The 378,850-nt window shown below is 70.2% G+C and carries 362 protein-coding genes, 2 tRNA genes, 2 other RNA genes and 6 pseudogenes (1 of these 372 cut by a window edge); 166 read left to right on the forward strand and 206 right to left on the reverse strand.

The annotated features are described in order from the left end of the window. Both MTDSW087_RS00290 and MTDSW087_RS00295 read right to left on the reverse strand, forming a co-directional pair. Positions 1 to 2,198 carry the 5' portion of a TIGR02302 family protein gene (locus MTDSW087_RS00290; protein ID WP_306421707.1) on the reverse strand. It extends 397 nt beyond the left edge of the window, so only the first 2,198 of its 2,595 coding nucleotides appear in the window; its start codon is at positions 2,196 to 2,198; its stop codon lies beyond the left edge, outside the window. Positions 2,199 to 2,622: 424 nt separating this feature from the next. After that, positions 2,623 to 3,831 (reverse strand): polyhydroxyalkanoate depolymerase, encoded by a 1,209-nt coding sequence (locus MTDSW087_RS00295; protein WP_144758548.1) that lies wholly within the window; start codon positions 3,829 to 3,831, stop codon positions 2,623 to 2,625. A gap of 487 nt (positions 3,832 to 4,318) precedes the next feature. Here MTDSW087_RS00295 and MTDSW087_RS00300 point away from each other — a divergent pair, with 487 nt between their 5' ends. Continuing rightward, the gene (locus MTDSW087_RS00300; protein WP_144758551.1) at positions 4,319 to 5,545 is read left to right on the forward strand and encodes a TetR/AcrR family transcriptional regulator; all 1,227 of its coding nucleotides are present in this window, start codon (positions 4,319 to 4,321) and stop codon (positions 5,543 to 5,545) included. Positions 5,546 to 5,650: 105 nt separating this feature from the next. Here the strand turns inward: MTDSW087_RS00300 and MTDSW087_RS00305 are convergent, their stop codons facing one another. From MTDSW087_RS00305 to MTDSW087_RS00320, 4 genes are all read right to left on the reverse strand, one after another. Continuing rightward, positions 5,651 to 6,664, reverse strand: a complete 1,014-nt coding sequence (locus MTDSW087_RS00305; RefSeq protein ID WP_144758554.1) for a peptidoglycan -binding protein — start codon at positions 6,662 to 6,664, stop codon at positions 5,651 to 5,653. Between the two features lies 1 nt (position 6,665). Further along, on the reverse strand, positions 6,666 to 7,640 hold the full coding sequence (locus tag MTDSW087_RS00310) for a MotA/TolQ/ExbB proton channel family protein (protein ID WP_144758557.1): 975 nt from the start codon (positions 7,638 to 7,640) through the stop codon (positions 6,666 to 6,668). A gap of 1,234 nt (positions 7,641 to 8,874) precedes the next feature. After that, positions 8,875 to 9,114, reverse strand: coding sequence for a hypothetical protein (locus tag MTDSW087_RS00315; protein WP_373322007.1), 240 nt, complete (start codon positions 9,112 to 9,114; stop codon positions 8,875 to 8,877). A gap of 59 nt (positions 9,115 to 9,173) precedes the next feature. Continuing rightward, entirely contained in the window at positions 9,174 to 10,076 is a 903-nt protein-coding gene (locus MTDSW087_RS00320; RefSeq protein ID WP_144758560.1) for a hypothetical protein, read from the reverse strand. 235 nt (positions 10,077 to 10,311) lie between these two features. Here MTDSW087_RS00320 and MTDSW087_RS00325 point away from each other — a divergent pair. After that, positions 10,312 to 10,488, forward strand: a pseudogene (locus tag MTDSW087_RS00325) (IS5/IS1182 family transposase); the annotation flags it as partial. A 143-nt stretch (positions 10,489 to 10,631) separates the two neighbouring features. Next, positions 10,632 to 11,042 (forward strand): response regulator, encoded by a 411-nt coding sequence (locus tag MTDSW087_RS00330; RefSeq protein WP_144759468.1) that lies wholly within the window; start codon positions 10,632 to 10,634, stop codon positions 11,040 to 11,042. A gap of 146 nt (positions 11,043 to 11,188) precedes the next feature. On the opposite strand, the gene MTDSW087_RS00335 is transcribed toward MTDSW087_RS00330, so the two are convergent. Both MTDSW087_RS00335 and MTDSW087_RS00340 read right to left on the reverse strand, forming a co-directional pair. Further along, the gene (locus MTDSW087_RS00335; RefSeq protein WP_144758562.1) at positions 11,189 to 11,662 is read right to left on the reverse strand and encodes a YidB family protein; all 474 of its coding nucleotides are present in this window, start codon (positions 11,660 to 11,662) and stop codon (positions 11,189 to 11,191) included. Between the two features lie 418 nt (positions 11,663 to 12,080). Continuing rightward, the gene (locus tag MTDSW087_RS00340) at positions 12,081 to 12,833 is read right to left on the reverse strand and encodes an SDR family NAD(P)-dependent oxidoreductase (protein WP_144758565.1); all 753 of its coding nucleotides are present in this window, start codon (positions 12,831 to 12,833) and stop codon (positions 12,081 to 12,083) included. Between the two features lie 111 nt (positions 12,834 to 12,944). On the opposite strand from MTDSW087_RS00340, the gene MTDSW087_RS00345 reads away from it, so the two are divergent. Continuing rightward, entirely contained in the window at positions 12,945 to 13,838 is an 894-nt protein-coding gene (locus MTDSW087_RS00345; protein ID WP_144758568.1) for a LysR substrate-binding domain-containing protein, read from the forward strand. A gap of 140 nt (positions 13,839 to 13,978) precedes the next feature. On the opposite strand, the gene MTDSW087_RS00350 is transcribed toward MTDSW087_RS00345, so the two are convergent. The 7 genes from MTDSW087_RS00350 to MTDSW087_RS00380 form a co-directional block, all read right to left on the reverse strand. Continuing rightward, entirely contained in the window at positions 13,979 to 14,986 is a 1,008-nt protein-coding gene (locus tag MTDSW087_RS00350; protein WP_144758571.1) for a zinc-dependent alcohol dehydrogenase, read from the reverse strand. A 17-nt stretch (positions 14,987 to 15,003) separates the two neighbouring features. Then, a complete protein-coding gene (locus tag MTDSW087_RS00355; RefSeq protein WP_144758574.1) occupies positions 15,004 to 15,771 on the reverse strand; it encodes an SDR family oxidoreductase in 768 nt (255 codons plus the stop codon). Beyond that, the gene (gene hpsN, locus MTDSW087_RS00360; RefSeq protein ID WP_144758577.1) at positions 15,768 to 17,081 is read right to left on the reverse strand and encodes a sulfopropanediol 3-dehydrogenase; all 1,314 of its coding nucleotides are present in this window, start codon (positions 17,079 to 17,081) and stop codon (positions 15,768 to 15,770) included. The genes MTDSW087_RS00355 and hpsN overlap by 4 nt, the downstream gene beginning before the upstream one ends. 157 nt (positions 17,082 to 17,238) lie before the next feature. Then, positions 17,239 to 18,384 carry an ABC transporter substrate-binding protein gene (locus MTDSW087_RS00365; protein WP_238179335.1) on the reverse strand — a complete coding sequence of 382 codons (1,146 nt, stop codon included), beginning with the start codon at positions 18,382 to 18,384 and terminating at the stop codon, positions 17,239 to 17,241. Positions 18,385 to 18,422: 38 nt separating this feature from the next. Then, positions 18,423 to 19,211, reverse strand: a complete 789-nt coding sequence (locus MTDSW087_RS00370; RefSeq protein WP_144758580.1) for an ABC transporter ATP-binding protein — start codon at positions 19,209 to 19,211, stop codon at positions 18,423 to 18,425. 10 nt (positions 19,212 to 19,221) lie between these two features. After that, positions 19,222 to 20,013 (reverse strand): ABC transporter permease, encoded by a 792-nt coding sequence (locus MTDSW087_RS00375; RefSeq protein ID WP_144758582.1) that lies wholly within the window; start codon positions 20,011 to 20,013, stop codon positions 19,222 to 19,224. Continuing rightward, positions 20,010 to 20,789: an ABC transporter permease gene (locus MTDSW087_RS00380; protein ID WP_144758585.1), complete on the reverse strand. Its 780-nt coding sequence runs from the start codon at positions 20,787 to 20,789 to the stop codon at positions 20,010 to 20,012. Before MTDSW087_RS00380 ends, MTDSW087_RS00375 begins: the two co-directional genes overlap by 4 nt. Positions 20,790 to 21,026: 237 nt before the next feature. On the opposite strand from MTDSW087_RS00380, the gene MTDSW087_RS00385 reads away from it, so the two are divergent. After that, positions 21,027 to 22,073 (forward strand): LacI family DNA-binding transcriptional regulator, encoded by a 1,047-nt coding sequence (locus MTDSW087_RS00385; protein ID WP_144758588.1) that lies wholly within the window; start codon positions 21,027 to 21,029, stop codon positions 22,071 to 22,073. A 484-nt stretch (positions 22,074 to 22,557) separates the two neighbouring features. Here the strand turns inward: MTDSW087_RS00385 and MTDSW087_RS00390 are convergent, their stop codons facing one another. The 3 genes from MTDSW087_RS00390 to ssrS all read right to left on the reverse strand — a co-directional run bounded on the left by MTDSW087_RS00390 (position 22,558) and on the right by ssrS (position 24,143). Beyond that, positions 22,558 to 23,376, reverse strand: a complete 819-nt coding sequence (locus MTDSW087_RS00390; protein WP_144758591.1) for a TIGR00282 family metallophosphoesterase — start codon at positions 23,374 to 23,376, stop codon at positions 22,558 to 22,560. A 36-nt stretch (positions 23,377 to 23,412) separates the two neighbouring features. Then, positions 23,413 to 23,997, reverse strand: coding sequence for a 5-formyltetrahydrofolate cyclo-ligase (locus tag MTDSW087_RS00395; protein WP_144758594.1), 585 nt, complete (start codon positions 23,995 to 23,997; stop codon positions 23,413 to 23,415). Then, positions 23,987 to 24,143: non-coding RNA, 6S RNA (gene ssrS, locus MTDSW087_RS00400), on the reverse strand. Before ssrS ends, MTDSW087_RS00395 begins: the two co-directional genes overlap by 11 nt. A 140-nt stretch (positions 24,144 to 24,283) precedes the next feature. On the opposite strand from ssrS, the gene MTDSW087_RS00405 reads away from it, so the two are divergent. The 9 genes from MTDSW087_RS00405 to MTDSW087_RS00440 all read left to right on the forward strand — a co-directional run bounded on the left by MTDSW087_RS00405 (position 24,284) and on the right by MTDSW087_RS00440 (position 28,325). Then, positions 24,284 to 24,949, forward strand: a complete 666-nt coding sequence (locus MTDSW087_RS00405; protein ID WP_144758597.1) for a Maf-like protein — start codon at positions 24,284 to 24,286, stop codon at positions 24,947 to 24,949. Next, on the forward strand, positions 24,946 to 25,152 hold the full coding sequence (locus tag MTDSW087_RS00410) for a DNA gyrase inhibitor YacG (protein ID WP_144758600.1): 207 nt from the start codon (positions 24,946 to 24,948) through the stop codon (positions 25,150 to 25,152). The genes MTDSW087_RS00405 and MTDSW087_RS00410 overlap by 4 nt, the downstream gene beginning before the upstream one ends. An 83-nt stretch (positions 25,153 to 25,235) precedes the next feature. Further along, a tRNA-Phe gene (locus MTDSW087_RS00415) sits at positions 25,236 to 25,311 on the forward strand. A gap of 98 nt (positions 25,312 to 25,409) precedes the next feature. After that, positions 25,410 to 25,595: a DUF6538 domain-containing protein gene (locus MTDSW087_RS31295; RefSeq protein ID WP_306421693.1), complete on the forward strand. Its 186-nt coding sequence runs from the start codon at positions 25,410 to 25,412 to the stop codon at positions 25,593 to 25,595. Between the two features lie 1,078 nt (positions 25,596 to 26,673). Then, positions 26,674 to 26,883, forward strand: coding sequence for a cold-shock protein (locus MTDSW087_RS00420; protein WP_142581428.1), 210 nt, complete (start codon positions 26,674 to 26,676; stop codon positions 26,881 to 26,883). Between the two features lie 104 nt (positions 26,884 to 26,987). After that, entirely contained in the window at positions 26,988 to 27,356 is a 369-nt protein-coding gene (locus MTDSW087_RS00425; protein ID WP_144758603.1) for a DUF6481 family protein, read from the forward strand. A gap of 44 nt (positions 27,357 to 27,400) precedes the next feature. Then, positions 27,401 to 27,598: a hypothetical protein gene (locus MTDSW087_RS00430; protein WP_144758606.1), complete on the forward strand. Its 198-nt coding sequence runs from the start codon at positions 27,401 to 27,403 to the stop codon at positions 27,596 to 27,598. A gap of 20 nt (positions 27,599 to 27,618) precedes the next feature. Next, positions 27,619 to 27,825, forward strand: a complete 207-nt coding sequence (locus tag MTDSW087_RS00435) for a hypothetical protein (protein WP_144758609.1) — start codon at positions 27,619 to 27,621, stop codon at positions 27,823 to 27,825. A gap of 263 nt (positions 27,826 to 28,088) precedes the next feature. Continuing rightward, the gene (locus tag MTDSW087_RS00440) at positions 28,089 to 28,325 is read left to right on the forward strand and encodes a hypothetical protein (protein ID WP_144758612.1); all 237 of its coding nucleotides are present in this window, start codon (positions 28,089 to 28,091) and stop codon (positions 28,323 to 28,325) included. Positions 28,326 to 28,785: 460 nt separating this feature from the next. Here the strand turns inward: MTDSW087_RS00440 and MTDSW087_RS00445 are convergent, their stop codons facing one another. The 3 genes and pseudogenes from MTDSW087_RS00445 to MTDSW087_RS00460 form a co-directional block, all read right to left on the reverse strand. Next, positions 28,786 to 29,007: a hypothetical protein gene (locus tag MTDSW087_RS00445; protein WP_238179340.1), complete on the reverse strand. Its 222-nt coding sequence runs from the start codon at positions 29,005 to 29,007 to the stop codon at positions 28,786 to 28,788. Positions 29,008 to 29,068: 61 nt separating this feature from the next. Continuing rightward, positions 29,069 to 29,588 (reverse strand): annotated as a pseudogene (locus MTDSW087_RS00450) (transposase); the annotation flags it as partial. A 339-nt stretch (positions 29,589 to 29,927) separates the two neighbouring features. After that, on the reverse strand, positions 29,928 to 30,434 hold the full coding sequence (locus MTDSW087_RS00460) for a DUF2243 domain-containing protein (protein ID WP_144758618.1): 507 nt from the start codon (positions 30,432 to 30,434) through the stop codon (positions 29,928 to 29,930). Between the two features lie 548 nt (positions 30,435 to 30,982). Between MTDSW087_RS00460 and MTDSW087_RS00465 the strand changes: the two genes are divergently transcribed. Continuing rightward, positions 30,983 to 31,870: an MBL fold metallo-hydrolase gene (locus MTDSW087_RS00465; RefSeq protein WP_144758622.1), complete on the forward strand. Its 888-nt coding sequence runs from the start codon at positions 30,983 to 30,985 to the stop codon at positions 31,868 to 31,870. A gap of 203 nt (positions 31,871 to 32,073) precedes the next feature. Here MTDSW087_RS00465 and MTDSW087_RS30670 read toward each other — a convergent pair. Beyond that, positions 32,074 to 32,280 (reverse strand): annotated as a pseudogene (locus tag MTDSW087_RS30670) (NAD(P)H-hydrate dehydratase); the annotation flags it as partial. A gap of 78 nt (positions 32,281 to 32,358) precedes the next feature. Between MTDSW087_RS30670 and MTDSW087_RS00475 the strand changes: the two are divergent. The 8 genes from MTDSW087_RS00475 (at position 32,359) to MTDSW087_RS00510 (ending at position 39,375) form a co-directional block, all read left to right on the forward strand. Continuing rightward, positions 32,359 to 32,601 carry a hypothetical protein gene (locus tag MTDSW087_RS00475; RefSeq protein WP_238179336.1) on the forward strand — a complete coding sequence of 81 codons (243 nt, stop codon included), beginning with the start codon at positions 32,359 to 32,361 and terminating at the stop codon, positions 32,599 to 32,601. A gap of 108 nt (positions 32,602 to 32,709) precedes the next feature. Then, positions 32,710 to 33,414 (forward strand): guanitoxin biosynthesis heme-dependent pre-guanitoxin N-hydroxylase GntA, encoded by a 705-nt coding sequence (gene gntA / locus MTDSW087_RS00480; protein ID WP_144758628.1) that lies wholly within the window; start codon positions 32,710 to 32,712, stop codon positions 33,412 to 33,414. After that, the gene (locus MTDSW087_RS00485; protein WP_144758631.1) at positions 33,404 to 34,075 is read left to right on the forward strand and encodes a DUF1989 domain-containing protein; all 672 of its coding nucleotides are present in this window, start codon (positions 33,404 to 33,406) and stop codon (positions 34,073 to 34,075) included. The genes gntA and MTDSW087_RS00485 overlap by 11 nt, the downstream gene beginning before the upstream one ends. Before the next feature lie 43 nt (positions 34,076 to 34,118). Next, a complete protein-coding gene (locus tag MTDSW087_RS00490; protein ID WP_144758633.1) occupies positions 34,119 to 35,120 on the forward strand; it encodes an SDR family oxidoreductase in 1,002 nt (333 codons plus the stop codon). Positions 35,121 to 35,174: 54 nt separating this feature from the next. After that, positions 35,175 to 36,353 (forward strand): zinc-dependent alcohol dehydrogenase, encoded by a 1,179-nt coding sequence (locus MTDSW087_RS00495; protein ID WP_144758636.1) that lies wholly within the window; start codon positions 35,175 to 35,177, stop codon positions 36,351 to 36,353. A 48-nt stretch (positions 36,354 to 36,401) separates the two neighbouring features. After that, positions 36,402 to 37,478 carry a patatin-like phospholipase family protein gene (locus MTDSW087_RS00500; protein ID WP_144758640.1) on the forward strand — a complete coding sequence of 359 codons (1,077 nt, stop codon included), beginning with the start codon at positions 36,402 to 36,404 and terminating at the stop codon, positions 37,476 to 37,478. Positions 37,479 to 37,729: 251 nt separating this feature from the next. Continuing rightward, complete coding sequence (locus tag MTDSW087_RS00505) at positions 37,730 to 38,494, forward strand: histidine phosphatase family protein (RefSeq protein WP_144758643.1); 765 nt, start codon at positions 37,730 to 37,732, stop codon at positions 38,492 to 38,494. Beyond that, a complete protein-coding gene (locus tag MTDSW087_RS00510) occupies positions 38,491 to 39,375 on the forward strand; it encodes an NAD(P)H-hydrate dehydratase (protein ID WP_144758646.1) in 885 nt (294 codons plus the stop codon). The genes MTDSW087_RS00505 and MTDSW087_RS00510 overlap by 4 nt, the downstream gene beginning before the upstream one ends. Before the next feature lie 769 nt (positions 39,376 to 40,144). On the opposite strand, the gene MTDSW087_RS00520 is transcribed toward MTDSW087_RS00510, so the two are convergent. From MTDSW087_RS00520 to MTDSW087_RS00545, 6 genes are all read right to left on the reverse strand, one after another. Beyond that, the gene (locus MTDSW087_RS00520; protein ID WP_238179337.1) at positions 40,145 to 40,465 is read right to left on the reverse strand and encodes a cytochrome o ubiquinol oxidase subunit IV; all 321 of its coding nucleotides are present in this window, start codon (positions 40,463 to 40,465) and stop codon (positions 40,145 to 40,147) included. A gap of 134 nt (positions 40,466 to 40,599) precedes the next feature. Then, positions 40,600 to 41,238 (reverse strand): cytochrome c oxidase subunit 3, encoded by a 639-nt coding sequence (locus tag MTDSW087_RS00525; protein WP_144758652.1) that lies wholly within the window; start codon positions 41,236 to 41,238, stop codon positions 40,600 to 40,602. After that, positions 41,235 to 43,337, reverse strand: a complete 2,103-nt coding sequence (locus tag MTDSW087_RS00530) for a cbb3-type cytochrome c oxidase subunit I (RefSeq protein ID WP_144758655.1) — start codon at positions 43,335 to 43,337, stop codon at positions 41,235 to 41,237. Before MTDSW087_RS00530 ends, MTDSW087_RS00525 begins: the two co-directional genes overlap by 4 nt. Further along, positions 43,334 to 44,263 carry a COX aromatic rich motif-containing protein gene (locus MTDSW087_RS00535; RefSeq protein ID WP_144758658.1) on the reverse strand — a complete coding sequence of 310 codons (930 nt, stop codon included), beginning with the start codon at positions 44,261 to 44,263 and terminating at the stop codon, positions 43,334 to 43,336. The genes MTDSW087_RS00530 and MTDSW087_RS00535 overlap by 4 nt, the downstream gene beginning before the upstream one ends. 75 nt (positions 44,264 to 44,338) lie before the next feature. Continuing rightward, entirely contained in the window at positions 44,339 to 44,500 is a 162-nt protein-coding gene (locus tag MTDSW087_RS00540) for an SDR family NAD(P)-dependent oxidoreductase (protein WP_238179338.1), read from the reverse strand. 173 nt (positions 44,501 to 44,673) lie between these two features. Beyond that, positions 44,674 to 45,579, reverse strand: a complete 906-nt coding sequence (locus tag MTDSW087_RS00545) for an SDR family oxidoreductase (RefSeq protein WP_144758661.1) — start codon at positions 45,577 to 45,579, stop codon at positions 44,674 to 44,676. A 491-nt stretch (positions 45,580 to 46,070) separates the two neighbouring features. Here MTDSW087_RS00545 and MTDSW087_RS00550 point away from each other — a divergent pair, with 491 nt between their 5' ends. Beyond that, the gene (locus MTDSW087_RS00550) at positions 46,071 to 46,394 is read left to right on the forward strand and encodes a GGDEF domain-containing protein (protein ID WP_144758664.1); all 324 of its coding nucleotides are present in this window, start codon (positions 46,071 to 46,073) and stop codon (positions 46,392 to 46,394) included. Positions 46,395 to 46,425: 31 nt separating this feature from the next. On the opposite strand, the gene MTDSW087_RS00555 is transcribed toward MTDSW087_RS00550, so the two are convergent. Then, positions 46,426 to 46,683, reverse strand: a complete 258-nt coding sequence (locus MTDSW087_RS00555) for a DUF6894 family protein (RefSeq protein ID WP_144758667.1) — start codon at positions 46,681 to 46,683, stop codon at positions 46,426 to 46,428. 218 nt (positions 46,684 to 46,901) lie between these two features. Between MTDSW087_RS00555 and MTDSW087_RS00560 the strand changes: the two genes are divergently transcribed. Together MTDSW087_RS00560 and MTDSW087_RS00565 are read left to right on the forward strand one after the other, a co-directional pair. Then, the gene (locus MTDSW087_RS00560; protein WP_144759475.1) at positions 46,902 to 47,693 is read left to right on the forward strand and encodes a Crp/Fnr family transcriptional regulator; all 792 of its coding nucleotides are present in this window, start codon (positions 46,902 to 46,904) and stop codon (positions 47,691 to 47,693) included. 50 nt (positions 47,694 to 47,743) lie between these two features. Further along, the gene (locus MTDSW087_RS00565; RefSeq protein ID WP_186383685.1) at positions 47,744 to 50,401 is read left to right on the forward strand and encodes a PAS domain-containing protein; all 2,658 of its coding nucleotides are present in this window, start codon (positions 47,744 to 47,746) and stop codon (positions 50,399 to 50,401) included. Between the two features lie 483 nt (positions 50,402 to 50,884). Here MTDSW087_RS00565 and MTDSW087_RS00570 read toward each other — a convergent pair whose 3' ends face one another. From MTDSW087_RS00570 to MTDSW087_RS00580, 3 genes are all read right to left on the reverse strand, one after another. Then, positions 50,885 to 53,698, reverse strand: coding sequence for a PAS domain-containing protein (locus MTDSW087_RS00570; RefSeq protein ID WP_144758674.1), 2,814 nt, complete (start codon positions 53,696 to 53,698; stop codon positions 50,885 to 50,887). Between the two features lie 4 nt (positions 53,699 to 53,702). After that, the gene (locus MTDSW087_RS00575) at positions 53,703 to 53,906 is read right to left on the reverse strand and encodes a ribbon-helix-helix domain-containing protein (protein ID WP_144758676.1); all 204 of its coding nucleotides are present in this window, start codon (positions 53,904 to 53,906) and stop codon (positions 53,703 to 53,705) included. Between the two features lie 80 nt (positions 53,907 to 53,986). Then, positions 53,987 to 55,000: an HWE histidine kinase domain-containing protein gene (locus tag MTDSW087_RS00580; RefSeq protein WP_306421692.1), complete on the reverse strand. Its 1,014-nt coding sequence runs from the start codon at positions 54,998 to 55,000 to the stop codon at positions 53,987 to 53,989. A gap of 235 nt (positions 55,001 to 55,235) precedes the next feature. On the opposite strand from MTDSW087_RS00580, the gene MTDSW087_RS00585 reads away from it, so the two are divergent. Beyond that, the gene (locus tag MTDSW087_RS00585; RefSeq protein ID WP_144758679.1) at positions 55,236 to 55,709 is read left to right on the forward strand and encodes a DUF3597 domain-containing protein; all 474 of its coding nucleotides are present in this window, start codon (positions 55,236 to 55,238) and stop codon (positions 55,707 to 55,709) included. Positions 55,710 to 55,782: 73 nt separating this feature from the next. Next, a complete protein-coding gene (locus MTDSW087_RS29890) occupies positions 55,783 to 55,920 on the forward strand; it encodes a hypothetical protein (RefSeq protein WP_186383686.1) in 138 nt (45 codons plus the stop codon). Positions 55,921 to 56,002: 82 nt separating this feature from the next. Here the strand turns inward: MTDSW087_RS29890 and MTDSW087_RS00590 are convergent, their stop codons facing one another. Beyond that, positions 56,003 to 56,263 carry a VOC family protein gene (locus tag MTDSW087_RS00590; RefSeq protein WP_210248262.1) on the reverse strand — a complete coding sequence of 87 codons (261 nt, stop codon included), beginning with the start codon at positions 56,261 to 56,263 and terminating at the stop codon, positions 56,003 to 56,005. Positions 56,264 to 56,739: 476 nt separating this feature from the next. Beyond that, positions 56,740 to 57,783, reverse strand: coding sequence for an SLAC1 anion channel family protein (locus MTDSW087_RS00595; protein WP_144758682.1), 1,044 nt, complete (start codon positions 57,781 to 57,783; stop codon positions 56,740 to 56,742). Positions 57,784 to 58,096: 313 nt separating this feature from the next. Between MTDSW087_RS00595 and MTDSW087_RS00605 the strand changes: the two genes are divergently transcribed. Then, on the forward strand, positions 58,097 to 58,621 hold the full coding sequence (locus tag MTDSW087_RS00605; protein WP_238179339.1) for an ATP-binding cassette domain-containing protein: 525 nt from the start codon (positions 58,097 to 58,099) through the stop codon (positions 58,619 to 58,621). 348 nt (positions 58,622 to 58,969) lie between these two features. Here the strand turns inward: MTDSW087_RS00605 and MTDSW087_RS00610 are convergent, their stop codons facing one another. Next, positions 58,970 to 59,590: a class I SAM-dependent methyltransferase gene (locus MTDSW087_RS00610; protein WP_144758685.1), complete on the reverse strand. Its 621-nt coding sequence runs from the start codon at positions 59,588 to 59,590 to the stop codon at positions 58,970 to 58,972. Between the two features lie 49 nt (positions 59,591 to 59,639). Further along, positions 59,640 to 60,614 (reverse strand): annotated as a pseudogene (locus MTDSW087_RS00615) (homocysteine S-methyltransferase family protein). Positions 60,615 to 61,003: 389 nt separating this feature from the next. Here MTDSW087_RS00615 and MTDSW087_RS00620 point away from each other — a divergent pair. Both MTDSW087_RS00620 and MTDSW087_RS00625 read left to right on the forward strand, forming a co-directional pair. Continuing rightward, positions 61,004 to 61,813, forward strand: coding sequence for a class I SAM-dependent methyltransferase (locus MTDSW087_RS00620; RefSeq protein ID WP_144758688.1), 810 nt, complete (start codon positions 61,004 to 61,006; stop codon positions 61,811 to 61,813). A 37-nt stretch (positions 61,814 to 61,850) separates the two neighbouring features. Beyond that, positions 61,851 to 62,726 carry an alpha/beta hydrolase family protein gene (locus MTDSW087_RS00625; RefSeq protein ID WP_144758691.1) on the forward strand — a complete coding sequence of 292 codons (876 nt, stop codon included), beginning with the start codon at positions 61,851 to 61,853 and terminating at the stop codon, positions 62,724 to 62,726. A gap of 1,075 nt (positions 62,727 to 63,801) precedes the next feature. Here the strand turns inward: MTDSW087_RS00625 and MTDSW087_RS00630 are convergent. Continuing rightward, positions 63,802 to 64,245 carry a low affinity iron permease family protein gene (locus MTDSW087_RS00630; protein ID WP_144758694.1) on the reverse strand — a complete coding sequence of 148 codons (444 nt, stop codon included), beginning with the start codon at positions 64,243 to 64,245 and terminating at the stop codon, positions 63,802 to 63,804. 55 nt (positions 64,246 to 64,300) lie between these two features. After that, positions 64,301 to 64,681, reverse strand: a pseudogene (locus tag MTDSW087_RS00635) (response regulator); the annotation flags it as partial. 206 nt (positions 64,682 to 64,887) lie between these two features. Here MTDSW087_RS00635 and MTDSW087_RS00640 point away from each other — a divergent pair. After that, a complete protein-coding gene (locus MTDSW087_RS00640; RefSeq protein WP_144758697.1) occupies positions 64,888 to 65,295 on the forward strand; it encodes a hypothetical protein in 408 nt (135 codons plus the stop codon). Between the two features lie 535 nt (positions 65,296 to 65,830). Here MTDSW087_RS00640 and MTDSW087_RS00645 read toward each other — a convergent pair. The 5 genes from MTDSW087_RS00645 to kdgD all read right to left on the reverse strand — a co-directional run bounded on the left by MTDSW087_RS00645 (position 65,831) and on the right by kdgD (position 72,777). Further along, positions 65,831 to 66,922 (reverse strand): SMP-30/gluconolactonase/LRE family protein, encoded by a 1,092-nt coding sequence (locus tag MTDSW087_RS00645; protein ID WP_144758700.1) that lies wholly within the window; start codon positions 66,920 to 66,922, stop codon positions 65,831 to 65,833. An 11-nt stretch (positions 66,923 to 66,933) separates the two neighbouring features. Then, on the reverse strand, positions 66,934 to 68,511 hold the full coding sequence (locus MTDSW087_RS00650) for an aldehyde dehydrogenase (NADP(+)) (protein ID WP_144758702.1): 1,578 nt from the start codon (positions 68,509 to 68,511) through the stop codon (positions 66,934 to 66,936). Between the two features lie 400 nt (positions 68,512 to 68,911). Further along, positions 68,912 to 70,261: a glucarate dehydratase gene (gene gudD / locus MTDSW087_RS00655; RefSeq protein WP_144758705.1), complete on the reverse strand. Its 1,350-nt coding sequence runs from the start codon at positions 70,259 to 70,261 to the stop codon at positions 68,912 to 68,914. 133 nt (positions 70,262 to 70,394) lie between these two features. Next, positions 70,395 to 71,750 (reverse strand): MFS transporter, encoded by a 1,356-nt coding sequence (locus tag MTDSW087_RS00660; RefSeq protein WP_144758709.1) that lies wholly within the window; start codon positions 71,748 to 71,750, stop codon positions 70,395 to 70,397. A gap of 112 nt (positions 71,751 to 71,862) precedes the next feature. Further along, positions 71,863 to 72,777: a 5-dehydro-4-deoxyglucarate dehydratase gene (gene kdgD, locus MTDSW087_RS00665; RefSeq protein ID WP_144758712.1), complete on the reverse strand. Its 915-nt coding sequence runs from the start codon at positions 72,775 to 72,777 to the stop codon at positions 71,863 to 71,865. A 109-nt stretch (positions 72,778 to 72,886) separates the two neighbouring features. On the opposite strand from kdgD, the gene MTDSW087_RS00670 reads away from it, so the two are divergent. Continuing rightward, complete coding sequence (locus MTDSW087_RS00670; RefSeq protein ID WP_144758715.1) at positions 72,887 to 73,795, forward strand: LysR family transcriptional regulator; 909 nt, start codon at positions 72,887 to 72,889, stop codon at positions 73,793 to 73,795. A gap of 7 nt (positions 73,796 to 73,802) precedes the next feature. Here the strand turns inward: MTDSW087_RS00670 and MTDSW087_RS00675 are convergent, their stop codons facing one another. The 7 genes from MTDSW087_RS00675 to MTDSW087_RS00705 form a co-directional block, all read right to left on the reverse strand. Then, positions 73,803 to 74,111, reverse strand: a complete 309-nt coding sequence (locus MTDSW087_RS00675) for a polyhydroxyalkanoic acid system family protein (RefSeq protein WP_144758718.1) — start codon at positions 74,109 to 74,111, stop codon at positions 73,803 to 73,805. Positions 74,112 to 74,177: 66 nt separating this feature from the next. Continuing rightward, the gene (locus tag MTDSW087_RS00680) at positions 74,178 to 74,642 is read right to left on the reverse strand and encodes an opioid growth factor receptor-related protein (RefSeq protein ID WP_144758721.1); all 465 of its coding nucleotides are present in this window, start codon (positions 74,640 to 74,642) and stop codon (positions 74,178 to 74,180) included. Further along, positions 74,639 to 75,634: an NAD(P)H-dependent glycerol-3-phosphate dehydrogenase gene (locus tag MTDSW087_RS00685; protein WP_144758724.1), complete on the reverse strand. Its 996-nt coding sequence runs from the start codon at positions 75,632 to 75,634 to the stop codon at positions 74,639 to 74,641. The genes MTDSW087_RS00680 and MTDSW087_RS00685 overlap by 4 nt, the downstream gene beginning before the upstream one ends. Next, a complete protein-coding gene (locus tag MTDSW087_RS00690; RefSeq protein ID WP_238179354.1) occupies positions 75,631 to 76,461 on the reverse strand; it encodes a GNAT family N-acetyltransferase in 831 nt (276 codons plus the stop codon). The genes MTDSW087_RS00685 and MTDSW087_RS00690 overlap by 4 nt, the downstream gene beginning before the upstream one ends. 131 nt (positions 76,462 to 76,592) lie before the next feature. Further along, positions 76,593 to 77,648 carry a tRNA (adenosine(37)-N6)-threonylcarbamoyltransferase complex transferase subunit TsaD gene (gene tsaD / locus MTDSW087_RS00695; RefSeq protein WP_144758727.1) on the reverse strand — a complete coding sequence of 352 codons (1,056 nt, stop codon included), beginning with the start codon at positions 77,646 to 77,648 and terminating at the stop codon, positions 76,593 to 76,595. 62 nt (positions 77,649 to 77,710) lie between these two features. Next, on the reverse strand, positions 77,711 to 77,920 hold the full coding sequence (locus MTDSW087_RS00700; protein ID WP_144758730.1) for a TOBE domain-containing protein: 210 nt from the start codon (positions 77,918 to 77,920) through the stop codon (positions 77,711 to 77,713). A 70-nt stretch (positions 77,921 to 77,990) separates the two neighbouring features. Further along, positions 77,991 to 78,338 carry a DUF2293 domain-containing protein gene (locus MTDSW087_RS00705; RefSeq protein WP_144758733.1) on the reverse strand — a complete coding sequence of 116 codons (348 nt, stop codon included), beginning with the start codon at positions 78,336 to 78,338 and terminating at the stop codon, positions 77,991 to 77,993. 114 nt (positions 78,339 to 78,452) lie between these two features. Here MTDSW087_RS00705 and MTDSW087_RS00710 point away from each other — a divergent pair, with 114 nt between their 5' ends. Then, positions 78,453 to 78,734: a hypothetical protein gene (locus MTDSW087_RS00710; protein WP_144758736.1), complete on the forward strand. Its 282-nt coding sequence runs from the start codon at positions 78,453 to 78,455 to the stop codon at positions 78,732 to 78,734. A 43-nt stretch (positions 78,735 to 78,777) separates the two neighbouring features. Here the strand turns inward: MTDSW087_RS00710 and MTDSW087_RS00715 are convergent, their stop codons facing one another. The 5 genes from MTDSW087_RS00715 to MTDSW087_RS00735 form a co-directional block, all read right to left on the reverse strand. Next, positions 78,778 to 79,098, reverse strand: coding sequence for an integration host factor subunit alpha (locus MTDSW087_RS00715; protein ID WP_144758739.1), 321 nt, complete (start codon positions 79,096 to 79,098; stop codon positions 78,778 to 78,780). A 131-nt stretch (positions 79,099 to 79,229) separates the two neighbouring features. After that, on the reverse strand, positions 79,230 to 80,204 hold the full coding sequence (locus tag MTDSW087_RS00720; RefSeq protein WP_144758743.1) for a beta-ketoacyl-ACP synthase III: 975 nt from the start codon (positions 80,202 to 80,204) through the stop codon (positions 79,230 to 79,232). Positions 80,205 to 80,293: 89 nt separating this feature from the next. Continuing rightward, complete coding sequence (gene plsX, locus MTDSW087_RS00725) at positions 80,294 to 81,331, reverse strand: phosphate acyltransferase PlsX (RefSeq protein ID WP_144758746.1); 1,038 nt, start codon at positions 81,329 to 81,331, stop codon at positions 80,294 to 80,296. Between the two features lie 182 nt (positions 81,332 to 81,513). Further along, positions 81,514 to 82,023, reverse strand: a complete 510-nt coding sequence (locus MTDSW087_RS00730; RefSeq protein WP_144758750.1) for a YceD family protein — start codon at positions 82,021 to 82,023, stop codon at positions 81,514 to 81,516. Then, on the reverse strand, positions 82,020 to 82,589 hold the full coding sequence (locus MTDSW087_RS00735; RefSeq protein WP_144758754.1) for a ubiquinol-cytochrome C chaperone family protein: 570 nt from the start codon (positions 82,587 to 82,589) through the stop codon (positions 82,020 to 82,022). The genes MTDSW087_RS00730 and MTDSW087_RS00735 overlap by 4 nt, the downstream gene beginning before the upstream one ends. Before the next feature lie 176 nt (positions 82,590 to 82,765). On the opposite strand from MTDSW087_RS00735, the gene MTDSW087_RS00740 reads away from it, so the two are divergent. Then, positions 82,766 to 83,260 carry an outer membrane protein assembly factor BamE gene (locus tag MTDSW087_RS00740; protein ID WP_144758757.1) on the forward strand — a complete coding sequence of 165 codons (495 nt, stop codon included), beginning with the start codon at positions 82,766 to 82,768 and terminating at the stop codon, positions 83,258 to 83,260. A gap of 195 nt (positions 83,261 to 83,455) precedes the next feature. On the opposite strand, the gene MTDSW087_RS00745 is transcribed toward MTDSW087_RS00740, so the two are convergent. From MTDSW087_RS00745 to MTDSW087_RS00755, 3 genes are all read right to left on the reverse strand, one after another. Then, positions 83,456 to 84,112, reverse strand: coding sequence for an HAD hydrolase-like protein (locus MTDSW087_RS00745; protein ID WP_238179350.1), 657 nt, complete (start codon positions 84,110 to 84,112; stop codon positions 83,456 to 83,458). Positions 84,113 to 84,116: 4 nt separating this feature from the next. Continuing rightward, positions 84,117 to 86,030, reverse strand: coding sequence for a PAS domain S-box protein (locus MTDSW087_RS00750; protein ID WP_144758763.1), 1,914 nt, complete (start codon positions 86,028 to 86,030; stop codon positions 84,117 to 84,119). Between the two features lie 106 nt (positions 86,031 to 86,136). Continuing rightward, positions 86,137 to 87,225 carry an alkene reductase gene (locus tag MTDSW087_RS00755; protein WP_144758765.1) on the reverse strand — a complete coding sequence of 363 codons (1,089 nt, stop codon included), beginning with the start codon at positions 87,223 to 87,225 and terminating at the stop codon, positions 86,137 to 86,139. Positions 87,226 to 87,647: 422 nt separating this feature from the next. Between MTDSW087_RS00755 and MTDSW087_RS00760 the strand changes: the two genes are divergently transcribed. After that, positions 87,648 to 88,313: a hypothetical protein gene (locus MTDSW087_RS00760; RefSeq protein WP_144758768.1), complete on the forward strand. Its 666-nt coding sequence runs from the start codon at positions 87,648 to 87,650 to the stop codon at positions 88,311 to 88,313. 13 nt (positions 88,314 to 88,326) lie between these two features. Here the strand turns inward: MTDSW087_RS00760 and MTDSW087_RS00765 are convergent, their stop codons facing one another. The 10 genes from MTDSW087_RS00765 to MTDSW087_RS29895 form a co-directional block, all read right to left on the reverse strand. Beyond that, positions 88,327 to 90,219, reverse strand: coding sequence for a TniQ family protein (locus tag MTDSW087_RS00765; protein ID WP_186383687.1), 1,893 nt, complete (start codon positions 90,217 to 90,219; stop codon positions 88,327 to 88,329). Next, positions 90,216 to 91,262, reverse strand: coding sequence for an ATP-binding protein (locus MTDSW087_RS00770; protein ID WP_144758774.1), 1,047 nt, complete (start codon positions 91,260 to 91,262; stop codon positions 90,216 to 90,218). Before MTDSW087_RS00770 ends, MTDSW087_RS00765 begins: the two co-directional genes overlap by 4 nt. Further along, complete coding sequence (locus tag MTDSW087_RS00775) at positions 91,262 to 91,684, reverse strand: hypothetical protein (protein ID WP_186383688.1); 423 nt, start codon at positions 91,682 to 91,684, stop codon at positions 91,262 to 91,264. The genes MTDSW087_RS00770 and MTDSW087_RS00775 overlap by 1 nt, the downstream gene beginning before the upstream one ends. Next, positions 91,653 to 93,380 (reverse strand): hypothetical protein, encoded by a 1,728-nt coding sequence (locus MTDSW087_RS00780; RefSeq protein WP_186383689.1) that lies wholly within the window; start codon positions 93,378 to 93,380, stop codon positions 91,653 to 91,655. Before MTDSW087_RS00780 ends, MTDSW087_RS00775 begins: the two co-directional genes overlap by 32 nt. A gap of 168 nt (positions 93,381 to 93,548) precedes the next feature. Then, entirely contained in the window at positions 93,549 to 94,040 is a 492-nt protein-coding gene (locus MTDSW087_RS00785) for a hypothetical protein (protein ID WP_144758783.1), read from the reverse strand. A 665-nt stretch (positions 94,041 to 94,705) separates the two neighbouring features. Continuing rightward, positions 94,706 to 94,912 (reverse strand): hypothetical protein, encoded by a 207-nt coding sequence (locus MTDSW087_RS00790; RefSeq protein ID WP_144758786.1) that lies wholly within the window; start codon positions 94,910 to 94,912, stop codon positions 94,706 to 94,708. Further along, positions 94,905 to 96,953, reverse strand: a complete 2,049-nt coding sequence (locus MTDSW087_RS00795) for an AAA family ATPase (RefSeq protein ID WP_186383690.1) — start codon at positions 96,951 to 96,953, stop codon at positions 94,905 to 94,907. The genes MTDSW087_RS00790 and MTDSW087_RS00795 overlap by 8 nt, the downstream gene beginning before the upstream one ends. Before the next feature lie 178 nt (positions 96,954 to 97,131). After that, positions 97,132 to 97,473: a hypothetical protein gene (locus MTDSW087_RS00800; RefSeq protein ID WP_144758792.1), complete on the reverse strand. Its 342-nt coding sequence runs from the start codon at positions 97,471 to 97,473 to the stop codon at positions 97,132 to 97,134. A gap of 271 nt (positions 97,474 to 97,744) precedes the next feature. Beyond that, positions 97,745 to 98,290: a metallophosphoesterase gene (locus MTDSW087_RS00805; RefSeq protein WP_144758795.1), complete on the reverse strand. Its 546-nt coding sequence runs from the start codon at positions 98,288 to 98,290 to the stop codon at positions 97,745 to 97,747. 290 nt (positions 98,291 to 98,580) lie between these two features. Next, positions 98,581 to 98,745 carry a hypothetical protein gene (locus tag MTDSW087_RS29895; protein ID WP_186383691.1) on the reverse strand — a complete coding sequence of 55 codons (165 nt, stop codon included), beginning with the start codon at positions 98,743 to 98,745 and terminating at the stop codon, positions 98,581 to 98,583. Positions 98,746 to 98,940: 195 nt separating this feature from the next. Between MTDSW087_RS29895 and MTDSW087_RS00810 the strand changes: the two genes are divergently transcribed. Beyond that, positions 98,941 to 100,374 carry a hypothetical protein gene (locus tag MTDSW087_RS00810; RefSeq protein WP_144758798.1) on the forward strand — a complete coding sequence of 478 codons (1,434 nt, stop codon included), beginning with the start codon at positions 98,941 to 98,943 and terminating at the stop codon, positions 100,372 to 100,374. Between the two features lie 4 nt (positions 100,375 to 100,378). On the opposite strand, the gene MTDSW087_RS00815 is transcribed toward MTDSW087_RS00810, so the two are convergent. From MTDSW087_RS00815 to MTDSW087_RS00835, 5 genes are all read right to left on the reverse strand, one after another. Continuing rightward, positions 100,379 to 102,466, reverse strand: a complete 2,088-nt coding sequence (locus MTDSW087_RS00815) for a hypothetical protein (RefSeq protein WP_186383692.1) — start codon at positions 102,464 to 102,466, stop codon at positions 100,379 to 100,381. A gap of 4 nt (positions 102,467 to 102,470) precedes the next feature. Further along, positions 102,471 to 104,417, reverse strand: coding sequence for a coiled-coil domain-containing protein (locus MTDSW087_RS00820; RefSeq protein ID WP_144758804.1), 1,947 nt, complete (start codon positions 104,415 to 104,417; stop codon positions 102,471 to 102,473). Beyond that, a complete protein-coding gene (locus MTDSW087_RS00825) occupies positions 104,417 to 105,049 on the reverse strand; it encodes a hypothetical protein (RefSeq protein ID WP_144758807.1) in 633 nt (210 codons plus the stop codon). The genes MTDSW087_RS00820 and MTDSW087_RS00825 overlap by 1 nt, the downstream gene beginning before the upstream one ends. 110 nt (positions 105,050 to 105,159) lie before the next feature. Then, the gene (locus MTDSW087_RS00830) at positions 105,160 to 106,647 is read right to left on the reverse strand and encodes a DUF2235 domain-containing protein (protein ID WP_144758810.1); all 1,488 of its coding nucleotides are present in this window, start codon (positions 106,645 to 106,647) and stop codon (positions 105,160 to 105,162) included. A 39-nt stretch (positions 106,648 to 106,686) separates the two neighbouring features. Next, positions 106,687 to 107,358, reverse strand: a complete 672-nt coding sequence (locus tag MTDSW087_RS00835) for a toll/interleukin-1 receptor domain-containing protein (protein WP_144758813.1) — start codon at positions 107,356 to 107,358, stop codon at positions 106,687 to 106,689. A gap of 329 nt (positions 107,359 to 107,687) precedes the next feature. Here MTDSW087_RS00835 and MTDSW087_RS00840 point away from each other — a divergent pair, with 329 nt between their 5' ends. The 3 genes from MTDSW087_RS00840 (at position 107,688) to MTDSW087_RS00850 (ending at position 111,213) form a co-directional block, all read left to right on the forward strand. Continuing rightward, on the forward strand, positions 107,688 to 108,377 hold the full coding sequence (locus MTDSW087_RS00840) for a DNA-binding protein (protein WP_144758816.1): 690 nt from the start codon (positions 107,688 to 107,690) through the stop codon (positions 108,375 to 108,377). Positions 108,378 to 108,493: 116 nt separating this feature from the next. After that, positions 108,494 to 109,759, forward strand: coding sequence for a flavin monoamine oxidase family protein (locus tag MTDSW087_RS00845; RefSeq protein ID WP_144758819.1), 1,266 nt, complete (start codon positions 108,494 to 108,496; stop codon positions 109,757 to 109,759). Positions 109,760 to 109,890: 131 nt separating this feature from the next. After that, complete coding sequence (locus MTDSW087_RS00850) at positions 109,891 to 111,213, forward strand: hypothetical protein (protein ID WP_144758822.1); 1,323 nt, start codon at positions 109,891 to 109,893, stop codon at positions 111,211 to 111,213. A 212-nt stretch (positions 111,214 to 111,425) separates the two neighbouring features. Here MTDSW087_RS00850 and MTDSW087_RS00855 read toward each other — a convergent pair whose 3' ends face one another. Continuing rightward, a complete protein-coding gene (locus MTDSW087_RS00855) occupies positions 111,426 to 112,352 on the reverse strand; it encodes a LysR family transcriptional regulator (RefSeq protein ID WP_144758825.1) in 927 nt (308 codons plus the stop codon). Between the two features lie 135 nt (positions 112,353 to 112,487). On the opposite strand from MTDSW087_RS00855, the gene MTDSW087_RS00860 reads away from it, so the two are divergent. The 8 genes from MTDSW087_RS00860 (at position 112,488) to MTDSW087_RS00895 (ending at position 118,587) form a co-directional block, all read left to right on the forward strand. Next, positions 112,488 to 112,883 carry a (R)-mandelonitrile lyase gene (locus MTDSW087_RS00860; protein ID WP_144758828.1) on the forward strand — a complete coding sequence of 132 codons (396 nt, stop codon included), beginning with the start codon at positions 112,488 to 112,490 and terminating at the stop codon, positions 112,881 to 112,883. A gap of 29 nt (positions 112,884 to 112,912) precedes the next feature. Beyond that, the gene (locus MTDSW087_RS00865) at positions 112,913 to 113,155 is read left to right on the forward strand and encodes a tautomerase family protein (RefSeq protein ID WP_144758831.1); all 243 of its coding nucleotides are present in this window, start codon (positions 112,913 to 112,915) and stop codon (positions 113,153 to 113,155) included. A 68-nt stretch (positions 113,156 to 113,223) separates the two neighbouring features. Beyond that, on the forward strand, positions 113,224 to 113,643 hold the full coding sequence (locus tag MTDSW087_RS00870) for a (R)-mandelonitrile lyase (RefSeq protein WP_210248265.1): 420 nt from the start codon (positions 113,224 to 113,226) through the stop codon (positions 113,641 to 113,643). 2 nt (positions 113,644 to 113,645) lie between these two features. Then, positions 113,646 to 114,851, forward strand: a complete 1,206-nt coding sequence (locus tag MTDSW087_RS00875; RefSeq protein ID WP_144758837.1) for an arabinose transporter — start codon at positions 113,646 to 113,648, stop codon at positions 114,849 to 114,851. Positions 114,852 to 114,865: 14 nt separating this feature from the next. Then, positions 114,866 to 115,663, forward strand: a complete 798-nt coding sequence (locus MTDSW087_RS00880; RefSeq protein WP_144758840.1) for a carboxymuconolactone decarboxylase family protein — start codon at positions 114,866 to 114,868, stop codon at positions 115,661 to 115,663. A 178-nt stretch (positions 115,664 to 115,841) separates the two neighbouring features. Continuing rightward, positions 115,842 to 116,972, forward strand: coding sequence for an MFS transporter (locus MTDSW087_RS00885; RefSeq protein WP_238179307.1), 1,131 nt, complete (start codon positions 115,842 to 115,844; stop codon positions 116,970 to 116,972). 53 nt (positions 116,973 to 117,025) lie between these two features. Continuing rightward, positions 117,026 to 117,793, forward strand: coding sequence for a glucose 1-dehydrogenase (locus MTDSW087_RS00890; RefSeq protein WP_144758843.1), 768 nt, complete (start codon positions 117,026 to 117,028; stop codon positions 117,791 to 117,793). 77 nt (positions 117,794 to 117,870) lie between these two features. After that, entirely contained in the window at positions 117,871 to 118,587 is a 717-nt protein-coding gene (locus MTDSW087_RS00895) for a RibD family protein (RefSeq protein ID WP_144758846.1), read from the forward strand. A 210-nt stretch (positions 118,588 to 118,797) separates the two neighbouring features. Here MTDSW087_RS00895 and MTDSW087_RS00900 read toward each other — a convergent pair whose 3' ends face one another. The 4 genes from MTDSW087_RS00900 to ribH form a co-directional block, all read right to left on the reverse strand. Continuing rightward, a complete protein-coding gene (locus tag MTDSW087_RS00900) occupies positions 118,798 to 120,930 on the reverse strand; it encodes a sodium-translocating pyrophosphatase (RefSeq protein ID WP_144758849.1) in 2,133 nt (710 codons plus the stop codon). A 242-nt stretch (positions 120,931 to 121,172) separates the two neighbouring features. Continuing rightward, entirely contained in the window at positions 121,173 to 122,168 is a 996-nt protein-coding gene (gene thiL / locus MTDSW087_RS00905; RefSeq protein ID WP_144758852.1) for a thiamine-phosphate kinase, read from the reverse strand. Further along, on the reverse strand, positions 122,165 to 122,575 hold the full coding sequence (gene nusB, locus MTDSW087_RS00910; RefSeq protein WP_238179309.1) for a transcription antitermination factor NusB: 411 nt from the start codon (positions 122,573 to 122,575) through the stop codon (positions 122,165 to 122,167). The genes thiL and nusB overlap by 4 nt, the downstream gene beginning before the upstream one ends. 64 nt (positions 122,576 to 122,639) lie before the next feature. Then, on the reverse strand, positions 122,640 to 123,128 hold the full coding sequence (gene ribH, locus MTDSW087_RS00915) for a 6,7-dimethyl-8-ribityllumazine synthase (protein WP_144758857.1): 489 nt from the start codon (positions 123,126 to 123,128) through the stop codon (positions 122,640 to 122,642). A gap of 219 nt (positions 123,129 to 123,347) precedes the next feature. Between ribH and hydA the strand changes: the two genes are divergently transcribed. Then, positions 123,348 to 124,775, forward strand: a complete 1,428-nt coding sequence (hydA, locus tag MTDSW087_RS00920; RefSeq protein ID WP_144758860.1) for a dihydropyrimidinase — start codon at positions 123,348 to 123,350, stop codon at positions 124,773 to 124,775. 217 nt (positions 124,776 to 124,992) lie between these two features. Then, positions 124,993 to 126,399, forward strand: a complete 1,407-nt coding sequence (locus MTDSW087_RS00925; RefSeq protein WP_210248263.1) for an ATP-binding protein — start codon at positions 124,993 to 124,995, stop codon at positions 126,397 to 126,399. A gap of 14 nt (positions 126,400 to 126,413) precedes the next feature. Here MTDSW087_RS00925 and MTDSW087_RS00930 read toward each other — a convergent pair whose 3' ends face one another. Beyond that, entirely contained in the window at positions 126,414 to 126,695 is a 282-nt protein-coding gene (locus MTDSW087_RS00930; RefSeq protein ID WP_144758865.1) for a hypothetical protein, read from the reverse strand. Positions 126,696 to 126,916: 221 nt separating this feature from the next. Here MTDSW087_RS00930 and MTDSW087_RS00935 point away from each other — a divergent pair, with 221 nt between their 5' ends. Continuing rightward, positions 126,917 to 127,108 carry a hypothetical protein gene (locus MTDSW087_RS00935; RefSeq protein ID WP_144758868.1) on the forward strand — a complete coding sequence of 64 codons (192 nt, stop codon included), beginning with the start codon at positions 126,917 to 126,919 and terminating at the stop codon, positions 127,106 to 127,108. Between the two features lie 184 nt (positions 127,109 to 127,292). Further along, entirely contained in the window at positions 127,293 to 128,474 is a 1,182-nt protein-coding gene (locus MTDSW087_RS00940; RefSeq protein ID WP_144758871.1) for a pyridoxal phosphate-dependent aminotransferase, read from the forward strand. 4 nt (positions 128,475 to 128,478) lie between these two features. On the opposite strand, the gene MTDSW087_RS00945 is transcribed toward MTDSW087_RS00940, so the two are convergent. From MTDSW087_RS00945 to MTDSW087_RS00955, 3 genes are all read right to left on the reverse strand, one after another. Continuing rightward, positions 128,479 to 128,991, reverse strand: coding sequence for a tellurite resistance TerB family protein (locus MTDSW087_RS00945; RefSeq protein ID WP_144758874.1), 513 nt, complete (start codon positions 128,989 to 128,991; stop codon positions 128,479 to 128,481). Positions 128,992 to 129,068: 77 nt separating this feature from the next. Continuing rightward, positions 129,069 to 129,416 carry a hypothetical protein gene (locus MTDSW087_RS00950; protein ID WP_144758877.1) on the reverse strand — a complete coding sequence of 116 codons (348 nt, stop codon included), beginning with the start codon at positions 129,414 to 129,416 and terminating at the stop codon, positions 129,069 to 129,071. 115 nt (positions 129,417 to 129,531) lie between these two features. After that, positions 129,532 to 130,566 (reverse strand): alpha/beta hydrolase, encoded by a 1,035-nt coding sequence (locus MTDSW087_RS00955; protein ID WP_144758880.1) that lies wholly within the window; start codon positions 130,564 to 130,566, stop codon positions 129,532 to 129,534. 214 nt (positions 130,567 to 130,780) lie between these two features. Between MTDSW087_RS00955 and meaB the strand changes: the two genes are divergently transcribed. From meaB to MTDSW087_RS00970, 3 genes are all read left to right on the forward strand, one after another. Next, complete coding sequence (meaB, locus tag MTDSW087_RS00960; RefSeq protein ID WP_144758883.1) at positions 130,781 to 131,770, forward strand: methylmalonyl Co-A mutase-associated GTPase MeaB; 990 nt, start codon at positions 130,781 to 130,783, stop codon at positions 131,768 to 131,770. After that, positions 131,767 to 132,390: a pyroglutamyl-peptidase I gene (locus tag MTDSW087_RS00965; RefSeq protein WP_144758886.1), complete on the forward strand. Its 624-nt coding sequence runs from the start codon at positions 131,767 to 131,769 to the stop codon at positions 132,388 to 132,390. The genes meaB and MTDSW087_RS00965 overlap by 4 nt, the downstream gene beginning before the upstream one ends. Before the next feature lie 125 nt (positions 132,391 to 132,515). Beyond that, entirely contained in the window at positions 132,516 to 132,860 is a 345-nt protein-coding gene (locus tag MTDSW087_RS00970; protein ID WP_144758889.1) for a CsbD family protein, read from the forward strand. 44 nt (positions 132,861 to 132,904) lie between these two features. Here MTDSW087_RS00970 and MTDSW087_RS00975 read toward each other — a convergent pair whose 3' ends face one another. The 4 genes from MTDSW087_RS00975 to pdxY all read right to left on the reverse strand — a co-directional run bounded on the left by MTDSW087_RS00975 (position 132,905) and on the right by pdxY (position 136,314). Further along, positions 132,905 to 133,690 carry a 3-hydroxybutyrate dehydrogenase gene (locus MTDSW087_RS00975; RefSeq protein ID WP_144758892.1) on the reverse strand — a complete coding sequence of 262 codons (786 nt, stop codon included), beginning with the start codon at positions 133,688 to 133,690 and terminating at the stop codon, positions 132,905 to 132,907. Between the two features lie 91 nt (positions 133,691 to 133,781). Next, a complete protein-coding gene (locus tag MTDSW087_RS00980; protein WP_144758895.1) occupies positions 133,782 to 134,516 on the reverse strand; it encodes an NUDIX hydrolase in 735 nt (244 codons plus the stop codon). Further along, complete coding sequence (locus MTDSW087_RS00985) at positions 134,509 to 135,396, reverse strand: PhzF family phenazine biosynthesis protein (protein WP_144758898.1); 888 nt, start codon at positions 135,394 to 135,396, stop codon at positions 134,509 to 134,511. The genes MTDSW087_RS00980 and MTDSW087_RS00985 overlap by 8 nt, the downstream gene beginning before the upstream one ends. Positions 135,397 to 135,465: 69 nt before the next feature. Further along, complete coding sequence (pdxY, locus tag MTDSW087_RS00990; RefSeq protein WP_144758901.1) at positions 135,466 to 136,314, reverse strand: pyridoxal kinase PdxY; 849 nt, start codon at positions 136,312 to 136,314, stop codon at positions 135,466 to 135,468. A gap of 144 nt (positions 136,315 to 136,458) precedes the next feature. Between pdxY and MTDSW087_RS00995 the strand changes: the two genes are divergently transcribed. Then, positions 136,459 to 136,980: a DedA family protein gene (locus tag MTDSW087_RS00995; protein WP_144758904.1), complete on the forward strand. Its 522-nt coding sequence runs from the start codon at positions 136,459 to 136,461 to the stop codon at positions 136,978 to 136,980. Positions 136,981 to 137,072: 92 nt separating this feature from the next. Then, the gene (locus tag MTDSW087_RS01000) at positions 137,073 to 137,567 is read left to right on the forward strand and encodes an MmcB family DNA repair protein (protein WP_144758907.1); all 495 of its coding nucleotides are present in this window, start codon (positions 137,073 to 137,075) and stop codon (positions 137,565 to 137,567) included. Between the two features lie 2 nt (positions 137,568 to 137,569). Here the strand turns inward: MTDSW087_RS01000 and MTDSW087_RS01005 are convergent, their stop codons facing one another. Genes MTDSW087_RS01005 through MTDSW087_RS01015 form a run of 3 tightly spaced genes read right to left on the reverse strand, consistent with a single transcriptional unit; the run spans position 137,570 to position 140,608 of the window. After that, entirely contained in the window at positions 137,570 to 138,439 is an 870-nt protein-coding gene (locus MTDSW087_RS01005; protein WP_144758910.1) for an NAD(P)-dependent oxidoreductase, read from the reverse strand. Positions 138,440 to 138,497: 58 nt separating this feature from the next. Next, positions 138,498 to 139,892 carry an ATP-binding protein gene (locus tag MTDSW087_RS01010; RefSeq protein WP_144758913.1) on the reverse strand — a complete coding sequence of 465 codons (1,395 nt, stop codon included), beginning with the start codon at positions 139,890 to 139,892 and terminating at the stop codon, positions 138,498 to 138,500. Then, the gene (locus MTDSW087_RS01015; RefSeq protein ID WP_144758916.1) at positions 139,889 to 140,608 is read right to left on the reverse strand and encodes a response regulator; all 720 of its coding nucleotides are present in this window, start codon (positions 140,606 to 140,608) and stop codon (positions 139,889 to 139,891) included. The genes MTDSW087_RS01010 and MTDSW087_RS01015 overlap by 4 nt, the downstream gene beginning before the upstream one ends. Positions 140,609 to 140,914: 306 nt before the next feature. Here MTDSW087_RS01015 and MTDSW087_RS29900 point away from each other — a divergent pair, with 306 nt between their 5' ends. Beyond that, entirely contained in the window at positions 140,915 to 141,418 is a 504-nt protein-coding gene (locus MTDSW087_RS29900; RefSeq protein ID WP_186383693.1) for a TetR family transcriptional regulator C-terminal domain-containing protein, read from the forward strand. A 19-nt stretch (positions 141,419 to 141,437) separates the two neighbouring features. Here the strand turns inward: MTDSW087_RS29900 and MTDSW087_RS01025 are convergent, their stop codons facing one another. The 12 genes from MTDSW087_RS01025 to MTDSW087_RS01080 form a co-directional block, all read right to left on the reverse strand. After that, positions 141,438 to 142,340, reverse strand: a complete 903-nt coding sequence (locus MTDSW087_RS01025; protein WP_144758922.1) for a tetratricopeptide repeat protein — start codon at positions 142,338 to 142,340, stop codon at positions 141,438 to 141,440. Beyond that, complete coding sequence (ilvD, locus tag MTDSW087_RS01030; protein WP_144758925.1) at positions 142,327 to 144,057, reverse strand: dihydroxy-acid dehydratase; 1,731 nt, start codon at positions 144,055 to 144,057, stop codon at positions 142,327 to 142,329. The genes MTDSW087_RS01025 and ilvD overlap by 14 nt, the downstream gene beginning before the upstream one ends. A 294-nt stretch (positions 144,058 to 144,351) precedes the next feature. Then, positions 144,352 to 145,131 (reverse strand): ethanolamine ammonia-lyase subunit EutC, encoded by a 780-nt coding sequence (gene eutC / locus MTDSW087_RS01035; protein WP_144758928.1) that lies wholly within the window; start codon positions 145,129 to 145,131, stop codon positions 144,352 to 144,354. Continuing rightward, complete coding sequence (locus MTDSW087_RS01040) at positions 145,128 to 146,507, reverse strand: ethanolamine ammonia-lyase subunit EutB (RefSeq protein ID WP_144758931.1); 1,380 nt, start codon at positions 146,505 to 146,507, stop codon at positions 145,128 to 145,130. Before MTDSW087_RS01040 ends, eutC begins: the two co-directional genes overlap by 4 nt. A 223-nt stretch (positions 146,508 to 146,730) precedes the next feature. Then, positions 146,731 to 147,591 (reverse strand): transglutaminase-like domain-containing protein, encoded by an 861-nt coding sequence (locus tag MTDSW087_RS01045; protein ID WP_144758934.1) that lies wholly within the window; start codon positions 147,589 to 147,591, stop codon positions 146,731 to 146,733. Between the two features lie 94 nt (positions 147,592 to 147,685). After that, on the reverse strand, positions 147,686 to 148,282 hold the full coding sequence (locus MTDSW087_RS01050; RefSeq protein ID WP_144758936.1) for a LutC/YkgG family protein: 597 nt from the start codon (positions 148,280 to 148,282) through the stop codon (positions 147,686 to 147,688). After that, positions 148,279 to 149,850 carry a lactate utilization protein B gene (locus tag MTDSW087_RS01055; protein WP_144758939.1) on the reverse strand — a complete coding sequence of 524 codons (1,572 nt, stop codon included), beginning with the start codon at positions 149,848 to 149,850 and terminating at the stop codon, positions 148,279 to 148,281. Before MTDSW087_RS01055 ends, MTDSW087_RS01050 begins: the two co-directional genes overlap by 4 nt. Then, entirely contained in the window at positions 149,847 to 150,590 is a 744-nt protein-coding gene (locus MTDSW087_RS01060; RefSeq protein WP_144758942.1) for a (Fe-S)-binding protein, read from the reverse strand. Before MTDSW087_RS01060 ends, MTDSW087_RS01055 begins: the two co-directional genes overlap by 4 nt. Positions 150,591 to 150,599: 9 nt before the next feature. Then, positions 150,600 to 151,622 (reverse strand): NADP-dependent oxidoreductase, encoded by a 1,023-nt coding sequence (locus MTDSW087_RS01065; RefSeq protein ID WP_144758945.1) that lies wholly within the window; start codon positions 151,620 to 151,622, stop codon positions 150,600 to 150,602. 79 nt (positions 151,623 to 151,701) lie between these two features. Beyond that, a complete protein-coding gene (gene poxB / locus MTDSW087_RS01070; protein WP_144758948.1) occupies positions 151,702 to 153,435 on the reverse strand; it encodes a ubiquinone-dependent pyruvate dehydrogenase in 1,734 nt (577 codons plus the stop codon). A gap of 66 nt (positions 153,436 to 153,501) precedes the next feature. Beyond that, on the reverse strand, positions 153,502 to 154,101 hold the full coding sequence (locus tag MTDSW087_RS01075) for a cysteine hydrolase family protein (protein ID WP_144758951.1): 600 nt from the start codon (positions 154,099 to 154,101) through the stop codon (positions 153,502 to 153,504). A gap of 561 nt (positions 154,102 to 154,662) precedes the next feature. Then, a complete protein-coding gene (locus tag MTDSW087_RS01080; protein ID WP_144758954.1) occupies positions 154,663 to 156,198 on the reverse strand; it encodes a helicase HerA-like domain-containing protein in 1,536 nt (511 codons plus the stop codon). A 180-nt stretch (positions 156,199 to 156,378) separates the two neighbouring features. Between MTDSW087_RS01080 and MTDSW087_RS01085 the strand changes: the two genes are divergently transcribed. The 3 genes from MTDSW087_RS01085 (at position 156,379) to MTDSW087_RS01095 (ending at position 158,132) form a co-directional block, all read left to right on the forward strand. Continuing rightward, positions 156,379 to 156,765 carry a DUF2267 domain-containing protein gene (locus tag MTDSW087_RS01085; protein ID WP_144758957.1) on the forward strand — a complete coding sequence of 129 codons (387 nt, stop codon included), beginning with the start codon at positions 156,379 to 156,381 and terminating at the stop codon, positions 156,763 to 156,765. 135 nt (positions 156,766 to 156,900) lie between these two features. Further along, the gene (gene olsB / locus MTDSW087_RS01090) at positions 156,901 to 157,920 is read left to right on the forward strand and encodes a l-ornithine N(alpha)-acyltransferase (RefSeq protein ID WP_144758960.1); all 1,020 of its coding nucleotides are present in this window, start codon (positions 156,901 to 156,903) and stop codon (positions 157,918 to 157,920) included. Beyond that, positions 157,917 to 158,132, forward strand: coding sequence for a ribbon-helix-helix domain-containing protein (locus tag MTDSW087_RS01095; protein WP_144758963.1), 216 nt, complete (start codon positions 157,917 to 157,919; stop codon positions 158,130 to 158,132). Before olsB ends, MTDSW087_RS01095 begins: the two co-directional genes overlap by 4 nt. Positions 158,133 to 158,287: 155 nt before the next feature. Here the strand turns inward: MTDSW087_RS01095 and MTDSW087_RS01100 are convergent, their stop codons facing one another. Genes MTDSW087_RS01100 through MTDSW087_RS01110 form a run of 3 tightly spaced genes read right to left on the reverse strand, consistent with a single transcriptional unit; the run spans position 158,288 to position 160,994 of the window. Then, on the reverse strand, positions 158,288 to 159,151 hold the full coding sequence (locus MTDSW087_RS01100) for an SDR family oxidoreductase (RefSeq protein ID WP_144758966.1): 864 nt from the start codon (positions 159,149 to 159,151) through the stop codon (positions 158,288 to 158,290). Continuing rightward, positions 159,148 to 160,263: a tRNA epoxyqueuosine(34) reductase QueG gene (gene queG / locus MTDSW087_RS01105; RefSeq protein ID WP_144758969.1), complete on the reverse strand. Its 1,116-nt coding sequence runs from the start codon at positions 160,261 to 160,263 to the stop codon at positions 159,148 to 159,150. Before queG ends, MTDSW087_RS01100 begins: the two co-directional genes overlap by 4 nt. Positions 160,264 to 160,301: 38 nt before the next feature. After that, positions 160,302 to 160,994, reverse strand: a complete 693-nt coding sequence (locus MTDSW087_RS01110) for a glutathione S-transferase family protein (RefSeq protein WP_144758972.1) — start codon at positions 160,992 to 160,994, stop codon at positions 160,302 to 160,304. Between the two features lie 236 nt (positions 160,995 to 161,230). Here MTDSW087_RS01110 and MTDSW087_RS01115 point away from each other — a divergent pair, with 236 nt between their 5' ends. From MTDSW087_RS01115 to MTDSW087_RS01135, 5 genes are all read left to right on the forward strand, one after another. After that, on the forward strand, positions 161,231 to 162,034 hold the full coding sequence (locus MTDSW087_RS01115; RefSeq protein WP_144759487.1) for an undecaprenyl-diphosphate phosphatase: 804 nt from the start codon (positions 161,231 to 161,233) through the stop codon (positions 162,032 to 162,034). A 135-nt stretch (positions 162,035 to 162,169) separates the two neighbouring features. Continuing rightward, positions 162,170 to 164,038: a methylmalonyl-CoA mutase subunit beta gene (locus tag MTDSW087_RS01120; RefSeq protein ID WP_144758975.1), complete on the forward strand. Its 1,869-nt coding sequence runs from the start codon at positions 162,170 to 162,172 to the stop codon at positions 164,036 to 164,038. A gap of 145 nt (positions 164,039 to 164,183) precedes the next feature. Then, complete coding sequence (locus MTDSW087_RS01125; RefSeq protein ID WP_144758978.1) at positions 164,184 to 164,567, forward strand: hypothetical protein; 384 nt, start codon at positions 164,184 to 164,186, stop codon at positions 164,565 to 164,567. Positions 164,568 to 164,743: 176 nt separating this feature from the next. Then, entirely contained in the window at positions 164,744 to 165,166 is a 423-nt protein-coding gene (locus tag MTDSW087_RS01130; protein WP_144758981.1) for a hypothetical protein, read from the forward strand. A 73-nt stretch (positions 165,167 to 165,239) separates the two neighbouring features. Further along, complete coding sequence (locus MTDSW087_RS01135) at positions 165,240 to 165,947, forward strand: glutathione S-transferase (protein WP_144758984.1); 708 nt, start codon at positions 165,240 to 165,242, stop codon at positions 165,945 to 165,947. A gap of 52 nt (positions 165,948 to 165,999) precedes the next feature. Here the strand turns inward: MTDSW087_RS01135 and MTDSW087_RS01140 are convergent, their stop codons facing one another. Further along, positions 166,000 to 166,248: a hypothetical protein gene (locus tag MTDSW087_RS01140; protein WP_144758987.1), complete on the reverse strand. Its 249-nt coding sequence runs from the start codon at positions 166,246 to 166,248 to the stop codon at positions 166,000 to 166,002. 152 nt (positions 166,249 to 166,400) lie between these two features. Between MTDSW087_RS01140 and MTDSW087_RS01145 the strand changes: the two genes are divergently transcribed. Then, a complete protein-coding gene (locus MTDSW087_RS01145; RefSeq protein ID WP_144758990.1) occupies positions 166,401 to 166,856 on the forward strand; it encodes a MarR family winged helix-turn-helix transcriptional regulator in 456 nt (151 codons plus the stop codon). Positions 166,857 to 166,982: 126 nt separating this feature from the next. On the opposite strand, the gene MTDSW087_RS01150 is transcribed toward MTDSW087_RS01145, so the two are convergent. Continuing rightward, positions 166,983 to 168,515 carry a YifB family Mg chelatase-like AAA ATPase gene (locus MTDSW087_RS01150; protein WP_144758993.1) on the reverse strand — a complete coding sequence of 511 codons (1,533 nt, stop codon included), beginning with the start codon at positions 168,513 to 168,515 and terminating at the stop codon, positions 166,983 to 166,985. Between the two features lie 147 nt (positions 168,516 to 168,662). Between MTDSW087_RS01150 and MTDSW087_RS01155 the strand changes: the two genes are divergently transcribed. The 5 genes from MTDSW087_RS01155 to MTDSW087_RS01175 all read left to right on the forward strand — a co-directional run bounded on the left by MTDSW087_RS01155 (position 168,663) and on the right by MTDSW087_RS01175 (position 172,341). After that, positions 168,663 to 168,923 (forward strand): PepSY domain-containing protein, encoded by a 261-nt coding sequence (locus tag MTDSW087_RS01155; RefSeq protein WP_144758996.1) that lies wholly within the window; start codon positions 168,663 to 168,665, stop codon positions 168,921 to 168,923. A 196-nt stretch (positions 168,924 to 169,119) separates the two neighbouring features. Continuing rightward, positions 169,120 to 169,218, forward strand: an RNA gene (gene ffs / locus MTDSW087_RS01160) — signal recognition particle sRNA small type. 80 nt (positions 169,219 to 169,298) lie between these two features. After that, entirely contained in the window at positions 169,299 to 171,188 is a 1,890-nt protein-coding gene (locus tag MTDSW087_RS01165) for a DNA polymerase III subunit gamma/tau (protein WP_144758998.1), read from the forward strand. Positions 171,189 to 171,247: 59 nt separating this feature from the next. Beyond that, positions 171,248 to 171,571, forward strand: coding sequence for a YbaB/EbfC family nucleoid-associated protein (locus MTDSW087_RS01170; protein ID WP_144759001.1), 324 nt, complete (start codon positions 171,248 to 171,250; stop codon positions 171,569 to 171,571). Positions 171,572 to 171,582: 11 nt separating this feature from the next. Beyond that, positions 171,583 to 172,341, forward strand: a complete 759-nt coding sequence (locus tag MTDSW087_RS01175; RefSeq protein ID WP_144759004.1) for a class I SAM-dependent methyltransferase — start codon at positions 171,583 to 171,585, stop codon at positions 172,339 to 172,341. Between the two features lie 61 nt (positions 172,342 to 172,402). On the opposite strand, the gene MTDSW087_RS01180 is transcribed toward MTDSW087_RS01175, so the two are convergent. Continuing rightward, on the reverse strand, positions 172,403 to 173,425 hold the full coding sequence (locus MTDSW087_RS01180; RefSeq protein WP_144759007.1) for a PAS domain-containing protein: 1,023 nt from the start codon (positions 173,423 to 173,425) through the stop codon (positions 172,403 to 172,405). Between the two features lie 364 nt (positions 173,426 to 173,789). Continuing rightward, positions 173,790 to 175,409, reverse strand: a complete 1,620-nt coding sequence (locus tag MTDSW087_RS01185; RefSeq protein WP_144759010.1) for a phosphoenolpyruvate carboxykinase — start codon at positions 175,407 to 175,409, stop codon at positions 173,790 to 173,792. Between the two features lie 441 nt (positions 175,410 to 175,850). On the opposite strand from MTDSW087_RS01185, the gene recR reads away from it, so the two are divergent. From recR to truA, 4 genes are all read left to right on the forward strand, one after another. Next, entirely contained in the window at positions 175,851 to 176,456 is a 606-nt protein-coding gene (recR, locus tag MTDSW087_RS01190) for a recombination mediator RecR (protein ID WP_144759013.1), read from the forward strand. A gap of 93 nt (positions 176,457 to 176,549) precedes the next feature. After that, positions 176,550 to 177,065 (forward strand): peptide deformylase, encoded by a 516-nt coding sequence (def, locus tag MTDSW087_RS01195; RefSeq protein ID WP_144759016.1) that lies wholly within the window; start codon positions 176,550 to 176,552, stop codon positions 177,063 to 177,065. After that, positions 177,065 to 177,994 (forward strand): methionyl-tRNA formyltransferase, encoded by a 930-nt coding sequence (gene fmt, locus MTDSW087_RS01200; protein ID WP_144759019.1) that lies wholly within the window; start codon positions 177,065 to 177,067, stop codon positions 177,992 to 177,994. The genes def and fmt overlap by 1 nt, the downstream gene beginning before the upstream one ends. Positions 177,995 to 178,006: 12 nt before the next feature. Continuing rightward, complete coding sequence (truA, locus tag MTDSW087_RS01205; RefSeq protein WP_144759022.1) at positions 178,007 to 178,759, forward strand: tRNA pseudouridine(38-40) synthase TruA; 753 nt, start codon at positions 178,007 to 178,009, stop codon at positions 178,757 to 178,759. A gap of 141 nt (positions 178,760 to 178,900) precedes the next feature. Here the strand turns inward: truA and dapE are convergent, their stop codons facing one another. Then, a complete protein-coding gene (gene dapE / locus MTDSW087_RS01210) occupies positions 178,901 to 180,058 on the reverse strand; it encodes a succinyl-diaminopimelate desuccinylase (protein WP_144759025.1) in 1,158 nt (385 codons plus the stop codon). 192 nt (positions 180,059 to 180,250) lie between these two features. Between dapE and MTDSW087_RS01215 the strand changes: the two genes are divergently transcribed. After that, positions 180,251 to 180,631, forward strand: coding sequence for a PilZ domain-containing protein (locus MTDSW087_RS01215; protein WP_342353828.1), 381 nt, complete (start codon positions 180,251 to 180,253; stop codon positions 180,629 to 180,631). Here the strand turns inward: MTDSW087_RS01215 and MTDSW087_RS01220 are convergent. Together MTDSW087_RS01220 and MTDSW087_RS01225 are read right to left on the reverse strand one after the other, a co-directional pair. Then, positions 180,582 to 182,906, reverse strand: a complete 2,325-nt coding sequence (locus MTDSW087_RS01220; RefSeq protein ID WP_144759032.1) for an amylo-alpha-1,6-glucosidase — start codon at positions 182,904 to 182,906, stop codon at positions 180,582 to 180,584. The two genes, MTDSW087_RS01215 and MTDSW087_RS01220, sit on opposite strands and share 50 nt — an antisense overlap. Before the next feature lie 165 nt (positions 182,907 to 183,071). Next, complete coding sequence (locus MTDSW087_RS01225) at positions 183,072 to 184,205, reverse strand: glycosyltransferase family 4 protein (protein ID WP_144759035.1); 1,134 nt, start codon at positions 184,203 to 184,205, stop codon at positions 183,072 to 183,074. 389 nt (positions 184,206 to 184,594) lie between these two features. Here MTDSW087_RS01225 and rpmI point away from each other — a divergent pair, with 389 nt between their 5' ends. The 5 genes from rpmI (at position 184,595) to MTDSW087_RS01250 (ending at position 189,937) form a co-directional block, all read left to right on the forward strand. Beyond that, positions 184,595 to 184,798: a 50S ribosomal protein L35 gene (gene rpmI, locus MTDSW087_RS01230; protein ID WP_142583067.1), complete on the forward strand. Its 204-nt coding sequence runs from the start codon at positions 184,595 to 184,597 to the stop codon at positions 184,796 to 184,798. Positions 184,799 to 184,848: 50 nt separating this feature from the next. Continuing rightward, on the forward strand, positions 184,849 to 185,214 hold the full coding sequence (rplT, locus tag MTDSW087_RS01235; protein ID WP_144759038.1) for a 50S ribosomal protein L20: 366 nt from the start codon (positions 184,849 to 184,851) through the stop codon (positions 185,212 to 185,214). 189 nt (positions 185,215 to 185,403) lie between these two features. Then, on the forward strand, positions 185,404 to 186,492 hold the full coding sequence (pheS, locus tag MTDSW087_RS01240; RefSeq protein WP_144759040.1) for a phenylalanine--tRNA ligase subunit alpha: 1,089 nt from the start codon (positions 185,404 to 185,406) through the stop codon (positions 186,490 to 186,492). A gap of 82 nt (positions 186,493 to 186,574) precedes the next feature. Then, positions 186,575 to 188,995 (forward strand): phenylalanine--tRNA ligase subunit beta, encoded by a 2,421-nt coding sequence (gene pheT / locus MTDSW087_RS01245; RefSeq protein WP_144759043.1) that lies wholly within the window; start codon positions 186,575 to 186,577, stop codon positions 188,993 to 188,995. Between the two features lie 93 nt (positions 188,996 to 189,088). Further along, positions 189,089 to 189,937 (forward strand): DUF1186 domain-containing protein, encoded by an 849-nt coding sequence (locus tag MTDSW087_RS01250; RefSeq protein ID WP_144759046.1) that lies wholly within the window; start codon positions 189,089 to 189,091, stop codon positions 189,935 to 189,937. Here MTDSW087_RS01250 and MTDSW087_RS01255 read toward each other — a convergent pair. Further along, positions 189,932 to 190,771, reverse strand: coding sequence for an aldo/keto reductase (locus MTDSW087_RS01255; protein ID WP_144759049.1), 840 nt, complete (start codon positions 190,769 to 190,771; stop codon positions 189,932 to 189,934). The genes MTDSW087_RS01250 and MTDSW087_RS01255 overlap by 6 nt on opposite strands. A gap of 256 nt (positions 190,772 to 191,027) precedes the next feature. Between MTDSW087_RS01255 and MTDSW087_RS01260 the strand changes: the two genes are divergently transcribed. Beyond that, positions 191,028 to 192,107 (forward strand): adenylate/guanylate cyclase domain-containing protein, encoded by a 1,080-nt coding sequence (locus MTDSW087_RS01260; protein ID WP_144759052.1) that lies wholly within the window; start codon positions 191,028 to 191,030, stop codon positions 192,105 to 192,107. Further along, complete coding sequence (locus tag MTDSW087_RS01265) at positions 192,104 to 192,301, forward strand: hypothetical protein (protein WP_144759055.1); 198 nt, start codon at positions 192,104 to 192,106, stop codon at positions 192,299 to 192,301. Before MTDSW087_RS01260 ends, MTDSW087_RS01265 begins: the two co-directional genes overlap by 4 nt. 9 nt (positions 192,302 to 192,310) lie before the next feature. Here the strand turns inward: MTDSW087_RS01265 and MTDSW087_RS01270 are convergent, their stop codons facing one another. From MTDSW087_RS01270 to MTDSW087_RS01300, 7 genes are all read right to left on the reverse strand, one after another. Further along, complete coding sequence (locus MTDSW087_RS01270; protein ID WP_373322043.1) at positions 192,311 to 192,541, reverse strand: BrnA antitoxin family protein; 231 nt, start codon at positions 192,539 to 192,541, stop codon at positions 192,311 to 192,313. 14 nt (positions 192,542 to 192,555) lie between these two features. After that, positions 192,556 to 192,852: a hypothetical protein gene (locus MTDSW087_RS01275; protein WP_238179578.1), complete on the reverse strand. Its 297-nt coding sequence runs from the start codon at positions 192,850 to 192,852 to the stop codon at positions 192,556 to 192,558. Between the two features lie 331 nt (positions 192,853 to 193,183). Continuing rightward, entirely contained in the window at positions 193,184 to 194,221 is a 1,038-nt protein-coding gene (locus tag MTDSW087_RS01280; RefSeq protein ID WP_238179580.1) for an energy transducer TonB family protein, read from the reverse strand. 19 nt (positions 194,222 to 194,240) lie between these two features. Beyond that, complete coding sequence (gene tolR / locus MTDSW087_RS01285; RefSeq protein ID WP_144759064.1) at positions 194,241 to 194,744, reverse strand: protein TolR; 504 nt, start codon at positions 194,742 to 194,744, stop codon at positions 194,241 to 194,243. A gap of 109 nt (positions 194,745 to 194,853) precedes the next feature. Continuing rightward, positions 194,854 to 195,540: a MotA/TolQ/ExbB proton channel family protein gene (locus tag MTDSW087_RS01290; RefSeq protein ID WP_144759066.1), complete on the reverse strand. Its 687-nt coding sequence runs from the start codon at positions 195,538 to 195,540 to the stop codon at positions 194,854 to 194,856. Between the two features lie 124 nt (positions 195,541 to 195,664). Then, entirely contained in the window at positions 195,665 to 196,168 is a 504-nt protein-coding gene (locus MTDSW087_RS01295) for a Tat pathway signal protein (protein WP_144759069.1), read from the reverse strand. A 24-nt stretch (positions 196,169 to 196,192) separates the two neighbouring features. Then, positions 196,193 to 196,690 carry a hypothetical protein gene (locus tag MTDSW087_RS01300; RefSeq protein WP_186383694.1) on the reverse strand — a complete coding sequence of 166 codons (498 nt, stop codon included), beginning with the start codon at positions 196,688 to 196,690 and terminating at the stop codon, positions 196,193 to 196,195. A gap of 446 nt (positions 196,691 to 197,136) precedes the next feature. Here MTDSW087_RS01300 and MTDSW087_RS01305 point away from each other — a divergent pair, with 446 nt between their 5' ends. Both MTDSW087_RS01305 and MTDSW087_RS01310 read left to right on the forward strand, forming a co-directional pair. Beyond that, a complete protein-coding gene (locus MTDSW087_RS01305) occupies positions 197,137 to 197,565 on the forward strand; it encodes an Hsp20 family protein (RefSeq protein WP_144759072.1) in 429 nt (142 codons plus the stop codon). Between the two features lie 95 nt (positions 197,566 to 197,660). Further along, complete coding sequence (locus MTDSW087_RS01310) at positions 197,661 to 197,945, forward strand: BQ00720 family protein (RefSeq protein ID WP_144759075.1); 285 nt, start codon at positions 197,661 to 197,663, stop codon at positions 197,943 to 197,945. A gap of 70 nt (positions 197,946 to 198,015) precedes the next feature. Here the strand turns inward: MTDSW087_RS01310 and MTDSW087_RS01315 are convergent, their stop codons facing one another. Then, the gene (locus MTDSW087_RS01315) at positions 198,016 to 198,792 is read right to left on the reverse strand and encodes an alpha/beta hydrolase (protein ID WP_144759078.1); all 777 of its coding nucleotides are present in this window, start codon (positions 198,790 to 198,792) and stop codon (positions 198,016 to 198,018) included. Between the two features lie 145 nt (positions 198,793 to 198,937). Between MTDSW087_RS01315 and MTDSW087_RS01320 the strand changes: the two genes are divergently transcribed. From MTDSW087_RS01320 to MTDSW087_RS01330, 3 genes are all read left to right on the forward strand, one after another. Beyond that, on the forward strand, positions 198,938 to 200,155 hold the full coding sequence (locus tag MTDSW087_RS01320; protein ID WP_144759080.1) for a glycosyltransferase family 4 protein: 1,218 nt from the start codon (positions 198,938 to 198,940) through the stop codon (positions 200,153 to 200,155). A gap of 274 nt (positions 200,156 to 200,429) precedes the next feature. Then, the gene (gene infC, locus MTDSW087_RS01325) at positions 200,430 to 200,951 is read left to right on the forward strand and encodes a translation initiation factor IF-3 (protein WP_238178883.1); all 522 of its coding nucleotides are present in this window, start codon (positions 200,430 to 200,432) and stop codon (positions 200,949 to 200,951) included. Positions 200,952 to 201,039: 88 nt separating this feature from the next. Beyond that, entirely contained in the window at positions 201,040 to 201,816 is a 777-nt protein-coding gene (locus MTDSW087_RS01330; protein WP_144759087.1) for a HesA/MoeB/ThiF family protein, read from the forward strand. Between the two features lie 13 nt (positions 201,817 to 201,829). Here the strand turns inward: MTDSW087_RS01330 and MTDSW087_RS01335 are convergent, their stop codons facing one another. Beyond that, entirely contained in the window at positions 201,830 to 204,061 is a 2,232-nt protein-coding gene (locus MTDSW087_RS01335; RefSeq protein WP_144759496.1) for a RelA/SpoT family protein, read from the reverse strand. A 183-nt stretch (positions 204,062 to 204,244) separates the two neighbouring features. Beyond that, positions 204,245 to 204,655: a DNA-directed RNA polymerase subunit omega gene (rpoZ, locus tag MTDSW087_RS01340; protein ID WP_144759090.1), complete on the reverse strand. Its 411-nt coding sequence runs from the start codon at positions 204,653 to 204,655 to the stop codon at positions 204,245 to 204,247. Positions 204,656 to 204,848: 193 nt separating this feature from the next. On the opposite strand from rpoZ, the gene MTDSW087_RS01345 reads away from it, so the two are divergent. Beyond that, positions 204,849 to 205,571: a carbonic anhydrase gene (locus tag MTDSW087_RS01345; protein ID WP_144759093.1), complete on the forward strand. Its 723-nt coding sequence runs from the start codon at positions 204,849 to 204,851 to the stop codon at positions 205,569 to 205,571. A gap of 59 nt (positions 205,572 to 205,630) precedes the next feature. Here the strand turns inward: MTDSW087_RS01345 and MTDSW087_RS01350 are convergent, their stop codons facing one another. Beyond that, positions 205,631 to 206,824 carry an FAD-dependent oxidoreductase gene (locus MTDSW087_RS01350; RefSeq protein WP_186383695.1) on the reverse strand — a complete coding sequence of 398 codons (1,194 nt, stop codon included), beginning with the start codon at positions 206,822 to 206,824 and terminating at the stop codon, positions 205,631 to 205,633. A 239-nt stretch (positions 206,825 to 207,063) separates the two neighbouring features. Between MTDSW087_RS01350 and fabD the strand changes: the two genes are divergently transcribed. Further along, entirely contained in the window at positions 207,064 to 207,999 is a 936-nt protein-coding gene (gene fabD / locus MTDSW087_RS01355) for an ACP S-malonyltransferase (protein ID WP_144759099.1), read from the forward strand. 140 nt (positions 208,000 to 208,139) lie between these two features. After that, positions 208,140 to 208,877: a 3-oxoacyl-[acyl-carrier-protein] reductase gene (gene fabG / locus MTDSW087_RS01360; RefSeq protein ID WP_144759102.1), complete on the forward strand. Its 738-nt coding sequence runs from the start codon at positions 208,140 to 208,142 to the stop codon at positions 208,875 to 208,877. A gap of 217 nt (positions 208,878 to 209,094) precedes the next feature. Here fabG and MTDSW087_RS01365 read toward each other — a convergent pair whose 3' ends face one another. Next, positions 209,095 to 209,847, reverse strand: coding sequence for an ABC transporter permease (locus tag MTDSW087_RS01365; protein WP_238178881.1), 753 nt, complete (start codon positions 209,845 to 209,847; stop codon positions 209,095 to 209,097). A gap of 200 nt (positions 209,848 to 210,047) precedes the next feature. Here MTDSW087_RS01365 and MTDSW087_RS01370 point away from each other — a divergent pair, with 200 nt between their 5' ends. Together MTDSW087_RS01370 and acnA are read left to right on the forward strand one after the other, a co-directional pair. Beyond that, the gene (locus MTDSW087_RS01370) at positions 210,048 to 210,416 is read left to right on the forward strand and encodes a hypothetical protein (protein ID WP_144759108.1); all 369 of its coding nucleotides are present in this window, start codon (positions 210,048 to 210,050) and stop codon (positions 210,414 to 210,416) included. 282 nt (positions 210,417 to 210,698) lie between these two features. Continuing rightward, entirely contained in the window at positions 210,699 to 213,398 is a 2,700-nt protein-coding gene (gene acnA, locus MTDSW087_RS01375) for an aconitate hydratase AcnA (RefSeq protein ID WP_144759111.1), read from the forward strand. Between the two features lie 157 nt (positions 213,399 to 213,555). Here the strand turns inward: acnA and MTDSW087_RS01380 are convergent, their stop codons facing one another. Next, a complete protein-coding gene (locus MTDSW087_RS01380; RefSeq protein WP_144759114.1) occupies positions 213,556 to 214,218 on the reverse strand; it encodes a 3-oxoacid CoA-transferase subunit B in 663 nt (220 codons plus the stop codon). A 29-nt stretch (positions 214,219 to 214,247) separates the two neighbouring features. Beyond that, positions 214,248 to 214,970 carry a CoA transferase subunit A gene (locus tag MTDSW087_RS01385; protein ID WP_144759117.1) on the reverse strand — a complete coding sequence of 241 codons (723 nt, stop codon included), beginning with the start codon at positions 214,968 to 214,970 and terminating at the stop codon, positions 214,248 to 214,250. Positions 214,971 to 215,236: 266 nt separating this feature from the next. Between MTDSW087_RS01385 and MTDSW087_RS01390 the strand changes: the two genes are divergently transcribed. Further along, positions 215,237 to 217,087 carry an AsmA family protein gene (locus MTDSW087_RS01390; RefSeq protein WP_144759120.1) on the forward strand — a complete coding sequence of 617 codons (1,851 nt, stop codon included), beginning with the start codon at positions 215,237 to 215,239 and terminating at the stop codon, positions 217,085 to 217,087. A gap of 41 nt (positions 217,088 to 217,128) precedes the next feature. On the opposite strand, the gene MTDSW087_RS01395 is transcribed toward MTDSW087_RS01390, so the two are convergent. Next, positions 217,129 to 219,438: a lytic transglycosylase domain-containing protein gene (locus tag MTDSW087_RS01395; protein ID WP_144759123.1), complete on the reverse strand. Its 2,310-nt coding sequence runs from the start codon at positions 219,436 to 219,438 to the stop codon at positions 217,129 to 217,131. A 191-nt stretch (positions 219,439 to 219,629) separates the two neighbouring features. Here MTDSW087_RS01395 and dapA point away from each other — a divergent pair, with 191 nt between their 5' ends. Together dapA and smpB are read left to right on the forward strand one after the other, a co-directional pair. Then, positions 219,630 to 220,526, forward strand: coding sequence for a 4-hydroxy-tetrahydrodipicolinate synthase (dapA, locus tag MTDSW087_RS01400; RefSeq protein WP_144759126.1), 897 nt, complete (start codon positions 219,630 to 219,632; stop codon positions 220,524 to 220,526). A 71-nt stretch (positions 220,527 to 220,597) separates the two neighbouring features. Then, complete coding sequence (gene smpB / locus MTDSW087_RS01405) at positions 220,598 to 221,071, forward strand: SsrA-binding protein SmpB (RefSeq protein ID WP_144759128.1); 474 nt, start codon at positions 220,598 to 220,600, stop codon at positions 221,069 to 221,071. 118 nt (positions 221,072 to 221,189) lie between these two features. Here the strand turns inward: smpB and MTDSW087_RS01410 are convergent, their stop codons facing one another. The 5 genes from MTDSW087_RS01410 to MTDSW087_RS01430 all read right to left on the reverse strand — a co-directional run bounded on the left by MTDSW087_RS01410 (position 221,190) and on the right by MTDSW087_RS01430 (position 227,108). Further along, on the reverse strand, positions 221,190 to 221,816 hold the full coding sequence (locus MTDSW087_RS01410) for a LabA-like NYN domain-containing protein (RefSeq protein WP_144759131.1): 627 nt from the start codon (positions 221,814 to 221,816) through the stop codon (positions 221,190 to 221,192). A gap of 339 nt (positions 221,817 to 222,155) precedes the next feature. Continuing rightward, positions 222,156 to 222,746 carry an orotate phosphoribosyltransferase gene (gene pyrE, locus MTDSW087_RS01415; protein WP_144759499.1) on the reverse strand — a complete coding sequence of 197 codons (591 nt, stop codon included), beginning with the start codon at positions 222,744 to 222,746 and terminating at the stop codon, positions 222,156 to 222,158. An 83-nt stretch (positions 222,747 to 222,829) separates the two neighbouring features. Next, a complete protein-coding gene (gene pdeM, locus MTDSW087_RS01420; protein WP_144759134.1) occupies positions 222,830 to 223,543 on the reverse strand; it encodes a ligase-associated DNA damage response endonuclease PdeM in 714 nt (237 codons plus the stop codon). A gap of 38 nt (positions 223,544 to 223,581) precedes the next feature. After that, positions 223,582 to 226,236, reverse strand: coding sequence for a ligase-associated DNA damage response DEXH box helicase (locus MTDSW087_RS01425; protein ID WP_144759137.1), 2,655 nt, complete (start codon positions 226,234 to 226,236; stop codon positions 223,582 to 223,584). Then, positions 226,152 to 227,108: an alpha/beta hydrolase gene (locus MTDSW087_RS01430; RefSeq protein ID WP_144759140.1), complete on the reverse strand. Its 957-nt coding sequence runs from the start codon at positions 227,106 to 227,108 to the stop codon at positions 226,152 to 226,154. The genes MTDSW087_RS01425 and MTDSW087_RS01430 overlap by 85 nt, the downstream gene beginning before the upstream one ends. Positions 227,109 to 227,423: 315 nt before the next feature. Here MTDSW087_RS01430 and MTDSW087_RS01435 point away from each other — a divergent pair, with 315 nt between their 5' ends. Together MTDSW087_RS01435 and MTDSW087_RS01445 are read left to right on the forward strand one after the other, a co-directional pair. After that, positions 227,424 to 227,705, forward strand: a complete 282-nt coding sequence (locus MTDSW087_RS01435) for a DUF6460 domain-containing protein (protein WP_144759502.1) — start codon at positions 227,424 to 227,426, stop codon at positions 227,703 to 227,705. Between the two features lie 516 nt (positions 227,706 to 228,221). Beyond that, positions 228,222 to 229,550 carry an MATE family efflux transporter gene (locus MTDSW087_RS01445; protein WP_144759146.1) on the forward strand — a complete coding sequence of 443 codons (1,329 nt, stop codon included), beginning with the start codon at positions 228,222 to 228,224 and terminating at the stop codon, positions 229,548 to 229,550. A 108-nt stretch (positions 229,551 to 229,658) separates the two neighbouring features. Here MTDSW087_RS01445 and MTDSW087_RS29905 read toward each other — a convergent pair whose 3' ends face one another. Continuing rightward, positions 229,659 to 230,015: a hypothetical protein gene (locus MTDSW087_RS29905; RefSeq protein ID WP_186383696.1), complete on the reverse strand. Its 357-nt coding sequence runs from the start codon at positions 230,013 to 230,015 to the stop codon at positions 229,659 to 229,661. A 250-nt stretch (positions 230,016 to 230,265) separates the two neighbouring features. Here MTDSW087_RS29905 and MTDSW087_RS01455 point away from each other — a divergent pair, with 250 nt between their 5' ends. Beyond that, positions 230,266 to 231,150: an HpcH/HpaI aldolase/citrate lyase family protein gene (locus tag MTDSW087_RS01455; protein WP_144759149.1), complete on the forward strand. Its 885-nt coding sequence runs from the start codon at positions 230,266 to 230,268 to the stop codon at positions 231,148 to 231,150. A gap of 6 nt (positions 231,151 to 231,156) precedes the next feature. Here MTDSW087_RS01455 and ftrA read toward each other — a convergent pair whose 3' ends face one another. Beyond that, complete coding sequence (gene ftrA, locus MTDSW087_RS01460) at positions 231,157 to 232,182, reverse strand: transcriptional regulator FtrA (protein ID WP_144759152.1); 1,026 nt, start codon at positions 232,180 to 232,182, stop codon at positions 231,157 to 231,159. Positions 232,183 to 232,248: 66 nt separating this feature from the next. Between ftrA and MTDSW087_RS01465 the strand changes: the two genes are divergently transcribed. Next, the gene (locus MTDSW087_RS01465) at positions 232,249 to 232,668 is read left to right on the forward strand and encodes a rhodanese-like domain-containing protein (protein WP_144759155.1); all 420 of its coding nucleotides are present in this window, start codon (positions 232,249 to 232,251) and stop codon (positions 232,666 to 232,668) included. 90 nt (positions 232,669 to 232,758) lie between these two features. Here the strand turns inward: MTDSW087_RS01465 and MTDSW087_RS01470 are convergent, their stop codons facing one another. Beyond that, complete coding sequence (locus MTDSW087_RS01470; protein WP_144759158.1) at positions 232,759 to 233,043, reverse strand: hypothetical protein; 285 nt, start codon at positions 233,041 to 233,043, stop codon at positions 232,759 to 232,761. 5 nt (positions 233,044 to 233,048) lie between these two features. Further along, on the reverse strand, positions 233,049 to 235,337 hold the full coding sequence (locus MTDSW087_RS01475; RefSeq protein WP_144759160.1) for an FdhF/YdeP family oxidoreductase: 2,289 nt from the start codon (positions 235,335 to 235,337) through the stop codon (positions 233,049 to 233,051). Between the two features lie 451 nt (positions 235,338 to 235,788). On the opposite strand from MTDSW087_RS01475, the gene MTDSW087_RS01480 reads away from it, so the two are divergent. Both MTDSW087_RS01480 and MTDSW087_RS01485 read left to right on the forward strand, forming a co-directional pair. After that, entirely contained in the window at positions 235,789 to 236,157 is a 369-nt protein-coding gene (locus MTDSW087_RS01480) for a hypothetical protein (RefSeq protein WP_144759163.1), read from the forward strand. A gap of 75 nt (positions 236,158 to 236,232) precedes the next feature. Continuing rightward, positions 236,233 to 236,526 carry a hypothetical protein gene (locus MTDSW087_RS01485; RefSeq protein ID WP_144759166.1) on the forward strand — a complete coding sequence of 98 codons (294 nt, stop codon included), beginning with the start codon at positions 236,233 to 236,235 and terminating at the stop codon, positions 236,524 to 236,526. Positions 236,527 to 236,541: 15 nt separating this feature from the next. Here MTDSW087_RS01485 and MTDSW087_RS01490 read toward each other — a convergent pair whose 3' ends face one another. Both MTDSW087_RS01490 and MTDSW087_RS01495 read right to left on the reverse strand, forming a co-directional pair. Continuing rightward, positions 236,542 to 237,615: a quinone-dependent dihydroorotate dehydrogenase gene (locus MTDSW087_RS01490; protein WP_144759169.1), complete on the reverse strand. Its 1,074-nt coding sequence runs from the start codon at positions 237,613 to 237,615 to the stop codon at positions 236,542 to 236,544. Beyond that, a complete protein-coding gene (locus MTDSW087_RS01495) occupies positions 237,612 to 237,959 on the reverse strand; it encodes a DUF952 domain-containing protein (RefSeq protein WP_144759172.1) in 348 nt (115 codons plus the stop codon). Before MTDSW087_RS01495 ends, MTDSW087_RS01490 begins: the two co-directional genes overlap by 4 nt. Positions 237,960 to 238,174: 215 nt before the next feature. On the opposite strand from MTDSW087_RS01495, the gene MTDSW087_RS01500 reads away from it, so the two are divergent. From MTDSW087_RS01500 to MTDSW087_RS01510, 3 genes are all read left to right on the forward strand, one after another. Next, positions 238,175 to 238,807: a S24 family peptidase gene (locus tag MTDSW087_RS01500; protein ID WP_144759175.1), complete on the forward strand. Its 633-nt coding sequence runs from the start codon at positions 238,175 to 238,177 to the stop codon at positions 238,805 to 238,807. A 115-nt stretch (positions 238,808 to 238,922) separates the two neighbouring features. After that, a complete protein-coding gene (locus MTDSW087_RS01505; protein WP_144759505.1) occupies positions 238,923 to 239,999 on the forward strand; it encodes a two-component system sensor histidine kinase NtrB in 1,077 nt (358 codons plus the stop codon). Between the two features lie 181 nt (positions 240,000 to 240,180). Then, complete coding sequence (locus MTDSW087_RS01510) at positions 240,181 to 241,158, forward strand: TIM44-like domain-containing protein (RefSeq protein ID WP_144759178.1); 978 nt, start codon at positions 240,181 to 240,183, stop codon at positions 241,156 to 241,158. 69 nt (positions 241,159 to 241,227) lie between these two features. Here MTDSW087_RS01510 and rsmA read toward each other — a convergent pair whose 3' ends face one another. From rsmA to lptF, 5 genes are all read right to left on the reverse strand, one after another. Then, positions 241,228 to 242,082, reverse strand: a complete 855-nt coding sequence (gene rsmA / locus MTDSW087_RS01515; RefSeq protein ID WP_144759181.1) for a 16S rRNA (adenine(1518)-N(6)/adenine(1519)-N(6))-dimethyltransferase RsmA — start codon at positions 242,080 to 242,082, stop codon at positions 241,228 to 241,230. A gap of 32 nt (positions 242,083 to 242,114) precedes the next feature. Then, positions 242,115 to 243,218: a 4-hydroxythreonine-4-phosphate dehydrogenase PdxA gene (pdxA, locus tag MTDSW087_RS01520; RefSeq protein WP_144759184.1), complete on the reverse strand. Its 1,104-nt coding sequence runs from the start codon at positions 243,216 to 243,218 to the stop codon at positions 242,115 to 242,117. Positions 243,219 to 243,429: 211 nt separating this feature from the next. Then, on the reverse strand, positions 243,430 to 246,021 hold the full coding sequence (locus MTDSW087_RS01525; RefSeq protein ID WP_144759187.1) for an LPS-assembly protein LptD: 2,592 nt from the start codon (positions 246,019 to 246,021) through the stop codon (positions 243,430 to 243,432). Between the two features lie 83 nt (positions 246,022 to 246,104). Then, positions 246,105 to 247,193, reverse strand: coding sequence for an LPS export ABC transporter permease LptG (gene lptG / locus MTDSW087_RS01530; RefSeq protein WP_144759190.1), 1,089 nt, complete (start codon positions 247,191 to 247,193; stop codon positions 246,105 to 246,107). A gap of 3 nt (positions 247,194 to 247,196) precedes the next feature. Beyond that, positions 247,197 to 248,354 (reverse strand): LPS export ABC transporter permease LptF, encoded by a 1,158-nt coding sequence (gene lptF / locus MTDSW087_RS01535; protein WP_144759193.1) that lies wholly within the window; start codon positions 248,352 to 248,354, stop codon positions 247,197 to 247,199. A 200-nt stretch (positions 248,355 to 248,554) separates the two neighbouring features. Between lptF and MTDSW087_RS01540 the strand changes: the two genes are divergently transcribed. Further along, on the forward strand, positions 248,555 to 250,048 hold the full coding sequence (locus tag MTDSW087_RS01540) for a leucyl aminopeptidase (RefSeq protein ID WP_144759196.1): 1,494 nt from the start codon (positions 248,555 to 248,557) through the stop codon (positions 250,046 to 250,048). A gap of 287 nt (positions 250,049 to 250,335) precedes the next feature. On the opposite strand, the gene MTDSW087_RS01545 is transcribed toward MTDSW087_RS01540, so the two are convergent. Both MTDSW087_RS01545 and MTDSW087_RS01550 read right to left on the reverse strand, forming a co-directional pair. Continuing rightward, on the reverse strand, positions 250,336 to 250,701 hold the full coding sequence (locus MTDSW087_RS01545) for a response regulator (protein ID WP_144759508.1): 366 nt from the start codon (positions 250,699 to 250,701) through the stop codon (positions 250,336 to 250,338). A gap of 21 nt (positions 250,702 to 250,722) precedes the next feature. Then, complete coding sequence (locus tag MTDSW087_RS01550; RefSeq protein WP_244948366.1) at positions 250,723 to 253,071, reverse strand: HWE histidine kinase domain-containing protein; 2,349 nt, start codon at positions 253,069 to 253,071, stop codon at positions 250,723 to 250,725. A 582-nt stretch (positions 253,072 to 253,653) separates the two neighbouring features. On the opposite strand from MTDSW087_RS01550, the gene MTDSW087_RS01555 reads away from it, so the two are divergent. The 3 genes from MTDSW087_RS01555 (at position 253,654) to msrP (ending at position 257,353) form a co-directional block, all read left to right on the forward strand. Next, positions 253,654 to 254,388 (forward strand): hypothetical protein, encoded by a 735-nt coding sequence (locus tag MTDSW087_RS01555; RefSeq protein WP_186383697.1) that lies wholly within the window; start codon positions 253,654 to 253,656, stop codon positions 254,386 to 254,388. A gap of 213 nt (positions 254,389 to 254,601) precedes the next feature. After that, positions 254,602 to 256,308: an AMP-binding protein gene (locus tag MTDSW087_RS01560; protein WP_373321935.1), complete on the forward strand. Its 1,707-nt coding sequence runs from the start codon at positions 254,602 to 254,604 to the stop codon at positions 256,306 to 256,308. Positions 256,309 to 256,408: 100 nt separating this feature from the next. Continuing rightward, positions 256,409 to 257,353 (forward strand): protein-methionine-sulfoxide reductase catalytic subunit MsrP, encoded by a 945-nt coding sequence (gene msrP, locus MTDSW087_RS01565; RefSeq protein ID WP_144759199.1) that lies wholly within the window; start codon positions 256,409 to 256,411, stop codon positions 257,351 to 257,353. A gap of 10 nt (positions 257,354 to 257,363) precedes the next feature. Here msrP and MTDSW087_RS01570 read toward each other — a convergent pair whose 3' ends face one another. From MTDSW087_RS01570 to carB, 6 genes are all read right to left on the reverse strand, one after another. Further along, on the reverse strand, positions 257,364 to 258,254 hold the full coding sequence (locus tag MTDSW087_RS01570) for a LysR family transcriptional regulator (protein ID WP_144759516.1): 891 nt from the start codon (positions 258,252 to 258,254) through the stop codon (positions 257,364 to 257,366). 260 nt (positions 258,255 to 258,514) lie between these two features. Continuing rightward, a complete protein-coding gene (trxB, locus tag MTDSW087_RS01575) occupies positions 258,515 to 259,492 on the reverse strand; it encodes a thioredoxin-disulfide reductase (RefSeq protein ID WP_144759202.1) in 978 nt (325 codons plus the stop codon). A gap of 144 nt (positions 259,493 to 259,636) precedes the next feature. Further along, positions 259,637 to 260,668, reverse strand: a complete 1,032-nt coding sequence (locus MTDSW087_RS01580; protein ID WP_144759204.1) for a mitochondrial fission ELM1 family protein — start codon at positions 260,666 to 260,668, stop codon at positions 259,637 to 259,639. Between the two features lie 205 nt (positions 260,669 to 260,873). Next, positions 260,874 to 261,434 carry a hypothetical protein gene (locus tag MTDSW087_RS01585; protein ID WP_186383707.1) on the reverse strand — a complete coding sequence of 187 codons (561 nt, stop codon included), beginning with the start codon at positions 261,432 to 261,434 and terminating at the stop codon, positions 260,874 to 260,876. A gap of 14 nt (positions 261,435 to 261,448) precedes the next feature. Beyond that, positions 261,449 to 261,925 carry a transcription elongation factor GreA gene (gene greA / locus MTDSW087_RS01590; RefSeq protein ID WP_186383706.1) on the reverse strand — a complete coding sequence of 159 codons (477 nt, stop codon included), beginning with the start codon at positions 261,923 to 261,925 and terminating at the stop codon, positions 261,449 to 261,451. A 95-nt stretch (positions 261,926 to 262,020) separates the two neighbouring features. Next, positions 262,021 to 265,494, reverse strand: a complete 3,474-nt coding sequence (gene carB, locus MTDSW087_RS01595; protein WP_144759208.1) for a carbamoyl-phosphate synthase large subunit — start codon at positions 265,492 to 265,494, stop codon at positions 262,021 to 262,023. 484 nt (positions 265,495 to 265,978) lie between these two features. Between carB and MTDSW087_RS01600 the strand changes: the two genes are divergently transcribed. Both MTDSW087_RS01600 and fabF read left to right on the forward strand, forming a co-directional pair. Beyond that, complete coding sequence (locus MTDSW087_RS01600; RefSeq protein WP_066926221.1) at positions 265,979 to 266,218, forward strand: acyl carrier protein; 240 nt, start codon at positions 265,979 to 265,981, stop codon at positions 266,216 to 266,218. An 88-nt stretch (positions 266,219 to 266,306) separates the two neighbouring features. After that, the gene (fabF, locus tag MTDSW087_RS01605) at positions 266,307 to 267,566 is read left to right on the forward strand and encodes a beta-ketoacyl-ACP synthase II (RefSeq protein ID WP_144759210.1); all 1,260 of its coding nucleotides are present in this window, start codon (positions 266,307 to 266,309) and stop codon (positions 267,564 to 267,566) included. A 2-nt stretch (positions 267,567 to 267,568) separates the two neighbouring features. Here fabF and MTDSW087_RS01610 read toward each other — a convergent pair whose 3' ends face one another. From MTDSW087_RS01610 to MTDSW087_RS01620, 4 genes are all read right to left on the reverse strand, one after another. Next, complete coding sequence (locus MTDSW087_RS01610; protein WP_144759212.1) at positions 267,569 to 268,021, reverse strand: ASCH domain-containing protein; 453 nt, start codon at positions 268,019 to 268,021, stop codon at positions 267,569 to 267,571. A gap of 132 nt (positions 268,022 to 268,153) precedes the next feature. Beyond that, positions 268,154 to 268,996 carry a GNAT family N-acetyltransferase gene (locus MTDSW087_RS01615; RefSeq protein ID WP_238178918.1) on the reverse strand — a complete coding sequence of 281 codons (843 nt, stop codon included), beginning with the start codon at positions 268,994 to 268,996 and terminating at the stop codon, positions 268,154 to 268,156. Positions 268,997 to 269,056: 60 nt separating this feature from the next. After that, positions 269,057 to 269,212: a hypothetical protein gene (locus MTDSW087_RS30680; RefSeq protein WP_238178920.1), complete on the reverse strand. Its 156-nt coding sequence runs from the start codon at positions 269,210 to 269,212 to the stop codon at positions 269,057 to 269,059. Positions 269,213 to 269,327: 115 nt separating this feature from the next. Beyond that, positions 269,328 to 270,002, reverse strand: coding sequence for a YidB family protein (locus MTDSW087_RS01620; RefSeq protein WP_144759214.1), 675 nt, complete (start codon positions 270,000 to 270,002; stop codon positions 269,328 to 269,330). 530 nt (positions 270,003 to 270,532) lie between these two features. Between MTDSW087_RS01620 and MTDSW087_RS01625 the strand changes: the two genes are divergently transcribed. Then, positions 270,533 to 271,213, forward strand: a complete 681-nt coding sequence (locus MTDSW087_RS01625; protein ID WP_144759216.1) for a response regulator — start codon at positions 270,533 to 270,535, stop codon at positions 271,211 to 271,213. Positions 271,214 to 271,484: 271 nt separating this feature from the next. Here MTDSW087_RS01625 and MTDSW087_RS01630 read toward each other — a convergent pair whose 3' ends face one another. The 7 genes from MTDSW087_RS01630 to MTDSW087_RS01660 all read right to left on the reverse strand — a co-directional run bounded on the left by MTDSW087_RS01630 (position 271,485) and on the right by MTDSW087_RS01660 (position 277,336). After that, the gene (locus MTDSW087_RS01630) at positions 271,485 to 271,820 is read right to left on the reverse strand and encodes a hypothetical protein (protein ID WP_144759218.1); all 336 of its coding nucleotides are present in this window, start codon (positions 271,818 to 271,820) and stop codon (positions 271,485 to 271,487) included. Between the two features lie 76 nt (positions 271,821 to 271,896). Next, positions 271,897 to 272,163, reverse strand: coding sequence for a hypothetical protein (locus tag MTDSW087_RS01635; RefSeq protein ID WP_144759220.1), 267 nt, complete (start codon positions 272,161 to 272,163; stop codon positions 271,897 to 271,899). Between the two features lie 196 nt (positions 272,164 to 272,359). Next, positions 272,360 to 274,258: an OmpA family protein gene (locus MTDSW087_RS29910; RefSeq protein WP_186383698.1), complete on the reverse strand. Its 1,899-nt coding sequence runs from the start codon at positions 274,256 to 274,258 to the stop codon at positions 272,360 to 272,362. 70 nt (positions 274,259 to 274,328) lie between these two features. After that, a complete protein-coding gene (locus tag MTDSW087_RS01645; protein WP_144759222.1) occupies positions 274,329 to 276,140 on the reverse strand; it encodes an ATP-binding cassette domain-containing protein in 1,812 nt (603 codons plus the stop codon). 45 nt (positions 276,141 to 276,185) lie between these two features. Further along, entirely contained in the window at positions 276,186 to 276,395 is a 210-nt protein-coding gene (locus MTDSW087_RS01650; protein ID WP_186383699.1) for a hypothetical protein, read from the reverse strand. 91 nt (positions 276,396 to 276,486) lie between these two features. Further along, on the reverse strand, positions 276,487 to 276,801 hold the full coding sequence (locus tag MTDSW087_RS01655) for a polyhydroxyalkanoic acid system family protein (RefSeq protein WP_144759224.1): 315 nt from the start codon (positions 276,799 to 276,801) through the stop codon (positions 276,487 to 276,489). A gap of 187 nt (positions 276,802 to 276,988) precedes the next feature. Next, on the reverse strand, positions 276,989 to 277,336 hold the full coding sequence (locus tag MTDSW087_RS01660; protein ID WP_144759522.1) for a septal ring lytic transglycosylase RlpA family protein: 348 nt from the start codon (positions 277,334 to 277,336) through the stop codon (positions 276,989 to 276,991). Positions 277,337 to 277,841: 505 nt separating this feature from the next. Between MTDSW087_RS01660 and MTDSW087_RS01665 the strand changes: the two genes are divergently transcribed. Continuing rightward, entirely contained in the window at positions 277,842 to 279,035 is a 1,194-nt protein-coding gene (locus MTDSW087_RS01665) for a site-specific DNA-methyltransferase (RefSeq protein ID WP_144759226.1), read from the forward strand. Positions 279,036 to 279,043: 8 nt separating this feature from the next. Here MTDSW087_RS01665 and mutY read toward each other — a convergent pair whose 3' ends face one another. After that, positions 279,044 to 280,408 carry an A/G-specific adenine glycosylase gene (gene mutY, locus MTDSW087_RS01670; RefSeq protein WP_144759228.1) on the reverse strand — a complete coding sequence of 455 codons (1,365 nt, stop codon included), beginning with the start codon at positions 280,406 to 280,408 and terminating at the stop codon, positions 279,044 to 279,046. A gap of 98 nt (positions 280,409 to 280,506) precedes the next feature. Here mutY and MTDSW087_RS01675 point away from each other — a divergent pair, with 98 nt between their 5' ends. From MTDSW087_RS01675 to MTDSW087_RS01715, 9 genes are all read left to right on the forward strand, one after another. Then, positions 280,507 to 280,980: a DUF721 domain-containing protein gene (locus MTDSW087_RS01675; protein WP_144759230.1), complete on the forward strand. Its 474-nt coding sequence runs from the start codon at positions 280,507 to 280,509 to the stop codon at positions 280,978 to 280,980. 133 nt (positions 280,981 to 281,113) lie between these two features. After that, positions 281,114 to 281,758: a DsbA family protein gene (locus MTDSW087_RS01680; protein ID WP_144759232.1), complete on the forward strand. Its 645-nt coding sequence runs from the start codon at positions 281,114 to 281,116 to the stop codon at positions 281,756 to 281,758. Positions 281,759 to 282,168: 410 nt separating this feature from the next. Further along, positions 282,169 to 282,369: an AtpZ/AtpI family protein gene (locus tag MTDSW087_RS31370; protein WP_373321948.1), complete on the forward strand. Its 201-nt coding sequence runs from the start codon at positions 282,169 to 282,171 to the stop codon at positions 282,367 to 282,369. Positions 282,370 to 282,448: 79 nt separating this feature from the next. After that, positions 282,449 to 283,204: a F0F1 ATP synthase subunit A gene (locus MTDSW087_RS01690; RefSeq protein ID WP_144759236.1), complete on the forward strand. Its 756-nt coding sequence runs from the start codon at positions 282,449 to 282,451 to the stop codon at positions 283,202 to 283,204. Between the two features lie 57 nt (positions 283,205 to 283,261). Beyond that, entirely contained in the window at positions 283,262 to 283,489 is a 228-nt protein-coding gene (locus MTDSW087_RS01695; protein ID WP_066922442.1) for a F0F1 ATP synthase subunit C, read from the forward strand. 136 nt (positions 283,490 to 283,625) lie between these two features. After that, positions 283,626 to 284,207 (forward strand): F0F1 ATP synthase subunit B family protein, encoded by a 582-nt coding sequence (locus tag MTDSW087_RS01700; protein WP_144759238.1) that lies wholly within the window; start codon positions 283,626 to 283,628, stop codon positions 284,205 to 284,207. Between the two features lie 14 nt (positions 284,208 to 284,221). Further along, complete coding sequence (locus MTDSW087_RS01705) at positions 284,222 to 284,707, forward strand: F0F1 ATP synthase subunit B family protein (RefSeq protein ID WP_186383708.1); 486 nt, start codon at positions 284,222 to 284,224, stop codon at positions 284,705 to 284,707. Between the two features lie 181 nt (positions 284,708 to 284,888). Then, entirely contained in the window at positions 284,889 to 285,815 is a 927-nt protein-coding gene (locus MTDSW087_RS01710; RefSeq protein WP_144759242.1) for an ABC transporter ATP-binding protein, read from the forward strand. A gap of 7 nt (positions 285,816 to 285,822) precedes the next feature. After that, positions 285,823 to 286,584 carry an ABC transporter permease gene (locus MTDSW087_RS01715; protein ID WP_144759524.1) on the forward strand — a complete coding sequence of 254 codons (762 nt, stop codon included), beginning with the start codon at positions 285,823 to 285,825 and terminating at the stop codon, positions 286,582 to 286,584. 25 nt (positions 286,585 to 286,609) lie between these two features. Here the strand turns inward: MTDSW087_RS01715 and MTDSW087_RS01720 are convergent, their stop codons facing one another. From MTDSW087_RS01720 to MTDSW087_RS01740, 5 genes are all read right to left on the reverse strand, one after another. After that, positions 286,610 to 287,224: a carboxymuconolactone decarboxylase family protein gene (locus MTDSW087_RS01720; protein ID WP_144759244.1), complete on the reverse strand. Its 615-nt coding sequence runs from the start codon at positions 287,222 to 287,224 to the stop codon at positions 286,610 to 286,612. A gap of 193 nt (positions 287,225 to 287,417) precedes the next feature. After that, positions 287,418 to 289,241, reverse strand: coding sequence for a translational GTPase TypA (typA, locus tag MTDSW087_RS01725; protein WP_144759247.1), 1,824 nt, complete (start codon positions 289,239 to 289,241; stop codon positions 287,418 to 287,420). A 270-nt stretch (positions 289,242 to 289,511) separates the two neighbouring features. Beyond that, on the reverse strand, positions 289,512 to 289,859 hold the full coding sequence (locus tag MTDSW087_RS01730; RefSeq protein WP_144759250.1) for a DUF3325 domain-containing protein: 348 nt from the start codon (positions 289,857 to 289,859) through the stop codon (positions 289,512 to 289,514). Then, complete coding sequence (locus MTDSW087_RS01735) at positions 289,856 to 291,397, reverse strand: PepSY-associated TM helix domain-containing protein (RefSeq protein WP_144759253.1); 1,542 nt, start codon at positions 291,395 to 291,397, stop codon at positions 289,856 to 289,858. The genes MTDSW087_RS01730 and MTDSW087_RS01735 overlap by 4 nt, the downstream gene beginning before the upstream one ends. A 16-nt stretch (positions 291,398 to 291,413) precedes the next feature. Next, complete coding sequence (locus tag MTDSW087_RS01740; RefSeq protein ID WP_144759256.1) at positions 291,414 to 291,716, reverse strand: iron transporter; 303 nt, start codon at positions 291,714 to 291,716, stop codon at positions 291,414 to 291,416. Positions 291,717 to 292,066: 350 nt separating this feature from the next. On the opposite strand from MTDSW087_RS01740, the gene MTDSW087_RS01745 reads away from it, so the two are divergent. From MTDSW087_RS01745 to minE, 5 genes are all read left to right on the forward strand, one after another. Further along, a complete protein-coding gene (locus MTDSW087_RS01745; protein ID WP_144759259.1) occupies positions 292,067 to 294,061 on the forward strand; it encodes a methyl-accepting chemotaxis protein in 1,995 nt (664 codons plus the stop codon). Between the two features lie 135 nt (positions 294,062 to 294,196). After that, positions 294,197 to 294,922, forward strand: coding sequence for a septum site-determining protein MinC (gene minC / locus MTDSW087_RS01750; RefSeq protein WP_144759262.1), 726 nt, complete (start codon positions 294,197 to 294,199; stop codon positions 294,920 to 294,922). A 251-nt stretch (positions 294,923 to 295,173) separates the two neighbouring features. Then, positions 295,174 to 295,773 carry a septum site-determining protein MinC gene (gene minC / locus MTDSW087_RS01755; RefSeq protein WP_144759526.1) on the forward strand — a complete coding sequence of 200 codons (600 nt, stop codon included), beginning with the start codon at positions 295,174 to 295,176 and terminating at the stop codon, positions 295,771 to 295,773. Positions 295,774 to 295,786: 13 nt separating this feature from the next. Next, entirely contained in the window at positions 295,787 to 296,602 is an 816-nt protein-coding gene (gene minD, locus MTDSW087_RS01760) for a septum site-determining protein MinD (protein WP_144759265.1), read from the forward strand. Beyond that, positions 296,599 to 296,886, forward strand: coding sequence for a cell division topological specificity factor MinE (gene minE / locus MTDSW087_RS01765; RefSeq protein ID WP_144759268.1), 288 nt, complete (start codon positions 296,599 to 296,601; stop codon positions 296,884 to 296,886). Before minD ends, minE begins: the two co-directional genes overlap by 4 nt. A 73-nt stretch (positions 296,887 to 296,959) precedes the next feature. Here the strand turns inward: minE and MTDSW087_RS01770 are convergent, their stop codons facing one another. Beyond that, on the reverse strand, positions 296,960 to 298,351 hold the full coding sequence (locus MTDSW087_RS01770; protein ID WP_144759271.1) for a cytochrome P450: 1,392 nt from the start codon (positions 298,349 to 298,351) through the stop codon (positions 296,960 to 296,962). A gap of 206 nt (positions 298,352 to 298,557) precedes the next feature. Between MTDSW087_RS01770 and MTDSW087_RS01775 the strand changes: the two genes are divergently transcribed. Further along, the gene (locus tag MTDSW087_RS01775; protein WP_144759274.1) at positions 298,558 to 298,893 is read left to right on the forward strand and encodes a DUF167 domain-containing protein; all 336 of its coding nucleotides are present in this window, start codon (positions 298,558 to 298,560) and stop codon (positions 298,891 to 298,893) included. Positions 298,894 to 299,055: 162 nt separating this feature from the next. Here MTDSW087_RS01775 and MTDSW087_RS01780 read toward each other — a convergent pair whose 3' ends face one another. From MTDSW087_RS01780 to pedF, 3 genes are all read right to left on the reverse strand, one after another. Beyond that, a complete protein-coding gene (locus tag MTDSW087_RS01780; RefSeq protein WP_144759277.1) occupies positions 299,056 to 300,855 on the reverse strand; it encodes a PQQ-dependent methanol/ethanol family dehydrogenase in 1,800 nt (599 codons plus the stop codon). A 418-nt stretch (positions 300,856 to 301,273) separates the two neighbouring features. Beyond that, complete coding sequence (locus MTDSW087_RS01785) at positions 301,274 to 302,128, reverse strand: substrate-binding periplasmic protein (RefSeq protein WP_144759280.1); 855 nt, start codon at positions 302,126 to 302,128, stop codon at positions 301,274 to 301,276. Positions 302,129 to 302,133: 5 nt separating this feature from the next. Beyond that, entirely contained in the window at positions 302,134 to 302,559 is a 426-nt protein-coding gene (gene pedF, locus MTDSW087_RS01790) for a cytochrome c-550 PedF (RefSeq protein WP_238178923.1), read from the reverse strand. Between the two features lie 235 nt (positions 302,560 to 302,794). On the opposite strand from pedF, the gene MTDSW087_RS01795 reads away from it, so the two are divergent. The 8 genes from MTDSW087_RS01795 to MTDSW087_RS01830 all read left to right on the forward strand — a co-directional run bounded on the left by MTDSW087_RS01795 (position 302,795) and on the right by MTDSW087_RS01830 (position 312,562). After that, the gene (locus MTDSW087_RS01795) at positions 302,795 to 304,033 is read left to right on the forward strand and encodes an ABC transporter substrate-binding protein (protein WP_144759283.1); all 1,239 of its coding nucleotides are present in this window, start codon (positions 302,795 to 302,797) and stop codon (positions 304,031 to 304,033) included. Further along, positions 304,030 to 305,037 carry a YVTN family beta-propeller repeat protein gene (locus MTDSW087_RS01800; protein WP_144759286.1) on the forward strand — a complete coding sequence of 336 codons (1,008 nt, stop codon included), beginning with the start codon at positions 304,030 to 304,032 and terminating at the stop codon, positions 305,035 to 305,037. The genes MTDSW087_RS01795 and MTDSW087_RS01800 overlap by 4 nt, the downstream gene beginning before the upstream one ends. 226 nt (positions 305,038 to 305,263) lie before the next feature. Then, entirely contained in the window at positions 305,264 to 307,342 is a 2,079-nt protein-coding gene (locus tag MTDSW087_RS01805; protein ID WP_373321949.1) for a 4Fe-4S binding protein, read from the forward strand. Then, positions 307,339 to 308,334 (forward strand): FAD:protein FMN transferase, encoded by a 996-nt coding sequence (locus MTDSW087_RS01810; RefSeq protein WP_144759291.1) that lies wholly within the window; start codon positions 307,339 to 307,341, stop codon positions 308,332 to 308,334. The genes MTDSW087_RS01805 and MTDSW087_RS01810 overlap by 4 nt, the downstream gene beginning before the upstream one ends. A gap of 75 nt (positions 308,335 to 308,409) precedes the next feature. Further along, entirely contained in the window at positions 308,410 to 308,898 is a 489-nt protein-coding gene (parS, locus tag MTDSW087_RS01815; RefSeq protein ID WP_144759294.1) for a type II RES/Xre toxin-antitoxin system antitoxin, read from the forward strand. Then, entirely contained in the window at positions 308,895 to 309,386 is a 492-nt protein-coding gene (parT, locus tag MTDSW087_RS01820) for a type II toxin-antitoxin system Prs ADP-ribosylating toxin ParT (protein ID WP_144759297.1), read from the forward strand. The genes parS and parT overlap by 4 nt, the downstream gene beginning before the upstream one ends. A 216-nt stretch (positions 309,387 to 309,602) precedes the next feature. Further along, on the forward strand, positions 309,603 to 311,948 hold the full coding sequence (locus MTDSW087_RS01825; protein WP_144759300.1) for an Orn/Lys/Arg family decarboxylase: 2,346 nt from the start codon (positions 309,603 to 309,605) through the stop codon (positions 311,946 to 311,948). Continuing rightward, positions 311,948 to 312,562 (forward strand): GNAT family N-acetyltransferase, encoded by a 615-nt coding sequence (locus MTDSW087_RS01830; RefSeq protein ID WP_144759303.1) that lies wholly within the window; start codon positions 311,948 to 311,950, stop codon positions 312,560 to 312,562. Before MTDSW087_RS01825 ends, MTDSW087_RS01830 begins: the two co-directional genes overlap by 1 nt. A gap of 97 nt (positions 312,563 to 312,659) precedes the next feature. Here the strand turns inward: MTDSW087_RS01830 and MTDSW087_RS01835 are convergent, their stop codons facing one another. From MTDSW087_RS01835 to map, 6 genes are all read right to left on the reverse strand, one after another. Further along, the gene (locus tag MTDSW087_RS01835) at positions 312,660 to 313,415 is read right to left on the reverse strand and encodes a proteasome-type protease (RefSeq protein WP_144759306.1); all 756 of its coding nucleotides are present in this window, start codon (positions 313,413 to 313,415) and stop codon (positions 312,660 to 312,662) included. Positions 313,416 to 313,473: 58 nt separating this feature from the next. Further along, positions 313,474 to 314,301 carry a transglutaminase family protein gene (locus MTDSW087_RS01840; RefSeq protein WP_144759309.1) on the reverse strand — a complete coding sequence of 276 codons (828 nt, stop codon included), beginning with the start codon at positions 314,299 to 314,301 and terminating at the stop codon, positions 313,474 to 313,476. Between the two features lie 103 nt (positions 314,302 to 314,404). Continuing rightward, positions 314,405 to 315,349, reverse strand: a complete 945-nt coding sequence (locus tag MTDSW087_RS01845; RefSeq protein WP_144759312.1) for an alpha-E domain-containing protein — start codon at positions 315,347 to 315,349, stop codon at positions 314,405 to 314,407. Positions 315,350 to 315,422: 73 nt separating this feature from the next. After that, positions 315,423 to 316,862, reverse strand: coding sequence for a circularly permuted type 2 ATP-grasp protein (locus MTDSW087_RS01850; protein ID WP_144759315.1), 1,440 nt, complete (start codon positions 316,860 to 316,862; stop codon positions 315,423 to 315,425). Positions 316,863 to 316,954: 92 nt separating this feature from the next. After that, complete coding sequence (radC, locus tag MTDSW087_RS01855; RefSeq protein WP_144759318.1) at positions 316,955 to 317,689, reverse strand: RadC family protein; 735 nt, start codon at positions 317,687 to 317,689, stop codon at positions 316,955 to 316,957. A 1-nt stretch (position 317,690) separates the two neighbouring features. Beyond that, positions 317,691 to 318,524, reverse strand: a complete 834-nt coding sequence (gene map, locus MTDSW087_RS01860; protein WP_144759321.1) for a type I methionyl aminopeptidase — start codon at positions 318,522 to 318,524, stop codon at positions 317,691 to 317,693. A gap of 194 nt (positions 318,525 to 318,718) precedes the next feature. Here map and MTDSW087_RS01865 point away from each other — a divergent pair, with 194 nt between their 5' ends. The 4 genes from MTDSW087_RS01865 to MTDSW087_RS01880 all read left to right on the forward strand — a co-directional run bounded on the left by MTDSW087_RS01865 (position 318,719) and on the right by MTDSW087_RS01880 (position 320,748). Continuing rightward, entirely contained in the window at positions 318,719 to 318,976 is a 258-nt protein-coding gene (locus MTDSW087_RS01865) for a zinc-finger domain-containing protein (protein ID WP_142581110.1), read from the forward strand. A gap of 19 nt (positions 318,977 to 318,995) precedes the next feature. Next, on the forward strand, positions 318,996 to 320,177 hold the full coding sequence (locus MTDSW087_RS01870; RefSeq protein WP_144759324.1) for an FAD-dependent monooxygenase: 1,182 nt from the start codon (positions 318,996 to 318,998) through the stop codon (positions 320,175 to 320,177). A gap of 46 nt (positions 320,178 to 320,223) precedes the next feature. Next, a tRNA-Leu gene (locus MTDSW087_RS01875) sits at positions 320,224 to 320,310 on the forward strand. 159 nt (positions 320,311 to 320,469) lie between these two features. Then, a complete protein-coding gene (locus tag MTDSW087_RS01880) occupies positions 320,470 to 320,748 on the forward strand; it encodes a hypothetical protein (RefSeq protein WP_144759327.1) in 279 nt (92 codons plus the stop codon). Positions 320,749 to 320,963: 215 nt separating this feature from the next. On the opposite strand, the gene mgtE is transcribed toward MTDSW087_RS01880, so the two are convergent. Beyond that, on the reverse strand, positions 320,964 to 322,334 hold the full coding sequence (gene mgtE / locus MTDSW087_RS01885; protein WP_144759330.1) for a magnesium transporter: 1,371 nt from the start codon (positions 322,332 to 322,334) through the stop codon (positions 320,964 to 320,966). A gap of 407 nt (positions 322,335 to 322,741) precedes the next feature. Between mgtE and pqqA (MTDSW087_RS01890) the strand changes: the two genes are divergently transcribed. Both pqqA (MTDSW087_RS01890) and pqqA (MTDSW087_RS01895) read left to right on the forward strand, forming a co-directional pair. Then, complete coding sequence (pqqA, locus tag MTDSW087_RS01890; RefSeq protein ID WP_018042171.1) at positions 322,742 to 322,831, forward strand: pyrroloquinoline quinone precursor peptide PqqA; 90 nt, start codon at positions 322,742 to 322,744, stop codon at positions 322,829 to 322,831. A gap of 64 nt (positions 322,832 to 322,895) precedes the next feature. Beyond that, positions 322,896 to 322,985, forward strand: a complete 90-nt coding sequence (gene pqqA / locus MTDSW087_RS01895; RefSeq protein ID WP_109951178.1) for a pyrroloquinoline quinone precursor peptide PqqA — start codon at positions 322,896 to 322,898, stop codon at positions 322,983 to 322,985. Between the two features lie 147 nt (positions 322,986 to 323,132). Here pqqA (MTDSW087_RS01895) and ldtR read toward each other — a convergent pair whose 3' ends face one another. Together ldtR and MTDSW087_RS01905 are read right to left on the reverse strand one after the other, a co-directional pair. Beyond that, positions 323,133 to 323,645 carry a transcriptional regulator LdtR gene (gene ldtR, locus MTDSW087_RS01900; RefSeq protein WP_144759333.1) on the reverse strand — a complete coding sequence of 171 codons (513 nt, stop codon included), beginning with the start codon at positions 323,643 to 323,645 and terminating at the stop codon, positions 323,133 to 323,135. 160 nt (positions 323,646 to 323,805) lie between these two features. Further along, the gene (locus tag MTDSW087_RS01905) at positions 323,806 to 324,216 is read right to left on the reverse strand and encodes a DUF6163 family protein (RefSeq protein ID WP_238179098.1); all 411 of its coding nucleotides are present in this window, start codon (positions 324,214 to 324,216) and stop codon (positions 323,806 to 323,808) included. A 270-nt stretch (positions 324,217 to 324,486) separates the two neighbouring features. Here MTDSW087_RS01905 and hemB point away from each other — a divergent pair, with 270 nt between their 5' ends. From hemB to MTDSW087_RS01955, 10 genes are all read left to right on the forward strand, one after another. Next, entirely contained in the window at positions 324,487 to 325,542 is a 1,056-nt protein-coding gene (gene hemB, locus MTDSW087_RS01910) for a porphobilinogen synthase (protein WP_144759336.1), read from the forward strand. Further along, positions 325,539 to 325,913: a hypothetical protein gene (locus MTDSW087_RS01915; protein WP_144759339.1), complete on the forward strand. Its 375-nt coding sequence runs from the start codon at positions 325,539 to 325,541 to the stop codon at positions 325,911 to 325,913. Before hemB ends, MTDSW087_RS01915 begins: the two co-directional genes overlap by 4 nt. A 112-nt stretch (positions 325,914 to 326,025) precedes the next feature. Continuing rightward, positions 326,026 to 326,514, forward strand: a complete 489-nt coding sequence (locus tag MTDSW087_RS01920; protein ID WP_144759342.1) for an RDD family protein — start codon at positions 326,026 to 326,028, stop codon at positions 326,512 to 326,514. A gap of 167 nt (positions 326,515 to 326,681) precedes the next feature. Further along, on the forward strand, positions 326,682 to 327,428 hold the full coding sequence (locus tag MTDSW087_RS01925; RefSeq protein ID WP_144759345.1) for an arginyltransferase: 747 nt from the start codon (positions 326,682 to 326,684) through the stop codon (positions 327,426 to 327,428). A gap of 125 nt (positions 327,429 to 327,553) precedes the next feature. Further along, the gene (locus MTDSW087_RS01930; RefSeq protein ID WP_144759348.1) at positions 327,554 to 329,095 is read left to right on the forward strand and encodes a PAS domain S-box protein; all 1,542 of its coding nucleotides are present in this window, start codon (positions 327,554 to 327,556) and stop codon (positions 329,093 to 329,095) included. Further along, on the forward strand, positions 329,085 to 329,693 hold the full coding sequence (fixJ, locus tag MTDSW087_RS01935) for a response regulator FixJ (protein ID WP_144759351.1): 609 nt from the start codon (positions 329,085 to 329,087) through the stop codon (positions 329,691 to 329,693). The genes MTDSW087_RS01930 and fixJ overlap by 11 nt, the downstream gene beginning before the upstream one ends. A 77-nt stretch (positions 329,694 to 329,770) precedes the next feature. Continuing rightward, positions 329,771 to 330,145: a response regulator transcription factor gene (locus tag MTDSW087_RS01940; protein ID WP_144759354.1), complete on the forward strand. Its 375-nt coding sequence runs from the start codon at positions 329,771 to 329,773 to the stop codon at positions 330,143 to 330,145. A gap of 214 nt (positions 330,146 to 330,359) precedes the next feature. Next, positions 330,360 to 331,025: a helix-turn-helix domain-containing protein gene (locus tag MTDSW087_RS01945; protein WP_144759357.1), complete on the forward strand. Its 666-nt coding sequence runs from the start codon at positions 330,360 to 330,362 to the stop codon at positions 331,023 to 331,025. Between the two features lie 85 nt (positions 331,026 to 331,110). Next, on the forward strand, positions 331,111 to 331,335 hold the full coding sequence (locus MTDSW087_RS01950; RefSeq protein ID WP_306421685.1) for a hypothetical protein: 225 nt from the start codon (positions 331,111 to 331,113) through the stop codon (positions 331,333 to 331,335). Between the two features lie 89 nt (positions 331,336 to 331,424). Beyond that, positions 331,425 to 332,117, forward strand: coding sequence for an MgtC/SapB family protein (locus MTDSW087_RS01955; RefSeq protein ID WP_144759360.1), 693 nt, complete (start codon positions 331,425 to 331,427; stop codon positions 332,115 to 332,117). A 48-nt stretch (positions 332,118 to 332,165) separates the two neighbouring features. On the opposite strand, the gene MTDSW087_RS01960 is transcribed toward MTDSW087_RS01955, so the two are convergent. The 3 genes from MTDSW087_RS01960 to MTDSW087_RS01970 form a co-directional block, all read right to left on the reverse strand. Then, on the reverse strand, positions 332,166 to 333,647 hold the full coding sequence (locus MTDSW087_RS01960) for a methyl-accepting chemotaxis protein (protein ID WP_144759363.1): 1,482 nt from the start codon (positions 333,645 to 333,647) through the stop codon (positions 332,166 to 332,168). Positions 333,648 to 334,008: 361 nt separating this feature from the next. Next, the gene (thrS, locus tag MTDSW087_RS01965) at positions 334,009 to 336,036 is read right to left on the reverse strand and encodes a threonine--tRNA ligase (protein ID WP_144759366.1); all 2,028 of its coding nucleotides are present in this window, start codon (positions 336,034 to 336,036) and stop codon (positions 334,009 to 334,011) included. Positions 336,037 to 336,170: 134 nt separating this feature from the next. Beyond that, the gene (locus MTDSW087_RS01970) at positions 336,171 to 337,547 is read right to left on the reverse strand and encodes an RsmB/NOP family class I SAM-dependent RNA methyltransferase (RefSeq protein WP_144759369.1); all 1,377 of its coding nucleotides are present in this window, start codon (positions 337,545 to 337,547) and stop codon (positions 336,171 to 336,173) included. A gap of 87 nt (positions 337,548 to 337,634) precedes the next feature. Here MTDSW087_RS01970 and MTDSW087_RS01975 point away from each other — a divergent pair, with 87 nt between their 5' ends. Continuing rightward, positions 337,635 to 337,847: a DUF1674 domain-containing protein gene (locus MTDSW087_RS01975; protein ID WP_144759372.1), complete on the forward strand. Its 213-nt coding sequence runs from the start codon at positions 337,635 to 337,637 to the stop codon at positions 337,845 to 337,847. A 148-nt stretch (positions 337,848 to 337,995) separates the two neighbouring features. Here the strand turns inward: MTDSW087_RS01975 and MTDSW087_RS01980 are convergent, their stop codons facing one another. Genes MTDSW087_RS01980 through MTDSW087_RS02000 form a run of 5 tightly spaced genes read right to left on the reverse strand, consistent with a single transcriptional unit; the run spans position 337,996 to position 343,864 of the window. Further along, the gene (locus MTDSW087_RS01980) at positions 337,996 to 338,700 is read right to left on the reverse strand and encodes an ABC transporter ATP-binding protein (RefSeq protein WP_144759375.1); all 705 of its coding nucleotides are present in this window, start codon (positions 338,698 to 338,700) and stop codon (positions 337,996 to 337,998) included. Beyond that, positions 338,687 to 340,585 (reverse strand): branched-chain amino acid ABC transporter ATP-binding protein/permease, encoded by a 1,899-nt coding sequence (locus MTDSW087_RS01985; protein ID WP_144759378.1) that lies wholly within the window; start codon positions 340,583 to 340,585, stop codon positions 338,687 to 338,689. Before MTDSW087_RS01985 ends, MTDSW087_RS01980 begins: the two co-directional genes overlap by 14 nt. After that, positions 340,585 to 341,460 carry a branched-chain amino acid ABC transporter permease gene (locus MTDSW087_RS01990; protein ID WP_144759381.1) on the reverse strand — a complete coding sequence of 292 codons (876 nt, stop codon included), beginning with the start codon at positions 341,458 to 341,460 and terminating at the stop codon, positions 340,585 to 340,587. Before MTDSW087_RS01990 ends, MTDSW087_RS01985 begins: the two co-directional genes overlap by 1 nt. 8 nt (positions 341,461 to 341,468) lie before the next feature. Beyond that, entirely contained in the window at positions 341,469 to 342,797 is a 1,329-nt protein-coding gene (locus MTDSW087_RS01995) for a substrate-binding protein (protein ID WP_144759384.1), read from the reverse strand. 50 nt (positions 342,798 to 342,847) lie between these two features. Then, on the reverse strand, positions 342,848 to 343,864 hold the full coding sequence (locus tag MTDSW087_RS02000) for a carbon-nitrogen hydrolase family protein (protein WP_144759387.1): 1,017 nt from the start codon (positions 343,862 to 343,864) through the stop codon (positions 342,848 to 342,850). 127 nt (positions 343,865 to 343,991) lie between these two features. On the opposite strand from MTDSW087_RS02000, the gene MTDSW087_RS02005 reads away from it, so the two are divergent. Next, on the forward strand, positions 343,992 to 344,951 hold the full coding sequence (locus MTDSW087_RS02005) for a LysR family transcriptional regulator (protein WP_144759390.1): 960 nt from the start codon (positions 343,992 to 343,994) through the stop codon (positions 344,949 to 344,951). Between the two features lie 215 nt (positions 344,952 to 345,166). On the opposite strand, the gene MTDSW087_RS02015 is transcribed toward MTDSW087_RS02005, so the two are convergent. The 4 genes from MTDSW087_RS02015 to MTDSW087_RS02030 form a co-directional block, all read right to left on the reverse strand. After that, positions 345,167 to 345,874, reverse strand: coding sequence for a DJ-1/PfpI family protein (locus MTDSW087_RS02015; RefSeq protein WP_144759393.1), 708 nt, complete (start codon positions 345,872 to 345,874; stop codon positions 345,167 to 345,169). Then, entirely contained in the window at positions 345,871 to 346,917 is a 1,047-nt protein-coding gene (locus tag MTDSW087_RS02020; protein ID WP_144759396.1) for a GlxA family transcriptional regulator, read from the reverse strand. The genes MTDSW087_RS02015 and MTDSW087_RS02020 overlap by 4 nt, the downstream gene beginning before the upstream one ends. 88 nt (positions 346,918 to 347,005) lie before the next feature. Beyond that, positions 347,006 to 347,809, reverse strand: a complete 804-nt coding sequence (locus MTDSW087_RS02025; RefSeq protein WP_144759399.1) for an alpha/beta fold hydrolase — start codon at positions 347,807 to 347,809, stop codon at positions 347,006 to 347,008. A gap of 117 nt (positions 347,810 to 347,926) precedes the next feature. Next, positions 347,927 to 349,315 carry a UbiD family decarboxylase gene (locus MTDSW087_RS02030; protein ID WP_144759534.1) on the reverse strand — a complete coding sequence of 463 codons (1,389 nt, stop codon included), beginning with the start codon at positions 349,313 to 349,315 and terminating at the stop codon, positions 347,927 to 347,929. Positions 349,316 to 349,497: 182 nt separating this feature from the next. On the opposite strand from MTDSW087_RS02030, the gene MTDSW087_RS02035 reads away from it, so the two are divergent. The 7 genes from MTDSW087_RS02035 to MTDSW087_RS02065 all read left to right on the forward strand — a co-directional run bounded on the left by MTDSW087_RS02035 (position 349,498) and on the right by MTDSW087_RS02065 (position 358,816). After that, positions 349,498 to 350,430 (forward strand): LysR family transcriptional regulator, encoded by a 933-nt coding sequence (locus tag MTDSW087_RS02035; RefSeq protein ID WP_144759401.1) that lies wholly within the window; start codon positions 349,498 to 349,500, stop codon positions 350,428 to 350,430. A gap of 139 nt (positions 350,431 to 350,569) precedes the next feature. Continuing rightward, on the forward strand, positions 350,570 to 352,042 hold the full coding sequence (locus MTDSW087_RS02040; protein ID WP_144759404.1) for an aldehyde dehydrogenase family protein: 1,473 nt from the start codon (positions 350,570 to 350,572) through the stop codon (positions 352,040 to 352,042). Beyond that, positions 352,039 to 352,614, forward strand: a complete 576-nt coding sequence (locus MTDSW087_RS02045) for a UbiX family flavin prenyltransferase (RefSeq protein WP_144759407.1) — start codon at positions 352,039 to 352,041, stop codon at positions 352,612 to 352,614. Before MTDSW087_RS02040 ends, MTDSW087_RS02045 begins: the two co-directional genes overlap by 4 nt. Before the next feature lie 188 nt (positions 352,615 to 352,802). Continuing rightward, positions 352,803 to 354,503: a thiamine pyrophosphate-requiring protein gene (locus MTDSW087_RS02050; RefSeq protein WP_144759411.1), complete on the forward strand. Its 1,701-nt coding sequence runs from the start codon at positions 352,803 to 352,805 to the stop codon at positions 354,501 to 354,503. Between the two features lies 1 nt (position 354,504). After that, the gene (locus MTDSW087_RS02055; protein WP_238179096.1) at positions 354,505 to 355,758 is read left to right on the forward strand and encodes an alpha-hydroxy acid oxidase; all 1,254 of its coding nucleotides are present in this window, start codon (positions 354,505 to 354,507) and stop codon (positions 355,756 to 355,758) included. 153 nt (positions 355,759 to 355,911) lie between these two features. Continuing rightward, positions 355,912 to 357,378, forward strand: coding sequence for a sodium:solute symporter family protein (locus tag MTDSW087_RS02060; RefSeq protein WP_144759414.1), 1,467 nt, complete (start codon positions 355,912 to 355,914; stop codon positions 357,376 to 357,378). Positions 357,379 to 357,391: 13 nt separating this feature from the next. Continuing rightward, positions 357,392 to 358,816 (forward strand): FAD-binding oxidoreductase, encoded by a 1,425-nt coding sequence (locus tag MTDSW087_RS02065; RefSeq protein ID WP_186383700.1) that lies wholly within the window; start codon positions 357,392 to 357,394, stop codon positions 358,814 to 358,816. Between the two features lie 4 nt (positions 358,817 to 358,820). On the opposite strand, the gene MTDSW087_RS02070 is transcribed toward MTDSW087_RS02065, so the two are convergent. The 13 genes from MTDSW087_RS02070 to MTDSW087_RS02130 form a co-directional block, all read right to left on the reverse strand. Continuing rightward, positions 358,821 to 359,300: a TIGR02444 family protein gene (locus MTDSW087_RS02070; protein WP_144759417.1), complete on the reverse strand. Its 480-nt coding sequence runs from the start codon at positions 359,298 to 359,300 to the stop codon at positions 358,821 to 358,823. A gap of 9 nt (positions 359,301 to 359,309) precedes the next feature. Then, positions 359,310 to 360,656: an MFS transporter gene (locus tag MTDSW087_RS02075; RefSeq protein ID WP_144759420.1), complete on the reverse strand. Its 1,347-nt coding sequence runs from the start codon at positions 360,654 to 360,656 to the stop codon at positions 359,310 to 359,312. 99 nt (positions 360,657 to 360,755) lie between these two features. Beyond that, positions 360,756 to 361,547, reverse strand: coding sequence for an enoyl-CoA hydratase/isomerase family protein (locus MTDSW087_RS02080; protein WP_144759423.1), 792 nt, complete (start codon positions 361,545 to 361,547; stop codon positions 360,756 to 360,758). 49 nt (positions 361,548 to 361,596) lie between these two features. Next, positions 361,597 to 363,144, reverse strand: a complete 1,548-nt coding sequence (locus MTDSW087_RS02085) for an AMP-binding protein (RefSeq protein ID WP_144759426.1) — start codon at positions 363,142 to 363,144, stop codon at positions 361,597 to 361,599. Next, positions 363,137 to 363,673 carry a (2Fe-2S)-binding protein gene (locus MTDSW087_RS02090; protein ID WP_144759429.1) on the reverse strand — a complete coding sequence of 179 codons (537 nt, stop codon included), beginning with the start codon at positions 363,671 to 363,673 and terminating at the stop codon, positions 363,137 to 363,139. The genes MTDSW087_RS02085 and MTDSW087_RS02090 overlap by 8 nt, the downstream gene beginning before the upstream one ends. Then, positions 363,661 to 364,500, reverse strand: coding sequence for an FAD binding domain-containing protein (locus tag MTDSW087_RS02095; RefSeq protein WP_144759432.1), 840 nt, complete (start codon positions 364,498 to 364,500; stop codon positions 363,661 to 363,663). The genes MTDSW087_RS02090 and MTDSW087_RS02095 overlap by 13 nt, the downstream gene beginning before the upstream one ends. Beyond that, positions 364,497 to 367,463 carry a xanthine dehydrogenase family protein molybdopterin-binding subunit gene (locus tag MTDSW087_RS02100; protein WP_144759434.1) on the reverse strand — a complete coding sequence of 989 codons (2,967 nt, stop codon included), beginning with the start codon at positions 367,461 to 367,463 and terminating at the stop codon, positions 364,497 to 364,499. The genes MTDSW087_RS02095 and MTDSW087_RS02100 overlap by 4 nt, the downstream gene beginning before the upstream one ends. 134 nt (positions 367,464 to 367,597) lie before the next feature. After that, complete coding sequence (locus tag MTDSW087_RS02105) at positions 367,598 to 368,449, reverse strand: helix-turn-helix domain-containing protein (protein WP_144759437.1); 852 nt, start codon at positions 368,447 to 368,449, stop codon at positions 367,598 to 367,600. Between the two features lie 214 nt (positions 368,450 to 368,663). After that, positions 368,664 to 369,941: a type 2 periplasmic-binding domain-containing protein gene (locus MTDSW087_RS02110; protein ID WP_144759440.1), complete on the reverse strand. Its 1,278-nt coding sequence runs from the start codon at positions 369,939 to 369,941 to the stop codon at positions 368,664 to 368,666. 18 nt (positions 369,942 to 369,959) lie between these two features. Beyond that, the gene (locus MTDSW087_RS02115) at positions 369,960 to 370,208 is read right to left on the reverse strand and encodes a hypothetical protein (RefSeq protein ID WP_238179094.1); all 249 of its coding nucleotides are present in this window, start codon (positions 370,206 to 370,208) and stop codon (positions 369,960 to 369,962) included. Positions 370,209 to 370,276: 68 nt separating this feature from the next. After that, complete coding sequence (locus tag MTDSW087_RS02120) at positions 370,277 to 370,576, reverse strand: hypothetical protein (protein ID WP_144759442.1); 300 nt, start codon at positions 370,574 to 370,576, stop codon at positions 370,277 to 370,279. A 33-nt stretch (positions 370,577 to 370,609) separates the two neighbouring features. After that, on the reverse strand, positions 370,610 to 373,771 hold the full coding sequence (locus MTDSW087_RS02125) for an efflux RND transporter permease subunit (protein WP_144759445.1): 3,162 nt from the start codon (positions 373,769 to 373,771) through the stop codon (positions 370,610 to 370,612). 10 nt (positions 373,772 to 373,781) lie between these two features. Continuing rightward, positions 373,782 to 374,837, reverse strand: a complete 1,056-nt coding sequence (locus MTDSW087_RS02130; RefSeq protein ID WP_186383701.1) for an efflux RND transporter periplasmic adaptor subunit — start codon at positions 374,835 to 374,837, stop codon at positions 373,782 to 373,784. A gap of 503 nt (positions 374,838 to 375,340) precedes the next feature. On the opposite strand from MTDSW087_RS02130, the gene aqpZ reads away from it, so the two are divergent. The 4 genes and pseudogenes from aqpZ to MTDSW087_RS02150 all read left to right on the forward strand — a co-directional run. Continuing rightward, positions 375,341 to 376,081, forward strand: a complete 741-nt coding sequence (gene aqpZ, locus MTDSW087_RS02135) for an aquaporin Z (protein ID WP_144759451.1) — start codon at positions 375,341 to 375,343, stop codon at positions 376,079 to 376,081. Positions 376,082 to 376,312: 231 nt separating this feature from the next. Next, a complete protein-coding gene (locus tag MTDSW087_RS31375; RefSeq protein ID WP_373322064.1) occupies positions 376,313 to 376,495 on the forward strand; it encodes a hypothetical protein in 183 nt (60 codons plus the stop codon). Between the two features lie 51 nt (positions 376,496 to 376,546). Beyond that, positions 376,547 to 377,095 (forward strand): formaldehyde-activating enzyme, encoded by a 549-nt coding sequence (locus tag MTDSW087_RS02145; RefSeq protein WP_109952627.1) that lies wholly within the window; start codon positions 376,547 to 376,549, stop codon positions 377,093 to 377,095. A gap of 342 nt (positions 377,096 to 377,437) precedes the next feature. Beyond that, positions 377,438 to 378,850 (forward strand): annotated as a pseudogene (locus tag MTDSW087_RS02150) (ABC transporter ATP-binding protein); the annotation flags it as partial.

Raw genomic sequence — 378,850 nt, forward strand, 5'->3', positions numbered from 1 at the left:
GCATCGGCGAGGCCCTCCTCGCCCTTCATGCCGTTCTCCTTCATGCGCCGCTGAAGGTCCTCCAGGCGCTGGCGCAGGGCCTGCTGGCGCTCGCCGACGCCGCCCTGCCCCTGCCCCTGCCCCTGCTGCTGCTGGCCGCGCTGCCCCTCGCGGCCCTGCTGGCCCCGGCCGCCCTGTTGGCCCTGGCTCCCCTGCTGCCCGGGCTGCTGGCCCTGCTCGGCCCCCTTCTGCCCGCGGTTCGAGGGGCGCTGGCCGCGCTGGCCCTGCTCGGCGTTGCGCCGGTCCTGGCCCTCCTTGAAGGTCTCGTCGCGCAGGCCCTGCTGCTCGCGCGACATCTGGTCGAGCTCCTGCATCTGCTTGCGCATCTCGCGGGCGGTGGGATCGGACTTGCCGCCCTGCTCCGCCGTCTGGAGGTTCTCCAGGATGTTGCGGAGCTGATCCATCAGGCGCTGGGCCTCGGCCGTGTCGCCGCGCTTCATCGCCTCGGCCATGTCCTGGAGCATCTTGTCGAGATCCTCCGGGGTCACGCTCTTCGACTGGCCGTTGCGCTCGCTCTGCTGTTGCTGCTGGCGCGGCTCGCGGCCCTGGCGCTCGGCCATCTCCTTCAGGAACTTGTCGAGCGCCTGCTTGAGGTCCTGCGTCAGGCGCTTGATCTCGTCGTCGGGCGCGTTGCGCTCGATCGCCTCCTTGAGGCGATCCTGCGCCTGGCGAAGCTGCTTCTCGGCGTCGGAGAGATCGCCGTCCTCGATCTTGAGGGCCATCTCCCAAAGGAGCTCGGCCACCTCGGTGAGGTCGGCATCCGTCTCGGCGCGGCGCAGGCGGCGGCCCGCCGTCTTCAGCCCGAGGAAGACGCTCGGCTGCGGCGTGAAGGTCTCGGGCGCGATCAGCAGGGCGTCGAGGGCGGTCTGCACGCGGCGGCGGCTGTCGTCCGGCGCCGTCATCAGGCGGCGGCGCTCCTCCGCGAGCGAGCGGGCGAGCGGATCGCGGAACGGGCGCGCCGGCAGCACCATCTCCACCGGCACGGAGCGGGCCTCCTGGCCGGCCTCGTCCTTCACGATGAGGCTGAAGCGCACCTTCGCCCCCGACCAGGGATTGTCGGTGAGGTCGACCAGCGTCTTGGCATCGCTCTCGCCGCTCGCGTCGGGCGGCAAGGCGAGGCTGATCCGCGGCGGCGGGACGAGGCTGCGCGCCGGCTTCAGCGGCTCGACGAGGCCCTCGGCCGAGGCGAGGCCGTAATCGTCGCGGGCGCGGTAGGTCAGGTTGAAGGTGCCGCGCCCGTTCGTCTCCGGCAGGCCGACGCTGCGGATCTCGGGCGGCAGGTCGGGGATGGTCTCGACGGTGAGGCGCCGCGTGCCGGCGGGCGTCGCCACGGTGAGGTCCGCGCGCGGGCCGACGATCTGGAAGCGCTCCTCGCGCAGGTCCGGGCGGCCCTCCTTGCCGGGCTCCGCCCGCAAGCCGGCATTGGGCGTCAGCGCCGTCTGCGCGGCGCCGCTGTTCTCGCCCGCGATGCGCACGACGAGGCGCGAATTCACCGGCGCGCGCAGGCGCTGCTCCGGCTCGGACAGGGTGACGAGGAGCGGCGGCGCGCGGGTGTAGAGCGGCGGATCGATCCAGCCGTCGATGCGGTAGTTCGGGCCGGGGGCCGGCGGGTGCCGCCAGTCGAAGGCGCTGCCGATCCGCTCGCGCCACTCGGTGCCGGCGACGAACAGGCTCGCCACGGCGGTGACGACGAGGGCCGCGCGCAGGGCGAAGGGATCGTGCCGCGGCATCGCCGGGCGCGGCAGGCCGACGCGCAGGCGGGCGACCGCCTCGGCGGCCCGGCGCTGGTGCAGGGCCCAGAGGGCGCGGGTGGCGGGATCCGCCAAGCCGACGGCGAGCTGGTCCTCCGCCGCCGAGGCCGGCCCGTGCCGCAGGGCGGGGTCGCGCGCGGCGGCGTCGCGGTCGAGGCGGGCCAGGGCCTCGCGCCGGTCCGGCCGGGCGAGGCGCAGAAGCGGCAGCAGCACGGCGACGAGGGCGAGGGCGAAGGCGGCGACGCCCGCCATGCGCCATTCCGGGCCGACCTCCAGCCAGAGGCCGAGCCAGGAGGCCGCCGCGAAGAGCAGGACCAGCCCGATTCCGCGCCAGAGCAGCGGCCAGGCCCGCTCCCACAGCCCGGCCGCGCGCGCCTGCGCCACCAGCCGGTCGAGCCGCGCCGTCACCGCGGATCCCGCCGTTCGGGCGGAATGGGAGGGTTCGCTGTCCACGCCGTCGTCGTCCCGCTCCGAACCGAATGGCGCTAGGCCTGTGCCGCCGAAGAAGGCGGCCCGTCAGGCTAGCATGGTGGCCGGCACGGGCCAGCGGGTCAAATCCGCTCAGGGCGGAAGCACGACGGGCTCCCTCTCCCGAGCGGGAGAGGGCTGGGGTGAGGGATGAGAATTTTTCGGAGTAATCGCGTCGGTCCGCGATGGGCCTCTCCTCCCCCTTGCGGGGAGGAGCCGGAGGTGGGGGTGGAGCAGGAGGCACCGCTACGCCTTATCCTGAGCCACCCCCACCCCGAACCCCTCCCCGCAAGGGGGAGGGGAAACGCGCCCTCTCTTTACGATCTTGATGTGGGCGTAAGGCAGGCCTCTCCGCCCGACCAACTCACGCGTGCGAGGCGATGAAGTTGCGCACCTGCGGGTAGATCTGCGTCTCCCAGCGCTTGCCCGAGAACACGCCGTAATGGCCGACGCCGGCCTGCAGGTGGTGGCTCTTCATGTGCGGGGCGAGACCCGTGCAGAGGTCGTGCGCCGCCATGGTCTGGCCGACCGAGCAGATGTCGTCGCGCTCGCCCTCGACGGTCATCAGGGCCGTGCGCCGGATCGCCCGCGTGTCGATCGGCTCGCCGCGATGGGTGAGCTCGTTCTTGGCGAGCGTGTAGTCCTGGAACACGGTCTTCACGGTCTCGATGTAGAATTCCGCCGCGAGGTCGAGGACGGCGAAATACTCGTCGTAGAAGTTCTCGATCACGGCGGCCTTCTCGGTCTCGCCGTGGGCCATGTGCCAGAACAGGTCCGCGTGGCCCTGCATGTGGCGCTTCATGTTCATCGACATGAAGGCCGAGACCTGCACGAAGCCGGGATAGACCCGGCGCCCCGCGCCCTTGTGCCGCCGGGGCACGGTGGCGAGGAGGTTGCGCTCGAACCACGCGATCGGCTTCGAGGTGGCGAGCTCGTTGACCCCCGTCGGGTTGACGCGGCAATCCACCGGCCCCGCCATCAGCGTGAGGCTGCGCGGCGCGGCCGGGTCCTTGGTCTGCGCCATCAGGGCGGAGGCGGCGAGCGCCTGCACCGCCGGCTGGCAGACCGCCAGCATGTGCGCCCCCTCCCCGATCACGCCCATGAACTGGACGAGATGGTCGACATAGTCGTCGAAGCCGAAGCGGCCGGCCGCGAGCGGCACGTCGCGGGCATTGTGCCAGTCGGTGACGTAGACGTCGTGGTCCGGCAGCAGGGCGCGCACGGTGCCGCGCAGCAGCGTGGCGAAATGGCCCGAGAGCGGGGCCACCACCAGCAGCTTCGGCTGCGGCGTGTCGATGTCCTTGCGGAAGCGCAGCAGCGTGCCGAAGGGCGTGGCGAAGACCGGCTCCTCGGTGACCGGCACCTCGCGGTTGCCGACCGTGACGAGGCCGATATTGAAGCTCGGGCGGGCGAAGGTCAGCCCGGCGCGCATCATCATGCGGGCGCCGGCCGACATCCAGGTCAGCGGCTCGCCGAGCGCCGTCCAGGGCGCGACCGCATCGTTGATCAGCCGGCCCCAGGCGCGGGTGTGATCCGCAAGGTCGGCCTGGGCCTGGAACGCGTCGTACATCATGGGACGGTCCGTCGCGTGAGGCCGTCGCGCCGGACCGGCGGACAGAGTTGCTGGGGACGGCGCGAACGCCGCTGTCGGCTGCATCAACATGGTCGGGGCAGGTTAGTTCGACGACTCCGCACCGCAACTGCAAAAAATTAGAAACACCGTTGATTGTGGCTTTCGCGCACCGGACTTTTGGGGGGTGTGCGATGGCACGGAACCTCCGGAAGACGAGGCGGGACGGGGGGATCGACCTCCCATCATGCGGCCCGGCTTCGAGAAATTTCTCGGTCCCGATCCCGGTGTGGATCGCGCGCAACGATACCGTGGATTCGAAATCGGCTTGGCCACAGGATTTCGCGGCTTGGCGGGCCGGGCGAATCGAATTCAATCCCGGGTTGAAATCGCGCCGCCAGCTCGCGTCTGGGGACATTTCCCTTCATGGCCGGCGCCATGCCGCGCGCGCGCTTGCCTCGGGGCGGGGGCGCATGCTCAATCCGCGCCGATGATCGACGGCGCCGCCACCGCCCCGCAGCAGACGAAGCGCTACGCCGCCAAGCGGGAGGCGATCCTCGATGCCGCCGTGGGCCATTTCAACGCGCGCGGCATCCGCGGCACCTCGCTGAACGACGTGGCCGGCAGCGTCGGACTCGTGACGAACAGCATCCCCTATTATTACCGCCGCAAGGAGGACCTCGCGGCGGCCTGCTACCTGCGCACGCTGCAATGGCACCAGGGCCTGCTCGACCGGGTCGAGCCCCTGGCCGACCCGCAGGCGCGGCTCCGCGCCTTCCTCGACGCCTATTTCGCCGACCTCGCCGCCATCGGCACGAGCGGGCACCGGCCCCAGGTCCGGCTCACCGACCTGCGCGCCCTGCCGAGCCCGCAGAGCGAGGCGGTGTTCACCGCCTACAACGACCTGTTCCGCCGCGCCCGCGGGCTGTTCGTGCCGGAGGAGGCGGTGCCGGGGCTCGACCGGGCGGGGCGCAGCGCCCGCGCCCATCTCGTGCTCTCGATCATCCACACGGCGCGGGCCTGGATCGACCGCTACGAGCCGCAGGATTTCGGCCGCGTCGGCACGCGCGTCGCCGACCTGCTGGTGCGCGGCCTCGCCGGGCCCGGAAGCCGCTGGGCCGAGGCCGAGCCGCCGCTCGCCGAGATCCGCACCGGGCCGACCGAGCCGTTCCTGCGGGCGGCGACCGCCCTCATCAACGAGGAGGGCTATCGCGGCGCCTCGGTGGAGAAGATCTCGGCCCGGCTCAGCGTCACCAAGGGCTCGTTCTACCACCACAACGACAACAAGGACGACCTCGTCGCGAGCTGCTTCGCGCGCACCTTCGACATCCTGCGCCGGGAGCAGGACGCGGCGGAGGCTCGCGGCGGCAGCGGCTGGGCGCGGCTCACCGGCTGCGCCCGCGCGCTGGTGCGCCACCAGTTCTCCGAGACCGGCCCGCTGCTCCGCTGCGCCGCCCTCGGCGCGCTGCCGGATGCCCTGCGCGCCGAGGTGCCCTCGACCCTCGGCCGCCTGTGGGAGCGCCTCGCCTTCCCGATCGGCGACGGCGTCGCGGACGGCTCGATCCGGCCGGTCGATTCCTCGATCGCCGCCCAGGTGGTGAGCAGCATGATCGACTCGGCCTCCGACCTCGACCGCTGGTGCCCGGGCGTCGAGACCGGGCGCGCGGCGGAGCTTCTCGCCCGGCCGCTCTTCCTCGGAATCTTCTCAGAGGCCTAGAGCATTTTCCGCAGGACTGGTTGCCGGTTCTGCGAAAGAAAGTGCTTTATCATCAATCAGATAGAGCATCTTCCGTGATCCAGTGATCACGGAAGATGTTCCAGGCTACCGCTCCGTCAGCTTCATCTCGATGCGGCGGTTGCGGGCATAGGCGTCCTCGCTCGTGCCCGCGTCGAGGGGCTGGAACTCGCCGAAGGCGCCGGCGAGGAGGTGCTGGGGCGGGATGCCCTTGCCGACCAGATACTGCACCACCGCGATGGCGCGCGCCGCCGAGAGCGCCCAGTTCGAGGGGAATTGCGCGCTCGCGATCGGGCGCGCATCGGTATGCCCGTCCACGCGCAGCACCCAGGGCAGGTCCGAGGGGATCTGCTTGGCGAGCTCGTTGACGGCGGCGGCGATGCGGTCGAGCTCCGGCCCGGCCTCGGGCTTCAGCGCGGCCGAGCCGCCCGGGAACAGCACCTCGGATTGCAGCACGAAGCGGTCGCCGACGACGCGGATGTCGGAGCGCGAGCCCAGGATCTGGCGCAGGCGCCCGAAGAAGTCCGAGCGGTAGCGGGCGAGTTCCTGCACCTTCTGGGCGAGCGCAACGTTCAGGCGGCTGCCGAGATCGGCGATGCGCGCCTGCGATTCGCGGTCGCGCTGCTCCGAGGCCGAGAGCGCGTCCTCCAGGGCGGCGAGCTGTCGCCGCATGGCGGCGATCTGCTCGTTGAGGAGGTCGACCTGGCTCAGCGCCCGCTTGGTGGCGCCGCGCTCGGCCTGGAGCTGGCGGTCGAGCTCGCTCGCCTGGCCCTGCTGGGCGGCGCTGCCCGCGGCCTCGGCCCGGATCCGGTCGCGCTCGGTCTCGATGGCGGTGAGCGAGGAGCGCAGGGAATCGATGGTCGCCGACTCCGTGCGGCGGTTCGAGCGCTCCAGGGCGAGGAGGTCGGTGAGGTCGGCGATCTGGCGGTTCAGCCGCGCCAGCACCGTGTCGCGCCCCGACAGTTCCTGCGACAGGAAGAACTGGCCGACCACGAAGACCGTCATCAGGAAGACGACGGCGAGCAGAAGCGTCGCCAGGGCGTCGACATAGCCCGGCCAGACGTTGAGCCCGCGCTCGCGCCGGGCCGCCCGCGAGGCCATCTCAGACCCGCTCCCGGCCGAGCCGGTCCAGCGCCTGTTTCAGCTCGCGCTCGCGGCTCGCCTGCGCCTCGACCCAGTCGCGGATCATCTGCTGCTCGGCCCGCATGTGCTGGACGAGGCCCTGGATGCCCTCCGCGAGGTTGGCCATCGCCTGGGTGGCGGCGCGCCCGTTCGCGCCGTCCGCGATCACCGCGGTGAGGCGGTCCACCGCCTCCTGCAATTCCCGGGCGGAGGCGGGCGACCCCGCAGCGACCGGGCCGGGCACGCCGGATTCCTTGCCGGAGACCAGCCAATCCTCCAGCTCGTTGTGAAAGCGGGCATGGGCCTGGCCGGCCTGAAGGTCGAGGAAGCCGACCACGAGGGAGCTGGCGAGGCCGAAAAGCGAGGCCGAGAAGGCGAGGCCGATGCCGGAGAGCGGCACGGCGAGCCCGCTCTTCAATTCGTCGAACATCACCGCCGCGTCGCCGCCGCCACGCATGGACCGGATCACCGAGCCCACCGCCGAGAGCGTGTCGATCAGGCCCCAGAAGGTGCCGAGCAGGCCGAGCAGGATGAGGATGCCGGCGATGTAGCGCAGGATGTCGCGGCCCTCGTCGAGCCGCGCGGCCACCGTGTCGAGGAAGGCGCGGGTGCCGGGCAGGGTCGCCCCCGCCGCCCGCGCCTCGATCGCCGGGGCGAGCGGTCGCAGCAGGCTCGGCGCGCCCTTGGCCGCCTCGCCGGTGGCGGCCGCGTTCACATAAGCCACCTCGCGGTACAGCCGGATCACCTGCCCGAAGGCGATCAGCACGGCGATGAGCAGCACGCCGAGGATCAGGCCGTTGAGGCCGGGATTGGCCAGGAAGGCCGGCGTGATCTGCTTGAACAGGAGGAAGGCCAGGAACCCGACCAGGACGAGGAACACCAGCATCCGGACGAGGAAGATGCCGGGCTTGCCCACCGGTCTCGTGCGGGGCGGGGACGCGGGCGGGGCGGCCATCGGTCGCGACTCACTGACTGGCGTGGCGTTCCGCGGGACGGACAGACCCGAGAAGGGCCTGCCGCGGCGGTTCCGGCGGCACTGTGGCGGCAGGCTCGGCCCCGATCAAGTCGCGCGCTCTACGCGCGGCGGGATGGCGGGGGAGTCCCACGGCCGTGGTCGTGGGAGCGCGCACCGCTATGGGTTCGGAGCCGATCAGCATCGCCGTGTGAGGGACAGCAAAGGGTGGGGAGCGGCTATCAGACCGACGTCCGGGTGATCCCTTCGGGATGGCGGATGTCGCCTTCGCTCAGGCGCCGCGCGGTCTCAGGTCCGTGGGGCGGTCGGGTCGGCGCTGATCCTCGGCGAGCAAACACTCCTGACTATGGAGAGGTCGGCGTCCCGACCGGATTGCATGCGCTCTAGCGACGCCGGCTGTGTCACCCGCCGGCCGACCCGACGCCGCGGCTTCGCTCCCTCGGAGCCTGAGCTTTGGAAGCGGTAGTAGCCAAGCGTTCTAGCAGACTCGTCGGCTGAGCCGGGATCAAATCCACCTGTAGAGAAGTCGTTATTTCTTGGTGTGCATGCAAAGACCGAAGTTCTTCCGAATATGAACTCATGAATAGGATCGTTCTGCGGAACAGCGCAACAGAATTGAGTCTGCGCGCGGCGCCCAAAAAATGTCGAAGGTTGCATCGCGACTCACGGTTCTATCCCGCCTTGATCACGACGGCACTGATGTAGGCGCTTTCGGCCAAGATTGACGACACGAAAGGCTCTGACGAAAGTCCGGTATTCTAGAGCCGTTCCCAATCTCGGTGCAATCGGGAACGGCTCTAAGCTCTTGTTTTGACGCGCTCTCTTGCGCCGAACCGGTATCCACTTCGGCGGAGAGCGCTCCAACTGAGAGTGGCCTCCGTTCTCAGTCCGGCACAGCCTCATTCCGCAACGCGATCAAGGCGCGGGAGCAATCAAAGCCTCGGCAGCCATGACTGAGGCCGAGCGCCGAGGCCATCGCGGCAGTACGGGTAGGATCTGGTGAACGGGACGCAGAGCGCTGCCGAGCCATGGCCGGGCCGGATCGAGGTAGCGATGGCTCAGCGTCGTCCTGAATTGGAACCACTGCCCAGCTTGGCCATTAAAGAATGGTCAAGTTTCTCTGGAGGCCGTCATGGGTGGAGAGTTTCTGGGCTTCGGCCTCGCGGCACTAACCTTCGCGGCCTTCGCCTTCTACGGCGCCGCTAGGGCATAGCGCCTACCGCCGACCAAAGCCGCCGGGCTTCGAGTCGAGTTCGATCGCCCTCATGGCGTTCTCGAACGCCTTGGCCTCGGTCAGGAACGGCCGATCGGACCGCTCCGTCAGTTTGCCGTGCTTGCGCAGAGCCCAGCCGAACTGGCCCTCGGGCTTCTTCAGCGGCTCGATGGTGATCGTGTAGGGGTGCGGGACATCGGTCGACATAGCTGCCGTATTGCACGTCGACGACGCGGCCGCCATCCTCGCGACTCCTCTCTCTGCATCTGGCCTCAGATAGGCCAAAGACGTCGTTCGGATGGTTAATTCGGCAGCAGAAACCGCCGTCTTGCGATATCCGGATCGAGGATTGTTATAACGTACGCTGTCAACGGCGTGTATTCAAACCGTCCAGGCTCGATTTCGGTAAGATCCGGAATTTCGATAGTTGATATTAGCGGTCCAAATTTTAAGACAGTCGGACCAAATGTTCTTATATTTTCTTCAGTTCCAGTATACGTTATCCTGCACCCAGGCATAGCAACGCGCAGAATTTCCTCGACTTCGTTTGGGTTGCTGTGGATATGATTTTCAAAGATAGGACTGCTCCGAACAGCGATATTTCCTACGGTTCGTGGGCCAAGTTCTTTTGTCAGAAGTCGTGGACCGCCAAATTTTCTATTCGCAAATTCCGGGTTGGGTGCAACATCGATAAAATTAAGATAATCAGTTTCGTGATCGCCATAGATATTTATTTTGAGCCCGAACGGCAGCGGATTGATTGGAGTGCCTCGATGTCCGCCTGACTCCAGGGGAAAGCACGCGGTATGATTATGCTCGGGCGGACCTTCTATTGTCATCCAGACATAGGGATTATCCGGAATTTTCTCGAACTCCACCATGTCGGCATCAAGCCGATCGATTGTCATTTGTCCGACTATGTTGTCTGGAGCCCTCTGATAGCTCGTATTGATAATGTTTCGAGGCGGCCCTTTGTATCTCAGGATTGCGTTGGCGGTCGATGGGCCGTAAAGTTTGCTTGATATTTCGGAGGCACTGATCACTCCCGCACCGAGCTTCACGAGAGCGCCCTGAATGAGGCTTACGTGATCACCACGAGTGCCCGGCATGACATGGGCCGACGGCGTTGTTAGGCATTTTTGTAATTTATCATCGTCCCTGAACTGGGCGGAGACCAGGCGATTGCGAGAGAGTCGGACCGTCATCAGCACCACTCCGTTGGTCGACACGGACGCAAGTTCTGAACATCGCAACTGAACAGTACGTAGCACGACAGTGCAGCTCCTGCCACGACGATATGAGAGATGCGTGCCTCGCGGATGGCCGTTCAATTTTGAGCGCTCGAAGCTCTTGTGATGGCCTTGCATGATCGAAAGCCACCGCAGAACAACGCACCACGATCACAACAAACCACAACAGCGAACGGCCACGAACAAATAGCGCGGCCGCAAGCGGAGGATCCGCCACGACAAACATCGCTGCCGCGAGCGGTGGCGCATCGCGGCCACCCGCAACCGCCTCAAGGACTTCCGCCGCATCGCCACCCGCCACGACAAGCTGGCGCGCAACGACGCCTCAGCCGTTGCCCTCGCCGCCGTCATCGCCTTCTGGTGCTGATCGAGCCCAAACCCTAGCGCTACCTGGGCACGTTGAGGAGCGCTGGGCATTCTGATCCTGCGGTGGCACTGCAGACGGCAATCGGATCCCCAGCCGAACGGAGAGGACGAGGACCTTTTGCCTGGATCGCGACTTACTTGCGGATGAGCGATTCAGCAGACCAGTCGGCGCCCTACGCCCTTGTCGACGACGACGATGGCTTCATCCGCATGGATGCCATGGACATCCTGCAGGAGGCCGGTTTCCGGACCTTCGAGGCCAGCGACGGCGACGAGGCCATGGTGCTGCTCGCCGAGCGGCATGCACTGATCGTGTTGCTGTTCACGGACGTGCAGATGCCGGGCTCGCGCAACGGCTTCGCGGTTGCCCGAGAGACGGCCAGGCAATGGCCGCACATCGCCATCGTGGTCGCCTCCGGGCTGGCCCACCCGGAGCCCGGAGACATGCCGGAGCGTGCGCGCTTCATCGGCAAACCCTTCACCGCGAGCATGGTGCACGACCATCTCAAGGAGATCCTCCCCGACGGTCGCAAACCGGAGCCGCTGCGCGACTAGCCCGCGGCGACGCGGACCGCGCAATACGAGGACCGCACGACGGCTGGAGCCGCGCCCGATCGCGTCGCGGCGGGGCACGGCTGCAGGCCTTTGTCTTGACGTGCTCTCTTGCGCCGAACCGGCCTCCACTTCGGCTTAAGAGCGCTCTAGGCCGGCATCCGACCGTCCGGCGTGTATCGGTCGACGGCCTGTGGAAGCTCCCGCGACAGGCGGGACAGGAGTTCCTCGCGGGACAGCCCCGTGCGCTGTGTCAGGGTCGTGAGGACGTCGGGCCCGATGGCCTGCTCCAGATGCTGGGGCGGCAGTTCCTGGTTCGGTCCCTGGTTGACCCAGGACTGCGCGGCCGCCCCGTGACCGGCTTGCTGAAAGCGCTCCAGCATCTCACCCAGGCCGCTGTTCAGGAAGCCGCCGGGGGCCGAGCCCTGCTGGTTGCCCAGCAGCCCTCCAAGAAGGCCGCCCAGCCCGCCGCCGGAACCGTCGGGCGTCGCACCCGGGGGCGCTGGCGCGGGAGCGGATCGGCTCGCGCCACCGAGCAGTTCCGCGAGCTTATCCCTGTTCTGGTAGCCGGCCAGGGCGAGAAGGCCCAGGAGCGCCGTCATCGAGGGGTAGCCATCACTCATGGTTCGTCTCCGGCTGGGGACGGCGGGGTCCTGCCCATCCGCCTCTGGGTTCGACCCATGCAAACGCGCAGGGGTGCCGATCCGATGCAACCGGGGCGCGCCCATCCGTCCCCGGGATCAGCCGCGCTTGGTCATGGTCATGGATATGGCTTCGCAGGGCCATGCCGCGCTTCTTGCCGGCCTTCCCACGACCGCAGGGTCAATGCCCCCATCGCGAACCGCGGTCCGCGATCTCACCGCTTGGCCCTGCCTATCGGCGGTCATGCCGGGATGATTGTCGTGGCCCACGCGGCGGCATGATCCGGATGCCCGTGGCGGATGCCCTCCCAGCCGAGCCACCCCGCGTACAGGCCGAACAGCACGATCTGCCCGGTGGCGACGCGTCGCCGGGAACCGGCCACGGGCAGCGATTGCCGGCTCAGATCTGGACCTGACCGCCGTCGGCGAAGAGCTCGACGCCGTTGACGAAGCTAGCCTCGTCGGAGGCCAGGAACAGCACAGCCCTGGCGATCTCCTCCGGCTGGCCGACGCGCCCGGCCGGGATCAGGCCGGCGAGGTAGTCCCTGGTTCCCGCCGCTTGGTCGCCGCCGCCGAACAGCTCGTTGAGGCCGGGGGTCTCGGTGACGCCGGGGCTGATCGTGTTCACGCGGATGCGGCGGTCCTTGAGGTCGAGGATCCAGTTCCGGGCGAAGTTGCGCACCGCCGCCTTGGTGGCCGAGTAGACGCTGAAGGCGGGCGTGCCCGAACTGCCGGTGGTCGATCCGGTCAGCACGATCGCGGCTCCGTCGCGCAGCAGGGGCAGCGCCTTCTGGACGGTGAACAGCACCCCCTTCACGTTCGTGTCGAAGGTCTGCTGATAGTGCTCCTCGGTGATGGCGCCGAGCGGTGCGAACGCGCCGCCGCCGGCGTTGGCGAAGACGACATCGATCTGCGCATGCTTCTGCTGGACCGCGTCGTAGAGCCGGTCGATGTCGGCGAGCTTCGCCATGTCGCCGCGCACGCCGGTGATCCGGCCGCCGATCCGCCGCACCGCCGCGTCGAGCGCATCCTGCCGACGGCCGGTGATGAACACCGAGGCGCCTTCAGCCGCGAACGCCTCGGCGGTGGCGAGGCCGATACCGCTGGTGCCGCCGGTCACCACCACCACCTTGTCCTGAAACCTGCTGGGCATCGTCATTCTCCATCATTCGGCTGCGTGTGCGCCGCTGCCGGGAGACATGCCGCCGGAACGATGATGCGAGTAGTCTGCAGATGTGGCACGTAGCGTTCTGTTGAAGGAACGATGATGCGAGCCGATCTGAACGACTACGTGTACTTCGCCGCGGTCGTCGCCCATGGCGGCTTCGCCGCCGCCGGTCGGGCGCTGCGTGAACCCAAATCGAAGCTCAGCCGGCGGATCGCGGGGCTGGAATTGCGCCTGGGCGTACGCCTGATCGAGCGATCGAGCCGGCGCTTCCGCGTCACCGAGGTCGGGCAGAGCTTCTACGAGCGCTGCCGGGCGATGATGATGGAAGCCGAGCGCGCCGAGGCGCTCGTGGCGGAGGCGCAGGCCGAGCCGCACGGGCTGATCCGCATGAGCTGCCCGACCGGCCTGCTGGAGGTGGTGACACCGGCCGTGTCCGCCTTCCTCGCCCGATATCCGAAGGTCCGGCTTCAGCTCACCGCCAGCGATAAGCCCGTGGACCTGATCGAGGAGCGCATCGACGTGGCCCTGCGGGTCAGGCTTGAACTCACCAGCGACGCCTCTCTAACCATGCGCTCGCTCGGGCAGTCGCGCTGGATCTTGGTGGCAAGCCCGCCGGTCGCGAGCCGCCTCGGGACCGACATCACCGCCCTCGGCGCCCTCCCGACGCTCGGCACGAGCGACGACCCGGGCGAGGCGGTCTGGCGACTTATGCGGGAGGACGGGACCACCCACACGCTGCGCCACGAGCCCCGCCTGACCTGCAGCGACTTCGCCACGCTCTGCGAAGCGGCAGCCGAGGGGCTCGGCATCGCGTACCTGCCCGACCATGCCTGCGCCGGCCATATCGCCGCGGGCCAGCTCGTCCACATCTTGCGGGACTGGCGCAGTCAGGCCGGAATCGTCCACATCGTCTTCACCACCCGGCGCGGGCTGCCGCCGGCGGTACGCGCCCTGATCGACCACTTGGCGGCAGCGTTCCCAAAATTGTGAGGCGGAGGAAGACGGCAGAGGCGCGCCACCTCCTGCTGCACCAAGCCCGATCACTGTGCTCGGTTGGGGCGAGCGGCAACAGCCGTACCGGTTCGGTCCATCGGCAGCCGATCGGCTCCCGCCAGCCCCGAGCGAATGCGTCAGAGCAGGTGCTCCGGCCGGAGAACGATCTTCGGCGCAGCTTGGTGGGCATCGATGGCGGCAAAGGCGAGAGCACCATCGCACAGCGGCCGCGGCTCCAGCCAATCCAGGTCACCGAGTCGCCCGTCCGCCAGAGCGCCGACCACCTCGCGGAACTCCTGCATCGTGTAGCAATACGAGCCTGAAACAATGATTTCCTGCAGCGTGATCTTACGGATATCGAGCCCCTCCTCGCCCGGGAGCAGCCCGATATGCACGATCACTGCGCCCGGTCGCGCCAAGCGGCTGGCGGCACTGCGGGTCGCGCGGCTGCCGACGGCGTCGAGGATCAGGTCGGCGCTGTCGGGACCGGGCTCGCCGGCGTCGCCCGGCGCGTAGGTCTGGATGCGCGGGACGCTGCGGGCGACGACGGCGCGCCGCTCCGCGTTCGGCTCGGCGAGGCGGACCTCGCAAGCCCCCTGCATGGCCAGGACGAGGGCCGCTCCGAAGCCGATGGCGCCGCCCCCGAGCACGACGCAGCGCGCGCCCGCGAGTGGCCGTCCGAGCAGCCGCGCGCCCTGGTTGACGGCGTGGTAGGAGACGGCGAGCGGCTCGGCCAGCGCCGCGCGCTCGATCGACAAGCCATCCGGCACCGGCACGAGGTTGCCCTCCGGCACGCAGACATACTCCGCGAAGGCACCGGGACGCGGCGGCATCGAGAGGATCTGCCGATGCGGGCAGAGATGGCTGCGGCCTGCCGTGCAGGCCGTGCAGTGCCCGCAGGTCACGAGCGGGTTGATCGTCACGCGCTCTCCCGCCCGCCGCCCCTCGGCGATGATTCCGGCCGCCTCGTGCCCGAGGACGAGGGGCGCCGGACGCCGGGCATCGTGTCCGTGATAGGCGTGCATGTCCGAGCCGCAGATGCCGACCGCCTCGACGCGGATCAGAACCTCGCCGGCTCCCGGGACGGGCACCGGCAGGTCCCGCATTTCGAGGCCGTGCGGGCCGGTATAGACGAGCGCCTTCATCGTCGATGCCATCCTCGTCATTTGGCCGTGAAGCCGCCATCGACCGCGAGCGTCTGGCCGGTGACGTAGGCGGAGGCGTCCGAGGCCAGGAAGACCGCCGTGCCGTAGAGGTCGGCGAGGGCGCCGTTGCGTCCGCAGGCGGTCTGGGCGGCGTTGCGCGCCGCGCGCTCGGGATCGTCGAAGACCGCCTGCGTGAGCGGGGTCGGGAAGAAGCCGGGCGCGATGGCATTGCAGGTGATGCCGCGGGCCGACCACGCCTCGGCGATCGCCCGCGTGAGCTGCACCACCGCCCCCTTGGCGGCGCCGTAGGGCGCCGAGTTCGGGAAGGCCCGGAAGGATTGCAGCGAAGCGACGTTGAGGATCCGGCCGAAGCCGCGCTCGGCCATGGCGGGGGCGAGCGCCTGGGTCAGCAGGAACGGCGCCCGCACATGCAGGGCCATGTGGAGGTCGAACGCCTCCGGCGTCACGGCCTCGAAGGGCTGCCGCAGGTTCACCCCCGCGGCGTTGACGAGGATGTCGACGCTGCGCCCTTCGAGCCGGCGCGCCACGCCCCGGACCGCCTCCGCCTCGGAGAGGTCGGCCGGCATCACGGCGCAGGCGATCGCGTCCGCACGCAGCTCCTCGGCCGCCGCGGCGAGGTCCGCCTCGCGGCGTGCCGCGAGAACCAGATCCGCCCCCGCGAGCCCGAGCGCCCGGGCGAGCGCGAGGCCGATCCCGGAATTGCCGCCCGTCACCAGCGCCGTGCGGCCGCTGAGGTCGAACAGCGGCGCGAGGCGGAAGCTCATGCGCGCACCGCCACGCCGAGGTCGAAGCTCTGGCCGGGGAAGTACTTGGCGAGGCGGTCGTCGGCCGTGCGGGCATGCGCTTCCATGCCTTCGAGCCGCGAGATGCGGGCCGTGGCCTGCGCGATGGTCCGGCAGGCCTCCCGGTCCATGCGCTGCCAGGTGAGGGGCCGCAGGAACTTGTGCACGGAGAGGCCGGCCGAGTAGCGGGCGGCGAACTTCGTCGGGAGGATGTGGTTCGGCCCCGAGGTCTTGTCGCCGAAGGCCACCGTCGTCTCCTCGCCGAGGAAGAGCGAGCCGTAATTGCTCAGCGCGCCGAGCCACCAGTCGAGATCGGCCGCGTGGATCTCCAGGTGCTCGCTGGCGTAGCGGTCGGAGACCGCGACGATCTCCTCGCGGCTGTCGCAGACGATCACCTCGCCGTAATCGCGCCAGGCCGCGCCCGCCGCCTCGCGGGCGGTCGGCGGCAGGGCCTCGATGAGCGTGGGCACGCGGCCCATCACCTCGTCTGCGAGCGCGCGCGAGGTGGTGAACAGCCAGGCCGGGCTCTCGTGGCCGTGCTCCGCCTGGCCGACGAGATCCGTGGCGACGATGGCCGGATCGGCGCTCTCGTCGGCGATGACGGCGACTTCGGAGGGGCCGGCGAACACGTCGATGCCGACGCGCCCGAACAGCATGCGCTTGGCCTCCGCCACGAACTTGTTGCCCGGCCCCACGATGATGTCGGCGGGCTTGCCGGTGAACAGGCCGAAGGCCATCGCGGCGACCGCCTGCACGCCGCCGAGCGTCAGGATCACGTCGGCGCCCGCGACCTGCATGGCGTAGAGCACGTAGGGGTGGATGCCCTCGCCGCGATAGGGCGTGGAACAGGCCACCACCGTCGGGACGCCCGCGGCCTTGGCGGTGGCCACCGACATATAGGCCGAGGCGATGTGGGCGTAGCGCCCGGTCGGCACGTAGCAGCCGGCCACGTTGCAGGGCACGAGCTTCTGCCCCGTGGTCAGCCCCGGCAGCAGCTCCACCGAGAAATCCCTGACGCTGTCGCGCTGGGCCTCGGCGAAGCGGCGCACCTGGCCCGCGGCGAAGGCGATGTCCCGCTTCACGCCGTCCGGCACGTCGCGGGTGCGGCGCTCGATCTCCTCGGGAGAGACCACGATCTTGCCGGTCCAGTTGTCGAGGCTCTTCGCGTAGTCCCGCACCGCGTCCTCGCCGCGGGCCTCGATCGCGGCCAGCATCTCGGTCACGACCTTGCGCGCCGTATCGGTCTCGGTCTCCGGCGTCTTGGTCGCGCGTTTCAGGTGCTCGATAGTCATCTCTGGTCGGCTCCGGTGTCGGCTGACGGGCCTCGCGCCCGTGGCTGGAGCGCTCTCCGCCGACATGGATGCCGGTTCGGCGTAAGAGAGCGCGTAAAAACAAAGACTTAGAGCCATGCTCCATCGCAACGCGATCGGGCGCGGCGCTATGGGGCGCTCAGCGCTGGGCGGCGCCCGCGTCGAACTCGGTGGCGAAGGCCTTGAGCTTCGGATCGTCGGCGACGCGCTTCAGGAAGGCGTCGTCGATGTAGCCCTTGGGATCCGGGGCCTGCGGAATGGTGCCGACCTCGGCCATGAAGCCGCCGATCCGCGAGAACCAGCCGTCGACCTCGGATGGGCCGCCCGTCCGCGCCATGGCCTTGAGCTGCTGGTCGAGGGTGAAGGTCGGGCGGAGCGAGAATTCCTGCTCGATCGCCGCATCGGAGGCTTCGACACCGCCCTCCGCGTAGAAGCGCTTGGCCATGGCCCGGGCCTCCGCCGGGTTGGCCTTCGCCCAGCCCCAGGCGCGCAGATAGACCGCAAGGGCCTTGGCGACCTCCTCGGGATGGGCCTTCGCGTAATCGGCGCGCGCCACCAGGGCGCCCGGGACGACGGCGCCGGCATCGGCCCCGCTGCACAGGACCCGCGCCTTGGCCTTCTCCTCCAGCGTGTAGGTGTTGGGCGCCCAGACGCCGACCACCTCGCCGGCATCGGCGATCACGGCCGAGATGATCTGCGCCTGGCCGAGATTGACGAAGCGCAGGTCCCGCGCCGAGAGGCCCCATTTCTTCAGGCAGTTGCGGGCGGCATAGTCCGCCGTCGAGTTGGTGGTGACGAGGAGCTTCTGACCTGCGAGCTGCTTCGGATCCTTGAGGATCGCGTCGTAGCGGTCGCCCCGCACCATCAGGACGTTGGTCTTCGACTCGTCGTTGGTCAGCCCGACCGTCAGGAGGCCGAAGCGGGCCGCGCCGAGGATCGCCGGCACCGATCCGGTCCCGCCGACATCCCAGGAGCCGGCCTGGGCCGCCGCGACCTGGGGCGCGCCCGCGGGGAAGACCGCGAAGCTCGGATCGAGCCCGACCTCCTTCCACCAGCCCTTCTGGCTCGCGACGTAATAGGGCAGAGCCCAGTAGAGGGAGGGCTGGTAGGAGACGCCGATCTTCTGCGCCCCGCCCGCACCTTGCGCGGCGAGCGGCAGCGGCGCCAGCGCGAGGGTGCCGGCCAGGAGGAGGCGTGCCAGCCTCCGGGCCGGTCTCCTGCCCGGAGCCGCGCGACCGAACGGCGTTTTGGCGCACGGCAGCTTGGCGAACGGCATCTTGGTCATGATGCATCTCCCTTGGGTTGCAGGGTGCGCCGGCCGGCTCAGTGGCCGACCCCGCCCTTCTCCTCGCGCAGCGACTTCCAGATGTGCGTCCGCAGATGGACGAAGGATTCGAGGTCCATCACGTCCTCGATGCGGGCGTGGTCCTCCCAGCGCTCCGCCTCGCGGATCACCTTGACGTCCACGATCTCCTTGATGCGGCCCGGGCGACGGGTCATCACGGCGACCCGGTCGGCGAGGTAGACCGCCTCCTCGACGCCGTGGGTGATGAACAGGACGGTGCGCGGGTTCTTCCGCGCCAGGCGGACGAGCTCCTCCTGCATCACCACGCGGGTCTGCGCGTCGAGGGCGCCGAAGGGCTCGTCCATCAGGAGCACCTCGGGCTCCAGCACGTAGGCGCGGGCGATGGCGACGCGCTGCTGCATGCCGCCCGAGAGCTGGTGCGGATAGGCGTCGGCATAGGCCGAGAGGCCGATCATCCCGATCGCGGCCGCGACGCGGGCATCCCGCTCCGAGGCCGGCATCCCCTTGTTGCGCAGGCCGAAGGCGATGTTCTGTGCCACCGTCTTCCAGGGGAAGAGGGCGAATTGCTGGAAGACCACCGCCCGGTCTGGCCCCGGCGCGGTCACCGCCTTGCCGCCAACCGTGACGTGCCCGCCCGTCGGCGCCTCGAAGCCGGCGGCGAGGCGCAGGCAGGTGGTCTTGCCGCAGCCGGACGCGCCGACGATCGCGACGAATTCGCGGTCGGCGACCGTGAGATCGACCCCGTCGAGGGCTTTCACCGCGCCGCCGAAGGTCTTGTCGACCTGCTCGAACCGGATGCAGCTCATCGGTCTCTCCTCACGCCTGTCCGAGATGCGCGCGGATGCGCGCCTCGACGAGCCGCAGCCCCAGATCGATGGCGACGCCGATGAGGCCGATGGCCGCCATCCCGACCATCACCGTCGTGGTCGAGACCGCCCCTTGGGCCTGCACCATCATGTAGCCGACCCCCGTGGAGGCCACGATCAGCTCGGCGCCGACGAGGGATTGCCAGCCGAGCCCGGCGCTGATGCGCAGCCCCGCGACGATGGAGGGAAGGGCTGCCGGCAGCATCACCTCGGTGATCACGCGGTGGCCCGGCGTGCCGAGCATCGCCGCGGCCTCGATCAGCCGGCGATCGACGTAGCGGGCGCCGCGATAGGCGTTGATCAGGCAGGGCGGGAAGGCGCCCGCGAAGATGATCAGGAGCGGACCGCCGATCCCGGTGCCGAACCACAGGGCGGCGAAGGGCACCCAGGCGATCGGCGCGATGAAGCGCAGGGCGTCGAAGATCGGCGTGACGATGTCGTCGAGGAGCCGCGACCAGCCCATCATCAGGCCGAGCGGGATGCCGACGAAAGCGGCCAGCAGGAAGCCGCCGAGGAAGCGGAGCACGCTGGAGGCGAGATGCGCGAGGAGCGTGCCGCCGGCGAACGGCGTGGTGACGAGCACCGCGAAGCGCTCGGCCACCTCGAGCGGGCCCGGCAGGAACATGTGCAGCACGAGGCCCGAGCGCGCGAGCCCCGCCCAGAGGCCGAGGAAGGCCAGGGTGCCGGCCGCGCCGAGAAGCAGGCTGCGGCCGAGCGGCAGGGGCTGGCGGTAGGCGATCATTCCGTCGCTCCCTGCGCCCAGACCACGGCGCGGCGCTCGGCGAGGCCGAGGAGCGCGGTGCTGCCGGCCCCGAGCACGCCGACCGCCGCCATGCCGACCAGGATCATGCCGGGATAGAGGTCCTGCTGGGCGACGTTCAGGACGTAGCCGAGCCCGGCGAGCGAGCCGACGAGCTCGGCCGCGACGAGGGTGGTCCAGCTCGCCTGCAGCGACAGGCGCAGCCCCGTGAAGATCATCGGTGCTGCGGCTGGCGCCAGCACCTCGAGCACGAAGCGCAGGCGCGGCGTGCCGAGCATCTGCGCCGCCTCGACCACCGGGGGCGGTACGGCGCGCACCCCGGCATGGGTGCTGATCACCGCGGGCGGGAAGGCGGCGAGGAAGATCACCATCACCTTCGCCTCGTCGCCGAGGCCGAGCCAGAGGATGGCCAGCGGGATCCAGGCGAGCGGCGGGATCGGGCGCAGCACGAGGAAGACCGGGTTGATCAGCGCCTCCGCGACCCGGTTCCAGCCCATGAGCAGGCCGAGCGGCACGCCGAGCGCCACCGAGACGGCGAAGCCGATGGCGACGAGCTTCAGCGAGTGCAGGATGTGGGTGACGAGGGTGGCGTCCGGATAGCCGCGGCCGAAGGCCTGGACCGCGGCGGCCTCGACATCGCCGGGCGCCGGGAAACGGCCGGCCGAGACGAGCCCGAGACCGCTGGTAGCGAGATACCAGAGAAGCGCGAGGACGAGCAGGGTCGTCGCGCCGACATAGGTCCGGCGGCTGAGCCTCACGGCATTTCATCTCCCTTCGACGGCTGCCTTGCCGCAGCTCGCCACGCCCCATATCGCTATGAAAGCGCTTTCATTGAATTTCCATCCAACCCTCTTGTCAAGGGCGTCCCGACCTTCAATGGCCCTTGTTTGTCAGAGCGCAATGGCGTTAGCTTCGCGGATCGTAGCTGAGTTCGACATGTTGTGAATGCGCATTCATCAACATCCATGGCTGGAGCCGATCGGGGGCGGCGCGCCGTGAGACGGATCCCACGCCCGACCCTGCAGGCGGTGGCCGAGCGCGCGGGCGTCTCGCCGGCCACGGCCTCGCGCGCCATGGCCGGCTCGGCGGCCGTTCATCCCGAGACGGTGGAGCGCGTGCGCGCCGCCGCAGCAGCACTCGGCTACCTGCCCGGCGGGCCGGCGCAGGCGCTCGCCTCCGGCCGAACCCAGACGATCGGCGCGATCATCCCGACCCTCGACCATGCGATCTTCGCGCGCGCGGTGCAGGCCCTGCAGACGAGCCTCGCGCGGCACGGCTACCAGCTCCTGCTCGCGGCGCACGATTACGCGGCAGCGCAGGAAGCGGCGGCCGTCCGCTCGATGCTCGGCCGCGGCGTCGACGCGCTGATGGTGGTGGGCGCCGACCACCTGCCCGAGACCTGGGCCCTCCTGACGGAGGCGCCGATCCCGGTGGTGCTGAGCTGGTCCTTCGACGAGCGGCTCGACGCGATCGGCTTCGACAACGCGCAGGCCGGCTATCTCGCCGCACGCCACCTGCTCGATCTCGGGCATCGACGCTTCGGCATGGTCTCCGGCTTCACCGAGGCCAACGATCGGGCGCGGCTGCGCATCGCGGGCGCGCGGCGCGCCCTGGCCGAAGGGGGGATCGACCTTCCGAATGCCCGCATCGCGCAGGCACCCTTCACGCTGGCCGGCGGACGGGCGGGCCTCGCGCAGCTCCTCGGCCTCGCAGAGCCGCCGAGCGCGGTGGTCTGCGGCAACGATCTCCTGGCGGTCGGCGTGCTGTTGGAGGCGGAGCAGCGGGGCCTGCGCGTGCCGCAGGACCTCTCGGTGGTCGGCATCGACAACCTGGAGATCGCGAGCCACATCGCGCCGCCGCTCACCACGGTGCACCTGCCGACGGCCGAGCTCGGGCGGGAGGTCGCCGAGCACCTCCTCGCACGGCTGCGCGGCGAGGCGCGTCCGCGCCGCATCGAGATGCCGATCGAGCTGGTCGAGCGCCGCTCCTCTGGGCCGCCCGCGGTCGAGAACACGGTGCGCTCTCCGATCCAGGCAGCCTGAGCACACATTGCTTGGAAATATTCCTGAGGATCGATTGTTTCAATGTGCAATAAATAATTATAAATCATGCGAATGATAGCCGGAATGCCCTGCGTTGGAAGGCAATCTTGGCCTTCGAGTGACTTGAGTCACCGCCACCGATCTCATCTGGACCTTCGGTAGAGGCAGCCCCAATTTCCATTTGGGATCAAGTTGAGCCCATCGCCTGAGCGACGCCAGACGTCTCCTGACTCACTGACCATGGCTCGAAGTGGACGCGCCGCGATCGGCTGTCTCATACGACATCCGGGTGATCCCTTCGGGATGGCGGATGTCGCCTTCTCTCAAGCGCCGCGCGGGCTTGGCCGAGACCGCGTCCGGTCCGATCAACCGGACGCGGTCTCAGTCGGACCGGGCCAATCAGACTGACGGTAAGCAGACCTTCCGAAGGCCCGAGAAGGGTCGAAAGCCACCCTTAGGCATGGTCAACCTGTCGGGCCTGCCCCTAATCCCAATGCCGCGGCCAGGTCTCTTCCAGATGCGGGCCGAGCCGCACCGGCCAGACGCCGGTCGCCAGACCGTCCGGGCCCGTCTCCACGGCGAGCCCGCACAGGGTGCCCTCCCCCGTGGCCACCTCCCAGCGTGAGCCCGGCGTCTTCTGGATGAAGCGGCGCACCGGCTCCTCCTTCTGCATGCCGAGCACGGAATCGTAATCGCCGCACATGCCGGCATCCGAGAGATAGGCGGTGCCGCCGGGCAGGATGCGGTGGTCGGCGGTGGGGGAATGGGTGTGGGTGCCGACGACGAGGCTCGCGCGGCCGTCGAGGAAATGGGCGAGCGCCTGCTTCTCGCTCGTCGCCTCGGCATGCATGTCGACGATCACGGCGTCCGCGGCCTCGCCGAGGGGGCAGGCCGAGACCTGCCGGTCGGCCGCGGTGAAGGGGTCGTCGAGGGCGTCCATGAAGACGCGGCCCATGACGTTGACCACGAGGATGCGGGCGCCCGCCGCCGTCTCCACGATGCAGGCGCCGCGGCCCGGCGTGCCGGCCGGGTAGTTCGCCGGCCGGATCAGCTTGGGCTGCCGCTCGATGAAGACGAGGGCCTCGCGCTGGTCGAAGCTGTGGTTGCCGAGCGTCACCGCGTCGGCGCCCGCCTGGATCAGCTCGTCGCAGATCGCCTCGGTGATGCCGAAGCCGTGCGCCGCGTTCTCGCCGTTGATCACCACGCAATCGAGCCGCCAGCGCTCGCGCAGGCGCGGAAGGTGCTCGCCGACCACCTGACGGCCGGGACGCCCGACGACGTCGCCGAGGAAGAGAAGACGCATGCTTGACCGCGGCCAGAGGGAACGGAGGCTGGAAGGTTAGGCGCGTTCGCGCGCGAGCGGAACCGGGCCGTCCTCGGTCACCACATGGTCGAGCGGCCGGTCGTGCGGCTCGGCCGGCACGGCCTCGACCTCCTGGCAGGCGAAGGCGACGCCCACCGTCAGCACCGGCGCGAGCCGGGTGATCGCGCCGTCATAGTAGCCGCGCCCGTAGCCGATGCGCTGGCCGCTGCGGTCGAAGGCCGCGAGCGGCACGATCAGCGCGTCGGGATCGAGGGGGGGCAGGTCGGCATGCGGCTCGCTCAGGCCGAAGGAGCCCGGCACCAGGGCCTCGCCCGCTCGCCACTCGCGGAAGACGAGGCCGGACGGTGTCACCTGCGGCAGCACCACGCGCTGGCCGCGGGCGAACAGCCCCTCGGCGATCGGGCGCGGATCGATCTCGCTGCGGATGGGCCAGAAGGCGCCGACGAGCCGGGCGCCGGCGAGGGCGTCCATCGCGAGCACGGTGCGGGCCACTGCGAGGGAGCCGGCCCGGCGCGCCTCCGGCGAGAGGGCGTCGCGCCGCGAAAGGGCGTCCCGGCGGAGGGCGGCCTTCTCGGCCGAAGAGGGAGGGTGCGGAGCCACGTGAGCCGTTGGAGGATCGATCCCGGGAAACCTACAGCGTAGGTGGGCGCCGTGTTGGCCAAGTCCACGGACGAGGCCAGGAACAGCTCCCGAGGGAGTCGATAAGGCCCCGGGGAAAGTGCTCCTGACGAACTCTGCAGCCCCGCCGGCCTCATGTAGCGACAGGGCGGCCCCGGCGCCAGGGGGCATGCGCCGGTTGTTTCCTTCGGGGCATCGTTCCGATAACACCCGCACGGACTTGAGGGGCCCCCGGCGCCGGATGCCGCGGGCGGCGCACCGGGATATCATGACAGCACAGACCAGCGCCGCCGCGGCGGCGACCGAGACCGCCCCGCTGCCGCAAGCCCGGCTCATCCTCGCCTCGGCCTCGCCGCGCCGCCTCGCCCTCCTGCAGCAGATCGGCATCGAGCCGGACGCGCTGCTGCCGGCCGATATCGACGAGAGCCCGCGCAAGGCCGAGGCGCCGCGCGAGCTCGCCCGCCGCCTCGCCCGCGAGAAGCTCGCGGCGGCCGAGGCCGCGATGCACCGCTCCGAGACCGTGCCCGCCTGGCTGATCTCCGCCGACACCGTGGTCGCGGTGGGCCGGCGCGTCCTGCCCAAGGCGGAGACGCCCGACGAGGCGGCCGATTGCCTGCGCCTGCTCTCGGGCCGGCAGCACCGCGTCTTCACCACGATCTGCCTGCTGACGCCGCGCGGCGGCCGGCGGGAGCGCGTGGTGGAGAGCCGGGTCCGCTTCAAGCGCCTTTCCGGCCGCGAGATCGAGGCCTATCTCGGCTCGGGCGAGTGGCGCGGCAAGGCCGGCGGCTACGCCATCCAGGGGCTCGCGGCGGCCTTCGTGGTGAAGCTCGTCGGCTCGCACAGCGCGGTGGTCGGCCTGCCGCTCTACGAGACGATGAACCTGCTCGAGGGCGAGGGCTATCCCGTCCGCGCCCGCTGGGGAGCGATGGCGTGAGCGCGGCGCGCAAGGCGGCCAAGGCCGCGCCCTGCCCCGTCTGCGGCAAGCCCGCGGCCCCCGCCCTCGCGCCGTTCTGCTCGGAGCGCTGCGCCGATATCGACCTCGGCCGCTGGCTGAGCGACCGCTACGTCCTCCCGGGCGACGACGGCGGCGAGACGGACCGGCCGCCCCCCGAATCCGACCCGGCGAAGAAATCGTGACCGGGCGCCTGGGAGAGGCTGGACAGCGCCGTTTCCTCTGACTATACCCCCGCCATCCGACGCCGCCCTGCGGCGCGGATGTCGCCCAGGTAGCTCAGTTGGTAGAGCATGCGACTGAAAATCGCAGTGTCGGTGGTTCGATTCCGCCCCTGGGCACCATCAACTCGCTAAGCGGTTGATTCGACGGTAAATTCAATCCGATCATTTGGTTAGAGCCGCCCGAGTGATGCACACGGGTGATGCACATGGTCCTCGCAATGTCCCGTCCGTCCCGTCACCCTAAGACCGGCATCTTCTGGCTGCGTAAGCGAGTTCCGAGCGACCTCGTCGCCCACGCTGGACGCGCTATCGAGTATTTCAGCCTCCAGACGCGCGATCCCATCGAGGCGAAACAGCGTCATGCCGAAGCCATATGGACATGGAGGTACCCGGCCGGACCGTGAAGGCTGGGCCACCATCCTGGCTGACCACGAGACCGGAGGCTGAGCGGTTGTAGATCCGCCGAGTGCAGCCCGCAGCGGTCTCGCCCGCCCATCCACTGATAAGGCCAGCCGAACCCGCTCTCGGCTGAGCCGATGCAACCAGCGCTGCAGCCAAGCATTAGGCTGAGGCAGCCCGACGAGGATATCGAAGGATATCGTTCATCTCGTCGTGCGGCGGGCGGGCCGGGCCCATGCTTCACACTCCCGGTCCGCTTGCCTCCATGGCGGCGACCCTGCCCGTGCCGATTGACGAGACCAACATCCGACTGCGCCAGCGTTGCACCAGCTGATCGACGGTGTCGTCTCACAACACCACGTTGGAGAGGGCGCAGGCCGATGTCGCCCTGTTTGTCAGGCGTCCGGCCAAGCGAGATCGCCCCTCAATCTCAGACCGCGGCGGATCTCCGGCGCATCAATCCGCGAGCAAAGCGGAATGGCAAAAGCGGTAGCTTGACCAACGCCGATGCCAGCAGAACGGCAAGCACGGTGAGGATCGCGATCAGGGAATTGAGCAACGCAGCCCTCGCAAACAATCGGCTCGCCTTGCGCAGAAAGCCAAGCGCGGCCGAGGACCTGATGAGGCGCTTCGAACACGGCGAGACTGTGGAGGTCGGCTACTCGGTTGCACGGCCTTCAGCGTCATCAATCGGAGCGTCGGCGCGCGGATCATCAAAGGCGCCGCAACATCGATAGGGTGCACAGTTCGGGGGAAGCGTTCCGAGATTCATGCGCAGGCGAAGAGAGCCAGCGCCTGGTTTTCGACGAGAATCTACAAAATAAATGACAGCCGTTTCGGCTTCTATATCAGCCAGATGCGCCGCTGAGAGGCCTGAAATTCCAGAAAATTCCGGCCGCTTGGTTGTGAATTTATTTCTGACGTGTTAGGTTTAATCATCGATCTTTGGCCAGACATCCGGCCGTGCCGCCCTTTCGGGTGCGCACTCTGCATCTCTCCCACATTTCGACGACCAACGTCCGAGCGCGTGCGATGCATGCGCTGGGCTCTCTTCGATTGCCTACCAAAAATACGGAAATACCTATGAGCATCGGCACCGTTAAGTGGTTCAACGACACCAAGGGCTTCGGCTTCATCCAGCCCGAGGACGGCAGCAAGGATGTGTTCGTGCACATCTCGGCCGTTGAGCGCGCCGGCATGCGCAACCTCGTTGAGGGCCAGAAGGTCTCCTACGAGATGGAAACCGACCGCCGCACCGGCAAGCAGTCGGCCGGCAGCCTCCAGGCCGCTTGAGCCCTGCTCGTCAACCACAGACGAGTTCGGAGCCGCTCCCCATGGGGCGGCTTCATCTGTTTCTCGCCACCAGCGCGACGCCATGGTGAGCATAAGGAATCTACGTGGGTCAATTCAAAACCGACCAGCTCGTCGATCGACTTGAGGCTGCTGCGAAGGCGCGGCAGGCCACCATTGCCCGGCTTCGGGCACGCCCCGCAGCGAATGACCCGGCCGTTCTCGCCCGGCAGGCCACACGATGGGCCATCGTTCAAGCACGTGAGGTTCGCGCTAACGAACGGGAGGCCGCTCGCCTAGCCGCCGAAGCTCAGCGCGAAGCTGAGGCCATTGCAGCGAGAGAGCGAAAGGTTGCTGAAGCTGCTCGTCTGGCTGCTGAGAAGGTCGAGCAGCAAGCTGCCCTCGCCGCCGAGCAGAAGGCCGCACGCGACGCGCGCTTTGCTGCCCGCAAGGCCAAGGTGAAAGCGCGTCGATAGCTTGCCCACCTGCCGCACAATTCGAGGCTCACGGAGGACGATAGATGTCTCACAAGTTCAAGATCGGCCAGCGTGTCCGGCTGGTCAACGTCGTACACGCTGACTCCAGAAGCGCGTTAAGCGACTTCTTTGAGGTGATTCGCCTGATGCCTGAGGATCGCTCAGGCGAGCCATCCTATCGCGTGAGATCAGCAACTGGCGAGCGCGCGATGCGCGAGGGCGAGCTGATTCTCGCGTCCTGAGCATTGGAGAGGTGATCATCATGACTGAGGCTGTACCTCATCCTTACTCCATCGAGGTCTCACCTCTGATGAAGCCCGCAGGGCATTTCGGCTGGGCGATGCGCAAGCACGGCAAGCTCACCGAGCGATCAGATCGGCCGCACGTGAGCGAGCAAAAGGCGCACGAAAGCGCGCTGGCCGCTATGGAGCGGGATCTGAACCCAGCGGCTGCCCTACGGCGGCGCTGATCTATCAACCGGCAATAGAGACGTTCGCGAAACACCTGCGACGCCTCACGCTCGGGGGAGTGATCGCGAGGGTGACGGTCACAGAAGGTCGGCCAACTCATTTGGGCATCCGGCCCATCCGAGTTGCCGGCCAGGATCACTTCGATAAGATCAATCAAATATAAGACGCCCAACCCCCTGCCGGATCGATCCATGATAATGCAAGTGGAAACGAATTACACTGTCGTCTTGGTTGGAGCGCCCACTCTGTACACGATCAAGCTATGATTGAACCGAACCAAACTGCCCTCATTGTGAAGGTCACCCGCGCTGATGCCGAGATGCCGACGGGCCGAGTTACCGTGTTCTACGCGATCATCGCCGAGGATGCGGGGAGCGCAGTCCGGTTGGTCAAAGAGGCTGTGAAGGACGATGCGGAGGTCGAGCTTACCGAGGCACGGCTATCACAGGACACAGCGCAGATGATCGGCCTGATTCCAGGCTATGCACGAGCCCTCTGAGAGTGCCTGCGAGTACAAACTGTAGGTCGGATGCCAGAGCAAGACTGACCCGGCTTCAAGGTGGGACTTTGGGAGTGCACCTGGGTGATCGCAGCGGTGTTAGCCGAACCGGGAGGTCCGCTTAGCTCAGTGATTTGCCCGAAAGCCGCTGTTCTACCTTCGGTCAGACTGTGTCATGCCGGATCGCCAACTTGCGCAAGACCGGACATTCCGCTTTGCGCCCATCTCGGCCGCTAAGCGGCTCTGTCCGTTATCCGAGAAGCGGACATCGGCTCAGGCCCCATCTCAGGTCCCCGTTGCGCCATAAGCAGCCTTTCGAACGGAGCCGCTGGCATGGCGGCTTAGCCCCCGAAGGCTGCCATTGACATGGAATGGCCAGTCCGGGCGGTCACGACATCCTCAACAACGAACAGCCGCCAGCGGTACTCGTAGACGGGCGCTCGGCCGCGACCAAGTGCCCTCATGTCCGCGCTTGGTTGGCTGCAGCCGGTGCATTGAACATTCTGCCCCTTACCAGCAACGCCACGGTCATGACCGCAAGGCCGAGGACGAGGCCGTTCGCGGCCAGGAACAGCGCCGGAGCGAGGACAGCGAGCGCTCCGGCATCGCCATGGGTGACTAGGCAATCCGACAGGTGGCCGATGCGGACGGCGACGTCGATGCCCTCCTCGACGATGTTCACCTGCCGGTCCACGAACAGGGTCCACCGACCCCGCCGGGAGCAGCAGCGCGGCGAAGCACGGTTCGGGAGACCAGCCTGCTTGAGCGGCACGGTCGAACAGCCAGCCGGCCGCCTGGGTGTCGTGGATGTTCGCCGCCGTGACGAGAGCCGCCAAAACGAAGCCGCGGGAGCAGGTGTAAGACGTGGCGCTTGATACCACGGACCTTCTTCTTGCCGTGCGTGCCGCGCACACCGGCCTGCGGCCCGGACACGATGCTCCGCGAGTCCAGGATCGCGGTCTTGGGCTCGGCCGGTCGCCCGCGTCAGCAGGGCAGCGATCTCCAACCAGATCCCATGGCCCGGAAGCGGTCGTGCCAGGTCCGCACCGTCTCCCAGGGACCGAAGTCGGTCGGCAGGTAGCGCCAGGGACAGCCGGTCTTCTCCAGGTACAGGCAGGCGTTGACCATCTCCCGGAGGTCCGCCGTGAGCGGATCGTAGCTGGCCAGCAGCGGCGCGACCGTCGCCCATTGCGCGTCCGTCAGGTCACTCGGGAAGCGACGGCCTCGATCCCGGTAAGTCTCACGATCTGCGTCCGTCCACATCGGCTTCTCCTCATGAAGCCAACGCGCCACTCTCCTGCCAAGTCAAACAGGCTCTCATGGAGGGTCTCCGGCGACGGAGACCTTCCGAATGGGCATTTTCCCGAGCGAGCCGAAGCAAAGCCCGCCTGACGAGGGTCTTGAAGCCATCGGCACGAAGCGCATCAGCGGGGCAGGCAGCGTAGATCCAAAAGGTCCTCAAGTGTAAGTGTCGCCCCAAAGACCAGCGGGCGCCAAGTCGGCATCGTGGCAAGCACCAGGGCTGACCCGAGCACCAGCCAAGGCAGACTTGACTTAAGGTTTGTCAAGACGGTCCGACGATCGACATTCATCTCGCCGGCCTCACTGCGCTTGCGGAGCTGCTTGTTCCACATGGCCGGCACGCATCAACCGCCAGCCAGCTGCCAGCATGGCCAGACCCCAGGCCAGGAACGCGAGATCCCAGTAGATCCATTGCTCCCGCGGCACGCGCTCGTTGACATGGTGCACACCGAGCAACTGATGGTCGATTAGGCCCTCGACGAAGTTGAAAAGGCCCCAACCAATGAGAAGGGCTCCTACAAAACTCTTGCTCGACCAGGCGAGGTGGCCGTTATGCCCGACGCGCCAGAAAATGAAGAGTCCGACGATGACGAAGACGTACGTAGCGCTGTGGAATATGCCGTCCCACAGCGTGTTCAGTTCGAGGTTCTGGACCGAGTTGATCGGATACCAGCTGCTCAGCATATGATGCCACTGCAGCACTTGGTGTAAGACGATACCGTCGAAGAAGCCTCCGAGGCCGAGACCGATCAGGATGCCCGCATGGACCGGAAATGAAGGCTGCTGAGATCGCGTCGCAACGATCATTCCGTCCTCCTGGCAGCGCTACGGCTTCAGCGGGTCGTCTTCCATCCGCGCGGCGGTTCGTCGGCGATCATTTGCCCAGCGCATGGATCTCGATCATCGGTCGGAATCCATGCAGCCTGATATTAGCCGATAACCACACGCTGCAAGATTAGAGCGGCAGCGGCGCCTGCTGCGCCAATGCTGAGCAGGACAATGCTGCTGAATTAATCATGATGATCCAGGCTTTTGCCGGCTCGGTGCTCGGCCCGATTCGTGACACGGCGTTCTGGACGATGCAGCTCGTGCGGAGGGTCAACGGAAGCTGCTGCCATCGGGCAGGGTTCAGGAACCATGGTTCTCTCCACCTCGTCCGATGACAACCAGGCCCCTCACCGGATGTTCATTGGCGGTCTGGGGCCCGTCTTGCGACGAACAGTTGAATCGGCCTTCGCATCGGCGGACAGGGCTCAACTCCACGGGAACAAAGGCCTGGACGCCGCTCTTTCCGGGGCAAGCGCTCCCCCGAAGTCCCGCCGGAAGAACCTACCGCGATGGGCAGGAGAATTCCCATGGCACAGCAGATCCCGACCAGCCCGAAGGCGCGCGCTGACAATCTGCAAAGCGCCGACGGCGTCCATGCTGTGACGCCGGACCTCGCTTATCGGCGTCTCGCCATCGTCAACGCGATCTTCGTCGGGTTCGAGGGCTCGGGCGATCGCGGCTGGGTGCTGGTCGATGCTGGAATCCCCGGCGCAAAGGCCGCGATCCGGAGCGCGGCGGAGACTCGCTTCGGACCAGAGGCACGGCCCGCCGCAATCGTGCTGACGCATGGCCATTTCGATCATGTCGGCGCGCTCGAGGATCTCGCCGCAGAATGGGACGCACCCGTCTGGGCGCACGCGCTGGAGCAGCCCTATCTCGACGGCAGCGCTGCCTATCCAGCCCCCGACCCGAGCGTCGGCGGCGGTTTGATGGCGCGGATCTCCCCGCTCTACCCGACGCGCCCCGTCGATGTATCGGACCGCTTGCGGATCCTACCCGAGGACGGCAGCGTCCCACCGCTGCCCGGCTGGCGATGGATCCACACGCCAGGCCACACGCCAGGTCATGTCGCGCTTTGGCGAGAGTGCGACGGTTCACTCATCGCAGGGGACGCGTTCATCACCACGGCACAGGAATCGGTCTATGCCGTCGCCACGCAGGGGCCGGAAATCCGTGGGCCACCGATGTACCTCACCGTGGACTGGCCGGCGGCCGGCGCCTCCGTGCACGCCCTTGCGGCACTTCGGCCGGAGCGTGCGATCACCGGTCATGGCCGACCACTTGGCGGCCCCGACCTGCGCCGCGGCCTCGACGCGCTCGCGCAGGAATTCGAGCGGATCGCAGTGCCGCGCAAGGGGCGCTACGTCGACCGGCCAGCTCGGGTGGAGGACGGCTCAGCATACCGTGCCCCGTGAAGTGGGCTCGGCCTCTGTCCTCGCTTCAGCCTAGCCCCCTCCGGTCCCCGCTAATCCTCTGCGATTGATCTGCACAAGATCGAGACGCCGACCTCCTTCATCACGCTGGCCTTGAGTTCGGCCTACAGAACTGTCGTCCTAACAATGCCGCGCGGGCCATCATTGGAAAGTCGGTGACAGGTGTTGTCACGCGCTCGAGCAGCCTACCGGCCTGCCGTCTCGCATAAGAACCGGAGCACCTCGCCCGAGATTTCGCGGGCCAGGAAGCCGATCGGACCAACCGACGCGGCGAGGCGCTTGCCGGCTTCCCCGTGCAGGAACACGCCACATAGAGCGGCTGCAGCCGGTGCCAGCCCGCGCGCGAGCAGGCCGACGTCGAGGCCGGCCAAGGCATCGCCCGAGCCCGACGTCGGCCTTCTCGACCAGATGGACCATACCATCTCCACCTTCTCGGCTTGCAAGGTGGCACGGCTCGCTTCTGAGACGATTTGGGGCGCCGACAGGCGGACAGCTTGGTCGAGGCCGGGCTGGCCACGAGCGAGGACGACGTCGAGGGATATGCCCGGCAGATCGATGCCCTTCATCAGGAGCCGCAGCGGCGCGACCTCGCCTGGCGCCTCGGCCTGGACGAGCAGGTCATCGACGAGCAGCTCAGGCTGGCCGAGATGCGCAACTTCATCGAGGCGCTCACCCGGCTCGGCCGCGAGGGGCTGCTGGCTGTTGATAGGTAGGGTCGGTCGGCGCCTCCACAGAACGCCGCCTGAAGGCCGCCGTTGCCTGAGGCCGCGGCGCCTTGTGCCGGCTCCGTAGGCATTGTGCAACGTGCGTGCCGAGTTCCGATGCAACTGCCCCAAGACGATACCAATCGCCCCCAAGCCGAGGCATTCAGGGCCTTCATCCGCGACGCCGGCTTTCCGTGCGTCGGCGCCAAGTCGGCGCTGTCGAAGGGCCAGATGCGGATCCTGGTCGCCCGCAATATCACCTCGGCCTGGGACGACATGAGAATCTACCCGGCGCTGATGGCTTTCGCGGCGCGGTACCGCCGGCGGCCCGACCTGTTCCAAAGCTTCGCCGTCATCTTCGAGGGACCGGGCGACCTCGACGAGGAGGGCTTCGAGCAGCACCTCTGGGACCGTGTGCAGTCGCTCGCTGACAAGGACGCTTGGCTCGGCCATCCTTGGGACGGCCGGGTCGCCCAGGAGCCGGACAGCCCGCACTTCTCGCTGAGCTTCGCCGGCGAGGCGTTCTTCGTGGTCGGCCTGCACCCGAACGCGAGCCGGCCCGCGCGGCGTTTCTCCTCGCCAGCCCTTGTGTTCAACCTGCACGCCCAGTTCGAGCAGCTCCGAGAGGCGGGCCGCTACGAGAAGCTGCGCTCCTCCATCCTGCAGCGGGACGAGGCGCTCGCCGGCTCAGTGAACCCGATGTTGGCCCGGCACGGCGAGGCGTCGGAGGCGCGCCAGTACAGCGGCCGGGCCGTCGGCGAGGGGTGGCGCTGCCCTTTCCGGCCGCGCGGCGCGAACGCCGGGGGCGCCGATGTGCGCTAACGCCGTCCACGAGATTGCGCCGCGCTCGGGGGTGGCCTTCACCCTCGACAGGGGCGACCGCCTCACCGTCATCGACCCACGCGGCGAGCAGGTGGCCGACCTCCTGGCCTTCAACCGCCACGACCTTGACGAGGTGATCTCGTCCGGGCGCACGCTCGACTATGCGAGCCGCATCTACCTGACGACCGGCGACCCGCTCTACTCGAACCGATCCAACGTGCTGCTGCGCATCGTCGAGGACACGGTCGGCCGGCACGACTTCCTGCTCACGCCGTGCTCGTCCGACACGTTCCGCATCATCTACGGTGACGCGGATCCGCACCGTGGCTGCTTCGGCAACCTCGCCCACGCGCTCGCCCCGTTCGGCGTTGCGCCCGACCGCATCCCGGTGGCGTTCAACTGCTTCATGAACGTGCCCGTCGATGGCGCCACGGGCGCCTTCACGGTCAAGCCGCCGCTCAGCCGGGCCGGCGACCGCATCACCTTCGAGGCCGAGACCGACCTCCTCATCGGCCTGACCGCCTGTTCGGCGCTTCAGTCGAACAACGGCAGCTTCGAGCCGATCCACTACCGGATCGAGCAGGCCCGCGAGGGCGGGCGCCCAGGAGACGACAGGGGCGAAAGTAGCGCAGGCCGAAACGCTTCGGCGTCTGGAGCGTAGCCATGTCGGGCCTCCTTCGGGGGCGACACGGAGCGAACCGGACATGGCGCACAAGCCGCTGCGCGAGCAGGTCATCGTTGTCACCGGCGCGTCGAGCGGCATCGGCCTGGCGACCGCGCGCATGGCCGCGGAGCGCGGGGCTCGCGTGGTGCTCGCCGCCCGCAGCGAGGACGTGCTCGCACGCATCGCCGCCGAACTCGGACCGAAGGCCGCCTACGTCGTCGCCGATGTGGGCCGGTGCGAGGACGTCCAGGCCATCGCCGACAAGGCCGTGGCGAAGTTCGGCGGCTTCGACACCTGGGTCAACGTCGCCGGCCTGACCGTCTACGGTCCCTTGCGCGAGATCGCCTACGAGGACCACGAGCGCCTGATCCGGACCAACCTCTGGGGCACGGTGAACGGCTCGCTTGTCGCCGTGGAGCACCTGCGCCAGCACGGGGGTGCACTAATCAACGTCGGCAGCATCGCCTCCGACCTCGCCTTCCCATTTCAGGGTCTCTACGCGACCTCCAAGCACGCGGTGAAGGGCTTCACCGACACCCTGCGCATGGAACTCATCGCCGAGGGCGCGCCGGTCTCGGTCACCTTGGTGAAGCCCGCTTCCATCGACACGCCCCTGCCGCAGCGCGCCCGCAACTACATGGACCGCGAGCCGACGCTGCCGCCGCCGATCTACCCGCCGGAGGAAGTGGCCAACGCCATCCTGCACGCCGCCGTGCATCCGCAGCGCGACATCTTCGTGGGCGGCGGCGGCAAGCTGTTCGTGATGGGCAAGGAGTTCGCGCCGGGAGCCTACGACGAGCTCGCCCCGGCCATCATCGCCCTGCAGAAGCGTACCGAGGAGCCACGCAACCCAAAGGGCGCCCTGCATGCTCCCCGGCACGCCGGCGAGGTCCGCGGCGACCCACCAGTCTACGTCATGCGCACCAGCGCTTACACCCGGGCGACCCTGCACCCGCTGGCGACCGCCGGCGTGCTCGCCGCCGGCCTGGCCGCGACGGCAGCGGTCATCCTCGGAACGCGGCCGAGGCCGCGCCGCCCCTGACCGAGCACCGGCTCCTCCCCAACACCGAAACCCTACGAACGGAAGCGTCCGACCATGAAAGCACTCACGTGGCAGAGCCGAGGCAAGATCACCTGCGAGACCGTGCCGGACCCAAAGATCGAGCACGGGCGCGACGTCATCATCAAGGTGACCGCCTGCGCCATCTGCGGCTCAGACCTGCACCTCATGGGCGGGTTCATGCCGACCATGGAATGCGGCGACATCCTCGGCCACGAGACCATGGGCGAGGTCATCGAGGTCGGACGTGACAACCACAAGCTCAAGGTCGGCGACCGCATCGTGGTGCCCTTCACCATCTGCTGTGGCGAGTGCCGGCAGTGCAAGTGGGGCAACTGGAGCTGCTGCGAGCGCACCAACCCGAACGGCAAGCTGCAGGCCGAGACCTACGGCTATCCCCTGGCCGGCCTGTTCGGCTTCTCACACATCACCGGCGGCTACGCCGGCGGGCAGGCCGAGTACCTGCGCGTGCCCTACGCCGACGTCGGGCCCATCGTCGTCCCCGAGAACCTCACCGACGAGCAGGTGCTGTTCCTGAGCGACATCTTCCCAACCGCCTACCAGGCTGCCGAGCACTGCGATATCGGCCCGGAGGACACCGTCGCCATCTGGGGCTGCGGCCCGGTCGGCGTGCTCGCGGTGAAGTGCTGCTACCTGCTGGGCGCCAAGCGCGTCATCGCCATCGACAGCGTGCCCGAGCGCTTGGCGCTCGCACGCGAGGCCGGCGCGGAGACCATCGACCTGTCGAAGGAGAACGTGCAGGACACGCTCACGGAGATGACAAAGGGCCTTGGCCCGGACTCGGTCATCGAGGCGGTCGGAATGGAGTCTCACGGTGCCGACACCAAGCTCCAGAAGGTCTCGTCCGCGATCATGGAGCACACGGTCAGCCTGGAGCGGCCCTTCGCGCTCAACCAGGCCATCCTTGCCTGCCGCCCCGGCGGCAACGTCTCGATGCCCGGCGTCTTCGCTGGCCCGGTCGGGCCGGTGGCGCTCGGCGTGCTCATGAACAAGGGCCTGACCCTGAAGACGGGCCAGACCCACATGGTGCGGTACATGAAGCCGCTCCTGGAGCGCATCCAAGAGGGCGAGATCGACCCCTCCTTCATCATCAGCCACCGCTCGACGAACCTCGAGGAGGGCCCGGCCCTCTACGAGGCGTTCCGCAACAAGACCGACAACTGCACCAAGGTGGTGTTCAAGCCGCACGGCTGACGCCGCCCGGGTCACGGCCGGGAACGGCCTCAACGCACGAAGGCACGGATGCCGGACAACACGCGCGACCTCGCCCTGGTCTTCGCCGGCGGCAATGCCGTCGGCGCCTATCACGCCGGGACCTACGAGGCGCTGCACGGCCACGGGCTTCGGCCCGACTGGGTCGTGGGCGCCTCGATCGGTGCGGTGACCGCCGCCATCGTCGCGGGCAATGCCCCCGAGGACAGGGTCGCCAAGCTCCGGGCGTTCTGGGACGAGGCGACCCAGGCCACGGGCCCGAGCCCGACCGGGCTGCTCAAGCCGCGCCAGATCTACAACGGGCTCCATGCCCTCCTGGCGCTCGCCTGGGGGCGCCCGAGCATCTTCGGCCATCGTCTGCCCGGCCTATGGTCGGCCCTGCCATGGGTGCCGAACGACGTCGCCCTGTTCGACAATCGGCCGCTTCTCCGGACCTTGGAGCGCCTCGTCGACTTCGAGCGGCTGAACCAGGGCGGCACGCGCCTGACGGTGGGCTGCGTCGATATCGAAACCGGCGAGGAGGTCTACTTCGACACCGCCCGCCAGGTGGTCCGGCCCGAGCACATTCTCGCCAGCACGGCCATCCTGCCCGCCTTCCCGCCCGTGGAGGTGAACGGGCGCGTCCTGTGCGACGCGGGCTACACGAACAACCTGCCACTCGACCCCCTGTTCGAGACCGAGCCGCAGCGGGACCTCCTCTGCATCGCCTCGGACCTGTTCTCCCTGCGCGCGCCACGTCCGGCCTCCCTCGACGCGGTGCTGGAACGGGCCAACGACCTCATCTTCGCCAGCGCGCCGCGCCGGGCGATTGCGGGCCTCAGGCGCGAGTACGAACTGCGGGAGAGGCTCGATCCCGCGGGACCGGCGGTGACGTTGCTCCACCTCGTCTACCAGGCCGGCGCCGACGAGCTCGCGGCCAAGAGCTTCGACTTCTCGCCGTCCTCGATCCACGACCGCTGGGCCGCGGGCAGACGCGATGCGATGCGGGGCTTGGCCCTGCTGGCGTCGGGCGGGCGCGGGAGTGGCCGCTTCGAGTACCTCGGCCTCCCCGATAGCCTCGACACAACGAAGGCCGCAGGGCCTCCGACGGCTTCCCCGGTGGCGTAGCGCCCGCAGTTCTGCAGGTATGCGAAGAACGCGGTCGTGGGCAACGGCTACCTGGAGCCGGCCACGCAGGTGCTCACCAAGCCGTTCGTGATGGAGGCGCTGGCCTCGCGGATCCGGGACATGATCGAGGCGTGACGCTGGCAGGCGCAGGCATGGGGCATCTTGGTGACTCTGAGCGAGGGCCGGTTCCGCCTCCCGTGAACCGGCTTGCCTGACAGACGTTGCCGGACACTGGGGAGGACGATCACCACATGCTGCAGCGCTGGCCGAGCCGGTTGTGGATCGTGCGGCACGGCGAGAGCGCCGGAAACGTCGCCGCTGACGCCGCGTACGGTGCGAGCTTGGCGCGGATCGACATCGCCGAGCGGGATGTCGACGTGCCGCTCAGCGCGCATGGAGAACGACAGGCCGACGCCGTCGGACGCTGGTTCGCCGACATGCCGGAGGACGAGCGTCCCGAGACGGTGCTGACCTCGCCGTACCTTCGGGCCAGGCAGACTTCCCAGCGCATCCGCGCCGCGGGCGGCCTGATCGAGGGCGCGCCGGACTCGCTCGTCGACGAACGCCTGCGCGAGAAGGAGCTCGGCATCCTCGATCGGCTGACCCGGGCGGGGGTCGAGCAACTGCATCCCGAGCAGGCCGAGATGCGCCGGCGCCTGGGTAAATTCTACCACCGCCCACCGTCCGGAGAGAGCTGGTGCGACGTCATCCTGCGCCTGAGGAGCGCGCTGGACACGGTCTCCTTGCACCACGGGGAGCGGCGGGTGCTCATCGTCGCGCACCAAGTCGTGGTGCTGTGCCTGCGCTACCTGATCGAGGAGATGACCGAGGCCGAGATCCTGGCCATCGACGCCGCGGGCGACGTCGCGAATTGCTCGGTGACGGAGTACGCCTTCCAGCCAGAAGCGAGCACCACCGGCAAGCTGGTGCTGGAGCGCTACAACTTCGTCGCGCCTGTCGCCGAGGGTGGAGCGCCAGTCACCTTCGAGCCAGACGCGAACGTGGCCGCCCGATGACGCACGAGATCCTCACCGCGGACAGCCTCAAGGCGTTCCCGCTTCCGGTGCAGCACGAGGGCAGCAAAGACGAGCGCGGGACCGCGCTGGTGATCGGGGGATCCCGCTCGGTTCCGGGCGCCGCCCTGCTGGCTGGCGTCGCCGCCCTGAGGGCGGGGGCGGGCAAGCTGAAGATTGCCACCGTCGAGAGCAGGGCCGCCGGCATGGGGCTGGCGGTGCCCGAGGCCATGGTCGTCGACCTCCCTGAGACGCCGGAGGGCGGCATCGACGGCGAACGGGCAGCAGACTGCCTGCGCAAGGTGATCAAGGGCTGTGACGCCCTGCTGATTGGTCCCGGCCTGATCGAAGACGGCCCAACCGCGAAGTTGGCCGTGGAACTACTGGAGGAGCTGCCGGATGCGTCCTTCATCCTCGACGCGGCCGCGGTCTGCGGGCTGGCCCCAAAGGCCGACGACGTCCGCCGGCACGAGGGACGGGTGGTGGTCACGCCGCATGCCGGCGAGATGGCGCAGTTGCTGAATCGGAGTCGGGAGGCTGTCGAGGCCGACCCGCTCGACGCGGCGCTCGCGGCTGTCGATCTTCTGCGGGCCGTCGTCGTAATGAAGGGTGCCCAGACCTGGATCGTAGAGCCGAAAGGCGCGCGTTGGCACTACGAGGGCGGCGGCGTCGGCTTGGCGACGTCCGGTTCGGGGGACACCCTGGCCGGCATCATCGTCGGGCTCCTCGCGCGTGGGGTGGCACCGTTGGCCGCGGCGCTGTGGGGCGTGCTCCTGCACGGTGAGGCCGGCAAGCGCCTGGCCGCCTCTGTCGGCCCGGTCGGATTCCTCGCCCGGGAACTCCCCGGCGAGGTGCCGCGCTTGCTTCGCGAGACGGCCTCTTAGAGCCGCTGCGCCGCCTTGGCGAGCTAGCCGGCTCCTGCGGTGCGGCAGAGAAGCCGAATGCCGGAACGAGGCCCCGCTCAATGCTTCGCTTCCGTGCCGGACGAGTGCGAGCGCGGCCTCGGCATCACCGCGCCGGAGCACCTCGAAGTCCTTGCCTACGAGCCGGTTGTCGTGACCGAATATGGCGTACGCGCCAATGATTTACGACGTGCTGAGCTATCCGGCCGCCGACCCACGCTGCATCATACGCTGGGGCTTGCCAGGAGATTTCGCACCAAACTCCGGCCGACTTGATGCGTTGCCCAGATCTGTTGTGACGGCTAGCAGAATTGCACAATGCCCGCTCCCAGAAGCGAGGCCGACGTTCCTGAGCCGGACGTGAAAAGTCTGAAAAGGGTCGGGAGTTGGCAGGTCGATTGTTCGGCATTGCGCTCCATTGCTGTCGTCCAAGAGTTTCTGTCGTCAACTCCAAAGCGGAAATCTCTCACGCCTCCATGGCCGCCTTCACCCCCTCCGGCCGCATTAGCAGGTCGCGCAGTCGCACGAGGGCGGTTCGGCGGATCGCATTGGCGAGCGCAGCGCCAGTGGGGCCTCGCGGCTTCCCCCGTGCCGAGAAAGGGCTCGCCCGGCCGACCGATGAGGTGCACGTCAAGGCTGTCGGGTGTCCGCCGTCAGCATCTCTGAGACAGGTCGAGGGTCTTCACGACCGGAGGATGTCTGGTTCAGCCGCGCCACCTCCGGTATGGGGCACGGTGGCCTCTCGGATCGGCTACATCATCCGCATGCGCAGGTTGAACAGCACGACGAGGGTGCCGCCCACCATCAGGGCAATGATGAGGGTGGAGAACAGGATCAGTTGAAGGTCGTCGCGGGCCGAACGCTTCAGGTCGATGTGCAGGAAGCAGCGGAAATGGACCACGGCCTGGACCAGGGCCAAGCCGAAGACGAGGCCGAGCGCCGTCGCGCCGGCCGCCCATCGCCACGTCACGACCGCGAAGGCGGCGCAGGTCAGCAGCAGCGCCAGGACGTATCCGATGCCGTAGGTGAGGAGGTCGCGCCGCCGGGAATGGCGCGCGTCGGCGGACCGCACCGAGGGGCAGGCCTCGTGCGCGATCTGCTCCGGCCGTGGCGGAGGGCCAGCTGACACGGCCCGCGCGAGCCCGATCAAGCCGGCGGCACCGAGGGCCCTGAGCAGCACCGCGCCCCGCGATGGTCCCTGCCGCGTCATGCGAGCGTTCCCTGCAGGTAGACCACCGAAAAAATCGCGATCCAGACGATGTCGAGGAGGTGCCAGAACAGGCCGAGCTTCAGCAGGTTCAGCTTGAACCTCGCGTCGGTCCCGAACACCGCGATCTGCGCCAGCATCACCACGATCCAGAGGCAGCCCGCCGCAACGTGCAGGCCGTGCGTCGGCACCAGGGCGAAGAAGGCCGAGAGGAACCCGCTGCGGTCCGGCGTCGCCCCGTCGGCGAACATCGTGCGGAAATCGCCGATTTCGAAACCGAGGAAGGCGATCCCGAGCGTCAGCGTCACGCTGAGCCAGAGTACGAGGCCGGTCCGGCCCCGATCGTATTTCAGGGCGATCGAGGCGAGGCCGAAGGTCAGGCTGCTCGTCAGCAGGATCAGCGTCTCGACGAAGGTCGGCCCGATCTTGAACGCGTCCTGCGGGCCCGGCGCACCGGCGGTCGCCGTAAGTTGGGTGCCGTAGATCGCAAACAGCAGCGCGAACAGGATCGCGTCGCTCATCAGGAAGAGCCAGAAGCCGTAGAGGCCGGTCGCGGCCTCCCCCGGCTCCAGCGCGTCGGTGTCGAGGAGGTTCAGCCCGACATGCCGGAGTTGCGGCTCACCCGCGCGTGCGCTCATACCGGCACCTGCGGCGGGAAGGGCCGGGCGAGTCCGAGATTGGCCGGCTCGGTCTCGCGTTCGCGCGGCACGGGCTGAACTGTGTGGGCCCGGTCGAGCCAGCGCCGGTCGGTCGCCTCGACCTCGGAGGCCGGAATCGTCCGGTGGATGTCGCGCACGAAGCTGCGGGCGACGACCGGGATCCAGATGCCGAGGAATCCGAGGATGCTCAGCCAACCGATATGCCAGACGAGGCCGAAGGCGCAGACCGTGGCGGTGAGGCCGACCAGCGGTCCGACCCAGCTGTTCCTGGGCATCACGATGTCGTCGTATCGCTCCGGCCGCCGGTAGGCCTCCCCGCGCTCCTTTCGCCAGTAGAACGGGTCGAGCCGATCGACCTGCGGGATCGTGGCGAAGTTATATTCGGGCGGCGGCGCCGAGACCGACCATTCGAGGCTGCGCGCATCCCAGGGGTCGCCCACCGGCACGCGGTTGACGTCCCGGTCGCGCACGCTGACCCAGAGCTGCACGAACAGGCTGACGAGGCCGGCGAGCAGCAGGAAGGCGCCGCAGACCGCGACGAGGAGCCAGGGACGGTAATCGGGCTCGAACAGGGCCTGGCTGCGGCGCGCCATGCCGCCGAGCCCGAGCACGTAGAGCGGCATGAAGGCGAGGTAGAAGCCGCTCACCCAGCAGCCGAAGGCGATCTTGCCCCAGACTTCCGACAGGCGGAAGCCGAAGGCCTTGGGGAACCAGTACAGGTAGCCGGCGATCATGCCGTAGAGCAGCCCCGGGATCAGCATGTTGTGGAAATGCGCGACGAGGAACACGGTATTGTGGACCACATAGTCGATCGGCGGGATCGCGAGCATGATGCCGGTGAGGCCGCCGAGGACGAAGGTGACGATGAACGCGAGCGCGAACAGCATCGGCGCCGTGAACCGGACTTCGCCACGAAACATCGTCCAGATCCAATTGTAGATCTTGACGCCCGTTGGGATCGAGATCGTCATCGTCGCGATCCCGAAGACGGCGTTGACGTCGGCGCTCTGGCCCATGGTGAAGAAGTGGTGCAGCCAGACCGTGAACGACAGCACGCCGATCGCCATCGTGGCGACGGCGAGCGACTTGTAGCCGTAAAGCTCCTTCGACGAGAAGGCCGAGATGACTTCCGAGAAGACACCGAAGGCGGGCAAGATGAGGATGTAGACCTCCGGATGGCCGAACAGCCAGAAGAGGTTCACGTAGTTCATCATGTTGCCGCCGAGATCGTTGGTGAAGACGTGGAAGTCGAGGTAACGATCAAGGGCGAGGAGAGCGGTCGCGAGCGTCAGCGGCGGGGTCGCGAAGATCATCAGGATCGCGGTGCAGAGCGCGGTCCAGCAGAAGAGCGGCATGCGGGTGAGATGCAGGCCGGGGCAGCGCTTCTTGTAGACCGTCGCGGCGATGTTGATTCCGGACATGGTCGTGCCGAGCGAGGCCAGGGTGATGGCCCAGATCCAGTAATCCGGACCGACACCGGGCTGGAACGCCTTGCCGGTATAGGGTGGGTAGCCAGACCATCCGCCGGTCGAGAACTCGCCGACCGCGAGCGAGATCATCACGAGGCCGGCCCCGCCCGCCGTCAGCATCAGGCTGATCGAGTTCAGGAGCGGAAAGGCGACGTCGCGCGCGCCGATCTGCAACGGCACGACGTAGTTGATCAGCCCGGTCAGGAACGGCATCGCCATGAAGAAGATCATGATGGTGCCGTGGGTGCTGAAGAGCTGCGCGAAGTGCTCCGGCGCGACGATGCCGGGGGCGTCGACCGCGAGCGATTGCTGCGCGCGCATCAGCACCGCCTCGACCAGGGCTCGGCTGAGCATCACCCCGGCCAGCACGACGTACATGATGCCGATCTTCTTGTGATCGAGGCTCGTCAGCCAGTCGCGGAACAGCCGGCCCCACCATCGCTGCCACGTCAGCAACGCCACGAGGGCGAACGCGCCGACGACCACGAGCGCACCGGCGAACGCGCCGATGAGTTCGCTGACGGTGGGGTCTTCCCAGGCCCGCACGAACGGGAACGCCCGCAGGTTCAGGCGGCCGAACAGGGTGAGCCAGTGACCGCCTTCGCTCATGGGGCGTGATGTCCGTGGGCGGCGTGCAGGCCCGGATCGTTTTGGCCGAGGATCGATCGGAACAGGCCCGGCGCGACCGATCCGAATAGGATCGGCTCGGCCTGAATCGAGCGGGTGGCCAACACCGCGTAGGCGGCCGGGTCTAGCGTCCTGCCCCCGGCGCGCGCCCGCGCGATCCAACTCGCGTAGTCGTCGTCCGACTGCGCCAGGACGGCGAACTTCTGGTTCTGGAAGCCCGTGCCGTTGAACTGCGTGTTCTCGCCGCGGAAGCGGCCGGGCGCGTCGGCCGCGAGGTTGAGCTGCGTCGTCATGCCGGCCATCGCGTAGATCTGCCCGGCGAGCCGCGGCACGAAGAACGACTGCATGACCGTGCCGCTCGTGAGCGTAAGACAGACCGGACGCCCTGCCGGAAAGGCGAGCTCATCGACGCTCGCCACGCCCTCTTCGGGATAGATGAACAGCCATTTCCAATCGAGCGCCACGGCCTGGACCTCGATCGGGGAATGCCGCGAGGCCAGCGGCTTGTAGGGATCGAGCGCGTGCGTATCGCGCCATAGGAACACCGCGAGCACGACCACGATGATCGTCGGCGGGATCCAGATCAGGCCTTCGAGCGGCCAGTTGAACCCCCATTGCGGGCGATAGGCGCTCTTGGTGTTCGACAGCCGGTAGTGCCAGGCGAAGATCGGCGTCAGCAGCAGGACCGGGGCGGCGACGAAGACCAGGATTGCGCAGACGAGCAGGAACAGGCTGCGCGTCTGATCCGCGATCGGGCCGGCGGCACCGAGCATGCCGTGATCAAGCACGCTGCAACCGCCGAGCGGCAGCAGCGCGAAGACGGCGGAGGAGGAGGCGAGGCGCGCGACCGACCGGTCCCAGCTGCCCCGTCCGACGGATAGCGTGTACGGGAGAGCCGTCTCAGGCATAGCGGCTCCGTCCATGTCGATCCATGAGAAGAACGCTCATTTCCACGATCAGGCTGGCGAAACGGCTCGGCGGGCTCACAGCCGCGCCGCGATATGCTCAGCTTGCAACTCTTGGCCTTCCTTATCCGTCAGGACAACATGGACGCCCTCGCGGAGCAGGTGTTCGGCGGTCGAGCGACCCCTGCCCGACTTGGCGCCCGTGACGACAGCGACACGCCCCTTGATGCCGAGATCCATGGCTGCCTCCTTGGGAAGACGGTTCCAGGTCTAACTGGGTCGAACAATCGGTGTTGATGGACGACCTGACCATGCTCAAGCAGTTCGGCGCAGCTGGTGACTACGCCTCGATCAAATACGTCCGTACATCCCGGCGGACGAAGCCACAGCGATGCGGGCGCCGGGATGAGTGATCAGGCGGTGCCATTACCGCCAGTGGCGCCGTAGACCTCGCCGGTGACGTAGCTCGCCTCCTGGCTTGCCAGGAACACGTAGACCGGCGCCAGCTCCACCGGCTGGCCGGGTCGGCCCAGCGGCACTTCGGAGCCGAACTTCTCGACGTTCTCCTGCGGCTGGCCGCCCGAGGGCTGCAGCGCCGTCCAGAACGGACCGGGCGCCACCGCGTTCACGCGGATGCCCTTGGCCACCTGCTGCTTGGCCAGCGCCTTCGAGAAGGCGACGATGCCGGCTTTCGTCGTGGCGTAGTCCACCAGGATCTGCGGCGGGTTGTAGGCCACCACCGAGGCGGTGTTGATGATAGAAGCGCCCGCCGGCATGTGCGGCAGGGCGGCCTTGGTGATCCAGAACATGGCGTAGAGGTTGGTCTTCAGCGTCCGGTCGAACTGCTCGTCCGTGATGTCAGCGATATCCTTCTGGTTGGTCTGCTTGCCGGCGTTGTTGACGAGGATGTCGAGGCCACCCAGCTCGCTCACCGCCTTCCGGACCAATGCCTCGCAGAACGCCTTGTCGGTGATGTCGCCCGGCAGCAGCATCGCCTTCCGGCCCTCGGCCTCGATCAGCTTGGCGACCTCCTGTGCGTCGGGCATCTCCTCCTCGACGAAGCTGAGGGCCACGTCGGCACCCTCCCTGGCGAAGGCGATGGCGGCCGCGCGCCCGATCCCGGAATCGGCGCCGGTGACGAGGGCCTTGCGCCCCTCCAGCCGGCCGTGGCCGCGATAGCTGGTTTCGCCGTGGTCGGGCCTGGGCTTCATCGCCTGCGCAAGGCCCGGCGCCTCTTGCGGCTGCCGCTTGAACGGCGGCTGTGGGTACTGCATGCGGGGATCCTGCATCTTCAGGCGCAGGTCCGGGGCGTCCGTCATCTGGTTTTCCATGGCGCCGGCTTGGCCGGAGCAGCGCACGCGGCGCGGTTCAGGGAAGGCGCTGCCCGGGTATCGGGCCAATCACTGCCCCGCGAGACGGTTCCGGTGGCCGTCGGGGGAGTCATCGCCACACCCGACCCTGGGGTCGGACCTGCGTCCTCGTCCGCATTCAAGGCTTGCGACAGATCATTTGCCCCCTCGGCTTTGCGCCGGACGTCCACTCTCCCAACCCTCAAGCCTCGAAGCGGGCATTCCGCATACGGCCATCATCAGCCGCTCGTGCCATCAAACAGACGACTCGGAAGCGGACGTCACCAGGGCCTGCTTTGGGTCGTTATGATGAAAAACTCCGAGTCAGTCCGCCAAGCGTTGCCCAGCACAGGTAACCGGAGAATTTTTGTCCCTTGTCGGCGTTGCAACGCCGCGACATCTGCGTATCCTGAATGATTTAGAAGTCGGATATTCTTCAAAAGCCGGGGCTAGCGGTGCTGATGCGGGCCGATACCGAGTTTTTCAACCAAATGGTCAGGTCAGAATTCGCGGTCCTCCTGCCCGACACCGACGCGGAGGGGGCGCAGTGCATCGCTCAAGGCATCCACGAGGCGGTGGCGGGACTTGCCGTCTCGTCGGCCGGCCTCGGTCCCGGTTCCGTGACGGTGAGCATCGGCCTGGCCGCCGAAGCCAGCGCCCGCAACGGCGGCACGGGCGACCTCTACCGCAAGGCGGACACGGCGCTCTACGAGGCCAAGGCCGGAGGTCGAAACCAGACCCGCCGGGCGACGGCCACCGACACGAGGCGTGAGAAGGCGGCCTGATATCCTGGGGCGCCGCGGCCGCCGGCAGCCCTCAGCGGTCGGAAGCCTGACGCTCAGGAAAGCACTCGGCGGCCAAGTTCAGCCGCACGGTGCAGAGTTCCGCGCCGCGCTCGTCACGGACGATGGCCAGGAAGTCGCGCTTGCCGTCGTGGGGCGGCGCTTCCCGGCCGATGTCGGGCAGGGCCGCAATCGCCGCGTCGCGCGCGGCCTGCAGGCTCTCGTATTCTTGGCCCTCCTCGTCCTTCAGCCACATCTCACCGTCCTGAAAGTCGAGGAAGTAGCGGGGCATCGCGACGTGGTAGCTTGAGGGGAGCGGTTCGTGCGAACCTAGAAACCCTTCGGCGCCGGATGGTTGCATGCGTTGACGGGCGTTTCCGCAGCTCTTCGCCAAGCCGATGTGAATCGCCGGTCTTCCGGCCTTTTGTGCACTTATGAACTGACAGCGAAACGAGCGTTGCGGTAATGGTTGCGCCCGAGCCACCCGACACCGCCCTTCGCCGCTCCGCCATGCTCCCCGACGTCGATGCACTCCTCAGCGGCAACCTCCTGCTTGGCGCCCTGCGGCTCCCCGACCAGGCGCTCATCAAGCCACACCTGGAGCTGAGGGAGTACCGGCGCGGGGACGTGCTGTTCGACGCCGGCGAGAACGTCGGCCACATCACCTTCCCGCTTGGCCCGTGCGTGGCGGCCCTCCTCATCGGGCTGCAGGACGGGCGTGCCGTCGAGACGGCGACCGTTGGGCACGAGGGCGCGGTCGGCGGCGTTGTGAGCCAAGGCTCGCTGCCGGCCTTCAGCCGGGCCGTCGTGCAGATCCCCGGCTCGGTGCTGCGCATCGAGGCCGCAGTGCTGCAGCAGATCAAGCAGACCTCGCCGGGCCTGCGCAACCTGATCACCCGCTATTCCGATTGCCTGCTCGCACAGGTGCTGCAGTCGGTGGCCTGCAACGCCAGCCACACCATCGAGGCCCGCTGCGCCCGCTGGCTGCTCGGCTTGCAGGACCGGCTCGGCAGCGACGTGCTGCCCGTCACGCACGAGGTGCTGGCCGAGCTCCTGGGCGTGCAGCGCTCCTACCTGACGCGCACGCTCCGGACCCTGCAGCAACAGGGCCTGATCCAGGTGCGGCGCGGGCGCATCATCATCCAGAGCCGTCCCGCCGTTGAGGCGACTGCCTGCGAGTGCCACGGTGCGGTCAAGCGTCACTTCGAGACCGTGCTGGGGGCCGTCTACAACGCCTCCGGCACGCTGGTGTCGCTGCGACCCGCGCCGGCCTGCGACAAGCCCCTGCCCCAGGCCGTCTAAGGGGACGGGCCCCGATGGAACGGAATGCAGTCCCCGGACGTGACCCTGCAATGGGGCAATCGAGCCATTCGACCGGCGAGGGTGCACGACTGCGGGCGCTCGCCGGCTACGACATCCTCGACACGCCGCGCGAGCGGGAGTTCGACGACATCGCGGAGCTCGCCGTCGAGATCTGCGGCACACCCATCGCGGTGGTGAACTTCATCGGCGACGGCCGGCAGTTCTTCAAGGCCGAGGTCGGGCTTGGGGTGCGCGAGACCCCGCTGGAGACCTCGTTCTGCCGCCAGGCCATCCTGCATAGCGATTTCCTGTACGTGCCCGACGCGGCCCGCGACCCCCGCTTTGCCTGCAATCCGCTCGTGACCGGCGAGCCGGGCCTGCGCTTCTACGCGGGCGCGCTGCTCAAGACCGAGGACGGCCATCCGGTCGGCACGGTCTGCGTGCTCGACACGAAGCCGCGCGCGCTCTCGGAGCGGCAGCAGGCCGGCCTGCGGCGCCTCGCCCGACAGAGCATGGCGCTGCTGGAGGCCCGCCGAAGCGCCCGCGCCCAGCAGATCCAGAAGGAGCTGCAGGGACGCATCCTGGACAGCGCCACGGACTACGCCATCATCGCCATGGACCGAAGCGGTCGGGTCACCCGGTGGAGCGCGGGGGCCGAACGCGTCCTCGGCTGGCGCGAGGAGGAGATGCTGGGCGACCCCGCCCACGTATTCTTCACGCCCGAGGACCGCGAGGCTGGGTGTCCCGAGATCGAGATGGAGCTGGCGCTGAAGGACGGCTTCGCGCCCGACGAGCGCTTGCACCTGCGCAAGGGCGGCGAGCGGTTCTGGGCCATTGGCGAGATGATGCCGCTGAGGGCCGCCGACGGCTCCGTTCAGGGCTTCGTCAAGATCCTGCGCGACCGGACCCGGCAGCGCGCGGAGGCGGCGGAGCGGGAGGCCAGCGAGCTGCGCTTCCGCTCCCTCGTCGAGGTCAGCCCGCAGGTGGTCTGGTTCGGGGATGCCGCCGGCAACATCACCTACTGCAACCCGACCTGGTACGCGTACACCGGGCTCACCCCGGGCGACACCGGCGGCGACGGCTGGGCCGGGGTGATCCATCCGGACCACCGCGAGCGTGTGCTCGGCATCTGGAAGCATGCGGTCGCGACGAAAGGGCCTTACGAGGTCGAGATCCCGTTCCGCCGAACCTCGGATGGTGCGTACCGCTGGTTCCTGGCGCGCGGCAAACCCGTGCGCGGCGAGGCCGGCCAGGTCGAGAGCTGGATCGGCATCGCCATCGACATCCACGACCGGCGCCAGGCGGAGGACGACCTGCTTCAAGCCCGCGAGCAGCTGCGGCTCGCCGTCGAGGCGACCGGGACCGGCGTGTTCGATTACGACCTCGTCTCGGACGAGCTGAAGTGGGACGCCCGCATCCTCTCCCTGTACGGCCTGCCTCCGGACGCCCCCGTCGACCTGGCCGTGCACCTCGCCCGCGTGCACCCGGACGACCGGGCCAGGGCCGACGAGGCGGTGCGGGCCGCGGTCGATCCGGCCGGTGACGGCGTCTACGACGTCACGTACCGCACGGTGGCCCCGGAGGACGGGGCCGAGCGTTGGGTGTCCGCCAAGGGCCAGACCCTGTTCCAGGACGGGCGGCCGGTGCGCCTCATCGGCTTCGCGCGCGACGTCTCCGGAAGCCGGCGCGCCGAGCAGGCGCTTCGCGAGACCGAGGAGCGCTACCGGCTGGTCTCGCGCGCCACCAACGACGCGATCTGGGACTGGACCTTCGCCACCAACCACGTCCTCTGGAACGAGGCGCTCGGAACGGCCCACGGCTATGCCCCGGAGGCGGTCGAGCCGACCAGCAACTGGTGGATCGCGCACATCCACCCGGACGACCGCGCCCGTATCGACGCCTCCATCCACGCGGTCATCGACGGCATGGGCACGGTGTGGGCCGACGAGTACCGCTTCCTGCGGGCGGACGGCTCCTACGCCGACATCCTCGACCGCGGCTACATCATCCGGGACGCGGCCGGCCAAGCCGTCCGCATAATCGGCGCCATGCTCGACATCAGCGAGCGAAAGCGGGCCGAGGAGCACCAGCGCCTGCTCACGGGCGAGCTTCAGCACCGGGTCAAGAACACGCTGACCCTGGTACAGGCCATCGCAAGCCAGACCCTGCGCGGGGCGAGCGACCTCAACGAGATGCGCGAGGCGTTCGCGGCGCGCCTGATCTCGCTCGGACGCGCCCACGACATCCTGACCCAGGCGAGCTGGACGGAGGCGGCCATCGGCGAGGTCGTGGAGGGCGCCCTCTCCGTTCACCGTCAGTCCGACGCCTCGCGCATCCGGTTCGGCGGACCCAACGTACTCCTCTCGGCCAAGGCCGCGCTCTCGCTGGCGCTGGCCTTGCACGAGCTCGCCACCAACGCCGCCAAGTACGGGGCCCTGTCGAACGAGGGCGGCGTGGTCGATCTGCGCTGGCACGTGGTGCACGAGGGCGACGCGCCCCGTTTCCGCCTGACTTGGTCCGAGCAGGCCGGACCGCCTATCCTGAGCCAGCCGGCTCGACGCGGCTTCGGCTCGCGCCTGATCGAGCGCAGCTTCGCCGCCGAGATAGGAGGGGACGTCAAACTGAACTACGCGCCGACCGGCCTCGTCTGCCGCCTTGAGGCGCCGCTCGCCTCGATGCAGGAACGGCGCGGCGAGGCCGCGGCCTAGGCGCGGCATTCCAGGCGCGAGTGTGGCGGTCCCTGCGCATCGGCTCCTACCGCGGAGACGGCAGTACCGACCCGAACGATAAGGTTAGCTGCGGGGAGCGCTCGTGAACTGTTCCGCCCCCGATGACGCGAAGAAGACGACGAGCGCCGCTTCGTCCCAGAGCAGGGATGAGGGGAAGTAGGCCAACCGGCTTCCGGCCAAGGCTCAACGGACGCTCGACCAGATCGCCGACGCCCTGGGCGTCGCCACGGCCACGCTGAAGGAAAGCAATGGCGCGGCCGTGCCGTCAACCGGGAGTAAGGCCAGCCCGGCCGAGACGGCCGCCCTGGTGCAGGCGTTCGTTCGCATCGAGGACCCGAAGGTGCGCCGAAGCCTCCTCGCGCGACGCGGCGACGCAGGCGTAGGGCTCGCAAGCGGAACCGACGTCGGCTTCGGCATCGTTCACCCCATGCGTGAAGGCAGGGGCGTGCGCGCTGCTTTCGGTCACCTCACCCCGTCCACGCGGCGCTTGCGTCGACGCCAACTCGCGACCTTGCGCAGGAGCCGCGAGAGCTGCTCGACCGAGTACGGCTTGTGCAGCAGCTCGAAGCCGTGGCTCCCGTTCTGCGCCAGCACGTGACTGTAGCCCGAAGCCAGCAGCACCGGTAGGTCGCGATGGTCCCGCCGGATGCGGTTGGCGAGGTCGATCCCATTCATCCCCGGCATCATGACGTCCGAGAACACCACGTCGAAGCGGTCGGCGTCCCGGGCCAGCTCGGCCAACGCCCCCTCGGCATCGGTCGCCCACACGGTGACGTAGCCGAGCTCGGCCAGGGTCTGGGTCGCGAACGTCCCGACATCCGCGTTGTCCTCGACCACCAGGACGCACATGCCATGCCCATCGACGAGGGGCTCTGGCTCCGCCTGGATCGGTTCGGCGGGAGCCTCCGTCCTCGGCAGGTAGAGCACGAACGTCGTGCCCTGGCCGACCGTGCTCTCGACGCGGACCTCGCCGCCCGACTGCTTGGCGAAGCCGAAGACTTGGCTCAGCCCGAGGCCCGTTCCCTGCCCGACGCCCTTGGTGGTGAAGAACGGCTCGAAGATCTGCTCGATCCGCTCGGGAGGGATGCCGGATCCCGTGTCCTCGATGCACACCGCCACGAACGCTCCGTGGACGGCGGGGTGAGCGCGGAGCGGCGGGATGGCCGGGACGGGATGGACGGTGATGGTAAGGGTGCCCCCGCCGTCCATGGCGTCCCGGGCGTTGACGGCCATGTTCACCAGGGCCGTGTCGAACTGGCTTGGGTCGGCGTCGACGAAGCAGGGCTCGTCCGGGATGTGCGTGACTAACCTGACGCGCGATCCGCTCAAGGTGCCAACCATGTCGCTGATGGCGACGACGCTCTGGCCGACATCGAAGACCTCCGGCTTCAGGGCCTGCCGCCGCGCGAAGGCGAGGAGCTGGCCGGTGAGCTTGGCGGCGCGGTCGACGGTGTCGGAGATCGCTTCGACGTAGCGCTGGCGCCGGTCCTCGGCGAGGCCCGGCCGCTTCAGCAGGTCTGTGGAGGACTTGATGACGGTGAGCAGGTTGTTGAAATCATGGGCCACGCCGCCGGTGAGCTGGCCCACCGCCTCCATCTTCTGGGCCTGGCGCAGGGCCTCCTGGGCGGAGGCGAGCTCGGCCTCCCGCGCCTTCACCACCGTGAGGTCGCGCCCCACCGCGATGAAGTTGGCGCCGTCCGCCTCGGGCGCGACCGTCCACTCGATGGGCTTCCAACCTCCGTCCTTGGTAGCGATGCGGTTCTCGAAGCGCGTCGGCCGCCGCGTCTCGCCCATCCGGGCGATGCCGGCGAGCGTCGGCTCCATGTCCTCGGGGTGCATGAAGGTCGCGTAGGGCCGTGACAGGAGCTCGGCCTCGGACCAGCCCAGGACCCGCCCCCAGGCCGGGCTGACCGCCGTCATCATGCCCTGGTAGTTGGCCCGGGCCAGCATGTCCTCGGACAAGGTCCAGAGCCGGTCGCGCTCGGCCGTGCGTTCGAAGACCTGCTGCTCCAGGGACCCGTTCAGGACCTGGAGCGCCTCCTCCATGCGCCTGCGCTCGGAGATGTCGGTGAAGAGCACGGCAACCCGGCGCGCGGCCAGGTCGCCGACGCGCAGGGCGCGCACGTCGAACCAGCGCCCGAACACGTCGGCCCGGTTCTCGATGTGGGCGGGCTCCCCCGTCAGCGCGACACGCCCGTACGTGTCGAACCAGTGTTGCTCGAGGTCGGGCGCGAACTCGCTGACCCGCCGTCCGACCACGTCGGCGCCGGTCTGGCGCTCGTAGGCAGGATTAGCCTCAAGGATGCGGAAGTCGACGGCCCGGTCCGCGCCATCGAAGGTCACCTCGATGATGCAGAACCCCACGTCGATGCTCTCGAACAGGGTGCGGTAGCGGCTCTCGCTCTCGGCCAGCGCGGCCTGCGAGCGGACCTGCTCGGTGACCTCGTAGCCGCCGACGAAGATGCCGGTGACGGCGCCCGCCTCGTTCCGGATGGGCTGGTAGAGGAAGTCGAGGTGGCGCTCGCGGTCGTCGTCCCCCAGCCGGATGGGGAGGGCACGCGCCGCGAACGGCTCGCCGGTTGCGTAGACCCCGTCGAGAAGCTCGTAGAACCCCTGCTCGGCGAGTTCCGGAAACACCGCGCGGATGTCGCGGCCGATGTAGTCGCGGTCGCCCGCCACCGTGACGTAGGCGTCGTTGACGTAATCGAAGACATGGCGCGGGCCGCGCAGCACGGCGACGAACCCGGGCATCTGCTGGAGCAGCGCCTCCTGTCGCCGGCGCTCCGACGCCGCCCGCCGCTCGGCGATGACCTGCGAGGTTGTCTCGGTGCAGGCGCAGAACAGGCCGCAGACCGCGCCGTCGTCCCCCGGCACGGGGGTGTAGGAGAAGGCGAAGTGGGCCTCCTCCGGGTAGCCGTTGCGACGGACAATGAGTTCCAGGTCGTCCATGTGGACGGGCTCGCCCGTGTACACGCGGTCCATCAGCGGCCCGACCTCGTCCCGGACCTCGGGCCAGGTCTCGAAGAAGGGGCGCCCCAGGGCGGCGGGATGGCGCTCACCGAGCATGGGCGCGTAGGTGTCGTTGTAGACCAGGCTGCGGTCCGGCCCCCAGGCTATGAACATCGGCTGGCGTGAGTTGAGCATGACCCGCACCAGGGTCAGGAGCGCCGGGGGCCAGTGCTCCTGCGGCCCGAGGGAGGTGGCCGACCAGTCGAAGGCCCGCATGCGCGCGCCCATGAGGCCACCACCGAGGAAAGCCGACGTCGCCGGACCCATCGACTTAAGCCCCTCCCGCGCCGTGCGGCGGCCGCGCGGTTGAGGCGGACCGGATGGCGACCTTCTCCTCGTCCCTCGACCGCAAAACCCGGATGGCCGTCCGGATGAGGTCGCTGGTCGAGGCGTACTCGCCCTTGGCGACCTGAGCGTCGACCCAGGAGGCGAGCGCTTCCGTCAGGGCGATGTGGCGGGAGTGTTTGGCCGGCATGGCCGCCTCCTAGCACATCCATCGCGAGGGTGTTTCCTTTCGGACCACCGACCTGTGGATCCCGCCATCTGGAAATCTCGCTATGCCGAGCTTGGCAGCGGCACGGCGACGCTGACCCTGAGGCCGTCGGGGGCGAAGGCGATGTCGACCTTGGCGCCGACCTGCAGGGTCAGCACCCGGTTGAGGAGCTGGGAGCCGAAGCCCTCGCGCGTCGGCAACGCGACCGGCGGGCCGTCATGCTCGTTCCAGGTCCAGTGCAGCACCCGCCCGTCCGGCCCGTCCTCGACCGACCAGGCCACCTCCAGGCGGCCGTCCGGATCCGCCAGCGCCCCGTGTCGGACCGCGTTCGTGGCGAGCTCGTGCAGAGCCATGCCGACCGGCACTGCCAAATCCGACGCGAGCATGACCCGGGGGCCTTGCAGCGCGATCCGCCGCCGGTCCGGTTCCTCGTAGGCCTTGACCTCCGCCGAGACGAGTTGCTCGAAGGGGACGACCTGGACGCGGTCCTCGGTGATGAGCGCGTGGGTCTTGGCGAGCGAGGCGATGCGCCCCGTGAACGCCTGCCGGAACTCCGCGAGCCCGAGCGACGAGCGCAAGCTGGCGTTGAGCACGGCCTGAACGGTGGCCAGCGTATTCTTAACCCTGTGGTGGAGCTCGCGCACCAGCAGGTTCTGGCGGTCCTCGGACGCCCGCCGCTCGCTGATGTCGCGCTGCGCCGAGACCCAGCGCGCGATGCGCCCGCCGGAATCCCGCACCGGCGTGATCAGCCACTCGACCGTGTAGGTCGTGCCGTCCTTGCGGTAGTTCAGCGCCTCTCCTTGGGCGAACTCCCCGGCTTCGAGGGAGGCTCGCAGCCCGTCGAGCACCGTTCGGTCCGTGCCTGGGCCCTGGAGCAGGCGCGGCGAGCGCCCCAGGACCTCGCGGACCTCGTAGCCGGTCATGCGGGTGAAGGCCGGGTTGACGTACTCGATGACGGGGCCCGGCTCGTCGAGCTCGGCCGAGGTGATCACGATGGCTTCGCCGGCCGCCTCGACCGCGGCCTTGAACACCTCCAGGTCCGGCCCCGGCACCATCGCGTCGTCCCGCCGCTCCAAGGTCGTTCCCCCGCCAGGCCTCGAACCCGCGAGGCTGCGGATTAACCTGTGACAGGGCTGCCGGTTGCCGGCCAGGATGCGCGGCATCGGCAGCCAAGCCCGCGCCCCGTCGCCACAACCCCGTGGTCGAGGACCGGGAGCCGGCGAGCCGCCGGCGACCTCGACCGGAACGCGGTGCGCGCCTCCCGTTGTCGAGCGCTCGCCCCGGACGGGGTCCAGGAACACGGAGGAACCCATGAGCATCTTTGGGTCGATCATGTCGAAGATCTTCGGCGGCGGCAGCGCGAGCGCCCAGGCCTCGGCCCCGCATGCCTCGGAAACGCCGAGCGTCTCGGCCGCCGCGCAAGGCCAGGACGGGCCGACCGGGTCGGCCAGCAGCGGGGCCGCGCCTTCCATGAGCGGCGCCCCGTCCACGGTTGCAGCCGGCCCGTCCGGCGCCGGCCAGGCGAGCGTCGACGTCGGTCAGGTGCTCGCCGATCTCGCCTCGAAGAAGGGCCAGGCCCTCGACTACAAGCGCTCCATCGTCGATCTCTTGAAGCTACTCGACCTCGACAGCAGCCTGCAGGCTCGCAAGCAGCTCGCCGACGAACTGCACGACACAGGCGACAAGGAGGATTCGGCCACCATGAACGTCTGGCTGCACAAGCAGTTCGTGCAGAAGCTCGCCGATACCGGCGGAAAGGTCCCGGACGACCTCAAACACGCTTGAACGCCTCGGATAGCCCGCCCGCGGAACCGGGTGGCGGCCGGGGACTTGCCGGTCACCATCTCAGGAGACGATCATGACCGAGAAGAAGGGCCACGGCAGCGTGACGGCCAAGAAGGCCAACGCGAAGGCGAGCCACGAGGGCAAGTCCAATCCGCGCACGTCGTCCTCCGCCCAGGCAGAGCTCGGCAAGAAGGGCGGCAAGAGCAAATAGGCGCCTCGTGCGGGGCGGGGACCGCTACCGGCTTGCCAGCCACCAAGTCGTTCCCGATGCGTCCCTCACGCCGCCTCGCAGGTCATCGCCGTCGCGGCGCCTCGGTTCCTACACCGGGGATCGCGCCCGCCGCGATGGCCCGCGCGTAGGCAGCGGCCGCGTCCGGCACGTAGAGGTGGACATGGGGCGCCGTCGCCGGCGCGTCCGTGGCGCCGCCGCCCACCATCATGACGCCGTCGTCGACGCGGATCTCGGCGTGCATCAGCGACCCGTCCGGACGGTCGAACCGGCGCAGGAGAGTGCCGCCGAACTCCTCACTGATGAACGCGATCAGGGCCTCCATCCTCGCAGATCAGGTACGGGGGCTCATCGAGGGGTAGCTGGGCGGCTTCCATGGGGACATCGGGACTGCTCCGGGCTTGGTGATGGGACGGTACCATCGCCTCGGCTCGAACACCGCGGAAGACGGGCGAAGTCGCGAGCGCACTTCGACAAGGCCGCCGGGGCAATGGTCGCCAATGTGCCCGAACCTGCTGATGTCGTGGCCGCCGCTGACAGATCCGCTTCTTCCGCACCGGACATCTGACCCGGCAGGGCTGACGGTCCGGAAGGCGTCACATCGAGGCCTCCACCTGGGCTGCATCGAGTGTCCGCTACACTTCCTCGTCCGCTCCGAAGCGGACCGGCAGCTTCCGGCCACCTGCTGCGACCGGCGACCCTGTAAACGTCTCAGTCGGGTGGATTTCTGTGAGGTCGCTTTTGGATGAGAAATGGCGAGAGCCGACATCGGATGAGCAGCGGGAGTTCGGCGATTGGCCGTCACTGCGTCAGCGTCCGTAGCTCCCCACGAGCTAAGCCGATCAGGGTTCGGACGAGCAGCCAGCCGATGACAAGCGTGGCCAGCCCGAGCAGGGCCAGGGCGAGGCCGTCGGTCGCCGGAGCCGGCTCCGCCGTCGCGACGCGCAGAGCCGCGACCGCTGCTGCGGCGAGTGGGAAGCTCACGCCCCACCAAGAGACGCGGAAAGGGCAGGCGCGACCGAACCGGGCGAGCTTCGGCAGCAGCACGGCGAGCAGGAACAGTGCGACCGCGAAAAGCGACTCTGCGAAGAGATCGATTGCGCCTATCGTGGCGACATAGGCTGAGAAGCCGACCGCGAAGGGAGCCACGAGGATCAGGAGCGACGGCTGCAAGGCTGCGGGCAGCGGCGCCTCGAACAGGAGGCGGGACAGGATCAGCGTGAACAGAGGCACGGCGAAGAATAGCCCCACCGCCAGCCCGAAGATCATCACCCCCTGCATCGGCGGCAGGCCGAGCCCCGGAAGGGCCAGGGGCACATCGAGCAGGCCGACCACCGGCACAATCCAGGCCGGCGTCGCATGTGCCGCCTGCTGCCGGTCGCTTAGCCAGCGCGTCACAATCAGCCACGCGAACAGCGTCATGCCGAGGGCGCCGGCGATCCACAGCACGCGCGCCAGCGTGAGGTTGAAGGGCGCCAGGGGGATCGGCAGCAGGAGCAGGCTGATAAGCGGCGTGCCGAATAGGTTGCCGGCGATGGGGTGGCGGAACTCCGCCCGCACGGCCTCAGGGGCGATGACAGCCTTGACGACATAGCCCGCCGAGATAGTGACGAAGGCCGCCGAGGCGATCAGCCCGAGGGCCTCCCCGACCCAGGGAGGCACGCCATACCGCGCATGGGCGAGCCGCCACGCGACGCTCAGTCCCGTCAGGCCCATGACCGCAGCGAACAGGCCGACCGGCAACGCCTCGATCTGCCGCCAGCCTCCCGGCAGAGGGGGCTGGTCCGGGACACGATGAGCGGTCGGCGCGGCTTCGCTCGACTCGCCTTCGACGACCTGCAGCATCGACGAACTCCCACACAACGAGGCATCGAATCCTTCGCGATCTCAGCCGACACCATAGCGGGAAGCCGGCATGCTGTGGGAGAGGTTGGGACCAAGGCGGAACCGGGCGGCTTCGAGGGCCTGCCAGTCACCAAGATCGGGGAGCGAGGGGATCGCGACGGTCTCGCCCGCTTCGAGGCCAGCCGGTGCTGCCGCCGCAGCCGCGGCATCGAGCTTACGCCCTCACCGCGTTCCCTTTTTATCCCCAAGGGGAACCCTCGCGTACATACCACCGAGCTTCCGGCTCCGGTCCGTCGCGCCCGGGCAACACTCGATGAAAACCAGCTCTCGACAGCTGGACGGCGATGTTCCGATTTATGAACAGGCGCAGCAGTTGATGGATTACCGTGGCGCTGAACAGGCCCGTGTCCTCGGCGGCACGGCTTGCGTGATGCTCGACGGGCAGGCGGTCGAGGCGGGGCCGACGGCGCGGGTCCTCAATGCGCCCGCCCACAGCTACACGCAGGCGCTAATCGACGCCGACCCAAGCGCGTGGCCACCCCGCACGCCGCGGGAGCCAGGCCCCTCGGTGATCGAGGCTACGGGCTTGGCGAAGGCGTTCGGCCGACGGCGGCTGTTCACGGATCTGAGCGTTGAGGTCCGCGCGGGCGAGATCGTCGCGGTGGTGGGGCCGAGCGGCAGCGGCAAGACTACGTTCGGGAACATCCTCGTCGGCACCGAGCGGCCGGATCGCGGCCGGGTCCGGCGTGCGCGGGCGCCGCGCCCTTCGGCTTCCAGAAGCTCTACCAGGATCCTCCGGCGGCCTTCGTGCCGCACCAGACCATGGGACGGGCGCTAGACCACCTGGCGCGAAGGCATGGCTTGGACCCAGAGCGTGTCGAGGAGCTGCTCGCGCCGCGCCTCAAACTCGCGCCTGGCCTCCGTAAGCAACGTCCCGGGGAGCTCTGGGGCGGCGAGCTGCCTCCTGGCCAGCTTACGTCGTGAACGCTCTCCGCGCATCCGTGTTCGAGACCTTCGCTTGCGCCAGCTGCGGACATTAGGCTGGCCCGTCATGAACCGCTGCTTCGGATCCGAGAACGGACCTCCGCCGGCAGGCTCTTGACGGTCTGCTCAGAAGCATCTTGTGCGTTGCCGCAGGCGGACCCGAAGGATCAGGTGGCAGAAGCAGCATTCCTCCGGCCGCGGGCTATGCCGGCCGCGCTTTGCCACGGCTCAGATGCGCGAAGGGCCTTGGCGTTCGCTGCAGGTAGTATTCGTCCACCTCTTCGATCGCGAACCCCGCCGCGCGCAGCGAGCCGAGGACAGGGCGATTGAGGTTGCAGCCGACCGCGAGCGGGCGCCACAGCGGGTTCAGCCGGTTCTGCCAGCGCGCGACTACTGTGTCCCCCGATAGGCCGTGCTCCAGGAACAGCAGGCGCCCCTCCGGTCGCAGGACCCGGCGGATCTCGCTCAGGCACCGCGCCACGTCCTCCACGGAGCAGAGCGTGAAGGTGACGACCGCCGTGTCGATCGACCTCGACGGCAACTGCATCGCCTCTGCCGGTTCCTGCCGGATCTCGACCGGCACGCGGGCGACCTCCCGGCGGGCGCGACCCAGCTTGAGGAAGGTCGCATGGGGATCGACGCCGATCACCCGGCTCACGCGGGCGGGATCGTACAGGGGTAGATTGAGCCCAGGCCCAATCCCAACCTCGAGGACGACGCCCTGTGCGGCCGGAACGACCTTCTCGCGCTCGGCCTCGATATTGGCAGCCCCGCAGATGCAACTCACGAGGCGGGGCCCGATATGACGCTCATAGAAGCCCATCGGCCACTCCCGCGATCCCTCACCTTATCGTATCAAACTGGCAACCGCGTCATTGGGGCCGGTTCTGGACGGACGCCGAAGCCTCCTCGAAGCAGGCCTCGCAAATGGCGGCGATGTGCCGGTGATCGGTACCGCAGCAGCCGCCGAGGACGGTCAGTCCGGATAGGCGCTTCCGGCGCCCGGCGTAGCGGCGCGCGAGATCCTGGGGGATCGCCGATATCGAGCTCGGTGGCGGCACCAAGTTCGGCATGGCTCTTCGTCGAGGCATTGGCCCGCAAGCCTCGGAGCCGACTGAGCCATGAACCCTGTTCCGCCAGAACGGCCTCGAAATGGGCCGGGTGCGCGCAGTTGATCATGTAGTAGGCCGGGTAGGCCTGCGTGGCCGCATCAGTCTCCCGGATCGCGGAACCGAGGGGCTGCCCCGAGGGCAGGCGGACATCAGTCTCGAGCGTGAAGGAGATCACCACCGGCAAGTCAGAGGCGCGGGCTGCATAGACGATGCCGACCGCTTCCGCGACAGAGGTTATTGTGACCGCGCTCACCATATCGGCCTCGTTAGCGGCGAAGATTTCGATCTGGGGACGATGGTAGCCGGTGGCGGCGTCAACCGACATGGTCTCTTCGGGCCTGTAGCCGTCGCCGCGCGGTCCGATCACGCCATTGAGAACGAGTGGCAGTTCGGTCCCGGAATATCGATGCCGCAGGGCTGCGATCAACCGGATGGCTTCAGGGTTCACCTTGGCAAGGGCATCCGCGTCGAAGCCGAGTTGCGCGCCCCATCAGCATTGGCCCGCCATGTCGGTGTGTCCAGGATCATGCCGGCCCGGTAACGCCGAGCAAGCGCGAGGTAGGGTTCGAAGACGCGCAGCAGCTGGCTCCGTCCCTCCTCGCTGCAGAGCAGCGGAAAATCCGCGAAGCAAGGCAGTTCGGTTCCCTCCAAAAATACGAGGGTGGTCTCAAGACCGCCGTCGGTCAGGAAGGGACGACCGCTGAGCTGTGGCAAAGCCCTGCGAAATAGGGGCATCGCACGTCTCCGGAGCGGGTAGATCGATCCCAGCGGCTATGCGGGCGGCTGCCATTCTCGGCGAGATCGCAATCTCGTGCCGCGGAAGGCGCGAAGTCAAGATTGCGGTAGATCGAGCGGTTAGGCGGATAGGATGTATTTGGCGGCATCAAAACGCCGGGGAGATCGCCCTAACGGCCCTCCGGTCGGGCCAAATCTTTCAACGACAGACACACAATTCCAGCGCAATCTAGAAACCGATCATCGCCGAACCTGCCGTGGGAGCACTGCACTTCCTGCTACGTCCTGCCCAGTGTTTCTCCGGATCGGCGACGAACACACTGCGATGGACTTTCGCGCGCGAGTGGCTGCATCTTGAACCGGGGGCTCCACGCGAGTCGGAGGCAACCGTGAGCTACGAGATCCAGCCCCACAACGCCAGACCCGCTGGGATCTGGAATGCTGGCGGCGCCCGCTACAACGAGATCAGTCGTGGCATAGCTGACAGCATCGAGCACTGCGTGCAGCGCCTCGACCCGCAGCCAGGTGAGCAGGTGCTCGACCTGGCCACAGGCACCGGCTGGACCTCACGCATCGTCGCCCGGCGCGGTGCGCAGGTGACGGGGGCCGATATCAGCGCCGACCTTCTGGCATTCGCGGCCGAGCAGGCCAGGGCGGAGGGCCTGGACATCCGCTATCAGTTGGGTGACGCCGAGAGCCTACCCTTTGCGGACGACGCGTTCGATGCCGTCATCTCAACCTGCGGCGTGATGTTCGCAAGCCGGCCTGAGGCCGCGGCCACCGAGTTGGCGCGGGTCTGCCGGAAGGGCGGCCGGATCTGCCTCACGACTTGGCTCTCGGAGGGCAACCTGTTCAAGATGTTCAGGGTGATGAAGCCTTACATGCCGCCGCCACCCGACCCTGCCCCACCCTCGCCGTTCGAGTGGGGTCGCACGGAGCGGATCGAGGAATTGCTGGGCCGGGACTTCGAGCTGAGCTTCGAGAAGGGCATCTCGTACTACCGCGAGACGAGTGCCGAGGCGGCTTGGGAGCGGTTCTCTGGCGGCTATGGCCCGACTAAGGCGCTGGCCGAAAGCCTGGACGACGACCGCCGCACCGCTTTGCGTCGCGACTTCATCGCCTTCCACGCGCAGTTCCCGACGCCGCTCGGCATCTGCGTTCCCCGCGAGTACTGGGTCACACGCGGCATCCATTACTAGCTTCAGCCTAGCCAAGCCGCTTCGTAGGGAGGTTTCCGTGAAGCGTTGTGCAATCGTCGTTTTGTCAGTGCTTGCGCTCGGTCCGGCTTTGGCCGATCCGGTGGAACTCTCGGCCTTTCGGGACTTGTCGCGACCTGCACCGACCCTGCAGTTCGCCTATGGTGAGGCACCCTCTCAAGGCATCGATATGTTCTTACCCGCGGGACCTGGCCCACACCCGGTAGCGGTCCTGATCCACGGCGGTTGCTGGAGCGCCACCACCGCTGGGCGCGAGCAGATGCGTCACCTAGGCCCGGAACTGACGCGTCGCGGTATTGCCGTATGGAACATCGGCTACCGCCGTGCCGACGAGGCGGGCGGCGGCTATCCCGGAACATATGAAGACGTGAGCGCCGCTCTGGACCGTCTCGCTGAAGAGGCAGGAGTCCACCGCCTGGACCTTGCACGCGTGGTGCTCGTGGGCCATTCGGCGGGCGGCCACCTCGCCCTCTGGGCAGCCTCGCGCGGTTCACTCCCAGCCGCGAGCCCTCTTCACGCAGCTTCCCGGATTGTCCCGCGGGCGGTGATCAGCCTGGGTGGCGTGGGAAATCTTGCAACGTTCGCGCGGTTCGTCCCTTTGCTGTGTGGTCCAGGCGTTGTCGAACGGCTCGCCCCAGCAGACAAACTGTCGGAAGTCTCGCCCGCAGCCCTCTCTCCATCGACTGTACCAGTCATCTTGGTCAGCGGTGTGCTCGACCGCCTCACGCCGCCCTGGGTCGCGGACGACTATGCCCGCGCCCTTCGAGCGAAGTCTGGGATCACACCGCGACTTATCAACGTCCCGGATGCCGGACACTTCGATCTGGTCACGCCGCACAGCCAAGCTTGGCAGCAAGTGCATGGCTTCATCGAGGCATCCTTGGACCTGCAGTAGGTTGTCGTCGGGCCGCTCTACGTGTGGGCGCGCTCATTCCCACCAATTCGCATGCTGATTGTTCGGTTCTCCGCCGATTTTTGTTGAAAAAAACTCTGGATCGGGTGGAAGCAGCACCACCGACAGAATCGACCTGGGAATGTTCTGCTATCGGACCGCTCAGAACTCGCCAAATTTACGAAGCTGATCCGACGGCGAGAGATAGAAAATCATAAAGGCTTGGCCTTGTATGACGTTTCAGGCGCTGCCGTGGAGTTTTTCAAGTTTTTCAACGACATCCGCCACTTGCAGACCTTCGCCCCTCGCGCGGCGGCAGGTCCGATGTTCTCGCGTGAGCGGACTTAGAGCCGCTCCCGATCGCGTTGCAATCGGGAACGGCTCTAATCTCTTGTTTTGACGCGCTCTCTTGCGCCGAACCGGTGTCCACTTCGGCGGAGAGCGCTCTAGCGGAGAAAGCGTGGCTTTAGATGGCTCAAGTCTGCGGCCATTCCCCTCGCCGGGTGGCGGGACCCACGACCCGGAAGAAGCAAGCCTGACGGTCTCGCTCGATCCGGGCTCAGGCGGCGTGTAGCCGGGGAGCCCTCTTCTCGGATACGCGTCCCCGAAGTCAGCTTGAGGCGCTTGGCCGCCTGAATGTAACCGAACGCTATCCGGCAGGAGAGGTCACGCCGCGCGGGCCCGACGCGTAGCCCTGGCGCGCTCTACAGAGGCAGCCTTGTGGCGTTCCTCCCGAAGCACCTCGATGGTCGGCTGCCACCAACCGCGCGGTCTCGGCCGGACCCGCTAGCTTACGCGCGGTCCAGGCCCGGACCAGCTCGTCGTGCGTCAGCCTGCGCCGCATGATCCACACCAGCGTCCCGATCCCGGCTGAGATTCTTGGGTAGAACCGGACAGCGACCGCTGGCTCAACGATCTCGCCGGTGACTGTCTCGAACACCGCGCATCCTACATGACTCAATCAGCGCTCGCCCAAGCGGCGGCAGAGCATCCTCGGGCACGGGGTAGCGGTTGCGGCGGCGCTCGGCGGCCTCGGCAAGCCTGTCCGCGTGCTCGGGGGAAAGCTCTGCGGATGGCCTCACCCGATTCGGTCTGCGGCTCGTACAGCCTTCTCGCGCGCACGGATCTCAGCCTCGTCGGCCGCCTCGTGCGCGTCCTCCAGGCGCTCTGCCCGCGCTCGCATCCCGCAGCGCTGGCGAAGCTCGTCGAGTTCCTCATCGGTGAGGGCCTCGATACCGATGTAACGGTTCTGGGCGGCGCTCGACCGGATCAACTCGTCGAGCTTGGCTTGGATGGCTGCCCCGTCCCGATTTTGGGAGTTCTGGATCAGGAACACCATCAGGAAGGTCACGATGGTCGTGCCCGTGTTGATGACGAGCTGCCAGGTTTCCGAGTAGCCGAAGAACGGGCCGCTGACGGCCCAGCCTATGACGGTGGCGGCACCCAACGCGAAGGCAAGAGGGTGTCCGGCCCACTTGGCCACCTTGGAGGCGAAGCCGGAGAAGGCGCTGGACAGGGTCATGGCACGGGCTCCATCCACATGCGCCGGCTGATGACCGAGCATGGGTCCCTCAACGTCAGGCGCCGGCGATCAGCTCCTTGATGCGGGAGGCAAGCGCCTCCATCACGAAGGGTTTCGTCAGCACCGCCATGCCGGGGTCCAGGTGCCCGTTGCCCACCGCCGCGTTCTCCGCGTAGCCGGTGATGAACAGCACCTTCAGGCCTGGCCGCTTCACGCGTCCGGCGTCTGCCATCTGGCGTCCGTTCATGCCCCCTGGCAGCCCGACATCCGTGACCAGAAGGTCGATGCGCACGTCCGATTGCAGCACCTTCAAGCCGGCCACGCTGTCGGCGGCCTCGATGGCGGTGTAGCCCAGATCCTCCAGCACTTCGGTCACCAGCATGCGCACGGTCGGCTCATCGTCGACGATAAGCACGGTCTCGCCTTGCTCGGCCCGGCGGCCCTCGCGCCCCATCAGGGCTGTCGCTCGACCGCGAACCGGCGATGTCGCCGCGCGATCAGCGAAATGCACGCGTTGGTTGAAAACCTGCGCTGCAAGCCAGCCCCGCACAAGCCAGAGGTGCTGTGTTTGCAACCTAAGGGTGGCAATGGCGGTTGCGGTGCGGTCGAGGAGCGCCTGCGCCGTGCTGGAAGGGGCGTGACGTGTCCGAACGCGTGACCGAGATCGAACAGGCCGTCGAACGGCTGAGCTTCTTCATGCTGAAGGAGGTCTACTGCTCCGCGACGGCGGCGATGATGAAGCTCAACCCGGATGCGTCGCGGCTGCTGTTCCTGAGCATCGACAAGCTGATCACCAACACCATCGCCGGGATCAGCCAGCACGGGCTCGAGGGCGAGCATTCGACCGAGATCGCGATCGCCGTCGGCAACCGGATCGCCGAGGTGCTCGACCGCGCCCATCACGGGCAGTTCGAGGTTCAGGAGGCGGTCAAGGCTGCGGCGGAGCCCGATCGCGTGGAGGCGCAGCATACGGCCGCGCTCGAAGCCGACGTCCGCCGCCACGCTCATCTCGCCCGCACGGCGTGCCGGTCCGATCCGATCGCCGCGTGAGGCGGGGCGTTCTTCAAATGTGGCCACATCGGGGATGCGGGATGACCCGCATCGGTGAGCGGAATCGCGTAGCGTTCCGAGCGCTGCACTCGATAAAGGCGGCGATTGCGCCTGCGATTACCGGGGGCGCGGCCCCGGGACCTGGATCACCACGTATTGTCCGCTGATCGGGTCGAGGACGGTGACGGTCATGGTGGCCTCCGATGCCCCGTGCAGGTCGCTCTGCGGCTGATGCGTGCCGTCTTTGCTGATTCGAACTTCCTGCAGGATTGGTTAGCGCCGCCTTTATGACAGTGCGTCCGCACACGCGGACTGTGACATCCTGCGAACGGATCATGGCGAAACTTGGCTGTCTCTGAGGCGGCCCGCGCGACCCTGTGGAGAACCCGCGGGCCGGAATGCGCCTCAGGGGAGGCTCGGAGCCGACCTCATACGACATCCGGGTGATCCCTTCGGGATGGCGGATGTCGCCTTCGCTCGAGCGCCGCGCGGGCTTGGCCGAGACCGCGTCCAGTCTGATCAACCGGACGCGGTATCAGACGGCGCCGTGCGCCTCCACGTAGAGCGCGTAGAGCGAGTGCGAGCTCGCCATGTAGAGCCGGTTCCGTTTCGGGCCGCCGAAGGCGAGGTTGGCGCAGCGCTCCGGCAGGCGGATGAAGCCGATGGGCTTGCCCTCGGGGTTGAACACCTTCACCCCGTCGAGATCCTCCGGCCGGCCCTTGAGGGGATAGACCGCGCGGCCATCGACGGTCTCCGGCTCCTCGCGCAGCGCGCCGTTGCTGCCCCAGCCGCACCAGAGATTGCCGTCGCGGTCGACGCGGAACCCGTCGAGGGCGCCTTGATCGCTGGCGTCGATGAGCTTGGTGCGCGCGCCGAGGCTGCCGTCGGGCCGGACCGGGTAGCTCCACATGCTGCGGTTCGGCGTGCCCTTCCACTCGACCACGTAGAGCTTCGATTCGTCCGGCGAGAAGGCGAGGCCGTTCGGGTTGACGATGTCGCTGATCACCGCCGACAGCGTCCCGTCGGGCGCGATGCGGAACACATGCGTGGCGCCCTGCTCGGATTTGGCGCGGTCGCCCTCCCACTCGCCGTTGATGCCGAAGAGCGGATCGGTGAACCAGATCGAGCCGTCCGAGCGCACCACCACGTCATTGGGTGAATTCAGACGCTTGCCCTCGAAGCCGTCGGCCAGGACCGTGATCGCGCCGTCGCCTTCGGTGCGCGTCACGCGCCGGGTCACCGAGTGCTCGCAGGTGATCAGGCGGCCCTGGCGGTCGCGGGTGTTGCCGTTGGCGAAGTTCGCGGGCGCGCGGAAGACGGTGAAGCTGCCGTCCCGCTCGTCGTACTTCATGATCCGGTTGTTCGGCACGTCGCTGCAGAGCAGGTAGCCGCCATCCGGGAAGTAGACCGGCCCTTCCGCCCAGCGCATGCCGGTGGCGACCTGCTCCAGGGTGCTGCTGTAGATCCGGTACTTGGCGAAGCTCGGATCGAGGATCTGCACCGCCGGATCGGGGTAGCGCTGGTTCGGGCGGAAGGGGAAGGCCTGCGCCCCCGCCCGGCCGGGCAGAGCGGGGGCGATGAGGCACGCCCCGGCCCCGGCGATGAGATGGCGCCGCGTCGGGTTCATCGCGAGCCCCCTCAGGCGCCGGCCGGCCCGCCATCCACGCTGCGGGGCACGCCGAGCGGGTTCGCCTCCGCGAGGGCCGCCGGCAGCAGCGCATCCGGCAGGTCCTGGTAGCAGACGGGGCGCAGGAAGCGGTCGATGGCGAGGCTGCCGACCGAGGTGGTGCGCCCGTCCGAGGTGGCGGGATAGGGACCGCCATGGACCATGGCATGGCCGACCTCGACGCCCGTGCCGAAGCCGTTCACCAGGATCCGGCCGACCCGGCGCTCGAGGAGCGGCAGCAGGGCGCGCGCCTGCCCGTGGTCGGCCTCGTCCATGTGGAGGGCGGCGGTGAGCTGGCCTTCGAGGGAGTCGAGAACGGCGCGCAGCTCCGCCGCATCCGCGCAGCGCACCACCAGGGAGGCGGCGCCGAACACCTCCTCCGCGAGGCGGTGGTCGCCGAGGAAGGCGGCGGCGCTGGTGGCGAACAGGGCCGGCTGGCCCTGGTGGGCGCTGCCCGTCTGGCCCTGCGCCACGCGGGTGACGGCGGGGTTGGCCTCGAGCGCAGCGACGCCGGCGCAATAGGCCTTGTGGATGCCGGGCGTCAGCATGGTCGCGGCGGCGACCCCGGGCAATGCCTCCGCGGCGGCGGCGAGGAAGGCGTCGAGGCCGGGGCCTTCCACCGCGAGCACGAGGCCGGGATTGGTGCAGAACTGGCCCGAGCCGAGGGTCAGCGAGGCGACGAAGGCGCGGCCGATCTCGGCGCCCCTGTTGGCGAGCGCCGCCGGGAACAGAACGACGGGGTTGATGCTGCTCATCTCGGCATAGACCGGGATCGGCACCGCGCGCTCGGCGGCGGTGTGCATCAGGGCGGTGCCGCCGCGCCGCGAGCCGGTGAAGCCGATGGCGGCCACGCGCGGATCGGCCGCGAGCTGCTGGCCGATGGCGATGCCGTCATCGAACAGCAGCGCGAACACGCCCGCCGGCAGGCCGCATTCCGCGACCGCGCGCTGGATGGCGCCGCCGACCAGCGCCGAGGTGCCGGGATGGGCGGGATGCGCCTTCACGATCACCGGGCAACCGGCGGCGAGCGCCGAGGCCGTGTCGCCGCCCGCCACCGAGAAGGCGAGCGGGAAGTTCGAGGCGCCGAACACCACGACGGGGCCGACGGCGACCTGGCGCAGGCGCAGGTCCGGCCGCGGCAGGGGCTTGCGCTCCGGCAGGGCGGGGTCGATCCGCGCGCCGAGGAACGTGCCGCGGCGGACCACCTCGGCGAACATGCGGAGCTGGCCGATCGTGCGGCCGCGCTCGCCCTCGATGCGGGGGCGCGGCAGGCCGGTCTCCGCCATGCAGCGGGTGACGAGGTCGTCGCCGAGATCGAGGATGTTGCGGGCGATCGCCTCCAGGAACTCGGCGCGGGCGGTGAGTGCCGTCTCGCGGTAGGCGTCGAAGGCCTCCTCGGCGTGCCGGCAGGCCCGCTCGGCCTGCTCGGCCGTGGCGGAGGCGAAGGCCGGTTCCAGCGCGGCGCCGCTCGCGGCCTCGACCGCGCGCCAGGGCGTGCCGGCGCCCGGTACGCGCTCGCCGCCGATCAGGTTGTCGCTGCTCAGGGTCATGGCTGTCGCTCCCGTTCGATTGGTCGCCAGGGTCAGGGTCGTGTCGTGCACGACCTTCGAAATGCTGCCGACCGGATGCCGTGCGAGCGCTTCGCATCTCCGATCGGGCCTGTTCAGTCAGACACCACGTCCCGAACGAGGCGCGGGTCCCCTCTCCCGTTCGGGAGGGGTGCAGGGTGAGGGTCGAGAATTGTCCGGATAGAGCGGAGCCTGAGCCGCCTCACCGTCGCGACGTCTCCGGAAGCTTGTCATCCCTCACCCCAACCCTCTCCCGAACGGGAGAGGGAGCATGTCGTGCCCGTCACAGATGGAGAGGCCAGTCCGCTTGGTCGATGTGGACATCCACCAATCCGACCGCGCGTGTTCCGGCCGGCTTCGCCCCACCCGAACGGATTGTTCTTCAACGCACCAGGCAGGGCTTCTTGTTGTCGAAGGTCCAGCCGGGGATGAGGAACTGCATCGCCGCCGCGTCGTCGCGGGCGCCGAGGCCGTGGTCGCGGTAGAGGGCGTGGGCCTCCTCGACCGCCGACCAGTCGAGCTCGATGCCGAGGCCGGGACGCTCCGGCACCTGCACGAGGCCGCCGCGGATCGCCAGCGGCTCCTTGGTCAGGCGCTCGCCGTCCTGCCAGATCCAGTGCGTGTCGATGGCCGTGACGTTGCCCGGCGCCGCCGCCGCCACATGGGTGAACATGGCGAGCGACACGTCGAAATGGTTGTTCGAGTGCGAGCCCCAGGTCAGGCCGTGGTCGCGGCAGAGCTGGGCCACGCGCACCGAGCCGGCGAGCGTCCAGAAATGCGGGTCGGCGAGCGGGATGTCGACGGCGCCGAGCTGGATCGCGTGGTTCATCTGGCGCCAGTCGGTGGCGATCATGTTGGTGGCGGTGGGCAGGCCGGTGGCGCGGCGGAACTCGGCCATGATCTCGCGGCCCGAGAAGCCGTTCTCCGCCCCGCACGGATCCTCGGCATAGGCGAGCACGTGGCCCTGCCCCTTGCAGAGGCGGATCGCCTCCTCCAGCGACCAGGCGCCGTTCGGATCGAGGGTGACGCGCGCCTCGGGGAAGCGCTGGTGGATCGCGGTGACGGCGGCGATCTCCTCCTCGCCGCGCAGCACGCCGCCCTTCAGCTTGAAGTCGTTGAAGCCGTACTGCTCGTAGGCCGCCTCGGCGAGGCGGGCCACGGTCCCGGGCGTCAGCGCCTCCTCGTCGCGGAGCCGGAACCAGCCGTCGCGAGCGGTCGGCTCGCGATAGCCGAGGTCCGTCTTGCGGCGGTCGCCCACGTAGAAGAGGTAGCCCAGCATCTCGACCGCGTCGCGCTGCTGGCCCTCGCCGAGGAGGGCGGCCACCGGCACGTCGAGGAACTGGCCGAGCAGGTCGAGGAAGGCCGATTCGACCGCCGTGACCGCGTGGATGGTGATGCGCAGGTCGAAGGTCTGGAGGCCGCGCCCGCCGACGTCCCGGTCGGCGAAGCGGGTGCGCATGGCGGCGAGCACCGCGTTCCAGGCGCCGAGCGGCTGGCCGACCACGAGGTCGCGGGCATCCTCCAGCGTCTTGCGGATGCCCTCGCCGCCGGGGACCTCGCCGAGGCCGGTGGCGCCGGTCGAATCGGTGAGCACCACGAGGTTGCGGGTGAAGAAGGGACCGTGCGCGCCCGAGAGGTTCATCAGCATGCTGTCGTGGCCCGCGACCGGCACGACCTTCATCTCGGTGACGGTGGGGGTGTTGCGCGCGGCGTGGCGGGTGTCGAGCGACATGGCGTGTCCTCCTGCGATTGTTCTGGCGATTGCTCAGGGGCATTGGCCGCGCGGCCGGGCTCGCGGGGCAGGATCTTGGCAAGGATGGTGGAACGGGACGGGCCGGCCGGAGGCCGGCCCGGGCATGGCGGCGTCAGACGTTCTTCAGCTCGACGCGGCGGATCTCACCGACCACCACGAGGTAGCAGAAGCAGGCCACCAGGGCGTTCAGGCCCACGAAGACCAGGGCGCCGTTGAACGAGCCCGTCGTCTGCACGATGTAGCCGATGGCGATCGGGGTGGTGATGCCGGCGGTGTTGCCGAAGGTGTTGAACAGGCCGCCCGACAGGCCGCCGCTCTCCCGCGGCGAGGTGTCGGAGACCACCGCCCAGCCGAGGGCGCCGATGCCCTTGCCGAAGAAGGCGAGCGCCATCAGGCCGACCACGAGGGCATCCGCCTGCACGTAGTTGCAGCCGATGATGCTCATCGAGAGCAGCATGCCGCCCACGATCGGGATCTTGCGGGCCGCGGTGAGCGAGTAGCCGCGGCGCAGCAGCATGTCCGAGATCACGCCGCCGAGGATGCCGCCGATGAAGCCGCAGAGCGCCGGCAGCACCGCCGCGAAGCCCGCCTGCAGGATCGACAGGCCGCGCTCCTTGACGAGGTAGACCGGGAACCAGGTCAGGAAGAAGTACGTCAGCACCGTGATGCAGTACTGTCCGATATAGATGCCGAGCAGCATCCGGTTGGAGAGCAGCTCGCGCAGGGTCTTGCCGGCATTGGCCTGCTTCTTGGTGCCCTGGCCGTCCATGTCGAGCAGCGCGCCACCGGCCTCGATGTAGTCGCGCTCGCCCTTGTTCATCATGGGGTGGTTCTTCGGGCTGTCGATCACCTGCAGCCAGAGCAGGGCGAAGGCGATGCCGAGGATGCCCATGCTGGTGAAGACGTGGTGCCAGCCGAAATTGTGGACGATCCAGGCCATCAGCGGCGTGAACAGCACGGTGGCGAAGTACTGCGCCGAGTTGAAGAAGGCCGAGGCCATGCCGCGCTCGCGGGTGGGGAACCAAGCGGCGACGATGCGGGCATTGGCCGGGAAGACCGGCGCCTCGGTGAGGCCGACGGCGAGGCGGAGCGCGAACAGCATCACCACGGCGGTCATGCCGGTGAAGAATCCGACAGCGCCCTGGACCAGGGTGAACCCGGACCAGAGCGCGATCGCCCCCGCATAGACCCATTTGACGCCGTAGCGGTCGAGCAGCCAGCCGCCGGGAATCTGGGCCAGCACGTAGGACCACGCGAAGGCCGAGAAGACGTAGCCCATCTGCACCGGCGTGAGGCCGAGCTCCTTGGCCATGTCCGGCCCGGCGATGGAGATGGTGGCGCGGTCGGCGTAGTTGATCGTGGTGGCGGCGAATAGCATCAGCACGATCAGAATGCGGACGCGCGTGCGGCGCGCCGTATCGGCGACGTCGAGCGTGGTGCTCGTCGTGCCGCTCGAAGAGGCACTCATGGACGTTCTCCCTGGGTGAGTGCCGCCCGGTTGAGTCCGGGCGGCGGATCGTGCCGCCGTTGGATCGGCGGGCTCGTCATTCTTGGATTGGGCTTGGGGTCGGGGTGCCGCCTCAGCGGCGGTTGCCGATCAGCGCCTTCAGCTCGGCGATCTCGGCGGCGTCGAAGTCCGTGAGCGGCGAGCGGACGGGGCCGGCATGGCGGCCGACGGCGGTCATGCCCGCCTTGACGATCGAGACCGCGTAGCCGCGCTTGCGGTTGCGGATCGCGATGTAGGGCAGCACGAAGTCGCGCAGCTCCTTGTAGACGGCGTCCCGGTCGCGGCGGCGGACCGAGTCGTAGAAGGAGAGCGCCCACTCGGGCAGGAAGTTGAAGATCGCCGAGGAATAGGTGGTGACGCCCATCTCCAGGTACGGCAGGGCGAAGGTCTCGGCGGTCGGCAGGCCGCCGACATAGGTGAGGCGGTCGCCGAGGCCGGCATAGATCCGGGTCATCAGCTCGACATCGCCGACGCCGTCCTTGAAGCCGACGAGGTTCGGGTTGCGCTCGCAGAGGCCGGCCAGCGTGGTCTCGTTGAGCTGCGCGTTGGCGCGGTTGTAGACGATGATGCCGAGCGAGGTCGCCTTGCACACCGCCTCGACATGGGCGGCGAGGCCGGCCTGCTCGGAGCCGACGAGGTAGGGCGGCAGCAGCAGGAGGCCGTCGGCGCCGGCGGCCTCGGCGGCCTTGGCGAGCTCGACGGCGAGCGCCGTGCCCTGGCCGGTCGGGGCGATCACCGGCACGCGGCCGCGGGTCTCCTCGACGCAGGCCCGTACGACGCGGTCTATCTCGGTGGGGGTGAGCGAGAAGAACTCGCCGGTGCCGCCGGCGGCGAACAGGCCGGAGACCTTATAGTCGGCCAGACGGTTGAGGTTGTCCCGGTAATCGGTCTCGTTGAAGCTGAAATCGTCGTTGAAATGCGTGACGGGGAACGAGAGCAGGCCGGAGCCCAGCGTGCGGACCATCTCGGCGGGGGTCATCCTCGACATCTGTTTCACTCCCTGATTGTGCGCCCGTTCGGCGTTGCATCCGGGATAGGACCGCCCCTTAAATGCGTCCAACGTTGATTTTGGCTGGATTATCCCGGATCCTGCATCAATGTTCGAACTCGGCCATGCCCGCAGCTTCATCGCCGTCGCCGAGGAGATGCATTTCGGCCGCGCCGCCGCGCGCCTGAACCTGACCCAGTCGCCGCTCTCGCGGCAGATCCAGATGCTGGAGCAGACGCTCGGCGTGACGCTGCTGGAGCGCTCGACCCGGGCGGTGCGGCTGACGCCGGCCGGGCGCACCTTCCTGGCGGAGGCCTACCGGGTCATCGCCGCCGCCGAGAGCGCGGCGCGCATCACCCGGCGGGCGGCGCGCGGCGAGAGCGGCCTGCTGCGCCTCGGCTTCACGGCGGCTTCGGCCTACCGCTCCCTGCCCCGGCTCGTGGCGCAGGTGCGGGCGAAGCTCCCCGAGATCGACCTCGTGCTGGAGGAGATGGTCTCCGACGAGCAGATCCACGCCCTCGACGGCAACCGGATCGACCTTGCCCTGCTGCGGCCGGCCGCGCGGCTGTTCGACGAGGACACGCTGATCGCGAGCGCGTCGCTCACCCGCGAGCGCCTGCTGCTCGCGGCACCCCGCGGGCATCCCCTGGCGAGCGCCCGCGCCCCGACCCTGCAGGATCTCGACGGGGAGCCCTTCGTGACGTGGTCGCCGCGCGGGGGGCGCTATTTCATCGATCTGCTCGACACCCTGTTCGAATCCGGCGGCGTGCGGCCGCGGATCGTGCAGCGGGTGAATCAGGTCCACGCCATGCTGGCGCTGGTCGGGGCCGGGCTCGGCATCGCCCTGGTGCCGGAAGGCGCGCGGGGGATCCGCATGGCGGAGGTGTCGCTGCGCCCGATCCCGCTGCCGGCGAACGCCCGGCCCGAGCTTCTGCTCGCGTGGCGGCGCGACAGCGCCAATCCCTGCCTCCCCGCCGTGCGGGCCGTCGTGCTCGAAGGCGGCGAGGCGACCCGCTGATGGGAGATCAGGCGAGCAGTTCGGCCGCGTAGTGCCGGGCCGCGGCCTCCAGCACCGGCGAGAACAGGCCGAGGGTCAGGGGCAGGGCCGCGGTAAGGCGCAGCGCGTCCTCGCCGATATCGAGGCTGCCGCTGACGTTCTGCCCGAGCGCACGGGCCGCGAAGCCGCGCGCATTGCCGTGCCAATCCTCGATCGCGATCTTGATGTTGTCCTTCTCCAGGCGCCGCTTCGCCCAATCCGTGTGCCGGTCGAGCCGGCGGCGCACCTCCTCGGTTGCGAGGCTGTGCGGCACGGTGATGACGATCTGCTTGGCCATGGCTCCCCCCGCGGCACGATCCGGACGACGTCCCGGATGCCCGGACAGTGGGACGATATGCTTAACCTATGGTAAGCGGCCGAGCGCCTGGTCCCAGAAGCGGAGGCTGCCCGGGTTGATCGGGCCACCGGACGCCGCGTTCCGGGTGGTGACGAAGGCGTGGAACGCCTCGGCCGAGCCGTCGCCGAGCAGGTCGCGCAACGCGGTCAGGATGCGCGTGATGCGCAGGTGGTTGTGGTCGTAGGGCGTGAGCCAGAAATCGGTCTCCGCATAGAAGCGTCGCATCCGGTCGCGGGCGGCGGCGAGGCCTGCCTGCGCCCGGGGATCGGCGCGGATCGCCTCCGCCTCTTCCCCCGACAGCACGGGCGCGCCGGGCACCGCCCGGCTCGCCGCGCGCAGGGGGAAGCACCACTGGATGAAGTCGTGGACGCCCTCGATGCGGACGTCGTCGAAGGCGAGAACGTCGGCGAGCAGGCGCCCGGACCCGTCCCGGCCCTCGCCCGCGAGGAAGGCGTGGATGCGCCCGCTCACTCCGTCTCTCCCTTGAGCGGCCGGGCGAGCAGCCGCGCCGCCATCTCCTCGACCCGCGCCTCGCCGGAGACGATGGCCGCCACCGCCTCGGCGATCGGCATCTCCACGTCGCGGGCCCGGGCGAGGGCCACCAGGGCCGCGGCGGTGAAGGCGCCCTCGGCGAGCTTGCCGCCGGAGGCCTCCTCCGGCGATGCGCCGGCCCCGAGGCGCTCGCCGAAGGCGAAGTTGCGCGATTGCGACGAGGAGGCGGTCAGAACGAGGTCGCCGAGGCCGGACAGGCCCATCAGCGTCTCCGGCCGCCCGCCATAGGAGCGGGCGAAGCGCATCAGCTCGGCGAAGGCGCGGGCGATGAGCGCGGCGCGGGCGCTCTCGCCGAGGCCGCGGCCGGCGACGATCCCCGAGGCGATGGCGAGCACGTTCTTGCCCGCTCCGCCGATCTCGACGCCGCGCACGTCGTCGGTGTGGTAGAGCCGCAGGGTCGGCCCGGAGAGGAGCCGCGCGAGGCCCGCCGCGCGCTCGGCATCGGCGGCGGCGAGCGTCACCGCGGTCGGCAGGTTGCGGGCGACATCCGCCGCGAAGCTCGGGCCCGAGAGGACGGCGACCGGTGTGCCCGCGGGCAGGATTTCGGCCGCGACATCGCTCATGAAGGCGTCCGTGCCGCGCTCGATGCCCTTGGCGCAGAGCACGATCGGCGCTCCCCGCGGCAGGTCCGGCCCGAGCTGGCCGATCACCGCCCGCGCGGTCTGGGCCGGCGTGACGAGGAGCACGGCCGCCACGCCCCGCAGGGCCGCCGGATCGGCGGTCGCGCGGATCCGCTCGTGAAGCGGCACGCCCGGCAGGTAGCGGGCATTCTCGCGGCTCCCCTCGATCCGCGAGGCGGCCTCGCCGGCGCGCAGCCAGAGGGGGACGGGGTGGCGGGCGGCCACCGCATTGGCCAGGGCGGTGCCCCAGGGGCCGCCGCCGACGACCGCGACGGTTGCGCTCTCGCTCATGCGGATCCTCCAGGGCGATCGGTTGCGTCCAGCCGGTAGAGGGCATGGAGGCTCAAGGGATGGTCGGGCGGCAGGCCCGGATGCGCGAAGGTCCCGTCCGGCACCATGCCGAGCCGCTCCATCACCCGGCGCGAGGCCGCGTTGCCGAGCGCCGTATAGGCCACCACCGCGGGGATCCCGCAACGGCCGAACAGGTCGGCGAGGCTCGCCCGCGCCGCACGGGTCGCGATGCCGCGGCCCCAGGCGGACCGGGCGAGCCGCCAGCCGATCTCGACGCAATCGCCCGGCCGCTCGCCGCCGGGGAAGGGCATCGGCCGCATCACCCGCATGCCGCCCACGAAGCCGACGAAGCGGCCGGCCTCCTCCACCGCCCAGGGGCCGAATCCGTCCGCATCGAAGCGCCGGTCGAGGGCGCGGGCCTCGGCCAGGCTCTCGGAGCGGCTGCGGAGCGCCGGGAAATGCGCCATCACCTCCGGATCCGCGTTGAGGGCGGCGAAATCCGCGTCGTCGCCGCGCTGCCAGCGCCGGAGCCGCAGGCCGCCGCAGGCGAGCGCGTCGGGGGCCGGCGGCGCGGGGCGCCGGCCGCGCCAGAGCAGCGAGCGCCTGTCGAGCAGGGCGAGGTCGGCGCGCCCGTCGATCACCGCTTCGCCCAGTGCGATCGCCGCGGTGAGGCGCTCCGGCGGCATGTTCGCCCAGGCCGGCGGCCGGACGCTGTCGCGCCAGGGGCCGCCGCAGGCATTGTCGAGGAGGATGCGGGCGAAGCCGTGGTTCAGGCGCACCGGCCAGGCCGGATGCCATGTCGCCGCCTCCGGCAGGCGCCGGTCCACGAGGTCGCGCCAGCGCGCTTGCGGATCGGCTTGGAGATCGGCTTGGGGATCGACCCGCGGGAGGAGACGGACGGCTTCGGTGCGGGCATCGCTGTAATTGCCGCGCGGCAGGACGAGGCGTCCGGGCGTCCTCACCCGGCGACCGTGGCGGCGCCGGGCTTCTCGGCGAAGGGCCAGCGGGCGCGGGCCGGCACGGTGAGGTCGTCGACGAGGCCGAGGCGCAGACGCTCCAGCCCGGCCCAGGCGATCATGGCGCCGTTGTCGCCGCAGAGGTTGAGCGGGGGCGCCACGAAGGCGAGGCCGGCCTCGCCGGCGAGCGCGGCGAGCGCCCGGCGGATCGGTCCGTTCGCCGCGACGCCGCCGGCGGCCACCAGGGCGGTCGGATGGCCGGCGACGTCGGCGAAGCTGCGCAGCGCTACCCGGGCGCGATCGACCACCACGTCGGTGATCGCGGCCTGGAAGCCGGCGCAGAGGTCGGCCACGTCCCGCTCGGCGAGCGGCGCGATGCGCTCGGCCTCGACGCGCAGCGCGGTCTTCAGGCCGGAGAGGGAGAAGTCGGCCTCGCGGCGGCCGAGCATCGGACGCGGCAGGGCGAAGCGCTCGGGGTCGCCGCCCTCGGCCATGCGCTCGACCTCCGGCCCGCCGGGATAGCCGAGGCCCAGCAGCTTCGCGACCTTGTCGAAGGCCTCGCCGATGGCGTCGTCGATGGTGCCGCCGAGGCGCACGTACTGCCCCACGCCCTTCACGGCGACGAGCTGGGTGTGGCCGCCCGAGGCGAGGAGCAGCAGGTAGGGGAAGCTCAGGCTATCGGTCAGCCGCGCCGTCAGGGCGTGCGCCTCGAGATGGTTGACGGCGATGAGGGGCTTGCGGCCGACGAGGGCCAACGTCTTGGCGGTGACGAGCCCGACCAGCACGCCGCCGATCAGGCCGGGCCCCGCCGCGACGGCGATGCCATCGAGATCGGCGAGCCGCATGCCGGCCTTGGCGAGCGCCCGCTCGATCAGCCGATCCAGCACCTCCACATGGGCGCGCGCCGCGATCTCGGGCACCACGCCGCCATAGGCGGCATGCTCGGCGATCTGGCTCAGCACCTCGTTCGCGTGCAGGACCGGCGCGCCATCCTCGCCCGCGCTGACGATCGCGGCGCTGGTCTCGTCGCAGGTGGTCTCGATGCCGAGGATGTTCATGGAGGGTTTGCGTCCTGACGGGCGCCCCTTGTATCCGGGGCGCCCGCGGGACCGCAACGCGATCAGTCGACGGCGACCATCACGTCGGAGGCCTTGACGACGGCGTAGGCGTCGGAGCCGAGGGTCAGCTTGAGGGCATCGACCGACTCGTTGGTGATCGAGGCGGTCACGACCTGGCCGGGCGCGATCTCGATCTTCACGTGAGCCGTGGTCGCACCCTTGTCGACGGAGACGACCTTGCCCTTGAGGACGTTGCGCGCACTGATCTTCATGGGAGACTTTCCTGGGGCCGGCGGACCGGCAACGGCGCCGATATAGCGGCGCGCCGCCCGTCCGGCGACCTCAGCGGGTGTCCGGTTCCTCGGAATCCGCCTGATCCTCCGGAATCGGCCGCGCGCCCCAGCCGGTGAGGACCGCGTTGAGTTCGTCGAGCACGAAATGCCGGGCGCTGTCGCGGTCGTAGCCCTCGTCGAGGAGGTCGTCGTAATCGGTGAAAGCGTGGCGGGCGAAGGCCACCAGGGCGAGCCAGGCCGCGTTCTCCGGAGCGGCGCGGCGCAGGCCGGGGCTGGCGAGCGCCCGGTCGAGCACGCTCTCGGCCTCGAAATCGGGCAGGCGCGGCGCCAGCCGCTGCAGCGCGGCGGCCACGGCCTCGCGCCGATTGACACCATCGCCCTCCTGTCGACCGCTCACGACGCCCCCGGCGCTTTCCCAATCCGTGCCCAACCTGCCATAATCCGCGGCGACTTGCGTGCCGCGGACAGGACGAAGCCGGCCGGCGCGGGCAAGCCCAGGGAGATCTCGTCCATGCGTGTGGGGTTCACCGCGTTCATCCTCGGCCTGATGCTGACGGCCGGCCACGCCGCCGCGCAGGCGCCCGCTGCGGCGCCTCCGGGTGCGGGCCCGAAAGCCGGACGCGTCATCACGGCGACGGGCCAGACCAAGCCGCCGGGCGGCGGCGCGGCGGCCCCGATGAAGCCGGTCAACGAGGCCGAGATGCTGAAGGCGCAGAAGGCCGCCGCCGCCCGCGACAAGGCGTGGGACGCGAAGATGCGCACCACCCTGGGCTCGATCTGCCGCGGCTGCTGAGCCGCCCGACCCTACCGATCAGGACGAATCGGCCGGAGCCGGATCAGTCGTCCGCGTCCAGCCCGGCCCCGTTCAGGCCGTTGATCCGTGCCTTGAGCACGTTCGACGGCTTGAACACCATGACCTGGCGCGGCTCGATCGCCACCTCGACGCCGGTCTTGGGGTTGCGGCCGACGCGGCGGCCCTTGCTGCGCACGACGAACGAGCCGAAGGACGACAGCTTCACCGTCTCGCCCTCGGCGAGGCAGGTGCAGATCTCACCGAGAACCGTCTCGACGAGGGCGGCGGATTCGGTGCGCGAGAGGCCGACCTGCTGGTAGACGGCCTCGCTCAGATCGGCGCGTGTGACCGTCTTCCCCGTCATGCTCCACCCCCAAGCAATGCCTTTTCGAGGATCGTCGGCACGACGTATCCCTATGATCCGGCACGCTAATCGGCGCTCCGGCCCGGGTCAACCGCAAGCCCGGTATTCCTCCGCAAATTGTCCGCCTGGACCTACCAGCGAATCAGGGCGGCGCCCCAGCTGAAGCCGCCGCCGATCGCCTCGATCATCACCAGGTCGCCCGCGCGGATGCGCCCGTCCTTGCGGGCGACGTCGAGGGCGAGCGGGATCGAGGCGGCCGAGGTGTTGCCGTGGCGGTCGACCGTCAGCACGATCTTCTCGCGCGCGATGCCGATCTTGTCGGCCGAGGCCTCGATGATGCGCCGGTTCGCCTGGTGCGGCACGAACCACTTGAGGTCGTCGGCGGTGACGCCGGCCCGGTCCAGGGATTCGACGATCACGTCCGTCACCGAGCCGACCGCGAAGCGGAAGACCTCGCGGCCCTCCATGCGCAGGTGCCCGGTGGTGCCGGTGGAGCCCGGGCCGCCATCCACGTAGAGCTTCTCGCGGTGGCGCCCGTCCGAGCGCAGGCTCGCCGAGAGCACGCCGCGGCCGTCCGCCTCCGATTCGGGCCGCGCCTCCAGCACGATCGCCCCGGCCCCGTCGCCGAACAGCACGCAGGTGGTGCGGTCCTCCCAGTCGAGGATGCGCGAGAAGGTCTCCGCGCCGACGACGAGGGCGCGGCGGGCGCCCCCCGTGGTGAGGAAGCGGTCGGCCGTGGAGACGGCGAAGACGAAGCCGGCGCAGACCGCCTGCAGGTCGAAGGCCGCGCCCTGCCGGATGCCCAGGGCCGCCTGGATCTGAGTCGCCGTCGAGGGGAAGGTGTGGTCCGGCGTCGAGGTCGCGCAGATCACGAGGTCGATGTCGTCGGGGCCGAGCCCGGCATCGTCGAGGGCGGCACGGGCCGCGCGCGCGCCCAGCACCGAGGTGGTCTCCTCGGGCGATGCGAGATGGCGCTGCCGGATGCCGGTGCGCTGGACGATCCACGCGTCGGAGGTGTCGACCCGCTCGGAGAGCTCGGCATTCGTCACCACCCGGGCGGGCAGGCTCGACCCTGTGCCGACGACGACGGAACGCAGGCTGGTCATCGTGTCCCTTCCCGGATCGTCCCGGAACGCGCGGGCCAGGCCCGCGGATCCCTCGCGACGATCCTTCATCCTCTCAGCGCCGACGGGCCTCAGACCCGCGCCATCGTCGTCGGCGTCTCGTCCAACATGTCGCGGATGGTCCGCATCAGGTCGTGGCGGGCCATGTCGTGGGCAAGGTCGATCGCCGCCGCGAAGCCTTGCGCGTTCTCGGAGCCGTGGCTCTTGATGACGATGCCCTCGAGGCCGAGGAAGACGCCGCCATTGGCCCGGCTCGGGTTCATCTTGTCCTTGAGCGCCTTGAAGGCCTGCCGCGCGAACAGCGCGCCGATCTTGGCCGACAGGGTGCGGGTCATTGCCGAGCGCAGATAGGTGCCGATCTGCTTGGCTGTGCCCTCGGCGGTCTTCAGCGCGATGTTGCCGGTGAAGCCCTCCGTCACCACCACGTCCACGGTGCCGCGGCCGAGATCTGTGCCCTCCACGAAGCCGTGATAGGCGAAGTTCTCCGCATCGTGCTCGCGCAGCAGCCGGGCGGCTTCCTTCACCGCCTCGTTGCCCTTCATCTCCTCGGTGCCGACGTTGAGCAGGCCGACGGTGGGGCGATCCAGGTCCAGCACGATGCGCGCCATGGCCGAGCCCATCACCGCCATCTCGACGAGGTGCTCGGCATCGGTGCCGATGGTGGCGCCGACATCGAGCACCACGCTCTCGCCGCGCACGGTCGGCCACAGGCAGGCGATGGCCGGCCGCTCGATGCCGGCCATGGTCTTCAGGCAGATCTTCGACATCGCCATGAGCGCGCCGGTATTGCCGGCCGAGACCGCGGCCTGGGCCTGCCCGTCGCGCACCGCCTGGATCGCCTGCCACATGGAGGACTTGCCGCGGCCCTGGCGCACCGCCTGGCTCGGCTTGTCGTCCATGGCGACGGACACGGTGGTGTGCCGGATCTCGACGGCGCCCTTCAGGCGCGGCTCGGCCTCGACGAGTGGGCCCACCACGGCCTCGTCGCCGAACATGATGAAGCGCGTCTCCGGATGGCGCTCGCGGGCGATGGCCGCCCCCGGCACGACGGTCGAGGCGCCATGATCGCCGCCCATGGCGTCGAGCGAGATGCACACGGGTTGGGACATGGTGGACGCGGGGCTAAGCCTTTGGGGAGCCGGAACGTGTCGGCGAATGCGACGATCCGGCGGACGATGGGGCGCGGAGCGCGGCGGAAAATAGCGATCCCACCCCGCTGGGCAAACGTTTTCTCGACGCCGCCCGCCGCGCTGCGGTCGCAGGCGGCGTCAGATTTCCGTTTCCGGGGGATTCAGGCGTCGCCGTCCTTCAGCTTGCGCAGGGCGGCGAAGGGCCCCGCATCCTCGCCGGCCTGGACGGGCTCGAAGCTCGCGCCCGGCTTGCGCGGATAGGGATCGAGGCCGAGCGCCAGGAATTCCGCGGTGAGCACGCCGAAATCGACGCGGCCGCCGACGATCGGGTCCGGCACCTCGGCATCCTCGGCGTCGGTGCCGGCAAGACGATCGGTATCGGTGAACTCGACCTCGACCGGCTCGCTCACCTTCGACTCGAAGGGCTCCAGGGTGACGGTGCAGACCTGGGTCACGAGGGCCTCGACCCGGCCGGTGACGACGAGCCGGCTCATCGGCCCGGAGATGTCGAAATGCCCGACGAGGTCGCGCAGGCCGGGGATGCCGAAATCCTTCGCCAGGGCTTCGGCCTCTGCCGGCGTCGCCTCCACGGTGACGCCGCCGCGGCCCGGCGGCAGGCGCGACACGTCGACGATCCGCGAGAGGGGGCCGGCCTTGTCCGGGTGGCTCATGCTTTTTCTCCTGCATCCGCCGCAAATCCCGCCGGATCGGGGAGATCGAGCGTTCCCGCGAGCAGACGGTCGAGGTCCGATCCGTCGAGGGCGGCGTCGGCGGCCATGACATAGGCCGCGAGCCCGGCCGCCTCGGGCGTGGCGGCGGCTTCGTCGGCCCCGAGCACGTTGCGCGCGAGCGCCAGCCGCAGGGCGTCTCCGTCGCGCGCGTCGAGGGCGGCGTCGTAGCCCCCGGCCCGGCCGTAGAAGGCGGCGCCGAGCTTCTTCATGCGCTTGGGCACGCCGAAATCGCCGATGCCGAGCTCGCGCAGCGAGGCGTCGAGCTGGAGGAAGACCGAGTTCACGAGGTCTTGCGCCACATCCGCGGCCGGTGGCGGCAGACGGTTCAGGCGGCGCAGCACCAGCACCGTGTGGAGCACGAGGCACTCGAAGCGGCCCTCGACGGTGTCGGGCACGCCCAGGCGCTCGTAGAGCGCGGGCGCCCGGCTCGCCGCGATGATGCGCAGGTGCAGCCCCTCGATGGTGCGGCGGCGCTCGCTTCCGCGCCGGAAGAACCGGGCGATCATGCCGCCCTCCGCCGGGCCTGTCCCGCTTCTCCCCGGGGCTGTGTCCGGGCTTGCCTTGTCAAAGCCATAACCCCGCGGTACGGCAACCCACGGTCAAGGTGCAAGCGCCGCCGGAACCCGCCCGCAAGTGCGGGGCGGCGCGACACTTTCGTCAACACAGATTTTCCGGGGGGCCGATGCCGCGCCGTCTCGTCTCGACTCTGGCGCGTGGCGCCCTCCTCGCAGGCCTCGGCCTGGCTCTGTCCGGCTGCATCGGCGAGGAATTGCGCCACGGCTATCAGATCGATCAAGCGGCGCTCGCCGCGGTGAAGCCCGGCATGAGCGCCGAGCAGGTGCTGCAGACGCTCGGCACGCCCTCGACCGTGTCCACGGTCGGCAACAAGTCCTGGTACTACATCTCGCAGAACACCAGCCGCACGGTGATGTTCCTCGGCGAGCGCGTCGACGACCAGAAGGTCACGGCGGTGTACTTCAACCAGGGCTTCAAGGTGGAGCGCGTGGCGCTCTACGGCCTGCAGGACGGCAAGGTGTTCGACTTCATCGAGCGCACCACGCCGACCAGCGGCCAGGACCGCGCCTTCCTCAGCCAGCTCTTCCGCGGCCTGACCCGCTACGAGCCCTTCGGCGGCGGCGCCGGCAGCCTCGTCCCGGGCGCCAACCGCGGCATGTGATCTGACATCGAAATCGGTGAATTGTGCTGGTGGTGAGGACCACGCACCTGTCCCCTCCCCCTTGCGGGGAGGGGTTCGGGGTGGGGGTCGCTCAGGCTGAGGCGTAGCGGTGCCTCCTGCACCACCCCCACCTCCAACTCCTTCCCGCAAGGGGGAGGAGAGGCCCGCTCGCAGCCGAAGCGACCAAGCTGCCGCTCACGCAGGCGCGAGGGGCCGGCCTGCGAGGCCGAGGGATTCGGCGATCCCGGCCGGATCCGCGAACATCAAATCGGGTCCGGCTGCGGCGAGCGCCTCCGCCCGCGTATAGCCCCAGCTCACCGCACCGAAGGCGCAGCCGACCGCGCGCGCCGCCTCCAGGTCGCGCAGCTCATCGCCGATGCAGAGCGTCTGCGTCGGGGAAACGCCGACGCGTGCCACCAGCCGTTCGAGCCGCCGCGCCTTGCCGAACAGCGAGGCGCCGCAGGCGTAATGCGCGATCCGCGCCGCATTCTCCGGCCCGAGCACTCGCCCCACGTTCTCCCGCGTGTTCGAGCTGAGCAGCGCCAGGACCACGCCGCCGGCAGCGAGGTCCGCCAGCATCTCCGGCACGCCCGGGAACAGGTGCAGCCGGTCGATGTCGCGTGCGGCGAGCCCGTGCATGTGGCGGGCGATCGCCGGCAGCTTCCAGCGCGGCACGCCGAGATGCCGGACGATGGCCGAGGCGGAGAGGCCGCGCAGGGCCTCGGTCTCCTCGAGGTGGACGCGGCGGAAGCCGTAGCGATCGGCCACCCCGTTCAGCACCTCGCAGAACCAGTCGAAGCTGTCCGCGAGCGTCCCGTCGAAATCGAGGACGACCAGCCTGTACGGGGTCACGGGTCTACAGCCGCAGATTGGCGATCGGCACGTCGAGCCGCATCACGAGGCCGCCCGGCGCCCAATCGTGCTCCAGCACGCCATCGAGCTGGCCGGCGACGCTGCGCTCGGCGAGGACCGTGCCGAAGCCGCGCCGCGAGGGTGCGGCCCGCACCTCCGGACCGCCCTGCTCCGCCCAGGTCAGGCGGTAGCGGTCGCCCGCGCGGCAGCCGGCCAGCGTCACGGTGCCGGTCTGGGTCGAGAGGCCGCCATACTTGACCGCGTTGGTCGCCTGCTCGTGCATGATCAGCGCGAGCGCGGTGGCGCTGCGCTCGCCGATCTCGGCATCGTCGCCCGCGATGGCGACCCGGTCGCGGCCATCCTCGCGATAGGCCGCCATGATCAGGCGCATCAGGCCGAGCACGGTCTGCCCGCTCAGGGCGGGCGCGGTATCCGGCGTATGGGGGCGGACATATTCGTGCGCCCGCGCCAGGGCGCCCAGGCGCTCGCGGAAGGCGTCCACGAAGGGCCGCGCCTCCGTGTTGCCGCGGGCGCTCAGCGCCGCGATCCCGCCCACCACCGCGAAGATGTTCTTGATGCGGTGCGACAGCTCGCGGATCAGCAGGTCGCGGGCCTCCTCCGAGCGCTTGGCTTCGCGCAGGTCGCGGGTCACGGTGCCGTAGCCGACCTTCGCGCCCGACGAATCCCGCACGGGGAAGATGTTGAACTGGACGGGGACCGCCGCGCCGGTATCGACCCGGCGGAAGGCGAGCTCGCCCTCCCACCACCCGTCCCGGCGGGCGGCCGGCATCACCGCGCCCTCGAACGCCGCCCGGCTCTCGGGGGTGAAGAACTCGGCGAGCGTGAGGGTGCGGGCAGCGGCGCGATCGGGCAGCCCGACGAGGGCGAGGCCGGCGGCGTTGAGATGGACCGTGCGGCCCGCCTCGTCGGCGAGGCCGATGAAGTCCTTCGAGGTCTCGACGATGGCCGCGAGCTGGCGCGCCTCGCTCTCGGCGCGCTTGAGGTCGTCGATATCGGTGCAGGTGCCGAACCAGCGCTCGATCCGGCCTTCGGCGTCGCGGATCGGCAGGGCCCGGCCCAGGGTCCAGCGATAGGCTCCGGAATGATGGCGCAGCCGGTACTCGATCTCGTAGGGCTCGCCCGTGGCGAGCGAGTGCCGCCAGCGCGCCCAGGCCCGCTCCTGATCCTCGGCGTGGAACACGCCGTTCCAGCCCTCGCCGTCGGTCGAGCCCGCGGGCACCCCGGTGAACTCGTACCAGCGGTCGTTGTAATAGTCGTGGAATCCGTCCGGCAGCGTGGTCCAGACCATCTGCGGCATCGCCGCCGTCATCACGCGGAAGCGCCGCTCGCTCGCGGCGAACTCCGCCTCGCGGGCCGCGATCTCCGACAGGCTGAGCCGGTGCTCGATCAGGGTCGAGACCTGGTTGGCCAGGGTGCGCAGCGTCGCCGTCTGCTCGGGCGACAGGCCCTCCGGGCGCGCCACCCGGTCGAGGACGCAGAGCGAGCCGAAGGCCACGCCCGCGGCGGAGCGGATCACGGCGCCCGCATAGAACCGGAAGTGATCCGAGCCTGTGACGATCGGGTTGCCGGCGGTCCGCGGATCCACGGTCAGGTCGGGAATGACGAGGAGCTCGTCCTCGAGAATCGCGTGGGCGCAGATCGAGCGGTCGATCGGCATCTCCCGGCAGCCCAGGCCGATCTCGGCCTTGAACCATTGCCGCGCCTCGTCGACGAAGCTGACGAGCGCGACGGGCGCCTGGCAGACATAGGCGGCGACCTGGGCAAGGTCGTCGTAGGCCGACTCGGGCTCGGTATCGAGGATCCCCGCGGCGTGCAGGGCCGCGACCCGCTCGGCCTCGCCCGGCTCGGGCTGGCTCGTCGGTGCGAGCGTGCTTGCAGGTGGGATGAGCGGAGCCATGGTTCACCGCTCAGATAGGCGTGGAGGCCGATCTCGAACAGGGATGCCGCGCGGGCATCCCCCGGTTTCGTCACGCCCCGGGGCCGTGGGCCCGGGGCGCCGGGAATCAGGCCGCCTCGGCGGAGAGGGCCGGATAGTCGACGTAGCCCTCGGGGCCTTGCGAGTACCAGGTCCGGGCGTCGTCCTTGTTGAGCGGCGCATCCTTGGCGAAGCGCTCGGGCAGGTCCGGATTGGCGATGAAGGTGCGGCCGAAGGCGACGGCGTCGGCCACCCCGGAATCGAGCGCCGCCTGGCCGCTGCGGTGATCGTAGTCGGAATTGAGCACGAGCGGCCCCTTGAAGCGCTTGCGCATCACCGGTGCGACGGGCGGGTGGTTGGCCGTGCCGAAGGTGCCGTTCGGCCCGGGCTCGCGCATCTCGAGAAAGGCGATGCCGATCTCGTCGAGGGCCGCGGCGGCGGCGCCGAACAACGCGTCGGGATTCGAATCGTCCACGCCCTGGATCGCGCCGTTCGGCGACAGGCGTACCCCGGTGCGGTCCTTGCCGACGACGTTCGCCACGGCCTGGGTGACCTCGCGCAGGAGGCGGATGCGGTTCTCGATGGAGCCGCCATAGGCGTCGGTGCGGTGGTTGGTGCCGTCGCGCAGGAACTGGTCGATCAGGTAGCCGTTCGCGGCGTGGATCTGCACGCCGTCGAAGCCGGCGGCCAGGGCGTTGCGCGCGGCGCGCTCGTAATCGGCGATCAGGCGCGGGATCTCGTCGATCTCGAGCGCGCGCGCCTCCTCATAGGGCTTCTTGCCGGCATAGGTGTGGGCCTTGTCCGGCGCCGTGGTGGCCGAGGACGAGACCGGCTTCTCGCCGCCGAGGAAGTCGGGATGGACGATGCGGCCCATATGCCAGAGCTGGCTGAAGATGCGGCCGCCCTTGTCGTGGACCGCCTTCACCACCGGCTTCCAGGCCTCGACCTGCTCGTCCGACCAGAGGCCCGGCGCGAAAGGCCAGCCCAGGCCCTCGCGGCTGATGCCGGTGGCCTCGGACAGGATCAGCCCGGCGCCGGCGCGCTGCGCGTAGTACTCGGCCATGATCGGCGTCGGCACGTGCTCCTTCGTGGCGCGCCCGCGGGTGAGCGGGGCCATGAAGATGCGGTTCGGGGCCTCGATGGCGCCGATGCGGATCGGATCGAACAGTGAGGGCATGGTCGTCCCGTCTGGATGGCGCGCCGCTTACGGCCGCGCCCGGTTGCATTCCGGACGCATAGGTGGTCGGTCTCACGACGGGCACCAGGGCCTCATCCCGCACCGCACGCAGGCCTGGTGCGGCTCCGCACATGACCGCACATGCGAAAGGGGCCGGATCTCCCGCGAGACCCGGCCCCTTCTTCTCCACCCGCGGCGGGCGCCCTCTGATAGCCGACCCTTTGATCCGCGTTGAGCGCCTAGGGGGACAGGCAGCCCCCGCACCATAGTCCCCTACCTCAGGCACCAAAGATCCGCACATCGTTTTGGGGGTCGTACAACCTCACGTGCAACGCCCCTGAGCGGTTTGTGGGTTGCGACCCGGAGCCGGAGAATTCCTCGACCGGCCGGCGCTCTCGCCGGCAGCGGGACGAGGCGTCGCCATGGGCTACAAGCACGGAAATCCGCAGAACCGGGCGAAGGCGGCGTCCCTGCTCAGGCAGTTGAAGGGTCAGCTCGTGGACGTCACGGGCGTACAGGTCGAGGCCCGGAGCAACGTCTTCGCCGCCGCCGAGGCGTACTGGCAGCTCTCCAAGGCGGCCGGCGTCCACCTCTACAAGGTCGGCGACGGCTGGCATGCCGACCTGGAGTTCAAGGGCCTCCCGCCGGGCGTCCCGACCATCGTCGGCACCCCGGAGCCCGTCGCCACGCGGACGGAAGCCATCGAGAGCGTCGTCGGCATGATGTCGATCTGCGCGCAGCGCGACAACGTCCCGCCGCCGGACCCGGCGACGGGGCTGCGCTGGTTCCGGTTCGACGAGCACGAGGTCCCGGTCGATCCGGGCATGCTCGAAAGCTATGCCGCCCGCGTCCCGCACGTCGAGTTCGACGCGACCCACATCCGGCGGGAGCTCGACCTACTCCGGGCCGAGATCTCGGGCGACGGACCCGTCACGGAGGATGCCTGGGCGGCGGCCGAGTTCCAGACCCGGTACGACGCCTGCCGGATGTGCTGCGCCGCCATGGCGTTCGGCATCATGCAGGTGTCGTACGATCCGGAGGCGAGCCTCGACCTGGCCGAGGCGCCGGCGGCCCCCGGGATGCACTGACCCCGTCGAGGGGTCAGGCTGCGTCGGCGGCCATCGGGCCGGCGGGCAGGTCGCGCCGCCTGTAGAGCTTCATCCGGACCCGGTCGTAGCTCGTCGCGCCCCCGATGCCGGCCTCCTCCAGCCGCCGCATGGCCTGGTGCGGCGCGAGGCACATGCGGGCGGCGACCTCCTTGAGGGTGGCGTACTCGGCGGCGAACGCCTCGACGCTCGCCCTGGTGAACGCCCTGACGGAGCGCGGATCGCGCGGGCGGTATCCGGGCGACCATGCCAGCAGGCCGACCCTGGCAAGGCGCCACAAGTTGCGCGGGTCGACGCCGACCAGCATGGCGGCCGCCTCCGATTCGGTGACGTCGTCGGCCGATCCCTCGCCCCGCAGGACCCTGAGGACCTCGTCCCGGTCGATCAAGAGATCGTCGTAGCGGTTGCCCGTCGTGTGGCGCCCGACCCAGGCGAGACGGCCATCGAGGATCAGGCGCAGGATCTCGACGACGCCCACCCGTATAGACGGCCCCGCCCGCTCCACGGCCATCCTCGGCTCGGCGGGGTTGGCCACGGGGACGGCGTCGCGGAACAGCCTCGCCATGAAGGCATCGACGTCCGGACGGAGGAAGCGGCGCTTCGTGCCCCCGTTCCGGTCGGCCTCGGGCAGGACCGACAGCAGCCCGGCCTCTTCCAGGTGCCCGACCTGCTTCACCGTGAAGCCGGTCCTGGCGGCGACGTCCCTGGCCGTGAGGTGGTCCTCGACCTTCCTGACGATCGTCCCGAACTCCTCGACGGTGATCCAGAGCCGCTGCCCGTCAGCGGCCGCCTCGGGTCCGACCAGGCGGAGCAGCCCGGCGTCGGACCGACCGGAGGAGAAGGCGGCGCTCCTCTGGGTGTGCATGCGCCGCTCGCCCAACCGCACCCCGAGGAAGGGCGTCCCGGGGCTGATGGGGAGCCTCGCGAAGGCGTGCTCCCGAAGGACGTGGCGGAATTTCTCGAACCCGGGGTCCTTCAGGCTCGTCCGCAGGACCGCGTGGACGCGCCCGTAGACCTTCTCGTGCCCGACGGAGCCGCGCTTGGCGAAGCGGTGTCGTCCGACGATGTCGTCGAGGGCGGCCTCGACCGCCTCCGGCCCCTGCGCGGCGATGCGGTAGCCTTCCTCCGCGGCCCGCGCGAGGTCCGCCATCCCCATGGTGGAGGGGTGCGTTCCCGGCCCGTGCAGGACGGAGATCCCGAGGCCCTCGCAGAAGGCCGCGGCGGCGTGCAGGGGCGCGTCGTCCAGCCAGTTGCCCGGATCGCGCGAGCCGTCGAGCCTGGCGACGAACCACTCCGTGAAGGCCGAGCCGGCGGCGGGGGCGGCCTTGGCCCGGAGACGGTCGAGCACGGGCAGGACCTGGCGGGCCAGCGTCGCCGAGAAGTCGTGGCCGGCACGGAGCGTCACGTCGGCCTCGACGTGAAGCAGCACGGTCCCGTGCACGCCGCAGGTACGGACCGGGGACAGCACCCATTCGAGCCTCGACCACGGCCGGGCGTGCCACGGGCCCTCGAACCTCGCGAGATCCTCCGCCACGCAGTGCGGGCAGACCCGCGTCGCCGAGGTGAGCACCGTTCCGGGCGGGAACCTATGTCCGCCGACCGTCGTGGCCTTGTCCCCGACGGCGTGCGTCGGGGTGTGCCGACCGAGGGCGTCCCGCCCGGTCGGGCCCAGCCTGCGCAGCTCGGCCAGGGCGTCGAGCGTGCGTCCGTCCCCGCGCCCGAGGGCGTCGAGGTCGATGCGCATGTCCCGGAGAAGGCCGGGCAGGCCGACGCCGTTCAGGGCGGCGAGGCGGGCCGCGTAACCCAAGGCCGGTTCTCTCGGCTGCAAGGGATGCCCGAGGTTCAGGAACCGGCCCTCGGGCCGCTCGATGGTCGCGTCGCCGCTCACGACGCTTGCGCCGGTGAGTCGTCGACGGTCAGGAACGAACCCGGGCGCAGGTGACGCCAGTGCTCGGCGACGAAAGGGTTCTTGTCGTCCTGGCCGTAAACGAGGGAGCGGCGCTCGAAGGCGGCGGCGAAGTGGCCCGGGGTCAGCCGCGTCCTCTGCCAGTGGAGCGCCTCCTGCAGGGCTCCTTCCACGAGCTGGCAGATCCGGGCGTACCGGTGCCGGGCCGCGAAGGCGAGCCGCTCGGGAAGGTCGGTCTCCGTCAGGTGATCCGACGCGATGCCGACGGCCTCGCCCATCCGGGAGAGGATGTTGAGGACGAGGTCCCTCTCCTCGGGCATCGCCACGTCGGCGAACCGGATGAAGTTGCCCCGGCGCTCGACCTGGTCGTCCGCGATGGGCAGACCCAGGACCTCGGGCAGCCCGGAGAACACGAACGCGACCGGCCACTTCGTGTCGATGGCCACGCCCTTGATGGCGTTCGCGAGCTCCTCGCGTTCGGACTGCGAAGCCTTCCGCTTCAGGAGGTGCTGGGCCTCGTCGATGTGGACCAGGAACACGCCCTGCGCCTGCAGGTAACCGGCCATCCCGTCCCAAACCTCCCCGCGCCCCGTCTTGGCGGCCAGGCCGTATCCGGCTTCCCGGATGATCTGGGCGCCGACGAGACGGGGGTGGCTGTAGCCCTTGAGCTTGATCGAGACGTAGCGCGGCGCGAGGCCGTAGGGCCTCCGGACCGGGCGCAGCGCCTCGTGCCCGCGCAGCATGCGCCCGATGGCGGCGGTCTTGCCGGCGCCGCTCGGCCCGACCAGGAAGAAGCATTCCGCCTCCTGCTTGGGGAGCCGGCGCGTCGCGACGTAGCGCTCCAGGAAGCGGTTGAAGCCCGTGAGGAGGGCGTCGTCGCGCCCGCACTCCACGTAGACCGACCTGACCTTCTCAAGGCCGTCGATCACGCGCCGGCTGCCCTCGGGCATGCCGGCGCTGACGCCCCGGAAGTAGTCGTCCTCGTCCATCGCCGGGTCGAAGGCGGCTTCGAGTTGCGTGGTCATCAGCGTTCCTCGTCACGGTAGCGGTTGACGGACTTGCGGTTGGCGGGCTTCGCCGGATCGGCGACGCGGCCGGAGCCGGGCTTCCTCGCGATGGACACGCCCAGGGTGTCCGGCTCGTCCGCGGCGGACATCGGGGCGCCCTCGGGCTTCGGCCGGGGCGTGGAAGCCCGGTCGCCGGCCCGCTCGATCCGGTCGAGCAAGCCGAGTTGCTGCTCGTTCGTCAGGACGTCGGACGGGACGCCGGCCCGGATGCGGGCCAGTTCCGCGGCGCGCTTGATGAAGCGCCGGGCCTCGTGCCTGACGGGGCGGCCGGCCGCCTCCTCCTCGGCGGCGAACCGCTTGAGCACGTCGTTGTAGTGCTCAAGCCTGGTCAGCGGCACGCCGCGGAACTCATCCGCCTTGAACTCCATGAAGTCGCCCACGGCGCCGATGGCACGCCGGGCTTCCTCCGGCACCAGCACCAGGATGGTGCCCAGGTCGTTGGGGTTGATGACGCCGGTGAGGTCCCGGCGCCCGACCAGGCCGCAGGAGGCCCATCTTGGGGTGCTTGTAGGGCACGTGCATGAAGGTGATGCCCGGCGCCCGGATGCGCAGGTTCCGCTTCCGGATGCCGAACGCCACGTGCCTCTGCACCTCGTCCGGCGGAGGCATCAGGTCGTTGGACGACCTCTCCCAGACCCAGAGGGGGCTCATGTCGGCCAGGCCCGGATGGGGCCGCCGGTGGTAGTCGTCGACGATGAAGCGGACGAGCAGGAGTTCGATCTCGTGGGCCATGACGCTGGCCAGCGTCTCGGCCTCGTAGTCGCCCCGCTTGACCACGTTGGAGAAGGTCTGCCCCGTGAACATCTTGCAGAACCGCATGAAATTCTTGAAGAACGACTCCACGTGGCCGCGCGAGGTGGGATTGCCGCCGGGGTAGCGGTGGGTGATGCCGAGGCGCCGGACGGTGTCGCGGAACTCGCCCTCGAAGGCGGGGCCGCCGTCGGTCGCGACCTCGCGAGGCTTCGCCGTCATCGGCCATCCGGACGTGGCCTCGGCGAGCTTGGCCCAACCGGACTTGTCGACGAACATCGAGTGCAGGGCGCGCCGGGAGCCCATCGTCGACGCCTTGCCGGGCGTGACGTTCAGGGCGACGACGCAGCGCGTGAGGACGTCGATGCCGGCGGTCGCCGTGCAACGGACCTTGGGGTCGACCTTCCTCGCGGCCTCGCGCGCCTCCGGGGTGAGCGTTTCGTAGACCTCCGCGTCGTTGAGGATGGAGAAGAGGTCCATCTCCCAATCGTCCATCTCGACGCGGCCCATCCGCTCGATCACCTCAAGACCGTCGTAGGTCCGCAGCCCCTCGCCGACCGGCGTGTACTTGCGTCCGGCGACCTCCGGCCCGAGCCGTCCCGCGTCCACGATGATCGGCGCCATCTTGTTGACGCGACGCCGGACGGCCCGCTCGTTCACGGACAGTTGCGCGTCCTTGGGGAGTTGCTTGTTCAGCTTCTCGACGTCGCCGTCGACGTCTAGGAAAATGTTGTCCTTGGGGGGACCACCGCGGCTGGCGTACTCCTCAATGCGCTGCATGATGATCCCGAGGACCCGGTCGTCGAGCTGATGGCGGTTCCCGCACCGGCCATAGCCCGGCTTGAAGGCGCTCGACCGGAACCCGGCGTCCTCGTACTCCGCGACCCACTCCCTGAGGGTCGTCGGGCCCGGGTAGTCGTAGGTCTTGCGCTCAAGCCCTACGATGTCCCGCCCGGGCGGACGCGGCATCCGGTACCTGTGGATGTACCACCGGTGCACGGCCTCGCGCTCGCCCTCGATGAAGGCCGTGAGCCCCTTCGGCGTGAGGGCCGGCTTCTGGTCGCGGCCGTCGAGTCCGGCGCGTGCCCGGTTCCAGCGCGTGCACCATTCGACCTTCCAGGCGATGGTCCGCAGCTCGGCGTCGGTCAGGTCGTGCAGGAGCAGGTCGTCGTCGCGAGCGGCGAGATCCTTCCCGGCCGCCGAGAAGTAGTTCTCGTCGACGGCGATGACCTTGGCGTCCCGAAGCTCCTGCTGGCGCTTGTCGGTGAGGTGCCACGCGTCGTCGTCGTCGACGAGCATCTCGCCGTCGACGACGTGCATCAGCACCCAGGCCTGTTCGAGGCGCTCGGCGGGACGGTAGCACTCGCCGTTCCGCCGGACGCGGTCGTTGAGCGTGAGGTAAAGGCGCTTGTTGGGCATGTATTGACCATTCCTTCTCAAATGCCGGGAAGGTGTCCTTGAAGGACATCCTCCCGGCGTGAGCTGCAGGGCCTGTTAAGCGGCGTGGTTAGCGCCGATTAGGCTCGACCCGTTGGTTAAGGGGGTGTCCATGTGGAGGCGCTCGCCCGGCGGGTTCCTGAGGAGGCCCGCCGGGATGAGGGCGAAGGCCGCCCTCATCCCCCTGACGCCGTATCCCGACTCCTCGCCGACGCCGGCGGCGGTGACGGTCCCGGGCAGGCCCGGCAGGATCGCGCGGACCGCCTCCCATGCCTCGCGGTCCTGCTCGGCGCCGCAGCGCGCGATCAGGCTCGCGTTCTCGACCGCGGCCGGGTCGAGGCCCTCGAAGGTGACCAGCCTGTAGTCATCGGCGAGCCCGGCGGCGTCCTGCTCGCAGATGAGCCGAAGCTTGGCCGCGGTGTCGTCCCTCAGCGCCGCCTTCGCCGTGTCCTTCACAGCGTAAGCCTTGCGATGGCCGCAGCGGTGCTCGACGACGACGTCGATGAAGTAGACGTGCAGGACTCCGTCGCGCCGGTAGGTGACCTTCACCTGCTCGTGGATCGCCCGGACCGTCGAGAACGAGGCGAGGACCGTGAGGACGGTGCGCTCGGACTCGCTGTCGAAGCCGTGCGTCCGGCAGCGGACCGGATCGGGCAGGTTCCCGGCCGAGGGCCCGCGCTTGCGCGAACGGGGCTTCCTTGCAGGCTCCGTCCAGGGATAGTCGATGCCGACGAGATCGGGAGCCGCTTGCGCGACCGTTCCCGTGTCCCCCTTTGGCTGGGACTAGCCTGTCACCCTTTGGGGGCGACGAGGGTCGGCGCCGAGAACAGGGTGGGACGGCCGGCGCAGAGGTCGGCGAGGATGGATTGGCGATTGAACATCGGGGCAGCCTCCCGGGAAAAGGGCGAGACACCGCGCCCCGTGACGGGGCGGGCCTTCGGGAATTCGCGAAGGGTCGGGCGCCCGCGGGCGCTCCGGGTCAGGTCCGGTTCCGGGATATCGCCTCGGTGGGGACACCGCCGGACCGGAAGGGACGTATGGTCATGCAGGGCATGCGTGCGCTCCTCCGGTGGAGGCCAGGTGCTGGCCGGTGGGTCGATGTCGGGCGATGAGGGGATCCTGCACCGCCCAGGCTGAGGACAGGTTAACAAACACCCTGGCCGGGCCGATTGCACGAGAAGCCTGTGGATGACGCGAGCGGCGGGGGCGCCACCTTACGGGCTGCGCGGCCCCGGGAAGGACACCACGTTGGCGTCCGTCCTTCGGGTGTGGCGGCGCTCCTCGACGAGCTCCATCCCGGTCTCCACCTCGACGGCGACGGCCCCGAGCAGGCTGTCCATGTCGTCGGGCGGCAGGAGGCGGGACAGGCGCACGAGCCCCATGATGACCTCCGCGACGCGGGCATCGACATCCTCACGCATGGGGACCTCCCTCGGCGGCATCGGCCTCGTGGACGGGCGTCGGCGAGGTGTCCGCGATGAGCGCGCGGACTTCCACGCCGCCGAGGACGCGGCGCTCGACCAGGCGGTCGGCCACGCGCTCGATCCGGTTCCTGTTCTCCCGCACCAGGCGCAGGGCCTGCGAGTACAGGCGGTCCAGGTCGCGCGCGACGGCTTCGCGGAACTGGGCGTCGTCCCTGAGGAGCGCCTGCACCTCGCTGCGGTCGCCGCGGTACAGGAGGGACCCCGACAGTCCCCAGGAAGCGGCCTTGGAGGCGAGCAGGTTGGTGGCGACGGCGAGGTCGCTCCACCGCTCGCCGCCCGCGCCCGTGGTGGGCTCGCCCCAGATCTCATCGGCCGCCCTGCCAGCGAGCTGGGTCACGGCCAGGGCGTCGATCTGCGCGGCCGTCATCATGGTCGGGTTGCTGCGCAGGCGACCGCTCGTGCTCCCCGCGAACGACCCGCGTTCGACGATGGTCACGACCTCCAATGTCGAGGAGGCGACAACCTCGCCGATGACGGCATGACTAGCCTCGTGGCGTGCGATGGCTCGGACGGTCTCCGGCGGCCGCGTCTCGGGCGGGCAGACCTGCCGGACGACGTCGTCCAAGGTCACGGCCCGGCCGGCGGCCTGCGCCGCGGCGCGGGCGGCCCTGGCCCACCCGGCGACGTCGGCCCCGGTGGCGCCGACCCCGAGGGTGCCGAGCGGCGTCAGGTCGGCACCGGGCGGAGCTTCGTCACCAAGGTGCTGGCCGAGGATGCCGACGATTGCATCCGCATCCGGCAGCCCGATCCTCAGGACCCGATTGAGGCGTCCCGGGCGGACCAACGCCGGGTCGAGCCTTTCGGGGAAATTGGTCGCCGCGATGAGGATCAGGTTCGTGCTCGAAGAAGCCGCGGACTCGATTTCCTGCAACAAGCACCCGATCACGGGACTCCAAAAATCTCTATATCGTGCATCTACGCTATCCCGAGACGGGACGCCGTCGATCTCGTCGATGAACAGCACTGCGGGTCCGTTCGCAGATGCTTCCTGGAACGTAGACGTAATTGCCTTCACAACGTCGCCGAGATAGCCGGCGCCGTTCGAGAACCATGTCGACGCGCTGGTTACGTGCAACCTAAGCTTCAAGCTCTTGGCTAAACTGACCGCAAAGCTGCTCTTGCCGGTGCCGGGCGGCCCACCCAACACGACCGCGCGGTCGCCCTTGACCGCCTCCACCCAGGGAATGCCCTTCGAGCGCCAGTCCTCGACCGCGGCCGCGAGCGCCAAGCCCCATTCCTTGGCCTCGCCGTAGCCGTGCGTCATTTCCAAGGACGGGGCGCTGTTCGTCGCGATCACGGCCCGCCTGGCCTCCACCATGGCGGAGAGCCGCCTCGCGCAGGCCCCGGCGGTCGAGTTGCGGCGGATCGCCGAGCAGACATCGAGGAAGCCCAGGCCGGCCAGCGACGGTAGCTTCCGGACGCGGCGGCCAGTGACTAACGCGATGACCGTCCTGACCGCGGCCGGCGTAGGCGCGCCCAGGGTCAGGCGGATGTCTGCGGCGGCGGTGAGGTTCGAGGGTAGGTAGCGGGCCGGGGCTGGCGAGACGCCAGCCACGTTGGCGCCGCCTCCCAGGATGCCGGCGACCTTGTCGCAACCGTGATCGGGTCTGTCTTGGCTCTTGCTCCCGCCCCAGCGTTGGAAGATCTCGGAGAAGACCCCGGCGGCGCGAAGCGCGTCGGCGACCGGCGCGACCATCTCGGAATGGGCGACCTCGATCACGACGGCGACGCCGTTGCGCGCCTGGATGGTTGCCAGGTCGCGGTCCGACAGGGCTTCCATCAGCAACGCGGTCCCGAGCATGCGCGGGACGGAGTTGTGGTCGAGGAAGGAGGCGTGGTCATCGGCAGCCGACGTGAGATCGACTTGCTCGACGCGGAAACCGGGCTCGTCGGGAAATTGGCCCTCCTCGGCCTGGCGGGCGACCCGACGTGCATGGTCGAGAAGGGAGAGCGGGGAAGTCTTCCTGGCGTTGGTCATGGCGGCCTCCTGCATGGGGCCGCCGCGCGCATCGACGGCGCGCCGGTCAGGCCCCTCGGGGGTTCTCGGATCGGGTGAGGCGAGGCATGGCCGGCGGCCCCGGGAGGCGGCCGGCGCGGCGCGATATCCGTTTCAGGCGGTTGGTCATGGCGTGCTCCTCTCGCGTCCTGTCTGGCGGTCAGTCCTGTTCGCCGGGGTCCCAGCCGTCGAAGTCGACCCGGCGGGCCGTCGCGGAGACCCTGATGCCGGGTCCCACAGGGGCGGTCCGTTCCCGGAGGTGGCGGGCCTGCCGCTCGGCCTCTTCCAAGGCGGCCTTGCCCAGGGCGACGAGCACGGTCTTGGCGATCCGGGTGAACCCGGCCTCGCCGTAGGTGACCTGGCAGCCGCTCAGGCGCCGGAAGATCTCCCCGACCTGGCGGGCGGGGTCCTCGGTCTCGGGAGGGGGCGCGGCGAAGGGGTGGGACGGTGCGTGGCCGGACGCGCGGCGGGCGTCGGCATTGTCGGTGATGACGTCGGTCATGCGGCCTCTCTCGGGGCCGCCGGACGTCGCGCGCCGGTCAGGCCCCCTGCAGGGCGTGGGGGGAAGGCGAGGTCCGGCCGGCGGCCGGGGCTTCCCGTATGAGGCGCAGGGGATGGAACAAGGCGGTCTCGCGATGGGACGGGTGACCGTCCAGGGATGGAACAGATTCGCGACCGACGCCCGGGGCGTCAAGCCGACAAGCGACACCAAGCAATTTGCGGGCCTGGTCGCGGTGTATTCTTGTGGACGACCGTGGCCGCGCTTCCAGCGGTCACGGCATGCCCTCCCGGGCGTTCTCGGCGAGGCGGGTGCGGATCTCGTCGACGGTGACGGGCCTGAAGCCGAAGCAATCGACGCCGACGTCGGTGCTCGCCTCGGTGCCTGGCAGGGTGCCGTGCGAGTGCCCGTAGAGGTGCAGGTCGCCGCGGTGCATCCGGGGCCAGACCCGGTGGGCGTAGTGGCTCAGCCAGGCGCCCTGGGCGACGCCGTCCGGTCCGGAGACGACCACCCGGGCGACGTCGACGATGCCGTCCCAGGGCAGGCGCACGGAGATGCGGTCGTGGTTGCCGCGGACGAGGAAGCGGTGCCGTCCCTTGAGGCGGCCGAAGACCGAACGGGCGTATTCCTCGCTGCAGCGGTAGCAGAAGTCGCCGAGGTGCCAGACGGTGTCCTCAGGGCGCACGGCCGTGTTCCAGTTCGCGATCAGCGTCTCGTCGTGCTCCACGATGGAGGCGAACGGCCTGGGGTTCTGCATCCTCGGCGAGAGGATCGAACCGTGCCCAAAATGTGTATCCGAGACAAAGAGTTGGCGTGACACGTGAACCTCGCGGGATGCGGAGGCTCGGCACGCAGCGGCACTCCGGCGGTCAGTTGGTCGGGTGCTGGCCCGCGGGTTTCAAGGCGGTGTCTCCTGAGGTCCGTTAACCGTGTCGCGGCCTTCATGCGGGCGCAAGCCCGGGACGCCGGGATCCACAGAGCCGCGCCGCCGGAACGGTGCCGGAGGCCGTTCCGGCAGGGGCCGGAGGTGCGTGATACGCGACTCGTCGGCGAGGTATCGGGTAGCGCTACCCGATAGCTCCTGCCTGACTGATGTGCGCTGACCGAGCCTCAATCGACGCCCAAATCACCAAGGTCCGGGTGGCCAGTGAGGAGGTGGAGGAGACGCAGGAGACGCCAAGCGCGCACCACCAACGGATAGGCGGTCCTGGCGAGGTGCCGGAGCCGGACCGCGGTGACGGCGAGGCGGTTCCGGAGCGTGGTCGGGGTCGACATGACATGGTCCGCATGAGGCCGCTTGGGCCGATGCGGTGATGGTCGGGTAGAGGGCGTGTCCCGTTCCAGGCCACGCTATGCCAAATGCTGGGGAAGACTTAAGCCAATTTGCCTTCTGGTGTGTATGGCATACTCTTAATGCAGGCGGCGGTGTCGGGCCGCATGCTCCTGTCTCCACCTGACGGGAGACCGACAATGACGACCGATGCCACCCCTACCGTGAAGGCGATGATAGACCGCGCCCTGGAAAGCACCGGCCCGGCCGCCGTCCTGGCCTTCGCCGCGGAGATGACGAAGCCGAAGAGCGGCTGGAAGGGACCGCGCAAGCTGACCCGGGACCAGGCGCTGGCGGCGACGCGGACCGTGACGTCGATGTTGCGGCGCTTCGGGCTGAAGCCGACGAAGGTGCTCGTCGGCGCCGGGCGCGCGAGCCAGCCGAGCGCGACGGGCCGCTTCTACCTGACGGACCTTGAGATGGCCGGCGAGCCGGTCACGAAGCGGCTGGCGACCGGCATCGGCGCCCATGTCGACCACGTGAAGGCCATCGCGCGCCATGCCCGCAAGAAGGGCCATGCCGTCGACGAGGGGGCGTTGCTCGCCGAATTGGCCGACGCGGTCGGGGCTTTCCTGGAGCCCTTCCGCGCCGAGCCGGAGCTCGAACCGGACGCTGAGCTTGCCGGGGACGTCAACCGGATCGCCGACCACCTCTCGAACCCCGGGCGTCGCTTCGAGCTCGCCCGTTCCCTGGCCGAGGCGCGGCGGCTGGAGCTCGGGTTCGACGCCGCGGCCGGCGAGATGGTCTTCCACGGCCCGGCCGCCCACATGCACGACCGCGGCAACACGCCGGTGATCCCGCTCCTGACCCGGATGGTGGCGCACGCGGAGGCGACCGTGTCCCGGGGCGAGTGGGAGGACGGCGAGGAGAGCGCGCTGTTCTTCGCCCGCCCCAAGCTGACGCCCCTGGGCCGCACGCACTGCGCGATCTGCCAGGAGGTCGGCCTCGGGGTGGTCGCCGACCCGGACCGCCGGGGCGGCCTGAGGATGGTCTTCACGCTGGACCCGGTGACCTATGTCGGCGAGCCCGGCCCGACCGCCGGGGGCGATGCCTGGGACAAGGCTGGCTACGCCCGGTTCTTGCGGTTCGGCGCCTACCCGACCCCCGGTGACATCGACCGCCTGGCCGAGGGCGGCCTGTTCTTCGAGGCGGCCGCGCCGGACCGGTACGATTGCGGGGAGTTCAGGAGCTTCTACGAGCAGGTGGTCGCCGAGTGGGAGCCCGGGGACGAGGACCGCCTCTGGGGGCGCCGGCACCTGCCCGTGACGCCCGAGACGTGCCGGATGCTGCTGGTCGACGACGACTGGACCGCGTTCGACATCTGGCGCTCCTTCGCCGAGATTCCGGAGCGGTCGGTGCTGCCACGGGACGCAGAGGACGATGCCGGCGTCGTGTCGAGGACAGTGCGGGCGAGGTTCGCGGCGCTGCTCTACGCCGATGCCGAGCCCTCGGTTGCCGGTCTCCTCGGAGCTGAGGCGGAGCGGCGGTGCGAGGCGCTCGACGCGTTCCTCATGAAGTCGGCCACCGGGCTGCGCCGCCGGAAGCTGGAGTTCAGGGCGCGCATGCGGCGGTGAGGCATCAGGGCTTCTTCCTCGGCACTGAGGGCGCAGCTTTTTGATCATCGGCAGACTTCCGGCCTCGCCCGCGGCGGCTCGGGCGGGGGGCAGGAGCGGCCGCCGCCTTGGCGGCGACCTTCGCCTTCTTCGCCGCCTCTGCCTTGGCCTTGGATACCCTCTTCGTGGCCTCTACGGTCGCCGCGCTCGGCGCGATCCGACGGCCGGGCACCTTCACGATCAGCACGCCACGGTTTGTCCCGTCACCCAGGAGGTTGCCGACCTCGGTCCGGTAAAGGGTCCTGAAGTGGCCGGAAAGGCCGCCCTTCGTCGTGAGGTCCAGGACGAGCAGGATGCCGATGGGGACGTTCGTGTTCTGATAGAGGGAGGTCTGGTCACCGTAGGAGGCCAGCAGGTTGTCGAACGACGCGTCCTCCTCCTCGCGCTTGACCTCGGTGATGAACCTCACGCCATCCACCTGATGCACCACGTCGGCACGTCCAGCGGCGACACCGCGCAGCTCATCGACGGTTCCGAACTTGGCCGTCCGGATGAACCTCATGAAATCCTGCTGGATCTCCTTCTCCAGGGGATTGGCTTCATCCTCGCGGGTGAAGAGGTATGCGACGGTCGGATCGACCCCGAGGCTCGGGTCCATCCGGCTTTCGAGGAAGAGCAGCGTCTTATAGACCACCGCCTGCACGATGGTCCTCACGTTCGGGTTGGTATCGAAGTAGGCGATGCCCTCGAAGGCCGGGAGCACGAGCGCTAGCGCTTCCATCAAGGTCGGCGTGAGCGAGCGGGCCTCGAAAGCGTTGACGTTCGCGATGACTTCTCGGGCAAGTCGCTCCTGTAGCTCGAAGGAAGGTTCGCCCTGTTCAATGACGGCGGCGACCGTGGGGCTGACGATCGCCGCCCCGGAAGGGTCCGGGTCCGCCCCCTTCCCCAGCGCGGCGTCGGCGCGGGAGACGAGTTCCGAGGCGGTGGCGCCGAGCTCGGAGGCGGCATGGGCCCCGATCCAGTCGCGCAAGGCGTAGAGCTGCTCGCGGTGGCGCGCGAAGTAATGCTCAATTCGGGGGCGCACCAGCCATTCCAGGCCACCGTCGCTCGACCGCCGGAAGATGGTCCGGTTCGCCGAATACACGGCTAGCAACTCATTCTCGATGATGCGCGCCGCATCCCACCAAGCGGGCTTGTCGAGGTTGGGGCCCAGCGTTCCGAGGCGGATGGCCAAGGACGCCCAAGCGGAGACTTCCGCGGCCTTCGCGCCGTTCAGGAAATCGCCGTCCTGGTGGGAATAGGCCGAGTAGGCGAATGCCTCGCGACCCAGGTTCCGCACCCGGTCCGACCAGCCGCCGACGCGCTCCTCGTAGAAGTCGTCCAGCAGCCCTATCGCCAGCGAGAGCACGCGCGCGTCGGCACGGGCATCCCTCATTGCCGACGCCGCTTCGAACCGGGTGCGGGCTTCCCTCAAGCGGCCTAGGACATCGCGACCGTTGGTCGCCCGGAGGGCGCCCCCCACCCGCTCCATGCCGAGCTCGAACGTCGCCTCGTCAGCGGCATCCTGGACGCCGAGAAGGCCCTCCAGGAACTCGACGGTCCCCGGGTTCGGGGTTTCGGCATGCAGGAGGCCGGCGATCCGGGCGGCGTGCGCGAGGAAACCGGGTTCGTCGTCCGGCTCGCAGTTCACGACGAAGGCGGACAGCATGAGGGAGCGGCGAGAGCTTTGCCTTTTCATGAGGAGCGCGCCTCGTAGCGCCGCGGTCCTCACGCTAGACATGGCCCCGCGGTCCTCGGCGAGCGCGAGCCACCGCCTGAACCAGCGCCTCTCGACGGCTTCCGGCAGCGGCGCCCTGTCGGCGACGAGGTCGACAAGGGCGTTGATGCCGATGTCGTTGTCCAGCCGGTCGACGAACTCGCCGGAGAAGGATTGAACTGCGGCGTCCGCCGGGTCGGCCTCGTCGAGGACGAGCTCGAAGAACTCCGGGGCGTAGGCCGAGCTGGCAACGGCTCCCGCCGCTGACAAGATCGGGTCCAGTCCACCGAAATCCGAGGCTGACGGCCGGCGGTCCTCGCTCAGCGCCGCAGCCATCCTGGCATCGAGTGCGTCCACAAGCTCACCAGAGGTACTCGTCGCCCTCAGCGTACAGCAGCCGCTCGCGAGGCACATGCCCTCGGATGGTCTCATTGTTGATGGCCGCCACGAACACCTGCAGGTGCCCGATCTCCTTGGTGATTTCGGCAAGGCCTGCGACGAGGCTCTCGTAATCCTGACCGACCATCTCGTTCGAGCCGGGCGAATCGATGAGCAGCAGCCCCGGGTGACGCCCCAGGCCCCGCCGTTCGGCGACCTTGATAAGGGCGAGCGTGGCGGCGATCTTCAAGCGGACCTTCTCGCCGTCGGTCTGCTTGCCGAAGTGAGTCTTGCCGCCGCCCTTCATGAGCACGAGCGTGGTGTTGCCCTGCAGCCTCACGTCCTCCAAGCTCTCAACGCCGAAGCGCACGGCGTACTCCTTGATGAGCCCCGAAACCTCGGCGAGCAACTCGTCCTGCAGGGGCTTGAAAGCCTCCCGGGTCACCTTCTCCGCGATCCTCAGGACGGCTTGGTCGTCGACATGGCCCGCCGGCGCGTCCTCCTCGTCGGCCAGTTCCTCCCTTCTGGCCTGCGTCCCGATGAGCTGAACCTCCAGGGGATATGCCTCGGAAGGCTCGGCCAGGGTCGCTTCCAGGCGACGGCAGGCGGCCTCGGCGTCACGCATCTTTTCGCGGGCAGCCGAGATGGCCGCCTCGACGCTTGTAAGCCGGGCTTCCTGCGACCGCAGCGCGGCCTCGCTGTCGGTGACCGCGCCCCTCAAGCCGGCTTCGCGCGCAGCGGGATTGCCCTCGGGCTGTTCGAGCGTGCCGCAGACCACGCAGGTGTGTTCTTCCCGGGTGGCCTGCCGACGCTCGTCGTCGAACATCTCGTCGCACCGGGGGCAGCAAACCGGGTCAATCGACCGGAAGACGGTCCGCGCCGCCCGGCCTTCCCTGAATTCGTGGAGGTCCCGCCGCGCGGCGGCGTGGGCTTCCCGAGCGGCATCCCGGTCCTCGCTCGCGGCGTCGAGCGTCCGCTGCGCCGAGCGGAGGCGGGCTTGTGCCTCGGCGAAGGTCCGGTTCGCGGCGCGCAAGGCGGTGCGCTGGTCCTCAGCCCGAGGGAGGCGCTCAAGCTTCCTACGCAACTCCGCGATCTCGGCGTCCAGAGCTTCGACGCGAGCCTTGCGGCGGCCCCGGGACCGCTCGGCCTCCACGGCTGCCTGCCGCGTCTCGATGCCGATGCGGTTCTGCGCCGCCAGGACGTCGTTCACCGCGTTCGTCCAAGGCACGCCCAGATACATCTGCATCATGCGGGCGCCGAGCGGGGCGTAGGTCCCGAACAGCACGTCCGGGTTCGGCTCGATCACCATGGCGCCGAAGAGCCAGAGCCAGTCGTGGGGTTGATCGACGCCCTTCTCGCCTCGGTCGGTGTGCGTGACCAGCATCTGGAGGCCCATCTGCCCCATGAAGAAGCCGGACATGACCGCCTCGAAGCCCTCGCCTGACGCGAAGGTCTCCTGCGCGAGCCGCTTCTCGCCGTCGATCCGCCAAAGCGTGCCGGCTTGGGCCACGGCGTCGGCGACTTCCACCTCGTAGGTTTGGCCATCGAGGGTGAAAGTCATGCGCACGGTGTGGAACCATTCGGCCATCTCGCTCGGGACGCCTTTGCCCCGCCGTCCCGTCAGGCACCACTTCATCACCGCGAGGAGCGTCGACTTCCCCCGGAAGTTCCTGTCGCTAAGGATGGCGTTGAGACCTGGACCTAGGTCGGGCCAATCGAAATTGATCACCCCCGGGGCCATGTCGCCCTTCTTCTCGCCCGTGAATGCGAGGGAAGTGATGCAGAGGTGCTTCGGAACGGCGATTGCCGGCTTGAACGCGACACCGTGGCGGGCGAGGAGGGAGCGGACTTCCTCGACGCTCCGACCGGCCTTCTCGGCGATTGCCGCAACCAGGGAGGTCGCGTCCGCGCGCTTCGGTTCCTCGGCCATCACGCTTCCTCGCTTAGTCGTCGAAGCCGCTTGCGCACCCGCTCCGCGGTCGTCGGGATCAGGTCGCCCGTCGCGGCATCGTGGTACTCCTTCTGCTCGTGCTGCCTGGCTTTGAGTTCGTAGCCGCCGCGGCCGTCGGCCACGCGTAGGACGAGGTCGACACGTTGATCGTACCAACCAAGCTCGGGGAGGTCCGTGACGACCTGGTCGAGCAGCCCGCGGGCCTTGGGCCCCACAAGGAAGTTGTGCCTGTCGTTGCCCGTCTGCATCCGGAGGGAGCGGGGCATCACCAACTCCCGGCACTTGAGCATGCTGAGCACCGTGTCGAGCGGCTCGTACGCCCCGAAATACCGGCGCAGCATGGGCACGCGCCGCAGGTCCGGTTCCTCCTCGGCGAAGATGCGCTCGGCCAAGCCGAGGTGGTCCCGTTCACCGGTCCGCTCATAGAGCGACAGGAGCTCGTCCGCGAGGTAGTCCGGGTAACGGACCCAGAAGTCGAGCGCCTGAACCTTCGTCTCGCCTTCGAAGACCCGGTCATAGCCGGCGACCGGCTCACCGGAATAGGGGCGACTGCCCTTCACCAGGATGAAGAGGATGCGCAGGGCGTTTCGGTGATAGTCGACCTTGGCCATCCTAGGAGTGCTGTTCGAGCCGGACGCGGGTGCCGTCGAGGGGTGGAGAATCGTTCAGCCAAGCTTACACCGCGCGACCGGCGGCTGCAGCGGCGTGGTGTGCCCAGCGGCTACGGACCGGGCCGAATGGCCTCGGGCGAGGCGGACGCCGCATCGCCATTCCTGAAGTCCGCGTGAGATGTCAGCGCCTCCGGACGGTACGGGCCCCGCCCGGCGCATTGCGTCACCTCGGCCAGCCTGAACCGCTCGCGCACCGTCGGATGCACCGGTGCGCCGTCAGGCACCTTCCGCGGCCTTACGGGCCAGCCTAGCCAGTCGAGCCACGGCACCAGCCAGCGCGGGAAGATGCCCGCGATGGTGTCGTGCATCCCAGCAACCTCGCAGTGCTGCATGCCGTCGAAGGCCGGGTGCAGGCGCAGCCGCCCGGTGCCGGGCTTGCTTGTCTCCATGCCATCGACCAGCAGCGGGTGCGGGATGCTGGTCGCCTCCTCGACCATCCAGCCCAGGGCGATGTCCGACAGCCGGCTCTCAGCCTCGGGATAGCTCCCGCCGATGTCGGAGTGGTTCCCGGCGAACCACATCTGGACCAGCGGCTCCGGCTCGTCCCCGACCCGCTCGCGGACCGCTCCCTTCATCCCCCAGCCGACTGGCGGGAAGTCCGCCCTTGTTTCGTCGATCGCCAGCGCGTGCCCGGCGTAGCCCACATGGCCTGAGAGCAGGCGGTCGTAGTTGGCCGAGCGCCACTGCGCGATGTGCCGATGGGTCTTGCCGTCGACCGGGCTGTCGTGGATGACCTTCACCGCGGTCGGGAGCCATCGCCACAGCACGAACGCGCCGATCAGCGCCAGGATGGCGGCGAAGGGCCCCCAGAAACCCGTCCCGAACGAGAGGTCGAGCAGCGCTGCGGGGACGGCCGCGACTAAGGCGGCGAGCAGCACGAGCCCCGCGCCGATGCCCCAGCGCCGCGGCCCGGTGGCGCCGAGCGAGGCCACGGTATCGAACACCCCGATGAAGTGCGGCGCCACGTTCGAGCGGAGCTCGTCGCCCGAACCGTACGTGCGCCTGAAGCGCCGGGCGAGCTCGAAGCGCTCCTCCTGGTACTGCTCCCGCGGCGAGCCGGCCCCGTACTCGTAGACCTGCATCACCGCCTCCTCGGCGATGGCACGCGTCGCCCGGCGGAACCGCGGCAGGTACCCCCCGGGGGCAGTGGTCGGCACACCGCAGAGAAACAGCACGTTGGCCACGCACCGGGCCGTGTAGGCGCCCCGGCTGAAGCCGACGAGATAGATCCGGTCGCCGGGCTCGTAGTGGTTGACGATGAACTCGTAGCAGTCGGCGATGTTCTTCGTGATCCCGAGCCCGGTCACCGAGGACAGCAGCTTCTGCAGGCGGCGGTAGGCGCCGACGAATCCGGTGGCCGAGCCGTCCGTGCCGAGCCCGGGATCGTAGAAGGCGACCTGCTCGCGCGGGTCGATGCCGCTGTCCGGGCCGACCCGGCAGACGCGGTAGAGCTTGTACACGTTGCTCAGCCGCTGCTCCTCACGGAGCCCGCCCTCCTGCCCCGTGCCGTCCGAGAAGACGACGATGTTTTTCGGCATGCCCCACCCAGCCGTTGCGGCCGGTCCCCTTATCGGTTTCTAACCGGTCGCGCGGCTCCGCACCGCCCGTTGACCCCTGGCCGCCCTGGCGGCGGGCATCGCCTTCACGAGGACGTTCGGGCTGCCCTTGGCTGAGGCCACCCGCTTCTTCGGCTTGGGCGCCGCAGCGGATCGCGCCGGCTTGCCGGGTCGGGCAGGAACGGCCTCCGCCAAGTAGGCCCGCACGGCCTTGACGGCGCCCTTGATGCCCTCAGCCACGTCCGCGAAGGCATGGTCCATCGACCGCCAGTCACTCACCGGCCGCCCGTCGCGCGGAAGGACCTTGAGATCGGATGCCCCGGTATCCTTCCAGGCGCAGGGCCGGACCACGACGACCACGACCCGCATGGAGCCCCTGGCGCGACGGCCCATGGCCCGCCTGTACTCCAACTGGCACCAGTGGCTGGCGATGTACTCCGGGCTCATCAATGCGACGAAGATGTCCGCCGTGCGCAGCTTGCGCGAGATCTCGGTGTTCAACTTGTCGCCGGCTTCCATGTCGCCGTCGAACCAGGTCTCGACCTCGTCGCGCTTCAACTGGGCGAGGTGGACCTGGAGCTTCGCCTGCTGGATCGCGTTCGCATGGCAGTACGAGACGAAGATCCGCACCTTCGCCTTCTTGGCCTTCGGCGCCGGGGCTTTCGGGGGACCCGAGGCGCGCGCGGCCGGCATCGCCCTCCTCGCGGGCGGCTTCGCCTTGCTGGTCCTGGTCCCTGGTTTCACGGTCACGGCAGCCCCCTCGAACGCGGCGGCCAAGTTCCGGACTCAAACCGCATGGGCTCGTTTTGTTCCGCTTCGCCCAGGTCTCCGGCCCCGGCAACTGCGATACCGCCTGGGCGGCCGGCCCCACTCACGGCGGACAAGCCGCTCGCGCAAGAGGTATCGGGTATCGCTACCCGATACCCGGCCGCGGAGTCGCGAATCCGTGCCCCCGCGCGGCCCGCCTCAGCGCCCGCTTAACCTCGTCCAGGCATGCTCCCCGCCGCCCCAGGGGAGCGCCCATGCCGTCCGAGTTCACCGTCTTCCTCGTCGCCGACGCCATGCTCGCCAAGGGCGAGCGGCCCAGCCTGCGCAGGGTCCGCGAGGCCATCCCCACCGGCGGCTCCCCCCGCGAGGTCTGCAAGCACCTGCGCGCCTGGCGGAAGAAGCGCGGCTACAACCCCAAGCTCGAACCGACCGACATGTCCAAGGCCATGAAGGAGGCCGGCCAGGCTCTCGCCATGGACCTCTGGAAGCAGGCTAAGCGCGAGGCCACGCAAACCTTCGCCCGCGAGCGCGAGGCCGCCGCGACGATGGCGGCCGACGACAAGCACGACCGCGAGCACCTGATCGGCATGGTCGAAACCCTTCAGGCCGAGAACGCCGCGCTCGCCGCCCGGGCCAAGGCCGCCGAGGACGAAGGCGTCCGCGTCCAGGCGCGCCTCGCCAAGGTCGAAAACCAGCTCGACCGCTTCCGCGCCGAGGAGTTCTGGGACCGCGTAATGCAGGAGATAGCCGAACTCCTCGTCGAGCGCGGCCCCCTGACGCCGACCGAGATCCTGTCGGAGCTCCGGGCCGTGACCCTGCGCGGCGCCACCCTGCACAAGGAGCCCCTCACGCCGGGCACGCTTAAGAAGATGGACGTCCGCGTCTTTCACGGCCGGTATTTCGAGCCGCGGGACGAGGGGCGGTATGCCCGCAAAGCCGGCTGAAGCCGGGATCGTCGACTGGCTGAAGGGCCGGCCGAGCGCTTGCCCGCTTCGAACGATGCCGGCCCCTGCAGGCCCTGCCGCTTGTCCCGCGCGATGCTCGATCTCACCTTCGGCGCATGCACAACGAGTACGACGTCATCATCGTGGGGGGAGGCGCCGCCGGCATCGGCGCTGCGCGCCGGCTTACGGCCGACGGCAAGGCGGTGCTGCTACTTGAGGCGTCGTCGCGCCTCGGAGGGCGCGCCTTCACGCAGGATCTCGGCGGGTATCCGCTCGACCTCGGCTGCGAGTGGCTCCATTCGGGCGACCGAAACGCCTGGGTCGGCATCGCCGAGGCGTCCGGCTTCCCGGTCGACCGGAGTGACCCGCCGTGGGCGAAGGCGCATCCCGGCATCGTATGGGAAGAGGACGACGAGGAGGCGGCCCGGAAGGCGTTTGGCGATTGGGAGGAGCGGCTCCGGGCGGTTGCGCAGGGCAGCGACCGGGCGAGCGATGCCCTGGAGCCGGGGGGTGAGTGGAACGCCTACGTGCGTGCCATCGCCGGCTTCATGAGCGGGGTCGCGCCCGAACGCATCTCCGCCGCCGACTACATGGCCTACGACGATGCTTCCACGGGTCGGAACTGGAACCTGCCGCTCGGCTACGGCACCCTGGTTGCGGCCAGCCTGCCGCCGGCGGTGGCGCTGCGCCTGGCCACCCCCGTCGACCAGATCGACCTGACGGCCAACGGCGTTGCCGTCTCGACGCGGGCCGGCACCGTCCGCGCAAAGGCCGCCATCCTCACCGTCTCGACCGCGGTCCTGGCCGGCGAGGCCATCCGCCTGCCCTCGGGAACCGAGCCTTGGCGCGAGGCGGCCGCCGCCCTGCCGCTCGGGCGCAACGAGAAGGTCTTCCTGGAGATCGGGCGCGACGCCGCGTTCGAGCCGGACTCGCACGCCTACGGCAACCTGCGCGACGCGCGGTCCGCCGCCTACTCCATCCGGCCCAACGGCTGGCCGGTCATCGAGGCGTTCCTCGGCGGCGAAGGGGCCTGCATCCTGGAGGAGGAAGGCCCCGCCGCCGGCTTCGCCCACGCCACGTCCGAGCTGGTCGCCCTGTTCGGCAGCGACGTGGCCTCGGCCGTCCGGCCCCTCGCGGCCACGTCGTGGAGCCGCATGGCGTCCATCGGCGGCGCCTACAGTTGCGCGCTGCCGGGGCAATCGCAGGCGCGGGCACGGCTGGCCCAGCCGTTCGAGGACCGGCTGTTCTTCGCGGGCGAGGCGACACACCCCTTCGACTTCTCGACCGCCCACGGGGCGCACGACAGCGGGCAGCGGGCCGCTGACGAGGTACTGTCGTCTCTCTCAATGCGGCGGCTAGGCCCGGTGCGTGCAGTCTCCTGACCAGCCGGCTAGTGGTCGCCGGCTGACGTTTGATGCCCGTCGCGAGAGGCTGCTCCCGACGCTTTTCGGTCTTTCGCAAAATCCGCCCCTAAGCGGTTTGGTGGAGCGAGGAGGGCAGAGCTTAGCCCATCGTGATCCAGTACACTCAGGCCGGTGGTATGCTAGAGATGGTCCACCACCCACCGCCCCGCAGCCTCGAACGAGTCCTCATCGCGTCGGCGGAGCTGCTTGAAGCGTTTCGTCGCCCTCCCCACGTCGGGGCTATGACGACAGACCCCTTCTTTGAGACGATACCCGACGGTCAGTGGAATGCGTGCATCGGGGCACAGGGGAGCGCGTTGAACTATGTCGACGGCTATTTGGAGGCCGCTCGCGAGCTGATTGCCGCGGTGATCGACAAGCGCCTTTTCGGGAGCCGCGACACGCTCGCGATGCCGATTCTATATAACTGCCGCCATGGGCTGGAGCTTGCGCTCAAGTTCGCCATCGACCGTCTGCACAAGATGGAGATGATCGGGACTACCCACCCGGTCAACCACGACATTCAATCGCATTGGCAGCATCTTCGCGATGGGAAGATCGGCGATGCACGGCTCAACCATTTAATCGGTGAGCTAGAGCCGTTCGTAGCCAGCTTGGCGGGCATAGATGAGGACGGCCAGGAATTACGCTATGCCGTGAACCGAGATGGCGGCAGAAGTCTAAACGGCCTTGCGGTCGTGAACCTCCCGCTGATCCGGCACAGCATCGACGCGATGAGCACGATCTTAGAGCACATCAAGACGCGTCTCTTCGATCTGGAGGAGGAACGGCCGACCGGAACGCATACCGACGAGTGCTCGCGGGCCGACCTTATGGCGATTGCAACCATTATCGGTGACCACGCGACGTGGCGCGAGCCCAGCTTCGACGACAAAAAGCGGGAGGTGATGGAGCGTTTCGGTCTGAGTAGCGGGAGAAAGTTCACCGCCGCAGTTACTGCGATTCGTGCATCTCGCCCACTCGCAGCCTTGGTTGGCTTGGAGTCGGAACTCCGGCACCTTAGTGACGACAAGGCTGTTGCAGCGCTAAGTCAATGGGCGAAGGCCCATCCCGTCAAGCCGTATGACCCTGAGGATCTCGGCATCGACTATTTCGACCGGGACTGGGAAAGGTACTCGGAAGAGGCGCGGATCGCGCGTGAGCTGGACGAGACCATCATTCAGCTTTTAACGATTGAAGAGTTCGCTGACCTACAAGTTGTGTTCTATATCGGACGCGACAGAGTGAAGGGCGAGCATTATGACAAGCATCTCGACCGTACAATCGAAGAACACCGCGCCGCGCCATCCCGGTGGGAGCTCGTTCACCACATCATGTCGAAGACTAGCGTGCTCGACGCTATGATAGACGGGGCTGCGGCGGTCGGACGGCCGAGCCTGGCCGACAAGCTGCGCGAAATCCGCGCAGGCTGAGAATTGTTTAGTGAAACTTACGGTTCACCGTCACGGCTTCGACACCTGAGTAGAAGGTGCCGCCGCAGATAGCTAAGACATCGCCAAAGCCAGATCTCTGAGCGCTGAGTTAGGCAAGCAACCGAATGCATGCTCGCTAACGGACTGGCAATTTCCGCTCACCACCTGTCTCGGACTTTGAGGGGTGGGTACCAGGCGGCGGGTTCCGGCCACTAGCCCTGATCGAGTTTGGCCTTCTTCTCCGCCCCGCCGCGGTATCGCAGGGTGTCGACAACGACCTGGAACGCGGCCGAGTGCTGGCGCCGGCCCGGATAGTAGAGGTGGTAGCCGGGGAACGGCGGGCTCCACGCCTCCAGCACCCAGACGAGCTCGCCCCTGTCCAGATGCTCCTGCACCTGGCTCTGCGGCAGGTAGGCGATGCCGAACCCGTCGAGCGCCGCCTGAAGGATCATGCTGACGGTATTGAACACAGCCTGGCCCTCAACCCGCACCCGGATCTCGCGACCGTCCTCCTCGAACTCCCAGGCGTACAGGCCGCCGTGCGTCGGCAGGCGCAGGTTGATGCAGGTGTGGCCGGTCAGGTCCTGGGGCGTGAGCGGCGCGGGCCGGCGCGCGAAGTAGGCCGGCGAGCCCACGGCGACCATGCGCATGTCCGGGCCGATGGGGACCGCGACCATGTCCTTGGCCACCACCTCGCCGAGCCGCACGCCGGCATCGAAGCGCTCGGCCACGATGTCGGTCATGCCGTAGTCGGTGACGAGCTCCACGTGGATGTCGGGATAGTCGGGCAACACCTTCCGCAGCGCCGGCCAGAGCACCGCCGCGACCGCGTGCTCGTCCGCGTTGATGCGGACGGTGCCGGCCGGCCTCTCGCGCAGCTCCGTCAGGGCGGCGAGCCCCGCTTCGATGCCGTCGAGGTGCGGCCCCAAGCTCTGCAGCAGCCGCTCGCCAGCCTCCGTCGGGGACACGCTGCGCGTGGTGCGGGTCAGAAGCCGCAGCCCGAGACGGCCCTCCAGCTCCTTCACCACCTGGCTCAGCGCCGACTGCGACACGCCCATCCGTGCGGCAGCGCGTGTGAAGCTGCGCTCGCGCGCCACCGCCAGGAAGGCGGCGAGGTCATTGAGGTTCTCCCGCAGCATTGATTAGCCCTGCTTATGACGGCTAGCGCGTTCTAGCGGCTAATCGGCATGCCGCGCGATGGCTAGATTGCCGCTATGCACAGCCGGCGGCAGCGCCCGGCTGGCCTGCCCGAGGCAAAACACAGGAGAACGTCCGTGGAGATCAAGCGCGCCGGCTCGCAGCCCTCCGGGAAGGGGCCCGCCGACTGGTTCACCGGCACCGTCCGCGTCGACCCGCTGTTCAGCGCGAACGAGCCCGCCCGCGCAGGCGGGGCGCTCGTGACCTTTGAGCCCGGCGCCCGCACGGCCTGGCACACGCACCCGCTCGGCCAGACGCTGATCGTCACCGCTGGCATGGGCTTGGTCCAGCGCGAGGGCGGTCCCATCGAGGAGATCCGGCCCGGCGACGTGGTCTGGTTCCCGCCGAACGAGAAGCACTGGCACGGCGCCAGCCCGACCACCGCGATGAGCCACATCGCCATCCAGGAGGCGCTCAACGGCAGCCCGGTGACCTGGATGGAGAAGGTCAGCGACGAGCAGTACCGGCCGTAAGCGCGGGCCGAGCGCGAGGGAACCAAGCCATGCCCCACGTCACCGTCAAGCTCTGGCCCGGCAAGTCGGACCGCCAGAAGCAGGACCTCGCCGACGCCATCACCAAGTCGGTGACCTCGATCCTCGGCTACGGGGACGAAGCCGTCTCCGTCGCCATGGTGGAGGTCGCGCCGTCCGAATGGACCGACGAGGTCTACGGGCCCGACATCGCCGGGCAGGCGGACAAGCTCCTCAAGAAGCCCGGCTACGGGCCACTCGCGGGAGGCCGGTGATGGTCCGTCTCGTCGCGGCGACGCTCGCGCTTGGCCTGCTCCCCGCCGGCCCGGCGCTGGCGGAGGGCATGCAGGTGTTCCCCAACGGATCGCGCCCATCGGTGAAGGGGCCCGAGGCCAACTTCACCGGCTCGGTCCGGGTCGACCCGCAATTCGCGGCGCCGGACAGCCGTCTCTCGGCCGGACACGTCACGTTCGAGCCCGGCGCCCGCTCGGCCTGGCACACCCACCCTGCCGGGCAGGTTCTGATCGTCACCTCCGGCACCGGCTGGGTGCAGGAGTGGAACGGCAAGAAGCGCCTGCTCAAGCCGGGCGACGTGGTCTGGACGCCTCCGGGCGTGAAGCACTGGCACGGCGCCACCGCGACCACCGGCATGAGCCACGAGGCCATCCAGGAGAGTGTCGACGGCAAGAACGTCGAGTGGATGGAGAAGGTCACCGACGAGCAGTACGCGTCCCCTGTCGCGCCTGAGGCCGGCAAGCCCTGACCATGCCCAGCGCCCTTGCGCCCGCCTCACCGGCGACGGCCACGACCGTGGCCGCGGCCCTGATGCCGCTGCTCGGGGTCGTGTTCGTCGCGTTCCTGGTGATCGGCATCGCCCTGCCGGTGCTGCCGCTGCACGTCCATGACGGCCTCGGTCTGGGCCCGTTCATGGTCGGGCTGGTGACCGGGTGCCAGTTCGCCGCCTCCCTGGTGGCGCGGTTCTGGTCGGGCGGCATGTCCGACGCCCGGGGGCCGAAGCGCGCCGTGACCGTGGGGCTGGCGGCGGCGTCGGTGGCCGGTGCGCTGTACCTCGCCTCGCTCGCCTTCGTGGGCGCCCCGTCAATCTCGGCCGGCATCCTCCTGGCCGGGCGCGCCGTGCTCGGCGGGGCGGAGAGCTTCATCATCACCGGTGCGACCACCTGGGGTCTGGCGCGCGCCGGCACCTCGAACGCCGGCAAGGTCATCGCCTGGACGGGAATGGCCATGTTCTCCGCCTTCGCCGCCGGGGCGCCACTCGGCACGGCCCTCTACGCGAGCGGGGGCTTCGCCGCGGTCGCCGGGGCGACGGTCCTCGCGCCACTCGCAACCCTGCTGCTGATCATGCCCGTCCGGGGCGCCACACCGGCGAACCGGACGGCTCCCTCGTTCCTCTCCGTGTTGGACCGGATCTGGCTGCCGGGCGTCGCCGCCGCACTCAGCAGCATCGGGTTTGGGGCCCTGATCACCTTCAGCGCCTTGCTGTTCTCCGCCCACGATTGGCAGCCTGTTTGGCTCGCCTTCACGGCCTACGCCGTGGCCCTCATCGCGGCCCGGCTCCTGTTCGGGCACCTGCCCGACCGGCACGGCGGCGCCAGGGTTGCCTTGGCCTGCGTGCTGATCGAGGCGGCGGGCTTGGTCCTGATGGGCACGGCCTCGTCGGTCACCGTGGCCGCGACCGGCGCCGCCCTAACGGGGTTCGGCTACGCCCTCGTCTTCCCCGGCTTCGGGGTCGAGGCGGTGCGCCGGGCCCCGCCCGAGAGCCGCGGTACGGCCATGGGCGCCTACACCGCCTGCCTCGACCTCGCGCTCGGCATCGCCGGGCCGGCGCTCGGCCTCGTGGCGGGCCACGCCGGGCTCGGGGCGGTGTTCCTCACCAGCGCAATCCCCGTGGCCTGCGCGGCCGGCATCGCGCTCCTTTTGATGCGGTCCAAGACCGTCACCAACCAACCCTGAACGAGGGCAACACGATGCGGGGATTCCTCCCTCGATCCACCCGTTCCGCGCTCCTTGCCGCATTCGGCATCGCGGCGGCACAGCCCGTCTTGGCGCAGCAGGTTGTGCCCGGATCCGCGCCGTCGCCCAAGGACGTGCAGGCGGTGGCGCCGGCGCTCGGCCACTACACCGAGGACGTGCTCGTCGCCGAGGTCTGGAAGCGGCCCGGGCTGTCGGCGCACGACCGCAGCCTCGTCACGGTCGCCGCCCTCGTCACGGAGGGGCAGACCGGGGGCCTGCTGGCCCACTACCTCAACCGGGCCCTCGACAGCGGGGTGACGCCGGCCGAACTCAGCGAGACCCTCACGCACCTGGCGTTCTACGCCGGCTGGCCGAACGCGCTCTCGGCGGCGAGCGTGGCCAAGGGCGTCTTTGCCGAGCGTGGGATCAAGGCCGACCAACTGCCGGCGGCCGACGCACCGCCGCTGACAGCCGACGAGGCAGCCGACAAGCCCAGGGCGGACGCGGTGGCGCAGGTCTACGGCGGCGTCGTGCCCGCGCTGGTCGGGTACACGAACGGCGTCCTGTTCAAGGACGTCTGGCGCCGCCCCGGGCTGGCCCCGCGCGACCGCAGCCTCGTGACGGTCGGTGCCCTGGTGGCCGGCGGCCACGCCGAGCAGCTCCCGTTCCACCTCGAACGAGCCATGAACAACGGCCTGTCCAAGGCGCAGGTCGGCGAGGTCTTGACCCACTTGGCCTTCTATGCCGGCTGGCCGAAGGCGCTGTCCGCCGTCTCTGTCGCCAAGGCCGTCTTCGAGAAGCGACCGGGCTGAGCGCCTCGTCCCAGAGCGGCACGTCGCGTCTGCCGATGCTCTTGAAGACCGACATGAACGTAAACCAGGAAAGAGACGACCTTTGACAGCCGATACCAACTCGATCTGCGTGGGGCAGGCCCGCTTCGCGAGAGACGCGGGCACGCTGCCGGCGAAGGGCTGGAGCGCGGTGTTCGCCATGTCCTTGTGCGCCGCGACCCTCGTGGCGTCCGAGTTCATGCCGGTGAGCCTGCTCACGCCCATCGCCACCGACCTGCACCTCACCGAGGGTCAGGCGGGGCAAGCCATCGCGGTCTCCGGCCTGTTCGCCGTGCTGACCAGCCTGTTCATCGCGCCGGCGACGCCGCGGCTCGACCGGCGCGCGCTCCTTCTTGGGCTGACCGTGCTGATGCTGGTCTCCGGGCTCGCGGTCGCCTTCGCGCCCAACGCGGCGGTGTTCCTGGGCGGTCGGGCGCTGGTCGGGATGGTGATCGGCGGTTTCTGGTCGCTGTCGGCGGCGACGGTCATGCGTCTCGTGCCGGCCGAGGACGTGCCGCGGGGGCTGGCCATCCTCAACGGCGGCAACGCCATGGCCACTACGGTCGCCGCGCCGCTCGGTAGCTTCCTCGGACAGTACATCGGCTGGCGCGGAGCCTTCTTCTGCGTCGTGCCCGTCGCCGCGGTTACGTTCGCTTGGCTGTCCCTCACCCTGCCGGCGATGCCGAACCGGACCCGGGCGGACGCCTTCGCTACGTTCAAGGTCCTGCGCCGACCCCGGGTGCCGCTCGGCATGCTCGCGGCCGCACTGTTCTTCCTCGGCCAGTTCGCCCTGTTCACATACCTGCGGCCCTTCTTGGAGACCGTGACCCGGGTCGACACCTCGACCCTGTCGGCCCTGCTGCTGGTGCTCGGCATCTCGGGCTTGGTGGGCACCTCCGTCATCGGCCGCATCCTGCAGACGCGCCTGTACGGCGCGCTGGTCGCCATGCCGCTGGCGATGGCCCTGCTCGCGGTGGCCCTGATCGGGCTCGGGTCGTCGCTGCCCGCGGCGGCCGTCCTTCTGGCGTTCTGGGGCCTGATTGGCACGGCGGCGCCGGTCGGCTGGTGGACCTGGGTGAGCAAGGCCCTGCCGGACGACGCGGAAGCCGGCGGCGGCCTGATGGTCGCGGTGGTCCAACTCGCCATCACCGGCGGCGCGGCCCTCGGCGGGCTGCTGTTCGACCACGCCGGCTACCGGGCGACCTTCACGTTCAGCGCACTCGTGCTCGTCGTGTGCGCCGTGACGGCGCTCCTGTCCGCCCGCGCCGACCCTGCCGCCGGCAATCACTGATCCGCACGGACCGGCCGAGCCGCGAAACCCACGTCAGCCAACGAGGAATCGAGATGAACCCGACCTACGACTTCAAGGGCAAGGTCGCCCTCGTCACCGGCGCGGCGGCGGGCATGGGCCTGGCCGCCGCCACGGCCTTCGCCGAGGCGGGCGCCGCCGTCGTGCTCGCCGACTTCAAGGAGGAGGCCGTCACGGCGGCCGCGCAGCGGCTGGCCGCCGCTGGGCACAAGGCCATCGCCGTCCGATGCGACGTCAGCGATGACGCCCAGGTCGCCGCGATGGTGGAGCGGACCGTCGCCGAGTTCGGACGCCTCGACGCCGCCTTCAACAACGCCGGGGTCATGGCCAAGATCGCGCCGACAGCCGAGAGCTCCCCGGAGGACTGGGAGCGCGTGATGGGGGTGAATCTCCGCGGCGTCTGGAACTGCATGAGGCACGAGCTGCGGCAGATGGAGCGTCAGGGCGGCGGGGCCATCGTCAACAACGCCTCGGTCGGCGCGCTGACCGGCAACCCCGGCATCGGGGCCTACATCGCCTCCAAGCACGGCGTGGTCGGCCTGACCCGCACGGCCGCCCTGGAGTACGTTAAGAAGGGCATTCGGGTGAACGCGGTGAACCCCGGCCTCATCGACACGCAGATCGCCCGCGACGTCGTCGACGGGGACGCCGGCGCCTATGCCGAGATGGAGAAGGGCACCCCCATCGGCCGGGCGGGCCGCCCCGAGGAGATAGCTGCGGCGGTGTTGTGGCTGGCCAGTTCGGCGGCGAGCTACGTGGTCGGCCAGGCCATTACGGTCGACGGCGGGATGACCGTGCCGTGACGGGCGGCCCCGCTCGGTGGTCGCGGGCCGCCGCGCTTACCGACATCGCTTCGGAAGGTAGGAAGGACGCGATCAGCATGCGACCGAAGATCATCTGCCACATGGTGACGTCCATCGACGGCAAGCTGCATCCGAGCCGGTTCACCGTGCCGGCCACCGGCGTCGATGCCGCACGGCTCCGCAAGCACTACGACGAGGTCTCGGTCCGGTTCGGCGCCCAGGGCTGGATGTGCGGGCGCTTGACCATGCAGGAAATCTCGAAGGGGAAGGCCCGGACGGTGACCGGACCCGGCATCACGTCGCGCGAGCCGTTCGTCGGCGACCGGCGGGAACGGGACCTCGCGGTCGCCATCGACCCGCACGGCAAGGTCCACTACGGGCAGGACAACCTCCTCGGCGACCATGCCGTCGCGGTTCTGTCCGAGGCGGTGTCCGACGCCTACCTCACTGAGCTGCGCGAGGACGGCGTGTCCTACGTGTTCGCTGGCCCCGACGGACGCGACCTCGCCAAGGCCATGGACGCACTGGGTGAGACGTTCGGCGTCGAGACCCTCCTGCTGGAGGGGGGCGCGGCCATCAACGGCGCCTTCCTGAAGGCGGGCCTCATCGACGAGATCAGCGTGCTCATCCACCCGGCCGTCGACGGCCTCGCCGGCGTGCAGAGCATCTTCGAGTACCCGGGTGAGCCCGACGAGCGACCTGGGGCGGGGCAGGCTCTCCGGCACATGTCCACCGAGACGCTCGAAGGCGGGATGGTGTGGCTACGGTACCAGGTGGAGAAAGCGCCGGCCTAGCCAAGGCCGCGCTGCCAACTGCACCGACGTGAGACCCATGGGAACCTCCGCACGCGTCCGTCGGGGTTGCTGATCCGGCAGGTGACGATCTGATTCGCCCTCTCAGACCGAACGTGGCCGCCGTCTTGAGAAGGCGGCCACGTCAACTCTAGGTTTTACCAGTGCGGAACTTTGGTGCTCCGCAGCGCAACACTGGGTCGGCTATCACCCTCAGCTATGGGCGAGGATCGCGAGGAGCAGCAGGGCGATGATGTTGGTGATCTTGATCGCCGGGTTCACGGCGGGGCCCGCCGTGTCCTTGTAGGGGTCGCCGACGGTGTCGCCGGTCACGGCCGCCTTGTGCGCATCCGAGCCCTTGCCGCCGTAATGGCCGTCCTCGATGTACTTCTTGGCGTTGTCCCAGGCGCCGCCGCCCGAGGTCATCGAGATCGCCACGTAGAGGCCGGTGATGATGACGCCGAGCAGCATCGCGCCGACCGTCGCGAAGGCCTGCGAGCGTCCGGCGATCGCCTGGATCACGAAGAACAGCACGATCGGCGAGAGCACCGGCAGGAGCGAGGGGACGATCATCTCCTTGATCGCGGCGCGGGTCAGCATGTCGACGGCGCGGCCGTAATCGGGCCGGTCGCGCCCCTCCATGATGCCGGGCTTCTCGCGGAACTGGCGGCGCACCTCCTCGACCACGGCGCCGGCGGCGCGGCCGACCGCGGTCATGGCGATGCCGCCGAACAGGTAGGGGATGAGGCCGCCGAGCAGCAGGCCGACCACGACGTAGGGGTTCGACAGCGAGAAGTCGACGCTGACGCCCTTGAAGAAGCGGTACTGCGTGTCGCTGGCATTGGCGATGAAGTAGTTCAGGTCCGAGGTGTAGGCCGCGAACAGAACCAGCGCGCCGAGGCCGGCCGAGCCGATGGCGTAGCCCTTGGTGACCGCCTTGGTGGTGTTGCCGACCGCGTCGAGCGCATCCGTCGACTTGCGCACGTCCGGGGGCAGGCCCGCCATCTCGGCGATGCCGCCGGCATTGTCGGTGACCGGGCCGAAGGCGTCGAGGGCCACGATGAAGCCGGCGAGCGCCAGCATCGCGGTCACCGCGATGGCGATGCCGAACAGGCCGGCCAGCGCGTAGGTGGTGATGATGCCGGCGACGATCACGATGGCCGGCAGCGCCGTCGATTCGAGGGAGATCGCCAGCCCCTGGATCACGTTGGTGCCGTGGCCGGTGACCGAGGAGGTCGCGATCGACTTCACGGGACGGAAGTTCGTGCCCGTGTAGTACTCGGTGATCACCACGATGAGCGCGGTGATCGCGAGACCGATCACCGCGCAGCCGAGAAGGCCGGCCGAGGTGAAGGTCACCCCCGTCGTCGTGGTGAAGCTCGTCGAGAAGCCGCCGAGCAGGGTGTAGTTCACGATCGCGATCGCCACGATCGAGAGCACGCCCGCCGTGATCAGGCCCTTGTAGAGGGCGCCCATGATCGACTGGTTGGCGCCGAGCCGCACCGCGAAGGTGCCGGCGATCGAGGTGACGATGCAGGCCGCGCCGATGGCGAGCGGGTAGAGCATCATCGATTCGAGCACGGGCCCGTTGCCGGCGAAGAAGATCGCGGCGAGCACCATGGTCGCGACGACGGTGACGGCGTAGGTCTCGAACAGGTCGGCCGCCATGCCCGCGCAATCGCCGACATTGTCGCCGACGTTGTCGGCGATGGTGGCGGGGTTGCGCGGATCATCCTCCGGAATGCCGGCCTCGACCTTGCCGACGAGGTCGCCGCCGACATCCGCGCCCTTGGTGAAGATGCCGCCGCCGAGACGGGCGAAGATCGAGATCAGCGAGGCGCCGAAGCCGAGCGCCACCAGCGCGTCGATGACCTCGCGGCTCGACGGCGCGAGGCCGGCGCCGCGGGTGAGGTAGGTGTAGTAGAGGGCGACGCCCAGCAGCGCGAGGCCGGCCACCAGCATGCCGGTGACGGCGCCCGACTTGAAGGCGACCTCGAGGCCGCCGCCGAGCGAGGTCGAGGCGGCCTGCGCCGTGCGGACGTTGGCGCGCACCGAGACGTTCATGCCGATGAAGCCGGCCGCGCCCGAGAGCACGGCGCCGATGAGGAAGCCGATCGCCACCTTGAGGCCGAGGAAGTAGGCGAGCGCGACGAAGAGGACGATTCCGACGATGCCGATGGTGGCGTACTGGCGCTTCAGATAGGCCTGGGCGCCCTCGCTGATGGCGCCTGCAATCTCCTGCATGCGCTGGGTGCCGGCGTCGCGTTTCATCACGTCGTTGATCGTGACGATGCCATAGGCGACGGCGCAGAGCCCGCCCAGGATGATCAGCAGCAATGCGGTCATTCGTCCGTCCTTGTTGGTGGGCCTGGCTTTGGCTTTCTGCCTTCACCGAGCACGACCTGGGGAGGGCCGTGGGACGCAGTGCTCGGAAAGGTGCATTTCCTCCCAGAAGTGCCCGCTCTGCTTGCCAAACTTCGCGGTAGAGAGCAAACGCGACTTTGGCCGCGCGAACACAAGTTTTCGCTGCACCGCAGCGCAAGCTGGGCAGTTCAGTTCGGGCCGTCGCGCGGCCCGCGGGGCGATGCTCAGAAGTGGCTGAAGGCGGCGCTCGCGAAGGCGCGCGGCCGGCCGTCGGTGCCGAGGAAGACCGGGGCGCCCTCCCCTGCCGCCACCGTGCCGATCGCCCGGACCGGCACGCCGGCCGCGGCGGCCGCCTCCCGGAAGGCGTCGAGGCGCTCCGGCGCCACCGTGCACAGGATCTCGTAATCGTCGCCGCCGGTCAGCGCGAGGTCGTGCAGGTCGGGACGGTCGGCGACGGCGCGGCCGGCGGCCGGGGACAGGGGCACGGCGGCGGCCTCGACCGTCGCGGTGAGGCCCGTGCCCTTCAGCATCTTGGCGAGGTCGCCGGCGAGCCCGTCCGAGACGTCCATCGCGGCGCTGGCGAAGCGGCGCAGCACCGGGGCCAGGGCGAGGCGCGGACGGGGGCGGAGATAGCGGTCGGCGAGCGCGCCGCGCGCATCGTCGTCGAGGCTTCCGGCGAAGGCGGGGTCGCGGCGCAGGCGCAGGCCGAGGGCGGCGTCGCCGATCGTGCCGCTGACGCAGACACGGTCGCCCGCGGACGCCGTCGTGCGGCGGACCATGGTACCCGCCGGCACCTCGCCCAGGGCCGTCACTCCGATCAGCGTGGCGCCGCCGGCCTTCACGGTGTCGCCGCCGAGGAGCGGGCAGCCGTGCCGCTCAGCACTCTCGCCGAGCCCGCGGGCGAAGGCGGCAAGCCAGTCCTCGCTCCAGTCCGGGGCGAGCGCGAGAGTCAGCAGGAAGCCGCGGGGCGCCGCGCCCTTGGCGGCGAGGTCGGACAGGTTCACGCCGAGCGCCTTGGCGGCGATCGAATCGGGCGGATCGTCGGGGAAGTAATGGACCCCCGCCACCACCGCGTCGGCGGTGAGGACGAGGTCGTGGCCGGGCGACGGGGTGAGGCGCGCCGCGTCGTCCCGGAGCCCGTCCGCCCCCTCCCCCGCGAGCGGGGCGAAGTAGCGCGCGATCAGCGCCTCCTCGGAGGCGCGGGGCGCCCCCCCGCTCACCCGCGCTTCTGGGCGGTCAGCTCGTCGCCGCGGAGCTTGCGGGCGATCCGGTCGAGCACCGCGTTGACGAGGCCCGGCTCGTCGCCGGTGTAGAAGCTGTGCGCCACGTCGACATATTGCGAGATCGCGGCGCGCGGCGGGACGTCCTTGCGGAACATCAGCTCGTAGGTGCCCGCGCGCAGGATCGCGCGCAGCACCGTCTCGATGCGGCGCAGCGGCCAGCCCTGGGTCAGGGCCTGGTCGATCTGCGGATCGATCTGGCGCTGCTCCTCCACGGTGCCGCGCAGCAGGTCGCGGAAGAAGGCGACCTCGGCCGGGGGATGGGCGACGCCGTCGATCTCACGGCCGATCCAGTGGGCCTCGAACTCGGCGAGCGCGTCGAGGACGCCCTTGCCGGAGATGTCCATGTCGTAGAGCGCCTGCACCACGGCGAGCCGCGCGCCGGCGCGCTGTTCGAGCTTCGTCACGGGCTCAGGCTCCCTCGGCCGCCAGTTTCAGGGCGAGGACGGCGAGCGCGGCCTCCGCCGCGCCGCCGCCCTTGTTCATCTCGGAGACCCGGGCGCGGGCGAAGGCCTGCGCCTCCGTCTCGACGGTGAGGATGCCGTTGCCGAGCGGCAGGCCGCGATCGACCGACAGGTCCATCAGCGCGCGGGCGCTCTCGCCGGCCACGATGTCGTAATGGCCGGTCTCGCCGCGGATGACGCAGCCGAGGGCCACGACGGCGTCGTAGGGCCGGCCGGCGCGCTCGGCCGCATCGAGCAGGATCGCGACCGTCGCCGGGATCTCGAGGGCGCCGGGCACGGTGACCACGGTCGCCTCGGCGCGGGCGGCCTCGATCGCCCCGCTTGCGCCGGCGAGCAGCTCGTCGGCGAGGGCGTCGTAGAAGCGCGCCTCGACGACGAGGATGCGGGCGCCTGGAATCTGGGTGGCGGCTGACGCCGCCCGGCTGTGTCCAACCATGAAGCGTGACCCGAAGCGGGGGGAGGAAGGGCGTATCCGCGCGCCGTCACGGCCTCTCTGCGCGGGCCGATGTTCGGGGCCGCGAGCGTTAGACCGAAGCGCGCGCCGCCACAAGCGGGACGTACCGGCTTCCGGCCCGCAGCCGCTTGCAGGGGCCGGCCCAGCGGATGCATGAACGGAGCCGAGCGTGCCCTGCCGGGGCCTTCAGGGAGATCAGGCGTGCCCGACTTCGACCTCGCGATCCGGGGCGGCACCGTCGTCACCGCCAGCGATACGGTGCGGGCCGATATCGGCATCCGGGACGGGCGCATCGTGGCGGTCGCCGACCGGGTCGAGGGCGCCGCGCGCGAGATCGACGCGAGCGGCCTCCTCGTCCTGCCGGGCGGCATCGACAGCCACGTGCACATCGCCCAGCCCTCCGGGCCCGGCATCGTCATGGCCGACGACTTCGCCTCGGCGACCCGCTCGGCGGCGGCGGGCGGCAATACCTGCGTGATGCCCTTCGCCCTGCAGCCCCGCGGCGAGAGCCTGCGCGCCACCGCCGACGCCTACCGGGCCAAGGCCGAAGGCCAGTGCCTGATCGACACCGCGATCCACCTCATCGTCTCGGACCCGACCGACGCGGTGCTCGGCCAGGAGCTGCCGGCGCTGGTGGCGGACGGCTACACCTCGTTCAAGGTCTTCATGACCTACGACGACCTCGTGCTGAACGACCGCGAGCTCCTGGAGGTGTTCGCGGTGGCCCGGCGCGAGGGCGCGCGGGTGATGGTGCATGCGGAGGGCTACGACACCATCCGCTTCCTCAGCGAGAAGCTGGAGCGGGCGGGCGAGACCCGGCCCTATGGCCACGCCCTCTCCCGGCCGCAGACAGTGGAGCGGGAGGCGGCGCACCGCGCCATCAGCCATGCCGAGCTGATCGACGTGCCGATCGTGATCGTCCACGTCTCGGGCAGCGAGGCGACGGAGCAGATCGCCTGGGCTCAGGGACGCGGCCTCCGGATCCATGCCGAGACCTGCCCGCAATACCTGACGCTGACCGCCGAGGACATGAAGGGGATCGGCGATCCCGACGACATGGCGGGCGCCAAATACGTCTGCTCGCCCCCGCCCCGCGACGCGGCGAGCCAGGAGGCGGTCTGGTCCGGCATCCAGCGCGGTATCTTCGACATCGTCTCCTCCGACCATTGCCCGTTCCGCTACGACGACCCGAAGGGCAAGCTGAACCCGCGCGGGCGCACCTCCTTCCGCTGGATTCCGAACGGCATGCCGGGGATCGAGACGCGCCTACCGGTGCTGTTCTCGGAGGGCGTCTCGAAGGGGCGGATCTCGCTCAACAAGTTCGTGGCGCTCACCGCCACCAACCACGCCAAGCTCTACGGGCTCTATCCGCTGAAAGGTTCGATCGCTCCGGGCTTCGACGCCGACCTCGCCCTGTGGGACCCGAACCGCCGCGAGACCATCCGCCAGGAGATCCTGCACCACGGCTCGGACTACACGCCGTGGGAGGGCTTCGCGGTCACCGGCTGGCCGGTGATGACGATCAGCCGCGGCGAGGTGGTCGCCGAGGAGGGCCGCATCCTCGGCGAGCCCGGCCGCGGCCGGATCGTCGACCGCTCGGTCGACCCGGCCGAGCGCCGGGTGGATTGAGGGCGCGTCCGCTCCGGCGTCGGGTTCGCGCCCAGCGGCGATGCGGACTCGACGCGCCCCCTTTCCCGTTCGGGAGATGGGACCCGCGCGCCCTTGGGCATTCGTCGCGGGCGGCGCATAAGGGCTGCGAGGCACGTTCCTCCCACCCCGTCACGCTTCCTTGGACCCTGCGCCGCGCGGTGCCATAAGGGGCGCCGCTCTCGCGGACCGATCGGGGATGGACGGAACACAGACCACGCGGATCGCGGATGCGGACCGGCCCGCCCCGGCCCGCTCGCCGCTCTCGGCCCTGCGCATCGCCTGGAAGCGGGTGGCGCGGGCGATCGGCGACGCGCTCCCCAAGGGCCTCTACGCGCGCTCGCTGATCATCATCATCGCGCCCGTGGTGCTGCTGCAGTCGGTGATCGCCTACACCTTCATGGAGCGGCACTGGCAGCTCGTGACGCGGCGCCTCTCCTCGGCGGTGACCTCGGACGTCGCGGCGCTGATCGACATCTACGAGAGCTATCCGCAGGACAAGGACGCCGAGACCCTGACGCGGATCGCGGGCAACCGGCTCAGCCTCGACCTCGACATCCTCAAGGGCGCGAAGATCCCGCTCTCGGGCCCGCGGCCCTTCTTCTCGATCCTCGACGAGGCGCTCTCCGACGAGATCAAGCGCCAGATCGGGCGCCCGTTCTGGATCGACACGGTGGGGCGCTCGAACCTCATCGAGATCCGCGTGGCGATCCCCGACGGGGTGATGCGGATCACCGCGCGGCGCAGCCAGGCCTACGCCTCGAACTCGCACATCTTCCTGGTCTGGATGACCGGATCCTCGATGGTCCTGCTCGGCGTCGCGATCCTGTTCCTGCGCAACCAGATCAAGCCGATCCTGCGCCTCGCGGCGGTGGCGGAAGGGTTCGGCAAGGGCCGCGACATCGAGTTCCGCCCGCGTGGCGCCCGCGAGGTCCGGCAGGCGGGCCACGCCTTCATCGAGATGAAGCGGCGCATCGAGCGGGCGATGGAGCAGCGCACGACGATGCTCAACGGGGTCTCCCACGACCTGCGCACCATCATCACCCGGTTCCGGCTCTCTCTCGCGCTGATCGAGCAGACCCCGGAGGTCGAGGACCTGACCCGCGACGTGGACGAGATGAGCCGCATGCTCGAAGGCTATCTCGCCTTCGCCCGCGGCGATTCGGCGGAGGTCGCCGCGCCCACCGACATGCGCGCCCTGCTGGAGGACCTGCGCACCGACGTGGAGCGGCTCGGCGCCCATGTCGCCGAGGTGGATCTGGAGGGCGACACGACGGTGACGGTGCGGTCCGACGCGATCCGCCGCTGCCTGTTCAACCTCGCCGCCAACGCCGCGCGCTACGGCGAGACCGTGATGATCTCAGGGAGGCGCGAGGCGCGCAGCTTCCTCGTCTCGATCGACGACGACGGCCCGGGCATCCCGCTCGAGAGCCGCGAGGAGGTGTTCAAGCCCTTCGTGCGCCTGGACGATGCCCGGCAGGATGCGGGCGGCTCCGGCCTCGGCCTCTCGATCGCCCGCGACATCGCCCGCGCCCATGGCGGCGACGTGTCGCTCCACGACAGCCCGCTCGGCGGTCTGAGGGCGACGGTGCGGGTGCCGGCCTGACCCGCGAGCCCGCCTCAGCTGCGGGCGTGGGCCATGGCGATCTCGGTCGCCACGTTGGCGAAGAGATGGTCGAGGGAGCGCTGGTCCAGGCCCGCGGCGTCGAGGCGGCGGCGCAGGTCGTCCGGCCCCAGCCAGGGCCGCATGCCGTTCGGCAGGAAGCGCAGGAGCATCCCGCTCACCACCTGATCCCGGACATAGGCGCGATGGCGGACGAGGCGGGCGATCTGCACCGTGAGATCGCCGATCCGGTCGGACGAGGTGCTGGGACCGGATCGTGTAACTGCCTGGAGACGCATGGGAACCTCCGATTGACTCGAGGTTGCCCGAGAGATGCTGCGCTTCGATGCGGGATTTGCGGACAATTTTACGGAAATCCGCGGCTGTGGACCCCCGAGGATGGCGCGCCGCCTAAAATCTTGGCCGCGGGGTGTCCCCATCGCGGAGAACCGGTGCTATGCACGCTGCGCTTTGTCCGCGCCGCGGCGTCCGAAGGGTGCCGCCCCACGTGAGTGCCGCCATGAACCCGCTCGTTCCGCTGTCCATCCTGGTGTGCGTGCCGATCGCCGCCATCGCCCTCGTGCTCGGCACCGATACCGGCATCGAGACGTCCCTGATCACCGCCTCGATCAAGACCTTCATCATCCTCGGCGCGATCGCCGCGGCGCTCTCCTTCGGCGCGAGCCGTCTGGCCGAGCGCTCCAGGCACTGAGGATCGCGGGCGGGCCGCCCTCGCGTCCCGCCTCGCTTCGGACATCGGGGCAGGCTCGCCGAGCCGGCCCGGGCGCGCCCCGCTCTCCATCACATCCGGTGTCATGGGCCCGCGCATTGCATCGGCGTCCCGGGCGGCGCAGCGTCGCCCGCCCGACGCCGACGACGATCCAGGGAGGCCCCGCATGCTCCACACCGTCCCCGCCTTCGGGCGCATCGGCGAGGAGAACGCCTTCGCGGTGCTGGCCCGGGCCAACGCGCTGGCCGCCGAGGGCCGCGACATCATCAATCTCGGCATCGGCCAGCCCGACCTGCCGACGCCGCCCCACATCGTCGAGGCCGCGATCAAGGCTCTGCGCGACGGCCATCACGGCTACACGCCGGCCGTCGGCATCCTGCCGCTCCGCGAGGCGGTCGCCCGCGACATCCATCGCCGGCACGGGGTCGAGGTCTCGCCCGATTCGGTGCTGATCGTGCCGGGCGGCAAGGTCACCATGTTCATGGCGATCCTGATGTTCGGCGCGCCGGGCGCCGAGATCCTCTATCCGGATCCGGGCTTCCCGATCTATCGCTCGATGATCGAGTTCACCGGCGCGACGCCCGTGCCCGTGCCGATCCGCGAGGATAACGGCTTCGCCTTCTCCGCCGAGGAGACGCTCGGCCTGATCACCGAGCGGACGCGCCTGCTCATCGTCAACTCGCCGGCCAATCCGACCGGCGGCGTGACGCCGAAGGCCGAGATCGACGCGCTGGTGGCGGGCCTCGCCGCCCATCCGGACGTCGCCGTGCTGTCGGACGAGATCTACGGCACGATGACCTATGACGGGGAGGCGCATCACTCCCTGCTCGCCTACCCTGAGATCCGCGACCGGCTGATCTATCTCGACGGCGCCTCGAAGACCTACGCCATGACCGGCTGGCGGCTCGGCTGGTCGGTCTGGCCGAAGCCCCTCTACGATGCCGCCCGCAAGCTCGCGGTCAATTCGCATTCCTGCGTGAACGCCGCGACGCAATGGGCCGGCGTCAGCGCCCTCGACGGGCCGCAGGATTGCGTGGCCGAGATGGTGGCCGAGTTCGACAAACGCCGGGCGATCGTCGTCCAGGGCCTCAACGACCTGCCGAACGTGAGCTGCATCGCCCCGAAGGGCGCCTTCTACGCCTTCCCGAACGTCTCCCGCACCGGCTGGAAGGCGAAGCAACTCGCCTCCACCCTGCTGGAGGAGGCGGGCGTCGCGGTGATCGGCGGGCCGGATTTCGGCGTGCACGGCGAGGGCTATATCCGCCTCTCGTATGCCAATTCCGCCGAGAACATCCGCCGCGCGCTGGAGCGGATGCAGGCCTTCCTCGCCGAGCGCCGGCCGGGCTGATCGTCTACACCGCGACCTCGCGCTCGACCCGCGCGGCGGCCGGGTCCGGCACGTCGAGGGCCTCGGCGAGCATCTTGAAGAACTGGCGCTCCTGCACCGTGTCGAGGTCGATCGCGAGGCGGGCGGCGGCGTAGATCCGCGTGGCGGTCTCGGGATCGTTCACGGAATCGGCGATCTCGTCGATCTCGGCCGGGCTTTCCAGCTCGCGCTCCAGCCAGGCGCGGCCGTCCGGGTCGAGCCCCGCGGCGGCGACCGCCTCGTCGAGGCGCCGGCGCTCGGCCGCGTCGATGACGCCGTCGGCGAGGGTCGCGGCGACCATGGCCCGCAGCATCAGGCGGGCCTCGTCCTCGGGCACGTCCTTGAAGTCCGGCGTCGTGGCGCCCGGCGCGGCGGTGCCGCGCAGGGCGTGGTAGGCGATGCTGCCGATCAGAGCGAGCCCGCCGAGCGCGGCCCCGGCCGTCAGGCCGCCGCGCCGCGCCCGCACGAGAGCATCGACGATCCGTCTCGTATCCGCCATGTCCGTTCCTCCCGGAGGTTCGGACCGGCAACCCGGTGGACGGGGCTCGGGTTCACCGCCGAGCCGGCCCTAACGCGTCAGGCGTCGAGGGCGTCGTCCTCCTCGTCCTCCTCGTCGATGTCCACCAGGAAGACGATGTCGGCCTCGTCCTCGGCGTCGCCGGCCTCGGCGTCGGCATGGTGCGGATCGGCCTCGAAATCACCCGAGCCGTCATCCTCGGCGAGGGCATCCTCGAAGATCTCGACCTCGTCCTCGGTGGCCGGACGGACCTTCAGCTCGGAGGTGCCGTTCCAGAGCGGCGTGCCGCTGCTCGTCATCGACCGGATGTCGGACTTGAAGCCGTCGCAGGTGAAGAGGTCGCGCGCGGTCTCCTCGTCGCCGTTGATGACAGCCACGGCCGTGCCGTCGATCTCGAGGGTGAACATGACCAGCTTCCTTCTCGCGAGTCGGCGCCCGTCAGGTTGGCACCGCGCGGCGCCTCTGTAGGGGTCGGCGGGGCGCCCGCCAACCCTGTCCCGCCGATATCCGGTCGATCGCGCCTCAGGCGCCGGCGCTGCGCGCGATCGCGCGCTTGACCACCGCCTGCACCTCGGGATTCGACAGGAACAGGTCGTGGTTGATCAGGCCACCGCCGTAATCCGAGGCGTCGGCCACGCGCACGCCCAGCTCCTCCAGGCGCGCCCGGTCGGCCGCGCCCGCCCGGACCACGCCGCCCGCGATGGTGCTCGACAGTTCGAGCGCCCGGTCGTTCGTGGAGGAGATCACCGTGATCTTGCTCACGTCCGGCCCGAGGCGGCGCACCCCGTTGGCGAAGAGGTCGAAGTCGATGTCGGGCGCGGCGAGCACCACCGCGCCGATGCGCGCCATCGCCGCCTCGCCGGCCTCGGCGCGGAGCATCCGCAGGGTCTCCAGCGTCAGCAGCGTGCCCATCGAGTGGGCGACGATGTTGATACGGCCGCCGCTCGGCGAGCTCGCGAGCGCCTTCAAGAGATCCTCGAAGGCATCGCGCGACCAGAGTGCGCTCTCCCGGTCGTAGCCGTAATCGAAGGTCGCCGCCGCGGAGGGCCAGGTGAACAGGCCCGAGACGCCGCGGAAGCGGATGCCGTCCGACAGGCGCGCGGCGCTCACCGTCGCCGATTCGAAGGATTCGCGGTAGCCGTGGACGTAGATCAGCACGTCGCGGCCGAGCGCCGCCTGCGCGAAGGCGTCGGCCGCGCCGGCCCCGGTCTCGACCTTCGGCACCGCGCCGATCGTCCAGTCGCCGGTGACGACGGCAGAGACCTTGCCGATCAGCGAGCGGTCAGGCGGCGACAGGCGCACCTCGGCGAAGCTCAGGCCCCGGCCGCGCTCGCTGGTGAAGTAGGGCGCGCGCGGCGAGGCCGCGGTCGGCTTGCGGGTCGTCGCGACGAGGAGGACCGGCATCACGTCGAGAGCCGATTGCTTCTCGGGCAGCGCCGCCGTTCCGGGCATGAGCCCGTCCGCCACGCAGGCGCCGAGGGAGGGCGCCAGCGCGGAGACGCCGGCGAGCGCGCCGAGGCGAATCAGGGAGCGTCGGGTGTGAGGCTGGCGCAGCATGATCCGGGGTCGCGTCCGATGCGGCCGGGCGGGAGGTCCCGGGCCGATGCGACAGCCTGTGCCGCAGGATCGTGACCATGACGGGGCACAAGCGTGGCCGTGCCCGATGTGGATTGCGGGCAGGATGGCCCTTGTGGTCGGCGGGGCACAGGCGTCCGGGCCCGGCCCGCGCCGCCCCCTCGACGAACGCCGCAGGCCCGGTCATGTAGGGCGCATGGCCTCTCCCTCCCTCGACCTCGATGCCCTTCGCGAGCGGCTGCTCGCCGGCGAGCGCGCGGCGCTCGCCCGCGCGATCACCCTCGCGGAATCGAAGCGGCCCGATCACCGGGCACTGGCGCGCGACCTCATCGACGCCGTGCTGCCGCAGACCGGCAAGGCGATCCGCGTCGGCATCACGGGGGTGCCGGGGGTCGGCAAGTCGACGACGATCGACGCGCTCGGCTCGAACCTGACGGCCGCCGGCCACAAGGTGGCGGTGCTCGCCGTCGACCCGTCCTCGACGCGCACCGGCGGCTCGATCCTCGGCGACAAGACGCGGATGGCCCGCCTCGCCCTCGACCCCGACGCCTTCATCCGCCCCTCCCCGTCCTCAGGCACCCTCGGCGGCGTCGCGGCCAAGACCCGCGAGACCATGCTGCTCTGCGAGGCGGCGGGGTTCGACGTGATCCTCGTCGAGACGGTGGGCGTCGGCCAATCCGAGACGGCGGTGGCCGACCTCACGGACTTCTTCCTCGTGCTGATGCTGCCCGGGGCCGGCGACGAGCTTCAGGGCATCAAGAAGGGCATCCTGGAACTCGCCGACATGATCGCGGTCAACAAGGCCGACGAGGGCGAGGCCGAGCGCCGGGCGAATGCGGCGGCCTCCGAGTACCGGGCCGCGCTCCACATCCTGACGCCGGCCTCCGCCACCTGGACGCCGCCGGTGGTGACGATCTCCGGCTTCCACAACCTGCGCCTCGACGCGCTCTGGGAGAAGGTCGTCGACCACCGCCAGCGCCTGACCGCCACGGGCGAGATCGCCAAGCGCCGGCGCGAGCAGGACGTGAAGTGGATGTGGGCGCTGGTCCATGAGCGCCTGCACCAGCGCCTCGTCGGCACCGCCGAGGTGCGGGCGAAGACGGCGGAGGCCGAGGCCTCGGTGGCGGGGGGCGCGCACTCGCCGGCCGCCGGCGCCGCGCTGATCGCCGAGCTGATCGGTTTATGAACCCGGTCCTCGTCACCGGATTCGGCCCCTTCCCGGGCATGCCGCGCAACCCGAGCGCGGCGCTCGCCCGCGCGATCGGAGCGGCGCTTCGGCTCCGCGGCGGCCCGGCGCCGCGCATCCTCGTCCTGCGCACCGCCTACGCGTCGATCCCCGGCACGCTGCTGCCGGCGCTGGCCGAGCGGCCCGCGGCCGTGCTGATGCTCGGCGTCGCCTCGCGGGCCAAGCGGATCCGCGTCGAGACGCGCGCCCGCAACCGGGCGAGCCGGCTCTATCCCGACGCCTCGGGCCGCACCGCTGCGCGGCTCGACCTCGATCCGGACGGGCCGGCCTCCCGCCGCAGCTCCGCGGCGGCGCAGGCGCTGGCAACCCTGCGCCGGCACGGGCTCGACGCGCGACCCTCGAACGATGCGGGCCGCTATCTCTGCAATGCGAGCTACTATGCGGCGCTCGCTGCGGATTGCCCGGCTCTGTTCGTGCACATCCCGCCGGTTCCGCGCACGGCCCGGCCCCTCCGTGGCGTCTCCGGCCAAGGCTCCGGCAAGGCCAAGCGGAGCCGCCAGGCCGCGGCCCTCGCCGAGATCGCCCGGGCGATGAGGGTGCGCGCCCGACACGGCCGGTGAGTCTCCGCACGAATTGTCGGTTCGGAGGCGGGGCCAATCGCGATCTCGGGCGTTCATCGGACGACGGAAGGCGCCGCGCGGACCGACCCGGGCCCGGCGCCCCGCTTCGACAACGGAGAGATCATATGGTTGACACGGATCGCATCGTCGGCGGCGCGAAGGAATTCGCCGGGCGCGCCCAGGGCGCGGCGGGCGACTTCGTCGGCTCGAACCGCGACTCGGTGGAGGGCCGCTTCCGCGAGGCGCAGGGCACCGCGCAGAATATCTACGGCCAGGCCAAGGACACGCTGCGCGACGTGGCCGACAATGCCGGCACCTATGCCCGAGACGCCTATGACCGCAGCGGCGACTACCTGCGCGACGGGCGCCACGCGGTGGGCTCGCGCGTGGAGGAGAACCCGCTGATCGCCCTGCTGCTGGCGGGCGCCGTCGGCTACGGCCTCGCCCTGCTGCTGCACGGCCGCCGCTGATCCAATCGCGCGGACGCCCCTCCGGGGGGCGTCCGCGCCTTCCGTCACTGAGCGGTCCAGCCGCCGTCCATGGACAGGTTGGACCCTGTGATCTGGCTCGCGGCGTCCGAGCACAGGAAGACCGCCAGCGCGGCGACCTGATCGACGGTGACGAACTCCTTGGTCGGCTGCGCCTTCAGCAGCACGTCCTCGATCACCTGCTCCTTGGTGAGCCCGCGCGCCTTCATCGTGTCGGGGATCTGCGCTTCGACCAGAGGCGTCCAGACATAGCCCGGCGAGATGCAGTTCACCGTGACCCTGTAGGGCGCGAGTTCGAGGCCCGCGCTCTTGGTGAGGCCGGCGATGCCGTGCTTGGCCGCCACATAGGCCGACTTGAACGGCGAGGCGACGAGCGAGTGCGCCGAGGCCGTGTTGATGATCCGCCCCCATTCGCGCTTCTTCATGCCGGGGATCGCCGCCTGCATGGCATAGAAGGCCGACGAGAGGTTGATCGCGATGATCTGCTCCCACTTCTCGCCCGGAAACTCCTCGATCGGCGAGACGTACTGGATGCCGGCATTGTTCACGAGGATGTCGACCGAGCCGGAGCGCTCCTCGGCCTCGCGCACCATCGCCGTGATCTGCTCGGGCTTGGTCATGTCGGCGTCGGAGTAATGCGCCTTCACGCCGAACTCGGATTCGATGCCGGAGCGCGCCCGCTCGATGTCCTCCGGCTTGCCGAATCCGTTGAGGACCACGTCGGCGCCCTCGCGCGCGAAGCCGCGGGCGAGGGCGAGACCGATGCCGCTGGTCGAGCCGGTGACGATGGCGGTCTTGGACTTGAGGGTCATGGGAACTCCGTGGCGGTCGGATCTGCGGCCTCGGGCACGTTACCTGTGCCGGCGCGTGCGGCGCGGCAAGATGGTCCGGGTGAGGGTCGGCTCAGCCCGTCACGGCCGGGACGCCCGCGAAGGCAGCGGCGAGATAGGCCCGCGCGAAGGGCGGCATCCGCGTCCCGTCGATGTCCTGCGCGCCGCGGGCGATGACGACGCGGGCGAGCTCCGGATCGGCGTCCTGCAGCCGGTGCCGCTCCATCCGGTCCCCGAGCTGTTCGGCGGTCTCGTCGAGGCGGACCGGGCGCAGGAAGGCGAGCTGGCCGTCGCCGCGCAGGAGCACCCAGGATTCCCCGGCCTCCTCCGGCACGGCGAGGCCGGTCTCCTCCCGAAGCTCGCGGCCGGCGCTGCCGGCGAGGTCCACCGTGTCGCCGCGGATGTCGTCGCGGTCGGGCGTGCCGCAGGGGAAGTAGATCTGCCCGGCATTGGCCGTCTGCGGGCCCATCTCGCCCATCAGCACGGCGCCGTCCGCGCTCCAGGGAACGATCGCCGCGAAGGCGTTGGTCACGTGGCCATCGGGCGAGCCGCCGTCGCGATAGGCGATGAAGCGGGAATAGGTGGTCTCGAAGAAGTCGACCCGGCAGACGCCGTCCGTCACCGCGCAGGCGCAGGCGAGGAGCACCGGCCCGTCGAAGAGCGCCGGCCGCGCCGCCCGCCGCCGCTCCCAGTTCTCGGCGACGCGCTCGGCGTTGTCCCGCGCCCAGGCCCAGTCATAGGCCACGAGCCGCGCCTCGATGCGGGCAAGCGGCAGCACCTCGAAGCCGTAGGGCCGGCCCTCAGACATGCAGGCTGCCGTCGGCGACCACCACGGCCGCCCCGCCGATCTCGACGGAGCGCAGCGCACCCGCGGCCACCTCGACCTGGAGGTCGATCTCGCTCGGGCGGCCCATCGCGACGCCCTGGCGGATGGCGACGTCGTGCGTGCCCTCGCCCAATGTCTCGAACTGCATGAGCACGCCGGCGAAGGCCGCCGCGGCCGAGCCGGTGGCCGGATCCTCGGGCACGCCGAGGGCCGGGGCGAGCATGCGCGACTGGAAGCGCAGGCCGAGGCCCTCCGGATCGGGCGCGTAGAGATAGACCGCGTCGGCGATCTCCGGCAGGCCCGCGCCGGCCTTCGCGGCGTCGAGGCGGGCGCGGCTCGCCACGGGCACGAAGGTGAATTCCGGCCCGGCCGCGTGCCGGCTCGGGCGGTGCCGGCCGAAGCCGATATCGCCGGGCTCGAGGCCGAGGGCGGCGGCAAGCGGCGCGGCGTCCGGCCCGTCGCCGCGGAAATCGGGCATCACCGGCAGCTTGAAGCGGGCGCGGCCCCGGTTCTCGCCCGCCTCCACCACGCAGGGCACCACGCCGAGCTCGACCTCGAGGCCGAAGGCCACGGCGTCGGCGAGGTCGGCCCGCCGGTCCCGCAGGGCGAGGAGCACCGCGCTGCCCACCGTCGGATGGCCCGCGAAGGGCAGTTCACGGGTCGGCGTGAAGATGCGCAGCCGCGCCCGGTGCCGCGCCTCGGCCGGCGGCAGCACGAACACCGTCTCCGACAGGTTGAACTCGCGGGCGATGGCCTGCATCGCCGCGCCGTCGAGCCCCTCCGCGTCGAGGACGACGGCGAGCGGATTCCCGGCGAGCGGCGTCTGCGTGAACACGTCGAGGATGACGAAGCGGCGCGGCATGGAGGCTCCTCTGCAGGCGGGCGAGGCGAGCCTGCCTCGTCGAACGCCGCCGGACGGATGGGAACTGTGTCAGAGCGGCAGGACCGGGAAGGTCTCGCTCGGGCTCACGAACTCGTCCTGCGCCGCGACGGTGAGGATCTCGCGGGAGCCGGCCTCGGCGGTGCGCCGCAGCAGCCCGTAGACCGAGGCCCCGGCCATGCCGAGGGCGAGCGCCGCCGAGCCGGTGCGGGCGTAGTGGACGAAGAACAGGGCCGCGATGCAGTCCCCCGCCCCGCTCACGTCGAGCGAGAGCCGGGGCGTGCGCAGGATCCAGAACTTGCCGCCCTCCCCGGCGAGCAGGTCGATGGCGTCGGCGGGGGTCGCGTCGGTGACGAGGGAGGTGACGAGGACGACGCGGGGGCCGCGCGCCTGGAGCGCCAGCACCGCCCGCTTCGCCTCGTCCAGCGTGCCGGTGGGCAGGCCGGTGAGCGCGTCGAGCTCGAACTGGTTCGGCGTCAGGATGTCGGCGGCCGGCACCGCCTGGTCGCGCATGAAGTCGGGGATGCCGGGGCGGACATAGACGCCGCGGCCGGTATCGCCCATCACCGGATCGCAGCAATAGAGCGCGCTCGGGTTGGCGGCGCGCACGGCGGCCACCGCCCGCAGGATCGCCGTGCCGATATCGGCCGAGCCCATATAGCCGGAGAGCACCCCGTCGCAGGCGCCGAGCACGCCGCGCTCGCCGATGCCCGCCACCAGTTCCTCGATCGCCGGCCCGTCGAAGACCCGGCCGCGCCAGGCGCCGTAGCCGGTATGGTTGGAGAACTGCACCGTGTGGATCGGCCAGACCTCGACGCCGAGGCGCTGCATCGGGAACACCGCCGAGGCGTTGCCGACATGGCCGTAGGCGACATGGGACTGGATCGACAGGACCTGCACGGGTTCTCACCTCCGAACTGGGGCGGCTGGACTGTTAGCGGGTTTCCCGTGAGGCCGCATCCCGCATCCGGCCGGGGGCCGGGTTGCGCGAATGCCGGCACCGCCCCAGATCCGACGCTCTCCGGAACAAGGCGAAGCAGACGAATGGACCTCGAAGCCCTGCGGATCACGGCCCTCGGCTTCGTCGAGGCCCACAAGAGCTGGGCCCCCCTGATCACCGGCGTGCTCGCCTTCTGCGAATCCATCGCCTTCCTGTCGCTCCTCGTGCCCGCGACCGTGATCCTCGTCGGGATCGGGGCGATGGTGGGCGCGGCCGACATCCCGCTCTGGCCGGTGGTGGCCGCCGCCGGGATCGGGGCCGGGCTCGGCGACTGGATCTCCTACGAGTTCGGCCGCTATTACGGCCCGAACGCCAAGGCGATGTGGCCGATGCGGAACTATCCCGAGATGGTGGCGCGCGGCGAGGGCTTCCTCAAGCGCTGGGGCGCGGCCTCGGTGGCGGTCGGGCGCTTCTTCGGGCCGGCGCGCGCCGTGGTGCCGCTCATCGCCGGCATCTTCGCGGTGGAGCGCCTGCCCTTCCAGATCGCCAACTGGCTCTCCGGCTTCGTCTGGGCCTTCGTGCTGCTCGCCCCCGGGGCGGGGCTCCTCACCTGGCTCCAGGGCTGACGGCCCGGCGCACGCGCCGCAGGTGACAAGCGGCCCTCGAGCCGGGCAGAGTGTTCCGAAACGGAACGCTTCGCCCGATGCTCCCTGGCCCGATGCCCCCTGCCCTCGCCACGTCCCCCGAGACCCTGCTGCCGGCCGACCGCCGCCAGTCGCCGACGGCCTTGCGCATCCAGCGCGGGGTACGCCGGCTGTTCTCGGAACTCGGCTGCGTCAGCCTGCCCGAGTTCTCCCTGGCGAACGGCCGGCGCGCCGACGTGATCGCCCTGTGCGGGGCGGGCAAGCTCAGCATCGTGGAGATCAAGTCGAGCGTCGCGGATTTCCGGGCCGACCGGAAATGGCCCGATTACCGCGACTTCTGCGACCGCTTCTACTTCGCGATCTCGGACAGCGTGCCGGAATCGATGATCCCCGAAGAATGCGGTCTCATCGTCGCCGACGCCTTCGGCGCCGCGATCCTGCGCGAGCCCGCCGAGCACGCGCTGAGCGGCGCCCGCCGCAAGGCCGTGACCCTCCGCTTCGCCCACAGCGCGGCGCGGCTGCTCCATGCGCTGGCCGATCCCGGCGCGGTGCGCGAGGGGGCGCTTTAAACTTAACCCCGCCCGCTCCGCCGGGCCGAGACCTTCGCGAGCGCCGCGAGGTCCTTGTCGGCGTCGCCGTGGGCCATGGCCTCGATCAGGCCGTCGCGGAGCACGCTGGCGAAGGGCATCGGCACGCCGACCGCCTCGGCCGCCTGGAGCGCGAGGCGCATGTCCTTGGCGCCGAGCCTCAGGTTGAAGCCCGGCGGCTCGTAGCGGCTCGCGGCGATGGAGGCGCCGTAGCCCTTGTAGACGGGCGAGGCGAACAGCGTGTTGGTGAGGAGGTCGAGGAGGTCGGCGCCCGGCACGCCGTGCCCCTCGGCGAAGGCGCAGGCCTCGCCCATCGCCTCGATCGCCGAGATCAGCATGAAGTTGCCGGCGAGCTTCACCGCGTTGGCGCGGGGCGCCTCCGGGCCGAAGGGCCAGGTCTTCGCGCCCATGGCGTCGAGGAGCGGCGCGGCGCGGGAGACGGCCGCCTCGGGGCCGGCGCAGACGATGTTGAGTTCGCCCGCCTCGGCCACGTTCGGCCGTCCGAAGACCGGGGCGGCGATGTAGGGCACGCCGGCCCGCTCGTGGATGGCGGCCAGCTCCCGGGAGAGCGCCACCGAGATCGTGCTCATGCCGAGATGCAGGCCGGGCCGCTCAGCCCCGTCGAGCAGGCCGCCCTCGACGATGACGGAGCGCAGGGCCGCGTCGTCGGCGAGCATGGTGATCGCCGCTTCGCCCCGGAAGGCCTCTGCGGGGCTTCCCACCACGGTCGCCCCCTCGAGCCCCTCGGCGGCGCCGGCCGAGCGGTTCCAGACCCGGACCCCGTGGCCGGCCCGGAGCAGGCTCGCGACCATGCCCCGGCCCATGCGCCCGAGCCCGATGAAGCCGACATCCATGCGCGCTCTCCTCCGCTCACGCCCCGCACCGCGCATAACGCGCGGCGGCGCCAACGGATCACGCGGCGCGGTCCATCGGCGCCGGCCTCTGCTCGGGCGAGGCGAGAGTGGGTTGCGCGGCCAGCGGCAGCTCGATCACCGCGCTGAACCCGCCCTCGGGCCGGTTCTCCAGGATCAGCCGGCCGGAATGGGCCTCGACGATCGCCTGCACGATGGACAGGCCGAGGCCGAAGCCGGTGGCCTCGTTGAGGTTCCGCGCCCGGTCGCCGCGCACGAAGGGCTGGAGCATCGCCTCGCGCTCGGCCTCGGCGATGCCGGGGCCGGGGTCGCGCACCTCGACGCGGGTGCCGCGCGGGATGGCGTCCATGAACAGGCTGGCGCTGCCGCCATACTTCACGGCGTTGTCCACGAGGTTGGTGATCGCGCGCTGCAACTCGTCGGGCCGGCCGCGCACCAGGACATGGCGGCTGCGCTCCACCGAGACCTGCGCGCCCACATCCGCGAAGCCGTCGCAGACGGTGTGGACCACGGAGGCGAGGTCGACGAGCGACTGGTTGCCCATATCGCGGGCCTGGCCGTCGCGCACGAAGGAAAGGGCCGCCTCGACCAGCGCGTTCATCTGGTCGAGGTCGCGCAGGGTGGAGGCGCGGGCGTTCTCGTCCTCGATGAACTCGGCGCGCAGGCGTAGCCGCGTGATCGGCGTGCGCAGGTCGTGGCTGATGGCGGCGAGCATCTGGGTGCGGTCGTCGATGAGCCGGCGCACGCGGGCCCGCATCCGGTCGAGCGCCCGGGAGACGGCGAGCACCTCCTTCGGGCCGGCCTGCGGCAGGGCGGCGTGGTCGTCGCGGGTGCCGAAGGCCTCGGCCGCTCCGGCGAGGCGTGCGAGCGGCGCCGTGAGCGCCCGCGTCGCCCAGACCGAGAGGAGCGTCAGGGTCAGGCCCAGGAAGACGAAGGTGAAGATGATCGCGCCCTGGCGCGGCGGACGCAGGGGATCGTCCGGCAGCGTACCCTGGAGCATCGCGCCGTTCGGCGTGGCGAGGCCGAGGCGCAGGGCGTGGCCGCTGCGGGCGGAATCCGGCGTCAGGTCGGCGATGGTGAGGCCGCGGCCGAAGCTCTCGCGCAGGCGCCGCGCCACCGGCTTGTCGGTGCCGGTGTCGCCGCCCTTCCCGTCCCAGGGGGCGATGTCGAGGATGGCGAGGCTGCGCGCGGCGCTCGCCAGCAGCGTCGGCCGCGTCTCCGGCTCGGAGGCGTCGAGCAGGCGCGCCACGATCGAGAGGCGGCCGACGAGCACGCCGGGCCGGTCCTCCGGCCGCCAGGGCTCGTGCAGCAGGAAGAAGGCCAGCGTCGCCACCACATGCGCTGCGGCGATGGCCGCCACCACGAGGAGCGCGATCTGGCCGCCAATGCTGCGCGGGCGAAGCCGGGCGCGGATGCGCTGCACGAGCCCGCTCATGCCCGCGTGACCTCGGGCGTGAACAGGTAGCCGCCGGAGCGGATCGTGCGGATGATCTCGGGATTGCGCGAATCGCGCTCGATCTTCTGGCGGATCCGGCTGATCAGCACGTCGATGCTGCGCTCGAACGGGCCGGCCGCCCGCCCCTGCGTGAGATCGAGGAGCTGGTCGCGGGAGAGCACCCGGCCCGGGCGCAGGCAGAGGGCGTGGAGCAGGTCGAACTCCGCGCCCGTGACGGCGACCCGGGCGCCCTCGGGGCTGAGCACCTGCCGCAGCGACACGTCGAGGGTCCAGCCGGCGAAGTGGAGGCGGCGCACGCCGTCCTCGTCGGTGGCGTTGGCGGCGGTGCGGCGCAGGATGGCGCGGATGCGCGCCAGGAGCTCGCGCGGGTTGAAGGGCTTGGCGAGGTAGTCATCGGCGCCGAGCTCCAGCCCGATGATGCGGTCGATCTCCTCACTCTTCGCGGTGAGCATCAGGACGGGGACCTGGGAGGCGGCCCGCAGGCGGCGGCACAGGCTGAGCCCGTCCTCGCCCGGCAGCATCAGGTCGAGGACGATCAGGTCGACCCTGGCGTCGCCGAGCACCCGGTCCATCTCGCGCCCGTCGCCGGCCAGCGTCACGCGGCACTCGTTGCCGCGCAGGTAGCGCGCGACGAGGGCCGAGATCTCGCGGTCGTCCTCGACGACGAGGATGTGGGGCGTCGCGGTCGCGGTCATCACGGAGGGTTCGGTCGCCAGCATGCACTGGTTATGGCCCGGCCCGGGCCGCATTCGGAAGATGGGGCGGCGCGGACAATTGTAACCACACGTTTCCGCGGTGGCGGCGGACATATCCGGAAACACGTCAAGCGCTTACGGCCCCGCGCGGATCATCCGCCCGGAGCATGGAAGAGGGTCGCGGTCGGCATCCCGCAGCCCCCGGGATGCGGCCCGGATATCCGGGCCGCCCCGTCCTCACTCCGCCGGCTGCAGGGCGATGGCCGGCTGACGGCGCATCAGCGCGGCGTAGATCACGACTGCGTCGTGGGCGTCTCGAAGCCGCACCTGTACTATTACTTCGACCACAAGGAAGATCTGTACCGCGCCCTGCTGGAGCGGGCGATGAACACCTGGGCGGCGGACATCGACGCCCTCGACCTCGCGGGCGACCTGCGCACGGTCCTGCGCGACTACATCCACCGCAAGATCGACTTCTCGCGGGACCACCCGTCCCTGTCGAAGATCTATGCCACCGAAATCATCAGCGGTGCGCCGCATATCGGCAGCTTCATCGATTCGGTCTCGACGCCGCAGCTGCTCGCGAAGGTGGCGATGGTGGAGGAATGGGCCGCGGCCGGCTTGGTCCGGCCGATCAGCCCGGCCGATTTGTTCTTCTGCATCTGGGCGATGACGCAGGCCTATGCCGATTTCTCGGACCAGATGGCGCTGATGAAGAAGAAGGACCGCCTCGACGAGACGGATTACGTGGCCGCGAAGGCGACCATCGTGCAACTGGTGTTCGGCGGCCTGGGCCTGCCGCTGGATTGAGGATCAAGCGGCAGCGCGGTCAGCGCCGCCGCTTGATCGAGCCCACCGTCTGCATCTGCGACTGGGCCTCGGTGCGGTCGTCGTCGCTCGCACTGGCCCAGTTCTTCTCGTAGAGGTTGACGATCCAGTCGTCCTTGCGCCCCTGCGCCCCCTCGCGGGCGAGCGCCAGCCACATCAGGCCGCGCACCCGCTGCACCGGCACGCCGCCGAGGCCGTTGACGAGGATGTCGCCGAGGAGCGCCTGGGCCGGATGGTGGCCCTTCTCCGCGGCGAGGTTGAACCAGCGCGCCGCCTGCTTCGGGTCCGCGTCGACGCCGTTGCCGTCGAGGTAGAGCCGGGCGAGGTTGTACTGCGCGTTGGGGTCCCCGAAATAGGACGCCGCGTAGTTGAACATGTCGTAGGCGCGCTCGGGGTTCGAGCGCACATAGGTGCCCTTGATCCCGTCGAGGAAATAGGTGCCGAGCGCCGTGAAGGCGGAGGCCGTCACGGCGGAGGTCTGCGCGTCCGGCCCGTCGGCGTTGCCGGCATCGGCGATGCGCGAGAAATACTCGAACGCCTTCAGGTCGTCGTGCGGCACGCCGTCCCCGTCCGCGTACATGCGGCCGAGCTTCCACAGGGCCAGGGCATGGCCCTGGCCGGCGGCGTATTCGAGGGCGCGGGCGGCGCCTTCCTTGTCGCCCGCATTGTACTCGCGCACGCCCGCCCGCAGCGCGTCCTTGGCGGAGCGGTAGCTCCGCTCCGGCACGGGGGTGCGCGCGGTCGCGTCGAGCGCGCGCGGGGCCGGCGGCAGCGCGGCCAAGGTCAACGCGGCGCAGAGCCCCGCGAAGACCGAGGAGCGCAGGATTGCGAGCCTTCGGCGCCGACCCGGAGCGGCCCCGGCCGGCCGCATGGGCCGGCAGAGGTCAGTCCTAGATGTCCGCATAGCTCTGCGTCTCCTTGGCGCCGCCCGGATGGGTGACGGCGCCGTTCACCGCCGGGCCGACGCCCTGCGCGTACTTCCAGAGGTAGCCGGAGGTGGCCGTGTTCGGCCGCGGCGCCCAGGCCTTGCGGCGCTCGGCGAGCTCCGCGTCCGAGAGCGCCACGTCGAGGGTGCCCTTGATCGCGTCGAGGGTGATGATGTCGCCGTCGCGCAGCAGGCCGATCGGCCCGCCGACCGCGGCCTCGGGCCCGACATGGCCGACGCAGAAGCCGCGGGTCGCGCCGGAGAAGCGCCCGTCGGTGATCAGCGCGACCTTGTCGCCCATGCCCTGGCCGTAGAGCGCGGCGGTGGTGGAGAGCATCTCACGCATGCCGGGTCCGCCGCGCGGGCCCTCGTAGCGGATCACCAGCACCTCGCCCTCCTTGTAGGAGCGCGACTGGACGGCCGCGAAGCAGGCCTCCTCGCCGTCGAAGACGCGGGCCGGGCCGGTGAAGACCTGCTTCTCGGCGGCCATGCCGGCGACCTTCACGATGGCGCCCTCGGGGGCGAGGTTGCCCTTGAGGCCGACGACGCCGCCGGTGGGCGTGATCGGGTTGTTGGCCGGGCGCACCACGTCCTGGTCCGGGTTCCAGGCCACCTTCTCGAGGTTCTCGGCGATGGTGCGGCCGGTGACCGTCAGGCAGTCGCCGTGCAGGAAGCCGTGGTCGAGCAGCGTCTTCATGAGGAGGGGGATGCCGCCGACCTCGAACATGTCCTTGGCCACGTAGCGCCCGCCCGGCTTCAGGTCGGCGATGTAGGGCGTGCGCCGGAAGATCTCGGCCACGTCGAACAGGGTGAACGCGATGCCCGCCTCGTGGGCGATGGCCGGCAGGTGCAGGGCCGCGTTGGTGGAGCCGCCCGAGGCCGCCACCGTCGCGGCGGCGTTCTCCAGCGCCTTGCGGGTGACGATGTCGCGCGGGCGGATGTTCTTGGCGATGAGCTCCATCACCTTCTCGCCGGCCGCGGCGCAGAACTTGTCGCGGATCTCGTACGGGGCGGGCGCGCCGGCCGAATAGGGCAGCGCGAGGCCGATCGCTTCGGAGACGGTCGCCATGGTGTTGGCGGTGAACTGCGCGCCGCAGGCGCCGGCCGAGGGGCAGGCGACCTGCTCCAGCTCGTCGAGGTCGTCGAGGCTCATGTCGCCGACGGCGACCTTGCCCACCGCCTCGAAGAGGTCCTGCACGGTGACCGGCTTGCCGCGGAAGGAGCCGGGCAGGATCGAGCCGCCATAGATGAAGATCGACGGCACGTTGAGGCGCACCATGGACATCATCATGCCGGGCAGCGACTTGTCGCAGCCGGCGAGGCCCACGAGGGCGTCGTAGGCGTGGCCGCGCATGGTCAGCTCGACCGAGTCGGCGATGACCTCGCGCGACGGCAGCGAGGCGCGCATGCCGCTATGCCCCATGGCGATGCCGTCGGTGACGGTGATGGTGCAGAACTCGCGCGGGGTGCCGTGGGCGGCGGCGACGCCCTTCTTCACCGCCTGCGCCTGGCGCATCAGCGAAATGTTGCAGGGAGCGGCCTCGTTCCAGCACGAGGCGACGCCCACGAGCGGCTGGTGAATCTGCTCGCGGGTCAGGCCCATGGCGTAGAGATAGGAGCGGTGCGGGGCACGGTCCGGCCCCTCCGTGACGTGCCGGCTCGGCAGCTTCGACTTGTCGTTCACGCGCGCGTCCATGACCCAGGTCCCGTCGTACTCTTCGAAGATTCCAGAGATGGGGTGCGCAAAGCCCCATCACATCGCCTGGCGACGATGCGCGAGGGACCTCGAAAACGCCTGTCCGGAATCGTTCGCAACCCGGCGGTAAAGCGTTGCAGGAATTGTCGTTTGCCGCCGATGCTGAGGTGGTCCCGGTTTATGGCGGGAACGCGGCGGATCAGGGCAGCGCTCGGGGCAAACCCGGGATGCTTTCGCGGTGTTGCGACCTCGCCACAGCTAAGCTTCGCTCCCCGCGTCGAGAGGCGGAGACGATCAGTCTTCCGGAAGCTGCGGGACGGCGGGATTTTCCGCCAGCACGCGGTCGCTCTCGTCCTTCAGGCGCACCCCGGTGAGGCCGCGGGCCAGCGCCTGGCTCAGCAGCCAGCCGAGCTTGAACGCCGCCTTGTCGGGGGTGAGGCCGGCGGGCCGCACATTCGAGATGCAGTTCCGTTCCGCATCGGTTCGGCCGGCGCGCGGATCGAGGGTCAAGTAGATGCCGAGACTGTCCGGCGAGGACAGGCCGGGCCGCTCGCCGACCAGGACCGCCACGGCGCGCGCCCGCAGGGCCTCGCCGACGGCGTCGCCGAGCGCCACCCGGGCCTGGGACGCCACCACCACGGGGGCGAGGCGCCAGCCGGCCCGCTCCGCATGGGGCAGGAAGGCTTCGAGCAGCGGCACGGCGTTCTCGTGCACCGCCCGGGCCGAGAGGCCGTCCGCGACGACGAGGGCGAGGTCGCAGGCCTCCCCGGCGGAGGCGGCGAGGCGGCCGCGGTCGTCGGGAGCGAGGCGGCGGCCGAGATCGGGCCGGCGCAGATAGGCCGCGCGGTCGCCGGCCTGCGAGGCGGCGGGCAATGTGGCGAGGCCGAGCGCCTCGATCTCGACGCGCAGGGCCCGCGCGTCCATGGGCATGTGCACGGCGTCGCGGGCCTGGGCGTGGGCGAGGCCGAACCGGAGCACGCTCCGCGTGGTCTGGCCGCTGCCGGCGCGGCCGAGGCCGATCCGGGCGGGGGTCAGCCCGGCCAGCCGCGCCCAGATCTCCGACTGGTCGCTCATGCGGCGATCCCGGCTGCGTCGGCGAGCAGGCGGTTCGGCGCGCCGGTCAGAAGCGCCCCCTGCCCGTCCGTCAGGCCGATGGCGTGCAGCCAGGCCTCGAATTCGGGCGCGCGCTTCAGGCCGAGCACCTCGCGCAGGTAGAGCTGATCGTGGAACGAGGTGGACTGGTAGTTCAGCATCACGTCGTCGGCCCCTGGCACGCCCATCACGTAGGTGCAGCCGGCCGCGCCCAGCAGCGTCAGCAGCGTGTCCATGTCGTCCTGATCGGCCTCGGCGTGGTTGGTGTAGCAGACGTCGACGCCGAGCGGCACGCCCATCAGCTTGCCGCAGAAATGGTCCTCCAGTCCGGCGCGGATGATCTCCTTGCCGTCGTAGAGATATTCGGGGCCGATGAAGCCGACCACGGTGTTGACGAGGAGCGGCCGGAAGGCGCGGGCCACCGCGTAGGCGCGCGCCTCCAGCGTCTGCTGGTCGATGCCGTGATGGGCGTCGGCCGAGAGGCAGGAGCCCTGGCCGGTCTCGAAATACATGCCGTTGTCGCCGAGGCTGCCGCGCTTGAGCCCCAGCATCGCCTCGTGCGCCTCCTTGAGCAGGCCGAGCGTGACGCCGAACCCCGCATTGGCGGCCTCGGTGCCGGCCACCGACTGGAAGACGAGGTCGACGGGCAGGCCGCGCTCCATCGCCTCGAGCGTGGTGGTGACATGGGTGAGCACGCATGCTTGCGTCGGGATGGCGTGGCGCTGGATCAGCTCGTCGAGGAGCTTCAGGAGGTCGCCGAGCGCCTGCACCGAATCCGAGGCCGGGTTGATGCCGATCACCGCGTCGCCGCAGCCATAGGACAGCCCGTCGAGGATCGCTGCGGTGATGCCGGCGGGATCGTCGGTCGGATGGTTCGGCTGCAGGCGCACGGCCAGGGTGCCGGGCAGGCCGATCGTATTGCGGAACCGCGTGACCACGCGGCATTTCCGGGCGACCAGGATCAGGTCCTGGTTGCGCATGATCTTCGACACGGCGGCCGCGATCTCGGGCGTCACCGCGGGCGCGATGCGGGCCAGCGTCTCGGTGGAGGCGGTGAGCAGGAACTCGCGGAAATCGCCGACCGTGAGGTGCCCGATCTCGGCGAAGGCGGCCTGATCGTGCGTGTCGAGGATCAGGCGGGTGACCGCGTCGGCCTCGTAGGGGATGAGCGGCCGGGCCAGGATCTCCTTGAGCGGCACCTCGGCAAGGCACCAGCGCGCCGCCCAGCTCTCCTCCGCCGTCTCCGCGGCGATGCCGGCGAGCCGGTCGCCCGAACGCGGCGGCGTCGCCTTCGCCATCAGCGTGGCGAGATCCGCGAAGGCCCAAATGTGCGAGCCGACGACGTGGCGATAGGCCATCCGGTCACCCTGTCGAGGATCGAGGTGGTGCGATCATAGCAGAAGGCGGGGCGTTCCAGCGCGGAGCGTGCCACGGCTCCACACCCCTGCCGAGTGAAACGCGGGTCCCCTCTCCCGTTCGGGAGAGGGGGCCCGTCGCGGTTCAGATGCATGTCCTGAAGCCAAGCACCGATTTCCCGTAGAGCGACGTGCGCGCACAGGATCACAGGACGACAGGATCCCCTCACGCCGCCCCGGCATGCGGGGCGGGCTCCTCCGTCGAGATCGCGTCGACGGTGCGCGGTATCGGGCTGCCCATCCCGTCGACGCGCTGGATGCGGATCTGCTGGTTGACCGGCTGCATGTTGCCGTAGGGCGTCGAGAAGGCGATCTCGGCCGCATCCCGGCCGATGCCGATGCGCACCAGCCCGTCGAGATCGGCCTGCCGCGTGGCGTCGAACAGCCACCAGCGCCCGTCGAGATAGGCCTCGAACACCGCGTGGAAGTCGCTCGGCACGAGGCCGTGCGCGTAGCAGCTCACGAAGCGGGCCGGGATGCCGAGCGCCCGGCAGAAGGCGGTGCCGAGATGCGCGAAGTCGCGGCAGACGCCCGCGCGCTTCAGCAGGGTCTCGTCGGCGGTGGTCTCCTGGTCGCTGGCGCCGGGCACGTAGGCGATGTGGTCGTGGATCCAGTTGCAGATCGCGTTGACGCGCTGGTGGCCCTTGGGCAGCGCCGAGAACTCGGCCCGGGCGAAGGGCGTCAGCCGGTCGGAGGAGACGAAGCGGCTCGGCAGCAGGAAGGGCAGGATGTCGATGGGCAGCGCCGAGATCGGCGTCTCGTTGACGGTCGCCGGGTCGGCGCGGTGCACCGTGAGGTCGACCTCGGCGTTGTACTCCACCGCGAGCTGGCCGACCGGCACGTTGACGCCGAGATAGCGGTTCTTGAGATCGGGCGTGACGTAGACCTCGCGCCTGAGATCCGGCGTGAGAACCAGGCTCTCACTCAGGATCTCGACGCTCCTCAGCCGCGCCACCTCGAAATTGAAGATGAAGGTCGTGTCCGCGAGGATGTTGTAGGACAGGCTGCAGCCGAGGGTGTAGCGCATCGGGAGTCTTTCGCTGGGGCCGTTTCGGCCACCAGCACAAGCGCGCAAAGCTATGCCGGTTCCCGGCCCGCCTGCCCGAAAAAGCGTCGTCGGCTTAAGGGTTTGCCCGCGGTTGCAGCACCACGGTCAGCGAGCGCACGCCCTGTGCCCCGTGGATCAGCACGCCCTCGATGTCGGCCGTGGCCGAGGGGCCGGTATGGAGCACCGCATAGGCCGCCTGCCCGAATTCCGGGCGGCGATAGGCCGCCTGAACGTTGGGCAGGATATCGGCGGGGTCGAGCAGCACAACGAGGTGCTGGGCGAGGTAGGCGACCGCGTTCACGATCAACTGGTCCTGCGTAAAGAGGACCGAGCCGGTCTCGGCGATGCCGAAGACGGCGCGGACCACCGCCACGTCCACGTCGTTCACCTCCTGCGGACGCGACACCGCGCGCAGATCGAGGGTGCCCTCGAGCTCCGGCACGGCCGAGGCGACGACCTTGGCGGCGTCCAGGCGTTCGCGCACGCCGGCGAAGACGTCGTCCGCACCGGGCTCGGCCACGCGGCCGCCCATGCGTACCAGCCGCTCGCCGAACTCGGCGACGAGGTCGTCGCCGACCAGCGGCTGGAACAGGGGCACCTCCGGCAGGGGGAACTCGCCCGCCGGCCGGTTCTGACGGATGTCGGAGAAGATCGCCTCGCGTGCGCTCACTTGGAGCCGTCCTTCATGCGGTTCTCCTTGTACCAGGCATGGAAGCTCTGGCGCGGGGCGTCCGGCATCTCGCGCTTCTTCCCCCAGGTGTTGAGCGGGTTGTAGACGGCGAAGCGCGGCAGCACCTTCAGCGCCGAATCCGCCGCGCCGATCGCCGCCCGGTAGGCGGCGGGCCGCGCCAGCACGGCGCCCGCGGCCTTCATCATGCCCTGCTTCAGGAGCGGGATCTGGTGCTCCTCGGCGAGCACCTTGCGCCAGGCGAAGATCTGCTCGTGGATGTTGATCTTCACCGGGCAGACATTGGTGCAGGAGCCGTTCATGGTCGAGGAGAACGGCAGCGTCGAGTATTTCCGCTTGTTGAAGGTCGGGTCGATGATGAGTCCGATCGGCCCGGCATAGGTCGCGCCGTAGGAGAGCCCGCCCGAGCGCCGGTAGACCGGGCAGGTGTTCATGCAGGCGCCGCAGCGGATGCATTTGAGCGAGGTCCAGAACTCCTCCATGCCGAGGCGCGCGGCGCGGCCATTGTCGACCAGCACATAGTGCATTTCGGAGCCAGTCCGCGGTTTGCGGAAATGCGAGGTGTACTGGGTGATCGGCGAGCCGAGCGCCGAGCGCGAGAGCAGGCGGATGAACACGCCGAGATGCTCGATGCGCGGGATCAGCTTCTCGATGCCGATCGAGTGGATCTGCAGCTTGGGCACGTTGCCCGAGAGGTCGGCATTGCCTTCGTTGGTGCAGGTGACCACCGTGCCCGTCTCGGCGATGGCGAAGTTGCACCCCGTCATCCCGGCATCGGCGGCGAGGATGTGCGGGCGCGTGGTCTCGCGCTGGCTCTCGGCGAGATAGTGGGCGTCGTCGTTGTCGGGGTCGGTCCCGAGCGTCCGCGCGAAGACCTCGGCCACGTCGAGGCGGGTCTTGTGCACGGCCGGGGCCACGATGTGGCTCGGCTCCTCGTCGTCGAGCTGCTGGATGCGCTCGCCGAGATCGGTCTCGATGATCTCGATCCCCTCCCCGGCCATGAAGTGGCGGAAGCCGCACTCCTCGGTGAGCATCGATTTCGACTTCACGATCGTCCGCGCGCCATGGTCGCGCAGGATGCCGAGCACGATGCGGTTGTGCTCGGCCCCGTCGCGCGCCCAGTGGACATGGACGCCGTTCGCCTTCGCGGCCGCCTCGAACTGCTCGAGGTAGAGGTCGAGATGGGAGAGCGTGTGCGTCTTGATCTGGGAGGCCAGCTCGCGCAGCTCCTCCCATTCGGGGATGCCGAAGGCGGCGGCGTCCCGCTTCTTGCGCAGGTCCCACAGGCGCTCGTCATGGGCGGCGGCGTGGAGGGGCGCGGCGAGGAAGCGCTCGGCGGCCTCGGCCTGGTCGATCGGCCGGTCGCCGCGGATCTTGGCGCCGCGGGGCTGCGGTTCGCGCACGGGCGGCGCCTTGATCGGCTTCGAGCTGCCCTCGGCATGGTCGAGCCGGCGCCCGTCCTGGCCGCGCTCGCTCTCGTCGGTCGCGGCGCGGACGGCCGGGTTGACGACGCCCTCGCGCTCGCGGGGGTGAAGCTCCTCGGCGCTCATGCGGCGGCTCCGTTCAGAACCTGGGCGATGTGGATGTATTTCAGCGGCAGGCCGAGGCGCTCGGCGCAGCCCTTCTGGTGCATCAGGCAGGAGGAATCGGCCGAGACCACGTAGTCGGCCCCGGCCCGCTTCTGGTCGGCCACCTTGTCGTAGCCCATCTTGGCCGAGACCGCCGGCTCGAAGACCGAGAAGGCGCCGCCGAAGCCGCAACACTCGTCGGGCCGGGCGAGGTTCACCAGCTCCACGCCCGCGACCTTCTTCAGGAGGTTCAGGGGCTTCGAGAAATAGGGCAGGTTCAGCTCGGACGGCCGGGCATGGTCGATGCCGCGCAGCGCGTTGCAATTGGCGTGATAGGCGACCTTGTGCGGGAAGCGCGCCCAGGGCAGCGCCTCGACCTTCAGCACGTCGTGCAGGAACTCCACGAGTTCGAACGTGGTCTCGCGGACTTTCCGCACCGCATCCGTCTGCGGGATCGCGGTCAGATGCTCGCGGACCTGATGCACGCAGGAGCCTGAGGGCGCGACCACGTAGTCAAAGCCGGAGAAGTTCTTGACGAACAGGGCCTCGGTGGCGGCCGCCTCCTGGTGGCAGCCGGTATTGGTCATCGGCTGGCCGCAGCAGGTCTGGTCGTAGGGGTAGTGCACGTCGAGGCCGAAGCGCTCCAGCAGCTCCAGGGTGGCGATGCCGACCTCGGGCTCGAAGGCGTCGACGTAGCAGGGGACGAACAGTCCGATACGCATGGGTCTCTCTCAGCCCTCGGCGTCGGGGCTCACGCGGACCAGCAGCTTGCCGAAATTGCCGCCGGTATAGAGGCTGTTGAGGTGCTCCACCGCCCGGTCGAGCCCGTCGCGCACGTCCTGGCGGGTCTTCAGCTTGCCCTCCGCCATCCAGCCGACGAGATCGCGGATCGCCTCGGGGTAGCGGTCGAAGTAATCCAGGATGATGAAGCCCTGGATGGTCAGGCGGCGCATCAGCACGAGGGCCCATTGCCCGGGCCAGTCTGCTGGCTGGACGTCGTTGTAGCCGGAGATCAGCCCGCAGAGCGGCATGCGGCCGAAGCGGCTCATGCGCGCGACCACGGCCTGCATGATCTCGCCGCCGACCTGCTCGAAATTGATGTCGATCCCGTTCGGCGCCAGTTCGTCGAGACGCGCGCCGACATCCTCGTTCTTGTAGTCGATCGCCGCATCGAAGCCGAGCTCGTCCACGATGTAGCGGCACTTCTCGGGGCCGCCCGCGATGCCGATGACGCGACAGCCCTTGATCTTGCCGATCTGCCCGACGACCTGACCGACGCCGCCGGAGGCCGCCGAGACGACGAGGGTCTCGCCCGCCTTCGGGCGGCCGATGTCGAGGAGGCCGAAATAGGCGGTGGGGCCGACCATGCCGAGGGCCCCGAAGGCGGTGGCGAGGCTGAGGCCCTTGGGCAGGTCGAGCCGGTTCAGCCCCTGTCCGTCCGTGATCATGGCATCGGCGAAGACGCCGAGGCCGGAATAGATCTCGCCCTCCGCGACGCCGGGCTTGCGGCTCGCCACCACGCGGCCGGCGACCAGCGCGCGCATCGGCTCGCCGAGCCCGACCGGGGGCATGTAGCCCTCCGCATCGCTCATCCAGATGCGGTTCGTCGGGTCGAGAGAGATGTAGAGGATCTTGAGGAGGAACTGGCCCTCCGCCAAATCCGGCAGCGCCTCGCGCTCGAAGGTGAGGTCGCCGTCGCGGATCTCGCCCACGGGGCGGCGCCGGAGACGCCAGACCTGCCGTTCGGTCGCCATGCCTGCTTCCTCGCCTGAACGCCGACGGGCCGCCGCTTGTCGTGCCGCGGCGGTCCCTGGAACGCTTCCAGCCTCGGATCTAGCGGATGAGGTTGGTCTTGGCGAGGTCGAGAACGGAATCGCCCCTCCCGCTCATCACCGCACGCAGCATGTAGAGGCTGAAGCCCTTCACCTGCTGGCCGCCGATCTTCGGCGGGATCGACAGCTCGTTGCGCGCCACCGTCACGTCGAGGAGCGAGGGACCGTCGAAGGTGAGGAACTCGCGCACGGCGCCGGGCAGCTCGCCCGGATCCTCGACGCGCAGCGCGAAGATGCCGGCGGCCCGCGACATCGCGGCGAAATCCGGGTTGTCGAGGGAGACGCCGGTCTCGAGATAGCCCGCGGCCTTCATCTCCATCTCGACGAAGCCGAGCGAGCCGTTGTTGAACACCACGACCTTCAGCGGCAGGCGGTGCTGACGCAGGGTGAGGAAGTCGCCCATCAGCATGGAGAAGCCGCCGTCGCCGGAGAGTGCGATCACCTGCCGGTCCCGCTGCGCCGCCTGGATGCCGATGCCCTGCGCCATGGCGTTGGCCATCGAGCCGTGCACCCAGGAGCCGATCAGGCGGCGGCGCCCGTTCATCGTGAGGTAGCGCGCCGCCCAGACGGTGGGCGTGCCGACATCGGCGGTGAAGACCGCATCGTCCGCGGCCATCTCGCTCAGCACGCGGGTAAGGTATTGCGGGTGGATCAGCTTGCTGCCGGGCTTGGCCTCGGCGAGCTCGTCCAGCCCCTCGCGGGCCTTGGCGTAATGCTTGAGGCTGGCATCGAGCCAGCGCCGGTCGTCCTTGACCGCGAGCTTCGGCAGCAGCGCCCGGATCGTCGCCTTCACGTCGCCGACGAGGCCGAGATCGATCCGGCAGCGGCGACCGAGCTCCTGCGGGCGGATATCGACCTGCGCCACCTTGGCGTCCTGCGGGTAGAACTGCTTGTAGGGGAAGGCGGTGCCGAGCATCAGCAGGGTCTCGCAGCCCATCATCGCCGCGTAGCCCGACGAGAAGCCGATCAGGCCGGTCATGCCGACATCGTAGGGGTTGTCGAACTCGACATGGTCCTTGCCGCCGAGCGCGTGCACGATCGGGCTCTTCAGCGCCTCGGCGAGCTGCATCAGCTCGGCATGCGCCCCCGCGCAGCCGCGCCCGCAGAGCAGCGTCACGCGCTCGGACCCGTCGAGCAGCCTGGCCAGCGCGTCGAGGTCGGAATCGGCCGGGCGCACGAGGGGGCGCGGCGGGAGCAGGCCGGCGCGTGGCGTCACGGCGCGCTTCGGCGCCTCCTTCATCGCCACGTCACCGGGCAGCACCACCACCGCGACGCCGCGCTGGCCAATGGCCGCGCGCATGGCGTTCTCGAGCACGTAGGGGAGCTGCGCGGGGTCCGAGACCAGTTCGCAATAATGGCTGCATTCGCGGAACAGCTCGGTCGGGTGCGTCTCCTGGAAATAGCCGGAGCCGATCTCGGCCGAGGGGATGTGCGCGGCGATGGCGAGCACCGGCGTGCCGGAGCGGTGGCAATCGTAGAGCCCGTTGATCAGGTGGACGTGGCCCGGCCCGCAGGAGCCGGCGCAGACCGTCAGCTCACCGCTGATCTGCCCCTCGGCACCGGCCGCGAAGGCGCCCGCCTCCTCGTGGCGGACATGGATCCAGTCGATCACGCCGCGCGCCCGGATCGCCTCGGTGATGGCGTTCAGGCTGTCGCCGACGACCCCGTAGACGCGGCGGATGCCCGCCTCCTGCAGGGTCTCGACGACGAGGTCGGCGACGTTGGTGATGCGCATGGTCCGGCTCCGGGTGGTCCCCGAGCCGGAACACCCCCGAGCCGCCGAGGTTCCTGCCGGATTCGGTCAGCCCGCTATGTCCTGCCCGCGGGGCGCGACCACCGCGAACAGGTCGGCCAGGGCCGCGAGGCTCGCCGCCTGGAGCGCGGCGGCCGGCACCACCGAGCCGTCCGGCGCCGGCAGGGCGCGGGTCGCGGTGGCCGCCGCCACCACGGTCGGGCGGAAGCCGAGGCTGAAGGCCGAGCGGGCGGTGGAGTTGACGCACATATGCGTCATGAAGCCCGCCACGATCACGTCCTGCACGTTCGCCCCGCGCAGGCGCTCCTCCAGATCCGTGCCGACGAAGGCGCTCGGGTAGTTCTTGGTGATCACCGCCTCGCCGTCCCGCGGCGCCACCTCCGGGCTGATCTGGCCGATCGCCGCCGCGACGTCGTAGGGCGTGCCCGGCCCGGCATCGTGCTGGACGTGGAAGACCGGGATGCCGGCCGCCCGCGCCCGCTCCAGCAGCTCGGCGGCCTCGCGGATCGCCGGTTCGACATTCTCGAGCCGCATGATTCCGTCGCGGTAGGTCTCCTGCAGGTCGATCATCAGGAGCGCCGAGCCCTTCAGCGGCGCCGGCTCGGTGCCGAGGCCGGACAGGCCGCGCAGGGTCTTGAGGTCCGCCATGATCGTCATCCTCCCAGGTTCGCGCGGAGGGTGGGCGAGCGGGCGCGGAAACTCAACCGGGCGGGGGCTTCGCCTTTGGGGGGATAGGCCCCAGCGCTTCCGCATTCTGAGGTCCATCGGACTCGCGGATCCCCTCTCCCCGCCCGCGGGGAGAGGGCCACGTCTCCCCCTTGTCGGGGAGCGTGGCGAGCCGGCAGGCGACGGTGAGGGGGCGATTCAGGCAGAGCCCATTCCTGAGCCGCCCCCTTACCGCCGCTCCGGCTTCGCCTCCGCTTCCCGCAGGCACGACAAGGTGCCTGCGGGCCTCTCCCCGCGCGCGGGGATGAGGGGTTCGACACGTCGTCGGACTCGGCCCGGTACTCCGGCCTCTCCCCGCGCGCGGGGAGAGGGGATCGCCCTGGACCAGGGCCGCGTAGAGATGACGGGGCACAACCTCCGATGCAGGACGCATCTGAAGGAGTTGCTCGTCCGTCGCTTCAGCCGCATCGGGATCCCGAGCGATTGCGGCCTGGATCGCGGCTTCCTGTCCATCCGTAAGCGCCGGTGCCTTTTTCCGCGCCTTCACTTCTTCATCAACCCACCGAGCACGTTGCGCAGGATGGCATCTCCCACCTGCTTGCCGACGCTGCGGGCCATGGAGCGGGCGGCGTTCGAGACCACCTGCTCCACGAGGCTCGGCGGCGGCCGGCGGCCGGTGCGGCCCTGCGCCGCCGCCCCGCCGCCCATGACGTTGCCGAGGATGCCCCCGAGCAGGCCGCCGAGGCCGCCCTCGCTCTGGCCGGCGGCCTCGGCGGGGGCGCTGTCGAGGCCCTTGCGCTTGGCCAGCATCTCGTAGGCGCTCTCGTTGTCGACCGTCTCGTCGTAGCGGCCGCGCAGGGGGCTCTGGGCGATGATCTGGGCGCGCTCCTCCGGGGTGAGCGGCCCGACTCGGCCCTGCGGCGGGGCGATCAGCGCCCGCTCCACCACCGAGGGCGTGCCCTTGGCCTCCAGAAAGCTCACCAGGGCCTCGCCGACGCCGAGTTCCGTGATCGCCCGCGCGACGTCGAAGCCCGGATTCTGGCGGAAGGTCTCGGCGGCGGCGCGCACCGCGCGCTGGTCGCGGGGGGTGAAGGCGCGCAACCCGTGCTGCACGCGGTTGCCGAGCTGGCCGAGCACCGTCTCCGGCACGTCGAGGGGGTTCTGCGTCACGAAATAGACGCCGACGCCCTTCGAGCGGATCAACCGCACCACCTGCTCGACCGCGTCGAGGAGCGATTTCGGCGCGTCGTTGAACAGGAGATGCGCCTCGTCGAAGAAGAAGACCAGCTTTTGCCGGTCGAGATCGCCGACCTCGGGCAGGTGCTCGAACAGCTCGGAGAGCATCCACAGCAGGAAGGAGGCGTAGAGCTTCGGCCGCTGCATGAGCTTGTCGGCGGCCAGGATGTTGACGAAGCCCCGCCCCTCGCGGTCCTTGCGCATGAAGTCGTCGAGGTTCAGCGCCGGCTCGCCGAAGAACCTGTCGGCGCCCTGGTTCTCCAGCACCAGGAGCTGGCGCTGGATCGCGCCGACGCTCGCGGCCGAGACGTTGCCGTAGGTGCCCGAGATCTCCTTCAGGTTCTCCGAGCAGAAGGCGAGCAGCGCGCGCAGGTCCTTCAGGTCGATCACCGGCCACTGGTTCTGGTCGGCGACGCGGAAGGCGATGTTGAGCACGCCCTCCTGGGTGTCGTTGAGTTCGAGCAGGCGCGCGAGCAGCAGCGGGCCCATCTCGGTCACGGTGCAGCGGATCGGGTGGCCCTGCTCGCCGAACAGGTCCCAGAACACGGTGGGGAAGCGGTCGGGCTCGTAGGCGATCCCGAGTTCCTCGGCGCGCTTCACGAAGACCGGCTTCGCCTCGCCGGCCGCCGCGATCCCCGAGAGGTCGCCCTTGATGTCGGCGGCGAAGACCGGGACGCCGGCATTGGAGAAGCCCTCGGCCAGGACCTGCAGCGTCACGGTCTTGCCGGTGCCGGTGGCCCCGGCCACCAGGCCGTGCCGGTTGGCGAGGCGCAGCGTCAGCACCTCCGGCTTCGGATTCGGCCCGGTGCTCTTGCCGACCAGGAGGGTGCCGTCGTCCGCCATCGCCCGAATCCCGAATTCGCGCGCCCGAGCCGGCGGGGGAACCGGTCCGGCCCCGAAGCGCATCTCAGTCACGGTTATGCCGGTGCGGCGTAACGTTTTCCAGACGCGGCCCGTCTTGATTTCCGGGGCGTCAGGCCCGAATGACCGCAGGATCTCACGTTCTCGCGAAAGCCGGATCCCATGGAAGAACTGATCGCCCGCGTGACCAGCCGCACCGGTCTCGACGCCGCCACGGCGCAGACCGCGATCGGGCACATCCTCGCCTTCCTGCAGAAGGAGGGGCCGGCCACCGAGGTGAGCCAGCTCATGGCCGCGCTGCCCGGCTCCGAGGCGCTCGTCGCCGAATCGAACGCGGCCGAGGGCGGCGGCGGCCTGATGGGCATGCTCGGCGGCATGATGGGCGGCGGCGTGATGGCGCTCGGCCAGAAGCTGATGTCGGCCGGCGTGCCGATGGGCCAGATGCAGCCGCTCGGCCAGGAGCTGTTCACCGTGGGCCGCGAGAAGGCGGGCGAGGACGTGATGGGCCCGATCGTCGGCTCGATCCCGGGCCTCAACCAGTTCGTGTGAGGCGGGTCGGCCGTCTTTCCGGCGGCCGAGTGTCATAAAACCGTTCGCGCTTCGTGATCTTGAGTAGGCTCACGAGGCGCGGATCTCGCCATCCCGGGGATGGCGGCCGGGGGCCTTGAGGGCAGGCTTTCGACGATGGTCGCGAACTTCACGCGTGGGGCCGGCGCGGCCTGGGCGAGCGGCTGGAACCGCGGCGTTGCCGAGCCGATCGCCAAGCTGAAGCGCAAGAGCGCCGAGGCGGGCCTGCCGGGCTTCGGCGGCCGCAGCCTCGTGCCGCCGGGTGCCACCCCGATCCGCTTTCCCGAGCGCTTCAAGGCGCCGCTCGCCACGCCGGGCCTGGGCCCGAGCCTCGGCCGGCTCGGCACGCTGGAGGTGCGGCTCGCGGTGAAGAAGTCCGAGGTGCGGCGCGCCCAGCGCCTGCGCTACGGCGTGTTCTACGAGGAGATGTCGGCGATCCCGACCGGCATGGCCGCCTTCTCCCGCCGCGACGCCGACGAGTACGACGCCCTCTGCGACCATCTCCTCGTCATCGACCATGCCGCGGTGGAGGCCAAGCCCTTCCGCAAGGCGCGGCCGAAGGTGGTGGGCACCTACCGGCTTCTGCGCGGCGAGGTGGCCGAGCGCCATTTCGGCTTCTACTCGGCGGCCGAGTACGACCTCGCGCCGATCCTGGCGGCGCAGGCGGGCAAGCGCATCCTGGAGCTCGGCCGCTCCTGCGTGCTGAAGCCCTACCGCACCAAGCGCACCGTCGAGCTGCTCTGGACCGGCATCTACGCCTATCTCCAGCACCACCGCATCGACGCGCTGATCGGTTGCGCCAGCCTGGAGGGCACCGATCCGGAGCGCCTGGCCCTGCCGCTCAGCTTCCTCCACCACCATGCCCGCGCGCCGGAGGGCTGGTGCGCCCGCGCGCTGCCGGGCCGGCACGTGCCGATGGACCGCCTCGCCCGCGACGCGGTCGACATGAAGGCGGCCCTGCAGGCGCTGCCGCCGCTGATCAAGGGCTATCTCCGCGTCGGCGCTACCTTCGGTGACGGCGCCGTGGTGGATCACCAGTTCGGCACCACCGACGTCTTCGTGGTTCTCCCGGTGGAGGCGATCGCCTCGCGCTATCTCGGCCATTTCGGCCCGGCGGCGAACCGGCACGCGGCGTGACCGCCGATCCGGACCAGCGGGAGGCCGCCGAGCTGGAGACGTTGCGCGAAGCGATCCAGGAAGGGCTCGCGAGCGGGCCTCCCGAACCGCTCGATATGGCGGAGATCCGTGCGGAAGCCCGCGCGCGAGCAGGCTTGCCGAACCACTCGACGCCTTCCGAACGGAACGCGGGTCCCCTCTCCCGTTCGGGAGAGGGACAGGGTGAGGGGTGAGAGCTGTCCGGATCGAACTCCGACAGGCCCGCTGCACCGTCGCGACATCTCCGTAGCGTTCTTGACCCTCACCCCAGCCCTCTCACGAACGGGAGAGGGAGCGCGTCGCACTCGGCCGCAGGCCTCGGATCAAGCCATTGTCAGGGGCGCTGCCCCTACCCCTCGTCCTTCAGCGCGGCCAAGCCCTCGCGGTAGGTCGGGAAGGCCAGGTCCACGCCCAGCTCCTCGCGTATCAGCCGGTTCCGCACGCGCTTGTTCTCGCCGTAGAAGCTGCGGGCCATGGGGCTGAGATCGGCGGTCTCGAAATCGACCTCGGGTGGCAGCGGAAGGCCAGCCAGCTCGGCCGCGTATTCCGTCACCACCTGCGGCGGCGCCGGCTCGTCGTCGGTGACGTTGTAGACGGCGCCGGACCGCGGGTGGTCGATCGAGGCGCCGAGCGTCGCGGCGATGTCGTCGATATGGATCCGGTTGAAGACCTGTCCCGCCTTGACGATGCGCTGCGAGCGACCCTCGCGCAGCTTCACAATGGGGTTGCGGCCCGGCCCGTAGATTCCGGACAGGCGGAAGATCTGCACCGCCTTGCCCGTCTCGCGCCCGAGATCGAGCCACGCGGTCTCCACGGCGAGGCGAAGCTTGGAGCGGACGCTCAGCGGCGCCGGGGCGGTGCTCTCGTCGATCCAGGCGCCGCCATGGTCGCCGTAGACGCCGATGGTGGAGAGATAGCCGATCCAGCCGATGCGGCTGCCCGCAATGGCGTCGCGATAGGCGCGCAGCACCGGATCGCCCTCGGCATCGGGCGGCACGGAGACGAGGAGCACGTCCGTGTCGGCGAGATCAGCCGTGATCTCCGGATCGGCGCCGTCCGGGCCGAAGGCGCGGACCGTGAATCCGGTCTCCTCGGCGAGCGCCCGCGCCTTGTCCGCCTCGGTGACGGTCGCCCGCACCGCCGCGAAGCGGTCGCGCCGGCTTTCCGCAAAGCGCCGGGCCGAGAAGCCGAGGCCGAAGACGAACAGGTTCATGCCGCAGGCTCCGCAGACAGGGCCGCGTCCCACTCGGCGCGCACGTGCGGATCGGCCTCAGTCGCGCCGTGCCGGGCGTGCAGCGCGGTGAGCGCTTCGGCGCCGAGGTAGCGCGAAGCGGCCCAGACCGCCATGCCCCGCACCAGCGGCGCGGGATCGTCGAGCCGCGCCAGCGCCGCGGCGCAGAGCGCCGGGTCGCCGGCATTGCCGATAGCGATGAGCACGTTGCGGACGAAGCGGTCGCGCCCCGTCCGCTTGACCGGCGTGCCGGCGAAACGCGCACGGAAACCCGCATCATCAAGGGCGGCGAGTTCGGCGAGCGGCGGGCTGGCGAGATCGTCGCGCGCAGCCATGCGCGTCTCGGCGGCCTCGCGGGCGAACTTGTTCCAGGGGCAGATGGCGAGGCAATCGTCGCAGCCGAAGACGCGGTTGCCCATGGGAGCCCGGAATTCCGGGGCGATCGGGCCGGCATGCTCGATGGTGAGGTAGGAGATGCAGCGCCGCGCATCGAGCCGGTAGGGGCCGGGGAAGGCGTCGGTGGGGCAGATGTCGAGGCAGGCCCGGCAGGAGCCGCAGCGGTCGCGGCCCGGCGCGTCAGGATCGAGCACGGCCGCGGTGTAGATCGCGCCGAGGAGCAGCCAGTTGCCGTGCTCGCGCGAGATCAGCACCGTGTGCTTGCCCTGCCAGCCGAGGCCGGCGGCCTCCGCAAGCGGCTTCTCCATCACGGGCGCGGTGTCGACAAACACCTTCACCGGCCGCCCGGCCTTCGCCGAGAGGTAGCCGCCGAGTTCCTTCAGCTTGCCCTTCAGCACGTCGTGGTAGTCGCGCCGCTGCGCGTAGGCCGCGATGGCGCCGCGGTCGCGGGCCTCCAGCAAGGCGAGCGGATCGCTCTCCGGCCGGTAGCTCATGGCGAGGACGAGGATGCTGCGCACCGCGGGCCAGAGTTCCGGCGGGCTGGCGCGCTGGTCGGCCCGCTCCGCCATCCAGGCCATGTCGCCCTGCGCCCCCGCCGCGAGCCAGGCGCCGAGGCGCCCGGGCAGGTGCGGCACCGCTTCCGGCCGGGTCACGGCGAGCGCGCAGAATCCGAGCGTGCGGGCCCGGTCCTCGACCAGCCGCCTGAGTTCCGCCCCTTCGTAGGTCCGTCGTGCGGTCAGAAATCCAGGTCCGCGTAATGCGCCGCCGGCGCCATGCCCGGCACCCGGTCGGCGAGCAGGCTGCGGAAGGAGGGGCGCGACTTCACCCGCGCATACCAGTCCCGCGCCGTCTCGTCCTCGTCCCAGGGCACGTCGCCGAGATAGTCGACGCAGGAGAGATGGGCCGCCGCGGCGAGATCGGCATAGGTCAGATGGTCGCCGGCGATCCAGCGGCGCCGGGCGATGAGGTAGCCGATATATTTGAGGTGGTAGCGCACATTGGTACGCGCCGCGCGGATCGCGTGCATGTCCGGCGGGCCGCCGCCCTGGGCCATCGACATGAAGCGCTTGGCGATCTTCTCCGTGACGAGATAGCCCGTTACCTCGGCCTCGAACTTCGCGAGGAACCAGTCGAGCAGGCGGCGCACCTCGACGCGCTCGGCCGTGGCCTCCGGCATCATCCGCCGGCCGCTCAGCCCCAGGCCGCGCGTCTCGTCGAGATACTCGGCGATGATCCCGGCGCCGGGGATGACGAGGCCGCTCTGCTCCAGCATCACCGGCGTGGTGCCGGCCGGGTTGATCAGCAGGAAGTCGTCACGCCGCTCCCAGGGCTTCTCCTCTATGAGGACCGGTTCCATGCCCATCTCGGCCAGCACGAGCCGGATGAAGCGGGAATTGGCGCAGAAGGGGAAGTGATAGAGCGTCGCCATCGAGGCCGTGCGAGGGGGCGGGACACCGCGCGGGAGCCCCGCACTGAATTTTGCGCAATCGAGCGACCTTGAGACATATTGCCCGATCCTTGCCGCCCCCTTAACACGCTCCGCCGGCTCCGGTAACCGCCCGTCAACCACGGTGGCCGAAGGCTTGCAGCGCAGCATGCGCCGCACAAAACGAAGACGCGCCGAAGTCGCGCGGCCCGCTCAATCACGATTCGAGGTGGATGATGATGGATGCGATGAGCATCGCGAAAGCGGTCGTGCTCGCCGTCGTCGAGGGGGCGACCGAGTTCATCCCGGTCTCGTCCACCGGGCACCAGCTCCTCGTCGGGCATTTCATCGACTTCCACTCACCCAACAACACCTTCGAGGTGCTGATCCAGCTCGGGGCGATCCTGGCGATCCTGGCCGTCTATTTCCGGCGGCTGCTGGGCGTGGCGCTCGCCCTGCCGAACGATCCGAACGCGCGGCGCTTCGTGCTGGCGGTGCTGCTCGCCTTCCTGCCGGCAGCGATCGTCGGCGGCCTCTTCTCGAAGGTGATCAAGGCCTACCTGTTCAACCCGTGGATCGTCTGCGCGACGCTGGTCGCGGGCGGCCTCGTCCTCCTCGTCCTCGACGACACCGAGCTCGAGGTGAAGAAGACCGACGTCTACGATTTCAGCCTGCCGATGGCCCTGAAGATCGGCATCTTCCAGTGCCTCGCCATGATCCCCGGCGTCTCGCGCTCGGGCGCCACCATCGTCGGCGCCATGCTTATGGGCGCCGACAAGCGCTCGGCCACCGAGTTCTCGTTCTACCTCGCCATGCCGACCATGGCCGGCGCCTTCGCCAAGGACCTGCTCGACAACTACAAGAACCTGCACGCCGACGATGTCGGGCTGATCGTGATCGGCTTCGTGGTGGCCTTCATCGCGGCGCTGATCGTGGTGCGCACGGTGCTCGACTACGTCGCCCGCCACGGCTTCTGGCTGTTCGCGTGGTGGCGCATCATCGTCGGCTCGCTGGGCTTCGCCGGGCTGATCATCTTCGGCTGAGCCGCGGCGCCCTCGGCCCTCCCGCCCCAGCTTCGACCTTCGCCCCGATTGCCACGCCCGAGAGGGTGTGCCAGGGCAGTGACGAAGACAGGGCGGGTGTAACCGCTGGCCAGAGGACACGCAGGGCTTACGCGCATGGAAGACAGACCGCTCGCCGACCTTTTCGAGCCCGCCACGCGCGAGCGCTGGCTCGGCCTCGTCGAGGGCGTGCTGAAGGGCGCGGATTTCGAGAAGCGGCTGGTCTCGAAGACCGCGGACGGCCTGCGCATCGACCCGCTCTACGACCCCGCCGAGCCGGCCGCGCAGCCAGTGCGCGCGCCCGGCCCCTGGCGGGTGGCGCAGCGGGTCGACCATCCCGACGCGACCGCGGCGAACCGGCAGGCGCTCGCCGATCTCGAAGGCGGCGCCGATGCGCTGACCCTCGTCTTCTCTGCATCCCCGGCCGCGCGCGGCTACGGCCTCACCACCGCCAGCGTGGACGAGCTCGACGCCGTGCTCGCGGGCGTGATGCTGCCGCTGATCGCGCTGCGCCTCGATGCGGGCGGGCAGGCGCTGGAAGCGGCCGAGCTGATCAAAGGGCTGGCGGCCAAGCGCGGCGACGACCTCTCGGCCCTCGATATCGACCTCGGCATCGATCCCGTGGGCCGGCTCGCCGGCACGGGCAGCCTCGGCGCGGTTTGGACCGACATCGTGCCGCGGCTCGGCGCGACCCTGCGCGCCTTCGACGAGGCCGGCTTCACCGGCCGGGCGCTGCTCGCCGACGGGCGCCCCTACCACGAAGGCGGCGCGGGCGAGGTGGACGAGCTCGCTGCCGTGCTCGCCACCGCCGTCACCTATCTGCGCGCCCTGGAGGCCGAGGGCCACGACCTCGGCCGCGCCCGCGACGCGATCGGCGTGCTGCTGGCGGCGGATGCCGACGAGTTCACGGGCATCGCCAAGTTCCGCGCCATGCGCCGGCTGTGGGCCCGGGTGGAGCAGGCCTGCGGGCTCGATCCGAAACCGCTGCGGCTGCATGCCGAGAGCGCGTGGCGGATGATGACCCGGCGCGACCCCTTCGTGAACATCCTGCGCACCGCCATGGCCGCCACGGCGGCGGGGCTCGGCGGCGCCGATTCGGTGGCGCTGCTGCCCTATACCCAGGCGCTCGGCCTGCCCGATGCCTTCGCCCGGCGCGTCGCCCGCAACAGCCAGATCGTCCTGCTGGAGGAATCGGGCCTCGCCCGCGTCTCCGATCCGGCGGCCGGCGCGGGCGGCCTCGAGGCGCTCACCGCCGCGCTAACCGAGAAGGCCTGGGACGCCTTCCAGACGATCGAGCGCGAGGGCGGCATCGTCGCCTCGCTCAGCGTCGGCAAGCTGCAGCGACGGATCGAGGCGGTGCGCGAGGCGCGTGCGCGCAACCTCGCCACACGCCGCGAGGCGCTGACCGGCGCGACCGAGTTCCCCTTCTTGGCCGAGAAGCCGGTGGCGGTCCTCGACGTGGCCGCGGTCGAGCCGCAGGCGGCCTCGAATTTCGGCGCTGGCGCGGCGGTCGCCTGCGACGCCCTGCCCGCGCAGCGCCTCGCCGAGCCCTTCGAGGCCCTGCGCGACGCCTCCGATGCGGTGCTCGCCAAGGACGGCCGCCGGCCCGGCGTGTTCCTGGCCAATCTCGGGCCGCTCTCCGCCTTCAACACCCGCGCGACCTTCGCGGCCAACGCCTTCGCCGCGGGCGGCGTCGAGGCGCTCGGCACCGAGGGCTTCGCGGACGATGCGGCCCTGGCGGAGGCCTTCAAGGCATCGGGCGCGTCCCTCGCCTGCCTCTGCTCCTCGGACGCGATCTACGCCGAGCGCGCGGTCGCCGCGGCCCGGGCCCTGAAAGAGGCCGGCGCCGGCACGATCTACCTCGCCGGCAAGCCGGGCGATCTCGGCGACGCGCTCAAGGAGGCCGGCGTCCACGCCTACCTGTTCGCGGGCTGCGACCTCCTCGCCCTGCTCAACGAGGCGCTGCGGCGGGCCGTGAAGGGCTGAGATCATAGCGCAATGCGACCCTCTCTCCCTCCGTCGGAGAGGTAGGACGCCCCAACCCGGCGCGCGGCGCGTTTTCGCGGTGCAACCGTTGCCGCGCTGGCGAGTTTCCGGGTCGAGCCAAGCGTAACGGGACAGCAGACCAGCCATGAAGGCCCTCACCCTCTTCGCCGCCCTGCCGCTGATCGCCGTGAGCCTCGGGGGGGCCGAAGCGGCAAGCCGGAAGGCTCAGGTGCCGAATCGCTTCGACGGCAACTGGAGCATCGAGGTCATCACCGAATCCGGCAGCTGCGACCGCGCCTACCGCTACGGCGTGCGCATCGAGCAGGGGCAGGCGAGCTATCCGGGCGGCGACTTCCAGATCAGCGGACGGGTCACGCCGAACGGGGCGGTGCGCGCCACGATCTCGAACAGCCTGGGCAGCGCCAACGTCGTCGGCCGTCTCGCCGCCGGTGGCTACGGCAATGGCACCTGGACGGCCTCCGGCTCCAACCAGTGCCGCGGGCGCTGGAACGCCGAGCGGCGCGGCTGAGCGGCACCGATCGCGCTTCGGAGGACGGGCGGCGGGGCGATGTGCCCCGCGGGCGACAGGAATCCGGTGCGTTGGCCGGAATGCTGCATCACGGGCGAGAAGCCCCGATGAGGCCCTGTTCCCGACGCAATCGCGGAGGAATACTGGGCCTGTTCGCGCCCCGCTCGAGACTCCGCATGAAGACTGCCCTGCTCGGATCCCTGGCCGTCCTCGCCCTCGTTTCCACCGCAGACGCGCGTCCGCGCCCGCGGCCGGATGCCGAGGCGACGCTGGAACCCCTGCGTCAGGCCGCCACCGATTGCTTCGCCGAGACGGTGATGTCAAATCCCGGCGCCATGAACCACGCCCGGGCCGGCCGCTGGTACCAGGCCGCCGGCGTGATCGGTTTCCTCTGCCGTCCCGAGGTCGACGCCATGGTGACGGCGCACGACCGGCTCTTCGGGCGCGGCACCGGCGAGCGATACTTCAAGGGCGCCTACGCCAAGCATCTCGACCAGCAGCTTGCCGCCCGCATCCAGCCGATGCTGGAGCGCAAGGCCGTGGCGAGCGCCGAGCCGCCCGCCGAGAAGGCCGAGCCCGAGGCCGAAGCGGCGCACTGAGCGCCGGAGCACCATCGGAACACGGACTCGGAACCCGAGCGCCCTCCCCGGCCTGTCAGCGGAGGAGGATGCCATGGCCTACGAGCTCTATTACTGGCCGACGATCCAGGGGCGCGGCGAGTTCGTCCGCCTCGCCCTGGAGGAGGCCGGCGCCGACTACGTCGACGTCGTGCGCGAAGCCGGCGTGCCGGCGATGATGCGGATCCTGGAGGATCCGGACCGGCCGCGCCCGCCCTTCGCCTGCCCATTCCTGAAGGATGGCGACCTGATCGTCGGCCAGACGGCGGCGATCCTGCTCCACCTCGGGCCGAAGCTCGGCCTCGTCGGCGAGGATCCGGACGACCGGCTCTGGACGCACCAGATCCAGCTCACCATCGCCGACGTGGTCGCCGAGGCGCACGACACCCACCACCCGGTCGCGGTGAGCCTCACCTACGAGGAACAGAAGCCGGAAGCCGCGCGGCGCGCCGCGGATTTCTGCCGCAACCGCATCCCGGAATATCTCTCCTGGTTCGAGCATGTGCTGAGCCGGGCCGGCGGCGCCCATCTCGTCGGCGGCCGCCTGAGCTATGCCGACCTCTCCCTGTTCCAGCTCGTGGACGGCCTGCTCTACGCCTTCCCGAAGACCACGGCGGCCGTCCTGCGCGAACTCACGCAGGTCGCGCGCCTGCACGATTCGGTGCGGCAGCGCCCGCGCATCACCGCCTATCTGGCGAGCCCGCGCCGCCTGCCCTTCAACGAGCAGGGCATCTTCCGCCGCTATCCGGAACTCGAAGCCTGATTCGGGCCCACGGGACGGTCCTGCGGGACCGGACCCGTGGGGCCGCGGCGTCTCAGAACGGCGCGTTGTCGGTGCGCGCTCCGAACAGGTGCAACGTGTTCTCGTAGGAGCTGGCGCGCTCCGTCAGAACGGCAGCGCTGCCGCCGGAGGTGTAGGCGCGGGGCACCGCGACCGAGCCGGTGCGCTCCACCGCGGCGGCGCGAGCGGCCGCGTCGCGGTATCCGCCAGCCTCGGCGGCCGTGGTGATGGCGGCAAGGCCGAGGGCGCCGAGGGCCAGGCCGGTGATGATGCGGGTCTGCATGGTCCGTCTCCATTCCGTGATCGGGAGGCACCCTTGAGATCGAGGGGCCCCTGCGTCGCTCGCTTGCGACAGCGTTGATATGCACCTAAATTGGAGCGGACGACGTGCCGTAGCGCACATTAGTTGATATAAACGTAATTTGGGAGGATAGGATGGGCGACCGCCCCCTGGCCCCGGCCGTGGACGAGACCGCGATCGATGCGTGCTGCATCGGGCTCGCGTCGCAGCGCCTCGCCCGCGCGGTGAGCCGCCGCTACGACGCCGCCTTCCGCCCCCTCGGCCTGTCGGGCTGGCAGTTCACGCTGCTGATGGCGACCCGCCGCCCGGCGGCGCCGACCATCTCGGACCTCGCCGATTGGCTCGACATGGACCGCACCACGGTGACGGCGAACCTCAAGCCGCTGACCCGGCGCGGCCTTCTCGCGATCGAGACCGACGCCGAGGACAGGCGCGCTCGGCGGGTGGTCCTGACCGAGGCGGGCGGGGAGATCCTGGCTCGGGCGATCCCGCTCTGGCACGGCGTGCAGGATTCCTACCGGGCCAGCGTCGGCGAGGCCGACCTCGCCCGTCTGCGGGAGCTGGTGAAGCGGGTGGTGGGCACCGCCTGAGGCGCTCGGACCGCAAAGGCCGACGAAGCACAACGCGCGCCTTCTCCCGATCGGGAGAGGGGACCCGCGTATGGCTCGGCAACGTGGTGGCGGAACGCCTGTGCGATGCGGCCCGGCCGCAACTCCTCAGGCCGCCACCCGCTCGCTCCGCCCGCGATATGACAGCGCCTCCGCGAGATGCATCCGGCGCACGCGGGGTTCGCCGTCGAGGTCGGCGAGGGTACGGGCGACGCGCAGCGTGCGGTGGAAGCCGCGGGCGGAGAGGCGCAGCGATTCCGCGGCCGTGCGGATAAGGGCGGTGCCCTCCGCATCGGGGCTCGCCACTTCCTCGATCAGCGTCGCCGGGCAGGTGGCATTGGTGGTGGAGGCGGGAAGGCCGCGGGCCGCGTAGCGCTGCCCTTGCGCAGTGCGCGCCGCGGCGACCCGGGCGGCGGCCTCGCGCGAGCCCTCGGCGGGCGGCGGCAGGATCAGGTCGGCGGCGGTGACCGCCGGCACCTCGATGCGCAGGTCGATCCGGTCGAGCAGCGGGCCGGAGATGCGCGCCCCGTACTGGGCGACGCAGCGCTCATTCGGCCCGCGCCGGCAGGCATAGCCCGGCTCCAGCGCCTGCCCGCAGCGGCATGGGTTCATCGCGGCGACGAGCTGGAAGCGGGCCGGGTAGACGACGCGGTGGTTGGCCCGCGCGATCATCACCTCGCCGGTCTCCATGGGCTGGCGCAGAGAATCGAGCACTTGCGGCGTGAATTCCGGCAACTCGTCGAGGAAGAGCACGCCGCCATGCGCGAGCGAGGCCTCGCCGGGCTTTGCGCCGAGGCCGCCGCCGATGAGGGCGGCCATCGAGGCGGAATGGTGCGGCTGACGGAACGGGCGCCGGCTCGAGAGCGCGCCACCGCGCAATTCGCCGGCCACCGACTGGATCATCGAGATGTCGAGAAGCTCGCGCGGCGACAGCGGCGGCAGGATCGAGGGCAGGCGCGCGGCGAGCATCGACTTGCCGGCCCCGGGAGGGCCGTTGAACAAGAGATTGTGCCCGCCGCTCGCCGCGATCTCCAACGCCCGCTTGGCGCCTTCCTGGCCCTTGATGTCGGCGAGATCCGGCAGAGTCCCGGTAGGCGCCGCGATCGCCGGCTCGGGCCGGGCCATGACCTGGCTGCCCTTGAAGTGGTTGGCGAGCTGGATGAGCGAGCGCGGCGCCAGCACGTCGAGGTCGCCGCCGGCCCAGGCGGCCTCCGGTCCGCAGGGGCCGGGGCAGATCAGGCCGAGGCCGCGCGCCCCCGCCGCGATGGCCGCCGGCAGCACGCCGTTGACCGCGGTGATCGCGCCGTCGAGGGCGAGCTCGCCGAGCACGCAATAGCCGGCGAGCGCGTCGGCCGGGATCGCGCCGATCGCCGCCATGACGCCGAGCGCGATCGGCAGGTCGTAATGCGAGCCCTCCTTGGGCAGATCGGCGGGGGCGAGGTTCACGGTGATGCGCTTGGCCGGCAGCGCCAGCCCGGAGGCGATCAGCGCGCCGCGCACCCGCTCCCGCGATTCGGCCACCGCCTTGTCGGGCAGGCCGACCACGGCGAAATGCACCGCGCCGGGGATGATCTGCACCTGAACGTCCACGGCCCGCGCCTCGATGCCCTCGAAGGCGACGGTAGCGACGCGGGTGACCATGCGCGTAAAGTCCTCACGGGGAGACGATGAGCCTAAGCATGGGACCCCGCTCTGACAACCTGAGCGCGGCTGCGGAACCGGCCCCGCCCCCGGCTGTTCACCGGGCGTCGTCCCGACAGAGTGCGACACCTCCAGGAGGAAACCGTCATGCGTCCGATGCCCGTCCTCGCCGCCCTCGCCCTCGGCCTCGCCCTCACGGCGACCGCGCGCGCCGACGAGAAGCTGCCGCCCGACCAGCAGGCCAAGGTCGAGGCCATGCTGAAGCAGGAGGGCTTCACCAAGTGGAAGGAGATCGAGCTCGACGACGGCATGATCGAGGTGGATGACGCCATCGACGCCGCGGGCAAGAAGTTCGACCTCAAGCTCGACCCGAAGACGCTCGCCATCGTGAAGCGCAAGGCGGAGTGAGCCGCAGGCCCGGTCGCCCATGCGATCGGGCATTTTTCGCATGCGGGCGCGAAGAGCGCCACGCGCAGCGGGCCTCGGCCTTGGCCGAGGCGTCGAGCGGAGCGTAGCCTGAGGCCGCGGACGCGGCCGCCGGCGCTTGAGGCAGGCAGGAAGCCTGCGCGCTTGCATCCGGGCTGCGGCCCGGCCATATAGGCGGCGGGGGGTTGGCGAGGGACGTATCACTCGCCAACCGGGTCAGGTCCGGAAGGAAGCAGCCCTAACGAGACCGAGCGGGTCTTCGTCCAGCCTCCCACCCTTTCTCCGATGCGCCGCGCATCGCGGACCGCCCGGCCGAGCGCGGTCCGGGGCGGTCGCCCGGCGCCCACGAATGGTCGCATGGACGCGCGCACGGGCACCCCTGACGACGAGCCGGGGCTTCCCGGGTTCACCGCCAAGCCCGCGGCCGCCGCGCCCTACCGGGTGCTCGCGCGCAAGTACCGGCCCCAGAACTTCGACGACCTGATCGGCCAGGGCGCCATGGTGCGCACGCTGGCGAACGCCTTCGCGGCCGGCCGCATCCCGCAGGCCTGGATGCTGACGGGGGTGCGCGGGGTCGGCAAGACCACCACGGCACGCATCCTGGCGCGGGGCCTCAACTACGTCCGCCCGGGCGCGCCCGATACCGGCCCCACCGTGACGATGCCGGAACTCGGCCTGCACTGCCAGGCGATCATGGAATCCCGGCACTTGGACGTGCTGGAGATGGACGCCGCCTCGCATACCGGCATCGACGATGTGCGCGGCATCATCGACGGCATCCGCTACGCGCCCTCCGACGCCCGCTACAAGGTCTACATCGTGGACGAGGTCCACATGCTCTCGGAGAAGGCCTTCAACGCCTTCCTGAAGACCCTGGAGGAGCCGCCCCCCCACGCCAAGTTCGTGTTCGCCACCACCGAGATCCGCAAGGTCCCGGTCACGATCCTCTCGCGCTGCCAGCGCTTCGACCTGCGCCGCGTCGAGGCGGACGTGCTCGCCGCCCATCTCAAGCGCATCTGCGGGGCGGAGGGCGTCGCGGTGGAGGACGAGGCCCTCGGCGCGCTGGTCCGCGCCGCCGAGGGCTCGGTGCGCGACGCGCTCTCCCTTCTCGACCAGGCCATCGCCCACGGGGCCGGCACCGTCACGGGCGCCGGCGTGCGCGACATGCTCGGCCTCGCCGACCGCGGGCGCATCGTCGACCTGTTCGAGGCGGCGATGCGCGGTGATGTGCCGGCCTCCTTCGCCGAGCTGCGCGCGCAGTACGATTCGGGCGCCGACCCGGCCGTGGTGCTCTCGGACCTCGCCGGCTTCACCCATCTCGTCACCCGGCTCAAGATGGTGCCGGACGCCGCCGCCGCCGATCCGACGCTGAGCGAGGTCGAGCGGGTGCGCGGCGCCGCTTTCGCCGAGAAGCTCTCGGTGCGGGCGCTGTCCCGCGCCTGGCAGATCCTGCTCAAGGCCCTGCCGGAGGTGCAGGCCGCGCCGCGCCCGCTCGCGGCCGCCGAGATGGCGCTGGTGCGCCTCGCCTACGCCGCCGACCTGCCGACGCCCGACGAGGCGCTCCGCCAACTCAGGGCGGAGGCGCTGGCGGGCTCGGGCGAGGCGCCCGCGGCGCGCCCGGCCCTGTCCCAGGCGCCGGAGCCGCGTGCGGAGCTGCCCCGGGCTGAATTGCCCCGGCCGGAACTGCCACGAGCAGAGCTGCCGCCACGTGCCACCGAGCCGGCCCCGCGGATCGCAGCAATGGCGGGCGCACCGGCCCGCCAGCCCCTGGTGCCCCAGCCGGCCGTCGCCCCCGAGCCTGCGGGGCCCCGGCTCACCCGCTTCGAGGACGTGGTGGCGCTCGCCGGCGAGCGGCGCGACATCCTGATGAAGGCGGCGCTCGAGCGCGAGGTCCACCTCGTGCGCTTCGAGGAGGGGCGGATCGAGTTCCGGCTCGCCCCCGGCGGCCGGCCGAGCCTCGCCAACGATCTCGCCCGCGCCCTCGACGCCTGGACCGGGCGGCGCTGGATCGTCGCCATCTCGAAGGAAGAGGGCGGGCAGACTCTCGACGCGCAGGCTCGCGCCGCCAGCGAGACACGCCGCGAGACCGCTGCCGCCCACCCGCTGGTGCGGGAGGTGATGGCGCGTTTCCCCGGCGCGCAGATTGTCGACGTGCGCGACACCGCGCCCGAGGCGCCGCCGAATGCCGAGGCCGAGATCCTCGGCGAGGCCGACCCCGCCGAGGCCGGTGGCGACGACGAGGCGTAGCATCTCGGCCGCCCGCGGCTTACATCGGACCAGAGAACTCGAACCGGACGGGATCCGCCATGCGCGACATCATGGGGCTGATGAAGCAGGCCCAGGCCATGCAGGAGAAGATGGCGAGCCTGCAGGAGGAGCTCGACACCGTCGAGGTTACTGGGGCCGCGGGCGGCGACGCCGTGCAGGTGACGATGACCGCCAAGGGCCAGACCCGCTCGGTGCGCATCGACCCGAGCCTGATGGTGGCCGACGAGCGCGAGATCCTGGAGGACCTGCTGGTCGCCGCCCTCAACGACGCGCGCGGCAAGGCCGAGCAGGCCGCGCAGGAGCGCATGGCCGAGTTGACCAAGGGCCTGCCCCTGCCCCCCGGCATGAAGCTGCCCTTCTAGGCCGGCGCGCGATGATCAACCTCCTCCGCCCGGGGCGGCCCGCGCAGCTCCATCCGGGCTTTTCCGGCACGCTCTACCTCGATTTCCTGGCCGAGCTGGCGCGCAAGCGCGGCACGCGCAACTACCTGGAGATCGGCGTGCATTTCGGGCACGCCCTGACCCGCATCGCCTGCGACACGGCCGTCGGCGTCGATCCCGACTACGTGCTGGAGGAGGACGTGACCAAGGGGAAGCGGCGCACCCTGCTGCACCGCTGCACCAGCGACCGCTTCTTCGCCGAGACCGACGTGCGGGCCCTCGTCGGCGGCGGGATCGACCTCGCCTTCCTCGACGGCCTGCACCTGTTCGAGTTCCTGCTGCGCGACTTCTACAACACCGAGGCCGTCAGCGACCCGAACGGGCTGATCGTGCTGCACGATTGCATGCCGCTCAACATCGAGATGACGGCGCGCGACCCGGCCGCGCCCCGCACCGATCCGTTCAAGGCGATGTGGACCGGCGACGTCTGGAAGATCGTGCCGATCCTCAAGACCTTCCGGCCGGACCTCGACGTGGTGCTGGTCGACTGCCCGCCCACCGGGCTCGTCTGCATCACCGGGCTCGACCCGACCTCGCGGGTGCTGTCCGACCGCTACCGGGAGATCGTGCGCAGCTTCCGCGACCTGGCCGATCCGGCCGAGCGCATCGCCGCGATGTATGCCGAGACGCCGGTCCTGCGCTCGGCCGACATCCTGAACGGCGAGGACCACTCGCTGTATTTCCGGATCTGATCCCGGCTTTCCAAAGGGATCATCCCTTTGGCGGGGTATCGGGGCGGAGCCCCGATGCGGATCAGCTCGGGGCGACCGCGATGGTGCCGTCGTCCATGCTGATGAAGCGGACTCCGCCGGCCCGGAGGGCCTCGATGGCGCGGCCGCGGGAGCGGTCCGATTGCGGGGCGCCGTCTTCCTCCAGGCGGCGCACCGTCGAGAGCGAGAGGCCGCTGGCCTCGGCAAGCGCCGTCATCGACCAGTCGAGCAGTGCCCGCGCCGCCCGCAGGTGGTGGCCGCATACCGCCTGCTCCAGGGCGTGGCGCAGGCGGTCGTCGGCCTGCCCCGTCTCCGGCAGGTGGAGGGCGTGCTTCAACCCGGCCGCCCCGAGATAGGCGCCGTCCGGCCCGAACAGGGGGACGCCCACGATCCGGAATTGCCAGATCTCGCCGTCGGCGAGTCGCTCGCGGGTGGTGCCCTGGAAGTGCACGCGACGCGATTCGGCCTGCCGGCTATAGTCCCGGAACCGCTCGCGCTCCTCGGCCAGCACCATCATGAAGGGATCGAAGCAGATCTCCTCGTACTCCAGCCCGTGCACCTCGGACATCGCCCTGGGGAAATCGATGATCCGGTCGGGGGGAACCGAGTAGGTGGCCACCCGCTTCGCCAAGTACAGCGCCTCGCGCTGCTGCCGCTCGAGCGCCCGCAGGCGGGCGAGCTTCTCCCGGTCGCTCACGTCCAGGGCGACGCCGCGGACGGCGATGGGCCGGCCGTCGATGCCGATATGGACCTCGATGCGCAGCGACAGAGAGCGGACCCGGCCGTCCGGCAGGACGAGGCGCACGATCCGCGGGACCGGCCCGGCGCCGCCCTGAACCAGGGCGTCGAGGTCGAGCCCCTGGCGGTCGTCGGGATGGATCATGCTGAGGAAGAGGGTATAGCTCGGCCGCACGGTCACCGCGCTCAGGCCAAGTAATTGGAACAGGCCCGGAGACCAGATCTGGTCGTTGGTGGCGAAGCGAACAGACCAGGTGCCGAACTGAGCATGGCTCTCGACGCGGTGCGGGAACGCATCATAATCTGGGTTAAGATTATTCGCATTCATAGTGGGCTCATCACGCCATAATTCTTTTTCACTCACGACGGATCGGGGCTCTGAATACCGAGTCGATCTACCATTCTCCGAAGATTTTCGCCACTCTCGTATCATACAAGACCGAATCAAGAAACGTGGCGTTATTTTCCCTCGCGCATCGCTGGAACCAAGCCAATCTACTCCGATCAAGCAGTCAATGACCGTGGCAAGATGCTGGATGCGCTCCCGATCGCGCTGCAATCGAGACTTGCACTTAAGCTCTTGTTTCGCCCCGCTCTCCTCGGTTCCATGAAAAAACCCTCCCCGCCGGAGCGGGAAGGGTGAAAAATCGTACCGGAGCGGCTGCGGGCGCGGGCGCCCGCAGCGGGATGCGTCAGGCGGCGATGGCCTGCGCGGCGGGGCCGGCCTGGCGCACGTCGGCGTCGACATGGGCCTCGAAGCGCTTGAAGTTGTCCTCGAACATCTTCACCAGCCGCGCTGCCGTCTCGACGAAAGCGCCCTTGTTCGCCCAGGTCTTCACCGGCGTCAGGATGTGCGGCTCGACGCCCGGCACCGCCACCGGCACCGCGAAGCCGAAATACGGGTCGCGGCGGAACTCGGCCTTCGAGAGCGAGCCGTCGAGGGCCGCCGTGAGCAGGCGGCGGGTGACGCGGATCGGCATGCGCCGCCCGGTGCCGACGCCGCCACCGGTCCAGCCGGTGTTGACGAGCCAGCAATCGACGCTGTGCTTGGCGATGAGATCGCGCAGCAGGTTGCCGTAGGTGCTGGGGTGGCGCGGCATGAAAGGCGCGCCGAAGCAGGTCGAGAAGGTCGCCTCGGGGCCGGTCAGGCCGCGCTCGGTGCCGGCCACCTTCGCGGTGTAGCCCGAGAGGAAGTGGTACATCGCCTCGGCGCCCGTCAGCTTGGCGATCGGCGGCATCACACCGAAAGCGTCGCAGGTGAGCATGACGATGTTCTTCGGGTGCCCGGCCCGGCCCGTGGCGCTCGCATTCGCGATGAAGTCGAGCGGGTAGGCGCAGCGGGTGTTCTCGGTGAGCGAGGCGTCGTCGAAGTCCGGCAGGCGGGTGGTCGGGTCGATCACCACGTTCTCCATCACCGTGCCGAAGCGCTCGGTGGTGGCGTAGATCTCGGGCTCGGCGTTGCGCGAGAGGCGGATGGTCTTGGCGTAGCAGCCGCCCTCGAAGTTGAAGATGCCCTCGTTCGACCAGCCGTGCTCGTCGTCGCCCAGCAGCTGTCGCGAGGAATCGTTCGAGAGCGTGGTCTTGCCGGTGCCGGACAGGCCGAAGAAGATCGCCGAGCCGCCCTCGGCGTCGAGCGCGGCGTTCGCCGAGCAGTGCATCGGCATCACGCCCTTACCGGGCAGGATGTAGTTCAGGTAGGTGAAGACCGACTTCTTCATCTCGCCGGCATAGGCCGAGCCGCCGACGAGGACGATCTTCCGGGTGAAGTCGATCGCGATCACGGTCTTCGAGCGGCAGCCGTGCCGGGCGGGGTCCGCCTGGAAGCTCGGCAGGTCGATGATCGTCATGTCGGGCACATAGGTCCCGATCTCGGAGCGGTCGGGCCGGATCAGCAGGTTGCGGATGAACAGGGAGTGCCAGGCGAACTCGGTGAAGACGCGGGCCTTGACGCGGTGGGCCGGGTCGGCGCCGCCGTAGAGGTCCTGCGCGAAGAGCTCCTTGCCCTCGGCGTGCTTCAGGAAGTCCTGATAGAGCGTCTCGAACTGCTCGGGCGTGATCGCGCCGTTGTTGTCCCACCAGACCTCGCTCTCGGTGGCGGCGTCGCGCACCACGAACTTGTCCTTGGGCGAGCGGCCGGTATGGCTGCCGGTGGTGGCCACCAGCGCGCCGCCCTTGGCGAGCTGCGCCTCCTTGCGGCCGAGCGCCTCCTCGTAGAGGCGCGGCGCCTCGAAGTTCCAGTGGACAGCCTTCAGGTCGCGGAAGCCGATCGCCTCCGCCCCGTGGCCCGCGTTGAACTCACCGATATTGGTCACGTTCGTCTCTCCCGAGCCCCTGGTTCGTGCCGTTTCGTGTCCCGGACGCGTCAGGGTGTCCGTGGGTCATCCGTGGAAGCGTCTGGCGGCCCGTCGCTTCCGGCTTCGCTTTGGTTAGGCAGCCAAGCTGCCACGTCAATATGTATTTTCGACCTAGACTACCAAGCACAACCGAATGTAGGCCCTGATTTGCCGGGCAAAACCCGACACCCCGAAACATTCAAAGCCGATCCTGTCAGGTTCCCGAATGGCAAGACCTTGAGCGGGTGCTTTGGGGACGGATCGTCTATATTGTAACACTGGTCGACCAGAGGTCCGCACGCCTCGGCGGCTGGGTGCGCGGCGAGACGCGCCCTTCCGTATTCCCCGCTTCTGCCGCTATGCGCTGTAGGGTGGCGCGAGACCCATCCCGCGCCTCGCACGAGTGAGTCCGAGAACCCGATGCCTCAAGCCGTCGCCGGGCCCGAGATCGAGCGCCTGATCCAGCTTCTCGCCCGCATGCCGGGCCTCGGCCCCCGCTCCGCCCGGCGCGCCGCCCTGCAGCTCATCAAGAAGCGCGACACCCTGCTCGGGCCCCTCGCCGAAGCGATGCGGATCGCAGCCGAGAGCATCGTGGTCTGCGGCAATTGCGGCAACGTCGACACGCGCGATCCCTGCACCGTCTGCCGCGACCCCACCCGCGACCCGAGCACCCTCGTCGTGGTCGAGGATGTCTCGGACCTCTGGGCGCTGGAGCGCTCGGGCGCCGTCTCCGCGCGCTACCACGTGCTCGGCGGCGTGCTCTCCGCCCTCGACGGGGTGCGGCCGGAGCACCTCAACATCGCCAGGCTCGTGGAGCGGGCGAGCGACCCGGCGGTGACGGAGGTGATCCTGGCGCTGAACGCCACCGTGGATGGCCAGACCACGGCCCATTACGTCACCGAATCGATCCGCCACCTGAATCTCAAGGTCACCCGCCTCGCCCATGGCGTGCCGGTGGGCGGCGAGCTCGACTATCTCGACGAGGGGACGCTCTCGGCGGCGATCCGCAGCCGGACGGCGTTCTGACGCCCCTTCATTTGACCGCCCCGGCGCCCCACCCTATTGCCTTGCGCTTTCGCACGCCGCCCGCGCCCTTCTTCGAGCCATCCCCGTCGATCCATGGCCATCCTCCCCCTTGTCATCCTGCCGGATTCGCGCCTGCGCCTCGTCTCCGAGCCCGTGGGCTCGGTCACGAGCGAGATCCGCAAGCTCGCCGACGACATGCTGGAGACGATGTACGACGCACCCGGCGTCGGCTTGGCGGCGATCCAGATCGGCGTGCTGAAGCGGCTCGTGACCATCGACACCTCGAAGGAGGAGAACGTCCGCCGCCCGCAGGTCTTCATCGATCCGGTGATCAGCTGGGAATCCGAGGAGACGCGCAGCTACGACGAGGGCTGCCTCTCGATCCCCGACTACTACGCCGAGGTGATCCGCCCGGACCGGGTGCGCGTGCGCTTCCGCGACCTCGACGGCAAGGAACAGGAGATCGAGGCCGACGGGCTGCTCGCCACCTGCATCCAGCACGAGATCGACCACCTGAACGGCACGCTGTTCATCGACCACATCTCGAAGCTGAAGCGCGACCGCGTGATGAAGAAGTTCACCAAGGCGGCCAAGCGCGACGCCGCCTGATGCGCGTCGTCTTCATGGGCACCCCGGATTTCGCGGTGCCGACGCTCCGGCGCCTCGCGGAGGACGGGCACGACATCGTGGCCGTCTACACCCGCGCCCCGGCCAAGGCCGGCCGCGGCATGGCGCTGCGCCCCTCCCCCGTCCACGCGCTGGCCGAGACCCTCGGCGCGCCCGTGCTCACGCCTGCGAGCCTCAAGGGGCCGGACGCCGTCGCGACCTTCGCCGGCCACGGGGCGGATGTGGCGGTGGTCGTCGCCTACGGGATGCTGCTGCCGCAGACGATCCTCGACCTGCCGCGCCACGGTTGCCTCAACCTGCACGGCTCGCTGCTGCCGCGCTGGCGCGGCGCCGCCCCGATCCAGCGCGCGGTGATGGCGGGCGATGCCGAGAGCGGCGTCGGCGTGATGCGGATGGAGGCCGGGCTCGATACCGGTCCGGTGGCGCTGGAGGCGCAGCTGCCGATCCCGGCCGGCATGACGGCCGGCGAGCTGCACGACGCCCTGATGCCGCTCGGCGCGGGGCTGATGGCAGAGGCGCTGCACAGGCTGGAGCAGGGCGACCTCGCCTTCACCCCCCAGGCCGAAGACGGCATCCTCTACGCGCACAAGATCACCAACGACGAGGCGCGGATCGACTGGGCGGAATCGGCCGAGGCCGTGGCGCGCAAGGTCAACGGGCTCTCGCCTTTCCCGGGCGCCTTCTTCGAGGCCGATCTCGGCAAGGGGCCGGAGCGCGTGAAGGTGCTGCGTGCCCTGCCTGCCGCCGGCTCCGGCGCGCCCGGTACGCTCCTCGACGCGGACGGCACGGTCGCCTGCGGCGGCGGCGCCGTGCGGCTCGTCGAGCTGCGCCGGGCCGGCAAGGGCGGCAGCGCGAGCGGCGCGGAGTTCCTGCGCGGCGCCCGGCTCGAGCCCGGCGCCCGGCTGGCCTGAGCGGCGGCCGCCATGCCCCGCTACAAGCTCGTCATCGAGTATGACGGCGCCCCCTTCTGCGGCTGGCAGCGGCAGGCCGAGGACCCGACCGTGCAGGCGGCGTTGGAGGAGGCGGTGCTGCGCTTCTCCGGCGAGCGGGTGCGCCTGACCTGCGCCGGGCGTACCGATGCCGGCGTCCACGCCATCCATCAGGTCGCCCATCTCGATCTGGCCAAGGAATGGCGCACCGACACGGTGCGCGACGCGCTGAACGCGCATCTGCGCCCGCAGCCGGTCTCGGTGCTTTCCGCCGTGATCGTCCCCGAGAGCTTCGACGCCCGCCATTCCGCGATCCGGCGGCACTACCGCTACCGCATCCTCAACCGCCGGAGCCCCGCGGCGCTGACGCGCGCCCATGTCTGGCAGGTGCCCTGGCCCCTCGACGCGGCGCTGATGCACGCGGCCGCGCAGCGCCTCCTCGGCCGCCACGACTTCTCGGCCTTCCGCGCCGCGGAGTGCCAAGCCAACAGCCCCGTGCGGACGCTGGAGCAACTCGACGTGGCCCGCCAGCAGGTCGGCCTGTTCGAGGAGATCGTGGTCTCGACCTCGGCCCGCTCCTTCCTGCACCATCAGGTCCGCGCCATGGTCGGCACCCTGATGCTCGCGGGCTCGCGCCGCCTCAGCGCCGACGACGTGGCCGAGATCCTGGCGACCCGGGCCAAGCATCGCTGCGGCCCCCTGGCGCCGGCCTGCGGGCTGACCTTCGCGGGCGTCGACTACGCCTGAGCAGAACCGATGGGCGAACTCCCCTCCCCCTTGCGGGGTGGTGCAGGATCGAGCGTTCCGGTGCCTTCTGAACCACCCCCACCTCCGGCTCCTCCCCGCAAGGGGGAGGAGAGGCCAGCGGCGCGCGCGAGAGGTCGCCGGCTACTCCGCGAAATACGCGCCCAGAACCCGCCGGTAGATCGCCGTCAGCCGCTCGATATCGGCGACCGCCACGCACTCGTCGACCTGATGCATGGTCTCGCCGACGAGGCCGAACTCGATCACCGGGCAGGCATCCTTGATGAAGCGCGCGTCCGAGGTGCCCCCCGTGGTCGAGAGCGCCGGGCGCCGGCCGGTCTCGGCCTCGATCGCCTCGGAGACGAGGTCCACGAAGGCGTCGGGGCGGGTCAGAAAGGCCGGCGAGTTCGAGGGCAGCAGGTCGAGGGCGTAGCGCACCGCATTGCCCGCGGCCCGGTCGAGCCGGGCGCGGATCTCGTCGCCGAGCGTCTGCGCCGTCCAGCGATCGTTGAAGCGGATGTTGAACACCGCCCGCGCCTCGGCCGGGATGACGTTGGTCGCCGGGTTGCCGACATCGATCGTCGTGAATTCGAGGTTCGAGGCGTCGAAATGCTGCGTGCCGCCGTCGATCGGATCGGCGGTGAGCGCAGCGGTGAGGCGGATCAGGCCGGGGATCGGATTCTCGGCCCGGTGCGGATAGGCGACATGCCCCTGACGCCCGTGCACGGTGAGCTTGCCGGTGAGCGAGCCGCGCCGGCCGATCTTGATCATGTCGCCGAGCGCCTGCGGGTTGGTCGGCTCGCCGAGCAGGCAATGGTCGAAGCGCTCACCGCGCGCCTTCGCCCAATCGAGGAGCTTCACGGTGCCGTTCACCGCCGGCCCCTCCTCGTCTCCGGCGATCAGGAAGGCGATGGAGCCCCGGTTCAGGCCGTGCGCGCGCAGATGCTCCAGCGCCGCGGCGAGCATGCAGGCGATGCCGCCCTTCATGTCGGCGGCGCCGCGACCGTAGAGCATGCCGTCCGCCACCGTGCCTCCGAACGGGTCGTGCCGCCAGGCGCCCGTATCGCCCGGGGGCACCACGTCGGTATGGCCGGCGAAGACGAGGCAGGGCGCGCCCGTGCCGATCCGCGCGTAGAGGTTCTCGATGTCCGGCATGCCGGCTTCCGAGAAGACCGGCCGCTCGACCGTGAAGCCCGCCTCGCCGAGCACCCGGGCGAGGAGATCGAGCGCCCCGCCCTCCTCCGGCGTCACCGACGGGCAGCGGATCAGGGCCTGGGCGAGGTCGAGGGCGAGCGTGGACATGGGGTCATCCCGGGGATGCGATGCGGCGGACACGACCACGCCGCTCGTGCCGATGCAAGCTCGGGATCGATAAAATTTAGCGCAACCATCGATGTATGCGCTGTAAACCCTGAAGCTATACTTTCAAAGGCGAGACAACACTAGGTCTGTGCCGCCTATTATCCGCTGCAACGGGGTGGATGCAGCATAATCATGGGTGGGAGCACAAACAAAGATACGCTCAAGGGTGACAGTCCCGGCCGGCGGGCGCATGACCGGTTCGCGGTCATGATCCCGGCTGCCGTGATCCTGCCGGACGGCGTGGTGGTGGCCTGCGTGATCCGCGACATCTCTGTGATGGGCGCGCGCCTGTCGATCGCCCGGCGGCACCGCCTCGAATCGACCTTTCCGCTCCGGGTGGCGAGCTTCGCCGAGCCCTTCCCCATGCGCCGGATCTGGCAGCAGGGCGATTTCGCGGGCGCGATGCTCGACCTGCCGGCCACCGAGGAGACGGTGGCCGGCACGCATCTGGCGATCGCGCCGCCTACTTCACCATCGCCACCTGGGCATCGCCCGTCCGGCGCAGGACGCTGACGGTGACGTCCTCCTCCAGGCGCTGCAACTTGAGGTCGAGGCGGCTCCCTCCGAGCTTCAGGTTGAAGATCGAGATGCCGTCGAGGAAGGGCGGCAGGATCGGGTTGCGGAAGCGGACGCGGTTGCGGGCGTGGTCGATCTCCAGGCCGAGGCAGGCCGCCAGGAAGGCGAAGGGCGCGGCCGCCGCCCAGGCCTGCGGGCTGCAGGCCACGGGATAGGAGACCGGGCCGCGCTGGCGGCGGCGCATGAAGCCGCAGAACAGCTCCGGCAGGCGCTTCTGGTCCTGGTAGAGCGAGGTCTCGAACATGCCCTGGAAGATGCGCGCGGCCTCGGGCTTGAGGTCGTAGCGGGCGAGGCCCATCGCGATCATCGCGTTGTCGTGCGGCCAGATCGAGCCGTTGTGGTAGGACATCGGGTTGTAGCGCGCCTCGCCGCGGGCGATCGTGCGCACGCCCCAGCCGTTGAACCCGTCCTTCGAGAGCAGCTGCTCGGCGACCTTGGCCGCGCGCTCCGGCAGCGCGATGCCGGTGAACAGGGCGTGTCCGGCATTGGACGAGCGCACGGCGCATTGCTTCTTGGCCCCGTCGAGGGCGAGCGCGTAGGTGCCGAGTTCCTCGTTCCAGAAGGCCGCGTCGAACGCCTCGCGCAGCTCCCGCGCCTCGTGGGTGAGCCGCTCGGCCAGGGCGTCGTGGCCGAGCATGGCGGCGAGCTTGGCCATGCCGTTCTTGGCGGCGTAGACGTAGCCCTGCACCTCGCAGAGGGCGATCGGACCCTTCGCGAGCTGCCCGTCGGCGTGGAAGATCGAATCGTGGCTGTCCTTCCAGCCCTGGTTCTCCAGGCCCTTGTCGGTGTCGCGGGCATATTCCACGAAGCCGTCGCCGTCGCGGTCGCCGTACTCGTTCATCCAGGCGAGGGCGAGTTCGAGGGCCGGCCAGATCCGCGCGATGGTCTCGCGGTCGCCGGTGACGGCGTAGTATTCCCAGGCCAGCATCACGAAGAGCGGCGTGCCGTCGATCGTGCCGTAATAGTGCCGGAACGGCACCTCGCCGAGCATCGCCATCTCGCCGCGGCGCGTCTCGTGCAGCACCTTGCCGGGCTGCGCGTCGGCGGCCGGGTCGACCGCCTTGGCCTGGGTCGAGGCGAGGTAGCGCAGCACGCCCTTGGCGAAGTTCGGGTCGATCCACAGGGCCATCATCGCGGTGATGATGCCGTCACGGCCGAACACGGTGGAGTACCAGGGGATGCCGGCGAAGGGGTAGATGCCCTCAGGCGTGCGGCTCGCCAGCATGTAGAGGTCGGCGGTGGCCCGGCAGGCGCCCTCGTTGAACTGGTCGTTCGAGGAGATGATCGTGGTAATGCCGGCGCAGAGCGCGCGCAGGTCGCGCCGGGCGTCCCGGTAGGCGCGGGCGAAGATGGTGCCCTCGTAGAGCCCCTTCGGGTGGGGCGCGCCGCCGCCGCTCCCGGCCGCGAGCGAGAGCTTGGCCGCCGCGTCCTCGCCGACCTGCTCGGCGCTCGGCGCGGTGATGAAGGCCCGGTGCGATTCGAACACCACCCGCACGAAGAGCGAGGCGCGGCCGCCCGGCGGCAACGAGACCTCGAACACGGCCCGGCCGGGCTCCAGCTCCTTCGGCTTTGGCCCGAAATGCAGGGAGGTCGTGCGCACGATCTCGTCGAGGCCGACATAGCGGAACTGCACCTCGCTCTCGCTCGCCACCTGCACGGCCCGGCGCCCGCGCCGCGGACGGTCGGTGCCGCGCACCTCGAACAGGTCGCGGTAATCGGCGTCGAAGGCGAAGGCGATCCGCAGGGTCCGGTGGCGCGAATCGTAGGAGCGCAGGCCGATCCGATCGTAGCAGGCGCCCTTGAACAGGAACTTGGTGCGCTCGATGGCGATCACCTCACGCGGGATCGTGGTCTCGTCATGCGCGTCGAGGCGGATGTCGGGCGTCGTCATGTCGACGCTCAGCGCCCCGTTGTCATCCTGCATCACCGAGGAGAGCATCAGCGGGCGCTGGCCCTCCACCGTGAATTCCAGGCGCGAGAGGTAGCGCGTGTCCTGGAAGTAGAGCCCCTCCGGCCCCGGCTGCACGCCGATATCGCCGTAGGAATCGAGGACGCCGAACGACTCGCCGTACTTGAGGGAGCGCAGCGGCCGCTCGGTGAGCGAGGTCTGCGCCTCGATATGGTAGGGGGGCAGGACCTCGTCGGCATCCTGGAAGCCGCGCAGAGCCGCCTTCACCGTGTTCTGCACCTTCGCCGCAACGCTCTCCGCCATGCTTCAGCTCTCCGGTCCGGGTGTGTCGGGCTTCACGATCGGTGGCCGGGCCACGAATCGACAGGGCCGCCGCATCGCGCGATGCGGCGGCCCTTGTGACCGTCTGAGTTAGGCGCTTGTGGGACGCCCGCCAGGGTGTCCCGCCCGATCAGTACCGGTGCCGGCTCAGGCCGGCATGGCGGCGACCGAGATCGGGGGACGCGCCGAGCCGTTCATGTCGCCGTAATGCGGCGCGAAGGGCGCGGCCTTCTGCAGCTTGATGACCTCGCCCTGGCGCGAGATCAGGTCCTCGTAGGCGGCGACGTACTTCTTCACCATGCACTCGGCGGTGAAGGCGGTCTCGAAGTGGCGGCGCACGCCAGCGCGGCTCATCGTCTTGACCTTGTCCACCGCGGCCACGGCCTCGTCCATCGAGTCGCAGAGCACGCCGCCGACGCCGTCCTTGATCACCTCGGGGACCGAGCCGTTGCGGAAGGCGATCACCGGGGTTCCGGCCGACATCGCCTCGATCATGACCAGGCCGAAGGGCTCCGGCCAGTCGATCGGGAAGGCGAGCGCGAGCGCGTTGCCGAGGAAGTCCTTCTTCTGCTCCTCGTTGATCTCGCCGATATACTCGATCAGCGGGTGGTGGATCATCGGCTCGATGACCTCGTCCCAGTACTCCTGGTCCGCCTTGTCGACCTTGGCGGCGATCTTCAGCGGCACGCCGGAGCGCTTGGCCATCTCGATCGCGCGGTCGGGCCGCTTCTCGGGCGAGATGCGGCCGAGGAAGGCGAGGTAGCCGCCCTTCGACTCGGGGTAGAACGGGCAGTTCTCCGCCGGCAGGCCGTGATGGATCGTCGACAGCCAGTTCGAGTTCGAGGGCATGGGCAGGCGCTGGTTGTCGGAGATCGACACCAGGGGCATGCCCGTGAAGGTCTTGTAGACCGGCATGAAGTCCGGAACGTCGAGGCGGCCGTGCATCGTGGTGACGCACTTGTAATAGAGGTCCTCGAACATCGGGTACTGAAGCAGGTCGATGTGGAAGTGCAGGATGTCGAACTCGTGCGCCCTGCGATGGACCTGATGCAGCATCGCGAGATGGCTCGCGGTATGGTCGCGGTAGCCGAGCAGGCGCAGGCCCTCCGGCGTGCAGGCCGCAAGCTTGGCGCTCGTCTGGGAATCGCCGCTGGCGAACAGGGTCACGTCGTGGCCCTGACGGACGAGTTCTTCGGTGATCCAGCTAACGACGCGCTCGGTGCCGCCGTAGAACTTCGGAGGAACAGCCTCCGAAAGCGGGGCAATCTGGGCAATGCGCACGAAAGTGTCTCCTGTGAAGGCCGGAATTGCGGGGATCTAACCCGATCGGGCCTGAGTGGGACATGAACGAAACGGACGGCCAAGGTTTATGGTTCCTGGGACCCGCCACGGTCACGCGCGATTTGTGCAACGCGCAAACCGGTCCCCGATTTCCACGCCCGGGCGGTGATTCGTGCGCCCTTCCCGCGCCGCGGGAGCCGGCCTTGGAAGCGGGCCGAGCACCGCCGGGTGCTCCCATTGATGCGGCGTCTCGTTTCTGTCATAAGCCGCCCCGCGTCGAACCGACCGGCCGTAGGGCTGCCGTGGCGGTTCGTGCTGCTCCTCATGAAGCATCAGGGCGCGTGGTTCCGGTCTCCCGGCCGGAAGCGTTCGCGCCATCGGAGAGCCAAATGCCCAAGCTGAAGACGAAGTCGGGCGCTAAGAAGCGCTTCAAGATCACCGGGACCGGCAAGGTCCTCTACGCCCAGGCCGGCAAGCGCCACGGGATGATCAAGCGGACGACGAAGCAGATCCGCAACCTGCGCGGCACCACGACCCTCTTCGAGGGCGATGCCGCCAACGTGAAGAAGTACTTCCTGCCGAACCAGCGGTAAGTCCTTCATCCTGAAGCGTATCTGATTTCTAGAATTCCAGGAGAGATCCCATGGCCCGCGTCAAGCGCGGCGTGACGAGTCACGCGAAGCACAAGAAGGTCCTGAAGGCGGCGAAGGGCTATTACGGCCGTCGCAAGAACACCATCCGCATCGCCAAGCAGGCGGTCGAGAAGGGCATGCAGTATGCCTACCGCGACCGCAAGAACAAGAAGCGCACCTTCCGCGCCCTCTGGATCCAGCGCCTCAACGCCGCGGTCCGCGAGCACGGCCTGACCTATTCGCGCTTCATCGACGGCCTCGCGAAGTCGGGCATCGTCGTCGACCGCAAGGCTCTGTCGGAGCTCGCCATCCACGAGCCGGCGAGCTTCGCCGCCGTCGTCGAGAAGGCCAAGGCCGCCCTCCCGAAGGCCGCCTGAGCGCGACCCGGCATCCTGCGATGCTGCGAAAGGCGCGGCGCTCCTCGTGAGCGCCGCGCCTTTGCCGTTTCCGGCGCCCTGAAATGCGGCGATGCGGGCGCCTCGTCGTTTGCGCGCTTGCGTGAAACCGAGCAAACGCGCAAACGCCTCCGCACCAGCACGACCAGCGGCGACATGACGACCGGCGACATGGCAACGACCGACCTCGACACCCTCGAACGCGATCTCCTGGCCCAGGTCGAATCCGCCTCCGACGAAGCGGCGCTCGAGGCCGTGCGCGTCGCGGCGCTCGGCAAGAAGGGCAGCGTCTCGGACCTCCTGAAGACGCTGGGCGCCATGACGCCCGACGAGCGCAAGACCCGCGGCCCGCAGATCAACGGGCTGCGAGACCGCGTTCAGGGCGCGCTCGCCGGCCGCCGCGAGGCGCTGGCCGAGGCCGCTCTGGAGACGCGCCTCGCGGCCGAGCGGATCGACGTGACGCTCCCCTTGCGCGAGGCGCCGGAATCGCGCGGGCGCATCCACCCGATCTCCCAGGTGGTGGACGAGATCACCGCGATCTTCGCCGATATGGGCTTCGCGGTGGCCGAGGGGCCGGACATCGAGACGGACGAGCTGAACTTCACCGCGCTCAACTTCCCGCCCGGCCATCCTGCGCGCGAGATGCACGACACCTTCTTCCTCGCGCCCGACGCGCAGGGGAAGCGCAAGGTGCTGCGCACGCACACCTCGCCGGTCCAGATCCGCACCATGCGCGCGCAGCAGCCGCCGATCCGGGTGATCATCCCGGGGCGGACCTACCGGCACGATTCCGACCAGACCCACACGCCGATGTTCCACCAGTGCGAGGGGCTGGTGATCGATTCCGCGGCCAACATCGCGAACCTGAAATGGGTGCTGGAGGAGTTCTGCCGCGCCTTCTTCGAGGTGGACGCGGTGAAGATGCGCTTCCGGCCCTCGTTCTTCCCCTTCACCGAGCCGTCGGCCGAGGTCGACATCCAGTGCGCCCGCAAGGGCGGCGAAATCCGCTTCGGCGAGGGCACGGACTGGCTGGAGATCCTCGGCTGCGGCATGGTCCACCCGAACGTGCTGCGCAATTGCGGGCTCGATCCGGACCAGGTGCAGGGCTTCGCCTTCGGCGTCGGCCTCGACCGCATCGCCATGCTCAAATACGGCATGCCGGACCTGCGCCCCTTCTTCGAGGCGGATATGCGCTGGCTCGACCATTACGGCTTCCGCCCGCTCGACGTGCCGAGCCTGGTCGCCGGGCTGACCGCCTGATCCCTGCGGCGGCCGCGGGCCGCCATCCGCGCATCCTGCCCGGCGCGCCGGCCCGACCGGTGCCTGCCGAGGGACCTATCCGATGAAGTTCACCCTCTCCTGGCTCAAGGACCACCTCGACACCACGGCCTCCCTCGACGAGATCGCCGAGACGCTGACGCGCATCGGCCTCGAGGTGGAGGGCATCGAGGACAAGGCCGCCGCCCTGAAGCCCTATGTCGTGGCCCGGGTGCTCACCGCCGAGCAGCACCCGAACGCCGACCGGCTGCGGGTCTGCACCGTCGATTCCGGCGACGGGCAGCCGCTGCAGGTGGTCTGCGGCGCGCCGAACGCCCGAGCGGGCATGATCTCGGTCTTCGCGCCGCCGGGCACCTACGTGCCGGGCAAGAACATCACCCTCTCGGTCGGCACCATCCGCGGCGTCGAGAGCCGGGGCATGCTCTGCTCGGGCGCCGAGCTCGGCCTCGGCGACGACCATGACGGTATCCTCGACCTGCCCGCGGATGCCCCCGTCGGCACGCCCTACGCGCTCTATGCCGGGCTCGACGATCCGGTCATCGAGATCAACCTGACCCCGAACCGGCCGGACTGCACCGCCGTGTCGGGCATCGCTCGCGACCTCGCGGCGGCCGGCCTTGGCAGTCTGAAGCGCGAGCCGCAACCGCCGCTGCGGGGCGAGGGCCCCTGCCCCGTCGGCGTGACCCTCGATTTCGACCCGAACCATCGCGACCTCGCCCCGCTCTTCGCGCTCCGTCTGGTGCGCGGCGTGCGCAACGGGCCCTCGCCCGACTGGATGCAGGCGCGGCTGCGGGCGATCGGCCTGCGCCCGATCAACGCGCTCGTCGACATCACCAACTACATGACCTTCGATCGCGGCCGGCCGCTCCACGTCTTCGACGCGGCCAAGGTGCGGGGCGACCTCTCGGTGCGCCTCGCCCGCCCGGATGAGCGCCTGAAGGCGCTCGATGGCCGCGAGCACGCGCTCACGGGCGAGATGGTGGTGATCGCCGACCAGCAGGGCGTCGAGTCGATCGCCGGCATCATCGGCGGCGAGGCCTCGGGCTGCGACGAGGCCACCACCGACGTGCTGATCGAATCGGCGCTCTGGAACCCGCAGAACATCGCCCAGACCGGGCGGCGCCTCGGCGTGGTGACGGATGCGCGCTACCGCTTCGAGCGCGGCGTCGATCCGGCCTCGACGCTGCCCGGGCTCGACATCGCGACACGCCTCGTCGTCGAGATCTGCGGCGGCAGCCCGACCGAGGCCGTGATCGCGGGCGAGCTGCCCGAGACCGAGCACGTCATCGACTTCCCCTGGACCGAGGTGCGCCGGCTCGCCGGCATCGACCTGCCGCGGCCGGAGATGAGGGTCATCCTCGAATCCCTCGGCTTCCACGTGGCCGGCTCGGGCGACCGGGTGAAGGTGCTCACCCCCTCCTGGCGCCCGGACGTCGAGGGGAAGGCCGATCTCGTCGAGGAGATCGTGCGCATCGCCGGCCTCGACCGGATCGAGGCGAAGCCCCTGCCCCGGCCCGGCAACGTGGCGAAGTCCGTGCTCACGCCCCTGCAGAAGCGCACCCGCCTCGCCCGCCGGGCGCTCGCGAGCCGCGGCCTGATGGAGGCGGTGACGTGGTCCTTCATCCCGCATGCCGATGCCGAGCTGTTCGGCGGCGGCGGGGCGGATCTGGTCCTCGCCAACCCGATCGCCTCCGACCTCTCGGACATGCGCCCGAGCCTCGTGCCGGGCCTCGCCCGTGCCGCCCAGCGCAACGCCGACCGCGGCTATCCGGACGCCGCCCTGTTCGAGGTCGGCCAGTGCTTCGGCAGCGACGAGCCCGAGGGCCAGTCCCTGCGCGCCGCCGCCCTGCGCCGCGGCAGCGCGGGCTTCGCCGGGGCCGGCCGGCACTGGGACGGCACGGCCGCGACGGTGGACGCCTTCCAGGCCAAGGCCGACGCGCTCGCCCTGCTGGCGAGCCTCGGCGTGCCGAGCGGCGGCCTTCAGGTGGTGGCCGGCGGCCCGGCCTGGCTGCATCCCGGCCGGTCCGGCACGCTCCAGTTCGGGCCGAAGAACCAGGTCGGCTTCTTCGGCGAGATCCATCCGCGGGTGATGAAGGCCCTCGACCTCAAGGGCACGCTCGTCGCCTTCGAGATCGATCTCGGCGCCCTGCCCCTGCCGAAGCAGAAGGCGACCAAGACCAAGCCCGTGCTGGCGCTCTCCGACTTCCAGCCGCTCTCGCGCGACTTCGCCTTCGTGGTCGGCCGCGACGTGCCGGCGGGCGAGATCGTGCGGGCGGCGCAAGGTGCGGAGCGCAAGCTCGTCGCAGGCATCGACGTGTTCGACATCTACGAGGGCACCGGCATCCCCGAGGGCCAGAAGTCGGTGGCGATCGCGGTGCGGCTCCAGCCGGTGGAGCGCACGCTCACCGATGCGGAGATCGAGGCGGTGAGCCAGAAGATCGTCGCCGAGGTCGCGCGCAAGACCGGCGCCACCCTGCGGGCCTGACCGGATCCGCCCCGCCCGCCACAAGCGGACGGGGCGCCCGGCTCCCCCGTATCGCATGGCCTTGCGCCGAACCGGCCAGCTGAGGAGCGGAGCATGGACGACGCCGCCTTGATCGCGGAGCTTTCGGGCTCCCTCCATCTGCCGAAGGTCGCCCTGCGCAAGGCGCTGGAGCGGCCGGAGCTGCTCGCGCCGGAAACCCTGCGGCTCCTCGAGAAGGCCGCCTCCGGCGCCGAGCTGGAGGAAGCCGAATCCAGCCTGATGTTCTGGGGCCTGCACGTGCTGGCCCATGCGCGGGACGGGCGCGCCCTGCCCCCGCTCCTGCGCCTGCTGCGCCAGGACGGCGACACGGTCGACGCCCATCTCGGCGACGCCGTCACCACGACGCTGGCCAAGGTGGTGGCGAGCCTGTTCGACGGGGAGCCCGAGCCGATCTTCGCGCTCATCCTCGACAGCACGGTGGACGACTTCGTCCGCCAAGCGCTGTTCTCGGCCTGCATCACCCTCTGCCATACCGGCCGGATCCCGCGGGAGGCCGTGCACGCCCTGCTCGTGCGCTTCGACGAGGCTTCCGCCGCCGTCGAGGAGGCGTCGGCCTGGATCGGCTGGGAGGAGACGATCGCGCAGCTCGGCTTCCGCGATCTCGTGCCCCGGGTCGAGGCCGCACGGCGCGACGGGCGCATCACCGACGAGTTCAGCGACTTCGCCTGGTTCAAGGAGGCCCTGCGCAAGGCGGAGGCGCGCCCGGACGACCTGCGCCGCTTCGACCGCTGGAGCTATGGCACCCTCGACGATCCGGTCGAGGACCTCGCCTGGACGGCGGAGGGGGCGGGGTCGCCGCAGCGCAACCCCTACAAGGATGTCGGCCGCAACGATCCCTGCCCCTGCGGCAGCGGCAAGAAGTTCAAGAAGTGCTGCCTGTCGAAGGTCGAGGCCGACCTATAGCATCGGCAGCGTGCGCGGGCGCGGCCCGCGCGGGAAATGCGCGTCGATCATCGCGATCTCGGCGGCGTTCAGGACGAGGTCGGCGGCGCCGGCATTCTCGATCGCCCGGGCGGCGCGCACCGTCTTCGGCACGGTGAAGGTGTTGTCGAGCCGCGTGAGGAAGGCCAGGGCCACGGCGTAGGGCGTGGTGCCGTGGGCGCGGGCGATGCTCGCGAGCACGCCGCCGCCTGCGCTCGACGGATCCGGGAACTCGCCGCTCCCGAAGGGCGAGTAGCCGACCAGCGCGACGCCGTGCTGCGCGCACCAGGGGATGACGGCGTGCTCGATCGCCCGCTCGCCGAGGTGGTAGAGCACCTGGTTGCAGGCGATGCGGTAGGGGCCGGCGATCCGCAGCGCGGCCTCAAGGTCGTCCACGTCGAAGTTGCTGAGGCCCCAGGACAGGATCTTGCCGTCGTGGCGCAGGTCCTCGAACCCGGCGATCGTCTCCTCCAGGGGATGGTGGCCCGGCCAGTGCAGCAGGTAGCAGTCGAGCCGGTCGGTGCCGAGGCGCTTCAGGGACTGTTCGCAGGCGCGCACGACCCCGCGCCGCGTGGCGTTGCCCGGCACCACCTTCGAGACGAGGAAGACCTCCTCGCGGAGGCCCTGGACGGCCTCGCAGACGATGGCCTCGCCGTCGTCGTACATCTCGGCCGTATCGATATGCGTCATCCCCGCATCGACGCCGGCGCGCAAAGCCCGCACCGCGGCGGAGCGCTCCGCCGAGTCGATGCGCCACGTGCCCTGGCCGATCACGGGCACCCGCACCCCCGTCGAGCCGAAGCTTCTGGCGTACATGCGGCGCTCCCTCTCGTGCCACCCGCTGTCCGGACGCGTCGGCGGCCCTGTCTTGCACACCCGGCAGAGTCCAACCTGTGGTTGTCATGCTTGGGGCGGGCGCGTCGCATCCGCGTAGACCGCCTTATTCACGCCATCAACGGGGAATGAGCAATGGGTCGGTCCCGTCGCCAGTGGTAGACTTTCGGCCAGGATGTCGCCTTTCGGGCGGCCAGGCCTCGCCGTCCCTGCGGACGCGGACCGAAGGGGGGCACGGATGCTGCCGCAGCATCGCTGGTTCTGGATTTTCATCCTGCTCGCCACGGCGGGAGCCGGCGTCGTCTACAACTTCATCTTCGCCGCGGGCATCTCACCGCTGGCCGGGCTCGCCTATGGCCTGTGCATGGGCGGCACGGCGCTCGCCTTCGACCGCGGCCTGATCCTGGCGGGCCTCCAGGCGCATATCCGCCGCCTGCCGGCCGTCCTGTTCGTGCCGGCGGCCGAGCTTGCCTACGTCGCGATGATCGTGCTCGGCAACGCCCTCGGCGGCCTCGTGGTCTGGACCTTCGGGCTGACCGGCGATCCGCTCAACGAGGCGGTGCGGATGACGCCGCGGGTGCTCACCTACGCGCTCGCCGTCTCGGCTCTTCTCGTCTTCGTGATCCGCATGCGCGACCTGATCGGGGCCGAGGTCTTCGTGAACCTCTTGGTCGGCCGCTACCACCGGCCGGTGGAGGAGGAGCGGATCTTCCTGTTCCTCGACGTGGTCGGCTCCACCGCCTTCGCCGAGACCCATGGGGACCTGCGCGCCCAGGAATATCTGAGCGCCGTCTTCGCGGCGCTTGCCGAGCCCGTGCGACGCAACCTCGGCTCGACCGACGACTATATCGGCGACCTCGCCATGATCACCTGGCCGATGAGCCGGGGATTGCCCGACGCACGCTGCGTCGCCTGCGTCTTCGACGTGCTCGACAAGATCGAGGCGGAGGCCGAGAGCTGGGTCGCGCGCTTCGGCACGGTGCCGCGCCTGCGCGCCGCGTTGCACGGCGGCTCGGTGGTCACGGCCGAGGTCGGCGTGGACCGGCACAAGATCGCCTATTTCGGGGATGCGGTGAACGTCACCTCGCGGATCGAGGCCCTGTGCCGCCCGCTCGGCGCGAGCATCCTGATCTCGCAGGACCTGCTCGACCGCCTGCCGAGCCTGCCCCCCGGCATCCAGGCCCGCTCCCTCGGGGCGCACGCCCTGCGCGGGCGCGATCAGCCGCTCTCGATCGCGACCCTGGAACGAGCGGTGGTGGAGACGGAGACGGTCCAGCCCCTGCGCCGGTCGATGCGGGTCGTGGGACGCCGCCGGTGAGGGGCGACGGCGCGCTCCGCGCTCTGCGCGGCGCCCTGCAATTCGGATTCCCGCTCGCCGGACTGATCGTGATCGGCCACGCGGTGATCATCTCGATCGGCGGGGATATCGAGCGCTGGCAATTCGCCCTCGGCGTCCTGCTCATCCTGCTCGGCTTCAGCGCCCGGCTGATCCCGGTAGCGCGCGGGCCCTGAGGGGCGCCCTCAGCGCGCGATCAGCGCCTTGAGGGCCTCGTTGATCCGGTCCTGCCAGCCGGGACCGTCCTTCTGGAAATGCTCCAGTACGGCGCTGTCGATGCGCAGCGTCACGCTCTCGCGCGCGCCCGGCGCAGCCGGGGCCGCGGGTGCCGCCGGCCCCTCCGGACGGCGCGCGGTGGCCGCCCGAAAAGCGGCCTCCGCGGCCTTGCGCGGGTCGGAGGTTCTGCGGCCTCGCATGTCGGACACGATCGTCAGCCCTTCTTCGCCGCGGCCTTGCGGGTGCCCTTGCGAGCAGCTGGCGGCGCAGCCGCCTTGGCCTGCGCATCCGCAGCCTCCTTCGCGAGACGCAGAGCCCGCAAGCGCACCGTCCGCTCGTCGACGGCCTTGATCGCGGCCAGGTGCTCGGCCATCGCCTGCGCGCCCTCGCGGGCCATGCGCTCGGCACGTTCCGCCCGCTCGGCGCGGTTCTCCGCCTTCGCCTTGGCCTGCGCCTCGGAATCCTGGACCTCGTCGTCGATCTCGGTCTCGGTCTCGATCTGCTGGCTCATCCTGTCCCTTTCTGGCCTGACCGCCCGCGCGCTCGATGGCGCGCGACGGCTTCGGCTGATGCAGGTGCGGCCCTGTGGAGGGGAGTGAATCACGGGCCGACGTTCCGACCCGACGAGCGGCCGCGAAGGACTTTCGGCGGGCACGGCACACAATATGTAGGGTGCCGCGGCGAAACTGCCAGAGTTTGACCCGAATTTCCCGCCCCGCTTCCGGCCGGGACAACCGCTAGTCGCAGGATTTTTAGCTCTCACAACGTCCTGTGATCGCGCCGGAATCGCGGATCATCAGAATTCCACCGGCCCCGCGACTCGGATGCGGGGCCGGTCCTGCTTAGCGCGAGACGGTGAAGCGCAGCGGGATCGTGATGGCGAGGCTCGACACGGTGACGCCTGCCGGCGCCGCCGGCATGCCGCCGCGCACGGCCGCGAGGGCGGCGCTGTCGATCTGGCCGACGCCGCTGCTGCTGGCGAGGCCGGCGCTGGTGACCTGACCCGAGCGCGTGACGGTGAAGCGGACCGAGGCGACGCCGCCCGCCGTTCCGACCGCGGCGTTGCGGTTCATCCGGCCGTGGATCGCCGCGCTGATCGCCCCCTGCCATTGCCGCATCGCCGAGGGGTCGTTGCCCGCCGCCGCGCGGCCGCTGGCGTTCTCGCGGGAGGAAGCGGCGGAGCTGCGCTCGGCGCCCTGCGCGGCGCGGGCCTGGCGGGCCCTCGCCTCGCGCTCGGCCTTGAGCTTGGCCTCCTTCGCCTCCCGGGCCGCCTCGCGGCGCTCCTCGACGATCTCCTCGCGGCGCTTGGCCTCGCGGATGGCCTTGAGCTTCGCCTCGCGCTCCGCCTTCAGCTTGGCGAGGTCGGGCTTGGGCTTCTCGGGCTCGACGGGTTTGGGCTGCTCGGCCACCACGGGCGGCGGCGGGGGCGCCAGCGGCTCCGCCTCCGGCGCGGTCGAGGTGATGACCTGGCTCTCGGGCTCGGCGGGCAGCGCCTCGGTCGGCGCCTCGGTCATCGCCTGAGTCTCGGGCGGCCGCTCGGCCGGCACCTCCTCGGGCTTGACCTCGGCCACCTCCGGCGGCGGCGGGGGCTGCGTCGCCTCCTCCACCGGCTTCTCGACCGGCTGGGTCTCGGGCGGCGTCTCCACGCTCGCCTGCTGCTCGCTCTGCGTCTGGGTCGGCGCCTCGGTCATCAGCGGCGCGAGGTCCACCGTCACCTGCTGCTCGCCCGGGGGCGTCGGCGGCGTCAGGCGGAGATAGGCGATTCCGATCAGGCCGAGGCCGTGGAGCGCGAGGGCGACGAGGAAGGCCGCGGCGAGGCCGGAGGGCCGGTTCTTCGGAGCCTCCGGCATCGGGCCGGCGAGGCTCGGTCCTGCGGGCATGGGGGTCGCGCTCATCGGATCAGCGGGCCGCCCCGTCGGAGGCCGGAGCCGGCGCAGCGCCGGAGGGGGCCGCGGCCGGCGCCGGGCCGCCGGGGGACTGCGCGATCAGCGAGACCTTGCTGAACCCGGCCTGGCCGACGAGGCCCATCACCTCCATCACCTTGCCATAGGAGACGTCGCGGTCGCCGCGCACCAGCACGACCTGATCCTTGTTCTCGGCCGCCATCTCGCGCAGGCGCGGCACGAGACTCTCCAGGGTGAAGATCTCCTTGGCGATCGAGGGCTGGCCCTCCTTGTCGACGGTGACCTCCAGCGGCTTCTTCGACTGCGCCACCTTGGCTGCGGCGGTCTTGGGCAACTGCACCGGCACGCCCGTCGTCATCAGCGGCGCCGCCACCATGAAGATGATCAGCAGCACGAGCATCACGTCCACCATCGGGGTGACGTTGATCTCCGACATCGGGGTCGCGTCGAGGCCGTCCTCGTCGTCGCCCCCGCCCGTGCGGATCGAACCCATCGCCATCGGAAACATCCTCCGGGCCGGCGCCGCCCGCGCGGACGCCGCATCAAACCATCGAAACGAAATGCGAGGTGGCGCCCGGGCCTTTCGGGACGGGCGCCGGAGCGCGCCCCTACTCGGCGGCGGCGCGGCGCTGCACGCCGCGGTCGCGGGCGAGGCGGTTGCCGAGGACGCCGATGCAGGAGACGAAGGCGCTCTGGACCCGGGCCACGTCGCCGGTGAGCTTGTTGTAGGCCATCACCGCCGGGATCGCGACGACGAGGCCGATCGCGGTGGCGAACAGGGCCTCGGCGATGCCGGGCGCCACGACCGCGAGCGAGGTGTCCTGGCTCTTCGCGATCGACGAGAACGAGTTCATGATGCCCCAGACCGTGCCGAACAGGCCGATGAACGGGGCGGTCGAGCCGGAGGTGGCGAGGAGCGCGAGGCCGCCCTGAAGACGCTTCACCTCCAGGCCGAGGGCGGCGCGCATGGCGCGCTCGATGCGGTCGCGGCGCTCGGCGCGGGTCTCGCTCTGGTCCTGGTCGCGCCAAGCCTCGACGCCGGCCTGGACGACGCGGCCGGAGATGCCCTTCTGCTCGCCGTCGAGGTTGCCGCCGGAGCGCACCAGCGCTTCGAAGGCCTTGGCCTGACGCTTGGCCGCGGCCAGGCGCACCATCTTCTCGAACACCACGGTCCAGCAGGCGATCGAGGCGACCACGAGCAGGAGCATCACGCCCTTCACGATCGGATCGGCCTGCAGGAACAGGCCGATGAACGACAGATCGTGCGCGGCAGCGATCGGGGCGGAATTCTCCATCACGGGCTCCTCAAATCATGATCCGGTGCGGCAACGGCCGCGTGCCGCCCGGAGGCGGGGCTGCCTCCGGCCGGTCCGTCGGGTTCGGTCCGGCCGCCCCCCGGAGGGCGACGGCGCATCTCGGTCAGCGGTCGAAGGGAACGCCGGCCTTGGTCTCTGTTTCGGTCCGCTCCAGGCAGGCGTCGCGGCCGCCGGCATCGCCCTCGCAGGCGAGCACGTCGTTGAGCAGCACGCGGCCGATCTTGGGGCAGCCGATGCCTGAGAACTCGAAGATCTTCACCGTGGTCTTGCGCGCCGGCAGGGGGCCGAGTTCGACCGCGACCCGCTTCTGCGCCACGCCCTCGGTGTCGAAGGCGAAGAGATCCACCTTGTAGGATTTCAGCGCACCACCCCGGCCGTTATCGACCAGCAAGGTGACGCGGCAGGCCTCGCCCGCGGGCTCGAGGCGGTTGAGCTGCAGCTTCAGCGGCGCCTTGTCGGCGGATGCGGCCTCCTGCGCGGCGGCAGCTCCCCCGAAGGCGAGGCACGCCGTGGCGGCGAGGGCCGCGCGCCCGAGCCGGATCCGCCCGAAGGCTCCTGAGAACACCCGTCCCGTCACCGTCCGTCCTCTCCCCGCTCGATCCGTCATCGCGCTTCAGAATCCCGTTCAGCCTCAGTGCAACCGCCCGCCCGCCGGACGGACAGCCTCGCCGCCGCCGAGCCGCTCGGCCGCGGCATCGATCGCCGCGACGGCGGCGCGCACCGCGGCCACGAGGCGCGGCGCGGAGTCGCGGCCGGTGATCGCCGCAGCCTCCTGCGCCACCTCGTCCCAGAGGCAGCGCCGGCCGCGGCCGAGCAGGCCGACCAGCGCGCATTCGTGCCCCGTCACCCGGCAGCAGGTCGCCGGCATGAAGGACCAGTCGCGGTCGCGCTCCGCCCGCAGCGCCCGCACGATGCCGACCGCGCAGGCCACGAGGCGGCCGCCATCCTCGACGCCGAGCAGCCGCTCCGCCCCGTCGAAGGCCGCGTCCCAGCAGGCCACGTCGCTCGTCATGTAGCCGGCGGCCACGAAGCGGACCACCGACAGGGCGAGGACGTCGGCATCGTCCCCGCAGACATCCGTCACCCGCGGCATGGGGCTCTGGCTCGGCGGGATCGACGACGCGGTCATGGGACCTCCGGTCCGGCAGGTGACCCTCAGGCCGCCGGCCACGGGCGAAGAATGCCTGCGGCGATATCCGAGGTCGGCCCCCCGGATCAAGGCTTGCCGAGAAAATCAGAGCAGTTCCAAACTGTTACCGAAGTGGGGCGAATGGTCGAACGACGAAGTCCAGCAGTATTGGTGTGGATTTGCCGTTTTCTCCCGGCACGATCTGCCGATTCATCCCAACCCGCCCCATCCCGATTCCGGCCGCCCGAACCGGCGCGTCGCTGTGCAGGGGTAGTGCGGGTAGGCCTCCCGTCCCTTGATGAGGGTGGCGCAGCCGCCATATCCTGCCCGTCCCGGTCCGCGGCCGGGTGGAGCGCTGCACGCGCGGGCTCCAGTGCGACGAGGTGCCCATCGGACCCGGAGACCGGCTCCGGAGCCACGGGGCCTCGCTGGAAGGCTAGGCCACGATGACCCGTCCCTCACCGTTCGGACACCCGTTCCTGCTCGGCTTCGACGAGATCGAGCAGGCCCTCGACCGGGTCTCCAAGGCCGCCAACGACGGCTATCCGCCCTACAATATCGAGCGCGTGCCGCGCACCGAGAACGAGCCGGAGCGCCTGCGCATCACCCTCGCGGTGGCGGGCTTCACCCGCGACCAGCTCGACGTGATGCTGGAGGAGAATCAGCTGGTCGTGCGCGGTCGGCAGGTGGAGGACCGCGAGCGGCACTACCTGCACCGCGGCATCGCGGCGCGGCAGTTCCAGCGCGCCTTCCTGCTCGCCGACGGGATGGAGGTGCTCGGCGCCGACCTCTCGAACGGGCTGCTCTCGATCGACCTCGTCCGGCCGGAGCCCGAGCGCGTGGTGCGCAAGATCGCGATCGCCGCGCGCGATTGATTACGGGGCGAGGGGTTCCCAGATAGGTGTCAAGCCCCGCGGTCGCTCCGGGACCTCCGGGGCGAAACGCTCTGCCTTGAAGGAGGGCACGCGCTATGACCGACCTGAACGCCTCCCCGCTGACCCCCGCCGATCTCGACCCCGCCCAGTTCAACGCCGCCGATCTCGCGGCGCTCGGCGAGGGTCACATCGCCTATGTGCGCCCGATCCGCTCGGACGAGGTGAAGCGGATGTTCCCGCAGGCCCCGGACCTCACCCCCGGCCTCGATCTCTTCGCCCTGCTCTCGGCCAGCGGCGCGCCGATCCTGCTCGCGGATTCCCGCGAGGTCGTGCTCGCGAACGCCTTCGCGCACGACCTGCAGCCGGTGAGCCTGCACTGAGGCCTTTCCCGACCTCTCCGGTGCCGGCGACGACGGGGCCTTGGCGCCCCGTCGAAGGCGTTCGGCGCCGTCAGCCCATCTCCGCCACCGCCGCCGCGAGCCGCGCAATGTCCTGCGGCCGCGACAGGCGGTGGTCCCCGTCCGCGATCAGGGTGAGCACGGTGCCCTCGGCCGGCAGGCGGTCGAGCAGCTTGAAGGCGTGCGGGTGCGGCACGTCCGGGTCGCGCATGCCTTGCAGGATGTGGACCGGGCAGCCGAGATCGAGCGGCCCCGTGAGCAGCCGGTTGGCGCGCCCGTCCTCGATCAGCCGCATGGTGACCGGGTCGGGCTCGGGCGCATAGGCGCTCTGGCGCATCCAGACCCCGTCGCGCTCCAAGGTGTCGCGCACGGATTGCGGGAACTGCGCCCACATCAGGTCCTCGGTGAAATCGAGGGCGGGGGCGATCAGCACGAGACCGGCCGCAGGGCCGGCGCCCCACGCGAGGCGGTTGCGCGCCGCGAGGCAGGCGACCCAGCCGCCCATCGAGGAGCCGATGAGGACCGGGCGCTCCGGCGCATGGGCCGCGATCACCGCCTCCGCGTCCACCAGCCAGGTCGAGATCGTGCAATCGGCGAAGGCGCCACTCGACTGGCCGTGCCCGGTATAGTCGAAGCGCACGAAGCGCCGCCCGGCCCCGGCCGCCCAATCGTCCAGGGCCGTCGCCTTGGTGGCGCCCATGTCCGAGCGGAAACCGCCGAGCCAGACCACCGGCGGCCCGCTCCCGTCGCGGACCCGGACCGCGATCCGCCGCGCCTCGGTGCCCGTGCCGACCTCGAGGAAGGCGGGGGTGTCGCCGCCATCAGCCATCTCGTTCTCCCGCTTGCGAGCTTCCCGCCCTGAACGCTTCGTCTTCAAGCTCCGTTTACCGGACCGTAAAGCGCGCCCCCGATCCTGAGGCAATGTTCACACGCGTTTTGTCGGACCGCCCTCCGCCCCGTCCGGTGCGCCGCCGATGATCGCGGGGACGCATCCGTTGAACGGCTTCCGCTCCGAGGCCGCGCCGCTCGCCGGGGCCTGCGTGCTCCAGATCATCCCCGAGCTCGAGGCGGGCGGGGCCGAGCGCACCACCGTCGACGTGGCCGAGGGGCTCGCCGCAGCGGGCGCCCGCGCGCTCGTCGCCACCGAGGGCGGCCGGCTCGTGGGCGAGCTCCAGGCCAAGGGCGGAAGCTGGGTTCCGTTCCCGGCCGCCTCGAAGAATCCGCTCGCCATGGCCCTCAATGTCGGGCGCCTCGCGCGGCTGTGCCGCCGCGAGGGCGTGCAGATCATCCATGCCCGCTCGCGCGCGCCGGCCTGGGTGGCGCTCGGCGCCGCGCGCCGCCTGCGCCTGCCCTACGTGACCACCTATCACGGCAGCTATTCCGGCCGCACCGGCGTGAAGGTGCTCTACAACTCGGTCATGGCCCGCGGCGACGTGGTCATCGCCAACTCGCACTACACCGCCGACCTGATCCACCGTCTCCATGCCGAGCAGGCGGGCGACCGGGTCCAGGTGATCCACCGCGGCACCGACCTCGCGACCTTCAGCCCGGTCGCCGTGGGCCCGGCCCGGGTCGAGGCCCTGCGCCGGGCTTGGGGCGTGGCACCCCACCAGCGCGTGGTGCTGCTCGCCGCCCGGCTCACCGCCTGGAAGGGGCACCGCGTGCTGATCGAGGCCGCGGCGCAGATGCGCGACCGCGGGATCGGCGACCTCGCCGTCATCCTGGCGGGCGATCCGCAGGGGCGGGCCGCCTACGAGCGTGAGCTCGACGCGCTGATCGCGGCGCGCAACCTCGGCGGCATCGTGCGTCGGGTCGGCCATTGCACGGACATGCCCGCAGCCTTCCGGGCGGCCTCCGTGGTGGCGGTGCCCTCGATCGAGCCGGAAGCTTTCGGCCGCTCGGCCGTGGAGGCGCAGGCGCTCGGCACGGCGGTGGTGGTCTCCGATCTCGGCGCGGTGCCCGAGACCGTGCTCAGCCCGCCCGACGTGGAGCCCGCCCAGCGTACCGGCTGGCGCGTGCCGGCGGGCGACCCCGCCGCGCTCGCGGGCGCTCTGGCAGAGGCCCTGACCCTCGGTGCCAGCGCGCGCGACGGCTTGGCCCGGCGCGCGCGAGCCCATGTCGAGGCGAACTTCTCGCTGGAGCGCATGGTCGGCGACACGCTCGCCGTCTATGCGAGGCTCCTCAGACGATGAGAAGTGGGCACCGCCTCGGCTTTGCCGGGGATGGATCTTGCGCGAAGGCCTGCGCGTTCTCACATCCGAACGTGTCAATTGGGGAACCATTTGCGAAGATTGCCACCCCGTCATGCGGTGACAGGTTGACTCGTCGAGCGCTTGAGCCAAGGTAGGGCGATCCGGAATATGGCCGGAGCGTTCGGCGGTCGGGGCATTTCCGGATGGATGTCCCCGGATCGCCGTTTCGTCGTTGCACCAGGAGATAGCAGCCATTCGTAGACCTATGAGAGCCATGCCGGCCCCGCAGAAGGACGGGCCGCGCGCCAACCGGGACATTCGCGGCGTCCGCGAAGTGCAGCTCATCGACGATACCGGACAGAACCGGGGCGTCGTCCAGTTCTTCGACGCCCTTCAGATGGCCGAGGAGGCCGGGCTCGATCTCGTCGAGATCGCCCCGAACTCGGCGCCGCCGGTCTGCAAGCTGCTGGATTACGGCCGCTTCCGCTTCAACGAGCAGAAGAAGCAGAACGAGGCGCGCAAGCGTCAGAAGACGGTCGAGGTGAAGGAGATCAAGCTCCGCCCCGGCATCGACAAGCACGACTACGACGTGAAGATGAAGTCGGTGCAGCGCTTCTTCGAGGAGGGCGACAAGGTCAAGGTGACCCTGCGCTTCCGCGGCCGCGAGATGGCCCACCAGGATATCGGCCTGCGCCTCCTCGAGCGCGTGAAGTCCGAGACCGCCGAGATCGCCAAGGTCGAGAGCGAGCCGATGCTCGAAGGCCGGCAGATGATCATGATCCTGGCGCCGCGCTGATTCGGCGGGCTGACAGGTCGATCGCGTTCGCGCCGTCCCCTTCGGGACGGCGCTTTCGTTTGGGCCGTGCCCCGCTTATCTGATCGCCATGGCCCTCGCCCCCGAAGAGATCGAACGCTACGCCCGCCACCTCGTCCTGCGCGAGGTGGGCGGCCCCGGACAGGGCAGGCTGAAGGCGGCGCGCGTCCTCGTGATCGGGGCGGGCGGGCTCGGCGCGCCGCTGATCCAGTACCTCGCCGCGGCCGGCATCGGCACGCTCGGCGTCGTGGACGACGACATCGTCTCGCTCTCCAATTTGCAGCGACAGGTCATCCACGGCACGCCCGATCTCGGCCGGCCGAAGGTCGAGAGCGCCGCCGAGGCCGTGGCCCGGCTCAATCCGCATGTCCGGTTCGTGGCCCATCCCGAGCGCATCACCGCCGAGACGGCCGCCGACCTCGCCGGGCAGTACGACGTGGTCGCCGACGGCTCGGACAATTTCGCGACGCGCTACGCCGTGTCCGATGCCTGCTTCCATGCCAAGCGACCGCTGGTGACGGCCGCGCTCGGCCAGTTCGACGGCTCGCTGACCACGATCCGCGCGCACGAGGCCGGGCCCGACGGGCGCCCGAACCCGACCTATCGCTGCCTGTTCCCGAACCCGCCGCCGCCCGGCAGCGTGCCGCCCTGCGCCGAGGCCGGGGTGCTCGGGGCGCTCGCGGGCGTGATGGGCTCGCTGATGGCGATGGAGGTGATCCGCGCCGTCGCCGGATTCGGCGAGCCGCTGGTCGGGCGCCTGCTCATGGTCGATGCCCGCTCGATGCGCTTCGAGACCCTGCACTACGCCTGGGACGAGGCGAATCCGCTGAGCGGCACCGCCGCCTGAGCGGCCGCACCGATCACCCGTTCACCCGCTCCACCTTGCTCACAGCGCGCTTGCCGCGCAGCTCGGCGATGATCGCGTTGAGGTGCTGGAGGTCCCAGACCGAGAGGTCGATGCCGACATCGGTGAAGTCCTGTGTGCGGCGCTTCATCGAGATGTTGTCGATGTTGCCGTCGTGGTCGGCGATGACCTGGGCGATCTGGGCCAGAACGCCGGGCTCGTTGATCGATTGCAGGGCGAGACGCGCGGGGAAACGCTCGGTGGTCGGCCCCTCGATGTCCCAGCGCACGTCGATCCAGCGCTCCGGCTCGTTGTCGAAGGCCGCGAGCGCCGCCGACTGGATCGGGTAGATCGTCACGCCGATCCCGGGGGTCAGGATGCCGACGATGCGGTCGCCCGGCACCGCGCCGCCGTTCGGCGCGAAGCTCACCGGAAGGTCGCCGGCGAGCCCGCGGATCGGGATCGCGCCGGATTGCGCCGCCTCGTCCCCGCCCTCGGGGAAGGTCAGGCGCATGGTCTGGTCCTTCGAGCGGGTGAGCCGCCCGGCGCCGTTGATCGGCACCTGCGGCGAGGGCGACGCGATCCGGCGCTCGTCCTTGTAGTCGGGATAGACCGCGCGCACGACGTCGCCGGAGAACATCTCGCCCCGGCCGACCGCCGCGAACACGTCCTCGACCGAGGCCCGGGCGAGGCGCGGGAGAGCGCCGCGCAGCTTCTCGTCGGTGAAGCTCTTGCCGGCCCGCTCGAAGGCGCGGTCGAGGATCTGGCGGCCGAGCCCGGCATATTGCCGCCGCACCGCCGAGCGCGTGGCGCGCCGGATCGCCGCCCGCGCCTTGCCGGTGACGACGAGGGATTCCCAGGCCGCCGGGGGCGCCGCTCCGTCCGAGCGGGCGATCTCGACCTCGTCGCCGTTGTTCAATTCGTGCAGCAGCGGCACGATGCGGCCGTTGATCTTGGCGCCCACCGCCGAGTTGCCGACATCCGTGTGGACCGCGTAGGCGAAGTCGATGGGCGTGGCGCCCCGCGGCAGGGCGATCAGCCGGCCCTTCGGGGTGAAGCAGAAGACCTGGTCCTGGAACAGCTCGAGCTTCGTGTGCTCCAGGAACTCCTCGGGGCTGTCGCCCTCGGCGAGAAGCTCGATCGTGCGGCGCAGCCACTGATAGGCGCCGCTCTCGGTGGCGAGCTTCGGGTGGATGCCGCCCTCCTCGCGCCCCGACACCTCCTTGTAATGGGCATGGGCCGCGATGCCGTACTCGGCGATCTCGTCCATCGCCGCGGTGCGGATCTGCAACTCGACGCGCTGGCTGCGCGGACCGATCACGGTGGTGTGGATTGAGCGGTAATCGTTCTGCTTCGGGGTCGAGATGTAGTCCTTGTAGCGGCCCGGAACCATCGGCCAGCTCGTGTGGACGACGCCGAGCGCCGCGTAGCACTCGGCCAGGGTCAGCACCACGACGCGGAAGCCGAAGATATCCGAAAGCTGCTCGAAGGCGACGGACTTGCGCTCCATCTTCGACCAGATCGAGAACGGCCGCTTCAGGCGCCCGGTGACGCTCGCCGCAATCCCCTGCGCGGCGAGCTTGGCGGTGAGGTCGCGCTCGATGCTCTCGACCATCTCCTCCGACTTCGCCGAGAGCTGCGTCAGGCGCTTGGTGATGGTGGCGTAGCTCTCGGGCTTGAGGTTGCGGAGCGAGAGATCCTCCAGCTCGTCGCGCAATTCCTGCATGCCCATGCGGCCGGCGAGCGGCGCGTAGATGTCGAGCGTCTCCTGGGCGATGCGGGCGCGCTTCTCGTCCGGCATGTGGCCCAGGGTGCGCATGTTGTGGAGGCGGTCGGCGAGCTTGACGAGGAGCACGCGCACGTCCGCCGCGACGGCGAGCAGCAGCTTGCGGAAGTTCTCGCCCTGCGCCGCCCGCTTCGAGACGAGGTCGAGGCGCTTGAGCTTGGTCAGCCCGTCGACGAGCGCGCCGATTTCGGAGCCGAACAGCTCGCGGATCTCGTCGAGGGTGGCCTCGGTGTCCTCCACCGTGTCGTGCAGGACCGCCGCGACGATGGTCGCGTCGTCGAGGCGCAGATCCGTGAGGATCCCCGCGACTTCCAGGGGATGGGCGAAGAACGGGTCGCCGGAGGCCCGCTTCTGCGCGCCGTGGGCGCGCATCGCGTAGACGTAGGCTCGGTTGAGCAGGGCCTCGTTCGCGGCCGGGTTGTAGCGCTTCACCCGCTCCACGAGTTCGTACTGGCGCATCATAACGCGAGACAGACCCTTGCCCTTCGGCTCGCCCGGCATGTTGCCGCGGCCCAAGTCTCCCGCATCGCACGCGTCCGCGCCAGATGCACGCGGTCGCATCGCGACTGTTTCCGGCGCAAGGGCCAAACAAAAAGCCCGGCGTCGCCGCCGGGCCTCGAATGTCGCGGGTGAACGGGGAGCTTCCTACTCGCCCTCGTCCTCGGTCTCGACCGGGGGCGCGAGGTTCTCGAGGCCGCGCAGCAGGTCCTCCTCGCTCATGCGGTCGAACTGGACGGATGCGTCGTCCGAGGCGGACTGGGGCGCCACCGCGGCGGCGGCCGGCGAGCTGGAGAGCAGCGGCACGGTCTCGGCCTCCGGCTCGTCCACCTCGACGTATTTCTGCATCGAGTGGATGAGCTGCTCCTTGAGGTCGTCGGCCGTGATGGTCTCGTCGCCGATCTCGCGCAGCGCCACGACGGGGTTCTTGTCGCGGTCGCGGTCGATGGTGAGGGGCGCGCCGGCGGCGATCAGCCGGGCGCGGTGGCTGGCGAGCAGGACCAGCTCGAAGCGGTTCTCGACCTTCTCGATGCAGTCTTCGACGGTGACGCGAGCCATTGCGGTGCGGCTCCTCTCAACAGGACGGTGCGGGACGAACGATGTCGGGCTGTGCGCGCGTCTTACACCGGATGCGGTTCTGCAACAAGCACAGCCCTTTGGGGTGATGCCGCGCGTCCCACCCTCCGTCACGCTGCCCTCACGCGGACCGGGTAGGCGTACCGGGCCCGAACCAACAGGGAGGATTGACGCGATGATCCGGAGCTTGAGCCGCCGCCATCTCCTCGGCTGCGCCTGCCATCTCGGCGCCGCCGCGCTCGCCGCCGCGGCCCTGCCGCCCTCCGCGTGGGCGGCCGTGCCCTCGTCGAAGCGCACCACCATGACCCCGGACGAGGCGCTGAAGGCGCTGAAGGACGGCAACAAGGGCTTCGCCACGGATTCGCCGGTGCGCGCGGTCCAGGGCCGCGAGCGGCGCATCGAGATCGCGCTCGGCCAGACGCCGTTCTGCGTGCTGGTGAGCTGCTCCGATTCCCGCGTCTCGCCCGAGATCCTGTTCGGGCGCGGCCTCGGCGAGCTGTTCATCGTGCGCAACGCCGGCAACACCGTGGACACGGCGGCGCTCGGCTCGATCGAGTACGCGATCTCGCAGCTCGGGGTGCCGCTGATCCTGGTGATGGGCCACAGCCGCTGCGGCGCCGTGGAGGCGGCCTGCAGCGTCGTGAAGGACAACACGCAGTTCCCCGGCTCGATCGGCCGGATGATCGAGCCGATCGTGCCGGCCGCCCTCGCGGTGCGCGACAAGCCCGGCGACTTCGTCGAGAACGCGGTGCGCGCCAATGTCGACCGCATCGTCACGCGCCTGCGCACCGCCTCGGAGCCGTCGCTGCTCGACCCGCTGAAGGCGGGCAAGCTGCGCATCGTCGGGGCCGCCTACAGCCTCGATTCCGGGGCGGTCGACTTCTTCAACGAGGCCTGAGCCTCTCCGAGGACCCGGAGCCTCGAGCGACGCGGCGAGGCTCCGGACCGTGCCCGCGGTCAGGGATTCGCCGCGGGCGTGCCCGAGGCGGCCGGCGCCGCGCGGCGCAGCTTCGCCGCGGCATCCACGACGGCCTGCTGCCCGCGCCGGTAGACCGTGCTGCGCAGGCTGAGGAAGCGGGAGACGAGGTCGCGGCCCATGGTCATCCGGCGCAGGCGCAGGCTGACGCCGACCGAGAGCTGGTCGGCGGCGACCTTCTTGGGATGCTTATAGTACGACCCGATCTTGGCCGCGCCCATCCCCGGCGTCGCGAACCAGGCCGGCAGGAGCGAGGCCAGGACGGTGACGTCCGACAGAGCCTTGCGGATGCCGGTGCCGTAGGCCGGGCAGGTGGTGCAGAAGGCGTCGCCGATCACCACCACGCCGTCGCGGACGGGATTGGTGATCTCGACGAGATCGATCGGCCGCTGCTGGATCGCGCCTACGGGCTCGATGGTGCCGTAGGCCCGCGCGAGGCCGGGCATCAGCCGGCGCATGGTGCCCGTGGGATCGGCCAGGAACGCCTCGGCGGCGGTCCCGCCCCGCGGCCAATAGGTGAACAGGTTGGCGCGGATCTGCGTGCCGAGCGGGAACAGGGTGAGGTAGGCGACGCCGTCGCCCCCCGCCTCGGCGCTCCAGATCAGCTGCTCGCCGGCGAGCAGCGCGTAGGTGAAGGCCGTGTTGAAACCGTAGACCAGGGTGTTGCCCTGGCTGACCAGGCGCCGCTCGAAGCCGAGCTCCCGCTGCAGGCCCTCGCCGAGGCCGGTGGCGACCACCAGGAGCCGGCCCGCGAAGCGCCGCCCGTCGGCGAGCGTGAGCATCTGCACGTCCGCGCCCGTCGCGGTGGCGGCCACGCGTCCGGTCACGCTCGTGACGCCGCGCGGCAGGGCAGCGCGCACGGCATCGACGAGCTCCGGATAGTGGAAGGCGAATTCCTGCGAGGCCATGCGCTTGATCAGCCGGCCCCAGCGGCCCTCGATGACCGTGTGCAGGGGCGTCGCCACGGCGCGGGCGCCCGTCCCAAGGCCGAGCCGGTCGAGCACGCCCATCTCGCTCGAGGAAAACTTCTCCGCCCGGAATTCGCGCGGGTGGGTATCGCGGGCGGCGATCAGCAGCACCGTCCGTCCCTCGCGCGCGGCGGCCGCGGCGAGGCTGAGGCCCGCGATGCCGGCGCCGACCACCAGGACATCGTAAAGGGGAGCTTCCGTCTGCATGGGCGATGCGTTCGATTCTGGGACGGGGTCTGCGGCTTCGGGCTGGATCATTGCGGGACGCCTCCACGGCCACCGCACGGACACGACCCGTTCTGGGACGTCGCGGCGACCATTCGGGGCTTGCGGCGCAAGTCCCGTGCACGGCCGGGCCGGCTCATTTTGCGTCGCATGATTGACTTCGATGGCCTGCGATGCGAGTGCGCCGCGCTTTCCGACACGCGATGAATCACGGCGGAGCCATGGCGCGCGCACTCATCTTTCCGGGACAGGGCAGCCAGGCGGTCGGCATGGGCAAGGCGCTCGCCGAGCGCTTCCCCCAGGCCCGCGCAGTCTTCGAGGAGGTCGACGCGGCGCTCGGCCAGAACCTGTCGGACCTGATGTTTGAGGGCCCGGCCGACGAGCTGACGCTCACCACGAACGCCCAGCCGGCGCTGATGGCCGCGAGCCTCGCGGCCCTGCGCGTGCTGGAGGCCGAGCGCGGCCTCGACCTCGTCCGCGACGTCGCCTGCGTCGCCGGCCACTCCCTCGGCGAGTACGCGGCGCTCGCCGCCGCCGGCAGCCTCACGGTCTCGGACGCGGCCCGGCTCCTGCGCATCCGCGGCGAGGCGATGCAGCGGGCGGTCGCGCCCGGGGCGGGCGCCATGGCGGCGCTGATCGGCGCCGAGATCGAGACGGCGCATGCCATCGCGGAGGAGGCCGCGGGCGGAGAGATCTGCGACGTCGCCAACGACAATGGCGGCGGCCAGGTCGTGCTCTCCGGCCACAAGGCCGCGGTCGAGCGCGCGGTGGCGATCGCGCAGGGGCGCGGCATCAAGCGCGCGGTGATGCTCAACGTCTCCGCGCCCTTCCATTGCCGCCTGATGGCGCCGGCGGCCGAGGCCATGCGCGCGGCGCTCGCCGAGGTCGCGCTCCGGGCGCCGAAGGTCCCGCTCTACGCCAACGTGACGGCGGCGCCGGTCTCCGACCCCGATGCGATCCGCGACAACCTCGTGGCCCAGGTCACCGGCACGGTGCGCTGGCGCGAGAGCGTGGCGGCCATGGCGGCGGCGGGCGCCGACCTCTTCAACGAGGTGGGCTCGGGCAAGGTCCTGACCGGCCTCGTCAAGCGCATCGCGCCGGGCGCCTCGGCCTCCGCCATCGGCACCCCCGATGACGTCGCCGCCTTCGCGCCCTGAATCCGGGTTGCCAAAGGCCTCAGGCCTTTGGTGGGGTGTCGGGGCAAAGCCTTGACGTTCGATCCCAGGGCTCCGCCCTGGAACCGCCAAAGGGATGATCCCTTTGGGATCCCGGCCCACGCCTTTCACAGGACGACAGCATGTTCGATCTCAGCGGCCGCAAGGCTCTCGTCACCGGCGCCACGGGCGGCCTCGGCGGCGCCATCGCGCGGGCGCTCCACGCCCAGGGCGCGACCGTCGCCCTGTCCGGCACCCGCGCCGAGGCGCTGGAGGCGCTGGCGGGCGAGCTCAGCGAGCGCACCCATGTGGTGCCGGCCAACCTCGCCGAGGCCGCGTCCGTCGAGGCGCTGGTGCCGGCCGCGGAGGCCGCTCTCGGCGGGCTCGACATCCTCGTGAACAATGCCGGCATCACCCGCGACAACCTCTTCCTGCGCATGAAGGACGAGGAATGGGAGCAGGTGATCTCGGTGAACCTCACCGCCGCCTTCCGCCTCTCGCGCGCCGCGGTGAAGGGCATGATGCGCCGCCGGGCGGGCCGCATCGTCAATATCGGCTCGGTGGTCGGCACCACGGGCAATCCCGGTCAGGGCAACTACGCCGCCGCCAAGGCCGGCCTCGTCGGCCTGACCAAGGCGCTCGCCGCCGAGGTGGCCTCCCGCAACGTCACCGTGAACTGTGTCAGCCCCGGCTTCATCACCTCGCCGATGACCGACGTGCTGAACGAGAAGCAGCGCGAGGGCATCCTCACCCGCGTGCCCGCGGGCCGGCTCGGCACCGGCGCGGAGATCGGCGCCGCGGTGGTCTACCTCGCCTCCGACGAGGCGGCCTACGTCACGGGGCACAATCTGCACGTGAACGGCGGCATGGCGATGGTGTGAGAGGGGCCCGTTCGGTCAAGATCAGCAGGAACTTGGGCAGAGAGGACGGTTCGTCCCCGTCCATCTCATCATCCTGAACCTGCTTCGCCCTCGTACCCAACCCGGTGCGAGGGCGCTCGCCGGGCAGACGGGTCATGATGCGATATCCGCCGATGTCCCACTTCAATGGTGATCGAGCGGCACCACCCGATCGATCTTTCAGCCCGCCCGGGACGCCTCAGTTCAACTTCCGGATGACGTGCTTCTCGAGAAACATTCCGAGAGAGAACGCAGTCAGAGCGAAGAGAACTGTATAGACGTAATCGACCTGAACGCCCATCTGCGGATAATATCCAAGCCGAACCCATTCGACGACCTGGACAGCCGGGTTGTATTTGAGGATCGAATAAATCTGGTCCGGCAGGAAGTGCGGCAGGAACATCACGCCGCTCGAGAGATACATTAGGATGTTAAACAGGATGTAGCCGATCTGCCAGGCGGGGAAAAACGCACAGATGGCCACGTTGATCGTGCCGATGCCGAGACCCAGCATGATCGCGCAGAGATAGCCGCAGACCGCGACGAAGGAATCTTCCGGCCGGGGATCGATCCCGGCGGCGACCAGGATCGAGACGATGGTGAGCAGGCCCAGGAATCCGGTCACGATCTCGACCAGGAGCCTCGCGAAGATCACGTCGACCAGCTTCACCTGTGGATAGTAGGTCAGCGGTCTGTTCTGCATCACCGCCTTCATCACCTCGCGAGAGATGTACTGGTAGCACAGTACCGGCACCGCCCCACTTGCGAAGAAGATCGCCCGGGACTCGCCGATCGGCGCCGGAACGTGGCGGAAGGTGTAGATCAGCACCAGCATGAAGACGTGCGTCACCGGCCACAGCACGACGACCGCGTAGCCCCAATGCGAACCGCCGAAGCGGGTCCGCATGTCGCGCAGCATCAGTGCGTGCAGCACGTGCAGGTAGGCATCCATCCGGCCCCGCTTCGGCGCGGAGGTGGGAAGGCTCGCGGATCCGTACATGGAGTGTCCGTCTTGTCTCGGCGCGCTTCCTGCCCGCAAATCGCGCCAAGAATGTGAATGCGACGGCCCGTCCCCGGCGATCTTGCGGTGTCGGGGACCCTATGCGCATCGTCCGGCCGGGCTCGTCCCGCGGATCGGAGGCTTCCCCGTCGATGGATCGGCTCACGCGCGTTGCGTTCCGCCTGTTGCGCGCCTTGGAATGGGGGGAGAGGCGCCGCCGCCGCATCCGCGATCGGGCCATCCTGGCGGAATCGGACCTGTTCGACGCCGATTGGTATCGTCGGACCTATCCGGAGGTCGCGGCCTCCGGCTGGGATCCGCTCGATCACTTCCTCACCTACGGCGCGGCCGGCCGGCATTCGCCCGGACCGAGCTTCGACGCCCCGGCCTATCTCGCGGCCAATCCCGACATCGCGGCGGACCGGGCCAACCCGCTGCTCCACTATATCGAGCATGGCCGGCGCGAGCGGCGGCCTCTCGCCCCGCGCGGGCCCGCTCCCGACGCAACGGGTCGCCGTTAGGGCGGTTTGCGCCCGCATCGGGTGCCGGGCCGGGCATCCGGGCCGACAGCCTCATCCGAGTGTTACCGACGAGGCCGTAGCGGCCAGATTCGAAACGTTCTATATGGGCGCCAGGCTGCGCCGCGCGAGTCCGGGTCGTCCAATTCGACCCTCGCGCACCTCCTGCTCGGGCACACCCGAGGCGGCGCGCGCTCTGTCGGAGCGCACCGGCCGAACACAGAATCCGTGGCGCAGGAAATGCCTGCGCGTGTTCGACAATCGCCAGCGAGGAAATAGAGAGCCGTGGCATCACTTGACAGCTTCAAGTCCCGCCAGACCCTTGAGGCCGGGGGCAAGACCTACACCTATTACTCGATTCCGGCGGCCCAGAAGGGCGGCCTCGCCGACGCCGCCGCGCTGCCCTTCTCGATGAAGGTGCTGCTGGAGAACCTGCTCCGCTACGAGGACGACCGCTCGGTCCGCAAGGCCGACATCGAGGCCACGGTCGCCTGGCTCGGCAACCAGGGCAAGACCGAGACCGAGATCGCCTTCCGCCCCGCGCGCGTGCTGATGCAGGACTTCACCGGCGTGCCGGCCGTGGTGGACCTAGCCGCGATGCGCGACGCGATGGTCGCGCTCGGCGGCGACCCGCAGAAGATCAACCCGCTGGTTCCGGTTGATCTCGTCATCGACCACTCGGTGATCGTGGACGAGTTCGGCACGCCGAAGGCCCTGGCCGACAACGTCGCGCTGGAATACGAGCGCAACGGCGAGCGCTACACCTTCCTCAAGTGGGGCCAGTCGGCGTTCCGCAACTTCTCGGTGGTGCCCCCGGGTACCGGCATCTGCCACCAGGTCAATCTCGAATACCTGTCGCAGACCGTCTGGACGAAGTCCGAGGACGGCTCGGACGTGGCCTATCCCGACTCGCTCGTCGGCACCGACTCGCACACCACGATGGTGAACGGCCTCGCCGTGCTCGGCTGGGGCGTCGGCGGCATCGAGGCGGAAGCGGCCATGCTCGGCCAGCCGCTCTCGATGCTGATCCCCGAGGTGGTCGGCTTCAAGCTCTCCGGCAAGCTGCCCGAGGGCACCACGGCGACCGACCTCGTGCTCACCGTCACGCAGATGCTGCGCAAGAAGGGCGTGGTCGGCAAGTTCGTGGAGTTCTACGGCCCCGGCCTCGACGACATGGCGGTGGCCGACCGTGCCACCATCTCCAACATGGCGCCCGAATACGGCGCGACCTGCGGCTTCTTCCCGGTCGACCAGAAGACCATCGACTTCCTGAAGGTCACCGGCCGCCAGGACGACCGCATCGCCCTCGTCGAGGCCTATGCCAAGGCGCAGGGCATGTGGCGCGACGCCGATACGCCCGATCCGGTCTTCACCGACACGCTCGAGCTCGACATGGGCGACGTGCAGCCCTCGCTCGCCGGCCCCAAGCGCCCGCAGGACCGGGTGCTGCTGGCCGACGCCAAGACGGGCTTCGCCGGTGCGATGGAGACGGAGTTCAAGAAGGCGGCCGACATCGCCAGCCGCTACGCCGTCGAGGGCACCAACTACGATATCGGCCACGGCGACGTGGTGATCGCGGCGATCACGAGCTGCACCAACACCTCGAACCCGAGCGTGATGATCGGCGCCGGTCTGCTGGCCCGCAACGCGGTGGCCAAGGGCCTCACGGCCAAGCCCTGGGTGAAGACCTCGCTGGCGCCCGGATCCCAGGTCGTCGCCGAGTACCTAGAGAAGGCCGGCCTGCAGAAGCCCCTCGACGCGCTGGGCTTCAACCTCGTCGGCTTCGGCTGCACCACCTGCATCGGCAATTCGGGCCCGCTCCCGGCGCCGATCTCGAAGGCGATCAACGACAACGACGTGGTCGCGGCGGCCGTGCTCTCGGGCAACCGCAACTTCGAAGGCCGCGTGAACCCGGATGTCCGCGCCAACTACCTCGCCTCGCCGCCGCTCGTGGTCGCCTACGCGCTCGCCGGCTCGCTGCAGGTCGACCTCACCAAGGACCCGATCGGCAAGGGCAGCGACGGCCAGCCCGTCTACCTGAAGGACATCTGGCCGTCCTCGGCCGAGGTCGCCGCGTTCATCGAGGAGAACATCACCTCCGCGCTGTTCAAGAGCCGCTACGCGGACGTGTTCGGCGGTGACCAGAACTGGAAGGACGTCGAGGTCACGGAGGCCGAGACCTTCGCCTGGAACGGCGGTTCGACCTACGTTCAGAACCCGCCCTACTTCGTCGGCATGGAGAAGACGCCGAAGCCCGTGACCGACATCGAGGGAGCCCGCATCCTCGGCCTCTTCCTCGACTCGATCACCACCGACCACATCTCGCCTGCGGGCAATATCCGCGCGGCCTCGCCGGCCGGCGAGTACCTGCAGTCGCATCAGGTGCGCGTGCAGGACTTCAACCAGTACGGCACCCGGCGCGGCAACCACGAGGTGATGATGCGAGGCACCTTCGCCAATATCCGCATCAAGAACCAGGTGGTGAAGGACGCCTCCGGCAACGTGGTCGAGGGCGGGTGGACGCACTTCCAGCCCTCGGGCGAGAAGATGTTCATCTACGACGCCGCGATGAAGTACGCCGAGACCGGCACCCCGCTCGTGATCTTCGCGGGCAAGGAGTACGGCACCGGCTCGTCCCGCGACTGGGCGGCCAAGGGCACCAAGCTGCTCGGCGTCCGCGCCGTGATCGCCGAGAGCTTCGAGCGCATCCACCGCTCAAACCTCGTCGGCATGGGCGTGGTGCCGCTGGTCTTCCAGGGTGACACGAGCTGGCAGTCGCTCGGCCTCAAGGGCGACGAGACCGTCACCATCAAGGGGCTCTCCGGCGAACTGAAGCCGCGCCAGACGCTGGTGGCGGAGATCAAGTCTGCGGACGGCTCGGTGAAGGAGGTCCCGCTGACCTGCCGCATCGATACGCTCGACGAGCTCGAGTATTTCCGCAACGGCGGCATCCTGCCTTACGTGCTGCGCTCGCTCGCGGCCTGATGCATCGGCCGGGCGGCTTCCCGCCGCCCGGCTGTCACCCAAGCAAAGAACCCCGCGCCGGGCATCCGGCGCGGGGTTCTTCATTTCAGGAAGCAAGCCGTCGGGGCTCTGCCCCGACACCCCGTCAAAGGGATGATCCCCTTGGGATCCCCGATCGTCAGGCGGCGAGCGCCACCGTGTAGGCGGCCTCGGTCTTGGCGCGGACCTCGTCCTCGGTGACGCCGTCGGCGAGCTCGATGAGCGTCATGCCGCCATCGCCCTTCTTGTCGATGGTGAAGACGCCGAGATCCGTGATCACCATGTCGACCACGTGCGTGCCGGTGAGCGGCAGGTCGCAGGCCTTGAGGAGCTTCGCGCTCTCCGAGCCGTCCTTGTTCTTGGCGACGTGCTCCATCACCACCACGACGCGCTTCACGCCCGCCACGAGGTCCATGGCGCCGCCCATGCCCTTCACCATCTTGCCGGGGATCATCCAGTTGGCGAGGTCGCCGTTCTGGGCCACCTGCATGGCGCCGAGGATCGACAGGTTGATGTGTCCGCCGCGGATCATCGCGAAGGAATCGGCCGACGAGAAGTAGCTCGTGGTCGGCAGCGCCGTGATCGTCTGCTTGCCGGCATTGATCAGGTCCGGGTCCTCCTCGCCCTCGTACGGGAAGGGGCCCATGCCGAGCATGCCGTTCTCGGACTGAAGCTGCACCGACATGCCGTCGGGGATGTAGTTCGACACCAGCGTCGGGATGCCGATGCCGAGGTTCACGTAGAAGCCGTCCTCCAGCTCACGCGCGGCGCGCGCTGCCATCTGCTCGCGGGTCCAGGCCATGGATCTCTCTCCCTCGTCCCTGATCGGATTCAGATCTGGCCGCCGCCGGCCGCGGCGCGCTTGCGCGTGGTGCGCTGCTCGATGCGCTTCTCGCGGATCGGCACGTGCACGATGCGCTTCACGTAGATGCCGGGCGTGTGGATGTTGGCCGCGTCGATCTCGCCGGGCTGGACGAGGTTCTCGACCTGCGCGACCGTGACCTTGGCGGCGGTCGCCATCATCGGGTTGAAGTTGCGCGCCGTGAGCCGGTAGGCGAGGTTGCCCTCCGTGTCGCCCTGATAGGCGTGGACCAGCGCGAGGTCGGCGAACAGGCCGCGCTCCATCACGTATTCCTCGCCGTCGAACGTGCGCACCTCCTTGCCCTCGGCGACCTTGGTGCCGACGCCGGTCTTGGTGAAGAAGGCCGGGATGCCGGCGCCGCCCGCGCGGATGCGCTCGGCGAGCGTGCCCTGCGGGTTGAACTCGATCTCCAGCTCGCCGGCCAGGAACTGCCGGGCGAACTCCTTGTTCTCGCCGACATAGGACGAGATCATCTTGGCGACCTGCCGGGTCTCCAGGAGCTTGCCGAGGCCGACCCCGTCGATGCCGGCATTGTTCGAGACGACGGTCAGCCCCTTCACGCCGGAGGCCTTGACCGCCTCGATCAGCTCGTCGGGGATGCCGCACAGCCCGAAGCCGCCACACATGATCGTCATGTCGTCCCGCAACAGCTCCGCCAGGGCGCTGGTCGGATCCGAAAATACCTTCTTCATCAGGCCGTCCTTCCCGGGTCTATCTGTTGTGCGGCGCGTGAAAGCCGCCATCCTGTCCCCGATTCCGCCATCCGGGTCCAGTGCGGTGCAACGGATGGAATCACAGCGAAGATGCGGGGAGAAGCGTCCCGGGCAGACAAATCGCACCGAACCGGCTATGGCGAGCGGGCGAGCGCGTGAAGCGTGACGGCACGGGGGCGCCTGAAACCTCCGCGCTCGCGGCCCGGTCCCTGCCGGACCGCGCCCGTTCCTGCGCCCGGAGTGCGATGTCGCCGCGCCGCCTGTCCCTCACCCTCGGCCTCGCGACCCTCACGCTCGCGGGCGTCTCGGCCGCACTTCCCTGGACCATCGGGACGGAGGGTGCCGCGCGCCTCGTCGGCCGGGAACTCGCGGCCTACGGCCTCTCGCTCCACGCCGAAGGGCCGGCCACCTTGCGCCTCCTGCCGCTGCCGCGCCTCGACTTCGCCCGCACGCGCATCGCCGAGGAGAGCGCCGCCGCGCCGCTGGCCGAGGGCGGCCGCCTCACCATCGTGCTTGATCCTATCGGCCTGATGGCCGGACGCATCGGCATCGGCAGCCTGACCCTCGACGGCACGAAGCTCGTCCTGACCGACGATGCCCGCTGGGCTGGCCCCCTGCGCCGCCTCTCCGAGCAGGTGCGGGCGGGCTGGTTCGTGCGCCCGCACCGCGTGGTGCTGAAGAACGCCGCGCTGGCCGGGCCCGGGCACGCGGAGCCGGAGATCCGCGACCTCGACCTCGATCTCGACTGGCCCGCCTGGGGCGGCAGCCTCGACGGACGGGCGCGCTTCACCTGGCGCGGGCAGCGCGCGCGGGCGAACCTCACCGACCTGCGCCCCGCCGCCCTCGCGGAGGGGACGGCCTCGCCCTTCGCGGCGAGCCTGATCTGGCCCGGCGGCAGCCTCAGCGCCGAGGGCGACGCGCGCCTCGCCGCGGAACCGTCGCGCGGGCTGGCGCTCGAAGGGACCGGCAAGCTCGAGACGCGCTCGCTGCCGCAGACGCTCGCCTGGATCGGGCGCGACGCGGCCCTGGCGCCCCTCGCCGAGACCTTCGCGCTCGAGGGGAGCTTCAGCGCGGAGGGGGCGGCGGTGATGCTGCCGCGCCTGCGCGTCCGCCTCGGCCAGAACGTGCTCGACGGCGCGGGCCAGGCGAGTTTGGCGACGCCGCGGGCCGCCGTGCAGGCGACGCTCGCCGCCGACAGCCTGAACCTCGCGCCGCTTCTCGGCCAGCTCCTGCGCGTGCTCGGCCTCGATGGCGAGGAGCGGGCCGCGCCGGCCCTCGCCCTGCATCCCTTCACCGGGGGCGACCTCGACCTGCGCCTCTCGGCTGCCGCCGCCCGGATCGGGCCGGTGGCGCTGGAGGACATGGCCGCGAGCCTGCTGGTGCGCGACGGCGCCGTCGAGATCGCCCTGAACCGGGCCGCGGTGCAGGGCGGCACCGTGAAGGGGCGCGCCACGCTGACGAGCGCCGGCATCAACGGAACCGAGACCGAGGTGAAGGCGCAGGGCGCGCTGGATCAGGTCGATCTCGGCGGCCTGCTCATCGATCTCGGCGCCTCGCGCTGGGTGCTCGGGCCGAGCCAGGGCCATTTCTCCTTCGAGGGGAGCGGCCGCGACCTCGCCGACCTCGCCGCCCGCACCTCGGGCCGCGCCGCGCTCACCATCGACCGCGGCGCCATCGTCGGGCTCGACCTCGCGGACGTGATCCAGCGCCATGGCGGCGTCGCCGCGGGCGCGCTCGCCCGGCGCAACGGCCGCACGCCCTTCGAGCGGGCGAGCCTCAGCCTGCGCTTCGCGGACGGCGTCGGCGAGATCGCCGAGGGCGTGCTGCAGGCCTCGGCGTTGAGCGCCAGCCTGCGCGGCTACGTCTCCCTGCGAGACCACAGCTTCCGGGCGAGGGCCGAGCTGCATCCGCGCGCCGATTCCGCGAGGCCCGGCCCGCTCTTCGACCTTGCCGGCCCCTGGGACGCGGTGACCGTCCGCGCGGCGCGGCCGGGCGAGGCGGAGCCGGAACTGCCGACGAGCAGCGCGGCGCCGAGCGCCTTCCACGGCGTGCCGGGCCTGATCCTGCCCGGCACGGCGCGCGCCTACGCGCCCTGACGCGTCTGACAATCCGACTGCGACAGCCCCCCGGAACGCCGTCAGCGCGCCCCGCGCTTCAGGTCCCCGTCGATCAGGAGCGCGCTCTTGCCGTCGAGGCGCGTGCGGTAGACCTGCAGGTTCTCCATCACCCGCTGGACGTAGTTGCGCGTCTCGGTGAAGGGGATGCGCTCGACCCAGTCCACCACGTCGACCTCGCCCTTGCGCGGGTCGCCATAGGCGTCGATCCACTTCTTCACGTTGCCGCCGCCCGCATTGTAGGCGGCGAAGGCGAGCACGTAGGAGCCGCGCCAATCCTCCATCAGCTCGCCGAGATGGGCCTGGCCGAGGCGGGCATTGTAGGCCGGGTCGCTGGTCAGGCGGTCCTGGTCGTAGGCGGCGGCGACGCGCCGCGCCGTGCGCTGGGCGGTGGCCGGCATCATCTGCATCAGGCCGCGCGCGCCGACGCCCGACTGGGCGCGCGGATCGAACTGGCTCTCCTGGCGCGCGATGGCGAAGACCATGGCCCGCTCCACCTGCGGCACCGCCGTGAAGGTCTCGTATTGCGGGATGCCGATGGTCGGGTAGGCATGGGCGTCGAGCGGCAGGCCGCGCTGCACGGCAAGCTTGCCGATGGCGACGAGGGCGCGCGCATCCTTCATCTCGACGGCGAGGTCGCCGAGCGCCTGGATCTCGGCCGGGTCGCCGAGGCGCTGGGCGGTGTCGATGTAGAGCGGCAGGGCCAGCTCCTTCAGCGAGGCGGCGGCGAGCAGCTTCAGCGCGCGGATGCAGAGGCGGTCGTCGAAGGCGGCGCGCGCCGCCGCATCGAGATCGGTGGGCGCGCGGAGCGCGAGGCTGGTCTGGCCGAGCCGCGCCCGGGCGAGCTGCCCGTAATAGGCGATCGGCTGCTGGGAAGCCTTGGCGTAGAAATCCTTGGCCGCCTCCTGCTGCCCGAGGCCCTCGGCCGCACGCCCCTGCCAATAGGCGGCGCGCGCGATCGAGATCGGCGTCTCCGCGGCCTTGGCGGCTTCGGCGAAATGCCGTGCGGCGGAGGCCGGGTCGGACGTGAAGCGCAGCGCGATCCAGCCGGCATGGAACTCCGCCTCGATGCGCTTCTCGGGCGTGCGGGCGCCGTGGCCGCTCGCCACCGCGTAGGCGGTGCCGGCGTCGCCGAGATCGAGGAGCTTGCGCGCCACGATGCGGCGCTCCACCCACCACTCGTCGCCGTCCACCAGCACGTCCGGGTTGGTCGGGGCCGTGGCGAGGACGGCGGCCGCCTCCGCCGCCTTGTCGGCCCGGCGGAAGAACTGCGCCCGCGAGAACAGGTAGGAGGGGTCGCTGCGCAGCGACGGCGGCACGGCGGCGAGCGCCGCGGCGGCGCCGGAACTCTTGTCCTCGACCGCGCGGCGGGCCCGCACGAGGCTGGCATAGGAGCCGCCCGCATAGCCGGCGGCGCGGCCGGCCGCCTCCCAATCCTCCTTCAGGAGGGCGCGCTCCATGCGGTAGCGGTGGTCGATCCGGGTGAGCAGGCCGGGGAAGGCGTCGAGGACGCGCGATTCCAGGCTGCGCCCGAAGGTCTCGCCCCGCCACAGGTCGCGCACGAGGTCGGCGGCGTCGGCGTCAAGCCCGTCTGCCTTGAAGGCCAGCGCCAGGGCGAACTTGCCCGGCGCGCTCGCCGGCCGCGATCCGCCGAAGAAGGCGCGCACCACGGAGGGGCTCTTGCGCTCGGAGAGCAGCGCCTCCTCGGACCGGCGGCGCAGCATGGCGCCGGCCGGCCAGTCGGGATTGGCCCGGGCGAAGGCCACGGTGCGCTCGAAGCCGATGCCGGCCCCCGCGCGGATCGCGATCCATTCGAGGAGCGCGCGCGCCGCCGGGTCGGGGAAGCCGTCGCGCAGGCGGTCGCCATCCGCGACCTTGCCCTTGCGGTAGAACTCGATCGCCTGGCGCAGCAGGGTCACGTCGGTGGAGCCGGCCTTGGCGGCGGCGGCAAGGTCGGGCACCTCCGGCACGGGCGCGCTGGGCGACAGGCCGGCATCGGGCACGGGGAAGGCGATCGGCGCCTCGGGATCGGCCGAGGCATAGGCGGTGGTGCCGGGCGGGAGCGCCTTGGCCGTGCCGCCCTCCTCCGCCTTCGCGTCGAGCTTCGGGGCGTCGGCCGCCTCGCCGGCCGCCTTCTCGGACGGCGCCTTCTCGGAAACGGCCTTGACGTCCGGGACGATGGCGGCGGGCGCGACCGGCTGGGTCGCCGCCGCGCTCTGGACGGGCTGGGCCGCCGTGTCGGAGCCGCGCAGGGCGGGGGCCGCCGCCAGGGTCGCCCCGCCGGTGAGCGCGAGGCCGAGAAGCGCGATCTGCGCGCGCGCGAGGGACGCCATGGCTGCGATCACTCCGCTCTGGTCAAGCTTGCACGAGGCACCATGCCACAAGGTCCGGCCAAGCTCGTTAACACGTGCTTAACCGTGGGCCGGATCCGTTTGCGCGCGTGCGGCGGAAGCCCTATGTCTGCCGCCCTGCGCCGCCGCGGCGCGCAACGGGAGGAACGGCGGGGCCGTTCGGAACAAGACCGATGACCGAGACACTGGCCCGCCTCAGGGGCTCGATGACCGCGCTGGTCACCCCCTTCCGTGAAGGCACCTTCGACGAGACGGCCTTCCGCCGCTTCGTGAACTGGCAGATCGAGCAGGGCACGCACGGGCTGGTGCCGACGGGCACCACCGGCGAGAGCCCGACCCTCAGCCATGCCGAGCACGACCGCGTGGTGGAGGCCTGCGTGGACGAGGCGCGCGGCCGGGTGCCGGTGATCGCGGGCGCCGGCTCGAACTCGACCGCCGAGGCGATCGAGCGGGCCCAGCATGCCGAGCGCGCCGGAGCGGACGCCGTGCTCGTGGTCACGCCCTATTACAACAAGCCGACCCAAGGCGGCCTCTACGCCCACTTCAAGGCCGTCAACGACGCCATCGGCATCCCGATCATCATCTACAACATCCCGCCCCGCTCCGTGATCGACATGAGCGTCGATACGATGAAGCGCCTGTTCGAGCTCAAGAACATCGCCGGCGTGAAGGATGCCACGGCCAAGATCGACCGCGTCAGCGCCCAGCGCCTGGCGATGGGTGAAGCTTTCGTCCAGCTTTCGGGCGAAGATGCGACGGCGATCGGCTTCAACGCCCAGGGCGGCGTCGGCTGCATCTCGGTGGTCTCGAACGTGGCCCCGCGTCTCTGCGCCGACCTGCAGACGGCGACGCTCGCGGGCGACTACGCCAAGGCGCTGGCCATCCAGGACCGGCTCTTCCCGCTCCAGACCGGGCTCTTCGCGGAATCGAACCCCTCGCCGGCGAAGTACGCGCTCTCCCGCCTCGGCCATATGAGCGAGGAGGTGCGCCTGCCGCTGGTGACGGTCTCGGACGAGACCCGCGGCATCGTGGACGCGGCCCTGCGCCATGCCGGCCTGATCGAGGGCTGAACCCGAAGACCTGAACCCGCATTGTCCGCCGGAGCGCCCCGCCCTCCGGCGGGGATGCCCGAAAGACGAGAATGGCCCCGAAACCCGAACCGAACCGGCGCGTGGTGGCGGACAACCGCGCCGCGCGCTTCCACTACGCCATCGAGGACACGATCGAGGCCGGCATCGCGCTCACCGGCACCGAGGTGAAGTCGCTGCGCAACGGCAAGGCGACGATCGGCGAGGCCTATGCCGGCCCCTCCGGCCACGACCTGATGCTGTTCAACGCCTACATCCCCGAATACCTCGAGGCGAACCGCTTCAACCACGACACCAAGCGCCCACGACGCCTGCTGCTGCACCGCCGCCAGATCGACAAGCTGATCGGCGCCACGCAGCGCCAGGGCTACACGGTGGTGCCGCTGAAGATCTACTTCAACGAGAGCGGCCGCGCGAAGGTCGAGCTCGGCCTCGGCAAGGGCAAGCAGGCCCACGACAAGCGCGAGGCGGTGAAGGAGCGCGACTGGAAGCGCGACCAGGCCCGCCTGCTGCGCGACCGGGGATAAGGCGCGACGTCAGACGTTCTCAGGGACCGCCAACGGGACTCCCTCTCCCGTTCGGGAGAGGGGACCCGCGCCCTCGACGGAACCGGTCGCACCCGAGCGAGCCGGCTCTCGCCCTGCCCTATTCCTCGTCCGCATCCCCGTTCTGGCGGATGCCGTAGCGGCTCTCCAGACCCGGATTCTGGCGCGGGCCGCGCTCGGCCGGGGGACGGGCCGGGCGCTCGCTCGGGTCGCGGCCGATCTTCGGCATCAGATGCGCGAGGTCGAGGAACTCGTCGGCCTGGCGGCGCAGGTCGTCCGAGATCATCGCCGGCTGGGTCTGGATGGTCGAGATCACCGTGACGCGCACGCCGCGGCGCTGCATGGCCTCGACCAGGGAGCGGAAATCCCCATCGCCGGAGAACAGCACCATGTGGTCGATATGGGCGGCCAGTTCGAGGGCGTCGATCGCCAGCTCGATGTCCATGTTGCCCTTGAACCGGCGCCGGCCCATCGAATCCGTGAATTCGCGCGCGGGCTTCGTGACGACGCGGTAGCCGTTGTAGTCGAGCCAGTCGATCAGCGGCCGGATCGAGGAATATTCCTGATCCTCGACCATGGCCGTGTAGTAGAACGCCCGAAGCAGGTTGTCCCGCGCCTGGAACTCCTTCAGCAGACGTTTGTAGTCAATATCGAAGCCGAGAGCTTTCGTCGTGGCATACAGGTTCGCGCCGTCGATGAACAGCGCGCTACGCTGAGTCCCGCCCATGGAATGTTTCGCTTTCTCGAAAATTTTATGTTTCAGAATGTTAATGCAGTGAAGCTCAAACGATGCCAACCGGCAATATCATTCGTTAGTTTCGCAGTCGATCTCGCTCATGCAGCGGGATCAATCGCATGTGAAGCTCGGCGAAGCCGTTCGAAGTGTCGTCTTGATGGATCGACAGCTTGAGCATGGGCGCTGCGTGCCGCCCAAGTCAAGCCGGCAAGTGATCTCGATTGCGGAAAGTCAGTCAGGACTTCGTGCGCGCGAACCTGAGATCGCGGGCCGGTTCCTGACGCCACGTCAGGTCGCGCGCCCCTGTGGATCACCTTGCCGGAACTGACTTCACGCCTTGGGCAGCGCGCGGCTGCCGGGCTTCACCGGGGGGATCGCGGCGAGTTCCGGCGGCAGCGCGTCGGCCGGATAGGCCGGTATGTCGAGCGTCACCAGTGACACGAAGGGCACACCGATCTCGCCCCGTCCGCCCGAGCGGTCGATCAGGCAGGCCGCGCCGACGATCTCGCCGGGCTCGGACCGAATCGCCGCGAGGCATTCCCGCGCGGAGAGGCCCGTGGTGACGATGTCCTCGACGATGACGGCGCGCTGGCCGGCCGGGATCTGGAAGCCGCGCCGCAGGGTGAAGGGGCCGCCCGGATCGCGCTCCACGAAGATCGCCCGGGCGCCGAGATGGCGGGCGGTCTCGTAGCCCGGCACGATGCCGCCGATGGCCGGCGAGACGACGATGTCGATCTTGCCGAACTGCGCCTCGATCGCCGCGGCGAGCGCCCGGCACAGCCGCTCCGTGCGCGGCGGCTCGGAGAAGATCGCCATCTTCTGCAGGAAGACCGGCGAGCGCAGGCCCGAGCTGAGGATGAAGTGCCCTTCGAGCAGCGCCCCCGCATCGCGGAATTCGGCGAGGACCTGGTCCGGGCTCATCGGGGCGGCAGTCATCGGCGGGCGGGTCTCCGGAGGTTCGGGGCGCTTGTGGCAGCGCCCCGGCGCGAGAGCAAGAAGAGGGGTCAGTCCCTCACCAACGTGGCGCGGCCGATGGCGAAGACGCGCCCGTCGCCGAGGAGATGGGCGGTGAAGCCCTTCGGGAAGAGCGGATCGAAGGCCTTGTCGCGCACGTTCAGCCCGCCGGTGAAGGCGCCGAAGGCCGGCATGACGAGGCGCGCCCCGTCCGAGACGAAGCAGCGGCGGCGCACCGCGCGGCCCCGCATCGCCACCTTGCCGCAGGGATGGAGATGGCCCGCGACCTCCCCCGGGCCGGCGCCCGCCGCCGGCTCGTGCCGCAGCGTCAGGCCGCCGAGCGCGAGGTCCGCCGCGTAGCGCCCGCCGACGCCCTCGCCGATCTCGGCATCGTGGTTGCCGGCGATCCAGACCCAGTCGCGGCCCGCCTGGAGCGCCGCCACCATGGCGCGGTCGCCGGGCTCCATCCGCTCGGGGCCGCGGGCGTCGTGGAAGGAATCGCCGAGGGCGACGACGCAGGCCGGCTCGAACCGGGCGATCGCCTCGTGCAGGTTCGCCAGCGTCTCGCGGGTGTCGTAGGGCGGCAGGAACTGGCTCGAGCGCGCGGCATAGGCCGAGCCCTTCTCCAGGTGCAGGTCCGACACCACCAGCGTCCGGTGCGCGGGCAGCCACAGGGCGCCGCTGAGGTCCAGCACCGCATCCTCGCCGGCCAGCATCAGGCCGGCGGGCTTCACACTCTTCTCAAGTCTCTGGCCGAGCGCCAAGATCGCATCCTCATCCGGGGGACCGGGGCGCATCGGAGTCAGCCGAGAGCTTCTTCGAGAAGCTGCGCCTCGGCCTCGGCCAGGATCTCGTCCGCGCCCTCGCCGTAGACCTTCTCGCGCCCGATCTCCAGCATGACGGAGACGGAGAGCGGGGAGACCCGGTCGAGGGCCCGGTGGATGATTCGCCCCTGGATGCGCTCTAGCATCACACCGAGCCGCCTCACGTCGAGGAGTCCGGTTGCCGCATCCTGCCGCGCGGCGCGCAGGAGCAGGTGGTCGGGCTGGTGCTTGCGCAGCACGTCGTAGACGAGGTCGGTCGAGATGGTGACCTGCCGCCCGGTCTTCTTCTGGCCTGGATGGCGCCGCTCGATCAGCCCGGCGATCACCGCGCATTGCCGGAAGGTCCGCTTCATCATCGCGGATTCGGCGAGCCAGGCCTCGAGGTCGTCGCCGAGCATGTCCTGCGCGAACAGGTCGGCGAGGAAATCCGGATCCTCCGCGATGCGCTCCGAGACGTCCCGCGTCGTCCAGATCGCGATGCCGTAATCGTTGGCGGCGAACCCTAGGGGCCGCAGGCCGGCGCGCTCCAGGCGGCGGGTCAGCAGCATGCCGAGCGTTTGGTGCGCGAGCCGTCCCTCGAACGGGAAGGCGGTGAGGTAGTGGCGCTTCGCCCGCGGGAAGGTCTCGACCAGCAGATCCTTCGGCCCGGGCAGGACCGAGCGGCTGCGCTGCTGCACGAGGTAGTCAGCGACCTGCTTCGGCAGGCGGTCCCACTCGAAGGGGTCGGCGATCAGAGCCCGCACGCGCGCGGCGAGGAAGGTCGAGAGCGGGAACTTCGCGCCGGCATAGGAGGGAATCGCCGGGTCGGTGCCGGGCCCGGCGCGGGTCACCATGGCCTCGTCCTCCACGAGGCCCTCGAAGCGCAGCACCTCGCCCGCGAACAGGAAGGTGTCGCCCGGCGTCAGCGTCTCGGCGAAATCCTCCTCGACCTCGCCGAGCACGCGGCCGGTCTTCGGCAGCACCGTGCCGGGCTTGGCGCGCAGGGAGCGGACGAGGCGCACCTTCACCTTCGCGGATTCGACGATGGTGCCGATATTCATCCGGTATTGCTGCGCGACCCGGCCATCGCGCACCCGCCAGAGCCCGTCGGCCCCACGCAGGATCTTGGCGAAGCGCTCGTAGGCGCGTAGCGCATAGCCGCCGGTCGCCACGTAATCGACCACCGCCTCGAAATCCTCCCAGGCGAGGCCCGCATAGGGCGCGGCGGAGGTGATCTCCGCGTAGAGGTCGTTCGGGTCGAAGGCGTCGGCGCAGGCCATGCCGAGGACGTGCTGAGCGAGCACGTCGAGGGCGCCGGTGCGGGCGTCCGGGGTGTCCTGCGCCGCCTCCTCGACGGCGTCGAGGGCGGCGCGGCATTCCAGCATCTCGAAGCGGTTGGCCGGCACCAGATAGGCCTTGGAGGGCTCGTCCATGCGGTGGTTCGCCCGGCCGATCCGCTGCATGATCCGGCTCGCCCCCTTCGGCGCGCCGATATTGACGACGAGGTCCACGTCGCCCCAGTCGATGCCGAGATCGAGGGTCGCGGTGCAGACGATGGCCCTGAGCTGCCCCGCCGCCATCGCGGCCTCGACCCGGCGGCGCTGCTGCGCGTCGAGCGAGCCGTGGTGGAGCGCGATCGGCAGCAGGTCGTCGTTGAGGTTCCAGAGTTCCTGGAAGGTGTACTCCGCCTGGAGCCGGGTGTTCACGAAGACCAGCACCGTGCGGTGCTCGCGGATCAGCGCGTAGATCGCCGGCATGGCGGCATGCGCCGTGTGTCCGGCGAGCGGCAGGGTCCGCGCTGATTCGAGCATGCGCAGGTCCGGCCGCGCGCCGCCGGTGACGACCACCAGGTCGGCCATGGATGGCACACTCCCTCCCCCCTCTGCGGGAGAGGGGACCCGCGCTTCCGCGTCGAGGCCTGCCCGAATGCGAGGACCGGAGCCCTGCGGCACCAGATATTTCCGCAATTCGTCCGGCTCGCGCACCGTGGCGGAGAGCCCGATCGCGGTGAGCCCCGGGCTGAGCCGGTGCAGCCGCGCGAGCCCGAGCGACAGCAGATCCCCCCGCTTCGAGGTGACGAGCGCGTGCAGCTCGTCGAGGATCACGCAAGCCAGGTTCGCGAGCAGGTCCGCCGCCTCGCGATGGGCGATGAGGAGCGCGAGCTGCTCCGGCGTCGTCAGCAGGATGTCGGGCGGCCGCGCGATCTGGCGGGTGCGCTTGTGGGCGGGGGTGTCGCCGGTGCGGGTCTCGACGCGCACGGGCAGCCCCATCTCGGAGACCGGCGCCTCGAGGTTGCGGGCGATGTCGACGGCGAGCGCCTTGAGCGGCGAGATGTAGAGGGTGTGCAGGCCCCGCCGTTCGGACGGCTTCGATCGGGACAGGGCGACGAGGCTCGGCAGGAAGCCGGCGAGCGTCTTGCCGGCCCCCGTGGGCGCCACCAGCAGCGCCGAGCGTCCGGCGCCGGCGATGCGCAGCAGGTCGAGCTGGTGCGCCCGGGGCGCCCAGCCGCGGCCCGCGAACCAGGCCGCGAAGGCGGGCGGCAGGAGGTCGTCGCCGGGGCGATTCCCGCTCAGGCGAGCGCCATCAGGAAGCGGTCGATCAGTTCCAGCGCCCGCGCGGTGAGCACGCCGGGATAGCGCACGAAGATGTGGCATCCGCCCGGATAGATCGCCGTGTGCCCCCCGTTGCCCGCCGCCGCCCAGCGGGCGGACATGTAGAGCGTGTCGTCGAGGAGCGGGTCTGCGGTGCCGACCGTGAACAAGGCCGGCGGCAGGCCTTTCAGCTCCGCATAGATCGGCGAGACGTCGGGGCGGCGCCGGTCGATCCCCTCGCGCACGTAGTCGTCGGCGAATCGGGTCAGGTCCTCGGTGTTCACCACCAGGCGCTCGGCGCCCCAGTTGCGCACGGAGGGGGTGAGGCCGAGGTCGAAGAAGCCGGCATTGAGGTTGGCGCCGCGGAAGGCGCGGGGCAGGTTGTGCCGATCGCGCAGACGCAGGAGCACCATCACCGCGAGATGGGCGCCGACCGATTCGCCGCCGATGGTGAGGGCGGAGACGCCGAACTCGGCCTTGCCGGGCCCGGCGAGCCAGAGCGCGGCGGCCTCGCAATCGAGGAGCGCGGCCGGATAGGGGTGCTCGGGCGCGAGCCGGTAATCCACCGAGAGGCAGACGAAGCCGCAGGAATCGGCGATGCGCTCCAGCCAGGGGTCCTGCTCGTCGGCCCCGCCCCAGATCCAGCCGCCGCGGTGGATGTGAAGATAGGCGCCGCGCAGGCGCACGCCGGGCCGCGGACGGATGACCCGCAGCGGCAAGGCGCCGCCGGGGCCGTCGATCAGCATGGTCTCGGCCCGGGTGCTGCGCGGCATGGCGGGCGAGGCCTTGGTGCCGGCCTTGCGGCGCTCGCGCACCTCGTCGATGGGCAGAGTCCACGGATCGGGCTGGGCGGCGTGCGCGGCCACGATCTCGGCGTTGAGCCGCAGGGTTTCCGGATCGATCGTCGCCGGGTCGAACAGGGCGTGGTCGATCATCGTGGACCTGGTTCCGTGGGTTCGGCCGTCCAGTCTGCTCCGGCGGCCCGCGTCTGTCGCGCGTAGTGTCTGCGGATGGCGATGCGGATATCTTGGCGGCTCGGGCGAGCATTGCCATCTGCCCCTCATCCGCGAAACCGCCCAACGCCCGAGGCGCACGGGAGTTTCGCGGGAAGTGTGACGCGGACGTCACGCTTCCGCCGGGTTCCGGCGGTTGAAACGGCGGCCTCACCCTTCGCCGGCACTTCGCAGAGATCGAGAGCGAAAGACGTGGAACACGGCAAGCATCGCCCGGGCGGCGCGTCCTATCCCGAGATGGCCTATGGCGGGCGCGGCAGCGGCCTGCGCCGCTTCCTCGGCGGCTCGCCGGCCGCGGTGTTCCTGCGCCTGCTGTTCCTCTCGGTCCTCGTCGGCGCCTTCATGGCGATGCTCGGGCTCACCCCGGGGCAGCTCTTCTGGCACGTCTACGATTCGGCCCGCACCCTGATCGATATGGGGCTCGCCACCTTCCACGATTTCGGCGGCTGGATCCTGGCCGGCGCCGTGGTGGTGGTGCCGCTCTGGTTCATCTCGCGGCTCTTCGCGGCGTCGCGATAGGCGGCGGACTGTTCCGACGCCGCAGCAGGATGAGGCGCGGGTCCCCTCTCCCATTCGGGAGAGGGACAGGGTGAGGGATGAGAAGGTTCCGGACAGAGCGGAGCCGGAGGCGCCGCACCGTCGCGTTCTCAGACGATTTCGGATCGATCGGAACGGCTGCTCGCGGGTCCCCTCCCCCTTGCGGGGAGGGGTAGGGGTGGGGGTGGCTCAGGATCGAACGTCCCGGTGCCTTCTGAACCACCCCCACCTCCGGCTCCTCCCCGCAAGGGGGAGGAGAGGACCGCCGCACCGTCGCGACCTCTCCGGCGCGTTCTCAACCCTCACCCCAGCCCTCTCCCGAACGGGAGAGGGGGCCTGTCGCGGTTCACGTTCATCCCTTGAATCCGGCCCGCCGTCCCTCGGTCCGCTTCGCCGCCGCTCCGGCTCGGGCGGCCCAGCCATGCAACGGCCCGGCTGTCCCGGAGCGCCCTGGCCCAGCATGCTGCATCGTCCGGTCCCGCGATTCGGCCCTGCCGCATGAACTCCAGCCCCCTCCCCGTCTCCGGACGGCGCGTCCTCGCCCTCGCGCTGCCGATGACGCTCGCCAACGTCACGACGCCGATGCTCGGCTTCGTCGGCGCGACCGTGATCGGGCGGCTCGGTGACGCCGCCGCGCTCGGGGCGATCGCGCTCGGCGCCGTGATCTTCGACGCGATCTTCTGGTCCTTCGGCGCGCTGCGCATGGCGACGGCGGGGCTGACCGCGCAGGCGGTCGGCGCGCGGGATGCCGCCGAGATCGACCGCACGCTGGCCCGGGCCCTGGCGGCCGGCGCGCTCGCGGGCCTCGCCCTCGTCGTCCTCCAGATCCCCCTCGCGGCCGCCGCCTTCCGGATCAGCGGCGCGAGCCCGGCGGTGGTCGAGGGGTTGTCGACCTATTTCCACATCCGCATCCTCTCGGCGCCCTTCGTGCTCGCGAACTACGCGGTGCTGGGCTCCGTGCTCGGGCGCGGACGGACCGATCTCGGCCTGCTGCTGCAGGTGGCGATCAACTGCGTGAACATCGCGCTCACCCTCGCCCTGGTGGTGGGTCTTGAGCGCGGGATCGGTGGGGCGGCGCTCGCCACCGTCTGCGCCGAGGGCGCGGGCCTCCTCCTCGGCCTCGTGCTGCTGCGCCGGCTCGGCGCGCGCCCGTTTCGGGTGCCGCTCGCCGAGATCCGCGATGCCGCGGCGCTCAAGCGCACCTTCGCGGTCAATGCCGACATCGTGGTCCGCACCCTGGCCCTGGTCGCAGGCATCGTGCTGTTCTCGGCGCTCGGCGCCCGCCAGGGCGATGCCGTGCTCGCGGCCAACGCCGTGCTCTGGAACCTCTTCCTGATCGGGGGCTTCTTCCTCGACGGCTTCGCCACGGCCGCGGAAGCGCTCTGCGGGCAGGCGCTCGGGGCCCGGGACGAGGCGGATTTCCGCCGCGCCTCGATGCTCAGCCTGCGCTGGTGCCTCGGATTCGGGATCGGGGTCAGCCTGCTCGCGCTCGGCGGCGGCCACGCCTTCATCGACTTCGTGAGCACGAGCGAGGCGGTGCGCGCGGTCGCCTACCAGTACCTGCCGCTCGCCGCGCTCGCCCCCTTCATCGCGGCGACGCCCTTCGCCTATGACGGCATCTATATCGGCGCCACCTGGACCCGGGCGATGCGCAACCTGATGCTCGCGGCGCTCGCCGCCTATTGCGCGACGCTGCTCGCCGTGCAGGCGCTCGGCCTCGGCAATACCGGCCTCTGGCTCGCCTTCCTCAGCTTCCTCGGCGCCCGCGGCCTCGGCCAGGCCCTGGCCTATCCGGGACTGGCGCGGCGGGAATTCGCCGCGGCCTGAAGCGTCTTAGAGCGCTCTCCGCCGAAGTGGATCCCGGTTCGGCGCAAGAGAACGCGCCACAACAAGGACTTGGAGCCGTTCCCGATTGCAACGCGATCGGGAACGGCTCTAGCGCGGATCCGTCCAGCGCCGGCCGGTGGAGCCGGTGCTGGTGGGCGCGGCGGGCTCGGCCGAGACGGTCGGGGTGAGCGCGCCGCGCGGGGCCGGCGCAGTGCGCTGGACGACCCGGCGCACCGGCAGGGCGCTGCGGCGGTAGCGGGCCCGGCGGTAGCGGCGCGGGCGCTCGCTCGTCGCGCCGACCACGCCGCCGACGATGGCCCCGGCCACGGCGCCGATCGGCCCGCCGACCACCGCCCCGGCGATCGCGCCGGTGCCGACGCCGACCGTGGTGTTGCTCGCCGCCCGCGCCGAGAGCGGCGCGGCGAGCGCGCCGGCCAGCATCAGGCCGAAGAAGACCCGCTTCATGGTCGATCCCTCATTGTCTCGCGTCTCGCGCGATAGGCGCGGGACGCCCGTTCGGGCTTGCCTCTCGACGAAGAGTTCGAGGGGGCCGGTCCCGTTCGTCCGGGTCGGCCTTGCTGGCGGAAGGTGGCCGCAGCGTGGCGGCATCACAAACGCCGCCGTTTCTTAGCCCCCGACCTTTGGGGCGCTGGCCTCACCGGTCCGTTGCATTATGGTGCAGCGCAAAGACAGTTTGGGCCGAAGGACTGACCCGATGACCGATCTCCGCCTCCGCCGCAGCGTGCTCTACATGCCGGGCTCGAACGCGCGCGCCCTGGAGAAGGCCAAGACGCTGCCCGCCGACAGCCTGATCCTCGACCTGGAGGACGCGGTCGGCATGGAGGAGAAGGAGCTCGCCCGCGAGCAGGTCTGCGCCGCGGTGAAGAGCGGCGGCTACGGCGACCGCGAGCTGGTGATCCGCGTCAACGCCCCCCAGACGCCCTGGGGCGAGGCGGACCTGCGCGCCGCCATCGAGGCGCGGCCCGACGCGATCCTGATGCCGAAGGTGTCCTCGCCGGCCGTGCTGGAGGCCATCGCCAACCATCTCGAGGCGCTCGACGCACCCGAGGACATCGCCATCTGGGCGATGATCGAGACCCCGGCCGCGATCCTCAACATCAAGGAGATCGCCCAGGCCCGGCGCGACCGGCGCACGCGCCTCACCAGCTTCGTGCTCGGCACCAACGACCTCGCCAAGGACACCTGGGCGCAGCTCGTGCCGGGCCGCGTGCCGATGCTGCCCTGGATCATGTTCGCGCTCGCCGCCGCGCGCTCGGAGGGGCTGACCATCCTCGACGGCGTCTGGAACGACATCGCCGACGTCGACGGCTGCCGTACGGAATGCCGGCAGTCGCGCGACCTCGGCTTCGACGGCAAGACCTTGATTCACCCCAACCAGCTCGAACCGGCCAACACCTCCTTCGCCCCCACCGAAGAGGAAGTCCGCCGCGCCCGCCTCGTCATCGAGGCCTTCGCCAAGCCGGAGAACGCCAAGCGCGGCGCGATCAAGCTGGAGGGCCGCCTTTACGAGCGCCAGCACATCAGCATGGCCAAGCGCGCGGTGACGTGGTCCGAGGCGATCGCCGCCAAGGGCTACTGAAGGGCTCTACTCGGCGGCACGAAGCGAGCCCCCTGCCGGGAAGGCCGCCCGGTAGGCGGCCGGGCTCGTCCCCAGCGTCGTCCGGAAATGGTGGCGCAGGCTCGCTGCCGAGCCGAAGCCGCAAGCCGCGGCCACCTCGGGGACCGGCAGGCGGGTGCTCTCCAAGAGGGTTCGGGCATGGCCGATGCGCTCAGCCAGCAGCCACGCTCCGGGGCTGAGGCCCGTGGCCTCGCGGAAACGGCGATGCAGGGCGCGGGGGCTCAGCGCCGCCTCGACTGCGAGCCGGCCGACCGGCCAATCCTGATCGAGATCGCGCCGCACCCGGTCGAGGAGCGGCCCGAGCCGCGAGCCCGCCGCCCGCTCGTGCGGCACCGGGCGCTCGACATATTGCGCCTGGCCCCCCTGCCGGTGGGCGGGCAGCACGAGCCGCCGTGCCACGCGGTTGGCGATCTCGGGCCCGAAATCCCGCCGCACCAGATGCAGGCAGAGGTCGAGCCCGGCCGCGCTGCCGGCGGCGGTGAGCACGTCGCCCTCGTCCACGTAGAGCACGTCGGGCACGAAGCGTAAGGCGGGATGGCGCGCGGTCAGCGCCTCCGCGTAGCGCCAGTGTGTCGTCGCCCGGCGCCCATCGAGGAGGCCGGCCGCCGCCAGCACGAAGGCGCCGGAGCAGAGCGAGAGGATGCGCGCGCCGTTCGCCTGCGCGGCGCGCAGGGCAGCGCAGAGATCCTCCGGCACCGGCGCCTCGACGCCGCGCCAGCCGGGCACGATCACGGTGCCGGCCCGGGCCACGAGATCGAGCCCGCCCTCGGCGAGCACCTGCACGCCGCCGGTCGCCCGCAGCGGCCCGGGCTCGATTCCAGCGACGGCGCAGCGATACCAGCCCGGCCCCATCTCGGGCCGCGCGAGGCCGAACACCTCGACGGCGCAGCCGAACTCGAAGGTGCAGAGCCTGTCATAGGCGACGAGCACCACGAGGGGGTTGGCGGGCGGGGTCGGGCGCGAGCTTGGCACGATCTTGACGCTACGCGGCATTCGCGCCGCTCACCAGTGCCGCGCGAGGCCCCTACCCTGCCGAGCGTCCGATCAGGAGAACCAGACATGCCGAGCGCCGTCGCCGAGATCCCCGCCGCCGAATCCGAGATCGCCCGCCGCCACTTCGCAGCGCGTCTCACCCTGGAAACCGACTGCGCCGACGTGCAGGCCGGCCTGAGCGCGGGCGCGCCCGATTTCATCCTGATCGACGTGCGGGGACCGCAGGCTTACGCGGCGGGCCACGTGCCGGGCGCGCTGAACCTGCCGCACCGGCAGATCGGGCCGGAGACATTGGCCCGCTTCCCGGCGGAGACCCTGTTCGTGGTCTATTGCGCCGGGCCGCATTGCAACGGCGGCGACCGCGGCGCCCTGCGCCTCGCCGAGCATGGTCGCCCGGTGAAGCTGATGATCGGCGGCATCACCGGCTGGCTCGACGAGGGCTTTCCGCTCGCGGAAGGCGAAGCACCGGGATCTCTGACGGTTTAAGTGAGGGAGGCCCGGAATACCGGGCTTCCAAAGGGATCATCCCTTTGGCGGGGTGCCGGGGCAGAGCCCCGGCGGGCCTTCCGGGCCGTTTCAGGCCGCTTCGGCGAACAGCGTGCGCGCCGCGTCGGTCGGCGCGAAATGCGTGCGCTGGGTGCGGGGGTCGCGCTCCGTCACCGTGATGAGGCCCGCCTCGTCGAGGCGCGAGAGGGCGCGCAGCACATGAGCGTGGGCGAGGTCGAAGACCTTCGCGAAGCTGCGCGTGTCGGGGCTCAAGCCCAGATGCGGGGCCGCGAGCAGCCCCGCCTCGATCCGCGAGAGATCCGGACGGCGCCCCTGGAGGTGATCAACCGTGCCGATGAAGTCCGCTTCCGTCATGCCTGTTACCGTGCGTGGAGGGTGACCAGAACCGATTTCGAGGTGGGCGTGTCGCTCTGCGCGCCGAAGGTCGAGAGCGGCACCAGGATGTTGAGCTCGGGGTAGTAGCCGGCGAGCGAGCCGCGCGGCATGTCGAAGGGCACGAGGCGGAAATCCTCCGCCTCCCGCGCGACGCCGTCGTCATGCGAGCCGCGGATATTGACGCGCTCCCCGAGCCGGTCGCGGATCGCGGCGAGGTCGTCCGGATGGGCGAACAGCACGCGGCGCTCGCCGTAGACGCCGCGGTAGCGGTCGTCCAAGCCGTAGATCGTGGTGTTGTACTGGTCGTGGCTGCGGAAGGTCTGCAGCACGAAGGTGTCGTCGGTGCGCTTGGCCTGCTGGTGTTCGGTCGCCTCCGGGAGCGAATCGTCCGAGAAGGTCGCCTTGCCGGTCTCGGTCTCGAAGACCCGCTCGGCGGCGAGGTTTCGCAGAAGGAAGCCGCGCGGGCGGCGGACGCGGGTGTTGTAGCCGGTGAAGCCCGGAATCGTGCGCCCGATCAGCTCGCGGATGCGGTCATGGTCGTCGGCGAGCGCGGCCCAGTCGACCTTGTCCGAGCCGACGGTCGCCGCGGCGATGCCGGCGATGATCCCGACCTCGGAGCGCAGATGCGGCGAGGCCGGCTTGTTGATGCCGCCCGAGCCATGGACCATGCTCATCGAATCCTCGACGGTCACGATCTGGACCTTGCCGGCGCTGTTGCGGTCGATCTCGGTGCGGCCGAGGCAGGGCAGGATGTAGGCGATCCGGCCCGGCACGAGGTGCGAGTGGTTGAGCTTCGTCGCGATGTGGACGGTGAGCTCGCAGCCGGCCAGCGCCTTGGCGACGAGCGCCGAATCCGGCGTGGCGCGAGCGAAGTTGCCGCCGAGCCCGATGAAGGCCTTGGCCGAGCCGCCGCACATGGCGCGGATCGCGGCGAGCACGTTGTGCCCGTGCTGGCGCGGAGCCGTGAAGCCGAATTCCTGCTCCAGCGCATCGAGGAGGGCGGCCGGCGGCTTCTCGTTGATGCCGACCGTGCGGTCGCCCTGCACGTTCGAGTGGCCGCGCACCGGGCAGAGGCCCGCGCCGGGCCGCCCGACATGGCCGCGCAGGAACAGCACGTTGGCGATCTCGCGGATCGTCGGCACCGAGTGCTTGTGCTGCGTCACGCCCATCGCCCAGGTGGCGATGACCTTGTCGGCGCCGAGATAGACCTCGGCCATCGCCTCGATCTCGTCCCGGGTCAGGCCCGACTGGTCGAGGATCGCCTCCCAACCGGTGGCGTCGACGGCGGCGCGATAGGCCGCGAGCCCGTCCGTGTGCTTGGCGAGGAAGGCCCGGTCGAGGAGCGAGGGCCGGCCGGCCGCGATCTCGGCGTCGTCTCGCGCGAAGATCGCCTTGGCCATGCCGCGGAAGGCGGCCATGTCGCCGCCGAGCCGCGGCTGCAGGTAGTGGCTGGCGACGGGCTGGCTCGCGCCGCGCAGCATCTCGACGGTGTTCTGCGGGTCGGCGAAGCGCTCCAGGCCGCGCTCGCGCACCGGGTTCAGCACGACGACGCGGGCGCCGCGCTGGGCGGCGCGGCGCAGGTCGCCGAGCATGCGCGGATGGTTGGTGCCGGGATTCTGCCCGACCACGAAGACCGCGTCGGCCTTCTCGAAATCCTCCAGGCTCACCGTGCCCTTGCCGATGCCGATGGCCTGGGTGAGCGCGATGCCGCTCGCCTCGTGGCACATGTTCGAGCAGTCGGGGAAGTTGTTGGTGCCGTAGAGCCGGGCGAAGAGCTGGTAGAGATAGGCCGCCTCGTTGGAGGCGCGGCCGGAGGTGTAGAACTCGGCCTGGTCCGGATGGGCGAGGCCGCGGAGCGTCGCGCCGATCTCGGCGAAGGCCTCGTCCCAGGGCACGGCGATGTAGCGGTCGAGGCCCGCATCGTAGCGCATCGGCTGCGTCAGGCGGCCCTCGCCCTCCAGGGCGTGGTCGGTCCAGCCGCGCAGCTCGGTCACCGTATGGCGCGCGAAGAAGCTCGGGGGCGTGCGCTTGTCGGTGGCCTCCCAGGAGACCGCCTTCACGCCGTTCTCGCAGAACTCGAACGAGGAGCCGTGCTCCGGGTCGCCCCAGGCGCAGCCGGGACAGTCGAACCCGTCCGGCTGGTTGGCCTTCAGCATGGCGCGCGCGCCGGAGAGCGGCGCGCGGCTGCCGAGGAGGTGCCTCCCGCAGGACTTCAGGGCGCCCCAGCCGCCGGCGGCGGAGGAGCGCTTGGGAGACGCGACCGGGTTGTCCATGAAGGAACTCGCGAAGACGCACTATGCGCCTGCGAGATAAGCGCCGATCCCGGACCGCCTCAATCGGGCCCGCGCGCAGGCCCCGCATGCATCGAGAGCAGGTGTTCGACCAGCTTCCTTTTAATCATCCCAAGGTCGGCTCGGATCTGGAATGGGTGATCTGCCTTTTTATGCATTGCGGTTATTGCTGCAGGATTTTGTCGGTCAACAACCAAACCCCGTTGAAGCGCGCAAAACTGGAACGATTTTGCCATAACCCAGGAGCGGCATGAACATTCCTGCCGACACATCCAGTGCCGGCCCGCAGACCATCAGGCATGCCAGATCGATCCGCACTGTGGCGCATGTGCACAACTCGGGACGCAACTTGAGACACATAGAGCATCGGCGTTGCGCAGTGTGAGGGGACCGATCTAAATGGTGATTTGAAACCTAGAATACACATCGTGCGTTGGCGGCCGCGTGGTCGGCCGACGACCGCATGGGAGGGCGTCTGGTGGGGTGCACGACGGTTCAGTTGTACCGGAAGGGCAATGCGACGAGCGCCCGGCTCGATCATGTGCGGCAACAGGATATCGAGCACTTCGACGTCGGCGGCGTTCCTTGGGTGCGGGCTGGAACGGGCGGCATCTCGACGAATGCGGTCCCACTTCAGGACGGCGGCCGGTGGTGGCAGCTCCCCGCGGGCTACGATTACGGCAACCTTCTCGTCGTCTGGAACGATGCCGACGCGCATTGGTCCTGGGAGCCGAAAAATGATATGACGCTGAGCGACTTTCGGGCGTTGCTCAGCCTGGCCAATCAAGCCTTCCTTCCTTGAGGTCGGCCGATAGACAGGGTTCACGGAGTCATGGTCGGACTTTCACCGAAGGCGCTGCGGTTCGCCGATACGACGATGCGCGCCTATCTCGACGAGGGGGCCAACTCCTCCGACGAGCGCGAGATTTGGCTGAGGTGGCGTGCGGAACGCGGGCCCTCCGTGCAGGCGGGTCCGGACGGCTACGTCGAGGTGCCGGACGAGATCGGACAGATCCTTCGCGACGCCGTCGAGCGGATGATTGCCGACCTGAAGCATCAATCTGCCGAGGGTGACGAGGACGGCGATCTCGGCAACGACATCGCCTTCCTGAGCGCCGTCCACGGCAAGCTCGACGCGGACCTGAACGCGGACCGCAGGTTCGGCTGGTAAGGCCGCGCAGCCGGCTCAGCCCTTCGCCAAAGCCGCCGCGTCGCGCCCCACCGCCCCGGCGAGGCTGGTCAGGCCCTCGGCCTGCATCCGGGCCAGGAGCCCGCGCTTGATCGCGCCGACGAGACCCGGCCCCTCATAGACCAGGGCGGAATAGAGCTGCACGAGGCTCGCCCCGGCTCGGATCTTGGTCCAGGCGGCCTCGGCGGAGTCGATGCCGCCGACGCCGATCAGCGGCAGCCTGTCCCCGACGCGCAGATAGGTCTCGGCCAGGAGCCGCGTGGCCGGCCCGAACAGCGGCCGGCCGGAGAGGCCGCCGGTCTCCCTGGCGAGGCCCGTCTCGGCGAGGGTGGCGGGCCGGGCGATCGTGGTGTTCGAGACGACGAGGGCCTGGACGCCGCGCCGCAGCGCCGTGGCGCTGATCGCGTCGAGGGCGTCGAGGGTGATGTCGGGTGCGATCTTGAGGAGCACGGCCGTGCCCGGGGCCGCGCCGTCGCGCGCCTCGACCACGCGGGCGAGCAACTCGTCGAGGAAGGCCTCGCCCTGCAGGTCGCGCAGGCCCGGGGTGTTGGGCGAGGAGACGTTGACGGTGACGAAGGCCACGTGCGGCGCGAGGCGGCGCGTGCAGGCGACGTAGTCGGCGAGCCGGTCGCCGGATTCCTTGTTCGCGCCGATATTGACGCCGACGACGCCGGAGCGGCCGGCGCGCGCGGCGAGCCGGCCGGCCACCACCTCGACCCCCTCGCTGTTGAGGCCGAAGCGGTTGATCACCGCCCGGTCGCGGGCGAGCCGGAACACCCGCGGGCGCGGGTTGCCGGGCTGCGGGAGCGGCACCACGCCGCCGACCTCGACGAAGCCGAAGCCGAGGCCGAGGAGCGCGTCCGGAACCGTGGCGCCCTTGTCGAATCCGGCCGCGAGGCCGACCGGATTGGGGAAGCGCCGGCCCAGGATCTCGACGGCGAGGCGGGGGTCGTCCGCTGCCGGGCGGCGGGCCGGAAGGGCCGCCAGAGCTCGCAACGTCAGATTGTGTGCCGTCTCGGCGTCCAGCCCGTGCAGCACCGGCCGGACCAAGGGGAACAGGACATCGATCATGCCCCGATCTCCGCCGGGAAAAGGTGGGTTCCGTCCGCGTCCAGGGGCAGGTCGGAAATCCTGCGCACCGCCGCGAGCGGCATCTCCGCGTAGAGATGGGGAAACAGGTCGCCGCCGCGCGAGGGCTCGTAGCGCAGCGCCTCGCCGAGCGCCGCCGCGTCCACCGCGACGAGGACGAGGTCGTCCTGTCCGGCGAAATGGCGGGCGGCGGTCTCCCGCACCTGCGCTGCGGTGGAGAAGTGGATGAATCCATCGGCGCGGTCGACCGGGGCGCCGGTGAAGCGGCCGAGCGACTCGGCCTCGCGCCAGAGGTCGCGCGGGCAGATCTTGTAGATGAGCGGCATCGAGGATCCGTGGCTGTCGCAGGCGTCGATAGGGCGATGTGCCGGCCCCTGACAACCTTTTCCCATCCGCAGGGTTGATCCCGACGGGTGCGGACAGCACCGGAATTCCCGGTTGAATCCAACCGGAAATCGGTTGCGTTTCGCACGAGGTAGCCCTAGTTTCCTACAACTGAGCCGTGCGTCCCAGCGGCAGGTTGAGGCATCGAGCCCGACTGATGTTGTCCCACGAACAGATCTGGACCGCCATCGACCGGCTGGCGGAGCGCCACGGATATTCCCCCTCCGGCCTCGCCCGGCGCTCAGGGCTCGACGCGACGAGCTTCAACCGCTCGAAGCGGATCGGCGCGGACGGGCGCAAGCGCTGGCCGTCCACAGAATCGGTCTCCAAGGTTCTCGCCGCCACGGGGGCGAGCCTCGACGAGTTCCTGCGCCTGATCGAGGCGCGCGAGGGGCCTGTGCGCTCCACCGTGCCGCTGATCGGCATGACGCAGGCCGGCTCCGGCCGCATGTTCACCGAGGACGGCCTGCCGACCGGCGGAGCCGGCTGGGAGGAGATCGACTTCCCCGATCTCGGCGAGGAGCGCGCCTTCGCCCTGGAGGTCCAGGGCGATTCCATGCTGCCCCTGTTCCGCGACGGCGACGTGCTGATCGTCTCGCCCTCGGCGAGCGTGCGCAAGGGCGACCGGGTGGTGGTGCGCCTGCATGGCGGCGAGGTGGTCGCCAAGGAATTGAAGCGGCGGACCGCGCGCACCGTCGAGCTGACCTCGCTCAACCCCGACCACGAGGAGCGCGTGCTCAATGTCGGCGAGATCGCCTGGATGGCCCGGGTGATGTGGGTGCGCCAGTAGGCGCGATCCCGCTTTGACGCCGGGCGCCGGGACGGTCACCCTGCCGGGCGTCGCGCGGGCCGAATCCGGCCCGCATCCTGACGAGACCTGGCCGGACGGGACCTTGCCGGAAGAGATCCAGCCCCCGAACGGAGACGAGGCCGGCGGCCTCGATCCCGCCACCGCCGCGCTCCTCGATGCGGGCAGCGTCGCGGCCCTGCTCCTCGACGGTCCGGAGGGGCGCATCCTGCACGCCAACCCGGCCTTCCGGGCGCTCACAGGCTATGCCGAGGCCGAGATCCTCGGCCGCGACCTCGGCCTGCTCGGCGAGGCGGCGCTCGCCCCCGCGGCGGGGCCGCTGGAATTCCTGGCGACGCGCCGGGACGGATCGAGCTTCTGGGCCTGGCTCGCCGCGGCGCCCGTGGCCGGGGGCGAGCGCCGGCTGGTCCAGATCCTCGACGTGACGCGGCGGCACGAGGCCGAGACGGCGCTCACCCTGTCGCGCCAGCGCGAGGCGCTCGGGCTCCTCACGAACAGCGTGGCGCACGAGTTCAACAACTTCCTGCAGATCCTGATCGGCTACATCGACGGGCTGAAGCGCCGGCTCGGCGACCGGCCCGAGCCCTTCATCCAGCGCGCGATCAGCCGCTCCACCGACGCGACCGAGCGCGCCGCGGTGCTGACGCGCCAGCTCCTCGCCTTCTCGCGCAAGATCGCGCCCGAGGTGCGGGCGGTCGACCTCGACCTGATGGTGGCCGAGGCCACCGAGGCCATGCGGCCGAGCCTGCCCGGCCGGATCCACCTGGAGGTGGCGCGTACGCCCGACCTGCCCTTCGCCATCGCCAATCCGACCCAGGTGGAGCTGGCGCTGCGCCACATCGTGGCCAATGCCTGCGAGGCGATGCCGGAGGGCGGCACCGTCACGCTCTCCACCTTCCGGGTGATGCCGGGGGACCGCACCCTGCAGCAGCCGAACGACGGCGCGGTCGGGCTCGTGGTGAGCGACACCGGCATCGGCATGTCGCCGGAGATGCTGGCCCGGGCGCTCGCCCCCTTCGCGACCAGCCGCGAGGCCGGCCGCGGGGCCGGGCTCGCCATCGTGCACGGGCTGATGAAGCGCCAGAACGGCACGATCAGCCTCGACAGCCGCCCCAACGAGGGCACGCAGGTCCGCCTCGTCTTCCCCGCTGCGCCGCGCCGGACGATGCATTGAGCCGGCTTCCCCGGCGGCTCGATTGAGGAATCGTTGACCAAAGGGCCGCGCTGTCACCGCGGAGCGCGGAAAGACAGTCGCGGCGATGGACTAAAACGCCGGCTGAACCGTCCCCATATTATCGACGGCGGCGAACGCCGCGACCGGTTCACACGATCTGTTCTCTCTCCAGGGGCTCCCGATGCTCACCTCCCTCAAGCGACGCAAGCGCACGGCGACCTTCCTGGCGCTCGCTGCCGCGCTGACGGTCGCGGCGCCCATCGCCGAGGCCCGGCCGGGCGGCGGCGGCAGCGTCGGGTCGCGCGGCTCCCGCACCTTCAACGCGCCCTCGGCGACGCCGACCGCGCCGGGCACGGCCGCGCCGATGCAGCGCACGCAGGCCCAGCCCGGCATGACCAATCCCGGCATGCAGGCCCCGCAGCAGGGCCGGCGCTTCGGCGGCGGCTTCTTCGCGGGCCTTCTCGGCGCCGGCCTGATCGGCGCGCTGCTCGGTGCCGGCTTCTCGGGCGGCCTCGGCGGCTTCGCCTCCTTCCTCGGCCTGCTCCTGCAGGTCGGCCTCGTGGTGCTGCTGGTCTCCTTCGCGGTGCGCTGGTTCCGCCGCCGCAGCAGCAGCGGCCAGCCGGCGGGTGCCGGCGCGCCCTATGCCCGCTCCGGCCTCGATCAGGACCAGGGCCCGAACCCCGGCTCCGGCGGTCCGGGCGGCGCGATGGGCGGCGGCATGATGGGCGGCATGGGCGGCGCGCGCCCGGTGCAGCAGCGCCCCGTGCAGATCGGCCCGAACGACTTCCAGTCGTTCGAGCGCCTGCTCGGCGAGGTCCAGGACGCCTATTCCCACGAGGACAAGGTCGGCCTGCGCAACCTCACGACGCCTGAGATGGCCGGCTATTTCGAGGAGGAGCTGAACGCCAACGCGGCGCGCGGCGTCGTCAACCGGATCGCCGACGTCAAGCTCCAGCAGGGCGACCTGGCCGAGGCCTGGGGCGAGGGCGCGGACGAGTACGCCACGGTGGCGATGCGCTACACGCTGAAGGACGTCACGGTGGACCGCCGCACCGACCGCGTGGTCGAGACCGGCGCGCCGCAGGCCGTCGAGCTGTGGACCTTCGTCCGCCGCCCGGGCCGCCCGTGGATCCTCTCGGCGATCCAGCAGACCGCCTGAACCGCTTCGTAAGGGCCTGAACCTGGGCCGGCGCCGCACAACGCGGCGCCGGCCTTGATCGTTTGCGGATCAGCGTCCCCGCCCGGCATCCCAGGCATTGGCCAGCGCCACGAAGCCCGCCACCGGCACCTCCTCCGCCCGCGCGGTCTCGGGCAGGGCGGCGGCCGCGAGGATCGTGCCGGGATCGGGGGTGAGCGCCTTCAGGCTCTGGCGCAGCATCTTGCGGCGCTGGCCGAAGGCGGCGCGGGTCACGGCCTCCAGCGCGCCGACCCGGCAGGGCAGCGGGTCCGGCCGCGGCACGAGGCGCACGATGCTCGACGTCACCTTCGGCGGCGGCACGAAGGCGGAGGGGCTGACGTCGAACAGGATGTCCGCTTGCGTGCGCCAGCCGCAGAGCACGCCGAGGCGGCCGTAATCGGCCCGCGCGCCCTCGTCGGCCACGATGCGCTCGGCGACCTCGCGCTGGAACATCAGGGTCAGCGAATCCCACCAGGGCGGCCAGGCCTCGACATCGAGCCAGCCGGTCAGCAGCGGCGTGCCGACATTGTAGGGCAGGTTCGCCACGATCCGGGCCGGCCCGTCGCCGACGAGCGGGCGCGGGTCGAATTCCAGCGCGTCGGCATCGACCACCTCGAGGCGGCCGGGATAATGCGCGGCGATCTCGGCGAGGGCGGGGAGCGCCCGGGGATCGCGCTCGATCGCGACGACGCGGGCTGCGCCCTCGGCCAGCAGCGCCCGGGTCAGGCCGCCCGGCCCGGGGCCGACCTCGACCACCGTGACCCCGGCGAGCGGGCCGGCCGCCCGGGCGATGCGGCCGGTGAGGTTGAGGTCGTAGAGGAAGTTCTGGCCGAGCGCCTTCTTCGGCTCGAGCCCGTGCCGGGCCACGACCTCGCGCAGGGGCGGCAGCCCGTCCGGGGCACTCATGTCATCTCCGATCCGTCAGAGCGGCCGCGGTATCACAGCTCGTCGTCGGGGTCGAAGTGGCGCATCTGCGAGGGGCGCCCGGCATAGGCGCTGATCGGGATGACCTCGGCGCCGGAGGCCTTCGCGATGCCGGCGTTGCGGGCGAGCCGCTCGGCGAGCCGCAAGGCCGCGACCAGACTGTCGGGCCTCGCGATGCCCTGCCCGGCGATGTCGAAGGCGGTGCCGTGGTCCGGCGAGGTGCGGATGAAGGGCAGCCCCAGCGTGACGTTGACGCCGTCGTCGAAGGCGATGGTCTTGATCGGGATCAGCGCCTGGTCGTGGGTGGGCGCCAGCGCCACGTCGTAGGTCTCGCGGGCGCGGGCATGGAACAGGGTGTCGGCCGGCAGCGGTCCTCGGATGTCGATCCCCTCCCCGCGCAGCCGCGCCACCGCCGGGGCGAGCACGTCGCGGTCCTCGCTGCCCATGGTGCCGGCCTCGCCCGCATGCGGGTTGAGCCCGGCGAGCACGAGGCGCGGCTCGGGCAGGCCGAAGCGCTCCTTGAGGTCGCGCACCACGATGCGCGCCGTCTCCTCGACGAGATCCTGGGTGAGCAGGTCCGGCACCGCGCGCAGGGGCACGTGGATCGTCACCGGCACCACCGAGAGATCCTGGCTCCAGATCATCATCACCGGCCGCGGGGGCGTGCGCCCCGGGGCGACGGCGAGGGCCGCGAGGAACTCGGTATGGCCGGGATGGGCGAACCCCGCCCGGGTCAGCACGAACTTGGCGATGGGGTTGGTGACGATGGCCGCAGCGCGGCCCGCCTTCACGAAGCCGACCGCGGCGGTGATCGATTCGATGACCGCCCCCGCATAGACGGAATCGGGCCGCCCCGGCAGGGCGGCGATGGCGGTGCCGCTGGGAAGCGCCACCACGGGCAGCGCCCGCGGGAAGACCTCGGCCGCGGTCTCGGGATCGATCTCGGCGACCGGCACGGGCAGGCCCATGCGATCGGCGGCACGCTCGACGAAGGCCGGATCGGCGACGAGGAAGAAGGGCGGCAGCGGATTCAGCCCGCCGCGGCCGAGCCAGGCCGCGAGCGCGATCTCCGGGCCGATCCCGGCCGGGTCTCCGAGGGTCAGGGCGAGAGGGGGCATGGGGCAGGCTCGCGGGATGGCGCGGGGCCGGTGCGCCACAGGAGGGGATTAAGGGAGCCGGTGCTGGGCGCGCAAGGCGCGGGTCCCCTCCCCCTTGCGAGGAGGGGTCAGGGGTGGGGGTGGCGCAGGATGAAGCGTTTCGGTGCCTTCTGCACCCCCCCACCTCCGGCTCCTCCCCGCACGGGGGAGGAGAGGCCCAACTCGGCCCGCCTCAGCGGACCGAGGCGATGCCGTCGTTGGTGGTGACGGTGCCGACGTTCTGGCGGAGATCCGCCTCGCCCAGCGTCTTCAGCTCCAGGCGCAGCAGCACGGTCTGGTTGCGCTCGCGGGTGCCGAGCGCGGTGGCGATCGGCGAGACGATGTAGTTCAGCGAGACCGTGGTGCACTCGTCCTGGTAGCCGCCGCCGATGCTCATGCCGGACAGGTAGAACCGGCCCGGGTTCTGGTAGACCGGCGCGAGGCCGACCGGGTTGGCGAGGTAGCTGGCATAGGCGTCCGAGAACAGGTCGCGCGTGTCGAGATAGTGCGTCATGTCGACGAGCGCCGAGCCGGTGACGAACCAGTTCGGGGTGATGTTGTAGGTGGCGCTCGCGGTCACGCCCTCGCGGCGGTGGCTGAAGCCGAGCAGCGGCTGCGCCTCGTAGTAGGAGTAGAAGGCCGAGAGCGTCAGCGGCAGGAACGGCGCGAAGCGCGCGGTCACGCCGGTCTCGAAGCGGTTGACCTTGAAGTCGCTGTGGTCGAACCGCGCCCGGGTGATGAAGGAGATGTTCTGGTTCGGCGAGAGCTGGAAGCGGCCGACGAAGTCCGAGCGGCGCGTCTCCAGGCCAGATTCCAGGCCGACATTGGCGATGTCGCCGCGGCGGAACGAGTTCACCCCCGCGACCTGGATCGACTCGCCGAACATCACGTTCGTGTACCAGCCCGCATCCGTCGTCACCGAGTACTGGCCGCCGAGATTGGCGCGCACGCCGCCCTCGGCGCGGTCGTAGCCGGAGAACTTGTCCCACTCGAACAGCGAGGTGTCGTCGAAAACGAGGCTCTGCGCGTCCTCGTTCGGCAGGCGGCCGATGCGGGTCTCGGATGGCCGCGCGATGATCTGCGCGATCGGCTCGATCGTGTGGACGCCGAGCGGCCCGAAATTGCTGACGAACGGGTAGCGGTAGTCGATGCCGACGGCCGGCGTGACGCGGCCGTTGAAGCCCTCGCCCACGTTGGCGATCGTCGGCACCAGGGCGTTCTGGTAGCCGGACAGGCTCGGATTGGTGAAGAAGGCGTCCGCCCGGAGATAGGTGAAGGGCGTGAAGACCTGGCCCGCATCGTCGATGAAGCTGCGCCGCCAGGAGGCCATGGCCGAGGCGCGCGTGTTGGTGCCGGCGAGCCCGCGGATCAGGCAGGAGGCCCGGTTGAAGGTCGAGCAGGTCTCGTAGAGCGGGTAGCTGACGCCGTTGAAGCTCGGGCTGAACAGGTAGGCCGAGGTGCGCGGCAGGCCCTGGAAGTCGGTGGCCTCGCGGGTCAGGCTGGTGATGTTGGCCTCGAAACGCACCTCGCCGCCGAGCTCGCCCGGCCCGTTGATGCGCTTGTCGTAGTCGATCACCGGGGCGACGATCGGCTGCTCCTTCTGCCAGTCGAAGCTCGACAGGCCCTTGAAGTAGTAGCCCCGCGCCTCGAACCAGGAGCGGTCGCCCTGCCCGATCAGGTAGGCGGTCGACACCGCCTCGCGGAAATAATCCGTGACGATGTTCTGGTTGCGGATGCGGTAGTTGTCGAGGAACCACTTGTCGGTGACGCCGACGAGGTCCCAGCCCGTGCGCCAGCGGTCGTTGATGTAGAAGCGGCCCCGGCTCTCGATCGAGCCGCGGAAGTCGCGGTCGCCCGCGCCGAGGGGGCCCGGCAGGAAGGCCGAGGGCGTCGTCTGGAAGATGCCCGACAGGCGCAGGTTGTACGAGCCGTTGTCGAGCCGCTGGCGGAACTCGGCTTGGCCGAGCACGCCCTGCCGGCTGACGAAGGTCGGCGAGACCGTCAGGTCGTAGTCGGGCGCGAGGTTGAAGAAGTAGGGCACCGCGGCGCCGGTGCCGATCGCCGTCGAGGTGACGAAGCGCGGGGTCAGGAAGCCGCTCTTGCGCTTCACCGTCGGGTCGGGCGCCTCGAAATACGGCAGGTAGGCCACCGGGATGCCGGCGAGCTCCAGCTGCGATTCCTCGAAGTAGATCGTGTGCGTCTCGTTGTTGTGGATGATCTTGGTGGCGCGCACCTGCCAGAGCGGCGGCTTCTCCGGGTTGTCCTTGCACGGCTCGCAGGCCGTGTAGGTGCCGTAGTCGAAGGCCGTCTGCTCGCCGTTCAGGCGCTCGGCCCGCGGGGCGGAGAAGCGGGTCCGCACGGTCTCGCCGCGGCGCTCGACCGATTGCTGGATGCGCAGGGAATCGATGAAGCCGGTCTTGAAGTCGTCGGTCAGCTCCATGCGCTCGCCGGTGACGACGGCGCCGTCCTTGTCGGTGAGGCGGACATTGCCTTCCGCGAAGACGCGGCTGGTGGCGCGGTCGTAGCGCACGCGGTCGGCCTGGAGGGTGCGCGGGCCGTAATGCAGCTCGGCATTGCCCCGCGCGGTGACCGTGTTGTTGTCGTTGTCGTAGACGAGCTCGTCGGCCTCCACGAGGAGCTTGTCCCCGGGCTTGCCCTCGAGCTTCTTCGCGAGCGGATTCGGCGCGCCGCTCGACTGGGCGAGCGCCGGCGTTGCCGCCGCGGCGAGAGCCGTCAGCAGCGCCGTCAGCCCGGCGATCCGCGCGATGTCGGAGACCTTACGCAACGCCTGTCCCAACCCCGGTGACGTCTGCCGTCACGAACACACTCAAACCTCGCCTCCCGATTCCCGCTCGGAAGGAGCGGGTCTCATCCGTCTTCCTGGTACAGAAGCGTGAGCGTACCGAGGAGGCTTCCTACCACGGCCGGCAGCCAGGCCGCCACTGGCGCCGCCACGAGACCCGCGGCGCCGAGACCCTCCATCAACTGCCGCGCGACGTAGAGCGCGAACCCCGCCGCCACGCCGCCCAGCACGAGCTTTCCGACACCACCAAAGCGGAAAAACCGTAAGGAAACGGTTGCGGCGACGAGGACCATGGCCAGAAACAGGGCCGGCCGCGCCCAGAGCACGTCGTACTGGAGGCGGTAGCGGGTGGCGTCGAGACCGGCCCGTTCGGTCCGCGCGATCGTGTCCGGCAGTTGCCAGAAAGGCACAGATTCCGGGGGGGTGAAGCGCTGGCGGATCTGCCCGAGGTCGAGAGTCGAGGCGATCAGGTAGCTGCCGAAGGATTCGGGCGGCGACTCGGGCGTGATCAGGCGGACATCCTGGAGCTCCCACCAGCCGTCGTGGAGCACGGCGCGGGCGGCCACGATCTCGGCGGTGAAACGGCCGTCATCGTCGAAGGTGTAGACCTGCACGCCGGCGAGGGTGGTGGTGCCCTCCACCGCCGTCTCGGCCCGGATGATGGCGCTGCCGTCGATGCTCTTCTGGCGCAGCCAGAGCGCCTTGCCGGAGCCCGCCTTGGTGGATTTGGCGAAGATCTTCGCCTCGATCTCGGTGGAGCGCTGCTTCAGGGCCGCCGAGAGGGGGTTGTAGACGCCCACCGCGAAGGCGCCGAGCGCCAAAGCCACGAACAGGCCGGGCTGGAGGAACTGCCAGGCCGAGATCCCGGCCGCGCGCGCCACCACCAGCTCGAGCTTGCGCGAGAGCTGGAGGAGCGCCGCCATCGAGCCGAACAGCACCGCGAAGGGCAGCACGCCCTCGGCGACCGCGGGGGTGCGGTAGAGCGAGAGCTGCGCCATCAGCCCCGTGGAGGCGCCCTCGGCATCGCCCGCCCGGCGCAGCAGCTCCACGAAGTCGAGGGTGTAGACCAGGGCGAAGACGGTGATGAAGACGCCGAGCACGGTGCGCACGAAGCGCCACGCGAAATAGGTCCCGAGAGTGCGGCCGATCAGCATGGCCTAGCCCCGCGCGAGCCGGCGGCCCGGCCCCAGGCCCCGGAGGGCGGCGGCGAGGCGCGCGTTGAGGCTGCGCACCGCCGGACCGTGGAAGATGATCAGGCTCGACAGGCCGATCGCCGCGAGCGGCACCGCGTAGATCGCGAGCGCCGCCCCGGCGCTGCGCGCGGCGGCGCTCGTCGCGGCGAAGCCCGCGATGCGCAGCGCCACCACGGCGACCACGGCGCCGGCCACCGCCACGCCCCGCCCCTGGCGGGTGGTGCGCGGGTCGCCGAGGGCGGCGAAGGCGATGAAGGCGAGCGCCAGCGGGTAGAGCCAGGAGGAGAGCCGGTCGTGCAGTTCCGCCCGGAAGCGGCCCTTCTGGAGCTTGAAGTAGCCCTCCGTCCGGTCGGGGAAGAGGAGCTGCGTCGTCGAGCGCTCGCGCGGCTTGTAGATCACGTCCGAGTCCGGGGGCGCGAAGGCGGCGAGGTCGATCGTGTAGCGCTCGAAGGTCAGGATCGAGGAATCGCGGCTGTCCTTCTGCTGCTGGAGCACGCTGCCCTTCTCCAGCGCGAGGTAGCTCTGGCCCTCCACCTCCACCGCGTTGCCGCGGTCGGCGAGGTAGACCTTGCTCTTGCCGGCCTCGCGCCCGTCCCGGATGAACAGGCCGAGCAGCGTCCCGTTCTGCCCGCGCTCGCGGAAGTGGAAGCTGATCCCGTTGTCGAGCTCGGTGAACTGGCCCTCCTTCACCACGTTGGCGATGAAGTCGCCGCGCACCCGCGTGATGACGTCGCGCAGCTCCTGGAAGCTCGCCGGCATCACCACGATGGTGAGGAAGCCGACGAGGAAGCTCACCATGGTCGCGAGCGTCAGGAAGGGCCGCAGGATCGCCCGCGGGCGCATGCCGGCGGCCGACATCACGATCAGCTCCGAATCGCCGTTGAGCTTGTTCAGCGCGTAGATGACCGCGATGAACAGGGCCATCGGCGCGATCACGACGACGAGGGTCGGCAGCGACAGGCCGGTGACGAACAGGAAGATCAGGAGCGTCTGCCCCTTGGCCGTGATCAGGTCGAGCTCGCGCAGGGCCTGCGTCACCCAGATCGTGCCCGTCAGCCCGATCAGGCAGGCGAGGAAGGCGCCGAGCGCGATGCGGAAGATGTAGCGCTCGATCTGGTTCATCGCGTCGGCCCCGGGGCCTCCTCTTTGCCGGCTGTTCGGTTCGCCCGTGCGCACTGGCATGGCGCGCGAACTGGGGCGGTTTCAAGAGCGAAGCCGCCGCGTTGCGTTCTCTGCCTCAGCGGCTACACAGGATGCACCATCGCGGAGGCCCGCGGCGCGGGCCTCGATCTCACGACCGGAAGCACTTCGGAAAGCGGCACATGGCGGACGGCATCAGCATCACCTTCGCACCGGTCGGGCGGGCCGGCGGGGGCGACCTCGTCGTGTTCGTGGGCGACGACCTCGCCCTCGGCAGCGCCGCGCGCGAGGTGCTGGGGCAGGCGGGCACCGATCTCGTCGCCCGCGCGGCGGCCTCCGAGCAGTTCAAGGGCCGCGCGCAGACCGCGCTGGCGCTGCCGGCGCCCGCCGGGGTGGAGGCGGACCGCCTCGTCGTGATCGGCCTCGGCTCGGACAAGGACCGCGCCAAGGTCGAGTGGCCGATGCTCGGCGGCTTCACCGCCGGCAAGGTCCCCGGCCGGCAGGCCCGGGTGGTGCTCGACTGGCCGGGCGCCGAGATCGGCGGGCGCGAGGCGGCCGACTTCGCCCTCGGCGCGCGCCTGCGCGGCTACGCCTTCGACCGCTACAAGACCAAGAAGAAGAACGACGAGGACAAGGGCGGCGCCGCGCTGACCCTGATGCTCGCCGACCACGCCGCGGCGGAGGCGGCGGGCAAGGACAGCGCCGCGGTCGCCGCGGGCGTGGTGCTCGCCCGCGACCTCGTGAACGAGCCGCCGAACGTGCTCTACCCGGCCGAGTTCGCCCGGCGCGCCGCGGAGCTGACGAAGCTCGGCGTCGAGGTGGAGGTGCTGGAGCCCGCCCGCCTGCGCGAGCTCGGCATGGGCGCCCTGCTCGCCGTGGCCCAGGGCTCGGCCCGCGAGCCGCGCGTGGCGATCATGCGCTGGAACGGCGGCCGGCCCGGCGACGCGCCGCTCGCGCTGATCGGCAAGGGCGTGGTGTTCGATTCCGGCGGCGTCTCCATCAAGTCGGCCGGCGGCATGGAGGACATGAAGGGCGACATGGGCGGCGCGGCGGCCGTGGTCGGCACCCTGCACGCGCTGGCGAGCCGCAAGGCCAAGGCCAACGTGGTCGGCGCCATCGGCATCGTCGAGAACATGCCCGACGGCAATTCCTACCGGCCCTCCGACATCGTCACCTCCATGTCGGGCCAGACCATCGAGGTCATCAACACGGATGCCGAGGGGCGCCTCGTCCTCGCCGACGTGCTCTGGCACATCCAGCAGGCCTACAAGCCCAAGGCAATGATCGACCTCGCCACGCTCACCGGCGCGATCATTGTGGCCCTCGGCCAGGACATCGCCGGCATGTTCTCGAATGACGACGAGCTCTCCGGCCGCCTCCACGCGGCGGGCGAGGCGACGGGCGAGAAGGTCTGGCGGATGCCGCTGATCCCGGCCTACGACAAGGCGATCGACTCGAAGTTCGCCGACATGAAGAATACCGGCGGCCGGCACGGCGGCGCGGCCACCGCGGCCGCCTTCCTCAAGCGCTACGTCAACGACACGCCTTGGGCGCATCTCGACATCGCGGGCGTGGCCATGTCCTCGACCGCGAGCGAGATCAACAAGAGCTGGGGCGCCGGCTGGGGCGTCCGCCTGCTCGACCGGCTGGTGCGCGACCATTACGAGGCGCGCTGAGCGGGCCCTGCGCGCGTCAGAACCAGAAGCTGACTTCCCCTCTCGAACGGGAGGGGAAGTCCTGCTTTCAAAACCTCGCAAGATGGTCCGCGCGAAAGTCCGTTTCCGACCCTTCTCTGAAGTCCGCAGCGTCCGCTTGCGGGCTGTCTGGTGAGGCGGAACCTACGACAAGGGTTGGTTGCAAAGCCGGCAGGCTGGTTCCGAGAAGCCAGCACGAGGAAGCGGCCATCATCACGGCGACCGCTCAAATCCCGTCCGGAGGTTTGGAACGTTGATCTTTCAAGTGGTCAGCTGGCGAAACGCTGCAACGCCTTCGTCACCTCGTCCCGCTTGTAGGGCTTTGAGAAGAACACGCCGCGCGCCGGGAGATCCTTCGGCTGTAGACGCTGCTTGCCCGAGATGATGATGAGCTCGATGGGAGGCCAGCGGTCCCGGATCGTGGCCGCGAGCTTCATCCCGTCGACGCCGCCGGGCATGTCGATGTCCGTGAACACGACGCGGATGTCGAGGCGGTTCTCCAGGATGCGGACCGCCTCGTCTGCGCTGCGCGCCTCGACCACGTCGAAGCCCGCCGTCTCGACGAGGTCGACCGCCATCATAAGCTGCAGGGGTTCATCCTCGACGACGAGGATCACGGCGGAGGCCGGTGGCATGGCTTGTCCCATGATGGCCTCCTAGGACTGATGGATCTGCGCGAGCGGCGCGCGCATCTCGGCCCGGAAACCAGTGGGCTTGTAGCGGAGATCGACGTCGCCCGTCCCGACCAATCCGAGGCGGATCAGGCGCGAGCCGAAGCCGCGTCTGGTGGGTTCCTTCACGGGCGGCCCACCGCTCTCCTCCCAGTCGAGCACCAGGTCACCCTCTTCGCCATCGCCGTCGACACGCCAACTGACCCCGACGTGGCCCTGATCGTTGGAGAGGGCCCCGTACTTCGTCGCGTTGGTCGCGAGTTCATGCAGCAGAAGAGAGACAGATAGGGTCGCCCGCGGCCCGAGCGAGATCTGCGGCCCAGAAAGCGTGAGCCGGGCCGTTTGGGCGAAGGTTTGCAGCACCGCGCCAGCGACCGCGTCCAGGGGGGCCGCCGTCCATTCTTGTTGCAGCAGGACGTCATGGGCTGCCGAAAGCGCGTGGATGCGCTTCTCGAACGCCTCGACCGGCTCCCGGTCGGGTACCGACCTCAGGGTCTGGGTCGCGATAGAGAGGACCATGGCCAGCATGTTCTTCATGCGGTGGCTCAGTTCCTGGTTGAGCACCCGCTGCTGCTCCTCCGCCTCAAGGCGGCCGATGGCGGCCCGGGTGCGGTCGGCGACGTTGCGCAGGAAAGCTTGCTCTTCGGGTGTCCAGGCGTGCGGGTCGGCCTTCAGAGCGAAGAACAGGGTGACGAACTGGCCGTGCTCCATCAGCGGGATGTTAGCGATGGACCGGACGCCCAGGGCGACCAGAGCGTCGCCGCCGGTGGCCGTCCGCGGATCGTCCAGGGCGTTGGCGATGAACACGGCACGACCCGCCTTGAGATCGTCCACGTACGATCCGTAGCTTCGGAAGGAGTGCGTACCCCTCAGGCTCTCGACCCCCTCTGCGACGTGGTCGTCGGCGATCGTCACGATCTCGCGCACGTGATCGACATCGCCGTACCCGACGTGGCTGAGCCCGAGCGTGCGGGCTAGGATCTCGGCGGCGACCGAGGCGACGTCGGCCTTGCGGGTGACGTGGCGCAGCCGGTCGCCGAGTTCGATCAGGGCGTTGCGGCGCTCCTCGGCCTGCTTGCGCGTGGTGACGTCGATAAACATCACGGCGAGACGCTGCCCCGCCTCCTTGTTGGCGCGCGCCTCGAAGGTTCGGCTGAGGGCAGGCACGGCGACCTCGAACGTCGCGGGCTCGCCGGTGTCGACCACGCCCGCGTAGATGTCGATCAGCCATTGCGGGATGGTCGGGATGACCTCGCGGATGGTCCGACCCACGGTGTCGTTCGCGGGTAGGCTCGACTGGGTCTCGAAGGCGGGGTTGACCTCCAGGAAGCGGAGGTCGACCGGGCGGCCCGCGTCGTCCCGCAGGATCTCGCCGGAGAAGAACCCCTCGTGCATGCTGGTGAACAGGCTGCGCCAGCGATCTTCGCTCGCCGAGACGGCGCGCTCGGCATCCCTCTGGATCGTGATGTCCCGCGAGACCGAGAGCAGCATCTCCGGAGCCCCCTGCGCGTCGAGGATCGGCGTGACCTGAACATCCCACCAGCGCGGGTTGCCAGCCATGGTGCTGGCTCCGCCCTGGAAGCGGCCGACGCCCCCCGCCTTGGCCGCAGCGACAGCCGCCTTGGCGTCCGCGTTGCCCTGGCCTTGCCAGAAGCTGGGCCAGGGACAGCCGCGGATGGCGTTGAAGTCGCTGACCTCCATCACGCGCTTGCCGCCCTCACTCATGAAGGTGAGCCGATCCTGCAAGTCGAGGACCTTGATGCAGTCCGCGGACGAGGCGAGGACGCTTCGCATGAAGGCAGCCTCCTTGCGTCGCTCCCTCAAGGCGCGACGAAGGTCGAGCTGCGTCATGACCTGACGCGCGAGGACACGGAGGGTCTGTTGCTGGACGCCGGTCAGGTTGCGCGGCTCGTAGTCCAGCACGCAGACGGTGCCGATGGCGTGGCCGTCGACGGTCTTCAGGAGGGCACCAGCGTAGAACTTCAAATGGGGGTCGCCGGCGACCAGCGGGTTGCACTCGAACCGCGCGTCGCGGGTGGCGTCGGGGACGAGGAGGAAGTCCTCTTCCAGGATGGCGCTGGCGCAGAACGAACTGTCGAGCGGCGTCTCGCGCACGCCGAGGCCGACCTCTGCCTTGAAGAACTGGCGGCCCTCGCCGATCAGGTTCACGACGGCGATGGGCGTGCCGCAGACCGCTGAGGCGAGCGCTGCGATCTCGTCGAACTCCGGTTCGCGCGGCGTGTCGAGGATCTGGTAGCCATTGAGGGCTGCCAAGCGGGCGTCCTCGGCGTCGATGCCAGCGACGGCCACGGGCGACTTTGCCGGTTCAATCATAGGCGAGGTCGCTGCCGGTCCGCTTGCCCGCGCTCACCGCCAACCTGTGCGGCGGTGAGAAGTGCACGTTCAGGGAGAGCGAGATTTTCTGAGGGGCGCGAAGGGGCATGAGCGACAATCGGTGTCGGGTGCCATGCCCTTTACCACAGGAGGTTCGATTGGGCATGAGACGATTGCGCGAGGGCTGAGCGGCCCATACGGCACCTGCACTCGTACAAGCGGTCCGGGCCAATGGACCAAGGGCCAAAGATGACCCTGTGCAGCGTCCGCCCCTGGCCGCGATTGGGAAGCCCGAGCGGTTGTCCGCGCGTCCTGCTTGAGTCGGAGAAGGAATGTCCGCTGACGGGCACGGCGTCGAAGACCGCTTTCCACCCGAACCGGACCTGAGCAACTCAGTCAGGCCGATTGAGGCTTTTGAGCTGCGGCGTTGACATTCGTTAGGAACCAGCCCCGACCCTGCGCGTCCCGAAAGCCGATCCCCTCCATCGGGCCGACGAGCGCACCGCGTGGCGCTTAAACCCCGGAGCCTCTAGAACACGGCCCTCCGCGCCATCCGGCCGGACCGATGCGAAGGGCGACACCATGCGAGGCACGCGCGCGATCCTGGCCGGGGTTCCGCTCGCCGCGGCGCTGCTGGCGGTCCTCGCGGTGGCGGTGACGGGCCTCAGCCAGCGCTCGGCCCTGCCGCCGGCCCTGGAGCCCTACGCCTACGGCTTCTTCCTCGACCGCTACCCCCTCTTTGCCTTCGCGCTCGTCTACGGGCTCGCCCGCATCCTGGCGGCGGCGGCCATGCCCGGCCCGGCCTCGCCGGCGCGGCGCGTGGTGTTCGCAGGGCTCGGTCTCGTGCTCCTCCTCGCTGCCGCGCTCCACCCCACCTTCGGCGGCCTCGTGCTGCGCGGCGGCTTCATGGCCGGCGGCTCGGCCTTCCTCACCGGCCAGCCGATCGGCCTCGCCTACGCGATCGGCGCGGCGGTGGCTGCCCTCGTCTTCGGCCTCGCCATCGGCCTGCCGAGCTGGCTCGGGCGGGCGCAGGTCCGGCGGGCCGGCTTCTGGCGCAGGGCGCGCGGGCTCGCCGCAACCGCCACCTTGAGCTTCCTCGCCCTCTGGCTCGCCGCCGCCCTGATCGGGCTCGGCCGCGACCTCGGCATCGGCCCCTGGCCGCGCCGCACCTTCACCCCGGAGGAGGCCCTGCGCGCCGCCCTGGTCCTCCTCGTGGCCGGGCTGCCGCACACCCTGGTCATCGCCTTCCGCAGCGTCGGCCCGGCGCCGGCCGGCAGGGACCGGCTGCCCCTTGGCATGCCGCTCCCGGCACGATAGTTCATGTATGAACGAATTCGTGCCGCTGTCGCTGCTGGGGGGCCGGCCTCGCTTGCCCCCACCGGAACGATCCCGCACAGTTCGGGTCCGGAGCGGCGCCCGATCGCGATGCGGTCGGGCGCCGCTCCGGGCTCCTGACGGGACGCGCCTCGCAGGAGCGGTGGAGTGTACAAAGCGGCCGATACGAAGCCGCGCGTCAGGGAGTGCGCCGTGATCGAGCAGCAGAGGGCCGCCACGTCGGGGCGCGACAAGCCGTGGCTCGCCGCCTACCCGCCCGGGATGCCCGCCGAGATCGAGGTGGACGGGCTCGGCACCCTCGTCGACATGTTCGAGGCGAGCACGCGCCGCTTCGCGGAAAGACCCGCGCTGATCTGCTTCGGCTCCTCCGTCAGCTATGCCGAACTCGGCCGCATGGCCCGGGCGCTCGCGGCCTGGCTGCAGGGGCAGGGTGTCGGCAAGGGCGACCGCGTCGCGATCATGATGCCGAACGTGCCGGCCTATCCCGTCTCGCTGTTCGGCACGCTGCTGGCGGGCGGCACGGTGGTGAACGTCAACCCGCTCTACACCCCGCGCGAGCTCACGGCGCAGCTCAACGATTCGGGCGCGCGCACCCTGATCGTGCTGGAGAACTTCGCCCACACCGTCGCCGAGGCGCTGCCGCAGCTGAGCCTCGACCGCGTCCTGCTGGTCGGGCCCGGCGACGGGCTCGGGCTGAAGGGCCGGCTGATCGACCTCGCCTCGCGCCACATCAAGAAGGCGGTGAAGCCCTTCAGCCTGCCGGCCGGCCTCGGCATCCGCTTCACCGCGGCGCTGAAGGCGGGGGCCGGGCTGCCGCCGAAGCCGGTGACGGTGGTGCAGGAGGATCTCGCCTTCCTGCAATATACCGGTGGCACCACCGGCGTGGCCAAGGCCGCGATGCTGACCCACCGCAACATCCTCGCCAACGTCGTCCAATCGCAGATCTGGTTCGAGGCGACCGATCCGGACGGGCCGCGGCGGGTGATGGTGACGGCCCTGCCGCTCTACCACATCTTCGCGCTGACCTGCTGCTTCCTGTTCTTCATCCGCTCGGGGGGGTGCTGCCTGCTGATCCCGAATCCGCGCGACGCGGACGGGTTCATCAAGACGCTCTCGAAGCACCGCTTCACCCACATGTCGGGGGTGAACACCCTGTTCAACCTGCTGAACAACCACCCGAAATTCCCGACGCTCGACTTCTCCCACCTCGATTACGTGGTCGGCGGCGGCATGGCGGTGCAGCGGTCGGTGGCCAAGCGCTGGAAGGAGATCACGAACTCGACGATCATCGAGGGCTACGGGTTGTCCGAGACCTCGCCGGTCGTCTGCGTGAACCCCTACCGGCTCGCCGAATGGTCCGGCACGATCGGCTATCCCGTGCCCTCCACCGAGGTCTCGATCCGGCGCGCCGACGGCATGCCCGCCCCCTTCGGCGAGCCCGGCGAGATCTGCGTGCGCGGCCCCCAGGTGATGAAGGGCTACTGGAGCCGGCCCGACGAGACCGCGCGGGCGATGACCGCGGACGGCTTCTTCCGCACCGGCGACGTCGCCGTGATGGAGGCCGACGGGCAGGTCCGCATCGTGGACCGGATGAAGGACATGATCCTCGTCTCCGGCTTCAACGTCTATCCGAACGAGGTCGAGGACGTGCTGGCCGGCCATCCCGGCATCCTCGAATGCGCGGTGGTCGGGGCGCCCTGCCCGGAGGCCGGCGAGATGGTGGTGGCCCATGTGGTGCTGCGCGACGCCGCGCTGACGGTCGACGCGATCCGGGCCCATGCCCGCTCGCAGCTCACCGGCTACAAGGTGCCGCGCAAGGTGGTGATCCAGGCGGCCCTGCCGAAGACCAATGTCGGCAAGGTGCTGCGCCGGGCGCTGCGCGAGGAGGCGCCGCCCGCGTAACCGCGGGGGCCTTCAGGCGAATGGGACGCTGAGCCGCATTCACCCCGCGCGGCCGGGCACCGATCTGGATGCGCGTGGGTCACAGGCAGGAGCGAGCCCCATGTTGATCAAGCGCAGCCGCGGCTGGGACATCCCCGAGCGCCTCGCCACGCCCGAATCCGTCTTCCTCGACCGGCGCGCGCTGCTCGGCGGCGCGGCGGGCCTCGTGGCCGGCTCGCTGCTCGCACCCCGCCTCGGCCTCGCGGCGGCCGGCCCCTACCCGGCCCCGCGCAACGAGGCCTACACCCTCGACCGGGCGGTGACGCCGGAGCGCTACAGCGGCGACTACAACAACTTCTACGAGTTCGGCACCGCGAAGACCGTGCTGCCCGCGGCCAACGCGCTCAAGACCGATCCGTGGACGGTGAAGATCGACGGCCTCGTCGAGAAGCCCTTCGAGATCGGCGTGGACGAGCTGATCCGGAAGGCGGGCCTGGAGGAGCGGCTCTATCGCCACCGCTGCGTCGAGGCGTGGTCGATGGCGGTGCCCTGGACCGGCTTCCCGCTCGCCAAGCTGGTGGCCATGGCCAAGCCCGCCTCGGGCGCCAAGTACGTCCAGTTCCAGACCTTCCTCGACAAGGCCATGGCGCCCGGCCAGCGAGCCTTCTTCTACCCCTGGCCGTATATCGAGGGCCTGACGCTCGCGGAAGCCACCAACGACCTCGCCTTCATGGTCACCGGCGTCTACGGCAAGCCGCTGCCGAACCAGTTCGGCGCGCCGATCCGCCTCGCGCTGCCGTGGAAGTACGGCTTCAAGTCGATCAAGTCGATCGTGAAGGTCTCCTTCACGGCCGAGCGGCCGAAGACCTTCTGGGAGGGCCTGCAGGCCTCCGAATATGGCTTCTGGGCGAACGTGAACCCGGCCGTGCCCCATCCGCGCTGGAGCCAGGCGAGCGAGCGCGTGCTCGGCACCAACGAGCGCGTGCCGACCCTGATCTACAACGGCTACGGCGAGCAGGTCGCCGGGCTCTACAAGGGGCTGGAGAAGGAGCGGCTCTTCGTTTGAGCCGCCCCGCTCAGTAGGTCCAGCGCTGCGCCTTCGAGACCAGGAAGTCGCGGAAGGCCTGGACGCGGGCCACCGTGCGCATCTCCTCGGCATAGACGAGGTAGCTGTCGAGCGTCGGCATCTCGCTCTCGGTGAGCACCTGCACGAGGCTGTCCTGCCCGTCGACGGCGTAGTCCGGCAGGATGCCGATCCCGGCGCCGGTCTCCATCGCCTTCTGCAGGGCGCCGACATTGTTCACGGTGAAGTGCACCGGCCGGCGCTCGCGGCCCTCGCGCCCGATATCGGCGAGGTAATGGGCGGCCAGCAGGTAGGACGGCTCGTTGCCGCCGAAGGAGACGAGGCGGTGCTCGTCGAGCTGGTCCACGCTCTTCGGCGCCCCGAACCGCTTGATGTAATCCGGGCTCGCGAAGGCGTGGTAGTGCACCGTGAACAGCCGGCGCTGGATCAGGTCCGGCTGGGCCGGGCGGCGCATGCGGATGGCGATGTCGGCCTCGCGCATGGCGAGGTCGAGCTCCTCGTTGGTGAGGATCAGCTCGATGCGGACATCCGGGTAGAGGTCGAGGAACTCGGCCACCCGCTGCGACAGCCACGCGGTGCCCAGCCCCACCGTGGTCGTCACCTTGAGGTCGCCGGTCGGCCGCTCGCTGGTCTCGACGAGGCGGGCCTTGGTGTTCTCCAGCCGCAGCTTCATGTCGCGCGCGGCGCGGAACAGCAGGTCGCCCTGCTCGGTGAGGATCAGGCCGCGGGCGTGCCGGTGGAACAGCGGCGCCTTCAGCTCGCGCTCCAGCGCGCTGATCTGGCGGCTGACGGCGGACTGGCTGAGGCCGATATCGTCTCCCGCCTTCGTGAAGCTCCCGGCCTCGGCGACGTTGAGGAAGATCCGAATCTTGTCCCAGTCCACGGCGAGCGACCCCCACACAAAGGGAATGCACCGCACGGCCTGATGCGGCAGCGCGGCATTGCGGTCAGGACATGACACATGCGTTCCGGACGCGCATCTGCGCAAGCCACGCAGGGAGAAATTTGTTGATAGCCGGAAGGATTTTCGGCGGAACGCTGAATTCCAACATGAGGAAGGGCTTCAGGCCCCTCCCGGAATAGGCGCGGGTCCCCTCCCCTTGCGGGGAGGAGAGCGGTCCCGTGCGGAGGGAAGGCCGCCCCCTACTCCGCGGCGGCCTTCTGCGGCGGCTCGCCGATCTCGAGATTGGCCAGGAACTTCTCGGCCTCGAGCGCGGCCATGCAGCCCATGCCGGCAGCGGTGATGGCCTGGCGGTAGACGTCGTCGGTCACGTCGCCGGCGGCGTAGACGCCGGGGATCTCGGTCTCGGTCGTGCCCGGCCGCACGGTCAGGTAGCCGCCGTGGCGCATGGGCAATTGGCCCTCGAAGATCGCGGTCGCCGGCTGGTGGCCGATGGCGACGAAGAGCCCGTCGGCCTTGCGCTCGGTGATGGCGCCGCTGGTCACGTCGCGCAGGCGCAGATGGGTCACGCTGGGAGCCGGCTTCTCGACGCCGCAGATCTCCTCCACCGCGTGGTTCCAGATCACCTCGACGTTCGGGTGCTTGAACAGGCGTTCCTGCAGGATGCGCTCGGCCCGGAAGCCGTCCCGGCGGTGCACCACCGTGACCTTGGCGGCGATGTTGGCGAGGTAGAGCGCCTCCTCGACGGCCGTGTTGCCGCCGCCGACCACCACCACCTCCTTGCCGCGGAAGAAGAAGCCGTCGCAGGTGGCGCAGGCCGAGACGCCGCCGCCCTGGAACTTCGCCTCGGAGGGCAGGCCCAGCCACTTGGCCTGCGCGCCCGTGGCGATGATCAGCGCGTCGCAGGAATAGGTCTCGCCGGAATCGGCCTCCAGCCGGAAGGGCCGGGTCTTGAGATCGACCTTGGTGATGTACTCGGACACGATCTGAGTGCCGACATGCTCGGCCTGGAGGCGCATCTGCTCCATCAGCCAGGGGCCCTGGATCGCCTCGGCGAAGCCCGGATAGTTCTCGACATCCGTGGTGATCATGAGCTGGCCGCCCGGCTGGAAGCCGGAGATCAGCAGCGGCTGGACCATGGCGCGGGCCGCGTAGATCGCGGCCGTGTAGCCGGCCGGGCCGGACCCGATGATCACGAGCTTGGCGTGGGTATGGGCCATGTCGTCCTCGAATCTCCCATGTCCCGGGTTTCCAAAGGGATCATCCCTTTGGCGGGTCCAGGGCGGAGCCCTGGTATAGACGCCGGGGCAACAGCTCCGGCTTCCGGCCAAAGGGATGATCCCTTTAGAAACCCGAAAAAATCCTCAGCCCCCCAGGGCCGCCTTGTGCGCAGCATAGCTGCGCGCCAGCGCCTCGGCGATACGCGGCGTCGCGTCGATCGGCTTGTAGCTCAAGGTCTCGAACTGCCCGGTGAAGGGCCGGAGTGCCCCCGCGATCGCGAGCCCGGCGAACATCCGCCGGTGGCGGATATAGGTACGGGGCAGCTCGAACAGCAGGACCGGGGCGCCGGTGCTCGCCGCCTCGCTCACCATGTTGGCCGAATCCGAGGTGACGACCACCGCGTCGGCGAGCGCCAGCATGGAAACGTAGGGGTTCTCGCCGGTGCCGTCCCAGAGGAAGCCGCCGGTCTCGGCCGCGAGCCGCTTCACCGCCTCCCGCAGGGGATCGGGCGTGCGCCGCGAGACCGTGACAACCAGGCGGCAGCCGAGATCCGCGAGCTTGCGCAGGTTGTCCACGAGGCGGCCCATATCCGCCTTGCGATAGCTGAGATGCCGGCTGTCGCCGCCGATCAGCACCGCCACGCGGGGCCGGCCGAGGCTGGCAAGGCGCGGATCGGGCCGGGCCCGCGCCGCCGCGAGCCGCGCGGCGGTGACGAGATGGGGCGCGGTGAGCGTGGTGAAGACGTTGGGCCCGCGCAGGTCGTCGTAATCCGGCACCCAGATGAAGTCGGCACTGTCGTGCCCGGTGCGCGGATCCTTGAGGAAGGCCGTGAAGATCCGCCGGTCGGTGGCGCGGCGCATGGCGCGGAGATACGGCACCGAGCGACGGCCCGACGCGATCAGGATCTCGGGATAGGGTCCCCGCAGCGCGCCGGAGCGGCTGTGCGGACCCTCGCGCGGGTCGATCGGCCCCCAGGGCGCCGTCCAGCCGAAGGGCCCGTGCGCGGGCACCCGGCGCAGCTCGTAATCGAGCCCGAGGGTCTCGGCGATGCCGACGCACTGGTTCTCGTCGCCCGCCTTGCCGTCGGTGACGATCCAGGCGCGCAGACCGGTGAGGTCGGGGGCCGGCCGCTCGGCGGCGTCGGTCGTAATCTCGCTACGCTCGGACACGGACATCAGAGCCTGTCTGACCAAGATCGGCAGGAATCTGCCCGCAGAGCACAGTTCGTCCCATCCATCCCCCTCATCCTGAGGTGGCCGCGCCAGCGGCCCTCGAAGGAGCCCTCCAGGGATCTCGGCGCGCTCTGGAGGCCCCCTTCGAGGCTGCTCCGCCGCACCTCAGGATGAGGCCGAGGATGGGAGGGAGCGGGCAAACAGGCGCTCAATTCAGCGGCAGGTCGCGGCGCAGCCACTGGGCGTAGATCTCCGCGATGGCCGCCACGCGGCGGCGCTCGGAGCCCGGCTCGTACCATGCCCCGCCATAGCTCGACGGCGTCGCCGTGAGCTGCGGGTGGCGGCCGAGCACGGCGCCGCGCCGGTCGACCAGCAGGGCCTCGCCCTCCAGGTAGTCGTTCTGCATCCCCCCGCCGAAGCCGCCGCGGCGGGTGCTGCCGCCGGCATAGTGGCGCAGCGACGGGGGGGTGACCCGCCCCACGAGGATCGGGCCGGGCCCGCCGATGCGGTCGCGAAAGTTCCGGCGCAGGGCGGCGGTGAGGTCGGCGCGCAGGGCCTCCGCCTCGAGGCCGCCGCCGCGGGCGAGCAGCGGGCGCACGTCCACTCGCACGTCGCCGAAGCGGCCGCCGGGCAGCGGCGGGAAGGCGTCGGGCGCGACGCCCGCCGGCGGGGCCTGCGCGCCGGCCGGGCCGGCGGCGAGGCCGGCCAGGCCGAAGGACAGGAGCCCCGCGGCCAGGAGGCTGGCGAGCCGGCCGCGGCGATTGCCCATCATGATCGAGGACCTCAGCCGCGATACTCGACGCCGACGACCTCGTAGGACTTGCCGCCGCCGGGCGTCGTCACCTCGACGGTGTCGCCGACGCCCTTGCCGATCAGCGCCCGGGCGATGGGCGAGGTGATCGAGACGCGGCCGGAGCGCACGTCGGCCTCGGGCTCGCCGACGATCTGGTAGGTCTTCTCCTCCTCCGTGTCCTCGTCCACGAGCTTCACGGTGGCGCCGAACTTGATCTTGCTGCCCGACAGCTTCGAGACGTCGATGATCTCGGCGCGCGAGATCATGCTCTCCAGCTCCAGAACGCGGCCCTCGTTGTGGGACTGCGCCTCCTTGGCGGCATGGTACTCGGCGTTCTCCGAGAGGTCCCCGAGCGCGCGCGCCTCCGCGATGGCCTGGATGATGCGCTGGCGCTCCACCTGCTGACGGTGCTTCAGCTCCTCCTCGAGAGCGGCGAAGCCGCGGACCGTGATCGGAACCTTGTCTATGCTCATCGTCTCGCGCCACAATGAATAGGCCCGGTCGGGAGCGGGTCTCCCTCCGGGCCAGATGTCGGGCTCTTTGGTTCGCGGGCCGAGCGGGCTCAGGCCGCGAAGTATTCCTGCAATGCGCGGACCTGGAGGTCGCCTTCGAGATAGGCTCTGATCCCCTCGGCCGCGGCCATCGCGCCGGCTAGAGTGGTGTAGTACGGCACTTTATGCAAGAGGGCCGCCCGGCGCAGGGACCGCGAGTCCGAGAGCGCGCCAGCCCCCTCCGTGGTGTTCAGAACGAGCTGGATGTCGCCGTTCTTGATGGCGTCGACCACGTGTGGCCGGCCCTCCAGAACCTTGTTCACCCGCTCGGTCGGCACGCCGTTCTCGGCGAGGTAGCGCTGCGTGCCCCCGGTCGCCAGGATCGCGAAGCCGAGATCCTTGAGCAGGCGGATGGCCGGCAGGATGCGCGCCTTGTCGGCGTCGCGCACCGAGACGAAGACCGTGCCGGATTTCGGCACCTGGGTGCCGGAGCCGAGCTGGCTCTTGGCGAAGGCCACGCCGAAGCCGCCGTCGAGGCCGATGACCTCGCCGGTGGAGCGCATCTCGGGCCCGAGCAGCACGTCGACCCCGGGGAAGCGCGCGAATGGGAACACCGCCTCCTTCACGGCGATGTGCGGCAGCGTCTTCGGCTTGAGGCCGAAGGCGGGCAGGCTCTCGCCGGCCATGATCCGCGCCGCGATCTTGGCGATGGGCTCGCCGATCACCTTGGCGACGAAGGGCACCGTGCGCGAGGCGCGCGGGTTCACCTCCAGCACGTAGATGGTGCCGTCCTTGATGGCGTATTGCACGTTCATCAGGCCGACGACCTTGAGCGCCAGCGCCATCGACTTCGTCTGGCGCTCCAGCTCGGCGATGATCTCCGGCGAGAGCGAGCGCGGCGGCAGCGAGCAGGCCGAATCGCCCGAATGGATGCCCGCCTCCTCGATGTGCTCCATGATGCCGGCGATGTAGACCTCGGCGCCGTCGCAGACCGCGTCCACGTCCACCTCGACCGCGTCCGAGAGGTAGCGGTCGAACAGGAGCGGGCTCTTGCCGAGCACCGTGTTGATCTGCCCCGTCTTGTCGTTGGGGTAGCGGGCCTTGACCTCGGAGGGGATCAGGCTCGGCAGGGTGTCGAACAGGTAGTCGGCGAACTGCGTCTCGTCGCGGATGATCGCCATGGCGCGGCCGCCGAGCACGTAGCTCGGGCGCACCACGAAGGGCAGGCCGAGATCGGCGGCCACCAGCCGGCTCTGCTCCACCGAATAGGCGATGCCGTTCTTGGGCTGCTTGAGGCCGTGCTTGTCGAGGAGGCGCTTGAACTGGTCGCGGTCCTCGGCGAGGTCGATCGCGTCCGGCGAGGTGCCGAGGATCGGCACGCCCGCCGCCTCGAGGGCGCGGGCGAGCTTGAGGGGCGTCTGGCCGCCGAACTGCACGATGACGCCGTGCAGCGTGCCCGCCTGGTTCTCGGTCTCGATGATCTCCAGCACGTCCTCGGCGGTCAGCGGCTCGAAATAGAGCCGGTCCGAGGTGTCGTAGTCGGTCGAGACCGTCTCCGGGTTGCAGTTGACCATGATGGTCTCGTAGCCCGCCTCCGACAGCGCGAAGCAGGCGTGGCAGCAGCAATAGTCGAACTCGATGCCCTGGCCGATCCGGTTCGGGCCGCCGCCGAGGATGACCACCTTCTTCCTGTCGCTGGGGAGGGCCTCATCGACGACGGCGCCGGCGAAGGGCGCGACATAGGTCGAGTACATGTAGGCGGTGGGCGACTTGAACTCGGCGGCGCAGGTGTCGATGCGCTTGAAGACCGGGCGCACGCTCAAGGCCCGGCGCGCGTCGCGCACGGCGGACTCATCGGTGCGGGCGAGCACTGCGAGGCGGGCGTCGGAGAAGCCGGCCGCCTTGAGCTGGCGGAAGGCGCCGGGCGTGGCGGGCAGGCCGTGGGCCTTCACCCGGTTCTCCAGGTCGATGATGCCCTGGAGTTGCTCCAGGAACCACGGATCGATCTTGCAGGAGGCGTGGACCTCCTCGTGGCTGACGCCGAGGCGCAGCGCCTGGGCCACCTTGAGCAGCCGGTCCGGGGTCGGCGTGCCGATGGCGGCCTTGATCGCGTTGTGGTCGTCGCCCTTGCCGAGGCCCTCGATCTCGATGTCGTCGAGGCCGGTCAGCCCCGTCTCGAGGGAGCGCAGCGCCTTCTGCAGCGATTCGGCGAAGCACCGGCCGATCGCCATGGCCTCGCCCACCGACTTCATGGCGGTGGTGAGCGTCGGCTCGGCGCCGGGGAACTTCTCGAAGGCGAAGCGGGGGATCTTGGTGACGACGTAGTCGATCGTCGGCTCGAACGAGGCCGGGGTGGCGCCGCCGGTGATGTCGTTGGCGATCTCGTCGAGCGTGTAGCCGACCGCGAGCTTGGCCGCGACCTTGGCGATCGGGAAGCCGGTGGCCTTGGAGGCGAGCGCGGAGGAGCGCGACACGCGCGGGTTCATCTCGATCACGATCATGCGGCCGGTGGCCGGGTCGATCGCGAACTGGACGTTCGAGCCGCCGGTCTCGACGCCGATCTCGCGCAGCACCGCCAGCGATGCGTCGCGCATCACCTGGTACTCCTTGTCGGTGAGCGTCAGCGCCGGGGCGACGGTGATCGAATCACCCGTATGCACGCCCATCGGGTCGATGTTCTCGATGGAGCAGACGATGATGCAGTTGTCGTTCCTGTCGCGAACGACCTCCATCTCGTACTCCTTCCAGCCGAGCACGCTCTCCTCGATCAGCACCTCGTTGGTCGGCGAGGCGTCGATGCCGCGCTCCACGATGTCGAGGAACTCCTCGCGGTTGTAGGCGATGCCGCCGCCCGTGCCGCCCATGGTGAAGGAGGGGCGGATGATGGCGGGCAGGCCCACTTCGGCGAGCGCGATCAGCGCCTGGCCGAGCGCGTGCTCGGAATAGCGCTTGCGGCGCTCGGATTCGCCCCGGGCCCACGTCTTCTCGAAGGCGGCGAGCGCGGCCTTGCGGGCCTCGGGATCGGCGTTCTGCGCCTCGATGCGGGCGAGTTCGGCATTGTGCTTCTCGCGGTCGGCCTTCTTCACGGCCGAGGCGTTGGCGAGGGCCGATTTCGGGGTCTCCAGCCCGATCTTGGTCATCGCGTCGCGGAAGAGGTGGCGGTCCTCGGCCTTGTCGATGGCCTCCGCCGTGGCGCCGATCATCTGCACGCCGAACTTCTCCAAGACGCCCATCTTCTGGAGCGAGAGGGCGCAGTTCAGCGCGGTCTGGCCGCCCATGGTGGGCAGGATCGCGTCCGGGCGCTCCTTCTCGATGATCTTGGCCACCACCTCCGGCGTGATCGGCTCGACATAGGTCGCGTCCGCCATGTCCGGGTCGGTCATGATGGTGGCGGGGTTCGAGTTCACCAGGACGATGCGGTAGCCCTCCTCGCGGAGCGCCTTGCAGGCCTGGGTGCCGGAATAGTCGAACTCGCAGGCCTGGCCGATGATGATCGGACCCGCACCGACGATCAGGATCGAGGAGATATCGGTGCGCTTGGGCATGGGTCGCCTTGGATTGTCGCGGGCGCGCGCCCGGGCACGCACGGCCCCGGCGGCGGGGCCACGCGGGCGGGCGCGGCGGTCGAAATGTCGTTGGGGCGCGGGTTTACACGCGAGAGCCGGTGTTTGAAAAGGCCGCCGCGCGCGCCTGCACCGCAGGGTTGCGGCGGCCCCCATGCGTCCGCGACGGGGGAGGGAACCGCCGCAACCCCCCGCCAACACAGGCGAATGAACCAAACCTGAACCGCCACTCGCCAGCGCGGGAACCCTGTGTTAACACCCCGGCGACCGGGCAATGGGGGCGGGCACTGGGGGTTGACGGTTCCGCGGGATAACAGTCCAAGCACACCCCGCGGGCCAGGGGCCGCGGCGCGAGCGGTTTCACGCGGCTCGCGCGGCTCACGGCCGGTTCGGCAGGGCCCATTCGGGCCCGAAGCGCCTTCACCACGACAGACGACGACAGACAAGAAGACGAGGACCGGAAACGATGAGCGATATCGCTGAGCGCGTGAAGAAGATCGTCGTCGAGCACCTGGGCGTCGAGCCCGAGAAGGTGGTCGAGGGAGCCAACTTCATCGACGACCTCGGCGCCGACAGCCTCGACACCGTCGAGCTGGTCATGGCCTTCGAGGAGGAGTTCAACGTCGAGATCCCGGACGACGCCGCCGAGACCATCCAGACGGTCGGGGACGCGGTGAAGTTCCTGGAGAAGAACTCGGCCGCCTGAGGCGCCGGGCCCACAAAAATCGCGGCGCGGACGGGGCCAATCGCCCCGCGCGCCGTTATTCGTTTTTGGACGAGCACGGGATATTGCGATGCGGCGGGTGGTCGTCACGGGTCTCGGCATGGTCACGCCGCTCGGCAGCGGTGTCGAGCACGTCTGGAGCCGTCTGATCGCGGGCGACAGCGGGGCGGCCAAGGTCTCCTCGTTCGAGACGGACGATCTCGCCTGCAAGATCGCCTGCCAGATCCCGCTCGGCGACGGCAGCGACGGCACCTTCAACGCCGACGCCTATGTCGAGGCGAAGGAGCAGCGGAAGGTCGATCCCTTCATCGTCTACGCGATGGCGGCGGCCACCCAGGCGCTCGACGACGCCGACTGGCACCCGAAATCCCACGACGACCAGTGCGCCACGGGCGTGCTCGTCGGCTCCGGCATCGGCGGCATCGGCGGCATCTACGACGCCTCGATTACGCTCCACGAGAAGGGCCCGCGCCGCGTCTCGCCCTTCTTCATCCCGGGCCGCATCATCAACCTGGCCTCGGGCCAGATCTCGATCGCGCACGGGCTGAAGGGCCCGAACCACGCGGTCGTCACCGCCTGCTCCACCGGCGCCCACGCCATCGGCGACGCGGCCCGTCTGATCGCCTTCGGCGATGCCGACGTGATGGTGGCCGGCGGGGCCGAATCACCGGTCAACCGCCTCTCGCTCGCGGGCTTCGCCGCCTGCCGCGCCCTCTCCACCGGCTTCAACGAGGCGCCGACCAAGGCGTCCCGCCCCTACGACAAGGACCGCGACGGCTTCGTCATGGGCGAGGGCGCGGGCGTGGTGGTGCTGGAGGAGTACGAGCACGCCAAGGCGCGCGGCGCCAAGATCTATGCCGAGGTGATCGGCTACGGCCTCTCGGGCGACGCCTACCACATCACCTCGCCCTCCCCGGACGGCGACGGCGCCTATCGCTGCATGACGGCCGCCGTGAAGCGCGCCGGCATCTCGCCCGACCAGATCGACTACATCAACGCCCACGGCACCTCGACGCCCATGGGCGACGAGCTGGAGCTGAAGGCGGTGGAGCGCCTGCTCGGCGATTCTGCGGCCAAGGCCTCGATGTCCTCCACCAAGTCGGCCATTGGCCACCTGCTCGGCGCCGCGGGCGCCGTCGAGGCGATCTTCTCGATCCTCACCATCCGCGACGGCGTGCTGCCGCCGACCCTCAACCTCGACAATCCCAGCGTCGAGACCAGCATCGACCTCGTCCCGCACGAGGCGAAGCGGAAGCGGGTCGATGTGGCTCTGTCCAACTCGTTCGGGTTCGGTGGGACGAATGCGTCGCTGGTGATGCGGCGGGTTTGAATCTATTCCGACTCAAACACCCGATGGGGTGCTATGAAAAAGATCGAGACCATCTCTCGATCTTTAATATCTCCATAGATTCTTCTGAGTTCATTTTTCAAATCTTGTTCTGAAGCAAACCCGTCATTCAATGCATCGCATTCATCGAGATCTCCAAACGCCTTATAGCAAAGACGAGTGACAAGAACGTCGCCAATCAATTCTTCTTTTGATAAATTTTTATTTGTTTCGACTTTAATTAAAGGAAGACATTTGTCAGTTGGATATTCTAACTTGTTAGGAGAATATCTGATCGTAGTTGTTTTGGAGCAGTCAAATACATTGTTTATGTAATTGTCAAGTAGCTTAAAATAGCTTCTTTCGCATATTGCGTGGTCCGGGTAACTTTTCGAAAGCGTATTGATGAGAGCATGCGAATCCATCGCCTCACTGGCTGAGATCTCGACTGCTTTCATGCACTTACCCATACCGACAAGTTCCGCTTCGCTGATGTTCGTAGACTCGACTCCTTTCGATTCTCAACCTAGAATTCAGGCTTTGCACAGCTATCCACGGAGCATTTTATTTCCGTGGATAGCTATATTCAGCTATTCCATAATAAGTAGCTCATTTAATTCGCTAAGCTCCGCAATTTTATCGAACTGGTGTCGAGTAATGCCACGCAGATCCCAGCGAGGCTGCTCCGAGATTTGGACCTCATTCAGCAACACGTCTCTGATAGGCCTTCTGGGTAGAGCCGCGTTGTATGTCATTTTTACTGCAAATAACCGCTTCGCCGGATCGGAATACCAGTCCCTCAACTCATCTTCCGTAAATACACTGTGTGGCCTCGCATATTCGATAAAAGCTTCTACTGTTGCAAAATCTTTTCTAGTCTTTGTTTCTTCAACTACACAAATAGAAGTTACGACCGAACGGTATCGAGCGCGGCCTGGGATATCTGTCGTTCGATAGATAATAACAACATCACCATGCTTCAATCTCGTCAGAGCAAGTTCAGCAATATAAATTTTGTGTATAGTGTTGGTATGCGATACATCCTCGACAATATGATGCCTTTCATTTCTCAAAATTGAGTCTGGAAAAAGCTTAGTATGATAATCAGGATAAATAGCTAGCAAATAGAACCGCGCATCTTCGACATTTATCAGCGGATAGTCTTTGATTATATCATACTCTGGTTGATCTAAATTCCGAACTAGAACAATCTCCTTCCCATTAGCAGTTTCTTTTACTCCATGCTCATTAAATCCATATCTTTTGAATAGCCTGATCAAAGATTCATGATCACTAAATACAGTAACGTAAACTTCTTCTACATCTTGGTCTAAGGCGTGGTCGAATATTTTCTTGATGACTCTTTCACCCAGCTTTGTCCCATGAGCATCAATTTTCAATGTTCCGACTTTTATTCTTCTTGCAGCTGGCAAAGTCGGTTCGACATCAGCAATTTCCCCTTCTTCGACCTTAAGATAAATAAATCCCCTTATTCAACCTTCCTCATCTGAATCTATCACATAAACAGGCTCTTCCGCTTTTCGCGCAAACCAATCGGGAAATTCCTCATATTGATTTTTGAGGCTATCAAAGAATGGGTCAGATAAATCAACATTCTTGAAGAAGGTCCGACGCAAAGTCTCAGGCATTCCAATCTCCCCTTTTCTCTTCAACAGATGGGGAGTCTTTCATCGAACTTCAAGTGTGATTTTTAGTTCAAATCAACCTCAGATGGCAAATTTCGAGAGGTCTGCGATAGATCCGTTACCACCCCCGCCGCTCCCCCTCCCCCGGCACCCGCCCCTGCGGCGTGAGCCCGTCAATCACCTGCGGCAGCACCTGGGTGAGCTGCGAGAGCAGCGTGTCACGGTCCATCCCCGTGGCACGCTCCAGCGTCCCCAGGGTGTCGGGACCGAGCGCCTGGGCGAGCTGGTTCGGCTGCACCGCGCGGTTCTGGCCGTGGCCGACCCAGGATTCGATCACGTCGCCGAGGCCGCTCTTGCGGAATCCGTCGATCAGGCTGTCGAGGCCGCCGAGATCGGGCCGGTCGCCCGGCTCGCGGTCGAGATGGGCGTATTGGCCGGCACCGGGATCGCGCTCGGGCGCGTCGCCGGGGCCGCCGAGCATGCCGGAGAGGTCGCTGAAATCGCCGGGGGGCAGGCTCGAATCGCGCCGTGCCCCGTCCTGGTCCCAGCCGCCGGAGCCCGGGGCGCCGCGGGGCTCGGGGGCCGGGCGGCCGGGCTCCGAGCGGTCGGCGTCCGGGCCCGGCTCGCCGCCATGGCCGCGCCCAAAAATGTCGCCGAAGCCGCCGCTCGCGCCCTTGGCGAGGAGCAGCATGAGCAGCGCCTTGACCAGCGGCGACATGGCGCCGCCGCGGCCCTGGCCGCCGCCGAGCACCTGACCGAGCACTCCGCCGATCACCGAATCGAGCAGTCCCATGCCGTCCTCCCGCCGGGGCCTCCAGCGGCCCGGCTCGGTTAACGGTCAGGCATGGGGGCGGGTTGCGTCGCGGAGGGCCGGATCGACGCGGGGCCGCCCGGGCGCGCAGCGGCGCCAGCGCCAACCTCACGGTCGCCCATCCGTAAGAACTACGCACTCGGTTCTAACCTAGATCTAGTGCTTATGCAGAGCGGCTTGAGCGGAACGGATATTCCGGGCGGCCGTTCGATCCTTGAGCTTCGCCGTATCCCGAAGACATGGGCCCGCCGAAGCTTGCACGGCGTCCAGGTGCCCGCGACGGGGCGGGCGGGCGCCGCGTGCCGCCGAGGGGAGGCCCTGCCCGTGGATGCGAAGCCGCCGACCGTCCGAGCCGCCGCTCCGCCGCGCCATCCCCATGCCCAGGAGCCTGACCCTCCGGAACTGCCGGTCCGATCCGGCCGGCGCTGACCAGCGCCGCCGCGGGGCCGGCTCTCTCCGCCCGGACCCGCGCCTCCCGAGGGGTCCACGCGAGAGACAGGAACTCTTTCGGCATGCATGCTGCTCCGAACGACCTCACCCCCACGCTTCTGCTCGCCGACAGCCAACCGATCTACCTGCTCGGCCTACGCATGGTGGTCGACGACCTCGCCGGCTACGACCTGATCCACGAGGCGCGTTCGAGCGCCGAAATCCTCGAGATCGCCCACCGGGTGCGGCCCGACATCGCGATCATCGACATCGCCGCGCCGGGCATGCGCGGCCTCGCCACCCTGCGCCATCTCCGGCACGACGCCTCGGCCATGCAGGTGGTGGTGACGAGCCTGCAGGATTCGCCGAGCTTCGTGCGCGAGACGGTGCAGGCCGGGGCCCGCGCCTTCGTCTCGAAGCGCTCGCCGCCGGATTGCCTGCTCCAGGCGCTGCACGCGGTGCGCAGCGGCGGCTTCTACCTCGACCCCTCGGTGGCGACCGACATGATCGTCGCCGGCTTCGGCCCGCGCACCCGGCGCGGCCAGCCCCGCGGCACCCTCACCCTCACCGACCGCGAGCGCGAGGTCTTCCGGCTGATCGCGCTCGGCTACACCAACAAGGAGGTGGCGGGGCAGCTCGGCCTCACCGCCAAATCGGTGGAGACCTACAAGAGCCGCGCCAGCGGCAAGCTCGACATCTACAGCCGCTCGAAGATCGTCCAATACGCCGCGCTGCAGGGGTGGTTCAACGAGATGGGGACGTGAGGGGCGCCGGGAGAGGGCTGGGATGAGGATCGGGAATTGTCCGGAGTGGTCGCTTCGATCCACGCCGGGCCTCTCCTCCCCACAGATCTCGGGCTTGCCCGAGATCTGTCCTTGCCTGTCCAGATCGGGCAGGCCCGATCTGGATGGGGAGGAGCCGGAGGTGGGGGTGGTGCAGAAGGCACCGAAACGCTCGATCCTGCGCCGCCCCCACCACTGACCCCTCCCCGCGAGGGGGAGGGGAAACGCGCCCTATCCTGAACCCTCGCCCCCCTCACCCGCCGCTGCGCATCGAGCCCGGCAGGTGGTCCTTCGGGTTCACCCGTCCGCCCGAGCCGACCACCGGGGTCGCGGGCTTGAGCGCCCGCGGGGGCGAGACGCCGTTGTTGCGCTTGTGCGCGGCTTCCGGATGCGCCTGCACCGTGGAAGTCTCCGGCGGCAGGGTGCTCGCCGTCGGCTGGTCGTTGGCGTTGGCGAGCGTCTGCGCCTCGGCGGTTCCGACGAAGCGCGCGCCGAGCGCGGTGGCGGCGAGGCTCGCGAGGAACAGGGCGGTGGCGAGGTTGCCCGCCCGGGGCCGGAGGGGCCGGCCGATCCTGTCGTGATGCGTCATGTGCTGCCCGTGACTGTCTTGGCTGGCGAGCCGCTCGGCGACTCCTCTCGAAGACAGAACGCGGGAGGCGCACCGGTTAGTTCCGGTGGAGCCCGCCATGGGCGAGGCTGCCGAGCGCGCAGCCGGCGAGATAGGCCGCGAGCATCAGGGCCCCGCTCTCCACGAACAGCCCCGCCCGGCCCGGCACCGCGCCGGAGAGCGCGAGCGCCGCCAGCACCGCGAGCGCGAGGCCGAGCGCGGCCGGCACCGCGCGGTGCGGCCAGCCCCAGAGGGCGCCGATGCCGAGGCCGAGGACGAGCGCCCCGGCCAGTCCCGGCCAGAGGCCGGCGAGCAGTGCCACCACGGAACAGACGATCTCCCGATACGAGCCCGAAGCCGGCCTCGGGCTGGGGCAGACCACCCGGGCGCGGCGGGTGCAAGCCCCGGCAGGGATTCCAAGCCCCGGCAGGGATTCCAAGCCCCGGCAGGGATTCCAAGCCCCGGCAGGGATTCCAAGCCCCGGCAGGGATTCCAAGCCCCGTCTTAGGGATCAAGCCCCGTCAGGGCTTCAGGGCGAGGAGGATGGTGCGCCGCTCGCCCGGCGGCTCCTCGGCGATGCTGACCTGATCCATCCCCGCCCCGGCCTGGAGCAGGTACTCGGCGATCACCTGCGCCCGCGCCCGCGCGACCTCCTCGGGCGCCGGCTCCGGGGCGGGCTCGGGCTTGGCCGGCTTCTTCGGCGCTGGCTTGGGCGCGGACTTGGCGGCCTTGCTGGTGGCGGGCTTCTCGTCCTTCGGAGGCTCGGGCTTCGCCTCGGCCGGCTCGGCGGGCTTGACCGGTTTCGCGCCCGGCGGATCGGCGTGGCCCGCCACCGTGATGCGCAGGCCGGGGCAGGCCCGGGCGAGCGCCGCGGCGGCGTCGAGGGTCGGGTACATGGCCGATGTCAGCGCGAGGCTGCCCGCCTCGAAGCGCAATGAAACACGCGACGAGGCGGCCTCGAAGCCATCGCGGCAGGATTCGGGGCTCTTTCTGGGGGGCGGATCGCGCGGCTCGACCGCCACCTTGGCGCTCCAGCCCGGCGGCAGGCCGCGGCGCAGGGCGTCACCCGCGCGGGCCGCGCTCTCCCGATAAAGGCTTGTGCCGGAAAGACTTAACGCACGGTCGGCCACCGCGATCTCGCCGCTCGCCAGCGTCGCCAGCACCGGCACGGCCGCCTCCAGCGCCGCCGCCAGATCCGCCGGCGCCCCCGCCCCCAGCCGCGTCCGGTCGACGATCCGCTCCCGGAAGAACCGAGGCCGCACCGCCGCCATCACCCGAGCCCGCATCTCGGCATCCGCCAAGTGCCCGGAAACGCTTACCAATTCCGCCTCGCGCCGGATCGCCACTTGGTAGGGCGAGAGCGGTTTCACCGTCAGATCGACGGTTCCTGCGGCGACTCCGGCGGGCAGTTCCGCCCGCAGCAGTGCCTCGACCTCCCCCACCGCCTGCCCATCGAGCGCGTCGCCGGAGACCGAAACCCGCCCCTCCGCGAAGCCGACCCGCCCCCGCTGCACCAGTCCCACCAGCTTCAGCATCGCCGAGACCAGCGCCTTCGGCTCCACGCCCCGCGGCAAACCGCGCGCGGTGCGGGTGCGGTCGTCCACGAAGGCGCCCTCGGCAAGCTCTTCCGCCTGCTTGCGAATCTCGGATCTCGCAGCCTCCGAGACCGTGTAGCCGGTGAGCACGATGCCCCCGCCCGAGACGCGCTCCACCGCGAACTGGAAGTCGGCCACGCTCGGCGGCAGGATCTCGACGCGGCCCATGGAGAAGCCCCGCGGCGGCTCGGCGAAGGCGCTCCGCAACGCATCGTAGGCCGCGACATCCACCGCCTCGCCGGACGCCGAGATGACCGTATCCGTCACGCTCACCCGTCCCCCCCGACCGAGCTTGCCGAGGCGCGCCGCCGCGAAGGCTGCCGCGGCAGCAAAGTCCGGAGGCGCCCCCCGCGCGGCCCTCGCCGCATCGTCGAGGGAAAGCTCGGGCAGCGCCGCAGCGATCTGAACCTCCAGAGCGTGGCGGCCGATCTCCGCTGGGCGGCTACCGGTGATCACGACGGCCCGGTCCGTGCGCTCGGCCGCCCAGGCGAAGGGCGAAACCGCCTCGATCAGGCCGACCTCGGAGACGACCCGGCGCAGGCCCGGCAAGGCGGCGAGGCGGCCGAGCACCGCGTCCCGCTCCGCTTCACCCGGCGCCTCGCCGCGGGCGACGAGATCGCGCCCCTGCGCCGCGACGCGCAGCCAGGGCTCTCCGCCGGAATCCTGCGTGGTGCGCGCCACGCCCATGCCCTCCGCCTCGATCCGCGCGGCGATGCCGGGCGCAGCGAGAAGCGTCGCCCCTCCCCAGGCGAGCGCCAGGAGGGGCAGGCCGGCGAGCCAGCCGTAGCGGCGAAGCCGAAGGGCGAGGTCTGCGGGCAGCGGCACAGGTTGGTCTCGACGGCAGGACCGCGCGAAAGGCCAGAACAGCCCGACTTTCCGGCATCTTGAAGGCCGATCAGGCCTCCGCCGACTCGCGCAGCATCTCCAGTTCCAGCCAGCGGTCTTCGGCCTTGGCGAGCTCCGTCTCGGCCTGGGCGAGCGTCGCGCTCGCCTTCTCGAAACGTGCCGGGTCGCGCGCGTAGAGGTCCGGATCGGCGAGGATGCCGCGCAGTTGCGTGATCGCCGCCTCGAGCTTGCCCATGCGCTCGGGCAGCGTCTTCAGCTCGTGCTGGTCCTTGAAGCCGAGCTTCGCCTTGCCCGCCGGCGACGCGGCCCGCTCGCGCGGCTCGGCGCGCGGCGCCTCCTTCGCCTTCTCGACACTGCGCGCCTGCACCCCCGCACCGCGCTGGGCCACCATGTCGGAATAGCCGCCGGCATACTCGACCCAGCGCCCCTCCCCTTCGCTCACCAGCACGCTGCCGACCACCCGGTCGAGGAAGTCGCGGTCGTGGCTCACCAGGATCAGGGTGCCGGCATAATCGCCGAGCATCTCCTGCAGGAGGTCGAGGGTCTCGAGGTCGAGGTCGTTGGTGGGCTCGTCGAGGACGAGGAGATTCGAGGGCTGGGCAAGGGCGCGGGCGATCAGCAGGCGGTTGCGCTCGCCGCCCGAGAGCACGCTCACGGGAGTCCGTGCCTGCTCGGGGGAGAACAGGAAGTCCTTGAGATAGCCGATGACGTGCCGGTTCTGGCCGCTCACCGTCACCGTGTCGCCACGGCCGCCCGTGAGCACGTCGGTCACGGTCATGCCAGGTTCGAGCGTTGCCCGCGCCTGGTCGAGGATCACCGGCTTCAGGTTGGTGCCAAGGCTCACCGCTCCGGAATCGGGGGCGAGGCCGCCCATCAGGAGATTCAGCAGCGTGGTCTTGCCGGCCCCGTTCGCGCCGACGATGCCGAGCCGGTCGCCGCGGGTCACGCGCAGCGAGAGCCGGTCGACGATCTTGCGCGCGCCGTAGCTCTTCGAGACCTCCTTCGCCTCGGCCACCAGGGTGCCGGAGCCCTCGGCCTCGCTCGTCTGCATGGTGACGCTGCCGACCGGACGGCGGTCCTCGCGCCGGGCCTGGCGCAGGGCGTGGAGGTTGCCGAGGCGGCGCACGTTGCGCTTGCGCCGCGCGGTGACGCCGTAGCGCAGCCAATCCTCTTCCGCCGCGATCTTGCGGTCGAGCTTGTGCCGCTCGCGCTCCTCCTCCTCGAAGAAGGCGTCGCGCCAGGCCTCGAAGCCCGAGAAGCCCTGCTCGATCCGGCGCGTCACGCCGCGGTCGAGCCAGACGGTGGAGCGCGACAGGGCCGAGAGGAAGCGCCGGTCGTGGCTGATCAGCACGAGGGCGGCGCGGCTCCCCCGCAGCTCCTGCTCCAGCCACTCGATCGCCGGCAGGTCGAGATGGTTCGTCGGCTCGTCGAGCAGCAGCACATCGGGCTCGGGGGCGAGCGCCTGGGCGAGCGCGACGCGGCGGCCCTCGCCGCCGGAGAGCTTGGTGGGATCCTCCTCGCCGGTGAGGCCGAGGCTCTCCAGCAGATACCGAGCGCGGTAATTGGCATCGCCCGGCGCGAGCCCGGCCTCGACGAAGGCGAGCGTGGTCGGGAAGCCCGAGAAGTCCGGCTCCTGCGCGAGGTAGCGGATCGTGGTCCCGGGCTGGACGAAGCGCACGCCGCGGTCGGGCTCCACGAGGCCAGCGGCGATCCGCATCAGGGTCGACTTGCCCGAACCGTTGCGGCCCACGAGGCAAGCGCGCTCGCCGGGCGAGACCGTCAGCTCGGCACGCTCGATCAGCGGCGTGCCGCCGAAGGTCAGCGCGGTGTCCTGAAGGGTGAGGAGCGGTGGGGCGGCCATGCGCGGGCTTATGACAGCGCGCGCCGGCCTTCACAAACGCTTCGGTCAGGCGATCGGGTTCGCGGGACCGCTCGGCGTGGCGGGCGGATCGTTCACCGGGATCTCCACCGGCTGCTCGCTCGGCGCCTCGCTCGGCACATTGCCCGGTGCCTCCGGTCCCGGCCCCGGGGTCGGGACGGTCGGCGGCTCCGAAGGGGGCTCGTGTGTGGGGCCGGGCTGGTCCGGCACCTCGGGGATTCCGCCGGGATTGGCCATGACGCGACGCTCCTTGCACGCGCCGTGGGGTCGGGGTCTTCGCGGCGCGTGGCGGCTAACGGCAGGCACCGCCCGGGGTTCCGGCGCGCGGCTACTTCTTGGTGAGAAGCAGCGTGCCTTCGCGGCCAAGCGACTTCTGGATCTTCTCGGCGAAGAGGGCGAGCAGGAAGGGCAGCTTCACCTCGACCCGGACGCTCTCGGCGCCGACATTGATCGCGCCCTCGACCTTCTGGGCCAGGGCCGACAGGGCGAAATCGAGCCGGTCGCCGGTCCAGGCGAGGTTGTCGATGGCGACGCCGCTCTTGGCGAGCATGCCCCTGCCCTGCTCGACGCCGGTCTCGATCCGACGGCGGGCCTCCGCCTGTCCGAGATCGTGCGGGATGTCGACGATGAGGGGTTTCGCCATGGAGCCACCGGTTGTTGCCGTCGGCCTCAGATGGGTGTGCCGGCCGGCCACGGCAACGCCGCGGCCGGTGCAAGTCCGGGCTCCCGATGCGATGAGTTCGGGCTCCGCCCGGCCCCGAGAGAGGGGTGACCCCTTTCGAAACCCGGATCCTGGCGGAGCGAATGATCAGGTAGTCAGGCCGGCGGCCTCAGTTCACGACCTGCAGCGACACGTAGGAGGTTCCGCCCATGCCGAGCGCCCGGGCCGAGCCGCGGGACAGGTCGATGATGCGCCCGTGCACGAACGGGCCACGATCGTTGATCCGGACGACGACGGAACGCCCGGTGCGACGGTCAGAGACGCGGACGCGCGTGCCGAAAGGCAGGCTGCGGTGAGCGGCGGTCATCCCGTTCGGATTGAAGCGCTCCCCGTTCGCGGTCCGGTGTCCGCTGCCGTACCACGACGCTCCCCCGCTCTGGGCGGACGCGGGCACGCTGGCGACGACGGTCGCAGCAGTACCCAGGATGACGGCGACGGTCCGGCAGACAGGCTTCATGGCCATTCGCATTCCCTTTGTTGTTTGCGATGCGACGGCCAATCGAAACCGGATCGGGCTAAAATGAGACGGGCGGATTTCACGGCCCGATGTCACGTTTTTGGCGACCGACGCCCTACAGATGAAGCTTTCCTTAACGGTCGACGAGGGTAAGTATTATTTACTTTTGCTCTACTTCCGCAGAAATGCCGAAAGTGCTGAACGATTGTCTTTTCCAAGCAACCGATTGCGGCAGAAAATACACCTATCGGCCCGCGAGATCTGCGCTGAGAGCAGGCCTGTTGCCCGCTGGGTGGGACCGTCCCGGCACTTTTGGCGGGAACCTTTCGCGGAAACGGCGTGCGCGGATGCTGCGACGCACAAGACACGTGGCCGGGCATTCGGGACTCGTACCCGGCAAAAATTGCAGCCCCAAATCGGAACGGCGCGCGCGGAAAACGGCAAACCCCGCCTTTACCCTACCGGCAGCATGGTGCCCGGGTCAGTCGCGTAACCGGTGTTTGCCATGGTTTCCCAGCGTACCGTGGTCGCCGGCGCACCCGCCCGGAAACAGGTCTCGCGTACCGGGCGGTCCGCGCCGGCGCCACGGATGGGTTTCGTACCCTCCGCTCAGCGCCTTCCCCTCGACGAGGTTCTCGTCGGCGACTGCGTCGCCGCAATGAACGCCCTGCCGGCATCCTCCGTCGACTGCGTCTTCGCGGACCCGCCCTACAACCTTCAGCTCGGCACGGCCGGATTGCTCAGGCCGGACCAGAGCCGCGTCGACGCGGTCGACGACGACTGGGACAAGTTCGCCAGCCTGGAGGCCTACGACACCTTCACCCGCGAATGGCTCTCCGCCTGCCGTCGGGTGATGAAGCCGAACGCGACCCTCTGGGTGATCGGGTCGTACCACAACATCTTCCGGGTCGGGAGCGCGTTGCAGGATCTTGGTTTCTGGATCCTCAACGACATCGTCTGGCGCAAGGCCAACCCGATGCCGAACTTCCGCGGCAAGCGGTTCACCAATGCCCACGAGACCCTGATCTGGGCCTCGCGCTCGGCCGAATCGAAGGGCTACACCTTCCATTACGAGGCGCTCAAAGGGGGCAACGAGGACCTCCAGATGCGCTCGGACTGGTTCATCCCCCTCTGCACGGGGGAGGAACGCCTGAAGGATGCGGAGGGGGCCAAGCTCCACCCGACGCAGAAGCCCGAGGCGCTGCTCGCCCGCACGCTGCTCTCGGCCACCAATCCCGGCGACGTGGTGCTCGACCCGTTCTTCGGCACCGGCACGACCGGCGCGGTGGCCAAGCGTCTCGGCCGCCGCTTCATCGGCATCGAGCGCGAGGAGACCTACGCCAACGCCGCCCGCGCCCGCATCGCTGCGGTGACGCAGCTCTCCCAGGCCGCCCTGATGCTGGCGCCGGCCAAGCGCGCCGAGCCGCGGGTGCCCTTCCTCAGCGTGATCGAGGCCGGCCACATCCGTCCCGGCGAGGTGCTCACCGACGAGCGCCGCCGCTTCAAGGCGACCGTGCGCCCCGACGGCCAGCTCGGCGTCGGCCCGGTCTGCGGTTCGATCCACAAGATCGGCGCCCTGGTTCAGGGCCTGCCCGCCTGCAACGGCTGGACCTTCTGGCACGCGGAGCGGAACGGCCGTCCGCTGGTCATCGACAGCTTCCGCGAAACGATGCGTGGCGCCATGGCGAGCGCCGGCTGAGCCTCTGATCAGCGCCGGCGCCGCGCCCCGCCGCGCGCGGGCTTGCGCGGGGCCGGCCCTTCCTCGGCGGCCCCTTCGTCGAAGATGTCCTCACGCTCCGGCGGCGCCTCGACGATGCGCGGCCGCGGCTTCGGCACCGGCCGGAAGCGCGGGGCCGGCTCATCCACCGTCTCCGGCTCGTCGAAGACGGCGAGCAGCGGCATCGGCGGGGGCTCCTTCTTCGGGCGCCCGCGCGGCGCCTTCACCGGCTCGGGCTTCGGATCGAAGGCGTGGGCGAGCACCTTCTTCATCAGGCCGGGCAGCGGCTCCTCCGCGAGGTCGCGCCGCGGGGTGAAGCGCGTGCCGGGCGGCGCCTGCGTGTTGAGCCCGACGCGGGCCAGGAACACCGTCAGCTCCAACGGAAAATGCGTGAATCCATGGCGGACGAGTCCGGGCAGCCGCTTCCAGCGCGCATCGAGCGGCGCATCGAGGAGCGCGCCTGCCGGGTCGTAATCGGGCTCCCAGGCGCTCGTCGGCGGCTCGGCCATGTTGCCGAGGAGGCCTTCGGGGGCCCGCGTCCGCAGCAGGACCGCCTCGTCCCCGGCGCGGATCGCCACGAAGGCGGCGCCCCGGCGCAGCACGCCCTTGGCAGCCCGGACCTTGCGCGGGAAGGTCTCCTGCGTTCCGAGCAGCCGGGCCCGGCAGGGGAGCATCCAGGGGCAGAGGGCGCAGGCCGGCCGCTTCGGCGTGCAGATCGTGGCGCCCAGATCCATCAGCGCCTGCGCGAAATCGCCTGGACGCTCGGCCGGCACCAGGGCCTGCGTCAGGCGGCGGATCTCCGGACGGCTGCCCGGCAGCGGCGCCTCCACCGCGAAGAGGCGGCTCATCACCCGCTCGACATTGCCGTCCACCGCCGCCTCGGCCCGGTCGAAGGCGATCGCCGCGATGGCGCCCGCCGTGTAGGCGCCGATACCAGGCAGTTTGCGCAGGCCCTCGGCCGTGTCGGGGAAGCGGCCCGTCGCGGCCACCGCCTTGGCGCAGGCGTGCAGGTTGCGGGCGCGGGAATAGTAGCCGAGCCCGGCCCAGGCCGACATCACCGCCTCCTCGGGCGCCGCGGCCAGGGCCGCGACGTCGGGAAAGCGCGCCAGGAATTTTTCGTAATAGGGCCGCACCGCCGCGATCGTGGTCTGCTGCAGCATGACCTCCGAGAGCCAGACCCGATACGGGTTCGGATGTTCGCCCGGCAGCGCCCGCCAGGGCAGGACGCGGCGATGCCGGTCGTACCACGCGAGCAGGTCGGCGGCGCAGGGCTGCGCGGCCGCGAGCCCGGACGCGCCCGCCGAACCGGCTTCCGCTTCGGCTGGCAGCGCTCTCGGGGATTCGGGCTTCGGCATCCGCAGGGTGATAGCTGGAGCGGGGCGGCCTTCAAAGCTCTCCCGCCTGGGCCCGCGCCGCGCTATCATGGCGCTTCAAGAGCGGTGCGGTGAGAGGCATGGCGCGCGTCAAACCGCTGGCGGAGCTGATCGAGGGCTGCATCGGCCCGGCCTTCGCGGCACAGGGCTTCGCCTCCACCGACATCCTCGCCGCCTGGCCCGACATCGTCGGCGAGCGCCTCGCCCGCTTCTCGCGTCCCGCCCGGATCGAGTGGCCGCGCCGCCGCCGATCGAGCGCCGAGGCCGCCGATTCCGGCACCCTCGTGGTGCAGGTCGAGAGCGTGTTCGCAATCGAGCTGCAGCACCTTGCCCCCGTGGTGATCGAGCGCATCAACGCCCATTACGGCTGGGCCTGCATCAACCGCATCGTGATGAAGCAGGACCGGATCCTGCGCGCCGGCCGGGCGCCCCGCGCCGCCGCCACCGACCCCGCCCGCCGCGGCGAGGTGGCGAGCGCGGTCGCCCGAATCGAGGATCCGTCCCTGCGCGACGCGCTCGACCGGCTCGGAATCGCGGTGGTGACCGAGCGCTGAGAACCTGCCGGACCGCTCCATCCCCAGGCCGCCGGCTCCGAGCCCCTGCGGAAACCCGTCGCCTTGCCGTAATCCCTCCACGCGGCTACCGCATGGGCCACGCATTCGGATCACCAGCGGAGCCAGTTTCGACATGATCACGCGGCGCGACGCTTTGAAGGTCACCGGGCTCGCCGTCGGCGCAGCCATCATCCTGCCGAAGCTCGGCCTCCCCGCCTTTGCGCAGGGCGCGGACGCGGCGGCCCTGCTGCAGCCCGGGCCGCTGGGCGACGTCTGGCTCGGGCCGGCGGACGCCAAGGTCACGATCATCGAGTACGCCTCGATGACCTGCTCGCACTGCGCCGCCTTCCACCGCACCACCTGGCCCGCGCTGAAGGAGCGCTACGTCGACACGGGCAAGGTTCGCTTCACGCTGCGCGAGTTCCCGCTCGATCCGCTCGCCACGGCGGCCTTCATGCTCGCCCGCTGCGACGGCGACGCGAAGTACTACCCGATCACCGACCTGCTCTTCGACCAGCAGGCCGCCTGGGCCTTCCAGCAGAAGCCGGTGGACGCGCTGGAGCAGATGCTCCGCCAAGCCGGCTACTCGAAGGAGAAGTTCGAGGCCTGCCTGAAGGACGAGAAGCTCTATGCGGGCGTGAACGCGGTCAAGCAGCGCGGCCTCGACACGTTCAAGGTCGATTCCACGCCGACCTTCTTCATCAACGGCGAGCGCTACAAGGGCGAGATGACGGTCGAGGGCATGGAGAAGGTGATCAAGCCGATCCTGGGCGCCTGAGCAGGCCTCGATCAGCGCCGTCCGGGGAGCCCCGCGGACGGCGCCGCGGCGATCCCGGACCTTTCGGGGACAAGCTGTTGCCCGGAGGATCCGAGAAGCACGAAAAAGCCAGATCGATCAAGGCCTTGATCGATGTTTTCGGCGCCTTGACACACCATGGGGGCGAAACTATGGTGCGCCGCGCTTGAAGGGGGCAAGCCAAGGTTTCCATGCTCTCGCCAACGGGGGGCGCCGTGATCGGCAACGACCCAAAGGACGAGGGACAGGGAGACCGGGCAGCGCCCACGGACAGCGAACTCTCCGCGAGGCTCAGACGTCTCGAGACGCAGATCGACCGGAAGCGGCCCCCGGCTGCTCCCGATCCTTCGCCGCGTCCAGGGTCGTCTGATCGTTCCTCCCTCGGACAGGCGATGACGCTCTCGACGGAGTTCATCGCCGGCGTCATCGCGGGCGGGATCCTCGGCTGGTTGTTCGACCATTTCCTCGGGACGAAACCCTGGGGGATGATCGTCTTCGTGCTGCTGGGCTTCGTGACGGGCATCTACAACATCATGCGCCTATCCGGGTTCTCCGGAGCAAAAGACCGGCCGAAAGACCGGAAAGGCCCTTGAGGGGCGACACGAAATCGGGTTAGCCGCCCGGGGCAGGCCGCGAGGCGGCCCGGGACACGGTTGGGAGCAGAAGCGTAGCATGGCGGCCAGCATCGACCCGATCCACCAGTTCGAGCTGAAGCCGCTCGTCTCCCTCGGCCATATCGGCCACCAGGAGATCGCGTTCACCCAGTCGGCGCTCTACATGTTCGCCGCCGTCGGCGTGATCGCCCTCATCACCATCGTCGGCACCGCGAGCCGCTCGGTCGTCCCCGGCCGGATGCAGTCGCTCGCCGAGGTGTTCTACGAGTTCATCGCCGACACCCTGCACCAGGCCACCGGCGACAAGGAGCAGCGCTTCCTGCCGCTCGTGTTCTCGCTGTTCATGTTCGTACTCATCCTGAACATGTTCGGGATGATCCCCTACGCCTTCGCCGTCACCAGCCACCTGATCATCACCTTCGGCCTCGCCTTCCTGGTGATCTCGACCGTGGTGATCTACGGCGTGATGAAGCACGGCACCCACTTCCTCGGCCTGTTCATTCCCTCGGGCGTGCCCAAGCCCCTGCTGCTGATCATGGTGCCGATCGAGATCGTCTCCTTCATCTCGCGCCCGATCAGTCTCTCGGTCCGTCTCTTCGCCAACATCCTCGCCGGCCACATCGCGCTGAAGATCTTCGCCTTCTTCGTCGCGCAGCTCCTGCTCGCCGGCGCCTGGAGCGTGCTCTCGCCGCTGCCGCTCTTCCTCACGATCGCGCTGACCGCACTGGAATTCCTGGTGGCGGCCCTGCAGGCCTACGTCTTCGCGACGCTCACGGCGGTCTATCTCGCCGACGCGCTTCACCCCGGCCACTGATCTCCAGGCCGGCCTCCCTCCGCCGTAACGCAAGTTCGAAAACTTCAGGAGTTTATGATGGATCCCGTCGCTGCGAAGTACATCGGCGCCGGTCTCGCCTGCCTCGGCATGGCGGGCGCGGGCATCGGCCTCGGCAACCTGTTCGGCCAGTTCTACGCCGGCGCGCTGCGCAACCCCTCGGCCGCCGACAGCCAGCGCACCAACCTGCTCCTGGGCTTCGCGCTGACCGAGGCGCTCGGCATCTTCTCGCTGCTCGTCGCGCTGCTCCTCCTCTTCGCCGTCTGAGGATGGACCACCCCTCCGCCGCGGTCCTCAGCGCCGCGGCGGAGGGCAGGCAGCCGGTCCACCGGCTCCGCTGAGCGCTCCGAGACCCCTCGCGAGCGCTCGTTTTCTTTGAATCAGATTCCTCACGGACGGGGCCATGGCGCAGCCGAATCCTCTCACCACACCTCCGCCCGGGACCGACACCTACGCCGGCAAGGGCGAGATCCTGCACCCGGCCGCGAAGCACGCCTTCCCGCCCTTCGAGAGCCACACCTTCCTGGCCCAGCTCGTCTGGCTGGCGCTCGCCTTCGGCGCGCTCTACTACCTGATGGCCAAGGTCGCCCTGCCCCGCATCCAGGGCATCCTGCACGACCGCGCCACGCGCCTGTCGAGCGACCTCGACGAGGCCCAGCGCATGAAGGCCGAGGCCGACGAGGCCGGTGCCGCCTACGAGAAGTCCCTCCGCGACGCGCAGGGCAAGGCGCGCGAGATCGCGCAGAACACCCGCAACGAGCTCGCCGCCGAGGCCGAGACCAAGCGCAAGTCGCTCGAGGCCGAGCTGAACGCGAAGCTCGCCGCCTCCGAGGCGACCCTCAAGGGCCGCACCGAGGAGGCCATGGGCAACGTCCGCACCATCGCCGGCGAGACCGCCGCCGCGATCGTCGAGCGCCTCACCGGCAAGGCTCCCGACAAGGCGAGCCTCGACCGCGCCCTCGACCGTACCGCGACCGCGCACTGAGGATTCCAACCATGCTGCTCACTGCGGAATTCTGGGTCGCCGCGGCCTTCGTCATCTTCCTGGCGCTCGCGGCCAAGGCCGGCGCCTTCTCGATGATCACCAAGGGTCTCGACGGCCGCGCCAAGCGCGTCCGGCACGAGCTCGACGAGGCCAAGCGCCTGCGCGAGGAGGCCGCCGCCGTGCTGGCCGACTACAAGCGCCGCCGCACCGAGGCCGAGAAGGAGGCCGAGGCCATCGTCGCGGGCGCCCGCGAGGAGGCCGAGCGCCTCGCCGAGGAAGGCCACCAGCGCCTGAACGACTTCGTCGCCCGCCGTACCAAGGCGGCCGAGACCAAGATCGCCCAGGCCGAGACCCAGGCGGCCGCCCGGGTCCGGGCCGCCGCTGCGGACGCCGCCGTGCAGGTCTCCGAGACCATCCTGCGCGAGCGCATGCAGGGCGAGGCCGCACAGAGCCTGATCAAGACGAGCCTCGGCGAGGTGAAGTCCCGCCTGCGGGCCTGAGCCCCTCGACATTGCATCGACGGAGAGCCGCCTTCGGGCGGCTCTTCGCGTTTCGGGCACGTGCCATTTGGCACAGGCCGAACCGCAGGGGTGCGATCGGCGGCTCCGAGACGGGATGAACCGCTTTGGTGGGCGGCTCAGCGTGCTATAGGCCCGCGCCGCCCGCCGCACGCGTTTCCCGATGCAGCCGATCCTCTCCATCAAGAACCTGTCGAAGACCTATGCGTCGGGGCTCTCAGCCCTGGCGGAGGTCGATCTCGATATCGCCCGCGGCGAGATCTTCGCCCTGCTCGGCCCCAACGGGGCGGGCAAGTCGACCCTGATCAACATCATCTGCGGCATCGTCACGCCCTCCACCGGCACGGTCACGGTCGACGGGCATGACATCCTGCGCGACTACCGCGCCGCCCGCGCGATGATCGGCCTCGTGCCGCAGGAGCTGACCACCGACGCCTTCGAGACGGTGCGCAAGACGGTCAGCTTCAGCCGCGGCCTGTTCGGCCTGCCGAAGAATCCGGACCATATCGAGCGCGTGCTGCGCGACCTCTCCCTCTGGGAGAAGCGCGACAGCCGCATGATGCAGCTCTCGGGCGGCATGAAGCGCCGCGTTCTGATCGCCAAGGCCTTGGCCCACGAGCCGCGCGTGCTCTTCCTCGACGAGCCGACCGCGGGCGTCGACGTGGAGTTGCGTCAGGACATGTGGCGCCTGGTGCGGCGCCTGCGCGAGCAGGGCGTCACCGTCATCCTCACCACGCACTACATCGAGGAAGCGGAGGAGATGGCCGACCGGGTCGGCGTCATCCGCAAGGGCCGGATCATCCTCGTGGAGGAGAAGGCCGAGCTGATGCGCAAGCTCGGGCGCAAGCAGCTCACCCTGCATCTCCAGACCCAGCTCATCGAGCTGCCCGAATCCCTCGCCGACCGGGGCCTGGAACTCACGGGCGGGGGCCGCGAGCTGGTCTACACCTACGACAGCCAGGGCGAGCGCACCGGCATCACCCGCCTGCTCAACGAGCTCGCCAGCTCGGGCATCACCTTCAGCGACCTGCAGACCCGGCAGAGCTCGCTGGAGGACATCTTCGTGGACCTCGTGCGGGAGCGCGCCTGACATGGCGATGAACTGGCCCGCCGTGCGGGCGATCTACGTGTTCGAGATGAGCCGCTTCCTGCGGACCGCGACGCAGAGCATCCTCGCGCCGGTGATCTCGACCTCGCTCTATTTCGTGGTGTTCGGCGCGGCGATCGGCTCGCGCATGACCATGGTGGACGAGGTGCCCTACGGCCTGTTCATCGTGCCCGGCCTGATGATGCTCTCGCTGCTCACGCAGAGCATCACCAACGCCTCCTTCGGCATCTACTTCCCGCGCTTCGCCGGCACGATCTACGAGATCCTCTCGGCCCCGGTCTCGCCGGTGGAGGTGGTGCTCGGCTTCGTCGGGGCGGCTGCCTCGAAGTCGATCCTGATCGGGCTGATCATCCTGGCGACGGCGGCCCTGTTCGTGCCGCTGCGCATCGACCACCCGGTCTGGATGCTCGCCTTCCTGCTGCTCACCGCCGTCACCTTCAGCCTGTTCGGCTTCGTCATCGGCCTGTGGGCGGACGGGTTCGAGAAGCTGCAGCTCGTGCCGCTGCTCATCATCACGCCGTTGACCTTCCTAGGGGGCAGCTTCTACGCCATCGAGATGCTGCCGCCCTTCTGGTACACGGTCAGCCTGCTCAACCCCGTGGTCTATCTGATCAGCGGCTTCCGCTGGGCCTTCTTCGGCCAGGCCGACGTCGCCATCGGGGTGAGCCTTGCGATGACGCTGCTGTTCCTGGCGCTCTGCCTGGCCGCGGTCACCTACATCTTCCGCACGGGCTACCGCCTGAAGAGCTGACGGCAGCCCGGCGGAGGCGCCGGCCTCACTCGGGCAGGCGCGGAAGCGGCGTGCCGTCCTTGGGGAGCGGATAGCGGGCCATGTTCAGCTCCATGGCGAGGAACGTGTAGTAGCCGCTGATCGCGGTGAGATCGACGACGCCGTCCTTGCCGAAGCGCTGCTCGGCCTTGGCGAAGGTGGCGTCGGAGACCCGCTTGTTGTCCTGCAGCTCCGTGGTGAAGTCGTAGACGAGGATCTCGTCCGCGCTCATGCCCTCCGGCCGCCGCCCGTCGCGGATCGCCGCGATGATGCCCTCGGCGATCCCGACCTTCTTCGCGATCGGCGCATGGACGTACCACTCGTAATCCTGCGTCCAGCGCCGCGCCGTGACCAGGATGACGAGCTCGGACAGGGTGGTGCCGATCTTCGGCTTGTAGCGCAGGTAGTCGCCCATGGATCGGGCGAGGGTCATCACCTCGGGCGAGTGCATCAGCGGCTCGAACGGGCCGAAGACGGGCGTCTTGCGCGCCGCCTCGAAGGCCTCGGCGGCCTGCTTCTGCTCGGGCGTGTACCGGCTCGGCGGGATCGTGGGCAGGCGATCCTCGGCGCGCGCGGCGAGCGGCGCGAGGATCAGCCCGAGGGCGAGGAGAGAGCGCATCATGGATTCGTCTCCAGTAGGGACGACGGTGTTCTCGCCGAGCCCCGCTCCGGATGCGAGGGGCCGAGACGGCGGCCCGAGGCCGAAAGGCTGACAACGGCAGCGTTTCGCGACCGCCGGCCCTCGGACAGCAAAACGCCCGGGGCGAAAAGCCGCCCCGGGCGCTCGGAGGATCGTCGGTCCGGCGGGATCGCCCTTAAGCGACCGCCTCCTTGGCGCGCTCGGCGCGCTTGCGGTCGTTCGGGTCGAGCACGGCCTTGCGCAGGCGGATCGACTTCGGCGTGACCTCGACCAGCTCGTCGTCCTGGATCCAGGCGAGCGAGCGCTCCAGGGTCATCTTGATCGGCGGCGTCAGGCGCACGGCCTCGTCCTTCGAGGTGGTGCGGATGTTGGTGAGCTTCTTGCCCTTGAGGACGTTCACCTCGAGGTCGTTCTCGCGGTTGTGCTCGCCGACGATCATGCCCTGGTAGACCTTCCAGCCGGGCTCGATCATCATCGGGCCGCGATCCTCGAGGTTCCACATGGCGTAGGCCACCGCCTCGCCCTTGTCGTTCGAGATCAGCACGCCGTTGCGGCGACCCGGCATCTCGCCCTTGTAGGGCTCGTAGGCCTTGAACAGGCGGTTCATGATCGCGGTGCCGCGGGTGTCGGTCAGCAGCTCGCCCTGGTAGCCGATCAGGCCGCGGGTCGGGGCGTGGAAGACGAGGCGCAGGCGATCGCCGCCCGAGGGCCGCATCTCCAGCATCTCGGCCTTCCGCTCGGACATCTTCTGGACGACGACGCCGGAATGCTCCTCGTCCACGTCGATGACGACCTCCTCGACGGGCTCCAGCAGCTGGCCGTTCTCGTCCTTCTCGAAGACGACGCGGGGGCGCGACACGGCGATCTCGAAGCCCTCGCGGCGCATGGTCTCGATCAGGATCGAGAGCTGCAGCTCGCCGCGGCCGGAGACGTAGAACGAGTCCTTGTCGGCGGCTTCCTCGATCTTGAGCGTGACGTTGCCCTCGGCCTCCTTGAACAGGCGGTCGCGGATCATGCGGCTCGTGACCTTGTCGCCCTCGGTGCCGGCGAGCGGGCTGTCGTTGACGATGAAGGACATCGTCACGGTCGGCGGGTCGATCGGCTGGGCCTGGATCGGGGTATCGACCTGCGGGTCGCAGAAGGTGTCGGCCACCGTGCCCTTCACGAGGCCGGCGATCGAGACGATGTCGCCCGCCTCGCCGACGTCGATCGGCGCGCGCTCCAGGCCGCGGAAGGCCAGGATCTTCGACACGCGGCCGGTCTCGATGACCTTGCCGTCGCGGTCGAGCACCTTGATCGTCTGGTTCGGCTTCACCGTGCCCGACGCGATGCGGCCGGTGATGATGCGGCCGAGGAAGGGGTTCGCCTCGAGCAGCGTGCCGAGCATCCGGAACGGGCCCTCCTCGGTCTTGGCCTGGGGCACGTGCTGCAGCACGAGGTCGAACAGGGGCGCGAGGCCCTCGGACTGGTCGCCCTCCGGCGAGGAGGCCATCCAGCCGGCCCGGCCCGAGCCGTACAGGATCGGGAAGTCGAGCTGCTCGTCGGTGGCGTCGAGGGCCGCGAACAGGTCGAAGACCTCGTTGACGACCTCGTTGATGCGCGCGTCCGGACGGTCGACCTTGTTGATGGCGACGATCGGGCGCAGGCCGATCTTGAGGGCCTTGCCGACCACGAACTTGGTCTGCGGCATCGGTCCCTCGGCGGCGTCGACCAGCACGATCACGCCGTCGACCATCGAGAGGATGCGCTCGACCTCGCCGCCGAAATCGGCGTGGCCGGGAGTGTCGACGATGTTGACGCGGGTGTCCTTCCAGACGACCGAGGTCGCCTTGGCCAGGATGGTGATGCCGCGCTCCTTCTCGAGGTCGTTCGAGTCCATCGCCCGCTCCTCGACCCGCTGGTTCTCGCGGAAGGTGCCGGACTGCTGGAGCAGCTTGTCGACGAGCGTCGTCTTGCCGTGATCGACGTGGGCGATGATGGCGATGTTGCGCAGCTTCATAGGATGTCCGAAGCGAGTAGAACCCGCCACGGAGCAGACCGCCTCGGCGGCCGCCCCGCCGGGTGGGGTTGGCGGATTCGTGCTTTCGCGTCGCAATAGAAGGTGCGGCCCGATCCGGCAAGTGCGGCGGGCGCGCGGGCCGGGCGCGCCTCGGTCTTGTCGAACCCGTTCGTGCAGCCTTTCCGACCCGGCCATCTCATCTCGGGATGACCGGATCAGCGAAACGGAGTTTCCCCCGGAAAATCGTGTTGGCCCGGCCGGAACAGGCTCTCAGCCCATCAGCACCACGGGCAGCAGCAGGCCGCCGAGGGGCAGCGCCGCGAGCGCCGCCGGGCGCAGCCAGGACGGGCGGTAGCTGAGCAGGGCGACGACGAGGAGCGCGGCGCCGGTGAGGGCGCCGATCCACTGGACGGGGCCGAAATTCCACCCCTCCAGCATCACCGCCGCGGCGAGCGAGAGCAGGATCAGGCCCCATCCCCCGAGACGCTGCGGCAGGATGCGGGCCGCCGGCACGCGGCCGCCGAGCGCGTCGCGGTGGTGCCGGTCGAGGCTCAGCGCCAGGGCGCCGAACCCGGCGAAGCAGAGGGCGAGGTTCAGGAGAACGACCACCGGAGTCACGCGCGCAGGGCCTCCTCGCCCGTCATGCCGGGGATCCGGCGGGAATTCAGTGCGGACGCACCCCGCCGCGCAGCTTTACGCGCCGCAAGGATCAGGCCGGCGCCCAGCGCCAGCATGGCGAGGTCGAAGCCGAGGAAACGCGTGCCGGCGAGCGCGTGCTCGCCCGTCGCCAGGGCGCTCACCACCGGCACGGCGAGATAGAGCGCACCGGTGAGGCCGAGCGCCTCCGGCCAGGCCCGCATGGCCGGGCGCAACGCGCCGAGCAGCGCCAGGAGGATCCAGAATCCGAAGAAGGCGCCGACCTCCCACTGCGCCCGGTCCGCGAGGCCGAGAGGCAGGAGGCGGTTCGCCAGGAAGTAGCCGGCGATCGCCGCGGGCATCCCCGCGACGGCGCCGATATTGAGCACCCGCACCAGCCGCAGGCCGAACCCGGCCGCCTGCGCACCCTTGGGCGCCCGGGCCACCGTCCAGAGCACGAGCCCCGTCGCCACCGTCGCGGCGCCCATCACCCCGCAGAGGAAGAACAGGGCGCGCAGGACGGGACCGGCGAAATGCCCTTCGTGCAGGCCGACCATCACCGCCGAGGTCACGGTCGCCGCCTTGGCCGTGCCGGCCTCCCCGAGCATCGCACCCGTCGCGCCGTCGAAGGCGATCTGCGGATGCAGGTGCGCGAGCCCGTGCGGCTCCTCGAAGATCGCCACCACGGCGGGGCGGGCATCGCCGGGGCTGTAGATGGAGATGCCCTCGGGCGCCTCACCGATCCGGGCGGCCGCCGCCGCCACGATCGGCCCGACCGGCGCGAGGGTGCCGGGGCGCCCCAGCGGCGCGGCCATCTCCGGCATCATCCCCGCCTCGACGTAGAAGCGGATCTGGTCGCCCTTGTAGGCGGTCTGCACGCCCCAGGGCATGTACATCGGCGCCAGGGTGACGAGGCCGGTATAGGTGATCATCAGGTGGAAGGGCAGCGCCAGCACGCCCGTGACGTTGTGCGCGTCGAGCCAGCCGCGCTGCGCCGACCTGTCCCGCCGGAAGGTGAAGAAATCCGCGAAGATGCGCCGGTGCGTGACGATGCCTGAGACGAGCGCCACCAGCATCACCAGGGCGCAGGCACCGACCAGGTAGCGCCCGAGCATCGGCGGCATGCCCAGCTCGAAATGGAAGCGGTAGAGGAAGTCGCCGCCCTTCGTATCGCGCGCCGCGGTGGGCGCGCCGGTCTCGGGGTCGAGCAGGGCCTGATGGAACGGGCCCTCCAGGCTCTTCCACCAATGCACCCCGATCACCGGCTTCTCGGGCTTCGGAAGCTCGATGTACCAGCCCGCCGCGTCCGGCATCCGCGTCTTGAGGAACGCCACCGCGTGCTCCGCCGAGCGGACGGGGTCGGCCTGCACGGCCCGGAGTTCCGGCCGCATCCATTGCGAGATCTCGGCGCGGTAGTAGCTCGCCGTGCCGGTGACGAAGACCGCGAACAGGATCCAGCCGACCACGAGGCCGGACCAGGCGTGCAGCCACGCCATCGACGTGCGGAATCCCTGCCTCATCGCGGCATCCCCCGGATCAGGCCGCGCCCGCGAGCGCCTGCGCCAGCCACAACCCGGCGCCGAGCGGCAGCGCGAGGCCCCCGACGAGCAGGGCGGCCCGGCCGAGGCTGCGCATGGCGAACACGCCGACCACCACCGCGACCATCACGGTGAAGCTGAGGAGCGTCGCGGTCACCACCGCCTCCGAGCGCGGCATCGGCAGGACGAGGGCAAGGAGCCCTGTCGCCAGGGCTGCCACCGCGTAGCCGCCGAGCGCGGCGAGCAGCACGCGCCCTAGCACCGCCGCGCGGTAGCGCGAGCCGACCGACCGGGCGCTCACGCGCCGTCTCCCCGACCGGAAGCGACATGGATGGATCGGGGTCGATGCGGCGGGTTCGAGCCAGGCTCGGCGATCAGGATCGACATGGCGCGAGGTAGCCGCGCCGGGCCTTGCGGCGCAATCGCTATGTTTCGGAATCATTCCAGCCTGAGCAATGGCTTAGCATGATCAGGGGACGGATGATCGCCTGCCTTCGAACGTGCTGCTTGTCCAGATGGCGCTCAAAAGAACAACCTGTGATTTAATGAATTAAATTCAGTTGCAATAACAGAAAAACGATCAAACTCATCACCTCGTTAACCTTTATAAACGATGATTTGAATGCAGCATTCACTAAACGGAACTTTCCAATGCTCAGCATTCGCGCGCGGCTCTATGCGGGCTTCGCCAGTCTGGTCGTCGTTTCCGGGCTCCTCGGCGGAACGGCCTATTATCAGCTCGAGACGAGCGTCGGGCAGTTCGAGCGCCTCGGCATCTTTCACGAGGGATCCCGCAACGTCGCCCGGATCAACGCCCTCTCCGAGCTTCTGAAGGGGCAGGCCACCGAGTTCCGGAACTCGCTCAGCGACGACAACCTCCGGATCGCGGAGACGTACCGCCAGGAGATGGTCTCCCTGGCGCAGCGCCAGGTCCAGATCGCCCAGGTCGCGGAGCGGCGCGCCGTCTACACGATGGTCCGCGACCGGGCCGAGGCCCTCAAGGCGCCGCTGGAATCGCTCAGCCGCATCGGCCGGACGGCCGTGGAGGAGCGGAGCAGGCTCTTCGCCACGGGCGATTCTCTGACGCGCGCCACCAACGAGCTGCTCGCGCAGATCCGCGCGGCCGATGTCGAGGCTCTGGCAGGCCCGGCCGCCGCCGCCGAGAGTGCGATCCTGCTGCTCCGGGTGGCGAACTGGCGCTCCTTCGCCACGCACGATCCCGAAGGGCCGAAGGGCTTCGCCGCTCAGCGCGTGAAGGCGGAGGCGGCGCTCAAGCGCCTGCGCGAGGCCGATGGGCGCGGCCAGTTCGCCAGGGATCTGGCCAAGCTCGAGGCCGCAACCGCCACCTATGCCGACGCGTTCAAGGCGAGTACGGGCGCCCTCGCCGAGACCGGATCGGTCTTCGATACCGCCATCCTGCCGCAGACCACCGAGATCGAGCGCACCGCCCTCACGGCGCGCCGCCTGATCGACACCGCAACCACCGAACTCGCCGCCGCCACGGATCGGGGTGCCTCGACCGCGCGGATGATGCTGCTCGGCCTGATCGCGGCGGCGCTCGTCGTCGGCTCGGCGCTCGCCGTCCTGATCGGCCGCAGCATCATCGGGCCGATCGCCGGGATGACCGGGGCCATGCGCCGCCTCGCCGAGGGCGATACTGCGGTGGAGATCCCGGCGCAGGGTGCGCGGGACGAGATGGGCGAGATGGCCAAGGCGGTGGACGTGTTCCGCCGCAACGCCATCGCGCGGATCGCGCTCGAAGCCGAGCAGGCCGCGCAGCAATCCGCCCGCCAGCGCCGGGCCGACCGGGTCGACCAGCTCGTGCGCGGCTTCCAGGGCCGGGTCGCGGCCTCCCTCGAAGTGGTCACCTCGGCCGCGACCGAACTCGACGCCACCGCCCGCTCGATGAACGGCGTGGCCGACAGCACCAACAGCCAGGCCATGGCTTCGAGCGCGGCGGCCGAGGAGACCTCGGCCAACGTGCAGACCGTGGCGGCGGCGGCGGAGGAGATGGTCTCCTCGCTCGCCGAGATCGAGCGGCAGGTGCGGCGCTCGCACGAGGTGGCGGGGAACGCGGCCCGCGAGGCGGAGGCCTCCAACACCGCGATGAGCCGCCTCGGCGCCGCGGCCGAGCAGATCGGCAACGCCGTCACCACCATCGCGGGCATCGCCGGCCAGACCAACCTGCTGGCGCTCAACGCCACCATCGAGGCGGCGCGCGCGGGCGATGCCGGCAAGGGCTTCGCGGTGGTCGCCTCCGAGGTCAAGGTCCTGGCCGGGCAGACAGCCAAGGCGACCGAGGAGGTCGGCGCCCACATCACGGCGATCCAGGCCGCCACCGCCGAGGCCGTCGCGGCTCTCCGGCAGATCGACCAGACGATCGGCGCGATCAACGAGATCTCGGGCACGATCGCGGCCACCGTCGAGCAGCAGGCGGCGGCGACGCAGGAGATCTCGCGCAATGCCGGCCAGGCGGCGCTGGGCACGCAGGACGTCTCGGCCAACGTGGCGCAGGTCCTCGCCTCGGCGGGCGAGACCGGCGGCGCGGCGGCGCAGGTCCTGTCGGCGGCAGCCGAACTCGCGACCCAGTCGCTGAACGTGAAGCGCGAGGTCGACGACTTCCTGCGCGACATCCAGGCGGCGTGAGGTCTCGGGTTGGGCGGGACGCGCTGTCCCGCCCAACCTGTCGGCAGAATGCGCGGATCCGGGGTCCCAGGATTGCCCTTCGGCCGCGCGGGGCGCATGGACGGAACAGCCGTTCCCTCCGATACTTGACGCCCCGTGACCCAGACCAGCGCCCGACCGGCCCGGCCCCCGATCCGCTTCCGCGGCCGCTCCTTCATGGCGACGGTGCTCGCCCCCCTGCCCCCGGTCGCCGACTGGCTGGCAGAACTCGACGCCGTCAAAGCCCGCGCCCCCTCCTTCTTCGCCGGCCGCCCCGTGATCCTCGACCTCGCGGGCCTGCGCCTGACGCGGGAAGACCTCGAGGAGCTGGTCGCCGATCTCGGGCAGCGCTCGATCACCATCCTCGGCGTCGAGGGCGCTCCCGAGGGCGTGCTCGGCCCGGGGCTTCCCCCTGCCCTCTCGGGCGGGCGCCCCTCGGGCGAGGTCCCGGCGCCCGATGCCGAGACCGCGCCGGAGCCCGCGACGCCGGCCGCCCCGCCCCCGCCGGCCCGCTCGCTGATCCTCGACGCGCCCGTGCGCTCGGGCCAGACGATCCTGCATACGGAAGGCGACGTGGTCGTGATGGGCGCCGTCGCCTCCGGCGCCGAGGTGATCGCGGGCGGCTCGATCCACATCTACGGCACCCTGCGCGGACGCGCCGTGGCCGGCGTCTCCGGCAATCCGCAGGCCCGGATCTGGTGCCGCCGCTTCGAGCCGGAACTCGTGGCGATCGACGGGCTCTACAAGGCGGCCGACGACCTCGATCCGGCCTTCCAGGGCCAGGCGGTGGAGGTGCGCCTCGTGGACGACGCGATCCTGCTGGCGAAGCTCGACCGGGCCTGATCACCCGCCGCGGAAGCATGTCTTGCGGTGTTCTGCCGAGGCTCGACTTGATCTGACACCGGGATCCCAGGATCCGCGCATGAAATGCGCACAGGATCCGAAACCTTAACCCTTCGGTAACCATAACGGTCGTCAATGATCCGGTAAGGAATCGTTGAGCCGTGACCAGCCCCACTCTTCCGGACTCTCCCCCGCCCCGCCTTCCCGCCCTGCGCGGGCGCGCCTTCAAGGCGCTGGCGCTGACCCCCGAGATGCCGCTTTCCGATTGGTTCGCGGGCCTCGATGCGGCGCTCAAGCGGTCGCCGACCCTGTTCGACGGCCGCGCGATCATCCTCGACGTCGCCGCCCTGAAGCCGGAGCCCGACGCGCTGCGCGCGCTGCTCGCCGACCTGCGCCAGCGGCGCATCCGCATCCTCGGCCTCGAGGGCGCGGAGGCGGGCGACGACGGAATGCCGCCGCTCCTCGCGAACGGCCGGCCGACCCAGACGCTCGACCTGCCGGTGATCCCGACCGAGCCCGAGACCACCTCCCTCACCATCGAGGGCTCGGTGCGCTCCGGCCAGTCGATCGTCCACCGCACCGGGGACGTCACGGTGATGGGCTCGGTCTCCTCCGGAGCCGAGATCCTGGCCGGCGGCTCCATCCACATCTACGGCGCCCTGCGGGGCCGCGCCATCGCCGGCGCTGCCCGCAACCCCCGCGCCCGCATCTGTTGCCGCAAGTTCGAGCCCGAACTGCTCGGGATCGACCGCCTCGTCCGCACGGCCGAGGACATGGGGACGCATCTGCGGGGTCGACCCGCGCAGATCTGGCTCGATGGCGGCGCTATCCGAATGGCAAGCTTGGATTGAGGAGGACACGAGAATGGCAAAGGTTCTCGTCGTGACATCGGGCAAGGGCGGTGTCGGCAAGACGACCACCACGGCTGCCCTCGGGGCAGCCCTGGCGCAGGGCGGTTCGAGCGTCTGCGTCGTCGACTTCGACGTCGGCCTGCGCAACCTCGACCTGATCATGGGTGCCGAGCGCCGGGTGGTCTACGACCTCATCAACGTGGTCAACGGCGACGCGAAGCTCCCGCAGGCCCTGATCAAGGACAAGCGTCTCGACACGCTGCACCTGCTCCCGGCCTCGCAGACCCGCGACAAGGACGCGCTCACCGACGAGGGCGTCTCCCGGGTGATGGAGGAGCTGCGCGAGAAGTTCGACTGGGTGATCTGCGACAGCCCGGCCGGCATCGAGCGCGGCGCCCAGCTCGCCATGCGCCACGCGGACGTCGCCGTGGTGGTGACGAACCCCGAGGTCTCCTCGGTGCGCGACTCCGACCGGATCATCGGCCTCCTCGACTCGAAGACGGTCAAGGCGGAGAAGGGCGAGAGCGTCGAGAAGCACCTGATCCTCACCCGCTACGACCCCGCCCGGGCCGATCGCGGCGACATGCTGAAGACCGAGGACGTGCTGGAGATCCTCTCGATCCCGCTGCTCGCCATCATCCCGGAGAGCCAGGAGGTTCTGAAGGCCTCGAACGTCGGCTGCCCGGTCACCCTCAACAACCCGCTCTGCGCCCCGGCCCGCGCCTATGCCGACGCGGCCCGCCGCCTGAAGGGCGAGACCGTGCCGATGGCGATGCCCACCGAGCGCAAGTCCTTCCTGGACAAGATCTTCATGCGGAGGGCGGCATGACGTTGCGGAACCTCTTCGGCAAGCGCTCGTCCAGCGCGGTAGCCCGCGAGCGCCTGCAACTGATCCTGGCTCACGAGCGCGCGGAGAACGGGCGCCCGGACCTCGTGATCACCCTGCGCGAGGAGATCCTCGAGGTGATCGCCAAGCACGTCTCGGTCGAGCGCGACAAGGTGAAGATCACCCTCGACCGCGGCGAGGGCGTCTCGACGCTGGGCGTCGACATCGAGCTCCCCCTCTCCTCCGCCGCGAAGCTCGCGGCGGAGAAGGAGAAGAAGGCCGCCTGAATGGCCTCGAACCGGACGGCCTGACACCCGCGGATCGGTATGATCCGCGGGTTTTTCCGTTCGCGCGGCCGGGTCAGGCGGGTCGCCGCTCCAGCCGGAACGGGGGCGCGTGCTCGGGCTGGGTCGTCACCACGGCGAGCGGCAGGACCGGGCCCTCCTCCGCCAGCGATATGCGGAAGCGGCCGACGATGCGCGCCAGCGCCAGCACCGCCTCCGTGAGGGCGAACTGGGCCCCGATGCAGACCCGCGGGCCGACGCCGAAGGGCAGGTAGGCGTAGCGCGGCACCGCCGGGGCGCCGGGCAGGAAGCGGGCCGGATCGAAGGCGTCTGGGTCCTGCCAGAGCTTCCGGTGCCGGTGCAGCACCCAGGGCGGGATCATCACGATGTCGCCCGCCGCGATCGCATGGCCGGCGATGGTGTCGGCCTGGAGCGCCCGGCGCACCACCAGGAAGGCGGGCGGGTAGAGGCGCAGCGTCTCGTCCACCACCGCGCGGGTCAGCGGCAGCCGCCCGTCACCGGCGCAGCCCGCGGGCTGGCGCAGGTCGGCGCTCCGCGCCTCCGCCGCGACGCGCTCCTGGGTCGCGGGGTCGAGGGCGAGCAGGTAGAGGGCCCAGAACAGGGCGACCGCCGTCGTCTCGTGCCCGGCCAGGATCATGGTGGCGACCTGATCGCGGATCTCCGCGTAGCTGAAGGCCGCCCCCGTCTCGGGGTTGCGCACGGCGAGCAGCAGGTCGAGCAGGTCGCGCGCCTCGCGCGGGGCCGCCTCCGCGGCGCGGGCCGCGATGATCCGGTCGAGGAAGGGCGTCCAGCGCCGCCGGAACAGGGCGCGCGGCAGGTCGAGCGGCGCCGGCCAGCGCAGGGGGATCAGGATGTCGAGCAGGTGCGGCCGGCCGAGCCGCACCGAGTACTCGGCGATGAAGCGGCGCAGCTCGGGCCCGTGGCTCTCCATCGCCACCGAGAACATGCTCCGCCCGGCGATCTCGAGGGCGAGGCGGTGCAGGAAGGCGAAGAGCTGCACCGGACCCGCCGCCGCCTCGGCGTCGAGATCGGCGAGCCCGTCCTCCACCGAGGAGGCGATGTGGCCGGCAAGGCCGTCGATCGCCTTCGGGGTGAAGGCCGGCGCGAGCGCCCGGCGCTGGTGGCGCCAGGCCGCGCCCTCGCTGATCAGGAGCCCGTCGCCGAGCACCGGCCGCAGGATGCGCACCGAGCCGGAGGTGCGCGCGTAGTTCGCCTGGTTGTCCACGAGGACGCGCCGGATCGCGTCCGGATCGCTCACCGTGAAGCTGGTCCGGCCGAGGATCCGCCGCTGGGTGACCGGCTCCTCGTAGGTCCTGCGCGGCCAGCCGAGCAGCGCGTTGTCGCGGATCGAGCGCATGTAGGAGCCGAGCGAGGGCTCCCGCTCGGGCGGCTCGCGCCGCGGCGGCACCACGAGCGGCGCGGCGCGCGTTGCCTCGATTGCATCCATGGCCGTCTCCAGGCGCCGTCGCGCGCCCGCCGCCGGGGCGGAACCCGGCCCGGCGCGAGGCGACACGAGAAAGCAACGAACGTCGAGGCCCGACCGATCGCACCGCGCTCGGCCGCCCCCCGGGCCGCCCGCTTGATGCCGGAGGGTCGGGCAGGTGTAAACACGGCAGCCGCCGGACATCGCGGCGCAGGCGGGGACGGGAGCGGATGGCCCAGGCGACGACCGGCGAGGCGGGCCGGCCCTACCGGATCGACGGGGAGGGCCTGCGCCTCGCGGTCCGGGTCACGCCGCGGGGCGGGCGGGAGGCCATCACCGGGCTCGTGGCCGATGCGGAGGGGCGCGCGGCCCTCGCGATCCGGCTCGCCGCACCGCCCGTGGACGGCGCCGCCAACGCGGCCCTCGTCCGGTTCCTCGCGGCGGCCCTCGACCTGCGCAAGGGTGACGTCTCGATCCTCTCCGGCGAGACGGCGCGGCTGAAGATCGTGCGGCTCTCAGGGGACGGGCCGACGATCGCCGCCCGGCTCGACGCGCTGCTCGGATAGAGCATCATCTTTCACGGAACCGGCGACCACGTCCGCGGACAATGCGCGAACGAAAACGGGACGGCGGCCTCACGGCCATCCGTCCCCGAGGTCGGGCGCGCCGCGAGGACCGCCCGTCACCCGTGCCCGCGCCGGCATCGGAATGCCGGCGCGGGCCACGTCTCACTTTGCGGCGAGCTTCTTCGGAAGCTTGAAGGCCCAGAAGCTGCCGCCCTGGTTGATGCCGGCGGTGGACTTCGCCACCTCGCCGCCCCAGAGCGGGACCGCGCCGCCCCAGCCGGCCGCGACGCCGACCCACTGCTCGCCGTCCTGCTCCCAGGTGATCGGCGAGGCGACGATGCCGGTGCCGACCTGGAACTTCCACACCTCCTCGCCGGTCTTGGCGTCGAAGGCCTTCAGGAAGCCCTCGGGCGTGCCGGCGAAGACGAGGTTGCCGCCGGTGGTCAGGATGCCGCCCCAGAGCGGCGCCTTGTTCTTGTAGTTCCACACCACCTTGCCGGTGGCCGGGTCGATCGCCTTGAGCGAGCCGATATGGTCCTCGAAGACCGGCTTGATGGTGAAGCCGGCACCGAGATAGGCGGCGCCCTTCTTGTAGTTCACCGGCTCGTTCCAGATATCCATGCCCCACTCGTTCGAGGGGACGTAGAACAGCTTGGTGTCCGGGCTGTAGGCCATCGGCATCCAGTTCTTGCCACCGAGGAAGCTCGGCACCGCGAACACGGTCTTGCCCTTCTTGCCGTCCTCGGACTTCGTCGGGTCGCCGGGGCGGAAGGCGTCGTCGTAGATCGGGCGGCCGTCCTTATCGATGCCCTTGGCCCAGTTGATCTTCTCCACGAACGGCGAGGCGCCGAGGAACTTCCCGTTGGTGCGGTCGAGGACGTAGAAGAAGCCGTTGCGGTCGGCGGTGGCGCCGGCCTTGATCGTCTTGCCGTCCTTCTGCAGATCGAAGGGCACGAACTCGTTCACGCCGTCGAAGTCCCAGCCGTCATGCGGCGTGGTCTGGAAGCCCCAGACGATCTCGCCGGTATCGGGGTTGAGCGCGAGGCGGGAGGCCGACCACTTGTTGTCGCCCGGGCGCAGCGCCGAGTTCCACGGGCCCGGATTGCCGGTGCCGAAATAGACGAGATCCGTCTCCGGGTCGTAGGTGCCGCCGAGCCAGGTGGCACCGCCGCCATACTTCCACATGTCGCCGGGCCAGGACTCGTTGACCTTGCCGGTCATGGTCGAGGGCTTGCCGTTGAGCTCGCCCATATGGCCCTCGATGACGGGGCGCTTCCAGACGATCTCGCCGGTCTCGGCGTCGCGGGCCTCGATGCGGCCGACGATGCCGAACTCGCCGCCCGACACGCCGGTGATGATCTTGCCCTTCACGATCAGCGGGGCGGCGGTGTAGCTGTAGCCGGCCTTGAAGTCGTCGATGTCCTTGCGCCACACGACCTTGCCGGTCTTGGCGTCGAGGGCCATCATCTTGGCATCGAGCGTGCCGAAATAGACCTTGTCCTTGAACAGCGCGGCGCCGCGGTTGACCACGTCGCAGCAGGGCAGGATGCCCTCGGGCAAGCGGGCGTTGTACTCCCAGATCTTCTCGCCGGTGCGGGAGTTGATCGCGTAGATGCGCGAGTAGGAGCCGGTGACGTAGAGCACGCCGTCCTTGACGAGCGGCTGGCTCTCCTGGCCGCGCTGCTTCTCGCCGCCGAAGGAGAACGAGTAGGCCGGCACGAGGCCCTGGATCGTCTCCTTGGTGATGGCCTTGAGCGGGCTGTAGCGCTGGGCCTGCGGGCCGAGGCCGTAGGTGACGACGTCGTCGGTCGTCTTGGCGTCGTTCAGGATCGCCTGCTCGCTCACGCCACCGCCGGCCGCCGCCGTGTCGGCCTTCGCCTCCGGCGCCGCGTAGGCGTGGGACGCGCCGGCCAGGAGCGCAGCCGCCCCCACCGCCGCGAGGAACCGGTTCCGCACCGTCATGGGTTTTCCTCCTCGATCGTTCCGGGACGCCGGCGCTCGTGCTGGCGCGTTCGTCTGGCGGCTTGCCCCGGCGCGAAACCTAGCCAGACGGCGGGCCGGCGGTTATTGGCCATAAGTCCAAGATAAGAATTGCTGCACTGCACAAACAGGCTGCAATACGGAAGTATCCCGGGTCTCCGCTGTGGAAACCCGGGCGCAGGACTTGGCAGATCTTGAGGTTCGCCGCTCTCGAGCTGAAGTACATCTCCGCGCAGCAGGAGGAGACGCGGGTTCCCTCCCCCTTGCGGGGAGGAGAGGCCCATCGCGGACCGTCGCGCGCCCTCCGGAGCGTTCTACCCCGCCACCCCAGCCCTTTCCCGAACGGGAGAGGGGGCACATCGCGATCGGGGCGAGGCCCCGCCCCCCTTTGAACAAACGCTCAGAACCCGGTCGGCGCGCTGTCGGTCACGCCGTAGCGGGCGCAGATCTCCTTCAGGCCGCCGCCCTCGATCAGGGCGGCGAGCGCGTCGCCGACCGCGTAGCCGAGGTCGCGCGAATCGGTGCGGACCGCGCCGCCGAGATCCCAGCGCGACTTCACCAGGCCGGTCAGAGCCAGCTCGACCACCGGATTCGCCTCCGGCGATGCCTTGGCGGCCGCGAGCGCGGCCTCGATGCCCGCCCGCGTGCCGGCCAGGATCTGCGCCTCGCCGGCGAGGTAGGCCTTGGCCGCATCCTCCTGGTTGCGGAAGTGCTTCAGGTTCTCCCGGTAGCGCCCGCCCTCGGCCATGAGGAGCTGCATGTCGGAGGCGCTGTTGCCCTCCACCGCGACGCTGCGCCCCTGGATGTCCTGAAAGCTCTCGAAGCCCTCCATGGCGTCGCGCCGCCACGCGAAGGCGAGGCGCTGCTCGAAATAGGGCCGCACCAGGAAGATCTGCTCGTTGCGCATGCCCAGCATCTTGTCGTTGGGCACGTGCAGCATCAGGTCGGCGAGCGGGCTGCCGGCGAGGTCGCCCCGCCACAGGTTCAGGCGGAAATCGCCGTCGACGTTCTCGCCCGCATCGACGAGGCGCAGGTCGAGGGCGACCTTGAGCGCCTTGGCGACCGCCCGCGCCACGTCCACGTCGATGCCGACGGGCTTGCCGTCGCGCAGGTCCGAGAAGGGCGCGTTCTCGGCGTAGAGCGCGACGCGCAGGGTGCCCGAGCCCGTGACCTCGTCGAGGGGTCGCGCGAAGGCAGGCCCCGCGGCGAGAGCCGCGAGGCCGCCGAGGACGCCGCGTCGGGTGAGCCGGGACATCGGCCCTACTCTTCGTGCTTGGCTTCGATGTAGGTGCGGATCGCCCAGAGCGCCTCCTGCGAGAGGATGCCCTCGAAGGCCGGCATCTTGGTCACCCCGTTGATGGTCGCGCCGTGGCGCACGCGCTCGACGAAGTACTCGTCGCCCTCCTTGCCGGTCGGCAGGTAGCGCAGGTCGGGCGCGAGGCCGCCGGAGATCACCTGCAGGCCGTGGCAGCGGGCGCAGTTCTGGTTGAAGCCGGAATCGCCGATGGCGACGGCCTTGGCGTTGCCGCGATAGGGGTTCTCGGCCTTCCAGTCCGCGCCGAGCGAGTCCAGGCCGTCGGTGGCGACGGGCTGGGGCTGCACGTCGCCGTGGGCGAAGGCGCCTCCGGCGAGCGCGAGCCCGAGCAGCATGCCGCCCGCCAGCCGGAGCCTCATCGTCTTCGTCATGTTTCCTCCCGATCGGCTTCTGGACGAGCCGGGCACGCCCCTGTCGGCGGGGCGCGGCGATTGGGCAGGACGGTAACAAGGGCCTCCCCGGCGACCCATTGTGCTTTGGTACGGTTCCAGGCTTCCGGCCTCGGACATTGGTCCAATACCGGGGGGCCTCCCGCGGCTCCTATGCTCCGGCCCTTGAGCGTCGGGCCCGACCCGACCCATGGGTGGAAACGGAAAGCAGGGCAGGATGCGCGCGCGCACCGACCTCGCGGCATGCCGCGGGCCGGGCTCGACCGGGCCGGGCCGGACGGCGCGCCTGTTCCGGCTCGCGCTGCCGGTGCTCGCCGCCTGCCTAGCCGGCCCGGCCCGCGCCGAGCCCCCGCCGCCCCTGGTGATCCACTACGTCGAGCGGCGGGTCGAGCGGCCGACGCCGCTCAACAACGAGCCGCCGATCCCCGACGACGAGGGCCTGCGCGGGGCGGAGCTCGGCCTGCGCGACGGCAACGCCACCGGCCGCTTCCTCGGCCTGGCCTTCACGCTCAAGCCGGTGGTGGTGGATCCCGGCACCGATCTGCGGACGGCGCTGGCCGGGGAGAGCCCGCGCTTCGTCATCGTCAACGCGCCGGCCGCGGACGTGCTGGCGCTCTCCGACGCGCCGGAGCTGCGCGAGGCGGTTCTGCTGAACGTCGGCGCGCCCGACATCCGCTTGCGTGACCGCGATTGCCGGGCTCGCCTGCTCCACGTGCTGCCCTCCCGCGACATGCTGGCGGACGCGCTGGTCCAACTCCTCGCCTTCAAGCGCTGGACGAAGATCCTGCTCGTCAGCGGTCCCAATCCCGGAGACGCGCTCTACGCCGAAGCCCTGCGCCGGAGCGCCAAGAAGTTCGGCGCCCGCATCGTCGCCGAGGCGAGCTTCGACGCGCGCGGCGCGGATCTGCGCGATTCGGCCTTGCGCGAATTCGCGACCGTGACCCGCGGCCCCGAGCACGACGTGGTGGCGGTGGCGGATGAGACGGCCGAGTTCGGCGCGAGCCTCGTCTACAACACCGCCTCGCCCCGCCCCGTGGTCGGCACGCAGGGGCTCACCCCCGCCGCCTGGGGCCGCCCGGTCGAGGCCTGGGGCGCGGTGCAGCTCCAGGGGCGCTTCGCCAAGCTCGCCGGCCGCGACATGCGCCCGGTGGACTGGGCCGGCTGGATGGCCGCCAACGCGGTCACCCAGGCCGCGACCCAGCTCAAATCCGCCGATCCCGCCGCGGTCGGGCGCCTGCTCCTCTCCGAGACGTTCGAGACCGGCGGCTTCAAGGGCCGCCCCCTGAGCTTCCGCGCCTGGAACGGGCAGTTGCGCCAGCCCGTCTTCGTGCTCTGGCCGGGCGCCGTCGTCGCGGCGGCTCCCGTCGAGGGCTTCCTGCACCGGCGCACGGAACTCGACACGCTCGGGCTCGACCAGCCCGAGAGCGCCTGCCGCGCCTTCGGAGGATCGAATTGATCCGGACAGCCACCCTCGCCCTCGCCCTGCTCGCCGCATCGGGCGCGGGGGCGCACGAGATCTTCGTCTCGAACGAGCGCGACAACACCGTCTCGGTGATCGACAGCGCGACCTGGGAGGTGGCACGCACCTTCCCCGTGGGCCGGCGCCCGCGCGGCCTCACCTTCTCGAAGGACGGCCGCCGCCTCTTCGTCTGCGCGAGCGATTCCGACGCCGTGCAGGTGATCGACCCCGACACGGGCAAGCTCCTGCACAACCTGCCCTCGGGCGAGGATCCGGAGCAGTTCGCCCTGGCGCCGGACGGGCGCACCCTGTTCATCGCCAACGAGAACAACGCGACGACGAGCGTGGTCGATGCCGAGAGCCGCAAGGTGCTCGCCCAGGTGGATGTCGGCATCGAGCCGGAGGGCATGGCGGTGAGCCCGGACGGGTCGCTCGCGGTGACGACCTCCGAGACCACCAACATGGTCCACTGGATCGACGCGAAGACGCTCCAGGCCACCGACGCGACCCCGGTCGGCCAGCGCCCGCGCCACGCCGAGTTCACCCGCGACGGCAGGACCCTGTGGGTCTCCTCGGAGATCGGCGGCACGGTCTCGGTCATCGACGTGGCGAGCCGCACGGTCACCCACACCATCGAGTTCGAGGTGAAAGGCGTCTCGCCCGACCGCATCCAGCCGGTCGGCATCGCACTCTCCGAGGATGGCCGCACCGCCTTCGTGGCGCTCGGCCCCTCCGACCGCGTCGCGGTGGTCGACACCGCGAGCTTCAAGGTGACGGGCTACATCCTCGTCGGGCGCCGGGTCTGGCACCTCGCCATGCTGCCGGGCGGCACGCAGCTCGTGACCACGAACGGCGTCTCCGGCGACGTCACGGTGATCGACGCCGCGAGCCTCAAGGCGATCCGCAGCGTGAAGGTCGGGCGCTATCCCTGGGGCGCCGCCGTGCGGCCGAGCCCCGGCCCGGCCTCGGCGGGAGACCGCTCGGCCGGGAGAGCGGAGTGAAGCTGAGCGACGCAGGCTTCCCCTCCCCCTTGCGGGGAGGGGTCAGGGGTGGGGGTGGTTCAGGATGAGGCGTGACGGTGCCTCCTGCACCACCCCCACCTCCGGCTCCTCCCCATCCAGATCGGGCCTGCCCGATCTGGACAGACAAGGGCAGATCTCGGGCAAGCCCCGAGATCTGTGGGGAGGAGAGGCCCGTCGCGAACCGAACCGATCGCCCGGAAGCCGCCTGCGGCATCTCCGGCCGCTCATCGGCGCGCTCTGGGCCATCCTCGTCGCGGCGGTGCCGGCGCTTGCCGGCACCCTCGACCGGGCCGGCATCGAGCGCCACTTCCCCACCCCCCTCGTGGTGGGCGAGCGCGACGACAAGATCCCGGTCTGGCCGATCCTGAAGCAGGAGGCCGGCTCCTACGAGGTCATCGCCTACGCCTTCGAATCGATCGACTTCGCCCGCATCCCGGGCTTCGGCGGCACGCCGCCCAACCTGCTGATCGCGCTGGCGCCCGACGGCAGCTTCCGCGACGCCAAGGTGCTCTCCCACCACGAGCCGGTCTTCCTGGAAGGCCTCGGCTCGGAGCCGCTCTTCGCCTTCGTGGAGCAATATGTCGGCCTCTCGGCCAAACGCCCGATCCGGGTCGGGCGGCCGGGGGCGCGGGCGAACGGCGCCCCGCCGGCGACCACGGTGGACGGCATCTCGATGGCGACCGCCTCGACCCGGGTCGTCAACGAGACGATGCTCGCCGCCGCGCTCGCCGTGGCGCGGGCCAAGCTCGGCTTCGGCGCCGGCCCGGCGGGCCTGCGCGTCGAGGCGAAGCCCGATTTCGAGCCCCTCTCCGTGGCGGAGCTGGAGCGGCGCGGCTGGATCCGGCGCTTCACCCTCTCGCAGGCGCAGGCCGACCAAGCCTTCGCGGGCACGGGGGTGGAGAACGCCGATCCCGGCGACGAGCCCTTCACGGATCTGCGCATCGCCTATCTCAACGTCCCGAGCATCGGCCGCAACCTCCTCGGCGAGGCCGCTTTCGCCCGGCTGATGCGCGAGCTCGGGCCGGGCGACCATGCCGTGCTGGTGGTGAGCAGCGGCCGCTGGAGCCCGATCCCCGAGGATTTCGTGCTCGGCTCGATCCCCGACCGCCTGACGATCCAGCAGGGCGGCCTCGCCGTGAACGCCCGCGACGCCGCCTGGGAGCGGCGCGACCTCGCCCCCGCCCTCCCCGCCGGCCCCTGGACCATCGTGAAGATCACCGAGGCCGCAGGCTTCGACCCCTCGGCCTCCTGGACGCTCGCGCTCCGGCTCACCCGCGAGCGCGGGCAGATCTTGCCGGAGAAGATCGCCCGCGAGATCGGCACGGACTACGCGCTGCCGCCGGAGCTCTTCCTCCGGCAGGCGCCGGATGCAGGGCCGGACTGGACCGAATCCTGGCGGGCGCGCGGCTGGGAGCTCGGCGTGATCGCGGCAGCCCTGGGCCTGCTCGTGCCGGTCCTCGCCCGGCAGCGCGGGCTGGTCGCGCAGGCCCGCCCGTTCTCCCTGCTCCGCCTCGGCTTCCTCGCCTTCACCCTCGGCTTCGTCGGCTGGTACGCCCAGGCGCAGCTCTCGATCGTCACCGTGGTCGGACTGGTGCGCGCCGCGTTCCACACGGGCGATCTCGGATTCCTGCTCTACGATCCGCCCTCCCTCCTGCTCTGGGCCTTCGTCATCGTCACGCTCGGCGTCTGGGGGCGCGGCACCTTCTGCGGCTGGCTCTGCCCCTTCGGCGCGCTGCAGGAATTCGCGGCCTTGGCGGCGAAGCCCCTGCGGATCCGGCAGGTCGCCGTGCCGCCCGCGCTCGACAGGGCCCTGCGGCAGGCGAAATACGTCCTCCTCGCCCTCATCCTCGGGGCGGCTGCCCTCGGCTCGCCGCTCGCCGACAGCCTCGCCGAGGCCGAGCCGTTCAAGACCGCGATCACCCTCTACTTCCTGCGCAGCCTGCCCTTCGTGGTCTACGCGCTCGGGCTGATCCTCCTCAACCTCTTCGTCTACAAGGGGTTCTGCCGCTATCTCTGTCCGCTCGGCGCGAGCCTCGCCGTGCTCGGGCGCCTGCGCCTCCTCGATTGGATCCCGCGCAGGCCTGAATGCGGCTCGCCCTGCCAGCTCTGCAAGGTGCGCTGCCGCTACGGCGCGATCGCGCCCTCGGGCCGCATCGACTATCCCGAGTGCTTCCAGTGCATGGATTGCGTCACGATCATCCACGACCCGAAGCAATGCGTGCCGCAGGTGCTGGCGCGGCGCCGCGCGCGCCGGACCGCACCGCAGAGGGTGGCGGCCGAATGACCGCGTCCGGCTTCCGCCTGCGCCCGGCCCCCGAGCGGCGACGCATCCTGGCCGGGGCGCTCGGCTCCCTCGCGGCCCTTGCCGCCGGCCCGGCGGCCCTGCGGGCGCTCGCGCGAGCACACGGGCGGCAGGCAGCCACGCGGGCGGGCCTCGCCTTCGGCACCACGGTCTCGCTCACCCTGGTCGGCGCGGAGGGCGCCGATCTCGAGCCGGCCTTCCGGGCAGGGGTCGCGGCGATCCGCGCGGTGGAGGCGGCGGCGAGCCTCTACCGGCCGGACAGCGCGCTGGCGCGGCTGAATCGCGACGGCCGCCTTGCCGATCCCGATCCGCTCCTCGTGGAGCAGCTCCGCTTCGCCCTCGACCTAGCCGCAGCGAGCGGCGGCGCCTTCGACCCGACCGTGCAGCCCCTCTGGACCCTCTGGTCCGAGACGGCGGCGCGGGGCGAGCGGCCGGGCGCGCGGGCGCTCGCCGAGGCCGTCGCCCGGGTCGGCTGGCGCGGCGTCGAGATCGGGGATGGCGCGATCCGCCTCGCCCGCCCCGGCATGGGCGTGACGCTGAACGGGCTCGTCCAGGGCTTCGCCGCCGACCGGGTGCTGGCGGCGCTCGCCGCGCACGGCATCGCCGACGCCTTCGTGGATACCGGCGAGTTCGGCGCCCTCGGCCGCCACGCGGACGGCACGCCCTGGCGCCTCGGCATCGGCGGCCCCCGGCGCGGCGGGGACCTCGCCGCCGTGATCGAGCCCTTCACGGGCTTCGCCGCGACCTCGGGCGACGACGCCACCGTGTTCTCGGAGGACCATCGCGACCACCACATCTTCGACCCCGCCACCGGCACCTCGCCCCAGGCGCTCTCGGCGGTGACGGTGACCGCCCCGAGCGGCCTCCTCGCCGACGCCCTCTCCACGGCGGCTTTCGTGCTCGGTCCGGAGAAGGGCGCGGCGCTGGTGGTGCGGTACGCGGGCTGCGCCGTGCGGTTCACCGCGAAGGTGTGATCCGAGGGCGGATTCCCGACTTCGACCTTGGCATCCTGCTCCTTTGAGCTATCTTACTGCTCAAAGGAGCAGCTCATGCCGAAGACCGTTGCCAGGCACAGGGATGCGGGCGAATCGGGCGCGCGGTCATTCCCGTATGTCGATCTCTACAGGGCTTCCGCGTTCGACCGCATCGCCTTCATCAAGTCCGGTGTGCCGGCCCGGAAGGTCAAGACGTTCATCACCGAGTTGCAGCTCGACCAGCGCGCGATGCTCGACGCCCTCAATCTCAAGACGGCCACGGTGAACAAGAAGGCCGCCAGGGACGAGACCCTGTCGGCCGAGGAGAGCGAACGTGTCGTCGGTCTCGCCAAGCTCGTGGGACAACTCGAAGCGATGATCGAGGAATCCGGAGCCACGGAGGGTTTCGAAGAGAGTTTCGACGCGCCGGAATGGCTGTCCCGGTGGTTGCGCGAGCCGCTGCCCGCACTCGGCGGCAGGCCGATCGACCTTCTGGACACGATGGAAGGGCAGGCCCTGGTGTCGCGCGCGCTCGCTCAGATCCAGAGTGGGGCTTATGCGTGAGCCAGACGCTCTGGCGCATCGGAACCGATGCCAAGGCCTACACCGCCGACGATATGTCGGGCACCGGGGCGAAGCTCTCCGGCGGTCGGTGGAACGAGGTCGGCGTCGCGGTGGTCTACGCGGCCACCAGCCGCGCCCTCGCATGCCTTGAGACCCTGGTTCACCTGAATGCCGGTGGCCTGCCGCTCAACCGGTTTCTGGTCGAAATCGAGGTGCCGCCCGATATCTGGACGGCGGCGTCGGTGGCGGATCCGGCGACGCTCGACATCGGCTGGGATGCCGAGCCGGCAGGACGGGTCAGCATATCGTTCGGTTCGAATTGGGTGAGCGGCAACCACTCGGCACTTCTTCTCGTCCCCTCCATCGTCGTTCCCGAGGAATGGAACGTGCTCATCAATCCGGCGCATCCCGACGCGGGACGGATCAGCGCGCGCAAGGTCCGAAAATGGCTGTACGACCCGCGGCTTGATCGGAAGTCCGGCCCCTGATCGGGTCGGCGGATGGATCGCGCCTTCCATCTCGCCCGGCCTTCGTTCCGCACCGCCAGGAGGGGATCGATAAGTCCATGAGATCCGACCGGCAGCCCAGCGAGTCCACGCCCTGGCCGGCCCCTCTGTCGCCAGTTCCATTGCACGCCAGTTCCTGTCATCCGAGCGTCACAGTCGCGCCTAAAAGCCTGGGGCGACCACGAGACAGGAGCCGTCATGGACTTCCACCGCCGCTTCACCGTGCTGATGTGCACGCCGGCCTTCGACCCGGACGATCTGGAGGGCGCGCGCGTCAACCAGATCGTCGCGGCCGTCGAGGAACGGGGCTTCGAGGTGGTTCGGGCGCGGCGCGTCGAGGACGCGGCGATCGCCGTGCAGACCGATGCGGCGGTGGGCTGCCTCGTGGTGGATTGGGGCAAGCGCGGCCTCGACGGCAAGGCCGCCGCGCTCATCGACATGATGCGCAAGCGCGGCCTGGAGATGCCGATCGTCATCATGGTCCGCCGCAAGCGGCTGGAAGACATCCCCGTCGAGCTGCTCGACTTCATCGACGGCTACATCTTCCTCGCCGAGGAGACGCCGGAATTCATTGCCCGCGGCCTGGTCTCCCGCGTGACCCAGTATGCCGAGACCTTGAAGACGCCTTTCTTCGGCGCGCTCGTGGACTATGCCGAGAAGGGCAACCAGCTCTGGACCTGCCCCGGCCATAACGGCGGCATCTTCTACAACCGCTCGCCGATCGGGCGCATCTTCGTCGAGCATCTCGGCGAGGCGATCTTCCGCGACGACCTCGACAACTCCGTCCTCGACCTCGGCGACCTGCTCACCCACGAAGGGCCGGCCCTCAAGGCGCAGAAGGAGGCGGCGCAGATCTTCGGCGCGGAGAAGACCTACTTCGTCCTCAACGGCACCTCGGCCTCGAACAAGATCGTCCTGTCCTCGCTGGTGGCCGAGGGCGACCTCGTCCTGTTCGACCGCAACAACCACAAGGCGGCGCATCACGGCGCGCTCTTCCTCGGCGGCGGCATCCCGATCTTCCTCGAGACCGACCGGAACGCCTACGGCCTGATCGGGCCGATCTATCACGAGGCCCTGGACGAGACGCGGATCCGCGAGAAGATCCGGGCCAACCCGCTGGTGAAGGACCGGGATGCGTGGCGCAAGGAGCGCCCCTTCCGCGTCGCGGTGATCGAGCAATGCACCTATGACGGCACGATCTACGACGCCCAGGAGATCCTGGAGCGGATCGGCCACCTCTGCGACTACATCCTGTTCGACGAGGCCTGGGCGGGCTTCATGAAGTTCCACCCGCTGTTCCAGCGCCGCTTCGCCATGGGCCTGACCGGGCTCGACGAGACCTCGCCCGGCATCATCGCCACGCAGTCGACCCACAAGCAGCTCGCGAGCTTCAGCCAGGCCTCGCAGATCCACACCAAGGACGGGCATATCCGCGGCCAGACGCGGCGCGTCGAGCACCGGCGCCTCAACGAGAGCTTCCTCGTCCACGCCTCGACCTCGCCCTTCTACCCGCTCTTCGCCTCGCTGGACGTCGGCGCCCAGATGATGAAGGGCCGCTCCGGCATGGTCCTGTGGGACGACACGATCCGGCTCGGCATCGAGTGGCGCAAGAAGGCCCGCGCCATCCGCAAGGAGTTCGAGGAGAACGAGCGCGATCCGCTGAAGCGCTGGTTCTTCGATCCCTTCGTGCCGGACGTGACCACGACCGCCGAGGGCGCGGAGGTGCCCTGGGAGAGCGTGCCGACCGACGAGCTCGCCGCGAATCCGCGCCACTGGGAGCTGAGGCCCGGCGCGCGCTGGCACGGCTTCACGCATGTGGCGCCGGGCTACGCCATCACCGACCCGAACAAGCTCACCGTGCTCACCCCCGGCTTCGACCGGCATACCGGCGAATATGCCGAGCACGGCGTGCCCGCGCCGATCGTCGCGCAGTACCTGCGCGAGAACCGGATCGTGGCCGAGAAGAACGACCTGAACTCGCTGCTCTTCCTGCTGACGCCGGGCGTCGAATCGTCGAAGGCCGGCACGCTGATCTCCGGCCTCGTCGCCTTCAAGCGGCTCCACGACGACAACGCGCCGCTGGAGGAGGCCATGCCGGAATTCGTCCGCCGCCGGCCGAACCGCTATGCGGGCGTGCGCCTGCGCGACCTCTGCGCCGACTATCACGCCTTCCACCGGGAGGCGAACACCTCCGCCCTCCAGCGCAAGCAGTTCGCCCCCGAACACCTGCCCGAGATGGTGATGCCGCCCAAGGACGCATCGCAGATGCTGACGCGCAACCACGTGGACTTCGTGCCGATCGCGGAGGCCGAGGGCCGTGTGGCGACGACCTTGCTTCTGGTCTACCCGCCCGGGATCGGCACGGTGCTGCCCGGCGAGCGGATCGACGAGCGCGCCAAGCCCATGCTGGACTATTTCAAGATGTTCGAGGCGGCCGCGAACCTGTTCCCCGGCTTCGAGGCCGAGATCCAGGGCGTGTACCGGCAGCACGAGCCGGACGGGCGGATCCGCTTCTACACCTACGTCCTGCGCGAGGGCCGCTGATGGAGGCCGACGCCCCGGTGATCGGCAATCCCGGCATCGTCATCCGCCCCTCCTCGGACGCGGACGTCTCCGCGATGATCGGGATCTACGAGCACCATATCCGCCGGGGCGTCGGCGACACGGGCGATTTCGAGGAGGAGCGCCTCCTGCCCGACGACCTCAAGCGGCGGCGCAAGACCATGCGCAAGAAGCGCCTGCCGCACCTCGTGGCCGAGCGGAACGGCGAGGTCGCGGGCTATGCCTACGCCGTGCCCTTCCGCAAGCGCCCGGCCTATCGCTACACGCTCAAGCACTCGATCTACGTGCATCCCGGGCACCTGCATGCCGGCATCGGCCGGCGCCTGCTTCCCGCGCTCATCGAGGCCTGCGCCGCAGGCGGCTACAGGCAGATGATCGGATACATCGACGCTAAGAACGAGGCCTCGCTGCGACTCCACGAGGCGTGTGGCTTCGTCCAAGTCGGCCGCCTCCCATCAGTCGGCTACAAATTCGGGCGCTGGAGCGACAGCGTCATGGTCCAGTGCCCGCTCGGGCTCGGCTCCGAGACCCAGCCGGCCACCTGGAGCCGCCCGGTCGAGGAGTTGATCGCCGGGCACGATTGGGGACAGGAGTGAAGCAGGAGCCGGCCGATTACCTCTGAGGGCCGGCCCTGCCTGCCATTCGGGCCTGCTCGTCCATGCGACGCGTCCCGAACGCGCCGCATTCCAGCGTCTACTTCGTCGGCGCCGGAGGACCGTAGGGCGGCCGCGGGATTGCCCGGTGGGCGGCGCGCAGGGCCGCTGACCAGCGCTCGCGCAGGTCGTGGAAATAGGTCTCGCCCGCCTCGATCCGGTGATTGACCTCAAGGTCGAGGGCAGTGCGGCGGGCCACAGCGATGTCGATCGGCAGGCCGACGCCGAGATTCGAGCGCATGGTCGAATCCATCGAGACGAGGCCGATCTTGAGCGCGTCGTAGAGGTCGGTCTCGAACTTCACCGCACGGTCGAGGATCGGCTTGCCGTATTTGTGCTCGCCGATCTGCAGGAAGGGCGCGTCGGTCGAGCACTCGATGAAGTTGCCGGCCGAGTAGATCAGGTAGAGCTTCATCGGTTCCGTGCCGATCTGGCCGCCGAAGAGCAGCGAGATCGAGAAGCGGATCTGCGCCGCGTCGAACCCGGCCTGCTCGATCGACCGCACCCGGCGGATCGCCCGGCCGATGAGTTGCGCCGCCTGGAACATGGTCGGCGCCTCAATCAGCTTCTGCGCCGGCTCGTCCTCCTCGCCAGGCACCCCTTCCGAGAGCAGGCTCAGCACGGATTGCGTGATCGAGAGGTTGCCGGCCGAGGCCAGCAGCATCACCCGCTCGCTGGGCACGCTGAAATGATGAAGCTTGCGGTAGGTCGAGATGTCGTCGAGCCCCGCATTGGTGCGGGTATCGGCGACCATCACGAGCCCGTCCTCGACGAGCAGGCCGACGCAGTATGTCATCGAACGAACGCCCCCGCCCGCCGGCAGGCCTTCGGGCCGCGGGCTCTTGGAATGGGAATCAGGATTGCCTGGAGGCCTGGGATTGCTCCACCTTGAGGCGCACGTCCAGGGTCTCCGTGCCGCCGCCGGTGCGGCTGCCGCGGATCGGGGCCGCCCCGAGATAGTCGAGGCCGCTGGCCACGCGGACGTAGTTCTCCGAGGTGCCGTCGCCGTGGGCCGGATCGAAGGCGACCCAGCCGAGATCGGGCACCAGCGCCTCGGCCCAGCCGTGCGGCGTCTCACCGTCCTCTGCCTCGTCCTCCCGCTTGCGGTAGCCCGAGACGTAGCGCGCCGGGATCTGCAGGTGACGCGCCGCGGCGATGAAGACGTGGGCGACGTCCTGGCAATTGCCGGTCCCGGCCGCGAAGGCCTTGGGTGCGGGCACAGCCTGCCCGGCGGGCGCGCGCACGAAGGCGACCTTCTCGTGCACGGCGGCGAGCAGCCGGTGCAGCATCGGCAACTCGGTCCGCTCGCCCGCCGCGGCCACCGCGTCGGCGAAGGCCTGGATCTCGGCATCCGCCGTGCAGAAATCGCTGTCGCGCAGGTAGAACAGGTCCGGCAGGCGCTCGACGGCCCCGCGCACGATGCCGTGGGTCTCGAAAGTGTCGACCTCGCCGGCCACGCGGATGGTCAGGGAATCGGCCGGCTCGTCCGGCGTGAACCAGTGCACGACGTTGCCGAACCCGTCCTCACGCTCGGTGAGGCGCCCGTCGACGGAGGTGTCGATGCGCCAGCGGCGGACATATTGCCCGTCATGGTCGCGGGGCGTCAGGCGCAGGACCTGGATCAGGCCGCGTGCCGGCTGCTCGTAGGTGTAGAGGGTCTCGTGGACCACACAGATGCGCATGCGCGTGTCTATCCCAGAGTGCTCCGCGCCGGACGGGACGCCGGTTTGGCGCGGAACGGCGGCCTGCGACAAGTGCCCCGGCGCCACCCGGCCCGATCATCGGTCAGACCAGATACTGCTCGGCGATCGCCGCACCGACCCGATTGCTGTCGCTGATGAAGCCGGTGACGAACTCATGCAGGCCCGAGGTGAAGATGCGGTCGATGTTGTCGCCCTCGAGCTTCGCCAGCATGTTGCTGGCGAGCCGCTGGCTCGGGCCGCGGCGGCCATAGGCGTCGGCGATCAGGTCGAGATGCTCCACGAGCATGCCGTAGCAGCTCGCGAAGGAGCGCGGCATCTGCCGGTTGAGGATCAGGAGGTCGGCGACCAGCAGCGGCTTGATGCTCTCGCGGTAGACCCAGTGATAGGCGGTGAAGGCCGAGACCTCGCGCAGGATCGTGGTCCACTGGAAGTAGTCGAGGCTGCCGCCGACCTTCTCGCTGGCCGGCAGCAGGATCTGGTACTTCACGTCGAGGATGCGGGCGGTGTTGTCGGCCCTCTCCAGAGCCGTGCCCAGCCGCGTGAACCAGTAGGCATCGTTCCGGAGCATCGTGCGGTAGGCCGAGCCATCGAAGGTCAGTGAGATGCCCTTCACCCAGTCGAGGAAGCGCGAGAACTCGTCGCGCGTCAGGTCGCGGCCCTCGTAGGAGCGCAGTTCCAGCCAAGCGCCGTTGATGGCGTCCCACATCTCCGTGGTCAGCGCCGTGCGCACGGCGCGGGCGTTCTCGCGCGCCGTCTCGATGCAGGTGCGGATCGAGGACGGGTTGTTGGGGCTGAAGGCGAGGAAGTCGCAGACCGTGTGGCTGTTGACCCCGTCGTAATGGGTCTTGAACGCCTCCGGGTCGCCGGCGGAGGCGAGCGCGGAGGCCCATTCGTTGGTCTCGCCGCCGCCGTAGCTCGTCGGCAGCGAGGCGAGGCGGTGCGCGGCGTCGAGGATGCGCGCCACGAACTCGGCGCGCTCGACGTAGCGCGAGAGCCAGTAGAGGTTGTCGGCGGTCCTGGACAGCATGGGTACTTCGCTGGGTTGATCCCGGGCCGGGCCGGGACCGCGTTGAAGGATGGGGCTCGGGTCGCGCGGCGCGTCAGGCGTCGAGCACCCAGGTGTCCTTGGTGCCGCCGCCCTGGCTGGAATTCACCACGAGCGAGCCCTCCTTCAGGGCGACGCGGGTGAGGCCGCCCGGCACGATGCGGATCTCGTCCGCGCCGCAGAGCACGAAGGGCCGCAGATCGACGTGGCGGGGCGCGACCCCCGAAGCGACGAAGGTCGGGCAGGTCGAGAGCGACAGAGTCGGCTGGGCGATGAAGCCGTCGGGCGCGTGGCGCAGGCGCCGCCCGAACTCGTCGATCTCGCGCTTGGTGGCGTGCGGCCCCACCAGCATGCCGTAGCCGCCCGAGCCGTTGACCTCCTTCACGACGAGGTCCTTCAGGTTGTCCATCACGTAGGCGAAGGCGTCCTTCTCGCGGCAGCGCCAGGTCGGCACGTTGTGCAGGATCGGCTCCTCGCCGGTGAAGAACTTCACGATCTCCGGCATGTAGCTGTAGACCGCCTTGTCGTCGGCGACGCCGGTGCCGACGGCGTTTGCGAGCGTCACGGTCCCGCGCTCGTAGGCGTTCATGATGCCGGGCACGCCGAGCACCGAATCCGGCCGGAAGACCAGCGGGTCGAGGAAGTCGTCGTCGAGGCGGCGATAGATCACGTCGACCCGGCGCGGCCCCTCGGTGGTGCGCATGTAGACGACGTCGTCCTTGGTGAAGAGGTCGGACGCCTCCACCAGCTCGACGCCGAGCTTGTCCGCGAGGAAGGAGTGCTCGTAGAAGGCCGAGTTGTAGCGGCCCGGGGTCAGCAGCACGACGGTGGGGTCGCGCGTCGCGGTCGTCGGAGCGAGGCTGCGCAGGGTCGCGAGCAGCGCGTCCGGATAGTTCTCCACCGGAGCCACGCGGTGGCGCGAGAACAGGTCCGGGAAGAGACGCAGCATCACCTCCCGGTTCTCCAGCATGTAGGACACGCCGGACGGGATGCGCGCGTTGTCCTCCAGCACGAAGAAGTCGCTCTCGCCGGTACGGACGATGTCGATCCCGGCGATGTGGACGTAGAGGTCGTGCGGCACGCGGAAGCCCCGCATCTCCATGCGGTAATGCGCGTTCCGGTAGACGAGGTCGGCGGGGATGATGCCGGCCTTGATGCATTCCTGCGGGCCGTACACGTCCTTGAGAAAGGCGTTGATCGCGGTGACGCGCTGCTTCAGCCCGCGCTCCAGGAAGCTCCATTCCGGCTTGGTGAGCACCCGCGGGATGATGTCGAAGGGAATCAGCCGCTCGGTCGATTCGTTGTCGCCGTAGACCGCGAAGGTGATGCCGATGCGCCGGAACAGCAGTTCCGCCTGGCTGCGCCGGGTGTTGAAGTGCTCGGACGGCGTCGCGTCCAGCCAGGCCCTGAGCTGGCCGTAGGCCTCCCGGACCTCGGCGGCGCTCACCGCCGGGCCGTCCAGCCCGGTCATCTCATCGAACGCCACGACCGCCATTCAGGTGCCTCCCAGATACCCCACGCTAGAGGCAAGAGGCGCGCCATGCCAAGCCGGCGCGGGCTCCAGCCCCGGGCGGGCCCGAGACAGCCTCAGATCAGTTTCAGGCCTTTGAGGCTGGCATGTCCCCCCCGGCCGAGGATGATGTGGTCGTGGACGACGATTCCAAGGGGTTCGAGCACCGAGATCACGTCGCGCGTCATGCGCACATCGGCCGCCGAGGGGGCCGGGTCGCCCGAGGGATGGTTGTGGGCGAGGATGATCGCGGTGGCCGAGAGCTCCAACGCCCGGCGCGCCACCTCGCGGGGATAGACCGGCGTGTGGTCCACGGTGCCGCGGCCCTGCACCTCGTCGGCGATCAGGTGGTTGCGCTTGTCGAGGAAGAGGATGCGGAACTCCTCGCGCGTGCAGAAGGCCATGGTGGCGCGGCAATAGTCGAGCACGGCCGACCATGAGGACAGGAGCGGGCGCTCCAGGATGGCGCCGCGCGCGAGCCGCCGGCCGGCCGCCTCGATCAGCTTGAGGTCGGCGATCACGCCCGCGCTCACGCCCTCGACCTCGGAGAGGCGGGCGGGCTCGGCGGCGAGCACCTCGGCGAAGCTGCCGAAGCGGCTCACCAGCGCCTTGGCGAGCGGCTTCACGTCCCGCCGCGGGATCGCCCGGAAGAGCACGAGCTCCAGAAGCTCGTAATCGGCGAGCGCGTCGGCGCCGGCTTGCGCGAACCGGGCGCGCAGGCGCTCGCGGTGGCCGTGATAATGCGGCTCGGGGGGCTCCTGCGCGGCTTCCGCGAGCCCAGGCTCCACGGCGTCGCGCGGCCGGCGGCCCATGTTAGGCGCCGGCGGGATTGACGGGCTGGTGCAGGCCTTTGGGTGAGACCGTGAAGATCTCGACGCCGGTCTCGGTCACGGCCACCGTGTGCTCGAACTGGGCCGAGAGCGAGCGGTCGCGGGTCACCGCGGTCCATCCATCGGAGAGCACCTTCACCGCGGGCCGGCCGAGATTGATCATCGGCTCGATGGTGAAGAACTGCCCCGGCTTCAGGGGCACGTCGTAGCTCGCCTCGACGTAGTGCAGGATGGTCGGCGCGTCGTGGTAGGTGCGGCCGAGCCCGTGGCCGCAGAAGTCGCGCACCACGGAGCAGCGCTCGGCCTCCGCGAAGGCCTGAATCGCCCGGCCGATATCGTTGGTCGAGCCGCCCGGCTTCACCGCGGCCACGCCCCGCATCAGGGCCTCGTAGGTGATCTCGCAGAGGCGCGCCGCTTTCCGCGGCACCTCGCCGACGAAGGCCATGCGGCTCGAATCGCCGTGCCACCCGTCGAGGATCAGGCAGATGTCGAGGTTGACGATGTCGCCCTCGCGCAGCGGCTTGTCGTTCGGGATGCCGTGGCAGACCACGTGGTTGATCGAAGTGCAGATCGACTTCGGATAGCCCCGGTAGAGCAGCGAGGCCGGGTAGGCGCCGTGGTCCATCGCGAACTCGTAGGCGAGCCGGTCGAGCGCCTCGGTGGTCACGCCGGGCTGCGTCGCCTCCATCAGGAGGTCGAGCGCCTCGGCGGTGAGCCGCCCGGCCCTGCGCATGCCGTCGAACCCCTCAGGGCCGTGGATCGGCGGTTCCGGCGCGCGGCGCGCACCCTGCGCGCTGGCTTCATCGTGCTGAGTCATGAAGAGCTGATCTGAAAGGCGTCCGCCGCCTATGTACGGCGCGGGAACCGGCGCGCCAAGCGCGCATCGAGCGCGCAGCCCTCGTCCCACAGCGACGAGGCTTGCGCCGGGCGCGAGGCTGGCGGCATAAGCGGCACACGATCGGGATCGGGGCGCGCGACAGGCGCCGCCCCCGCGAGGAGCAGGGCGCCAGGATGGCTGACAAGGCGGTTCCGCACTTCCACAACGACCTGGGCGTGCCAGTCATCCATGTCGGCGCGCGGGAATTCATGTGCATCGGGGCGAAACCCCCGTTCGACCACCCGCACGTCTTCCTCGACATGGGCGCCGACAACGAGATCATCTGCCAGTACTGTTCGACGCTCTACCGCTACCGCCCCGGGCTGAAGGCGACGGAATCCGATCCGGCCGCCTGCCTGTGGGAGGACAGCGCCCGGGCGGCGGCGGAGTAGGGCGGGGCCGCGCCCCGCAGTGGCCGCCCTCGACATCGCCATCGTCGGCGCCGGGATCGGCGGCCTAACGGCGGCTCTCGCCCTGCACGATGCCGGGCACGTGGTCCGCGTGATCGAGCGCCGCACCGCGTTCAGCGAGGTCGGCGCCGGCCTCCAGCTCTCGCCGAACGCCAGCCGGGTGCTTGGTACGCTTGGCCTCTCGGCGGCCCTGCGCCGCGCCGCGACCGAGCCGCCGGGCGTCTGCGTGCGCGACCTGCGCGCGGGCCGCGAGATCGGTGCCGTGGCGCTCGGACAGGCGGCGCGCGCCCGCTACGGCGCGCCCTACTACGTCATCCACCGGGCCGACCTGCAGACCCTGCTCCTCGACGCGGTGCGGGCGCGGCCGAACATCCGCCTCATGGTCGGCCGCGACGTCACGGGCCTCGCCGAGACCGCGGATGGCGTGCGCCTGACCTGCGCGGGCGAGGCGCGCGACGAGACGGTCGACGCCGATCTCGCCATCGGCGCGGACGGCCTGCGCTCGCGCCTGCGCGGCCATCTCGACGGCGCCACGCTGCGCCAGGGCCGGATGGCGGCTTGGCGGGCAATCGTGCCGCGCGACGGGCTGCCGGAAGTGATCGCGGGCGAGCGCACCGGCCTCTGGCTCGGCCCGGGCCGGCACGTGGTGCACTACCCGATCCGCGGAGGCCGCGACCTCAACGTGGTGGCGATCGTCCCCGAGCGTCAGGGCGACGAGGATTGGGGCCGACTCGGCGAGCCGGCGGTGCTGCGCGCCCATTTCCGCGATGCGGCGCCCGCCATGCGCACCCTGCTCGCGCTGCCCGATTCCTGGCTCGTCTGGTCGCTCGCCGAGCGGTCGGTGGCCAGCCCCATCGCCCGCGGTCGCGTGGCGCTGCTGGGCGATGCCGCCCATCCGGTTCTGCCCTTCCTCGCGCAGGGCGCCGCGCTGGCCATCGAAGATGCCGCGGTCCTCGCCCGCTGCCTCGCGGAGGCGCCCGTGCCGCAGGCCCTCGACCGTTACGCGGTGCTGCGGGCCGGCCGCGCGCGCCGGGTGCAGCGCGCGGCCCGCGCCAACGGCCGCAGCTACCATGCCGGCGCGCTCACGGGCTTCGCCCGCGACCTCGTGATGCGCCGTCTCGGCCCGGACCGGATGCGCGACCGCTACGGCTGGCTCTACGGCTGGACCGACGAGGCGGCCTGACCAGCCGCTTGATCTCGTGTGCCGGCCCCGCTACCGCTCGGGCCGCGCGGACGTGGCGGAACCGGTAGACGCACGAGACTTAAAATCTTGCGGCCGCAAGGCCGTGCGGGTTCGAGTCCCGCCGTCCGCACCATCGTCTCCGGACCATCCGGCAGGCCGCCCTCGCGTTGCCGTCCCGCAACAGCCGGCCCGAAAGCGTGCGCGGTGCACATATGTGGCGCCCCCGGCCACACTGCCCGCACAATGACTTGGCACCCGTCGCCCGAGCCTTGTCACAGCACGGAGCCGAACAGTGAGTGAGCGTCATCGGTCATCCGAGAACGCGGCAATCGTCGCCTTTCCGACCCGGGTCTCAGCGGAGCCCGACGAGACCATCGCTTCGGTCATCGAGGTGCTTCAAGATCAGCTCGCCCTGGCGCGCGAGGGCAAGCTGCGCTCGGTCGCGGTGGTCACCGTTTCCACCGACGGCGAGGCTGTCGGCACGCAGTGGTCGTGCAAGCACACCGACATCACCGGCCTGATCGGTAAGCTGACCGTCCTGACCCACGACCTGATGGCCTCGCGCAAGTAGCGCGGGCCCATCCCGGTACGTCCTTCCGCCGGCACGATCCCCGACCGACAGCTCTCCAGGCGGTGGGCAAGGACAATTGCCTTATCCTTCGGCAGCCGGCCCGCGAGGGAGCCGGGTCGGCAGCGGCGCATAGCGCGCCGCGGCGCCCATCTGCTCAGCCCCTCGACATTCTGCCGCCGAAACAGGCAGGCCCCACAGCGGGGCCGGCCCGCCCGCTAAAGCAGCGTGCCTCGCAGGATCAGCAGGGCGACCGAGAAGTAGATCACCAGACCGGTGACATCGACGAGCGTCGCCACGAAGGGGGCCGAGGCGGTCGCCGGATCGAAGCCGACGCGCTGGAGCAGGAAGGGCAGCATCGAGCCCGCGAGCGAGCCGAAGGTGACGATGCCGACGAGGGCCGCCCCGACAGTCGCCGCGACCAGCGGCCAGTGCGTGCCGTAATCGTAGAGCCCCGCCTCCTGCCAGATCGCGATGCGCGCCACCGCGATCAGCCCGAGGATCGAGCCGAGCACGATGCCGGTGGGCAGCTCGCGCAAAGCTACCTTCCACCAGTCGCGCAGGCGGATCTGCTGCAGCGCGAGCGCGCGGATCAGCAGCGAGGTCGCCTGGGAGCCGGAATTGCCCCCCGAACTCATGATGAGCGGGATGAACAGGGTCAGGACGATCGCCTTCTCCAACTCGCCCTCGAAGCCCTGCATGGCCGAGGCGGTCAGCATCTCGGAGAGGAACAGGGCGCAGAGCCAGCCCGCGCGCTTGCGGATCATCGTGAGGAAGCCGATGTCCATATAGGGCTCCGGCAGCGCCTCCATGCCGCCGAAGCGCTGCACGTCCTGCGTCTGCTTCTCCACCATCGCGTCGATCATGTCGTCGACGGTGACGATGCCGATCACGTGGCCGACCGCGTCGATGACGGGCAGCGCCAGCAGGTCGTATTTCGAGATGAGCCGCGCCGCCTCCTCGCGGCTCGCGGTGGGCGAGACGGCGAGCGGACGCCGCCCGGGCGCCACCGAGAGGACGTTGTCGTCCGAATTCCCCGAGATCAGCCGGCGCAGCGGCACCGCCTTGGTCAACGCCCGCGTGCGCGGATCGAGCACGAAGATCGCGTAGATGGTCTCGCGGGTCTTCTCCACCTGCCGGACGTGGTCGAGGGTCTGCGCCACGGTCCAGCTCGCCGGTACGGTGACGAACTCCGTGGTCATCAGCGAGCCCACCGTCTCCTCGCCGTATCCGATGAGGCGGTCGACGGCGCCGCGGGTCTCGGCGTCGAGGCGAGCGCGCAGGTCCGAGCGGCCCGGCTCCTCGATCTCGCGGAAGATGTCGGTGACCCGGTCGGCCGACATGCCCGAGAGGTAGCCGGCGACGCGGTCGCGCGGCAGCATCTCGATGATGTCGGCGGCGCAGTCGAGCTCGGGCTGGTCGAGCACCTCGACCGCGCGGTCGTGCGGCAGGCCGAGCAGGATCGCGGCGGCGACCTCGGGGGCCTCCTCGTTGAGGGCTTCCACGATGTCGGGCGCACGCTCGTCCGACAGGCGCGCGGCGAGCACGGAAGGGTCGACCCGGGTGTCGAAGGGGGCGCTCTCGTTCATCGGCCTCGCCTCGGCTTCGAGGCAACGGCTCCGCGCGTCCGGCCGAGCCCGGGCGCGCGGCGTCCCCGCGCGAGGATCTCAGGCGGGCGGGCGCGTCTCGGGTCTCGGCAGAATCGGTCGGTCGGGTCCGTCGCTCGGCATCGCTGGAATGGGTTCGGGAATCACCGGCCTCGGCCGGCGCCGGACCCGTTGCGCCTCGGCGCCGGAGCCGTCAAGCGGAAGCGCGCAGGACGAGCGTTGAAATCCGCGACCTCCGGCACCATATCGTTGATCTCGCAGGCGATTCGGCTCCGAAGCCCGCGTTGGGACGCATCCCCGGGCTTCTGTGAGAAATATAAGTCTAGGGCCCGCTTGTATTGCGCCCAACGCATCGCCTATCTTTTCCCTATCGACAGAGGAGAAACGCCATGACCTGGTCTGCCCCGATCGTTCAGGAAGTCTGCGTCGGCATGGAAGTCACCAGCTACGAGTCGGCTGAGATCGACACCTTCAACTGAGCGGGTGCGGTCGCAAGGCCCTCTGAGCTTTCCTTCATCTTCACGTCAATTCAGGAGAAACGCCATGAAGTGGTCCGCCCCGATCGTCCAGGAAGTCTGCGTCGGCATGGAAGTCACCAGCTACGAGTCGGCTGAGATCGACACCTTCAACTGAGCCGACAGTCGCTTCCGCGACCTGCCCTGGCGCCGCTTCGCAAGAGGCGGCGCCTTTGTTTTGTGTGCTTGTCCATCCGCCTCAACGCGAGAGGGCCGGACCGCTCGGCAACGGTCCGGCCCTCTCGCGTTCCGATTGGCGCCCGACTCAGAGGCGGTAGCGGATCTGGTCGGTCCAGAAACGCTCCAGGCGGCTCAGCGCCTGGTTGAGGCGGCCGAAATCGTCCTCCGAGATGCCGCCGATCGGGGCGATCGTGCGGGCATGCTTGTCGTAGAGGCCCTGGATGATGTGGTGCACCTCGCGGCCCTTGTCGGTGAGGCTGATCCGCACCGAGCGGCGGTCGGTCTTCGAGCGGGCGTGGTGGAGGTAGCCCGCCTCGACGAGCTTCTTGACGTTGTAGGAGACGTTCGATCCGAGATAGTAGCCCTTGGTGCGCAGCTCGCTCGCGGTCAGCTCCTTGTCGCCGATGTTGTAGAGCAGCAGCGCCTGGACGCTGTTGACGTCCTCGCGGCCTCGGCGCTCGAACTCGTCCTTGATCACGTCGAGAAGGCGGCGGTGCAGCCGCTCCACGAGGTGGAGCGCCTCGAGATAGGGGGTCGCGATCGGGGCGGCCTCGGGAGCGGTGCTGGCCTGTACGACCTTCGTGGCCTGGGACTTCATCGTGTGCCTCGCCTGATTCTTCGTGTCGGTCACCGTTGTCGGCGCCGCTTATGAGGCCAAGCTACGGGGCGGGAATGAAAAGCGTTTTAAGCGACAGGATGAATTCGCGATTTACCTCTGTCGGTAAATGCAAACTGAAGCGAAGACGACAACCTTCTGTTTACCGCAGCTCGCGCGCCGCAAACCAGGACAACAAGAAGTAAATCAGCACAATACTCACCTCTGCCGCGATGATCGGCATCTGGGTCGGCACGAGCTGCGGAACCAGGAGCGCCAGCGTCACCGCCGAGGTCACCGCGAGCAGCCAGAGCACGCCACCCCAGGCGCTGGTGAGCCAGAGGCCGACCGCGGCGGTGGCGTCGATCACCGCGAAGTAGACGAGCGCCGCCTGCCGCCCGAGGGGTTCGCTCTCGAAGGGCCGCGCGCCCGGCAGCGCATCGAGGATCGTCATCCAGGATAGGATGCTCTTGGCGAGCCACGCGAGCGCTGTAAGGCGCATCAGCCAGATCAGGGCGGTATCCCAGTTGGTCTTCGAGGCCTGCTGGTTCCGCTCGATGCGATCGCTCGTCATGCCTGCATCCCGCATCGCTTCGCGGCGGCCCTTCACGAGAGAACCGGCCCGGCGCGCAAGCCCCCGGCGACGACGAGGCCCGGCGCCCCGCGCCGCTCGAAGCGGATCCCGTCCCGTCCCGGATGCTGCTGGCTCACGCGATCTCCTTCCATGCCGGCCGGTTAGATGCCGCCGGGCTGGGTCGCGTCAACCGCGGCACAGCGGGCGTCGCCCATCGGCGGTGGATGTGCTAGGCCCCGGCCTTTCAACGCGTCCGGTGATCCTGAGCTGATGCCCTCCGATACGCCCGAGCCCCGCCCGCTCGCCGTCGAGGCGGCCCGCGCCACGGCCTGCGAAGGCCTCTCCATCACGCAGCGCCCGCGCCGCAACCGCAAGTCGGCTTGGTCCCGCCGGCTGATGCGCGAGCACACGCTCACCGTCGACGACCTGATCTGGCCGCTCTTCGTGATCGAGGGCGAGCGCCGCCGCGAGCCGATCGCCTCGATGCCGGGCGTCGAGCGCCTGAGCGTGGACGAGGTGGTGCGCGAGGCCGAGAAGGCCGCCCGCCTCGGCATCCCGGCCGTCTCCTTCTTTCCCTATACCGAGGCGGACCTGCGCGACCCCACCGGGTCGGAGGCGCTCAACCGCGACAACCTCGTCTGCCGCGCGGTGCGCGCCGTGAAGCGGGCCGTACCCGAGATCGGCGTGATGACCGACGTCGCCCTCGACCCCTATACCAGCCACGGCCATGACGGGCTGCTGCAGGACGGGGCGATCCTCAACGACGAGACCGTGGCCCTCCTCGTGGAGCAGAGCCTGATCCAGGCCGAGGCCGGCACCGACATCATCGCCCCCTCCGACATGATGGACGGGCGCGTCGGCGCAATCCGCACCGGGCTCGACAGGGCGGGCTTCCGCGACGTCCAGATCATGGCCTACGCGGCCAAGTATGCGAGCGCCTTCTACGGGCCGTTCCGCGACGCCATCGGCACCAAGGCGGCGCTGGTCGGCGACAAGCGCACTTACCAGATGGATCCCGGCAATTCCGACGAGGCCCTGCGCGAGGTCGCCCTCGACCTCGCCGAGGGCGCCGATTCCGTGATGGTGAAGCCGGGCATGCCCTATCTCGACATCATCCGCCGGGTGAAGGACGCGTTCGGCGTGCCGACCTTCGCCTACCAGGTGTCCGGCGAGTACGCGATGCTGGAGGGGGCTGCCCGCAACGGTTGGCTCGACGGCGAGCGGGCGATGCTGGAGAGCCTGCTGGCCTTCAAGCGGGCCGGCGCCGACGGCGTGCTGACCTATTACGCTCCCCGCGTGGCCGAGCATCTGCGCGCCGGCGCGTGAGCCGGAACGCCCGCCGCTGGGTGGTGACCGGGGGCGCGCTCGTCGGATTCTTCGGCGGGCTGGCCGCCTGCGAGAACACGGTGCAGCGCCAGCGCGCCGCGATCTGCCGCCGCGCGATCCCCGCCATCGCCGAAACGGAGACGCCCGTCCGCCTCCTGCGCGTCGGCACGGGCTCCGCCTCCGACACGGTTCGCGTGGACTATCTCGCCGGCCGCCGCCAGCACTGGGCCCTGTGCCGCTTCGGAATGGGCACCGAACTCGTCGGCGTCACCACCGACCGCACGAACCTGACCGGCGCCTCGCTCTACATGCTCAAGCGCTTCTACCTCGACACGCCCGACGCGGCGGAGGCCGACCCGGGCGCGCATTGAGGGGCGCGCCGGGCGATAGGCTTCTCGAACGGCCTCCGGGCACCATCTTGAGCCGGCGCGCAGCCCTCCCCACCTTGTGGGCGACGACCTTCGCCGCACGAGGAGCGGTCCCATGCAGAGCCCCCGTCCCGGTTACGCCGAGCGTTTCGACGCGCCCGGCTACCTGCCGCCCGTGCCCGTGCCGCTGGCGCGCGGGAGCCTCGGCGGCCGCTTCCTGGCCTACCTGCTCGACATCATGTTCATCTTCGGCTTCTCGGTTCTGCTCTGGCTGGCGATCGCCTTCATCGGCATCGTCACCTTCGGGCTCGGCTGGACCCTGTTCGCGGTGCTGCCGGCGAGCGGCATCCTCTACAGCGCGATCACGGTCGGCGGGCACCGCCAGAGCACGCTCGGCATGCGCATGATGGGCCTGCGCGTGGTCGCCCCGGAGAGCGGGCGCCCCGTCGATATGATAACGGCCGCCGTGCACGCGCTCCTGTTCTACGTGGCGCTCTCGACCTTCCTGCTCTGGTTCGTCGACATGCTGTTCGGGCTGATGCGCAGCGATCGGCGCCTCGGCCACGACCTGCTGCTCGGCCTCGCCGTGGTGCGCGCGACCTGAGAGGCGCCCGCCGGACGGCTGCCCTTGGTCACTGCAGGGATTAAACCAGGGGTTGTTCCGAAAAATGTTTGCCGCGACGCTCGTCCGCCCCATTGAGCGGCGCCGCCGCGGCGCTACACTCGAAGCTTAGCCCGGTTCCGCTGAGCCGGCTGAGGCGACCGACGAGCGTGACGAGCCACCCGCGCGACACCCCGCAATTCTATCTCACGGCCCCCTCCCCCTGTCCCTACCTGCCGGGCCAGGAGGAACGGAAGGTCTTCACACACCTCGTCGGGCGGCGTGCCCGCGACCTCAACGAGATCCTGACCCAGGGCGGCTTCCGCCGCTCGCAGACCATCGCCTACCGTCCGGCCTGCGAGACCTGCCGGGCCTGCGTCTCGGTGCGGGTGGTGGTGGACGAGTTCGAGCCCTCGGCGAGCCAGCGCCGCATCGTCGCCCGCAACGAAGACCTCGTCGGCACCGCCGAGCCGAACCGGCCGGCCTCCGAGCAATACGCCCTGTTCCGCCGCTACCTCGATGCCCGCCACGGCGACGGCGGCATGGTCGACATGACCGTGCTCGACTACGCCATGATGATCGAGGACAGCCACGTGGACACCCACCTCGTGGCCTATCGCCGCCGCGGCCCCGACACCGCGATCCACGGGCGCGGCATCGGCGAGCCTGTCGCCTTCTGCCTGACCGACGTGCTCGCGGACGGTCTGTCGATGGTCTACTCGTTCTACGATCCCGACGCGCAGACGCGCTCGCTCGGGACCTTCATGATCCTCGACCATATCCGCCGGGCGAGGACGCTGGGCCTGCCGTACCTGTATCTCGGCTACTGGGTCGAGGGCTCGCGCAAGATGGACTACAAGGCGAAGTTCCGGCCGCAGCAGCGACTGATGGGCCAGGGCTGGGTGCGCGTGCCCTGACACTGGTCGTGCGGTGCCGAAGCGGAGGCCTTCATATTCTGGCCGCAGAGGCTCCTCCCCTTCGGATTGTGGTGCCCTCGCCCCACGCGGTAGAATGCACGCCTGGGTAGCGGGGGAGCGCAGGGTTGGACGAGGCGGCCTGGACCGGTGGCGTGCCGCACCGCGATGGTGGCCCGGCCGGGAACGTTCCTGCCGGCGCAGCCGAGGTCGCGGTCATCACCCTCGACCGCGACGGGCGCGTCACGAGCTGGAACCGCGAATCGGACGAGGCCGCGCCCCTCGACCCGTCGGCGGTGATCGGCCGCCCGCTCGCGCATTTCCTGCCCCCCGAGGACGTGGCCGCGGGCAAGCACGACCGCATCCTGGCACAAGCCCGCGAGACCGGCCTCTACGAGGAGCGTGGGATGCGCCTCGGGCCCGATGGCGAGCCCTATCTGGCGCGAGTGCTTGTGGTACCGCTGCGCGACGCCACGGGCACGCTTGCCGGCTACACCAAGGTGGTCTGGGCGCTGTCGGGATTGCTGGCTGCCGAGGAGGCGCTGCGGGCGCGCGAGGCCCATCTGCGCTCGATCCTCGAGACCGTGCCCGACGCCATGGTCGTCATCGACGAGCAGGCCCGCATCAAGTCCTTCAGCGCCGCCGCGGTGCGCCAGTTCGGCTATGCGGAAGAGGAGGTGACGGGGCGCAACGTCAGCCTGCTGATGCCCGAGCCCTACCGCACCCAGCACGACACCTACATGGCCCGCTACCTCACGACGGGCGAGCGGCGCATCATCGGAATCGGCCGGGTCGTCGTCGGCCAGCGCAAGGACGGCTCGACTTTCCCGATGGAATTGTCGGTGGGCGAGATGCGCTCGGGCGGGGCGCGCTACTTCACCGGCTTCATCCGCGACCTGACCGAGCGGAACCAGACCGAGACGCGCCTGCAGGAGCTGCAATCCGAGCTCGTGCACATGTCCCGCTTCACCGCGCTCGGCGAGATGGCCTCGACGTTGGCCCACGAGATCAACCAGCCGCTCACCGCGATCGCGAGCTACCTGAAGGGCTGCCGCCGCATCCTCGGCCGCATGGAGGGGCCGGAGGTGCCGCTCCTCACCGACGCCGTGAACCAGGCCGCCGAGCAGGCGCTGCGGGCGGGGCAGGTGATCCGCCACCTGCGCGAGTTCGTGGCGCGCGGCGAGAGCGAGCGGCACATCGAGGGGCTGCCCAAGCTGGTGGAGGAGGCGAGTGCCCTCGCCCTGGTCGGCGCCAAGGAGAAGGGCGTGCGCGTGCGCTTCCACCTCGATCCGGAGGCGCGGCTCGTGCTCGCCGACCGGATCCAGGTCCAGCAGGTCCTGCTCAACCTGATGCGCAACGCCATCGAGGCCATGCAGGGGACCGAGCGGCGCGACCTCGTCGTCGCGACGAAGGCCCTGCCCGCCGAGCGGCTGATCGAGGTGCGCGTCTCCGATACCGGGACCGGCCTCGCGCCCGAGGTGGCCGCGCAGCTCTTCCAGCCCTTCGTGACGACGAAGCCGCACGGGATGGGCGTCGGCCTCTCGATCTGCCGCACCATCGTCGAGTCGCATGGCGGCCGGATCTGGGCCGAGCCGCGGGACGGGGGCGGGACGGAGTTCCGGTTCACGTTGCGGGCGGTCGACCGGGGGGAGCTGGCCGATGTCGGGTGAGGCGGTGGTGCATGTGGTGGACGACGACGCGGCGGTGCGCCGGGCGCTCGGCTTCCTCGTCGCCTCGGACGGGCTGCCGGTGCGGCTGCACGAATCGGCGCTCGCCTTCCTGGAATCCGTCCCCCAGGCGGCGGGCTGCATCGTGACGGACGTGCGCATGCCGGGCCTCGACGGCATCGCCTTCCTGCGCCGCCTGCGCGAGCGCGGCAACGCGCCCCCGGTGATCGTGATGACGGGCCATGCCGACGTGCCGATGGCGGTCGAGGCCATGAAGCAGGGGGCGGTGGACTTCATCGAGAAGCCTTTCGACGACGAGGTCTTCCTCGCCGCGGTGAGGACCGCCCTCGACCGAGCGGGCCGGACGGCCGCGGAAGGGGCGCTCGCCGCCGCCGTGCGCGGCCGCCTCGCCTCCCTCTCCGAGCGGGAGCGCCAGGTCCTCGACGGACTCGTGGCGGGCAAGGCCAACAAGGTGATCGGCCTCGACCTCGGCATCAGCCCGCGCACGGTGGAGATCTACCGCGCCAACGTGATGACCAAGATGCAGGCGGCGAGCCTCTCCGAGCTGGTGCGCATGGCGCTCTCGGTGAGCCGGGCCTGAGGGCGGTTGCGCCAGATCAAGGCTCCGGAACGGCGGCGCGCCTAGGGTCGGGCCTCCCGATGCAGCCCAGAGCCGCCATGCCCGCGCCGCCGGGGCCGGTCCTCGTGGTCGACGACGACGAGGCGGTCCGCGATTCCCTGAAGTTCCTGCTGGAACTCGAAGGTCTCGACGTGCGCCTCTACAAGGACGGCGCCGGCCTTCTCGAGGAGACCCTGCCCGAGCGGGGCTGCCTCGTCGTCGACTACCAGATCCCCGGCCTGAACGGCCTCGAGCTGATCGCCTGCCTGCGCGGCCGCAAGGTCGGCCTGCCGGCCATCCTGATCACCGGGCGCGGCAGCGCGGACCTGCGTGCGCGCGCCGCCCAGGCCGGCTTCCGCGCGGTGCTGGAGAAGCCCTTCCACGACGCCTCGCTCGTCGACGGCATCCAGGAGGCCCTCGCCGCAGGGGCGTGAGGCGCCCTACGCGAAATCCCTTAGGGATCGAGCGGAATTTTCCGGATGCCGGGCAGCGCGTAGCCATGGGGTCGAGGTCGCCGACCTCTGAGAGCCGCTCCCGATCGCATTGCGATCAGGAACAGCTCTAAGTCCTTGTTTTGACGCGCTCTCTTTCGCCGAACCGGTATCCACTTCGGCGGAGAGCGCTCGAGACACCCCGCCGAGGCCTCCCATGCAGACCGCGCTCGCCACCACCCCCCGCATCCCATCGATCGCGCCCGGACTGCGGATCGAGGCCGCCTCGCGTCCCGAGACGCAGCGCGGCTTCGGCGCGGGCGAGGAGATCTTCGCCGAGGGCGACCGGGCCGGCTTCTTCTATCGGGTCGCCTCCGGCACCGTGCGCACCTGCCGCCTGCTGCCGGACGGGCGCCGCCAGATCGACGCCTTCCACCTGCCCGGCGACATCTTCGGGGTCGAGGCCGGCACGGAGCACCGCTTCGGCGCCGAGGCGGTCGGCGAGGTCCGGGTGATCGCCTACCGCCGCGAGCGCATGCTGCTGACCGGCGAGGACGGCCCGCTCGCCCGCGAGGTCGCCGCCGCGACGCTCCGGGCGCTGGCCCGCGCGCAGGACCAGATGATGCTGCTCGGCCGGAAATCCGCCCGTGAGCGGATCGCGAGCTTCCTCCTCGACCTCGCCGAGCGCATGGCGGACGGCCCGTCCGGCCACCTCCGCCTGCCGATGCCGCGCACCGACATGGCCGACCATCTCGGCCTCACCGTCGAGAGCGTGTCGCGCTGCCTGACGCAGCTGGAGCGCGACGGGCTCATCGCGCTCTCCCCCGACCGCCACTCCGTCCGCCTGCGCGACAGGGCGGCCCTGCGCCATCTCGATGCCTGAGATTTCTTCGGACCACGCAGTCCTTGTTCTGGATCAATGCGATGAGAGGCGGGCGGCGGTCGTATCGAGCGGTCTCGAGCCCGGAATGCGCGTCATGCTGAAATACCTCGTCAGGTTCTACAAGCGCGTCTCGGACGATACCGGTCACGAGCACGACGTCCTCCAGCGGCAGACCTTGATCTGCGCCCGCTCCGAGGTCTCGGCCCTCTACGAGGCCAAGGCGCGTTTCTGCGAGACCCTGCAGATCGCCGACTGGCGCCTGCGCGCCGATTCCTGCGAGGTCCTCGACGTCACCGGCCTCGCCGCCTGAGGGCGTGCCGGGTCCACGATCCGGCGCCTTCCGGGAACCGAACGAGCTCCGCGCGGACTCCTCTCGCGGAACCTTCGTCCAGACGGCGCATGACCACGGATCTCGGCCTCGACACCCTCCTCGTCCGCCTCGGCCTCGGCCTCGTCGCGGGGGCTCTTCTCGGCTGGAACCGGGAGGAGCTCGGCCATCCCGCCGGCCTGCGCACGATGGTGCTGATCTGCCTCGCGGCCTGCACGGCGATGCTGCTCGCCAACTGGCTCCTCGCGCATACGGAAACGCCGGACACGACCGTGCTGCGCCTCGACCTGATGCGCCTCGCGCAAGGGGTGCTCGCGGGGATCGGCTTCATCGGCGCGGGCACGATCCTGAAGCAGGGCAGCATCGTCCGCGGCGTCACCACCGCGGCGACCGTCTGGCTCGCCACCGTGGTCGGACTGTGCTTCGGCGCTGGCGCCTGGCAGCTCGGCATGGCCGCGACGGCGGGCGGGCTGGTGGTGCTGCAGGGCCTCAAATGGGTCGAGGCGAGGCTACGCCGCCGCAGCTACGGCAGCGTCACGGTCGTGTTCGACGCGGGGCAGACCTCGCACGCGACCCTCCTGGCCGTGATCGAGGCGCAGGGGTTCAGCCTGCGCTCCGCGCGCTTCGAGCAGGACGGCAACCGCGGGCGCCTGCGCGGTCTCGGCGCCCATCGCGCCTGCGGGCCGGCCTGGTCGCTCGCCCTGATCGCCGCCCTGCGGTCTACGCCCGGCGTCGAGCGGGTCGCCTGGGAGGACGCGGCCTGAGCCCCGGCCGCGCGGACCGGGGCTCGCATCCGCGTCCGGCCCGCAGGTTCAGGCGGCCATGGTGCGCGAGGCGTCGCGGACCTGATGGGCCGCCGTCTCGATCGAGCGGGTCGAGGCGGCGATGGTCCCGACGCTGTGGCTGATCTCGGAGACCGCCGTGGTCATCGAATGCATGTTGACCGACATCTCCTGCGCCACCGCGGCCTGCTGATCGACGGACGCCGAGATCGCCGCGGAGATCTCGTTCACCTGTCCGATCGTCTCGGCGATGCCGGTGATCGCCGCCGCCGCCTCGTTGGCCGCGGACTGGGTCGCGCTGATCTGGTTGCTGATATTCTCGGTCGCCTTGGTGGTCTGGCTCGCGAGGTTCTTCACCTCGGCGGCGACGACGGCGAAGCCCTTGCCGGCCTCGCCGGCACGCGCCGCCTCGATGGTGGCGTTGAGCGCGAGCAGGTTGGTCTGCGCGGCGATGCGGTCGATCAGCTCGACAACCTCGCCGATGCGCTGGGCCGCGGCGGCGAGGCCGCCGACCACCGTCGAGGTCGCGGTGGCCTGATCGACGGCGCGGCGGGTGATCTGCAGGGCGCGCGTGACTTGTGAGCTGATCTCGCCGACGGAGGCCGCCAGCTCCTCCGCGCCCGCGGCGACGCCCTGCACGTTGGCCGAGGCCTGCTCCGAGGCGCTCGCCGCGCTCATCGATTGCTGCGAGGCGTCGGAGACCGAGATCGCGATGCCGTCGAGCTCACGGTCGACCTTCCGGTGCAGCTCGGCGCGCCGCAGGCGATCCTCCACCGCGGCGGTGATGTCGGTCGCGAACTTGACCACCTTGACCAGCCGGTCGGCGGCGTCGCGGATCGGGTTGTAGGTCGCCTGGATCCAGACCGCGCGGCCGCCCTTGCCGATGCGCTTGTACTCGGCCTGCTGGAACTCGCCGCGCCGCAGGGCCTCCCAGAAGGCGCGGTAGGCCGGAGCGTCGCGCTCGGTCGGATCGACGAACAGGCTGTGGTGCTTGCCGCGGATCTCGTCGAGGCCGTAGCCGATCACGGCGAGGAAGTTGGTGTTCGCCGTGACCACGGTGCCGTCGAGCTCGAACTCGATGATCCCCTGCGAGCGGTCGAGCGCGCGAAGCTTGCCCTCGGAATCGGCGGCGCGCAGCTTCTGCGCGGTCACGTCGACGGCGCATTTCAGCACGCCGCAGGGCTTGCCGGCACGGTCGAGCAGGGGGTTGTAGCTGCCCTGGATCCAGACCTCGCGGCCGCCCTTGCCGAGGCGCCTGTACTCGGCAACCTGATGATCGCCCCGACGCAGGGCCGCCCAGAACTGGCCGTAGGCAGCACTCTCCCGCTCCGCCGGATCGACGAACAGGCTGTGATGCTGGCCCCGGATCTCGTCGAGCCGGTAGCCCATCGCCTTCAGGAAGTTCGGGTTGGCGTCGAGGATCCTGCCCTCCAGATCGAACTCGATCACGGCCTGCGCCGCCCCGATGGCCTCGAGCTTGGCCCGCTCCGTATTCGTCCGCAACAACCGCATCGTGATCCCCCTCCCCTCGCGGCTCGGTTGCCGCCGTCGGGGAGGACCATAACCGCCGGTTGCTGACGGTTTCTGAATTCAGACGTTTTCCGGTTCGACTTTATGGATCCGCGCCGATCGAGATCAATCACGAAGAGGTGACTGGCGCATCCGATGACCGGATCCAGCGCATTCGCGCGGCCGTGCCCAGCTCATCCGCGCCGGGCACGGCTCCAATTCACGGTTGTATCACCGTTCCATCAGGATCGCCGCGCGCCCCTGAGAGCGCTCTCCGCCGAAGTGGATGCCGGTTCGGCGAAAGAGAGCCCGTCAAAACAAAGGCTTAGAGCCGCGCCCCGTCGCAATGCGATCGGGCGCGGCTCTAGGGAGCCGCATGCACCGCATGCTGCGCATCGAGGGTGACCTCCTCGCTCGGCCGCGTCTCGGCGACCGCCTCCGCCCGGCGGATGTCGGGCGAGGTCGCCTCGGCCACGAAGGCGGCGAGCGCCTCGGCAAGCGGCAGGGTCTGCGTCTTCTGGCTGCCGAGCCGGCGGATCGAGACGGTGCGCTCCTCGGCCTCGCGCCGCCCCAGCGCCAGCAGCACCGGCACCTTGGCCAGCGAATGCTCACGCACCTTGTAGTTGATCTTTTCGTTGCGCAGATCGGCCTCGACGCGCAGGCCGGTGCGGGTGAGCGCGCGCACCACCTCCTCGGCATAAGGGTCGGCATCGCCGGTGATGGTGGCGACGACGACCTGCACGGGCGCCAACCAGAGCGGGAAATGCCCGGCGAAATGCTCGATCAGGATACCGGTGAAACGCTCCATCGAGCCGCAGATGGCGCGGTGGACCATCACCGGCGGCTTCTTCTGGCTGTCGGCATCGACGTAGAAGGCGCCGAAGCGCTCGGGCAGGTTGAAGTCCACCTGCGTGGTGCCGCATTGCCAGTCGCGGCCGATGGCATCGCGCAGCACGTACTCGAATTTGGGCCCGTAGAAGGCGCCCTCCCCCGGGTTCACCGCCGTCTTGATGCGCCCGCCCGACTGCGCCTCGATCTGCGCCAGCACGCGGGTCATCACCGCCTCGGCATGGTCCCAGAGCGCATCCGAGCCGACGCGCTTCTCGGGCCGCGTCGAGAGCTTCACCACGATCTCGTCGAAGCCGAAATCGGCGTAGGTCGAGAGGATCAGGTCGTTGATCTTCAGGCACTCGTCGGCGAGCTGGTCCTCGGTGCAGAAGATGTGCGCGTCGTCCTGGGTGAAGCCGCGCACGCGCATCAGCCCATGCATGGCGCCGGACGGCTCGTAGCGGTGCACCACGCCGAACTCGGCCATGCGCAGGGGCAGGTCACGGTAGGATTTCAGCCCGTGCTTGAAGATCTGCACGTGGCCCGGGCAGTTCATCGGCTTCAGGGCGAACCAGCGCTTGTCCTCGGCCTCCTCGCCGGCGGATTGCGCTGCGAACATGTTCTCGCGGTACCAGCCCCAGTGGCCGGAGGTCTCCCAAAGCGCCTTGTCGAGGATCTGCGGCGCGTTCACCTCGGCGTAGTCGCCCTTCAGGCGGCGGCGCATATAGGCGATCAGCTCCTGGAAGATCGTCCAGCCCTTGGCGTGCCAGAAGACGACGCCCGGCCCCTCCTCCTGGAAGTGGAAGAGGTCCATCTCGCGGCCCAGGCGGCGGTGGTCGCGGCGCTCGGCCTCCTCCAGGCGGTGGAGATAGGCGTCGAGATCCTCCTTCGTGGCCCAGGCCGTCCCGTAGATGCGGGTCAGCATCGGGTTGCTGGAATCGCCCCGCCAATAGGCGCCCGCGACCTTCATCAGCTTGAAGGCGGCGCCGACCTTGCCCGTCGAGGTCATGTGCGGGCCGCGGCAGAGGTCGAACCACGCGCCCTGGCGGTAGATCTTCAGGTCCTCGCCGGGCGGGATCGCGTCGACGAGTTCGACCTTGTAGCCCTCGCCCTTGTCGGCGAAGAGCTGCCGGACGTCGTCGCGCTTCCAGACCTCCTTGGTGAAGGGCGCGTCGCGCGCGATGATCTCGCGCATCTTCGCCTCGATCTTCGGGAAGTCCTCGGGCGTGAAGGGCTCGGGCCGCGCGAAGTCGTAGTAGAACCCGTTCTCGATCACCGGCCCGATCGTCACCTGCGTGTCGGGCCACAGCTCCTGCACGGCCTCGGCCAGCACGTGGGCGCAATCGTGCCGGATCAGCTCCAGCGCGCGCGGGTCCGTGCGGTCGAGGAACTCGATCCGGACGTCGTGCTCGATCCGGTCGTCGAGGTCGGCCACCACGCCGTCGAGCGCCATGGCGACGGTGCGCTTGGCGAGCGACTTGGCGATGCCCTCCACCACGGTACGGCCGGTCACCGCCTCGTCGTAGGCGCGTGTGTTGCCGTCGGGGAACGTCAGGATGGGCATCGTCTCGGGTCTCCTGGCTCACTCCTGCGAACGCGGCAGGTAAGCGGGGTATCGGGGCTCCCGCGACCGGCGCGGGAGCGGCCGTTTAGACCGATTTTCGTTCCGAAGAAACGGCCGGCGCGCCTACGCCCGCCTCACGCGCGCTTGCGCAGACGGCTCGCGAAGAAGCCGTCGAGCCCGCCGCGCGCATCCGTGCCGCCGCCGAGATGGCAGGGCAGCGTGCGCAGGTCGCCGTTGGCGTCGATGAGATCGGACAGGCCGCCGACCTCGGCGGGCTCCACCGGCACGCGCTCGAAGGCCGGATAGGCCGCGAGGAAGTCCGAGATCTGGCGCTCGCCCTCCTGCGGCTCCAGCGAGCAGGTGCAGTAGACGAGCCGCCCGCCGGGCTTCACGAGCGAAGCCGCCTTGTCGAGGAGCTTGGCTTGCAGGATCGTCAGCCGGGTGATGTCCTGCGGCGACTTGGTCCAGGCCACGTCCGGATGGCGCCGGATGGTGCCGGTGGCCGAGCAGGGCGCGTCGAGCAGCACGGCGTCGAACTCGTCCGGACGGTCCAGGGTCAGCACGTCTCCGGCCACGATCTCGGCGGCGAGGCCGAGGCGATCGAGGTTGCGCTGGAGGCGTTCCAGGCGCGGGGCGGACCGGTCGATGGCCGTCACCTGCGCACCCGCGGCGGCGAGTTGCGCAGTCTTGCCCCCTGGCGCGGCGCAGAGGTCGGCGACGCGCTCGCCCGGCCGCGCCCCGAGAAGCCGGGCGGGGAGCGCGGCGGCGGCGTCCTGCACCCACCACGCGCCGGATTCGAAACCGTCGAGGGTCGGCACGGGCGCGGTCTCGGCCGGCAGGCGGAGCGAGCCGGTCGGTAGCAGCGCCGCGCCGAGCCGGGGCGCCCAGAGCTCCGGATCGGCCTTCACCGTGACGTCGACGGTGGCACCCGCGAGGTGCGCCCGGGCGATGGCCTCGGCGCGCTCCGGCCCGTAAGTCTCCCGCCAATGCTCGGCCAGCCAGTCCGGCGCGCCGTCGAGGAGGGGGTCGGTGGCCGCCAGGATCTCGTCCCGCTCGCGGGCGATCCGGCGCAGCACCGCGTTGACGAGCCCCGCAAGGTGCTGCGTGCGCTGGTCGGCCTTGGCGAGGCGCACGGCGAGATCGACCGCGGCGTGGTCCGGCACCGCGAGGTCGAGGATCTGCGCCGCGCCGGTGGCGAGCAGCGCGATCAGCACCGGCTGGTGCTCCGGCAGGCCGCGTTCGAGCCGCGCGTCGAGCACCCGCCGGATCAGGCCGAGGCGGCGGAACGTCGTGGTGGCGATGGCCCGGGCGAGGCCGGTATCGGCGGAGTCGAGCCCGCGGACATGCTGGGCGAGCGCGTCCTCGAGGGCGAGCGCGCGGTTCTGTCCGAGCAGTTCGGCGACGGCGCGGGCTGCGGCCGCGCGGGCGGGCAGGCCCGCCACCTCGGGCAGGGCCGCGGCCTGCGCGGGTTCGGCTTTGCGTCCGTTGCGGGGCGTCGGTCTCGATGCCACTTTAAGCGATCACTTTCCTGGATGTCCGGCCTGGATGCCCGATCCGGCACCAGCGTCGGCCCCTGCCCTTTCATCCGAGCGAGCCCGATGCAAGACGAAACGCCGAAGGATCCGGAATCGACCCCGCGCGCGCTCAGCCCCGCGGCCCAGCGCGCGCTGGCGGAAGCCGCGGAGCGCCGCGCCGCCGTCGATGCCCGCGCGGCCGAGATCGCGGCCAATCCTGAGCGCCAGGGCCGCGGCGGCCTGGAGCCGGTGCGCTACCAGGATTGGGAGGTTAAGGGCCTGGCCGTCGATTTCTAGAGCATTTTCCATGATCCCTGGATCACGGAAAATGCTCTATCACATTGATGGTGCCGCATTTTCTTTCGCGGAACCGGCAACCACTTCCGCGGAAAATGCTCTCAAGGGCTCTCCGCCGAAGCGGAGGCCGGTTCGGCGTGAGAGTGCCCTACGCCGCCAGCCCCATGAAGCCGCGCATGGGCGCGGCATCCGCGCGGAGATCGGCGGCGCGGCCCTCGTAGACGACGTGGCCGTTGTTGAAGCCGTAGACCCGGTCGGCGAAGCTCAGCACCGCCGCCACGTTCTGCTCGACGACGATGATGGTGCGCCCGTCGGCGGCGAGGCGCTTCGTCAGCTCCACGAGATCCTGCACGATCAGCGGGGCCAGCCCCTCGAAGGGCTCGTCGAGCAGGATGAGCGAGGGGTCGCGGATGAGGGCGCGGGCGATGGAGAGCATCTGCTGCTCGCCGCCCGAGAGCGTCCGCCCGCGCGAGGTCCGGCGCTCCTTGAGCCGCGGGAACACCTCCCAGATCCGGTCGAGCGGCCAGGGCTTCTCCGCGGTGAGGCGGGCGACGCGCAGGTTCTCCTCGACGGTGAGGCCGCCGAACACGGCCCTCTCCTCGGGAACGAGCTGCATGCCGGCGCGGGCGATCCGTGCCGGGGGAAGGCCCTGGATCGGCCGGCCGTTGAGGCGGATCGCCCCGGAGCGGGGCTTGAGCACGCCCATCAGGCTGCGCAGCGTCGTGGTTTTGCCCGCGCCGTTGCGGCCGAGCAGGGCCACGACCTCGTTCTCCGCCACATGCAGCGAGACGTCGAACAGGACGTGCGAGTCGCCGTAGAGGGTGTTGATCCGCTCGACCTCAAGCAGGCTCATGGACGGCCTCCCCCGCATGGGCCGCATCGTCCTGCACGGCACCCAGATACGCCTTCTGCACGGCGGGATCGCGCCGCACCGCCTCGGATGGGCCGTCCGCGAGGAGACGCCCCTCGCTCAGCACCGTGATGCGCTGGGCCAACCCGAACACCGCGTCGAGATCGTGCTCGACCAGCACCACCGTGCAGGAGCGGCCGATCCGGCGGATCAGGGCGCAGGTGGCGACGCGCTCGGACGGGCTCATCCCGGCGAGCGGCTCGTCGAGGAGGAGCACGTTCGGGCTCGTCGCCAGCGCCATCCCGATCTCGAGGCGGCGCTTCTCGCCATAGGCGAGGACGCTCGCCGGGGTCTCGGCCCGCTCGCTGAGGTCGAGCAGCCGCAGCATCGCCGCGATCTGCGCCTCGACCTCGGGCCGCCCGGCGCCGGGCAGGAGCAGGTCGAGCCGGAAGCGCCCGCGCGCCCGGGCGAGGGCCGCCACCCGCAGGTTCTCGCGCACGGTCAGCCCCAGGAAGAGCTGGTTGAGCTGATTGCTCTTGGCGACGCCGCGCTGGGCGGCGCGGGTGACGCCGGCCCCGGTGAGGCGCTGACCGAAGAGCAGGACCTCGCCGGCGCTCGGGGCGACCTCGTCGGAGAGCATCTTGAACAGGGTGCTCTTGCCCGCCCCGTTCGGCCCGATCACCGCGTGGATCGAGCCGCGGCGGACGAGGAAGCTGACGCCGTCGACCGCCTTCAGGCCGCCGTAGTGCCGGGCGAGGCCGCGCGCCTCGATGGCGATCTCGGCCTCGGCGTCGCGCCCGTCGATGGCCGGCCGCGGCATCGGCAGGGCGACGTCCTCGGCAACCGCCGGAACGGCGACGGCGCCTGCCTCGATCGCCTCGGTGCGGGCCTGCGCCGCGCTGAGGCGGGCGGCGTCGCGGCGGATGCGCCAGCGATGCAGGATCTCGCCGCAGATGCCCCGGCGCAGGCCCATGACGAGGCCGATGAAGGCGAGGCCGAGGACGAGCTTCCACAGGGGCCCGAAGCCCGGGATGAGCTGGAGGTTGTCGCGCAGCCAGAGCCAGAGGGCGGCGCCGACGAGGGGGCCGACCAGCGTGCCGACGCCGCCGACGATGGTCTGCACCACGAGCTGGCCCGAGGTCTCCAGCGCGAAGGCGTCGGGCGGCATGTAGCTCTGGAAGGGGCCGAGCATGGCGCCCGCGAGCCCCGCATAGAGCGCCGCGACGGTGAAGGCCGCGAGCTTGTAGGCCGGCACGTCGTGGCCGAGCATGGCGACGCGGCCGGTATTCTCCTTCACCGCCTTCAGGATGAGGCCGACCGGGGAGCGGGCGATGCGCCGCGCCAGCACGAAGCCCAGGAAGAAGGCGGCCGCGAGCAGCGCGTACATCGGCAGGCCGGCGGTGATCCTCACCGCGTATGCGCCGAAGCCCAGAACCGGCACGGGCACGCCCGCGATGCCGTTCTCGCCGCCGGTATAGTCGGAGAGCGGCGAGTTCTCGATGAAATAGGCCATCTGGCCGAAGGCCAGGGTGATCATGGCAAAGTAGATGCCGATGCGCCGCACCGCGAGCCAGCCGACCGCGAGGCCGAGCACGCCCGCCGCCGCCGTGCCGACGAGGAGCGCGAGCCAGACGCTCTGGATCGTGCCGGAGACGAGCAGGTAGGCGGCCACGAACCCGCCCATGCCGTAGAAGGCGGCCTGCCCGAAGGAGAGCAGCCCTGCGAGCCCGAACAGGATGTCGAGGCCGAGCCCGAACAGGGCCCAGTTGAGCGCGCGGCTGAGGAGGTCGTGCGAGAAGCCGAGCGGCGGCAGCAGGAGGGGCGCGGCGGCGAGGACGGCGAGCAGCGCCAGCTCGGGCAGGAACGAGCGGGGATCGAGGCGGCGCATCAGACCCGCCCCTCCGTGCCGAACAGCCCCTGCGGGCGCGCCACCAGGACGAGGGCCATCAGCCCGTAGAGCATCACCTCCGAATAGGCGGAGTCGAAGGCGCTGGTCAGGCTGATGATCTCGCCCGCGATCAGGCCGCCGATGACGGCGCCGGGGAAGGAGCCGAGGCCGCCGAGCACGATCACCACGAAGGACTGCACCATGAAGGTCGCGCCCATGTCGGGCGTCACCGCGACGACGGGGGCGTAGAGCATGCCGGCGAGCCCCACCGCGACGATGCCGACCGCGAAGACGAACAGGAAGGTGCGCCGCACGTCGATGCCGAGGATGCCGACCATGCCGGCATTCTCGATGCCGGCGCGCACCACGAGGCCGACCGAGGTCCGGTAGAGCACGAGGTAGAGGCCGACGAGCAGCGCCGCGACGATGCCGATGAGTTGCAGCCGGTAGGTCGGGTAGACCATGAAGCCGAGCTTCGTCGCCCCCGTGCCCCATGAGGGCACCGGCACCCGCTGGCTGTTGCCGCCGAACCAGGCCCGCAGCGCTTCCACAAGGACGATGCCGATGCCGTAGGTGACGAGGATCTGGTCCTCGTCCGGCCGCGCGTAGAAGTGGCGGATGACGAGCCGCTCCATCGCGAAGCCGATGATCAGCATGACGGCGCAGCCGCCGAGAAGGGCCAGCACGAAGGAATGCGTGGCCTGCATCATCACGAAGGCGGTGTAGGCGCCCACCGCGAACAGCGCGCCGTGGGCGAAGTTCAGGACGCCGAGCGTACCGAGGATGATGGTGAGCCCGCTGGCGACGAGCGCCAGCAGGCTGCCGAGGGCGAGGCCGTTGAAGGCCTGGGAGACGAGGGCGGCGGTGCTCGGCATCGGGCGGCTCAGGTGTAGGAGCCGAGCTTGCACCCGAACAGGTCGGGCGGGTTCATCACGCTCTCGCCGTCGACCACGTCGATGACCTCGTAGAAGTCCTCCGGCCCCTTCATGGCGGAGGGCGCCTTGCCCTTCAGGATCGGGATCGGCCGGACCATCTGGTGGTCCTCGGCGCGGAAATAGACGCGCCCGACCGTGCTCTCGTAGGGCTGGCTCTTCGAGGCCTCCATGACCTTGATCACGTCGACCGGATTGAATCCGCCCGCCCGCTCGACCGAGAGTGCCCAGAGATAGGTCTGCATGTAGCCGATATGCGCGCCCCAGCGGGGCTTGTACTTGTTCTTCTCCGAGAAGGTCTCGACGAACGTCTTGGCGAGCGGGTAGCGATCCTGGATCGTCCACCAGAAGTCGCAGGAGCCGTAGACGCCCTGCATGAGCTCGGGGCCGACCTCCTTGTCCTGGAACGAGGAGAGATTGGGCACGACGAGCTTCATGCTCGACAGGATGCCGAACTGCTCGGCCTGCTTGGTGGAGGCGACGGCGTCCGATCCGAAGCAGATGTTGATGAAGACGTCGGCACCGCTGTTGGCGATGTTGAGCAAAGCCGAGCTGTAATCGGCCGTGCCGAGCGGCACGGTCTCCTTCAGCACCTGCGTCCAGCCCTGCTCCTTCGTGAACTTCGCGAAGGAATCGTAGACCGTCTGGCCGTAGGTGTAGTCCGGGACGAGGAAGGCGGCCTTGAGCTTCTTGCCGAGCGCCTTGGCGACGACGGGGGCGAGCGCCTTGGCCGCCATGTAGGCGTTCTGCTGCGAGCGGAAGCCGTAGCGCTGGCAGTTCTTGCCGGTGACGTCGTTCGAGCCGGCGATGCCGACCATGTAGAGGACCTTGTCGCGCGAGGCCAATTCCTCGAGCGCGATCGCCTCGGCCGAGCTCACCGAGCCCTGGAACAGGATCGCCTTGTCGCGCTGCACGAACTGGGTCGCGGCCTGGACCGCGACGTTCGGCTTCCCTTCGGTGTCCGCGACCTTGTAGCGGATCTGGCGGCCGAGCACGCCCTTGCCCTTGAGGCCCCAGGCCGCGGGAATCGCGCCGCCTGCATTGATCTGCGCGATCGCCAATTCATAGCCGAGCTTCAGGTCGCTGCCGTCGCCCGAGAACACGCCGGTCAGCGGCATGTTGAGCCCGACGAAGACCGAGTCGGCCGAGACGCCGTCCGGGAAGGTGCCGATCTGCGCCGGGCTCAACGGAGCCCCTTGTGCGAGCGCGCCGCGCGCCAGCCCCGGCAGGATCAGGCCCGCGGCACCCCCGAGGAGCAGCTTGCGACGGTCGAACAGCATGGAACCACTCCTGTTTGGGCGATCAGCGGGGGCGGGGCGTCGGGAGCAAGTCACGCGCCGTCGGCCTCGGCCGGGGCGGGCTCGGCGGCGCGGGGCGGCCCGTCGCGGAACTGCGCGGGCTCGAGCCGGCGGCGGTTCACGGCGAGGTCGAACACGTCGAAGCGGTTGTAGTAGCCGACGACGTCATGGAACTGCTTGGGCTCGACGCAGGCATTGAGGTCGATCTCGGCGTAGAGGATGCCCTCGTCCTGCAGGACCTCGCCGATCTGGGCGCCGGTCGGGTCCAGGAAGAAGGTCGGGGGCCGCGGCGTGCCCTCCAGGACCTCGGCGGCGGCGGGGTCGTGCGCCGCGAGCAGGTCGAAGGCGGCCTTGTCGAGGACGCCCGCGGTGGCGAGGCCGAACACCTTGGCCTCGAAGCAATGGGCGGCGGTGCGGATGCGGTTGGCCGCCACCACGTCGTAATTGCCGCCGCCCTTCGGCCGCCGCGTCGGCCAGACCGGGGGCCAGGACGAGATGTGGAACTGCTCGCCCTGAGCCATCAAGCTGTAGCGGGCGAGCGGGTTGGTGTTCTCGCCGCAGATGAGCTGGCCGACCCGGCCGATGGTGGTCTCGACCACCTTCAGGCCGGCCCCGTCGCCCGCCGCCCAGACGAGCTTCTCGTAATAGGTCGGCACCAGCTTGCGGTGATGATTGAGGAGGCTGCCGTCCTCGCCGATCAGCAGGTTGGTGTTCCATAGGCAGCCGACGCTCACGGGCGAGCGCTCACTGATGCCGATCGAGACGACGATGCCGGCGGCCTTCGCCGCCTCGCGGATGCGGGCAATCTCCGGCCCGTCGACGCGCACCGACTGCTCGGCCATGCGCGCGAACAGGTCGTGGTTGTCGATCGGCGCCGAGAGGGCCGCCCAGACCGGGAAGGCCGGGATGAAGGTCTCCGGGAAGGCGACGAGGGCGGCCCCCGCCCGCGCCGCCTCACGGATCAGCGCGACCGCCTTCTCCGTGGTGGCGGCGGCGTCGAGGAAGACGGGGGCGGCATGGACCGCGGCGGCTTTGAAGCGTGCAAGCATGACTCACCTTTTCGTGAGGCAGCTTACGGGCCAGGTTCCATGCGCGAAGCGGACAAATCTGCAAGGCCCCTTGCATGGGTCCGACCGGATGACCGAAGCTTGGCGCAAGTCTTGCCCGGAGCCATCCATGCGCGCGCTCGACCTGCTCGACTGGGATGACCTGAAGGTCTTCATCAACGCTGCCCGCGGCGGCAGCCTCGCCGGGGCGGCCAAGCGCCTGCGGATCGATCAATCGACGGTCAGCCGCCGCCTCGCCCATCTCGAAGGGGCGCTCGGCATCGCCCTGTTCGAGCGCGTGCCCTCGGGGCTGCGGCTGAGCGAGGCCGGGCAGCGCCTGCTCGGCCATGCGGAGCGGGTGGAGAGCGCGGTGATCGCCATGGGCGAGGAGGTCTCGCCCTCGGCGGGGCAGGCGGGCGGACGGGTGCGGCTCGCCACGATGGAGGGCATCGCCTCGCTCTATCTCGCGGAGCGCTTCGGCACCCTACGCGAGACGCATCCCGACCTCACGGTGGAGCTCGTGACCTCGTCTCAGACGGTCTACGTGAACCGGCGCGAGGCCGACCTCTTCCTGAGCTTCTTCAAGCCGCCCGGCCAGGGCCTCGTCTCGGAGCTGGTCGGCCGCTTCCGGCTCGGCCTCTACGGCGCGCCGGGCTACCTCGCCCGGGCCGGCATCCCGAAGAGCCTCGGCGATCTGCGGGAGCACGCCTTCGTCTCCTATATCGACGACCTGATCCAGGTGGATTGCGTGCGCTGGCTCGACGACGTGGTGCGCGACCGCCGCGTCGTGTTCCACTCGACGAGCATGATCGCGCAGAAGCAGGCCGCGGCCGGCGGGCTCGGCCTCGTCCTCTTGCCGAGCTTCGCCGTGAGCGGGCGCGACGACCTCGTGCCGGTGCTGCACGAGGCCGCCTCGACCAGCCGCGACCTCTGGCTCAACGTCCACACCGACCTGCAATTCGCCCCCCGCATCCGCGCGGTGGCGGGCTTCCTGAAGGCGCTGTTCCGCTCGGACCCGTCGCTCCAGATCGGCCTGCGCCCGCCGCCGACGCCCTGCCGGCGGAGCCTCGCCGTCGAGGGGCTGCACTGAACGCCGGAGCGGATCGACCGGTCTTCGCCAATCCCCTCCTCGACCTCATCCTGAGGTGCCGCAGCGAAGCGGAGGCCTCGAAGGAGCCCTCCAGAGATCGCTGAGCCTTCTGGAGGCCTCCTTCGAGGGCCGCTCACGCGGCCGCCTCAGGATGCGGTGGATGGGTGGGATGGAGGCGGAGATGCATCGCGCGAACGGGCACTGAAAGCGGAGCGTCAGCCCGGCGTCACACCGAGCCGAGCCGCGACCCTGCGGGCGGTCGCCTCGCGGCGCGCGGTGATCTCGGCGGCGCCCGCGCGGGCCCGGGCGCTCACCGCCTCCGGGGCGCGGGCGGGGGTGCCGGCATCGAAGGGCGGCTCGGGGGCGTATTCCATGTAGAGCTGGATGACCTGGGCCGCCTCGTCCCCGCGCAGTTGCGCCGCGGCGGTCAGCGCCCCGTCGATCCCGGCCGTGACACCGGCCGCGAAGACCATGTCGCCGTCGACCACCACCCGGGCATCGACCGCGGTCGCGCCGAAGAGCGGCAGCAGGTGGTGCGCGCTCCAATGCGTCGTCGCCCGCCGGCCCTTGAGCAGGCCCGCCGCGCCGCAGACGAGGGCGCCCGTGCAGACGGAGAGCACGCAGAGCGCGCCCGCGGCCTGATCCCGGATCCAGCCGAGCACGGCCTCGTCCTCCATCAGCGCCTCCTGGCCGTAGCCGCCGGGCACATGCAGCAGGTCGAGTTGCGGCGCCTCCGTGAGCGTCGCGTCCGCGCTGAGGCGGAGGCCGCGCACGTCGCGCACCGGCTCCCGGTCCTTCGCGTAGATCCGGTAGGTCGCGTTCGGGATCCGGGCCAGGACCTCGAAGGGGCCGGTGAGGTCGATCTGGTCGAGCCCCTCGAAGAGCAGCGAGCCGATCTGGAGATGGCGGTCGGGGTCGATCATGCGGGCATGCTCCTCTGGGATGGTTCGTGGTGAGACAGGCGCCGCTCGGCGCGGAAACGATCGCGGTAATCGCCCGGCGGCACGCCGACATGGCGCAGGAAGGCGCGCCGCATGGTCTCGTCGGCCTGGAAGCCGCAGAGCGTCGCGACCGCGGTGAGACCGGCCCCGTCGGATTCGAGCATCCGGCGCGCCGCCTCGACGCGCAGGCGCTCCAGCATGCGGGCCGGCGTCGTCCCGGCCTCGGCCCGGAAGGCGCGGGCGAACTGGCGCGGGCTCAGGCCCACGCGCGCGGCGAGCGTCTCCACCCGCAGCGGCCGGTGCAGGTTCTCGCTCATCCAAGCCGGGAGATCGGCGAGCCGCGCCGAGAGGCCGTTCTGGGCGGAGAGATGCGGGCTGAACTGCTTCTGGCTGCCGGGCCGGCGCAGGAACATCACCAATTCGCGCGCCACGGCCAGCGCCAGCGCGTGGCCGTGGTCGGCCTCGACGAGGGCCAGCGCGAGATCCATCCCGGCGGTGATGCCGGCCGAGGTCCAGACCCGTCCGTCCTGGACGTAGATCGGCTCGGGATCGACCGCGAGGCCGGGATGGCGCCGGGCCAGCTCGTCGCACCAGCGCCAATGCGTGGTGACGCGCCGGCCGTTCAGGCAGCCCGCGGCGGCGAGGATGAAGGCGCCGGTGCAGACGCCGACGACGCGCCGCGCCCGGGCTGCGAGATGCCGCGTCAGGTCGCGGATCGCGGCCTCGTCGCCGCGGCGGCGCGCACCCTCCCCGCCCGCCACGATCAGCGTGTCGAGCGCGCTCCAGCCGAGAAGCTCTTCGGCCGAGAGGGTGGAGCCGAGCGGGAGCCCTGCCGAGGTCGCGGGCGTGCCGGGCTCCGGCACCACGTGGCAGGCGATGTCGTAGAGGCGCGCCTCCGAGCCCGCGGGGCGGCCGAGGCGGCTCGCCTGCGCCAGGATCTCGGCCGGCCCGGCGATGTCGAGGAGCTGGGCCGGCGCGGCGGCGAGGATGAGGACACGGCGCGGCGTGTGGACGGTCGTGGACATGCCTGGATCGTCGCACCGGGCCTGCGGCGTCACAATGTCGTTGTTCCCTCGGATCCTGCCATCGCGGCACGCGGCTCGGGGGCGCCGGTCAGGCGCAGGACCGCCCGATGAAATCGGCGAGAATCCTCAAGGCCCCTGCGGGATCCTCCTCGTGGGGCACGTGGCCGATTCCCGGCAGATGATGGATCTCAGCCTGGGGACAGGAGGCGCGCACGGCCTCGATCTGATCGGCGCTGCCGTAGCGATCCCGCGTTCCCTGGATGACCGCGAGCGGCACGGTCAGGCCCCGCAGGTCGGCGCGGACATCCCATCCCCGGCGGGCGGGATCGAGCCAGGTGTCGCTCCAGCCCCGGAAGGCGCCCTCGACATCGTCGTGCCGCGCCGCGAGCCGCTCCCTCAGGTCGTCCTCCTCGAAGGCGCGGCGCGCGCGGGCGACTCCGGCGAGGGTCACATCCTCCACGAAGACGTGGGGCGCGATCAGGATTGCGGCGCGGATGCGCGGATCGCCCGCGGCGGCGGCGAGCGCGGAGATCGTCGCCCCGTCCGAATGGCCGACCAGGATGCAGTCGCGGATGCCGGCCGCGTCGAGCAGCCGCGGAAGCACCGCCCGCGCCTCGCGCTCGAGGTAGTCGGCCGGACGCGGCAGCGCGACCGGGCTCGACCGGCCGTAGCCCGCCCGGGAATAGGCGAGGACGGGCCGGCCCGTCGCCGCGGCCAGCACGTCGGCGAAGGGCCACCAGCCGTCGGCGCTGCCGAGGCCCTCGTGCAGGAGCAGGATCGTCGCGCCCTCCCCCGCGGCGGGGCCGGCGCGGCGGTATTCGAGCCGCTGCCCGCCGAGATCGAGGACGCCCGAATCCGCGTCCCGCGGGGCCTCAGCGGGCCCGGAGGCCATCGGCGATCTTCTCGGCGATCATCATCGTCGCAACGTTGGTGTCGGCGCTCGGGCATGACCGAGGCCTCCGCGACCGTCAATCCGTCGATGGTCTCGGAGCGCCCCGCCAGGCGAAGCTCAGCCGGACACGGCGTCGCGCCAATCGGCCTCGGGCACGATCACGGCGGCGAGGTCCACCTCGGCCTCGCCCGGCACGCGGATGCGCGTGAACTTCATCGGCGGCGCATCGAGGGGGGCAGTGGCGTCGAGGCCCATCTTCGCGCCGACCCCGTCCTGGGTGGAGGGATCGAGCTTCGAGCCTTGGCTGCCCGCGATCACAACGAGGTCGCGGTCGGCCTGGAAGCGGGTCGAGACCGCCCACTCGACCTCCTGCGGGTCGTGGATGTCCACGTCCGTGTCGACCACGACCGCGTGCTTGATGTCGTAATGGGCGGCGAAGGCGCCGAGGAGCACGTTCTTGGCCTCGCCCTCCTGCGACTTCCGCAACTTGACGTAGAGGTGGTAGCGGCCGACGCCGCCGAGCGACAGGTGGACGTCCTCGACGCCGGGGAAGCTGCGCTGGAGCGAGGCGAGGATCGTGGCCTCGCGCGGGATCGCGCCGAGGAGGAGGTGCTCCAGCCCACCGCCGACGATCATGTGGAAGATCGGGCTCTCGCGGTGGGTGATCGCGTCCACCGTCATGACGTGGCGCTTGGCCCGCTCGCCGTAATATTGCGGGAACTCGCCGAAGGGGCCTTCCAACTCGCGCACCTCCGGCAGGATGCGGCCCTCGATCACGATCTCGGCCTCGGCCGGCACGCGCACGTTGTTGGTGAGGCACTTCACCACGTCGAGGGGGGCGCCGGTGAGCGCGCCCGCGATCTCCAACTCGTCGTGGCCGAGCGGCACGATCGCCTGCGAGGCGAGCAGGCAGGCCGGATCGACGCCGACGACGAGCGCGACCTCCAGGCCCCGGCCGGCGGCCTCCGCCTTGCGGTAGAAGTTGTCGGTGTGGCGCGGCAGGACGAGCACGCCGATGCGGTCCGGCCCGCTGACCTGGCAGCGCAGGATGGCGACGTTCTGCGCGCCCGTCTCGGGATCGCGCGAGATCATCAGCCCGGCCGAGATGTAGGGTCCGCTGTCGTGCTCGTTCAGCGTCGGCACGGGCAGGATGCGCAGGATGTCGATGTCGGAGCGGTGCACGACCTGCTGGGCGGGCCCGGTCTCGCGCTCGCGCCAGGGCAGCGGCTCGGCGCAGGCGCGCTGGAAATGCGCGATCAGGCGGTCCTCGCGCGTGCCGAGCGCCTCGGCCATCCAGGCCCGGCTGGAGACGAGGCCCGAGACGATGGTGCCGGGCCGGCCGCCGGGCCGCGGGAACAGGGTGGCGCTGCGCCCGTCCAGGCGGTTGGCTACCGCCGCCGCCTCGTGGCGCAGGCCGATGCGGGGGCGCGCGACGCTGAGGCGCCCGCTCGCGGCGAGGCGGTCGAGCCAGTCGCGCAGGGACCGAACCGGGGCCGGGTCGCTCATGATGTCCTCCCGTTCGCCGCTCATGGGCGGCATCGTTCCCTTTTGGTTAGGCCGTTCGGCGGGCGCGCCAAAATAAAGATTGCTGATACCCCCGATCAGACAGTCTGAATTGCTCCGCTGGCGACGGCGTGGTCCAGTCGGATACGGTCCGGCCGCAGAGCCTGACCCGGGAGGTACAAGCGGTGGATCTGCGCCAGATCTCCTATTTCGTCGCGTTGTTCGAGGAGGGCAGCGTCACCCGCGCGGCGCAGCGGATGAACGTGGTGCAGCCAGCCCTCAGCATGCAGATCGCCAAGCTGGAGCGGGAGCTCGACCAGCGCCTGTTCGACCGGCAGCCGAAGGCGATGGTGCCGACAGCCGCCGGCCGCACCCTGCACCAACTCGTGCAGCCGATCCTGCGCGATGTCGCCGAGGCGCGCGCCGCCATGGCACGGCTCTCCGAGAGCGTGTCCGGCCGCGTCACCGTCGGCATCCTGTCCTCGCTCGCCATGAGCGTCGTCCCGAGCGTGCTCGCCCGCTTCTCGGCCGCCTATCCGCAGGTCGAGCTATCGCTGGCCGACGGCTACAGCAGTACCTTCGTCGAGGGCGTCGGCAACGGCAGCCTCGACCTCGCCGTGATCAACAAGCCGCCGCGCCGCCTCGGCCTGCTGGTGGACCCGCTGCTCGACGAGGAGATGGTGGTGGTGGGCGGCCGCGACACGCCGCTGCCGATCCCGGTCCCGGTCCGCATGCGCGACCTGACGGAGCTCGACCTGATCCTGCCCTCGCAGCGGCACGGGCTGCGGCTCGAACTCGACCGGCGGGTCGGCTCGGAGGACATCGCACTCTCCCCGAAGCTCGAACTCGACCTGCCGCCGGCCATCGCCGACTTCGTGGAGCGCTCGCGCTGCTTCACCGTCCTGCCGAGCGTCGCGGTCAGCCGCCAGCTCGCCGAGGGCAGCCTGAAGGCCTACCGCATCGTGGCGCCGCGCATCACGCGCCAGCTCGTGATCATCCACCATCCGAAGCGCCCGCTCACCTCCGCGGCCCTGCGCTTCATCGAGATGCTGTCGGAGGAGCTCTCCGCCGCGGCGAGCGCCCTGCAGGCGCATATCGTGACGGGCCCCGAGCGCTGACGGCCATGCAGTTCCGCTGATCGCGCCCATCAACCATCCTTATTCGACAGTCCCGCCCGCAGGCTCCTACGATCTCTGGAAACCGCCCGCCCGACGCCCGGGGCGCGGGGGATCCACGATCGAGGGCGGGGAAACGGCCATGGACGGCAACGCGCATCATTGGATCGATGGCGAGCGCTGCGGTGCGCCGCGGGCGGAGAGCCTCGACCCGGCGGACGGCAGCCTCGTCGGCAGGATCGCCGATGGCGGCCTCCGCGAGGCCGAGGCCGCGGTCTCCGCCGCCCGGCAGGCCTTCGACCGCGGCCTCTGGGCTTCCTCCCCGCGCCTGCGGCAGCAGGTGCTCCTGCACTGGGCCGCCGCCCTCGAGGCCGACCGCGAGCGGCTCGCCGCGCTCCTGACCCGCGACAACGGCAAGGCGATCGCCCAATCGCGCGGCGAGGTCGCCGGGGCGATCTCCGAGGTGCTCTACTATGCGGGCCTCGCCCGCCACATCCCCGGCCACGTGCTGGAGCCGGAGCCGGGCGTGCTCTCCACGATGCTGCGCGAGCCCGCGGGCGTCGCCGGCATCATCGTGCCCTGGAACGCGCCGGCCGTGCTGCTGGTGCGCTCCCTCGCCCCGGCGCTGGCGGCGGGCTGCACCGCGATCGTCAAGCCGGCCGCGCAGACCGCGGTGTTCAACGATGCCCTGATGGCCCCGCTCCTCGCCGCGCCCGGCCTGCCCGCGGGCGTCGTCAACGTCATCGTCGAGACCGGACATGCCGGGGCGGAGCACCTCTCGCTCTCGCACGAGGTCGACGTCCTCAGCTTCACGGGCTCGACCGCCACCGGCAAGGCGATCATGCGCGCCGCCGCCGACAGCATGAAGAAGCTCTCCCTCGAACTCGGGGGCAAGTCGGCCTGCCTCGTCTTCCCCGATGCCGAGATCGGCGCCGTCGCAGGCAAGCTCGCCACGGCCGCGACCATCATCTCCGGCCAGCAATGCACGGCCGCGCGGCGCGTGCTGGTGCACCGCTCCCGCCTGCCCGAGATGCGCGAGGCGCTGACCGCCGCCCTGTCGGACCTGCGGGTCGGGCCAGGCCTCGACCCGGCGACGCAGGTCGGCCCCCTCATCGACCGGGCGACGCGCGACGCCGTCGCGGCCCGGGTCGAGGCGGCCTGCGCCAGCGCCGACGCCGTGCTGCTGCGGCCGCGCGTACCTGAGGGGCCCGGCGCCTTCCTGACGCCGGCCCTCGTCGAGCATGCCGACCCGCGCGCCGATTTCGTGCAGGAGGAGATCTTCGGCCCCTTCGTCGTCCTCGAAGGCTTCGAGAGCGAGGCCGAAGCGGTCGCCCGGGCCAATGACAGCGTCTTCGGCCTCTCGGCGAGCGTCTGGACCCGGGACGGGGGCCGGGCGCTGCGTGTCGCCCGGGCTCTGCGGAACGGCACTGTCTGGATCAACGACCACAACAAGCTCTTCGCCGAGGCCGAGACCGGCGGCTACCGGCAGAGCGGGCTCGGGCGCCTGCACGGCTACGACGCCTTCATGGACTTCACCGAGCTGAAGCATGTCTACCAGGCGCCGGGCCTGGTCGAGGATCAGGTCGAGGGCGTCGGCCCAAGAGTGACCCCATGAGCCGCAACCTCCCCCTCGTCGTCGGCATCTCCGGCGCCTCCGGCGTGATCTACGGGATCCGCCTGCTGGAGATCCTGCGCGACCTCGACATCCCGGCCCATCTCGTGATGTCGCGCTCCGCCGAGGTGACGCTCGCCCACGAGACCGACCTCAAGGTCGCGGACGTGCGCGCGCTGGCGGCGAAGACCTACGCGCAGGCCGATATCGGCGCGGCGATCTCCTCCGGCTCGTTCCGCACCCGCGGCATGATCGTGGCGCCCTGCTCCGTGCGCAGCATGTCCGAGATCGCCGCGGGCACCACCACCGGCCTGCTGACGCGGGCCGCCGACGTTGTGCTGAAGGAGCGGCGGCGCCTCGTCCTGATGGTGCGCGAGACCCCGCTCCATACCGGGCACCTGCGCACCATGACGGCGCTCTCGGAGATGGGCGCGATCATCGCGCCGCCGGTCCCCGCCTTCTACGCCCGGCCGGAGAGCCTCGGCGAAATGGTCGACCACACGCTCGGCCGCATCCTCGACCTGTTCGAGATCGAGGCTGGCTGCGTGCGGCGCTGGCGCGGCGACGCGGAGTGAGCTCGCAGAGCGAAGCCTATCACCGGCGATGATCGGATCGATAAGACAAGATTATTTGCCAGAATTATTGTTCCGGCGTTGAATTGGAAGCCAAAATATCGGCCCCTCGCAGAAGCGAGCGAGGCCGAATACCGGGCTTTGCTCCCATTCGATGGGACTGGCCGGGAAACGAGACCAGGGAGGTCGGAATGAAGGTCGAGCTTCAGCCAGGGGAGCGCGCCGGCGAGGTGCGAAGCGCGGCGGACGTCCTGCTCCGCCAACTCACGGCCTGCGGCATCGACTATTTCTTCGCCAATGGCGGCACGGATTTCCCGCCGATCGCGGAGGCCTTCGCCCGGGCGGAGACCACCGGCGAGGCCGTGCCGCGGCCGATGGTGATCCCGCACGAGAACCTCGCCGTCGCCATGGCACACGGCGTCTACATGGTCTCCGGCCGCCCGCAGGCAGTGATGGTGCACGTCAATGTCGGCACGGCGAACGCCGTGAACGCCGTCCTCGACGCCAGCCGGGACGAGACCCCGGTCCTGCTCTTCGCCGGCCGCTCGCCCTATTCGGAAGCCGGCCGCCACGGGGCCCGCACCCGCTACATCCACTGGGCGCAGGAGATGTTCGACCAGGCGGGCATGCTGCGCGAGGCGGTGAAGTGGGACTACGAGCTCCACCTGCCCGAGCAGGCGGGCGAGATCGTCACCCGGGCCCATCAGGTGGCGATGTCGGCGCCGCGCGGCCCCGTCTACGTCACCCTGCCCCGCGACACGCTGGCCGGCGCCGCCGCCCTGCCGGGCGCACCCGCGGCCCCGGTCCTCGCCCCCGTCCCGGCGCCCTTCCCGGATCCGGCCGCCGTCGCACGGCTGGCGGGCTGGCTGGCGGAGGCCGAGCGGCCCGTGATCGTCACGGCGAGCGCCGGCCGCAGCGAGGCCGGGTTCCGGGCGCTCGCGGGCTTCGCCGAGCGCCACGCGGTGCCGGTGGTCTCTTTCCACCAGCGCTTCCTCAACATCGCCACCGACCATCCCTGCTTCGCGGGGTTCGAGCCCGGCCCCTGGATCCAGGACGCCGACCTCGTCATCGCCCTCGACTGCGACGTGCCCTGGATCCCCTCCATCCAGAACCCGCCGGAGGGCGCGCGCATCGCCCATCTCGGGATCGACCCGGCCTATACCCGCTACCCGATGCGCGGCTTCCGGGCGGATCTCTGCCTGCCCGGCGAGGCGGCGATCCTTCTGGACGCTCTGGAGCGCGCCCTCGGGAGCCCGCTCGATACCGGCCGCCTCGCCGGGCGGCGCGAGGCGATCGCGCGGCGCAGGGCCCCGGTCACCACGCCCTCGGCGCGCGGCACGATCACCCCGGACTGGATCAGCGCCTGCGTCGCCGAGGCGGTCGGGCCGGAGGCGATCATTGTCAACGAGTACCCGCTGCGCCTCGACCATTGCCCGCGGACGCGAGCCGGCACCTATTTCGGGCTGAGCCCGGCCGGCGGCCTCGGCTGGGGTCTCGGCGCCGCGCTCGGCGCCAAGCTCGCGGCGCCGGACAAGCTCGTCGTCGCGACGCTGGGCGACGGCGCCTACATCTTCGCAAATCCCACCGCGAGCCACTGGGCGGCGGCCGCGCACGACCTGCCCGTCCTCACGGTGGTCTTCAACAACGCCCTCTACGGCGCGGTGCGCAACTCGACACTCGCCATGTACCGCGAGGGCTACGCCGCCAAGAATCGCGGACGCATGCTGGCGGATCTCGGGCCCTCGCCCGATTTCGAGCGGGTGGTGGAGGCGAGCGGCGGCCTCGGCCTGCGCGTTGAGAACGCCGAGGCGCTGCCGGGCGCCCTCGCCGAAGCCGTCGCGGCGGTGCGCGCCGGCCGGCAGGCCCTCGTCAACGTCGTCTGCGAGTACTGACGTGGCGGCGACCACCCCGAGCGTCGCCGAGGCCGTCGCGGGACGCGGCACGGCGCCCGCCCGCGCCGCCGGCTGGGGCAGCGGCGGCCTCGACGGGCGCGCGGCCCTCTTGCGCCGCCGCTACCCGACGGTCGCCGACCTGATGGCGCGGGCGCGCCGCCGCACGCCGCGCTTCGCCTACGATTTCGTGGCCGGCGGGGTCGGCGACGACCTCTGCCTCGCCCGCAACCGCGCCGCCCTCGACGCCATCGCCATCAGCCCGCGCCTCGGGCTCGACATGTCCCGGGTCGACACCGCGGTTCAGCTGTTCGGGCGGGATTACCGCGCGCCCTTCGGCGTCGCGCCGATGGGCCTCGCCGGGCTGCTCTGGCCCGGCGTCGACGAGGCGCTGGCCCGCGCGGCGCAGCGCGCCCGCATCCCTTACGTGCTGTCGACGGTGGCCAACACCACGATCGAGCGCGTCGGCGCGCTCGCCCCGGACGTGTTCTGGTACCAGCTCTACGGCGTCCCTGGGAACGACCACGCCGTCTCCTTCGACCTCGTCGCCCGCGCCGAGCGGGCGGGTGCCCACGCCCTCGTCGTCACCCTGGACGTGCCGGTGCGCTCGAAGCGCACCCGCGACGTGCGCAACGGCCTCGTCGTGCCCTTCCGCCCGACGCTGCGCACCGCCCTCGACGTCGCCCGCGCGCCGCAATGGGGGCTGGCGATGCTACGCCACGGCCAGCCCCGCTTCGAGAACTTCCTGGCCTATGCCGGGGCCGGGGCGAGCACCGCGGACCTCGCGAGCTACGTCTTCCAGAAGATGACCGGCCCGATGACCTGGGAGACGGTGGCGCGCCTGCGCGAGGCGTGGCCGCGCGCCTTCCTGGTCAAGGGCCTGCTGCATCCGGACGACGCCGAGAAGGCCGTGTCGCTCGGCGTCGACGGCATCGTCGTCTCCAACCATGGCGGCCGTCAGTTCGACGCCGCCCCCGCCTCGATCGACGCGCTGGCCGAGATCGCGGCGCGCGTCGGCGGCCGCACCAGCCTGGTCGTCGACGGCGGCATGATGAACGGCCTCGACCTGCTGCGGGCGCTCGGCCGCGGCGCCGACGCCGCCTTCGCGGGCCGCGCCTTCCTGTTCGGCTACGGCGCGCTCGGCGAGGAGGGCGGCGAGCATGTCGCACGCCTCTTCGAGGAGGAGCTGCGCCTCGCCCTCGCCCAGAGCGGGTCCGCCTCGGTGGCCGAGGCGCGCGGAGCGAGTCCCACGACCTGAACGACGCGCGGTCAACGGCACCCGACACGAACGAGGTCGCCGAGCCGCCCCATCCGGAGGAACCACGATGACCACCGTACAGAACCGGCAACCGGCGGGCTGGCCCCGACCGGAACGCCCCCTGCTGTCCGTCGGCCGCTGAGGAGGGTAGCCATGCAGGCGAGTTGGACCGTCCTGTCCCTGACGGGACTCTACATGGCCGTGCTCGGCGTGATCAGCTTCGCGGCGAAACGCTACGCCGACAGCGCGAAGAGCTTCACCTCCGGGGGCACGACCTTCCCGGCCATCCTCATCGGCTTCCTGCTGATGTCCGAGTTCATCGGCACCACGGCGAGCGTCGGCACCGCCCAGGCGGCCTACAGCCACGGCATCTCCGGCGCGTGGAGCCTCGCGGTCCTCGGCATCGGCTTCGTGCTCTACTCACTGCTGCTGGCGCGCCGCTTCAAGGCGCTGGGCGAGAACACCATCTCCGGCGCCCTCTCCCGAATCTACGGGACGAAGGTCAAGGTCGCGACGTCGGTGATCATGATCTTCGCGATCCAGATCGTGGCGATCTCGGTCTACACCAGCGGCGGCGCCGTCCTGTCGAGCGTCCTCGGCATCGACCGCACCGTCGCCATCGTCCTCACCGGCGTCGTCGCGGTGCTCTACGTGACGGTCGGCGGAATGCGCTCGGTGATCTACACCAACGTGCTGCACGCGCTGGTGAAGTATCTCGGCATCGTCATCGCCTTCGTCTTCGCCCTGAACCAGGTCGGCGGCATGGGGGAGTTGCAGGCGCGCCTGCCGGAGAAGATGTTCGAGGCGACCACCGTCGGCTGGCCGCAGATCATCGCCTGGTTCATCGCGGCGACGGGTGCGATCTTCTCGACCCAGTACGTGATCCAGGCGATTAGCACGGTGAGCGACGGCGACAAGGCGCAGCGGGCGAGCCTCTACTCGGCCGTGCTGCTGATCGGCTTCAGCCTGTTCGCCGCCGGTATCGGCCTGTGCGCCGCCGTGCTCTCGCCGAAGATCCCGCCGCTGCAGGCCTTCCCGAGCATCATCGCGCGGATGGACACCGTGACCGCCGCCTTCGTGGTGGCGGGGCTCGCCGGCTCGCTGTTCGGCACGATCTCGGCGGTCAGCATCGGCACCGCGACGCTCCTGTTCAAGGACTTCTACCAGCCGATCTTCAAGGATCGCGGCGACGGCCGACGCTCGCTCCTGTTCGTGCGCGTCGCGACGGTGGTCGTCGGCCTGATCCCCCTGCCCTTCGCGATCCTGGCGCCCGACGTGCTGAAGGTGACCTTCCTCGCCAAGGCCCTGCGCGCGACGCTCGCCGTGCTGGTGCTGCTCCTGTTCTACGCGCCCTGGTTCGGCACGCGGCTCGGCGCGCTCATCAGCATCCTCGGCTCGCTGGTGCTGACGATCGGCTGGTTCCTGCTCGGCGATCCCTTCGGCATCGACAACACCTACATCGCGGTGGCCATCCCGATCGTGGTGATGACCGTCACGCACCTGCTGCGCGGGTTCACCGGCGAGGACCGGCCCGGCCATCTGCCCGAGGCGGTGACCGGCGAGGAGAATGCGGCGGGCAGCGCACTTCCCCTGCACTCGACGCCATCGCGGGCGGGGTGAAGCGATGTCCGGCATGGGCACGGGAGCGGAGCTGCCGGCGCAGCTCCGCGACAGGCTCGGCGCGATCCTCGGCGCGCGGGGCGTCGTGGAGGAAGCGGGCTCGCGCTACGGCGAGTCCTGGGGCGGGGCCTTCGCGGCGCCGCCGAGCCTCGTGGTCCGGCCCGCCTCGACGGCGGAGGTGGCGGCGACCGTCGCCGCCTGCGCGGAGGCCGGCGTCGCCATGGTCCCGCAGGGCGGCAATACCGGCCTCGCGGGCGGCGCACAGCCGACGCGGCCGGGCTGCGTGATCGTCTCGCTGGAGCGGATGCGGGCCTTGCGCGCGCTCGATCCGGTCAACGACACCATTGCGGTCGAAGCCGGGATGACGCTGGCCGAGGTGCAGGCGCGGGCGGCGGAGGTCGATCGGCTCTTCCCCTTGAGCCTCGCCTCGGAGGGCTCCTGCCAGATCGGCGGCAACCTCTCGACCAATGCGGGCGGCACGCAGTGCCTGCGCTACGGCAATGCCCGCGCCATGGCCCTCGGCCTGGAGGTCGTGCTGCCGGACGGGCAGGTCTGGGATGGCCTGCGCGGCCTGCGCAAGGACGCCGCAGGCTACGACCTCAAGCAGGTCTTCATCGGCGCGGAGGGGACGCTCGGCATCATCACCGCGGCGGTGCTGCGCCTGCTGCCGCGCCCCCGCGACACGGCGACCGCCTTCGCGGCCGTGCCGGATCCGGACTCGGCGCTCCGCCTGCTCGACCGGGCGCGCCACCATCTCGGCGAGAGCCTGACAGGCTTCGAGCTGATGCGGCGCGAATGCCTCGACTGGGTGCTGGTCGCCCTGCCCGGCACCGCCTCGCCCTTCGCCGAGCGCCATCCCTGGTACGTCCTGATCGAGGCGACCGGCCAGGGCGCGCCGGGCACCCTCGCGGCCCCGATGGAGGATCTCCTGGCGGCGGCGCACGAAGAGGAGATCGTCTCGGATGCGACGCTGGCCGCCTCGGGGGCGCAGCGTCAGCGCCTCTGGGCCTTGCGCGAGGGTCAGGCCGAGGCGCAGAAGGCGGCGGGGTTCGGGATCAAGCACGACGTCTCGGTACCGGTCTCGGCCGTGCCGGCCTTCCTGGCCCGCGCCGACGCGGCCCTGGCGGCGGCCCTGCCCGGCATCCGGCCCTTCGCCTTCGGCCATCTCGGGGATGGCAACATCCACTACAACCCGCTCGGGCCGGCGGGCGCGAGCGCCGCCGAGGTGGCGGCTCTGCGCCCCGGTGCGAACCGCATCGTGCACGACATCGTGGCGGACCTGGGCGGCTCGATCAGCGCCGAGCACGGCCTCGGCCAGCTCCGCACGGAGGAGGTCCGGCGCTACAAGTCGCCGGTCGAGCAGGCGATGATGGCGGCGCTCAAGCGGAGCTTCGACCCAAAGGGGTTGATGAATCCCGGCACGATCGTCCCGGCCTGAGCGCTCACGCCCCGGCGAACCCGTCCAGAAGCACGCGCAGAGGCTCCTGCGGAAAGGGCTGCCCGAGCAGCCCGGCATAATGGCCGAGATGGTCCTGCGCGGCCCGCCCCCGGTCGAGGGCCGGGCCCGGTTCCGGCGCGCCTGCGAACAGCGCCTCCTGCACGAGGCGCTCAGCCTCGAGTTCGACCGCCTTGATCCGCCCGCGATAGGCCTCGGATCCGAGGCGCGCGAGCGGCTCGGCCTTCAGCGCCCGCCGGACGGCGCGGAGCGGCTCGACCACGGCCCCGCGCCAGGGCGCGATGCCCGCATCCGCCGCCCGGACCGCCGTGGCGTCCAGGGATCGGTCGGTCGCCGCGCACCAGAGCAGGTAGAGCACGAGGTTGACGTCGGCCCCCGCCTCGTCCTGCAGGACGAGGCAGGCGGGCGCGATGCCCGGCCGGCGGTAGAGGTCGAGGGAGAAGTCCCAGAACGGGTTGTCGGACATCGCGCCCCCTCAGCCGCGGTCGAGGTTGCCCCGCGTCTCCGGCATCAGGAAGGCCCCGACCAGATAGACCAGCGTCACCACCGTCGAGAAGATCGCCAGAACCATCGTGATCTGCCCGGGGCCGTCGGCGGTAAGCGAGACCAGGGTCGGCAGCATGCCGCCGAGCGCGAAACCGATATTCCAGCTCAAGCCCGTACCGGTGGCGCGCAAGGCCGTGGGGAAGGTCTCGTTGAGGAAGATCAGCAGCGGGCCGTAGCTCGCATTCGCGACGAAGGCGAGGAGGAGCGCGCAGATCGCGATCGTCACCGTATCCGTGGCCTGCCCCAGCGCCAGGAACAGGACGGGGAAGGCGACGAGCCGCACGGCGCCCATCAGCAGGAAGCAGCGCCGCCGCCCGATATGCTGGCTCAATTCGCCCATGCCGCAGGAGCCGACGGCCGCGGCGATGCTCGCGCCGATCAGCAGCAGGGAGGCGGTGGCGTTCGGCAGGCCGTTCACGAGCTTCAGGACGGTCGGGAGATAGCCGGTGGTCAGGTAATAGGCCGCGCCGCCGCCGAAGGAGAGCAGCACCGCAAGGACGAAGCTGCGGGCGTGCTCGGCCGAGAACAGGGCGCGCACCGGCGAGGCCACCACCGGACTTTCGCCGCGCCGGGCCGCCTTCTCCGCCTGGAGCTGGCGGAAGATCGGCGATTCCTCGAGGTTGCGGAACAGGATGAGCCCGACCACCGAGGTGAGGAGGCCGGAGAAGAACATCACCCGCCAGCCCCAGGCGGCGAAGGCCTCGCCCGGCGCAAGCAGCGAGACGATGGAGAAGACGAGGGAGGCGAGCAGGCCGCCGATCGCCGCGCCGCCGCCGCCGACCGAGCCCGACATCAGGCCGCGCCAGCGCTCGGGCACGGATTCGGTGCCGATCGTGTGCGAGGCGGCCACTACGCCGCCGACGAAGATGCCCTGGATCAGCCGGAAGGCCAGGAAGATCGCGGTTGCGAGCCAGCCGATCTGGCCGACGGTGGGCAGGAGGCCGAAGGCCGCCGTCGAAAGGCCGACGCCCATCACCGCCACCATCAGGGCGCGCCGCCGCCCGAAACGGTCGGCATAGGTCCCGAACAGGGCCGAGCCCAGCGGCCGGATCAGCAGCGTCACCGCGAAGGAGGCGTAGGCGCCGGCGAGCGACAGCATCGGCTTGTCGGCCGGGAAGAACAGCGCGCCGACGACGGGCGCCACGTAGAGCAGGATGAACAGGTCGAACAGGTCGAGCCCCCAGCCGAACAGCGAGGCCATCGCGGCCGTCGCGGTCTGTCGGGTGGTGGGCTTCGGCAGGGCCGCCGGGGCGGCCATCGTCGTGGTGGCGTCCATGGATCCTCTCCTTCGGGCCCGGGCGGCCCCGGCCTCAGAGCCGCCCGCCGGTCTTGCAGCCGGCGTGGCGGTCGCTCGCATCGATGGAATGAGAGGGCGCTAGCTGCCCCGGAACGTCGGCTGGCGCTTCTCGTGGAAGGCCTCGACGCCCTCGCGGAAATCGTCCGACTGGCGCAGGCGGCTGTAGCAATGGCCCTCGAGCTCGATGGCGATCGCCAGCGTCGAATCCTCGGTGTCGTTGAGGAGCTTCTTGGCGGTGCGCTGGGCGATCGGCGAGAAGGCGCGCAGCTCGTCGACCAGCGCGTCGACCGCCTTCTCGAGGTCGGCATCGGCCACGCATTCGGTGGCGATGCCCCAGTCGAGCGCCTGCCGGCCCGGGATGCGCTTCGAGCGCATCACGATGTCCTTGGTGCGGGTGATGCCGACGATCTTCTGGAGCCTGGCCGAGCCGCCGGAGCCCGGGATCTGGCCGAGCTTCTGCTCGGGCAGCGCGTAGCGGCAGGTCTCGGAGACGATGCGGAAGTCGCAGGCGAGCGAGATCTCGAAGCCGACGCCGAAGGTGTAGCCGCGGTTGGCCGCGATCACCGGCTTGGCGCAGCGCGCGGGCGCGGCGATGTTCCAGGCGAGCTTCGAGACATGCTCCGGCGACGCATCGAGGAAGCCCTTGATGTAGCCGCCGGACGAGAAGTGCTCGCCCTCGGCGCGCAGGACGATCACCCGCACCCGCGAATCTTCGTCCAGCGCCTCGAATACTTTCCGGATCTCGTCGCGCTGGGGCATCGAGATCACGTTCATCGGTGGGCGGCTCAGGATCACGTCCGCACGCTCGCGAGCGGGATCGATCTCGACGCGGAATCCGTCGAGGTTGGTCAGGCGGGGGTCGTCCGTCATCGGGTCACTCTCATTCGTTCGGGGTTTGGAGGAAGTGTCTGCCGGGGGCTCAGGCGGCCGGAGGCTCGCCCGCGGGCTCGGGCTGGTACTCGCCGGCCACGAGGTGCCGGCGCAGGAGCTTGCCGACCGGCGATTTCGGGATGTCGGCGACGAAGACGTAGGCGCGGGGCAGCTTGTGGCTCGGCAGGCCGGCCGCGCGGCAATGCGCGTCGAGGGCGGCCCCGTCGGTGCCGTCCCGGCGCTTGACGAAGGCGGTCACGAGCTTGCCCCAGCGCTCGTCGGGCAGGCCGACCACGGCGACCTCCGAGACGCTCGGATGGAGGGAGAGGCAGCTCTCGATCTCCACCGGCGAGACGTTCTCGCCCCCGGTGATGATCATGTCGTCCACGCGGCCGGTGACGAAGATGTCGCCGTCCGGGTCGGCGAAGCCCGTGTCGCCGGTGAAGTACCAGCCGCCGCGGAAGGCCTTGGCGTCGGCCTCGGGTCGGCGCCAGTATTCTTCGAAGGCCTCGTCGCCGCGCGCGATCACGGCGATCTCGCCCTCCTCGCCGGGGGCGGCGACGGCCTCGGGGTCCGAGGCGCCGAGCGGCACCACGCGCACCATCGTGTTGAGCCCGGCCCGGCCGGCCGAGCCCGGCTTCGTGGCGGCGTCCTGGTTGATCGTGAAGGTGTAGACCTCCGACGAGCCGTAATGGTTGACGAAGAGGTCGGGGCGGAACGCCTCGGTGAGCTTGGCGAGCAGGCCGTCGGTCATCGGCGCGCCGGCGAAGCCGAGCTTGCGCACCGAGGCGGTGTCCGTGCCCGCGAAGTCCGGATGGTGCACGAGGTCGTGGTAGAGCGTCGGCACGAGGTAGAGGTTCGTCACCCGCTCGGCGGCGATCAGGCGCAGCGCGCCGGCCACGTCGAAGCGCGGCAGGCAGACGAAGGCGCCGCCGATCAGCGACATGGCCAGCAGCGAGCGCACCCCCATCGTGTGGTAGAGCGGCATGACGCCGAGCGTCCGCTCGCCGCGCGCGTAGAGGTTCTGCGCCACATGGGCGAGGGCGGCGGCGCGCTCGGCGCGGTGGCGGCGGGGCACCCCCTTGGGCTTGGCCGTGGTGCCCGAGGTGTAGAGCATCAGCGAGGTCGCCTCCGCACCGACGCGGGGCTTGGCGGGAGCTGCCCCCGGCTGCGCGAGATCCGCGAAGGCGATCGTGCCGGATCCGGTGGTGTGGCCGACCGCGATCCGCGGCAGCGCCCGGGCGGCGGCGCTTGCCCGCACCGCGGCGGCCGAGACCTCCTCGTAGGCGAGCGCCTTCGCATCGGAATTCCCGATCGCGAAATCGATCTCTTCGGGCTTGGCGCGCCAGTTGATCGGCGTCAGCACGATGCCGGCGAACTGGCAGGCCCAGTGCAGCGTCGCCGCCTCCAGCCGGTTCTGCAGCACCGTGACGAGGTGGTCGCCGGGCTCCAGCCCAAGCCGGTCGAGCCCTGCCACTGTCGCGGAGATCAGCGCGTACCAGTCGGCGTAGGTCAGCCGGGTCTCGCCGTCCACGATGGCGAGCGCCTGCGGATCGCGGGAGACGCTCGCGAGGAAGCTGGTGCCGAGGTCAAGCATGGGCCGTCTCCGCCGTCTTCGTCCCTTGGATCGTCTCGCCGCGCAGGATCGCCGCGGCTTCGAGCGCCGCCTCGACGATCGGGGCGTATCCGGTGCAGCGGCAGAGATGGCCGCCGATCACTTCGGTGAGTTCCGCGCGGCCCGCACCGGGCCTGAGGCGCAGATAGGCGTCGAGGGACATCAGGATCCCGGCGGTACAGAAGCCGCATTGCAGGGCATGGTGGCGCCGGAAGGCGGCCTGCAGCACGCCGAGCCGGCCGGGCTCGGGCGCCAGCCCCTCCACCGTGCGCAGGTCGCAGCCCTCGATGCCGACAGCGAGGGTCAGGCAGGCGCGGGCCGGCACGCCGTCGATGGAGATGGTGCAGGCGCCGCAGACGCCGTGCTCGCAGCCGACATGCGTCCCGGTGAGCCCGAGCCCGTGGCGCAGCGCGTCGGTCAGGAGCGTGCGCGGCTCGACCTCGAATTCGGCGGGTGCGCCGTTCAGGGTGAAGCGCACGCGATGGCGCGCGCCGGCCTCTAGCTGCGGCATCGGATGCTGTCCTGTCGCGCCTGCTCCAGCACCCGGCGGCCGAGCTGGCGCACGAGGTCGCGGCGGTAGCGGGCGGTGGCGTGGAGGTCCTCACCCGCGCCGAGTTCCCAGGCGAAGGCGTTGAGGGCGTCGTCGAGGGCGGAGCCGTCGAGGAGGGGGAAGTCTCGCGCCGTCGGCCGGTCGGCGACGCCGCCGACCGCGAGGCGCATGCGCCGGGCATCCACCACGGCCGCGCAGGCGACGATGGCGAAGTCGCCGTGGCGGCGCCCGACCTCGGCGAAGGCATAGCCCGTCCCCGCCGCGCGGGTCGGGTAGGCGATCGCCTCGATGAGCTCGTCGTCGGCGCGGTCGGTGACCATCATGCCGGTGAAGAAGTCCTCGGCGCGCACGCTGCGGCGGCGCTTGCGCGAGCGCAGCCGGACCTCGCCCTCGAGCGCCACGAGGCAGAGTGGGATCTCGGCGCTCGGATCGGCATGGGCGACCGACCCGCACAGGGTGCCCCGCGCCCGCGTCTGGACGTGTCCGACCCAGGGGAGCGCCGCGGCAAGCAGCGGCAGGTCGTCGGCGAGGCCCGGCCGGTCGAGCAGGATCGCTTGGCGCACGCCGGCCGGGATCACGAGGGCGCCGCGCGCCGGGCCCGGCTCGCGCAGGGCCTCGATCCGCATCACGTCGATGAGCATCGCGGGCTTCGTCAGCCGCATGTTCAGCATCGGCAGGAGCGACTGGCCGCCCGCGACGATCCGGGCCTCGCCGCCGTGCCGGCCGAGGGCGTCGAGCGCCTCGTCGAGGCTTGCAGCGCGGAGGTAGCCGAAGGGTGCGGGCTTCATGCGGAGATCCCCAGCCGTGCGAGGAGGCGGCGCAGCCAGCCCGGGCCGCTCGCGGGGCCGCCCGCCCGCCGCGCGAGGGCCGAGAAGAAGCCGCCGATGATCACGCGGGCGGCGCCGTCGAGGAGGCGCCCGCCCACCGCGGCGACCTTGCCGCCGACCGCGGCCTCGTAGCGGTAGACGATGCGGGTGCCGCCGGACCCGTCCGGCTCCAGGGTGATGCGGCCGGTGCCGCCGCCATTGCCGAGGGCGCCGGTCACCGTGCCGGCAAGCGTCGCTGCGCGCGGCGCGTCGAGGTCGGAGAGGCGGATATCGGCTTTGTAGCGGCCCTTCACCGGACCGACGCCGAGGGTCACGTCTGCGGCGAAATGGGTCTCCGAGATCCTGCGCACGCCGTGCGCGCCCGGGATGACCGAGGCGAGGACGTCCGGATCGAGCAGCATCGACCAGACGGTCTCAGGCGGGGCGGCGACCGCGGCCGAGCCCTCGCCGCGCAGGGTGCGGTCGCCCGGCTTGGCCGCCGGCTGGGCCTGGGCGGCGAGGCCGGCGGGCGGCGCCGGCTCGTCGCGGCCGGCGGCGAGGCCCGCGAGCTTGGCCGGGCTCAGCGGCAGGTCGATCGCGTCGAGGCCGAGCGCGTCCGCCACCGCATTGGCGAGGCAGACCGGCGTCGACATGCAATTGCCCTCGCCGACGCCCTTGGCGCCAAGCGGCGTGAAGGGCGAGGGACTCTCCACGTGCAGGACCGTGAGGTCCGGCATCTCCGTGGCGGTGGGGAGCAGGTAGTCGGCGAGCGTGCCGGAAAGGAAGGCGCCGTCCTCGCCGTAGGCCAGCTCCTCGTAGATGGCCGCGCCGAGCGCCTGCGCGAAGCCGCCGCGCACCTGCCCCTCGACCATGCCGGGATGCAGGATGCGCCCGCAATCGTGCATGGTCACGTAGCGGTCGATTCCGATCTTGCCGGTGACCGGGTCGACCTCGACCCCGCAGAAATCGAAGATGAAGCCGTGGCAGAGCGAGGAATTCACTCCATCCGCTTCGTCCGGCGGCGTGAGCTGCGGCGGCGTCCAGAAGGCGGTCTCGCGGATCGGCGTCCCGTCCAGGTCCGGCAGCAGGCCCGGCGACCAGTGGGCGGTCGCGGCGACGCGCGCGAAGGGCAGGAAGGCGTCCGGGTTCGCGCGGGCGCTGATGCGGCCCCCAGCGAAGACGAGGTCGTCCGCGCGCACGTTGAGCTGGGCCGCAGCAACAGCCGCGAGCTTGTCCCGTAACCGTGTCGCCGCCTGATGCGCCACGCCCGCCACCGCGGCGGCGAAGCGGCTGGAATAGTTGCCCGAGGCGATCGACCAGGCATCCTTGGCGGTGTCGAGGTCGGCCGTGACCCGGACCTGGTCGAGGGCGATGCCGAACACGTCCGCCACCACCTGCGCCAGCACGGTGCGGTGGCCCTGGCCCTGCGGCACGGAAGCGACCTGCACGGTCACCGAGCCGACGGGATCGAGGGTGATGGTTGCGGTGGCCTGCGCCCCGTTCTTCGGGCCGGCCTTGGCCCGCTCGGCGGCGGTGAGGACGGTGGTGATGTAGCCCATGTTCGAGACGCTGGGCTCGACCGCGGCGGTGTAGCCGATCCCGTAGAGCCGGCCCGCGGCGCGGGCCTCCGCGCGGCGGCGGACGAGGTCGGCGAGCCCGCCGTCGCGAGCGGCGACGTCGAGGGCGTGCTGGTAATTGCCGGAATCATAGAGCGCGCCGGTCGCCGTGCGGTAGGGGAAGGCGTCGGCCGGGATCAGGTTTCGGCGGATCACCTCGAACGGGTCGAGGCCGAGCGTCACGGCGATGCGCTGCATCAGCCGCTCCAGGGGATAGTAGACCTGCGGGCCGCCGAAGCCGCGCACCAGCCCCGTCGGGGTCTTGTTGGTCAGCACGACGCGGTTGCGCATCCGCACGTTCCGGATCGCGTAGGCGCCGGTCATGTTGCCGTGCATCCGGTAGAGCGTGGCGGGCTCGGGCGCGCGGAGATACGCCCCGCAATCCTCGATCTGATCCCAGTCGAGGGCTTCGACCCGGCCGTCGTCGTCGAAGGCGGCGGTCAGCGTGGTGACGCGGTTGGTGGCCGAGACCGAGGCCGCGAGGTGCTCCAGTCGGTCCTCGACCCACTTCACCGGGCGCCCGACCATGCGGGACGCAGCCGCGATCAGGACGGCGTAGGGCGCGACGCCCTGCTTCACGCCGAAGCTGCCGCCGGAATCGGGGGGCGTGCGGAGCCGCAGGCGGTTGCCTGGCACCTTCAGGGCCCGCGCGACCACGGCGTGGATGCTGAACGGCCCCTGGAAGTTGGCGAGCACGTCGTAGCTGTCGTCGGTAGGGTCGTACTCGGCGACGACGCCGTAGGTCTCCATCGGCGAGCCGGTGTTGCGCGGGTAGCGGACCGTCACCGACAGGGTGTGCCGCGCGCCCGCGAAGGCCGCCTCGGGATCGCCGTAGCGGAAGCTTCGGTCGCTGACCTGGTTCGCGCCGACGCCGTCGTGGAGCACGGGCGCATCGCTCGCGAGGGCGGCCAGCGGATCGACCACGGCGGGGCGCTGGCGGTAATCGACCTCGATCAGGTCGCAGCCATCCTCGGCGATGTAGCGGTCCGTGCCGAGGACGATGGCGACCGGCTCTCCGACATAGCGCACCCGATCGACCGCGATGGCGCGCGCATCCACCGCCGCACGCACGGCCGGGACGAGGCCCGCGGTGATGTCGAGGAGGTCGCGCCCGGTGAGGACGGCCGCAACGCCCGGCAGCGCCAGGGCCGCGGCGGCATCGATGCCGAGGATGTCCGCATGGGCGTGGGGCGAGCGCAGGATCGCCGCGTGCAGCGTTCCGGGCTTGGTGCCGAGATCGTCGATGTAGCGCCCGCGTCCGGACAGCAGGGCCGCGTCCTCGACGCGCTCCACCGACTGCCCGACGAACGGGATGTGCTCGATGCCCAACGTTCGCTTCCTCGGCCGGGACTCTTGGCTGGCCCGATCCGGGGAGGATGCATTGCACCGCCCTCCGCGGAGGAGCCCGCGGAGTCTCGCGACTTACCGAAACGTCTCAAAAATCGCGGCGCCGGACGGTCCCCTCAGGGGAGCGGCACCTGCCCGCGCCGGGCGATGCTGCGGAAGACGCTCGGCGACACGCCGACATGGTCACGGAAGAAGCGCGAGAAATGCGCGGGCGTGGAGAAGCCGAGGCCGAGGCCGAGATCGGCGAGGCCCTGGTCGGTCCGCACGATGACCTCGACCGCCCGCTCCACCCGGATGGCGTTCTTGAAGACGTTGGGCGAGGCGCCGGTGGTCTGCTCGAACAGGCGGTAGAAATGGGCCCGCGACAGCCCGACCTCGCGCGCCAGGGCATCGACCCCGGTGCCGTCGGTCGGCTCGGCCCGGATCCGGGCGATCGCCCGCTGAACGCGCCAATCCCGGCTCCGGCTCGCCGCGCGCAGGGACGAGCCGGCCTCGCGCCAGGCCGTGAAGCGCTCGATCAGGGCGATCATCAGGCCGGGCAGCAGGGTCTCGCGGATGTGGCGCGAATCCGGCGCGTAGACCATCTCCGCCGCGAGGTCGCGGGCGAAGCGGCGGATCTGCGCCGTGATCAGGCCCACCGGCTGCTCGAAGAAGCCCGGCGCCGCGCTCGCCGACCAATTGTGCCGGAACGAGCCGAGCCAGGCCGGCTCGATGTAGAGCGCCAGGATCATCGCCTTGTCGCGCGCCGGATCGTGCAGATAGGCGTGCGTCTCCCAGGCATTGACCAGGACGGCCTGCTCGTCCGTGAGGCAGACGACGCGCTCGCCGACCAGGAACTGGGTGTCGTCGCCCTCGACCTTCAGCAGAACATGGCAATGATGATGCGCGTGCCGGACAAGACCACGGTCCATATCGAGCAGGGCAACCCTGCCGAAATCGCCATGGGCAATCTCGAGAGCTTCGGACATCCTTTCAGATTACCATAGCGGCCATGGAGCGCCAATCAGGCGCGCAGTGGATCGTGCCCGTGTTCGACCGCAGAATCGGGTGACGCCTCGCTCCGGGATGCCTGGGCTGGGAGCGGCCGATCGCGACGCGAACAATACGATGTCGGGCATTTCAAGTACCGGTTCCTCCGGCCCGAGCTGGCATAAGCCCACGGTCCGATTCCATGCCGGCCGGTCAGGTCACGTGCTTCAACGCCGCGCGCCTCGCCCGGATCGCCTCGCGGGCGTGATCGATCGCGGGGCCGATCAGCGAGGGCAGCCCGTCTCCGTGGGCCTGGTGCACCAGCGCCGTGCCGACGAGCCGGTGCAGCTCCCGGGACAGGGCGTCGAGCTCGGCTGCGTCCGCCGCATCGGCCCGGTCCGCGATCGCGACGAGGCCGGCGATCAGGCCACGGTCCCGGGCGGCGTGGCGCCGGCGCCAGGAGCTGACGGCGAGCGCCAGCCCCGAGCCGGCGAGGCTGAGCACGATGCCGCCGAGATAGAGGTAGTTCTGCGAGGTGTCGAAGAAGCTCTGGTCGCCGTTGTTGATGTAGGCCGCGACGCCCGGATGGACCGGGATGAGCGGCATCTTGTCGTCGAGGTCGGGCGCCTCGATCTGGCCGGCGAACGGCGTCGCCTCGGTCAGCATGCCCCGCGCCGTGAAGACCGAGCGGGCGACGGCCGCCGCCACGATGTCGAGCATGCCGCGCGCGGCGACCAGCCGGTAGGTCAGGGCGAGGCTGTTCACCGCCTCGGCCGGGACCGGCGGGCGGCCCCGGAAGGCCCCAACCGGCACCTCGATGGGTTCGAGACCCGGATAGCGCCGGTGGATCGCCTCGCCCTCGTCGAGGGCAAGAATCTTCGGGCTGCCGCCGCTCGCGCGCGCCACCGCCGCGACGGCATCGACAGCGCCGCCCGCACCGACCGGGCCGATCGCGAAGATCGCCGCCGCCCGGTGCTCCTGGAGGGCGGTCCGCAGTTCGGTGGGATCGAGGAAGAGGCGCTCCACCTTGGCGGCCGGCACGCCGACATAATCGAGCAGCGTGTCGAGGACGCGGGCATCGTCCGCCTGGAACGGGCCGGCCTGGATCGCCACGGCACGGCCCGCGAGCTGGCCGAGGGCCGTGACCGGGCTGTGCGGCGGCAGGACCACGGCGACCACGTCGCGGCGCAGGATCGCGACGGTGAGCCCGTTCACCGGCGGCGGCAGGTCGCTGCGGATCACCGCGAGGTCGACGCGCCCGTCATCCAGCGCCCGCGCGCTCGCAGCGAGGTCGCCCTCCTCGACAGGGAGGAGGCGCACGCGAGGATGCAGCCGGGCATTCGCCGTCGCGAAGGTGGCGATCAGCCGCTGGATTGCGCTGCCGGGCGGGCCCGCGGCGATGCGCAGGTCGGCATGGACGAGGCCGGCATAGAACGACGCGGCGGTCAGGCCCGCCAGGGCGAGGAGCGCCGCGGCCGCCCGCAGGATCACGGCTTGCCGGATCCCGCCCTACCAGCGACGGTAGCCGCGCCGGTAGACCACGGTGCGCGGCCGGTAATGGCCGCCGCGGACCACGACACGCCGCGGGCCATAGACGCCGCGCCGGACGGCGACGCCGCCCCGCGGGCCGACGCAGCCGGCGCGGTAGACGCCGCCGGCGCAGACGACGGCCTCCGCAGGCGTCGGCAGGGACGGGGCGAGCCCGACGACCGTGCCGAGGAGGATGAGCGCTTGCCGCAACAGGGGAACGCATCGCATGGCGGAATCTCCTTGTCTCTCACGCCCCGACGGGCCGCGCCGCCGGGTCCGATCGCGGTTTCGCAGGGTCACGGATGGGCGAGCAGCCGGAGGCAGGTCCCGGCCCTCTCCGCGGCCGGACGGGCATCGAGCTCGGTGATCCGGCCGGCCTCGACGAGGGAGCGCGTCTCCGACACGACGGTGTCGCGCAGGGTCTCCAGGCTCTTCATGTTTCGAAGGGACGCGTCGTAGATCATCTTCGAATCCGCTGGCAGGCCCGCCGCGCAATGCGTCGAAGCGCTGTTGGCCTGGGCGAGCTGCACAGCCGCCGCGGGTTGCACGGCCGTCGCCATCCCGATGGCCAGCAGGCCGAAACCGATCGATCCCATCGCTTCCTCCTCTCGTCGAAGTTCAGGCCCGCTTCAGGGCACGGGCTTGGCCCCCTCCGCCGGCACGGCCCCCCCGGCCGTGCCCGGCCTATGCCCGCGCTCCGACCAGCGCTGGAGCACCACGAAGAGCGGCGGCACGAACAGCACCGCTACGAAGGTCGAGGCGAGCATGCCGCTGCACACCGCGACGCCGATGGAGCGCCGGGCCGCCGCACCCGCCCCGGTGGCGAAGACGAGCGGCAGCACGCCGAGGATGAAGGCAAGCGAGGTCATCAGGATCGGCCGGAGGCGCAGGCGTGCCGCGGCCAGGGCGGCCTCGGCGATCGGCAGGCCCTGCGCCAGCCGCAGGTCGCGGGCGAAGGCCACGACCAGGATGGCGTTCTTGGCCGCGAGCGCGATCAGCAGAACGAGGCCGACCTGCGTGTAGATGTTGTTGTCGGCGCCCGCGAGCATCAGGGCCGCCACGGTCCCGAGCAGGGCGAGGGGCACGACGAGGATGACCGCGAGGGGGGCGGTCCAGCTCTCGTACTGGCCCGCCAGGACGAGGTAGACGAGGAGCAGCGCGAGGCCGAACACCCAGTAGGCCTGCGCGCCGAGCTGCGCCTCCTGATACGAGATGCCGGACCAGGCGAAGCGCGTGCCCGGCGGCAGGGCAGCCTGCGCCAGGCTCGTCATGGCGGCGAGCGCCTGGCCGGAGCTGGTGCCGGGCGCCGCCGCGCCGATGATCGCCGCCGAGGGCGCGAGGTCGAACAGCGGCACCAGGGCCGGCCCCACGGCCGGCACGAGCTGCGCCAGGACGCCGACCGGCACCGCCCCGCCGCTCGCATTGCGCACCGTCAGGGTCTCGATGGTCTCAGGGGTCAGGCGGAACGGCGCGTCGGCCAGCACGAAGATCGGGAAGGTATGCCCGAAGCGGGTGATCTGGCCGACATAGGTCGAGCCGACATAGGTCTGGATCGTCTGGAGCGCGTCGCCTGGATTGACCCCGAGCGTCTCGGCCTTGCGCCGGTCGAGGTCCACCCGCAGATGCGGCGCCCCCGCGCGAAACGGGGTGGTGACGCGCACGAGGCCGGGCTCGGCGGAGGCCGCCGCCACGAGCGCGTCCGCGGCCCGCTGCAGCCGGACATAGTCGAAGCTGCCATCGACGAGCTGCACCTGCATCTGGAAGCCGCCGGTGAGGCCGAGCCCCTGGATCGGCGGCGGCGGCACCACCGTGGCGCGCGCCTCGACGAGGTTCGACAGGCGCGCCTGAAGCGCAGCGTAGACCGCGCGCAGGGTCTCGTCGGCCCCGCGCTGGCTCCAGTCCTTGAGGATCACATAGGCGACGCCCGCATTGGCGAGCGAGGCGTTGTTGTCGAGGAGCGAGACGCCGCCGATCGCGACCACTTGGTCGACGCCCGGCACCGCCCGCGCCTCTGCGGTCAGGCGGTCCATGGCCCGGGCGGTGCGCTCGAGCGAGGCGCCGTCGGGCAGCTGGACCGACACCATCAGGTAGCCCTGGTCCTCCGTCGGGATGAAGGCGGTGGGCAGGCGCGTGAGGCCGTAGAGGCCGAGCGCCAGAAGGGCGAGGACCGCGAGCGCCGCGGCGTGAGCATGCGCGACGAGGCGTGCCGTCAGCCCGAGATAGGCGGATTCGAATCGGCCATAGGCGGCCTCGAAGCCGCGGCGGTAGGCGGCGCCGAAGCCGGTCGACGGGGGCGCCTGCGGGCGCAGCCAGCGCGCGCATTGGGTTGGCTTCAGCGTCGCGGCGTTGACCGCGCTCAGCAGAGCGGTGGCCGCGATCACCAGGGCGAACTGCCGGTAGAACTGTCCCACGATGCCGGGCAGCAGCGCGGCCGGCAGGAAGACGCAGAGCAGCACGAGCGTGATCGCGAGGATCGGCCGCATCAGCTCGCCCATCGCGGTGATCGCCGCCGACCTTGGATCGAGGCCCTGGTCGATGTGGTGGGAGGCCGCCTCCACCACCATGATCGCGTCGTCGACCACGATGCCGATGGCGAGCACCAGGCCGAACAGGGTCAGCAGGTTGATGCTGAAGCCCAGCAGCCACAGGGCCGCGAAGGCGCCGATCACGGTGACCGGCACGGTGGTGGCCGGCACCAGGGTGGCGCGCCAATCGTGCAGGATGACGAGGAGGACGAGGGCCGCCGCCTCGGCGAGCGTCAGGTAGACCTCGTGGATCGAGGCCTCGACGAAGCGCGTCGTGTCGAAGGGGATGGCCGAGGCGACTCCTTCGGGGAAGCTCGCCCCGAGGCGCGCCATCTCGGCCCGCACCGCGGCGGCGACCGTGAGCGCGTTGGCGCCGGGCAGCTGGAAGATCGCGATCCCGGCCGCCGGGGCGCCGTCGAGGGTCAGGAACTGGCTGTAGGTCTGGGCGCCGAGCTCGACCCGGCCGACGTCGCGGATCCGGGTGATGCCGCCCCCGGGCTCCGTCTTGACCGCGATCTCCTCGAACTCGGCCGCGTCGGCGAAGCGTCCGCGCAGGTCCAAGGTGACTTGGAAGGCCTGGGTGGTCGGGGCCGGCGGCGCGCCGACCTGCCCGGCCGCCACCGCCTGGCTTTGCTGCTGGATCGCCGCGAGCACATCGCCCGGCATCAGCCCGCGCGCCCGCATGGCGTCCGCGTCGAGCCAGACGCGCATGCCGTACTGCCCGACCCCGAACACCGAGGCGTCGGAGACGCCCGGGATGCGCGCGAGCGTGTCCTTCAGGCTGATCGCGGCGTAGTTGCTGAGGAAGAGGCCGTCGCGCGAGCGGTCGGGCGAGGTCAGCGTGACGATCTGCAGGATCGCCGTGCTCTTCTTCTTGCTCGTCACCCCCTGCGCCTGCACGGCCTGCGGCAGGATCGCGAGCGCGGCCGAGAGCCGGTTCTGCACCTGGACCTGGGCCTGGTCGAGCTCGGTGCCGACCGCGAAGGTGACGACGAGGGTGTAGCTGCCGTCGTTGGCCGCGGTCGACTGCATGTAGAGCATGTTCTCGACGCCGTTGACCTGCTGCTCGATCGGCAGGGCCACGGTCTCGACCACGGTGCGGGCGTCGGCACCGGGAAAGCGCGCCGTGACCTGCACGGTGGGCGGCGTGATCGGCGGATATTGCGTGACGGGCAGGAACAGCACCGCCACGAGGCCGAGCAGGCTGACGAGGAGCGCGCTCACATTGGCGAGGACCGGACGCTCGACGAAGGTGGCGGCGTTCACGGCCCCCTCCTCACTCGGCCCGGGCCGACACGGTCGGCGCGCCGATCGCGCCGGGCACCGCGACGATGGTCCGCCCCGGCACCGCGTGCTGGACCCCTTCCGTCACGACGCGGTCGGCCTGCTGGAGGCCGGACGCGATCGACTGGAGGCCGTCGCGCGCCGGGCCGAGGGTGACGCGCCGGAGGTTCACCACCCCGCTCGCGTCGATGACGAGGAGGCTCGGGCCGGCCTGATCGATTCCGACCGCGGCGGCGGGCACCCAGAGCGCGGGCTTCGGGGGCCCGAGCGGGATGCGCAGGCGCACGAACAGGCCTGGCGCCAGGCTCCGGCCGGGATTGTCGAGCAGCGCGCGGACCACGAGCGTGCCGGTGGTCGTGTCGAGGCCGGAATCGACGAAGTCCAGCCGGCCCCGATGCGGCAGGTCGGGCTCGTCGGAGAGGCCGGCCTGGACCGGGACGCCGTGCAGCGCCTCCCGCGACAGGCCCCGCTCCTTCATGGCCGCCTGCAGGCGGCGCAGGTCGCGCTCGTTGACGCTCACGGTCGCGTAGAGCGCATCGATCTGCGACAGGGTGCCGAGCTTGGTCGGCGCGCCCGAGCCGACGAGATTGCCCGGATCGACGAGGCGGCGGCCCATCCGGCCGGCGAAGGGGGCCTCGACGCGGGTATAGGCGAGGCTGATCTGCGCGACCTTCAGGTTCGCCTGGGCGGCCGCGACCGCGCTGCGCCCGGTATCGCGCGCGGCCAGGGTGCTGTCATAGGTCGATTGCGTGGCGACGAGCTGCTTGCGCAGCGTCTCCTGGCGCGCGAACTCGGCCTCGGCGCTCTTCAGGGTGGCCGTCTGCTGGTCGAGGTTGGCCTGGGCGAGCGCGACCTGCGCGGCGTAGGAATCGTCCTCGATCCGGAACAGGAGCTGCCCCTGCCGGACATCGGCGCCGTCCGCGAAGCCGACCTCGCGCAGGAAGCCCGGGACGCGGGCGACGAGATCGACGCTCGCCGTGGCCGAGGTCTGGCCGGTCAGCAGGATATTGTCCTGAAGCGGCGCGACCAGGGGATTGGCGGCCGCCACCCGCGGCGCGGGCGGCGCGGCAGGCGGGGGCGGATCGCAGCCCGCCAATGCAGTCGCCGTGACGGCGGCCGTGAGCCGAGCGGCAGTCCGGATCCATCGAACGGGCAGAGGCGCACGGTGACGCAAGCACACCTCCATCGAGCGATGATTCGCGTGCCGCGATGGGAAGATATTGAATTCCAGTTGTCATGATTGTCAAACAGCTTTTCTCATCGACTTCCATTTCGGCAAGATTGAAACTTGACTATTTATAGGCCGACACATAACGCCGGAATTTCAATGCATTAGGACGGTATACGACTTAAGTTTAGATCCACTCCAGAATGCACGAAAAGGCTGGCCTCCGCACGATCCGAAGAATACCCTTGCCGCAGAGCGGATTCCCCAGAGACGGCGCTTGACTTGATGCGCCGGGACGCGGCGCAGCACCGGAATGGAACTGACGAGGTCGAACGACCTCGCGCGCAAATTGGGGTAGCCACCACAGAGCGAGAGGTATCGGCATGGACCACGATACGATGCGCCGGGCGACCGCCGAGTTCTTCGGCACCTTCTGGCTGACCTTCGGCGGCTGCGGCGCCGCCATCCTGTCCGCCGCCTTCCCCGAACTCGGCATCGGCTTCCTCGGGGTCGCCTTCGCCTTCGGCCTCACCGTCCTCACGATGGCCTATGCCGTCGGCCACATCTCCGGCGGCCATTTCAACCCCGCCGTCACGCTGGGTCTCTGGTCGGCGCGCCGCTGCGCGACCCGGCACGTGCTGCCCTACATCGTCGCCCAAGTGATCGGCGCGGTGCTCGCGGCGGCGATCCTCTACGGCATCGCCTCGGGCAAGGCGGGCTGGGTCCCGAACGGCTTCGCCTCGAACGGCTACGGCGAGCTCAGCCCCGGCAAGTACAGCGTCATGTCCTGCCTGCTCGTCGAGTTCCTGACGACGTTCTTCTTCCTGTTCATCATCATCGGCACGACGTCCAAGGGCGCCGCGGTGGGCTTCGCCGGAATCCCGATCGGGTTCACCCTGGTGCTGATCCACCTCATCTCGATCCCGGTGACCAACACCTCCGTCAATCCGGCCCGGAGCACAGGCCCGGCCCTGATCGCAGGCGGCGAATACGTGGCGCAGCTCTGGCTGTTCTGGCTGGCGCCGATCGCTGGCGCGATGGTGGCAGGAGCCCTGGCCCGCTGGCTCTACGAGCCCGCCGACATCGTCGAGACCACCGTGGTGGAGAAGCGAGCCGCCGCCTGACGGCAGAAGCGAGTCCGTTCGGCCCCCTTCCTCCCATCCTCCCGCCTCCCCGAGGTTGGGACCGGATTGGCTCGGCTCACGGATATCCGCCTCCCCCTGATGGGGTCATCGGGCTCGGCGTGGTCTCGGCCCGCTTCGCGATGATCGTGTTCTCGGTGCGGTGATCCGGCTCACCGTGCTCGGCATCCCCACCGTGCCGCCGAGATCGTCACGGCCTCCGACGCCTTCGGCTTGGCCATCCAGACGCTGTTCGAGGTGCAGCTACCGCTCGCGCTGTCGACCATCATGGCGGGCGTCAACCAGACCATGATCCTCGCCCTCTCCATGGTGGTCTTCGCGGCGATGACCCGGGCCAGCGACCTCGGCCGCGCAGTTACGTCCGACGCCTCGCCCCTGCCGGGGCCATGCGAATGACAAGGCCGGCCCCCCGGTCCATAACCCGCCCGTCAAGCAGCGAGGCCCATCATGAGTGAACGCATCATCCTCCGCGCGGGCGAAGCCCTGGTGGCAGGCGGCCCGCCCAACACCGCCTCCGAGCCCGAGGTGATCATCGGCGAGCTCGACGGTCCGGTCGGCACGGCGCTCGCGACCCTGACCGGCGATCAGGTAGTCGGCCACAGCCGCGTCTTCGCGCTCCTGAACACCGATATCATGGTGCGCCCGGTGACGCTCTGCGTCTCCAAGGTCAGCGTCACCGAGAACAAGTACACCTCGATCTTGATGGGCACCGTGCAGTACGCCATCGCCAACGGCGTGCTCGACGCGGTGCGCGCGGGCTACATCCCGAAGGAGAAGGCCAACGACCTCGGCATCATCTGCTCGGTCTGGCTGAGCCCCGGCGTCATCCAGGCCGAGAGCGTCGACCACAAGGCCCTGTTCGAGATCCAGCGCAAGGGCATGACCGAAGCGATCCGCAAGGCAATGACCAACGAGCCCTCGATCGACTGGCTCCTCGAGAACCAGGACAAGATCGTGCACAAGTATTACCAGATGGGTCTCGACGGGAAGATCTGACACCGCGTCCGGCACCGAGCGGGCCTCTCCTCCCACTTTGCGAAGAAGCCGGAGTGGGGGCCGAACAACGCTCGGCGCTCCATCCTCAACCACCCTACGCCTCGAACCGGCAAGCGGGCCAGAGCTGGAGCGGGCACGCAGGAGGAGTACGAGGAGACGTCGCTCGGCGGCCTCGCGGTCAACGTCGGGGCCTGCCGAGGGACGGCACAGGGCGGCCGGCGTCGCGAGGTGCGCTGACGCGCTTTGCCTGCCGTTCGCCGTCGACTATGCGCTTGGACGAAGCGGCGCATTCGGGCCTGTTCGGCCGGGCCCGGCGTCGAAGCGCGGCGGTGACGGAGCGGCATGGAGTCTGACCCGATCCTCCTGACCTGGCGGGCCGCCCGCCGCCAGCACGTCCTCGCGCTCGCCCTGGTGCTCGGCCTCGGCATGCCCCTCTGCGCGCTGGCGCTGCTCTGCCTGCGCGATCTCGTGGCCACCCTGCCGCGCGACGAGGCCGCCGCCCTCCCCTTCCTGCGCCTCGTGGTGCCGCTGCAGGATCCGCGACCGGACCTCGTCATCGCGCCGGGCTGGATCCTGCCGCCGGCCACGCTCGAACTCGCCGCCATCCTCTGCCTCGCGGGGGCCGCCCTGGCGCTCGCCGGCCTCGGCTGGCTCGTGGCCCGCCTCTGCGTCGCGGCGCAGAACCGCGCCATGTCCACCCTGCGCGAGACGGTGATCGGCGCGATCCTCGGCTCGCCCGCTGGCGCCCGCGACGAGGCCCGCGGCCTCGCCGACCTGATGGGCCGCGCCGTGTCGAAGCTCGACGGGCCGCTCGGCGTCGGCATCGTCCTGCCGGCGCTTGCCGTCTCCGCGACCCTGCTCGCGCTGGCCTTCGCGGCCCTTGCCGCCCCGCGCCTCGTGCCGATCGCGGCGCTCGGCCTGTTCGCGGTCGGCCTCGCCGAGGCGCTGATCCTCGACCGGATGAGCAAGCGGCGCGACCTGCGCCGCAACGCGGGCGAGGCGGCCGGGCGCACCCTCGCCGACCTCGTGCGCCGCATGCCGGCCGTGCGCGCGCATGGCTCGGCCGCCCTGGAGCGAGCCCGCATCGCCGCGACGTCGAGCGCCAAGCGCAACGCCCTCGCCCGCGCCGAGGGGCGCCTCGCCTATGCCCGCGCCCCGGCCATCGCGCTCGTGGTGCTGCTCCCGGCCATCGCGGCCGGCACCGCCCTCTGGCGCGGCAGCGGGCCCGGCACGCCCCCGGCCCAGGCGGTCGATCCGGCGGCGCTCATCGCGGCCGCCGCCGCCTTCGCGCTGGCCGCTGTGCTGCTCGCCGCGGCGCTCCGCCTCCTTTCCGTCCGCAACGCCGTCGCACCGGTCTTCCAGGCCATCGCCCGCAACGCCGCCGCCCTGCGCAGCCGCACCCGAGTCGGTGCCGTGCCGGCGCCGATGCCGCGGGCCGGCGATCTCATGGCGCGCGGCGTCGGCGCCTTCGACGCCGCCACCGGCGAGCGCCTCGCGGGGGTCGATGCGCGCCTCGCCATGCCCGGCCACGTGGCGATCACCGGCGGGCGCGGCAGCGGCGCCCGGGTGCTCGCCGCCGTGCTGGCGGGACAGGTCGAGCCCCCCGCGGGGGCCCGGGCCCATTGGGGGGGGGGGCCCCGGCGCGTCTTTTCCCCCCCCGGGCGCCCCCCCCCCCGCCCTTCCCCCGGGGGGGGGGGGCCCGGGGGGGGGCCCCCGGGCCGCAAAACCCCCCTCCCGGGGGGGGGGGCCCCCCGG

This window comes from Methylobacterium dankookense, from assembly GCF_902141855.1.
Taxonomy (GTDB): domain Bacteria; phylum Pseudomonadota; class Alphaproteobacteria; order Rhizobiales; family Beijerinckiaceae; genus Methylobacterium; species Methylobacterium dankookense.

Coding starts and splice junctions, on each gene's coding strand:
- MTDSW087_RS01315 (WP_144759078.1), bottom strand. CDS start 198,792: ATGGCTGATGGCGGCGACACCCCCGCCTTCCTCGAGGTCGGCACGGGC.
- MTDSW087_RS00715 (WP_144758739.1), bottom strand. CDS start 79,098: ATGACGGGGAAGACGGTCACACGCGCCGATCTGAGCGAGGCCGTCTAC.
- MTDSW087_RS00535 (WP_144758658.1), bottom strand. CDS start 44,263: ATGCCTGAGACGGCTCTCCCGTACACGCTATCCGTCGGACGGGGCAGC.
- MTDSW087_RS02050 (WP_144759411.1), top strand. CDS start 352,803: ATGAAGGTCGAGCTTCAGCCAGGGGAGCGCGCCGGCGAGGTGCGAAGC.
- rpoZ (WP_144759090.1), bottom strand. CDS start 204,655: ATGGCTCGCGTCACCGTCGAAGACTGCATCGAGAAGGTCGAGAACCGC.
- MTDSW087_RS01430 (WP_144759140.1), bottom strand. CDS start 227,108: ATGATCGACCACGCCCTGTTCGACCCGGCGACGATCGATCCGGAAACC.
- MTDSW087_RS01785 (WP_144759280.1), bottom strand. CDS start 302,128: ATGTCCCGGCTCACCCGACGCGGCGTCCTCGGCGGCCTCGCGGCTCTC.
- MTDSW087_RS01490 (WP_144759169.1), bottom strand. CDS start 237,615: ATGATCGATGTCCTGTTCCCCTTGGTCCGGCCGGTGCTGCACGGGCTG.
- infC (WP_238178883.1), top strand. CDS start 200,430: ATGCCGGCCCCGCAGAAGGACGGGCCGCGCGCCAACCGGGACATTCGC.
- MTDSW087_RS01250 (WP_144759046.1), top strand. CDS start 189,089: ATGGACGACGCCGCCTTGATCGCGGAGCTTTCGGGCTCCCTCCATCTG.
- MTDSW087_RS01665 (WP_144759226.1), top strand. CDS start 277,842: ATGGTTTCCCAGCGTACCGTGGTCGCCGGCGCACCCGCCCGGAAACAG.
- MTDSW087_RS00975 (WP_144758892.1), bottom strand. CDS start 133,690: ATGACCCTCAAGTCCAAGACCGCCATCGTCACCGGCTCGACCAGCGGC.
- MTDSW087_RS01010 (WP_144758913.1), bottom strand. CDS start 139,892: ATGAGCGGGCTCGTGCAGCGCATCCGCGCCCGGCTTCGCCCGCGCAGC.
- MTDSW087_RS00825 (WP_144758807.1), bottom strand. CDS start 105,049: ATGGCCAAGGTCGACTATCACCGAAACGCCCTGCGCATCCTCTTCATC.
- MTDSW087_RS02080 (WP_144759423.1), bottom strand. CDS start 361,547: ATGACGGACGACCCCCGCCTGACCAACCTCGACGGATTCCGCGTCGAG.
- MTDSW087_RS00650 (WP_144758702.1), bottom strand. CDS start 68,511: ATGACCCTGAGCAGCGACAACCTGATCGGCGGCGAGCGCGTACCGGGC.
- olsB (WP_144758960.1), top strand. CDS start 156,901: ATGGTCGCGAACTTCACGCGTGGGGCCGGCGCGGCCTGGGCGAGCGGC.
- MTDSW087_RS00540 (WP_238179338.1), bottom strand. CDS start 44,500: ATGGATCTCGGCATCAAGGGGCGTGTCGCTGTCGTCACGGGCGCCAAG.
- MTDSW087_RS00700 (WP_144758730.1), bottom strand. CDS start 77,920: ATGAAGATCAGTGCGCGCAACGTCCTCAAGGGCAAGGTCGTCTCCGTC.
- smpB (WP_144759128.1), top strand. CDS start 220,598: ATGGCCCCGAAACCCGAACCGAACCGGCGCGTGGTGGCGGACAACCGC.
- MTDSW087_RS00390 (WP_144758591.1), bottom strand. CDS start 23,376: ATGCGTCTTCTCTTCCTCGGCGACGTCGTCGGGCGTCCCGGCCGTCAG.
- MTDSW087_RS00495 (WP_144758636.1), top strand. CDS start 35,175: ATGAAAGCACTCACGTGGCAGAGCCGAGGCAAGATCACCTGCGAGACC.
- MTDSW087_RS01645 (WP_144759222.1), bottom strand. CDS start 276,140: ATGGCCGCCCCACCGCTCCTCACCCTTCAGGACACCGCGCTGACCTTC.
- MTDSW087_RS00830 (WP_144758810.1), bottom strand. CDS start 106,647: ATGCCGAAAAACATCGTCGTCTTCTCGGACGGCACGGGGCAGGAGGGC.
- MTDSW087_RS01350 (WP_186383695.1), bottom strand. CDS start 206,824: ATGCAGACGGAAGCTCCCCTTTACGATGTCCTGGTGGTCGGCGCCGGC.
- radC (WP_144759318.1), bottom strand. CDS start 317,689: ATGGGCCGCCGGCCGCGCGACGCCGTGGAGCCTGGGCTCGCGGAAGCC.
- MTDSW087_RS01155 (WP_144758996.1), top strand. CDS start 168,663: ATGCGTCCGATGCCCGTCCTCGCCGCCCTCGCCCTCGGCCTCGCCCTC.
- MTDSW087_RS00305 (WP_144758554.1), bottom strand. CDS start 6,664: ATGGCCTCGCGGGCGGCCCGGCGCGAGCGCGGGCTCAACGTCTGGCCG.
- MTDSW087_RS01945 (WP_144759357.1), top strand. CDS start 330,360: ATGCAGACCGCGCTCGCCACCACCCCCCGCATCCCATCGATCGCGCCC.
- MTDSW087_RS02070 (WP_144759417.1), bottom strand. CDS start 359,300: ATGTCCGACAACCCGTTCTGGGACTTCTCCCTCGACCTCTACCGCCGG.
- MTDSW087_RS00955 (WP_144758880.1), bottom strand. CDS start 130,566: ATGCTGCGCCAGCCTCACACCCGACGCTCCCTGATTCGCCTCGGCGCG.
- MTDSW087_RS00950 (WP_144758877.1), bottom strand. CDS start 129,416: ATGTTCACCCTCGAGATCGACGGCACGGCCGTGGCTGTCATCAACGGC.
- kdgD (WP_144758712.1), bottom strand. CDS start 72,777: ATGTCGAGGATGACCCCCGCCGAGATGGTCCGCACGCTGGGCTCCGGC.
- MTDSW087_RS00630 (WP_144758694.1), bottom strand. CDS start 64,245: ATGACCCTGTCCAGCGCCTTCTCCGGCTTCGCCTCCAAGGTGGCCAAG.
- MTDSW087_RS01510 (WP_144759178.1), top strand. CDS start 240,181: ATGCTCACCTCCCTCAAGCGACGCAAGCGCACGGCGACCTTCCTGGCG.
- MTDSW087_RS00940 (WP_144758871.1), top strand. CDS start 127,293: ATGCTCCACACCGTCCCCGCCTTCGGGCGCATCGGCGAGGAGAACGCC.
- MTDSW087_RS00895 (WP_144758846.1), top strand. CDS start 117,871: ATGCGACCGAAGATCATCTGCCACATGGTGACGTCCATCGACGGCAAG.
- eutC (WP_144758928.1), bottom strand. CDS start 145,131: ATGAGCGACCAGTCGGAGATCTGGGCGCGGCTGGCCGGGCTGACCCCC.
- MTDSW087_RS01715 (WP_144759524.1), top strand. CDS start 285,823: ATGAACTGGCCCGCCGTGCGGGCGATCTACGTGTTCGAGATGAGCCGC.
- MTDSW087_RS00440 (WP_144758612.1), top strand. CDS start 28,089: ATGATTGAACCGAACCAAACTGCCCTCATTGTGAAGGTCACCCGCGCT.
- MTDSW087_RS01955 (WP_144759360.1), top strand. CDS start 331,425: ATGACCACGGATCTCGGCCTCGACACCCTCCTCGTCCGCCTCGGCCTC.
- MTDSW087_RS01735 (WP_144759253.1), bottom strand. CDS start 291,397: ATGAGGCAGGGATTCCGCACGTCGATGGCGTGGCTGCACGCCTGGTCC.
- truA (WP_144759022.1), top strand. CDS start 178,007: ATGCCCCGCTACAAGCTCGTCATCGAGTATGACGGCGCCCCCTTCTGC.
- MTDSW087_RS01680 (WP_144759232.1), top strand. CDS start 281,114: ATGATCACGCGGCGCGACGCTTTGAAGGTCACCGGGCTCGCCGTCGGC.
- MTDSW087_RS01545 (WP_144759508.1), bottom strand. CDS start 250,701: ATGCCACCGGCCTCCGCCGTGATCCTCGTCGTCGAGGATGAACCCCTG.
- MTDSW087_RS02095 (WP_144759432.1), bottom strand. CDS start 364,500: ATGAAGCCCGCACCCTTCGGCTACCTCCGCGCTGCAAGCCTCGACGAG.
- MTDSW087_RS00405 (WP_144758597.1), top strand. CDS start 24,284: ATGACAGCACAGACCAGCGCCGCCGCGGCGGCGACCGAGACCGCCCCG.
- MTDSW087_RS00560 (WP_144759475.1), top strand. CDS start 46,902: ATGCTCCCCGACGTCGATGCACTCCTCAGCGGCAACCTCCTGCTTGGC.
- MTDSW087_RS01175 (WP_144759004.1), top strand. CDS start 171,583: ATGATCAACCTCCTCCGCCCGGGGCGGCCCGCGCAGCTCCATCCGGGC.
- MTDSW087_RS00420 (WP_142581428.1), top strand. CDS start 26,674: ATGAGCATCGGCACCGTTAAGTGGTTCAACGACACCAAGGGCTTCGGC.
- MTDSW087_RS01435 (WP_144759502.1), top strand. CDS start 227,424: ATGGCCTATGGCGGGCGCGGCAGCGGCCTGCGCCGCTTCCTCGGCGGC.
- MTDSW087_RS00490 (WP_144758633.1), top strand. CDS start 34,119: ATGGCGCACAAGCCGCTGCGCGAGCAGGTCATCGTTGTCACCGGCGCG.
- MTDSW087_RS02115 (WP_238179094.1), bottom strand. CDS start 370,208: ATGCGATGCGTTCCCCTGTTGCGGCAAGCGCTCATCCTCCTCGGCACG.
- MTDSW087_RS00500 (WP_144758640.1), top strand. CDS start 36,402: ATGCCGGACAACACGCGCGACCTCGCCCTGGTCTTCGCCGGCGGCAAT.
- fabF (WP_144759210.1), top strand. CDS start 266,307: ATGCGGCGGGTGGTCGTCACGGGTCTCGGCATGGTCACGCCGCTCGGC.
- MTDSW087_RS00810 (WP_144758798.1), top strand. CDS start 98,941: ATGACGACCGATGCCACCCCTACCGTGAAGGCGATGATAGACCGCGCC.
- MTDSW087_RS01275 (WP_238179578.1), bottom strand. CDS start 192,852: ATGAGCCAGCAGATCGAGACCGAGACCGAGATCGACGACGAGGTCCAG.
- MTDSW087_RS00565 (WP_186383685.1), top strand. CDS start 47,744: ATGGGGCAATCGAGCCATTCGACCGGCGAGGGTGCACGACTGCGGGCG.
- MTDSW087_RS00675 (WP_144758718.1), bottom strand. CDS start 74,111: ATGGCCAAGCAGATCGTCATCACCGTGCCGCACAGCCTCGCAACCGAG.
- MTDSW087_RS01610 (WP_144759212.1), bottom strand. CDS start 268,021: ATGAAAGCAGTCGAGATCTCAGCCAGTGAGGCGATGGATTCGCATGCT.
- MTDSW087_RS01385 (WP_144759117.1), bottom strand. CDS start 214,970: ATGAAGAAGGTATTTTCGGATCCGACCAGCGCCCTGGCGGAGCTGTTG.
- MTDSW087_RS00770 (WP_144758774.1), bottom strand. CDS start 91,262: ATGACCACGCAACTCGAAGCCGCCTTCGACCCGGCGATGGACGAGGAC.
- MTDSW087_RS02065 (WP_186383700.1), top strand. CDS start 357,392: ATGGGCACGGGAGCGGAGCTGCCGGCGCAGCTCCGCGACAGGCTCGGC.
- MTDSW087_RS01830 (WP_144759303.1), top strand. CDS start 311,948: ATGGAGGCCGACGCCCCGGTGATCGGCAATCCCGGCATCGTCATCCGC.
- MTDSW087_RS00890 (WP_144758843.1), top strand. CDS start 117,026: ATGAACCCGACCTACGACTTCAAGGGCAAGGTCGCCCTCGTCACCGGC.
- MTDSW087_RS01920 (WP_144759342.1), top strand. CDS start 326,026: ATGCAGAGCCCCCGTCCCGGTTACGCCGAGCGTTTCGACGCGCCCGGC.
- MTDSW087_RS01745 (WP_144759259.1), top strand. CDS start 292,067: ATGCTCAGCATTCGCGCGCGGCTCTATGCGGGCTTCGCCAGTCTGGTC.
- MTDSW087_RS01380 (WP_144759114.1), bottom strand. CDS start 214,218: ATGGCCTGGACCCGCGAGCAGATGGCAGCGCGCGCCGCGCGTGAGCTG.
- carB (WP_144759208.1), bottom strand. CDS start 265,494: ATGCCCAAGCGCACCGATATCTCCTCGATCCTGATCGTCGGTGCGGGT.
- MTDSW087_RS00355 (WP_144758574.1), bottom strand. CDS start 15,771: ATGAGCTTCCGCCTCGCGCCGCTGTTCGACCTCAGCGGCCGCACGGCG.
- tolR (WP_144759064.1), bottom strand. CDS start 194,744: ATGGCGATGGGTTCGATCCGCACGGGCGGGGGCGACGACGAGGACGGC.
- MTDSW087_RS01985 (WP_144759378.1), bottom strand. CDS start 340,585: ATGCGCCGCCTCGATCCCCGCTCGTTCCTGCCCGAGCTGGCGCTGCTC.
- MTDSW087_RS00965 (WP_144758886.1), top strand. CDS start 131,767: ATGAACCCGGTCCTCGTCACCGGATTCGGCCCCTTCCCGGGCATGCCG.
- MTDSW087_RS02030 (WP_144759534.1), bottom strand. CDS start 349,315: ATGAGCGACCCGGCCCCGGTTCGGTCCCTGCGCGACTGGCTCGACCGC.
- recR (WP_144759013.1), top strand. CDS start 175,851: ATGCCTCAAGCCGTCGCCGGGCCCGAGATCGAGCGCCTGATCCAGCTT.
- poxB (WP_144758948.1), bottom strand. CDS start 153,435: ATGCGCATCACCAACGTCGCCGACCTCGTCGTCGAGACCCTGCAGGAG.
- MTDSW087_RS01840 (WP_144759309.1), bottom strand. CDS start 314,301: ATGCGCATCTGTGTGGTCCACGAGACCCTCTACACCTACGAGCAGCCG.
- nusB (WP_238179309.1), bottom strand. CDS start 122,575: ATGGACATCTCCGGCAAGGGCGTCCTCGACGCGCTCGCCGAGTTCGAG.
- pheT (WP_144759043.1), top strand. CDS start 186,575: ATGAAGTTCACCCTCTCCTGGCTCAAGGACCACCTCGACACCACGGCC.
- rplT (WP_144759038.1), top strand. CDS start 184,849: ATGGCCCGCGTCAAGCGCGGCGTGACGAGTCACGCGAAGCACAAGAAG.
- MTDSW087_RS01310 (WP_144759075.1), top strand. CDS start 197,661: ATGACCGACCTGAACGCCTCCCCGCTGACCCCCGCCGATCTCGACCCC.
- MTDSW087_RS01425 (WP_144759137.1), bottom strand. CDS start 226,236: ATGCCACATCTTCGTGCGCTATCCCGGCGTGCTCACCGCGCGGGCGCT.
- MTDSW087_RS00315 (WP_373322007.1), bottom strand. CDS start 9,114: ATGGCGGCCGCGTCGTCGACGTGCAATACGGCAGCTATGTCGACCGAT.
- dapE (WP_144759025.1), bottom strand. CDS start 180,058: ATGTCCACGCTCGCCCTCGACCTCGCCCAGGCCCTGATCCGCTGCCCG.
- MTDSW087_RS01485 (WP_144759166.1), top strand. CDS start 236,233: ATGCGCGCCTATCTCGACGAGGGGGCCAACTCCTCCGACGAGCGCGAG.
- rpmI (WP_142583067.1), top strand. CDS start 184,595: ATGCCCAAGCTGAAGACGAAGTCGGGCGCTAAGAAGCGCTTCAAGATC.
- MTDSW087_RS00840 (WP_144758816.1), top strand. CDS start 107,688: ATGCCGTCCGAGTTCACCGTCTTCCTCGTCGCCGACGCCATGCTCGCC.
- MTDSW087_RS01080 (WP_144758954.1), bottom strand. CDS start 156,198: ATGGCGGACGACGGCACCCTCCTGGTCGGCAAGAGCACCGGGCCGAAT.
- MTDSW087_RS00865 (WP_144758831.1), top strand. CDS start 112,913: ATGCCCCACGTCACCGTCAAGCTCTGGCCCGGCAAGTCGGACCGCCAG.
- MTDSW087_RS01995 (WP_144759384.1), bottom strand. CDS start 342,797: ATGCTGTTCGACCGTCGCAAGCTGCTCCTCGGGGGTGCCGCGGGCCTG.
- MTDSW087_RS01180 (WP_144759007.1), bottom strand. CDS start 173,425: ATGAATGCGAATAATCTTAACCCAGATTATGATGCGTTCCCGCACCGC.
- MTDSW087_RS00645 (WP_144758700.1), bottom strand. CDS start 66,922: ATGAACCCGACGCGGCGCCATCTCATCGCCGGGGCCGGGGCGTGCCTC.
- MTDSW087_RS00510 (WP_144758646.1), top strand. CDS start 38,491: ATGACGCACGAGATCCTCACCGCGGACAGCCTCAAGGCGTTCCCGCTT.
- MTDSW087_RS00505 (WP_144758643.1), top strand. CDS start 37,730: ATGCTGCAGCGCTGGCCGAGCCGGTTGTGGATCGTGCGGCACGGCGAG.
- MTDSW087_RS00460 (WP_144758618.1), bottom strand. CDS start 30,434: ATGATCGTTGCGACGCGATCTCAGCAGCCTTCATTTCCGGTCCATGCG.
- MTDSW087_RS01170 (WP_144759001.1), top strand. CDS start 171,248: ATGCGCGACATCATGGGGCTGATGAAGCAGGCCCAGGCCATGCAGGAG.
- MTDSW087_RS01865 (WP_142581110.1), top strand. CDS start 318,719: ATGGCTGACAAGGCGGTTCCGCACTTCCACAACGACCTGGGCGTGCCA.
- MTDSW087_RS01940 (WP_144759354.1), top strand. CDS start 329,771: ATGCCCGCGCCGCCGGGGCCGGTCCTCGTGGTCGACGACGACGAGGCG.
- parS (WP_144759294.1), top strand. CDS start 308,410: ATGCCGAAGACCGTTGCCAGGCACAGGGATGCGGGCGAATCGGGCGCG.
- thrS (WP_144759366.1), bottom strand. CDS start 336,036: ATGCCCATCCTGACGTTCCCCGACGGCAACACACGCGCCTACGACGAG.
- MTDSW087_RS00790 (WP_144758786.1), bottom strand. CDS start 94,912: ATGCGTGAGGATGTCGATGCCCGCGTCGCGGAGGTCATCATGGGGCTC.
- msrP (WP_144759199.1), top strand. CDS start 256,409: ATGTTGATCAAGCGCAGCCGCGGCTGGGACATCCCCGAGCGCCTCGCC.
- MTDSW087_RS00375 (WP_144758582.1), bottom strand. CDS start 20,013: ATGATCGCCTACCGCCAGCCCCTGCCGCTCGGCCGCAGCCTGCTTCTC.
- gntA (WP_144758628.1), top strand. CDS start 32,710: ATGCAACTGCCCCAAGACGATACCAATCGCCCCCAAGCCGAGGCATTC.
- MTDSW087_RS01625 (WP_144759216.1), top strand. CDS start 270,533: ATGCATGCTGCTCCGAACGACCTCACCCCCACGCTTCTGCTCGCCGAC.
- MTDSW087_RS01330 (WP_144759087.1), top strand. CDS start 201,040: ATGGCCCTCGCCCCCGAAGAGATCGAACGCTACGCCCGCCACCTCGTC.
- MTDSW087_RS01045 (WP_144758934.1), bottom strand. CDS start 147,591: ATGCGCTACACCCTCGGCTGCAGCCTGTCCTACAACATCCTCGCGGAC.
- MTDSW087_RS01775 (WP_144759274.1), top strand. CDS start 298,558: ATGGCCCAGGCGACGACCGGCGAGGCGGGCCGGCCCTACCGGATCGAC.
- MTDSW087_RS00970 (WP_144758889.1), top strand. CDS start 132,516: ATGGTTGACACGGATCGCATCGTCGGCGGCGCGAAGGAATTCGCCGGG.
- MTDSW087_RS01320 (WP_144759080.1), top strand. CDS start 198,938: ATGATCGCGGGGACGCATCCGTTGAACGGCTTCCGCTCCGAGGCCGCG.
- MTDSW087_RS00730 (WP_144758750.1), bottom strand. CDS start 82,023: ATGAGCCACCCGGACAAGGCCGGCCCCCTCTCGCGGATCGTCGACGTG.
- pheS (WP_144759040.1), top strand. CDS start 185,404: ATGGCAACGACCGACCTCGACACCCTCGAACGCGATCTCCTGGCCCAG.
- MTDSW087_RS00605 (WP_238179339.1), top strand. CDS start 58,097: ATGAAAACCAGCTCTCGACAGCTGGACGGCGATGTTCCGATTTATGAA.
- MTDSW087_RS00720 (WP_144758743.1), bottom strand. CDS start 80,204: ATGACCAGCCTGCGTTCCGTCGTCGTCGGCACAGGGTCGAGCCTGCCC.
- ftrA (WP_144759152.1), bottom strand. CDS start 232,182: ATGCCGCGTAGCGTCAAGATCGTGCCAAGCTCGCGCCCGACCCCGCCC.
- MTDSW087_RS01295 (WP_144759069.1), bottom strand. CDS start 196,168: ATGACGGATCGAGCGGGGAGAGGACGGACGGTGACGGGACGGGTGTTC.
- MTDSW087_RS02085 (WP_144759426.1), bottom strand. CDS start 363,144: ATGCTTGACCTCGGCACCAGCTTCCTCGCGAGCGTCTCCCGCGATCCG.
- fabD (WP_144759099.1), top strand. CDS start 207,064: ATGGCGCGCGCACTCATCTTTCCGGGACAGGGCAGCCAGGCGGTCGGC.
- MTDSW087_RS02015 (WP_144759393.1), bottom strand. CDS start 345,874: ATGATCGACCCCGACCGCCATCTCCAGATCGGCTCGCTGCTCTTCGAG.
- MTDSW087_RS00885 (WP_238179307.1), top strand. CDS start 115,842: ATGTCCTTGTGCGCCGCGACCCTCGTGGCGTCCGAGTTCATGCCGGTG.
- MTDSW087_RS00310 (WP_144758557.1), bottom strand. CDS start 7,640: ATGGCCGCCCCGCCCGCGTCCCCGCCCCGCACGAGACCGGTGGGCAAG.
- MTDSW087_RS00750 (WP_144758763.1), bottom strand. CDS start 86,030: ATGGCTCCGCTCATCCCACCTGCAAGCACGCTCGCACCGACGAGCCAG.
- MTDSW087_RS01950 (WP_306421685.1), top strand. CDS start 331,111: ATGCGCGTCATGCTGAAATACCTCGTCAGGTTCTACAAGCGCGTCTCG.
- MTDSW087_RS00350 (WP_144758571.1), bottom strand. CDS start 14,986: ATGAAGGCGCTCGTCTATACCGGCCCGCACGGCCTCGAAATGCGGGAC.
- MTDSW087_RS30680 (WP_238178920.1), bottom strand. CDS start 269,212: ATGCCTGAGACTTTGCGTCGGACCTTCTTCAAGAATGTTGATTTATCT.
- MTDSW087_RS01100 (WP_144758966.1), bottom strand. CDS start 159,151: ATGAACCTGTTCGTCTTCGGCCTCGGCTTCTCGGCCCGGCGCTTTGCG.
- pqqA (WP_109951178.1), top strand. CDS start 322,896: ATGAAGTGGTCCGCCCCGATCGTCCAGGAAGTCTGCGTCGGCATGGAA.
- MTDSW087_RS01650 (WP_186383699.1), bottom strand. CDS start 276,395: ATGGCCAATCCCGGCGGAATCCCCGAGGTGCCGGACCAGCCCGGCCCC.
- MTDSW087_RS01065 (WP_144758945.1), bottom strand. CDS start 151,622: ATGGCGACCGAACGGCAGGTCTGGCGTCTCCGGCGCCGCCCCGTGGGC.
- hemB (WP_144759336.1), top strand. CDS start 324,487: ATGCCCTCCGATACGCCCGAGCCCCGCCCGCTCGCCGTCGAGGCGGCC.
- MTDSW087_RS00670 (WP_144758715.1), top strand. CDS start 72,887: ATGTTCGAACTCGGCCATGCCCGCAGCTTCATCGCCGTCGCCGAGGAG.
- MTDSW087_RS01700 (WP_144759238.1), top strand. CDS start 283,626: ATGGCGCAGCCGAATCCTCTCACCACACCTCCGCCCGGGACCGACACC.
- MTDSW087_RS00345 (WP_144758568.1), top strand. CDS start 12,945: ATGATGCGAGCCGATCTGAACGACTACGTGTACTTCGCCGCGGTCGTC.
- MTDSW087_RS02120 (WP_144759442.1), bottom strand. CDS start 370,576: ATGGGATCGATCGGTTTCGGCCTGCTGGCCATCGGGATGGCGACGGCC.
- MTDSW087_RS00585 (WP_144758679.1), top strand. CDS start 55,236: ATGAGCATCTTTGGGTCGATCATGTCGAAGATCTTCGGCGGCGGCAGC.
- minC (WP_144759526.1), top strand. CDS start 295,174: ATGCCGCTTTCCGATTGGTTCGCGGGCCTCGATGCGGCGCTCAAGCGG.
- plsX (WP_144758746.1), bottom strand. CDS start 81,331: ATGTCCCAACCCGTGTGCATCTCGCTCGACGCCATGGGCGGCGATCAT.
- MTDSW087_RS01795 (WP_144759283.1), top strand. CDS start 302,795: ATGCGCGCGCGCACCGACCTCGCGGCATGCCGCGGGCCGGGCTCGACC.
- MTDSW087_RS01620 (WP_144759214.1), bottom strand. CDS start 270,002: ATGGGACTGCTCGATTCGGTGATCGGCGGAGTGCTCGGTCAGGTGCTC.
- minE (WP_144759268.1), top strand. CDS start 296,599: ATGACGTTGCGGAACCTCTTCGGCAAGCGCTCGTCCAGCGCGGTAGCC.
- rsmA (WP_144759181.1), bottom strand. CDS start 242,082: ATGAGTGCCCCGGACGGGCTGCCGCCCCTGCGCGAGGTCGTGGCCCGG.
- MTDSW087_RS01110 (WP_144758972.1), bottom strand. CDS start 160,994: ATGGCGACGCTCTATCACTTCCCCTTCTGCGCCAATTCCCGCTTCATC.
- ldtR (WP_144759333.1), bottom strand. CDS start 323,645: ATGAAGTCCCAGGCCACGAAGGTCGTACAGGCCAGCACCGCTCCCGAG.
- ribH (WP_144758857.1), bottom strand. CDS start 123,128: ATGGTTGGACACAGCCGGGCGGCGTCAGCCGCCACCCAGATTCCAGGC.
- aqpZ (WP_144759451.1), top strand. CDS start 375,341: ATGGACCACGATACGATGCGCCGGGCGACCGCCGAGTTCTTCGGCACC.
- MTDSW087_RS02075 (WP_144759420.1), bottom strand. CDS start 360,656: ATGGACGCCACCACGACGATGGCCGCCCCGGCGGCCCTGCCGAAGCCC.
- MTDSW087_RS00935 (WP_144758868.1), top strand. CDS start 126,917: ATGAACCCGCTCGTTCCGCTGTCCATCCTGGTGTGCGTGCCGATCGCC.
- MTDSW087_RS01135 (WP_144758984.1), top strand. CDS start 165,240: ATGGCCTACGAGCTCTATTACTGGCCGACGATCCAGGGGCGCGGCGAG.
- MTDSW087_RS01600 (WP_066926221.1), top strand. CDS start 265,979: ATGAGCGATATCGCTGAGCGCGTGAAGAAGATCGTCGTCGAGCACCTG.
- MTDSW087_RS02040 (WP_144759404.1), top strand. CDS start 350,570: ATGGACGGCAACGCGCATCATTGGATCGATGGCGAGCGCTGCGGTGCG.
- MTDSW087_RS01270 (WP_373322043.1), bottom strand. CDS start 192,541: ATGCGAGGCCGCAGAACCTCCGACCCGCGCAAGGCCGCGGAGGCCGCT.
- MTDSW087_RS01695 (WP_066922442.1), top strand. CDS start 283,262: ATGGATCCCGTCGCTGCGAAGTACATCGGCGCCGGTCTCGCCTGCCTC.
- MTDSW087_RS01960 (WP_144759363.1), bottom strand. CDS start 333,647: ATGCGGTTGTTGCGGACGAATACGGAGCGGGCCAAGCTCGAGGCCATC.
- MTDSW087_RS00945 (WP_144758874.1), bottom strand. CDS start 128,991: ATGGCGGATACGAGACGGATCGTCGATGCTCTCGTGCGGGCGCGGCGC.
- MTDSW087_RS00995 (WP_144758904.1), top strand. CDS start 136,459: ATGGACCTCGAAGCCCTGCGGATCACGGCCCTCGGCTTCGTCGAGGCC.
- meaB (WP_144758883.1), top strand. CDS start 130,781: ATGGCCTCTCCCTCCCTCGACCTCGATGCCCTTCGCGAGCGGCTGCTC.
- MTDSW087_RS00930 (WP_144758865.1), bottom strand. CDS start 126,695: ATGCGTCTCCAGGCAGTTACACGATCCGGTCCCAGCACCTCGTCCGAC.
- fmt (WP_144759019.1), top strand. CDS start 177,065: ATGCGCGTCGTCTTCATGGGCACCCCGGATTTCGCGGTGCCGACGCTC.
- MTDSW087_RS29905 (WP_186383696.1), bottom strand. CDS start 230,015: ATGAAGCGGGTCTTCTTCGGCCTGATGCTGGCCGGCGCGCTCGCCGCG.
- MTDSW087_RS00835 (WP_144758813.1), bottom strand. CDS start 107,358: ATGCCGGCCGCGCGCGCCTCGGGTCCCCCGAAAGCCCCGGCGCCGAAG.
- MTDSW087_RS00340 (WP_144758565.1), bottom strand. CDS start 12,833: ATGCCCAGCAGGTTTCAGGACAAGGTGGTGGTGGTGACCGGCGGCACC.
- MTDSW087_RS31370 (WP_373321948.1), top strand. CDS start 282,169: ATGACGCTCTCGACGGAGTTCATCGCCGGCGTCATCGCGGGCGGGATC.
- MTDSW087_RS00335 (WP_144758562.1), bottom strand. CDS start 11,662: ATGAGTGATGGCTACCCCTCGATGACGGCGCTCCTGGGCCTTCTCGCC.
- MTDSW087_RS01130 (WP_144758981.1), top strand. CDS start 164,744: ATGAAGACTGCCCTGCTCGGATCCCTGGCCGTCCTCGCCCTCGTTTCC.
- MTDSW087_RS01850 (WP_144759315.1), bottom strand. CDS start 316,862: ATGGCGGTCGTGGCGTTCGATGAGATGACCGGGCTGGACGGCCCGGCG.
- MTDSW087_RS01305 (WP_144759072.1), top strand. CDS start 197,137: ATGACCCGTCCCTCACCGTTCGGACACCCGTTCCTGCTCGGCTTCGAC.
- MTDSW087_RS00610 (WP_144758685.1), bottom strand. CDS start 59,590: ATGGGCTTCTATGAGCGTCATATCGGGCCCCGCCTCGTGAGTTGCATC.
- MTDSW087_RS00710 (WP_144758736.1), top strand. CDS start 78,453: ATGCGTGTGGGGTTCACCGCGTTCATCCTCGGCCTGATGCTGACGGCC.
- MTDSW087_RS02145 (WP_109952627.1), top strand. CDS start 376,547: ATGAGTGAACGCATCATCCTCCGCGCGGGCGAAGCCCTGGTGGCAGGC.
- minD (WP_144759265.1), top strand. CDS start 295,787: ATGGCAAAGGTTCTCGTCGTGACATCGGGCAAGGGCGGTGTCGGCAAG.
- MTDSW087_RS01005 (WP_144758910.1), bottom strand. CDS start 138,439: ATGGATGTCGGCTTCATCGGGCTCGGGCGCATGGGCCGGGGCATGGTC.
- MTDSW087_RS01115 (WP_144759487.1), top strand. CDS start 161,231: ATGGATGCGATGAGCATCGCGAAAGCGGTCGTGCTCGCCGTCGTCGAG.
- MTDSW087_RS00870 (WP_210248265.1), top strand. CDS start 113,224: ATGCAGGTGTTCCCCAACGGATCGCGCCCATCGGTGAAGGGGCCCGAG.
- lptG (WP_144759190.1), bottom strand. CDS start 247,193: ATGCTGATCGGCCGCACTCTCGGGACCTATTTCGCGTGGCGCTTCGTG.
- tsaD (WP_144758727.1), bottom strand. CDS start 77,648: ATGAACATCCTCGGCATCGAGACCACCTGCGACGAGACCAGCGCCGCG.
- MTDSW087_RS01145 (WP_144758990.1), top strand. CDS start 166,401: ATGGGCGACCGCCCCCTGGCCCCGGCCGTGGACGAGACCGCGATCGAT.
- MTDSW087_RS01980 (WP_144759375.1), bottom strand. CDS start 338,700: ATGAGCCTGCTTGAGGTCGAGCGGATCAACACCCTCTACGGCGACTCG.
- MTDSW087_RS00845 (WP_144758819.1), top strand. CDS start 108,494: ATGCACAACGAGTACGACGTCATCATCGTGGGGGGAGGCGCCGCCGGC.
- MTDSW087_RS00370 (WP_144758580.1), bottom strand. CDS start 19,211: ATGAGCTGCATCCGGTTCGAGCAGGTCGACAAGACCTTCGGCGGCGCG.
- MTDSW087_RS02090 (WP_144759429.1), bottom strand. CDS start 363,673: ATGCCGCAGCTAGAGGCCGGCGCGCGCCATCGCGTGCGCTTCACCCTG.
- MTDSW087_RS00985 (WP_144758898.1), bottom strand. CDS start 135,396: ATGCCGCGCCGCTTCGTCATCCTCGACGTGTTCACGCAGACGCCGCTC.
- MTDSW087_RS02105 (WP_144759437.1), bottom strand. CDS start 368,449: ATGTCCGAAGCTCTCGAGATTGCCCATGGCGATTTCGGCAGGGTTGCC.
- pqqA (WP_018042171.1), top strand. CDS start 322,742: ATGACCTGGTCTGCCCCGATCGTTCAGGAAGTCTGCGTCGGCATGGAA.
- MTDSW087_RS01255 (WP_144759049.1), bottom strand. CDS start 190,771: ATGTACGCCAGAAGCTTCGGCTCGACGGGGGTGCGGGTGCCCGTGATC.
- MTDSW087_RS00330 (WP_144759468.1), top strand. CDS start 10,632: ATGAGCGATTCAGCAGACCAGTCGGCGCCCTACGCCCTTGTCGACGAC.
- MTDSW087_RS01220 (WP_144759032.1), bottom strand. CDS start 182,906: ATGGCGGAGAGCGTTGCGGCGAAGGTGCAGAACACGGTGAAGGCGGCT.
- MTDSW087_RS02020 (WP_144759396.1), bottom strand. CDS start 346,917: ATGTCCACGACCGTCCACACGCCGCGCCGTGTCCTCATCCTCGCCGCC.
- MTDSW087_RS00320 (WP_144758560.1), bottom strand. CDS start 10,076: ATGACGGTCCGACTCTCTCGCAATCGCCTGGTCTCCGCCCAGTTCAGG.
- MTDSW087_RS01585 (WP_186383707.1), bottom strand. CDS start 261,434: ATGGGCAATCGCCGCGGCCGGCTCGCCAGCCTCCTGGCCGCGGGGCTC.
- MTDSW087_RS00525 (WP_144758652.1), bottom strand. CDS start 41,238: ATGAGCGCACGCGCGGGTGAGCCGCAACTCCGGCATGTCGGGCTGAAC.
- MTDSW087_RS01495 (WP_144759172.1), bottom strand. CDS start 237,959: ATGCCGCTCATCTACAAGATCTGCCCGCGCGACCTCTGGCGCGAGGCC.
- MTDSW087_RS01055 (WP_144758939.1), bottom strand. CDS start 149,850: ATGAGCGCCGAGGAGCTTCACCCCCGCGAGCGCGAGGGCGTCGTCAAC.
- hpsN (WP_144758577.1), bottom strand. CDS start 17,081: ATGACTATCGAGCACCTGAAACGCGCGACCAAGACGCCGGAGACCGAG.
- MTDSW087_RS01390 (WP_144759120.1), top strand. CDS start 215,237: ATGTCGCCGCGCCGCCTGTCCCTCACCCTCGGCCTCGCGACCCTCACG.
- MTDSW087_RS00575 (WP_144758676.1), bottom strand. CDS start 53,906: ATGCCGGCCAAACACTCCCGCCACATCGCCCTGACGGAAGCGCTCGCC.
- dapA (WP_144759126.1), top strand. CDS start 219,630: ATGACCGAGACACTGGCCCGCCTCAGGGGCTCGATGACCGCGCTGGTC.
- MTDSW087_RS01720 (WP_144759244.1), bottom strand. CDS start 287,224: ATGATGCGCTCTCTCCTCGCCCTCGGGCTGATCCTCGCGCCGCTCGCC.
- MTDSW087_RS00295 (WP_144758548.1), bottom strand. CDS start 3,831: ATGATGTACGACGCGTTCCAGGCCCAGGCCGACCTTGCGGATCACACC.
- MTDSW087_RS00880 (WP_144758840.1), top strand. CDS start 114,866: ATGCGGGGATTCCTCCCTCGATCCACCCGTTCCGCGCTCCTTGCCGCA.
- fabG (WP_144759102.1), top strand. CDS start 208,140: ATGTTCGATCTCAGCGGCCGCAAGGCTCTCGTCACCGGCGCCACGGGC.
- MTDSW087_RS00485 (WP_144758631.1), top strand. CDS start 33,404: ATGTGCGCTAACGCCGTCCACGAGATTGCGCCGCGCTCGGGGGTGGCC.
- ilvD (WP_144758925.1), bottom strand. CDS start 144,057: ATGGACGCGCGCGTGAACGACAAGTCGAAGCTGCCGAGCCGGCACGTC.
- MTDSW087_RS00800 (WP_144758792.1), bottom strand. CDS start 97,473: ATGACCGACGTCATCACCGACAATGCCGACGCCCGCCGCGCGTCCGGC.
- typA (WP_144759247.1), bottom strand. CDS start 289,241: ATGAAGCTGCGCAACATCGCCATCATCGCCCACGTCGATCACGGCAAG.
- MTDSW087_RS01465 (WP_144759155.1), top strand. CDS start 232,249: ATGCCGAGCGCCGTCGCCGAGATCCCCGCCGCCGAATCCGAGATCGCC.
- MTDSW087_RS00685 (WP_144758724.1), bottom strand. CDS start 75,634: ATGAGCGAGAGCGCAACCGTCGCGGTCGTCGGCGGCGGCCCCTGGGGC.
- MTDSW087_RS01550 (WP_244948366.1), bottom strand. CDS start 253,071: ATGATTGAACCGGCAAAGTCGCCCGTGGCCGTCGCTGGCATCGACGCC.
- map (WP_144759321.1), bottom strand. CDS start 318,524: ATGACTCAGCACGATGAAGCCAGCGCGCAGGGTGCGCGCCGCGCGCCG.
- MTDSW087_RS01825 (WP_144759300.1), top strand. CDS start 309,603: ATGGACTTCCACCGCCGCTTCACCGTGCTGATGTGCACGCCGGCCTTC.
- MTDSW087_RS01770 (WP_144759271.1), bottom strand. CDS start 298,351: ATGGATGCAATCGAGGCAACGCGCGCCGCGCCGCTCGTGGTGCCGCCG.
- MTDSW087_RS29890 (WP_186383686.1), top strand. CDS start 55,783: ATGACCGAGAAGAAGGGCCACGGCAGCGTGACGGCCAAGAAGGCCAAC.
- MTDSW087_RS01475 (WP_144759160.1), bottom strand. CDS start 235,337: ATGGACAACCCGGTCGCGTCTCCCAAGCGCTCCTCCGCCGCCGGCGGC.
- MTDSW087_RS01540 (WP_144759196.1), top strand. CDS start 248,555: ATGGCGGACGGCATCAGCATCACCTTCGCACCGGTCGGGCGGGCCGGC.
- MTDSW087_RS00760 (WP_144758768.1), top strand. CDS start 87,648: ATGGGCTACAAGCACGGAAATCCGCAGAACCGGGCGAAGGCGGCGTCC.
- MTDSW087_RS00465 (WP_144758622.1), top strand. CDS start 30,983: ATGGCACAGCAGATCCCGACCAGCCCGAAGGCGCGCGCTGACAATCTG.
- MTDSW087_RS00595 (WP_144758682.1), bottom strand. CDS start 57,783: ATGCTGCAGGTCGTCGAAGGCGAGTCGAGCGAAGCCGCGCCGACCGCT.
- MTDSW087_RS01845 (WP_144759312.1), bottom strand. CDS start 315,349: ATGCTGTCCAGGACCGCCGACAACCTCTACTGGCTCTCGCGCTACGTC.
- MTDSW087_RS02045 (WP_144759407.1), top strand. CDS start 352,039: ATGAGCCGCAACCTCCCCCTCGTCGTCGGCATCTCCGGCGCCTCCGGC.
- MTDSW087_RS00300 (WP_144758551.1), top strand. CDS start 4,319: ATGATCGACGGCGCCGCCACCGCCCCGCAGCAGACGAAGCGCTACGCC.
- MTDSW087_RS01905 (WP_238179098.1), bottom strand. CDS start 324,216: ATGACGAGCGATCGCATCGAGCGGAACCAGCAGGCCTCGAAGACCAAC.
- MTDSW087_RS01555 (WP_186383697.1), top strand. CDS start 253,654: ATGCGAGGCACGCGCGCGATCCTGGCCGGGGTTCCGCTCGCCGCGGCG.
- MTDSW087_RS00980 (WP_144758895.1), bottom strand. CDS start 134,516: ATGTCTGAGGGCCGGCCCTACGGCTTCGAGGTGCTGCCGCTTGCCCGC.
- MTDSW087_RS01395 (WP_144759123.1), bottom strand. CDS start 219,438: ATGGCGTCCCTCGCGCGCGCGCAGATCGCGCTTCTCGGCCTCGCGCTC.
- MTDSW087_RS00820 (WP_144758804.1), bottom strand. CDS start 104,417: ATGGCCGAGGAACCGAAGCGCGCGGACGCGACCTCCCTGGTTGCGGCA.
- MTDSW087_RS01040 (WP_144758931.1), bottom strand. CDS start 146,507: ATGGCCTATCGCCACGTCGTCGGCTCGCACATTTGGGCCTTCGCGGAT.
- pedF (WP_238178923.1), bottom strand. CDS start 302,559: ATGACGAAGACGATGAGGCTCCGGCTGGCGGGCGGCATGCTGCTCGGG.
- MTDSW087_RS01690 (WP_144759236.1), top strand. CDS start 282,449: ATGGCGGCCAGCATCGACCCGATCCACCAGTTCGAGCTGAAGCCGCTC.
- MTDSW087_RS00365 (WP_238179335.1), bottom strand. CDS start 18,384: ATGACCAAGATGCCGTTCGCCAAGCTGCCGTGCGCCAAAACGCCGTTC.
- pdxA (WP_144759184.1), bottom strand. CDS start 243,218: ATGCCCCCTCTCGCCCTGACCCTCGGAGACCCGGCCGGGATCGGCCCG.
- MTDSW087_RS01455 (WP_144759149.1), top strand. CDS start 230,266: ATGACCGATCTCCGCCTCCGCCGCAGCGTGCTCTACATGCCGGGCTCG.
- MTDSW087_RS00855 (WP_144758825.1), bottom strand. CDS start 112,352: ATGCTGCGGGAGAACCTCAATGACCTCGCCGCCTTCCTGGCGGTGGCG.
- MTDSW087_RS00555 (WP_144758667.1), bottom strand. CDS start 46,683: ATGCCCCGCTACTTCCTCGACTTTCAGGACGGTGAGATGTGGCTGAAG.
- MTDSW087_RS01365 (WP_238178881.1), bottom strand. CDS start 209,847: ATGGATGCCTACCTGCACGTGCTGCACGCACTGATGCTGCGCGACATG.
- MTDSW087_RS01215 (WP_342353828.1), top strand. CDS start 180,251: ATGGGTGGGAGCACAAACAAAGATACGCTCAAGGGTGACAGTCCCGGC.
- MTDSW087_RS02060 (WP_144759414.1), top strand. CDS start 355,912: ATGCAGGCGAGTTGGACCGTCCTGTCCCTGACGGGACTCTACATGGCC.
- MTDSW087_RS01810 (WP_144759291.1), top strand. CDS start 307,339: ATGACCGCGTCCGGCTTCCGCCTGCGCCCGGCCCCCGAGCGGCGACGC.
- MTDSW087_RS01075 (WP_144758951.1), bottom strand. CDS start 154,101: ATGGCGGACCTCAAGACCCTGCGCGGCCTGTCCGGCCTCGGCACCGAG.
- MTDSW087_RS00755 (WP_144758765.1), bottom strand. CDS start 87,225: ATGCCCTCACTGTTCGATCCGATCCGCATCGGCGCCATCGAGGCCCCG.
- MTDSW087_RS01500 (WP_144759175.1), top strand. CDS start 238,175: ATGTTGTCCCACGAACAGATCTGGACCGCCATCGACCGGCTGGCGGAG.
- MTDSW087_RS00875 (WP_144758837.1), top strand. CDS start 113,646: ATGCCCAGCGCCCTTGCGCCCGCCTCACCGGCGACGGCCACGACCGTG.
- MTDSW087_RS00740 (WP_144758757.1), top strand. CDS start 82,766: ATGCCGCGCCGTCTCGTCTCGACTCTGGCGCGTGGCGCCCTCCTCGCA.
- MTDSW087_RS00435 (WP_144758609.1), top strand. CDS start 27,619: ATGACTGAGGCTGTACCTCATCCTTACTCCATCGAGGTCTCACCTCTG.
- MTDSW087_RS01445 (WP_144759146.1), top strand. CDS start 228,222: ATGAACTCCAGCCCCCTCCCCGTCTCCGGACGGCGCGTCCTCGCCCTC.
- MTDSW087_RS01975 (WP_144759372.1), top strand. CDS start 337,635: ATGCAAGACGAAACGCCGAAGGATCCGGAATCGACCCCGCGCGCGCTC.
- def (WP_144759016.1), top strand. CDS start 176,550: ATGGCCATCCTCCCCCTTGTCATCCTGCCGGATTCGCGCCTGCGCCTC.
- MTDSW087_RS00530 (WP_144758655.1), bottom strand. CDS start 43,337: ATGAGCGAAGGCGGTCACTGGCTCACCCTGTTCGGCCGCCTGAACCTG.
- MTDSW087_RS01990 (WP_144759381.1), bottom strand. CDS start 341,460: ATGCCGAGCACCGCCGCCCTCGTCTCCCAGGCCTTCAACGGCCTCGCC.
- MTDSW087_RS01335 (WP_144759496.1), bottom strand. CDS start 204,061: ATGATGCGCCAGTACGAACTCGTGGAGCGGGTGAAGCGCTACAACCCG.
- MTDSW087_RS31295 (WP_306421693.1), top strand. CDS start 25,410: ATGTCCCGTCCGTCCCGTCACCCTAAGACCGGCATCTTCTGGCTGCGT.
- MTDSW087_RS00545 (WP_144758661.1), bottom strand. CDS start 45,579: ATGACGGACGCCCCGGACCTGCGCCTGAAGATGCAGGATCCCCGCATG.
- MTDSW087_RS01580 (WP_144759204.1), bottom strand. CDS start 260,668: ATGTCCGTGTCCGAGCGTAGCGAGATTACGACCGACGCCGCCGAGCGG.
- MTDSW087_RS00900 (WP_144758849.1), bottom strand. CDS start 120,930: ATGACCGCATTGCTGCTGATCATCCTGGGCGGGCTCTGCGCCGTCGCC.
- MTDSW087_RS00660 (WP_144758709.1), bottom strand. CDS start 71,750: ATGAGTGCCTCTTCGAGCGGCACGACGAGCACCACGCTCGACGTCGCC.
- mgtE (WP_144759330.1), bottom strand. CDS start 322,334: ATGAACGAGAGCGCCCCCTTCGACACCCGGGTCGACCCTTCCGTGCTC.
- trxB (WP_144759202.1), bottom strand. CDS start 259,492: ATGGCCCATACCCACGCCAAGCTCGTGATCATCGGGTCCGGCCCGGCC.
- MTDSW087_RS02000 (WP_144759387.1), bottom strand. CDS start 343,864: ATGCTTGCACGCTTCAAAGCCGCCGCGGTCCATGCCGCCCCCGTCTTC.
- MTDSW087_RS00795 (WP_186383690.1), bottom strand. CDS start 96,953: ATGACCAACGCCAGGAAGACTTCCCCGCTCTCCCTTCTCGACCATGCA.
- MTDSW087_RS29895 (WP_186383691.1), bottom strand. CDS start 98,745: ATGTCGACCCCGACCACGCTCCGGAACCGCCTCGCCGTCACCGCGGTC.
- gudD (WP_144758705.1), bottom strand. CDS start 70,261: ATGTCGCTCGACACCCGCCACGCCGCGCGCAACACCCCCACCGTCACC.
- MTDSW087_RS01025 (WP_144758922.1), bottom strand. CDS start 142,340: ATGCGGACATCTAGGACTGACCTCTGCCGGCCCATGCGGCCGGCCGGG.
- MTDSW087_RS00925 (WP_210248263.1), top strand. CDS start 124,993: ATGGACGGAACACAGACCACGCGGATCGCGGATGCGGACCGGCCCGCC.
- MTDSW087_RS01120 (WP_144758975.1), top strand. CDS start 162,170: ATGGAAGACAGACCGCTCGCCGACCTTTTCGAGCCCGCCACGCGCGAG.
- MTDSW087_RS01410 (WP_144759131.1), bottom strand. CDS start 221,816: ATGGGCGGGACTCAGCGTAGCGCGCTGTTCATCGACGGCGCGAACCTG.
- MTDSW087_RS01370 (WP_144759108.1), top strand. CDS start 210,048: ATGGATCGGCTCACGCGCGTTGCGTTCCGCCTGTTGCGCGCCTTGGAA.
- MTDSW087_RS02005 (WP_144759390.1), top strand. CDS start 343,992: ATGCGCGCGCTCGACCTGCTCGACTGGGATGACCTGAAGGTCTTCATC.
- MTDSW087_RS00430 (WP_144758606.1), top strand. CDS start 27,401: ATGTCTCACAAGTTCAAGATCGGCCAGCGTGTCCGGCTGGTCAACGTC.
- MTDSW087_RS01290 (WP_144759066.1), bottom strand. CDS start 195,540: ATGGAGAATTCCGCCCCGATCGCTGCCGCGCACGATCTGTCGTTCATC.
- MTDSW087_RS01260 (WP_144759052.1), top strand. CDS start 191,028: ATGCTGCCGCAGCATCGCTGGTTCTGGATTTTCATCCTGCTCGCCACG.
- MTDSW087_RS01300 (WP_186383694.1), bottom strand. CDS start 196,690: ATGACCGCGTCGTCGATCCCGCCGAGCCAGAGCCCCATGCCGCGGGTG.
- MTDSW087_RS01710 (WP_144759242.1), top strand. CDS start 284,889: ATGCAGCCGATCCTCTCCATCAAGAACCTGTCGAAGACCTATGCGTCG.
- MTDSW087_RS01015 (WP_144758916.1), bottom strand. CDS start 140,608: ATGACCGCGACCGCGACGCCCCACATCCTCGTCGTCGAGGACGACCGC.
- MTDSW087_RS01165 (WP_144758998.1), top strand. CDS start 169,299: ATGGACGCGCGCACGGGCACCCCTGACGACGAGCCGGGGCTTCCCGGG.
- MTDSW087_RS00590 (WP_210248262.1), bottom strand. CDS start 56,263: ATGGAGGCCCTGATCGCGTTCATCAGTGAGGAGTTCGGCGGCACTCTC.
- fixJ (WP_144759351.1), top strand. CDS start 329,085: ATGTCGGGTGAGGCGGTGGTGCATGTGGTGGACGACGACGCGGCGGTG.
- MTDSW087_RS01125 (WP_144758978.1), top strand. CDS start 164,184: ATGAAGGCCCTCACCCTCTTCGCCGCCCTGCCGCTGATCGCCGTGAGC.
- MTDSW087_RS00550 (WP_144758664.1), top strand. CDS start 46,071: ATGCGGGCCGATACCGAGTTTTTCAACCAAATGGTCAGGTCAGAATTC.
- MTDSW087_RS01345 (WP_144759093.1), top strand. CDS start 204,849: ATGATCCGGAGCTTGAGCCGCCGCCATCTCCTCGGCTGCGCCTGCCAT.
- mutY (WP_144759228.1), bottom strand. CDS start 280,408: ATGCCGAAGCCCGAATCCCCGAGAGCGCTGCCAGCCGAAGCGGAAGCC.
- pyrE (WP_144759499.1), bottom strand. CDS start 222,746: ATGAGCCCGGACCAGGTCCTCGCCGAATTCCGCGATGCGGGGGCGCTG.
- MTDSW087_RS01150 (WP_144758993.1), bottom strand. CDS start 168,515: ATGGTCACCCGCGTCGCTACCGTCGCCTTCGAGGGCATCGAGGCGCGG.
- MTDSW087_RS01140 (WP_144758987.1), bottom strand. CDS start 166,248: ATGCAGACCCGCATCATCACCGGCCTGGCCCTCGGCGCCCTCGGCCTT.
- MTDSW087_RS01675 (WP_144759230.1), top strand. CDS start 280,507: ATGGCGCGCGTCAAACCGCTGGCGGAGCTGATCGAGGGCTGCATCGGC.
- MTDSW087_RS01835 (WP_144759306.1), bottom strand. CDS start 313,415: ATGACATACTGCGTCGGCCTGCTCGTCGAGGACGGGCTCGTGATGGTC.
- MTDSW087_RS02025 (WP_144759399.1), bottom strand. CDS start 347,809: ATGGCCTCCGGGCCCGCTGAGGCCCCGCGGGACGCGGATTCGGGCGTC.
- MTDSW087_RS00570 (WP_144758674.1), bottom strand. CDS start 53,698: ATGGGTCCGGCGACGTCGGCTTTCCTCGGTGGTGGCCTCATGGGCGCG.
- MTDSW087_RS01470 (WP_144759158.1), bottom strand. CDS start 233,043: ATGACGGAAGCGGACTTCATCGGCACGGTTGATCACCTCCAGGGGCGC.
- MTDSW087_RS01060 (WP_144758942.1), bottom strand. CDS start 150,590: ATGCGTATCGGACTGTTCGTCCCCTGCTACGTCGACGCCTTCGAGCCC.
- MTDSW087_RS01655 (WP_144759224.1), bottom strand. CDS start 276,801: ATGGCGAAACCCCTCATCGTCGACATCCCGCACGATCTCGGACAGGCG.
- lptF (WP_144759193.1), bottom strand. CDS start 248,354: ATGAACCAGATCGAGCGCTACATCTTCCGCATCGCGCTCGGCGCCTTC.
- MTDSW087_RS01780 (WP_144759277.1), bottom strand. CDS start 300,855: ATGACGGTGCGGAACCGGTTCCTCGCGGCGGTGGGGGCGGCTGCGCTC.
- MTDSW087_RS01280 (WP_238179580.1), bottom strand. CDS start 194,221: ATGCCCGCAGGACCGAGCCTCGCCGGCCCGATGCCGGAGGCTCCGAAG.
- MTDSW087_RS01660 (WP_144759522.1), bottom strand. CDS start 277,336: ATGAAGCCTGTCTGCCGGACCGTCGCCGTCATCCTGGGTACTGCTGCG.
- MTDSW087_RS01630 (WP_144759218.1), bottom strand. CDS start 271,820: ATGACGCATCACGACAGGATCGGCCGGCCCCTCCGGCCCCGGGCGGGC.
- MTDSW087_RS01085 (WP_144758957.1), top strand. CDS start 156,379: ATGGAAGAACTGATCGCCCGCGTGACCAGCCGCACCGGTCTCGACGCC.
- MTDSW087_RS00735 (WP_144758754.1), bottom strand. CDS start 82,589: ATGATCGCCCGGTTCTTCCGGCGCGGAAGCGAGCGCCGCCGCACCATC.
- MTDSW087_RS01000 (WP_144758907.1), top strand. CDS start 137,073: ATGCCCCCTGCCCTCGCCACGTCCCCCGAGACCCTGCTGCCGGCCGAC.